Origin of the sequence: Spirosoma sp. (genome assembly GCF_026391055.1) — a bacterium.
Taxonomy (GTDB): domain Bacteria; phylum Bacteroidota; class Bacteroidia; order Cytophagales; family Spirosomataceae; genus Spirosoma.
On sequence record NZ_JAPLET010000017.1, the window covers coordinates 57672 to 469719 of the forward strand.

The 412048-nt window shown below is 49.8% G+C and carries 312 protein-coding genes and 2 tRNA genes (1 of these 314 running past the window's edge); 159 read left to right on the plus strand and 155 right to left on the minus strand.

What is annotated here, in order from left to right:
• On the minus strand, positions 1-22 hold the 5' end (the start) of the coding sequence (locus NT073_RS09125) for an aldo/keto reductase (RefSeq protein ID WP_297372084.1). The gene continues 815 nt to the left of window position 1, outside the view; 22 of the gene's 837 nt are visible here — the first part of the coding sequence; its start codon is at positions 20-22; its stop codon lies beyond the left edge, outside the window.
• 134 nt (positions 23-156) lie between these two features.
• Here NT073_RS09125 and NT073_RS09130 point away from each other — a divergent pair, with 134 nt between their 5' ends.
• The 4 genes from NT073_RS09130 (at position 157) to NT073_RS09145 (ending at position 6403) form a co-directional block, all read left to right on the plus strand.
• Entirely contained in the window at positions 157-1656 is a 1500-nt protein-coding gene (locus tag NT073_RS09130) for a capsule assembly Wzi family protein (RefSeq protein ID WP_297372087.1), read from the plus strand.
• A gap of 144 nt (positions 1657-1800) precedes the next feature.
• Entirely contained in the window at positions 1801-3339 is a 1539-nt protein-coding gene (locus tag NT073_RS09135) for a DUF4394 domain-containing protein (RefSeq protein WP_297372090.1), read from the plus strand.
• 248 nt (positions 3340-3587) lie between these two features.
• Positions 3588-4550 carry a phytanoyl-CoA dioxygenase family protein gene (locus NT073_RS09140; RefSeq protein ID WP_297372094.1) on the plus strand — a complete coding sequence of 321 codons (963 nt, stop codon included), beginning with the start codon at positions 3588-3590 and terminating at the stop codon, positions 4548-4550.
• A 239-nt stretch (positions 4551-4789) separates the two neighbouring features.
• Positions 4790-6403 (plus strand): Na+/H+ antiporter, encoded by a 1614-nt coding sequence (locus NT073_RS09145; protein ID WP_297372096.1) that lies wholly within the window; start codon positions 4790-4792, stop codon positions 6401-6403.
• A gap of 348 nt (positions 6404-6751) precedes the next feature.
• Here NT073_RS09145 and carB read toward each other — a convergent pair whose 3' ends face one another.
• Entirely contained in the window at positions 6752-9628 is a 2877-nt protein-coding gene (gene carB / locus NT073_RS09150; protein WP_297372099.1) for a carbamoyl-phosphate synthase large subunit, read from the minus strand.
• Between the two features lie 308 nt (positions 9629-9936).
• Here carB and NT073_RS09155 point away from each other — a divergent pair, with 308 nt between their 5' ends.
• The 3 genes from NT073_RS09155 (at position 9937) to NT073_RS09165 (ending at position 12887) form a co-directional block, all read left to right on the plus strand.
• Positions 9937-11367: a hypothetical protein gene (locus NT073_RS09155; RefSeq protein WP_297372102.1), complete on the plus strand. Its 1431-nt coding sequence runs from the start codon at positions 9937-9939 to the stop codon at positions 11365-11367.
• A 37-nt stretch (positions 11368-11404) separates the two neighbouring features.
• Positions 11405-12328, plus strand: a complete 924-nt coding sequence (locus NT073_RS09160) for a helix-turn-helix domain-containing protein (RefSeq protein ID WP_297372104.1) — start codon at positions 11405-11407, stop codon at positions 12326-12328.
• A 103-nt stretch (positions 12329-12431) separates the two neighbouring features.
• Positions 12432-12887: a PA2169 family four-helix-bundle protein gene (locus NT073_RS09165; RefSeq protein ID WP_297372105.1), complete on the plus strand. Its 456-nt coding sequence runs from the start codon at positions 12432-12434 to the stop codon at positions 12885-12887.
• Positions 12888-12958: 71 nt separating this feature from the next.
• Here the strand turns inward: NT073_RS09165 and NT073_RS09170 are convergent, their stop codons facing one another.
• Entirely contained in the window at positions 12959-14299 is a 1341-nt protein-coding gene (locus NT073_RS09170; protein WP_297372107.1) for a peptidoglycan DD-metalloendopeptidase family protein, read from the minus strand.
• A gap of 486 nt (positions 14300-14785) precedes the next feature.
• Between NT073_RS09170 and NT073_RS09175 the strand changes: the two genes are divergently transcribed.
• Both NT073_RS09175 and NT073_RS09180 read left to right on the plus strand, forming a co-directional pair.
• Positions 14786-15997 (plus strand): hypothetical protein, encoded by a 1212-nt coding sequence (locus NT073_RS09175; protein ID WP_297372108.1) that lies wholly within the window; start codon positions 14786-14788, stop codon positions 15995-15997.
• Between the two features lie 15 nt (positions 15998-16012).
• Complete coding sequence (locus tag NT073_RS09180; RefSeq protein ID WP_297372110.1) at positions 16013-16663, plus strand: porin family protein; 651 nt, start codon at positions 16013-16015, stop codon at positions 16661-16663.
• An 86-nt stretch (positions 16664-16749) separates the two neighbouring features.
• Here NT073_RS09180 and NT073_RS09185 read toward each other — a convergent pair whose 3' ends face one another.
• Positions 16750-18438: a gliding motility-associated C-terminal domain-containing protein gene (locus NT073_RS09185; RefSeq protein WP_297372113.1), complete on the minus strand. Its 1689-nt coding sequence runs from the start codon at positions 18436-18438 to the stop codon at positions 16750-16752.
• A 668-nt stretch (positions 18439-19106) separates the two neighbouring features.
• Entirely contained in the window at positions 19107-19733 is a 627-nt protein-coding gene (locus NT073_RS09190; protein WP_297372115.1) for a TMEM175 family protein, read from the minus strand.
• A gap of 230 nt (positions 19734-19963) precedes the next feature.
• Here NT073_RS09190 and NT073_RS09195 point away from each other — a divergent pair, with 230 nt between their 5' ends.
• Positions 19964-20773, plus strand: a complete 810-nt coding sequence (locus tag NT073_RS09195) for a hypothetical protein (protein ID WP_297372118.1) — start codon at positions 19964-19966, stop codon at positions 20771-20773.
• Between the two features lie 288 nt (positions 20774-21061).
• Here the strand turns inward: NT073_RS09195 and NT073_RS09200 are convergent, their stop codons facing one another.
• The 8 genes from NT073_RS09200 to NT073_RS09235 all read right to left on the minus strand — a co-directional run bounded on the left by NT073_RS09200 (position 21062) and on the right by NT073_RS09235 (position 33435).
• Positions 21062-22549, minus strand: coding sequence for an amino acid permease (locus tag NT073_RS09200; protein ID WP_297372121.1), 1488 nt, complete (start codon positions 22547-22549; stop codon positions 21062-21064).
• Between the two features lie 107 nt (positions 22550-22656).
• A complete protein-coding gene (locus tag NT073_RS09205) occupies positions 22657-23265 on the minus strand; it encodes a pyridoxamine 5'-phosphate oxidase family protein (protein WP_297372124.1) in 609 nt (202 codons plus the stop codon).
• 41 nt (positions 23266-23306) lie between these two features.
• Positions 23307-23756, minus strand: a complete 450-nt coding sequence (locus NT073_RS09210) for a nuclear transport factor 2 family protein (protein WP_297372790.1) — start codon at positions 23754-23756, stop codon at positions 23307-23309.
• Positions 23757-23886: 130 nt separating this feature from the next.
• A complete protein-coding gene (locus NT073_RS09215) occupies positions 23887-24453 on the minus strand; it encodes a TetR/AcrR family transcriptional regulator (RefSeq protein ID WP_297372127.1) in 567 nt (188 codons plus the stop codon).
• Between the two features lie 95 nt (positions 24454-24548).
• Positions 24549-26945: a family 20 glycosylhydrolase gene (locus NT073_RS09220; RefSeq protein WP_297372130.1), complete on the minus strand. Its 2397-nt coding sequence runs from the start codon at positions 26943-26945 to the stop codon at positions 24549-24551.
• Positions 26946-27108: 163 nt separating this feature from the next.
• Positions 27109-28044 (minus strand): homoserine kinase, encoded by a 936-nt coding sequence (locus NT073_RS09225; RefSeq protein WP_297372133.1) that lies wholly within the window; start codon positions 28042-28044, stop codon positions 27109-27111.
• Between the two features lie 72 nt (positions 28045-28116).
• Positions 28117-30606, minus strand: a complete 2490-nt coding sequence (locus tag NT073_RS09230) for an alkaline phosphatase family protein (RefSeq protein WP_297372141.1) — start codon at positions 30604-30606, stop codon at positions 28117-28119.
• Positions 30607-30693: 87 nt separating this feature from the next.
• Complete coding sequence (locus NT073_RS09235; RefSeq protein WP_297372144.1) at positions 30694-33435, minus strand: alkaline phosphatase family protein; 2742 nt, start codon at positions 33433-33435, stop codon at positions 30694-30696.
• A gap of 195 nt (positions 33436-33630) precedes the next feature.
• On the opposite strand from NT073_RS09235, the gene NT073_RS09240 reads away from it, so the two are divergent.
• The 5 genes from NT073_RS09240 (at position 33631) to NT073_RS09260 (ending at position 38582) form a co-directional block, all read left to right on the plus strand.
• On the plus strand, positions 33631-34953 hold the full coding sequence (locus tag NT073_RS09240) for a Gfo/Idh/MocA family oxidoreductase (protein ID WP_297372147.1): 1323 nt from the start codon (positions 33631-33633) through the stop codon (positions 34951-34953).
• 32 nt (positions 34954-34985) lie between these two features.
• The gene (locus NT073_RS09245; RefSeq protein WP_297372150.1) at positions 34986-36008 is read left to right on the plus strand and encodes a Gfo/Idh/MocA family oxidoreductase; all 1023 of its coding nucleotides are present in this window, start codon (positions 34986-34988) and stop codon (positions 36006-36008) included.
• A gap of 74 nt (positions 36009-36082) precedes the next feature.
• The gene (locus NT073_RS09250; protein ID WP_297372153.1) at positions 36083-36850 is read left to right on the plus strand and encodes a glucosamine-6-phosphate deaminase; all 768 of its coding nucleotides are present in this window, start codon (positions 36083-36085) and stop codon (positions 36848-36850) included.
• Positions 36847-37080 carry a hypothetical protein gene (locus tag NT073_RS09255; RefSeq protein ID WP_297372156.1) on the plus strand — a complete coding sequence of 78 codons (234 nt, stop codon included), beginning with the start codon at positions 36847-36849 and terminating at the stop codon, positions 37078-37080. Before NT073_RS09250 ends, NT073_RS09255 begins: the two co-directional genes overlap by 4 nt.
• A 194-nt stretch (positions 37081-37274) precedes the next feature.
• Complete coding sequence (locus NT073_RS09260; RefSeq protein WP_297372159.1) at positions 37275-38582, plus strand: sugar MFS transporter; 1308 nt, start codon at positions 37275-37277, stop codon at positions 38580-38582.
• Positions 38583-38730: 148 nt separating this feature from the next.
• On the opposite strand, the gene NT073_RS09265 is transcribed toward NT073_RS09260, so the two are convergent.
• From NT073_RS09265 to NT073_RS09310, 10 genes are all read right to left on the minus strand, one after another.
• Positions 38731-42156, minus strand: a complete 3426-nt coding sequence (locus tag NT073_RS09265; RefSeq protein WP_297372162.1) for a HEAT repeat domain-containing protein — start codon at positions 42154-42156, stop codon at positions 38731-38733.
• Between the two features lie 313 nt (positions 42157-42469).
• Entirely contained in the window at positions 42470-43699 is a 1230-nt protein-coding gene (locus tag NT073_RS09270) for an OmpA family protein (protein WP_297372165.1), read from the minus strand.
• 3 nt (positions 43700-43702) lie between these two features.
• Positions 43703-46588: a tetratricopeptide repeat protein gene (locus NT073_RS09275; RefSeq protein ID WP_297372168.1), complete on the minus strand. Its 2886-nt coding sequence runs from the start codon at positions 46586-46588 to the stop codon at positions 43703-43705.
• An 11-nt stretch (positions 46589-46599) separates the two neighbouring features.
• Positions 46600-47742 carry a hypothetical protein gene (locus NT073_RS09280; RefSeq protein ID WP_297372171.1) on the minus strand — a complete coding sequence of 381 codons (1143 nt, stop codon included), beginning with the start codon at positions 47740-47742 and terminating at the stop codon, positions 46600-46602.
• A 22-nt stretch (positions 47743-47764) separates the two neighbouring features.
• Positions 47765-48769, minus strand: coding sequence for a vWA domain-containing protein (locus NT073_RS09285; RefSeq protein WP_297372175.1), 1005 nt, complete (start codon positions 48767-48769; stop codon positions 47765-47767).
• Between the two features lie 13 nt (positions 48770-48782).
• On the minus strand, positions 48783-49748 hold the full coding sequence (locus tag NT073_RS09290) for a hypothetical protein (protein WP_297372178.1): 966 nt from the start codon (positions 49746-49748) through the stop codon (positions 48783-48785).
• Positions 49749-49760: 12 nt separating this feature from the next.
• Positions 49761-50306, minus strand: coding sequence for a hypothetical protein (locus tag NT073_RS09295; RefSeq protein ID WP_297372182.1), 546 nt, complete (start codon positions 50304-50306; stop codon positions 49761-49763).
• A 429-nt stretch (positions 50307-50735) separates the two neighbouring features.
• Entirely contained in the window at positions 50736-52004 is a 1269-nt protein-coding gene (locus tag NT073_RS09300; protein ID WP_297372185.1) for a caspase family protein, read from the minus strand.
• Between the two features lie 49 nt (positions 52005-52053).
• The gene (locus tag NT073_RS09305) at positions 52054-53271 is read right to left on the minus strand and encodes an OmpA family protein (RefSeq protein WP_297372188.1); all 1218 of its coding nucleotides are present in this window, start codon (positions 53269-53271) and stop codon (positions 52054-52056) included.
• 263 nt (positions 53272-53534) lie between these two features.
• A complete protein-coding gene (locus tag NT073_RS09310) occupies positions 53535-54218 on the minus strand; it encodes a hypothetical protein (protein ID WP_297372190.1) in 684 nt (227 codons plus the stop codon).
• Positions 54219-54412: 194 nt separating this feature from the next.
• Here NT073_RS09310 and NT073_RS09315 point away from each other — a divergent pair, with 194 nt between their 5' ends.
• Positions 54413-56038, plus strand: a complete 1626-nt coding sequence (locus NT073_RS09315) for a hypothetical protein (protein WP_297372193.1) — start codon at positions 54413-54415, stop codon at positions 56036-56038.
• A 66-nt stretch (positions 56039-56104) separates the two neighbouring features.
• On the opposite strand, the gene NT073_RS09320 is transcribed toward NT073_RS09315, so the two are convergent.
• From NT073_RS09320 to NT073_RS09330, 3 genes are all read right to left on the minus strand, one after another.
• Positions 56105-56956 (minus strand): hypothetical protein, encoded by an 852-nt coding sequence (locus tag NT073_RS09320; RefSeq protein WP_297372195.1) that lies wholly within the window; start codon positions 56954-56956, stop codon positions 56105-56107.
• A gap of 52 nt (positions 56957-57008) precedes the next feature.
• Positions 57009-57644: an RNA polymerase sigma factor gene (locus tag NT073_RS09325; protein WP_297372198.1), complete on the minus strand. Its 636-nt coding sequence runs from the start codon at positions 57642-57644 to the stop codon at positions 57009-57011.
• Between the two features lie 192 nt (positions 57645-57836).
• Complete coding sequence (locus tag NT073_RS09330) at positions 57837-58154, minus strand: hypothetical protein (RefSeq protein ID WP_297372201.1); 318 nt, start codon at positions 58152-58154, stop codon at positions 57837-57839.
• Positions 58155-58353: 199 nt separating this feature from the next.
• On the opposite strand from NT073_RS09330, the gene NT073_RS09335 reads away from it, so the two are divergent.
• Together NT073_RS09335 and NT073_RS09340 are read left to right on the plus strand one after the other, a co-directional pair.
• Positions 58354-58914 (plus strand): sigma-70 family RNA polymerase sigma factor, encoded by a 561-nt coding sequence (locus NT073_RS09335; protein WP_297372204.1) that lies wholly within the window; start codon positions 58354-58356, stop codon positions 58912-58914.
• The gene (locus tag NT073_RS09340; protein ID WP_297372207.1) at positions 58911-59603 is read left to right on the plus strand and encodes a hypothetical protein; all 693 of its coding nucleotides are present in this window, start codon (positions 58911-58913) and stop codon (positions 59601-59603) included. The genes NT073_RS09335 and NT073_RS09340 overlap by 4 nt, the downstream gene beginning before the upstream one ends.
• 1 nt (position 59604) lies before the next feature.
• On the opposite strand, the gene NT073_RS09345 is transcribed toward NT073_RS09340, so the two are convergent.
• The 5 genes from NT073_RS09345 to NT073_RS09365 form a co-directional block, all read right to left on the minus strand.
• Positions 59605-62400 carry a CHAT domain-containing tetratricopeptide repeat protein gene (locus NT073_RS09345; protein ID WP_297372209.1) on the minus strand — a complete coding sequence of 932 codons (2796 nt, stop codon included), beginning with the start codon at positions 62398-62400 and terminating at the stop codon, positions 59605-59607.
• A 184-nt stretch (positions 62401-62584) separates the two neighbouring features.
• Positions 62585-64450: a malto-oligosyltrehalose trehalohydrolase gene (gene treZ, locus NT073_RS09350; RefSeq protein ID WP_297372212.1), complete on the minus strand. Its 1866-nt coding sequence runs from the start codon at positions 64448-64450 to the stop codon at positions 62585-62587.
• Between the two features lie 138 nt (positions 64451-64588).
• Entirely contained in the window at positions 64589-66562 is a 1974-nt protein-coding gene (locus tag NT073_RS09355) for a 7TM-DISM domain-containing protein (RefSeq protein WP_297372215.1), read from the minus strand.
• A gap of 149 nt (positions 66563-66711) precedes the next feature.
• Positions 66712-68142, minus strand: a complete 1431-nt coding sequence (locus tag NT073_RS09360; protein WP_297372218.1) for a Gfo/Idh/MocA family oxidoreductase — start codon at positions 68140-68142, stop codon at positions 66712-66714.
• A 149-nt stretch (positions 68143-68291) separates the two neighbouring features.
• Entirely contained in the window at positions 68292-68588 is a 297-nt protein-coding gene (locus NT073_RS09365) for an SCP2 sterol-binding domain-containing protein (protein WP_012930649.1), read from the minus strand.
• 147 nt (positions 68589-68735) lie between these two features.
• On the opposite strand from NT073_RS09365, the gene NT073_RS09370 reads away from it, so the two are divergent.
• Entirely contained in the window at positions 68736-69185 is a 450-nt protein-coding gene (locus tag NT073_RS09370) for a hypothetical protein (protein WP_297372223.1), read from the plus strand.
• A gap of 210 nt (positions 69186-69395) precedes the next feature.
• Positions 69396-69851 carry a DUF2147 domain-containing protein gene (locus NT073_RS09375; RefSeq protein WP_297372226.1) on the plus strand — a complete coding sequence of 152 codons (456 nt, stop codon included), beginning with the start codon at positions 69396-69398 and terminating at the stop codon, positions 69849-69851.
• A gap of 56 nt (positions 69852-69907) precedes the next feature.
• On the opposite strand, the gene NT073_RS09380 is transcribed toward NT073_RS09375, so the two are convergent.
• The 8 genes from NT073_RS09380 to NT073_RS09415 all read right to left on the minus strand — a co-directional run bounded on the left by NT073_RS09380 (position 69908) and on the right by NT073_RS09415 (position 81084).
• Positions 69908-71149 (minus strand): alkaline phosphatase family protein, encoded by a 1242-nt coding sequence (locus NT073_RS09380; protein WP_297372229.1) that lies wholly within the window; start codon positions 71147-71149, stop codon positions 69908-69910.
• Between the two features lie 222 nt (positions 71150-71371).
• Positions 71372-72172, minus strand: a complete 801-nt coding sequence (locus tag NT073_RS09385) for an SDR family oxidoreductase (RefSeq protein WP_297372232.1) — start codon at positions 72170-72172, stop codon at positions 71372-71374.
• On the minus strand, positions 72172-74280 hold the full coding sequence (locus tag NT073_RS09390) for an alpha-glucuronidase family glycosyl hydrolase (RefSeq protein ID WP_297372235.1): 2109 nt from the start codon (positions 74278-74280) through the stop codon (positions 72172-72174). The genes NT073_RS09385 and NT073_RS09390 overlap by 1 nt, the downstream gene beginning before the upstream one ends.
• Positions 74281-74430: 150 nt before the next feature.
• The gene (gene uxuA / locus NT073_RS09395; RefSeq protein WP_297372238.1) at positions 74431-75630 is read right to left on the minus strand and encodes a mannonate dehydratase; all 1200 of its coding nucleotides are present in this window, start codon (positions 75628-75630) and stop codon (positions 74431-74433) included.
• Between the two features lie 76 nt (positions 75631-75706).
• Positions 75707-77143: an acetylxylan esterase gene (locus tag NT073_RS09400; protein ID WP_297372241.1), complete on the minus strand. Its 1437-nt coding sequence runs from the start codon at positions 77141-77143 to the stop codon at positions 75707-75709.
• A gap of 1 nt (position 77144) precedes the next feature.
• Positions 77145-78470, minus strand: coding sequence for an MFS transporter (locus NT073_RS09405; RefSeq protein ID WP_297372792.1), 1326 nt, complete (start codon positions 78468-78470; stop codon positions 77145-77147).
• A gap of 324 nt (positions 78471-78794) precedes the next feature.
• Positions 78795-80072: a mandelate racemase/muconate lactonizing enzyme family protein gene (locus tag NT073_RS09410; RefSeq protein ID WP_297372244.1), complete on the minus strand. Its 1278-nt coding sequence runs from the start codon at positions 80070-80072 to the stop codon at positions 78795-78797.
• A gap of 67 nt (positions 80073-80139) precedes the next feature.
• Positions 80140-81084, minus strand: coding sequence for an RraA family protein (locus tag NT073_RS09415; protein WP_297372247.1), 945 nt, complete (start codon positions 81082-81084; stop codon positions 80140-80142).
• 504 nt (positions 81085-81588) lie between these two features.
• On the opposite strand from NT073_RS09415, the gene NT073_RS09420 reads away from it, so the two are divergent.
• From NT073_RS09420 to NT073_RS09445, 6 genes are all read left to right on the plus strand, one after another.
• Positions 81589-84105 (plus strand): glutaminase family protein, encoded by a 2517-nt coding sequence (locus NT073_RS09420; RefSeq protein ID WP_297372251.1) that lies wholly within the window; start codon positions 81589-81591, stop codon positions 84103-84105.
• 29 nt (positions 84106-84134) lie between these two features.
• Positions 84135-86072, plus strand: coding sequence for a sugar-binding domain-containing protein (locus NT073_RS09425; protein WP_297372254.1), 1938 nt, complete (start codon positions 84135-84137; stop codon positions 86070-86072).
• Positions 86073-86241: 169 nt separating this feature from the next.
• Positions 86242-86613, plus strand: a complete 372-nt coding sequence (locus tag NT073_RS09430) for a BlaI/MecI/CopY family transcriptional regulator (RefSeq protein ID WP_297372256.1) — start codon at positions 86242-86244, stop codon at positions 86611-86613.
• Positions 86610-89015, plus strand: a complete 2406-nt coding sequence (locus NT073_RS09435; RefSeq protein ID WP_297372258.1) for a TonB family protein — start codon at positions 86610-86612, stop codon at positions 89013-89015. Before NT073_RS09430 ends, NT073_RS09435 begins: the two co-directional genes overlap by 4 nt.
• The gene (locus NT073_RS09440; protein ID WP_297372260.1) at positions 89012-90430 is read left to right on the plus strand and encodes a M56 family metallopeptidase; all 1419 of its coding nucleotides are present in this window, start codon (positions 89012-89014) and stop codon (positions 90428-90430) included. Before NT073_RS09435 ends, NT073_RS09440 begins: the two co-directional genes overlap by 4 nt.
• Before the next feature lie 186 nt (positions 90431-90616).
• Positions 90617-92086, plus strand: a complete 1470-nt coding sequence (locus tag NT073_RS09445; protein ID WP_297372262.1) for a DASH family cryptochrome — start codon at positions 90617-90619, stop codon at positions 92084-92086.
• An 87-nt stretch (positions 92087-92173) separates the two neighbouring features.
• Here NT073_RS09445 and NT073_RS09450 read toward each other — a convergent pair whose 3' ends face one another.
• The 3 genes from NT073_RS09450 to NT073_RS09460 all read right to left on the minus strand — a co-directional run bounded on the left by NT073_RS09450 (position 92174) and on the right by NT073_RS09460 (position 95544).
• Entirely contained in the window at positions 92174-94375 is a 2202-nt protein-coding gene (locus NT073_RS09450) for a S9 family peptidase (protein WP_297372265.1), read from the minus strand.
• Positions 94376-94465: 90 nt separating this feature from the next.
• Complete coding sequence (locus NT073_RS09455; RefSeq protein ID WP_297372268.1) at positions 94466-95050, minus strand: YcxB family protein; 585 nt, start codon at positions 95048-95050, stop codon at positions 94466-94468.
• A 77-nt stretch (positions 95051-95127) separates the two neighbouring features.
• On the minus strand, positions 95128-95544 hold the full coding sequence (locus NT073_RS09460; RefSeq protein WP_297372270.1) for a DUF4783 domain-containing protein: 417 nt from the start codon (positions 95542-95544) through the stop codon (positions 95128-95130).
• Positions 95545-95677: 133 nt separating this feature from the next.
• On the opposite strand from NT073_RS09460, the gene NT073_RS09465 reads away from it, so the two are divergent.
• Complete coding sequence (locus NT073_RS09465) at positions 95678-96190, plus strand: phosphoribosyltransferase family protein (RefSeq protein ID WP_297372273.1); 513 nt, start codon at positions 95678-95680, stop codon at positions 96188-96190.
• Between the two features lie 109 nt (positions 96191-96299).
• On the opposite strand, the gene NT073_RS09470 is transcribed toward NT073_RS09465, so the two are convergent.
• The 7 genes from NT073_RS09470 to NT073_RS09500 all read right to left on the minus strand — a co-directional run bounded on the left by NT073_RS09470 (position 96300) and on the right by NT073_RS09500 (position 105188).
• A complete protein-coding gene (locus tag NT073_RS09470; protein WP_012930624.1) occupies positions 96300-96476 on the minus strand; it encodes a hypothetical protein in 177 nt (58 codons plus the stop codon).
• A 92-nt stretch (positions 96477-96568) separates the two neighbouring features.
• The gene (locus NT073_RS09475) at positions 96569-99580 is read right to left on the minus strand and encodes an SNF2-related protein (RefSeq protein WP_297372277.1); all 3012 of its coding nucleotides are present in this window, start codon (positions 99578-99580) and stop codon (positions 96569-96571) included.
• A 434-nt stretch (positions 99581-100014) separates the two neighbouring features.
• Positions 100015-100914, minus strand: coding sequence for a glycoside hydrolase family 16 protein (locus NT073_RS09480; RefSeq protein WP_297372280.1), 900 nt, complete (start codon positions 100912-100914; stop codon positions 100015-100017).
• A 636-nt stretch (positions 100915-101550) separates the two neighbouring features.
• Positions 101551-102963 carry an MBL fold metallo-hydrolase gene (locus NT073_RS09485; RefSeq protein WP_297372283.1) on the minus strand — a complete coding sequence of 471 codons (1413 nt, stop codon included), beginning with the start codon at positions 102961-102963 and terminating at the stop codon, positions 101551-101553.
• Between the two features lie 283 nt (positions 102964-103246).
• Positions 103247-103462, minus strand: coding sequence for a DUF2892 domain-containing protein (locus tag NT073_RS09490; RefSeq protein WP_297372286.1), 216 nt, complete (start codon positions 103460-103462; stop codon positions 103247-103249).
• A gap of 114 nt (positions 103463-103576) precedes the next feature.
• Positions 103577-104380 (minus strand): sulfite exporter TauE/SafE family protein, encoded by an 804-nt coding sequence (locus tag NT073_RS09495; protein ID WP_297372290.1) that lies wholly within the window; start codon positions 104378-104380, stop codon positions 103577-103579.
• 169 nt (positions 104381-104549) lie between these two features.
• Entirely contained in the window at positions 104550-105188 is a 639-nt protein-coding gene (locus NT073_RS09500) for a Crp/Fnr family transcriptional regulator (protein ID WP_297372293.1), read from the minus strand.
• 942 nt (positions 105189-106130) lie between these two features.
• Here NT073_RS09500 and NT073_RS09505 point away from each other — a divergent pair.
• The 10 genes from NT073_RS09505 (at position 106131) to NT073_RS09550 (ending at position 115445) form a co-directional block, all read left to right on the plus strand.
• Positions 106131-107432, plus strand: a complete 1302-nt coding sequence (locus NT073_RS09505; RefSeq protein WP_297372296.1) for a site-specific integrase — start codon at positions 106131-106133, stop codon at positions 107430-107432.
• 4 nt (positions 107433-107436) lie between these two features.
• A complete protein-coding gene (locus NT073_RS09510) occupies positions 107437-108294 on the plus strand; it encodes a hypothetical protein (RefSeq protein WP_297372299.1) in 858 nt (285 codons plus the stop codon).
• Positions 108295-108392: 98 nt separating this feature from the next.
• Positions 108393-108677, plus strand: a complete 285-nt coding sequence (locus NT073_RS09515) for a helix-turn-helix domain-containing protein (protein WP_297372301.1) — start codon at positions 108393-108395, stop codon at positions 108675-108677.
• Entirely contained in the window at positions 108674-110899 is a 2226-nt protein-coding gene (locus tag NT073_RS09520) for a VapE domain-containing protein (RefSeq protein ID WP_297372303.1), read from the plus strand. The genes NT073_RS09515 and NT073_RS09520 overlap by 4 nt, the downstream gene beginning before the upstream one ends.
• A 672-nt stretch (positions 110900-111571) precedes the next feature.
• Positions 111572-111871 (plus strand): hypothetical protein, encoded by a 300-nt coding sequence (locus tag NT073_RS09525; protein WP_297372306.1) that lies wholly within the window; start codon positions 111572-111574, stop codon positions 111869-111871.
• Complete coding sequence (locus tag NT073_RS09530) at positions 111858-112124, plus strand: hypothetical protein (protein ID WP_297372309.1); 267 nt, start codon at positions 111858-111860, stop codon at positions 112122-112124. The genes NT073_RS09525 and NT073_RS09530 overlap by 14 nt, the downstream gene beginning before the upstream one ends.
• A complete protein-coding gene (locus NT073_RS09535) occupies positions 112124-112411 on the plus strand; it encodes a hypothetical protein (RefSeq protein ID WP_297372312.1) in 288 nt (95 codons plus the stop codon). The genes NT073_RS09530 and NT073_RS09535 overlap by 1 nt, the downstream gene beginning before the upstream one ends.
• A 729-nt stretch (positions 112412-113140) precedes the next feature.
• Positions 113141-113347: a helix-turn-helix transcriptional regulator gene (locus NT073_RS09540; protein ID WP_297372315.1), complete on the plus strand. Its 207-nt coding sequence runs from the start codon at positions 113141-113143 to the stop codon at positions 113345-113347.
• Positions 113348-113505: 158 nt separating this feature from the next.
• Positions 113506-113904, plus strand: a complete 399-nt coding sequence (locus NT073_RS09545; RefSeq protein ID WP_297372318.1) for a hypothetical protein — start codon at positions 113506-113508, stop codon at positions 113902-113904.
• 185 nt (positions 113905-114089) lie between these two features.
• Entirely contained in the window at positions 114090-115445 is a 1356-nt protein-coding gene (locus NT073_RS09550; RefSeq protein ID WP_297372321.1) for a tyrosine-type recombinase/integrase, read from the plus strand.
• A 266-nt stretch (positions 115446-115711) separates the two neighbouring features.
• Here the strand turns inward: NT073_RS09550 and NT073_RS09555 are convergent, their stop codons facing one another.
• The 4 genes from NT073_RS09555 to NT073_RS09570 form a co-directional block, all read right to left on the minus strand.
• A complete protein-coding gene (locus NT073_RS09555) occupies positions 115712-116362 on the minus strand; it encodes a hypothetical protein (RefSeq protein WP_297372324.1) in 651 nt (216 codons plus the stop codon).
• Positions 116359-117387 carry a hypothetical protein gene (locus tag NT073_RS09560; protein WP_297372328.1) on the minus strand — a complete coding sequence of 343 codons (1029 nt, stop codon included), beginning with the start codon at positions 117385-117387 and terminating at the stop codon, positions 116359-116361. Before NT073_RS09560 ends, NT073_RS09555 begins: the two co-directional genes overlap by 4 nt.
• A gap of 419 nt (positions 117388-117806) precedes the next feature.
• A complete protein-coding gene (locus NT073_RS09565) occupies positions 117807-118214 on the minus strand; it encodes a hypothetical protein (protein WP_297372331.1) in 408 nt (135 codons plus the stop codon).
• Positions 118215-118257: 43 nt separating this feature from the next.
• Entirely contained in the window at positions 118258-118680 is a 423-nt protein-coding gene (locus NT073_RS09570; RefSeq protein WP_297372334.1) for a hypothetical protein, read from the minus strand.
• A 972-nt stretch (positions 118681-119652) separates the two neighbouring features.
• Between NT073_RS09570 and NT073_RS09575 the strand changes: the two genes are divergently transcribed.
• Positions 119653-120546, plus strand: coding sequence for an Abi family protein (locus NT073_RS09575; RefSeq protein ID WP_297372336.1), 894 nt, complete (start codon positions 119653-119655; stop codon positions 120544-120546).
• 50 nt (positions 120547-120596) lie between these two features.
• On the opposite strand, the gene NT073_RS09580 is transcribed toward NT073_RS09575, so the two are convergent.
• The 5 genes from NT073_RS09580 to NT073_RS09600 form a co-directional block, all read right to left on the minus strand.
• Positions 120597-121451, minus strand: coding sequence for a DNA/RNA non-specific endonuclease (locus tag NT073_RS09580; RefSeq protein ID WP_297372339.1), 855 nt, complete (start codon positions 121449-121451; stop codon positions 120597-120599).
• Between the two features lie 92 nt (positions 121452-121543).
• Positions 121544-121628, minus strand: a tRNA-Leu gene (locus NT073_RS09585).
• 63 nt (positions 121629-121691) lie between these two features.
• Positions 121692-121767 (minus strand) — tRNA-Gly (locus NT073_RS09590).
• A 147-nt stretch (positions 121768-121914) separates the two neighbouring features.
• Complete coding sequence (locus tag NT073_RS09595; protein ID WP_297372342.1) at positions 121915-123627, minus strand: hypothetical protein; 1713 nt, start codon at positions 123625-123627, stop codon at positions 121915-121917.
• 27 nt (positions 123628-123654) lie between these two features.
• Positions 123655-124911 (minus strand): hypothetical protein, encoded by a 1257-nt coding sequence (locus tag NT073_RS09600; protein WP_297372345.1) that lies wholly within the window; start codon positions 124909-124911, stop codon positions 123655-123657.
• Positions 124912-125186: 275 nt separating this feature from the next.
• Here NT073_RS09600 and NT073_RS09605 point away from each other — a divergent pair, with 275 nt between their 5' ends.
• The 6 genes from NT073_RS09605 to NT073_RS09630 all read left to right on the plus strand — a co-directional run bounded on the left by NT073_RS09605 (position 125187) and on the right by NT073_RS09630 (position 131763).
• Positions 125187-125810, plus strand: coding sequence for a hypothetical protein (locus NT073_RS09605; protein WP_297372348.1), 624 nt, complete (start codon positions 125187-125189; stop codon positions 125808-125810).
• 23 nt (positions 125811-125833) lie between these two features.
• Positions 125834-126985, plus strand: coding sequence for a helix-turn-helix transcriptional regulator (locus NT073_RS09610; RefSeq protein WP_297372351.1), 1152 nt, complete (start codon positions 125834-125836; stop codon positions 126983-126985).
• A gap of 49 nt (positions 126986-127034) precedes the next feature.
• Entirely contained in the window at positions 127035-128153 is a 1119-nt protein-coding gene (locus NT073_RS09615; RefSeq protein ID WP_297372354.1) for a serine hydrolase domain-containing protein, read from the plus strand.
• 79 nt (positions 128154-128232) lie between these two features.
• Positions 128233-129774 carry a S41 family peptidase gene (locus tag NT073_RS09620; RefSeq protein ID WP_297372356.1) on the plus strand — a complete coding sequence of 514 codons (1542 nt, stop codon included), beginning with the start codon at positions 128233-128235 and terminating at the stop codon, positions 129772-129774.
• A gap of 63 nt (positions 129775-129837) precedes the next feature.
• Entirely contained in the window at positions 129838-130530 is a 693-nt protein-coding gene (gene nfi / locus NT073_RS09625) for a deoxyribonuclease V (protein ID WP_297372359.1), read from the plus strand.
• 219 nt (positions 130531-130749) lie between these two features.
• A complete protein-coding gene (locus NT073_RS09630) occupies positions 130750-131763 on the plus strand; it encodes a sterol desaturase family protein (protein ID WP_297372362.1) in 1014 nt (337 codons plus the stop codon).
• 88 nt (positions 131764-131851) lie between these two features.
• Here NT073_RS09630 and NT073_RS09635 read toward each other — a convergent pair whose 3' ends face one another.
• Positions 131852-132061 (minus strand): alkylphosphonate utilization protein, encoded by a 210-nt coding sequence (locus NT073_RS09635; protein WP_297372365.1) that lies wholly within the window; start codon positions 132059-132061, stop codon positions 131852-131854.
• Between the two features lie 240 nt (positions 132062-132301).
• Between NT073_RS09635 and NT073_RS09640 the strand changes: the two genes are divergently transcribed.
• Together NT073_RS09640 and NT073_RS09645 are read left to right on the plus strand one after the other, a co-directional pair.
• A complete protein-coding gene (locus NT073_RS09640) occupies positions 132302-134344 on the plus strand; it encodes a hypothetical protein (protein WP_297372367.1) in 2043 nt (680 codons plus the stop codon).
• Between the two features lie 46 nt (positions 134345-134390).
• On the plus strand, positions 134391-134735 hold the full coding sequence (locus NT073_RS09645; protein WP_297372372.1) for a LysR family transcriptional regulator: 345 nt from the start codon (positions 134391-134393) through the stop codon (positions 134733-134735).
• A gap of 38 nt (positions 134736-134773) precedes the next feature.
• Here NT073_RS09645 and NT073_RS09650 read toward each other — a convergent pair whose 3' ends face one another.
• Positions 134774-135298, minus strand: coding sequence for a hypothetical protein (locus NT073_RS09650; RefSeq protein ID WP_297372374.1), 525 nt, complete (start codon positions 135296-135298; stop codon positions 134774-134776).
• Positions 135299-135464: 166 nt separating this feature from the next.
• Between NT073_RS09650 and NT073_RS09655 the strand changes: the two genes are divergently transcribed.
• Positions 135465-138038 (plus strand): TonB-dependent receptor, encoded by a 2574-nt coding sequence (locus NT073_RS09655; RefSeq protein WP_297372377.1) that lies wholly within the window; start codon positions 135465-135467, stop codon positions 138036-138038.
• A 56-nt stretch (positions 138039-138094) separates the two neighbouring features.
• On the opposite strand, the gene NT073_RS09660 is transcribed toward NT073_RS09655, so the two are convergent.
• Together NT073_RS09660 and NT073_RS09665 are read right to left on the minus strand one after the other, a co-directional pair.
• A complete protein-coding gene (locus NT073_RS09660; protein WP_297372380.1) occupies positions 138095-139753 on the minus strand; it encodes a hypothetical protein in 1659 nt (552 codons plus the stop codon).
• 176 nt (positions 139754-139929) lie between these two features.
• Entirely contained in the window at positions 139930-141303 is a 1374-nt protein-coding gene (locus NT073_RS09665; protein WP_297372384.1) for a PQQ-dependent sugar dehydrogenase, read from the minus strand.
• A gap of 150 nt (positions 141304-141453) precedes the next feature.
• On the opposite strand from NT073_RS09665, the gene NT073_RS09670 reads away from it, so the two are divergent.
• The 12 genes from NT073_RS09670 to NT073_RS09725 all read left to right on the plus strand — a co-directional run bounded on the left by NT073_RS09670 (position 141454) and on the right by NT073_RS09725 (position 157078).
• A complete protein-coding gene (locus NT073_RS09670; protein WP_297372387.1) occupies positions 141454-143145 on the plus strand; it encodes a hypothetical protein in 1692 nt (563 codons plus the stop codon).
• Positions 143146-143195: 50 nt separating this feature from the next.
• The gene (locus tag NT073_RS09675) at positions 143196-143534 is read left to right on the plus strand and encodes a tRNA-binding protein (RefSeq protein ID WP_297372390.1); all 339 of its coding nucleotides are present in this window, start codon (positions 143196-143198) and stop codon (positions 143532-143534) included.
• 51 nt (positions 143535-143585) lie between these two features.
• The gene (locus tag NT073_RS09680; protein WP_297372393.1) at positions 143586-145604 is read left to right on the plus strand and encodes a plastocyanin/azurin family copper-binding protein; all 2019 of its coding nucleotides are present in this window, start codon (positions 143586-143588) and stop codon (positions 145602-145604) included.
• Positions 145605-145701: 97 nt separating this feature from the next.
• Positions 145702-146235, plus strand: a complete 534-nt coding sequence (locus NT073_RS09685) for a hypothetical protein (RefSeq protein ID WP_297372395.1) — start codon at positions 145702-145704, stop codon at positions 146233-146235.
• 146 nt (positions 146236-146381) lie between these two features.
• Entirely contained in the window at positions 146382-147245 is an 864-nt protein-coding gene (locus NT073_RS09690; RefSeq protein ID WP_297372398.1) for an SDR family oxidoreductase, read from the plus strand.
• Positions 147246-147379: 134 nt separating this feature from the next.
• Positions 147380-148765 (plus strand): M28 family metallopeptidase, encoded by a 1386-nt coding sequence (locus NT073_RS09695; protein ID WP_297372401.1) that lies wholly within the window; start codon positions 147380-147382, stop codon positions 148763-148765.
• A gap of 47 nt (positions 148766-148812) precedes the next feature.
• Positions 148813-150081: an aminotransferase class V-fold PLP-dependent enzyme gene (locus NT073_RS09700; protein WP_297372404.1), complete on the plus strand. Its 1269-nt coding sequence runs from the start codon at positions 148813-148815 to the stop codon at positions 150079-150081.
• 127 nt (positions 150082-150208) lie between these two features.
• Positions 150209-152197 carry a S9 family peptidase gene (locus NT073_RS09705; RefSeq protein WP_297372407.1) on the plus strand — a complete coding sequence of 663 codons (1989 nt, stop codon included), beginning with the start codon at positions 150209-150211 and terminating at the stop codon, positions 152195-152197.
• A gap of 121 nt (positions 152198-152318) precedes the next feature.
• Positions 152319-152774, plus strand: a complete 456-nt coding sequence (locus NT073_RS09710; RefSeq protein WP_297372409.1) for a hypothetical protein — start codon at positions 152319-152321, stop codon at positions 152772-152774.
• 378 nt (positions 152775-153152) lie between these two features.
• The gene (locus NT073_RS09715; protein ID WP_297372411.1) at positions 153153-154325 is read left to right on the plus strand and encodes an aminotransferase class I/II-fold pyridoxal phosphate-dependent enzyme; all 1173 of its coding nucleotides are present in this window, start codon (positions 153153-153155) and stop codon (positions 154323-154325) included.
• A 95-nt stretch (positions 154326-154420) separates the two neighbouring features.
• The gene (locus NT073_RS09720) at positions 154421-155995 is read left to right on the plus strand and encodes a flavin monoamine oxidase family protein (RefSeq protein WP_297372414.1); all 1575 of its coding nucleotides are present in this window, start codon (positions 154421-154423) and stop codon (positions 155993-155995) included.
• A gap of 75 nt (positions 155996-156070) precedes the next feature.
• A complete protein-coding gene (locus NT073_RS09725; RefSeq protein ID WP_297372416.1) occupies positions 156071-157078 on the plus strand; it encodes a Hint domain-containing protein in 1008 nt (335 codons plus the stop codon).
• A 54-nt stretch (positions 157079-157132) separates the two neighbouring features.
• On the opposite strand, the gene NT073_RS09730 is transcribed toward NT073_RS09725, so the two are convergent.
• Entirely contained in the window at positions 157133-159019 is a 1887-nt protein-coding gene (locus NT073_RS09730; RefSeq protein WP_297372419.1) for a tetratricopeptide repeat-containing sensor histidine kinase, read from the minus strand.
• A 133-nt stretch (positions 159020-159152) separates the two neighbouring features.
• On the minus strand, positions 159153-159869 hold the full coding sequence (locus NT073_RS09735) for a LytTR family DNA-binding domain-containing protein (RefSeq protein WP_297372422.1): 717 nt from the start codon (positions 159867-159869) through the stop codon (positions 159153-159155).
• Positions 159870-160244: 375 nt separating this feature from the next.
• On the opposite strand from NT073_RS09735, the gene NT073_RS09740 reads away from it, so the two are divergent.
• The 4 genes from NT073_RS09740 to NT073_RS09755 all read left to right on the plus strand — a co-directional run bounded on the left by NT073_RS09740 (position 160245) and on the right by NT073_RS09755 (position 164996).
• Entirely contained in the window at positions 160245-160571 is a 327-nt protein-coding gene (locus NT073_RS09740) for a LytTR family DNA-binding domain-containing protein (protein WP_297372794.1), read from the plus strand.
• A gap of 81 nt (positions 160572-160652) precedes the next feature.
• Positions 160653-161210, plus strand: coding sequence for a sigma-70 family RNA polymerase sigma factor (locus NT073_RS09745; RefSeq protein WP_297372425.1), 558 nt, complete (start codon positions 160653-160655; stop codon positions 161208-161210).
• A 322-nt stretch (positions 161211-161532) separates the two neighbouring features.
• Positions 161533-162741: an acetyl-CoA C-acetyltransferase gene (locus tag NT073_RS09750; protein WP_297372428.1), complete on the plus strand. Its 1209-nt coding sequence runs from the start codon at positions 161533-161535 to the stop codon at positions 162739-162741.
• A 98-nt stretch (positions 162742-162839) separates the two neighbouring features.
• A complete protein-coding gene (locus NT073_RS09755; RefSeq protein ID WP_297372431.1) occupies positions 162840-164996 on the plus strand; it encodes a 3-hydroxyacyl-CoA dehydrogenase NAD-binding domain-containing protein in 2157 nt (718 codons plus the stop codon).
• A 39-nt stretch (positions 164997-165035) separates the two neighbouring features.
• Here NT073_RS09755 and NT073_RS09760 read toward each other — a convergent pair whose 3' ends face one another.
• The 4 genes from NT073_RS09760 to NT073_RS09775 are packed head-to-tail and all read right to left on the minus strand — an operon-like array spanning position 165036 to position 168570.
• The gene (locus NT073_RS09760) at positions 165036-165611 is read right to left on the minus strand and encodes a ribonuclease HII (RefSeq protein ID WP_297372434.1); all 576 of its coding nucleotides are present in this window, start codon (positions 165609-165611) and stop codon (positions 165036-165038) included.
• Positions 165612-165627: 16 nt separating this feature from the next.
• A complete protein-coding gene (locus NT073_RS09765) occupies positions 165628-166707 on the minus strand; it encodes a VWA domain-containing protein (protein ID WP_297372437.1) in 1080 nt (359 codons plus the stop codon).
• Positions 166708-166711: 4 nt separating this feature from the next.
• Positions 166712-167707 (minus strand): hypothetical protein, encoded by a 996-nt coding sequence (locus NT073_RS09770; RefSeq protein WP_297372439.1) that lies wholly within the window; start codon positions 167705-167707, stop codon positions 166712-166714.
• Positions 167707-168570 carry a DUF58 domain-containing protein gene (locus NT073_RS09775; protein WP_297372442.1) on the minus strand — a complete coding sequence of 288 codons (864 nt, stop codon included), beginning with the start codon at positions 168568-168570 and terminating at the stop codon, positions 167707-167709. Before NT073_RS09775 ends, NT073_RS09770 begins: the two co-directional genes overlap by 1 nt.
• An 83-nt stretch (positions 168571-168653) precedes the next feature.
• On the opposite strand from NT073_RS09775, the gene NT073_RS09780 reads away from it, so the two are divergent.
• The 3 genes from NT073_RS09780 to NT073_RS09790 all read left to right on the plus strand — a co-directional run bounded on the left by NT073_RS09780 (position 168654) and on the right by NT073_RS09790 (position 171277).
• Positions 168654-169028, plus strand: a complete 375-nt coding sequence (locus NT073_RS09780) for a DUF4296 domain-containing protein (protein ID WP_297372444.1) — start codon at positions 168654-168656, stop codon at positions 169026-169028.
• Positions 169025-170389, plus strand: a complete 1365-nt coding sequence (hemG, locus tag NT073_RS09785; RefSeq protein ID WP_297372447.1) for a protoporphyrinogen oxidase — start codon at positions 169025-169027, stop codon at positions 170387-170389. Before NT073_RS09780 ends, hemG begins: the two co-directional genes overlap by 4 nt.
• 72 nt (positions 170390-170461) lie before the next feature.
• Positions 170462-171277, plus strand: a complete 816-nt coding sequence (locus tag NT073_RS09790) for a polyprenol monophosphomannose synthase (RefSeq protein ID WP_297372450.1) — start codon at positions 170462-170464, stop codon at positions 171275-171277.
• A gap of 21 nt (positions 171278-171298) precedes the next feature.
• Here the strand turns inward: NT073_RS09790 and egtD are convergent, their stop codons facing one another.
• The 5 genes from egtD to NT073_RS09815 all read right to left on the minus strand — a co-directional run bounded on the left by egtD (position 171299) and on the right by NT073_RS09815 (position 177085).
• Positions 171299-172276 carry an L-histidine N(alpha)-methyltransferase gene (gene egtD / locus NT073_RS09795; RefSeq protein ID WP_297372796.1) on the minus strand — a complete coding sequence of 326 codons (978 nt, stop codon included), beginning with the start codon at positions 172274-172276 and terminating at the stop codon, positions 171299-171301.
• A 29-nt stretch (positions 172277-172305) separates the two neighbouring features.
• Positions 172306-173502, minus strand: coding sequence for an ergothioneine biosynthesis protein EgtB (gene egtB / locus NT073_RS09800; RefSeq protein ID WP_297372453.1), 1197 nt, complete (start codon positions 173500-173502; stop codon positions 172306-172308).
• 117 nt (positions 173503-173619) lie between these two features.
• Complete coding sequence (locus NT073_RS09805; protein WP_297372456.1) at positions 173620-173892, minus strand: UBP-type zinc finger domain-containing protein; 273 nt, start codon at positions 173890-173892, stop codon at positions 173620-173622.
• A gap of 53 nt (positions 173893-173945) precedes the next feature.
• A complete protein-coding gene (locus NT073_RS09810) occupies positions 173946-175607 on the minus strand; it encodes an FAD-dependent oxidoreductase (protein WP_297372459.1) in 1662 nt (553 codons plus the stop codon).
• Between the two features lie 68 nt (positions 175608-175675).
• Positions 175676-177085 (minus strand): ATP-binding protein, encoded by a 1410-nt coding sequence (locus tag NT073_RS09815; protein ID WP_297372462.1) that lies wholly within the window; start codon positions 177083-177085, stop codon positions 175676-175678.
• Positions 177086-177167: 82 nt separating this feature from the next.
• Here NT073_RS09815 and NT073_RS09820 point away from each other — a divergent pair, with 82 nt between their 5' ends.
• Positions 177168-178061 (plus strand): ChaN family lipoprotein, encoded by an 894-nt coding sequence (locus NT073_RS09820; RefSeq protein WP_297372464.1) that lies wholly within the window; start codon positions 177168-177170, stop codon positions 178059-178061.
• Positions 178062-178080: 19 nt separating this feature from the next.
• On the opposite strand, the gene NT073_RS09825 is transcribed toward NT073_RS09820, so the two are convergent.
• The 3 genes from NT073_RS09825 to NT073_RS09835 form a co-directional block, all read right to left on the minus strand.
• Positions 178081-178467 (minus strand): DUF1801 domain-containing protein, encoded by a 387-nt coding sequence (locus tag NT073_RS09825; protein WP_297372466.1) that lies wholly within the window; start codon positions 178465-178467, stop codon positions 178081-178083.
• Positions 178468-178510: 43 nt separating this feature from the next.
• Positions 178511-180961, minus strand: coding sequence for a glycogen debranching protein (locus NT073_RS09830; protein ID WP_297372468.1), 2451 nt, complete (start codon positions 180959-180961; stop codon positions 178511-178513).
• A gap of 74 nt (positions 180962-181035) precedes the next feature.
• Positions 181036-182094, minus strand: coding sequence for a hypothetical protein (locus NT073_RS09835; RefSeq protein ID WP_297372470.1), 1059 nt, complete (start codon positions 182092-182094; stop codon positions 181036-181038).
• Between the two features lie 85 nt (positions 182095-182179).
• Between NT073_RS09835 and NT073_RS09840 the strand changes: the two genes are divergently transcribed.
• The 5 genes from NT073_RS09840 to NT073_RS09860 all read left to right on the plus strand — a co-directional run bounded on the left by NT073_RS09840 (position 182180) and on the right by NT073_RS09860 (position 186714).
• Positions 182180-183376, plus strand: coding sequence for a GlmU family protein (locus NT073_RS09840; RefSeq protein WP_297372472.1), 1197 nt, complete (start codon positions 182180-182182; stop codon positions 183374-183376).
• Positions 183377-183393: 17 nt separating this feature from the next.
• Complete coding sequence (gene holB, locus NT073_RS09845; RefSeq protein WP_297372474.1) at positions 183394-184524, plus strand: DNA polymerase III subunit delta'; 1131 nt, start codon at positions 183394-183396, stop codon at positions 184522-184524.
• A gap of 83 nt (positions 184525-184607) precedes the next feature.
• Positions 184608-185096 carry a RimK/LysX family protein gene (locus tag NT073_RS09850; RefSeq protein ID WP_297372477.1) on the plus strand — a complete coding sequence of 163 codons (489 nt, stop codon included), beginning with the start codon at positions 184608-184610 and terminating at the stop codon, positions 185094-185096.
• 50 nt (positions 185097-185146) lie between these two features.
• Positions 185147-186055 (plus strand): 30S ribosomal protein S6--L-glutamate ligase, encoded by a 909-nt coding sequence (gene rimK / locus NT073_RS09855; RefSeq protein WP_297372479.1) that lies wholly within the window; start codon positions 185147-185149, stop codon positions 186053-186055.
• A 107-nt stretch (positions 186056-186162) separates the two neighbouring features.
• On the plus strand, positions 186163-186714 hold the full coding sequence (locus NT073_RS09860) for a hypothetical protein (RefSeq protein WP_297372480.1): 552 nt from the start codon (positions 186163-186165) through the stop codon (positions 186712-186714).
• 58 nt (positions 186715-186772) lie between these two features.
• Here NT073_RS09860 and NT073_RS09865 read toward each other — a convergent pair whose 3' ends face one another.
• Entirely contained in the window at positions 186773-187291 is a 519-nt protein-coding gene (locus NT073_RS09865; RefSeq protein ID WP_297372482.1) for a DinB family protein, read from the minus strand.
• Positions 187292-187520: 229 nt separating this feature from the next.
• Here NT073_RS09865 and NT073_RS09870 point away from each other — a divergent pair, with 229 nt between their 5' ends.
• Both NT073_RS09870 and NT073_RS09875 read left to right on the plus strand, forming a co-directional pair.
• Positions 187521-188279 (plus strand): acetylxylan esterase, encoded by a 759-nt coding sequence (locus NT073_RS09870; RefSeq protein WP_297372484.1) that lies wholly within the window; start codon positions 187521-187523, stop codon positions 188277-188279.
• 41 nt (positions 188280-188320) lie between these two features.
• Positions 188321-189763 carry a family 43 glycosylhydrolase gene (locus NT073_RS09875; protein ID WP_297372486.1) on the plus strand — a complete coding sequence of 481 codons (1443 nt, stop codon included), beginning with the start codon at positions 188321-188323 and terminating at the stop codon, positions 189761-189763.
• A gap of 569 nt (positions 189764-190332) precedes the next feature.
• Here the strand turns inward: NT073_RS09875 and NT073_RS09880 are convergent.
• Entirely contained in the window at positions 190333-191757 is a 1425-nt protein-coding gene (locus NT073_RS09880) for a nucleoside hydrolase-like domain-containing protein (protein ID WP_297372488.1), read from the minus strand.
• A gap of 205 nt (positions 191758-191962) precedes the next feature.
• Between NT073_RS09880 and NT073_RS09885 the strand changes: the two genes are divergently transcribed.
• The gene (locus tag NT073_RS09885; RefSeq protein WP_297372490.1) at positions 191963-192874 is read left to right on the plus strand and encodes a TIGR01777 family oxidoreductase; all 912 of its coding nucleotides are present in this window, start codon (positions 191963-191965) and stop codon (positions 192872-192874) included.
• 45 nt (positions 192875-192919) lie between these two features.
• Here NT073_RS09885 and NT073_RS09890 read toward each other — a convergent pair whose 3' ends face one another.
• The gene (locus NT073_RS09890) at positions 192920-194344 is read right to left on the minus strand and encodes a mandelate racemase/muconate lactonizing enzyme family protein (RefSeq protein ID WP_012930520.1); all 1425 of its coding nucleotides are present in this window, start codon (positions 194342-194344) and stop codon (positions 192920-192922) included.
• A gap of 294 nt (positions 194345-194638) precedes the next feature.
• Here NT073_RS09890 and NT073_RS09895 point away from each other — a divergent pair, with 294 nt between their 5' ends.
• The 9 genes from NT073_RS09895 (at position 194639) to NT073_RS09935 (ending at position 206405) form a co-directional block, all read left to right on the plus strand.
• Positions 194639-195577: an RraA family protein gene (locus NT073_RS09895; RefSeq protein WP_297372492.1), complete on the plus strand. Its 939-nt coding sequence runs from the start codon at positions 194639-194641 to the stop codon at positions 195575-195577.
• 85 nt (positions 195578-195662) lie between these two features.
• Entirely contained in the window at positions 195663-196595 is a 933-nt protein-coding gene (locus NT073_RS09900; protein WP_297372798.1) for an RraA family protein, read from the plus strand.
• A gap of 713 nt (positions 196596-197308) precedes the next feature.
• A complete protein-coding gene (locus NT073_RS09905; RefSeq protein ID WP_297372494.1) occupies positions 197309-199045 on the plus strand; it encodes an RIP homotypic interaction motif-containing protein in 1737 nt (578 codons plus the stop codon).
• A 70-nt stretch (positions 199046-199115) separates the two neighbouring features.
• On the plus strand, positions 199116-199505 hold the full coding sequence (locus NT073_RS09910) for a hypothetical protein (protein WP_297372496.1): 390 nt from the start codon (positions 199116-199118) through the stop codon (positions 199503-199505).
• A 1205-nt stretch (positions 199506-200710) separates the two neighbouring features.
• Complete coding sequence (locus NT073_RS09915; protein ID WP_297372498.1) at positions 200711-201958, plus strand: hypothetical protein; 1248 nt, start codon at positions 200711-200713, stop codon at positions 201956-201958.
• Between the two features lie 391 nt (positions 201959-202349).
• On the plus strand, positions 202350-202871 hold the full coding sequence (locus NT073_RS09920; protein ID WP_297372499.1) for a hypothetical protein: 522 nt from the start codon (positions 202350-202352) through the stop codon (positions 202869-202871).
• 24 nt (positions 202872-202895) lie between these two features.
• Positions 202896-203318 (plus strand): curli production assembly/transport component CsgF, encoded by a 423-nt coding sequence (locus NT073_RS09925; protein WP_297372501.1) that lies wholly within the window; start codon positions 202896-202898, stop codon positions 203316-203318.
• A 78-nt stretch (positions 203319-203396) separates the two neighbouring features.
• On the plus strand, positions 203397-204827 hold the full coding sequence (locus NT073_RS09930; RefSeq protein ID WP_297372503.1) for a CsgG/HfaB family protein: 1431 nt from the start codon (positions 203397-203399) through the stop codon (positions 204825-204827).
• A 45-nt stretch (positions 204828-204872) separates the two neighbouring features.
• A complete protein-coding gene (locus NT073_RS09935) occupies positions 204873-206405 on the plus strand; it encodes a carboxypeptidase regulatory-like domain-containing protein (protein ID WP_297372505.1) in 1533 nt (510 codons plus the stop codon).
• Positions 206406-206491: 86 nt separating this feature from the next.
• Here NT073_RS09935 and NT073_RS09940 read toward each other — a convergent pair whose 3' ends face one another.
• On the minus strand, positions 206492-207904 hold the full coding sequence (locus tag NT073_RS09940; RefSeq protein WP_297372507.1) for a hypothetical protein: 1413 nt from the start codon (positions 207902-207904) through the stop codon (positions 206492-206494).
• Between the two features lie 378 nt (positions 207905-208282).
• On the opposite strand from NT073_RS09940, the gene NT073_RS09945 reads away from it, so the two are divergent.
• Positions 208283-210625, plus strand: a complete 2343-nt coding sequence (locus tag NT073_RS09945) for a mechanosensitive ion channel domain-containing protein (RefSeq protein ID WP_297372509.1) — start codon at positions 208283-208285, stop codon at positions 210623-210625.
• Between the two features lie 42 nt (positions 210626-210667).
• On the opposite strand, the gene NT073_RS09950 is transcribed toward NT073_RS09945, so the two are convergent.
• The 4 genes from NT073_RS09950 to NT073_RS09965 form a co-directional block, all read right to left on the minus strand.
• On the minus strand, positions 210668-211864 hold the full coding sequence (locus NT073_RS09950; protein WP_297372510.1) for a Gfo/Idh/MocA family oxidoreductase: 1197 nt from the start codon (positions 211862-211864) through the stop codon (positions 210668-210670).
• A gap of 186 nt (positions 211865-212050) precedes the next feature.
• The gene (locus NT073_RS09955; protein ID WP_297372511.1) at positions 212051-213475 is read right to left on the minus strand and encodes a glucoamylase family protein; all 1425 of its coding nucleotides are present in this window, start codon (positions 213473-213475) and stop codon (positions 212051-212053) included.
• A gap of 139 nt (positions 213476-213614) precedes the next feature.
• Positions 213615-215114, minus strand: coding sequence for a RagB/SusD family nutrient uptake outer membrane protein (locus NT073_RS09960; RefSeq protein WP_297372512.1), 1500 nt, complete (start codon positions 215112-215114; stop codon positions 213615-213617).
• A gap of 13 nt (positions 215115-215127) precedes the next feature.
• Positions 215128-218142: a TonB-dependent receptor gene (locus NT073_RS09965; protein WP_297372514.1), complete on the minus strand. Its 3015-nt coding sequence runs from the start codon at positions 218140-218142 to the stop codon at positions 215128-215130.
• A 223-nt stretch (positions 218143-218365) separates the two neighbouring features.
• Here NT073_RS09965 and NT073_RS09970 point away from each other — a divergent pair, with 223 nt between their 5' ends.
• Entirely contained in the window at positions 218366-219733 is a 1368-nt protein-coding gene (locus tag NT073_RS09970) for a sulfatase-like hydrolase/transferase (protein WP_297372516.1), read from the plus strand.
• Between the two features lie 20 nt (positions 219734-219753).
• Here the strand turns inward: NT073_RS09970 and NT073_RS09975 are convergent, their stop codons facing one another.
• The 6 genes from NT073_RS09975 to NT073_RS10000 all read right to left on the minus strand — a co-directional run bounded on the left by NT073_RS09975 (position 219754) and on the right by NT073_RS10000 (position 228860).
• The gene (locus NT073_RS09975) at positions 219754-221415 is read right to left on the minus strand and encodes an FAD-dependent oxidoreductase (protein ID WP_297372518.1); all 1662 of its coding nucleotides are present in this window, start codon (positions 221413-221415) and stop codon (positions 219754-219756) included.
• A gap of 106 nt (positions 221416-221521) precedes the next feature.
• A complete protein-coding gene (locus NT073_RS09980) occupies positions 221522-222139 on the minus strand; it encodes a hypothetical protein (protein WP_297372520.1) in 618 nt (205 codons plus the stop codon).
• 223 nt (positions 222140-222362) lie between these two features.
• Positions 222363-222986 (minus strand): hypothetical protein, encoded by a 624-nt coding sequence (locus NT073_RS09985; RefSeq protein ID WP_297372522.1) that lies wholly within the window; start codon positions 222984-222986, stop codon positions 222363-222365.
• Between the two features lie 136 nt (positions 222987-223122).
• Entirely contained in the window at positions 223123-224634 is a 1512-nt protein-coding gene (gene treF, locus NT073_RS09990; protein ID WP_297372524.1) for an alpha,alpha-trehalase TreF, read from the minus strand.
• A gap of 476 nt (positions 224635-225110) precedes the next feature.
• Positions 225111-227147 (minus strand): response regulator, encoded by a 2037-nt coding sequence (locus tag NT073_RS09995; protein ID WP_297372526.1) that lies wholly within the window; start codon positions 227145-227147, stop codon positions 225111-225113.
• 120 nt (positions 227148-227267) lie between these two features.
• Positions 227268-228860 carry a D-aminoacylase gene (locus NT073_RS10000; protein WP_297372528.1) on the minus strand — a complete coding sequence of 531 codons (1593 nt, stop codon included), beginning with the start codon at positions 228858-228860 and terminating at the stop codon, positions 227268-227270.
• Positions 228861-229267: 407 nt separating this feature from the next.
• Between NT073_RS10000 and mscL the strand changes: the two genes are divergently transcribed.
• The 5 genes from mscL (at position 229268) to NT073_RS10025 (ending at position 234629) form a co-directional block, all read left to right on the plus strand.
• On the plus strand, positions 229268-229759 hold the full coding sequence (gene mscL, locus NT073_RS10005; RefSeq protein WP_297372530.1) for a large conductance mechanosensitive channel protein MscL: 492 nt from the start codon (positions 229268-229270) through the stop codon (positions 229757-229759).
• Positions 229760-229971: 212 nt separating this feature from the next.
• The gene (locus NT073_RS10010; protein ID WP_297372532.1) at positions 229972-231921 is read left to right on the plus strand and encodes a M1 family metallopeptidase; all 1950 of its coding nucleotides are present in this window, start codon (positions 229972-229974) and stop codon (positions 231919-231921) included.
• An 89-nt stretch (positions 231922-232010) separates the two neighbouring features.
• Positions 232011-232388, plus strand: a complete 378-nt coding sequence (locus NT073_RS10015) for a hypothetical protein (RefSeq protein WP_297372535.1) — start codon at positions 232011-232013, stop codon at positions 232386-232388.
• A gap of 1 nt (position 232389) precedes the next feature.
• Positions 232390-232881 (plus strand): NADH-quinone oxidoreductase subunit C, encoded by a 492-nt coding sequence (locus NT073_RS10020; protein WP_297372541.1) that lies wholly within the window; start codon positions 232390-232392, stop codon positions 232879-232881.
• Between the two features lie 77 nt (positions 232882-232958).
• Entirely contained in the window at positions 232959-234629 is a 1671-nt protein-coding gene (locus NT073_RS10025) for a hypothetical protein (RefSeq protein WP_297372542.1), read from the plus strand.
• A gap of 4 nt (positions 234630-234633) precedes the next feature.
• On the opposite strand, the gene NT073_RS10030 is transcribed toward NT073_RS10025, so the two are convergent.
• The 3 genes from NT073_RS10030 to NT073_RS10040 all read right to left on the minus strand — a co-directional run bounded on the left by NT073_RS10030 (position 234634) and on the right by NT073_RS10040 (position 240940).
• Positions 234634-236085: a SusD/RagB family nutrient-binding outer membrane lipoprotein gene (locus NT073_RS10030; protein WP_297372544.1), complete on the minus strand. Its 1452-nt coding sequence runs from the start codon at positions 236083-236085 to the stop codon at positions 234634-234636.
• 1 nt (position 236086) lies between these two features.
• Positions 236087-239266 (minus strand): SusC/RagA family TonB-linked outer membrane protein, encoded by a 3180-nt coding sequence (locus NT073_RS10035; protein WP_297372546.1) that lies wholly within the window; start codon positions 239264-239266, stop codon positions 236087-236089.
• Positions 239267-239575: 309 nt separating this feature from the next.
• Entirely contained in the window at positions 239576-240940 is a 1365-nt protein-coding gene (locus NT073_RS10040) for a M20/M25/M40 family metallo-hydrolase (protein ID WP_297372548.1), read from the minus strand.
• A 645-nt stretch (positions 240941-241585) separates the two neighbouring features.
• Between NT073_RS10040 and NT073_RS10045 the strand changes: the two genes are divergently transcribed.
• From NT073_RS10045 to NT073_RS10075, 7 genes are all read left to right on the plus strand, one after another.
• A complete protein-coding gene (locus NT073_RS10045; RefSeq protein ID WP_297372550.1) occupies positions 241586-242386 on the plus strand; it encodes a gamma-glutamylcyclotransferase family protein in 801 nt (266 codons plus the stop codon).
• A 45-nt stretch (positions 242387-242431) separates the two neighbouring features.
• Entirely contained in the window at positions 242432-243148 is a 717-nt protein-coding gene (locus NT073_RS10050; protein WP_297372552.1) for a hypothetical protein, read from the plus strand.
• Between the two features lie 3 nt (positions 243149-243151).
• Entirely contained in the window at positions 243152-248581 is a 5430-nt protein-coding gene (locus NT073_RS10055; protein WP_297372557.1) for an AAA family ATPase, read from the plus strand.
• Positions 248582-248699: 118 nt separating this feature from the next.
• Entirely contained in the window at positions 248700-249671 is a 972-nt protein-coding gene (gene gshB / locus NT073_RS10060; protein WP_297372559.1) for a glutathione synthase, read from the plus strand.
• A 14-nt stretch (positions 249672-249685) separates the two neighbouring features.
• A complete protein-coding gene (locus tag NT073_RS10065; protein ID WP_297372560.1) occupies positions 249686-251065 on the plus strand; it encodes a glutamate-cysteine ligase family protein in 1380 nt (459 codons plus the stop codon).
• Between the two features lie 567 nt (positions 251066-251632).
• Complete coding sequence (locus tag NT073_RS10070; protein WP_297372562.1) at positions 251633-252949, plus strand: hypothetical protein; 1317 nt, start codon at positions 251633-251635, stop codon at positions 252947-252949.
• A 49-nt stretch (positions 252950-252998) separates the two neighbouring features.
• Positions 252999-255410 carry an alkaline phosphatase family protein gene (locus tag NT073_RS10075; RefSeq protein ID WP_297372564.1) on the plus strand — a complete coding sequence of 804 codons (2412 nt, stop codon included), beginning with the start codon at positions 252999-253001 and terminating at the stop codon, positions 255408-255410.
• 206 nt (positions 255411-255616) lie between these two features.
• On the opposite strand, the gene lpdA is transcribed toward NT073_RS10075, so the two are convergent.
• Entirely contained in the window at positions 255617-257077 is a 1461-nt protein-coding gene (gene lpdA / locus NT073_RS10080) for a dihydrolipoyl dehydrogenase (protein ID WP_297372800.1), read from the minus strand.
• Positions 257078-257251: 174 nt separating this feature from the next.
• Between lpdA and NT073_RS10085 the strand changes: the two genes are divergently transcribed.
• Complete coding sequence (locus NT073_RS10085) at positions 257252-257824, plus strand: hypothetical protein (protein ID WP_297372565.1); 573 nt, start codon at positions 257252-257254, stop codon at positions 257822-257824.
• Here the strand turns inward: NT073_RS10085 and NT073_RS10090 are convergent.
• Positions 257821-260001, minus strand: a complete 2181-nt coding sequence (locus tag NT073_RS10090) for a tetratricopeptide repeat protein (protein ID WP_297372567.1) — start codon at positions 259999-260001, stop codon at positions 257821-257823. The two genes, NT073_RS10085 and NT073_RS10090, sit on opposite strands and share 4 nt — an antisense overlap.
• A 498-nt stretch (positions 260002-260499) precedes the next feature.
• Between NT073_RS10090 and NT073_RS10095 the strand changes: the two genes are divergently transcribed.
• The 3 genes from NT073_RS10095 to nth all read left to right on the plus strand — a co-directional run bounded on the left by NT073_RS10095 (position 260500) and on the right by nth (position 262102).
• Positions 260500-261099 (plus strand): RNA polymerase sigma factor, encoded by a 600-nt coding sequence (locus tag NT073_RS10095; protein WP_012930482.1) that lies wholly within the window; start codon positions 260500-260502, stop codon positions 261097-261099.
• Positions 261074-261325 (plus strand): hypothetical protein, encoded by a 252-nt coding sequence (locus NT073_RS10100; protein ID WP_297372570.1) that lies wholly within the window; start codon positions 261074-261076, stop codon positions 261323-261325. The genes NT073_RS10095 and NT073_RS10100 overlap by 26 nt, the downstream gene beginning before the upstream one ends.
• Before the next feature lie 129 nt (positions 261326-261454).
• Positions 261455-262102 carry an endonuclease III gene (gene nth, locus NT073_RS10105; protein ID WP_297372572.1) on the plus strand — a complete coding sequence of 216 codons (648 nt, stop codon included), beginning with the start codon at positions 261455-261457 and terminating at the stop codon, positions 262100-262102.
• Between the two features lie 54 nt (positions 262103-262156).
• Here nth and NT073_RS10110 read toward each other — a convergent pair whose 3' ends face one another.
• Entirely contained in the window at positions 262157-262576 is a 420-nt protein-coding gene (locus NT073_RS10110) for a nucleoside-diphosphate kinase (protein ID WP_297372574.1), read from the minus strand.
• 193 nt (positions 262577-262769) lie between these two features.
• On the opposite strand from NT073_RS10110, the gene NT073_RS10115 reads away from it, so the two are divergent.
• From NT073_RS10115 to rdgB, 3 genes are all read left to right on the plus strand, one after another.
• Complete coding sequence (locus NT073_RS10115) at positions 262770-263801, plus strand: bifunctional oligoribonuclease/PAP phosphatase NrnA (protein WP_297372576.1); 1032 nt, start codon at positions 262770-262772, stop codon at positions 263799-263801.
• Positions 263802-263917: 116 nt separating this feature from the next.
• Positions 263918-264832: an FKBP-type peptidyl-prolyl cis-trans isomerase gene (locus NT073_RS10120; RefSeq protein ID WP_297372578.1), complete on the plus strand. Its 915-nt coding sequence runs from the start codon at positions 263918-263920 to the stop codon at positions 264830-264832.
• Between the two features lie 63 nt (positions 264833-264895).
• On the plus strand, positions 264896-265474 hold the full coding sequence (rdgB, locus tag NT073_RS10125) for an RdgB/HAM1 family non-canonical purine NTP pyrophosphatase (protein ID WP_297372580.1): 579 nt from the start codon (positions 264896-264898) through the stop codon (positions 265472-265474).
• Between the two features lie 170 nt (positions 265475-265644).
• Here the strand turns inward: rdgB and NT073_RS10130 are convergent, their stop codons facing one another.
• From NT073_RS10130 to NT073_RS10140, 3 genes are all read right to left on the minus strand, one after another.
• A complete protein-coding gene (locus tag NT073_RS10130; RefSeq protein ID WP_297372582.1) occupies positions 265645-267765 on the minus strand; it encodes a peptidylprolyl isomerase in 2121 nt (706 codons plus the stop codon).
• A gap of 181 nt (positions 267766-267946) precedes the next feature.
• Complete coding sequence (locus NT073_RS10135) at positions 267947-268498, minus strand: hypothetical protein (RefSeq protein ID WP_297372584.1); 552 nt, start codon at positions 268496-268498, stop codon at positions 267947-267949.
• A gap of 124 nt (positions 268499-268622) precedes the next feature.
• On the minus strand, positions 268623-269243 hold the full coding sequence (locus NT073_RS10140; protein WP_297372586.1) for a thioredoxin family protein: 621 nt from the start codon (positions 269241-269243) through the stop codon (positions 268623-268625).
• Positions 269244-269820: 577 nt separating this feature from the next.
• Between NT073_RS10140 and NT073_RS10145 the strand changes: the two genes are divergently transcribed.
• A complete protein-coding gene (locus NT073_RS10145; RefSeq protein WP_297372588.1) occupies positions 269821-270432 on the plus strand; it encodes a TetR/AcrR family transcriptional regulator in 612 nt (203 codons plus the stop codon).
• Positions 270433-270474: 42 nt separating this feature from the next.
• Positions 270475-271863: a TolC family protein gene (locus NT073_RS10150; protein ID WP_297372590.1), complete on the plus strand. Its 1389-nt coding sequence runs from the start codon at positions 270475-270477 to the stop codon at positions 271861-271863.
• 150 nt (positions 271864-272013) lie between these two features.
• On the opposite strand, the gene NT073_RS33355 is transcribed toward NT073_RS10150, so the two are convergent.
• Positions 272014-272121 (minus strand): hypothetical protein, encoded by a 108-nt coding sequence (locus NT073_RS33355; protein ID WP_366107235.1) that lies wholly within the window; start codon positions 272119-272121, stop codon positions 272014-272016.
• A gap of 187 nt (positions 272122-272308) precedes the next feature.
• Between NT073_RS33355 and NT073_RS10155 the strand changes: the two genes are divergently transcribed.
• Complete coding sequence (locus tag NT073_RS10155) at positions 272309-273379, plus strand: efflux RND transporter periplasmic adaptor subunit (RefSeq protein ID WP_297372592.1); 1071 nt, start codon at positions 272309-272311, stop codon at positions 273377-273379.
• Between the two features lie 93 nt (positions 273380-273472).
• Complete coding sequence (locus tag NT073_RS10160) at positions 273473-276568, plus strand: efflux RND transporter permease subunit (RefSeq protein WP_297372594.1); 3096 nt, start codon at positions 273473-273475, stop codon at positions 276566-276568.
• A gap of 131 nt (positions 276569-276699) precedes the next feature.
• Here NT073_RS10160 and NT073_RS10165 read toward each other — a convergent pair whose 3' ends face one another.
• The 4 genes from NT073_RS10165 to NT073_RS10180 form a co-directional block, all read right to left on the minus strand.
• Complete coding sequence (locus NT073_RS10165) at positions 276700-278481, minus strand: endonuclease/exonuclease/phosphatase family protein (RefSeq protein WP_297372595.1); 1782 nt, start codon at positions 278479-278481, stop codon at positions 276700-276702.
• A complete protein-coding gene (locus NT073_RS10170) occupies positions 278482-279747 on the minus strand; it encodes a hypothetical protein (protein ID WP_297372598.1) in 1266 nt (421 codons plus the stop codon).
• Positions 279748-279961: 214 nt separating this feature from the next.
• Positions 279962-281062, minus strand: a complete 1101-nt coding sequence (locus NT073_RS10175) for a T9SS type A sorting domain-containing protein (protein WP_297372600.1) — start codon at positions 281060-281062, stop codon at positions 279962-279964.
• A 66-nt stretch (positions 281063-281128) separates the two neighbouring features.
• Positions 281129-282298, minus strand: coding sequence for an AIR synthase related protein (locus tag NT073_RS10180; RefSeq protein WP_297372602.1), 1170 nt, complete (start codon positions 282296-282298; stop codon positions 281129-281131).
• A gap of 611 nt (positions 282299-282909) precedes the next feature.
• On the opposite strand from NT073_RS10180, the gene NT073_RS10185 reads away from it, so the two are divergent.
• The 3 genes from NT073_RS10185 to NT073_RS10195 all read left to right on the plus strand — a co-directional run bounded on the left by NT073_RS10185 (position 282910) and on the right by NT073_RS10195 (position 285955).
• Positions 282910-283095, plus strand: coding sequence for a hypothetical protein (locus NT073_RS10185; protein WP_297372604.1), 186 nt, complete (start codon positions 282910-282912; stop codon positions 283093-283095).
• A 145-nt stretch (positions 283096-283240) separates the two neighbouring features.
• Positions 283241-285349 carry a pentapeptide repeat-containing protein gene (locus tag NT073_RS10190; RefSeq protein ID WP_297372605.1) on the plus strand — a complete coding sequence of 703 codons (2109 nt, stop codon included), beginning with the start codon at positions 283241-283243 and terminating at the stop codon, positions 285347-285349.
• Between the two features lie 153 nt (positions 285350-285502).
• Positions 285503-285955, plus strand: a complete 453-nt coding sequence (locus tag NT073_RS10195) for a GNAT family N-acetyltransferase (protein ID WP_297372607.1) — start codon at positions 285503-285505, stop codon at positions 285953-285955.
• Positions 285956-286185: 230 nt separating this feature from the next.
• Here the strand turns inward: NT073_RS10195 and NT073_RS10200 are convergent, their stop codons facing one another.
• On the minus strand, positions 286186-287151 hold the full coding sequence (locus NT073_RS10200; RefSeq protein ID WP_297372609.1) for a Gfo/Idh/MocA family oxidoreductase: 966 nt from the start codon (positions 287149-287151) through the stop codon (positions 286186-286188).
• Between the two features lie 106 nt (positions 287152-287257).
• On the opposite strand from NT073_RS10200, the gene NT073_RS10205 reads away from it, so the two are divergent.
• Complete coding sequence (locus tag NT073_RS10205) at positions 287258-288109, plus strand: DUF481 domain-containing protein (protein ID WP_297372611.1); 852 nt, start codon at positions 287258-287260, stop codon at positions 288107-288109.
• Between the two features lie 119 nt (positions 288110-288228).
• Here the strand turns inward: NT073_RS10205 and NT073_RS10210 are convergent, their stop codons facing one another.
• From NT073_RS10210 to NT073_RS10225, 4 genes are all read right to left on the minus strand, one after another.
• Entirely contained in the window at positions 288229-289041 is an 813-nt protein-coding gene (locus NT073_RS10210; RefSeq protein ID WP_297372613.1) for a LysM peptidoglycan-binding domain-containing protein, read from the minus strand.
• A gap of 18 nt (positions 289042-289059) precedes the next feature.
• Positions 289060-289542 carry a 5-(carboxyamino)imidazole ribonucleotide mutase gene (gene purE / locus NT073_RS10215; RefSeq protein ID WP_297372615.1) on the minus strand — a complete coding sequence of 161 codons (483 nt, stop codon included), beginning with the start codon at positions 289540-289542 and terminating at the stop codon, positions 289060-289062.
• A 190-nt stretch (positions 289543-289732) separates the two neighbouring features.
• A complete protein-coding gene (locus NT073_RS10220) occupies positions 289733-290980 on the minus strand; it encodes a DUF1501 domain-containing protein (protein WP_297372618.1) in 1248 nt (415 codons plus the stop codon).
• Positions 290981-291070: 90 nt separating this feature from the next.
• On the minus strand, positions 291071-292507 hold the full coding sequence (locus tag NT073_RS10225) for a DUF1800 domain-containing protein (protein WP_297372620.1): 1437 nt from the start codon (positions 292505-292507) through the stop codon (positions 291071-291073).
• 356 nt (positions 292508-292863) lie between these two features.
• On the opposite strand from NT073_RS10225, the gene NT073_RS10230 reads away from it, so the two are divergent.
• The 3 genes from NT073_RS10230 (at position 292864) to NT073_RS10240 (ending at position 301157) form a co-directional block, all read left to right on the plus strand.
• A complete protein-coding gene (locus NT073_RS10230) occupies positions 292864-293907 on the plus strand; it encodes a hypothetical protein (RefSeq protein WP_297372621.1) in 1044 nt (347 codons plus the stop codon).
• A gap of 326 nt (positions 293908-294233) precedes the next feature.
• Positions 294234-298289: a S8 family serine peptidase gene (locus NT073_RS10235; protein WP_366107236.1), complete on the plus strand. Its 4056-nt coding sequence runs from the start codon at positions 294234-294236 to the stop codon at positions 298287-298289.
• A 90-nt stretch (positions 298290-298379) separates the two neighbouring features.
• Entirely contained in the window at positions 298380-301157 is a 2778-nt protein-coding gene (locus NT073_RS10240; RefSeq protein WP_297372624.1) for a S8 family serine peptidase, read from the plus strand.
• Between the two features lie 83 nt (positions 301158-301240).
• Here NT073_RS10240 and NT073_RS10245 read toward each other — a convergent pair whose 3' ends face one another.
• Both NT073_RS10245 and NT073_RS10250 read right to left on the minus strand, forming a co-directional pair.
• Positions 301241-302848, minus strand: a complete 1608-nt coding sequence (locus NT073_RS10245) for a S8 family peptidase (RefSeq protein WP_297372625.1) — start codon at positions 302846-302848, stop codon at positions 301241-301243.
• Positions 302849-302923: 75 nt separating this feature from the next.
• Positions 302924-304039: a DUF3500 domain-containing protein gene (locus NT073_RS10250; protein WP_297372626.1), complete on the minus strand. Its 1116-nt coding sequence runs from the start codon at positions 304037-304039 to the stop codon at positions 302924-302926.
• A gap of 166 nt (positions 304040-304205) precedes the next feature.
• On the opposite strand from NT073_RS10250, the gene NT073_RS10255 reads away from it, so the two are divergent.
• On the plus strand, positions 304206-305315 hold the full coding sequence (locus NT073_RS10255) for a hypothetical protein (protein ID WP_297372628.1): 1110 nt from the start codon (positions 304206-304208) through the stop codon (positions 305313-305315).
• 9 nt (positions 305316-305324) lie between these two features.
• Here the strand turns inward: NT073_RS10255 and gldE are convergent, their stop codons facing one another.
• The 3 genes from gldE to mutY all read right to left on the minus strand — a co-directional run bounded on the left by gldE (position 305325) and on the right by mutY (position 308403).
• A complete protein-coding gene (gene gldE / locus NT073_RS10260) occupies positions 305325-306686 on the minus strand; it encodes a gliding motility-associated protein GldE (RefSeq protein WP_297372630.1) in 1362 nt (453 codons plus the stop codon).
• Between the two features lie 39 nt (positions 306687-306725).
• On the minus strand, positions 306726-307241 hold the full coding sequence (locus NT073_RS10265) for a single-stranded DNA-binding protein (protein ID WP_297372632.1): 516 nt from the start codon (positions 307239-307241) through the stop codon (positions 306726-306728).
• Positions 307242-307314: 73 nt separating this feature from the next.
• Positions 307315-308403 carry an A/G-specific adenine glycosylase gene (mutY, locus tag NT073_RS10270; RefSeq protein WP_297372634.1) on the minus strand — a complete coding sequence of 363 codons (1089 nt, stop codon included), beginning with the start codon at positions 308401-308403 and terminating at the stop codon, positions 307315-307317.
• Positions 308404-308544: 141 nt separating this feature from the next.
• On the opposite strand from mutY, the gene NT073_RS10275 reads away from it, so the two are divergent.
• The 3 genes from NT073_RS10275 (at position 308545) to NT073_RS10285 (ending at position 311768) form a co-directional block, all read left to right on the plus strand.
• The gene (locus tag NT073_RS10275; RefSeq protein ID WP_012930434.1) at positions 308545-308847 is read left to right on the plus strand and encodes an HU family DNA-binding protein; all 303 of its coding nucleotides are present in this window, start codon (positions 308545-308547) and stop codon (positions 308845-308847) included.
• A gap of 53 nt (positions 308848-308900) precedes the next feature.
• A complete protein-coding gene (locus NT073_RS10280) occupies positions 308901-309782 on the plus strand; it encodes a tetratricopeptide repeat protein (RefSeq protein WP_297372637.1) in 882 nt (293 codons plus the stop codon).
• A gap of 423 nt (positions 309783-310205) precedes the next feature.
• Positions 310206-311768 carry an Rne/Rng family ribonuclease gene (locus tag NT073_RS10285; protein WP_012930431.1) on the plus strand — a complete coding sequence of 521 codons (1563 nt, stop codon included), beginning with the start codon at positions 310206-310208 and terminating at the stop codon, positions 311766-311768.
• A 93-nt stretch (positions 311769-311861) separates the two neighbouring features.
• Here NT073_RS10285 and NT073_RS10290 read toward each other — a convergent pair whose 3' ends face one another.
• Positions 311862-312977, minus strand: coding sequence for a hypothetical protein (locus NT073_RS10290; RefSeq protein WP_297372640.1), 1116 nt, complete (start codon positions 312975-312977; stop codon positions 311862-311864).
• Between the two features lie 336 nt (positions 312978-313313).
• Between NT073_RS10290 and NT073_RS10295 the strand changes: the two genes are divergently transcribed.
• Positions 313314-314336 carry a LytTR family DNA-binding domain-containing protein gene (locus tag NT073_RS10295; protein WP_297372642.1) on the plus strand — a complete coding sequence of 341 codons (1023 nt, stop codon included), beginning with the start codon at positions 313314-313316 and terminating at the stop codon, positions 314334-314336.
• Here NT073_RS10295 and NT073_RS10300 read toward each other — a convergent pair.
• The gene (locus tag NT073_RS10300; protein ID WP_297372644.1) at positions 314320-315168 is read right to left on the minus strand and encodes a response regulator transcription factor; all 849 of its coding nucleotides are present in this window, start codon (positions 315166-315168) and stop codon (positions 314320-314322) included. The two genes, NT073_RS10295 and NT073_RS10300, sit on opposite strands and share 17 nt — an antisense overlap.
• A 77-nt stretch (positions 315169-315245) precedes the next feature.
• Between NT073_RS10300 and NT073_RS10305 the strand changes: the two genes are divergently transcribed.
• On the plus strand, positions 315246-315629 hold the full coding sequence (locus tag NT073_RS10305; protein WP_297372646.1) for a hypothetical protein: 384 nt from the start codon (positions 315246-315248) through the stop codon (positions 315627-315629).
• A gap of 68 nt (positions 315630-315697) precedes the next feature.
• Here the strand turns inward: NT073_RS10305 and dnaG are convergent, their stop codons facing one another.
• Positions 315698-317809: a DNA primase gene (gene dnaG, locus NT073_RS10310; RefSeq protein ID WP_297372648.1), complete on the minus strand. Its 2112-nt coding sequence runs from the start codon at positions 317807-317809 to the stop codon at positions 315698-315700.
• 224 nt (positions 317810-318033) lie between these two features.
• Between dnaG and NT073_RS10315 the strand changes: the two genes are divergently transcribed.
• On the plus strand, positions 318034-319398 hold the full coding sequence (locus tag NT073_RS10315) for a vanadium-dependent haloperoxidase (RefSeq protein ID WP_297372650.1): 1365 nt from the start codon (positions 318034-318036) through the stop codon (positions 319396-319398).
• A gap of 97 nt (positions 319399-319495) precedes the next feature.
• On the opposite strand, the gene NT073_RS10320 is transcribed toward NT073_RS10315, so the two are convergent.
• The 3 genes from NT073_RS10320 to NT073_RS10330 form a co-directional block, all read right to left on the minus strand.
• On the minus strand, positions 319496-321388 hold the full coding sequence (locus tag NT073_RS10320) for an amidophosphoribosyltransferase (protein ID WP_297372652.1): 1893 nt from the start codon (positions 321386-321388) through the stop codon (positions 319496-319498).
• A 101-nt stretch (positions 321389-321489) separates the two neighbouring features.
• Positions 321490-322128 (minus strand): phosphatase PAP2 family protein, encoded by a 639-nt coding sequence (locus NT073_RS10325; protein WP_297372654.1) that lies wholly within the window; start codon positions 322126-322128, stop codon positions 321490-321492.
• Between the two features lie 17 nt (positions 322129-322145).
• Entirely contained in the window at positions 322146-322622 is a 477-nt protein-coding gene (locus NT073_RS10330) for a gliding motility lipoprotein GldH (RefSeq protein WP_297372656.1), read from the minus strand.
• Positions 322623-322733: 111 nt separating this feature from the next.
• Between NT073_RS10330 and NT073_RS10335 the strand changes: the two genes are divergently transcribed.
• The 3 genes from NT073_RS10335 to NT073_RS10345 all read left to right on the plus strand — a co-directional run bounded on the left by NT073_RS10335 (position 322734) and on the right by NT073_RS10345 (position 326059).
• On the plus strand, positions 322734-323093 hold the full coding sequence (locus tag NT073_RS10335) for a BlaI/MecI/CopY family transcriptional regulator (protein ID WP_012930420.1): 360 nt from the start codon (positions 322734-322736) through the stop codon (positions 323091-323093).
• Positions 323094-323192: 99 nt separating this feature from the next.
• The gene (locus NT073_RS10340) at positions 323193-325091 is read left to right on the plus strand and encodes a M56 family metallopeptidase (RefSeq protein ID WP_297372659.1); all 1899 of its coding nucleotides are present in this window, start codon (positions 323193-323195) and stop codon (positions 325089-325091) included.
• Positions 325092-325099: 8 nt separating this feature from the next.
• The gene (locus NT073_RS10345) at positions 325100-326059 is read left to right on the plus strand and encodes a hypothetical protein (RefSeq protein WP_297372661.1); all 960 of its coding nucleotides are present in this window, start codon (positions 325100-325102) and stop codon (positions 326057-326059) included.
• Between the two features lie 39 nt (positions 326060-326098).
• Here NT073_RS10345 and ricT read toward each other — a convergent pair whose 3' ends face one another.
• From ricT to recQ, 3 genes are all read right to left on the minus strand, one after another.
• Entirely contained in the window at positions 326099-327295 is a 1197-nt protein-coding gene (gene ricT, locus NT073_RS10350) for a regulatory iron-sulfur-containing complex subunit RicT (RefSeq protein WP_297372662.1), read from the minus strand.
• 82 nt (positions 327296-327377) lie between these two features.
• Entirely contained in the window at positions 327378-328664 is a 1287-nt protein-coding gene (gene purD / locus NT073_RS10355) for a phosphoribosylamine--glycine ligase (protein ID WP_297372664.1), read from the minus strand.
• Between the two features lie 139 nt (positions 328665-328803).
• Positions 328804-331014, minus strand: coding sequence for a DNA helicase RecQ (recQ, locus tag NT073_RS10360; RefSeq protein ID WP_297372666.1), 2211 nt, complete (start codon positions 331012-331014; stop codon positions 328804-328806).
• 106 nt (positions 331015-331120) lie between these two features.
• On the opposite strand from recQ, the gene NT073_RS10365 reads away from it, so the two are divergent.
• From NT073_RS10365 to proC, 7 genes are all read left to right on the plus strand, one after another.
• The gene (locus NT073_RS10365; RefSeq protein ID WP_297372668.1) at positions 331121-332089 is read left to right on the plus strand and encodes a KpsF/GutQ family sugar-phosphate isomerase; all 969 of its coding nucleotides are present in this window, start codon (positions 331121-331123) and stop codon (positions 332087-332089) included.
• A 349-nt stretch (positions 332090-332438) separates the two neighbouring features.
• Positions 332439-332954 carry an RNA polymerase sigma factor gene (locus NT073_RS10370; protein WP_012930413.1) on the plus strand — a complete coding sequence of 172 codons (516 nt, stop codon included), beginning with the start codon at positions 332439-332441 and terminating at the stop codon, positions 332952-332954.
• A 305-nt stretch (positions 332955-333259) separates the two neighbouring features.
• A complete protein-coding gene (crtI, locus tag NT073_RS10375; protein ID WP_297372670.1) occupies positions 333260-334732 on the plus strand; it encodes a phytoene desaturase family protein in 1473 nt (490 codons plus the stop codon).
• Between the two features lie 93 nt (positions 334733-334825).
• Positions 334826-335662 carry a phytoene/squalene synthase family protein gene (locus tag NT073_RS10380; RefSeq protein ID WP_297372672.1) on the plus strand — a complete coding sequence of 279 codons (837 nt, stop codon included), beginning with the start codon at positions 334826-334828 and terminating at the stop codon, positions 335660-335662.
• 112 nt (positions 335663-335774) lie between these two features.
• Positions 335775-337256, plus strand: coding sequence for an Asp-tRNA(Asn)/Glu-tRNA(Gln) amidotransferase subunit GatB (gatB, locus tag NT073_RS10385; RefSeq protein WP_297372674.1), 1482 nt, complete (start codon positions 335775-335777; stop codon positions 337254-337256).
• A gap of 4 nt (positions 337257-337260) precedes the next feature.
• Positions 337261-338397 carry a TlpA disulfide reductase family protein gene (locus NT073_RS10390; protein WP_297372675.1) on the plus strand — a complete coding sequence of 379 codons (1137 nt, stop codon included), beginning with the start codon at positions 337261-337263 and terminating at the stop codon, positions 338395-338397.
• Positions 338398-338518: 121 nt separating this feature from the next.
• Positions 338519-339322, plus strand: coding sequence for a pyrroline-5-carboxylate reductase (gene proC, locus NT073_RS10395; RefSeq protein WP_297372677.1), 804 nt, complete (start codon positions 338519-338521; stop codon positions 339320-339322).
• A 59-nt stretch (positions 339323-339381) separates the two neighbouring features.
• Here the strand turns inward: proC and purB are convergent, their stop codons facing one another.
• From purB to NT073_RS10475, 16 genes are all read right to left on the minus strand, one after another.
• Positions 339382-340722 (minus strand): adenylosuccinate lyase, encoded by a 1341-nt coding sequence (gene purB / locus NT073_RS10400; protein ID WP_297372679.1) that lies wholly within the window; start codon positions 340720-340722, stop codon positions 339382-339384.
• A 56-nt stretch (positions 340723-340778) separates the two neighbouring features.
• Entirely contained in the window at positions 340779-342116 is a 1338-nt protein-coding gene (locus NT073_RS10405; protein ID WP_297372681.1) for a DUF1207 domain-containing protein, read from the minus strand.
• Between the two features lie 48 nt (positions 342117-342164).
• Positions 342165-343526 (minus strand): dipeptidase, encoded by a 1362-nt coding sequence (locus tag NT073_RS10410; protein ID WP_297372683.1) that lies wholly within the window; start codon positions 343524-343526, stop codon positions 342165-342167.
• 179 nt (positions 343527-343705) lie between these two features.
• Positions 343706-344356: a glycerol-3-phosphate 1-O-acyltransferase PlsY gene (gene plsY / locus NT073_RS10415; protein WP_297372685.1), complete on the minus strand. Its 651-nt coding sequence runs from the start codon at positions 344354-344356 to the stop codon at positions 343706-343708.
• 157 nt (positions 344357-344513) lie between these two features.
• Positions 344514-345794: a pitrilysin family protein gene (locus NT073_RS10420; RefSeq protein ID WP_297372804.1), complete on the minus strand. Its 1281-nt coding sequence runs from the start codon at positions 345792-345794 to the stop codon at positions 344514-344516.
• Between the two features lie 99 nt (positions 345795-345893).
• On the minus strand, positions 345894-347096 hold the full coding sequence (porV, locus tag NT073_RS10425) for a type IX secretion system outer membrane channel protein PorV (protein WP_297372687.1): 1203 nt from the start codon (positions 347094-347096) through the stop codon (positions 345894-345896).
• A 117-nt stretch (positions 347097-347213) separates the two neighbouring features.
• Positions 347214-350579: a type IX secretion system sortase PorU gene (gene porU / locus NT073_RS10430; protein ID WP_297372688.1), complete on the minus strand. Its 3366-nt coding sequence runs from the start codon at positions 350577-350579 to the stop codon at positions 347214-347216.
• 89 nt (positions 350580-350668) lie between these two features.
• Positions 350669-351283, minus strand: coding sequence for a SprT-like domain-containing protein (locus tag NT073_RS10435; protein ID WP_297372691.1), 615 nt, complete (start codon positions 351281-351283; stop codon positions 350669-350671).
• Between the two features lie 67 nt (positions 351284-351350).
• Positions 351351-351545, minus strand: coding sequence for a hypothetical protein (locus NT073_RS10440; protein ID WP_297372693.1), 195 nt, complete (start codon positions 351543-351545; stop codon positions 351351-351353).
• Positions 351546-351711: 166 nt separating this feature from the next.
• Complete coding sequence (locus NT073_RS10445) at positions 351712-352203, minus strand: GtrA family protein (protein ID WP_297372695.1); 492 nt, start codon at positions 352201-352203, stop codon at positions 351712-351714.
• A 113-nt stretch (positions 352204-352316) separates the two neighbouring features.
• Positions 352317-353720, minus strand: coding sequence for an NADH-quinone oxidoreductase subunit N (locus NT073_RS10450; RefSeq protein WP_297372697.1), 1404 nt, complete (start codon positions 353718-353720; stop codon positions 352317-352319).
• Between the two features lie 80 nt (positions 353721-353800).
• Positions 353801-355279, minus strand: a complete 1479-nt coding sequence (locus tag NT073_RS10455; RefSeq protein ID WP_297372699.1) for an NADH-quinone oxidoreductase subunit M — start codon at positions 355277-355279, stop codon at positions 353801-353803.
• A gap of 50 nt (positions 355280-355329) precedes the next feature.
• Positions 355330-357258 (minus strand): NADH-quinone oxidoreductase subunit L, encoded by a 1929-nt coding sequence (nuoL, locus tag NT073_RS10460; RefSeq protein ID WP_297372701.1) that lies wholly within the window; start codon positions 357256-357258, stop codon positions 355330-355332.
• A gap of 131 nt (positions 357259-357389) precedes the next feature.
• A complete protein-coding gene (nuoK, locus tag NT073_RS10465) occupies positions 357390-357734 on the minus strand; it encodes an NADH-quinone oxidoreductase subunit NuoK (RefSeq protein ID WP_012930395.1) in 345 nt (114 codons plus the stop codon).
• Positions 357735-357929: 195 nt separating this feature from the next.
• Positions 357930-358742, minus strand: a complete 813-nt coding sequence (locus tag NT073_RS10470; RefSeq protein WP_297372704.1) for a 3'-5' exonuclease — start codon at positions 358740-358742, stop codon at positions 357930-357932.
• 56 nt (positions 358743-358798) lie between these two features.
• The gene (locus NT073_RS10475; RefSeq protein WP_297372706.1) at positions 358799-360379 is read right to left on the minus strand and encodes an FAD-dependent oxidoreductase; all 1581 of its coding nucleotides are present in this window, start codon (positions 360377-360379) and stop codon (positions 358799-358801) included.
• Positions 360380-360500: 121 nt separating this feature from the next.
• Here NT073_RS10475 and NT073_RS10480 point away from each other — a divergent pair, with 121 nt between their 5' ends.
• On the plus strand, positions 360501-361376 hold the full coding sequence (locus tag NT073_RS10480; protein ID WP_297372710.1) for a glycosyltransferase family 2 protein: 876 nt from the start codon (positions 360501-360503) through the stop codon (positions 361374-361376).
• 97 nt (positions 361377-361473) lie between these two features.
• Here NT073_RS10480 and NT073_RS10485 read toward each other — a convergent pair whose 3' ends face one another.
• The 3 genes from NT073_RS10485 to NT073_RS10495 form a co-directional block, all read right to left on the minus strand.
• Positions 361474-361866 carry a biopolymer transporter ExbD gene (locus tag NT073_RS10485; protein ID WP_012930391.1) on the minus strand — a complete coding sequence of 131 codons (393 nt, stop codon included), beginning with the start codon at positions 361864-361866 and terminating at the stop codon, positions 361474-361476.
• Positions 361867-361944: 78 nt separating this feature from the next.
• Positions 361945-362655, minus strand: coding sequence for a MotA/TolQ/ExbB proton channel family protein (locus NT073_RS10490; RefSeq protein WP_297372714.1), 711 nt, complete (start codon positions 362653-362655; stop codon positions 361945-361947).
• 202 nt (positions 362656-362857) lie between these two features.
• Positions 362858-363829: a zinc-dependent alcohol dehydrogenase family protein gene (locus tag NT073_RS10495; protein ID WP_297372716.1), complete on the minus strand. Its 972-nt coding sequence runs from the start codon at positions 363827-363829 to the stop codon at positions 362858-362860.
• A gap of 213 nt (positions 363830-364042) precedes the next feature.
• Between NT073_RS10495 and NT073_RS10500 the strand changes: the two genes are divergently transcribed.
• Both NT073_RS10500 and glpK read left to right on the plus strand, forming a co-directional pair.
• Positions 364043-364768 carry an MIP/aquaporin family protein gene (locus NT073_RS10500; protein ID WP_297372718.1) on the plus strand — a complete coding sequence of 242 codons (726 nt, stop codon included), beginning with the start codon at positions 364043-364045 and terminating at the stop codon, positions 364766-364768.
• Between the two features lie 57 nt (positions 364769-364825).
• On the plus strand, positions 364826-366328 hold the full coding sequence (glpK, locus tag NT073_RS10505) for a glycerol kinase GlpK (RefSeq protein ID WP_297372720.1): 1503 nt from the start codon (positions 364826-364828) through the stop codon (positions 366326-366328).
• 58 nt (positions 366329-366386) lie between these two features.
• Here the strand turns inward: glpK and NT073_RS10510 are convergent, their stop codons facing one another.
• From NT073_RS10510 to NT073_RS10555, 10 genes are all read right to left on the minus strand, one after another.
• On the minus strand, positions 366387-367520 hold the full coding sequence (locus tag NT073_RS10510) for a mechanosensitive ion channel domain-containing protein (protein ID WP_297372722.1): 1134 nt from the start codon (positions 367518-367520) through the stop codon (positions 366387-366389).
• A gap of 169 nt (positions 367521-367689) precedes the next feature.
• On the minus strand, positions 367690-369159 hold the full coding sequence (locus tag NT073_RS10515; protein ID WP_297372725.1) for a DUF1501 domain-containing protein: 1470 nt from the start codon (positions 369157-369159) through the stop codon (positions 367690-367692).
• A gap of 71 nt (positions 369160-369230) precedes the next feature.
• Positions 369231-372743 (minus strand): DUF1553 domain-containing protein, encoded by a 3513-nt coding sequence (locus tag NT073_RS10520; protein WP_297372727.1) that lies wholly within the window; start codon positions 372741-372743, stop codon positions 369231-369233.
• A gap of 255 nt (positions 372744-372998) precedes the next feature.
• Positions 372999-374522: a c-type cytochrome domain-containing protein gene (locus tag NT073_RS10525; RefSeq protein ID WP_297372729.1), complete on the minus strand. Its 1524-nt coding sequence runs from the start codon at positions 374520-374522 to the stop codon at positions 372999-373001.
• 16 nt (positions 374523-374538) lie between these two features.
• Positions 374539-375609, minus strand: a complete 1071-nt coding sequence (locus NT073_RS10530; protein WP_297372731.1) for a 6-bladed beta-propeller — start codon at positions 375607-375609, stop codon at positions 374539-374541.
• Between the two features lie 156 nt (positions 375610-375765).
• On the minus strand, positions 375766-376209 hold the full coding sequence (locus NT073_RS10535) for a DUF4890 domain-containing protein (RefSeq protein ID WP_297372733.1): 444 nt from the start codon (positions 376207-376209) through the stop codon (positions 375766-375768).
• A 147-nt stretch (positions 376210-376356) separates the two neighbouring features.
• The gene (locus NT073_RS10540) at positions 376357-376839 is read right to left on the minus strand and encodes a GAF domain-containing protein (RefSeq protein WP_297372735.1); all 483 of its coding nucleotides are present in this window, start codon (positions 376837-376839) and stop codon (positions 376357-376359) included.
• Between the two features lie 3 nt (positions 376840-376842).
• Complete coding sequence (locus NT073_RS10545) at positions 376843-377349, minus strand: hypothetical protein (RefSeq protein ID WP_297372737.1); 507 nt, start codon at positions 377347-377349, stop codon at positions 376843-376845.
• 75 nt (positions 377350-377424) lie between these two features.
• Positions 377425-378261, minus strand: coding sequence for a rod shape-determining protein MreC (mreC, locus tag NT073_RS10550; protein WP_297372739.1), 837 nt, complete (start codon positions 378259-378261; stop codon positions 377425-377427).
• Between the two features lie 74 nt (positions 378262-378335).
• Complete coding sequence (locus tag NT073_RS10555) at positions 378336-379361, minus strand: rod shape-determining protein (protein WP_020604821.1); 1026 nt, start codon at positions 379359-379361, stop codon at positions 378336-378338.
• 204 nt (positions 379362-379565) lie between these two features.
• On the opposite strand from NT073_RS10555, the gene NT073_RS10560 reads away from it, so the two are divergent.
• The 6 genes from NT073_RS10560 to NT073_RS10585 all read left to right on the plus strand — a co-directional run bounded on the left by NT073_RS10560 (position 379566) and on the right by NT073_RS10585 (position 388461).
• On the plus strand, positions 379566-381068 hold the full coding sequence (locus NT073_RS10560) for a GH3 auxin-responsive promoter family protein (protein WP_297372743.1): 1503 nt from the start codon (positions 379566-379568) through the stop codon (positions 381066-381068).
• A 110-nt stretch (positions 381069-381178) separates the two neighbouring features.
• Positions 381179-382351, plus strand: coding sequence for a 1-deoxy-D-xylulose-5-phosphate reductoisomerase (locus NT073_RS10565; protein ID WP_297372744.1), 1173 nt, complete (start codon positions 381179-381181; stop codon positions 382349-382351).
• Between the two features lie 186 nt (positions 382352-382537).
• Positions 382538-383854, plus strand: coding sequence for an RIP metalloprotease RseP (gene rseP, locus NT073_RS10570; RefSeq protein WP_297372746.1), 1317 nt, complete (start codon positions 382538-382540; stop codon positions 383852-383854).
• A 91-nt stretch (positions 383855-383945) separates the two neighbouring features.
• Positions 383946-384455, plus strand: a complete 510-nt coding sequence (locus NT073_RS10575; protein ID WP_297372748.1) for a DUF6702 family protein — start codon at positions 383946-383948, stop codon at positions 384453-384455.
• 171 nt (positions 384456-384626) lie between these two features.
• Positions 384627-387116: an endopeptidase La gene (lon, locus tag NT073_RS10580; RefSeq protein ID WP_297372750.1), complete on the plus strand. Its 2490-nt coding sequence runs from the start codon at positions 384627-384629 to the stop codon at positions 387114-387116.
• 97 nt (positions 387117-387213) lie between these two features.
• A complete protein-coding gene (locus tag NT073_RS10585; RefSeq protein ID WP_297372752.1) occupies positions 387214-388461 on the plus strand; it encodes an AGE family epimerase/isomerase in 1248 nt (415 codons plus the stop codon).
• Position 388462: 1 nt separating this feature from the next.
• Here NT073_RS10585 and NT073_RS10590 read toward each other — a convergent pair whose 3' ends face one another.
• Complete coding sequence (locus tag NT073_RS10590; protein ID WP_297372753.1) at positions 388463-389047, minus strand: hypothetical protein; 585 nt, start codon at positions 389045-389047, stop codon at positions 388463-388465.
• A gap of 65 nt (positions 389048-389112) precedes the next feature.
• Positions 389113-389922 carry an N-acetylmuramic acid 6-phosphate etherase gene (gene murQ, locus NT073_RS10595; protein WP_297372755.1) on the minus strand — a complete coding sequence of 270 codons (810 nt, stop codon included), beginning with the start codon at positions 389920-389922 and terminating at the stop codon, positions 389113-389115.
• Between the two features lie 125 nt (positions 389923-390047).
• On the opposite strand from murQ, the gene ilvD reads away from it, so the two are divergent.
• The 7 genes from ilvD to NT073_RS10630 all read left to right on the plus strand — a co-directional run bounded on the left by ilvD (position 390048) and on the right by NT073_RS10630 (position 398362).
• Positions 390048-391748, plus strand: a complete 1701-nt coding sequence (gene ilvD, locus NT073_RS10600; RefSeq protein ID WP_297372757.1) for a dihydroxy-acid dehydratase — start codon at positions 390048-390050, stop codon at positions 391746-391748.
• Positions 391749-391837: 89 nt separating this feature from the next.
• On the plus strand, positions 391838-393604 hold the full coding sequence (ilvB, locus tag NT073_RS10605) for a biosynthetic-type acetolactate synthase large subunit (protein ID WP_297372759.1): 1767 nt from the start codon (positions 391838-391840) through the stop codon (positions 393602-393604).
• A gap of 1 nt (position 393605) precedes the next feature.
• Positions 393606-394139 carry an acetolactate synthase small subunit gene (ilvN, locus tag NT073_RS10610; RefSeq protein WP_297372761.1) on the plus strand — a complete coding sequence of 178 codons (534 nt, stop codon included), beginning with the start codon at positions 393606-393608 and terminating at the stop codon, positions 394137-394139.
• 41 nt (positions 394140-394180) lie between these two features.
• Positions 394181-395224, plus strand: a complete 1044-nt coding sequence (ilvC, locus tag NT073_RS10615) for a ketol-acid reductoisomerase (RefSeq protein ID WP_012930364.1) — start codon at positions 394181-394183, stop codon at positions 395222-395224.
• A 127-nt stretch (positions 395225-395351) separates the two neighbouring features.
• Positions 395352-396626 (plus strand): threonine ammonia-lyase, encoded by a 1275-nt coding sequence (ilvA, locus tag NT073_RS10620; RefSeq protein ID WP_297372763.1) that lies wholly within the window; start codon positions 395352-395354, stop codon positions 396624-396626.
• A 50-nt stretch (positions 396627-396676) separates the two neighbouring features.
• The gene (locus tag NT073_RS10625) at positions 396677-397537 is read left to right on the plus strand and encodes a helix-turn-helix transcriptional regulator (RefSeq protein WP_297372766.1); all 861 of its coding nucleotides are present in this window, start codon (positions 396677-396679) and stop codon (positions 397535-397537) included.
• Between the two features lie 246 nt (positions 397538-397783).
• Positions 397784-398362, plus strand: coding sequence for a hypothetical protein (locus NT073_RS10630; protein WP_297372768.1), 579 nt, complete (start codon positions 397784-397786; stop codon positions 398360-398362).
• A gap of 405 nt (positions 398363-398767) precedes the next feature.
• On the opposite strand, the gene NT073_RS10635 is transcribed toward NT073_RS10630, so the two are convergent.
• Positions 398768-399103: a helix-turn-helix domain-containing protein gene (locus NT073_RS10635; RefSeq protein ID WP_297372769.1), complete on the minus strand. Its 336-nt coding sequence runs from the start codon at positions 399101-399103 to the stop codon at positions 398768-398770.
• 107 nt (positions 399104-399210) lie between these two features.
• Between NT073_RS10635 and NT073_RS10640 the strand changes: the two genes are divergently transcribed.
• The 10 genes from NT073_RS10640 to NT073_RS10685 all read left to right on the plus strand — a co-directional run bounded on the left by NT073_RS10640 (position 399211) and on the right by NT073_RS10685 (position 411833).
• Positions 399211-399591, plus strand: a complete 381-nt coding sequence (locus NT073_RS10640) for a DoxX family protein (RefSeq protein ID WP_297372771.1) — start codon at positions 399211-399213, stop codon at positions 399589-399591.
• 179 nt (positions 399592-399770) lie between these two features.
• Entirely contained in the window at positions 399771-402125 is a 2355-nt protein-coding gene (locus tag NT073_RS10645; protein ID WP_297372773.1) for a PQQ-binding-like beta-propeller repeat protein, read from the plus strand.
• Positions 402126-402240: 115 nt separating this feature from the next.
• Positions 402241-403686 (plus strand): serine hydrolase, encoded by a 1446-nt coding sequence (locus NT073_RS10650; RefSeq protein ID WP_297372775.1) that lies wholly within the window; start codon positions 402241-402243, stop codon positions 403684-403686.
• A 464-nt stretch (positions 403687-404150) separates the two neighbouring features.
• A complete protein-coding gene (gene leuC, locus NT073_RS10655) occupies positions 404151-405554 on the plus strand; it encodes a 3-isopropylmalate dehydratase large subunit (protein ID WP_297372777.1) in 1404 nt (467 codons plus the stop codon).
• A 106-nt stretch (positions 405555-405660) separates the two neighbouring features.
• The gene (leuD, locus tag NT073_RS10660; protein ID WP_297372779.1) at positions 405661-406257 is read left to right on the plus strand and encodes a 3-isopropylmalate dehydratase small subunit; all 597 of its coding nucleotides are present in this window, start codon (positions 405661-405663) and stop codon (positions 406255-406257) included.
• 92 nt (positions 406258-406349) lie between these two features.
• On the plus strand, positions 406350-407870 hold the full coding sequence (locus NT073_RS10665) for an alpha-isopropylmalate synthase regulatory domain-containing protein (RefSeq protein WP_297372781.1): 1521 nt from the start codon (positions 406350-406352) through the stop codon (positions 407868-407870).
• 86 nt (positions 407871-407956) lie between these two features.
• Positions 407957-408649: a class I SAM-dependent methyltransferase gene (locus NT073_RS10670; protein WP_012930352.1), complete on the plus strand. Its 693-nt coding sequence runs from the start codon at positions 407957-407959 to the stop codon at positions 408647-408649.
• A gap of 132 nt (positions 408650-408781) precedes the next feature.
• Entirely contained in the window at positions 408782-409858 is a 1077-nt protein-coding gene (gene leuB, locus NT073_RS10675) for a 3-isopropylmalate dehydrogenase (protein WP_297372784.1), read from the plus strand.
• Positions 409859-410117: 259 nt separating this feature from the next.
• Complete coding sequence (locus NT073_RS10680) at positions 410118-411257, plus strand: 2-isopropylmalate synthase (protein ID WP_297372786.1); 1140 nt, start codon at positions 410118-410120, stop codon at positions 411255-411257.
• Positions 411258-411371: 114 nt separating this feature from the next.
• Entirely contained in the window at positions 411372-411833 is a 462-nt protein-coding gene (locus NT073_RS10685; protein WP_297372788.1) for a hypothetical protein, read from the plus strand.
• Positions 411834-412048 lie beyond the last annotated feature (215 nt).

Here is a 412048-nt window from a genome sequence, read left to right on the forward strand (position 1 = left end):
TCATCCGGCAGGTTGTTTTCATATGTCTAAGTATATAGTAATGGAAAATGCGTGCAAGATGTTTCAAAAAACCTACAATAAGGTAAGCGAACTTGATTCAGCATTACACCGTATGTTTGCTGACGAAGTTCTTTCCTCCCATCACCTTAAGCGCTCATGCAAGTATTGTACCTGATTGTCAGCCTTCTTTTTATAGGCCAATCGCTGGTGTGGTCACAAACCGTTTCTTCACCAGGGCCAATGCATTACTCGGCTGAACTTGGTGGATTGGCTACGTCGGCTGAGCAAAATCCATTCTGGTTACGCGCCAATCAGTATGCTATTACGCCCATAAGCGGTTCTTTTGCTACGGTTCGTTTTGGGCTGGCTCGTACCTACAAACCCTGGCCCGACTCCACTTCAGCAAAAAAATCGCGCTTCGACTGGAGCTTTGGCCTCTATGCCGTTGCCAATGCCGGTCGCCACGCTACTACAACCCAACCGGCTATTATCGTTCCGGATGCCTACGTAACGGTTCGGTATGGTGTTTTTGAATTATACGGCGGTAATCGCCGGGAAGTGGCTGGACTGGGCGATACGCTCCTGACATCGGGCTTTGTGGCCTGGTCGGGAAATGCGCTGCCTTTCCCGAAAATTCAGCTGCATACCCCTGACTTTGTGCCGATTGGCTTTACTAAAAAACTCCTGTCGTTTCGGGTTGGCTACGCGCACGGCTGGCTCATCGACTCGTATATAAAAGATAGTTACCTCCACCAGAAATACCTTTACGGACGTATCGGCAAGCCAGACTGGCGCATTCAGGTGTATGCCGGACTGAACCACCAGGTGCAATGGGGCGGCCACGCCGACTACCTGATTGGTACGCCCCTGGCGGTAAACGGAAGTCTGTCCACTTCGTTTCAGGACTACCTGTCGCTCGTTACGGGTAAGTATCCGGACGCGCTGGAGAATGACCGCTTTACAAGTTTCGACGGTACAAACCGGCTGGGCAACCACGTTGGCAGTTATGATATTGCCGTGGAATGGAAAGAAAATAAACACAACTGGCTCCTGTACCATCAGCACATGTACGACGATGCATCGGGGCTGGCGTTGCAGAATGTGCCCGATGGCCTGACGGGCCTGCGGTATCTCGATCGGTCGAAAACCGGTTCGCGGTTTCGATTCCAGCGTATTGTGCTGGAGTGGCTGAGTACCACCAACCAGAGCGGGCCAACGTTCGACCCATCCGCACGTTACCAGGGAGCCGATAATTACTTCAACCACAGTCAGTACATACAGGGCTGGTCGTATCGGGAACGCACGTTAGGTACGCCGTTTATCATGCCGCGGCCCGATCTGGCACCGGCAGTTGGAAACACCTATGGCGGCAATGGCTATTACCCCAATAACCGGGTCGTAGCCTGGTATGCAGGCGCTACAGGTTCGTTCCGGCGAGGTCCCACCCTAACGACCCGCCTGTCGTACAGCCGAAACTTCGGCTCTTACAAACAGCCGTATCCGCAGGTTTTTCATCAGTTTTCCGCGCTACTAACTGCCCAATGGCTGCTCAGCCAATGGCCCGGTACTGTGCTCACAACGTCGATGGCTTTAGATCGGGGAGGTCTGCTACCCACTGGTTTCGGCAGTTTCGTGAGTATAAAAAAGGTTTGGTAAAAGCTGGTTAGGCGTTCATAGCCTGATCACCTGAAATTTTTTAATCAAAATTTAATCTCACGCAATCTGTTCCGCGCGTAGCCACGTATAGAAAGGGCAGCAATTCTTCGCTGTAGCTCTGCTTACTTTTCAACGAGAAAAACTATGATCACGCTTTACAGAAAAACACGTCGAATTATTGCCGGATTAACCGCATTTGGCTTCTTATTGACGTTGAACGCCTGTCAGGACCACCGCTTATCTCCCGACCCGGGCACCCTGCCTGATGCCACCGTTTATGCCCTCAGTGATGCTAATCAATTAATCCGACTGAATATCCGGGCGTCTGCCAGCCCACTGGCAACAACAACCATTACGGGTCTGGCATCGGGGGAGCGAATACTATCTATCGACTTCAGACCGGCTACGGGTCAGCTCTATGGTGTAAGTAACATGAGCCGTCTGTTCGTGATTAACCCCGCCACGGGCGAAGGGCGGCCATTGACGGCTACCGCCTTTACCCCGGCCGTTTCGGGTTCTGTTGTTGGTCTGGATTTCAACCCAACCGTCGACCGCATTCGTCTGGTAACAAATACCGGGCAGGATTTGCGCCTTAACCCCGAAACCGGTACAGTAGCGGCTGTCGATGGAAACATCAACGGCGCTTTCGGGGCAATGATTTCGGAAGTTGCCTATACCAACAACCGGGCGGGTTCAACCACAACCACCCTCTACGACATCGACCCCGCCACGGATCGGCTGTACATACAAAATCCGCCCAATAACGGCACACTTACAGATGTTGGTCCATTGGGGTTAGACATTACAGGGGCGGCCGGTTTCGACATTTCGCCAACCGACAACACCCAGGGATTGGTGGCGGTCATGTTTAACGGCGCTTCGGAGCTACAGCAGATCAACCTCTCGACGGGACGATTGCAGAAACTGGGGAACCTTCCCGGCACCATCATTGGGCTGACCATTCCAACCGAACCGGTTGCCTACGCCATTGACGGATCGAATAACCTGCTCATCTTCAACCCTATGAACCCTGCTCCCATTGCCAAAGTACTAACAGGGCTTCAACCGGCCGAGGTCCTCTATGGTATTGATTTCCGACCCGCAAACGGTCAGTTGTATGCCATTGGCAGCAGCAGTCGGCTGTATACCATCAACACGGCCAACGGAGCTGCAACGCTGGTAGGCTCGGGTCCGTTAAGCACGCTGCTATCAGGAACGGATGTCGGCTTCGATTTCAACCCAACCGTCGACCGTATCCGAGTTACCACCAATGCAGGGCAGAACCTTCGTCTGAATCCAAACGACGGCGCGGTGGCCGCCGTGGATGGCCCTCTCAATCCGGGAACACCCATGGTATCGGCTTCGGCTTATACGAATAACGTTGCCGGGGCCACCACAACCACACTGTATGATCTCGATATCCAGAGTACTTCGGTCATGCTGGTTCAGCAGAACCCGCCCAATAACGGTACGCTGGTATCGGTAGGTCCGCTGGGCTTTGCGGCCGATGCAGCCAACGGGTTCGACATTGGCGGAACATCGGGGACTGCCTACGCACTATTACGCGTAAACGGCACAACCCAGTTGTATACCATCAACCTAACAACCGGCTCGGCAACCGCTGGTGCATCGCTGCCCGGCAACCCGATGATTCGCGGGTTTGCCCTTGGCCTGGGTTTCTAGTCTGACAAGCCAGTTTCCAGCAAAGCCTGTCTACACCGTTACGTAACGGTGTAGACAGGCTTTGCTGCTTTTATACAAGCAGGGGGAGTACATAAGCTGACTGGCACTCAAACAGATCAGTCCATTTATTATATATAAATAAATAGGCTCAACCCATATACGCATAGTTTCCTGTATTAATTTTACTGGCAGGACACGTTCGTCCCAGCCATTTAGTACATGCTATCTATAAACCACCCATAAAACCAATGAAAAACATTTCTGTTGCCCAGCGGATGAATCTGCCCTGGGTCGAATCGCCGTTCTTTGACGACCTCCTTCAAAAGCACGACCTCACTCCCGAGCAACGTGAGCTGGCGACTCACTACAACCGGGAAGGCTTTATTGTATTGCCCCAGCAGGTGAGTCATGAACTGATTGACCGGACCATCGAGGCAATTAAAGGTGAATATCCTGATAAGGTTGGTGAGGAACCTTCCCGACATCAGGATATCTGGAAGAAGTACGGCACGGTTCGCGAGCTGGCCTCCCAGCCTGCTATCTTCGATGTACTGCGTATGCTGTATGACCGGGAGCCTATTCCGTTTCAGACGCTCAACTTCAAGTTTGGCACCCAGCAGCGGGCTCACTCCGACAGCATTCACTTTAGCTGTACCCCGGCGCGTTTCATGTGTGGTGTCTGGGTTGCACTGGAAGAAACATCGGCCACCAACGGCCCCTTGTTTTACTATCCGCGCTCGCACCGACAGGAAGAGTTCAACTATTTTGATTTAGGCATAGAAGCGCGGGGTAATTACGAGGAGTACCCCAACTATGAGGATTTCGTGGAAGAGTTTATGGCTGCCAAAGGGTATGAGCGGAAGGAAATTCACATGAAAAAAGGTGATGTTCTGATCTGGTCGTCGAACTTGATTCATGGTGGCATGCCCATTACCGGGGGTAACGTAACCCGATGGTCGCAGGTGACACACTACTATTTTGAGGGCTGCATGTATTACTCGCCCCGTTTCTCAGACATGTTCTCCAAAAACCTGAATCTGCGGCACGTGATCAATATTGCTACCGGAAAAGTGGTGCAGCACAGCGAAAATGGCAAACCCATCGAAACAATCAACACGGGTAATTTCCGCTACGCCGTAAGTCATAACTTTACCCTGCCCGTACTGGCCAAGGAACTGGTGAAAAAGCTGATCGGTAAAAAGCCGTTTTAATTGTTTATCCCAATAGACACATCTAGCCTTAACGGGAATGACCGTTAAGGCTAGTACCACTATGGCGCCTTAACTAATTTTTAAAGGTAACTAAACTTTGTCCATACAGTGTGGTTGCAACATGGTAAGCGGCTAACGCGCGGACAGTAAACCGCTACCCGATCAGAACCAGCGACATACGACGCGAAATGCCCAGGCAAGTCCTGGGCTTTCGCATTTAACCACTATACTCAACCACTATGCAGAACCTCTTTATCGACTACATCTACCTGATTCTGATTATTCTGGGTCTGATCATGCTCGCCAATAAGCTGCGCCTGGCTTATCCCATCGTGCTGGTGCTGGGTGGGCTTGTGTTAAGTTTAGCGGACGAATTTTCGCAGATTACCATTAGCCCCGACCTGGTATTTTTCATCTTTCTGCCTCCACTGCTCTATGAAGCCTCCTGGCAGGTTTCCTGGAAAGAGTTCTGGCGGTGGCGCCGGGTGATCACGAGCTTTGCTTTTCCCATCGTCATTCTCACCTCTTGTGTCATAGCCCTGGTGTCTCATGCCCTCATACCAGGCTTCACGCTAGCGCTGGGATTTCTGTTGGGGGGCATTATATCGCCACCCGATGCCATTTCAGCCACCACCATCATGCGGCAAGTGAACGTCCCCAAGTCGCTGGTAAGCATTGCCGAAGGAGAAAGCCTGCTCAACGATGCCTCGTCGCTGATCGTTTTCCGGTTTGCCCTGGCCGCTGTGTTAACCGGTCGGTTCCAATTTCAGGAGGCCGCTGCCAGTTTCGCGATGGTGGTTTTCATGGGTATCGGCATTGGCCTCCTGGTAGGTGTCGTCTTCTACGCCATTCACCGCTGGCTGCCTACAACGCCGGGCATCGACATTGCGCTTACGCTGGTTACACCTTACTGCATGTATTATGCGGCCGAGCAGCTTCATTTTTCGGGCGTACTGGCGGTGGTTAGCGGTGGACTGCTACTGTCGAATAAGCGTCAGCAAATGTTAACCTACCAAAGTCGAATTCAGAGCGTTAATGTTTGGGCCAGCCTTGTTTTTGTGTTAAACGGGTTGGTATTTCTGCTCATTGGTCTTCAATTGCCCGTCATTGTTGGGCAGCTCGGTACAGTCAGCCTACGAAGTGCTATCGAATATGGCCTAATTATCTCCGGGGTACTAATGCTGACCCGACTGGTCTGCGCGTTTGGCGCGTCTATTTTCACCCGGTTAATAAGTCGGTATATCACGGTAGCCGAACCGAATCCGGGGTGGAAAAACCCGTTTATTCTGGGTTGGGCCGGTATGCGCGGGGTGGTGTCGCTGGCGGCAGCCATTTCGATACCCCTGCTGACACCGGACGGGCAGTCGTTTCCGCATCGCAATTTGATTCTGGTTATCACCTTTATTGCTATACTGACCACGCTGGTGTTACAGGGCTTAACGCTTCCTTGGCTGATTCGGAAAGTAAAGCTGACGGAACAGGATACGTCACCTTCGGAACAACAACAGGAGCTGATGATTCAACAGACAATCAACCAAACCTCGCTTCAGTTTCTGGCAGAAAATGAGCGTTCCAACGAGCACCTGGCTAACCTGTACGAAAAGCTGAAACTTGACCAGCGGTTGCTCGATGATGAACTGCACGAGCCCAACAACCAAAAGGCTGTTTCCCGGCTAGCCTATCAGCGTACCTATCTGAACCTCCTGCAACAGCAGCGAAGCGCACTGAATGAGCTGAATCGCCAGCCGGACGTCGATGAAGACCTGATTCGAAAATACCTGTCGCTGATTGACCTCGAAGAGTACAAAATCAGGGAGAAGCAGGTATTTCCGGAAGCTCTGAACGAACCCTGAGTGCTACCGGTTTCGCCACCCGAAATTAGACAAGGTGCTTTTATCGACGAAGCTACCACCCGAAAGGCGAACTCACTATATTCAGAAGGCCTATAAAACAGTTGTGCCATGTTTGTATAAACATGGCACAACAACTAATCAATACATAACAGAGCCTACCGGCTCAGGTACAGATTCCGCTCAGAGTAAACCTTCTGGAAGTAATCGTCCGTCAGGTCGTCGATGAACCGGGCTGGCGCACCAGTAGATACCTTCGCCGGTCGATTTCATTTCGGGCGGTGCGCCGTTGCGACCGAGCTCCTTATTTACGTTCGGGAACTTGCTGAACGAGAACACCGGAATCGCCCCCTATCGGCTCAAGTACAGGTTCCTTTCAGAATACACCTTCTGGAAATAATCATCCGTCAGGTCGTCGATGAAGTAGATACCTTCGCCGGTCGATTTCATTTCCGGGCCGAGCTCCTTATTTACGTTCGGGAACTTGCTGAACGAGAACACCGGAATCTTGATGGCGTAGCCCTTCTTAACAGGCTTGAAATCAAAATCCTTCACCTTTTTGTCGCCCAGCATCACTTTGGTAGCGTAATTCACATACGGTTCCTGATAGGCTTTGCAGATGAACGGCACCGTGCGGCTGGCGCGGGGGTTGGCTTCGATAATGTAGACCACCTCGTTTTTGATGGCAAACTGAATGTTGATCAGCCCTACCGTCTTGAGCGCAACGGCAATTTTCTTTGTATGCTCTTCAATTTGCCGAATCACGTTCTCGCTCAGATCGAAAGTGGGCAGCAGGGCGTACGAGTCGCCGGAGTGGATACCCGCCGGTTCGATGTGTTCCATGATCCCGATGATGTACACATCTTCGCCATCGCAAATAGCGTCAGCTTCGGCTTCGATGGCGTTTTCGAGGAAATGGTCGAGCAGGATGTTGTTGTCCGGAATATCCTGAAGGATCTTCATCACATGCTGTTCCAACTCGTTCTCGTTGATCACGATTTTCATGTTCTGACCACCCAGCACGTAACTTGGGCGAACCAGCAGTGGGAAACCTAACTCACGGGAGAGTTCCAGTGCCCCTTCCGACTCGCGCACCGTTCCGAATTTCGGGTAAGGAATCTCCAGGTCACGCAGCAGGCTCGAAAACTGGCCCCGGTCTTCGGCCAGATCGAGGGCCTCCCAACTGGTTCCGATGATTTTGATGCCGTAGCGCGTCAGTTTTTCGGCCATTTTCAGAGCCGTTTGCCCACCCAACTGCACAATCACACCTTCCGGCTGCTCGTGCATGATGATGGCGTGAACGTGTTCCCAGAAGACCGGTTCGAAGTACAGCTTATCGGCAATATCAGGGTCGGTCGAAACAGTCTCAGGATTACAGTTAATCATGATGGTTTCGTAACCGGCCTCTTTAGCGGCCAACACGCCGTGTACGCAGGAGTAGTCAAACTCAATTCCCTGCCCAATGCGGTTTGGACCGGAGCCGAGTACAACGATCTTCTTGCGGTTGCTGCGGATCGATTCGTTACCGGGCAGGTCAGAAACCGGCTCGGCATGATCCGTCGTGATGGGCACCTGATTGTTGAACGTCGAGTAGTAATACGGCGTTTTGGCCTCAAATTCGGCCGCGCAGGTATCCACGCACTTATACACCCGGCGGATGTTGTGCGCCTGGCGATATTGGTAGATTTTACTCTCTTTTACCTGCAACAGATGCGCCAGCTGACGGTCGGCGTAGCCTTTCTGCTTGGCGATACGTAGCAGTTCGGGCGGCATATCGTCCAGGTCGTACTGCTGAATTTCGCGCTCCAGCTCGATCAGCTCTTCGATCTGGTGCAGAAACCAGGGGTCAATTTTCGTTAGCTGCTGAATGGTCCGGAACGACATACCCGCCTTAAAGGCATCGTAGATATGGAACAGCCGGTTCCAGCTCGGGTGTTGCAGACTTTCGGTCAGGGCGTTGCGGTCGGTGAGTTCGTGCCCATCGGCGCCAAGCCCGTTGCGCCGGATTTCGAGCGACTGACAGGCTTTCTGCAGCGCTTCCTGGAAGTTCCGGCCAATGCCCATCGTTTCGCCAACGGATTTCATTTGCAGACCCAGTGAGCGGTCGGCACCCGGAAACTTGTCGAAGTTCCAGCGCGGCACTTTCACGATCACGTAGTCTATGGCGGGCTCGAAAAAGGCCGAGGTCGTTCCCGTAATGGGGTTCATCAACTCATCGAGGTTGTAGCCGATGGCCATTTTAGCGGCAATCTTGGCAATGGGGTAGCCCGTTGCTTTCGAGGCCAGCGCCGACGACCGGCTCACCCGTGGGTTTACTTCAATAACGATAATGTCGTCCGTTTGCGGATTGACCGAAAACTGGATATTACAGCCCCCGGCAAACTGCCCGATACCGCCCATCACGGTAATGGCCAGATCACGCATTTTCTGGTACAGCGTGTCGGGTAGGGTCATGGCCGGAGCAACGGTAATGCTGTCGCCGGTATGAATACCCATCGGGTCGAAGTTCTCGATGGAGCAGATAATAACGAAGTTGCCGTTGTTATCGCGCAGCAGTTCCAGCTCATATTCTTTCCAGCCCATCACACTTTGTTCGACCAGCACCTCATGAACAGGCGATGCGTGCAAACCGGCGGTGAGTGCCTTGTCGAAATCTTCGGGACGATTGACGAAGCCCCCCCCCGTTCCGCCGAGCGTAAACGACGGCCGGATCACGAGCGGGAAGCCGATTTCCTGCGCAATTTCTTTCCCTTCCAGAAACGAACGGGCCGTGCGGCCTTTACAAACGCCCGCACCCAGCTGGAGCATCAGCAACCGGAATTTCTCCCGGTCTTCGGTCGTTTCAATGGCTTTGATGTCAACCCCGATAATCTGGACATCGTATTTTTTCCAGATACCCGCCTTATCGCAGTCGATGGCCAGGTTCAATGCCGTTTGTCCACCCATTGTAGGCAATACTGCATCAATGGGTTTGCCCATCTCCTGGTGTTTTTTCAGGATGTCGACAATGGACTTCTTCTCCAGCGGCAGCAGGTACACATAATCAGCGTTGATCGGGTCGGTCATGATCGTGGCCGGATTGGAGTTGATCAACGATACTTCGATGCCTTCGTCGCGGATGGAACGGGCAGCCTGCGAACCGGCGTAATCAAATTCACAAGCCTGGCCGATCACAATAGGACCTGAGCCAATGATCAGAACGGAACGAATGTTGGAGTTTTTTGGCATTTTTCAGTGGGAGAATGGACCGCGTCGGTATTCCGGTTACCCGGTACTCGGGCGATCCCATAGGAACACTGGCTTTTTATTCTTTAATGAACAAGACAACGATTGTTGGCAAACCGCTGACGGATACCCAAAAATCCTGCAAAAGTAGCGCATAGTGGGGAAAGGAACAGACTATTCGCCATTTTTTTACGCTTTTGTCCGAAAACTTATCCGCAAAGCAGCCTGACAGTACCACTCGATAGCCATTCTTGCAAAAGGGGTAGTCTTATTTTAATTTTGATAGCTCAACTTTACTTACTCCACTACGCATGGTACGACCTTACGCTCTGTTTTTTTACGTCCTGATCAGTTGCCTGGCCGTTACCTGTGTCCGTGATTATCCATCTACCTCTCCCTATGCCCCGCCAGTAGCTACCCCCCCGCCAGGCGGCCTGCCGGGCCAGCAGCAGCCGTCTGCCCAGAGACGACTTTTTCTGACCAACGATAAGATCAGGTTTGGCATCGACCTCAACATGGGCGGGGCCATTACCTACCTGGCCGAAGCGGGCAGCAGCGAAAACATGGTTAACAATCCTGATTTAGGCCGCCAGATACAGACCGCTATCTATGCGGGTCCCTATCCGTACAGCCAGAACGGAAAAGACCCGGTCGAAGCCTGGAAGTACCTCGGCTGGAACCCCGTACAGGCGGGAGACTACTTCCTCCACCCGGCGCGTATTGTTAGCTATCAGCAGACCGATAACCTCATCTACGTCAAGACGATACCGCATATATGGCCTTTATTCGACGAACCGGCCGAATGCACGTTCGAGCATTGGTACGACATTAAGGAAAACCGGGTGAATGTGCGCTGCCGGGTAACGGTAAACCGGACCGACACCACGCAATATGATGCCCGCACGCAGGAAACACCCTGCATTTACCTGAATGGCCCCTACGACCGCATGTTCTGTTACACAGGCCTCAAGCCCTTTACCAACGACGCCGTCTCCGAGTTTACCGATCGGAACGTAATCAACCGCTACGGTACTGAAAACTGGGCGGCACTGCTCAATGAAAAAGGCCGGGGCGTTGGCTTATTCAAAGCCCGTGAGGTTCGGTTCAGAACGGCGGGGTTCGGCATCCCGCACGTTGGCGGAGAGTTCGATGTGTCGGCGGGCTACATCAACAGCGAAGATTTCTGGGTGGTCGATCATAATGGCGTTTATGACTTCGAGTACACGCTCATTGTGGGTACCATGACCGATATTCGGCAGTATGTGTACAGCCAGCCCCGCCCCCCCTCGGGACCGGATTACAATTTCGTGAAAGACCGGCAGGGGTGGTATTATGTAAACACCACCGATAAAGGCTGGCCGATTCAGAACGAGCTGAACGTAAAGTGGTCCCGTAACGAAACCAACCCGGAGGATTTTCGGATTTGTGCGCCCCTGACGTTCTGGTACGCGGAGAATGTCTCTAAAATATACATCCAGGCAGCGTTCCAGACGCAGGGCCCAACTGCGCGGTTATCCTGGCGTAAGCCGGATGAGTATGACTTTATGCCCTTTCAGGATCGGTATGTCGATTTCCCGATTGTAGGCGATGGGCAGTTCCGGACCTATGAAATCAACACAAGCCAGCTCCCGGGCTGGAATGGCGTTATTTCTCAAATATCGCTGACAAACTCGGCCAGCCAGAGTAACCGGGAGCAAGGGGCCAGGGTACGTATCCGAAGTGTTACATCCGCGAAACTATAAGGGCGAACTCGATGAACCTGCCGGGCAACCGTGATTTATGAAAAACAGATTACCTGCGTCCGACTCCGCCGTTCCGGTTTATCAGCTTCAGTCATTTCCGCGTCATGAACCCAATAAGCCGTTTTATATGATCCGGCTGGAGCGGCTGGTTCAGGAGTTTAAGGGAATCGACAAGTCACACACGCACACCTTTTACCTGGTCATGTGGATTAGCCGGGGCAGCGGCACGCACACCATCGACTTCAAGACGTACACCATCGAGCCTAATCAACTGTACTTTTTGACGCCGGGGCAGGTACATAGCTGGGTGCTTTCGGCCGATACGCAGGGGTTCAACCTGTTTTTCGACGCCAATTTCTTCAAGGGGCGGTTCGGCAACCGGCTTTACCAGTATCCTTTTTTTCATTCGCACCAGCACCAGCCGCTCCTGTCGGCGATTCCGCAGCCGGCGCTGTTTGCCGATCTGCTGGCCTACGCGTATCAGGAATACGAAGCACATCAGCCCAATCGGTCCGACGTGTTCCTGTCCTTCGTTCATATTCTACTGGAAACCGCCAGCCGACTGTATCACGAGCAGCAGATCGGTACGGATACCTACCTGTACGACCGCGTTCGGCAGTACGAAGAACTTCTCGAAAACCAGTTTCTGACCGTTCGGGAGGTGAGCGCTTATGCCAGCCAGATGAACCTGACACCCAACTACCTCAACCATATCTGTCGGCTGGTGGTTGGTAAAACCGCCAGCCAGCTCTGGCAGGAACGACTGCTGATCGAGACGCAACGGTTGCTGACGCATACGACCCAATCCGTTAAGGAAATAGGCTTTCAACTGGGATTCAGCGACCCATCTTACTTTGTTCGTTTTTTCAAAAAACAAACCGGCCAGACACCCGCCGAATTTCGACAGTCGCTCTTGGGCAGCGGGGTAAGCGAAGTAGTGAGCAGGCCATTTGTCCGATAAAGCGTCCACTTATTATCTTTCCGTAAAACCAATACCGCCCGATAAACAATCAGTCGTGGTTGTAGTTGTAGATAAAGTTCACAACTATAGAAAACTGACTGTTATGATTACGAATAAAGAAATTGTTGACGATCTCAATGAGTTGGTCAAAATCAATAATGACCGCATTCAGGGGTACGAAAAAGCGATTGACGATACTCAGGACCCGCAGTTAGACGACCTTTTCCGGCACTACGTTGTCCAGAGCCAAAATTTCCGCAGCCAGTTGGCCGAACACATCGTTCGCATCGACGGTCTGGCGGTATCTGACGCAACGTCTACGGATATATCGAGCAAAATTCACCGTGCCTGGATCGACATCAAAGCCGCCATCACGGGAAAAGATAAAGAAACGGTATTAAGTTCGGTTGAGTTTGGCGAGAGCGCGGCTGTCGAGTCATACAAAGACGCCATCGAGAAAGACCATATCCCGGCTTACATTAAGGAAGATCTGCAGAAGCAGCTTACCCAACTGGAAGAAGCCTTGACCAAAGTACAGGGTTTGAAACAGGCCGCTTAAGAAGTAGCCAACTACATGGAGCACCAGCCCGTCCGAGCCATTGGACGGGCTGGTGTGTTTATAACCCTACCTCACGGCCCCACTACTACCCAACCCGTTTGCCCGTCCGGACTACGAACCAGTTGAAACGCATTGGCCGTAGCCAGCACCTCAACAACCGCACCCGTCGGTAAGGTGGCGATCGTGGCGGCCTGTGCATTGGCAGCGTCCAGCAGTGGTCGCGATGCGGGCAATACCAGACGCCGGAGCGGACGTTTTTCGGCTTCGGTGGCACTACTCACGACGTAGCCGGTCAGGCCATCCGGCAACTCGACCCGCAGCCAGGATTCAGTACCGCCAAGGATGGTCAATGCGGTTGCTCTCGGTACCTCACGCAGGGCAACACCCTCACTCCCGGGCGACAGCCGAACAACAGACCGAGCCGCTGATACCCGTACGGAATCACCGAGCCGGTTGGCCGGTAACAGCGATTGGCGCGCCGGGCCGCGGCCCATCCGGATGAACGGCAGGGGATCAGTAGCCCCATCCGTAAAGCCATAAATACCAAAATGCAGGTGCGGCCCCGTGGTACGGGCGTTGCCGGTGTTGCCAATGAACCCAACCGTATCGCCAATGGAGACCCGTTGCCCATTGCTGACGTTCCAGCGGTCGAGGTGGGCGTAGTAGAGACGAATGTTACGATCATTGTCCGTCAGAAAAGCCACGTTACCACCCAGCTTACCTACCCCAACTCCCGAAATAACCCCATCGACCAAAGCCAATGCGGGTGTGCCCCGGGGCGCAAAAATATCGACGCCCTCGTGCCGTCGGCGACCTCCATCCCGCGCCACACCGAAGAAGCTGCTGATCTGTCGACTGTCACGCCCCTTAACGGGAAAGCTCAGGGCGGGTTCGCGTGTAATGCTGATCGTGTAGCTACCCGTCCGCAATAGTTCGGGTTGAATGCGAATAAGGTACGTTCGCGTTCGGCGGGGTTCCCAGGCAAGCACGTTGGTATCTGCTTTGGAGGCCGCTACCAGGCTGGTTTTGTCGCGACTTTCAAGCGCGAATACGTCAATAAACACCTGTGTTTCTTTCTGACCCTGCGTTTCTACCTTTACCAGCAAGCGGTCGCCCCGCTGGGCATCGAGCCGATAACCCACGGCAAAGGCTTTGTTAGCCGAGAAATAGCCGCTTTCGCGGTAGGGAACTGTGATCTTGAGGGAATCCTGTAGTGCACGCTCACCGGCCGATAGCCAGTCGGTACCGAGAGCGGTCTGATCAAGTTTAGCTTGTTTGAGCGATTGCCCGTACTGGTCGTGGGGCGACGACGGGCGGAACAGATTAGCCGTTGGCCCAACGCCGGTACAGGCGCTGACCAGCCCCATGAGCAACCCAATCGAGAGAGAACGGAGTAAGTTGTTTAATTCCATAGTTATCCTACTAAATTAAACGACTTTTTCGCGGTGATGTTTCAGGCGGGATCGGTAACCGATTATGATTAAACTTTCGGCAGCTTTGTTCTATGTCATTACTACCGCGCTGGATATTTCCCAAAAGCAGCATAGTGACGATCTATTGTCTTATTCAAAGAAAGTGAGCACTCTTCAATGTTGGCAGCTTTCTAACTATAATCACATGACGTAATACTCATTATACAACAAAAACGGAAAAGTACAACGCCCAGCCTCCTTCTCATGAAGGACCGGGCGTTGTACTTTTAACATAAGTGTGTATTTGTTTAGTTAGATTTATCAAGTCTATTATTCGATAAATTCAGCATACTACTTGTCAATAAAACCTACCGTTTATACAATTTAATATAAACTTGATACAATATTTACAAACGTTACTCAAGATATCATGTTCTTACGGACATCACTTAACAATTAATATGACTACTAACTTTACAACACATCATGAAAAATTTCTTCTCATTCCTTACCGTCTTAGCAATTGTCGCCTTGAGTTCTGCTAATGCTCAGCCACCCAGAGTTTACATTGATGGTTCATGGTATACACATGAACAAACTGCTTATATTAAATGCACTACGTCTCCTGTTCTTGCGGTCATGGATCCTGCCTGTACTGATGCATCCTGTACTGCTTATAAAAGCATCTTTGTTACGACATCATCTAATTTTTCTCATTCCAATGTCAATACTAACACAGAGCAAATAGTATTAGATTATACGAATCATTATGATGGCTATATTGATGTAGCGTACGCTGGAGATCCTGCCATTTGCCGTATACACATAGTACAAAAACCAGGTGCTGCTACTTTTACAGCAACACCTAGTATCTGCTCTACGGGTTCAAGTGCTACCTATACCCTTGCTGTCAATTATCCTTTTAACAGTACAAACCCGCTTAATATAAAGTGGTATACGTCTGGAGGAGTGACTGTAAACGGAGGTAGTACTTACACTGCTACTAATACAACAACCAGTAGCGTTACGGTTCAATGGTCATCATTTGGGACTATATATGCTCACGGTGAGATTCCGGGCTGCGGTAACGTAGCTGGTGCACAGGATTTAACTTATGTAGGTACACCCAGCAGTAGTAATATAACATTTGCAACAACCGGAGGTGGTGATAATGGGTCTTCATTTTGCGTAGGAAATACACGTAACTACCAATCAAATCCAAATCTTCCCTTATCCCGTTACAACTATAACTGGAGCATTCCATCAGGTAGCAGTAACGTCAGCTATTTTTATTCATATGGCCCTAATGCGACCGTTACTGCTGGATCAACAGGTGGTTTTTTACTTCAAATGGACGTAACTCAGAGTGGCTGTAGCTCGACAGGAGGAAGTTCACGAACATTTTTTATTAACAATTGTGGTGGTTTCAGAGTGGCTAACAACCCATCCACAGACAATATCACAGCTGTTTTCGACAAGGATAATGATACTCAATATTTACCTGATGTTTTGAGGCTATCTACCGAGAAAAATGGAGTAGTCAAAGAAGTAAAGATTAAAGGTCAGTATTCGGACCAAGCGGCAAAAGACGGATTTAGTGTAAATATTGATGTACATACTTTACCCAGAGGTACATACTATTTACAGGGTATTAACAACACATCGAAGTCTGAATCCATTCGAGTTATTTTACAGTGATAATTTCAGGAAGTCATGTACAAAAAACTGATTATTCTAAGTGGACTGTACTTATTAAATAATTTACCTATTTCTGGTCAACATCGAATTGACTACCGTTTTGGCCTCATAGGAGGGCTAAACGCAGCTCTGATTCAAAAAAGTACTGGAATTCAAAATATAAGGTGGCGCTATAATATGGGCCTTACATTGGAACAGCGTTTTTCGCCAACTGTATCTTTAGTTTATCAACTCCTTTACTCTCGTCAAGGAGAAACCGTAAATCTAAAGTACGGTGGCACAGGTCCTACAATAGGTCACCAGTATATTACATTTGATTATATGACTCTGCCTATTATGGTCCGGTTTCGACCTAAAGGAGAACAAGTTTTTTTGGAATTAGGTGGACAAGTAAGTACACTGGTTAATAACTATATTTATATAACGGACCCTTTCAATCAAGGAAAACCTTTTGACAATGTTAATCAATTAGATGTTGGTTTTACGGGTGGTTTAGGTTATCGTTTTGGAAAACATATAGTTGTTGATACACGCTATTATCATGGCACTAAACCAATCTTATCTGACTTTACAGTTGTAAATCCTCAATCGGGTGTACCGACTCTTTACAGACAAGAAAAGTGGTTTAATCGAGTATATTCATTAAATCTGAGTTATTATTTCTAATTACTATTAATCATATAATGGCTTTATTTTTTCAAGAGTAAACCTATTGATTAGTCGTAAAATTTATGAGGACAATTTTTCAATAGTTATCGAACTAAAAAAACAGTCCCTCGGTAAACATAATTTTTCCCGTTAGGGAATTGAACTTTCAATTGATAGGCATAGAGGCCAACGACAAGTTGGCCTCTATAAACTCCATTCCAGAGTAGGTCGCCATTGTTGATAACGCGGGGAGTATCATGAAAAATGATCTCACCCCATCGGTCAAAAATAGTTAGTTCATTTAACTGTAGACTAGTAAACGGAAAGAAGATAACCCAACCCTCATTAGTCCCATCCTGATTAGGTGTGAATGCATCGGGTAGGTGAATGGCATATTCACAAGGTTCACTCAGTACAACGGGCTGCTCAACGGTACAGCCGAGATCATCTTTTACGCTAACATCATAGTGGCCTGCTGAAAGTTGACCAAATGAAGAATCACGCTGATAAGCCATGCCATTGAGACTATAGCTCAGCCCTCTCTGACTTATAGCGTTAACAATGATTTGACCGTCTGTCACCCCACAAGCAGGCGGGATTGTATCAATATGACCAATTGTTGGTCCTTCACTATTGCCAATCAAGATTGATCTTGTGTCACGACAACCAGTTTCATCTTGTATGAATACTGTGTAGGCTCCAGACGATAGATTGTCAAACGTATTAGAAACTTGATAAGTCGAGCCATCTATAGAATAGTTAATACGGCCGTTGCCCTGCTTTATAATGGCGCTAATACGGCCGTTCTTCTTTCCGCATGTAGTTGCGACTATATCTATTTGCTTTAGTTGGAGACTATCAGTCTTTTTTAATGACACAGCTTTAGACGCCGTACACTGGTCTTGATCTTTGACCATGATTGTATAAGTGCCTCCAGGCAAATTAGTAAATTGATTCTCAGTCTTAAAGTCAACCCCGTTAAGCGCATAGCTTAACGAGCCATTACCCCCTGACGCGAAAATAGTCAATGCTCCATTGGTGTTACCGCACTGTGGATCAATCGAAACAACATTGCTAATTGTGGGGGATGGGGGCGAAGAAATAATAACATCTTTTGTTCCCCAACAATTAGCGATTCGATTCATGACAGTATATGTGCCCGCTGAAAGATTTGTGAACACCGGAGAAGTTTGTAAAGGGCCATTATTAATGCTGTATTGGAGTGGATTTCGAGCCGTACCACCAGTAGCCGTTATTGATATAACACCATTATTTTCTCCACAACTAGCTGGAGTAGCGATTATATTGACTAAGTATGCTTCAACTATTTCAATAATGATAGGTATTACTGTAGATTCGCTACTATCTACACCCACAGTTTGGGTCAAGTAGAAGGTCGTAGTTTGGTCTAACGAAGGCGATTGGTAGGTGTTTCCTTTATAAAGCAGTTGCTTTTTATCGGCATCTGCGTACCATTTTATATTTTTCCCTGTAACGGTTAAAATAGGAGTACTACCCCGACAATATGTATCGGGAGATTGTAAAATTAAGCTGTCAGTTAAAGATATTAAGCTAGTATTTATATAAGCATTATTAGTGCAAAAATGTAACTCGCATGTGATGAGATTGATAACTGGCATTAAGCTTATCCCAATAGCTTTTTGATCATTGCTATTTGAGTTACTTCTTACATCGATAATAGTCGTGTTCTTTGTCAATAGATACTCGCCTTGAGCAGTGCCTTTTATAAGGTTAATAAACAGTATTATCGTGAATATCAACGACTTTTTCATAATGACTAATTTCAGAGTAGCATGAATTTGACTATAATCCATTGACATATAATTTTACTTACTCAAAAAGGTCACTTTATTAATGGTTTTCACCTTTTAGCTTGGTTGCATGTTTTAAGTTGGATTACATGAAATCTAGCCTCGCTACCGGTAGCCGCTTTAAAAAATGTAACCAATTATGGCTTATTAATTTGATCTAAGAATTCTTTGCCATCATAGGGCGGGAATAATCGTGCATACCTTGAGTTGTTACGCTTGTAATCTTGAATTTGATTGTAATAGTAATCTCGTTCCCGTACCACTTCTTGGGCTTGTTTGTAAATAACCGTTTCCTGTGCCTGTTCCCGGTAGTAGTCACATAACAACCGGGCACCAAAAACCACGAGTAGCAAGACTAGCCCATAGATCAAAGCGGCATTCCAGTTCGTAAACCCATAGATGTCGCCTGTGACCCGTACCTGACGGGGAATCCGTTGTGTAGTCTTTTCCAGGTTTTGAACTGCTTGATCGGAAGTTTGTGCTATTCGGCTAGCCGCCTGTTTAATAGCCTCTGTTGTCAGCAGGTGGACTTATCGGGCACCACGTTGGACCAATGCGGTACAGGCACTAACCAACCCTATAAGCAACCCAATCGAGAGAGAACGTAATATACGAGTTATACTCTTTTATTAAACGACCCGGTCGCGGTGATACTTCAACCGGGACAGGTAAACGACCATGCCCAGACCAACCAGAACACTCAGAAACGGCACCAGAAACGACAGCCCGGTGGCAACGAAATAGACGACGGTACTAATGAGTAAACTCGTCCGAACGGACTGAACACGTACATGGGCCGCCGGGCGTTTAAGGAGATGATAATCTTTGGTGGCGTAGTTCCACATGCAGAACAGCGTGAAGGAAATCCCGGAAAACAGGAACAGGTATAACGCCGACGAAAGCTGGTGCGCGGGGGTGTTCAGGTAGTCGGCTAGCAGGGAGGTCGTGAAGGGAACAATACTGACCAGTAGCAACAGCAGCCCATTGTAGAACATGAACCGGACATCGCTCCGCCGAATCACGTTGTACATCCGGTGGTGATTGAGCCAGATGATAAAAATGGTTGTGAAACTAATAAAATACGCAATGTAATTGGGCCACTGATGCAGCAGCGCTATGGCCAGATTGTAACTGGAAGTGGCGTCTTTCAGGCTGGGGGCTTTAAGCTGGAAGGTGAGCAACGTAATATCAATCGCGAAAACACCATCGCTGAAGGCTTCCATGCGTAATGTTTCATTCTCCTGAAAGTTTGTCATCAACCCGTGTGTCTATGCTTCACAAACCGTCTGTGCGCCGAATAGTTGTCGGGATACTCATGACCGATTGAAGGTTACCTTCTTGCGGATTCCCAAAGTCCCGCTACGGCAGCTCCGCATCCGTAATGGTAACAATATAGAAGAGCAGGTTTGCCATGTGGTATTATCAACCAACCCTTTACAGTCGTTAGGGGTCTATGTCTTGTGAGTTACTTTTAACAAAAATCCCTATGCGCTACTTCTTTACGTTTGTAAGCCTTTTACTGCTTACCGCTAGTTGCCGGGAGCAAAATAGCGTCTCACCCCTGGATGCTCCTGTTACATCCCTTGCCGACCTGCCTACTATGTACCAATCGTTTCAAGAGGGGAGCGGTGCCGCCGGTCGTCTTAAGCGTGAAACTCAGAACGGCAAAACCAGTGGTGAATGGCGTTATAATGAGCGCGGCCAATTAATCGAGTGGCGACTTTTCCGTTTTGATGCCGTGGAATCAGCCGTTCAGTATCGATACGACAAGGCTGGCCGCTTACTTTATGTACAGCAGTTCGCCAATAACTGCGGCTACTCAAGTGTCTATAATTGTACTGGCCCGGTGGAATGGACGAGTTACGACGAGTTATCAACCGACGCTGCCGGGCGTATTACTGAGAGTCGGACGTATCTTAAGCTAAATGGAAACTGGGATTTTCGTAGTAGAAGCGTGTATGCGTATAACGCGCAGGGGCAACTTATAAAAGTGCTGCGGTATGATGCTAAGGATGTATTGACAGTTACTCAAACACTCACTTACGACGCCCGTATCAATGTAATAGCGATCAGAGAACAAAGCAGCGTAGCGTCTCCTGACCTCGCTGATCGCACGTTTACCTATGCGTATGATACTGGCCGTAATCCCTATTTTAACACGGTTTACTATCCTGCTGCCCTGTTTCTAAGCCGCAACACGCAGTTAGCTCCGGGTTTAACCTATGAATACCGCCCTGATGGCTTGCCGCTACGTATTCGTCAAAATGGGGACGTTACGGAATTGGAGTACTATTAACAGCAGGAGACACACAACCACATGGGTCATCAGTGCAAACGGGGCCCATTCAGGATAATCAATGCATTATCCATTGTATGCCGTTCAAATGACGGATTTTGTTCGAAACGGAAAAGCGACACGAAACTGAAAAAAGTATTCATAAATATATTCCTGACAACAACTTATGGGCGGGGGTTTTCAGGAGCGGAACATAAGCAGGTCGCTCCATAACCGATAAAGGCCGTAACCTATTGAGTTACGGCCTTTATCGGTTGGAAAATAGCTAGTTGCAACGCAGTAGGCGCATTAAGCTTCCGTGGGTTGGCTCCGCTTGGTGAAGAAATAGACCGGAATACCCAGACCGGCAATGAGCAGTCCCATGCCGGTATTAAAAGTTTTGGTGTACAATAAAATTCCGCAGATGGTCAGACCCGCGACGATGTATAACGCCGGTACCAGCGGATACCCGAATGCCCGGTAAGGTCGCTCCGCATCCGGCTCCGTCCGGCGCAACCGAAACAGACCAGTGATGGTGACAACATAGAACAGCAAGGATGCAAAAGTGCAGTAATCCAGCAGGTCACCGTATCGGCCCGACAGGCAAAGCAGCGAGGCCCAGATGCATTGCAGCCACAACGCCCGGCCCGGCACCGCGTTTTTGTTCAGGTGCGAGGCCTGCTTGATGAACAGGCCATCTTTTGCCATAGCGTAGTAGAGCCGCGCTCCGGCCAGAATCAGACCATTGTTACAGCCAAAGGTGGAGACCATGATCAGCACCGCCATAACGGCCACGGCCACGTTCCCAAATACCGTTTCGACGGCGGCTGTAGCCACGCGGTCGGCATCGGCAAACTGAATACCGCGCCCCATAATGTCCGAAGCCGTTGGCAGTCCTTTCAGCGGCAGTAGCGACAGGTACGAGACGTTAGCCAGAAAGTAAATTGTGGTGACGATGAGCGTTCCGAAGAACAGGGCCAGCGGGATGTTCCGGCGGGGATTTTTGATCTCGCCCGCAATGAAGGTGACGTTATTCCACGCATCGGCCGAAAACAGCGACCCGATCATCGACGTACCAAAGGCCAGCACCAGCGCAATACCCGCCAGCGGCAGCACCTCGCCCGTGGCCGTAACGGTACTGGCCGCCCAGGCGTTAGTCAGGTTGGTCGAAAGCAGGCCCGTACTCAGCCCGATGGTGATCCCAACAATAATCAGCCCAAGCAACGCGATCAGCTTAGCCGAAGTGAACACGTTCTGGATCAGTTTGCCACTCTGAACCCCCCGGCTATTGAGCCAGGTCAGCAGCACCAGACTGGAAATGGCAAACAACGACCCCAACGTAACCTTGATCGGACCAAGGGCCAGCAGGACATTATCGGGACCGAGGGCTGGAACAAACACGGCGGTATATTTGGTGAAAGCAACGGCTACGGCCGCGATGGTGCCCGTCTGAATAACCGTGAAGACCGTCCAGCCATAGACGAATCCCGTCAGGTGGCCGTAGGCACGTTGAATGTAGATGTACTGCCCACCCGCTTTGGGCATCATACCCGCGAGTTCGCCGTAGCTTAGCGCTGCCGCCACGGTCAACACGCCCGTCAACACCCAGAGCATCAGCAGCCAGCCCGACGACCCCAGGTTACGGGCCATATCGGCTGTGACGATGAATACGCCGGAACCGATCATGGAGCCGGAAACAATCAGCGTAGAGTCGAGCAGGCTTAGCGACCGTTTAAATTCTGTCGGCTCGTTGGCCACATCGGCCGTAGAAAGGGAGTTCGGTAGGTTGTCGGACATGAACTATAAGATATAGCTACAAGAAGCAAGCGTTTTGTCGGAAAAACAACCATTTTGCTTAATAATCGTCGGCTAAATCTGATTTCGACTACTGTTATCTCTTGATCTCATGTACCCTGCAACCGTTTTATTTCCGCTTCCAGTTGGGCGATACGGGTGCGCTGGCTAGCCAGCAGCCCATTGATTTCGTCCAGGGTATAGCGCGGTGTGATGTGCTGCGGACAGTTCCAGTCAAACGCTTTTACGTGGAGCAGCAGCATCCGTTCGGGGGTGTGTCTGTAGCTGGTGGGGTCCAGAAGAGCAAACAGATCAGGTCGGTCAGCCAATTCCACGATCTCGGCTTCGGCATACAGTTTCAGCCGGGCCTGGTGGGCGTAATCGACCAGAATCAGCGAAACATTCGGGTGCGTGAGTACATTACCTACAGAGATGTATTGCTTATTTCCCCGAAAATCAACGAAGCCCAGCGTTTGGTCATCAATGGCCTTCAAAAAACCTTTCGGCCCACCCCGATGCTGAATATACGGGAAGTCATTTTCGCCGTAGCTGGCCAGATAAAAGCTATCCCGGTCGGCGATAAAGCCGATTTCATTGTCCGTCAAGCCCTCGAAGCGGGTGTTTCGTTCAACGCGGTCGTAGGTTTGCCGACTGCCATAGCGTTCCTGTACCGCTTTGACCGGCTCTGTGAATGCCAATGATGCGTAATTGCGTGCCATGATGACTAGCGTTTTGTGGAGGTGACTGATGTCCTGAACGATTAATTAATACGCCGTTCGGTTTCCAGAATAGGCGCGTCGTTGATGCTGGCAAACCGTTTCCTCATGAGCCCGTTTTCGTCAAATTCCCAAAGCTCATTCCCATAGCTGCGATACCATTGCCCATCGGTATCATGCCATTCGTACTCGAACCGAACAGCCATCCGGTTTTCCCGGAATCCCCAAAGTTCTTTCTTCAGCCGATAATCCAGTTCTTTAGCCCATTTGCGGGTCAAAAAGGCCTTTACTTCCTCACGACCGTTGATAAAATCGGTTCGATTACGCCATTCCGTGTCAACGGTATAAGCCAGACTTACTTTTTCGGGATCTTTACTATTCCAGGCATCCTCGGCGAGCTGCACTTTTTGCAGAGCCGTTTCGAGCGTAAAAGGCGGTAAAGGTAACCGTTTAACCTCCTGCTGTTCTTTTTCGGCTAGCACGTCATCCCACATGGTATCGCCACATTCTTCCCGTACAAAAGGGGTTTCGTCATTGATTTCATCCAGTGTGTCCATCGCTTTAGTTGATTTAAGTAGTTATTTATTTAAAAACAGACCGGTCTGTCTACTAACAGGTAAAAAATTAGAGCATTCGCTCCACGATACGCCGGGCCGTCTGAATCGGCTCCAGACTATGAAAGAGCTGGCTGGTGATCAATGCTCCTTCGAAAAGCAGCGTCACTTCGTCGGCAATGTCCGGTCCGGCGGCCGGTAGTAAGTCAGCAAACACCTGGCCCATGCGTGATTTATGTCCCTGGATAAACTGCCGTGTATCGGTCTCGTTTATATCCAGTTCAACGAGTGCATTCTGAAAATTACAGCCCCGGAAATCAACGCTGGTCGAGTAATCGCCGAGCATATCGAACAGGGCCAGCACTTTCTCTTTCGTCGTCGATGGACCACTTATCGTCTTTTCCACCTGCTCGAACCAGGCCTGACTGGTTTCCATCAGATAAGCCTTCAGAATATCATCCTTTGTTTTAAAATGCTGGTAAAGACTCGCTTTAGCCACCCCAGCCTCCTCAATAAGTTGATTGATACCCGTTGAGTTGTACCCTTGCCGATGGAATAACCGGGCCGCTGTATCGAGAATGCGCTGACGTACGGCTGATGGTTCGGATTTTAATTTAGCGGGGATAGTCATTTCCATATAAATAGACAGACCTGTCTGTTCAACCTATCTGATTTACTAACCAAAGCCGACAGATGAATAGTTTCCCAGAGCCGATTTATCTTTTAGCATTCTTACAAAACCTCTATTTCATCCACCGCCAGTTGCGCCGTTTTACCCGGATTGCGCAGCCCCGCCGGAACCTGTCTGACGTTTCGGGCAATGATGCGAATGTAGCGGGCGGTCGTTGGCGCAAAATCGAACGGAAGCCGGGCAATGCCCCGTTTGCCCCCTTCGGCCGCGTTCGTTTTCGTCGTCAGCACCGGTGTAAACGTCGTTCCATCTTCAGAAACGGCAATCTCGACTTCTTTGGGCAGACAGATATTCCGAGCAGTGTACTTCAGGAAACCCACCCGAACGCTCTGTACCGACTGCGACTGTCCGAGATCGAGCACCACACCAAAATCATTGACAAACGAAACGACACCGGCCACTTCGTACCCGCCCATGCTGCCGGTCGTGCCATCGGTGAGGCTTAAATTCCGGTCGGGACGGCCGGTTGTGGGCGCATACAGCAGTGTGTACGTTCTACCCGTTGCCTTCGACACGATGTATTCGGCCTGCACGTTCGCCAACTGGCTCAGCGGCCGGGCACCCGAAAACGTTGCCATCCGAACCGTAGTCGATTTGTCAAGGAGTAAGGGCTGCTCGTAGCGGGGCGACTCGCCCGAGGGAATGCTGCCGTCCAGCGTGTAGCGAACAACCGAAGCCGGAACAACCATCGACTCGCTACTCGGCGATATGCTCACCACGACTTTGCCATCAGTGGTGGGTTTGGCCGATGGTTTCGCATCGTAGAATGTCCGGGCGAAATTGACATCCAGCGCCGTAAGCCGGTCGAAATGAGTCGCCAGTCGGCGACTGAAGTCGTCGTAATTTATCTGCTCCAGGGGGCTCCAGGCTATTTCGGCCAGGGCGGCTGCACGGGGCCAGAGCATATACTCGATCTGATCGGGTGTGTCGATGTATTCAGTCCATAGATTGGCCTGAACGCCCAGAATGTGCGACGCGTCGGCGGGCGACAGACTTGCGGGTGTTGGGTTGTACGAATACACCATCGACAGCGGCAGCGACCCGCCAAAGCCCGTTGGCTGCGTGGCCGGATCGCCCTGAAAATGGTCGAAATAGCAATACTGGCCGGGCGTCATAATGACATCATGCTGCTTGCGGGCCGCGTCGAGGCCGTATTTCGTCCCGCGCCAGCTCATGACGGTCGCGTTGGGCGACAGTCGGAGCGAGGTGCCGTTACCTTCCAGAATTTCGTCCCAGCCAATGATCCGTCGGCCTTTCGACGTGACGAACTTATCAATCCGGTTCACGAAATACCGCTGTAATCCGAACTCATTTTTCAGCCCTTTCTGTTTGATTAGTCGCTGGCAAAACGCGCTCTTCCGCCAGGCGGCCTTCGGGCATTCATCCCCGCCAATGTGAATGTATTTGCCCGGAAAGAGGCTCATTACTTCCGTCAGCACATCTTCCAGAAACGTAAATGTCTTTTCCGTTGGGCAGAATACATCCTCGAACACACCCCATTTTGTGGCTACCTGATACGGCCGGCCATCGAGTCCTGTTGGCGAGCAGCCCAGTTCGGGATACGACGCCAGAGCCGCGAGCGCATGGCCGGGCAGTTCGATTTCGGGGATAACGTTAATGTATTTGGTGGCCGCATAACGTACCACTTCTCTGATGTCGTCCTGGGTGTAATAGCCTCCATACGGTTTGCCATCGAACACCTGCGGGTCGGAGTCGTCGTAATGCCCAACAATGGTTTCGCGCCGTTGCGCCCCAACCTGCGTCAGGTTAGGATATTTCCTGATCTCGATGCGCCACCCCTGGTCGTCAGTCAGGTGCCAGTGAAAATTGTTGAACTTGTGGAGGGCCATTAAGTCGAGGTACTTCTTAATGTACTCCACCGAAAAGAAATGCCGACTCACGTCGAGGTGCATCCCCCGGTAACGGTAACGCGGTTGGTCCTGAATCCGGCAGGCGGGCAGGGTGGCAAGAGCATTCGGCACAGGGCTCTTGTTCTTCCCAATGCCCAGCGCCCCAGGCGGCATAAGTTGGTATAGCGTCTGGACAGCGTAGAAAAAGCCTTTGGTATTGGCCGCTTCGAGCGTTACCCGCCTATCGGTTACATTGATGCGGTAGCCTTCTTCCCCAAGTGCAGCATCGGTTATGGGCAGAAACTGGATTGTCTTCCCGGCTGCCGTTGGATTGGGAGCAGTTTGAACAAAAATCCCGCTCCCGGTGGTACGATTCAGCCGGTTGGCCAGGGTATCGGCAATGGCTTTCAGGTCGGGTTGCCCGGCGGGTATGGTAATCGTTGTGGTGCTGTCAAAGGTAAACTGACCGGTGCCTGCTTCGAGTTGAGCCGGTTTGGGAATGATGGAAAAGCGATTCGTTAACTGAGCAAACGTGGTATGGGTATGAAGACAGAAAACGGCAATAATAAAAACAAAGCGGAACGGCATACGTTGAGTGAGATCTAGTTTTATACGTCAACTGAAAAACAACTGAAAACCGTATAGATTTTCCCGGATTCCTGTACAATCGATCAAAGACCGCGGCCCGCAGAACACGAACTAGTGTAGCTCTGTGTTCTGCGGGCCGCGGTCTTTGATATCAATCGTTTATTTAGTCAACCAGTACTTTTGGTCCCTGCTGGTTTATTTGCGACACGTAGGCTTCGCTGGCAATACCAACCGCCAGGAAAGCCTGCTGCATGGCAGCACCCACCTTTCCGGCGGTCTGTGCATCGCGGCTCAGTGCGAACATCGACGGTCCGGAGCCGGAAATACTGCAACCAAGCGCGCCATTGTCCAGAGCAGCTTGTTTAGCTTCGTTGAATTCAGGAATCAGAATAGCCCGCACCGGCTCAATGATCACGTCGACGAGCGAACGGCTGATGAGGCTATAATCGGGCGTCATTAAACCGGCAATCAGACCGGCTACGTTACCCATCTGCGTAATGGTATTTTTCAGCGATACTTCATTTTTGAGAATGAAGCGCGCGTCTTTGGTATTGACTTCAATATCGGGGTGAACCAGCGTACAGAACAGCGTGGCCGGTGTCTCGATCTTGATCACATCCAGCGGACTATAGCTCCGCACGACCACAAAGCCGCCTAACAACGAAGGCCCGACGTTATCGGCATGGGCCGAACCACAGGCAATGCGTTCACCTTCCATCGCAAACGGTAGCAACTTCAGCGTAGGCAACGGCCGGCCAAGCAATTCGTTGACAGCGTACACCCCGGCTACGGCACTGGCCGCACTGGAGCCCAGACCGCTACCAAGGGGCATTTGCTTATGCAGCACAATGTCGAGGCCGAGGTCGGTGCGGTTAATGCTCTTTAGATAGGTCTGTATGGCAATACCCGCCGTATTCCGGGATGCTTCGCGGGGAAGCCGTCCTTCGTCGCCGATAATGTCTGTAATCCGAACGCCCGGCTCATCGCTGGTTGTCAGTACAATCTGGTCGCCGGGATTATCGACGGCAAACCCAAAAATATCAAATCCACAGGCAACGTTAGCCACAGTGGCGGGGGCAAATACTCGAATAGAATCCACGATAGAAGGAGCAACAAAGCGCAAAGGTAGTGATTTGGGCTGAAAATCAGCCGGGTGTTCTACCCGGTGCCTTTAGTCATCATCGTCCTCGTCGCCATCGGCAGTTTTACCGGTTCGGACAAAGGCCCCCCGGCGCGGGGCGGGCATCACACTTTTCTCACCGCGCACCGTTTGCCACACGATCTCACTGAAAATAAGATCGTCGATTTCGTCGGGGCGGGTCAGGTTAAAGAGCGACGACCGTTTTGAATTTACGTTGACCGCTACGTTTTTCTGGTTGATGTCGATACCGGCTTCCCGGGCGGTAAACGGGGCCGGATTGGCTTTTTTATCGAAACAACGCCACATAGGCGTAGCAGCCGCATCGTACTGGCTCATGGGTTTCAGCCCCAGAATCAACTCGATGGTACGCAGCAAACCCGAAGTCGAGTACATGGTGTGGTCAACGAAACCGCGCTTCACAAAGCCACCAGCCACGAACGCTATGGAGCGGTGTGCATCCACATGGTCGGGGCCGTTCTGAGCGTCATCTTCCAGAATGAACACTACCGACTGATTCCAGATGGAGCTTTTGGACAGGTGCTCCACGAACCGACCCACAGCCAGGTCATTATCGGCAACGGCGGCATCGGGCGTGGGCATACCAATGCGGGCACCCGAGGTGTGGTCGTTACCAAACCGCAGCGTACTGAAAGTCGGCAGTTTCCCGGCGGCCAGCAGCTGGTCGAAATCGGTTTCCCAGGCTTCCTCACGCTTGCTGTCCATGTAACCCAGATTATACCCTTTGAAGGTGGGGCAGAATTTCCCTTCCAGCGTTTTAATGTTCGGCTTTTCGTCGTCGGCAAACCAGCCGTAACTCCGGAACGATATGCCCGCCCGCTGGCAGTGGTCCCAGATGAAGCCATCGCGCGGGTGCGCTATTTCTTTCTGACCTTCGTAATCGTAGGTGCCCCCCCGGCCGCCGTAGCTGGTCACCCAGTTCTTCTCGACGTAATCGTTGGCGTAAGCCGCCGACGACCAGTTATGCCCGTCGGCACTGACTTCGGCATCGACGTAGAAGTTATCCAGCAGCACAAACTCTTTAGCCAGCGCGTGCTGATTGGGCGTTACTTTCTCGGGAAACAGACACAGAGACGCATCGCCGTTGCCTTCTTTCATATCGCCCAGAATCTGGTCGTAGGTGCGGTTCTCCTTGATGATGTAAAACACGTATTTGATGGGAGACTTATCTCCCACCCGCATCGGGATTGGGTTACCCGCTTCGCCCTCCGTACGCAGTTCCTTACTCTTTGTGTAGGGCGTATTGGCGTATACCAGCCGCGAATAAGCAGCCAGCGTCTCGGTGTCGGGCGTGTCGATGATGGAAAGCGTACCCTTGAAAAGGCCGGCGATGTACTGCACCGGGCCGGGATTGGCCTGCGGATTTGGCCCGATTTGCTGCGGGGTGCGCGTCCGTACCGGATTAGGCCCTTTCGGGTTAGCTTTTGAGGAAAACCCTTTGCCGTTGGTGACGTAGAGCTTCGAGCCAATCACCTTTACCGCCGTTGGGTACCAGCCCGTCGGGATAAACCCGCTGGACTGGCTGTGTCCTTTCTTTGTCACGTCGAATACTGCCAGGCAGTTGTTATCGGCATTGGCGATGTAGAGTATATTTTCGTCGTCGCTCAGGGCCAGTCCGTTGGGCGTGGTGCCTATGGGCGCATTGGGAAATAGCGATGTCGTGAGCGTTTCAATCACCTGCCGCTTCGGTACGTCGATGAGCGCCACGGTGTTATCGTTACCATTGGCCACGTACAAATACCGGCCATCTTTGGTAAGCAGGAGGTCGTTAGGGTTTTTATTCGTCGGAATTTTAGCGGCTATCGTCTGTTTATTGACATCCACGACCAACACGCTGGCACCACCCCAGGACGAGATGAACAACTCATTTTTGTCGGGCGACAGCAGACAGGTGTAGGCTGCGGCCCCGATATTCAGCTTTTTAAGTACCTGCCGGGTTTTGGTATCGGCGATATACAGCGAGCTATCTTCTTTTGTGACGATATAAAGCCTGTTCCGGGCATCATCGACGCACAAACCCGTCGGCGAAATCTTAACAGGCCAGGGTTTTCCTAATACAATCGGCTCATCGGGTACCAGTTGTTTATTCTCGATCCTGTAGACCAAAACCTTGTTATCGTTCCCGCCCGACGCATAGAGCCGCGTTTCGTCGTCGCTGAAGGCTAGCCCCAGATACGACTTGCCGACTTTAGCTGTATCGATAATCTGCTCCGTGCCAGCATCGATCAGGGTGATGCTTTGGGTACTCTGACCGTTGTTGGTTACGGCGAGGTATTTCCGGGAGGGCGAAACGACCAGATTCAGCGGCAAATCATCCAGATCGAGGCTACGTCCGGGTGGTGTCAACGCCCATCCATTGGGCAGGTTGACCCGTTTGGCGGCCAGTTTCTGATACGTTTCGGCCTCTTCCGACGACGCGGCTGTATTACCAGCCCGGTGGCATCCTGCCAGTATGGCCAGCAGCAGACTAAAGCCGCAGAGCAATATTGAATAGTTTTTCATGCAATTGAAAGGGTTAGGAAAGTCAGTATATGGGTTTTACGAGATCGTTGTATTTTCCGTGGTGTCAGGTTTAAGAAACTGACACCATTAATCGTCGTCATCATCATCATCATCTTCCGCACCCGCTAGATGCGCGGGGTACTTCTTTTTTCCCTTTGCTGTAAACCACAAAATCCGGTTGAGCAGATCGTCGTGACCACGGTCGATCTGGTGAAATCCAAAGCGGATCGACTGGTTTGTAAAGCGCAGCGACGCGCCTTTCTGCCCCGCAGGCAACGCGTTCATTTCGGTCAGCGATACCCGGTTTGGCATAGCTTTATAGGCAAACGACAAATCGGGTTTGTCGGTAAAACAGTCGAACATGGGCAGGGCTGTAGCGTCGATCACGTTCATGGGCGGCAGGCCCAGAATCTGCTCCATCGTGCGCACTACTGAAGTCTGGTTGTAATTGGTATGCACCGTTTTCTGCAAGCGCGAATACGGGCTGACCACAAAGCCGGTTGTCCGGTAAGCCGACACATGGTCCCAACCCGCCTGCGAATCATCTTCCGTAATAAAAATGACCGTCGAAGCCGCAAACCGGCTGTGCGTGATGGCATCGACAATGCGCCCGACGGCCAGATCGTTATCGGCCACCATGGCTCGGGGCACGGGAAAGCCGGGGGTCATGCCCGAGGTGTGATCGTTGGGCAGCGACATCACCATCAGGTTCGGCAGATCGGCGTTGGGGTCGGCGGCTGTTTCGTTCAGTTCCTTGATAAAAGCATCGGCGCGCATCTGGTCGCTGATGGTTTCGTCGTCGCAGCCCGGAAAATTCATGGCCAGAATAGGCCGTACCCGCGAAATGGTGGTGGTATTGGTGTAGGAAAAGGGCTTGCCCTCCTGCCGAAGCTGAAACAGCTTGCTCCAGTCATATTCTTTCTTATTGAAGGCACAGGAGCAGGCTTCGCCGTACATGCGCACGGTTTTGCCGTGGTCGAGGGCGTTATTCCAGATGAGCCCTTTTTTGTTGTACACCATCGCATCATACAGCACGTGTGGGTAACTGCGGAACCACGCCCGAACGCTTTTCTCGGTATAGTCGGTCACCATAGCCGCGCTGGCCCAGTGGTGCCCCTCCGCCGACGATTTTCCGGACACGTAGTAATTGTCCATCAGCAGGTAATCCTGCGCCAGCCGATGCTGGTTGGGCGTGATGCTGTCGCCGAAGATGCATAGCTCTGGCGCGCCGTTGCCCTGCGGCATATCGCCCAAGACCTGATCGTAGGTGCGATTTTCCTTGATGATGTACAGCACGTGCTTAAACACCGACGGCTCGCCGATGCGCTCCGGTACGGGCTTGGGAGCCACGTTTGGCCGGGGCAGCTGTTCGGTCAGGGCCAGCCGAAACTGTTGGCTCATTCGTTTCACCTTGTCGGTATACGTATCCAGCTGCGACTGGCTCGGAATGGGAATGAAAGAAATAGAGGCCAATTGCCTGTGTGAATTAAAGGCCTTCAACTCTTTCGACGGATTCTTGCCCTGGCTCCCCTGATCGACCGGGTTTGCGATCCGGGCACCCACAGCTTCTAGATTCGTCACGTACAGTTCATCGCCATTCAGCACAATACCCGAGGGGTATGCCTGCGTCGGAATATAGCCTTTAATGGTCGAAGCTCCTTTTCCGGTAGCCGACGCATTTTCGCCAAGTGCCACCACACAGAGAGCATTGTCCATCCCGTTGGCGACGTACAGCGTGGTTCCCTGCGGATTGATAGCCAGCGCATTGGGTGTACTGCCGATGTACCCATTCCCCCTGTTGAATAAGCCCACGAAAATGGAATCGGTCACCTGCTGGTTTTTGGTGTTGATGACCGACACATAATCGCTGTTGCCATTGGCGATGTACAGAAACTGCTGGTCGGGACTGCTGATGATGGCGTTGGGATGCAGCCCGACGGATAACTCCCGCTCGGCTTTCCCCTGCATGATGTCAATGACCGATACTGTTCCCCGCGCCATAGCCCCCGTTTTCGGGTCGATGTAGGCGCTTCCCCATGGAATACCGGCCGTTTCGAGGCCGTTGGTCGCATCGGGCACCGGCCCGGCCCAGTTGGTCACGTAAGCTCGTTTGCCGAGGATCGTCAGGCCAAAGGGAGCCACGCCGGTGGGAGCCGTCCAGATAACCCGCTGGTCGTTTACCCGCATTTTTACCAGTTGGTTATTTCCATTGAGAACGGTGTAGAGTATCAGTTCACCGGCCTCCTCTTTCAGCACCACTTCATTCGGCAGAGCGATGGTAGCCGGGGCCACCGGCTGGAACGGAATGGCCCGAATGAGCCGGGCGCGGGAGCCGTCCCAGACAACCTGCATCACGTGCGAGTTAGCGACATCCCGGCCACCGGCACCCCAGAAAATATAGGTTGAATCGTGGTGAACGATGGCCTTAATCCCCGAAAAGGAACTCATGCCTCCTTTCAAACTCGATCCTTTATTGTAATCCCAGCGCGAAACCAGCTTATGACTTTTCACATCGAAAAACGCAATACCATAGCGATCTTCCACTACCAGTGTTTTTTTATCGGGCAGCAGTACGGCATCCAGGCTATGGTTTTCAACAGTAGCCTCACCAAAACTAACCGACTCCCCTGCCCCGTCGATCACCCGGTTATAAGGCATCAGAAATGGGGACGTATTGGTCAGAGTACTATCGTCCGTAGCCGTTCGATAAGCCGACGAAACCGCCGAACGGCCGCCGGTCACAGGCCCGAACTGATGACAGCTACTCAACAGCGAAACGCTGGAAAGTATACATAAGCCAAAAGCAATTGATCGTAAATTAATTTTCATAGTGTGCCGTTTTCCAGACCAAATCTGGCCGTTAAAGATAGGGGGTTATACTAGGATTGAGGTAGACAGGTATGTTATCAAATAATTTCCTTGCTATTTATGAGCGTAGAAAGCCATTGTCTTACAGCCTTTCTATCAGGGTAAAACAGGTTACTAAATTTCTTTACTGTTTACCCCTTTAACGACATCCATCTCATGGCCATCTTACTTCCTCGACGCGAATTCATCCGACAGGCCACCGCAGCGAGCGTCATGCTGGGCGCTCCTGGGCCCCTTATTCAAACCAATGGCTCAGCCGCCGAAAAAGTGGTCGTTGGCATCATGGGTACCAACGGGCGGGGTGAAGCCCTTGCCCAGGGGTTTGCCAAATTGCCCGGTGCCGAAGTGAGCTATATCTGCGATGTCGATGAACAGGCGGTTGCCAAAGGATTGAAAGCCGTTCAGTCGGGCGGGCAGAAGAAAGCCCCAAAAACCACCGGCGATTTTCGGCAGATACTCGATGACAAATCAGTCGATGCGCTGGTCATTGCCGCCCCCGACCACTGGCACGCACCAGCGGCTATCCTGGCCCTTAAAGCGGGCAAAAACGTATACGTCGAAAAGCCATGCAGCCACAACCCCCGCGAAGGCGAATGGCTGGTACAGGCGGCTCAGAAATACAAAAAAGTGGTGCAGATGGGCAACCAGCGCCGGTCGTGGCCCAAAGTGGTCGAAGCCATTAATATGGTGAAAGAAGGCGCCATCGGTCGGGCGTACTTTGCCAAAGCCTGGTACGCCAATACCCGCGTGAGCATCGGCCGCTGCAAACCCGCTCCCGTACCCGCCGGATTCAACTTCGACCTTTGGCAGGGGCCCGCCCCACGTCGGGAATACCGCGACAATATTCACCCCTACAACTGGCATTGGTTCTGGCACTGGGGCACCGGCGAACTGCTTAACAACGGCACCCACTTCATCGACCTGTGCCGCTGGGGCCTGGAAGTCGACTACCCCACGGAAGTCAACTCGGTAGGTGGACGATACGCGTTCGAGGACGATTGGGAAACGCCGGACACGCAGCTGACCAACTTCGCCTTCGCTAATCGAAAAAGCATTTCGTGGGAAGGCCGGAGCTGTAACGGACGCAACGTCGAAGGGATTTCAGGCGGGGTGGATTTCTACGGGGAGAAAGGCACGATGGCCATTCAGGGCAACGGCTACACCCTCTACGACAACAAGAACAAAGAACTGAAAAAGGTCAGTGGCGACTCGAACCAGGTCACCGCATCGGGGCCGGGTTTCGATATGGACGTCGACCATTTTGCCAACTTCCGCGATGCTATCCGAACGGGAGCGCGACCAGTTTCGTCCATCGAAGATGCCAACAAAAGCGTGTTGCTGTGCCAGTTGGGCAACATTGCCCACCGCGTAGGCCGCTCACTAAGCTGCGACCCTGCCACCGGACGCATTAAAAACGACCCCGATGCCATGAAACTCTGGGGCCGGGAATATGATCCGGCCTGGATGCCGGTGGTTTAATAGACCACCCCCAACCCCGCTCTAACTTCAATATGCCAACACGACGAACCTTCATCCGGTCAACTACTACCCTTGGCTTAGCCGCCAGCTTTTCCGACCTGACAGCTATAACCAACACGCCAACAGCCGATAAAGGCCGGATAGGTATTATCGGGCTGGATACATCACACAGCACCGCGTTTACAAAGCTCCTCAACGACCCAAACTCGGGGGCGGATCTGGCGGGTTTTACGGTAGTAGCGGCTTACCCACAAGGTAGCGCCGACATTGAATCCAGCACGAAGCGCATTCCCGGCTATACGGAAGAGGCTAAAAAGATGGGGGTAGAGATTGTCAGCTCCATCCCAGACCTGCTCAAAAAAGTGGATGTCGTCTTACTGGAAACCAACGACGGCAGGCCGCATCTAGAGCAGGCCATGCAGGTGCTGAAAGCAAGAAAACCACTCTTTATCGACAAACCTGTTGCCGGTACGCTGTCCGATGCCGTGACGATTTTCCGGCAGGCTAAACAGATGGGTGTTCCCATTTTTTCGGCTTCCTCCCTGCGGTATTCGGCCAGTGCCCAGGCGGTTGCCAAAGGGTCGATTGGGACCGTTTTGGGCGCCGATGCGTTTAGCCCGGCCCATCTGGAGAAAACCCACCCCGATCTGTTCTGGTACGGCATTCATGGCGTCGAAACGCTGTATACGGCCATGAACACTGGTTGCAAACAGGTCGTTCGGGTGCAGACTGATGGGACCGATGTAGTGGTGGGCACCTGGGCCGATGGCCGGATTGGTACGTTCCGGGGAACGCGGACGGGCAAAAACGAATATGGCGGGATGGCCTATGGCGAGAAAGGCAACGCCCCCCTCGGCCCGTACGACGGATACCGCCCGCTGCTTGTTCAAATAATTGAGTTTTTCAAAACTGGTGTGCCGCCCGTCAGTGCGGAAGAAACGCTGGAAATTTACACCTTCATGGAAGCCGCCGACGAAAGCAAACGGCTCGGCGGAGTGCCCGTTCTTCTGGAAACCGTACGACTGAAAGCCGAAAAACTGGCAAAAATCCGGTAATTGTCTGGGCTAAGCTCCAGCTTGGCCCTTGTGCATAAGGTAAATGGCCAATCTCTGGATTGGCTCAGACAACTATGAATCAACCCATAAAAACAGCACAGGTCGACGCCCTCAGGGTTAATGTTTACCCAACCCGACAGGAAATGGGGGCATCGGCCGGGCAGGCCGTTGTTGAAAAAATCAACGCCTTGCTGGCCGGAAAACCGACGATCCGAATGATTTTCGCTGCGGCCCCCTCGCAAAACGAACTGCTGGCCTATCTGGTCCAAAGCCCGGCTATCGACTGGTCACGCATCGACGTTTTTCACATGGACGAATACGTGGGTTTATCCGAGAAGGCTCCGCAACGGTTTGGTACGTTTCTACGTCAGCACCTATTTGACCGCGTAAAGCCCCGAACGGTGAATCTCATCGACAGTGGGGCCGATGATGCCGAACAGCAATATGCCAAACGCCTAACCGAAGCGTCGATTGATATTGTTTGTCTGGGTATTGGCGAAAACGGGCATATAGCCTTCAACGACCCACCCGTTGCGGATTTTGACGACTCAGCCGTCATTAAGCGGGTGCAACTTGATGACGTTTGTCGGCAGCAGCAGGTCAATGACGGTTGTTTCCCAACATTTGATGACGTGCCCAAAGAGGCTCTCACCCTCACCATTCCAACGCTTATGGCCGGAGAAAACCTGTTTTGCGTGGTGCCTGGACCAACAAAACGCGACGCCATACATCGGATGATGACCGGTCCTGTTGCCACAAGTTGCCCGGCGTCCGTTCTGAGAACCCACCCAAACTGCACCTTATACGTCGACGAAGCGTCCTTCGGCAATGCCCTGCCATGATGCCGCTGGACCAAAACCCCACTCTGCTGGTTCTGTCCGGGATTCATTGCAAGACCTACGAACCGGTCGATGTCAAACCGCCCAACTGGGCGTTGCTACAATCATTTATCGACGCATCCGGCGGGCGTATTCGCCTGGTTATGTTGTCGCCCGAATGGACCGGCTCGGCTGATTTATCCGGAAGTGTATTGAACACGGCTTGCTGGTGGCCATTCGGGCGACAGCGTTAGCATAGGTGGTTTGCTCGCCGGAAACTACCGGTTGGCGGGGCGGTTACGTTGACCAACGAAGGTAAGCTGCATCTGGCGGCTTAACCATGGTATCCCGGCAGATTTGGTATTATGCCAGAGGGATAAAATTATTAAAGCATATAAAAAAGGGTATGACACAGACCGGGCCGCCGGAGCGTATTCACAAACAAAATATGAACACATCCATAGACTCCAGGACTCTCAGCTCACGCGACACAACGATCTCTATCGCCATCATCGGCGTGCTATTTTTTGTATTCGGGTTCGTCACCTGGGTCAACGCCATTCTGATCCCCTACTTCAAAATCGCCTGTGAACTGACCAACTTCCAGTCGTACCTCGTCGCCTTTGCGTTCTACATTTCCTACCTGGTGATGTCGGTGCCGGCGTCGCTGTTGCTGAAGAAAGTCGGGTTCAAACGCGGGATGATGGTGGGCTTCTTCACCATGTCGCTGGGGGCTATGATTTTTATACCGGCCGCGTTGAGTAGGGCATATCTGGTTTTCCTGACGGGTTTGTTTACCATCGGCGTTGGTCTGGCCATATTACAGACAGCCGCCAACCCGTACATCACGGTGCTGGGTCCGCACGACCGGGCCGCCCAACGCATCAGCATTATGGGCATCTGTAACAAAATGGCGGGCATTCTGGCCCCGCTCCTGTTTGCAGCCGCCATCCTCCGTCCCACCGACAGCGACCTATTCAAGCAGTTGCCGACAATGGAGCCCTCCGTCCGAGCGGCTGCACTGGATGCCTTAATTCGGCGGGTGATTGTACCTTACTCGGTGGTCAGCGTGGTATTGATGGGGCTGGGTTTATTGATCTGGCGGTCGCCCCTGCCTGAAATCGACACCGAACAGGAGAGCGACGATCTGGCGATAGCCAACGCCGACAAGACCAGTATTCTGCAATTTCCGCAGGCCGTGCTGGGCGCCGTGGCCATCTTTTTCCACGTAGGCGCTCAGGTCGTTGCCATCGACACCGTCATTGGGTACGCCACGTCGATGGGCTTATCCATCCTGGAAGCCAAAGTATTTCCGTCTTACATTCTGACCGCGACCATTACGGGCTATATCATCGGTATCAGTGCCATCCCCAAATGGATTCGGCAGGTCAACGCGTTCCGGATTTGTACATTTCTTGGGCTGATCTTCAGCTTGTTGTTATTGACCACCAGCGGGCGCGTCACCCTGCTCGGGCATACCACCGATATTTCCCTGTGGTTTCTGATTAGTCTGGGGCTGGCGAATTCGTTGATTTGGGCGGGTATCTGGCCGCTGGCTCTCGACGGGCTGGGCCGTTTCACCAAAGTGGGGGCGTCTTTACTGATTATGGGTCTGTGCGGCAATGCCCTGATGCCGCTCGTCTACGGCCACTTCGCCGATGTATATGGCACAAAACTGGCCTACTGGTTGCTGCCGGTCTGTTACAGCTACCTCATTTTTTACGCAGGGTATGGGCATACGATTCGGCGGTGGTAAAAAAAGCGGTGCCACGGTTTAGAACCGTGGCACCGCTTTGACCTGCCTTGTCAGTTTCGTAAAACTGACAAGGCAGGTTTGAGATGGCACCGGCCACACCCGGCCTGACACCACATCGGGAACTCTGCCTTACGCGAACACACTACCTCTAATTATTCTCTTTCAGCGTCGCCAGAAAGCTGACCACGTCGCGGATTTCACGTTTCGTAAGCAGGTACTTCATTTCGGGCATACTTGAAGGTGAGTTGGTACGTTTGGCGATCTGGTCTTTCTTGATGGCTACGTCCGGCTGGTCGCCCACTTTGACGGATACATCGGTATTGGTTTCGCCCTGGAGTATACCGCTGACGGTTTTGCCATTTTTCAGCTTCAGCGTGACCGTTCCGAAGCCCGGTGCCAGTCGCGCGCTGGGGTTGATGAGGGCTTCAAGCAGCTGCTCGCGGGTGAGTCGGCTGGCAACGCCGTTCAGACGCGGACCAGCATTACCACCCAAATCGTCGTAGGAATGGCACCGGATACACTGAGCCGTCTGGTGACGGAAGAAAATCCGACGACCTAAGTCCGGCTCACCTCCCATCAAACTACCCTTGAACGAAGCAGCCAGCGCATCGGGCGACATTTTATCGTTGATCGCTTTGTACCGGGCCGCCAACTGGGGCGATTTGCTGCTCTCGATGGCCTCGCCCAGCTCCAACTGTAATTCAGCGGGGAGCGAACCAGCCTGTAATTTAGCCAGCAATGGGTCGAACGCTTTCTGCGAATTTTTGACCGGCAATTTACCCAATGTGAGCAGAGCGGCCTGCTTTTCTTCCGTCGTTCGGTTGGCGATCACGTCGGTGAGAAGCGTTACCATCCGGTCCTTGTCCATCGTGGTTTTGCTCAGCAGATCAAGGCCTGCAACGCGAACGCCTTTTTCTTTATCGGCCATTGCCACCTCAATGGCTTTGCTCTGTTGTGGGTCGTTCAGGGAAGTCAGTGCCCGCAAGGCAGCAATACGAACGGCCGGTTCTTTATCCTCGTTCAACCGGATGAACAAAGCGGAACCGGCTTCTTTCAGGCCCATTCGCTCAATGGATTTGATAGCACTGAGCCGCAGGGTTTGGTCGGCGCTTGACACCAGTTTGATAAACGCATCGCCCGTTTTGGTTTTCAGAGCGGCTACATCACGATTAACCACGCCCCGGTACCGGCCATCGACCCGATCCAGCACCGATGGTGAGGCCCAGGTGCTGAGTGCATCCATGGCTTCGGCTCGCATCGCTACGGGGCTGCCTTCTTTCTGGGCATAGGCCATCAGCGTTTGCATGGCCTCCGGCGTACCCACCCGCAGATTGGCGTTGATGGCCCGGCGAATGAGAGGTTCGTTAGTAAAACTCGTCGTTTGCAGGACTTTACCCAGTGCTGGTAAAGCTTCGGGAATCGACAGGTCGTCGTTGATGCCACGAGCGGCTTCGGTTACGACAAACTCGTCTTTATCGGCCAGGAAGCTGGCAATACCCGGATTATTCATGCGCCGAAGAGCCACCACAGCGGCAATGCGTACCGCCCGCGATGGACTGCTGGCCAGCGCAATAACAGGTTCTGCTTTTCCGATCCGGGCCAGGGCCAGGCTACCCGCATGACGGATGTAAGCATCTTCGTCGTTGTTGGCTTCCAGCAGTTGAATGATGGGCTGAATGGCGGGTTCGTAGGCGATTCGTCCCAGCGCTTCGGCGGCAAAGAACCGCGCCCGGCTGTTGCTGTCTTTCAGTAACGGAATCAGGGCCGCACCGGCTTCTTTGTAGCGAACATCGCCCAGCCATTTGGCAGCCTGCGCCCGAATTTCGGCGTCACTATCCTGAAGCAACGGCATCAATAACTGACCATACTGTTTATCCTGACGGGCCAGTTGACTAATGCCCCAGATACCATGCACCCGCGCCAGTTGGTTGCCGGTTTGCTTGGTCGATGCGGTCAATACTTCCACCCCTTTGGCACCTCGTTTCACCAGTTCAAACTGGGCTTTCTGCCGGACACGCATGTCGGGGTTCTTCAGTAAATCACCCAGAGACGCTTCCGAACGGCCCGCAAATTTCTCGGCCAGCAACGTTTGAGTTAACTTCCGTTCGGCAGAACCGGCACCGGCTTTATCGTCCAGTTTCCAGATGCGACCGTAATCTTTGGTGTCCCATCCGTTGATCCAGTCGGCAACGTACAACGCACCGTCGGGACCGAAGTCGATACCGGTCGCCAGCACATTACCCAGCACCCGTTTCTCTTCGCCCAGCTCAAACGAAGCACCCTTAGGCTTTAGTTTGAACGCATGAATACCCGACTTGGCCGGGTTTCCGACAAATTCGGCCACGAAAAACATGTTTTTGTAAGCGGGGCTCAACGCCGTGCCGGGGTTGTATTTCATACCGGCGGGGCCGCTCACGTAGTTGGTAATGGTGGGAGTAATGTAAGCCGCCTGCCCGTCAAAACGGGGTTTATACATCTGCTCGTCCATCCACACTTTGTAGGTATTGTTGCGGGGGTCGCGGTATTTGCCGTACTGCCAGTTGCTGCGCCAGCCCGTATCGGAACCGTTCACGATGTAGACCAGCCGCTCTTTTTCGCCCGGATGATCGCCGTCGTTGTCCTCGCTGATGAGGTTACCGTATTCATCGAAAACGAACTCGTGGACGTTCCGAACGCCATGGGCGAACACTTCAAAATCGCTGCCATCGGGGTTGGAACGCACCACCACACCACTGTTCGGGTGTTCCCATTTCTTGCCGTCCGGGCCTTTACCGTTGAAGCCAATGTCGCCAATCTGCCAGTAGATTTTCCCATCCGGCCCCATCTCAATACCCGACATACCGTGACCGCTAAAGCCTACGTGAATGCCATAGCCGTGCGAGATCGAGGTTTTTGTTTCGGCGATCCCGTCACCGTCTTTGTCCTGCATCCGCCACAGGTCGGGCGCAACGGCCACGTACAGATCATTGCCATGAGCCATTACGCCCCCGGCAACGTCGGTGACTTCGTCGTGAAAATCATCGACGACCAACTGCGTCATATCGGCCACGCCATCGCCGTTGGTATCTTCAATCCGGAAAATATTTTCCTTCTCCACCGTCATGTCGCGCCAGTCGTGGGAGCCGTCGCCATTGACATCTTTCAGCCATTCGTTTTTCTTGCTGTTTTCGGGCGATAGTACCCGGTGCAGGAAGGCCCGTTTATCTTCGACCGTTTGCAGGCGATTGGATTCGATTTCCCAATCCTGATGCGCCCGAATATCGAATTCAGAATTTTTCTGTCGGTTGGTTCGAGTGTAAAACAAGCGCCCGTTTTCGTCAATATCAATACCGATGGGGTCGGCCACCAGCGAATCGACGCCCCACAGACTCAGGCTCAGCCCCTGGGCCAGCTCGGGGGTTACGGTGGCTTCAATGGCTTTGGCTAGTTGGGCCGCTTTGGCGGGGTCCATCCGCTTGATCCGGCGATTGATCGGGTCTTTCTCGACCTGATAGCCCAGCAGACAGAGCGTAGGAACCAGCGCGCCGAGCCAGAGGAGTTTTTTACCGGTCAGGCTAACGTTGCTTTTTTTCATGTTAATCAGGAGTAAAACACATGTAAGACAGGAAAGCTGATTCGCAGGCTAATGTAAGGCTGCTGCCGGAGCTGTGCTTCGTACAGCAGCCTTGTTTTCTTAGATCATAACGATGGTGAAATTCAGCATTCTGTTTACTGCTTGAAAGCCATTTTCGGCCAAACGCTACTTTAATTTATCAAATATGTTTTGCCCATTTATCTTCCTGGTGAATTTATACCGACCCGCTGTTGACCCGGCCGGTATCTGGTACGGGTTGCCTATCGCCCAGTTAATGACACTCAGCCAATGACCTGTTTTGGGGTACGCCCGTTTAATGAAAAAACAGGCACACCCGTCTATTGAACCGGCGATTTTCTTCGGTATCGTTGGGTGCGGCCGGGCATTTTGCGCCCTTGGCTTCCAGCCTCAATCGCTCCTCGGATACCCCTTGCTGCCTTAGATAAGCCCGCGTACTTCTTGCCCGAAATTCGGATAGCGTCAGATTTAGCCGTAGGTCGCCAATGGCATCGGTGTACCCAACAAGTAGAATCGACTGCTCCGGACGCCGGTGCAACTCGCGTGCAATCCGGTTCAAGGTTACTTTCGCCGAATCGGTAAGCTCATAACTACTTTGGGGGAAATAGATAACACGCCGGCTAACCGTTTGAGGCTGGTCGGCCTCCAGAGGCACATAACCGGTAATCCCTTCGGCCACATGAACGGGCTCACGAAGTAAATCGCCGTTGGGCTTCATACCCGTTAACTGGTAGTTCCCAGGTGGGGCCGCCCCCAAAAAATGAGTCTTGTCAATGGGTGTTAACGGGTATACGTGCCCCCCTTTGGTAGCGGTTAATCGCAGGTTACTGGCCCCTGGCAACCTGACCATCAATACCGTAGGGGTTGGATTTAGCCGAATTGTCAGCACCACGGGGGTATCGCTGTCGGCGACGACCACATTGCCCAGGTAGGGCTGATAAGCCTTTGCGTTCACCTCGATAGCGACAATATCCGAAGCAATCAATTTCAGGTGTTGATTACTGGTTGTATAACACGCTGGCCCGGATAGTTTGGTGGAGAACAGACAGAGCGTCGCCAGCACGGGGCGATTCGTCAAGGCATCGGAAACAAGAAACTGAACGGGGGCACGGGCCTGGTGAAGCGTATCGGCGGTTAACCGGAGAGGGCGCTGTTCTGACTGAAAGTAAGGTTGGCTGGCAGAAGGTTTGTCGATGGGAACCAGCGGGATCACCACCCGAAAAGAGAGCGAATCGCTCACCCTGCCCGCCCAGTGAACCGGCACGGTTATGGTTCGATAGCCGGTACTTTTCAGTACAAGGCTGCGGGCACCTTTAGGCACAATACCGGTAAATCCTGCGGCCGAAAACGCCTGTTCAGCGATTGTTTGCCGGGCGGAATCGACCCACTGATAACTACCGGGCAAGGGCTGATGCCACCGATGATCCTGTACCTCGCCCTGCAACCGGATGACCTGCGCCCGAACTTCGTTTTCAGTGCCCTGGAGTAGATAACTGAACACCAGCAATAAACAAAGCTTTGGCATAAATCATGGGCGGTAGCGATTGATAAGCTGTTGGTAAGCCGCTGTTTTCCGAAAATCTTTTCGAACGAAATCCAATAGCCGGTCTTTTTTCAGAAATTCTTTCGGGATACCCATCTGCAGGGCTTTCTCCAGTTGAGCCAGAGCTTTGCTATCGTCATTAGCCTGCAAATGAGCACAGGCCAGCACATACTGGATCTTCGGGGCGTTTTCGGGGGAGACGTTCGTTGTCGAAAAACCGGCGAGTCTGGTGTTCATGGGCAACTGCCCCGTCCGGACCTGTGCATAGGTGCGTAAATAAAAACATTCATCCGTACAGGCTACCCCATCGTATTGCCCTACTTTATTTAACTCGCTGAGGGCCTCCAGGTATTTCCCCAGGGCCATCAGACAACGCCCTTTGCCAAGCGCCACCACGTTGGCCAGCAGATGATCCCGGTCCACTTCCTGGCAGTGGGTGTATTCCTTCAGGGCATCTTCATATTTTTCCCGATGCTCGATCATCAAGGCCAGCGGCAGGTAATGAGCCGCTACTGTGGGCTCCAGTTGAACCGCTTTGTTGTAGTCGTCGCGGGCGCGATCTGGCTTGCCAATGGCTTCGTAGGTTCGCCCCCGTTCCGCATAGGCCGATGCCCAGTCTTTAGCGACGGACAGGGCCTCTTCAAACTGGTCGAGGGCATCGTCGTATTGCCGAAGGGCGTAGGCGCATTTGCCCGACAGGTAATACGTTTCGGCGAAAAAAGTGGGCGGATAGCGTCTTTCGAGCTGCCGACGCAGGTTACGCACAGTCGACAGGATTCCCTGCGCTTTGTCGTACTGATGCAGCGCCATGCGAGCTTTGGCCTCACCGAGGGCTGCTTCGTACGAGGTTGGCAGGAGCGTCAGAGATTGGTTAAAGTCGTCGACAGCTTCGGCATAGGCCGCTTTCCGGAGTTTTGTTAAGCCCCGCTGATAGAAACTCAGGGCATTGGTCGGATTATACCGGATGGCATTCGTCAGGGCGCTATCGGCCTCGTTAGTTTCGCCACGGCCAGCATGGATTTTACCCTTCGCAAGCCAGGCGTCGGCATAGTCGGGTTTTATCGTCAGGGCAATGCTCAGCAGGGTCAGGGCTTCGGGGAGTTTCCGGCTTTGCAGTACCTGTTCACTTTGTGCATAGAAAGCCTCCGCCAGGGAGTCGATGCGGCTGCGGGTGGCGGCATCCAGCCCCAGTTCGATGGACCGGGCAAAGTCAGCCCCTGCCAGCGCATATTGTTTCAGGCACACCTGGGCGTATCCACGGTGAAAATAAAGCATGGGTTGCCGCCGACTCCGGTTGATTCCTTCGGTAAAGTCGGCTGCTGCTTTCTCGCAAAGGCCGGTTTGCTGGTATAAAACGCCCCGCAGCTGATAGTAAAGCGGCTTCTGGTCACTAATTCGTATGGCTTCGTTATAATCGGCAAACGCTTCGGCGATTCGGTTGGTACGAATACGATACGTAGCCCGGCGCGCCCTAAGATCGGGATTGGTGGGGTCGACGGTCAGGTAGACCGATAAATCGGCGGCTGCTTTGGGGAAGTCGCCCATGCGGGCGTACAAATCGGCGCGGGATTCGAGGGCGTCCAGATTCTGAAAGTCGAGTCGTATCGACTCATTCAAATCCTTGAGAGCATCTTTATACTCCCTGAGCTGCGTGTAGCATTTGCCCCGCCCCAGGTACCAGTCCGAACTATTGGCGTTGTTTCCCGGCGTTTTGTTCTGCTTCCGGTCTTCCTCAATCAGGCGATTATAGTCTTTGAGCAGTTCCCGGTACTGGCCCGCCGAAAATCGTTCGTCGAGTTCCGCTTTTCGACGGGCTTTTACGATCAGCTCTTTAATTTGACCGGTTAAATTAACGGAGTCGGGCTGCAGGTCAGATAGGCGCTGCATCAACGCCAGCGCTTCGGCATAGCGCCGTTTCCGCAGGGCCAGGTCGGCGCGTTTCCGCATTTCGGTCATCGAGTTCCGGGCGCGTTCTTCCAGCACCCGCTGAATCCGAAACATCCGTAGTTTGGGCGTCAGGTCTTCAAATGGCTTTTGTTTTTCGGCCTGTTCATAGCGTTGCAGTGCCGTTTCCAGATCATTGGCGGCGAAGGCTTTTTCCCCCTCTCCGAGCAGTTTCTGGTAAGCCTCCAGTAGGGCTTCCTCGCGTTCCCTCTCGGGGTCGACGGGTGCGATTGCGACAAGCTGTGCAGAATCCTTCCCGTTCTTTAGCGAATCGGTGGCTGCCGTCAATTGCCGGGGAGCGGCTTCTTTAAGCGGAACATTATTCAGCAACCGATTCGTTGAATCGGCCTGTGTCATGAAGGCAAGCCGGGTGATCAGAACGGCCCATTTCGTACCCGCCCGATCGGCCCGTACTTCGGCCACCCGCCGAACCGGCACGTATGGCTTGTCGATCTTGGTGTGTTTTCCGCTAAAGAACGACGTATAAAATACTTTGACGTACAGCGAGTTACCTTTCTTGAGATCCGAAACCGTAATGCCGGAGAACTGAATACTGCTTTGGCTTGCCTTGGCATAGAGCAAATCGAAATTAGCCAGGTATTTTTCGACAGACACATCCAGAACGGTACCAACGGCGGCCCGGCTGGGGCTGATGTCATCTTCCACGATTACGTCTTTGTCGGCAAAGAGCTGGTTTACGCCAGGCGAAAAACTCTCATTGATAAGAGCATTTCGTTCGGCCTCGCCCAGGTCGGTCAGGCTCAATACATTCAGCAAGTCATTCAGTCCCCGTTCAACTTTCCGGCGGGCCAGCAGCTTCACTTCGTCATTGTCGCGGATGGTCAGTTCCTGAGCGAGCGACACCGACGACCCGCCGATGCTGCCCAGCAGAACAAGAATAAACCAGTAGCGGGTTGGGTAAGCCATCGTCAGGGGTTTTACTGGGTGGTCACTACGCCTACGTTACCAAGCAGCACATCCCATTTGCGTTCTCCCCGTCCTTCCTGTTGTTTTTTGTAGGGGGTAAGCATCACATCGACATCTTTCTCGGTGATGTCGCTATACTGAATTTCGCCTTTGCCGTTGAGGCCCGAAAACCGCTGTTCTCCCTTTATTTTACCGTAATAGTTGCCATCGTCTTTCTGGGTCAACTCCTGCACATACTGAATGTCGCCCCATTCGAGGGATACGCTTTTGTAGGGAATCAGCTTGAGCCGGATCAGGTAATCTTTGATCTTGTAGGTATTGGGTTGCCCACCTCTTATCATGGAGCTAACCTGAATGACGGCATCGGGCCGGAACATTTTTATAACCTGGCTGATGGCTTTATCTTTTTGCCCGGCATCGGCAGTTTTGTCGGCAATAACGCCCAGCATGACCGCAAACTCCTGCACGAGCCCCAGCCCCTGCGCCCGGTAATCTTTATACTCGGCATCTGTCAGTTGCAGGGGCGTTATTGGTTCAGTTTTGGTTTTTACGGGCTTGTCGGCTTCACTGGTCCGGTCTTCTTTGGGTGCGGGAGCTGGCGGGGTGGCGGGCGTTTCTTTTTTGCGTTTGGGCTCGTCGGCCAGCAGGTTGGGGTTATCGCACAGGAAAGTGGCATCGGCAATTAGCTCGTGCTTGCCACTCTGGTAGAAAATACCAACCAGGTCTGATTTGGGCAAACTCGATGCGGCACCATCCAGCGTCGTGTAGTTCACAACATCCCCCTGTGCATACGCTACCTTGCCATAAATGACCTCCGCCGGAATGGCCCGAATAATGATGTCGCAGGGGGGCGAATCGGTGCCATTCATGAACTGATCGATACGCTGGTCGCGCTGGCTGGCTGGCTGGGCCAGTAGCTGATTCATGCACAGAAATCGCCCGCGGTGGTTGACCACGGCGATCACCTTGTCGGCACCGTACGAAAACCTGACGGTCGATTCACCCTTGGCTACCCGCAGCGTGACTTTTTCGGGCGTAATCTCGGCGAGTGTACCAACGGCATTGGTCAGATCGGTGAGGTAAACAACATCCTGGGCCTGGGCGAGGTGAGCGCCCAGCCAACACAAGAGGAACAACGTACATAGCTGTTTCATGATGAGTCTGATTAACGACAGTTTATTTTACTTTCACCCAGAAAGGCACCTCCAGGGGATCTGAATTGGGAATCGAGAGCCTGATGGTGCTGGTCACCACCTCGCCCGTCCGCCAGGTACCGCTGCTGCGTACAATGGCCCATTCGGTCCGATACACCTGCCCTTTCCCGCGCAGCAGATTACCGAGCGTTCCGAATGAGGTTACCAGTTGTTCGGCATCCTTGGCATAGAAGAAAGCCCCGCAGGTTTCGGTAGCCATCCGCGACAGCACTTCCACATTCACACTCCCCGACAGGCCAATGGTGAACAGGGGAATCCCTTTCTGCTGGGCGTTGGTGATACAGGCATCCAGATCACCCGATGCCTGACCGTCGGTAAAAACGATAACCGCTTTGTTGGAGGTAGGGGCATTTTGTGCGGTGTAATTGGTAGCCAGCACCGTAGCTTCGTACAACGGAGTACCGCCGGATACCCTGCCGGACAGGCTATCCAATGACTTTTTTATTCCCTCTTTTTGATTCGTAAATCGACTTCTCAGGGAAAAGTAATAGTCATTGTAGCCCGAAAAAGTCGACAAGGCTACCACATCGCCGGTACCGATATAATCCATGAATATTTTTCCCGCCTGAATGCGGAGATCGTCGGGATCGGTATCGGCGATACTACCCGACTGGTCCATGAGCATCATGGCCGAATAGCCACCGGCTTTGGCGGTGAGCGCCGTAGACGTTGTTTTCAGCAGGTTGTAGGTGCGGTTGTAGTCATTTGGAATGCTGAAATTATTTGCCCCCAGGCCACTGATCAGGCGCCCGTTTTTATCGACAGCATAAATATCCAGCCGCATGGTCAATGTGGCGGAGCCGGGTGCCCCAACAAACATACAGCCGGTGGTTGCTGCCGATGGCTTTCCCTCAATGGTGGGCAAGGGCGGTAAGGGCACCTCCACCTCCCGGCTGCAACCCCAGGTGAACAGAAAAACGCTGAAACACATCAGCAGAAAAAATTGAACGAACCTTGACGTTTTCATGATCTGGACAGATTTATTTTTTGACTGCGTTGAAGCCAATACCCAGTCGAATACTGGCAATGTTCACCTGCTCATTGAGGCTTTGATTGAAGGCGGTATAGCTCAGGTTATTCACGTTCAGAAACTGGTACCGAATGCTGAGGTCCAGCAGTAAAGACCGGGCCATAATTTCGCAGCCTACGCTGGCCCCGTAGGTGATCGGCATGGCGTTTACCGACTCATTGGCGGGGGTTGGGTGGTTGTCTGACGTTTTGACCGAGGAGAACAACAGGGTGACACCGCCTTCGGGCATCACGTAAAAACTCCCAACCGGGTAAAATTTAAGGCCAAGCTGAACCGGAATCTGGGTAAGTTTCTTGGTTTCATAAAATTCCGAAATACTGTTTCGGGTGTATTTCCGAACCAGTTCCCAGCCATAATACCCAGCCGTTGCCGAGACCGCTACCCGCCGGATAAACCGGTAGTCGAAGCGCAGACTGGCTCCCACATTTTGGGTCATCCCGAATCCGGTGGAGTCGTTTAGCCAGGCTTTGCCTTTGTTGATAAAATCCGGATAATAGGCAAATTCCGGCCCGATTGTCAGGTGTATTCGGGCAAACCCACCGGGGTTTGTGTAGCTTGCCGAAGGAGCCGAGTCGTTTTCCGACAAAGTCGGTGTCGGTCGGGTCCTGTCGGGTACGGGTGCTGCCGTTGCGGTGGGTTGGGGCGTCGTCGTGCCCGTTGGTACCTGACCGGCCGGTGGTGTGATGATTTCGGTACTACCATCGCTGAATACGATTTTCCAGACCTGAGTCCGGGCAATGGTTTTCTTTAGTTGAGGGGCCGAAGGCTCCATGTACACAATGTCGGTGTCGGTCAATTCGTCGATTTTCACGTTGATCGGGCTGCGGTCAAGTTTATAAAGAACATCGGTTTTGGATGTTTGAGCCCATGTCAGGCTGCTAACCAGCAAAAGCCAGCAAAAGAGAACTATTTTCATACTTGATGGTTGTTAAAGCTTGATGCGGAATTTGCCGTTTGTCAGATTGAGGGTCTTCCCGTCGCTGGCTCTGGCGGTGAGCGATAAAGTGCCCTCGGCATAGCCCGGTGAATTCAGGGCGGTAAATGTAACGGTACTTTCCAGGGCACTGGTCAGCGCATACTCCCGAACAACCGGCGACAAAATCGTACCGGCGATGTAGCTTATCTCGCCCGAAACAGCCCCTGTTTTGCTACTGAGCGTGCCTACCTTCGGCTTCTTTACGGTAATCGAAATCAGATACCCTTCCGAGGGAGAAATCTCCAGAATCCCACTCATGTCGAGGTTGTATGACCCCGTTCCGTAATCTTCGTAGGAAGTAACGGGATCCGACCCGATCAACTCTTTGCCGTTGATGAACCCGGAGATAAACTCATCGCCCTTTGGCTTAATGGTATCGTCATCGTCGCTTTTCGATCCCGTACATCCCCACAAACAGGACGTAAATACCAGAACCAGTACCCGAAGCCACTTAAGAAAACCTACTGTCAAGGAACCAGTTAATCGACCTTGTCGCATACTATCAGCATTTATAAGGTGTGGAAAATGAATTATGTTATTGTTTTTCGGCGACCTGAGCCCGGGTACTCTTTTGCCTTTTTAGGGCCATGTCTGGTGAGGGGTGGCTCAGACAACAACGTCAAGGCACTTCTTTTTCATAGTGCGTAATCCATTAAGTTTGATTGAGAACGATTGCCGGTCTCGCAGCAAGTGCCGGGATAGTCGGGTTGGGTTATTCCGGGGTAACTCAGTAGTAAATGCCCGGCAGCGGGGCTTAAGTAACGGTGAACGATGTTTTTTTTTAGCAACCCCTAAACTCCAGCCTGCCCGGTGGCGCGTTCCGGCAAAATCATCCTAACGACAGTGTATATACGCAAGCTAAGGGTCAGGGTTTTTAGGGCGTGTCTGTGTTGTCGCTGATGATAGTCGTTTATGTTAAAATTCCGGTCAATCGGGACGACGGACGAAAATAAACTCTCCTCCCTCGTCGCCCGATTGCTGAATGTAGCCGTACATGGGCACCTGTTTCAGGCTGCTATTGTTGATTACGGCCTCCCGCATACTGATAAACAGTTCGCTGGCTGTCAGGTACGGTTTTGTGTTTTCTGTCAGACGCTTGACCAGGTAATCGATGAACACACTCTTATCCGGCACGACGGTACTACCCGAACTGGTTATGGCCCTACGGCTGCGTAAACTATAGAGTTTCTCAATGGCTTTCGAGGGTTCTATGGCGGTGCCCCGTGTCGAAATAAGTTCGCCACTGAAGCAGGCATCCGACACCACCAGTACGTGCTGGCACGGAAACCGCCGGAGTTGATCCCGAATGGTACTGTTGCTGAGCCAGTCGGCTTCAGAGTCGTTTTCGGCATCGGACGGGAGCCAGTATCCCTGCTGACTTTTCTTTTCCTGCCGCCCATGACCGGCGAAAAAGATCAGCAAATTATCGTCTTTTCGCAGTTTGTAGGTCAGCTCGTCGAAGGCGCGCAGAATCACTTTCCGGGTCGGGTTGTTGAGGGTGGTGATGTTGCGGTCGGTAAACATATACTGACCGATCAGCACCTGTTTAACATTGGCGGCATCCTGAATCGGGAAGGTTAAATCAGGCAGTTTTCTATCGACGTATTCATTCACGCCAATAATGAGGGCGTAATATTTTCCTTTAAGCGGGATTGTTCCGGCCTGTTCCGGTTTTTCCGGTACCGTTTCGGGCTGTTGAACAGCAACGGTGGGTTTGGTTTCGGAAGCCTCTTCATAAAACTGGAACACCCACATATCCTGCTGTTTACCGTCTTTAGTATTAGCCGTTTCTACTTTCAGGTTTCGGCGCTGGTAGAGGTTCATGAGCCGGCCCGACAGGGTTGTAAACGGTCCCTGGTCCTGAAAATCAAACTTACGGGTTAGCTGAACTTTGAGGTTTGTGGCATGGTCCGGGCTGTGGGTAACGTAGGTCAGTGAGCCGGTAGCGCAGTAATTAATGGCTTCTTCGTACTCATCGCCAAATACATCGGCCTGTATCCGTCCGTACCGGTAACACGAAACGTCCGACGCTTTGTAGGCCCCCCGGTACTCGAAACCATTCGCCCTGAGGATGATGCCCCGCCTGGCGACAGATGCGTTGAACACTTCGAGAACCTGCGCGATACTCAAATGCTGGGCAGTTGCCAGACCGGGGCAGCTCACCACAAAGCAGTAGATCAGTAGTCGTTTTATCATCGGACGGGTACAGGATAGACACGCAAAGCAATGACATTAGCCCGGCGGGCTATTTGAGTACATACCCAACGCGCAGGGCAAACAAGGGCAAAAAACCAGCACCCAAACTATAGTCACTGTCTACCCCCACGGCGGTCAGGCTTAGCCCAAGGGCGGGCTCCAGCGATATTTTTTTGTTAAAAATCCATTGATACCCGGCAATTCCTCCCAGTTGAACGATGGATAAACGGTCGACATAGCCATCTAAAGCCCTGTCACTCAACTGCCAGTACAATACGGTTGGCGCTACCCAGAAACCTTCCGGAGCCGATTTGGGACTGTCTTTGATAAGTCCGTAAAACCGGTACTCCCCTTTCAGCCCAAGGGCCGTTACGCCCAGCCCCAGGCTGTAGAGACTAATTGATCCGTAAAGGGAGTGCTTGTTGTTCAGCACATGCTCATAACCAAAATTAGACAGGGGGGCATACTTAATAATAGACCTGACCGTCCCGGTGGATTCGACCCTCGCCGTTGGCTCAACAACCGTTTGTTTGACCTCCCGGGATTCGGCAGGGGATCGGGTATCTCCGCCATTTCCTGATCCACTGAGGACAATCGCATCGGGCCGCCGACGGCTGCCGTCCGGATACTCGATGTAGTCGATGCCCGATACGGGTACCTTCATTAAGGGTGCACCGGCATTCTGGCGGTAACTGATCGTTCGGCCATCGGCACTCACAACCACATAGGTGGCGGCTATTTTCCGACCGCTTTTGGTCGTCAGGTTGTATACGTCGCTGGTCAGACCGATGAATTTCATTTCGACCCGGCGGTTCTGCGCCCGTCCTTCTTCGGTTTTGTTATCGGCAATGGCCTGGGTGCTGCCATAGCCAACGGCCCTGATCCGGCTGGTGAGTATGCCTTTGCTGATCACATAGCGCATGGTGGAAGCCGCCCGTTCCTGCGACAGTTTTACGTTGGCTTGTTTATCGCCTACATTATCGGTGTGGCCCCCAATTTCCATCACGACCGTTGGCATCCTGGTCAAAAACGTGGCAATGGTATCCAGGTATTGTTTATCGCCCGGCGTCAACTGGCTGGTCCCACTCACATAATGAATAGTCCTCAGCCTCAGCTTTTTATCTTTAACAGCCTCATAGCCGTTGGTTTCCAGCTCTTTAATAACATCATCCAGCTCGGAGTGCCGCGATGCGCTGGGGGCCTGGGCCGGGGCCGTATGGGCACTGATCCAGATCAGAAAAAAAACAAGTAGTTGTGTTGGTTTCATATCCGTCAGGGTAAGTGGAAGAGGTTGACAAAAATGCATGGGTAAGCATTCATAAAATGATGTGGATAGATGGGTAAAATATCAAGTGTGGATAGAAGTAAGCCTGTTAACATAGGTATATGTCCGGCCAGACCGAAATGTCACGCTAGAGGCAGAGAAATTTTTTATTTTTTTTCACAGCCGCTGTAAATATCCTCCCAGGGCATTTACAGCGGCTGCAACCCGGGCAGGCAACCGGACAGAAACGGTTGGTTCGTTACAACCTAGCGAGTAAGCTGACTGACGGCCTCCCGCATCGGCACCCCAATTCGGCCACCCGCGTCGGTAGTGGCCAGCTTATCGCCGTCGAGCCAGATACGACCCGTGTTGACCGGGATAAGCGTTTGATCGCCCGCATCGCCGGTTTTTTCTTTCACCACGAATGCGTATTGAAAATTACGGATGCCCCCGGCGGTTACCTCACCCGATATAATAGACACTGTTTTGTAGGGCACTCCGCGAGCGATACCGGTATCTTCCGAAAAAATGGTAAACAACGTACCGTTTCCCGCAACAAAGGCCCCTTTGCCCGTGCCCGTGTCGGAACTATAATTGGTGTAGTCGTACGAAATGGCGTTGGTCGTGTTCTGGCCATAAAATTTGTAGACATAGTCATTGATTACATCGCCTGCCTCAAACGAGTCATCTGATCCGTACGGACTCAGGAGTGTGTAGGGCGAGGCCCGAAAGGTGCCGTTAAGCTTAGGGGGCACCTTCCCTTCGTTGATAACCATGCCCCGCGAGCGCAGGTCGTTGATAATGGCATCCGGTACAATTTTCCGGATGTCGGCAGAAAAACCTCTGGTCGGGTCGTCGGCCACTACGGTTTCTTTCTGGCAGGAAGTAAGTACGCCAACAGACAACGTCATGGCGGTGAGCAGGGTGCGGAAGCGAGTTGTTGTTTTCATAAAAAGAATTGGATGAGCTGGTTTGTGTTTTCCGGTGAAGTGAAGCGAACTACCGCGTCCGCCTGACAGAAGTGTATGTTTGGGCGGGTAGAGATGTCATGCCTTAACCCGAAAAATTATCACTCTTTTTTACCGTGACCGTTGCCATGACGTTTCGGCGGGAATAACTCGGATAAACGTTTACTCAGGCTATCATGAAGACCACAGGTTTTGGCAAACGCCTTCTCGTTGGAGTAGGCTGTCTGCTGGCGCGCACACAACAGGCCGACGCCCAGGCAGTGCACCATAAATACCGGGTTACGCAGCAGCTTTGCGCGCAGTTAGCGACCGCTTTTGGCGAACATCGGATGCCCAGACTAACCCTGATTACGAACCCGGCCAGTCAGCGTATTGCGCAGTTTGTACCCAGGCCCGAAGCAGAACTGTTTCTGGATGAGAAACTCTATGACATTTGCCGGGGCTTTGGCCCCGATTCGCTGGCGGCCCTGTCCATTGTACTGGCTCACGAACTCACACACTATTACGGCAAACATGCCGATTGGTTCGGGTTTGCGCAGTTGATGAAACACCAGCAACCCAGCTCGGCGCAGGCCGAACAAACGGAGGTTCTGGAAGCACAGGCCGACATTCAGGGCGTGTACCGGGCTTTTCTGGCGGGTTACGATAGCTACCGGCTGGCAAAACCCCTCTACACGGCCATTTATAGCGCCTATCATTTACCCGACCGGATGGCCGGTTACCCAAGCCGGGATGAACGTATCCGGATGATGGACGATCAGGCCCGTAAAGCCAGTACCCTGGCTATGGCTTTTGAAACAGGTCTCTTTTTTCTGCTCAAACAGGAGTACGTGGTAGCCCAGCGCTGTTTCGAATTTGTGTCGGACGAAATCCCTACCAAAGAGTTACTGAACAATAGGGGGTTGTGTCAACTTCTGCGGGCGGCACAGGTGATGAGCCCGCGTGACATACCGTTTCGTTACCCCGTCGACGTGGAGACCAGTAATCGCTTACGCCCGTCCAGCCAGCGGGGCGATGAGGGAAACCAGGTGGATTTGCTCAAACAGGCCATTGCCAATTTCCAGCAGGCTATCGATCTGGACGAAACCTACACAACGGCCTACATCAATCAGGCATCGGCGTTGTCGATACTTGGGCGTACGGGCACGGCCAAAGAAACAATAGACCAACTGGCAGCAGTACTTCGCCAAACCAACGTACAGCTGCCGTCCAATGCACGGCTGGTTCGGGGTATTGCACTGGTAGAGAGTGGTGATTCAAACAGAGGTTTGTCGGAACTGGAAAAATGCCAGGGAGCTTATGAACTGGCGTACAACCTGGAGGTTGCCCGGCAATATACCCGGCTCACAACCCAGTCGGCCGAAACAGCGGTCGAAACACTCGCCCAGATAGCCAGCCACCATACACCACCAACGGACACACGGCTGTTAAGTCCGGAAACGGGTCAGGGGGACCTTCGGTTACCCTTTGCCGGTACAACGTCTTTCGACGAGCGGCTGTCTATTCCTCAGCCGGACCTTGTACGAATCCAGTGCCGCCGGACAGCCGACGGCACACGCTATCAGATTGGCCTGGCGGCTGGCCGCTACCAGGTCATTTGTTCACAGCCCGGCGGTGCCGGCCGGAGTAGGCTGGGCATTAAATCCGGCGACACCATCCAGCAGTTGATCCAGCTCTATGGTGAACCCCAGCGACGTGTGTCGGCCAACACGCTCACGTACTATTGCTATGACACGGCCAATTTTTTCGTGGCCATACAGCACCAAACCGTTAAAAACTGGTTCATCTACACAGCCAATTGAGGACATCAACATGGGGTTTGGGTCAAGCTCCAGCCCAAACCCCATCGCTACCGTTTTTTCAGTTTTCTATTTTGGAAGGGTACTAGCTGGCTCCCTCCGGAGCGGCTCCCTGCCTTGTAGGCCCCGGATAACTTCGTAGCGGATTTGGCCCGAAATCAGGTAATACGTGTCGGTTGAGCGGTTATACACCAGCGACCAGGCTGGTTTGGCGGCTGGCAGCACGGGCATAAATACCCGGAGTGTATCCTGAAATTCGTAGGCAGCGGTTGGACCAGTCTCAAAAATAACCGTCCGATACTCGCGGTCTTTCCGGCCTTTACCAAAGCCCAGGCGGATATCGTCTGTTTCGTAATAAGGCAAGCGGGAAGGCCCCTTTAGCCGGGCTGCTTTACCGGATTGTGCAACGGGGTCTATGGGGTGCGGTACGGGTAGGCGTGGCGACTCTGCCGGGTCGTTTTGTGGTGAACCGGCGGTGGGCAACGGGCTCTTTATCGAATCTTCAATGCCCGTTGCAATAGGCTTGGGATCGTAGCGGGAAAGTTTCCACCAGACTACGGCTCCCAGGAGTACGGTAAGCACAATACCAGCCGCCACCCGAAACCAGCTTTGCCGCCACAGCGGAATAACCGGCGGAGCATCGGACGAAACATCGTGCTGACCGGCGTTTCCGAGTGCCATGATCGGTATTTGGGTGCCTTCGTTCGCAGCCGCCTGCTCCGATTCGAAGCCATCAAACATGTCCAGCAACTCCTTTCGACGTTTGAGCCGCACCTGTGTGGTCAGCATTTCCTGAAAATCAAACTCCTGCCGAAAGGCCTCGTCCTCCTGCCGAAGCTGCTGTACACGGGCCTCGCTGGCGGCATCCAGTTCGTTCAGCAACGATTTTTCTATCAATTCATCGCGTTCAGCGTCAGTCATAGTTTTCGTTAATGAGGGTATTTGGATGTATACGACAGTACAACAAAGCGGGTCATTGCCCCCAGCCCATAGTCAGCAGGATTGACTTGACTTTCTTTTTGCAATCTCCCACCTGATTGCGCACCGACCCATGCGACAAGTTCAGTCGATCAGCAATTTCCTGATCATTGAAACCATCCCAGTAGCGCATCCGGAATATATCGGCGCAGTGTTTGAGGGGTATCTGCGCGAGTGCCTTCTGCACCATCAGATCGGCCTCTTCGGGATTCAGCGCAAAGCGGGGGTCGTCTTCTAGGGCAAGGTTCAGGAGGGCGAGTTCCATTTCGTCAATATCATCACCGGTCAGGTTAGGCCGGTTCACCGGCGAGTCGAAACCTATACTTATGCGGCTCGCTTCCTTCGTTTTTTCGGTCCAGTAGGCCTGTAGTTTTTTGATGGCTACCCCCGTAAGGTAGGTCGACAGTTTACTCGTCAAGACAAGTTTGTGCTTCTGGGCGTCCAGAAAGACCATGGTATCCTGATAAATCTCATGAGCCACCTCGGCCGAAGCACCCCGGCCGCGCAGGTAATGAATCACCTTTCGGCGATTCGTATTGTACACCTGACGCCAGGCCCCCTGGTCGTCGGCACGTAACCCGTCCAGCAACTGTTTATCACTGAGTTCGGGCAAACTATTTCCCTGATTCATAGGAAAGTATAAGGAGTGGATGGCCCAAATATATCACCTTATGCCTTTCAGTAGTCGTGATCAGAAGAAAAGTTATCACCGGCGGTCGGCAACGGCTGGTTTTTATCGGCCCGACAATCAGGCTCCTGCTGCCGTAAACGCACAAAGTCCTTCCTGCTGCCGGGAAGGACTTTGTGCGTTTACTCGCCGGGGCTACTTGCCGCCGGTTCCCGAGCCGGAGCCCACATCCTTGGGGGGCTGGTCGTCCGTAACCCGCACGGAGTCGGCGGGCGAACCGCCGGAGGTTACCAGCATCCCCCCGGTTCCCGAGCCGGAGCCCACATCCTTGGGAGGCTGATCGTCAGTGACCCGCACGGAGTCGGCCCGAAACGATTGAGGGGCGACAGACAGAGCGGGGAGATGGACCGGTGGATTGATCGACTCCTGCTGACAGGACATTATCGTCATTCCTGACGCAATAAGGCATAGCAATCCCCGTCGGCCCAGGGCCGATTTTTCATTTCCTTTCATGCTGTTTTTAGGATTTGATTTTCCGAAACGGATCAGCTAAGCAAGCGGGCGCCCTACCTGGTTCACTAATGGCCCTGATTTTCAGAGTCATTGGTGTATGGAACGGGGGCAAGGATTGTCACCGGGTTATCACAGATTTTTTTTAGATTGGCGTAACCTTTCGCGCTGTCGTGGGAACTACTCATTAAATCACCAGCGTATGCCACAACTCATACCTACCGAAACCATTATTGCCAACCTCCGGCGGGGTGAAGACGTCAATGGCGTTACCCGGTATCTGTACGCGACCTATAGCCGATCCATAAAGGGGTATATCCGAAAACTGGGTGGTTTGCCCGATGATGCGGAAGATATTGTTCAGGAGGTTATGATTACGTTTCTGCACCAGATCGTGAATGGGCAGTTTGAACTACGGGAACAAACCGATTTGGGGGCGTACCTGATCGGGATTACCCGTCGAAAATGGTTAAAAAAAATGGAAAGTGAAACGCGGAGACGGGAACGTCAACACTGGTTTGCTACGGGTTCCGACGACCCACAAACACCCGAAACAATTGTGCTGGAAACGGACTACCAGTCCCGGGCCTGGGCCTATTTTCAACAACTGGGTGAAACCTGCCGTCAGGTATTAACCGCATTTTATCAGGATGAACAATCGTTGGAAGACATAGCGGCTCAGTACGAACTGGGGTCGGTGGGGGCGGTTAAGATGCGGAAGTTCCGATGTATTCAAAAATTATTAAAACTAGCCGACGTATGATATCAGAAGATCCCGTAGAACGCTGGGAACAGCTGGAAGACTACCTGAGGGGACGTATGGAGGACGGGCAAAGCCGTCAATTAGAAGAACGCATGAAAACAGATACCAAGCTGACCGACGAGCTTGTCTCGGTCCGCCGGGCTCAGGCACTCCTGACCGAAGCACTTGCCGAGCAGCAGATGCGGGCGACGCTCCGGCAGATACGGGTCGAAACGTCGGTGAATACGCGATCTGCGTCCTGGATGCCAGTTAAATGGAATCAGGTAGTTTTGTGGGCAGCGGCCGCCTGTGTACTGCTAATGAGTTATTTATCCATTGTACCGGTCAAGCTACCCGATGCTGGCTATGATGTGATGGCGCTGCGCCGTATCGATACAACCCAGCTATCCGGTCAGCAACGGATTGCCTTCGAGAATTTCTTTGAAGGGCAGGCCCGTATGGTAGAAGGCGATTACGTACAGGCCGCCCACCATTTTGAGAACGTATTGACCGTAGAAGACCTGCGTCCTTATTTTAAAGAAGCGGCCGAATGGCATCTGGCCGTGTCGTACCTTCAGAGCCATCAATTTAACCGGGCCAGCCAACTCTACCGCCGACTACGATACTGCAACCAGTGTGCCTACGAAGTGGGCTGGCTCAATCGCCGAAAAATGGAATGGAAGCTATTCATTGCCGGCTTATGGCTCTAAACTACCCGGCCGCAACTGGTTCGCGACGGTAGCGAGCAACCAGTACTCCCCCAACACTGAGCGCAAGGACAAGGATAAGAACCCAGCCCGTTGTGGGCCAGCCAACAGCATAAACCGGCTGGCTATTCCCCATAAGAACCAGGTTGGCCCAATAATGCGGATGGTTAAGTTTCGGATAAAGTTCGGATTGAAAATAAGCAAGCCGGGTTCGTTGCAGCGCCACATCAATGGGCAATCCGGCCTGTAGTTGTTCATGCAACTGGCGGGCCAGATAGGCCATACTCTCGTCGTGTGCACTCCAGAGGGTTGATACCACCGACGGGCAACCCGCATAGGCAAAGGCCTGCGCCAGACTCATCACGCCTTCACCCACCTGTAGTTTTCCGTTACCGGCTTCGCACGCACTCAGCACCACCAGACGGGTGTGCGGAAACGATAAATTGTGAATCTCTTCGGCATATAACTTATCCGGGTTTCGGTCCGGATAAAAAGCGATGTAGGACCGGGCGGGTTCGTCATCGCTGGCATAGGCGTGGGTAGCCAGATGCAGTACGTTATAGTCGGCATAGCTGCGCATGAACCGGCGTTTGGTTGCCGCTTTGCCCAGGAGTGCTTCGCCCGGCAACAGCTCAACCTCGGCCTGCGAAGCAGGCAGATAAGGGAGTGGCAGGGCGGGTGCCCTGGGGCTGAGTGGTTTCACAAACGGAGCCATTCCCAAAAGGCCATTTTTCAGGTTCGTCACTACTACCGTAGTAGGCGGATTGAGCAGAGCACTTGCCGAAGGAACGTAGCTGATCGCATACTTTTTCACCAGAAAATCGTCGACGGTCTTACCGGTTTCAAGAACATCGAACGGAATCCGGTGCAAGTCGCCATCGCCCGAAATAATCAGGCGTTTTTTGCCGTCCAGCAGATGCTCCGCCGGCCCAATCAGCCAGTGATAGCCCACACTAGCCGCCGACGTACCGGTGTAATTGCCGAGTCCGGGATTCATGTATAAAGTTGTAATCAGGGTTGTCAATGCCTGTTTTAGCTTGTTAAGATCACCCTTTTTACGAATAAGCGTCACTCCGTTGTCAGCTACGCAGGCGATGTAGAGAGCATCCTGAACCAGCAAATAACTCAGGTAAGCGGTATGCTCATCGAGGGTTGCCTGTATCTGTTTGACCGGCACCGTTTGTGGCTGGTATTTGGCCCGGTAGTAGGTCGGAAACTCCTTTTCCAATCGCTGGTCGAGCTGGGCCAGTTGTATCTGTGCGTCGATAAGGGCCGGCGACGGTACCGAAACGGATTCCAGTTTCTGTCGGGTAATGGTTCGCTGTAACGCCTGCTCCTGTGCAATCAGCGCGGCCGGCACATTGGCTGGCTTAATCAGTAATTCACGGGTTCGGTCGGCCAAAGCCGCTGATTTAGATCGTTCAAGCAATCGAAACGCCTGCTCTTTGTCCGCTTCTTTTTCCGTAAAATCATACAGCGCATAAGCCGTCTCAAACGCCTGAATATAAGCGGGTCGGACCTGAGTGGCAAAAAACCGTTTTGTGTCCAGTACATTATAACTCTTTCGAATGGCATCAGCTACCTGAAGGGCATCCTGATACGCCTGTAACGCCTGTTGACCATCCCGAACATCTTTTTTCAGTTGAAACTGCCGCGCCAACAGGCTTGCCTTTAGTATCTGAGCCTGAAATAAGCCCTGTTCCCAAATGATTTCGTCCGTCGAAGACGCGTTGAAATGCGCTCCGTCAATTGCCTGCTGGCAATAGGCCAGCGCCCTGGGCAGGTTGTTGCGCTGTTGCTGTACGGCTGCCTTTCCCAGGGTGCTTAACACGTAGGTTCGACCAAACTTCTGAGGAGACAGCGAAATGGCCAAATCATAGTAACCGTCGGCCTGATTGGTGTTTTTAAGGGCATTGTAATAATCACCCAGGTACGCCAGCATTTCTGCCTTTAACGGTACATCTTCCTTGCCAGCTCTTTTTTTTTCGAGATGCCGATACAGGCGTAACGCGTTCTGAGCCGACTGGTAAGCTTCTGGATAATTACGACTCCGAAGCGCATTCCAAGTTATCCCGTTATACATCTTACACTTGTACGAATCATTCTTCGCGTATAGTTGTATGGCTGATTTTCGTAACGCCAGCGCTTTGTCAAAAAGCCCAAGCTGCTCATAGACTTCGCCCAGGTTATTCTGTAAAATGGCGATGTTTTCCTGTGGGGTAGCCTGTTTTTCAGCTATGGATAACGCCTTTGTCAGATAGCTGAGCCCTTCGTTATACCCGCCCGCTCTAACGTACATCATGCCCTGGTTGTTATAATGATAAATGACGTAATCCGCTATGCGGCTCTCCAGCTCAGGATGTTTCTGTAGAATGGTATTCGCCTGCGAAAAGTACAGATAACAGGAATCCTGACTGTTCAGCTTTTTATACATCTCGCCCAAACTGGAATTCAGCTTGAACTTCATGGAGTCGGGTTGAGCAGGTGCCCGCTTCAAAAGTGCTACCCCCTCCTGACAGATGTTGGCCCCCAAACGGTATTTGCCCTGCATGTGGTAAATCGAACTAATATCTACCGTAAGATTGGCCGCCCGTACGTAATCGATTCGACGAGCTACCTGATAGCCCCTTAGGTAGCTGATGAGGGCCTGGTCGTAATTGCCCTGAGCATAAAGTTTTTCAGCTTGATTTCGAAGGCTGTCAATCTGTTGGACAGTTTGTGCAGAAGCAGAAGCCCCCGCTAAGTAGCCAAAGACAGAGATTAGGCATAATCCAGTAAAAATCTGGTAGATTTTAACCATATACAGCAAATCTGATGTTGTTCCAAACGATAAATATAAACTAAACAGAAGCACATAATTAATACCTAACTAATTAAAGAACAGCAACTAACGAAATAGATTAACAAATTGTAGTAGAAATCAACAGCTACTTAACGAATTCGCAATATAGGGTAACTATACAGGTGGGAAAAATCAAGCAAGCTTACTCGCAATTTGTATAAATAAGGATAGACTCTGGTTGAAGAACAACGGCTCCATTACCCGCTACCTGGCCTGGGGCCGCCATCGGGCCGTGCCATTGGGGGTCGGCGGAGTCGAGTAGCTTGTGCCACTGCCCGTCATGGGCCGGTAACGTCAGCGATTGCCCTTCTCTGGAGAAGTTCATCAGACAAACCACCGTCTCCGACCTATCCGTCGTACCGGGTTCATCCAGCTTTTTATGCTGACGAAAAAGCGTAAGTGTCTGGCGAACTTCATCCACGACCACGGCTACCGATTCACGATCCGGGTGGCGTAACGACGATGATTTTCGCAGGGCCAGCAGCGTCTGGTAATACCGAAAGAGGGTCTGGTGCGGCTCCTGCGTGAGTCGCTCCCACTGAAGCTTCGACCGCTCGAAGGTCCGCTCATCCTGTGGGTCCGGCGTTTCGAAATCGGATTGAAAATCGGCAAATTCCTTTTTGCGCCCCTGCCGGACGGCTTCCACCAGACTGGGGTCCGAATGGCTTACGAAATACAGAAAGGGGTTTAATTCGCCCCACTCCTCGCCCATGAACAGCATGGGCAGATAGGGACTGCTCATAACGGCTCCGGCCATCAGTTTCTGCATCTCCAGACTGACCAACTGACTGGGTCGCTCGCCCAGCATCCGGTTGCCAATCTGGTCGTGATTCTGCGAGAACACCACAAACTGTCGCCCGGCATGGCCCGCCGTCGACTTCCCCACAATCCGGGCGCGCCGGGGCATGTAGGTACCGTCGTACACATAGGCATCGGTATAGGATTTGGCCAGGTGATGAATGCCGTCGTAGTCGGCGTAATAGCCGTTGCGTTCGCCACCCGCCGTTACACGCAGAGCATGGTGAAATTCGTCGTTCCACTGAGCGTCCATGCCGTAGCCATTGTTAACCAGCGGCTGAATGAACTGCGTTTCGTTCTGGTCCAGCTCAACGATCAGGTAGTGCTGCCGACCAGTCTGGGCCATTAGGGCATCGACATACTGTTTTATTTCACGCAGGATATGCGTTTCGCTGGCATCGCAGATGGCATGAACGGCATCCAGCCGCAGGGCGTCGATGTGAAAATCCCGGAACCACATCAGCACGTTTTCAATGAAGTACCGCCGGACGCTGTCGCTGTAATCATCGTCGAAATTGATGGCATTCCCCCAGGGTGTAAGGTGCTTGGCGGTGAAGTACGGGCCGAAGTCTTCGAGGTAATTCCCTTCCGGTCCAATGTGGTTATATACCACATCGAGCACCACGGCCAGGCCCCGCTTATGACAGGCATCGACCAGCTTTTGCAAGCCCTCGGCACCCCCGTAGGAATTCTGCACGGCAAAGGGCAATACCCCGTCATAGCCCCAGTTTCGGGAGCCGGGGAACTGCGCCACAGGCATAATCTCAATGGCGTTGATGCCTAATTCGACCAGATAGTCGAGCCGGTTTTCGATACCTGCAAAGGTTCCTTCGGACGAGAATGTACCCGTATGCAACTCATAGATCAGGTAATCGTCCAGCGGGAAATTAGGCCAGTCGGCATCCGTCCAGGCAAATGTTCGGGTATCTACAGCAACAGACGACCCATGAACGCCCTCCGGCTGGAATAGCGACGCCGGATCGGGCCGTTCAATACTATCGTTGAGGATAAACTTGTAGGTATCGCCGGGTTGCAGCTGAGCTGTTGTGGTGCACCAGTAAGCGCCATCCTGTTGAAGTGGAATATCGAGCGGACGATTACAGCGACGAAGTAGGATGTTCTGTGCAAAGGGAGCCCAAACGCGAGCGGTGGCTCCATCGGGACCGAAAGTGACCCCCAGCATTCGGTGGTTGAGTAATGCCTGATTCATAGGTTGAGTTACTTATTGGTAAGCAGTTAGGTAAACAACCCGCTAACGGCGACATGTGTTGGCTGAAATTTAATAATCCTGTCCGGGCTAATTAGTGTGCAACACAGCCAAAGGAGTGGTAGGGTCTCAAATACCGGACTATACCGCTACTTCTACCGTCGTTCCTTCTTCGGCAAAGATGCGGAAGGTACCGCCCAACTCCTGAGCCCGGGTTTCCATGTTCCGTAGGCCGTAATGGTGGGGGGCTAAAGCTTCGTCCGTCCAGCTAAAACCCTGCCCGTTGTCATGGATGCGCAAGTTGATATGGCCATCGTCCTCAACGAACAACTGGACAGTAGCCTGCGACGCCTGAGCGTGCTTGATCACATTGTTGAGGGCTTCCTGTACGATCCGAAACAGGTTCAACACCTGCGATGAACTCAGCTTATACGACTGTGAGCCAGACACCTGCACATCGACTTGCAGGCCGTCGGTTTCGTGGACATAGCGGTTAATGTACTGATTGAGCCGCTCGGCAAATTCCTCCACCGTAAAACTTTCCTGATTGATCGCCCAGATGGTTTCGCGCAGGAGTTTGACGGCCTCCCGCGTGTGGGTCACGATGGTACGAAGCTGGCTTGCCAACCGTTGCCCGTCTGTACTGTTCTTTTTCTCCGTCTGGGCGCTGATGTGGGTGAGATTAGTAACCACGAAAGCCAGATGTGCCCCAACGTTATCGTGTAAATCGCGGGCGATACGCTCTTTTTCAACCAGCAGATTGTTTTGAAGAGCCAGTGTCTGTACTTCGGCTTCGAACGTTCGCTGCTGCTGAATGGTACGCTCTTTGATGAGCTTTTCTGTCTGGTCACGGGCAACCTTGTAGCGATAGGCCAAGCCAACCATCAACACCAACACCTCAAATAAAGCGGCTGGTGCATAGTAAGCAAAGCACGAGACCAGTTCGTAAGTGGGCAGCAACCCGAAATTGGCAAAAACCAGCGCCAGGTTAAGGGCATAGAAAGGCAGGATAGCGATTAGATACAACCAAGCTTCCTGAGCGTGATATCGACGAATGATACTGATACTAATGTACGCAACAATAACCGGCAGCGGCAGCCAGTAAAGGGCAGAAAACAGCCGTACCAGCACCAGTTCCAGGGTGGGCGTAAAGGGAGTAAACCACTCGGCCGTGAGGGCAATCAGGCATAATATCCCGCTCCAGAGCACTACAGTGCTGATCCTGTGCCAGCGATGTGAAGGTGTATGCCATAAACTAAGAAATCGCCGGACAAACGTTAGTTGTGAATAGAATAACACCAGTGGAAACAGGAAATAGACGTTCTGACGAGGCATCCAGAATTGAGCCGAAAAGCCAAACTGATTCAGAAACCCATCGTTTATGACGAAGAACCCGACAAGACCCAGAAGACAGAAAATGTAACGGGAATAGATTTGATCGAAGGTGGTCAGAAAAAAAATCAGGCTCATCACTGCCATAAAAGTCAGTGTGAACAACACCCCGCCCCAAAACAAGTAACTTTCCTGCACCACCGAATCATAAGCCGACGCCCGAATAAGTTCGACAGGCACGACCTGTGTACCCCGGTGTTTAACAACGCGCAAATACGCCGTTACGACCTGACCAGCAGGCACGGTAAACGGGAACCAGAAGTGCCGGTTGTTTTTTATGCGCTGCCGGGCGGGCGTTTTCCAGCCTATGGTTGGTGAAGTGGACAAAACCCGGTTTTGGGCATCGACCACAAACAGTTGAAGTTCATCGAAGCACCAGAAATCGATTTCGGCCAGCCAGTCCTGGGGCGCATTCAGCGTATTTTTCAACCGAAACCGAAGCCAGTGGGGCGTTGCCGTTTTTGAGCCTGCGATGATGCCAAAATTTGGCACAGGGGAGGTAAGGAGTTGAAAAGCGTTAGTCTTCGCCAACTGAATGGCATCGGCAATCGTTTTACTACGCGCCGAGTCCTGAAAAGACGCTATCGTTCCTCGTAAAGAGAGTTTATCACCCACAACTGGCAACACCACAACAGGCTGCCTGCTCAGTGGTTGCCCCGATAGCCGCAGGGCCATCAGGCAAACGATCATGAGCGGCAAAATCAGGTGGCGAAAGCGTATCATTAGCAAATGAAGTCACCACTAATGTAAACGGCGAGTAGCTAATAAACAAGTGGTTAGTGGAGTTGGTGGAGTGATACAGTCGTGGAGTTAGGGCAATAGTAATACTGGTTTGAAAACCGACACCACATTTCACCACTTCACCAAGTACACTACAAACTATACCCGCCATTATACTGTCGCTTCACAAACTGGTTGGCGTAGTCGTAATTGGTGATTTTCATGTTGTCGCCGTCCCAGAAGAGTTTTTTGCGGCCGGTGAACTTGCCGTCTTCACGGGCCAGGTAAGAGCGGGTGGCCAGATTACCCATCAATACCGTTTCGGTAAGCGGGCCGGACTGGTCGAACGAGGAGGATGTATACGCACCGTAGCCTTGTTTGCAGGCTTTCACCCACTGCTGCTGGTGGCCCTCCGTTTTACCTTCGACCAATGGTTTTTCGGGAGCAGGCAGCTCTTTCCCATTGAACTTATCGGCGGGCAGCAGCTTTGGATCATTACCGAACAGACCGCCCGTCAGCATGCCTTTGGTACCAATGAACAACATGCCGCCGTCAATGTCCCGAAACACATCATTGTAGTCTACGCCTTCGGGCAATTGAGGGCGAATGCCGCCATCGAACCACGAAAACTTGATCTCGTTTACTTTCTTATCGTTGGACGGAAATGTGAGGTGAATGGCCGACGAGGGTGGGCAACTGTCGTCGTAGAAGGCTTCTTCAAAGAAATCAGCATAGACAGAACCGACGCTGCATTCAACTGACGTCGGGTATTTGAGCTTCAGGGCACGAAAGGGTACATCCATAAAATGGCAGCCCATGTCGCCGAGAGCACCGGTTCCGAAATCCCAGTACCCACGCCAGCGGGTAGGCATGTACGCTTCGTGATACGGCCGCGTGGGTGCGGTGCCCAGCCAGAGCGGCCAGTTCACCTCGGAGGGTATTGGCTGCGACTCCCCTTTTTCTTTGGGCGACTTAACCCCCTGCGGCCAAACCGGGCGGTTGGTCCAGCAGTACACGGTATGAACGTGGCCGATGACATTTTTCTGAATGACCGTTTCGATGATGCGCGTCGCATCGCCTGAGCTTCCCTGATTGCCCATCTGGGTCACAACTTTATACTTCGCAGCTGCCTGCGTCAGCATCCGGGCTTCGTAAATATCGTGCGTCAGCGGTTTCTCGACATATACATGTTTGCCCATCTGCATAGCGGCCATCGCGATTGGCGCGTGCATATGGTCGGGCGTGCTCACAATAACAGCATCGAAGGTTTTGCCCGCCTTGTCGAACATCTCGCGGTAATCCTGAAAATAAGGCGCTTTGGGAAACTGCCCCCGGAATTTTTTCGCCTGCCGGTCGTCGACATCACAGAGGGCCACAAAGTTGTCGGACCCGTTGTTGTACGCCAGCCGGACATTCACATCGGCCTTGCCGCCACAGCCCACAGCGGCAATATTGAGTTTATCGGAAGGAGCAATGATCCGGGCGCCATCCGGTGCTTTTCCACCCAGCACATGCCGGGGCACAATGTAAAAACCAGCCGCAGCCAGCGCACTGTTTTCCAGAAACTTACGACGAGAAGACATAATCAATGCGTGAATTATGAATGAGTGAATAATCGGGGGAACAGTGGCATAAATTGTAGTAAGTCTTCATGCTAACTGTACTACTGATTTACTGCACCATTAACCACGTTTATTCACTCATTGAGCAATCACTCAGTCATCATTGAATTTTACCCCATCACCTGGCCCATCTTCATGGCGATACCCATATCGCCTTTTATTTTGAGCTTACCCGACATAACGGCCATCATCGGGTTGAGGTCGCCGGTACCCATTTTGACCAGATTATCAATGCTTACCTGCAAATCGCAGTCGGCTGGCTTATCTACATTTGAGACCGTTGCCGGCGATTGCGTAGCATCGATAAAAATTGGTCCCTGATCGGTGACAATCTTAACCGTAGCGTTAATGTTGTCGGCATGTGTAACTTTGGACCGAATTTGCTCGGTTAGTTCTTGCAGAGTCATCGGATTTAGATTTCGTTGTCATAAAGAAACTCAGCCGCGAAAATAAGGTTTTTTTATAGCGCGGTCGGTACGCCGTGTCAAAAGGAGACTAGCCTTTTATACCAACACAAAGCGGCATCCACCGGAATACCGCATCATCCCCTGCCCATGCGTCCCCAATTATTAACTCTTCTGTGCATTCTTACCTTCCTCAGCTGCGGCTGGGGCCTGATCGACTCAACCGTTTCGTTCGTGCAAGCCGATGCCGTAGCCGAAACTAGATACGTCGAATCAAAGCCGGACCCGGCGAAGAAGAAAGACGCACCTAAACAATACTTCGAAGACCGCTCGTCCGATGCCCCCGCTCCCGGCGACCCGGACGAAATCAAGTCGCTCGCCATTGCTCAGTTCGCGTACTCGCTGCTGACGCTCATTGGGGCTATCCTGATGTTTCGGTTGCGCAGGGTTGGCTTCTGGATTTATGTAGCCGGTATTGCCGTTGGTCTGGTGCTGCCCGTTGTGCTGGCAGGCGTAGGGGCTCTGAACACCTCATTTGGCGCCTTTTTCAGCCTAATCTTTGCAGGGCTCTACTGGCTCTCGATTAAAGAAATGAATTAGTTTTCGTTGCATTTTGCTATAGGCAATACCGACTATCCCGGTCGGTATTGCCTAATATTTTGGGGTCGGATTAAACAATGTTCTACTAATCCTATCAAACAATAACAAACAAGCTCTTCTACCTTGGAAATAGCCTGTTTGTTATAAATTTAATCGTAGTTGAATCGACAAAACCCGCTCTCCTGCGTTTATATAACAAACCACTTACCTATGAACGCATTGCGCCTGACTATACTACTCCTGCTCGTCTGTCTTTCATGCCCGTCGTTTGCCAATGATTCCGACGATCCGGATGCACTGGTGGGCCGGTGGCTGAGCTCGAAAAAGCGGAATCAGGTTCAGATTTATAAACAGGGAAATAAATATTACGGAAAATTGGTATGGATGCTGGAACCTAACGAACCAGGCTCCGGTAAACCCAAAGTGGACAAAGCAAACCCCGACGAAAAGCTGCGAAACCGACCCCTCATGCAATTGGTCTTATTGACGAATCTGACCTACAAAGGCAACAATGTCTGGAGCGATGGGGAAATATATAACCCCGAAGACGGCAAAACCTACAATTGTGAGGTAACGCTCAAAGACGCCAACTCCATCGACCTGCGCGGCTACGTCATGGGCCTCAGCTTCCTGGGGAAATCCAAAATCTGGACGCGGGTGAAGTGAGATAATGGATAATTAAATTTATTCACTACCAACATTATACATTAATCATTGACGTACTACTCAACAATCCACCGCGAGAGTGTATTGTACCGGCCTTCCAGCACAATTTTGTAAAATCCTTTAGGTAGTGTCGACACATCGATGACCGCCGTTTCGGCTTTGGCGGACACTTCGGCCATAAGCAGGTAATTGTCCCGCTTGCCTTCCTCAAAATGGTTAGTGGTCGAAAGCCAGATTTTCAGCGTTTCGTCCGGCGCAATGGTTTTCCAGGTCAAGGTAATTTTACCGCCCTCCTTTTTTGCGGTTGGCTCCGTGATGGATAGCTTCCCCGTCAGCGGTACGCCGTCCAGTTCGAAGGCCTGTTCTTTGGGAATCGTGAGTTGCAGATGACGGGCCATCGTCGGCATGATGTCCACAATACCCGGTGTATTCTTCTTGAACTGCTCATTCAGATCTTTGGCGTTGGTCACAATCCAGGTATCCCGCTCCCTGTCTGACTGGCCACCATGATTCTTGCCGGTGTCGGCGCTACGGCCGTGGTCGGTGGTGATGAACAGCTGCCAGTCTTCGCCAACCGTTTTCTGGCGGTATTGAATAGCTTTCCAGAGTCGGCCCATCTGGTCGTCCATGATGGATACGGCATTATAAAATTGCTCGCTGTCACCGTATTTATGACCCATATCATCGGTGTATTCCAGATAGACCCACGATAAGTCGGGGCTTTCATCGCGGATGTAGCGGCTGGCTTCATCCACCACTTTCTCGTCGATCCGGCGGATGTATTCCGACTGTTTATCGTGCCGAAAATGGAGGGTATCGAGTTCAAACCCATCGAAGGAATAGTCGATTCGGAGGTTGCCGGTTTGCGGCAGATTCTCGCCAACGAGTTTAGTTCGGTTGTCGAGCCAGGTGGAGAAAACGGCCGTTTTCTTCTGCGGATATTGCGTTTCGAAGAAGCGGAAGATACTCCAGTACTGGTAGTTTGGCGCTTTGATACTGTTGTCCCAGACGTTGTGTTTGTTCACCCAGGTGCTGGTGAGCAGACTATTATACCCCACCGCCGAGATGGTTGGCGTTTGCGAATAGCTACTTTTCTGACCACCCACATAAGCCCGCGCATAGCCGCCGACTTTGGCAATAGCATCGAGATTGGGCGTCGGCTGTTTTTCGATCACATCCGACGGGATTCCGTCGACAATGACGAACAGGACTTTACGGGCTTTGTTCTGCGCCTGGCTTGACTGAGCGAAAAGCAAGCAACCGCCAATAAACAAGTGTAGGATGGTGCGTTGTAGCATAGGTTCGGGAGAAACGCCCAAAGTAACGACACCAGGACATACCATCGCAACACATGCCTAAAATTTCACACCTTCGTAATAAGCTTTCTATCAATGGTGTCGGCTATAAACGCCCGACACCATTGATAGAAAACCCAGAACAAGTCCGAAGGACTTGACTATGGATAACCCCGGATGCAATCCGGGGCGGAGACCGGGCTATATCCGGGGCCGGGTCCGAGGTCAGAAACCAATCGAATTACCCCCATCGACTGGCAGCGAGGCCCCTGTAATGTACTTTGCGGCTTCAGACGCCAGGAAAACAGCCGCCCAGCCAATGTCTTCGGGCTGCCCGAACTTACCCATCGGCGTCCGGCGCATAGCGCGGGCGAAGCGATCGGGGTCGCCCCCCATCGCGGTTTTGCTCATGGCCGTTTCGATGAAGCCCGGCGCAATGGCATTGACCCGAACGCCGTTGCCCGAAAACTCCGACGCCAGCACTTTCACCATGCCCTCCACACCCGATTTTGAGGCCGCATAAGCAGCAACCCGGTCAATGCCATAATAGGCCGCCATCGACGAAATCATGATGATCGACCCACTCTGACGCGCCATCATACGTTTAGCGCAGGCCCGCGTCAGACTGAAAACAGAGTTTAGGTTCGTGTGTACAATTCGGTCAAAATCCTCATCGGTGACTTCCAATGCCGGTTTTTTCATGTTGATACCGGCGTTATTGACCAACGTATCAATGGGGCCATAGGTGGCTTCTATTCGCTCAACGAGGTCGTCCAGCAACGGCCGGTCGGTTACGTCGTTGACCATATAATGCGCCCGGTCGCCCAACGTGGCAACGGCCTCCTGCAAGGGCTGCTCCCGCCGACCGGTTATGACAACGGTTCCCCCAGCCTGTACCATGCAGCGGGCAATATCGAAGCCGATACCGCTGCCGCCACCGGTTATAAGAGCGAGTTTACCGTCGAGCGAAAAAACGGGAAGGATGGCCGATTGACTATGGGTCTGCGTAAGTTGTTCTTGTTCCACTAGCGTAATTTATAAATTTCGGATAAGGCTTTCACATCCTCCAATGTCCGTTCGGGTTTGGGGAGGGAAGCTGGAATTGGTTGTTTCGAGTAAGTCTGGAGATATAACACCCACGAGTCGCGCCACCAGATGGCTTCTTTATGCTGCGTAATCAGTCGGCCCGTTACATCGGCAAAGATAGCGGGGTCGACGGCGGGTTTCACTTGCGCCCATTGCTTTTGCATCCACATGACCGAATCGGCACCGGTATAGAAACGGGTGCAGAGTTCATCCCAGAGGGTGCGACCGGTACTTAATTTCTTTGTCCAAGGTACATGATGAAACCACAGCAGATACGGCAGCGGACAGGTTTCGGGGTTGTTCCATTGTTGCTGGACTTCAGGGCGGTACTGCGCTAGCGCATTGCTGCCCGTTGCGGTCCGGTCGAAGCCGAGACCAATAGAATCGGCCCGGTGGTAATAGATGGCCGTCCAGTCGGGACGAACACTTTTCTCCTGCCAGGGCTCGGGGGCGAAGTGAACACCCGACCACGGACGCGACAACCCCAGTGGTGTGTTGTAATTGACGTAAATCTCCCGTGACCGCATCATTATATTTTTGATGGTCTTCACGGCGCTCGGCTCTCGGGTGAGCGTCATTTTTATCCACTCATCGGCAATCCCTTCCGACGACAGGGTATGATCCCAGGCCAGCCGCCCATACGCGTACCAGTTGGCCTGCGCCATCGGGTTACCGGTCCAGTTACGGTCAGCACCTGTGTTTGCTACGCCTGCAATGGCCGTCATGGTGTACTGGTGCAGGCTACCATCAATCACCCTGGCGACAGTAGAGCCTTTGCCTTTTACGTAGGTATCGGTTTCCAGACACTCCTTGAAAATCGGCGCTTCATAAACCCAGTGGGTAGCAAAGCCCAGGTACTCCTGCGTGATCTGAAACTCCATTGACAAGGGCGTTTTAGGCATATTGCCAAACAGGGGCGAGAAAGGTTCGCGCGGCTGAAAATCAATAGGCCCGTTCTTTACCTGCACGATCACCTTTTTATCGAACTGGCCATCCAGAGGAGTAAACTCTTCATGAGCTGCCTTGAATCGGTCAGCCTTAGGGTCAGCTTTGTAGACGAAGGCCCGCCACATCACGATGCCATCATACGGCTTGAGAGCTTCGGCCAGCATATTGGCCCCGTCGGCGTGGGTACGTCCGTAATCCTGCGGACCAGGTTCGCCTTCGGAGTTGGCCTTGACCAGAAAACCCCCAAAATCAGGAATAGCGGTGTAAATCTCTCTGGTTTTGTCGGCCCACCATTTCCGCACCTCGGGGTCGAGCGGGTCGGATGTTTTTAAACCACCAATGGTTTTGGCCGCCGGAAAATAAACTGACAGATACACCCGTATGCCATACGGCCGGAATACGTTGGCCAGAGCCGCCACCTTTTCGATGTACTCGGCTGTCATAAAGCGGGCGCTGGCATTCACGTTGTTAACCACCGTTCCGTTTATACCCAGCGACGCATTGGCGCGGGCGTAATCTCGGTAGCGCGGATCGACAGTTGCCGGAAGTTCGTACCATTTCCAGAGCGATTCACCGGCATAGCCCCGCTCGATGGTGCCGTTGGTGTTATCCCAGTGATTCAGCAGTCGGTACTGAATTTTCGGGATGCTGGTCAGCGACAGGTTTTCTACTGACTGCCCGGTTTGTAGTTGGCGAAGTAAGGCAAAGGCACCGTATAACACGCCCGAATCAGTTTTCCCGAAAATGGTGATGTTTCCCGATTTTCGACCCGTCAGCTGATAACCATCCGCAACAAGGGTCTGCGAACCGGCATTGGGCGCACTCGCCACCGACAATACAATTCCACCAGTCCGGCTTCCGGCATTGGTAATAATGGGCACCGTTTTACCGAGTAAGCCCTGTAAGCCCATCTGGAGTTCGTCGGCGGCTGATTTCAGAATAGAGCTCGTACCATTCAGGGCAATAAACTGCACCGACCGGGCGTAGGCTTCCCGTTTGGGCACGTCTTTAATCAGGTCATATTTCAGCCAAAGGCGGTAGCCGTCATCGCCGAAAGCTAACTGGCTAATGAATAAAAGGCAAAGCAGTATTCGTTTCATTTTTTTCAGTTTTTTTAGGCGCAGGGCATTGGCCAGCTGGCGCCAGCATGTGCTAATCGTCAAACAGAGAACAGAGCCAGGTTTAAGCCATCAACAATAACCTCTGTGTATCTCTGTGCCTTCTCAGGGTGATTCTGTGTCACATCTTTTTCACAAACTCCGCTCAATACCCATCTCAAGCCCCCTCAACTCGGCTAATCCCCGCAACCGACCGATGGCTGAATAGCCGGGATAGGTCTTTTTGTGCAGATCGTCGAGCATCTGGTGGCCGTGATCGGGGCGCATGGGGATAGACGTTTCGCCAATGCCCTGCTGCGCGCGCCGTCTTTGTTCCAGCACAATTTCTTTCACTACGGCATACATATCGACATCGCCCGACAAATGGTCGGCTTCGTGGAAGTTACGTTGATCTGTTTCACGTTTCGTTGTCCGTAAATGGATAAAGTGAATGCGCTCGCCAAACCGCCGAATCATGGCAGGCAAATCATTATCGGGCCGGATACCCAGCGAACCGGTGCAGAACGTAATGCCATTGGCCGTTACGTCGCTGGCCGCCATCAACTGGGCCAGATCAGCTTCGGTACTGACCACACGCGGCAAACCCAGCAACGGTCTTGGCGGATCATCGGGGTGAATGCACAGGTTCACGCCCACTTCCTGCGCTACGGGAGCCACCTGCTGAATGAAGTAATACAGGTTTTGCCGAAGTTCGGCGTCGCCGATTGTGGCGTATTCGTTCAGCAACCCCTGAAAGGTATCGAGCGTGAAAGCCTCTTCTGAACCAGGTAAACCCAGGAGGACAATATTGGACAACTCGGCGATGCGTTCGGGGGTCATGTCGCTGAACTTTCGGTGGGCCGATTCGATGATTTCAGGTTCGTAGTCGACCTCGGCACCGGGGCGTTTGAGAATACACAGGTCGAAGATGGCGAAGTCTTCCCACACGAACCGGAGCGCCCGTGATCCGTCGGGCATTTCGTAGCTGAGGTTCGTGCGGGACCAGTCCAGCACGGGCATGAAGTTGTAACAGACCGTTTTGATCCCACAAGCCGCAAGATTCCGAATCGACTGTTTGTAATTATCAATGTATCCGTCGCGGGTGGGTCTCCCCTTCTTGATGTCTTCGTGGACCGGCAGACTCTCGACTACCGCCCATTGCAAGGGCGAATACCGCTCATTATCGGTTTCGACTCGTTGTTTTCGTTCGTTGATGGCATCAATTGACCATAAGTCACCCACCGGAATCTGATGTAGTGCCGTTACGACACCTGCGCAACCGGCCTGCCGAATGTCCATCAGAGAAACCGGATCATTCGGGCCAAACCAGCGCATTGTTTGTAGCATTCCCATTCGTACTCTATTGCTTATTATGTACCTACTTACGTACCTACAGGCCCGGCCCGTAGGTACGTAACACTCCTACGCATCATTTTAACTGCAACTCCCGCTTCGCAAATTCCAGAAAAACCGGCCAGTCGAGCGAATCGACATGGCCGCCTTCGTGGTTTCGGAAAGCCAGTTCACCGTCGATCAGTGACACATCCGGCGCGGGCATTTCGGTGGTGCCAACGCCTTTTTTACCGAGTAAGGTATAAACAGGGCTGGCGGCAACGCAGGCCAGGAACTCACCTTTGGGGTCGGCCCAACTGTCTTTTGTGCCACCCGTGATGAAGAGCGGACGAGGGGCAATCAGCGTCATCAGTTCATGGGCATCTACGGGCATCATTTTCCAGTTGCCGCCGTATTTCAGGAAGTTGCCCGCCATCCAGTGATACTCACCCGGACCAGCTACGTTGTCAATCGTTTCGCCAAAGCTGCGTTTTTCCAGTGACGCACCCATGGAACCCGAACAACTGGCGAACACGATAGCCCAGCGCGGGTCAAGTGCTCCAGCCAGCAGGGCGGTTTTGCCCCAGCGCGAATGGCCCTGAATACCGATCTGTTTAGGATTGATGGCGTTGTCTTTCTCAAAATGATCGAGCACCCGGCTAAGGCCCCAGCTCCAGGCCGCTAACACGCCCCATTCGTCGGGTTGGCGGTCTTTGCCGCCGTTCATCAGGCCAATGATGCCTTCGTGCAGACCGGCTCCGCTATCCATCTGAATAGCGCCCGTATTAACCAAGGCGACACCCCAACCGGCATCGATCAGCTTTTCGATATTGGGCATAGGCTGCGGAAACGAACCCCACACAATGACCATCAATGGAATCTTACCCGATGCCTTAACCGGCCGGTAATACGTAACCGGAATGCTCGGTTTGACCGTCGGATACCGGGAATTGTCGATACGGCCCAGTATCATTTTCCGAACCGCTTTGCCAGTCAGTACCGTACTATCCGTTCCGGCAGGGCCAAAAGTCACCTTTGGGGCGTTGGCGGGCGTTTTGCCGTATATCTCGGTCAGGTATTCGTTCAGAATTTCGGACCGCCGTTGCTTCCACCATATAGCTGCAGTTGTTACGGGCTTGCCGTTTCTGAGTGTCAGCGGGTTGGGTAGCGTGTAGTTACTCGCTTTTCCCTCCTCGTAATTCGTCCAGTTGCCCCAGTCCGACCGCACGTGCGTTTGCCCCGCTTCATCGTACCAGTTGTTGGAGCCCTCTTTCTGTTTCAACTGCTGCGGACGTTTGGGGTCGTCGGCAGGTAAAGGAAGTACAGGCACCAAGAGTTTTAGCTTTCCCATCATCTTCTCCCAATCTTCCTGACTGGCGGCCCGCATTTTTTTCATGTAAGCCGTCCGCTCCTCGGGCGTCATTTTCTGCAAGTCGGGTGCCTGAGCTTTCATGTCGACAATTGCCATAAAGCCCAGTATACCTACATAAAACAGCCGTTGGCAGACTTGCCTGAGGGATTGATGACTCTTCATTTTATCTGGATTTCACCCGGCTAAACACGAAAATGTACAGCATCGTCCAGGCAACCAGATAGGCGAAGCCGGCGATGTAAAAAATGATATAATACCCTTCCGACAGGCTTCCCAACGCTTTATAATGGTCGAGGATACGACCAACCATCAGCGGAAATACGGCTCCTCCCATCGTTCCGGCCATCGTTCCCAAGCCAACCACCCGACTCAGCACCCGCTTGGGAAACTGATCGGCGGCCACGGTAAAAATATTAGCTGACCAGGCCTGGTGAGCGGCCACAGCTAGGGATAAAATACCGATTACGGGCCACATGCTGTTCATCTGGCTAATGGCCATAACAGGTGTTATACAGATCGCGAACAAAGCCATTGCCCACTGCCGCGCCCGGGTCGGGTGCCAGCCTTTCCCAATTAACCTGGACGACAGCCAGCCCCCCCCAACGCTGCCAATGGTAGCTGCCAGATAGATAACGATGAGCGGAGCCCCCAGCTTTTTCAAATCCAGGTGGTAGATATTCGACAGGTACGAAGGCAGCCAGAACAGGAAAAACCACCAGATAGGGTCCGTCAGTAGTTTGCCGCTCATGAATCCCCAGATGGCTTTGTTGGAAAAAATCGGATAGCTGGTTTCTGCTTTATCCGCAAGCAGATCTGTGGCGGCAGCATCTCCGGCAACAGACGGTTCAACGGGATCGGAGGTGATATGGGCTAACTCAGCCGCGCTCACGCGCTTATGCCGGGCGGGTACTTCGTAATAAAACCACCAGGCCACAATCCAGAGGAAACCCAGCGCACCGGTGATGATAAAAGTCATTTGCCAGCCCAACATAAGGGCCAGGGGCGGCACAACTGCCGGAGCAACCACCGCCCCAATATTGGCTCCGGAGTTAAAGATACCCACGGCCAGCGCGCGTTCTTTCTGCGGAAACCACTCGGCCACGGTTTTGATCGAAGCAGGAAAATTACCGGCTTCACCAATACCCAGCAGCGCCCGGGCAACCATAAATCCGGCCGTACCACCCGCCAGTGCATGGCCCATAGCCGCCAGACTCCAGACCACAATAGCGCCGATATAGCCTAGTTTCGTACCAACCCGATCAATGATGTACCCGGCTAGTAAGGTCGATGCTCCGTAAAAAAAGGTAAAAATGGTTACCAGATCGCCGTAATCTGTTTCACTCCAGTTGAACTCCTTTTCCAGAACGGGTTTCAGCAGACTCATGACCTGCCGGTCGAGGTAGTTGATGGTCGTTGCGAAAAAGAGCAACCCAACAATGATCCATCGGTAGTTACTGGAGGCAGGCAATGCATCACCAGTAGGCCTCAGGGGATCGGCAGCAGCGGGCGTGGGTTTTGTTGTCAAAGGAGGAGTGCGATTAGGGTGAGTGTCGGTCAGACTACTCTAAAACATGGCTAGCCGGTTTACTTACTGTACAGAACCGGCTAGCCAGACATATCTACCTGGTTTTCAAAGTACTACTCGTATGATTCCCTCCCCTGCGCTTTGCACCGCTGTGACCTTATCCACACATCGAAAAGTTATCCACACTTAAACAGGCAAAAACACCTACTTATCCACAGCCGAGTCGATCAAAAAAAGTATTGAATGCGTCTTTTCAACTAATTGAACGGTACCAGCGGGCTCGGTTCACTAGACAAAGAACGGCACGTCTTTCGGCGCGTATTTACGCATACCTTCTTCGTTGATCTCAACACCGATACCCGGTTTATTGGACAGCGGTATGAATCCTTTTTCGACCATCGGGCCATCGAAGGTGACGATTTCCTTGAACATCGGCTCTTCGTGGAAGTAAATCTGCCACTCCAGAATCAGGAAGTTGGGAACCGATGCGCACACGTGGCTAGATGCCATTGCGCCCAGGTACGACGCCACCATGTGCGGAGCAAACGGCACGTAATACAGATTAGCCAGGTTAGCAATCCGCTGCGCTTCGCCCAGACCACCTGCTTTCTGCAAATCGGGCATAATAATGTCGACGGCACCAATTTCGAGAAGCTTGCGGAATCCGTGGGCCAGATAATGGTTTTCACCGGCACAGATTGGTGTGTTAGAAGCTTCCCGAATCTGTCGGTACGCTTCTGGATTTTCGGCGGGGATGGGCTCTTCGAGGAACAACAGGTTCAGCGGCTCCATCATCTTGGCTACGCGTCGGCCCGTGGTTACGTCGTACTTACCATGCATATCTACGCAGATGTCGACTTTCGGCCCAACGGCTTTCCGGACCCCAGCAATCTGGTTGTACATCCGCTCCAGTTCGCCCTGGCTGGCGGTCCAGTTGTAGGCATCGTATTTGTTCGGGTCGTTGCGCTCGTCGATGTCGTACTTCACCGCTGTAAATCCCATGTCGACCGCCCGTTTGGCACTTTTCCCGAAGGCTTCGGCGCTGGTATCAGTTTCCCGATAGGCTCCGGTATCGCAGTAAACCCGAATCTTATCCCGAAACTTACCCCCCAGCAGCTGATACACGGGCATGCCGAGCGCCTTACCGGTCAAATCCCAAAGGGCCGTTTCGATTGCCGACAACACAGAGATATAAATGCCGGACTGAGCCCCTTCGAAGAAGCCTGACTTTCGAACGTCTTCGAATAAACGATTGACGTTAAGCGGGCTTTTGCCCTTGATCCGTTCGCCCATCAGTTTCACCAGATGGTAGGTTCCTACTGAAGCATCGACGGCTTCGCCACAACCCCAGATGCCCTGGTTGGTATGGATTTTCACGAACAGGCTATGGCCACCGCGCGTATAGCCGCATTTAATGTCAGTAATTTTTAGATCGGAGGGGGCCGAAGAAAGGGGAGCATTGTGGACGGCCGTTTCCAGCCCTTCCCCGAATGTAGATAATGTAGTAGCCGCTAAGGCACTGGCAATGGCGCCTTTAGTCAAAAAAGAACGACGAGATGTTGTCATGTTTTAGGAAAGGAAAAGGTACTTTATTAGGATTTATACCAAACAGCTTCCAGCTGTTTGGTATAAACTACCAGGTGCGGGTTTTGAGGTATTCCTGAATCTGCTCTTTAGGGACGGGCAGTTCGCTGACGTGGGCGTTGAGCCACTGCGAAAAATCCTTCTCGATGGCGTCCGACCAGCGGGAGTCGATCTGCCCCGGCGTGTATTTCTGCTCCCGCAACCGCAGGTGTCCGAACATGTCACGCAGCCGAATGATCTCCGACGTTTTCACCACTTTCTCAGCCAGATGGGGCGGAATAAACGCCACCCCGCCATCACGACCCAACACGATATCGCCTGGCATCACCATCACTTTTCCAATGCGCGTTGGGCGGTTGATACCCACCAGCGTCGTATTCAGGTTTCCCTCCGGGTTATGGTGTGAGGGGTGATAACTTCTAAAATAAGACGTAAAACCGCCAATCTCTTTCAGTCCGGCCACATCCCGAAGCGCCCCTTCGTATACAATACCATTACCCGTTTTGGCATAGATCGAGTTGCCCAGGTTGTCGCCAATGGTTGGTCCGTCTTCGTGCATGCCGTATTGATCCACCACATACACATCGCCCTTTACAAGCATGTCAATTGGCCAGGCATTCTGCGATTTCACCCGGCCATCTTTGGTATGTCCTTTTTCGTCCGTTACCCGGTGTACGTCCGGCCGACCTGGCATAAACGTTGCCGTCAACGCACGTCCTACCAAAACGCTGTCGGGGTTGATGGTTTGCCAGTCGCCCGCATACTGATACCGGTAGTTTTCGCCTTTCATGACCGCCCAGGCTTCTTCGTGAGTTACCAGTTTCATGCGTTTGATAATAGCATCCGGCACTTTCGGACGGCCATCCGGGAAGCGCTCCCCTTTCCATTCGGGCGTCAGGAAGATCAGTTCCTCCTTCGAGATTTGCTGTGCAACCGATACCGACGCCAAGCCGGTCAGTAACAACACGGCGGTCATTACGATTACCTGTTTCATTGAAAATAGTAAAAATTAAACGTTTAGGATTTGGAAAGAATAAGACGAATAACGGGTTCATCTACCCTTAATAAGCTCTGGTTATAGGCTCCTGAAAGAGCCGTCATAAGACGTGATTATAAAAGTCTTTCATAATTTTCGCATTTGCAACCGATTGCAAAATATTACTGGAAGAATAATTTAATTATAAATTACTTATATACTATTTATAGTAAAACAGTTTGCCAGGCACTCCCCTAACGGCGGCTAGTACTGACCTGAATCGCTTATAGCCTTGAATACATAATACAATCGGTTGCATATACAGGCGAACGATTTTTTTTAATTCTTCCTTTTCAGCTATTTCCATTGCGGCCTTCTTAGTATACGGAACATCATTGCAGCAAGTGAACAGGACGGCCCGACCGGGCTGTACCAAATTATTCACGTCAATAAGTAAAGCTGTGCCAACATATGGTTTATGTTGTGGATGATTTCCGTGTATCTACCAACCAGATAGTCCCAATGCAAAAAAACTCGGCTCTTTTCATTGCCATTGCACTTCTTTCCTCACTCGTTGTCGGGCAGCTTTCTGCCCAGAATCTTCGCCCACCAGCCTACCCGCTTATTACCCATGACCCTTACTTCAGCGTCTGGAGCATGACCGACAAGCTGACTGATTCGCCTACGCGGCACTGGACCGGCAAGCCCCAATCGCTGGAAGGTATTATCCGGGTAGATGGCAAAGCATATCAGTTTCTGGGTGCCGTACCCACCCACTACGAAGCCATTCTGCCCACCGGCGAAACACAGTCGTACACGGCTCAATACACTACCAAAAAGCCAAATACCGGCTGGGAAAAGGCCGATTTTAACGCCAGCGACTGGCAATCAGGGCTGGGTCCTTTCGGCGATACGCCCGAAGCCAAAACGAAATGGGTCACAACCGATAAAGACGGCATTTACTACCGCCGGGAGTTCACCTATGATGGAAAAGCCGACCCGGCTAAACTGCTGTTGTCTATCAATCATGACGATGATGTAGTCGTTTATTTGAACGGCACAAAAATCCTCGACAAACCCGACTATGTGAGTGAGTACGTTAATCTGCCACTCCCTCCGGCGGGGCAAAAAGCCCTCCGCAAAGGCAAAAATGTACTGGCAGTGCATTGCGTGAGCCCTCGGGGCGGTTCGTTCATCGACGTAGGCATCCTGAACCCCATTACCACTACAGCGATTACGGCAGCGACCCAAACAGGCGTGACGGTGTCGGCCACCCAAACCGATTACCTCTTTACCGCCGGGCCGGTGGACCTGGTCGTCAATTTTATGTCGCCCCTGTTGCTGGACGATCTGGACGTTGCCGCCCGCCCGATTACGTATGTTACCTTCGAGGTTCGTTCGCAGGACCGCAAGCCGCATTCGGTGCAGGTTTATCTGAGTGAATCTGGCACGATGGCAACGAATACGATTGGCCAGGAGGTTGTCCTGAAAGCGGGACAGGCACCGGGACTGATCTTTCAGACCGTTGGCACCGAGGCACAGCCCGTTCTGGCAAAGAAAGGCGACAATATACGCATCGACTGGGGGTACGCCTACCTGGCCGCTCCACAGGAAACGGGCAATCAGACGGCCAACGGGATGGCCCCCGGCCTGAAAGAGGCTTTTCTGATGAACGGACAACTCCCTACCGATAATAAAGCTGCCGTACCGGGCAACAAGCCAAGAGCCGCCGTAGACGTTGCCATTGCCAGCGTACTCGACTTCGGCAACGTGTCGAAATCTGTCGAAAAACACCTGATGCTGGGGTACGATGACCTGTATTCGGTACAGTATTTTAAGCAGAACCTACGCCCGTGGTGGCGTCGGGATGAGAAAACGACCATGGTCTCGCTCTTGCAGACCGCCGAAAAAGACTACAACCGACTTCGGGAGAAATGTGAGAAATTCGATAACCGGCTTTATACCGACGCCAAAAAGGCCGGTGGCAAAGAGTACGCAGACCTGTGCGCGCTGGCGTACCGGCAAGCCATTGCCGCCCATAAAATAGTAGTCGGACCAAAAGGCGAAACACTTTTCCTGTCGAAAGAGAATTTCTCCAATGGCTCCATTGGCACGGTGGATATCACCTACCCATCGGCCCCATTATTTCTGCTTTACAATCCAACTCTCTTGAAAGGCATGATGGAGCCTATTTTCCAGTACTCGGAGAGTGGTCGCTGGAAAAAGCCGTTTGCCGCGCACGACGTGGGGACCTATCCGCAAGCCAACGGTCAAACCTACGGTGAGGATATGCCCGTGGAAGAGAGTGGCAACATGCTGATCCTGGCCGGGGCTATTGCCGGAGCCGAAGGGAACGCGGACTATGCCAAACAACACTGGAAAACCCTGACGACCTGGGTCGAATACCTCAAAAAAGACGGTTTTGACCCGGCTAATCAGCTTTGTACCGATGACTTCGCCGGTCATATTGCCCGCAACGCCAACCTATCTGTTAAAGCTATTCTGGGCATTGCGGCTTACGGCAAAATGGCCAATCAGCTGGGCGATAAGGCAACCGGACAGAGCTATCTGCAAACGGCGCGGGATATGGCCGTTAAATGGCAGCAGTTATCGATGGATAAAACGCTCAACCAACTGCCTCACTATGACCTGACCTTCGAGAATCAGAACGACACCTGGAGCCAGAAATACAACCTCGTCTGGGATAAACTACTGAATCTGAATATCTTCCCTAAAGAGGTAACACAAACTGAAATCGCCTATTACCTGACCAAGCAGCGCACCTACGGCCTCCCACTCGACAGCCGCAAAACCTACACTAAATCGGACTGGATCGTGTGGACGGCCACCCTCGCCAAATCGAACCGCGACTTCGAAGCGTTCATCAAGCCCGTCTGGAAATATGTTAACGAAACGCCGACGCGGGTACCACTGTCCGACTGGCACGAGACCACCAACGCCAAACAGGTTGGTTTTCAGGCCCGCTCAGTCGTGGGTGGCTACTACATCAAAATGCTGGAAGGGAAACTGAGTAAATAAGCTTGACCACCCCCAACCTACTATAAATCATGAGATTCAATCAATCCCTGTTCACGCCATTGGGCCTCCTTCTACTGACTACGGGCCTTGCCGTTACGCAATCGCCTGCCCAGAATACGCCCCGAACGGCCCCCATCATGAGCCGGTGGGAGAAGCAGCTAACGCCCGAGAACGCCTGGCGTGAATACCCGCGTCCGCAGATGGTCCGCAAACAATGGCAGAACCTGAACGGTATGTGGGACTATGCCATTACGGCCAAAACCGCTCCCCAGCCAACAGATTTTTCGGGACAGATTCTCGTACCGTTCAGCGTAGAATCGACGGTATCGAAGGTCAACAAATCACTCACCGCCGAGCAGCGCCTGTGGTACCGCCGAACCGTTAGCGTACCCGCCGACTGGGCCGGACAACGGGTACTGCTGCACTTCGGGGCGGTGGATTATGAATGCAGCTTGTGGGTCAATGGCGGGCTGGTGGGTTCGCATACCGGCGGTTCGGATGCATTTAGCTTCGACATTACCGATTACCTGAAAGACGGACAGAATCAACTCGTACTGGGCGTTCTCGATCCTACTTCAACGGGCGAACAGCCACGCGGCAAACAGTTGATGAACCCAAACGGCATCTGGTACACGCCCGTGTCGGGTATCTGGCAAACGGTCTGGATGGAGCCGGTGGCGAAGCAGACCTACATTGAAGAGGTAAAACTAACGCCTGAACTGGATGCGGGTCGTGTCCGGGTCGATGTACTGCTCGACAAGCCCGCTAACAATTACACCACTGCCATTCGATTAACGGCGATGGACGGTAGCCAGACCGTAGCGACAACACTGGTCCGGGCCGGACGGAGTGCTTACCTGACCTTGAAGAACCCCAAACTCTGGTCGCCCGACAGCCCGTTTCTGTATGACTTCAAGGCCGAACTGGTTACCGTAACGGACCCTTTTGGCGATACGCCCCGCAACAAACGCCCGCGTCAGGACGACGCCCTCAACAAAGCTTTCGCCGGTGCTACCGTAACGGGCAGTCCGCTCGATGTGGTAACCGGCTACTTTGCCATGCGGAAAATCGCGACGGGTCGCGGGCCGGGCGTCGGTACGTCGGTGGCCAACCAGCCGGTATTGCTGCTGAACAACAAATTTGTTTTCCAGAATGGCCCGCTCGATCAGGGCTGGTGGCCCGGCAGTTTGCTGACGCCCCCCTCCGATGAAGCCATGGCGTTTGAAATTGATTTCCTGAAAAAGTCGGGCTTCAACATGCTCCGGAAGCACATCAAGGTAGAACCCGACCGCTATTATTACCTGTGCGACAAGATGGGCATGCTGGTTTGGCAGGATATGCCGTCGGGCTTTCTGGAAGGCCAGAACGAAGCCCCCGGCGATCAGTCGGAGCCCATTCGCCGGTCGAAGGGGAAAGAACAGTTTGAACTGGAACTGCGCCGTATGATGAACCGCCTGCATAATCACCCCAGCATCGTTACCTGGGTGGTGCATAACGAAGGCTGGGGCCAGTACGACAACAAACGCCTGGCTGATTGGGTAAAAGCCCTCGATCCCAGCCGGACCGTTAACGCCAGCAGCGGTTGGAACGACCTCGGCGCGGGCGATTTCTACGATATTCATACTTACGAGCCGGAACCCAACGCACCCGCCCCCAAAACCGACCGGGTAGTGGTTATTGGCGAATTTGGCGGCATTGGCTGGCCGGTACAGGGGCATTTATGGAACCCCGAGATGCGCAATTGGGGCTACCAGACCTATCAATCGGCCGACGAGGTGTTGAAAGCCTATCAGAAAAAATACGCCAAAATCGTGGAGTATTATCAGAAACAGGCGCTGTCGGCGGCTGTGTATACGCAAACAACGGACGTAGAAGGTGAAGTCAACGGCCTGCTCACCTACGACCGCGAGGTAATCAAAATACCCATTGAAACGCTGAAAAAGATTCACGCGCCTTTGTTTAAGTAGTCAGTTGTACCCGGCAGCAAGATGCTGTCGGGTACAACCAGAACACAAAGCCCATTCTGACGTCAGAACGGGCTTTTTTATTTCCCCCAAAAAATTAACTAATAAATTAGTTGTAAAACTAAACCATTAGTCATACATTTCGTTCATAATCAATAAACCACTGTAATTCATGGCCATACGCGACCTTACCAAAGCTGAAGAAGAGATCATGCGGGTGCTTTGGCAGCTTCAGAAAGGCTTCGTCAAAGATGTGTTAGCCGAACTGCCCGAGCCCAAGCCAGCCTACAATACCGTGTCGACCATTATCCGGATTCTGGAGAAGAAGGAGTTGGTCGGGTACCGGGCCTACGGAAAAACGCACGAGTATTACCCACTCATTACCGAAGAAGAATACCGGCGTTTCCAGACCGAGCAACTCATGGCGAACTACTTCGATAATTCGCTCAAAAAACTGGTGTCGTTTTTCGTGCAGGACAAGAACATCAGTCTCAGTGAAGCCGACGAAATCATCAAGCTCCTAAACAAACAGAAAGATCAATGAACGCCCTCGACTACCTCCTTAAAGCGAACCTCTACGGTCTGCTGTTTGCCAGTTGTTATTGGCTGTTGCTGCGTCGGCATACGTTTTTTGGACTGAATCGGGCGTATCTGTTGGCCTCGGTGGTTCTCTCCCTGAGCCTGCCAATGGTTACGCTACCTGCCAAAACCGTAGAAACACTCCCGATGCCGGTGGGCGTTATGGCGTTCCCCATAAGCCCCATCCCGGTAGCTACGGTCGAAGCCCCCCAACCCGACCCCGGCCCCGATTGGGAGCAACTCGCTTTGTGGGGGTATGGACTCGTTGCGCTGGCGTTACTAACCCGGTTAGGCATCCGAACCGGCCGTCTGCTGCGACTGATTAGCCGGTCACCCCGCTACCCGCGAGACGGGTATGTACTGGTACAACCCAACGACCCGACGCTTCCGACCTTCTCGTTTTTCAACTACGTTATCCTGAATCCCGCCGATACCGACAATGCGCTGATTACTCGGCACGAGCTGGTGCATGTTCGCCAATGGCATAGTGCCGATGTGCTGGGGATGAGCATGGTGCAGGCTATTTTCTGGGCGTGCCCGGCGCTGGTGCTCGTATCCCGTCTACTCCGTCAGGTACACGAATTTCTGGCCGATCAGCCTGCCACGCAGCCAACCGAATACGCTCGGTTTCTGGTAGCTTACTCCTTTGGTGCGCACCCTGCCTTGAGCGGCCCCGACACCCTAACGAACAGTTTCTTCAACCCGTCGCTCCTCAAGCAACGCATACTGATGCTGCAACAGAAGGCCACGACCCGCTGGGCGCTGGGCAAGTATGTACTAATACTTCCACTGGCGTTTGGATTGCTGGCAATGACCACGGCACGGGAAGAGATTACGGCCGCAGTGGACTCGTTTCAGGATGAAGGGATTACGGTAACGGGAAAAGTGACGAGTTCGGTAGATGGCAAGCCATTGCCGGGGGTCTCCGTTGTAATTGTGAACACAAGAAGAGGGATAAATACGACCGCAACCGGTGAATTTACATTAACAAACGTCCCTAAAGATGGATCATTAGCCTTTAGTTTTATTGGATATCGTACTGATTTTCTGACGCTTGACGCGTTCAAAAGCAGAACGAAAAATAATCAACTATTGCTCAGCCCGAAATTGACACCTACTCTACAGGATGAACTCCCACCGATGGGCGCAACAGCCGCTTACAAGGCTATCAAACCCAACCCGGCAATGCCGATTCGAACACCACCCTCTTCAGAAACTATCAATGGGGAGGTATTCACTGCCGTTGAAGAACCAGCCGTTTTTCCTACAGGTATTCCGGGATTGATGCAATACGTGGCACACACGCTTCGCTATCCAGCTAAAGCTAAAGCGTCGGGTATTCAGGGAGATGTGTATGTCATATTTACGGTACTGCCTACTGGGGGTATTGGTGATGTGAAGATTAATAAGAATATAAAACGAATTGGCGGTGGTTGCGAAGAAGAAGCAATACGGATCGTAAGTCAGATGCCAAAATGGCTTCCTGCCAAACAAAATAACAAACCGGTTTCCATTCGGTATCAGCTACCGATTCGGTTTGAACTTGAAAAGACAACTGACGATAAGCGAACGGGACAGACATCGGGTAATCAATTGAACGATGTACATGTAGTTGCCTACGAACCAACAGCGACGCCAACACCCCGGAAACAGGTATCCCTGACAGGTGACGAAATTTTTACTGTTGTTGAACAGGTACCCGAATTTCCCGGTGGTATACGAGCTCTATATCAGTACCTGGCCCGCAACTTACGTTACCCGGTAGAAGCTCGCCAAAACAAAGTACAGGGCCGAGTATACGTGAAGTTTATTGTCGACAAAACCGGCGACATCCGGGAACTACGCGTTCTGAAAGGCATTGGCGGTGGCTGCGACGAAGAAGCTATCCGGGTAGTGAGTCAAATGCCGAACTGGATTCCCGGTAAGCAGCAGGGTAAGGCCGTGTCTGTTATGTACAATCTTCCCATTCAGTTTTCGCTCGAAAAAAGAACCGACGATAAGCGGACCGGGCAGGTTATGCCCACCCAGAAACCAAGTTCGGAGCAACCTGGCATAAACACTCAGGAGAACAGCAAAGACGAGCCATTTACATTCCTTAAGGACATGTCGGCTGGCAGTAAAACCCGGTACGCTATGCCCCTACCGGATTCCCTACGAAAGTCGGGCACAAGCTTTACGATACGAAGTAATAGATTCATGACCGGCGAGCCACTCATCATCATTGATGGTGTCGAAGCGAAAAGCGGCATTAGCCACCTCAACCCAAATGACATAGATAATGTCACAGTCTTGAAAGGCGAATCAGCAGCGGTTTACGGCGAAAAAGGTAAAAACGGCATCGTAATCGTAACCACGAAAAAGAAATGAACACGCTCCCCTATCTCTTAACCGCCAGCCTGTATCTGCTGTTGTTCTACGGCTGTTACGCGCTGTTGCTTCGCCGGAACACCTTTTTTGGTATGAACAGAACGTATCTACTGGCTTCGGTCATGCTTTCGCTGCTGCTACCGCTGGTCGAGCTACCCACCGGAACGGGCGACTCCCTGCCCGTGGGCACCATTACCTTACCAACACTGGTCATTGGCAGCCCGCAACCGCAATCGGATGCCCTAACCGCGTCGCAGTGGCTATGGTTGCTATACGGACTGGGTGTGCTGATTATGCTCATCCGGATGAGCGTCCATTTAAGCTCGTTATTTCGCCTGATCCGGCGCGGCACGGCTAAACGCACCCCCGCTTATACGCTCATACAACTCCCGACTGACGATGCGCCGTCGTTCTCGTTCGGCCAGTATCTGGTGCTTAACAAGACGGATGCCCGTACACAACCCGAAGCCCTGATGCGTCACGAAGAAGCGCACATCCGCCAGCGCCATACCGCCGATGTGCTATTTCTGGAGGTTACACAGGCTTTTTTCTGGTTCAATCCGGTGCTCTGGCTGTACAAACGCTCCCTTCAGGAAATTCACGAGTTTCTGGCCGACCAGGCCGCTGTTCGACAGATTGGCGCCCCTTCAACGTCCGACAATCGGCTTTCCGCTCCCCCCACCTATGCGCAACAATTAGTGGCCTACGCACTCGATGTGCCCATGACCGCCCTGACAACACCCTTTGTTTCTAAATCAACCCTCAAACAACGCATCGTTATGTTACAAAAACCACAATCTCCCCGCCGGGCGCTCCTCAGCTACGCTCTTGCCCTGCCACTGGCCGCCCTGCTGACCATGTGTACCCAATCGGAGCAGGATCAGACCGCACTCACAACAGCCGAAGCCTCCGCCCGGAAAACGGTAAAAGTATCCGGTGAAATCTTTACCGTAGTTGAACAACAGCCCGAATTTCAGGGAGGCATGAAAAATTTAGGTGCCTATCTGGAACAGAATTTGAAATACCCTGAAGCCGCACTAAAAGCGAATGTTACAGGCCGGGTCTTTGTCCGGTTCATTGTTACCAAAACGGGTGAGATTACCGATGTGCAAATCCTGAAAGGTATTGGCTACGGAACCGATGCCGAAGCGGTGCGAGTAGTACAAAATATGCCTAAATGGCTACCAGGGCGGCAGAATGGTCACCCGGTCAATGTTCAATACAACCTCCCCATTAACTTTCAACTGGATGAGGCAGCGCCGGTTACAAGTGCCTCGGCGTTCAAAGGTATAGAGGTCTTTTTTGTTGATGGGAAGCCCGTTACCGAAAACGAATTCAAGGCTATTTCACCGGATAAAATTGCCCGGATGGACGTCGACAAACCTAAAAAAACAGTCTCCATCACCACAAAATAGCATATCCAACCAACCCTGACAGGGGTTGACTATGGATAACCGGGGGCGCAGGCCTCGGATCGGACGGAGCCTGGAGGTCAACCCTGATCAACCCCTAAAGGGGTTAGTTTATGGCTTTTTTTGGTGCGTAGTGAACCAGTACAGGATGCGATTCATTAGTAACAGACAACCGTTCTCTTGTTACTAATGAATCGCATCCTGTACTGGTTTCGTAACGACCTTCGCCTACACGACAACGAGGGATTTGTACGTGCGCTTGAAAACGCTGATCAGGTGTTACCCGTATTTGTATTCGACCCGCGCTGGTTTGCCGCGCATTCGCAACTGGGGTTTCGCCGAACATCGGCCTTCCGGGCCAATTTCCTGCTCGAAAGTGTAGCCGATCTGCGCCTGTCCCTCCGGAGCCGGGGTGCTGACCTGATTGTGCGCGTAGGGAAACCCGCCGACGTGCTGGCCGAACTCGCTGGAGAAATTGGCGCCACGGCAGTGTACGCGAGCAAGGAAATTACACAAGAAGAAACCACGCAGGAAACGAAGCTCAGCACGAAGCTGAAACCGCTTAATATCGACATTGAGCTGTTCTGGATGAGTACGCTCTATCACGTTCGTGATCTGCCGTTTACCATCTCGCAACTGCCCGATGTATTTAGCAAGTTCAGACAGCAACTTGAAAAAAAGGCTACCATCCGGCCAGCTTTCACCCCGCCAACCCGTATCGAACTCGTACCGAATATAGACCCCGGCGCTCTACCAACGTTATCAGCGCTTGGGTTCGACGATACAGACATTCGCCTGATTTTGCAACCCGATGCCCGTGGGACAGTGCCCTTCAGCGGGGGCGAAACGGTGGCGCTCACCCGACTCGACCGATACCTTTGGCAAACCGACCTGATTGCGACCTACAAAGAAACCCGCAACGGCCTGCTGGGCGAGGATTATTCGAGCAAATTTTCGGCCTGGCTGGCTACCGGGTGCCTGTCGCCCCGCAAAATTTACGAGGAAGTGACCCGGTATGAAACCGAACGCGTTCGCAACGAGTCGACTTACTGGCTGATTTTCGAGCTGCTCTGGCGCGACTTTTTCCGGTTTGTGGCCCTTAAGTTTGGCACGCGCATCTTCAAACGGAGTGGCATCAAGCACGACCTACATAGAACATACGGGCGCGACGAAAACCTGTTTCGAAAATGGACCGAAGGCCAGACGGGGATTCCGTTCATTGATGCCAATATGCGCGAGATGAATGCAACGGGTTTCATGAGCAACCGGGGGCGGCAAAATGTGGCCAGCTTTCTGGTTAACGATCTGGGTCTCGACTGGACCTGGGGAGCCGCTTACTTCGAGAGTAAACTCATTGACTACGACCCATGCAGCAACTGGGGAAACTGGAACTACGTGGCGGGTGTCGGTAATGATCCGCGCCAGTACAGCAACGGCCAGCCGCGTTACTTCAATATACTCAGCCAGGCCCTCCGCTACGACGAACAGGGCGACTATGTAAAACACTGGCTCCCCGAACTAACCAGCGTACCAAACGATCAGGTACACCTCGTTTCAAATTTAACGGTTCAACAGCAGGAAGCGTATGGTGTAGTGCTTGGTCATGATTACTCGTTGCCGGTTGTAGATCCGAACAAATGGGTATCTACCCCACCCTAACCCCGCCCGGAATGCCGGACTACCTCGTAATAGGGAGAGGGGCTACTGCTGGCCAGACATCTGATCGACAAAACAGTACTCGTACGTCTACAGATTCGTTTCCACAAAATTCGTCAGCATCTGATAGAGGTGCAGGCGGGTATTGCCGCCGTAAATGCCGTGGTTTCGGTTGGGGTAATAGAAGGACTGGAATTGCTTACCAGCGGCAATAAGAGCATCTTCAAAGGCGACGGAGTTCTGAAAGTGTACATTATCGTCGCCGGTGCCGTGTACGAGTAGAAATGGGCCACGCAGTTTGGTCGCGTGCGTAACGGGCGAATTTTCGTCGTAACCCGCTGCGTTCTCCTGCGGCCGTTTGAGGTAACGCTCGGTATAGATAGTGTCGTAAAAACGCCAGTTAGTGACGGGAGCCACCGAAATACCGGCTTTGAAGACGTCGGCCCCGAGGGTCATGCACAGCGCACTCATGTAGCCGCCATAACTCCATCCCCAGATACCAACGCGGGCCGGATCAATGTAAGGCAGTGTCTTCAGCTGTCGGGCAGCGGCAATCTGGTCTTCGGTTTCGAGCTTGCCGAGCTGGGCGTAGGTAGCGGTTCGGAAGGCGGCTCCGCGAGCACCCGTGCCCCGTCCATCGACCGACACAATGATGTAGCCTTTATCCGCCAGGGTCTGGTACCAGAAAAAGTCGCGGCTATCCCAATCGTTTTTTACGGTCTGAGACCCCGGTCCACCGTATACGAACATCAATACCGGGTATTTTTTTGCGCCCGTGCTGTCGAAGTTCGCCGGGCGAATCATCCAGCTATTCAGCGGAGAGCCATCGGCCGCTTTGGTTTGAAAGAACTGTTTTGGCTGGATTTTATAACCCGCTAACCGGCTTTTCAGGCCGTCGTTCGATTCGAGTACCCGCAGGTCGCGGGTTGTTTTCGTATCTCGTAGACTGACCCGCACCGGCGCATTTGCTGATGTATGATACAGCAAGTAATAGGTAAAATCGGGGCTGAAATTGGCGGTGTACGTACCCGGCAGCGTAGTCAGCTTTTGTTTGTTCTGCCCATTCAGGCCAATTCGGTATAGATGCCGTTCGAGCGGAGACGTTTCAGTAGATGTAAAAAAGATCGTGCCTGTTTTCTCATCTACACCCGATACGCTGGAAACCTCAAAATTGCCGGTCGTAACAGGTCGAATAAGCTGGCCATTTATAGCATACAGATACAACTGCTTGTAGCCACTGCGTTCGCTACTCCAGAGAAACGACTTACCATCGACAAGGTACGTCAGGTCGTCGGTAAACTCCAGATCGACGTAAGTGGCACTCGTTTCGGTCAACACCGTTGTGGCTTGCCCGGTAGCTGCGTTTACGTGCAGCAGGTCGAGCTTATTCTGAAGCCGGTTCATCCGCCGAATCGACAGCAGTTCCGGGTTTTTTGTCCATTGAATGCGGGGCAGATATATATCGGTTTCGGTGCCCGTTTGCGCCAGTATTTTTTTACCCGTGAGCACATCGACCAGCCAAACGGACACCCGTGAATTGGCTTCGCCCGCTTTCGGGTATTTGAAGCGGTATTCTACCGGATACAAGCCGCCCCAAAGCTGCATATCGTATTCGGGAACGCGGCTTTCGTCGAACCGTATCCAGGCCAGCCGCTTGCTATCCGGCGACCATTCGAACGCCCGCGCCATACTGAACTCCTCTTCATATACCCAGTCGGCACCCCCGTTGATGATGGCGTTCAGCTTGCCGTCGGTGGTGAGTTTTGTTTCCTTTTGGGTAGCCAGGTCAACCACAAACAGATTGTTATTCCGCATGAACGCCACCTGTTTGCCATCGGGCGAGAAGGTAGCGTATTGCTGCTTACCCGCTTTGCTCAACTGCGTTAGCGCTCTGGTGGTCAGATCATAGACATAGAACTCCGCCTTACTCGACCGGCGGTAGATGGGTTCTTCCTGGGTTGTGATGAGCAGCTTCCGTTCGTCGGCCGACAGTTGGTAACCCTCTACGCTAACCCGTTTTGCTGCATCTGAAACGGTTGCCTGCCGGGCATCGAAAAGAGTTTCTACGGCTGCGCCGGTGGTGATGGAAAACTTCATGATTTTCTCACCGTCGAGGGTCGTATAAAAACCACCGGCTTTCATCCAGTTAACCGCATCAACGGTACGCTGGGCAAATACGCCCTGATTGCGCCCCCAAATGTCATCGAGCGACACATTCTTCCGGGTTTGGCCAATGGCTGGAAGAGCAACAAGAAGAAGGAGAAACCGGGTCAGAAACTGGGGGGCGGTCATGAGCGTTTTTTTAGTCTGTATACAAACGGAACGGTTCGCCATTGCAACGGCGAACCATGGCAACGGCGAACCGTTTCTTGGAAAGGCACTCTACTTTACGGGTTCAGCAGGAACATTGCCTGGCAGAAGCCCTTTGCGTTTCAGCAGGGCATCGGTAAAGCGCAGGTCATTTTCGCTGGTGAAGATGCTATAGGGTAAATACAGGAATTGCGCTTTCGCCAGACCTTTGGTCACAGTTTTAGCAATCCAACTGGCCTTTACGTTCGACATGGCTTCGGCATTGTCCAGAAACAGGATGTAAGCGTCTTTGTCTTTGAAAACACCATTGATCTGGCTCCATTTCAGGATACCGCCTTCTTTGGCGTTGATTCGCATCAAAATTTGGCGACTGTCGATCTCGTAGACGTATTTCTGAAATAGCGCCTTGCTCTGTTCCATCTGAGCGATGCCCGTAATCTGAACAGCCCAGAACAGCACGTACAGGATGGTGAGGAGCACAACAACAATGTAGATCCAGTAATTCGGATAGATGTTCGTCAGGCTCAGCACGACGTTCAGTAAAATGAGCGCCAGCGGCACAAATCCCCATTTCCAGTTGTCTTTTACCCACTGGCGCAGGGCAATATTAATATACGTTTTTTGGTCTAACGCGTATTTTTTTGTCTTAACAATCATAGCACCTCTACATGAAAGTGCAAAGATAAGAGAAAGATGTAGGATATAGGATGTATGATATAGTGCTGAAACATACATCATACATCTTTCTTCTCTTTCCGAAAGTGCAGGGCGTTTATGGCGTACTGATGGTTGTTTGTCTGGCGCATCAGCACATATACAGAAAACACCTGCCCGTTGGTTTCGTAGGTGCCGGTGCTGTAATACAACCGGTCTGACGAACCCCGGTATACAAACTGAAAACCATGCGGTGGGTATTTACGAAAGAAGGAACGTAAAATCAGTTCGGCGTGGGTAGCTTGCAGGGACTTAAAGTCAACTTTTTCAGTGTCGATGACCAGTTCAATTGTTTTGGCAAAACGCGCCGATAACCGGCCTGCATCACCACTACGCAGGGAGGTTCCTACGGTCTGGGTAATGTCGGCCTCTATGGATCGTGTTCCCGGATGTACCAGGACCAACAGACTAAAAATAAAACTAAATACCAGGTTCATAGCTGTCGAGAGTAGAGTCTCTTTTCACCACAGGTGGCGAAAACTATGCCAACTAAATACCCCTGCGCTATATTTCATTGCCTAACGCCTTTTTCCCCATCTTTGCGGGGTCAATCCATTTTACGATTCGCTTATGAATACCGTCCAGCCAACGCTTATCCTGAATGCCGAGCAAATCCAGCAGAAAATCAAACGGATAGCCTTTCAGATTTATGAAAATAATTTTGAAGAGGCCACGCTGTTGCTGGCGGGTATTGCGGGAGAGGGCTACATATTGGCCCAGGCCTTGGCCCGTGAGTTAAAGACGATTGCCCCGTTTTCAGTGAGTTTACTCCAGCTGAACTTCGACAAAACACAGGTAGCACAGCCTACCGTGACGGTCGACCCGCCCGTAACCAGTTACAGCGATGCCGTTGTTATTGTTGTGGACGATGTGTTGTATACAGGCCGGACACTGGCATTCGGTTTACAGCCTTTTTTGAGCCAACCCGTCCGGAAGCTACAGGTAGCGGTTATGATTGATCGAAATCACCCCCGTTACCCAGTAGCCGCCGACTATAAAGGGTACGAACTCAGCACTACCCTCACCGAACACGTCGACGTTGTGTTGAGCGATGAAGGACGCATGGGAGTCTATCTGAAGTAGTGGAGTGGGTGAAATGGTGGAGTGGTTGATTAGTGAAGTATGCTTACACATCAATTACTGCACCAATTCCCTTATTTCACTAACTCCACCAATCCACTTACTTAACCATTTACACTCTTGTGCTCCTCACCAGTCCAATACCGGCAAAGAAGAAGATGCCGCCCAGAATAACATACACAAAGGATGCCTGAGAAACTCCTCCTTTGGTAAAGTCGATGCCGCCGTAAATAAGGCCGATCAAACCAGCCAGCGTCAGGATAATGCCTAATATGCTTTTCGCATTCATACGTTGAGTTTTTTAGCGTGAACGGTTTATAACCGGGTTAATAACTAGCGTCAGCTAAAATCCTCCCTGAAATACTTATTTCTTTTATCGACTTACTCCAGAAGCACCATAATATCCTCTTTAGTAAGTGCTTTCATGAAGTTTTCCTCTGTGGTAATCAGGCTGCCAGCCAACTGTTGCTTGGCCCGCTGCAACGACAGAATCTTTTCTTCAACGGTATTCTTGGCAATGAATTTGTAAGTAAAAACCGTCTTTTGCTGACCAATTCGGTGCGCCCGGTCAACGGCCTGGGCTTCAATGGCTGGGTTCCACCAGGGGTCTAGAATAAATACATAGTCAGCCGCAGTGAGGTTGTGTCCCAGCCCACCCGCTTTTAGTGAAATCAGGAATAACTTCACCGAATCGTCGGTCTGAAACAGCTCGACCTGGCTTTGGCGATCAACCGTCGACCCGTCCAGATAAGCGTATTTAATATTTTTTTCTTTCAGGTACTGCCTCACAACAGTCAGATGCTTAATGAACTGACTGAACACCAACACCTTATGATTTTCCGTCATGGCGCTTTCCAGCCGCATAAGCATATCGTCCAGCTTACCCGAATCGCCTTCGTACTCGGCATCGACCATGCGGGGGTGGTTGGCGATCTGGCGGAGCTTGGTCAGGCCCTGCAGAACAACCATCTGCGACTTGGCAATGCCTTCCTCTTCGATCCGTTCCAGAATCAGGTTTCGGTAATATGATTTGGCTTCTTCATACTGGGTCGCCTGATCGGGAGTCATGTCGCAGTAGAGTACACTTTCTACCTTAGGCGGCAAGTCGGTGGCCACCTGCGCCTTGTTTCGCCGAAGCATAAACGGCTTGATCAGTCCATACAGCTTGCTGGTTTTTACTTCGTCATGTCGTTTCTCGATCGGGATCTGGAACTCGTTTCGGAAGAATGACTGACTACCCAGCAAGCCGGGATTGATGAATGACATCTGCGACCAAAGGTCCATAGTACTGTTCTCAATCGGCGTGCCCGTCAGAATGAGCCGGTAGGCATTGTTGAGCTGCATAACAGCTTTGGTAATGTGTGACGACGGGTTTTTAATGGCCTGCGATTCATCGAGAATGACGTAGTTGAAGCGGTAATCGCTCAGCAGATCAATGTCGATCCGGACAATACCGTATGAGGTCAGGATAAGATCATAGTCGTCGAACTGGGCGGTGTTCTTCTCACGGTAAGTTCCCGTGTAAATCATCACCCGTAAGTCGGGGGTAAATTTCCGGGCTTCGAGTTCCCAGTTATACAGCAGCGACGTGGGCATAACCAGCAGGCTTGGCTCCGTTACTCCTGCTTCTTTTTGTCCCTGCAGCATGGCCAGCGTCATTACGGTTTTACCAAGTCCCATATCATCGGCCAGACACCCGCCAAATCGGTACTGCCGCAGGAAATTCATCCAGTCGTAACCTGCTTGCTGGTATGGGCGGAGGTTACCGATAAATCGGCTGGGCAACGGAAACGGCTCAATTTCTTCAAAATCGCGCAGCCGTTCAAGTTTACGGCTAATGATGGCTGTGGCCAGATTATCGCGCTCCAGTTCCTGCACCAGCGCGATGTGGTGTTTGTGCAGCACCAGCCGCCCATCTTCGTCAATCCCGTTGGGGTGTTCCAGGAAGCCGAACAGTTCGGAATATTTGGTAAACCAGGCTTCGGGAATAACCGCTATTTCGCCATTGGGAAGGGCAAATTCGTGTTTCTTATTAAGGATGAGCGTCCGTAGTTTCAGGAACGGGATTTCAAACTCGCCAAAGCGAACATTGGCGTAAATATCGAACCAGTCGCGACCTTCTTTAATGGACACATTGATGCTCGAATAGCCCAAAAAGTAACGCTTGGTATCCTGCGCGTCCTGCCGAAGCAAAAATCCAGCTTCCTGAAGCTGGTTGTTATTATTGGCCAGCCAGTTGAAGGCTTCGGCTTTCGACAGCGCCAGCCGGCCATGCCGTAAATCCAATCCCGAATCGCGTAGAAACGAAAGCTTCTGCCGTTCCATCCGCTGATCCCGCCGAATTTTATGGAAGACGTACTCGTCGTTTTTCTTTTCCAGACTTACATTGGCCGATGCCCCGAAGTTATCGTATCGAAAGGTAAAATCGCCGTATTGAAACGACAGGTCGAACATAATTCGCTGGTTGCTGACATCCTCGTTGTCAACAGACTCGGTCCCATCCTGAAACAACGCCACCGGAACAGGCTTGCTCGACTGCACCATTTCGGCAACTGTCAGAACGGGCACTGGTTCCATGGCTTCGGTTCTGATCTCGAACCCTTTTGCATACACATCGTAGGAAGCAATGAGGGGCGTAACGAACCGTTCGTAATACTGCTGCTCGATATTACGCGGAATAACGATGTGGTTTTTCGCAAAGAACGGCCGAAGTTTTTTGCCATCGACGTTCTTACTAAAGTGATAGAGCCGATTGTTGACCAGCAGATAAGCTGGTTCATCACAAATCATCAGTGCATCTTTGAACTGAAACTCAACCCGCTCGGTATCAACCGGCCCGCTATCTTTACCATCTCGTGGGCGGTCTTCTCGTGGGCCTATCGGATAGCGGATAATGGGGAAATAGTGGGTAGAGTCAGCATTTCGGACGAAGTGAAAATGCACCCGTGCCGGTTCGGGCATCCAGACGATGGATTCCCAGGCTGGGTTCCCATCATTACCCATGATGTAAAAAGGCTTGCCGGGCAGCAGAGCCATAATTTTAGCCTTGATGGTTTCCAGATACCCCCCAATAGCCTCCTGAACTAGTTTATCGCCTTTCTGTGAATCGTATATTTTCAGAAAAAAATCAACGGCGGGCAACTTTCGGGTATTGAACTTCTTAACGATGGTATCCTGCTGAATGCTGTCGATAAGCTTGACCAGTTCAAAATCCCGCTCGTCTAATCCTTTGGCAAACTCCCCAACATTTTGGGTCGACAGCGTCTGGTTTTGTAACGTTAGTTCCCCTTTACTGTTACGTTGCACAACAAAGGCCTCAATAAGATAGCCCAGGAACTCGTGATCCAGCAATGAATACACGATTTGAAACGGTTGCAACGGTGAGACTTTCATGGTTCAATATCATTCAACCCAGCCTTTAAAAGACCAGACCGAACGTCGGGAAGAGGGTGAACAATAGCGGTTAAAGACTAGCGTGGATGGCGCGCTGACATCTGCAAAAAAACTAATCAACTCACTCATTGTGAGTTGATTAACCGAGGTACACAGTTGTCAAAGATTTCAAATATACGAATCAAAACAAAATGTACAAGTAAGAAATTGACAAAATCAGTGAATGGTAAATATGCCGTATAAAAGTGATAGAAATTGAGGAAATATAGCAGAAGAATAGCCACGAAAGGGCAAAGAGTGGAGACCAGCGGGGAAGGAGTTGCCGAACTTTATTTCTGAGGAAACGCTGGAGTCCGGAAGCACCGGTATGCGCAGACTACATACCAAGTATGATAGATGACCTTCTGTCATCACCGACAATAGAGGTGGGCTACCTATTTTTTCAAATAAACTTTTATCCAGTCAACCTGCATCACCCCTTCGTTCTCATTGAGGGGTATTTCATCGGCAGTGGGAAGAGTATCCTCTATCGAAAAGAAGTCTCCGCCAACGGCCTGATTCAACGAAATCCGCTGTGGTTTTTCAAACAATTTCTCCACATAATTCCCCTGCTTGATGTCAATAATCTGACCATCCAGCAAAAACGTTAGTGAGTCTTTCTGCCAGATTACTTCATACACGTGCCAGCGATCCGTCAGGTTAGTAGTACTGATTATGTATTTTTCTTCTCTGGGAACGAGCCGTCGGCTCTGCTCATTATCATAGAAGTAAGCATTCTGGAAAGCGTAGGCCTGCTGCCCACGAGACTGTACAATGGCAATACCGCCATTGGTTGGCCACTTTTCGCCATAAGACCAGAAAGAAGGCCACATACCGTAGCCAGTAGGTAGTTTGATCCGGGCCGCTATTCGCACCTGACCTTTGGTACGGTTAGGTGAGAACACGGTTTTTGATTCAATTCGGGCCGAGGTAAAGTCAAAATCCTTTATGGTATTATCGACATCCGGGCGGTATTTAGGCCCTCTCACCTTCTCTTTTTTAGCCCTGATTAGCAATAGCTTATTGGCTGAATTAGTAGGATCTTGAATAAGTGTTAAGTTGTTCGGGCTATTAGTATATAGCTGCAGTTCATTGTTAAAGCCGCCCCCTATCCAGAACCTCCAGTTGGACTTGGCTGTATCCATCGGACTTATGTCGAAGTTGTCGTCCATGGTATTGCTCCAGCCATCCATTGCCAACATCGAATCAGCTGATTTGGCATAATCATAATCCCGAATCCCTAATTCGTCAGCTTGGCTGGTAACAACCGGAGAAATGGGAGCCGAAGGTAACATGATAACTTGCCTACAGCTTAACGTAGTTGCTATAAAGGTGCCTGGCAGAACCAGCAACCTTAATAAATAAGAAACCCGGGTACGTTTCATAGGAGTAGAAGCAGGCTGTTTTATAGCTAGAGAAACCCTAGCTATTTACCCGACATAATAGCATGAAACGGCCCAATCAATTTCCAGACCAGACTTTAATTAATTACGTTATGGCCTACCAATTAATAGCCTGAAAAACTAGAAAAGAACAATATTATATATTGTATACAATTGATTATCAATAAGAATTTATTTTTCATTATTTTTCATTAAACTGTAATCTACTTAGTTGATTCATAAACTCTTATATTCCACATTATATACACAAATTCCACATTTAGGAATCAGTAAACTTAATTTCAGCATCAGGTATACACCTTAAAGTGCATAATTAATACCCATATATTTACTAATTTCAAAATGCATAAACAATACAATCAGAACACAATAGCCTTCTACGGTAAGGTTTTTTATTTATCAACCTTTATTCATAAACAGAGCCTCACACAATTTTACCAGACTGGCCCTATCCGCTACTAATTTTTTGTCGAGATTGGAGTCAGTCAGTCATCAACCTGGGGTCACTCATGCACTGAAACTGTACAGTTACAGCAACGTTTTTGGGCAAACGTAATTGGTTAGCGGCAGTCGGTTAGTTTGCTTAAGGGCCGTCAGGCCACCAGTTACATCGACCAGGTTTGTAAATCCCCGCGCGTTGAGGATAGAGATGGCAATCATAGACCGATAACCGCCTGCGCAATGCACATAGTAGGTTTTGTGTTTATCGATACGAGCCATATTTTCATTTATAAAATCCAGAGGCAGGTTCTCGACGCCAATAATATGCTCTGAATCATACTCGCTTTTTCGGCGAACGTCCAGTACGGGTAAGTTAGGGGTCTGCTCAAACAGATTGGCAAAGGCTTCGGCCGAGATCGACCGGATCGCGTCAACCTCCCGGCCATCTGCTTGCCAGGCATCGAAGCCACCGTTTAGATACCCAATGCAATTATCATACCCTACGCGCGCCAATCGCAGTACGGCTTCCTCCGTTTTGTCTTTGGGTACTACCAGTAAGATGGGCTGTTTCAGATCGGGGATGAGTGTGCCTACCCAACCGGCAAACTGACCCTCCAAACCAATGTTTATAGCATTTGGAATAAACCCTTTTGCAAAGACTGACGCTTCACGAACATCCAGAATCAGTGCATTCGTTGCGTTGGCTGCGGCCTCGAAGGCGGCTGGCGACAGCGCCAGTGTGCCCTGCTGCATAACCGCATCAAGGCTGTTATATCCCATTTTATTCATTACCGCGTTTTTGGGGAAATACTGCGGAGGAGGCACAAGTCCGTTTGTCACTTCCTTAACGAAAGCTTCTTTACTTTGAGCCCGTAAGGCGTAGTTAAACCGCTTCTGATTACCGAGCGTGTCGGTTGTCTCTTTGCTCATGTTCTTGCCACAGGCCGAACCGGCACCATGACCGGGATAAACAATCACATCGTCGGGCAGCGTCATGATTTTCGTGTGGAGGCTGTCGTAAAGATACCCCGCTAAATCATCGCGGGTAAGATCGGTTTTGACCGCCAGATCCGGGCGTCCCACATCGCCAATAAACAGCGTATCGCCCGTAAAAATTGCTATTTCTTTACCTGCATCATTGAGCAGTAAAAACGTTGATGACTCCAGCGTATGCCCAGGGGTGTGCAGCACCCGAATTTTCACCTCTCCAACCCTGAACTCCTCTCCATCTTTGGCTACACAGGCTTTGTAACCGGGCTGAGCTGTCGGGCCAAACACGATGGAAGCCCCGGTTTTAGCTGCTAAATCCAGATGACCCGATACAAAGTCGGCGTGAAAATGGGTTTCGAAAATGTATTTAATGACAGCCCCATCTGCCCTAGCCCGGTCGAGGTAAGGTTTTGTTTCGCGCAACGGATCAATGATGGCCACTTCACCTGCTGATTCAATATAATAGGCGGCCTCGGCCAAACAGCCGGTATACATCTGTTCTATAGTCATGACGTTTCGATACTTAAATTGATGCGTCAAAATTGGTCGTCAGACAGGCATCGTTCCGTGATATTTGTTACACAGGCTACCTGATTTGTATCAGATTTTTAAGGTCTGGCTGTCGAGCCTGTAGTCAACACCATCAGGGGCGCAAAGAAAAACGCTACGGGTTTGGCGTAGCGTCTACTTGAACGGTTAAGTTTATACGGATGTTTTTTGCAACCAGCCCAATCAACGTGATAGGTTATCTTGTATCGACAGGATGGCCTGCTTCTTTGCAGCATTCACAAACTCAGCTTATGCGTTTTTTTACTTGGTTCGTTCGAATACCGAAAGGTAAATAAAGCGGACAGGTGCTAACCAGACTGGTCAGGATAAATACACCAGCCAGCACCAGACTGACAACACCCCAAACTCCGGTAACAATACCGTTAGCGTATAACACAATCAGGACTATTGCCACAACAATCCGAATAGTCCGGTCAAGAGAACCCATGTTCTTTTTCATATCAGTGTTTTTCTGACGAAGGAACCACTCCGCCCATCCCTATTCAGTGATAAAAGTCACATAGTAGCCTGACAGCAAGGACATTTATTAAACTCCTTTAAACTAGTCGATTAACTAGAAAACCGTTTCTCTGGCGATAATATAAATGCCCATAATCAGCACAAAATACCCAAAGCCCTTTTTGAGATTCTGACTCGGAATAAACCGCGTCAGGAAGGAGCCCGCCATAATTCCGATCACAGAAAGCGTTGTAAACTTGATCAGGAAGGGCCAGTCGATGTACAGGTTGGTGGTACTGCCCCAAAAACCAATCAGGGTATTGGCAGCAATGATGAGCAGTGATGTGCCCACGGCCATTTTCATGGGCAGACGAACCATAAGCACCAGAGCCGGGATAATCAGAAAACCGCCCCCTGCTCCAACCAGGCCGGTCAGTATGCCTACCAGAACACCATCCAGGGCGATCAGCAGGAGATTGCCGTGTAACTTTCCACCGGGGTGATGAACCTTGGGCGTTTTATTGCGAATCATGCTCATGGATGCCATTAACATAGTTAAGGCAAAGAAAATCATGATGGCCACGCCCTTGCTGAGCACGAACGTCTGGATCGAAAAAAAGGGATCGGGAATGTTGGGCAATAGATAGCTCCGGGACAGGTAAACGCCGAGGAACGAGGGTACCGAAAAGATCAAAGCTGCTCTGTAATTAATCTGGTGTTGCCGCATGTAATTAACGCACCCAACTAGTGAGGTGGTCCCAACAACGAATAGCGAATAAGTAGTGGACAGAAGTGGATTGACGCCCAGCAGATAGACCAGAACGGGCACTGTCAGGATGCTTCCCCCTCCGCCAATCAAACCCAGACTAACGCCGATAAGCATAGAAGCAGCAAAGCCGGCGAACTGTAATGGTGTCATAATGCTTATTTTTAAGCGAAATACGATCATACCACTCCAGGATTCCGTGACAATTGTTACAGAGCCGTTGCTTAAACACTATTGGGTGACCGATTACTTCATTATCGGTTGGCGAAAATCTCAACCAACCATCAAACAACGCGTAGCGGTCGCGACGGCTAGCCAGCGCTTAAGCCAGCATAGTTATTTTATGCCGCATGAGCTGAATATGGCCGTCCTTTTCCAGTTGCTTCAGTAATCGGGAGATTACCTCGCGTGAGGTGGCCAGGTCACGGGCAATTTCTTCGTGTGTAATATTCAGCACAGTACACTGACAACTCGCTACTTTCTTATGAAGGTAGGTCAACAGGCGCTCATCGAGTTTATGGAAAATCACTTCGTCGATGGTCATCAGTAAGTTATCAAACCGTTTTTGATACGTTTGAAACACAAACTGTTTCCAGGTAGAATACCGGCAAAGCCATTCGTCCACTTTCTCCACCGGAATAGCGATCAGTTCAGTTTCTTCTTCTACCACAGCCGTGATTTCGCTCCGTTTACTACCCAGACAACAGGTTAGAGACATCGCGCAGGCATCCTGCCCACCTAGGTAGTAGAGTAGTGCCTCCCGGCCTTCCTGATCGGGACGCATAATTTTAACTGACCCCCGAATAATGAAAGGAACAGAACGGATATACTCACCGGGTCGAATCAGGTAAGAACCAACAGGAACCCGCTTGAACTGACCCACCTCGGCCAACTCCTTAAGCAGCGAATACTCGAACCGGCCATTAAGCATCTCCTGTAAATTGTCAGTCGTTAATTTCATAGTTTATCCGGCAGGTATGTACAAGGTTTAGCTAAAACACCGCATTACCCGTACAAGTTGCTAACCTGAAATCAACCCATACGGCACGTTGTCGGGAAGTAGCTGTCAATAAAAACGAAAGGCCAGCGGGTCAGCATATTGTCATCACATACCGACTCGCATCTTCTCCGGAGTTATTCGTTCATCGAGACTTTGCCCCATCAATTACAACTGACCACATAGTACCAACCAGTGATCAGCTTTCCTCTAAACATCACCCCAAAGAATAGCGAACGCTGCTGGATGCATCAACGCCCAACCTCCTTGCGATGCAGGCCAAGTTGTCGTTTGTTTCTCCCCTCGTTGAAAAGAATAAAATCCAGGAGTTTATGTGCTAACACTACGGAGGCTTCAGCCCGGTTATCGATGGGGTTGTACAGCCCCATCACCCGTTCGGCCCGTCGGCTCCGGCTATCGCTCTGACTAGACCGCTGTTGGTTGGCTGGAATTAGGACGAATACACTTTTTTGCCTGAGAGCGCAAAGACGCCGAAATCGCCAGTCTGTTTAAAAAGCTGGAATTCCAGTTTAGCGCGGATACTACTATATGAAAAAACATGCTGACGCTGTAACCCCGGGAGAAACGTAAGGAGGTACTTACCATAACCAGTCTCACAAAAGAAGAACAGCGTGACAGAGAATCGATGAGCTTATTAACAAAAAAACCGCTGATAACCAGCGGTTTTTTTGTTAATGTACCAGGAGCGGGAGTCGAACCCAATTAATTCATCAATTACCAATGTGATATATATAAGTATAAAAAATGGCATTTCTTAACAGCTAGTGCGCTTTTGGTTAGTCTAACGATTTAAGATGAAATGAGTAAGATTAAGACAAATTAAGCCATTCCGTACACAATTCCGTATACTATCATATATTTGTGTACGGAAAATAGACTTTGCACATGGCTAGAACTTCAGATTCACCCGTTACCTATCTACTTCGTGATCCTAAATCAAAAAAGCCTACTCCTATAAATTGCATCGTTCGATTTAATAACCAACGGATTAATGTTGGAACAGGATTTAAAGTAATGCCTACTCACTGGAATATTAAATCTAGCCGAGTAAAGAACGTTGTTGATGCCACCGAAAAAGACGCCATAAATGCTTTCCTTGACAACCTAGAAGATGCTGTTAAAGCAATCATATCTGAATTGCGTTCTACCCGCGAACTAACTGTTGAGGTAGTTAGAGCTAGAATAGATTCTTATCTGAAGCCAGCCCCTAAGCCCAAAGAGCCAACCGAACCAGCCTTATTTACATTTATCGCTGATTTCATTGAACGCGCTCCAAAACGTATAAATCGAGATACAGGCAAGAATATTGAGTATCGTACCATTCAGCGGTATAAAACCGCGTTTAACGGCTTAAAAGCTTTTGCAGCTACTTATAGGCGAAAGATCGACTTCGATACAATCGACTTAGATTTCTACGAAGATTTTACTACCTGGCTAACCTTTACAAAAGGATACGCGGTAAACAACGTAGGCACCTACATTCAAATGCTTAAAATTTTTCTTAATGAAGCATCTGCAAAGGGCATTACGGTAAAGCAAGATTACAGAAGCCGAGGCTTTAAGGTTGTTAGCGAAAATGCTGATGCGATTTACCTAAGTGAATTAGAACTGAAGCGCTTACAAGATTTGGACCTCAGCAAAACGGAGCGATTAGAGCGTGTTAGAGACCTTTTCTTAGTCGGGTGTTACACTGGCCTTCGCTTTTCAGATTTAACTAACCTACGGCCAGAATACATCAAAGACGGGTTAATTCGTATAGAGCAGCAAAAGACCTCTGACAAAGTTGTCATTCCCTGCCATGAAATAGTAACAGTCTTGTTAAAGAAGTACAACGGATCATTACCCCGTAGTATCTCTAACCAGAAAATGAATGACTATTTGAAGGAAGTATGCCAGTTAGCCGAGATTAACAGTATTGAGAGTAAAGCACAGACAAAAGGGGGAAAGAGAGTAACTAGGACATTTGAGAAATGGCAGATGGTTAGTACCCATACAGCCCGTAGGTCATTTGCTACTAATATGTATTTGCTGGGTATACCAGCTTTAACAATTATGCAAATAACAGGCCATAGGACAGAAAAAGCGTTCATGCGATATATCAAACTTGACCGAGAACAACACGCTAAAGTAATGGCCTTACACTGGCAGAAGCAAATACAGGGTACACCCTTTACAATAGCAAACTAAAACTATGTGGACCGATAACTACCAGCCTGGTCAATGGCTTACTGACGCTGATTTACTCGAAATAGCTGATAGCCTTTTGTTTGAGATTAGATTGAATGAGCGTTTAGAGTTCATCTACAATACGCATGTTCAGGTAAATGGAATTAGAATATTTGACGCTTTCATTGTCCGTTTTGAACAGATAAAACGAGAGCTAGATAAGCCTTTGAAAGAAGAGATGAAAGGCTGGAATGAGTATATAATAGGAGAAAAAGCGGAAGGTAGAATACCCGATTTAGAAGGTATCCCTACACTGGCCAAATTGCGAAAAGACCAAGGATATCCAACAGATACCCTTTTTCCTCAACACTGGCGAAAAATGACCCATATATCATGGGACTATGTAGAGGCTATACGCTCCACGGCAAGCAGTTTTAAGGAACTAAAAGAACTCAAGAACTCAATAACTGATTTGCGAAGGAGTATTGAGAATAACAAAGCAGAAGATCCGAATAATAACCCCGAACTTACAGAAGATGAAACGAAAGCTCAATACAAGTCTTTTACAGACCTGTTTATCAATTCCTCAGATATTAATTGTTGCATACAGGCATTGCGAAATTATCGACCGGAGAAACCCGTATTAGGAGAGGGCTTGTCTTGGACTGCCAGCATAAAGGATAAAGGTGTAATTGTAGCGTGGATTGAGCGTATGGAAACAATGAACCCCAAAAAAATAAAACGACTTTCAAATCGAAAGAAATTAGTAAAGCTCCTGAATGCTTATTTTGAAAATCTTGAAATGGGTAAAGATGCCAGTGTTTTTAATAAGGTTGTAGACAAATCGTTGAAGGATGCCTTTAAAGCACTAATACCAAAATAATGCGAATCGTGCGAATGGTGCATCCTTATATCATTCGCACTTGTGAGTGTAACTGACCGACCAAATTGCACCATGTTAAATGCAAAACAACGCTAAACATGGAAATGGTATTAATGCCAGCCGATCAGTTACGGACAATGATGATTGAAGCGGCAAGTATTGCCCTTCAATACAACACTCCAAAGGTTGCCCCTGCCACTGAAGCCGATGAATTACTTACTCCAAAAGAAACAGCCCAACTCCTGAAGGTATCTACCGTGACGGTTTGGGATTGGGAGAAACGAGGTATTCTAAATGCCCGACGTATTGGCAATCAGGTCCGCTATCTGCGTAGCGAGGTCATTGCCGCAGCCAGGCAAAAAAAAGGAGGTAAGGTTGCATGAACCTAACCACCGACAAGAAACTAATATCCGTTTTCAAAAACAAGTTTGATAACGGACTAACAAAAGATGGCCAGCCAGACCCTAAACGTCTATCGGACATTGACATAAAAGAATTTTTAGAGGGCGTTCGTAATGGCGTCTGGCGCAAAGAAGTTGAATGGGTCCGCGAAGCCGCAGACAAAGCCATTTACGACAAACGTAAATCGACCGTACCTGGTGTAACCATTTGGGGTACGTTCATTATACGAAATGCGGGCAGATCAGACGTTCCAAGCGGGTTAATGTCGGTCGACCTTGACCACCTGGACGAAAGCGAAATACAGCGGGTTTTTAACCTGCTAAAAGCAGACCCGTACGTTTACGCTGTCTTTCGCTCGATTGGTGGTAAAGGGCTGTGCGTAATTTTCAGAGTCGATTACCAGCGCTGGTTAGAAAGCTTTGAAGGAATACGTATATACCTGACCGAACAGCATGGTTTAGTTATGGGTTGGGATGCCAGTGTAAAAGACATTTGCCGTCTGCGGTTTGTGTCCTACGATCCTGACACCTACGTAAACTACAAAGCACAACTTTTTAAGCGGTACCCGCGAAAGGAGAAAAAAGAAGCGCCAAAACTGGCCTACACCCACACAGAAACGGACATACGGTATGTGCTGGACCAGATTCATGCCAGGGCGTTAGACCTTACCGGTTCGTACGAGGATTGGTTTAGAATCGGCTGGGCGCTGATTAGTCAGTATGGGGACGCAGCCAGGGGTATATTCCACGAAGTAAGCCAGTACCACCCGGGCTATGATTCCAACGACTGCGACAAAAAGTTTAACTACCTGGTAGCCACTCGGCCACACTCGATCAAAATAGCCACGTTCTATTACTATTGTCGCCAGGCTGGTTTAGATACGTGTACGCCACAAACAAAGGAAGTTCAAAGCCTGGCCGCAATGTCGAAAAAGCAGAAGGTAAGTTTAACCTCTGCTCTTGATACGGTCCTTAAAATGACTGATATACCTGAAGACGTAGCCAAGCCCGTCTTAGAACAGGTATACGCCAGCACAGAAGATTTCGCAACGCAAGAAACACTATTCGACCAGCTTGAACTGTTCCTTAAGCAAAATTACCCGATGCGTTATAATGAAGTACGGCGTGATTTTGAAGACAGTAACGGCACACCGATTGAAGACCACCACTACTATGCGATATACATGCATGCCCGGAAAGTATTGGGTGATAAAGTTCGGTATGAAGACATTTATAAGATTATCCATTCCCGTACAATCTGTGAAATCTTCCACCCGTTCTTAACCTTTTTTCGTGAGCACAAGAACCGTAAACCAGTTGGTGTTATTCGAGCTTTGGCTGATACTATCGAATCAGACACCGGGTTTGGAGATGGTGAGTTCGAGCCAAATTATGTGTATATCTTCTTGCGTAAATGGCTTGTTGGTTTGATTGGTGCAATTTATGGTACACCATGCGATTTAGTACCGGTGCTAACCGGTTCAGATGGTATTGGTAAAACTTGGTTTTTCCGTCTAATTCTACCGGATGAATGGCGATCCTATTTTTTAGACTCCAAGTGGTTGCCTGGTAAAGATGAGGACGTTGATATGTGCAAAAACATCATTGCATTCAACGATGAGTTTAAGGGGCGAGATACTAAGGATATGGAACACTTTAAGGCACTAACGTCTAAAGAGTATTTCAGCGTTCGAGAAGTATACACTCGTAAATCAGTGAAGTTGCGACGACTGGCCGTTTTGTGCGCCACTAGCAATCACAAAGGTGTGATCAACGAGCCAGAATACAACCGCCGTATTGTTCCCATTAACGCATTATCCATCAATCACGCTGCTTATAATGCCATTGATAAGACTGACCTGATTATGGAAGCCTATCACGCTTATCAGAAAGGTGAACGCTATGTGCTAAGCAAGGAAGAAAGGGCTTTGCTAGGAAGCCAAACAGAAGAATTTTACAATAAGTCAATTGAACGCCAATTGATCGAGCAGCACCTGCAATTACCAACCGGTAAAGGCGGAGAGCAAGTCCAGTTTATGAGTACAATTGATATACTGGCAAGACTAGAGTTGAAATTGAATAGTCGAAAATTAGACGACCGAAAAGTAGGGCGTGAGCTACAAGCGTGTGGATTCATTCGTAAGCAGAAACGGACAACACATGGTAAACGTGAATGGGGCTATGATGTGATTGCCCTTGACTAACCGTCACCACCGTCACCGATTAGTCACCAATAAAAAAGACGCAATGATGACAGTCAATAGGCTGTTTATCAAATCCTTAAGCCACTGTCACCATTGTCACTAGTAAAAATAATATATAAGTACAAGAGACATGTAAAAAGTAAGTACTTCACTACTCTTCTTACAATTCCACTTATATAGGACTTTTCAATACATACCAATGGTGACGGTGACAGATAAGGTAAATCTACTGCAAGTCAGATACTTAACTGTCACCAATGAAGTTATAGGTTGTTGGTGACACTTCATAGAATTTTAAAATACCATGAGAAGAGCACCCAAATTGCCCATTTGTGAACACTACGAGATTTATAACGGCAATCCTGTCGCTGTACTGTTTAGGATTGAAGGGGCTAGTAAGACTTTGCCCTGCCCGTTTTGTGCAAAGAGCCACAAGCATGCTAGTGGTCCTGCTTACGACGGTCACCGAAACGATCACTGTGGCAGCAATATTACATATAAGAGCGTTCGGGGTTACCTCTATGAAGTAAAGCTAACACCTGATGAAATAACGGCGTCTGACGGTACTATTATCAAAAGAGAGCACGGCTACATAATCAGAACTATAAACCGAAAGCCTTAGTAAAATCAAGGTGTAATTACCCACCAACAAACCACTAATTTAGTGATAACATGAAGTTTGAAAAAGGACATAAAAAGGTAGGCGGTCGCAAGACTGGGACCCAAAACAAAGCCACGACCGATATTAAAAGTAAGATTGCAGCATTAATAGATATGCGATTTGATGCCATTAATAGCGACCTGGACGACCTAGAACCAAAAGACCGGGTAACGGCCTATTTAAAACTATTAGAGTTTGTAATTCCTAAGCAGCGTGAGCAGAAGGTAGACCTATCGACATTGACAGATCAACAGATTGACGAACTCTTGAACAAGGCGTTGGCCAAAATTGACAATAATGAAACGACATGAAAAAATTGCTCTGCTCACCAAGCTTGTACAAGGGCAAGTTAATGAAGCCGTACGCCAACGATTACGTGAGTCGCAGGAAAATGAAGCAATTATAGGGATTTTTAGCCCTGACAAAAACCCCCCTAGTCCGGACGATGAAATAGTCATTCAGGAAAGAGATAAAGAAATTAGAATCCCGTATAAGGAATTAGACCAATACGCCTGGCGAAAAGGCATTTCGGTTATTTTCCTTCTGCCTGATAATCAACGCTAATGAAAAATCAAAGGCTAAATCGCGCCGAAAAGCTTTCCTTGTTATCGAACTTAATGCAGGGAAATATTAACCCATTGGTTCACCACAAGCAACAGGAAGATGAGGGAAGATTGATTTGTATACAATCCACTTCATTGGATGCTGGCGAATTGGTAACAAATATTTCGATGGATCGGCAATCCATGCCTGATATGAGCCGTAGCACATTTGAGGCATGGAAGAGCACCCTAGGGGTAAAAGGAGCCTTAGTCATCCATATTATTCGACGCCCAAAACTCACCCTGTAAGAGTATTAAAATCGAGTTGTGATGAGAACGATCTATATCTTACGATGGCAGTACGTTTACTTAAACGGGCAAATTTCCACACACTTGTAAATTCACCACACACTTTGTTCTTAGTGCAACTTACTGGAAACTAGCCAATTAACCCAAACCTCACACTTACACACTTAATTTTGAAACTTGCAGCCTCTATATACATACACTGTATAATAGCTATATGTATTAGCTGTTCAGTTCTTATGTATATACGAGTTTATAAGTGTGTAAGTGTGAGGTGTACAGATAAGTAGTTAATAAACAACCTATTACGACCACACACTTTATAAATTTGTAAGTGTGTAAGTGTGTGGTTACAATAGCCCTTTTATGGCCAGCACTGCAAGCGTTATCCAGCCAGCTTGCCGCAGCTTCTTACCAGCCTAGGTACGCCCCTCATACCTGGCCACTTTATCAGCCAGCGGTTTGTTCAGCGCTTCAGCGGTTACCGCCCTGGCTGCGTTTTCGTCCCTATCAGTCACTAAAACAGCTATGACAGTATCTTTTCTGGCCAGCTTACTGTTCGCTTCCTATAGCGCAGATTTTAGGCCATTTATAGCAGTTCGGCCAGACTCCCATAAACCGTTCGATCTATAACTAATTTACTTGAATCGATTGATCGAATGGTAAAAATTAGTCGTGACTTCGTATTTATCCAAAGTCTAAATACTATATTTACTACACTAATGTATAGTTATGTCAGAGATAAAACAGGCAGTTGGGCAACTTATTCGCCAGACTCGAAAAGCAAAAGGACTAACCCAGAAGGAACTTGGCGAAAAATTAGGCGTAGGTGAACCTACAGTAAACGGCTACGAAGGTGGTAAGCAAAACTTGACAATAGAAACTCTACAAAAGATAGCCGATGCTTTAGGCGTTGAAGTTGGGGCCTTTTTTAAGTAAAATATTTTTTACCCAAAAACTTGCCATATATAAGAAGTTTCTTTAACATTGTATTATCAATGGGGATGAAAGTTACCCCTTCAAATAAAAAGCCCCTGTGCTGAGACCTGGACAGTTGCAGCATCGGGGCATGTACAACACTCTAACTTCTAATTATTATGTGCACGGAACAAAATTACGTGGGTAAGGGAGATTCTGCAAACGATTCTGAGCAATCGGTAAATACAGCCTCTTCAATTCTTTCGACGGCTGACAACCAGCCAAACTATACCCAAAACATTGTATTTAACCGCCAGGTCCGCGAAGATCAAACAAAGCTGGTAGCTTTAGTTAGGAACTTCATGGACTGCCATGGTGCTTCTAGTCCTATTGGAGTAGTAAATGACCTTCTTTATCGCTGGCTAACTTCACCATCTACCGATGTAGCACTAGATGTGAATCGCACTCAATTACTCGTAGCTCAACAATTGATTAACTTCTTAACTGAGTTGTCTGAAAGTGCTGCAAGGTTAGATACCACTAATGACCAGTTCGAAAGAGCAAGAGAGGCAATGTAAGTAGCTTTGACAAGTGACTGTAGGAAATATATCCCTGGCTACATCTAATTATATAGCCAGGGATATAATTTTGATTGTCAGTTATTTACAAATCAAGATGGCACTTGTAATTATGTCTATCAATTTGTTAGTTAGCGTTCAAGACGCTTCAACTAGCTAAATGATAAGCATAATTTTCTTTAAGTATGCCAGTTTCTTATAATATAGAACTGAATAGCAGACCTGATTCAAAAGGAAGGTCATCAGTGTTCATTCGCTTACATCTAAAGGGACAAAAGCCAGGGCGAGTACTTACTACTGTAAGAATAGAAAATGCTTCAAAGTATTGGAGTCCTAAGCAAAAGTGGACGAGATGGATAATTGGCCACCCCAATCGAGAAGCATTAAACCAAGAAATTCTTTACGAACACGACCGTATTAAGAAGCAGGTCCAAGCCTGGCAGGATGCGGAAACGTCAGGGACTATTTTAACACCTGGCCAGCTAGCCGAACGGTTTAGGGCTGGTTCATCGGACCTGTATTTTGATTGGGTAGATAAGGTTTTAGAGGACGTAAAAGAACAAGCCTACGCTACCTACATAGGAAAGCGTAGTGCTGTCAATGCGTTTAAAAGTTGGGCTGGCGAAAGTCTACCGCTGGCGTCCGTCACACCGGTCTTAATACGATCCTTTCAGGATTATCTAATAAAGACACCGATAGCATATGGCGGTAAGCGTAAAGGATCAACCATAAACAAGATGCTGGAACGGCTAGACATCATTCATAAAGCCGTATTGGTTAAAACCGGAGTTTCACCTAAAAAAGCGGCTTTTCTTTCACCCTGGAATGATGTAAATGAACTGGCTGAACTAAAGCCACGAAAAGCCAAATTAACAGAAACCACTATCCAAGACGTAGCAGCGCTGGCGGTCAACACTACCCGCAGACGGGTAACACCCGTAGGAGCGTTTCAAATTTGGATGCTGGAACACGTTTTAGCAGGTATGCGGTTTTCCGATGTCTTGTTTTTACGCTACCAAAACTTTACACTGGATCAAGATGGCAATCCGATACACTTGCGCTATGAAATGTTGAAGACTGGAAACGTCGTTAACATTCCCGTTCTTGACGAAGGCAGGGCGTTAATGAAACGATACTGGAACGAGAAAGCTAGTCCTACAGCTTTTATTTTACCTTACTTGGATGATACCCGGCCCTACGCTAAAATCTTTACGCACGAACAATACAAACAGGCTCCTTTTGAAGTCAAGCGCAGGTTGTATAATGATAATGCACACTGGAACCGCCAGGTAAACCTATGTCTGCGAGAGGTAAAAAAAGCTGCGGGTTTGCCTGAGAAGCTGACAAATCATAACGCTAGGCATAGCTTTGCAGACCTGGCCAGGCGAGTGATGGAACAAGATGTAAGTCTAACAATGTACGATATTCAGAAAATGCTAGGACATAGCAGTCTTGTCACCACTGAAATATATACTAAATCACTTCAAGAGCCAGATTCTACAAAAGCTATAAATGCAATATTCAATCGAAAAAAGAAGTGAAGTAGAGTTACCTTTCCCACTATTGCTTTACAACCATTCCATACACATTAAAGCTACAAACCGCATAACAAATTATCCTACAGTTATTTATGCGTTCTCTAATGTAGCCTGCGAAGTAACGCAACCTCAATCGATTTGTGTTTAAAGAGGTCAATGGTCTACAGTTATTGCCCTTAAGCTTTCAAATATTGATCTTTTACGCCTTCCTATACTTAAGTTAGATCGAAAGTCAACATTATGAGCATTCCAAAAACATGATTTTTAATTTAAAGAAGTTCAATCTTTACGAATGCTTTCCGCAAAGATTCCTTTTTTTCAGTACTGTGGACTCGCAAGCGTATGTTTCCTTCATAGGTATTAAATACATTTGAATGAACTCTTTTAACCTGACCAACCTTTTGGTTTTCATAACTTACTATAATCTGTTGCTCAAGGCCATCTTCGGAAGTTTTTCTTTCCCAAGTTAATTGATCCCCTTCAGCTAAAAGAGCACCCGGAAGTAGGCTTAAATCAATTAGATCTGTTATAAAAGTGAGTCCTTTTCTTGGGTGAAAATCAGCTAAAAATTCAAAGTTATCAGTAGGCAACATGGCCTGAGTAAAAGCCAGAGTAGCTAACCTATCTTCAAGTATTGATTCACTTATCTCCCAAAATTTAAAAACTGGCGATGTTTTGTAGCGTGATTTTGGAGTAAGTCGCTGAGCGAATATTTCTAAAACGTATTCATCGTAGGTTTTAGAAGTATCACGAAATTCTATGTAAGGAAAAAATCCTCTACGAGCGGCTTTCATTACCTCATCATATATATATGAAAAAGTAAGCTTATCAGCTTGCTTGGTAATTAGCCCAATAAGATATCTGTCTTCTGAAGTAGGTGGCCTCCAGCCAAGATAAATGCTACTAAAAGCCTCTTTCATAGTAGATTAGCCAAATAATTAACCCGAAAGGTAGTCATTTTTAGTATTAATTCCTTGCGTTCAGGCGAAAGTTTATATTCTTTAAAAGAATCGGGTATGTCATTATCTACCGATTCGAGTACATCATATAACAGATTTTCGTCATAATTGGCTTTTACTCTTTTGATTAAATCGTCATACCAAGCATAGCCTGACTCTCGAAATAACACTTCGACTAACTCAAAATGACTAATATGTTGATCATGCCATCTGATTTCAGCTTTACCCTTTTTTATGTATGCTAAAAGCATATTTTCATCTTTAAGCATGCGCATAATACGATCTTGCCTTAACTCTCGTCCTAAACTACTTCCATTATCATAGATTAAAGTGTATTCCAACAAAGCGTTATAAGTTACATCCATGTAAGCTTTATACTCTGATATGCCTGAAATCGTCATTGCGTATCCTTTCTGAGCTACAGCTAATACATCCGTAAAAGCTTTAACTATTGTTGATTTTCGATTCACCAATACTCGAAAAGCCCAATTTTCCTGGTGCCTATCCTGGTTACCAATTATAGCATCAAAAATTATTGTCTCAAGAACATGGTGCATTTTTACTGATAACCCCAAGGAAACAAATGTCTTTTCGATTAGCTGATATGAATAACGATTTCGTCCGGATTTATTAAATACTTGAAAGCTTGGGTCATAAGCCTGTAAGAATTGTAATCCTTCAATCAAGTCTTCATGCTGACCAATCAAAGAACGACATAGACAGCCAATATGCTCATTAAAAATAGCGGCTTCATACTTTAGAACTGGAAACTTTAGCATCAAGCCAATTTGATAGGCAATAACTTCAGACCAAAACTCATGCAAATAACCAGCCTCCTCTTTGGACTTTTTAAAGTAATATCGAAATCCGTAATAATCTTCAAGAATAAATTTTTCACGGGATCCCCTCGTGTTAAAGTGTTCACTTATAATCCATTCGGATATGTCCAAAATAGAACTTTTGCTCTCTTCCGCTTCAACACTCATTTTTCCTCATTAGAGTTACTTTTTTTAGTTTGCTTCCAAGTTGGCGCTTCATTTCAAGCCCCCTCCAACAGTTTAAAAGAATAAAAATATCAGAACACTAAAGAGGTATTTCATGAAGCTTCGGGTAATAGTCTCTTTAAGGATGATTGCAGAGTAATCTAACCACTCTGTACACTGAAATGTACTTTAACACATTAATACCTACTGTTTTACAATGTAGATACTCACTTTTACTTAAAGAATTTAACTAGTTAACTTTATATCTAAATACTACCCTAGCCTGATTCAAACTAATACCATACACAAAGCCGTACACATCTAAAATAAGTATGCCCCTAATAAACTGAAGATCAGTTTATTAGGGGCATACTTTGTACCATGCGTTAGAGAACATTTTGGAAGTAAGCTGGCAACTCTATTTAGCCTCGAAAAATTGGCTGTGTCTCTTCTATGGCAGCCAAATCATGTTGTAAATCCAACTTAACTAATAAGCCCTGATCTCGCTCCCTTATAAATTCTTTAACTAACTCTTTTTCGTAGGCATCTGTAATACTTTCTATCTTCTTCTTGCCATTTTTAGGATAAACTAAAAGAAGTATAATTTCTTCAGTTGTAATATTAGTCAAAGCATACACACGAAAGCCTCCTGACTGCCCGCGCTTATTCCCTGAATCTGCTATACGAAACTTTATTAAGGAATACGGTCCAACTCCGCGAATTCTCGTATTTGGTGTATTTGGTAAATCAGCAAGATTAGAGCCATTCAACTCATTGCAAATGTCTTTGGGGCATGTACTATACCCCGCCTTCCTTTTGCCGCTAAGCATTCTTAAAGTAGCTCTAAAAGAAGATGTGGAAGAAGCGACCAATTTACAATTGACTTAAAATTGATAACCATTCTTGATCTTGAGGCGATTGATTGCGGATCACTTCAAAATCATGGATATTCTCTTCTAATTGCCCTGTCTCATCTTGAAACCTCAATATAGTGGACAACATAGCCTCAGCAAATTCACTCTTCTTCAAGGAAGAAATGTTTCGATTGCATGCATCCAGTAAAATCTTCATTGGAGATAGAAGGCTGTAGGCTTCTTCTTGATTGTTATTAAAGGCGATTATTGTTCTATCATTCAGAGTTTTAAGCTCATCCGCAATAGCTTCAAATCGACCCTTTTGTTCGTTCGCCTTATCCAAATATTCATCACACCCCTTAGCCAGAGTGCTTAAGGTTTGGTTTGCCTTATCATTGTCCTCCGTTGCCTGATGAATGGCTTCCTCGATTGTATCGACCATAATTATAGTGTAGATTTTACGCAGAGTTTAGATCATTTACGGTGAAAAGTGTCCACTCTGCATCAAATAAACGCTAAATTTTGATTTATGCTTATGTAAAAGTATCACTACTTGTGCGCGTATATGGGGTATAGTTCAAATAGCGATTTGGATTTTTCCGTTATACTACTATTATAGATACAAATTTTACGTCCTTATAGTTTATTATATAAATTATATTATATTATATAACACGCGCGCGAGGCATATAATTGGTATTTCACCAAGTTTCGAGCATATGCATTTTTTTTAAAGTAGTGATAAAAGATTTATTATACTGTCACCCCATATAAGCAAATCTGTTCCGTTTGCCGAGTATGTTTATCTTATGTATATGAAACCTCCGTAGTTAGAGTCTGAGCGTTTATTTTAATTTTAGTGTTCTTTATACCATCAATATAGAGATCGCTTGTCAAAAGGCAATTATAGGCCTTTACTGGCAAATAATAGTCCTATATATCTTTATGATATTGACAGGGTCCTATAGATGCCTTAAATGTGTATTACACTTACTAAGTTGCCGTTTATGGATTTTGTGCCTACTTATTACCAGCATGTATGTTGTACAATAAGGAGCCAGATGGACGATTGATCAGGCTATCGTCCGTAATGGGCACAGACGATAAGCATTATGGTCAGGGTAAGTTAAGAATGCCCTCACAGAGGTATAATCCTGAGTGGCCGATGAAGCCAGCGTATTTATTGCTAAGGTTTACGACGCGTAAGATATACTTGCTAAATAGTATGTCGCCTCTCAAAGCGTTTTTCAAAGAGTTTCATATGACCGTTTGATTGATTTCGGTGGCGTACTGTTATTTATTTTTTTGTATATTTGGAACATAAGCAAAAGTGTCGTTGTTTTGTCATTAACAATACCTGCCACGCCTATGCCTAGCACGCGCACCCCGGCAGGTTTTTCTTTTTCTATAAAAAATGAAATTTTCTAAGCCTGCTTTGACTATTGATCAACAGCTAGAATTGTTAAAACATAGAGGCTTACAAGTATCTGATTATTCTAAAGCAGCACATTTTCTCACCTACGTTAGTTACTATAGGCTCAGCGCCTATATGAGACCTCTTCAGCAGTCAGGCGATGCTGAACATAATTTCCATCAAGACACCACTTTTGAGGACATTCAAGAATTGTACTTGTTTGATCGGGATTTGCGAATGTTGGTTTTTGATGCAATTGAGCGTATAGAAATTGCAATTAGAACTTTGATAATATATAACTTCTCAACCGCCTATGGTAGTGATTGGTTTGAAAATTCAACGCTTTTCAAACACATGGAAATTCATGGTGTAATCTTGCAAAAACTAGATGATGAACTTAGTAGATCAAATGAAGTATTTATAAAAAGATATTTGGGTAAGTACACTAATCCACAACGGCCTCCTGCTTGGATGAGTTTAGAGGTATTTTCTTTGGGCTTACTCTCGAAGTTATTCAGTGACCTTAGGCAATCAGATGAAAGAAAGGCTATTGCTAAACATTTTGGGGTTGACTCTTCAATTCTTGAAAGTTGGTTAGAGAGTATAACTTTCGTTCGAAATATTTGCGCTCATCATGGACGTCTGTGGAACCGAGGATTGACTATTACGCCAATGCATCCAAAAAGACATGCTTTTCCATACTTGGAAAACCGAGAATTTGAAAATACCCGTCTATATGGCATTTTATCGGTTATACTTTACATGTTGAAAGTTGTTAGCCCCGAAACTTCATTATCGGCTAACTTAAAAACTATTATACAGAAGTACCCTCAAATGAATGCAAGCCGGATAGGATTTCCTTCAGGATGGGAAAATGAGCGGTTATGGTCTTAATCTAACAGTAGCCATTAAAGTACTTGTTTGTAAACTTATAAGCTAGTACTTTACTTTTTATCAGTTTCTTTTTCAACTATCTTCTGAATACTCTCCTTTACATTCGACAGCAAGTTATATCCCGTTTGCTTTTCTACCTCATCGACACTCACCCGGTAACCTGACCATGGCAATTCGCCAACAGCGTTTGTGTTCGGCATCCAAACGGCAATTACCCGCGTCTGTGCGTTTATCCGGTTCACATCATCCGACCCTACTGGTAATATAACAATAACCTTCCACAAAGCAGCCGGTACGGTTATTTTGCCATTGGCTATATTACTTGCTTTGCCATTATCGCCCTCGCCACCCTTATTCCAAGTGCCAGCAATAATGTACAACTCATTCTCTTTAGCTAATAGTCCACGGCAATAGTCTTCCAGATTCTTCCAGGCCTGTCGGTTATGCTGAGGTGCCTGGGGCACAATGTTGGTAAGAATAAAGGTTGTCTTGTTTTCCTCAGCCGTACTATCCCGATCATCCGAAGGGCAGAGGTGCCCACGGTCAAAACCAGTGTTGACATAATCCGCGTGCCGGACCTGATACCAGGGAGCCGGTAATGATTGGTCCGGGATGAAGTTGCCAGTGTAGCGCGTGGCCGATCCTTTCCAGGCTGTGCTCAAGTGCCAGCTACACCAGTTGGCAATACCGGTGGATTGATTGTAGGACAAGCTATAGGTCGACCGGGTAATCAGATAAGCATTGGGACTACTTTCTAATGGCTTTGCTCCATCGGGGTTACCCATCGCCATGTTATTGTCACGAGTGGGTACAGTGCTAGCTGGAACAAATACACTTGGCTGTTTACACTGATCGAACGTAGCAATAAAGGCAACAATTAACCAAAGCTTTACGACTCTTTTCATCAAATTCAGTGATTTCAGTACACCGATCCGTATACGCAAAAAATAAAAAACCTCTAACTATCTATATTTCAGACAATTAGAGGTTCACTTAGTACCAGGAGCGGGAGTCGAACCCGCACGGGCTTGAGGCCCACAGGATTTTAAGTCCGGCGTGTCTACCAATTCCACCATCCCGGCATTTCATGCTTCACGGTAGTGAAGCGGTCTTACAAAAAAAGCACCGGTTTCGGTGCCTTTTTGTGGAGCGAAAGACGGGGTTCGAACCCGCGACCTCGACCTTGGCAAGGTCGCGCTCTACCAGCTGAGCTACTTTCGCATTATCAATTTCGCCTGCCAATCGGCGAATTGTGGATGCAAAGGTAGGCGTTTTTTGACGCTTGTCAAGTCCTATGCGCAAAAAAAATTGATAAAAATTTACCCCAACTCGTCCAAAAACTGATTCTGAACGAGTTAGGGGCATATTTTAGAGCAACGATTCTGTAACCTGCGTGTCGAACACACCCGTTAAAACCCGACCGTTGCGTTTTACCTGCACCCAAATGCGGTAGTGACCGGCTCTTGGGAACGCGTAGGGAAACTCGACCATGTTGGTTGTCTTCATGGAGTGGGTCATACCCGCCACTTTCATACTGGGCATAGAAGCGGCCAGTACCTGATTTTTTTCAGCCTCCGGCATGGTCTTGAGTTTGTTGATGTAGGCATCAATGCTATCGCGGAAACGAACGGCGTCCGGGTAATGAAATGTTCGGGCTGTATCAGCGATTCGGCTGGTTAGGGACTCTTCTGCCGCCATAGAGTAGGTACCTACGGGGTGAAGGTGGATGTATACGGAACCATCGGAGCGTAAGATAGCTGCATGTCCGCCCATGCCAAGATACGGTTCCAGCGGTGTAGCTTTTCCATTCGCATCGGCAACGGCGAATTTCAGCGTGTATAACTTACCGGCTTCCAGTATTGGGGTCGATTTATCCATCCAGAGCATCGTAGAGCCGTCTTCCAGCTTCATACTGGCTCCCGGCTTGCCACAAACCACCATGTCGTTATCCAGATGCGGTACATTCACTGCTCCCGCTTTAACACCCATCGGTTCGGTTAGGAGCCAGCTATCATCAGCATCGGTCGATTTGGCAGCGGCAGCAGCCACGGCGGAGATCTTTAGGGAGGGTACTTCAACGGTGTCGGTCAGTGTTTCGGCAAAACCATTTCGGTAAACAACATCAGAATAAAGCAGGTATTTACCACCGGGCAATGGCGGCAGCGCAGCCTCGAAATTCAGGGTGTCGCGTCGGTTGGGGTGCAGGTGCGCAAACGCATCCATACCCGGCATACGCACCAGAAATGCGTGCATTAGCTTGCCATGGTCGGGCAATATATAGCTCAGCATCCGGCGTTGCCGACGATCTTTGCCGGAGCCCGTAGTATCGAACTGAATCATTAACAGACGCTGGGCATCGGCTACCCGAACGGACGCATGGATCGTAGCGGGCTTATACAACTGCTGGTTCTTGTACTGTTCAGCCGTACTGGTCCACCAGGTTCGCCAGCCCGTCAGGATCAGCAAAATGACGGCCAGACCTGCCCCCATGCCAAGCAGTCGCCGACGACCGAGTTTGGCGGGAGCCGGTTCACCGGGAAGCACAACCCCGTCTGAATTGCTGGCTCCGATAATCGTAACCAGCATGACTACCAGCAGTAATCCCATAGCAGCAAGGCCCCAGCCTGTTCCGGCGGGCATGTCGCGCAGGGCGGTGGCAATAGCCATAACGGGTACAATTACCTGCTGCTTTCCATCGGGACCGTCAATGGTAAGCTCAATGCTGGAGGAGCCCGAACTCATCAGCCATAAATCGGCTTCATAGCGATTGTCGGCCATCAGGGCCAGCTCATCGTGCGTTGGAGCCCCTTTATTACCCGAGCGAAAATAAATAGGTCGGGCACCAATACTGCTTACCCGCCCCTGCTCGACATAGACAGTAACTTTTGCCGTACCAGGTACAACATCCGGCGGTTGTACGCTGATCAATAGTTGGTATTTACCTGCCTGTTTCTGCACTATAACGCCGGAACTGCCTACGTGGGCAAATACCGTTGGTGAAAGAGCGAAAGAGTAAAAGAGCGAAAGAAGCAGCACTACCCACTTCATTCGACTATATTTCCTGTATTTTATGGCTTTCATGTACTTTGTTTTCTTTCTATCTACGGCTTATCGAACGACACGTTTCATCCAGTTGCCCCACAACAAGCCAACACGCGTTGAGAGGGTTGCGTAGACCAGCGCTTTGGCGAAACCAAGGCCGAAATCGGCGGCCGACTGGGTATTCCAGGGGGCAAACGCATAGCGGTATTCCCAATCTGGGGGGCTGTCGTACGTCCAAGAATAGGACAGAAAAATACCATTGTGCGCATAAGGCGACGTGAGCAGAAACTCGCCAAACGGCCATTGAACGACCAGTAAAATAACCATGAACCCAACGGCATAAATCACAGACAGTATCCAGTCATTCAGTTTACGTTTACCTCCTGCCGGGGCTTCGAAGCGATGCATGAGCCAGTCGAGAGCTAGTCCGGGCAGGATCAGCACCAGCGGAAATACGAAAGGTTGATAGTGCGTAATGGGGTTTAGCACCGGTCCCAAACGGGGTGTTGCCGGAAAATACTGCAACACCCAGCTCGGTACCAGCATACTGAGCATGTACATTGCAGTGATGGTCGTAATGGGCCAGCGCAGCAGAGAAGCCCGGCCAACGGCCAGCAGATAGAAAGGTAAAATGATACCGGCCGTTGCGTAGAAGCCGGACTCGTGCGATTCGCGCATACCCAGCGACTCCGAGAGCAAGGTATAAAGCATAGTCAGCAACAACCCGGCTGAAATAGCAAACAGCCACTTGAGCCGAACGCCCCGCTGAGTCGCTTCGATAGAAGCATGAAGTGACTGCCCCGGGTTGCGGTATTTGTTTTGCAGGGCCAGCACACCCACAATTGCGCCGAACTGCACGGTCATGATACCGATAGCCAGAATCGTATGCGGGGGCGTCAGAATCTGAACATCAAGCCCGTATGTGTTGTGCCACCAGTCGTCAAACGGAGCTGATGTGAGCATGGCCAGTGCGCCCCATACGCAGAACATGGCCCCCAGCGGACTGTAGAAAACGCCCCAGAACGGAACAGACTGTGCACGTCCCGGATGATTTTTCGTTAATGTCAGGCTAAGAATCTGGTAAGCCGAAAACAGACCCGACACAACAGCACCCACGTAAATAACTACGTGAGGAGGGGCCAACAGCCCATCACGTCCGATGCTCATGTGCCACATGATATCCCAGAGCAAGCCCATGAGTATGCAAAAGGACGAAAAAACTACGGCGTAGATGTAGGTGGGTATACCTAACCGCCAACTGCCGACGCGGGTAGCCGCCCGATCCCGGCCAGATTCGAACGAAGAAGGAAATGCCGATTCCATATGAATGGATAAGTGGTTTACTAGCAAAATGATGTGGAAATATACGAAAAGGCTACGATCCGCTCTTAAAAAATTGACAAGTGGAAAAAGCCATCGCACAACACATACCCCTGTCAGTCAACCGACTATATATGATCACTCAATTTCCTGTCACTGACTGAGCCAAATGCGGTCCATAAACATTGTAGTAAGAAGCGTATGGATAACCTGAGCCAGCGGCACATCACTTCGCCGGTTTATGGCGTTATTTGTACAATCATTCCTGCAATGCCATCATGCTTCTCTCATCTCCGCCAGTACGCGCCTTCCTGTTTTCGTTGAAAACACTGTTTATTGTGGGAATCGGGCTATTCATGAGTGCGTGCGTCCCCGATTTTTTGCTATCTGATTCCGACTGGGTCGTCATTGAAGCGGGTGAACACGAACCCAATCCCAAGCGTAAAGTAGGGCTGCTAATTAGCCCGCAGGAAGTATCAGCCACGGTTACCTTCGACAGTTCGTGTATATACGATGTTGGGGCCCTGGATGCCGATGACTGGAATAAAGTGATTGGCATAGGCTTCGTTGGTTCTAAAGATCAGCCACTGGATGGCGTACCTCCCCATCAGGTGGACGGCGCGCGGGTAGGCTGGCGCTGGAATCCCCAGCGAGGACGCATTGACTTAGGCGCTTACATTTACGTTGAGGGTAACCGGATCGACTTCAAAGTGGCCGAAGTGGCGCTTAACACGCCCACCCGCATGGTCATCAAGATCGACTACGACCGGAAGCTATACCAGGTGCTGGGCGGCAAAACGGTACCGTTCACGCATAACAAATCATTTGCCTACAACACCGGCCTTTATTTCGGCGGGAATCAGGTAGCACCACACCGCATTCGGGTGAAGATCGTCGATTAGAGAACGTAAACGCACGTCTGTCCATGACCATCTCTCCGCTCGACCTGATCTTGCTGCTTGGCGCTCTACAGGGATTTATTCTGTCGACCTTATTGTGGATAACTCCCAAAGGTCGCCGGTTATCCAACCGATTGCTGAGCGTATTGATCGGCTTACTGGCCTTGATGAGTCTGGCCTTAGCCATTCCCCCTTATAATCGCTGGGTTGTTTTCGCGCTTGATTTCTTACCCCTCATCATGGCGATGCCCCTGGGGCCGCTTGTCTACTTTTACACTCGCTCCATGCTGGACCCGGCTTTTCGATTAGGTCGACGGGAACAGCGGCATTTTTACCCCGTCGTACTGGACTGGGGCGCCAAAATTATCGGCTTGGTGTTTCTGGGGGGCGTATTGCTTGGCCTTGTTCCAACGTCGGATGGTCCGCTCTGGGGGCACGTCATGAATGAATATGACACCTACGCCGATATTCCGCGCTGGCTTTCCGTAACGACTTATCTTATTCTGACAAGACGATTTCTCAGCCAGTACAAACTAGCCGGTAACCACCTAACCGCTGAACATCAGCACCAGAATAGGCGCTGGCTCTGGCAGTTTATCAATGTCTTTCTGGCTTTTCAGGTCATATGGCTGGTGCATCTGGTACCCTACATCATTCCCGATACCCGGTCGGCGTTGCTGGACAAATTCGGCTGGTATCCGATTTATATTCCCATTGCCGTTCTGATTTACTGGCTGGGCCTGAAAGGGTATATACATACCCGGCAAAGTCCGATAGCGGCCCCTAAAGTCAGTGCCACGAGTATACCTGATGAAGCCGTTCGTAAGGCTATTGATCTCTTGACGCAGGCCATGCAAACCAACAAACTGTACCTCGACCCGGAACTGACCGTTGAGAAGGTGGCGCGGCACGTGCAGCTCCCGCCGAAGACTGTTTCGTTTGTCATGAATCAACACCTCGGGAAAAGCTTCAATGCGTTTGTCAACGAATACAGGATCGAAGCCGTGAAGCAGCAGTTGATTAGTCCGGTCAGCCAACATCTGACGTTAACGGGTATTGCTTTCGAGTGCGGTTTCAATTCACAGGCTACCTTTCAGCGGGCGTTCAAGCAACTGACAGGAATATCGCCCGGTGAATATGCCTCTCAACAGAAAAACTCCTCTCAAATCAGGATTTGAGTAGACATCCGCGTGATTTTGGCCTTGCTTTGGGTAAAAACAACGCAGCATGAAAACGCTCTTGTGGATAACTATCTTTTTATTCACACTAACTCACCCGGTTCCCGCTCCAGCTCAGATTACCGATCCGTCGATCAATCTGGCGGATACCGCTTCGTTTGCCAGCGAGTTGGAAACCTTACGGCAACGATACCACATACCTTCTCTTTCTGTCGGTATTGTACAGGGCAAAAAGTTAGTTTGGCACAAAGGCCTGGGCTATGCCGACATTGAACATAAGCTGGTACCGAACGAACACACGATCTATCATTTAGCCTCCGTTACCAAAACTTTCGGGGCCATTATTCTGATGCAGTTGGTAGAATCGGGCAAGGTGAGTCTGGATGACCCGGTCACTAAATACGGCATCAACCTGGGTGCGCGCTGGGGTGGCGATGACCGAATAAAAATAAAGCACCTGCTCACTCATACAGCCATGGGGCATAGCCTGAATGGGTTCAAGCCGGGCTACAGTTTTATCTATAATGGCGATCAATACGGCCAGTTGAAACAGGTAATTGAACAGGCTTCCGGCCAATCGTTTGGTCAATTGCTAACTCAACAAATTCTTTTACCCCTTCAACTCACACACACGGCACCCAACGTAGCCGATTCGACCGACTTTGCCTTGATGGGTTATGATCGGGCAGCTTTTGAGCGGTTGGTTGCCAAACCGTATGAATGGCAGAAAAACCAGCTTGTACCCATTACCTACCCTACTTATTTTGGGCCATCAGCCGGATTAATGTCCTGCGTGGCGGATCTGGCAACTTACTCCAATGCTATTGATGAAAAACGTTTTCTAAGCCCCGCAACCTGGGAAAAGGTGTTTACGCCTACGGTTTCGCCAAAAGGAAAAACGCTGCCGTATGGTTTGGGTTGGTTTGTACATGCCTACAAAGGCATCAAAATCAGGTGGCATACCGGCGTGTGGACAGGCAACTCATCTTTGCTGGTCAAGATTCCGGGAAAAGACCTGACGCTTATCGTTTTAGCGAACTCACAGGATCTTAATCGTCCTTTCTACGCCAAATTCGACCCCTTCCGAACCAATCCGAAACTTCAGAAAGATTTACGGGCCTCCGCCTTTGCAAAAGCCTTCCTCAATCACTTCGTCGGAAAATTGTAGGCCGGAAACTACGCTCAAATCAGGATTTGAGTAGATAGGCAGGTTGTTTATAGGCTCTTTTGACAAAAAATGACGTGTAATGAGAGCCCTCCACTATCTTCTCCTTTCGTTCCTGGTTTCGTTTAGCGGCCACGCCCAGCCAGCCATCGACTCGCTAAAAACCAGAACCCTGCAACCCTCCGCTATGCAGGCCGATTTCCGCTACCTCCGCAGGCTGCTGGAAGAAACGCATCCGGGTTTATATCGCTACACGCCCAAAGCCATCATGCAGGCTAAGCTGGATAGTATTGATCACACGCTGGCAAAACCACTTCCGTTTTATAATTTTTACCAGACCATTGAAGCGCTTATGGCCGACATCCGCTGCGCTCATACGCATGCATTACCGGAGAAAAACTGGCGCAATCAATTCAATAAAGTCCAGAAAACGAACCCATTTTTTATATGGTCTACTCAACAGCGCTTCTTCGTCCTGATGAACGGCACGACCGACCAAACCATCAAACCCGGCTTTGAGCTACTTAGCATTAACGGCCAGTCGATGGACGATGTCCGACAGCTAATATACCGACATCATTGGGCCGATGGCTATATCCGATCATCGAAAAGTCAGATGCGGGGTGAATTTTTTGACTTGTTCTATTATTGGTTCGTTGGCCAGCCGGATACGTTTTCGCTCAAATTTCGCAGTCTGACGGGCGACACAGTTCAGGTGAATGCCGAAGCGAAACCCTACCGCGTGTCGTTGCGGCAAATGCTCAAAAATCCGGTTAACAAGCAAATGGTAGCCTGGTATGTCAACAAAAAACAGAAACACCCCTGGCGCCTGTCGTTCCCCGATACGCTGGCCAACACTGCTATTCTTCGGTTCGATGGATTCGGTGGAGAGGGAGCAAGAAACAGTACTGAAGCCGTAACCGTCTTTCGGGCATTTATGGATAAGAGCCTGGCTAAACTCGAAAAGCAGCGAACAAAGCATTTGGTCATTGATGTCAGAGGGAATACAGGTGGTTGGGACAGTCAGGGTATCGAGTTATTCACCTATCTGATGAAAACGGATTCAGCCGTACCCTACTACGCTCGCCAGCATAGCATTAGCAATGGCACTAATGGGAGCGAGTTTCTCCAGTTTTCGGACCTCTCCGAAGCCAACCGCAAAAACATAAAGAACGAGTTGATACCTGAAGCCGACGGTACGTTTACTCTTAAACAAGACAGCGGCATTGATTCGACGGGCCGAACCCCCAAACGATATACCCCTAAGCCCAATCGGTTCAAAGGACAGGTTTATGTGCTGATGAACGGAGAAAGTGCCTCAACAGCGTCGGAGTTTCTGGCGGTTGCTCATGCCAACAACGTGGGAGTGTTTATTGGTACGGAATCCGGGGGGGCGTATGAAGGGGGGAACGGGGGTAGTTTTATTACCCTTGAACTGCCCAGGTCAGGTATACAGGTAACAACACCGCTGGTGTACTACAACAATGCCGTACCTGAACCGAAGCAGAAAGGGCGCGGTACACTGCCGGATTACTACGTGCCCGTTACAATAAATGATTTGCTACTGCACACCGATTCACAGTTTGATTTTGTCGTGACCTTGATTCGGAAGCAACCTCAATGAGGTCATAAAAATTAAACCCTTGTCCAACCCGGCGAGTTAGGTAGGCACGAATCATATCTGCCTATGGCCACTTACCAGCCTCTTCACGAGTGGAACGTATCCCCCACCGAAGCCGTCATCCTGCAAAATCAGTTACGCAATCAGATTAAGATTCAGCCTCTGGCAGAACCACCCAAAACGATTGCGGGCTGCGATATTTCGTTCAACAAGTTCGAAGAAACGGTGTATGCGGGTATTGTGGTGCTGCGGCTGGATACGCTCGAAACCATCGAAGAAGCGGGCGTGGTGAGCACAGCCCCTTTCCCCTATATTCCGGGCTTGTTGTCGTTTCGGGAAATTCCGTCCCTGCTCGAAGCGTGGCAGAAACTCAAGACCGAGCCCGACGTGGTCATGTTCGATGGCCACGGCACGGCCCACCCCCGCCGGATTGGTATTGCCTCGCACGCGGGTCTGTTCCTGAACCGACCCACGTTTGGCTGCGGCAAATCGGTGCTGGTGGGTAAGTACGACGACCCGGCACCGGAGCGCGGCAACTGGTCACCGATGCGGCATTATAACGAAGTAATTGGAGCCGCGTTGCGGACAAAGAATAAAGTCAATCCCGTCTATGTATCGCCGGGGAATCTAATCGATCTGGAAACGGCCATTTCGCTCACGTTAGCGTGTGACGGAGGCTACCGCATTCCCGAACCCACCCGCCGGGCGCATAATCTGGTGAATGCAATTCGGAGGGGTGAACGAGTATTCACCAGTTAATAAACATGACAAACCAGATCAATAACTCATTGATCATCTGTCACTTACGAGGAGCGAGTACACAGTCGTTTTAAGGCTACATATAGCGTTTATCGATAAGGAGCGGTATAATTGCGCACAAAAAATGTTTATTCTGTTTGGGTACTGCCTGGCGGGCATTTACCTGCTTCAGTAGCGCAATAGCACCAACTTGTTCCTATCGATAACCTGCTTTACTTTATGCATACTTTCGAGATCCTTTACCACGAATTCACCGGGTTCTGGGGGTTTGACCAACTTTGGGAAATCATTCAGACGCAGAACTACGAAGCGCTGCTGACCCAGAAAGGTATTCAGGCTTTTTTAAGACCGGTCATTCCCGTACTCCTGTTGATGGAGATTATTCGTGGGCTATTTTACCGGCGCTACTCGCATGACCAGTACAAGATTTCTGCGTTCACCTATATTCTGAACCGCTTCATTTCCAGCTTCCTGTCGATTGCTATGGTTGCTTTCTGCATTGGCCTGTTTGAGCCTTATGCACTCATCAAGACCTCATTTACCTGGTACTGGTTTATATACGGGTACGTGGTTTGGGAGCTAGCCCATTTTGTCTATCATTATTTCGGGCACAAAGTTCGGCTTTTCTGGTGCCTGCACTCTACCCACCACGCGCCGGAATATATGAACCTGTCCGTAACCTACGCGCACTTTTTTCTCGAAGCGCCCTACGCCGATATCATCCGTACCACCATCTGTATTCTTCTGGGCGTAAATCCTCCCTTGCTTTTTCTCATCATGTTCATCGACGGAACCTGGGGGGCGTTTATCCATATTGGTGAGAATCTGCTCAAAGACGGGCGGCTGGGTGTTTTGAATAAAGTTATTCTTACACCATCGCATCACCGCGTACATCATGCCCGTAACCCACTATATATGGACACCAACTTTTGCAATCTCCTCAACATATGGGATAGAGCCTTTGGTACCTTACAGGATGAGAAAACAACGATGGAAATCGAATACGGCATTAGTCGCCCCATGAAAAAAGGCGATTTTCTGGATGCTTACTTTGGCGAGATTGTCGCGCTGGGCAAGGATGTTTACAGGGCGCCGGGTCTTAAAAACAAATTTCTTTACATCATTATGCCTCCAGGCTGGAGCCATACCGGCGATCATAAAACCGCTACGGTTGTCAAGGCCCATTACATCCGGGAGCACCAACAGGAACTTAGTTTCGACGAACGGGCCTGAGGATACTAATTCCTACCCGCTAGCGTGATTCGTTATCTAACTAATTGATTGGAGATGTCCGGCGCGACGGGCAGCTGGCGGTAAGCGGTTATACCTTCTGCAAGAACATCGTTTTCAGGACCATTACGGTTTTCTCAACTTTACCTTCAATTTCTTCGGCATCGTCGGTAAGCCGGATATTTTTAACGACGGTTCCCCGTTTAAGGGTAGTCGACGAGCCTCTTACTTTCAGATCTTTGATCAATTTTACGGAATCCCCTTCGGTGAGGCTGGTTCCATTACTGTCCTTTACGTCCATACAAGCTATTAAGTTGGTGATTTCGCGCAAAGGTACGGAAAAGAAAATGGCTCGTTTGTCAACGCAAAAAGCAACCCTTGATCAATAAAGCTTCACTTAAAATACCAAACGGGAACAAGCCAAAATTGACGCTACAGACGTTATAGAGTTAGATTTTGGCCAAAAATTAACGAACGACTCAGCTGCCGTTCATCAGCAAACGAGTACATTCAATCAATTGACGATTCAATCCTGTTTCCTGTGCAGCCCAGCCATCCGCCGTCTTTTGCGCAACATATCAGAAATTATACCATCGCGTTCTACCAGACCCAGCGGAACGCCTTTGTAATCATCATCACACTGCTCCTGTCGCTCTATATTCTGACCGTTCCCGATCAGGCGGCCGATATGATCAATGCCGTTATCGACGATGGTGTTTTTCATCGGCTGTTCCAGTACATATTACTCAGTACACTCGTCTGGAGCTGGCTCGTGTATGGCTGCACGCGCATGATTCTGCATATTTCGCCCGTTGGTATCCGTATCAATAAAGAAAGTGATCTGTTACTTCGGTGGCTTCCTAAAGCTGGTGGGGTCGTTCCAGCCCTGATTCTGGCGTATGCATTCTGGAAACCCGACCGCTGGCAACCGTATCTGCTTCTGCTGGAAAGTGGCCTGATGCTGGTTCAGTTTCTCTGGGTAGAACAGTACGTTCCCGTTTTTGCTCTGCCCGACCACTGGCGGTTTTCGAACCGGTACACCAATTTCAAACAGGATATCCGGGGCTTGTGGCGTCACCCGCTGGGGCGTCTGGTCATCCGGACGGGCGTTGTGCTGACGTTGTTTTTGATTGCGTTGTTCAGTCTGCCCGTTCAGTGGGGCATAGCCCAGCGCTTACGCCCAACGGCCATTATCATTTTTGGCATTACGATGTACACCTTCTGGGGGAGTGTGGTAGTCTATTTTAATGATTATCGCTATCGTCCGCTCGTGCTGATAATGGTCGGCTATTTGGTCATCATCAGTGCGTTTAACGATAATACGGCGGTTCGTAAAGCAACGGGGCAACGGGTGCCGTCAATCTCGCAACGCCCAACCGTCGACGCACACTTTGCCCGATGGGTAGCGGCCCGTCGGCAGGAAGACGGCGACACCATTCCGCTGGTGCTGGTAGCGGCCGAAGGCGGGGGTATCCGCGCCCTGAACTGGACCGCCGAAACGCTTATCCGGCTCGACTCCATCATGCCGGGTTTCAGCCGGCATGTGTACGCGCTGAGTGGCGTCTCGGGCGGGGGCGTTGGCACCGTTTTTTATACGGCCTTTCTCCGCGATTTTGCTGAAGCAGACCGTACCCGCGCCTTCGAACGGTTCCGGAACGTGATTCGGGATGATTATTTGTCGGGGGTATCCTCGGCTCTGCTGTTTCCCGAATCCGTCCAGCGGCTCATCCCGGCGCCGTTGCCCGCGCTAGAACGGGCCAAGTGGCTCGAAGACGCCTGGGCGAGTTCCTACTACAACAACATGGCGCTTTCTACGCTCGATTCGTCGCTGACGCAGTTGTATCAGACGCGGGCGGGTTATAATTACAACCTGCCATCATTGTTACTCAACGGAACTCTGGCCGAATCGGGACAGAAAATTATTACCTCGAATCTGCAACTGGACAGCCGCTATTTCAAAAATGTAGTCTCTACGCTGGATGTGCTGGGAGCAGACGTGCCGCTCAAAACGGCGGCTTCCCTGTGCAGCCGCTTCCCCATTGTGACCAATGGCGGGCTGATTCAGAAAGATACGTTGTTAGGCAACGGCCGCAAAGAGCGGTATGGCGGCCATGTGGTCGATGGCGGCTATTTCGATAATTCGGGCGTCGAAACCTGTATTCAGTTGCTGAACAACCTAGTCCCGTCTATTCGTCGGCTCGACACAGCTGAGCGGGTAACCATTATTCCATACGTGCTCTTTATCCAGAACAGCAACCCCATTGGCAATCTGCCGCAAAAGCGGTCTATTTTGCAGGAAGTACAGATTCCATTACTAGCCTTTCTAAATGCCTGGGACAACGGCTCCATTACCCGCGACAATATGTTCAACTCCTTTATGGACCGGTTTGCCAATCCCAAAACCAACTACCTCACCCTCCGGCTGGCTTACAATGAAAAATACCCGCTCGGCTGGTTTATGTCCGACAGTGTAGCTCGTAGCATCGGTCAGCAGGCAAAAGACTCGATCAGTTTGAAGAACAGAGAGCTGGTCAGGCTCAAAGGAGTTTTTGGCAGGTTAGGCGTAAAGCGCGTACTGAAATAATGAATCCGCCGTACTTTAGCCCCTCAAACAAATATCTGTTTCCGGCATGAACCTCCGCATCAACGGCCGCATCTGGCTTGAAACATTTTCGAACGACACCGCCGAACGCTTTATGGGAATCGGTCGGCTGGAGTTACTAGGTCATATTCAGCGTACCGGCTCCATCAACCAGGCCGCTAAAGCCATGAACATGTCCTACAAACGGGCCTGGGAGATGGTCCACTCCATGAATACACAAGCCAACACGCCACTGGTGGTAACGCAAACCGGGGGCGAAAAAGGTGGTGGCACTATCATAACGGCCGAAGGCGAAAAATACCTCAATCATTACCGGGGGCTACAGGATAGGTTCCAGAAATTCTTGGCCGACGAACTGGCGAATCTGCCCTGAGAAGGCTGACACGAGCCAATGCCTATACCAGTCAGGGATTAGTCTATTTCGCTACTGGCAAAGCGCGAACCTATCCGTCTTTCCCGAAACGATTTCAGTTGTTCCAGACGAATTATAAAACTGCCTCGAACAGACCGGTAATGCCCGATTAGTTCATCTTGTTGGTTAGACCTATGACGAGTCGTTTCAGCTCGCGCAATGAGTTTATCCATTTGTTTAATGCATGACAGAGTAGCCTCGATCTCTCGCTGGTTAACTAAGAGTGCTCGTTGAAAAAGCATCCTCGACGATTCCGTTGAACATGGTTCTTTCACGGGGGAGCTGGCTAAAGCTTCCTGCCACTGCCGCTCTAAATAACCAAAAGAACTGTTAATTAATAACTTACCAGGACTTTCAAGTGGTGCATAAGCTGGTGGGCAGGCGTCAGAAGGAAATTTTCCAACTTGATTCACCAGATTCATTAAGCTGGTTTGAGCTTCTGGAGATATTAGTGCAATGTATCTAGCACCAATGTTTAATATATAATTCTCTAGTAATACATCTATTGGTGGTGTATTTTCCATAAATCAGCCTAGTTACTGTATACATAAAGATATAAGATTATACTTAATTTAAGATAGTAACATCAGCTAATACGCTAGACCGCTCCATCACTTTCCGTTGTAAAGCGGCACTCGTTATTTCCGTCGAAACCTAGCGGTCGTTATATTTCGGCGGAAATAACGATGTATGCACTACATTTTACTCTCTCTTTCGCTGATCTGTTCACACGCACAGGCCGATATGCTGTCTGACAGCACCATCAGTCCGAAGGATTCACTGCGCAAAATTCAACTGAGTGAGATCGTCATTACAGCCTCACGCATTCCTGAAAATGTGCTTAAATCGCCGGTGAGTATCGAATTGCTCGACTCCCGGCAGATTCGATTATCTGCTCAACCCTCCTATTTCGACGCGATTGAAAACCTCAAAGGCGTTCAACTGCTGACGTCCAGCTTAGGATTCAAAGTCTACAACACGCGCGGCTTTGCCAACCCGACCAACGTGCGCTTCGTCCAGTTGGTAGATGGCATAGACAACCAGGCACCGCATATTGGGGCACCTATCGCCAATGCGCTCGCTCCCTCCGACCTCGACATTCAACAGGTGGAGATTGTACCCGGAGCGGCTTCGGCACTCTATGGTCTGAACGCCCTCAATGGGCTGGCGCAACTGATTACTAAAGACCCGTTTTCGTCGCCGGGCTTGAGTGTTAGCCAGAAAACAGCGGTCAACCATGTCAATGATCCGCTGATTTCGGCAAAAGTTTACAGCGAGACCAGCCTGCGCTACGTGCGGACAATCGGGTCGCGGGTGGCGGTCAAAATTAACGTTACCTATCAAAGCGGCTACGAATGGATTGCCGGTGACCAGTCGGACCTAAACCCCAATGCCAACACCTCGCTGGGCCTGACGGGAACGAACAATCCGGGCAGCGATCTGGTCAATAACTACGGCGATGAGTCGGCGAACCGACGAACGCTGACGGTGGGCGGCAAAAAATATGTGGTTTCCCGAACGGGTTATTTTGAGAACAACATCACTGATCTGAGCCTCCGAAACCTCCGGGGCGATGTGGGCCTGTACTGGCGTATTCGGCCGAACCTGACCCTCTCCTATCAGTACAAAGCCGCCACGCTTAACAACGTGTATCAGCGCACCAACCGCTTTCGGCTGGAAAATTACGTGCTCGATCAGCATGGTATTGCCCTCACATCGCCCTCGGTGCAGATACTGGCCTACCGGACGCGCGAAAACACGGGCGACTCGTACAACATTCGCTCGATGGCCGAAAACATCGACAAATCCTTTAAGTCCGACAACCAGTGGTTTACCGACTTCACAAACCAGTTCACGAGCAGCACTGCAGCCGGACAATCCGCAGTCGACGCCCTACGTACGGCCCGGACTACGGCCGATGCGGGCCGACCGCAACCGGGTTCGGTAACATTCAACCAGCAGGTAGACAGACTCCGTGACATCAACAACTGGGATATTGGCGCGTCCCTGCGGGTGAAATCCTGGCTGTACCATGCCGAAGCGCAGGTAGAGCCAACCCGTGTTTTATGGGCGGGTTTCCGGCAGAAAACCGGCATCAACCTGCTGGCGGGGCTGGATTTCAGGCGGTATGTGGTCTTCCCCGACGGCAATTATTTTATCAACCCGGACATAACTAACAGTAACCTGATCTATGGCAAAACGGGTGGCTTTGTGCAGGCATCCCGCCAGTTTTTCGGTGAAAAGCTAAAGCTCAGCGGGTCGATCCGGCTCGATAAAAACACGTATTTTAATCCGAAAGTCAACCCCCGGATCTCAGCGGTATTCTCGCCCGTCGAAAACCATACTTTCCGGGCGTCGTACCAGACCGGTTTCCGGTTTCCGTCGCTGTTCGAGGCATTTTCCAACGTCAACTCAGGCGGAGTAAAACGGGTTGGCGGGCTGAAGATCATGTCGCAGGGCATTTTCGAAAACTCGTATCTGCGCACATCCATCGATGCCCTTCAGGCAGCCATCAACGCCGATGTGAACACCAATAAACTGACGACCGATCAGGCGATTCAGAAGAACAAAGGCCTATTGAAACCCAACACCTACACCTACCTAAAACCTGAGCAGGTCAACAGCGTTGAGGTTGGGTACAAAGGGCTGTTTTTCGACAAAAAGCTATACCTAGACGTTGATTTTTATTTTAACGTTTACCGAAATTTCATCGCGCAGGTGGAAGCCAACATCCCCAAAGGCAAGAACCCTGATTCGCTGGCCTATTACATGGCCGACCGGAATCAGCAGGAGCGCTACCGGCTATGGACCAACTCAAAAACGAAAGTTTATAATTATGGGGCGAGTCTGGGGCTGCGGTATTCGGCAGGTCGCGATTGGGTTATTTCGGGCAATGCCTCGCTGGCAAAACTGAATCGCACGGACCAGGGCGACGGGCTGGAAGAAGCCTTCAACACGCCCAAATGGATAACGAACGTGGGCATTTCGAATCCGACCCTCTGGCAGAACGTAGGGTTCTCGCTTAACTACAAATACCAGAGTTCCTTCCTGTGGCAATCGTCGCTGGCAACGGGTGTTGTTCCCGCTATCAACACCTTCGACGCCCAACTCAGCTACGCACTCCCCACCCCCGGCCGGTTGGTCAACTCGCTTTCGTTTAAAGTGGGGGGTACCAACTTGCTGAACCGGCCTTACACTACCTTCACCGCCGGACCGAGCGTGGGCGGCTTTTATTACGTTACAGTCGTAGCAACAGCGTTGTAGTAGCGAGCGTCGGCCCGGCGACCGGCCCGGCCGGTACAAGGGTCGCCGGAACTGTGTTAGTTCAGCAAATCCTGACGAATGAATGTATAGGTGTTTGGATAGAAACCGGGTTTACGGATAAATGTCTCGGGTGGCTGTTCAATAAAACGCTGTATACTGGTATCGTTACTATAATACTGCGCGGTCTCCGGCCTGAAAATGATCAGATTAATGTCGTTCTGCTTAACAAACTTATAAAAATCTGTATTTCGTTTATAACGCTCGTAGGCGACGGGAATGCCGCCAAGGTAGGTGGTTAAAGCATCCGGATTTTCGAACATACGAATCTGATCTCTGTTGGTTACAGAAGCGGTCAGCTTTCGGGTGTATTTGATCAGGTCCTTATCATTTGTCCTGGCTGGCGTCTGATATTCCGACTCCCGAAACATCCAGGCCCCTAACCCAAGCACAAATAGCACGGTCAGCATCCCCCGAGTTGATGGACTTAGCGGTTTGGGAAGGTCAACACGCTGGCTCAGCCAGGGACGTACCCGAAGACTCACCAGCAGTGTACCCGCTACCACCGGGATGAAAAAGTAGAAAGGGGGCAGGTACCGAATCTTGATACCCATGGAATAGACCGAACTGGCAATCGGGGCAATAATCGCCGTAGTTGCCACGATATAAAGCCAGGGATTATCCATCACCATCTGGCCTACAGCGCGTGCCGTTTGGCGAATAGACACCACCGCCAGGAACCCTACCAACAGCAGAAGCCAGGTCAGTTTCCGATGCCATAGAGGCTCAAGAGCCGCTACGCCCGGCAGATAGGTAAGGGGCGTAAAATAGGTACCGAGAATACCAGTAAGCTGCACGCTCAGATTATAAATGTTCGGCAGCAGGTGATCGCCCAGAACAAGTTTGGGGTGATTGATCAGGGCATCGCCGAACCCACTCACCCGTTCGCCAAAAATAAGCTGCGACATCACTTCCGAATCAACCCAGTTATTATACTGACGAAGTCGCGTGTCTTCGGGATGGCGCATGGTGTAGTTGTACGAAAAATCCTGCTTGAAAGCTTTTTCGCCTTTTTCGGACAGGGGGCTGCCTACCCCAAAAAAGAGCAGCAAAACGACCCCTGCAACCCCGACAATCGGGTAGAATGATTGCTTGAACCAGATCGCAGCACCGATAAGCAAAACGAAACACCCCCCGAAAGGGATCACAAACTCCGGCCGGAAATACGCAAATACACCATAGGTGAGGGTTAGCAGGGCGCAAGCCAAATGAAGCTGGTGCCGTAGGTAACGGGCGCCCACGATAAATACCAATAGAGTCAGCAGAAAGAGCAGGATTGACACTTTGACCCCCTCCGGGAAATTCATCCGGGAAAAATGAAACGCCAGCGTACAATACAACGCCCAGTACCAGCGAAATCCGGCAACACGAAGGGCTGTATACAAGACAATCGTCGGGAGCGACGACATCAGAAACATGTTCAGGTAGTACAGACGAATAGTATCCGGCTGAAAGAAGGAGAGAAATTTATACCAGAGTGAATAAGCAGGTCCCCAGTCGGTTTGCAGGCCCAGACGAAAATTGCTGACTCCCTGGTACAAGTAAAACGCTTCATCGCCCATATGCACATCTGCTATTGTCGCAAGCTGATGGTTCAGGGCGTATATTGCAACAAGAATCAACAGGATACTTATCCCGTCAAAGAGTCTGTTTTTCATTAAGTAACGTTGAGAATACTACACTACAAAAATAGACTTAATCGAGACTGCATAAAAAAAGCGCACCCGCCGAAACGGGTGCGCTTTTTCCAATATAAAGGAGACAACAGCCTAACCATCAATCAATTATTCCGAAAAATAACTAACCAAGCACTAGGGGCGTAAATGGCACATACTTATTTCTTGGCCATGTACATTACCCGCCAAACCTTACCTTTTACCGAATCAGAAATGTATAGTGAACCGTCGGGGCCCTGCGCTAATCCTACAGGCCGCGCTTTGGCATCGCCGGGGCTGGCCAAATCCAGTTTACCCGCATTAACGCTGGTTCCGGGTTTACCCTCTTCGGCTACACCGGCAAAATTTTCGGCAAATACTTCGTACTTACCCGATGGGCGTCCGTCTTTCCCGAATGGGATAAAAGCCACAAAGTACCCACCCTGTTTGAGAGGAGCGCGGTTCCAGGAACCGTGGAAGCACACAAAAGCACCATTTTTATACCGGGCCGGGAAAGCACTGCCGGTATAAAACAGTAAATCATTGGGCGCCCAGTGACCCGGAAACGCCATGATGGGTTTATCTTTTCCCGCGCAGCGGTCTACTTTTGTACCATCACCACCATATTCGGGCGCCAGCAATTTCTGGTTTTTGTCGTGGTTGTTGAAGCAATAAGGCCAGCCAAAATCAGCCCCTTCTTTTACCATCAGCATCTCTTCGGAAGGAAACTCGGCGCTGTATTCATCAGTAAAAATACCACCCCAGTTATTCAGGTTGTCACGGCCGTGCTGCATTGCATAAAGTGTATTGTTAGCCGTATTCCAGTCCAGGGCAACGGCATTCCGGATACCGGTAGCATAGCGTTTTCCGTCGGCTTTGTGCTGATTCAGTTTGTTGGCGTCAAACTGCCATATGCCGCCGTACTCTTCCAGAATCGGGCAGGGGTCCATACCTTTCGACCCTTTCTGCCGGTCTTTTTCCTGACAGGCGTTTGAAGGAGCGCCAAAATTAACGAACAGTTTGCCGTCCGGCGAGATAGCCATTGACTTACTGGCGTGCTGGCGCTGAAGCGTGAGGCCTGTGATGATCGGCTCCATGGGTGTTGTTTCCATAACCTTGCCGTTCGTCAGTTTGTACCGATAAACCGACGTATCGGACGAAGCGTACATATAGCCGTTATAAATGGCCATACCCGTTCCGGTGTTGTTGCCAAACTTGATGGTTTCGTCGGCACGTCCATCGCCGTTGGCGTCGATCAACTCAACGATGCCTTTGCCTTCATTGAGTTTTTCCAGTTTCACAAACACCGTTCCGGCATTGTCGACGGCAATATGCCGGGCTTTACCGAGGTTATCTGCAAACACCAGCGCTCCGAAGCCGGAAGCCAGCTTAAGCCCACCATTATCGGGGTCGGGGGCAATGGCAGCGCGGGTTACCGATACCGCATGGGGTTTTAGAGGAACTGATTTTGCTGACTTGCCGGGCGTTGTTAGGCCAGGGCCAGCCAGCGCCAAAGTCGTTGTCGCCGTAACTAAAAGTACGATTGCTTTCATGGTTAAAAGTTGCTTGGGTTACGCATTGCACGCTATAACACCCGGTAAACGGGAGGTAGCGGACAAAAGTTTTTGTTGTCTGTCAGTAGACAAGCTTGTTTATGTATTTTTGACGACTACAATAGTAGCCATTTCTATTCGAATAGGTATATGACAAAACGGATTACATTTTTTTTAAATCAGGGTACAATTCTGCTGCTAAGCTGGCTTCTTACCTTGCCGCTTTACGCACAGAAAGAGTTACCGGCCGTCTCGCTGGCCCAATTGACGCGACCCGCTGGCTGGCAGCTGGTCGGTTCCATATCCCCAACGGCCGATGCGACGTCCATGCGAACCCAACCCGGCAACACGATCCTGACCGGTTCCGCAGAACCGCTAACGCTGCTGACCCCCACCGATGATTTTCGTCTTCGCTTCGATGTGCTGCTATCGGCGAACGCCGATCTGGTTCTGACCTTACCAACGGGACAGGCTATTTCCTTTGCTAACACCCAGGATCTGGCTCGCCTGACAAAAGCGCCCGGTTTGTGGCAAACCGTTGATGTCTGGTACAAAACCGGCGGTACGAAAGGCCCCGCTTTGCTCGAAAAACTCGCCCTCAACGGCGTCACGGTACGCGAAAGCCAAACACTGAACAACACCAAACTGGGGCCGCTGACCATCATGACCAAAACCGGGTCGGTAGCCATCCGTAATGTAGGTTACCGGGTTATGTCGCCCCGAACGGTAGCGCAGTGGAGCGGCCCGGTTAGCTACACCATCGTTGAAGGCGGCTATGTTACCAGCCGTGACGAAGCCCGCAGCAAAAAAGTCCTGAAGCAGGACACCACCACCCTGCTCACCTACGAAGTATCGTATGGACAGCCTCGCCAGTACTCTATCCTGTTTTCGGGCAAACTGAACGCCCTTCAGGCGGGAGACTATCAGTTCGAGCTGAACCGGGGTGGCGTTGGGGGCGTCTGGATCGACGGTAAAGAGGTTATCCCGACCGACCACCGGGAACTGGGTCAGCCCAGCTTCGGCAACGCGACCCTCACGGCTGGCCCGCACACGGTAGATGTCTATTTTTCGCGTTCCTGGTTCCGGCCCGGCCTGGGGCTGTTCGTTTCGCAGGCGGGTACGCGTCCGCAGGCGCTTCACGCCTTATCGTCGCTACCCGAGCCTGACCCCGTGGCAGTCGTTAGTGTTAAGCCAACCACAAAAGCAGAACTGGTTCGCTCCTTTGTGCAGCTGCCGGGCGAAAAAACCAAGCGTACTCACAGCCTGTCTGTTGGCTCGCCGGAGGGGGTACACTACACCGTCGACCTGAATCAAATGGCCCTGCTACAGGCCTGGAAAGGCGATTTTGCCGACGTAACTGAAATGTGGTACGAGCGTGGCGAACCGCAACTGCTGAGCCCGATGGGCGTACCTGTCCGGCTACCGGCCCAGTCGCCCCTGATGGTGCTGACGAACGACGCCACCGCCTGGCCAGACAGCCTCGGTGAAAACGTACTGCAATACAAAGGCCTGACAGTCGACAAGCAAGGCATGCCCACGATGGAGTATACGCTGGCGGGTTCAACCGTTACGGATGCCATTCGTCCGGAGGGCAACGCCTTGGTGCGAACTCTCAGCCTGAAAGGCTCGCCGGATGGTACACCTTACTGTCGACTCGCTGCAGGTACCTCTGTTGACGAAGTAAGTAAAGGCGTTTATGCTATTAATGACCGCAGTTATTTTATTCGCTTCGACCCCAAAGCCAAAGTAAAACTGCGCCAGAACAACGGAAAGCAGGAATTGCTGCTGCCCATCGACCTGAAAAACGGAACAGGCTCCGTGCAGTATTCAATTGTTTTTTAACCGGTTGGCACTCCCCGTTTTACCGTTAGTTTGACCCGAAACGTACACCCATGAATGAGGCTATAAGCTGGGCCGACTTTGAAAAAGTTGAGATCCGAACGGGAACCGTCCTGTCTGTAGATACCTTTCCGCAGGCGCGTAAACCGGCCTATAAACTAACTATTGACTTTGGCGAACTCGGAACCAAACGGACATCGGCACAGCTCACGAAGCTCTACAAGCCCGACGATCTGATCGGGAAACAGGTGGTAGCAGTGGTGAATTTTCCACCCAAGCAAATTGCCACCTTCATGAGCGAGTGCCTGGTGCTGGGTGCCGTTGCCGACGACGGTACCGTAACCCTGCTCCAGACCGAACGACCAACGAAAAATGGGTTGAGAATCGCCTGATCTGTTCGCATTTTCAGCCTTTACACTATACGTCCTGAATCTAATCAGACTATGAAAAAATTACTGACCCTACCCGGTCTTCTATTGGCTCTTTTATTTCCCCTTTCATCTGCTCTGGCCCAGCGCCCGGCTACGGAAGAAGACTATTACCGAATCGTGACCTTGCCGATTCCGGAAACGATCAAACTCGAAGTGGGCGGTCTGGCTCCTCTGCCCGACGGTCGTCTGGCGGCTTGCACCCGCCGGGGTGAGGTCTGGATCATCAGCAACCCATACATGCAGGGAAGCCGCGTACCGACCTACAAAAAGTTTGCGTCGGGTTTGCACGAGCCGCTGGGCCTGATGTGGCACCCCAAAGGGTACTTCCTCTGCACGCAGCGGGGCGAAGTCACAAAGCTGGTCGATAACGACGGCGACGACATAGCCGACGAATACCGTTCGTTCTACAAATGGCCCCTGTCGGGCAATTACCACGAGTACAGCTACGGCCCTGTGCTCCTGCCCGACGGTGACATGATCATTACACTCAACCTCGACTGGATCGGCTACGGAGCCAGCCTGGCCAAATGGCGCGGCTGGATGCTCAAACTAACCGAAAAGGGCGAAATGACCCCCTGGGCGACCGGCCTTCGGTCGCCCGCCGGGTTCGGCATTCTGCACGATGGCAGCATTTTCTACACCGAAAACCAGGGCGACTGGGTAGGCTCGGGCCGGATGACGAACCTGACCAAAGGCGCTTTTGCGGGCAATCCGGCGGGTCTGCGCTGGTCGGGGGAGCCGGGTTCGCCTTTATCGCTCAAGCCGGAAGAGGTTCCCAGCACGGGCAAACCCATGTTTGAGGTCGCCAAAACCGTTAAAGAACTAAAAGTACCCGCCGTCTGGTTTCCGCACACGCTGATGGGTATTTCGACCTCCGATTTTAAGGAAGATACGACCAAAGGTGCTTTCGGGCCGTTTGCCGGACAGCTGTTCGTGGGTGATCAGGGCCACAGCAAAATTATGCGGGTGGCGCTTGAAAAAGTTAACGGAGAGTGGCAAGGAGCCTGTTTCCCGTTCCGCGAAGGGTTTCAGTCGGGAATTATCCGCACCGTTTGGGGTCAGGATGGCTCCATGTTCGTGGGAATGACAAGCCGGGGCTGGGCTGCCACCGGGAAAGACCCGTATGGTATCCAACGACTGGTCTGGACGGGTAAAATGCCGTTCGAGATGAAGACTATTACCTCCAAACCAGATGGCTTCGAAGTGACCTTCACCGCCCCCGTCGACCGAAAAACCGCCGAAAGCCCTGAAAGTTACAGCCTGAACAGTTTTACCTACAAATACCACAAAACCTACGGAAGCCCTATCGAAAATGCCCGTCCGGTACCCATCCGGGGTGTTGTGGTAGCTCCCGATGGAATGAGTGCCCGCATCGTGGCCGACACCGTTCTGCGCGAAGGGTACATTCATGAAGTGAAGGCAGAAGGCCTCCGGTCGGCGTCGGGTATGCCACTCCTACATTCGGTTGGCTATTATACGCTTAACGCCATTGCACCGGGTGAGAAACTAACGCTACCCGCACGCGCCGTTGCCATTGCTAAACACGACCATGCCGAGATGATGGCGACCCAAAAGAAAGCAGCCACCATCACCAGCAAGAACGTGAAATCGGTTAATGCCAAACGGACGGTAATCATGCCCGCCGACTGGGCCAACGGGGTCGACCAAACGTTGACGGTAGGCACCAAACCCGGTCTGAAATTCGACACCGATAAACTGGAAGTGAAAGCAGGCAGCCGGATCAAGCTCGTGTTCAACAACAACGACGACATGCTGCACAACTTCGTGATCACGAAGCCCGGCGCGGCCAATGCCGTTGGTGATGCCGCCCTTCGGCTCAACCTCAATGGCCCGAAGATGAACTACGTACCTGCCACGCCCAACGTGCTGTATCACACCAATATTTTACAGCCCGAAACCTCCGAGACCATCTATTTCCAGGCGCCAACCGAGCCGGGAGATTATCAGTTCGTATGCTCGTTCCCCGGTCACTCGTCACTGATGCAGGGAACGCTGAAGGTGGTTAAGTAAAGCCATCGCTTGTTCTTAAGTAATGACGCTTTCTATGGGAGCGTCATTATTTTTACAACACACAGCCGCCCATTGGCTTTTTTTTCGTTCTATTCCTATGCGAACGGTTACCCTGCTCAGCTTATTCCTACTTATCGTTCTCACAGCCAACGCCCAGCGCCGACGCGACGAAGACACCGCCCACTACCGAACCGTGCCCATACCGGCTCACCTGCTGCCTATTGAACGGGCATATGGATCATCATCATTAGGAAGCGTATACTTCTACGGTGGCAAAAAACTCTCGTCGCCCTACTCGCTGGAGATACCGTTCTATGAGCTTAACGACCCCGATGTATCCCACCGTTTTCAGGTATTTCGCACCGTAACGACCCTGAGCCGGCTGACGGCCCTCTTGCCGCTGGCCTACATTTTACTGAGCAGTAACCGCACGGGCGGTACATATTGGACAGTCTACGGCGGCTCGATTGCGGCATCGCTAACGCTTTCGATTATCGGGAACGCGCAGGTCAACAAGGCGGTAACCCGCTACAACGAATTGCTGCGTCAACCCCGGATGGGTGTGTCGCTGGCCCCTGTTCCGCTAACGGGCTCACTGGCCACAGGAATTGGGATTTCCTACGGATTTTGACAGAGACAGGGCTTAACGTACCTCGTTGCGGCTGCCACTGTTCTGCTTAGAGCCGACCAATGCCTCACACAGTCTGCACTTCTCCAACTAAAGCCACCCATGCGCGTTAACCTGTCGATTACTCAACGACATAAATGTATCGCATTATGGGAAACAGATTAGAACGGAAGGTCGCAATTGTAACGGGTGGCGGCACCGGCATTGGCGAAGCAATTTGCAAACGTTTTGCTCAGGAAGGCGCTCGTGTCATCGTCGCCGGACTCCCCGACGACCCGGTTGAGGAAGTGGCACGGGAGATTGAGAAACAGGGTGGCATTGCTTACTATTATAAAGGCGATTTATCGGTGCTGGCCAACGCTCAGGCTTGTGTTGAACTTGCCGCACGCATGTACGGTCAACTGGATATCCTCATCAACAACGCGGGCGTTTTCCCCGAAACAAACTACATGCAGGATTTTACGGAAGAAGCGTTCGACTACCTCATCCGTAACAACATCAAAACAACCTTCGTGATGAGTAAAGCCGCCCTGCCCGAACTCCATAAGACGCAGGGTAACATCGTCACGGCAGGTTCGGAAGCGGGCCATATGGGCGAACCGCAGGCAGTACCTTATGGCGGCACCAAAGGCTTCAACCACGCTTTCACCAAAGGTATGGCCAGTGAGCAGGCCCAGTTTGGTGTTCGGTGTAATATCGTCGCACCGGGCCCGGTCGATACCGCCTGGACACACGCCAGCACAGGACCAATGAGTGCCGAGATGGAAAAACAAACTACCACCGGTACGCTCATGGGACGCCGGGGGACGCCCGAAGAGGTTGCGAACGTCTACCTGTTCGTTGCCTCCGATGAAGCCTCCTACGTGACTGGTGCCATTTATTATGTAGATGGCGGCACAACCATCGCCAAAGGTCCCATGGGCGATAAAGCAGCCGCTAATCTAAAGAAAGAGCCTAAGGATAGTCTAAATTTAAGCCATAGTATGGAGGGCAACGTTTCAGTACGTTCATGACGCCGTTAGCCTGGCAAGCTTATTTGGGTTAATTCTATATATACAAAATATTCATTGGCACTGTGATTCTAAAAAGCGCAAACTAGGCTGGTTTGTGCTTTTTTAGTAGCTTCGCTGATTCAATCAGCAAACTCATGCAAACAAAACTGTCGCGTCTCCTTTTCATTGCTTTCGTTCTTTTTTCGCCCTTACTCAACGCACAAACCATTGTTAACCGCGACCCCCAGATCGCGGATCTCGTCAGCCAGATTTCAGCCGACAGTCTGCGGGCTCATATTAATGGGCTTGTTAGTTTTGGTACCCGCCATACGTTGAGCGTTCCAGCCGATGCCAACGCTCCCGCTGCTAAAAAAGGCCTTGGTGCCGCCCGCCAGTGGATTCTGGGCAAATTCAACCAGTACGCCAAACAATCGGGGGGGCGCATGACCGCTACGCTCGACACCTGGACACTCCAGCCCGACGGTCGGCGGGTAGACAAGCCTGCCAACATGGGCAATGTAATGGCCACCCTCAAAGGCACTGACCCCACCGACACCCGCGTTTTCATTGTACAGGGTCATATGGACAGCCGCGTGACGAACGTCATGAACCGCGAATCGGACGCGCCAGGTGCCAACGACGATGGCTCGGGTACGGCTGCCGTTATTGAACTGTGCCGGGTCATGAGCAAATCATCTTTCCCGGCCACGGTCATTTTTGTCACCCTGACGGGCGAAGAGCAGGGATTACTGGGTGCGGAACACCTGTCGGAGCGGGCCATCAAAGAAAAGTGGAACCTCGAAGCGGTGCTCAACAACGACATCATGGGCAGCAACAATAGCAGCGACACCCGCATCATCGACAACACCCGCATCCGGGTATTCAGCGAAGGACTACCGGGCAATCTGATGAAAGACACGACCGGCCGTATCGGGCAAATCCGGCAGTTCGGCAACGAAAACGACGGCAAAGCCCGCACCCTGGCCCGCTACCTGAAAGAAGTCGGTGAGCGATACGTCGAAAACCTCGAAGTGGTGATGGTCTACCGCAACGACCGGTATCTGCGCGGGGGCGACCATACACCCTATGTACAGCGTGGTTTTGCCGCCGTTCGCCTGACGGAGATGAACGAGAACTACGAACACCAGCACCAGGACCTGCGCACCGAAAATGGCGTTGAATTTGGTGATTACCCGAAGTTCATGGATTTCGAATACCTCCGCAAAAACACCGCAATTAACCTGGCTACACTGGCGAACTTGGCCAAAGCCCCGGCGGTTCCCCAGAAAGTAACCGTCGATGTGCGCAACCTCACCAACGCAACGGTGCTGTACTGGCAGGCTCCGCAAACAGGCAAGGTAAAAGGCTATTACGTTTTAATGCGGGAAACCTACTGGCCGTTCTGGCAGAAGAAATTCTTCACGACCAAACTCGGCATGACCCTCCCCTACTCGAAAGACAACTATTATTTCGCCGTACAGGCGGTGAGCGATGATGGCAACGAAAGTTTGCCGGTATTGCCCGTGCCGAATTTGCGTTAACGGTCTTCTTGTCGTACACAAAACGCTTAAACCACTTCAAATCAGCCATGTCCAACCTCTCCAAACGCCAATTCCTAAAATCTCTGGCCGGAACAGCCGCCATATCGACCTGGGCAGGTTTGGACGAAACGCTGGCGAAGGTGGCGCATGTACCTTCGGCAACACTGGCCCAAACCGAAGATTTCTGGGCTGGTATTCGGGCGGCTTACCCCGTTACGAAGGATTTTATCCAACTCGAAAACGGCTACTATTCGCTGGCAGCACAACCCGTGATGGACAGTTATCTGAAACACATTCAGCGGATAAACTCGGTGTCGTCCTACTACATGCGGACGCGCCAGTTCGACGACAAACGGGAATCCCAAATGCAACTGGCCCGGCTGCTGGGCTGCTCGCCTGAGGAGTTGATCATCACCCGAAATACTACCGAATCGCTGGATACCGTCATTGGCGGACTGACCTGGAAATCAGGCGATGAGACAATCATGGCGCAGCAGGATTATGGGGCCATGCAGGATATGTTCAAGCTTCAGGCCCGGCGGCACGGCATTGTGAACCGGACCCTTTCGCTGCCTAATCACCCAAAGTCTGACAAAGAGATTGTAAGCCTGTACGAAAAAGCCATTACGCCAAAGACCCGGCTATTGATGGTGTGCCATATGGTAAACATCACCGGCCAGATTCTGCCCATCCGTCAGATTACCGAGATGGCGCATAAACACGGCGTCGAGGTGCTGGTGGATGGTGCACACGCCTTTGCCCAGTTAAATTTCAAACTAGCCGATCTCGGTGGCTGCGATTACTACGCCAGCAGTTTGCACAAATGGCTCGGTACACCACTGGGTGCCGGTATGTTGTACGTCCGCAAGGATAAAGTAGCTGGTATCTGGCCCATGTTTGCCGACAGCAGCGTTCCCGACAGCGACATTCGAAAGCTTAATCATACAGGAACGCACCCGGTAGCCACAGACTTAGCGATTCAGGATGCCATCAAGTTCCACGAAAGTATTGGCATCGAACGCAAGGAAGCCCGACTACGCTACCTACAACGCTACTGGACGGATCAGGTACGCCACAACCCGAAAATCATCCTGAACACGCCCGAAGCACCCGCCCGTTCCTGTGCCATCGCCAACGTGGGGGTAGCCGGAAAAACGCCCACCGAACTGGCGAAAGTGTTACTCGACAAATACAAAATATTCACCGTCGCCATAGACTCGCCCCCGGTCCAGGGGGTGCGCGTCACACCCCACGTCTACACCACCCCCACCGAACTCGACGCTTTTGTGAAAGCGCTGAACGAACTGGCGGGATAAGCGTACCCACGGACCGGGCCGCGTTTGGCTTTAGTCCGTGTTTTCGATAGTACTATAACATAATAAATAAATCACGGACTAAAGCCGAACGCGGCCCGATCCGTGGGTACATTCAACCAATTACCCCATGAATCGCTTAATTCTCTTTTTCCTAACGCTTTCAACAACCGCCACGCTGGCCCAGACGCCCGTTAAAAAGCGCCCCATTAAGTCAAGCGATATTTACCGCCTACAAACGCTGAGCGACCCGCAGGTATCGCCCGATGGCAAATGGGTGACGTATGGCCTATCTACCGTCGATACAACCAAAGACAAACGAAATTTCGACCTCTGGATGGTAAGCTGGGATGGTAAGGAAACCGTGCAACTGACCAACACGCCCGATGGCGAGTCGAGAGCGCGGTTCAGCCCCGACGGTAAATACCTCTCATTCGTATCGTCGCGGCAAGGGGCTACCAAACCGCAACTCTGGCTGATGGACCGCCGGGGTGGCGAAGCCAAAAAACTGACCGACCTGAAAACCGATCTGGAAGACTACGTCTGGTCGCCGGATGGCAAAAAGATCGCGATGGTTCTCCGCGACCCTGACTACGCCGACTCTGCCAAGACTAAAGTCCGCAAACCGTATGTGCTGGACCGCTACCACTTTAAGGCCGATGTGAAAGGCTATCTGGAAAAAGGCTCCGTACACCTGTATGTTTATGACGTGGCCTCCAAGAAACTGGATACCCTCACAACGGGAAATTACGACGAAACATCGCCCACATGGTCGCCGGATGGGTCACAACTGGCGTTTGTCAGTAACCGAACCGAAGACCCTGACCGGAACCAGAACACCGATATTTACGTCATCGACGCTAAAAAAGGAGCCGCCATGAAGCAGTTGACCACTTGGCCCGGCTCCGACAGCAACCCCGAATGGAGCCCCGATGGTAAACGCATTGCGTACACGCGCTCTACCGCATCGGGCAACTTCCTGATGTACGACCAGCCCGTACTGGCCGTTATCAGCCGTGACGGTGGCGAACCAACTCTCCTCTCAAAAGCACTGGACCGACCCGTTCGTAACCCGCGCTGGGCCAAAGACGGGCAGACAATTGGCGTACTGGTACAGGACGACCGACAAACCTACGTTGGTCAGTATACGCTCGATGGCAAGTTGACCAAAGTGGCCGGTGGAAATCGGGTATTTACGGAGTTGGAACCCGTAGCAAGCGGCAGTTGGCTCACGTTGATGAGTGACCCCCAAACACCAGGCGAGTTGTATGCCATTGAGTCGGGTGCCCCGCGCAGGCTCACGCATGTGCACGATGCATTTCTGGCCCCGCTCGAACTGGCCACGGTAGAAGGATTTACATCGAAAAGCAAAGACGGTGCCCAGGTGTCTAATGTTTTGTATAAGCCAGCGAACGCAGCCGCCAACAAGAAAATGCCCACCATCTTTTTCATTCATGGCGGGCCGGTTTCGCAGGATGAGTTCAACTTCGACCTAACCCGGCAACTGCTGGCGGCCGGGGGCTATGCCGTTGTAGCGGTCAATTATCGGGGCAGTAATGGCCGGGGACTGGATTATACCAAAGCCATTTACGCCGACTGGGGCAATAAAGAAGTGCTAGATATTTTGGGTGCTACAGACTACGTCGTTGAGAAAGGTATTGCCGATGCCGACCGGTTGGGCATTGGTGGCTGGAGTTACGGCGGCATTCTGACCAACTACACCATTGCTACCGACACCCGCTTTAAGGCCGCGGCCAGCGGAGCCGGCAGTTCCCTGCAACTGTCTATGTACGGCATCGACCAGTACACCAATCAGTACGAAACGGAGTTGGGCGCGCCCTGGAAAAACACCGACAAATGGCTTAAGTTATCGTACCCGTTTCTGAAAGCCGACCGCATTAAAACCCCAACGCTGTTTATGGCCGGAGAGAAAGACTTTAACGTGCCGACGGCAGGCAGCGAGCAAATGTTTCAGGCACTGCGGTCGTTGGGCGTACCAACTCAATTGATTATTTATCCCGGTCAGTTTCACGGTATTTCGGTTCCCAGTTACCAGAAAGATCGGATTGACCGGTATCTGCAATGGTTCGACAAGTATCTGAAGCCAAAAACAATATAAGTGTTCATTGCATCAATTAGTGTGTTTTTAGCGTATTGAGGGTAGTGCTCTATTATTATTTTTTGTAGCTTACCATCACTTGTCTCTGTTTCGTTTTGACTTTACTGAAAATCAATTGTTTATGAAGCATTATGTATATTTGTTCATTGTGGTAGCCTCTTTCATGGGGCTGGTTTCCTGTAACAAAAACAACGATCCTGCTCCACCGCCTGCGGTTGTTGGGCGATGGGAATTGAACAGAGGCATAGCAAGCAGTTTCCCTGCTTCTTTAAGTATAAATGGAGCAGGAATAGACTTGTATTACCTCAATTCTGAGGGATCAACGCTGGATATTTACTCCGACAATACGTTCAATGAGAATTATCGGAACTTTGGGGTATCGGATGGAGAAGGTACTTGGGATTACACAAATAACACGTTGACCCTAAAATACAATGGAGGCTCCACGGACGCTTATACTTATGCAAAAAACAAAAATATCGAGGAGCTCTCGCAGGTTACGCCATTGAGTTACTCCTTTCCAATATCCAGTACCGCTACAGCTACGGGTAAAATACAATGGGTTTATAGAAAATAGATATTGGGGTTAAATCGGCCCCAGTTAACAGCCTATTTTCTTTCACAAAATGGCCAATGGAACTCTGCTCCATTGGCCATTTTTAGTATATATCGAGTAACGTTTGGACTAAATTAGGGTACCAGAGACAGATAGAACTAAAGTCGCCAATAGACAACAGTACAATTAGAAACCAATGTATTTTTATTCTAAGAAAGACAGAATATTCATATATAAATTTTGATTAAGATATAATCATCAAAATATTTTATAGGCATTTTCGATTTGAAAGGCCTTTTTTTTGGCATTAATTCGTACTTTCACAAAACCCTATCTACTAATCAGTTAGATTTTGTTTTACTTTTATTTAATCCCTGATAAGTACAAAAATCTACAAATATGTCATCACAACTATCTCGCCGGGACTGGCTTCGTGCCAGCGGTCTTCTTACCGCTGGCCTTGGTTTGAGCCGGTTCACTCCTGCTGCTGCCAGCACCCCAAATGCCCCTTTGGTTTCCGGCTTCACGAACGAGTTTGCCTTTACGGACGACCCGTTTGAGAAGATGTCTAAACTGAAGGTCCGGCTGCTCGCCAATGAGAACCCGCTGGGCATTTCGCAGAGTGCGAAAGATGCCATTATGAAAGCGGCTGAAATTGGCAACCGCTATGCCTGGATGGAGTTTGGCCCGATGAAAAAGTTGATTAGTGACAATGAAGGTGTAAAACCACAGAACATTCTGATGTCGCCGGGTTCGTCGGACATCCTGCTGGCAGCCGCCGAACACTTCGCCAAAGGAGGAGGCACGATTCTTACCTGCCGCCCTACCTACGACGACCTGTTGGATAAAACCACAAAATTCGGGGCCACCATCAAGCCCATCCCCTTAACGAAGGATTTCAAGTTTGATCTGCCCGCGCTGAAAGCCGCTATCACGCCCGACGTAAAACTGGTATATATCGTTAACCCCAATAACCCAACGGGCACCATCCTGTCGCCCGCGGAACTCGAAGCTTTCTGCCGGGAAGTAGCGCCTAAAGTACCGGTGTTCCTCGATGAAGCATACATTGACTTCCTGTCGCCTACCGACCGCCCGATGCTCGGCAAGCTAGTGGCTGAAGGACTGAATATTATCCAGGCGCGTACTTTCTCTAAAATTCACGGCTTTGCCGGCTTGCGTTTAGGCTACGCCATGGCTCAGCCCGAAATGCTAAAAACGCTGCATCAGTACATCGGTGCTGAAGGTAATGTTAGCATTACTACGTTGATGGCCGGTATCGCCAGTTACAAAGACGTGGCCTGGCAGGACCACTGCCGCACGGAAAATGCTAAAGCCCGCGATTACACGACCAAAGCCCTGACGAACATGGGCTACGAGGTTATTCCTTCGTACACGAATTTCATTCTCTTCCCGATTCGCATGAAAACGGGTGCTTTCAGCAATCAGATGTTTGCGCAGGGCATCGGTATCCAAACCCGCGACTTCAACGGGCAGCCCTATTGCCGGGTCAGCGTGGGTACCATGGACGAAATGGCCATGTTCATTGATGGGTTCAAAAAGGTAGTTGGGTGAAGAAGTTAGAAGCGGGGAGAGAGGAGACAGGAGTTTTTATTGAGGCAAGTTTTTATTCTCACTCTTAACTCCTCGCTCCTATTTACTAAAGAAGAATGACAAGAAGAGACTTTATTAATTCAACGAGTGCCAGTTACGCCAGCCTCCTGGCGTGGGGAATGTTGCAGCCTGCACCAGCATCGGCACTCGACTTACCCGCCAACGGGAAGACAAGTGAAGGCAAAGGTCGGAAAGTCATTGTTTTAGGAGCCGGTCTGGCCGGTATGACAACCGCGTATGAACTCGGTAAACTCGGTTATGACTGCACCGTTCTGGAAGCCCGGTCGCGCTCCGGCGGGCGCGTCTGGACCGTTCGGGGGGGTACTAAAGAAACCGAACTGGCGGGTGGAACACCCCAAACCTGCTCGTTTGAGAACGGTCTGTATTTTAACGGTGGAGCTGCCCGTATTCCGCACCACCACCAGATTACCCTGCAATACTGCCGCGAACTGGGCGTACCCCTCGAAATTTTTAACGGTGCCAATGAATCGGCTTACCTCTACAATGAAGGTGGTAGCGGTGATTTAGCCAACCGGCGTATGCGCATCAGCGACTATCATTTCGACATGCGCGGCTACACCGCCGAACTCCTTGCCAAAGCCCTTGACCAATCGTCACTCGACCAGCAACTCACCAAAGAGGACGTTGAGAAACTAATTGATTTCCTGAAAAATGAAGGGGATCTAAACACGGCTCACCTCTACAAAGGCACGAACCGACGGGGTTATAAAGCCAAAAGCGATCCGGGGGCGGGCCATACACCCGGCGCCCTGACCGATCCCTATGGCCTGACCGATTTACTCCGCTCGGGCTTCATGCAACCCGTTTTCTACAACGTGGGCGATTACGCCTACGAACAGCAGGCTACGTTACTACAGCCCGTTGGCGGTATGGATGCTATTCCGAGAGCCCTGGAGAAAAAGCTGACCGGTAAAATCATCTTCAATGCCCCGGTCAGTGAACTTCGCAAGACCGAAAACGGCGTTCGGGTGGTGTATCAAAAAGACGGAAAGCCAGTTGAGATCACGGGCGAGTTCTGCGTATGTACGCTGCCCCTGCCCATGCTTAAAAACCTGGAATCCGATCTTTCGGGAACCGTAAAACGCGCAGCCGACTTTGTCCCGTACATGAAAACCGGCAAAATCGGACTTCAGTTTAAGCGCCGGTTCTGGGAAGAAGATGATGGTATTTATGGCGGCATTTCGCGTACCAATATGGACATTAACCAGATATGGTACCCATCTTTTGGCTTACAGGGAAAGAAAGGCGTACTAATTGGCTATTATAACTTCTATAGCCGGGCCGAAGCCATTGGCGCCTTACCCGTTGCCGAACGCGAGAAAATTGCGCTGGCTCAGGGGGGTAAAATCCACCCGCAGTACCCATCGGAATTCGAAAATTCATTCTCACTGGCTTGGCACCGGCTACCATACAGTGGTGGCGGCTGGGCTACGTACGATGATGCTACCCGTAAAAAATATTACGCCACCCTGCTCGAACCAGATGGCAATATCTATTTCGCGGGTGAACACACAACCTACCTGACTGCCTGGATGGCGGGTGCTTTTACATCAGCCCGCCGAACCGTGGAATCTCTTCATGCCCGGGTGGGTGAATACACAAAGAAATAATGGTCTGGGTCAAGCTCCAGCTTGGCCGTATAAATTTGTGACGGGCCAGGCTGGAGCCTGGCTCAGACAACAATCATGAAAAACAACCTGCTCTCTATTATGATCTTCCTGTGTTGCGCGGTTGCAACACAGCTCCTTAGCCAGCGTGTTTCGGCACAAAGCGCTACGGCCAGTGCCAGCATGACCGTTGAGCAACTGAAAGCGATCAAAGCCATTAAAGTGGCTAACCTCGATAAAGACACCTATTTTAAGTCGGGCGGCTTTATCCTGGACCGCTACGAAGAACGCCCGGCATATGTGTTTACATACAGCGATGGCGTAACCCGCAAAATCTACCTGTATAAAGTATTCACGGTGGAAGATACCAAGGAGCTTGGCTTACTGGCCATCTACCAGAACACGAAAACCAACGAGGTGAAACCCTTCGTCATCCCCGGTGCTACGGGCGACCGGAAAGCGTGGGATGCGTACATCGACGATTTAAAATACGTTGGTGAAAAAGAACCCGGCCTGATGTCTACGCTGACGTTCGTGCTGTCGCGTGAGATGGCAAATCTACTGTCTGGCGGTGCGGGTAAATCCGAAGAGGGCGGCAAGAAAAAAGAAGAATATAACTTTTGCTTTGCCCCCGACGCGCCGGTAACCATGGCCGATGGCAACTCAAAAGCCATTAGCGACGTAAAAACGGGCGATGTTGTACTGGGTTACGACGCTAGAACAAAAACCCTGACGCCGACCCGCGTAACAGGCGTTGATATCCATAAAAGCGCCAACATTACGCTTGCTGGCGTATGGCTGGCTTCAAACAACGAGTTGACGGCCGATACCCGCAGCGGGCTAACCACTCCACTGTTGTTAGAAGCAACCGTTAACCATCCTGTACTGACAGTTGCTGGCCGCAAAGCACTAGGCGAGGTAAAGACAGGTGATGTGTTATACCGTTATGATGCGGCAACCAACAGCGTTGCCGGATATAAAGTAGTTCGGACAGATTCTGCCATCCGGTCGGTAAAGACCGTGTACAATCTGACTACCGAATCAGGCGCCTACCTTATTGGCGAAACGGTGGTACTGGATAAGTAATACCATGAACATAACATTACAGACCCGACTTAGGCCTAAGTTGGGTCTGTTTGTTTATAGAACAGGGCTGCCAGTACGCATACCAAATTGATTAGCAAACGTCAGCGTGAACATAGTCCCTTCATCAACCGCGCTATTTACGGTGATATGGCCCTGATTGGCTTCAACCAGTTCCTTTACCAGCAAAAGACCCAGGCCCGTACCCTGCTCATGGTTCGTACCCAAACGAGACGTTTGTTTATCCAGGGCAAATAGATTGGCCACTAGTTGTGGCTCCATACCGATGCCCGTATCCCGAACGGTCAGTCGGCTAAAGCCCTCTCTTTCCAGAAAATCTACCCACACAGCACCACCTGCGTGCGTAAACTTGATCGCATTTTGCAGCAGGTTGCGGAGAATGGCCGACAGGTGGTTCTTGTCAGCCAGTAAACACGCATCAACAGGGGTGTTATTGACAAGCTGAATCTGTTTAGCGTTGGCCAGCGATGTTAAAAAAGCCATCTGCTCCTCAATAAGCAGTGCAATTTTAATAATCTCTACTCTGGGTTTTATACCATTCATTTGCGAGATAGACCAGCTCAATACATTATCCAGCATAGTTGTGACATTGCCGATATCGAGGCTCAAACTTTGGGTTGATTCGGCAAATTCCTGTTGGCTCAATGCGCCCCAGTTTGTGAGCATGACGTTACTTTGCAGATTAGCTACTGGTGATCGTAAGTCATGCGAGAGCATTGCGAACAGTTTATTCTGGGTAGCATTGAGTTGAGTCAGCGCAGCCTTCTGGCGCTCTATTCGCTTTTGATTTCGCCGTTGCACCACAATAAATCCAACGAGCAAACCGGCTACCAGCAGTGCCGCAATCAGGAAAATACGTTGTTGCTGTCGTTGTGCATCCAGCACTACAATCTGACTATCTTTCTTTTCAATATCCAGTGCCGCTTTTAGTTGAGTCATCTGAAGCCTGGCGTCCTGAGTTTGTCGTTTTTGTTGCAGCCAGAGTCTGATATCCGCCAGCTTTTCGCTGTATGTGTAGGCTTTTTGCCACTTTCCCTGGTCAACGTACGTATGGAGTAGGTTTTGATAGAAATAGCGTAAATGGAGCGAATCCGGATGTGTTCGCTGGTTTTCGGCGATAATTCCATTGAGCAGAATAGCCTCAGCGTTGGTGTAGTGCTTTAAAATTCGCTCCAGCTTTGCGGCGTCATTGACGTACACAAACTCCCCATCCGTTTTGGGTAATTTGTCTTTTAACGACGCCAACTGGCTGGCAAGTACCAGCGCTTGAGCCTGTTTACCCTGTACCACCAGTAGGTCATGCAGATCTAATCCCGACGTAAACCAGTTATCCAGATTATATGGCTTACAACTCGCCATAGCCAGTCTACTGTACTTCTCGGCTAAAGGGTAGTTTTTATGTGCCACATACATATCACAATAAACCTGATAGGTATTGGTCAGTATGCGCCAGTCATTCGATTTTTTGGCATAACTAACGGCTTTACCAATTAACTCTTCCATATTACCGATGCGTTGATGATCAGCACAAACAGCCAATAACCGATAACAATCGGCCAGGCACGCATTGTTATTGCTGGCTTTTGCCAGTAGTATGGCCTTATTGAACCAGTCAACTGCTTTGGCTTCATCTTTCAGCGTATATATGTAGGTTTGCCCAAGCCGATACATGGCTCGGGCCGTAGCTACCGGATCGTGAATACGCTGGGAAATCTGTATGGATTTATTGAGGTAATAAAGGCAGGAATCGAAATTAACTTGTTCGTATTGTTCTCCCAACCTATAACATAAGTTACTCCGACTGCTGTCGGCAGTTGCCCGGGCCAGTTGAAGCCGCAATGTTGAGATGGCAATCGGTTGAGCATGTCCAGTGAGCCATGCCATCATAAAAAGACCAAAACTATACTTTCGAGCCAGCGTCATACTTGTTTTCATCACGTCTCCTAATACCCCTTGCCGTACTGTAGGGCTGAAACCACCGAATACAAGATATGCCTAAAAATGAATGGTACTGTTTGATGGCTTCATGGGGTAGCCGGGATAATAAGGTCTGAGCCTAGCTCCGGCGGCTAACCACGTTCATATTAATGTGCTTGCGGTTGATCTGAGCCCGATACTGGTCGCCGATGGGTATGGTCTCGCCCGTTGTCAAAACCAGGTCATTTTTAGTGATGACCGCAATGGCTGATCGATGTACCAAAAACGACCGATGTACCCGAAGAAAAACATCGCCTTTAAGTTGCTCCTCCATTTTGCTGATCGAGAGCATGGGCATGTATGATTTATCGCGGGTAAAAATCTGCAAAAAATGCTCCTGTGCCTTCATATAGAGCACGTCCTGATAGCGAATCTGAACGTAGTTATTACTTTCCCGGATAAAGAAATAAGGAGCTGGCGTAATCGGTTCCGATGCCACGGCAAGCCGCTTTTTCACTTTCTCGATACTGGTTAAAAACCGCTCCGGGTCCAGTGGTTTTAAGAGGAAGTCAACCGGCGACACTTCATAACAGTCGAGCGCGTAATTGGCATGGGAAGTAACGAATATAACCAGCGGGCCATTTTGCAGACTTCTGACCAGCCCCAGCCCTGTTAGTTCGGGCATTTCAATATCGCAGATTAGTAAGTCGATATCATGCACCATCATCTTAGCATAGGCATCCATTGCCGAATCGCAGGTATCAACCAATTCCAGGAGCGGGTGCATATCAACAAATTTGCCAATAGTCCTACGCCAATTGGCATTATCGTCAATAACGAGTGTATTAATCTTCATACGAAAATACGTCTGTGTATGGTACGATTTGGTACTTCATGCACAAAAAAAGCCAACTCACGTATATAAACCAAGATTCTATGAATGTAGACTTAACTGTCTACTCTATTTGTAGCATGTAGTTTATTTTTGATAGTGCTAAATAGCTCAATTTAACACTGAGATACTAATTCACCAATTGACATACTTTCGCTTACAACACGATTCATCTGCGTATTGAGCAGCTTAGTTGTCTACTTGATCTTTTATTGACTTAACCCAACGGATGATACGTATTAAAATCCCCTATACCTTGACCCGGCTGGCCCGCTGGCTACAGCGGTTCTTTGATACGAAATAGCTACAGACCAGACTGATTAACATGAACACTTGATGATGAAGCGACTTACCACCAAACATGCCCGTTATGAATATGACCCTCAACAGATACTTTATTTAATAGGTCACGTTAATTACAGCTTAATCTATATGACGACGAATGAAGTGATCCTGGTCTGTGGCACACTCAAACAATTTGCCCGGAAATGGCCCCACTTTCTACGGGTGCATAAAACAGCGCTCATTAATCCGGCTTACTTAAGAGCGTTCAAACCAGCCACGAAGGCTACACTCCCGAGCTACATTACCATGCAGGATAATATGCGTTTAAAAATCGCCCGACGACGGTTGCCAACGGTTCAGCAGGTTCTGGCTCAGCTGTAGCCAACTGGTTCATCAGCCAACAAATTCACCCTTGCTCCTGCATTAAGGAGTTTACGCTTAACCCACTCCCTACAAATACTTATGGCCCCCCTATCCGACCAGGCCTTGATTACCCTATACCTAACCACCAGCGATAAGCAGTTCTTTGCGCAGCTATACACCCGCCACCGTTATCGGGTCTATCAGGTTTGTTTATGCTTTTGTGAAGACCCTTACGAAGCCGACGACTTTACGCAGGAAATCTTTATCCGGCTTACCCATAAAATTAACCGCTTCAGCGGTACCGCTCAGTTTACTACCTGGCTCACTAGGGTAACAACAAACTACTGCATCGACCAGCTTCGGGAGCGGCAGCACCAACAGACACTTTTCCAGCGCTATGCCGACGAGATGAACCGGCTAGAAAGTCGAACCCAAGAGGTCGAGGAAACAACGTTACAACGCATGCAGGAGGTAATCCAGCAATTGTCTGCTCAGGAACGGGAGATGTTACAGATCAAATATGCCGATAGACTAACCCTCAAGGCCATTGCCCGCAAACACCAACTCACGCTAAGTGCCGTGAAAATGCGCATCAAACGAGCCAAGGAACGGGCCAGAAGCCTGTACAGTCATTTGTACACTCAAGCCGAAAGCTAGTGTTATCAGCACCTGTCTATGTACCTTCTCCCCGCCCACTACACGGCTTTATTTACGTTCCTGCTACTGACGATACTAATCGTTGGATCATTGATGATGCACTTCTGGTTACGAGATCGACGAGATAAATGATTCATTAAGCGAAGAAAACGACGTCGTAACATGCAGGATCAGGTTGCAGAAAAACCAGTCGGCTCATGTTACCAAAGCATGAGTAAAGAAATTACCAATTTAATGCTAATCCATTGCCCCGTTCAGCTTTTGCCCGTACTTTTGCCGAACTGAAAACCGTATGCATGCATACTAATTTTTCGAGAATATTATGGCAGAAGCATTCATTTATGATGCCGTTCGTACACCCCGTGGCCGGGGGAAAAGCGATGGTTCGCTGCATAGTGTGCAGCCTATACAGCTTCTTACCAGCGTCTTGTGCGAACTCCGAGACCGCAACCAACTCGATACCACGCTCGTGGACGATGTGATTATGGGTTGCGTAACGCCCATTGGCGAACAGGGCGCCGATATTGCCCGCACAGCCGCTCTGGAAGCCGGTTACGACGAATCGGTGGCGGGGGTACAACTCAACCGCTTTTGCTCCTCGGGGCTCGAAGCCATTAATATGGCCGCGGCCTACGTGATGTCGGGGCAGGTCGACGCTATTGTGGCCGGGGGGGTGGAATCAATGTCGCGGGTACCGATGGGCTCCGACGGGGGCGCTATCTTCATGAATCCGCAGATTGTGGCCCGGCATAACATTGTCCCTCAGGGCATTTCAGCCGATTTGATCGCGACGAAGTACGGCTACTCCCGCTCGGATGTAGACACGTTCGCGGCTGAGTCATATCGTCGGGCAGTGGATGCGCAGGCTGATAATCGCTTCTACAAAACCCTTGTTCCGCTGAAAGATGAGATCGGCATGACGCTGCTCGACCGCGACGAAGGGGTCCGCCCCGGCACCACCGTTGACAGCCTCAGCAAACTCAAACCCGCTTTCGAAGCGATGGGCCAGATGGGTTTAGATGCCCTTGCTCTGCTCAAATACGCCCAATACGACAAAATTAACCACGTTCACCATGCCGGAAACTCCTCTCAAATTGTCGATGGAGCCGCCGGGGTGCTGGTTGGTAGCCGGGAATTTGGCGAAAAGTCGGGATTGAAACCTCGCGCTCGGATCAAAGCCTTTGCCATTGTCGGTTCAGAACCAACCATTATGCTGACGGGGCCGGTACCTGCCACGCGCAAAGTGCTAAAACGGGCTGGCATGAGCATTGGAGATATCGATTTGTTCGAAGTAAACGAAGCCTTTGCTGCCGTGCCGTTGCTCTTCATGGACGAGTTCGGCGTAGATCACAGCAAGCTGAACGTAAATGGAGGAGCTATTGCCCTGGGCCATCCGCTGGGGGCTACGGGTGCTATTATTTCCGCCACGTTGATCGATGAGCTGGAACGTTCCGGGAAGCAATTTGGTCTATCGACCCTCTGCATCGGGGGGGGCATGGGCATTGCCACCATTTTTGAACGGGTTAATTGAGTGAAGTAAGTTAATTGGTGTAGTGAGTAAAATATGTTTTAAAAACCACTACACGTACTACACTTACTGTACTTACTACACCTATAATTCTAACAAGCATGATCACCTACACCGTTGACCAGAATATTGCCATCATTTCGTGGGAGATGACCTCCTCTCCCATGAACGTTCTCAACGACGAATCGATCCCGGAATTTGAAGCGGCTTTGCAACGTGCCTTCGCCGATGAGTCGGTTAAGGGCTTGATTATTACCTCGGCCAAGCCTGAGTTTGTAGCGGGAGCCGACCTGAAAATGATCCTGCGCGCTAACGATAAACCCCCGGCCGAAATGCTGAAGGTTTCGACGGAGTTGAACCGGGTGTTCCGGAGCATCGAGACCTCAGGAAAGCCAACAGTTGCCGCCATCAACGGTACGGCGCTGGGGGGCGGTTACGAAATCTGTCTGGCCTGCCATCACCGCGTGGCTCTCAATAATCCAAAAACAGTTATTGGCCTGGTTGAAGTAACAATTGGTTTGCTTCCGGGTGCGGGGGGTACTCAGCGACTCCCCCGTATGATTGGTATTCAGACTGCTTTGCCACTTATTCTGGAAGGCCGGAAAGTGGGCGTTCAGGAAGCCAAAAACCTCGGCATGATCGACGACATTGCCGACACACCCGACGAGATGATGGCCAAAGCCCGCGCCTGGATCGACGCCAACGGAACGTCTGCCCGAACAAAGCCACTTAAACCTTGGGACGAGATTGATCGGAAGACTGGTAAGATTGTCGGGAAAGATAACTTTAAGGTGCCGGGCGGCAACGTCCAAAGCCCCGTTGGTGCCCAGACCTTTGCAGCTGGTACGGCGATGCTCATGGATAAGACCAAAGGCAACTACCCCGCCCCACTCGAAATTATGTCGTGTGTATACGAAGGCTTGCAGGTTAATATTGACCGGGCACTCATGATCGAGGCACGACACTTTGTAAAGGTGGCGACCTCGAAAGTGGCGAAGAACCTCATCCAGACGATGTTTCTGGGTATGAATGAAGCCAATAAAGGAGCCAGCCGTCCGAAAGATTATCCCAAAACTGACGTAAAGAAGTTGGGTATTCTGGGAGCGGGCATGATGGGCGCGGGCATCGCTTATGTATCAGCCCAGGCTGGTATTGAGGTTGTCCTTAAAGACGTATCGGTCGAAGCGGCCGAAAAAGGCAAAGACTATTCCCGAAGCTTACTTCAGAAAGGCGTTGAACGCGGTAAAGTCGACCCTGCGAACGTAGACGGCGTCCTGAACCTAATCAAACCCACCGCCGATGTGCAGGAGTTGCAGGGCTGCGACCTCATCATTGAAGCCGTCTTTGAAAACCGGGAGCTAAAAGCGCAGGTAACCCGGGAAGCCGAATCCATGCTGGCAGAGAACGGGCTGGGTGTCTTCGGTTCCAACACGTCCACCCTACCCATTAGCGGACTGGCGCAGGCATCGGCCAAGCCTGAGAACTTCATCGGCATTCACTTCTTCTCGCCCGTCGACAAAATGATGCTCGTGGAAATCATCATGGGTAAACAAACGTCGGATTATGCCCTGACCGTCGCCATCGATTTCGCGCGCAAGATTCGGAAAACACCAATCGTTGTCAACGATGCCCGCGGCTTTTACACTTCCCGCTGTTTCAGTACGTATTCATCGGAAGGAATGGAATTACTAAAAGAGGGCGTTAACCCCATTCTGATCGAGAATGCCGGGAAAGACGCCGGAATGCCCGTTGGGCCACTCGCCGTAACGGACGAAGTGGCGCTGGACCTGGTCTATAAAATTGCCGGACAGGGAATCAAAGACGGTGCCGTTCGCGAAGACGACACCAGTTACCAAGTTGCAAAGACGTTCGTTGAACTGGGTCGGACCGGGAAGAAAGCCAAAGCCGGGTTTTACGATTATCAGGATGACCGAAGCAAGAAGTTATGGCCGGGTTTGCAGGACCTGTTTCCACAGGCTGTACAGCAGCCTACGCTCGATGAAGTAAAAACGCGTTTGCTCTACCGACAGGCCATCGAAGCCGTCCGCTGCTTCGAAGAAAATGTGGTACGGACAAAGCTGGATGCCGACCTTGGTTCCATTCTGGCCTGGGGTTTTCCGGCTTATACGGGTGGGGCCGTATCGTTCGTGGATTTCGTGGGTGTCGATACGTTCGTTAAAACGCTGGACCGCCTGGCCAATCAATATGGTGAACGCTTTCGCCCAACGGCGGCTCTGCGGGAGCGGGCACTCGTATAGCATGAGCTGGCGCGAGTACTCACTCGCGCCAGCTCATGCTTACAGCAGCCGAAAACTCATTCGGTGGTATTTGGTTGGGCCAAACTGCCGGATGGCGGCCCGGTGGACGGGCGTTGGATACCCTACATTCTGCGCCCATCCGTAAGCCGGAAACTCCAGCCCGAGTTGGGCCATCAGATCATCCCGGTACGTTTTAGCCAGCACCGACGCGGCTGCGATGGACAGATAATGGGCATCGCCTTTAATGATGCAGGTATGCGGAGTCATTGGATACGGCACAAAGCGGTTACCATCAACCAGCAGATGCTCGGGCTTAACGGTCAGCGCGTCGACGGCGCGATGCATGGCCAGAAAACTAGCTTTCAAAATATTGATCCGGTCGATATCCTCGTGCGATACTTCGGCCACTGCCCAGGCGATGGCATCGCGCTCTATATCCTGCTTCAGTAGTTCCCGCTGCCGATGCGACAACTGTTTGGAGTCGTTCAGTATGGGATGCGTGTAGTCTTTCGGCAAAATAACCGCAGCCGCCACCACCGGACCGGCCAGACACCCCCGGCCGACTTCGTCCAAACCCGCTTCAACAGCATCGGCGTTATAATATGATTTCAGCATAATAAGTGGTACACGGTCAATCTTCCAGCACGTTACCAAAAATTGTATTTTTCAATAGCAAAGCGCCCAGCAAAAACGTGATTCCCCAATACATATAAATCCGGTAATAATCCTGAATATCTTCATACACCCGAACGCGAACCGGGGCTTTTTCAAGCTGGCTTATCTGCGCAAAAACCGTTTTTAACCGGCCACTATCTACCGCCCGGAAAAAGCTCCCCTTGCCTATCGTAGCTATTTTTTTCAAAACACCTTCATCAACCGTAGACGCTTCGGATGCTGATGCTACCGGTCGACCAACAGCTATAGTATACACTTTGATGTTAAATGCCTTCGCCAGACTTGCGGCCGTAATTGGGTCCAGATTACCCGCCGTATTGTCGCCATCGCTCAATAAAATAATCACTTTGCTTCGCTCTGACTTCCATTGTTCGGTTTCTGCCTGAGTTGTGTCTGAGGGGGAAGCCGGGCGGTCGCGCATGCGGTTAATGCACCGGGCCAGTGCATCACCAATGGCCGTTCCGGATGTACGGATCATGCGATCGTTGAGGTCGTTGAGGTATTGGTTCAGCAGGTTATAATCCGTTGTAAGCGGGCACAACGAAAACGCTTCGCCCGCAAAAATAACCAGACCGATGCGGTCGTTCCGGCGGCCCTTGACAAAAGCCTGCGCTACCCGACGGGCGGCAGCCAACCGGGTAGGGAGAATATCCGATTCGCTCATGGAAACCGATACGTCCATTGCCAGCATAATGTCAATACCTTCTGACTGCTCCTCCCGCAGCTCCCGGATAATCTGTGGACGCGCCAACGCAATGAGCAGGCAGGCCGTACCCAGAAACATACTCAATGGCAGCAGATACCGGCCCAAACTCAGCAAAGACTGCACCGATTGCAGCCCCATCCACGACCCCGGCTCGGCAGAAATCTGACCTAGGGACATCTTCAGCCGTTGCCGCGATTTTCTGGATAAATAGTAACGTATGGCAATCAGCAGCAACACAGTGGGAATCAGCCAGAGCGCCAGCGGGTGTGCCAGTTTGAACTGCTGCCATTGCGATGGGCTGAACCAATGCAGGGAATACCAGGGTTTCATACGGTCAGGAAGAAGAGGCTGATTCAGACGATGTAGCCGAATTATTGTTTTCCTCGTTCGGGTTAGCAGTCTGGCTCAGAGCCGTGCGGCTGCGAATGTACATCTGCGTGGCCACATCGCTCAACACGAGCAGTGCCGACTGCGACTGCGCCGTAAAGGTGCCTCCGTAAATCATCTGGTCGGCATCCCGTAATGCATTCGCTACGCGTTCGTCGTGAAAGCGATCGGCCAATTCAGATGTTGTTAATGAGCTATACGGCTGAGGGTCCAGTTGTTCCAGATACAGTTTCCACATTACAACGGCCTGATTCGCTATGTCGGCCGCCGTTAGCGGACTTATTCGCTCATTTAACCGCGTGTACTCCCGTAAAAACCGTACATGTCGTCTGTTCAGTACATACAGCCGCCACTGTTGCCGGGCCAGCCGCCCAAACATCAAATATAAGGCCCCAAGAACCAGACTAACACCCAGGAAGCCGATGAGCAATGCCCCGTAATTGAACTGCTGCTGGAGCGGAGCCAATGTGGTTTCGGTAGCCAGTGTGAGCGAACGGGGGGCTAGTGAATCGGGTAAAGATCGCGCCAGTTTCGATCGCAGGAAAACCGTATCGGTCAGCGTCCACTGCGCCGTACAGTCTACCGCATTGATCGTGCGCACCGGCACCCGTAGCAGTTGTACCGAATCTGTTTCGAAGGATACCAGCGTGTACACGGCACTGTCGCGGCTAACGGCCCTGGTGCCATCGCCATTTGTCTGTGTAGCAAAAACAGCTACTTTCTGGACCCGGTACGGTGCAAATGAATGGGCCGTATCGGGAAACAACACATCGACCGTTGGGGCATGATGATACGTCAGCGAATACCGAAACGGTCGGCCAATTTCAATGCTATCGGTCAGGAAGTAGCCCGTTGGCGGAAACTGCCGGGGGGGCATCTGCCCCCGGACCGGGCCGATAAGCAACCAGAAACCAAGAAAGAGGGGCAGGATCGCTTGTTTCATCAATATTTTCTGACCCTGAACAGTTCAACAAGTTTCGGGACAAAATCTTCCTGCGAATCGAGCGCGAGGTAGTTGGCATTGTACTGCTTACAAAGCTGCTCCAGCCGTACCTGATTCTGTCGGAAGGTATTATATAAGCCACTTCGAAACGAAACGGACGACGTATTAACCCACACTGTTCGTCCGGTTTCGGTATCATGGACCGGGATGATGCCCAGCCGGGGAAGCTTCACCTCCCGCTGGTCGTACAGGTGTATGACCACCAGGTCATGCTTCTTTGCCAGCGCTTTGAGGTTGTGTTCGTAACGGAGGTCGATAAAATCTGACAACAAAATCACAACGCTCCGGCGTTTGAGGGCGTTGAGGGTAAACAGCAGCGCATCGGCAATACTGGTCCGGGTCGACTCGGGCTGAAGCTTGAACAGGCTCATAATAAGCTGGTAACCCGTTTTCAGCCCATTTCCCGGCTTGATATATTTCTCTTTCTGGTCCGAAAAGCAATACATACCTACGTGGCTAGCTTCGCGAATGGCCGACAGGGCAAGTACCCCACACACTTCTTTTGTGGTATCCAGTTTATTACGCTGCCGGGGACCAACCTCTTGCGAAGCACTCACATCGACAACGAAGAAAACGGTCTGGTCTTTTTCTTCCCGAAAAACTTTAACGAACGTACCGTGGCCCTTCGACGACACGTTCCAGTCGATTGCCCGTACATCATCGCCATACTGATAGGTACGCAAGTCACTGAATTCCAGACCTGTTCCTTTAAAGATGGACCGAAAGCTACCACGCATCTGCGAGTTCACCGCCTTGCGAATGCGAATATCGAAATTACGGAGCCGGGCCAAGAACTCGTCCATATAAACAGGCGTTATATTTTTTTAACAGGCAATCCCGAACTTTGCCACGGGGGATTGCCTTACAAAGCTACCCATTTAAGCGTATGCTTCGAAACCAATATCAACGGCATCTGTGGAGTATGCTGTTAAGCGGCTGGCTGATTGCGGCCTGCACTGCTCCCGAAAATAAGCCCCCCGAAAACTTGCTGACTCAGGAGCAGATGGCCAGTATTCTGATCGATGTGCACTTGGCCGAGGCCAAAATCAGCCGCATCAATCTGCACTCCACTGATTCAGCAAACATTGTTTATAAACACTTGGAAAACGCCATTTTCCGAAAAAACGGCGTCGATACAGCCACCTATCGCAAAAGCTACATCTTTTACTCATCGCACCCCGCCGATATGGAAGCCATTTATCAGCGGGTTACCGAAGAACTGAAGAAAAAAGTCGACGCACATTCCCCGAAAACCTCATGACAATTGGCATTATCGGTGCAGGCATATCGGGGTTGACACTGGCTTACGAATTGCAACGGCGAGGTATTGGGTATCACCTCTGGGAAGCATCCGGTCAGGCAGGGGGCTACATCCGGTCGCAGCGGGACTGGCCCGACGGCCCCTCCGGGCGTAACTACCTGCGTGAACTTGGCCCAAACTCGCTCCTTGGCGACGCCGAATTACTGAATTGGCTCGATGAACTGGGCCTGACGCCCGAGCTTACTTTTAGCCAGCCGGTCAGTAAGGCCCGGTTTATTTTTCGCGACGGAAAATACCGGCAACTGCCCTCAGGACCGCCTTCGCTGCTGTTCGGCAGTTTTTTTAGCTGGAAGACCAAGCTTGCCATTTTCCGCGAACGGAACAACAAAACGGTATCGTCTCCCGGCGAAACGCTGGGCCAGTTTTTCAGACGCCGTTTTTCCAGCGAAATAGTCGATTACGCCCTGGGGCCGTTTGTAGCGGGCATTTACGCTGGTGACCCGGAACAGTTGCTGGTTTCCGAAACGTTTCCTAGCCTGCTTCAGTACGAAAAAGAATATGGGTCGGTGCTGCGTGGGCTGATCAAGAGCCAGTCGGCTGGCGGGTCAGCTATTGGTCGTCGGCAATCGTTCAGCTTCCGCGAAGGGATGCAGATGCTGCCCGACGCGCTGGCCGCCAAACTGACTAACCTCTCGCTCAATGAGGCCGTCAGCCGCATCAGTCCCACACCAAACGGCTGGCAGGTTGAAACAAAAACCGGCACCACCACGGTCGACAAACTGGTGCTCGCGGTCGGCACCGATGCAGCCGCCCGGTTGGTAAACCAACGCTACCCCAATCTGGCCCGCACGCTTCAGGCTATCACCTACCCACCCATGACGGCCGTGCATTCGGCCTACAAACGTGCCGATGTGCGGCATCCACTCAATGGTTTTGGGGGGCTGAATCCGGCCGTTGAAGGTCGCTTTGCCGCCGGACACATCTGGAGCAGTTCGATTTTCACGGACCGCTGTCCGGACGATGAAGTTCTTTTCACCACGTTTGTGGGTGGGCAAACCGGCGCACACAACACCCAGCACCCGGACAGCGTACTGGCCGATAACGTTCACAAAGAGTTGGTTGATGGGTTTGGCATTTCGGCGTCTACACCGGTTTATCAATCCGTTTTCCGGTGGGCGCGGGCTATTCCACAATACGATGCCACGATTGCATCAATAAAAGAACCGGTGAGAGCTGCCGAAGCGGATCAACTGTTTATTTGCGCCAACTGGTACGGGGGAGTTTCCCTTTCCGACTGCATCGGCAAAGCCCGAAAAATGGCTAACGAACTAGCTGCTAAGCAAGATATTAAGAATTTTTAATGATTTTATTAGACAAATTTGGAGTACTTTGCTGTTATAGAAGTATCTCCTTATTAACCCACTCAATAGCCCGTGAAAGAGCGCTTAGTCGTTATTCCAACCTATAATGAAATTGAGAATATTGAAGCAATAATCCGCAAGGTGCTCAGTCTGCCGGAACCCTTCGATATCCTCATCGTAGACGATGGCTCCCCCGACGGTACGGCCCAGCGTGTCCGTGACTTACAGGAGGAAATTACGTCTACGGATGTCTCGTTGCGTGGTTCGACGGCGCGTCTTCACCTGCTCGAACGGCGGGGTAAACTTGGGTTGGGCACAGCCTATATTGATGGGTTTAAGTGGGCCCTGTCGCGCGGGTACCAGTACCTGTTCGAGATGGACGCCGATTTTTCGCACAATCCCGACGACTTGATCAAACTCTACCATGCCTGCGCTGATGATAGTCCCGAGCGGGCCGATGTGGCCGTTGGATCCCGATATATTCGGGGGGTTAACGTAGTCAACTGGCCCATGGGCCGGGTGCTGATGTCTTACTTTGCGGGGGTTTATGTGCGGTTTGTCACGGGTATGTCGATTATGGACCCAACTGCTGGATTTGTTTGCTATCGGGCCGATGTATTGGAAGTTATCCTTCATAACCCCATTAAATTTGTGGGATATGCGTTCCAGATCGAGATGAAGTTTACCTGCTGGAAATACGGTTTTCGCATCCGGGAGGTACCCATTATTTTCACAGATCGAACACGGGGCGTTTCAAAAATGTCCTCCAAAATCTTCAAAGAGGCCGTTTTCGGCGTATTACAGATGAAGATCAGCAGTTTTTTCCGCCACTACATCCCCCGCCGGGAAGCCCCCAAACGGGTAGAAGAGCCGGTTAATGCTGTCTGATGCAAAGGGAATAAGCCGATGCTATCGGGTGAAGATAACATCGGCAAAATAGCCTTTGTCGTCCGAAAACCAGCTCGTCAGGGAAAAGCCCGTTTGCTGGGCCAGATGCTCGATTTGACTCCGGTTAAATTTGCGGGAGATTTCGGTATGAATGATTTCTCCCTCTTGAAAAGGCACCCGCATACCAAGCGCCCTGATATCTATAATCTGCGTTTTCTGACTAACCAGATACGAACGGGCCTCCCCGGTTTCGGGACTATAGGTTTCGTAATGGTCGAAGGCAGCAAGGTCAAAGTCAGCCTCGAGATCACGGTTGATTCGTCGCAGTAAATTCAGATTGAACGCCCGCGTCAGGCCCTGCCGGTCGTTGTAAGCCGCGTGAATAACCGCCGGATTCTTCTGTAAATCAAAGCCTGTCAGCACAATATCGCCGGGTTTGAGCCGGTCGTGCAGCTGCTGGTAAAAGGCAATGGCTTCGTCCGGGGCGAAATTGCCAATGTTAGATCCCAGAAAAAGAACAACTTTTCGGCTGTCGGTTTCGCTGGACAGGTGTTCCAGTGCACTGAAGTAGTCGTCATGGCGCGGATTCAGCGGCAGATCCGGCCATTGTTTTCGTACATCGACTACTAACCCTTCAAGGGCATCTGCCGAAATATCGACTGGCGCGTAAGTAAAGTCGGCACGCTGGCTATCGAAGAAACCGAGCAGTATTTTTGTTTTCAGCCCATCGCCCGCACCTAATTCTACCAGCTCGAACGGGCGGTTGTCGGACGTAATCAGGCGAAGTAAATCCGCCTTATACGTATCCAGCACGTCATACTCCGACCGGGTCAGGTAGTACTCGGGCGAACGCATGATCTCGGCAAAAATCCGACTCCCTTCGGCATCGTAAAAAAAGCGTGACGAAAGGGCCTTGGGAGTTTTCTGCAAGCCCGTCCGCACTTCTTCGGCGAGGGCGTCGGCATCTGAATCGCGGATTGTGGTTTCAACGTCGTCCATGCCGGACTTCGTGCGCTCTGCCTGCTGCGTTAAGCCCCCGTCACTAAACGGATTCCGGTATACTGCCATCGTTTGTCTGGTTGAAAGAAATTACGGTACGTTGGCCGGGAGTGCCCGTCGGGCGTAGCTACGGAAGCTCCTCGCAAAACCATCTGTCCGCTCATAAATTTGCCGTTGTATTCGCCCACGGCTCCTTCGGCAGTCAGGAAGCCGGGATAAGGCAGGTAAGCCGAATTTGTCCACTCCCACCGAGCCCCCCAGTTAAATGCGGGGTCCACTATAGACGCAGCCACTTCCCACTCAAACTCGGTGGGTAACCGCTGCCCTTTCCAGCGGGCGTATGCGTCGGCTTCGTACTGACTCACGTGGCAAACGGGCGCAGCTGGGTCAACCGGTTTGAGTCCGTCAAAGGTGTAGTTCCACCACTCACCATCGACCTGATGCCAGTACAAAGGGGCTTGAGTGGCGTGCGCATTTACCCAGGCCCAGCCATCGGAAAGCCAGTGCCTGAAATTACGATAGCCACCGGCTTCAATAAACGCCATATACTCCCCATTCGTGACCAGCTTTCCGGCCAGGGTGGTATCGTTCAAGTATACCTTGTGTGCACCAACTTCATTATCGAAATAAAATATGCCGTCCTTCTGCTCATCTATCGACTGAAAACCAACGACATATACACCTTCCCGGATATGGACAGGCGACGCGTCGTTCTGCGGCCTATGCTCCTGAAAAGGCATATCAATAGCGGGCAGTAACGGGTTATGCCCCAGAATGTACTTTATATCGGTGATGAGCAACTCCTGATGTTGCTGCTCGTGGTTAAGGCCGAGTAAAATCAGCGCGTTCAGATCGGGTGAGAGGTCGGTTGTATCCAGAAACCGGCTCATCTGCTCATCGACGTATGCCCGATAAGCGTATACACCAGCTACCGTAGGACGGCTGAGGTTACCCCGGTCGGTGCGTAACACACGCTTGCCTACCGTTTCGTAATAGCTATTGAAAACGTAGCTGAAATCTTCGTGAAAGATGCGGTAACCGGGTACATTGGGAACAAGCACGAAGGTCTCCCAAAACCAGGTTGTATGACCCAAATGCCACTTTGGGGGACTTACGTCCACCACAGGTTGTACGACATAGTCTTCGGTTTCGAGACCACGACAGATGGCTTCAGAATGCAGCCGTACCCGGAAGTAGTGTTCGGTAAGCGTTTGTTCGGCAATCATTCAGGCGATATGGTAGTTGCGTTTCGACTAGAAAGACTGGATTGCTTTTGCCGCCGTACGGTGTACGAAACGGCGGGCAAACCCTATAGAGTAGTAACAGGAAATGAGCGTTCTTGTTCAATACCCAACCATCTGTTCATCGGCATAGCACCAGAGCCAGCGTTCGCCCGGCTCGGCCGAGGCTACAACCGGATGATGACTCGCGTGAAAATGTTTTGTCGCGTGTTTGTTAGGCGATGAATCGCAGCAGAGTGTGGTTCCGCACGTTTGGCAGGTTCGCAAATGCACCCACGAAGCGCCCGTTTTAACACACTCTTCGCATACATGTTCGGTAGCCGTGCGAAGCTCGGTTATAGCAGAAAGGTGCTGGCAAATAGTCTGTTTGATCATAAAATATGGGCGTTTTGCGTAATACTGACCATCCCGGTCAGTATTACGCAAAACTAGTTTTCTGCTAAATATTTATGAACAAAGCTTACGGCCATAGCGCCTTCACCCACGGCCGAAGCTACCCGGTTCATGGCTCCGGCCCGCACGTCGCCAGCGGCAAAAATGCCCGCGCTACAGGTTTCCAACGAGAACGGCTCGCGGTTGTAGCGCCAGACTTTCTTGAAATCAGCGTACTTGGCCAGGTCGCGGCCGGTGGCAATAAATCCTTTGGGGTCTTTAATAATGTCCATCTCGATCCAGTCGGTGAGGGGTTTGGTTCCGATAAAGATGAACAGCCCGGCGGCTTTTACCGTCTGCCGTTCTTTCGTATCCATGTTTTCCAGCACCAGACATTCTAGTCGCTCATTGCCGAGTCCCTCCACCACTTCGGTACAGCCGAGTACGGTAATGTTGGGCGTTTGGGCAATCTGATCGATCAGGTATTGAGACATCGTTTCGGACAGGTCGGGGCGACGAACGCAGATGCATACTTCAGAGGCCGTTCGGGATAAGTACATGGCACCCTGCCCGGCCGAGTTGCCTCCCCCGACAATGTAAACGGGCTTTCCTTTGAAGGCAAAAGCCTCGGTTGTGGCGGCTCCGTAGTACACACCCGCCCCCGTATATTTGTGAAGACTCTCGTTGTCTAACTGGTGGTATGATACCCCGGTGCTTAGAATAATAGACCGTGCCACCACCTCATTCCCATCACCCAGCCGAATATGCTTGTATTGTCCCTGCGACGTAATCGACATCACCTCCTGCGGGGCCAGAAACTCCACTCCAAAACGTTGTGCCTGGGTAATAGCCCGTCGGGTGAGGTCGGCGCCACTCAGGCCGTTGGGAAAGCCCAGGTAGTTTTCGATTCGCGAGCTGGTACCCGCCTGACCGCCGGGTGCCCGTTTGTCGATCAATATAGTTTTGAGCCCTTCCGATCCGCCATACACAGCAGCGGCCAGACCGGCAGGACCGGCACCAATGATCGCCAAGTCATACAGTCCTTCGGACGCTTTGGGCTGCAAACCCAGCTTTCCGCCCAGATCGGCCAGTGAGGGCTGGATAAGCGCTGAGCCATCGCCGAGTATGATAGCGGGCAAATCAGTCGTTCTCAGACCATGCAGTTCGAGCATTTCCTGTGCCATCGGATCACTTTCAATGTCGAGCCATTGATAAGGAAACAGGTTGCCAGCCAGAAAATCCTTTAACTCGTGTGAACGGGGTGAAAACTGATAGCCGATCAGCTTAAGCCCTTCAAACGGCGGCCGATAGTTCGATTGCCAGTCGCTCAGCAAGTCTTCCAGAATGGGGTATAGCTTTTCTTCGGGCGGGTCCCAGGGCTTGGCAATGTAATAATCCAATTGTACTTCGTTGATGGCCCGAACGGCGGCATCGATGTCCGAATAGGCCGTCAGCAGCACCCGTTTGGCATTGGGGAACAGTTGCCGGGCCTGCATCAGAAACTCAACGCCCGTCATAGTGGGCATGCGCTGATCTGACAAAAACAGGGCGACCTCCTCCCCTTTCTTCTTCAGCTCGGGTAGCGTAGCGAGTGCCTCCTGCGATGAACTCGTACAGATGATCCGGTACTTTTTCCGGTACTGCTGGCGCAAATCGTGCTGAATGGCCTGCAATACCTGCGGATCGTCGTCAATGGAAAAAATGATGGGTAATTTCATAAGGTCGAAAAAAAGAATGAGCGAGTGATACAGCGATTGATGGGGTGTAACACCAATCGCTGTTTCTTTTATTCAGTTGGTAAACAAACACTGAACTCGGTGTGGCCGGGTTCTGACTGTAGCTTAATGGATCCATTATGATGTTTAATGATTCCCTGCACAATATCGAGTCCCAGGCCTGTACCTTTTCCAATCTCTTTGGTGGTAAAAAAAGGCTCAAATATTTTATCTTTTATATCCTCGGGAATACCGCTTCCGTTGTCAATCACTTTCGTGACGACAAACTCCGACCCATCGGGCCGCCGGTCGGGTTGACTGACGATGTCGAGTTTACCCCCATCGGGTAAGGCATCGATGGCGTTGTCGATCAGGTTGGTCCACACCTGGTTCAGTTCACCCGGCCAGCCGCAAACGGGGGGTAAATCGTCGGCAATAGTCAAATTTAGCTGAATATGCTTGCTTTTGACTTTATGGTCCAGCAAAATAAGCGTACTTCGTAGCCCTTCGGCGAGCGGAATCTGCTGTTTGCCCGTCCCCCGATCCATGTGCGTATAATTCTTGATGGAGCCTGTGAGCGTCGAGATGCGTTTGGAGGCTTCACTGATGTCGGAGACCAGCTTTTCGGTCACCAGATTATTGACGAGCCAATTGATAACGCCCACGAGATTTTCATCCCCAATTTTCTCCAGAATCCAGTCCAGGTCATCGACCGTAAAGCCATAATCGACCAGTGGACTGGCGAGGTCCATACTGTCATCCACCCCGTTATCGTCGAGCCAGTCGGTCACTTCATCCTCCAGGCTGGTTCGTTCGAGCAGGGTTAACGGGCGAGCATCGACAGCGCGCTGCTGGTCTACCTTTTTAAAGAAGACGGTATTGACCGAATCGACCTGTTCGTCGGTAAGATTGAGGTGCATAATGGCCTTAAAAGCCTCGGGAGTAGCCCGCATGTGTACTTTAAGGGTATCAGCCGAGCGCACGACGGCAGCTACAGGGTTGTTAAGCTCGTGCGCCAGCCCTGCCGACAGGCGGCCCAGCGAAGCCATTTTCTCGTTCTGTTGCGTCAGTTTGGTATAGTCCCGAACGCGGGTGGTCATCTGATGCACCATGGCTTCGGTCAGTTCATAACAGGCATGAATTAACTCGGGCAGTTTATCGCGATGAAGTTTGAGCACCTTTATGGCAGTTACCGAAATGAGCCGATTGGCGATGCTTTGCATCCGCGAAAACGGAAGCAAACCCAACAGCGAATGCGGCTCGTACGTCAGGATCTCATCGGCAGCCCCATTGGCCCCGCCATCGATCCGAACCCGGCCTTCGAGCAGCAGAATAAGGTGATTGATCGGTTCATTGGGCTTGTATAGTATGGTTTCTTCGGGGTAAGACTCCTCGTCGGCCCGGTCGATAACCCATTGAAGCTGCGCATCGGGAACATTCGCAAAAGCAGGAAACTGTTGCAGCGTTTCTAGTAAATTCATGGGAGAGAAGGCGTTACTGGTCAGACGAGTAACTAATTGCTGTTCAAATTGGTTACAGCAATGCGAAAGAACTTCCTGCCTGATGCGTTTTACTCTGCTATTTCTCTGTTTTCTGGGGCTGGCTTTTCGGGCCGATAAACCCGCCTACCGTCTTTATACGCCGAAGCTAAAAACCACTACCTACGCTCAGCTGTTGCGGCAGGCCACGGAGGCAGATGTGGTGCTGTTTGGCGAACTTCACAACAACCCCATTTGCCACTGGCTTGAGTTTCAACTTACAAAAGACCTTCAGGCGGCTAAAAAAGGCAACCTTGTGCTGGGTGCCGAAATGTTCGAAACGGATAACCAGACCGCCCTCACCGACTACGTACAGGGACGAACTACAGCTAAAGAACTGGCCACGCAGGCCCGTCTGTGGCCAAATTTTGATACGGATTATAAACCGATTACCGATTTCGCCCGGGAACAGCACATTCCATTTATTGCCACGAACGTGCCCCGGCGGTATGCGCGGCTGGTGTCCAGACAGGGATTAACCGCCCTCGACACTATTACGGCCGATGCTAAACGCCAGCTGGCACCCCTGCCCATAAACGTCGACCTAACACTGCCCGGCTACAAAGCCATGATGGACATGATGGGCGGCAACGAGGGTCATGGCGCGGCCAATCCTCACAGCGGCCAAACAGATATGATGGCCAACTTTGCCCGTGCTCAGGCAACGAAAGATGCGACGATGGCTTATTTTATCCTGCAAAACTGGAAACCGGGTCAGACGCTGCTGCATTTCAACGGCGACTATCACTCTAAAAACTTCGAAGGCATTGTCTGGTACCTGCGGCAAAAACAGCCCGATCTAAAGATTCTCACCCTCTCGTCCGTCGAGCTAGGAGACATCGATAAACCCGCCACCGACAACCGCAATCTGGCCGACTTCTTGCTGGCCATCCCCGCCGATATGACGAAGACGTATTAGAGGATGCGTGCTGTTCGCATCAACGGGGCTTTGCCAATGGTTTCTTTTTCACGTTTACCAGATTCTGCTCAACCCTGTATTTTGTGATTCGGGCGATCAAATCCAGTGGCAGCGGTTGATCAAGCGGAAACTGCACGGAGCCTTTCGCGCCCTTATAACCGGCCAATTCTTCTTTGAACGCGTCCAGCCCCTGCGGTGCCGGATAGAAGCCGATATGGTTCTTGAAAGCGGCAAAGTGAACCAGATTCCCGTTCAGCTTTAAGGTAGGCATGCCATAACTGATAGCTTCTTCGGCATTGGGAGCGGCACTTCGAACGGTTGCCCGTACCTGTTGCAGCAGTTCCTGTACGTTCTCCGGGAATCCCGCGATGTAGGCGTCGATGGTTGTTACTGGCACGGTTTCCATAATGAATCGGGTGTGAGGTAGTAGCCGAGTGTCTATGTAAAGTTTATTGCAAACGCACGCGTAGTGAACTGCCGCTTAGCTCAACAAAATCAGAATCGGCATTACTCTGCATGGGCACCTTTTTGCCATTTACCTGCCAGTTCCGGTATTTGCCTTTGGGGAAGGCCAGCCGCACAGTCCAGTTCGGTTGTTTTTGGGTAATCGACAACGTCAACTGCCCGCCCGCTTTGGCATAGTCCAGTGATACCATATTATCGCCTACTGCCACGCTGGAAACGCTGGCTTTGTCCCAGGCATCAGGCATTTGCGGCTGAACAACAATCAATTGGCGGGACGCTTCCGGACGGATACCAAAAAACTGTTTAATAATCGGGACGGCATAACTGTACATATTCCAGGCCTGTGTGACCATGCCATAATCGGGCGACACTTCGTAAATAGAACCCGGAAAGGCGTAGCTGAACGTTTTGGTCATTCGTTTCAGATAGTCCAGCGCTTCGTCGGGATGGCCGTAGTTGTTTTCACCAATCGTCGCCACACCCGTTGGCAGGGTCATTACGGCCCCGGTATACGTAAATACTTTTTTGTTTAGGTTGAACGACCCTTCGTCGGTGCCAGCCGATTCGTCGCGGTCGATACCCGTTACAAACAGTCCAAACGGGTTCGTGAACTTGCTGGCCGTTTGAAGCGCAATAGCGGCTTTATCGGGATCAGCGACACCCGTTTCCATGGGCGTATTGACCACCCAGTTATGGTGGAGCACAAACCCTTTTTTGGTATCGTCGGGCAACGACCGAAGTTTGCGTTGAGTGGCTTTCAACTCCTCAACGGCCCAGGGTTTGTTCAGGGTATCAGCCCGAACAATGGCCCCTTCCACAAGCTGCAATGCCTCGGCTTTTGTCCCGATAAAATCGGCATACGAACCACTTTCCGGTACCCAGAAATCGGTGTTTATTTTTGTTTTCAGCTGATCCGCTTTACGCTGGTAGTCCATCGCCAGCGTTTTGTCGCCAAGTTCTGCTGCCATGTAGGCCGCACTGGCAAAGGCATCCTGCGTGTACACCGCCACATCGATCATCTCGCTGTTCATACCGTGTATTTCCATCATGCCGAAGCCGTCGGGAAGCAGATTTTTGTCTTTATCATTTTCGGCCAGCAACCAGCTCATCCCCTTTTTCACCGTCGGAAAGTACTTGCGAAGAAAGTTTTTGTCGCCGGTCCATCGGTACACTTCAGCGATCATGCTGGCAAACTGGGGCACTTCGTTCAAATTGCCGGGGTTGAAAACCGCGCCGTTCGTCGATACTTCGTGGATAATCCGGCCGTTACCGTTTTCCTTTTCGGAGATTTTATTCAGCAGGTCGACGGAATCATACACCAGTTGCCGGTTTCCCGTCGTGATCAGGCCCGTCAGGGTATAACAGCCATCGGCCCCAAACCACCACGGATAATCGGGCAGCCCCGCCGATAACCCCCGACCGATTTCGGGCACTTCGCGAATCAGCCAATCGGTATTGTATTTCACCCAGCGAAACGCCTGTTCCAGCTTTTTGTCCGGCACCTGTACCGATGCCAGTTGGTCGATGGTAGCGTAGCGTTTTTTCTTGCTCGCCAGATAGGTGTAGGCATTTTTCTGAACGTCGGCGAAAGTTCGATTGGCTAACTCCGCCGATTTGTATGAACCGGCAATGGTAATCGGCAGTTGTGTTTTTCCGTTGGCGGGCACCGTGATCGTGTACACCAGCGAAGCCGCGCACCCCTGCCCTGCCGACACAAACTCGCAGGATTTATTCTGATGGTGCTGGCGGGCGGGCACGTTGGCACCAAACACCACGAACCAGTCGTTTTTCTGGTCTTTAGCCAGCCACGTCTGCGTTTTTGCCTGCCAGGTTGCCACATCCGGCCCATCGACCATGTTGGTCCGTTCGCCCAGCCAGGTCGGGCGTAGATCGGTGTGGGCTGTCCAGGTAAACTGAAGCGTGAGCGGTCTGGATTGCTTATTGATGAAGGTGTACTCCACGACCATGCCCTCTTTATTGTCGGGCACAAACTGAAATCGCTCCATGTCCAACACGTCGGCAACTCGCTGGTACACCTGCTTATTGGCAAAGGGGTAGTTGATGAACGCATCGGCTTTATCGAGGCAAACCGATTGTTGATTGATAGACACAGCCGCCGTAAAGCCGTCCATCAATTTGATCGGATGATCCCAGATGCCGCCCATCTCGCCCGTTATGTGCCAGCCCAGATCCGGAAATTTACCATCCTGATGACCAACCATGTACAACCGATTGCCAGCCGTTACAAAAGGCGATGCCAGGTATTCTTGCTTCCCGGAAATAGACTCGACCTGCTTCACAAGCCCCTGAAGCGGTTGCTGCGCGGCTGTTTCCTGAATACAGGTCGATACTAGCAGAACAACCGCAGCCAAACCGGCCGTAACGAGTTTATGTCTGCGAAGAATCCGTGAAGCCAACTGACCGCGTGTTTTCATGAGTTGCTCATTTATGCGTTCGCAAAGTTACGTCTTTACGCCTTGTTCGCCTACATCTGCCCCACTGCCCACGTTCATGCATCATACATAACAATATATTCCGCTACCAGCGCCCAGCAGTGGGCTTCGCACTGCCAGCGCATCTGCATAAGGGGCCGGTTGGCGAAACGACGCAGCCAGGATTGCTGGTAGGCCGTTAACAGACCCGCAATGAAAAAGTGGAACGTATCAAAATCGCGATCGATACCGCCCAGATTCACCTTTGGCATTGGCTCACCTAACCGGAATAAGGCCGTTGACAGCAGAATTTTCTCCAGGCGATTGTGTGCCTTGCTCAGTAGCTGTTTGGCGTCTTCAATCAGGCGCGGACGAATGGGTTCCAGCTCGGGGATGTCGAATGCCGCCATCAGCCGGGCGAGGTGGTAAATGATCAGCGACGTTCGAGCGTAGTGGGGCGCACATTGAAATGGGTTCGCTACATACCGGCCCGACTCCACAATGGCGCGCAGATACGTCAGGGAATCGGCATCGTGCTGATCGCGGGGCAGGTTATACTGGTAGATACAATACAGGATATTACTTAGCGCACAAGCGTCGAAATCAATGCCCATATTCTTCCCAAACCAGGTTGAATAAGCCCGCAGCGGCCGGTAGTCGGGATAGGTGTTTTTGATCTGCTGCCCCCGGCTTCCGTTGGCGTGTTGCGCCAGTTTCGCTTTGAGCCAAAGGCCATCGGCGGGTGTTTGCATAGTGGTCAGGTAGACCATGGCCGTATCATCGATGTCGTCGGGGATACGAAAATGCTCGAAATGGCGAAAAATATAGCCGTTAGAGAAGTGCTGCGAAGGGCGTGTTGGCCAGAAATTATACGTATTTAACCCATCTTTGTTCCGAAAGTTCGGATAAGCCGCCGAAGCCCGTTGCGTTATACGGTCAATCAATTGCCGGCTTTTGGCGGGTAGATTAACCGCCAGATTTTGCAACGTAAACACCGTTACCGCCGTAAAGAACACATTGGTATCCGGACGTCGGTAGAAAACCGTTTTATTATGTCGAAATGACGCAAACAGACCTGTTTCGTCCTGTAAATCAGCAATTCGTTGAGTTATAGCGTCGATGAGTAAAGCATCCATAGTTTTCGTAAAAGTACCTTTCCATACGTTCTCTTTTTACAGATTAAGGTTAGATATTTGCCGCCTGATTTTCCTCTTAGAACCAATGCCTAATTTAGTTTTATTCGATGACCCGATTATCCGTACGGCCTTATTACCGCTAACGTTTACCCGGCCAGTGGCCGGTATCCGCATCGGTATTCTAACGCTGGCAGAAAAATGGACCAAGCTTCTGGGTCGCACACCATCGTACTTAGTAGAACCTTATCTGCAAACAAAGTTTCCACAACAGGCCGGTACCGATAACTGGTACATCAATGGGGCGGTTTGCCCAACGACGGCCTTGACACAAGCGATTCGGGCCCTGCCCGAAAACACGGGCCTCATTACCCACGATGGCCTGATTCTGGCGATTCATACCAACACGCAATTGACGGCGGCCCCGGTGCTGAACGACGACTATCCGCTCCGCACGTTTACCGAACCACTCACGATTGTCCGCAATTTGTGGGATATTTTCGTGGAAAACGGCGACCAGATTCGGGCCGACTTTGCGAGTCTGACTGCCGGACGCACCTCCGCACCCATCACCGATCCGTTTACCCGCTGCTACGCCCCCGAAAACATATTCATTGAAGAGGGTGCTACCATTCGGGCATCGGTTCTCAATGCCGAAGCTGGCCCTATTTACATCGGCCGGAATGCGACCATCAGCGAAGGAACGGTCATGATTGGCCCCTTTGCCCTTTGCGAAGGCTCAACCGTAAACTGGGGTGGCAAAATGCGCAGCAACACCACCATCGGCCCGTTCTGTAAAGTAGGTGGCGAGGTCGGCAACTCCGTATTTATGGGCTACAGCAACAAAGCACACGACGGTTTTCTGGGAAATTCGGTCATTGGCGAATGGTGCAATCTGGGTGCCAATGTCAATAATTCGAACCTGAAAAACGATTACACAAACGTCAAGATACACTCCTACGCTACAAACCAACTGGAAGACACCGGCCGGATTTTCTGCGGGTTAACGATGGGCGATTTCACAAAAGCCGGTATCAGTACCATGTTCAATACCGGAACGGTGGTGGGCGTGAGCGCCAACGTATTTGGGGGTGGTTTTCAGCCGAAGCATATCCCCTCCTTTTCGTGGGGTGGCGCGGGCGATGGTTTTACACCTTATCGAATAGACAAAGCCATACAGGTAGCCCGCGAAGCCTTCATCCGTCGAGATAAGGCGTTCGATGAGGTTGAAGAGCAGATATTAAGGGCTATTTTTGAGACAACATTGGCACCTGCGGGTCGTTGAGTCGTTGCTACAAGTTTATGTTATTTAACGAAATTATCGGTCTGGACGAAACAAAGCAGTTCCTGCTGCAGGCGGTACAACGTAACCACCTCGCGCACGCCCTGCTGTTCGATGGGCCAACGGGAAGTGCCAACCTCGCCCTGGCGCTGGCCCTGGCTCAGTATGTCAACTGCGAAGACAAGCAACCGGACGATGCCTGTGGCCGGTGCGCGTCGTGCATAAAAATTCAGAAACTCGTACACCCCGACTTACACATGGTTTTCCCGGTGGCGAATCTGTCGAAGGGAAAAACATCGGAAGCCTACCTGGCCGACTGGCGTAAATTTTTGCTTGCAACACCCTACCGAACCCTTTCCGGCTGGCTGGAAACGATGGGTGCCGACAATAAACAGGGGAATATTTCGGCCGAAGAAGCCCGGAATATCCTGCAAAAACTCTCGCTGAAATCATACGAGGGCGCCTACAAGATCATGATCATCTGGCTTCCGGAGCTGATGAACGTAACCTCGGCCAACGCCCTGTTGAAAGTGCTGGAAGAGCCCCCGGCACAAACGCTTTTTCTGCTCGTTACCAACCAGTCCGACAAACTGCTGATTACCATTTTGTCGCGCACGCAGCGGGTGGCTATTCGGGCGTTTACGGATGAGGAAGTGGCAACCTACCTGCGCCAGCAGCAAAATCTCGACGAAACAACGGCCCGTCGGTTTGCGTATCTGGCAGACGGCAATCTGGCCGAGGCCCTTCGGCTAAGCCAGCAGGATAGCGTTTCAACCGGAAACGCCGGACCGGGACAGCATACCTGGTTTGCCGACTGGATGCGTACCTGCTACCGGCAGGATTTGATCAGCCTCGTTAAACAGGCCGACCAGTTCGATGGTTTCAGCAAGGAAAAGCAGAAGGGACTGCTCGACTACAGCATTCGGCTTTACCGCGATTTATTTCTCTGGCAGCAGGGAGCCGCTGAACTGTTGCGACTGCCCGATGATGAACTGGCTTTTGTTAAAAACTTCGCTAAAATCCTGACTATCGACCATATCGAACGCATCGTTCATGACCTCAACGAAGCGGCCTACCACCTCGAACGAAATGCCCGGGCCAAAATGATCATGCTCGACATGTCACTCACCTTCAGTCGGTTAATCAGGTGACGTTGTTGCATTACCGGGTCATTAAATTAGTAGTCTTTCTAATAACTAATAACCCAGTAACTCAATAACCAACTAACGCCATTATGAACGCCCGAACGCCAAAGCCAAAGCAGATCATTGGCATGACAGACCTGGTCGATTTTCCGGACTTAGGGCTATTCGACATCCAGGCCAAAGTCGACACAGGTGCGTTTACGTCGGCTCTACATTGTAAAGATATACGCGTAATTAAGTCAGGGGGCAAACGTAAACTAAGCTTCTGGCTGATTGACAAGACCGGGCTACCCGCGCGTAAATTTCGCAGCGACCAGTTTAGCCAGCGCATGATTCGTAACTCGTTCGGCGTGGCCGAGTTGCGCTATGTTATTCAAACCCGTATTGTTCTCTTCGGCCGTACCATCCGAGCCGAGTTTACCCTGGCCGACCGCGAACAACTCAAAAACCCCGTACTGCTGGGCCGCAAGCTCCTTCGGAACCGCTTTATCGTGGATGTATCCCAGAAAAATCTTTCGTACGAAGCAAAAACCGCAGGCCAGACCTGCGTCTCATCGGCCGATTCAGATGACGAATAACATCGTTTACAGACAAGACAACATCTTACACACAACTGAACACTGAATCAATGCGAATTGCCATTTTATCGGCTAATCCGAATTTATATTCAACGCAGCGACTCCTCGAAGCGACCAACCAACGTGGCCATGAAGGGGTGCTGATCAATCATTTGAACTGTCAGGTTATGATCGAAGGCGGAAAGCCCACGGTGCTCTACGAAGGTCAGGAACTGGACTCGTTCGATGCCATTGTACCCCGCATTGGGGCCTCCGTCACAGATTACGGCTGTGCCGTTGTCCGGCAATTTGAGATGATGAACGTTTTCACCACGGGCAAATCACAGGCCATTATGCGTTCGCGCAATAAGCTGCGCAGCCTTCAGGTACTTTCGAAAGCAGGTGTTGGCTTACCCAAAACGATTTTCGCCAATCACCCGAAAAACGGCGATGTCACGCAGTTGATCAAGCTGGTGGGCGGCCCGCCGGTTGTTATCAAACTGCTGGAAGGCACGCAGGGAATCGGGGTGGTGCTGGCCGAAACGACTAAAGCGGCCAAATCGACCATCGAGGCTTTTTACGGCCTGAAAAAACACGTACTGGTGCAGGAGTTCGTGGCCGAAGCCAAAGGGTCCGACATTCGGGCGTTTGTGGTAGGGGGGCGTGTCGTGGGGGCGATAAAACGTCAGGGGCTGGAGGGCGAATTCCGGTCCAACATTCATCGGGGCGGCAATGCCGTGACCGTAACGCTCACTCCCGACGAGGAGCAGACAGCCGTAGCAGCCGCCCGCGCCCTGGGCCTTAAAGTTGCCGGTGTGGATATGCTCCCCTCCGACCGTGGCCCGCTGGTATTGGAGGTAAACTCATCGCCCGGCCTGGAAGGGATTGAAAAAGCCACAGGTATCGATATTGCTACTGAAGTCATTGCTTACATCGAAGAAAAAATCCGCACCGACGAAGGTGACACGGTGGGAGTTTAAATTAATGAGAAATGTAGAATGAATAATGGAAAATGTAGTTTTGTATAACATCTATCCATTATCCATTCTACATTTCTCATTATCCATTTTACATTACTCATTAAATAATGGCTCTTGACCCTGAACTTAAGAAGGCCATTGTCCGAATGCCGGGCACTGAGAAAGACAAACTATTACTGCGCCTGATCGCCAAAGATGCCGTACTAGCTGAGCGACTCCAGTTTGAACTGGTGGAGGAAGGCAAAACCATCGATGAACGACGGGGCCTGATTCGGGACTTTATCGACCGCACAGCCCGGCTTCATGCCGACACACCCGGCTGGCTCATGATGGATATGCGTACCGCGAGCGGATACATCAGCCGCCACCTGAAAGTGACCAAAGACAAATATGGCGAGGTAGAGCTGATGCTGTATATGCTCAATACCTTCTACGACAATAACGCTCACCTGCTCCAGAAGTACAATTCCCGCACCGACAAAGCCGCCGAATACGTGGCCAAGCGAACCGAACAGGTACTGAAAAAAGCCGTTAAACTCGACCCCGACTACTACGTTGAGTTTGTTGATGACATCAATAAGCTGCTGGGTTGGGTAACATCTACTGCTTCGGCGCACTACGCCCGGCAGTTGAGCCTACCTAAGGAGTGGCTGGCGTAAGGCTCTCTCCTGCCGGGCATTTTACGCTACAAAAGCTTCTTTGGGGATTACCGGCCGCCTATACTTGGGGGCGATCCCAGAAAGCAGGCGGTTCGACACCCAGGGTGCGCAGATAGACATAGGCCTGACCCCGGTGATGAATTTCATTATCAATCAGGTAAAGAAGAAACCAGTAAATCGGTCCTTCATACAGACCAAAAGCCTTGTCGACCTCCTGAAAACGAGCGAGTGGAATCTGTCGCCAATGGGCATTAATCTTCTCCGTCACCCGATCCCACTGCGCCAGTACCTGCTCCTTTGTCGTTGCTTTAGGAGCAGCCTCCGCCCCCTCGCCGAATGAAGGCCACTCTCCCGTAACAACACCCTGCATGCTCTGGTCGGCCATTTGCAGAACTTCATCAATCAGCGCCGAACAAGGTCGCATGCTGCCCAGAGTATACGAAAAGAAGTGCTCGTCGGGGTAGGCTTCGATCAACCGGCGGGTGAGTCCCCGGTGCCCCTGCCAATGGGCAAGAAGTTGCTCGGGTGAAATGATGATCTGATCCATCGTTTGGCTAAGCTGCGCTGTGTTCTCCATGGCCTGCTAGTGGTTAAAGTTGTCGATTGATTACAATACAAAGAAAAGCCAGACGAGTGACAGCCGTATGTCAGTAGTGAACCCGGTCGACGGTAATTAATCGATCTCAGCAGTACTATTTATGATGCTGGCTGGTCGAAGTAATTCCAAACCACCACCGCGTCGTTGAGTAGGTTTGCTTAAACTGCGCTTACTGTAGAAACACTGATTCTTACCAGGGCAATCTGCTATGAACACAAGACGCAAACCCTTGTTGCCGGTTATAACGTTTGTCGTTTTATCTGCATTACAACTAGGTGGCCTTACCGCTTTTGCACAAGGTCCGGGTCCGGGACAACGAATACCGCTCCCGCCCATACCCTTAAAAGGTGACACGACCCATACGCTATCCAAACACTTCGCGCCGGCTTCTACGGCAAAAAAAGCACCGGATGCCAAGGGCTTTATTCAGCGTTGGCTAGTGCTGGAGCCGGTAAAGAAAGATATCGTCAGGAATAACATTTTCACCGACAACTACCTTCGAACCACTTTTTCGGCCGATAATTTTTCCAGCGACTACACCACAATTCCCAAAAATGGCGAAACGGTAAATGTGGGAAACCAGGCCCTGAAGTGGTATGCATTAGACAGCAAATCATTCAATGTTAACTTATACCATTTTACTTACGCCATTAACAAGCCCAAATACGGAATACTTGTCTGGCTTGTTACGATCATCGACTGCCCCGAAGAAATCCAGAACGTCAGGATGGCCGCGGGCTGTAATTCCGGCAGCATGTGGTGGTTAAATGGCCAGGAAGCACTGCTGCTTTCCGGCGACCGGGATATGATTGCCGATAATGGTACCTCGGGCCGTTTAACGCTTAAAAAGGGAAGAAATATTATCCGGGGGGGCGTCATAAACGGACCGGGCATGGCTAATTTCTGCGTCCGTTTTTTAGATGAAACAGGGTCGCCCGTCAAAAATCTCAGTATTCGTTACGACTAATAGGTAACCGTCTATTTACGCCAATCAAGATAAATTGACACATGAAACGAACGAACGTATCCGGCCTGACAACCTTATTAGTTTTATTGATCACGCAAGCCGTAGTCGCCCAGGTCGGACGACCATTTATCCATGACCCCTCCACCATTGCTGAATGTGCGGGCAAGTATTACACATTCGGCACCGGCGGTGGCGGATTAATTTCTGAAGATGGCTGGACATGGCACGGTGGCGGGGTGAGACCGGGTGGTGGCGCAGCTCCCGACGTCATCAAAATTGGCGACCGGTACCTTGTCATCTATGGAGCAACCGGCGGTGCAGGCAACCACAAAGGTGCCATTCTTACCATGTGGAACAAGACCTTGGACCCAAAATCGCCTGATTTCAAGTATTCCGAACCGATTGTCGTGGCAACATCGGACGGATATGAAGAGAACGACGCCATTGACCCCGGTGTGATGCTTGATCCAACTACCGGACGCCTTTGGCTAACCTACGGCACCTATTTTGGCTACACGCGCCTGATCGAGTTAGACCCTAAAACGGGCAAACTCAAGGCCGGAAACAAACCCATCGATGTAGCCATCGTGTGTGAGGCCAGCACGTTGGTCTATCGCGACGGCTGGTATTACCTGCTGGCCACGCATGGCAGTTGTTGCGATGGGGCCAATTCTACCTACAATGTGGTAGTGGGTCGATCCAAAAAAGTAACAGGCCCGTACCTCGATAATGTAGGAAGAAGCATGTTGGAAGGGGGCGGCAAACTGGTGGTTGCTACCCGTGGGGGATTAATAGGCCCCGGGCATTTCGGGCACATCGTGCTTGAGAACGGCGTTGAAAAAATGTCGCTTCATTATGAAGCCGATTTAGAGCAGAGCGGCCGAAGCGTATTAGGCATACTTCCGGTGGTTTGGAAAGACGGATGGCCTGTCGCCGGCGAAAAGTTCAAGGAAGGCACGTATGAAATTGAATCCGTACGACGAGGCTATGGATTAGAGCTGGCCGTTGATTTCACACGGATGGCTGTTGGACCACGCGGATTTGGCCAGCCTAACAATGATCCCATAAAGCCTGTTCCGGCTCAGCAATTAGCCGATGTCATGAAAAACTGGCCCACCGGGACTATTAATCTGAGAATAGGCGACTACATGTCCCGTCCCCATCAAAAATGGACGATTACCGATGCGCCTGATACCACCGGGTATTTGGGTGGCCCCTATTATAAAATTGTATTGGCCGGAACAGATCGGGCGTTGGCGGCAACTGCCGATGCCGAAGTGATAACCGTACCCGCGTTTACCGGCGCGCCCGAACAGTTATGGCGAATCGACCAATTAACGGATGGCACCTACCGGATAATGCCTAAAATCGTTCCGAATTCAGGAAAGAAGCTGGCACTGGTATCTTCCGGAGACAGCACACCGACCTTAGCCGAATTTGATTTTAGCAGCGATAATTCTAAATGGAATTTCAGGACTCACTAAGGCTATTCTTTACACTATTGATGCGTGATACTTAATTCCATCTGAATATTGCAACGCTCATAAGGGCCGGGGATGCCAACTATTTTCTGAAAACCAAGCTTTTGATATAAACTGATAGCAGGCTTTAAAATCGTGTTGCTCTCCAGAAAAATCCTGTCTGCTCCATACTGAAGAACAACATCCACGACTTGACTCGTCCCGACAGTACCTTGCCAGGCAGTGTTCGCTAATTGGTTTTTTACCTGGGCAGTAGCCGTTAAGCTAGCTCACATTAAAAGAGTAATAACAAAGAATCGTTTTATAAGATAAAGTAGCAATGAGTCATTAAAAGAGGGTCAAATTTATTAAGATAGACCAATCGGAATTGGCTTTAGCATGTAATTACCCGATTTCGAAGTTGCATAAGTAACACTTATATTAAGTAACTATTTTTTGCATTTAAAAACCAGGTAACTAACTACCAGTGAATAGTTAGTAGTATTCTGGAATTGGGCAACTGGCCGTTTTCGTTTTTCGGTGTGACATTCCGTGTGAGCATTGACACGAATTGCGGAAAGGCTTCATACAGGTTATGGTAATACCGTAACAACCACCCGTTTGTAGCGCGTCAGAGCGGGAATACCTTTGTCGGTTAGTTTCAGAATAAAGTGAATGGTCTGCGGACTTGTCACTACCGGAGCGATGGGGCGGGCTTCGTAAATATTTGAGACAAAATTTTCATAGTTAATAACACCCTGATACGTACCAGCTTCAGGATAGTACATCCAGCGAAAACTCATCGAATCCCCGTCCGGGTCGGTCGAATCAGCGGCTCGCAGGTAAAACGTCTCTCCCGAATGAACGGTTAGGGTTTCGGGGTGCGACAGGCGCGGCACCGGCGGATGGTTAGCCTGTGTATAAGGTTTGGTACACCAGTCCATACGGGCAGCAAAATCGTTCTGAAACTCGCTACGCCACCGCCAGATAGTCGCTTGAATACTCTTTTTGGCCTTTGGTTCACTCACCGGGGCCATAAACGTTACCGGCGTCAGGACTGAGTCAGCCGAGTTAGTCCAGATGGGACGCGTCTCGGGCTCTTCCGGTGGCGTACCGGCTGGTTTACGCGCGCTGACAACCACTTCTTTAGGTTGTTGTAGCACATAACGACCGCCCCAGCCGCCCCAGTCAGGGTGTTCGGCTACATTCAAGCCGTTCGGAATCAGGCCAAGAAAGGAAGGCGTATCGCCCTCCATCCCAAAGGCCACATCGGGATACAAAGCCCCTAGTGGACCATGGCCCTGCTGAATATTTTCGGCGAGCCAGGCATCACTAACACACTCCGGGTGGGTACCCGGTTCCTTTGTACTCATACCTAACCAGGTGGCCTGATCATAGCCATAGCCAGGGCTGACCACATAAGCAACATGGGGAAACATATTGCGGATCCAGGGGCCGCTATCGTCCTGATCAGAGATTGTATAGACCCGCAGTTTACGGTACATCCGCTCGGCCTCCTGGGGCATGCGCGTCTTCTGAATGAACCAGAGGGCCTGCGCCAGCGTATTGACTCCTCCCCAGGCAGCTACCCAAAGTGGGCGGGCGTCGGTCTTTTCCAACTGCCGGATTATCCAGGACGACCCCTCCGAGTCTTTGCCTTCGCCTACCCCGCTCATGCCATAAACAGGCAGTCCTTTTTTGATTCGGGTTTTCAAGGCTTGCGCCGTGGGGTAGCCCGGCTCGTGTTTTAGAAGGTTTGGCTGCACCTTGCCGTAGGCATCCACAATTCGGTGAATAGTTTCCGGGGCCACGCGTTTTTGAAGGTGAATAGAGGTCGTCGCGATGAGCCCTTCGATGTCGATCTGATTGGCATAAGTGAGTAGCCGGACCAGTGACTGCGAATCGTCGGGTTCATTTTCAATATCGGTCAGTACAATTAACCGTATATGAGAGCTAGTAGACTGTGCTATAAGCACATCCGCTACTAGGGTTAGGACAAGGAGGAGAAGCGTTTTCATTAATTAGTACGGCTATTAACAGGGTACTTAAGCCACTTCTTCGACAAACCATACTTACCAATGAGCTTATCCAGTGAGCCGGTACCACCGTTATAAATATAGAAAGATTTCGAAAGTTGCTTTAACAACATGAACTGTTGACCATCGAACACCTATGCCGTTTGGGGTGTTATGTATCTTTACCCACCCACTTACCATAGAATACATGAGCGAAACAGTTTTAGTAACAGGCGGTACCGGCTCTATTGGCCGTCGCCTTACCCAATTGCTTCAACAGGCTGGCTATCAGGTAGCCTTGCTGAGTCGGTCTCCCAAATCCATCCCCGACGTTCGCGTTTATCAGTGGGACATTCAGAAAGGGCACATTGACCCGCAGGCCATTGCTACCGCCGATCATATCATTCACCTGGCCGGCGAGGGAATTGCCGATGAGCGCTGGACCGACCAGCGAAAAGAAGCTATTCTGAACAGCCGGACCCAATCGACAGATTTGCTGATGCAGGCTTTAAAAACCAACCGGCACCGGGTGAAATCGTTTGTGGGTGCATCGGCCATTGGTTATTATGGAGGTAATACAGACGACCGGCCGCTGACCGAGACAAGCCAGGGCGGCTCCGATTTTCTGGCACAGGTAGTACGCGCCTGGGAGCGGTCCGAAGAACAGGTTGCTTCGCTGGGCATTCGAACCGTAAAATTCCGGATTGGGGTTGTGCTGATGGCCGAGGGCGGGGCATTGCCCAAGTTAGTCCAGCCCATTCGGTTGGGAGCAGGAGCGCCCATTGGTTCGGGGCAGCAGTATATTTCGTGGATTCACCTCGACGATATGTGTCGGTTGTTTATTGAGGGCTTGTCGAACACCACCTGGCAGGGTGTTTATAATGCCGTTGCTCCTACCCCTGTCACCAACGAAACCCTCACGCGGGCCATTGCTCAGGTCCTGCACCGGCCTATTTTGCTGCCTAACATTCCGGCATTTGCGATTAAACTACTATATGGCGAAATGGCCATCGTCGTTACGGGCGGCAACTACGTGCTCAACAAGCGCATAGCCGACGAAACCGATTTTCAATATCAATACAGCGATTTGACCAGAGCGCTGGAAAATTTGTTAGGGTAAGTAATAACGTACCCACGGACTTTAGCCCGTGGGTACGTCTGTTATCTAGCTCCACTCGCGGTCGGCGGAGTCTTTCGTATTCCAGGTATCGGTTGGGGCAAACCAGGTCGCTCCTTTCTTAAGGAACTTCTTGGCTACATCTTCGTTCAGTTCAACGCCCAGGCCCGGCTTTTCGGGGACTTTCACGAAGCCTTTTTCAACAATAGGCCGCATGCCCGTCACCAGATCTTCCCAGCCTGCTACATCGACACCGTGGTGTTCGAGAGCTACGAAATTCTCGGTGGCAGCTGCGCAGTGCACGTTCGCCATCATCGAAATGGGCGATCCGGCAAAGTGCATAGCCATTGGAATACCTTTCTCTTCGGCGTAATCACCTATTTTCTTGGTCTCCAGCAGACCACCCGAGCTGGCCAGATCAGGGTGAATCATATCGATTGCTTTCGCGTCGATGAGTTTGATAAACCCTTCTTTCAGGTAAATGTCTTCGCCCGTCAGCGTTGGCGTTTCGATGGCGTCGGTAATTTGCTTCCACTGATCGGTGTAGAACCAGGGGACCAGGTCTTCGAGCCAGGCCAGACGGAACGGCTCCATGGCCTTACCAATCTGAATAGCCGTGTTAACGTCGAAGTGGCCGAAGTGATCGGCCGCCAGTGGCGTATCGTACCCGACAATATCGCGCACTTTACCCACGTGCTCTACCAGCCGGTCAAGGCCTTTTTTCGTAACCTGAATGCGGGTAAATGGGTGTTTAGTGTTGGCATAATTGCCTAGTTTACCCGACTCCCGGTCGTTCCACTGCTGTTTTACGCTCCAGTTATTAGCGTTGACGAGCATACCGGGCTGATCGGCCAGCATACCGATGCCGAAGTCCATTTTCAGGAACGTATACCCCTGGTCCCGGCGCTTCTTCATGTTCTCGGCAAAGCCTTCGTACGTATTCGACTCGGGCGTATCGGCATACAACCGGATAAAGTCGCGGTATTTACCACCTAGTAGTTGATAAGCCGGTACGTTATACGCTTTACCCGCCAGATCCCACAAAGCCATCTCTACGCCACAAACGCCACCAGCCGCCCGGCTTTGACCGCCAAACTGCTTGATCTGCTTGAAAATCTGTTCCACATTGCAGGGATTTTTACCCAACAGTCGGCTTTTGAGCATCAGTGCATAGTTGGCGCTGGCTCCATCGCGAACTTCACCCCAGCCAACGAGGCCCTGGTTGGTATCAATCCGGATAATTGGACTGCTAAAGGGCACTCCATTCAGCACAGCAACCCGCATGTCGGTAATCCGCAACTCAGATGGCTTTGAGTCTCGGCTTACCTTCTGGGTGATAAACTCCATTTCCTGGTCGTGCTGACCATCGAACGCCAGGCCAAGCGAGAGGCCACCTAAACCGGCATTCCGCAGAAAGTCACGCCGGTCGGAAGATTTCCCCGAAGATGTCAGTCGGGAGAAGATGTTTTTCATGGTAAAAAAAGACGATAGGGTTTATGTCTGGTCGCTACAGATTTACACCAGCGGACAACGCATTCGTTGACAAATGAGAACAGAAAAGTTCGTTGGCTTATTCCGGTAATCTGTTGTCATATAAGTAGGTTAATGCCAGTATTTTACTTATGAAGTGGTCTTTTTACTGAGAATTACCTGGAAACTGCCTTTTGTGAACAGATAACCAATACTATCAGCGCAGTAAGTTTTGCGACCCTTCTGCATGTCCTAATCCATTCTTAATCGTATAACCAGTCAACACGACATAAAGCAATGTTAAAGAGAGCACTAGTAGCCTTATCCCTTATCACCTTCTCGGGCGGCTTTGCTGCCCAGGCCCAGCGGGTCGGATCATCTCCCGAATACATTAAAGCGTTAACCGCCGACTGGAAAGGCGAGCGTCTGGCGGATGGCCGTCCCAAAATTCCGGATATCGTTATGGAACGGCTGGCCAATTGTACATTAGAGCAAATCTGGGGCTATCTGGGTAAGAAGGGCTACCGGAACCAGGTCGAGAAAAACTGGATTATCCTAAAACCCGGCGAAACCATGACCGGCCGTGCCGTGACGGCCCAATTCATGCCCATGCGGCCCGACCTCGACAGTTTGGTACGTGCCCAGGGCAAAGCCGAAGGTCGCTCCCAAAAGGGCGGTATTAACATCTGGCCAATCGATATATTAACAAAAGGTGATATATATGTAGCCGACGGCTTCGGTAAGATTAAAGATGGTACGCTGATCGGGTCCAGTCTGGGAAACGCTATTTACGGCAAAACCGGCAAAGGCGTTATCTTTTATGGGTCTGTGCGCGATATGCAGGAATTGAAGGACACAAAAGGGTTCAATGCCTGGGTGAAAGGGCACGACCCCTCATACATTAAGGACATGACGCCAACCTCCATCAATGCACCCATCCGCATCGGCGACGTGACGGTGCTGCCCGGCGATGCCGTGTTTGCCAATGAATACGGCACCGTGTTTATTCCTGCTCACTTGGTGGAAGGGCTGGTATCGGCATCGGAAATGACCGCCCTGCGCGACGAATTTGAACGGGTACTTCTTCAGCAGGGTAAATACCCATCCGGCGAAATTCACGGCGACTGGTCGGAGAAAATCAAAGGCGAATTCAGAGCCTGGGTTGGCAAGTACCCCAAGAAACTAGCCATCACCCAAAAGGATATTGACAGTTATCTGGCGAAAGAAGGCCATTAAGTACATTTGTGTTCAGGCCTGATTACCGTATTTAAAAAATGGGGTAATCAGGCCTGAACCTTTTTATTATTAATTTACCAAAATGATGACATTCAGAATTGCCGTTTTATTGACGTTTGTTGCAGGTTTCTGCTTTAAAAGCACTTTACAGGCCCAAACCATACCGAAAGACGAACTGGTCTTTTTAACATCGGAATGGAAAGGGGAACGATTCCCGGACGGACGGCCGAAAATTCCAGATAGCTTACTCGAACGGGCTAAATACATCGGCATTGACGACGCCTGGACGGTACTGAAAAACGAAGGCTACACTAATCAATTTGAAGGTAACTGGAAACTGATTCATAATGACGTAGCGGTTACGGGGCGGGCAGTTACGGCCGTATACATGCCGAGCCGGCCGGACGTTGAAAAACTCATCAAGGATCGGGGTATTACCAAGCAAGGGCGGAAGGGCAATACCAATACCTGGCCCATTGAAGTACTCAGCAAAGGGGATGTGTACGTAGCCGATGCCTTCGGTAAAATTGGTGGCGGCACACTAATGGGCGCTACGCTGGGCAACGCTATTTTTAGTAAAACGGGCAATGGTGTCGTGTTCAACGGCGCAGCCAGAGATCTTCAGGAATTACAGAACATAAAAGGCTTCAATGCGTTTGTGCGCGATTTCCACCCGTCTTTTCTGGAAGAAATGGTCCTGATGGGCCTGAATGCTCCTATCCGTATCGGAAACGTGATGGTACTGCCCGGCGATCTGGTCATTGCCCAGCGGGAAGGCGTGTTATTTGTACCCGCTCACCTGGCCGAACAGGTAATCAGCACCGCGGAGTTTGTGACCCGCAAAGATCAGTTTGGGTTCGAGATGGTTAAATCGGGTCGTTATACAACCGGTCAGATTGATAGCCAGTGGACTGATGAAATCAAAACCAATTTCCTGACCTGGCTTGGCAAGCACCCGGAGTTAGGCACCATGACCAGACCAGAGCTGGACAAAGTAATGAGCAAACGTACCTGGTAGATCTCGTTTTTCTGAGCAGCCTCCTTACATTAAGGAGGCTGTTGTTTTATATAGCCTCCTGGCGATTGGCTTATGAAGTCCGGCTTCGATACGTACAGAAGTTGTTTGAGTAACCCCTTGTCGGGATTGCTTATCTAATTCAAGTAGTATCTGGTAGTATAAAATACAGGTAGTGAGTCAATTCATTTATTCGGCAGCGAATACTTTTTTTGGCGTAATACAGGCAAGTTTTTTGCACATAAATCCTGTTAAGCCAACAAATAGTTTACAATTTATATAATTCCCTATATCAATCAATTATATGATATACCGCTAACTAAATATTTATTATTATAAGGTGTATAAATATACAATTATAAAAAAAATTAAAGTACAAATTACTAAAAATACAAATTATCTAACGTTCAAAAATAGCCTATAAATATTGATAACCAGTTAGTTAATAGCACTGGAATATAAAAAACAGAACGCTCAGTAAACAAATAGCTTAGATAACCTTAATCAAGAAAAGGTGTACGAAAAAGTAGATATGTAAACAAAATAGTTATTGCTTTTTTGTAAGTTGATTTTACCTTTGATGCGTCAGCAAATAAAGCCTTTATAAACGGTGTAAAAACTTTTTTAGGTAGATATACTCCGCCAGAAAGTTGCCCTTAACCCAGTCGTGAGAAAGTGTATATCTGCTTTTCCTGAGCCTTATTTCTCATCATTCTATGAAAAAAATTATCCTCACCGGTGCCGCTATTGTAGCGCTTGCTGCAGCCTGCTTCGCACAGAATAATACATCGACGATTAGCCAGTCTGGCAACCAACAGAGTGCAGAGGCTACTCAGAAAGGTAAGGATCTGATATCGACTATTGTACAGACCTCGGCTGGCGGGATTACCAACGTTGGCAATTTTGCAAAGACTGTCCAGAAATCAGCTTCATTAGTCTCGGAGAAAAATCAGGCCATCATTAACCAGTTAGGTACGGCCTACGGCTCTGCTACTATCGAGCAGGAAGGCGTTGGTAATCAATCAACGATCAACCAGAAAAATAACAACGCCGAATCGAGCGGAGATGGCAACTTGGTAACAACGTTCCAAAGGGGGTTCAATCAAGTGCTGACCGTTAACCAGAATGATAATTCGAAAAGTAATCTGGTTACGATGCGCCAGGAGAATACAGGGGCGGCTCAAACAGCAACGGTTGACCAAAACAATGTATCCACCCGAAACTCGGCTACAACAAACCAGTTTGGCAATAACAATACCCTAAGTATTAGTCAGTCGAATAATTCGAACAACAACACCGCTAATGTTCGGCAGGGTTTTGCCCCCAACACGGGTGCCAGCGCATTTAATGCAACGGCTCTCGTTGAACAAAACGGCGGAGCTTTGGGCAGTTCGTCGGGCAACGAGTCCACCATAACGCAAATTAATAGAGCGTCTAACATCGCCAAAATTTTTCAGAACAACGGCAGTGGGGGCATAGGCGAAGCAGGGAATGATGTTACTATCAATCAATCAGGTGTCCTGGGGTCGATTGCCAGCGTAAGCCAGAGTAACAATTCCCAGAATAACTCTACGGTTATCAACCAATCCGTGGCTGGTCAGCATACGGCTTATATATCGCAGGATGGCGATGGTAATTTCAACAGCTTTAATAACACGGTAGCAGTTAACCAGACCGGCAGCGGCAATAAAGCGGATGTTCGTCAGTTGGGCATCGATGCCAACAAAAATGGCCAGGGAGGCAGCTATAATAACGCAGCAAACGTTACCCAGTCCAATCAACTGAATCAGGCATTTATCGTTCAGAAGGATTTGAGCGCCTTTAACACGGCAACCATCAATCAGGCCGGAGTTAATGATATAGGGACCATTACCCAATCCATAAACTCAATCGCTAATAACGCAACGATTAATCAGGGCGCATTTAGCAGCGGCAACAATAGAGCGACGATCACACAGCAGCAATCCGCGCCTGAGGGTGGTCTGGGCGGAAACTCAGCTACCATTAGCCAGAACCTACTGGCAGCGGGCAGTGCGAATATTGCAACCATTGTGCAGGGATTTTTACCCTCAGCTACTAACTCAAATGCCAATCTGGCAACCATTAATCAGGAAGGCAGTTCGAACCAGGCTCGTCTGCAACAAACGGGGGATTTAAACATAGCGACGATCATGCAGACCGGCAACGGTAACATCGTTCGAAATGCGGATGCCTCCCTTAATTCCTCAGCCCTTCAGCTAGGGTCGAACAACAAACTGACCGTAGAACAGATAGCCGGAGCCAGTGGCAACATTGCCAACGTAGCCCAGATTGGTTCGGATAATATTGCCAATATCCTGCAAAATGGTTCAGCTAATACTGTCAACTTGTCGGAGATCGGTAATGGCCAAAAGATCTCCGTCTCACAGGCAGGCACTGGCAATACAGTAACTATCAGCCTCATTGGCAACTAGCTTTCAGGTTGTTTCGAGTTTATTTACGGCGGCAAAACACAATGAGTTACGCTTAAACGATACGTTAATCATGAAAAACTTCTTTTTAGTAGGACTTGCCGCCTTGAGCGGTGCAGCGGCCAGCGGCCAGAATAAAGCGACTATTACGCAGGAGGGAAATGCCCATGAAGTATCCGTCGTACAGCAGGGCTCAGGCAATACATCCGTTATAAACCAGTCGACCACGGAGATTGGTAACCGAGCTACTGTCAACCAGTCGGGCAACGGTAATGTCGTCACCATCAATCAAGGCGGCAACGACGATTACAGCGCGGCAGGCTCGAAAAATTCAGTAAACGCCAATCAGTCCGGTCAAGGTGAAACGATTATAACCCAAACGAATGGCGGTAATACAATAAGCGTTTACCAGGGGCCTGCCTCACCTGATAAAAAGAAGAGTCAGAAAGGAAAACAGAAATAATTGTAGCGGGCAAACACTTTATCGCCTGATAGCGTACCCCTTTGAAGCGTCTTTCTACTGTCTTTTACGACGGTGGAAAGACGCTTTTCTTATGTAAATACATGATCTCAAAAAATAGCCTGGCTCCAAAACGTTTTTTATATACCAGATACTTTGCATACCAGTACTCATCAAAAAAACAGGTTAAGTAAAACTAATAATAAGCTTGAGCCACTTCGACAAAGTCATTCGTTGCTCACTTATCTAAAGACAAATTAAATTGCCAATAATTCTTCGAAAGAATACAGTAACAAAATTATATACATTTTTTTATAATTGACACCAAAATAGCAAACAAACATAACATAAAATATACCTTAAATTTTAAAAATCGATATTATCTACAATACTACTGCTTAATTTTTACAATATAAAAACAATACTCTTTTCTCACTACCATTTGCTAAATATAGGCTTAAAAAAATTAATTATTATACATAAAAAATAAAGACTTTGTCCACGAACGTACGCATATAAAATACTAACTTATTCTATCCAACGCACTGTATTACAATATATTATATTTTATTATTAAAAATTCACATTAACCATTTCCACGGTTATTTAAGTATAAAACCCGGGGGTTATATACGTTAAAATGTAAGTATGTAAAGGCAACAACATTGATTTTCACTAAGGTTAAAAGTAGCTTTGAACAGCGAAATTAAATAGCAGTCCGGGTCGCCTATTGAGAGTCTGTTTATGATGTTAATTACATGAGGTGAAGTAATTCAAATTCTTCAAAATAATGTAACCTTAACTAAACATAACTTGCAAAAACCGATAACCATATTGGCTATTATAAACAGTACATTACTATCTAGTACAAGCAAAATCAAAACCATTATTCACTAAAGAAAAACCTAATTAACCATCTGTTCACAACCTCAACTCAACACCCGTTCCTTAAAAAGTGTGGCAGTGATGCTACCTGAATCGCCTACGAAAGCTGCAAAGTTTTCAACCAGACATTAGTTCTGTTGGCTTGTTATAAAGTAACCGGCCAAATGCTAATTAAGCAACTCTACCCCTATTGCACGCACATTAGTGGTAATGCTCACTGTATTAAAGCCAAGCCACCTGTAAGATCTGCACTACGACATGCCCAGGCATCTAGACTGTTAAAACCTCTATCAATTCTACCCTTTTAATTATTACCCTTAAACATGAAAAAGTTTATTCTTTCAGGTATTGCGCTGCTTGCCTTAGCAGCATCATCTTACGCCCAGAACAGCACTACCTTAACCCAGTCGGGTAACGGCAACAGCGTAGGGACGATCCAAACCGGTAGCTTAAACACCGGTACCATCACCCAGGTTGGCGACAATAATAAGGTCGGCCAAAGTGATAACGGCCTTGGCACCAGCGGATTGCAGCAGTACGGAACCTCTAATACGGGTACTATTACCCAGAATGGGAACGGCAACAACGGCTACATTTATCAGCGGGGCAACGAGAACACGACTACTGTTACGCAAACGGGTAATAACAATGATGGACAGGCCGTTGACAACAGTGCATCGAACCTGAATGTTTCGACCATAACCCAGTCCGGTAACGACAACAAATCAGGCGTATTCCACACTACGGGCAGTTCAAATAATACCTTTACAACAACACAGACGGGCGATCGGAATCAGGTTCTGGCAACCAGTTCTTATATATTACCGCCACAGTACGGCAACTTTAACACCACTACAATTACCCAGACCGGTAACGACAACATAATTAGAATGGCGCAAACGGGGGGTAACATGAACACCTTCCTGGCTAATCAGGATGGAAACGGCAATACAGCAGATGTCATTCAACTGGGTAGTAATAACACCATTGGTAATAATGATAATGGAAGCGGCCCGATAGGTCTTCAGCAGATCGGTGCCAATAACGTTGCTGTGATGTCGCAGAACGGTACGGCGAACAACGCCTTTATTCAGGAAGTAGGTAGCAATAATAACAGCACCATCATTCAGGTAGGCGACAATAATGACGGTCAGGTTCAGGATTACTTCAGCAGTGGAAACACGGCCAGTATCACCCAGACCGGCAACAACAACAAATCGGGTGTGTTCCGCGACGGTGGTAGTGAGAACACGTTTACCTCTGTCCAGACTGGGAATAACAACCGGGTTGTGGCAAATGGAGGTTATATTCTGCCTCCACAGTATGGAATAGGCAACATGATTGACATTACTCAAACCGGCAATAGCAACCTGACTACGTTACGGCAGTTGGGCAATGGCAACGATTTAATGGTATCGCAGGCGGATGGCAATCAGACGGCCATTCTGGTTCAAAGTGGCAACACAAATATGCTGAGCGTTACCCAGTCGGGCTTGGGTAACCTGGCAACTGTATCGCAATTTGGTTCGGGCAATTCGGCTTCTGTGGTTCAGACTGGCGTTGCCCCTTAAGCAGCCAATTTACGAGTAAAGCTTTCTGCTCAACCGTAAGCCGCTTCAGATGGAGCGGCTTACGGTTGAGCAGAAAGCTGTTTCCTAACCAGCTTCCAGGTTATGAAAGGAGCAATAGGCAACTACCCGCCCTACAACTTAACGGTCTATATAAAACTATAAGTAACTAATTAAAAATACACACCTCATATATACCATTTAATCGATACATATATCATTTACTTACCTTAAAAGTAACTATTCAAAAAAGAGCTGGTATTTTTATCTTACCAATACAATCTATTAGTAAACGTCTTTGACTGGTCATACCTAAAATTTCTACATCGGTTATACTGCAGTCGACTGATTATGCACCAATGGGTGTAGCTGACGGTATTAAGCGCTAAACCTCATGAAACGGCTAAAGGAATTACTACTGATTTGTTTGACATTGGTCAGTTTTGCCGGCTGGGCGCAGGACCCCGATCTGGAGGGAAAGCTGGACGAAGGAACCATGAATGAAGCGGTAATAACCGAAGAAGGAACCGAAACGCTGCTGCTGGATAATACCCGGTCGAAGATCGGCCGCGATTTCTATGAAGCGTTCTTCCGCCATTATGCCGAACTCCCAAAGACAGCCGCGTCCCTTTTCCCGACCGATACAACCCTTAAGATAAGCCCAAACGTAGAGCTGGCTATTAACGCGTTCGTTGTTACAATTGATGAGTTACCTGCTTTGGGGGCCGGTACGAGCATTATTTCAGTCTCGCTGAATGATCAGCTGGTTTGGCAGAACTACGTCCAGATCCGTCAGGAAGTGCTTGAGCTGTATGCGTTCAATGCAGCCGAAGTTATCAATCAGTATGTACTTAATTATCAGGAGCTTCAACGATCCCTTGAGAACGACGATCAAAAGGGAACCGGCATTTTCTAACTAATCACGTTTCTCTTACCCAACATGAAAACACGTTTATTTACTCTTCTTTTCGTGGTTTGTCTGGCTGGCTACTGCTCTGCTCAGGCATTTGTATACCACCCCAACAATCCAAATTTTGGGGGCAACACCTTCAACTATTCGTGGATGTTAAGTTCGGCCCAGGCCCAGGACCGCACCACCGATCCCACGGCAACGGTCCGTACCGCAAATGGAACAACGCAAACCGGTTCCCTCAATTCGTTTGCTCAGTCTCTCCAGAGTCAGTTGCTAAGCCGCATTACCAGCAGCTTGGTAGGCTCTCAGTTTGGCGAGGGAACACTCAAGCCCGGCACGTACAAATTCGGTGAATACCAGGTCGATATCAGCAATGGCGCTAGTGGTGTTGTTGTTCGGATCGTGGATGGAAAGGGTGGAGAAACCTCCATTACCATCCCATATTATTGATTGGTCGGGCAACGGGTGTTAGTAATCGCCCAATCCGGGTACCGCATTACTTCCTCTTTTTCTTCTTTAACTCATCCAATGAAAGTACTTTTTTTCAAAGCTATCCAGCTCCTTATGCTGACTAGCTTGGTGGGCATTTTGTCGGGGTGTACCGCTTTTTTCTTTCAACCCACAAAAGCCCGTCGCGCTCGGCTAGGAGAAGAAACACCAGTTACAGCGGACTTACACCGACTGCCGGTTGCCAAAGAAAAAATCATCACTGCCGTTTACAAGTTTCGGGACTTAACCGGTCAGTATAAGCAGATTGAAGCGGGGTCGACCTTCTCCACCGCCGTTACCCAGGGAACTACCAACATACTGCTTAAAGCGCTCGAAGAGAGTGGCTGGTTTTTACCCATCGAACGCGAGAATGTCAGTAATCTTCTCAATGAGCGAAAAATTGTTCGCTCCAGTGTAGCCCAGTATAAAGAAGGCGAGAATTTGCCTCCTTTGTTGTTTGCTGGTATTATTCTGGAAGGGGGCGTTGTTTCGTACGATGCCAATATCATCACCGGTGGTGGCGGGCTTCAGTACTTCAGCGCCGGTGGCTCAACACAGTATCGGCAGGATCGGGTAACGGTTTACCTGCGGGCTGTATCCACAAAGTCGGGGAAAATTCTTAAAACGATTTATACCTCCAAAACCATTCTGTCGCAAACGGTCAACGCCAGCCTGTTTCGGTATGTGACCTTTAAACGGCTGCTGGAAACCGAAACGGGCCTGACCACGACCGAACCGGGTCAACTGGCGGTGACGGAAGCCATCGAAAAGGCCGTTCAGGGGCTCATCATTGAGGGTGTACGAGATGGATTATGGCTCCCGGCCGATAATCAGGTTGCTGCCATGCAGGCGGTTGTGAAAGACTACGAGAAAGAGAAAACCGTAATGAGCGAAACGGATGTGTACGGCATACGTCCCGAAGTAGCTCCGCCTTTTCTGAGCATACACACCTATGCCGGTGCGATGCGGTATTATGGCGACTACGCTCGCCATACTATAAAAGGAAGTTACGGAGCTTCTGTCGATTTCCATATTACACCCGCCTTTGGCTTGCAAGTGAACGGTGCTACGGGCGTTCTGGCCAGCGAAGGGGCTTTTTCGACGAACATCACCTCCCTGGAAGGTAATCTGATTCTTCGTTTAACGCCCTATCAGCGCTGGACGTCCTTACTATTTGCGGGTGCCGGTGCTGTTTCGCAGAGTGGCTCATCGCCCTTTCAATGGCGAGGAGCCAGTTACTTACAGGCTCAGGGGGGAGTTGGTGTGCAGTTTTCGCCGAGTAAGTTAATCGGATTTCGCTCTACGTTGTCTTATAACCAGCCTTTTACGGATGCGCTGGACAGTAAAGTGGCCGGAACCCGTAATGACTACTACCTGCGGGGAACGCTGGGGTTGGTTTTCCATATCGGCCGCTTCTCACCACCAAAAGTGAAGCCACTCACTCCGCAGCAGCCGGTAACGAACAAATAACGTATCGGCCCGCTACCGCTTGACCAATCGATCTCAAATTTTATAATGAAATACTTTATCTATTTAACCATTCTGGCGGCTAGCCTGATTGGCCTCTGGAGTTGCAATGAAGAAACGTTCGTTACGCCCGTTCAACTCACCAGCGTTCGGGGAAGAGTACTTTACAGCACCACGCAGCAACCCGTTCGGGGCGCTACCGTAACGCTGTCGCCTACCAGTCGGGTTATATCAACGGATTCGTCCGGTTATTTTCGTTTTGATAGTGTGCTGGTGGGCAGCTACACCATTCAGGTAACAAAAGCCAACTATGGAACGGGTATAGGAACGGTTTCGGCCACAGCCGATGCCTCTGCGCTGGTGACCATTTTAGTAACGGAAGATGCCGCCCTCAACAGGCCGCCAACTTCGCCTACGCTGGTATCGCCCGCCACCAATACAACCATACAGTCAACGACAGCCACCCTTAAATGGAAAGCTACCGACCCAAACCGGGATAGCCTTACGTACGATGTGCTGCTGTTTAAAGGCGGAAGCACCACACCCACCTCGTCGTTTACAGGGCTGACCGTCGACACCCTGAACGTGTCGGCCCTGGAGTACAACACCACCTATCTGTGGCAGGTCATTGTAAAAGATAAAGTCAACACAGTAAATGGGCCAGTCTGGTCGTTCCGCATTGGTGAAGTGCCCGACTATAGCTTCATTTTTGCGCGCCGTACCAACGGCCAGTACCAGATTTTTTCGGCAAACGCAACCGGCCCGGCCGTTCAGCTTACCCGCGACGGCAGCAACTGGCGACCCGTGGCCAGCCCGAACCGTCAACAAATTGCGTTTATCTCAAACGTAAACACCGAACTGCACTTGTACGTCATGAATGCCAACGGTACGAATATCCGGCAGGTTACTACAGTGCCCATATCGGGTTTGTACCAGACGGATCTGTCGTTCAGCTGGTCGCCGGATGGCACCCAGCTGCTTTATCCCAGCAACGACCGCCTGTATGCCGTTCGTACCGATGGAACTGGCCTCCGGGTAGTAAGCCAGGCGTCTGGTGGACGGGTATTTGCCGGTTGCGACTGGACTCCGCAAGGCAACCGGATTGCCGCCCGGACAACCGGCACCAGTGTGTATGATAATGAAATTACAACGTTTATGGCCGATGGTTCGGCATTAAAACTGGTCTATAGCCAGCGGTCGGCACGGGTGGGGAATCCGGCATTTTCGGTCGATGGCCGCCGGTTGGTTTTTTCGGCCGATTCCAGTGGCTTCATGAATGAACAGGGCCGCCAGCTCGACGCCCGGCTGTATCTGCTCGATCTGAATACGAATGGAATCATCAGTTTATCGTCCAGCCAAAGTTCGTCAGGTACGGGTGCCGCGGGTAAACCGGCCGGAACCAACGACATTGACCCCCGTTTTTCGCCAAATGGTGCGCAGATTATCTTTACAAATACCGATAACACGGGCAACGGAGTACGCTCCGTGTATACCCTGGACCTGAACTTCACGACTGGCCAGAGCACATCCTCGAACCGGAAACAACTGTTTACCTCGGCCGAAATGCCCTACTGGCGATAAGGCCCTGTTGGCGATACAGGCCAGAGGCAGACAATACCCCGAAAAGCGCTGTAGCCTATGCTCAACGGGGTATTGTCTGCACTTACTTATGGACTTTGATGCAGATAAACCGCAAATCGGCCATCATAATAGCTTAGTTTATAGAAGGGTAATTTCTTCGTGCCTGGTTTTGGATAAAAGGCTTCTGGCCTATACAAATAGTCCATGAGTATAAAACCAGCTTTGTGCTGATTCGCCCAGAGGGGAAAATCTTCCTGTTTTGTTGAATAGTACGTAAAGTTCTCATGACATAACAAGCGTGGATATTGCTCGTACTCGTCGAAGAAAAACGTGAGCGGTACCAGGCCCGTCGCGTTGTCGGGAATGTATGGCCGCAGTTTCTGGTAAGCTACCGGGACACTACCGAGTGTATAATTTGCGTAGATTATCTCTATGGTTCCATAAAGGCCAATGATAAAATAGGCCGCCAGGACAATCCGAAGGCTCCAGCCAGTAAAGGGATTGCTGCGATAAAGCTCGTATATGATGACCAGCATAAAGGGCATAAAGAGAGGCATATAGCTCCCGGAGCCGTGCTTGGTAATGAGCCAGAACGAAACCAGCAAAATCAACGAATAGAACTTGATCAAACCGGGCAATCGATGGATGAACTGGCGCTGATGCCAAAGCATGAATACCAGCAGTCCAGACAAGGCCGCCTGTTCGGGAGATTCAAAAAACAGCCTCGGAAACGTAAGCATAACCTCCAGCTTGGAATGCCAGTCGAAAGCAGTCTGCGTAGCAGGATCGTGGCGAAATTGATAGTACCAGATTGAAAAGCCGTCTCTTGCCTGCACAATGTCGATGAAGTAGGCCAATGTTGTCAATCCGCCAACAAGCGAAAAAAACATCGCTTCTTTCAATCGGCGGGTATATAAATAGGTACACGCACCAGCGATCAGGTAAATGACTCCATTGAGATGACACAGCATAGCCAGGCCCGCTAGTAAGCCAGCCAATGCTGCATGGCGCAGGGGGTGACGTTGGGACCTAATACACAGGAATGAACCGAAGCCTATGGCCGCCAGCAGCAATTCAGGGCGATTCTCAAAGCTCAATCTGATCAACACCCGATTGCAGAAGACCAGGATTAAAATAAGCAGAATAAAGTACGACGGATTCAATTTGTTTTCCTGGCGTATATAAGCAATGATTTCGGCCAGAATGACACCGAACGGAATCAACCCCATAAGCTGAACCGTTGGCAGACCAAGCCCGAGTAGCTTAATTAACCCTGCACCCAAAGTAAGAAACAGCTTATGGCTAACAAGCAATTGATTTTCCCAACCAAGAATACCCCTAAAAAACTCGGAGCGTATGATTCCATCTTTCTGTAGCCAATAAGATTGCTCAGCGAACCAAGCATCATCACCGGTTGGGGTGCGGTGCCATAGCGTTAACAGAAACAAAAAAACGAATATGGAAAGGACGGTTACTAACAACCGAGACGTTGGCATCACAGGAAAATAGGCGTTTATAAGTCAAGAGCACATTTTATAAAAACTCCCGGCAGTGTTACGGTACAAACTTTTGATTGGAAAGAAGTCGGTCTGAACCAGCCGAAATAATCCGGATCGGAGTATCTTTTCGCTCTTTCGTTTTACGACAAGATGCGACAAATTGAGCAGTAATAAGCACACGTGAACGAAAAGTCAGGTAGTTTTAGGTACAGTCGCTAAGGCCGCACCACGCCCCATCCAATTCGACTCAACTTAAAATCCTCAGCAAGATCAATCTAACATAAGCGCCAACAGGCAGTTTTAACAGAAGGATAACACTTGGCAGGGCGGCTAACTTCACTCATTGAGCCGCACGCCTGCCTATTCTTTTGCGATTCTATGTTTGTCAGGCTATTTATTAACTTACTACTCGTACTCGTCCTTTTCCATGGTGTAACGGTTCCCTCGATGGCTCAGGATACAGCCACAACGAACGCGATACCGGTGCCTCAAACCATTCCGGATACATTATTATTTAAAATTCAAAAAGCCCAGTCTGTCATTTCGCAGATCAAGGCGGCCAATAAACGGAAATACGGTATCTCTCGGATACGGTCGGGACTGGCCGATGTCAAAGCGAACCTCGCGCCCATTGTCGCCGATATGCGGGCGCATGGCCAGGAAGTTGACACCAAGAATCTGGTCAACTATAGCCTGATTTTGAACGATGGGCTGAAAAAACTAACCGACTGGCGGACAACGCTTTCCAAGTCAAACAATGATTTACAGTCGAATCTGGACCAGGTGCTGGCCCTTAGCACCGATTCATTATTAACGGTAGACGGAAGTGACACGACCGATAAAAAGCTGTATGCCGATCAGCTCCGAAGCCTTAAATTTCAATTGCAGGACGCAGGCACCCGCACCAGTGCCCAGTTGGACACCGTCAGCCGCTTACTGGCCGACGTATCGGGTACTTATTTAACGATTGGCAACCTGCAAACGACGATCAACGAACGACTGCAGAAATCGTCGGAGAATAAATTCCAGCAGGAAGCGCCCTATTTATGGGACGCACCGGCTTTACTGCCGTTGGGGGATTTTCCCATGCTTCTTCAGTCAAGCTTTCAGGGACAAAGTAAAATTTTCACTTATTTCGTTTCTGCCACCTGGGATAACCGCATCCTGCTTATAATGCTGTGCGGCCTGTTTTTTGCCTGGGTCTTTTTCAACTACAAAAAAGCGCAAAGACCTTCATTACGGGAGAAGGTGAACCCACAGCGTTTCAACTATCTGAAACCAGTGCCGGTGCTTGCCTCTCTCATTGTACTGCTCAACCTAACACCCCTTTTTGAGCCGCAATCGCCTTCGCTGTACGTAGAGATTACCCAGTTTCTATTGTTTGTGGTACTTACCGTCCAGTTTTGGTCGCGGTTCTCGCAACATGAACTCAGGATGTGGCTCCTGATCGGCACGATGTATATGCTGCTCGTGGTTGCCAATGCCCTGGTTAGCGATCCGCTGTTCATGCGCCTTGGCCTGATCGCCCTGAACATCGGCTTTATCTACATCGGTATTGTATTTTCCCGCCGGTTACCCCGCCAGCACATTAGCGCCCGGGTTGTTCGGGTTGTGACGACACTATTTATGGTGCTTCAGATACTGGCTATCATCCTCAATATTCTCGGGCGCATCAGCCTGGCTAAAACGTTTGGTATAACGGCCGTTATCGGGCTGATTCAGCTAACGGCTTTGGGAGCCTTTATCGAAGTAATTCTGGAAACACTTGATTTACAGATTAACCTGAGCACCAGCTCGGAGGGCCTTTTTTCAAGGGTCAACGTCAATCATATTCGCCGGTCGTTCCGGAAGGGGCTTTCCTTTATAGCCGTTACCTTGTGGCTAATCGTTTTTTTCATCAACATCGGCGCAGCCGATACGGTCTTTAATATCCTGCACCACATTCTCACCAGACCCCGTTCGTTTGGCAGCCTGACGTTCACACTGAGCAATGTGTTGTCGTTTTCGATCATCATCTACCTGTCGAGTCTCCTTCAGAAAAACATCGGACTGCTGTTTGGCGAGAGCCAGCTGCCGACAGAAACTGAGCAGATTGGGCAGCTAAGTTCGGTGCTGGCGCTGGTTCGCCTGGTGATCATCATTGCCGGGGTGTTACTGGCTATCGCGACCTCCGGCATATCTGTCGATAAGTTTACCGTTGTGCTGGGTGCGCTCAGTGTGGGTATTGGCCTGGGAATGCAGAATATCGTGAGCAACTTTGTATCGGGCGTAATCCTGATTTTTGAAAAACCCTTCAAAATTGGCGATTACGTAGAACTGGCTGATAAAAAAGGCAGGATTCGCGACATCGGCATCCGCTCAAGCCGGATGATTACCCCACAAGGCTCCGAAGTGATTATTCCCAACGGCGACTTATTATCCAACCGGCTGGTAAACTGGACATCGGGCGATACGTACCTGAAAACGGAGTTCACGCTGAAAGTAAGTGCTGATACGGACTTACAGGCCGTACAGGAAATTGTAACCAACGAAGTGAGTCAACTGGAGGGCACGCTGCCAAACCGGCCGGCGGACGTAATCGTCACGGCTATTGGGGGCGACAGCGTCGAACTAAAAATACAAGTCTGGTTGACAAGCGTTTACAGCGAAGTTTCGTTGAAAAGCCAGTTGTTTCAACGCTTGCTGACGGCATTCAAAGGAGCATCCATCAAACTACTTTAACTGGCGTTGGGCACGGTTAATAACTGTGCCCAACGCCAGGCACTAACTCATAAGCGCGGACTTATCGAGTATCTGAACGACATCCTTTGTCAATACTTTCTGGCCGGTTCGGGCGGCTTCGAAAATGGCTTCGATCAGTTGAACATCCCGCTTACCCAGTTCGCCGGGTACGGTTGTGGGCTTGTTTTGCAGGATGCAGTTGGCAAAGGCATCCATCTGATGCGCCTGTTGAGGTACGTTCTCAATTTCCATTTTACCCTGGCTGGTTTTTCCTTCCAGACCATCATATGCGTAGGCCGGAGATAGTTCAAACCAACCTTTGGCGGCTTCGGCCCGCAGCTTGTTGTACTTATCGTTGAAACTGGCTTTGCAGCCGGCTATGGTTCCATCGGGAAAATACAGGCTAAAATCCATGCCTTCTTCAATCTTGCTGAATTTCTCCCTATCCGTAACCGGGTGCTTTCGGGCCGTAACAGCAATGGGTATCTGCCCTTTGGTATAAATAGCCCCCTGTATGCAATACACACCCACATCGCGCAAGGGGCCGCCCCCACCCACACCGCGTCCCAACCGCCAGGGTGAGCTTTCGTCCTGAACCTGCCCATTTTCGGCTACGATCCGATTTATTTTCCCAAAGGCCTCCTTCTGTCCCAGTCGCATCATCTCCTGATTATGCGGCTCAAAATGCAGCCGGTAGCCAATGGACAATTGCCGATTGGCTTTTTTACAGGCGTCAATCATCTGCTGACACTCTTCGGCATTCATAGCCATTGGCTTTTCGCAGATAACGTGCTTACCCGCTTTGGCCGCCCGAATGACATATTCGGCGTGCATGGAGTTAGGGAGCACTACATACACAATGTCGATATCCGGGTTGTCGGCAATTTTATCGAACGTCTTGTAATCGTAAATATTCTTTTCGGGGATGTTGTACTTTGACTTCCACTTCTCGGCTTTATCTGGTGTGCCCGTTACGATACCCGCCAGTCGGCAGTTGGTGGTCTTTTCAAGTGCCGGTGCCAGTTGACCTTCGCTGTATTGTCCAAGTCCAACAAGGGCAATGCCCAGCTTACGCGTCGAGCCCTGTGTAGTGGTAGTCGAACTGGCCGACTCGGCCGTTGCTTTATCACTTTTGCCCCCGCAGCTTTGCAGGCCCAGTACAGACAGTCCGGGAAGTACAACCGAAGCCGCGCCCATCTGGTAAATGAACTGGCGTCGTGAGTGAGAAGATTGTTGCATAACGAAGACAGATTTAGCCTAGAAAACCGACTGGTAAAGCCCGGCGATTTTACCTGTTCTAACCTTCCCCTGCCTTAAATGTTCGGTCACAGAGTCCCCAAGTGAGTTTCTGGGAGACCCGACATCACCTGTTAAAAAAAAAGAGACTGCTTATAAAAGCAGTCTCGAGAACAAATTTGACGTTAGTTACCGGGCGAGCCAGCCACCCGTAAATCCGGCTTTAATCAGGCCACGCTTAATATGCGGATTCTTCTGCATCAGTTTCCAGATGAACTCCGAGCGCATATTCTCAGCCATCAGCAGGATAGGTCCCTGGTCGATGCCGAGGTAGTCAATATCGAACCAGCCGTTTTGTGTGGAGCCATTGGAAACACGAGCCGGATAGCGATACGTTGGATTAAAGGCATCACGAAAACCATAGTCGCCATACAGTTTCGCCCCATATTTCGCTTTCATGGCCCGCAGAGCAGGCACTGACAGTTCCGGCGCAAACGCCATCGAACCACCCGCTGCCGTGGGAGCAATCGTACCATCGTCTACGATCTGCGTGCTGGCAGCTCCCCGCGCCCGATACGAGAAAAATTGCTTTCCATTTATCAACGTATCGGCGGGGCCGTCGCAGGCGGTGAGCCCCCAGATGGTCGGGCCGTAGTCCTGCCATTTGCCCGGATTGGCTACGCAGTAGGCCCGGTTGGCATAGGTGGCCCGGCGCGAGTTCTCGAAATAGTCGATGCCTTTGCCCCGCATATACTCGTCTTTGATACCCCGAAAATCAATCCAGACGTGTGAGTACTGATGACCAAACAGTGGGTCGAAATTCACGTGCGTCTGGTCGTAGAAGGTTGCCCACGGATATGATTTGGTCCAGGCGGCCCAGACATCGGTGCCAACAGCGTGCGTGGGCGAACCCAGCGCCAGGACATACAGTAGCATTCCTTCGTTATAGCCGGTCCAGTCGTTCTTGATGAAGCCGGATTCCGGGTGCCAGCCCATCGACACAAACGGCCTGGACGCCGGACCGTTGTTATTCTGAAACCACACCCAGTCAACCCGGCCGTAAATCTGGTCGGCGAGTTGGCGAATTTCCGTTTCAACGGCGTTGTTCTGATCAAAATAGCTTTGTGCGCTCAGGATGCCACCCAGCAGCAGGGCCGTGTCAATGGTCGACAGTTCAACCTGCTTGAAACGTTCGCCGGTTTTCATATCCAAAAAGTGGTAGAAAAAACCTTTGTAGCCCGTTACGCCCGTTGCCTTATCGGATTGCGGTGCCTTGGCGAAGAAGCGGAGCGTTTTCAGGGTACGGTCGGCGGCTTGTGCCCGCGTCACATAGCCGCGCTCCACCCCCACCAGATACGACGTTAGCCCAAAGCCCACGGCGGCAATACTGGCAAACGAGTTGGATGGTGCCCGGTCAGGAACCAGCCCGTTTTCGGCGTTCGTCGTCTCCCAGAAATAGCGAAACGTATCCTTTTGCAGACTATCCAAAAACGTATTGTCGGAGCCGGACAGTTTGAAAGCGGTTGAAGCAGGGGGCACTGATTGCGTTTTTGGCTGGCAGCAGACAATCGTGAGGCTGGAGCAGGTAAGGAGAATGGCGAGGAGTTGTTTCATAAATTAAGCTGTAAAAAATACCACCCCCAACCCCTCCTGTTTTAGGAGGGGTCTCAAACAAGGGTACCCCGTTACAAAGCCTCCTCCTGTTTCAGGAGGGGATTGGGGGTGGTACTTCAGTTGGGATGGAAAACACCTGCTAATACCCCGGATTCTGCGTCAATTGACCACCGCTCAACTGAATTTGCGGTTGGGGAATCGGGAATACTTCGTGCTTACCTGCTACAAAGTTCTTACCAAGGGCCTGATAAACAGCCGCTGCCCGTCCCTGCCGGACCAGATCGAAATACCGGTCGTGCTCAAACGCTAACTCGACTCGGCGTTCGTTCCAGATAGCCAGCCGCAAATCGGCCTGGGCGGTTGTCGTTACGTTTGGCAAAGCCGTAGCGACACCACCCCGTGCCCTTGCCCGCACCTGATTCAGGGCCGTGACGGCTTTGGTTGGCTGGCCAAGTTCATTGGCGGCTTCAGCATTCATCAATAGTACTTCGGCGTAACGCAGTACCCGAACATTTTTACTGGTTTCCCAGGTGTTACCGTTGTTCGTTTCCCGCGTGAAACTCACGTAGGCTTTCATATTGTAATACGGATTTTCGGCGTTTGGGCTAACCACCCGGCCATCCCAGAGCGTCATACCGCGTTGAATGATGGTGCCATCCTTGCGGGTATCGCCGGGTTCGTACGCTTTGACCAGATTTTCGGAGGGCGTGTTGAAACCCCAGCCCCAGCCGTTTTCACCCCGTGCGCCCTGCGATTCGAAATAACCCTGAACCCCTTTATTGGGCGTTACACCCCGACCCTGAATCTCGAAGATCGACTCAACACCGTTCTCCGACGATTCGCGCCAGAGTTCGGCGTAGTTAGGCTGCAAGGAATACTGACCTGATGCAATGACCTCGTCGGTCAGTTGGAGCACCACATTCCACTTCTTTTCGTACATCGACACTTTAGCCAGTAAGGCTTTGGCGGCTCCTTTAGTGGCTCGGCCCAGGTCGGCTGAGTTGTACTGCGATTTCTCCGGCAGATTCGCGACGGCCGTTGCCAGATCGGTTTCAATCTGCGTGTAGACCTGCGCCGACGTCGCCCGCACCCGTCCCTGCTGAATATCGCTGGCGTTGGTCGGGTCGGCCACTTTGGTAATCAGCGGCACCCCGCCAAACGAGCGAACGAGGTTGAAATAGCAATAGGCCCGCAGGAAACTGGCTTCGCCGATGAGCCGGTTCTTCAGGGTGTCGTTGATGGTCAACGCCGGGAGATTGTCGAGCGCCTGATTGGCGCGGGCAATGGCTTCATACTGGCCACCCCAAACTTCGTTGAACGAGATGCTGGAGGGCGTGAACGTAAAGTTGTCCAACTGGTCCTTATCCGTGCCTGTATCGCCCGGTGAGCTGCCTTTATCGGCATCATCCGAGGCAATGCTGGTAAGGCCATTCCACGAAAATGAGTGAAAATTCCAGTCGACCATTTTGGAATAAATGGCGTTGACTAGACTCGTAGCCGCATCGGCATTACTCGAGAAAAAATCCGTTGGGGTTTGCTGTCCCTGGGGCGGCACATCCAGAAAGGACTTGGAACAGCCACTGGCAATCACCAGACCGCCAATGCAGGTGTATGTAATGAGTTTCTGAAACGTTTTCATCTGCGTTGTTTACTTAAAAGCCAATGTTCAGACCTGCCAGATAAGCCGACGTGACCGGATAGGTTCCCAGCTCGATACCGGCGTTCAACGGGTTACTGCCCGGCAGTTCCGGGGTATATCCGGAGAACGCTTTGATAGTCAGCGCATTTTGCGCCGTCACGTAGAACCGAACTCGACTTACTTTCAGCGACGACACCAGTTCCTTTGGTAAGGTATAACCCAGCGTTACGTTGTTGATTCGGAAGAAAGACCCCGATTCGACGTAATAGGTTGAAGAAACAGGCACGGAATTACTGGCGCGTGGTTCGGTGTTGCTGGGGTTAGTTGACGTCCAGCGGTCGGCGCGTGAAGCTTCGATGTTCTCGTTACCAAAGCGCTGGGCCTTTTTGCCATTGTACACTTTGTTGCCGAAGTTGGCGTACCAGTCGGTCGAGAAGTCGAAGCCGCCGTAGGTGAAACCACCGTTGATGCCGAAGTACAGTTTAGGCTGGTAGGAGCCCACGAACACACGGTCATTATCGTCAATAACGCCATCGCCGTTCTGGTCTACGTAGCGGAAATCGCCGGGTTTAGTACCCTGAATTTTAGCCGCCGTGTTGTTCACCTGCTCCTGAGTCTGGAAAATACCATCGGTTTGCCACACCCAGAAGCTCCCTACCGGCTGACCAACTGCTGTGCGGGTCGTGTACTGCCCGTTGCCAATGCCGCCTTCGTTGATGGGCAATCCGCCCTGCACATCTTCCAGCCGGTTGCGGTTGATGGTGGCGTTTGCGCCGATGTTGTAGTTGAAGCCGCTGCTTGAGTTGTTGCGCCAGTTCAGGGCAAATTCAAAACCCCGGTTCCGAACACTGGCCGCATTGGTCAGGTAAGCCGCGTCGACATCCCCGAAGATGGCGTCGATGGGCCGCTGGAACAGGGCGTCGCTGGTGAGTTTATTGTAGTACGTAAATTCTCCCGTCAGCCGGTTCTTGGCGAGGGCGAACTCCAGGCCAATGTCCGTACCGGTCGTTACTTCCCAGTGTAGATTCGGATCGATCAGGTTAGTGATGGTCCGTCCCTGTTGCAATGTCTGGTTCGGCCCGAACGCGTAGTCGAGTCCGCTGGCGATGGTGTACTGAAAGGCACTCGGGTCGATGCGGTCGTTACCGGTTTTACCCCAGCTTACCCGCGCTTTCAACTGGTCGAAGGGTGTTTTGCCGCGTAGAAATGGCTCTTCGCTGATTACCCAGCCAGCTCCCAGCGAGGGAAAGAAGCCCCAGCGGTTGTTGGTTGGAAACTTGCTCGACCCATCGTAGCGCGCCGTACCGGTAAACAGGTAGCGGTCGGCAAAGTTGTAGTTGACCCGACCAATGTACGATTGCCGGGTTTGAATACTGCCCACTTCGCTGTTCGTGGCCGACGAGGCATTGCCCGTATTCAGGTAAAAATAGTTCGACTGGGGAGGTACATCCTGTCGGGCTGAGGTCAGTATGTTGTTCTGGAAACGCTCGACTACATAACCACCCAGGATTTTCACCGTATGCTGTTTCGCGAAGGTGTTGGTATACTCGGCGGTGTTGGTCCAGAGCCAGCGGGAACTAGTCGACCGGCCCACGTTCAGGGCACTCGTCAGATTGCGCTGATTGGCCGATACCTGATAGACTGGATCGTAGTTGTAGGCCCGGTTGGCGTTGCTCTCAATCCCGAAGTTCGAGAGGACTGTAATCTTCTTTAACAGCGTCAGGTTTCCGTAAAACGACCCTTGCAGCCGTAGCCCCTTGGCGTTGTAATTGGTGTAGTCCAGTTGCGCAACGGGGTTCGCTACGTTGTTCCGGGGCGTAAATCCGTAGGTACCGTCAGCATTCCGAACCGGCACGACCGGTGCCTGCTTGTAGGCATTCGTGAACGCGGAGTAGGCCGTTGTGCTGGGGATAGCCGGATCGGCCGTACCCGAAAGGTCTGAATTATCGTTGGCCAGACTCAGGTTGTGGCCCAGTTTCAGCACCGGCGAGAGCGTGTACTCGTTGTTCAGACGGAGGGTCAGACGGCTGTAGTCCGTTCCTTTCAGAATCCCTTTCTCGCTGAAATAACCCGCGCTGAACAGGTAAGTCGTTTTGTCAGTACCACCACTAACGGAGAGCGAATGGTTCTGCTGTATACCCGTACGGGTAATGGCTTTAAACCAGTCGGTGTTGGCTGCGTTGGTAGCCGTTGGGTCGAAGGGTAGGGTGGCCGTTGGGTCGTCGTAGCGAACCGCTTCGTTGTTATATTGGGTAAACAACTGCGCATCGGCCATTTTTACCCGATAGGCGGGCGTCCGAATCCCCACATACGCATCATAATTGACAGTAGGTGCCCCCGATTTGCCGCGTTTGGTGGTAATCAGCACCACACCATTGGCCGCCCGAACGCCATAAATAGCCGTTGCCGAGGCATCTTTCAGAATGTCGACCGAGGTAATATCGGAAGTATTGATGTTGCGAATGTCTTCGGTAATAATCCCGTCGACCACATAAAGCGGGTCGGCCCCGCCCAGCAGCGTACCCGTTCCCCGAATCCGGACGGTAGGTGCCTGACCCGGTGCACCCGAGTTGATGATCTGCACCCCGGCCACCTTACTTTGCAGGGCCTGCGTGGCCGACAGCACCGGCTGCCGCACTAGCTCTTCACCTTTCACCTGCGCAACGGAACCCGTCACGTCAATCTTGCGCTGCGTACCGTACCCAACCACAACAACCTCCTGCAAGGCGCGGGCGTCGTCGGCGAGTTCAACGTTGATGGTGGTTTGATTGCCTACCGGTACTTCCTGAGTAGTCATCCCAATCATGCTGAACTGAATGACCGCGCCAGCGGGTACGCTAATCTGATAATTACCCTCTACATCGGTAGCGGTCCCGGTTGTCGTGCCGCGTACCAGAACGTTTACGCCCGGAAGTCCCTGCTTGTCCTCTTTGTTGACAACCCTTCCTGTAATCTGCTGATTTTGAGCCCACACGTTTCCGCTTACGGCCAGCCAGATTACCGTTAAAAAGTAACCAAGTGTTTTCATAGTTGAGTTAAAATTTAAATTGGGGTACAAAAATAAGTATTCCTATGGGAATACTATTTAAACTTTCTTTAGCCTCATTTTAACCGGCAATGAATCAGAATGTTAGGCAACGAAATATTATTTGGCACCTTTTTTTGTAGATACCGACGCTCGGTACTACAAATGGTTGACCACAAAAATCCTTCATGGGTAGAAGCTCGGGACATCGGCTTTTTTCGCCTGTATGAAGCCTCTACTCCTCCTGTTCCTCGTCCTCTTCTGCCAACCGGTTCGGGTAGTTGGCCAAGCGAAATCGCCGGTAAAAAAACCGAACATTCTCCTTATTCTGGCCGATGATCTGGGCTACGGTGATCTGGGCAGTTACGGTGCTCCTGATATCCGGACACCCCACATTGACTCACTCGTTCGGGCGGGGATGCGGTTCAGCCACTTCTATGCGAACTCGTCCGTTTGTTCTCCCTCACGGGCTGCCCTACTGAGCGGGCGCTATCCCGAGCAGGTGGGCGTACCGGGCGTTATCCGAACCATGCCCGATGACAACTGGGGATATCTGTCACCAACGTCTACCTTACTGCCTTCTGTATTGAAGAAAAACGGGTACCACACCGCCCTGATTGGCAAGTGGCACCTGGGTTTGGAGTCGCCAAATCTGCCCAACGACCGGGAGTTCGATCTGTTTCATGGCTTCGAAGGGGATATGATGGACGACTACTACACGCATTTACGCCACGACCGAAACTACATGCGGCTCAACCGGCAGATCATCAATCCGCAGGGACACGCTACCGATCTGTTTACCCAGTGGGCAACGGATTATCTCGGGCAACGCGCCGGTCAATCAAATCCTTTTTTCCTGTATCTGGCTTACAATGCCCCGCACGACCCCATTCAGCCCCCTGCCGACTGGCTGGCCAGGGTGAAAGCGCGTCAGCCGGGCATCAGTGATAAACGCGCCAAACTGGTAGGTTTAATTGAACACATGGACGATGGTATCGGCAAAGTCATTCAGACACTCCGCGCGAAGGGCCTTTATGAGAACACACTAATCGTGTTTGTCAGCGACAACGGCGGAAAGCTGTTTGATGGGGCTAATAATGGGCCACTGCGTAGCGGAAAAGGGCACATGTACGAGGGAGGCATTCGGATACCAGCCTGTGTAGTCTGGCCCGGTAAAGTTGCCGCGCAAAGCCAGTCTCAGCAACCACTTCTGCTGATGGATATCTTCCCAACATTGCTGGAAGCATCCGGCACAAGCATCGGGCATTCGATTGACGGGCAAAGTTTCTTATCCATTTTGCGGGGAGAAGGTCAGCCGCCAGCCGCCGAACGGCCTCTTTTCTTCATCCGGCGCGAAGGTGGTAGCGAATACAATGGCAAAACAATCGACGCGGTTCGACTCGGCGACTGGAAACTGCTTCAAGACAGCCCGTACAGACCGCTGGAATTGTACAATCTGAAAGAAGACCCATTGGAAAAAACAAACCGGGCAAGCGACCGTCCGGAGGAATTCAGGCGGCTGGAAAAACTCATGCGCGAGCATACGCGCCAGAGTGGAGCCATTCCTTGGGAAAAACGTAACAAAGATTTTTGAGATGCGATTTTGGACGAGTACTAGTTTGCTACGGCTATCGTAGACCGTTCAGCGGGCAGGCCCGCCTGTTTGGCAAACGACGTCAGTAAACGATGGTAGTTCTGTACCTGCTCCTGCCGATAGGCATCGCTCCAGTTCAGTTCAGCAGCCATCAGGTCGGCAACCTGCGGAGTAATCTGGGTTGTTAACTGCCAGTCGGCCAGTTCAAGACGCCACCGGCGGGCCAGCACATCGCGGAGGGTAACGGCCATTTCTTCCCGTACCTGATAGATCACTTCGGCCCGAATATAAGGCTGTTGGTCTGTCAGCTTTTGGGCTAGTTCCGGCTGCGAAACGGTTAGTTCTGCCACCTGGCCGGCACGGCTGCCATACGTTTTCATCAACTGCTGACACACCTCGGCCGGTAAATTATACTGACGGTGCAATGTCTCCCAATCCTCGAAGCGGTAGCCTTCGCCCCCGATCAGGTAATGCGTTTCGGTACGGCCGGGTACAGTCTTCTTCTTCAGCACTTCGCCAACCCGGTCAATAGCATCCTGCGCCATCAGGCGGTAAGTTGTCCATTTCCCGCCCAGCAAACTCAATAGACCGGACTCTTCGTCCTGCTCAATCTCGTGGTCGCGCAACAGCGTTTTCGTATCCGCGCGGCTGCTCACAATAAGCGGCCGGATACCCCCAAAACCCGACTGTACATCGGCGCGGACGGGCGCTTTGGCCAGGTAAGGGCGTACGGTTTCGAGCAGGTAATCAACCTCGTCCGATTCCAGCACCGGCTCTTTAGCCAGATCGGAATAATCGTTATCGGTCGTGCCAACAAACACCTTATCGCCAAACGGAATGGCAAATACCACCCGGCCATCCGTCGTTTTTGGAATCAGAATGGCGTAGTCGCTCTGGAGCGTTTCACGCGGGAGTACGATATGAACGCCTTTGCTGGGTCGGATACGTGGACTCAGTTCGGGGTTTGCCAATAGACGGATGCTATCAGCATAGGGCCCTGTGCAGTTCAGGAATACACTCGCCCGGATCGTTACGGTTTCGCCTGTCAGCTGATCCTTTACGGTAGCGGTTTTAAGCTGGCCTTTCTCCCGGCTAAAATCCGTGACGGCCGCGTAGTTAGCCACAGCAGCACCGGCTTCGTCGGCGGAGTGAGCCAGTGCCAGTGCATAGCGGGCATCGTTGAACTGACCGTCATAGTAGAGAACGGCGCTGTGCATCTGCGGTGTCAGCTTCGGGCTTTTCTCGAGTGCCTGCGCCCGGTTGAGCCAGCTTCCTTTCGGGAAGGCGTCATGACCGGCAATAAAATCGTAGAGGGTCAGCCCAACGGTCATGTACATTCCCTCAAACCAGCTGAATACGGGCGTCAGGATGGCGAGTGGATGCGCTAAATGGGGAGCGTTTCGAATAACCGTCCGGCGTTCGGCCAGTCCGTGTCGAACCTGACGCAGTTGTGCCAGATCGAGCTTTTTGATGGCTTGTTCGAGGTAGCGAACACCGCCGTGTATCAATTTCGTTGATCTGGAAGAAGTCTCTCCGGCAAAATCACTTCGATCAATCAAGGCCACACTGTACCCGCGCAGCACCGCATCCAAAGCGGCACCGGCACCACTGGCACCTGCCCCAATTATACAAATATCAAATTTTTCCTGCCGCAGCCGCTCCCAGTTTTTTTGCCGATTCATACACAAAGGTAAAACTATTACGACATTAAGTAATGCAGTATAGTAACTGAGTGCGCGCTTAATGATTTGTTAACCAATCGATTTGTTAACTCCTACAATCTGCCGGTTACCCGGAAAAGCTCCGGCTCCGGCCACCAAAAAATCCACTTCGGCCACCCGACGGGCGCACCGTACGCGTCACCCGCGAGCTGCGGATATTTTCACCAACTTGAGTTGAGCGTTGAAACAGGCCCGGATTCGTGTAAAAGCCAGACCCGTATCGGCGCTGATCATTTTGAAACTGGGATGAATTATTGCGCCCCAGCATGTAGCCCAGGCTACCCCACAGTAAAGCGTTGGCTAAACCATTGTGATGATAGGCATGGTAAGCACCCGGATTATTGAGGTACGTACTCGTCGACTTATCGGTTTCGACAAGCCGTTTGGCCGCTTCAACGCTCAGCGTGTCGCGATGACCATCGTAATAGTTCACGATAGCTCCGGCCTTATCGGGTCCTGTCTGAACTTCATCCGTGATTTTAAAATTGCCCGGTGCCGTTTCGGTAATGTACGTCCGAACACCTTGCTTAAAGCTGGTTTCGGTTCGCTCTTCCTGCTCATCGGAACTATTATTGCCACAACTCTGCAACAGAACCGCACCGTTTAGCAGGGCCAGACTAAGGGTAGCACTGAGGGTAATATCTTTTACGCGCCGAAGTACGGCATGCCGACGGAGAGGTGTCATGGCCTGAATAGTAAGTTTGGCTACTAAACTACGGCACATACGCGATGGTTACAACCCAATAGGGATGAACTGCCTGACACATCGATCAGCGGTCCTTAAAACGGACAGTATTTCGTGCCAAAAAGGACAGCTACTCCGGCCGATACACTGACGACACTAACCACCCGGTCACTGCTGAACGTGCCACTTTGCGAGCGAACAGACCCATTGGTAGCGGTTGAGGTTAGATTATGGAACGTAAAATCAGCACGGCTATAATCGGCATTGAGCAGCAATGAGGTGCTAAGCCCAAGCCGGTAGCGGACCGACATCCCCCCCCGAGTGCGAAGGCAGTGCTCTGAGAACCGGTTGTTCGCACAGACATCTCGGTGGTACCGAAATTACCGGACATGGACGTATTGGGCAACACAGCCAGGGCACGACCGGCCAGTAAATGGGCATCGACAGAAAAACGGCCCATCGGAATGTTGACATAGGGGCCTGCCAGTACGCTCAATACCGACCAGTTATCGGCTTTGGCCGTCCATATGTCTGTATCATTGCGATACAGGGCATCGAGCATGGCACTGGTATTGACCGTATTGCGGTGCTGTTCACTACGAATCATCACGCCCACCGGCCCGGCAATTTGATAGCCTGCCGATGCGCTGAACACAACACCCTGGCCAGCCATACAGGCCCGGTCATCGACGGGTGAGCAACGGGCAAACTGACCTATGGGTAAGCTAGTGCCGGCTGATACAGCAAAAAAGCCTTGCTTATCCTGATGGTATAAAATAAATGTCTTCTGGCAAATCGCTACCGTTGTCATACCCGACGCCAACACAGTGATGAATAGCTCTTTCATGGCTTAATCCGTTACTGCTGAGCGCAGTATAAAGGCAATAAGCACATCTTTACAAATACAGTGCCAAGAAATCAGGAGTAATGTATTGCCGGGTTTGAGGACCCGGCAACACACATTACCCACATCAGCCTCGTCTCTACTCCATCATGGCCAGATAAACGCCATTTGTCCAGCCGAAACCATCCTGATTGGGGTATTCTCCTCCTCCAGTGGTTAGAGCTGCGTCTACCACATTATATTTTTCCATCATTTTACCTGTGGCATGAAACACCTTATCGTTGAGGGACAGCCAGCGTTTGCGGCCCTCGTTGGCGGTTTCGGTAAAGCCATAATTCATCAATGCACGATATACCATCCACTGCAAGGGCGCCCAGCCGTTTGGCCAGTCCCACTGCTGACCGGTATTCATCAGGGTAGTTACCCAGCCACCCGCCTGCAAAAAATCAGCGTTGAGCCGATCGTGAACCCGCGCAGCCTGTTCGGGGGTGGCAAGCTTAAAAAACAACGGAAAAACGCCGGCGAGGGTAAGGGCTGGCGTCGGCTCATGCCGTATCGCGTCGTAATCGTGGAAGAAACCGGTTATATCATTCCAGAAAAGCGTCTCTATCGCCTGCTTCCGGGCGTCAATCTGCCCGGCGAATTTATCTGTGTCTGAGCCCGTCTGTTGATTAGCCTCCTCCAGCGTTGTTTCCAGCGAGTATACTAAACAGTTTAAGTCTACCGGTACAATCTCAGTTGTATGGATTTTAGCCATCATGTGCTGGTCGATGAACCAGCGGCTGCTAAAATCCCAGCCCGACTCACAGGCCGCCCGGATATGAGTAAATAACTCGGCCGGTACAATGCCGAGGGGTTCACTATCTCCGGCCAGCTCGACTTCCTGCCGGTAAGCCTCCGGCCGGGGTGTTGGGCAGGTATCCCAATACCGATTTACGACTGAACAGCCCGGCACACGAACCACCCGTTTGATAATTGGCTGCTCCTGGGTGAGGGTTTGGCTGCCCTGCATCCAGAAGTCATACTCCCGCTGTAGCTGTGGTTTGTACCGGACGAGCGTTTCCGGACCATCGATATCGGCCAGTAACTTTACCATCAGGGCAAAGTAAGGTGGCTGCGACCGGCTAAGGAAATACGTCCGATTCCCGTTGGGGATAAACCCGATGGTATCGATCAGGTAGGCAAAGTTATCCACCATCCCCCGAATCAAATCGACCCGACCTGCTCCCTCCAGCCCGAGTATGGTAAAGTAACTATCCCAGTAAAAAATCTCGCGAAACCGGCCACCCGGCACTACGTACGGATACGGGAGCGGCACCCGGGAGCTTCCTTCGGCGGATGGCGGGTCGGCCGGGCGGGAAAGATGCTCCCACAGCAGATTAACATGTTCGGTGGTACTGACAGACGTATCGCTGACATAATTACCGGCTACTTTTTCGGGCACCCAGAACGTATCGTGCACGAAGTCACTTAAATCAAAATCGGCCTTTATCTTCTCCGTTTCGTACCGGGCAAGGATGGTGGCCGGCGCCAGTTTGGGTACACAGTCGACAAACGTTTTTGAGTCGGCAAAAACATGACCCAATTGTACATCACGGAACAACTCGCCAAAAAGTTGATCGGGTGATTGAAGAGCAGATGAAGTGGTCAAAATAAGTGAATCGGTTCAAATGATCGGATGGGAAAGAGTTCGTCTGTCCTTTATCATTTCTATAAACCGCAAAAATGCCAAATCCTCAGCTGTCTTGGCTAAAATTTACGTTTACAAACCTGTATATTCTCCTTATTCGACTTACTGACCCACGCATGTAGCGGGATCATGAGGGGGAAGCAGATGCTGGTAGCGTGCTGGTCGTGTGACAAGCCAGGCAGTTTTACACTACCTGGCTTTATATCACAATCTCTTGGACAAAGTATAGGAGCTTGTATTTCTCTGCAACAACAAACTCTTTAATTTAAAGGTGATAGGTGTGGTTAAAAGCGAAAAGCCATTGCCTTCGGCCACATCAAAGGTCGCTCATAAGCGTCCGGAACGCTATCGAATTTAGGACAACAACTATCGTTTTTAGGACAATCTAATTATGCAGGGTTAAATTCGGAATTTCTTACCAACCGGTGAGCACAACTCTACAAGTCGGCATACTCCGAAGGCGTTTTGTTATAGAATTCTTTGAAGACAGTAGTGAAGTGAGCAGGGCTCTCATAACCAACTAGATAGGCCGTTTCCGACACATTCCGGCCTTCCCGCAGAAACTGGGCAGCCCGCCTTAACCGATACTGACGCATGAAATCATTGATTGTAAGGTTCGTCACCACCAATAATTTCCGATAGAGTGTCCGGCGGCTCATACCTACCTCATGGGCTAGCTCTTCAACCCCAAACCGGCTATCGTCCAGATGAGCTTCGATCAGGCTATAGAGTGTCTGAAGGAACTTATCCGTTGCCGTCGCTGGCTGAAAGGATACGTCAGGCTGCGAAAATATATTCTGGTAATAGGCCCGCAGTTTTTGCTGCCGGATAAATAAATTTTTCAGTCGAAGCAGCAGCTCGTCAACGTGAAACGGTTTATTGATGTAATCGTCTGCCCCCTCCTGCAAACCTTGAATACGACTGGGCTGCGCCGTCTTTGCGGTCAGCATAACCACCGCAATGTGATCGGTGATAAGGGATGTTTTCAACCGGCGGGTCAGCTCGTAGCCATCCATCTTGGGCATCGATACGTCTGTAAGAACGAGGTCGGGTAATTCATTCTGAGCAATTTGCCAGCCCATTTCCCCATCTATAGCCGTTACTACCCGATAAAGATCAGATAATTGCCGCTCCAAAAGGATGCGTAACTGGCTATTATCTTCAACGATCAGCACCAGTGGTTTTTCGCCATTGACACCTAAAAGACTAGCATCAGCGGGCTCGGCTGTTGCAGCGGGCGCTAGCTGCTGAAGGCTTGTGCTCTGAGCAGACCAGTCGAGTGGTTGCATAAGTGGCCTTCCCACGACCTGAGCGGTTGCGCTCTCAACCGTTGGCAGGGGCAACTCGACAGTAAAAACGGTCCCCGACGGTTGGCCAGGGCTTTTACTTACCGTACTTTCTACAGCTACTGTTCCATTCATCAACTCGGTCAACTCTTTCACCAATGCCAGCCCGATACCCGTACCCGAATTTAGAAACGCCGGAACCTTGTCTGACGTATCAGGCAGGTATTGCCCGGCCAGCGGTTGCGGAGAAATGATTTGATAGAACCGGTTAAATATATACGGTAGCTTTTCCGAAGCAATGCCGATGCCCGTGTCAGAAACAACAATTCGTACTGAATCGCCTTTTTTAAGGGCTACCGTTACGCTGCCGGCAGGGGTGAATTTTAGCGCATTAGCAACAAGGTTGTAAACCAGTTGTTCAACTTTTTCGGTATCGAAGCTGTAAAAACCGGTTAGGTCGCTCTGGTACGTCAGGGTTAGCCCGCGCTCGTCGGCAATTGGTTTAAAGAGCTGAACAATCTGCCCGATGAAATCGCTTAAATCGCCGGTTCTCGGCGATAAACTCAAGTGCCCTGACTCCAGTTTAGCCAGATCGAGAAGTTGATTGACCAGCCGCAATAACTGCTGTGCATTCCGCTCTACCATGTTCAGCCCCATCAGCAATTCCTCTGGCTCGCGGTGTTTTTGCAGCAACTTTTCGACTGGGGATAGGATGAGGGTCAGTGGTGTTCGGAACTCGTGTGTGATGTTGTCATAAAAGCGCGTCTTCAACTCGCTGATCACTTTCAACTGCTGCGACTCGCGCAACTGGCGAACATACTGCGCCGTTTTTTCGATAGTGACTTCCAGATCCGAAAAATCGATGGGTTTGACAACGAAATCAAAAGCGCCCCGATTCATGGCAATCCGGATATTGTTCATATCGCTGTAGGCCGATACCATGACAACGCCCAGAAATCGGTCTAGCGTTGACAGTTCATTTAATAGCGTGAGCCCGTCCATATCGGGCATGTTAATATCCAGAAGTACAAGATCAATGTCCGGTTCGCTCTGGAGCAATGTTAACGCTTCCTGGCCGCTATAGGCAAAACGAAATAGATAAGTTTCCTGCTGAATTTTCCGTCGGAACCAGTTTTGCATCAACGGTTCAACATCAACTTCATCATCTACAACTAAAATTGTTGTCATTACAGCTACGCACCAAAAAAGAAATGTACTATGCGGATGGAAATTTACGCATTATCATGGTAACATGAGTATACATTTTAGCAACTATTAATGGACAAAGTTAAACGAACTGCGCAGAGCTCATTTTTTTGAATAACCGGGGCCAAATAGTAATTGGCCCGGCCGCTTGCCGGTATGCTGATTATTCTCGACCACAGGCGTTCCATTGACCAGTACCCACGAAATACCCGTTGTGTAGGCATGAGGCTGATCGTATGTGGCCTTATCCGAAACAATTTTTTCATCAAACAGCACAATATCAGCGGCATAGCCCGGCCGAAGCAGCCCCCGGTCCTGTAGCCGGAACCGCTGGGCAGGCAGCGACGTCATCCGGCGAATGGCTTCTTCCAACGGAATAATACGGCGCTCGCGCACATAGCGGCCCAATACACGGGCGTTGGTGCCGTAGGCCCGCGGGTGCGGCATGCCCGCCCCCAGTTTAGCCACGCCCGCATCGGACGCAATCATGGTGTTAGGATAACGCAGAATGGTCTCCACATCGGTCTCCGACATGGTATGATACACCATCTGAATACGCTTCAGACTGGCCTGCTGCATGAGGTCCAGGATTAAATCTGCTTCGGCAGACGCCGATTTCTTACGGCCCATCTTCTCATTGATAGCACTGATACTAAGCCCATTAAAGGTAGTATCGGGTTTATAGCTGGCCACTACGGCATAATCATAGTTTTTGCGAAGGTTCTTGGCCAGCCCGTCCAGCATTTCGGCTCTGATTTTGGCACGGGTTACGGGGTCACGAAAACGGTTCAGCACGGCCGAATCGCCATCGGCCAGCGCCCAGGAAGGCACAATACTTTCCAGCGATGTACTGGAAGCCGTATACGGATACTGATCGACCGTTACGTCTAGTCCTTCGCGCCGGGCTGCTTCCACCAGTTCGACCGTTTCGGTGCTTTTGCCCCAGAGTGGTTTACTGGCTACTTTAAAATGGGATATTTCGACCGGAATTCTGGCTTCACGACTTATTTGGATGGCTTCTTCAATGGCTTGTTTAACATTTTGGCCTTCGTTTCGGATGTGCGATGCGTACACACCCCCATATCGGGAGGCCATTTTAGCCAGGTTAACCACTTCGGGCGTTCGGGCGTAGGTGCCGGGCGTGTAGATAAGACCGGTCGACAGTCCCACGGCTCCATCTTTCATGGCCTGCTCCACGAGGGCTTCCATTTCTGTTTGTTCACGAGCGGTGGGCTCCCGAAAGGCCATTTTCATGATCCTCATCCGTACTGTATTGTGGCCAATCAGCGAACCAAGATTTACGGAAATCCCCTGCATTCGGAGCGTATCGAAGTAGGTCCGCAGGTTCGCGCTGGAGCCTCCGCAATTGCCGGTAATCATGGTGGTAACGCCATCATGAATAAAATTAGGTGCACCGGGCTGGGCTTCCAGGCTGCCTTCTACATGGGTATGCACATCAATAAAACCAGGGGCAACAATTAATCCGGTGGCGTCAATTGTCCGTTTGGCATCGACGGCAGGTATCACACCCACTCGCACAATACGGCCGTTTTGTATGGCTACATCGGCATATACCCAAGGGTTACCCGTTCCATCAACAACGCGCCCATTTTTAATGACAAGGTCGTACGGTTGAGCCTGGATCAGAAGAGGTATCAAAAAACAGATGAAGAAAGGAAGTAGCCGGTTTAGCATAGTTTTTTCAAGACGGTATGACGGTATTTCGTTAACAATCTTGCTTTTTTTCGGCTCAAAACAAAGCATAGGCTACCCCCATCTCAGACTTACCGGGTTCCTGAATAAAAATCAGTAAAGCCTTTCGCCCTAACATACAAATTAGTAGGTACCTTATTTTGGATGGCGCTAATGCAACGAAGAGTATCTGTTTCTTCTGCTATTTCGACATACTAACCAGCCAGAAATACTGGTAAACAATACAATACATAAATCAGTTACTCCATAGAACTTATCGCACGTCCACGATTTTACCGACGTAGCAGCCTGCCTTACCGTAACGTTTCCGGCCTTATCTGCCGCTTCTTTTGCAAGAACGCGTATGCTATTATCTGCTTACATCTTATAATCCTCAACTACATACATCTATGCTTAAAGAATTTAAGGAGTTCGCCATGCGCGGTAATGTCATGGACCTTGCCGTCGGGGTAATTATTGGTGCCGCTTTTGGCAAAATCGTGGATTCAGTTGTAAATGACCTGATTATGCCACTGGTTGGTATGGTGGTCGGTAATGTCGATTTCAGTAACCTCTACGTACCACTCTCCGACAAGATTACGCCAGGGCTGGCTCTAGCAGACGCCCGGAAGCTGGGCCCTGTTTTTGCCTACGGAAGCTTTCTCACCATCGTTATCGACTTTCTAATTCTGGCATTCATTATTTTTCTGCTCATCCGGGGTATGAACCGCCTGATGCGGGCCAAAGCCGATGCCGTTGACATCCCGCCTGCTCCTACCAAAGAGGAAGTGTTGCTGACTGAAATCCGAGATGCTCTTATAGCCAACTCATCTGCTCAACAGGCCGCAACGGTCATGACAACCGTGAGTCCCTCCGAAGTCGGCAATCGACAAATACCCTAACCTGAAACACACATTCCCTACTTCGGGGATTCAAAAGCTATGGCCTCTATTAGCTCCGGGTGAGCAACAACCCATTGGAACTAGTAGAGGCTATACAATCTATCAGGTTGTTCTATAACCGGATAAACTGTTTTTCTGACTCTTTCAGCCCCCGGTTGCAATGACGCCCGGTTTTTCGGTACTTAGCTCTCTCTATCGAATTATTCCCGGCCATGAAACTACGTTTGTTACTGTCTCTGATGGGTATGGCACTCACCGGCTTTGCTCAACAGGCGAAGCCTATTTTTAGCAAGCCCCTAAGCCCGCGTCTGGCTAACTACCAGATTGATGTGACGCTAGACCCGGTTTCTAAAAAGATCAACGGCCGCGAAACGCTCACCTGGCGAAATCCATCTACGGATGTCGTTCGGGAGTTGCAGTTTCACCTGTATCTGAACGCCTTTCGCAACGAAAACTCGACGTTCATGCGCGAATCGGGCGGACAGCTTCGGGGCGAAGGCATAGACCGAAATGCGAAGGAAAACCCCTATGGCTCAATCGACATCGTTTCGATGAAGGTCCGAAATGGCGAGCCGCTGGCGTACCAGTTTTTCCAGCCCGACGACCAGAACCGGGACGACCATACCGTTATTCGAGTGCCGCTGAGCAAACCCGTCGGGCCGGGCGAGACCATCGTGCTTGACATTGCGTTTCGGGCCAAACTACCCAAAATCTTTGCCCGGACGGGCTTCAGCCGGGACTTCTTTCTGGTGGGGCAGTGGTTCCCAAAAATCGGCGTTTACGAACCGGCCGGCACGCGTTACGCCAAAACGGGCCAATGGAACTGCCACCAGTTTCACGCGCATTCGGAATTCTACGCCGACTATGGCGTTTACGACGTAAACATCACCACGCCAAAGGAATACTGGGTAAGCGCCACCGGGCTATATCAGTCCGAAAAAATACACAGCAACGGCACTAAAACCCTGTTTTATCATGCTGAAGATGTAGTCGATTTCGCCTGGACGGCCTCGCCCCATTTTCAGGTAATTAACGACAAATGGAAACGCCCCGGTGGTGGCGAGGTGAGCATCGAGCTGGTTATGCAGCCGGAACACGTTCACCAGGCGCAGCGGCATATTGATGCTGCACGGGCTGCACTCGCTTATTTCGACAAACACCTCGGCAAGTACCCATTTCCTAACCTGACCATCGTCGACCCGCCTTTTCATGCACAGGGATCGTTCGGGATGGAGTACCCAACATTCATTACCGCCGGAACGGCGTGGTTTGTACCCGCAGGAGCCCGCTTCCCCGAAATAGTCACCGTCCACGAATTCGGTCATCAGTATTTCATGCAGTTGCTGGCCACCAACGAGTTTGAAGAAGCCTGGCTCGATGAAGGTTTCAACCAATATTACGAAGGCCGGATTATGGACGAAACCTACGGCCCGCGCTCGTCGCAAATTGACCTGTTCGGCTTCGGCATGGGCGATCTGGAAAGCTCCCGAGACAGCTATGTCCATCAGGATAACCCGGCCATCGGCTCGTCTTTCGGGAATACCTGGCAACTTCCCGAAGGACAATATAGTGTATTGACCTACTCCAAAACAGCCACCTGGATGCGAACGCTCGAAGGACTGGTGGGACGACGTGTGATGGACGAAATCATGCAGACCTACTTTACACGCTGGAAGTTCAGGCACCCTAACGGGCAGAATTTCATCGACATCGTAAACGAGATCGTACCGAAACGACTCGGCGGCAAGTACGGTGCCGATATGAACTGGTTTTTCGACCAGGCTCTTTACGGCGACAACGTGGTCGATTACGAACTTGTGTCCATTAAGAACAGTCGGCCCAACGGCCAGCGGCAGGCGGTCATTACCGTACAGCGCAACGGCGATGGCAAGCTACCGGTAGACGTGCTGGTCCATTTCGACAACGACCGGGAATTGATGTTGTTCTGGGACGGTAAGGGCCGTCAGCGTCGGTTCACGGTTACCGAAAATGCCCGGGTTCTATGGGCCAGTGTAGACCCAAAGCAAAAGGTTTTCATGGATACCAACCTGAATAACAACAGTTTAATATTATCACCATCGTCTGCCCCGGCGGCTAAATTTGCCGCTAAATTCCTGTTTTGGATCGAGAACTGGATGCAATGGTTGGCCTGGCTGGCCTAGAGGAATAAAACCTGAATACAGTTTAATAGCTTAATTTTACAACGACTTCTGCTTGATTTGAATCCTGACTGGTAACTAAACGTACTCTCATGAAGAACGTACTCTTATTTGTCAGTCTATTCAGTTTTGCATCCTGTCATAAATCGGATGCTGTCATACAGATAGAGGCACTACCAAACACCGGTCCAGTACTTGAAGCCGATGGTTCATTCATAGACTATGGAGCGGTTGATGGTTGTAGTCTATTACTCTCTATTCCTAGAAGCCCAACGACTACCAGTCAATATGCACTTAGTGATCAGTCAACCAGGCTTGTCAAACCATATATTGTTTATGTGAACGCAGTCGCCGATGTAAAAGCTACCGTGCGTTATCAATTAACCGGACGTACGAAAGGGGTACTCTGCGGCTGGTCAGGCAACAAATTGTTTGACGAGATTACAATACTATCTATTAATCCCCATTGAAATGACTTTCTCCGAAACAACCGACCTTCTCTCCGCACGATTTGGCGCAGCTATCCAGCCCAACACCCAGAATTTACAGCCTTACCTGACAGTTCCCGTTGAGCAACTGGTCGACATTTGCCAGTTCCTTCGCAATGACGAGCAACTGTTTTTCGACCTGCTGGCCTGCATTACGGCCATCGACAACGGAGCCAACGCCAACACAATGGAGGTGGTCTACAACCTCACATCCATTCCTTACGAGCATAATCTGATGATGAAAATCGTTGTGCCGCGTAACATGAACGGGACCGCGCTGCCATCCGTACCGAGCATTGCCCACGTCTGGCGAACCGCTGACTGGCACGAGCGCGAAGCCTTCGACCTCGTTGGTATTCACTTCAGCGGTCACCCCGACCTGCGCCGGATACTGCTGCCCACCGATTGGGTTGGGCATCCTCTCCGCACCGATTATCAGGAAGAAGAGCAATACCACGGTATAAAAACGAAATAAGACGTCGACATTTTGAGCCGATTGTTGACAGTTTCTAAATTTCGTTTGTTATTGCTTTGTCTGTATTCCTGAATCCAATGAGAAACTATTTCCGGCTCTTTCGTGCCGTACTGTCTGTCGTTCTTTTTTTAGCTCCTTTCCTGAGTCAGGCGCAAACAGATTCGGTGATTGTAACAGGCCGTATCCGTAACCTGACCGCCCGGCTCTACCGCGAATCGCCTACGGTTCTGGTTAGTCGCAATAACATCCTTCAAGCCAGCCGCGAACTGGTTCGTCCGGCCTCGCTCAACGTAGACGGTACATTTCGGGTATCCCTGCCGCTCATCTATCCGCAGGAGGAAATGTATTTTAACTACGGCCGTATTTCAACGGCTTTTCTGGCCGCACCGGGCACTCTTAGCATCGACCTCGACGCCGACTCCCTGTTCACGGCTGCTGTTCCCTTCCGGTTTGGGGGCGTCAATGCGCAGGTAAATAGCCAGTTTGCTCGTTATAAGGCTTTCGAAGCAGCATTTGCGGATAAGCCGGATGGCAAAAAACTGACCAAACAGATCAGCGAAGAAACCATCGCGGCTTCGTTCAGAATACTATCGGCCGCTTACCGGGCACCCTTCGACGCCTTTGCCAAGCGAGAAAAGGTGTTTCCGCTGGTCGCCCGCTGGATAACAACCAGCAGCCGGTACAACGCTGCCGCCTTCCTGTACGACAAGGCAACCTACGAGAATGAAAAAATTCCCACTTCCCTGGCGGACTCACTCCGGCCTGCCAACGACCAGTTGCTTACCGCGTCGCGGGCGTCGGCCATGAACCGGTTTGCTACCTACATTACGCAACGGGTATCTACCGAATCGGCGAATGGGCGTACCAATGGCCTGACGGTTCGTATGCTCTCTACATTACTCGAACGATACGGCAAGAACCTTACGGCCGAAGAGCGCATCAGGCTCCATGATTACGCCATAAAAAACTCCGCCCGCGCTGCCGACCTGCGTTTCTTTGATGGCCTCGTCAAACGAAGCCCCGATACACTGCAACGCCTGGTTAGCTACGAATCCCTGATCGAGCGCAGCCGTCCGCAGGTCGACAGTTCGTCCCTGAATTACCTGACGGCTTACTGGCTGGCCAGTTCGTTACCAGCCATGACGCTCAATTTTTCGATGCTTCTTTACGATTACGCGCGGCCTCAGGTAAACGAACCGGCTTTGGGCCAATCGCTTGATGAGTTGTACCGGCTGGAGGTAAAAGACAGCACCCGGATTCGGGCGGCTACGCAGATAATAAAAAATGCAAGTACCAATGTTCAGGCGCTGGAGATATCACCCGGTGTCTTTGTAACGAAAGCACAGCACAGCAGCGGACAGTTGCTACTGGATCAATTGATTACGGCCAACCGGGGAAAAGTCATTTATGTACTGCTGTTTTCTCCGTCCGATGAAGCCGGACGGCAGGTCGCCCTCGACGCCCAGCGCCTTCGAAGCGCTTATACCCCCCGCGACTTTGCCCTGATTTATATACCCATGCCGAGTTCCGACATGGCTCTGTTCCCGGAACAGGCCACTCGTTATAACCTCTATGGCGATCACTTATTGTTAACCGAAGCGCAACTCATGGACGCCGTAGAGCGGTTCCGGCCCGACAATGAAACCTCGGGAACGCTCATCAACCGAACGGGTAAGATCATAAAACGAAACGCGCCCTTACCGGGCGCGTTCGAAGAAGCCAGAAATTTGGTCGATAAAAACCTGTAGTGGTTTATTTAGCCCACCATAGTTTGGTTTGCATCGTATTGCTACCACCCATAGCGGTAAGAGCCGCTTTGACGTTGGCGTTGTTGAGGTTTTCTTCCGACGACGGGTAAGGTAACCGAGTGGGGATTACGCCACCGTTGTAGTTGACTTTGGGCACAACCAGCGCTGGAACGCCCGTTCGGCGGTATTCCGTCCACGCTTCAACGCCCTGCCCGAATAGCGCGATCCATTTCTGCTCCAGCACCTGCGTCAGGCCCGCATCACCGGCTTGAAGGGCATTTTTGGTCAGGTAATCAGCGGGTACTGTCAGCTTGTAATAAGCCATTGATGCTTTGATACCTTCTTCATAGGCTTTGGCGGCATCGCCAGCGGCCGTTACACCCTTCAGCGCGGCTTCGGCCTTGATGAAGTTTAGTTCAGCATAGCTCATGATAACACCCGGTGTGGTTTCCTGAACGAAAAAATCACCGATTTTAGATGTGCTGGTAAAACCAAGTGCCCCGGCATCGGAATTTGGCAGGCCGTTGGGAACACCTTTGTACAGGCCCGTAGCGACTGTTTTATTCGCATAAACGCCCAGCCGGGGATCGCCCAGCGCCACGAGTTTATCAACGAGCGTCGCACTCACACGATGGTCGTCGCGGGTGCGCCGGTTTTCGTTGGTTGGGTTGTTGTTAGGGCGAGCCAGATAAACCAATTGCGCCACATCCGTATTCGAGGTCATGACCGGGTATTTGGCTGGGTCGCTCAAAATGCGCGTTATCTCTGCTTTCGGATCGAGGGTTAGACCCGTTTTACCCAGCATCCGGTTCAACAACCGCAGGCTTAGCGAATTGGCCAGCTTTTTCCACTTGGTCATATCCCCGGCGAATAGAATATCCGCGTCTTTATCGACCGTTTTGGTACTAATCAGATCGCTGGCCGTTTTCAAGTCGTTTACCAGACCCGTGTAGACATCTTTCTGAGCGTCGAACTTGGGGGCGACAATGCCGTTGGTGGTGCCCTTCAGGGCTTCGGAGTACGGAATATCACCATACACATCCGTCAGGTTGGCAAATACCCAGGCGCGCATAATCAGACCTATTGCCTGAAGATTTTCGTTATTGGCCGTTTTGCCCAGTTCATAAATCTTCTGAAAATCGGCCAGAGCTTCGTTGTACAGATAGCGCCAGGGCAGATCCTGCAAATCGCTGGTGTAGCTAAACTGGTCAATTTCGGTGTACTGAATCCGTGCCGTGTGTTGCGCCCAGCCGTTACCGGCATCTAACCCCAGCGAAACCGTACTCGACGGCCCAATGATGTTGCTCACCGCCGAATAGATCCCGTGGGGCATCAGCCGCTCGGCCGGTACGCTGGTCGGGTCGTTTGGGTTGACGTTAGTTTCGTTGAACTTGTTTTCGCAGCCGCTCAACGTCAGCAGCGAAAGCGTAAAAGAGAGGAGAAATATCTTTTTCATATTAAAGTCCGAAGTTGAGATTAAAGCCCATGCTACGCGCCGATGGCGTATTACCGTTTTCGAAACCCTGCACGTTACCATCGCCGTAGTAGCTGGTTTCGGGGTCGATGTGTGGTATATTTTTGTAGAGAAGCGCCAGATTCCGTCCCACCAGCGCAAACGTTGCACTGCGGAAGGGCGTTTTTCCCAGCCATCGATGTGGAATGGTAAAGCCCAGCCGCACTTCCCGGAGTTTTACATAACTCGCATCGAAAATGTAATTCTCGTTGACGTTGCGATTGTAAAAATTGTGGTAGTAATCATCTGCCGAAGCTACCGCCGTGGTGTTAGGCGAATACGAGAAGCTGCCGTCGGCATTGGCTTTTTCCACAACGCCCTGCCCCACAATATTGCCTTCGCGGCCGGGCAGCGTTTCGGCCAGCACGCCCGTATACCGACCAATATTGATACCCTGCGAGAAGACATTACCACCGTAGCGCACGTCGATCAGCGAACTGAGCGATACCCATTTGTAGGAGAATGTATTCTGGAAACCACCCGTCCATTTCGGCATGATGTTCCCGACCACTTTCCGGTCCGATGCCATGATGGGGTACCCCTGACTGTTGAAAATGAGGTTGCCGCTCGGATCGCGCCGGTAATACGTGCCGTAGAAATTGCCGTACGGATCGCCCGGCCGGGCTTCCAGAATCACGTTGCGCAGCAGCGAACCAGTATTGATCTGATAGGTCGACAGGCCACCCAAATCCACCACTTCGGAGCGGTTACGGGCGAAGTTGATCCCCACATCCCAGCGGAATCCACCCGCATTCTTGACCGGTGCTCCCGACAGTTCAATCTCGAAACCGCTGTTCCGAATCTGCCCGGCGTTGATAACCGAGTTGTAATAACCCGAACTTTGCGCCACGTTGGCCTGTAAAATCTGGTTCTTCGTATTCTTGTCGTAATACGTGAACTCGAAGTTAAGCGCATTTCTGAACAGCCGGGTTTCAACGCCAAACTCAATGGCCGTCGTTAGCTCGGGCTTCAGGTTTTTGTTATAAATAAGGTTGTTTTCCGAGAAGGTCGTCGTGTTACCCCAGGCTGTTTCGCTCGAATACACCTGCGTCAAATTATACGGGTCGGTGTCGTTACCCACCTGGGCAAAGCCGCCCCGCAGCTTGGCGTAGGTCAGCACGTTGGAAGAGAGTCCCAGCATATCCGTTACAATGGCGCTGGCCGATATAGACGGATAAAAATAGCTCCGGTTACCGGCGGGCAGCGTACTCGACCAGTCATTGCGGGCCGTGAGGTCGACAAACAGGTAATCCCGGAACGACAGCGATGCCGAGCCGTAGAGGCTGTTTACCCGCTTGTCCGTAATGCGGTTATACACCGTTGGGCGCGATTTCGCATTGCCGATGTTGTACAGGTTGGGAATCGTCAACTCCGACGCGTACATGTAATCGCGCTGGGTGTAGTTTCGACGGGTGTTGCCGCCCACCGAGGCTACGATGTGAAATTCGTTGAATCGTTTGTCGGCGGTCAGCAGGAAATCGCTGTTGGTTTCGCTGACATACACAATATCTTCGGCATAGCTGCCATTGGGAACGCCTACGTTTTTGGCCTGTTTGGTGGTTCGCCGATCGTTTGAAAAATCGGTTCCGGTACGGCCTGTCAGCGTCAGCCAGTCGGTTAGTTTATAGGTGGCGGTAATGTTGCCAATCAGGCGATCTTTATCGTTGGCATATTTCAGGTACTTCAGCGCATAAGCCGGGTTGTTCCAGTAGTTGAGATTCCAGTTGCGCTGCACGGGCCATTGGCTTGGGTCGGTATCGGGCTGAACCGGATTGGCCTTGAGGTCTTCCAGATCGACCTGCCGACCGAACCATATCCAGTAAAGGTTCAGGTTTTGCCGGTTATCGGAGCCGTCTTTCACGTAATTGATGCTGGTACGGACGGTGAATTTCGGGGTAAAATTCCAGCCGGCATTGAACGACAGATTTTGCCGTTTATAGTTCGTATTGGGCAGCATCCCCTTTTGGTAGAGATTGGTGTAACCCAACCGAAAATCGCCTTTCTCGTTACCGCCCGTCAGCGCAATGCTGTTCGTTGTGGTAACGCCAGTATCGTAGAAGTTTTTGACGTTATCGGGCCGGGCAATCCAGGGTGTGGCGGTGCGTTTACCATCGGCGCCAATGGGTGAGTTGTATTGAGGAATCAGCCGACCGTCCAGTTTTGGCCCCCAGCTTTCGTCGACGCCATCATTAACGCCCCCGCCCATGCCATCGACGTACGAAAACTGCCCTTTAAGTCCCTGGCCGTATTCGTGCTGGAAATCAGGCAGCCGCAGCGGGTTCTCGAACGTGGTGTTGGTGTTGACCGTCACGCCAACGTTTTTACTGGCCGAGCCCCGTTTTGTAGTGATCAGAATAACCCCGTTGGCCGCCCGCGAGCCGTACAGCGCAGCGGCATTGGCACCTTTCAGCACCGAAATGTTGTCGATGTCATCCGGGTTGATCGACGATGCGCCGTTTCCGTAATCGGTAGTTACATTATTGACGTTTCCGCCCGTGCTGCCCGGCGTTACGTTGTAGCTGCCATTATCGATCGGAATCCCGTCGACCACAAACAGCGGCTGGTTATTGCCTCCGATGGAGTTGGCTCCGCGAATCAGAATCCGCGACGATGCGCCAGGTAATCCGTTCGTTGCCGTCACCTGGATACCGGCAATCTTACCCGAAAGGGCGTTGACCAGGTTGGTTGGCCGTGCCTGTGTGAGTTCGTTTCCCTTCAACTCCTGAAGGCTGTATCCGAGTGCTTTTTTATCCCGCGAAATACCCAGTGCCGTCACGACCACTTCGCTCAACTGAGACGCATCTTCAGCCAGCGAAATTACCACTTCAGTCTGGTTGCCAATGGCTATTTCCTGCGCCACAAAGCCGATATAGGAAACGGCCAGAGTAGCATTGGGTTGTGCATTGATTGAAAAGCTCCCCTCCGCATCCGTTACCGCCCCAACCGACGAGCCTTTTACCAGAACATTGGCACCGGGAAGACCTGCTCCATCAGTTTTGGACAGAATTTTTCCCGTAATCGTGCGGCCCGGATTCTGCGCCAGAGCGGAGAGGTTAGTGAGCAACCAGATGGCCATAAGGAGCGTGAGATACTGTCTCCTTTCGTTCGTTAAAATGTGTTTCATAAGTTGCTGAATTAGAGAAAATATAGACAAGACTACTAGCACTATTTTCTAAAATTACACAACAACCGATTGCCTTGCCTTTATAATGTAGTATAATATTCTAATTTTACCATTAAATACAAACTAATATTATGTTAGTTATATTTCATTTTTCAGAGCAGATAAATCAGGTATACCTTAAAAAGAAAGTCGGCAGAGACGCATATGTTTGCTCGTCTCTACCGACTTTCAACTAATCAGCTATTGAACACAGAACCACGCAGCTGAAGGCATTAACCCTGTGCTTCTGTGTTCAATACCTTCATCTACTTATAACCCATACTGATCCAGCAGGTACACCAAAGCAGCCATGGAAGCCGCGCCAAGTTCAAGCTCGCGCTGGCTTACTGTTTCAAACTTGTCGACAGTGGTGTGGTGATAATCGAAATACCGCTGCGAATCGGGTTTGAAGCCGAAGAGAACGGTACCGAGTTGCGCAAGTGGACCAATGTCGGCTCCTCCCCCACCCGCACCAATCTCTAACAGGCCATAAGGGGCCAGCAGTGGTTTCCAGGGCATCACTTTGGCGCGTTGGTCGGGAGTTCCCACAATGCCAAAGCCACGGGGCGTAAACCCGCCATTGTCCGATTCAACGGCTGCAATATGTTTTTCGTTATTCTTTTTGGCCAGGTCGGCATATTGAACGCCACCCCGGAGGCCATTTTCTTCGTTCATAAACATCACCGCACGAATTGTCCGCTTGGGTTTGATGCCCAATGCCTTCATTATCCGTAACACTTCGATGGACTGCACACAACCCGCGCCATCATCGTGTGCGCCTTCGGCCAGATCCCACGAATCGAGGTGACCACCTACTACGATGATCTCATCCGGTTTGTCGCTTCCTTTAATTTCGCCGACTACATTGTACGATTTGGCATCGGGCAGGGTTTCGCAGTTCTGCTTGAAGTAAAAGGTCAGGTTTGGATTTTCGGCCAGTGATTTGCTGAGCAGATCAGCCGCGTTGGTACTGATGGCCGCCGTTGGAATCAGGGGAACGCCTGTTCCGTAACGCATACCGCCCACGTGCGGATTATCGTCGCGAACGTTGGTCATGGAGCGCACAATTGCCCCGACTGCACCTAGTTTGGCCGCTTCGGTGGCCCCATTGGCCCGTTGATCGACGGCCCCGCCGTAGGCTTCAAAGGTATTGATTTTGGTCGGGTCCATCGGGCGGTTGTAGAAGACAATCTTACCCTTCACTTTATCCGGTCCTAAAGCCCGCAACTCCGGAAAGCTTTTTACTTCGATTACGCCCGCTTCGACGCCCTTTGGGCCGGTTGCGATAGAACCGCCTAGGGCTGCAATCGGCACTGTCATTTTCTGTTTACCATTCTGGATATAGGCTACTTCTTTTGCCCCGCGTACCCAATGGGGTACCATCACATCCTGCAAAAACACCCGGTCGAAACCTTCTTTCTCCATCAACTGCTTCGTCCAGTCGACGGCTTTCTGCGCCCCTGCCGAGCCGCTCAGGCGCGGCCCGATCTGTTTGGTCATGTAGCGTAGCCAGTCGTAGGATTTACCGTTGGCGAGTGCTTCGTCATAGATTTTTCGGATGGTTACCGAGTCGGCCGTTTGGGCCTGGGCGTAGCCAACCAGCACAGTAAAGAGAAGTGTAATGGTTTTCTTCATAGTAAGCGGTTGTATTAGTTAAGAGGGCAATATACAGAAAAGCCCGCCCGCTTTCCAGCAACCGAATTTCGAATTCCTGGTCTTTATCACTTCCCCACTCAACTAGCTGATAACCCGTTTAGGATCACTGTCATTCAGACAAAATCCTGCTGTATCTCACTTACTTACAAACCAGTAATATCGGTAACAAGCGGCTTCTACCCGTCTGGACGCCCTTAGTATGATAACATGAATAAGAAAGTGGAAGATATCAATTTACTCTATAAATTCATGCATAATAACACTGTGTCAGTATAAATACCAGAATAAAACTCTAACAAGAAAGTGAGCCCATCCGACACGATAAATAGCTACCGGGCAAACGGCACGAACGGACACCCTTTTGCATTTGAAATCCGTTCGATTTGAGTCTGTTGGTAAAAGGCGATTCGTCGTCGACGAAGACGCCCTATACAGCTTACTTATGGCTTGCCATAGTGAAGTATAAGGTTATTTACAGGCCGCCAGAAGAAACCCTTAGAGCGACCTCAGAGTACTTTATAAACCCATTAATGTACTTTGCATACTTATGAATAAATTAGCCAACAATTTTTAGATAATATTAACTGGATCAGGCCACGAGCATTTTTGTAAAAAAGAACAGGTATGTTTATATATTTTGGGTACGGTTCTAATATCAACCTCGCTTCGCTTAAGGCAAAGGGGGTAACACCTGTTGCATCGGAACGGGGTGTTTTGCCCGGATGGCGTTTACGGTTTAACGTTCAGCACTGGTTTCATCATGAAGGCGGAGTGGGTAACATAGAACCCTCCACAAACCCGAATGATTTTGTAGAAGGTATGGTGCACACCTGCCATGAAACGGATCTTGCTGCACTTGACGCCGTGGAATCATACGGGTTGGGGTATGACAGAATTGAAGTGGACGTGGAAACCAGCCGTGGCATTGTAAGCGTACAAACGTATATCGGCCTCCCCGGTTTCCTCGACAATACCTGCCTGCCCACACAGCGGTACCTGAATATTATTATAAAAGGAGCGGAAGAGGCTGGGTTAAGCCCTTTCTACATTGACAAACTCCGAAAAAACCCTGTCCTGCCCGAAACGAACTTTCCCGCCTTTATACCGCCCCCGGGTCAGTGGCCACACTTCAACGAACAAACACTGGCCTTGCATCCGGAATTCACTGCATTAGGATTCGCCGTGTTTGATATGCAGCAGGCACGGGGAAAACTTCAGGGTATTATTGGTCTTCTGGGTGGAAAGGATATGACGCTATTTTTTGTAAAACGACACGACACGAGCAGCGGCAACGAAACCGATGCCGATATCAAAAGCGGCAACATTTCTGATGGTGCTAAAGAATACCTCAATGCGTATATGAATGAATTTATGAATGAATACAAATATGTAGGTATATACGACCCTTATAGACCTATCAAATAATATTGGTTACAAGCAGTTTTTTAATATATTTAAAGAAAAAAGCGCATGGCTAACTATCCCGCATCAATGCCTCATGGTGAAATAAAGGAGGTATTCAAAGATGTCTTCTTTGTGCCCGGTACTATGAAGAATGAATTTTTCGGCTCAATGTGGCAATTCAGCAGAAACATGACGATAGTGAGAGAGGGCAGGAAATTGACCATATTGAATTCTGTCCGCTTGAATGATCAGGGATTATCAGCCCTCGATGCGTTGGGTGAGGTAGTAAATGTAGTGCGGCTGGGCGATATGCATGGGATGGATGACCCCTTTTATGTAAACCGCTACGGTGCTGCTTTCTGGGCCTTGCCCGATATGAAGGTACAGAATGGCTTGACAATAAATAAAGAATTGAAGGTGGGCGGTGAAATGCCTTTCGCTGATGGATCACTCTTTGTATTTGAAACGGTGAAACGTCCGGAATGCATCTTACGGCTGAACCGTGAAGGAGGCATTATGATTGCCTGCGATTCTTTGCAGAACTGGGTTGAACCCGATCAGTTTTTTGATGAAACAACCAGTGCTACAATGGCAAACATGAAGTTCTTCCGCCGTGCCAATCTGGGTCCTGCCTGGATGTTTGAGAGCCAACCAGATGCCGCAGACTTTATACGTTTAAAGGAAATACCATTCGAACACCTGTTATGCGGGCACGGCTATCCACTAGTTAATAACGGTCATCAGGAATTTCTACAAACGTTTAACGAATACTTCAACATCTAATGTGTGGACATCAAGCACAATAGCAGCATTGCAAAACCTATTCCCGGTTACCTGCTAGGAGAGAAGATTTCGGAATCAGCCTTACACGTTTTCTATTCCGCCATCAGAGAAAAGGATCAACAGGAAGTAGTTATAAAGACGCTTATTGATAGATATCCAAAAAAAGAAGATGTTGCCAGCCTTAGACGGGAATACCATATACTGACCAAACTTCAATTTGATGGCATTGTAAAGGTGCATGAATTGGTACCATTTGGTAATGGTAACTGGGGCATTGTAATGGAAAAGTTTGGCATTTCATTGCGGGAGTACCTCACCCGCCGTGAAAACAATCTGTTACCGATAGAGCAATTCTTTACTGTGGCCATTCCCCTGGTAAGATTGATAGGCAACCTTCATGAGAAACGAATTATTCATAAAGACATTAAACCGGCCAATATTCTTATTGATCCGGAGACCGGCAATTTACGTCTGATCGATTTTGCTTCCTCAACGGAGCTATCTAGGGAGCAGCCGAACTTCACTCTTGCCAAGTATATTGTAGGATCACTGCCTTACATGTCGCCTGAGCAAACAGGGCGCATGAATCGTGATGTTGATTTCCGGACGGATTATTACTCGCTTGGTATCACTTTTTACCAAATGCTTACGGGCCAGCTTCCTTTTACGGCAAACGATGCGTTAGAGTGGGTTCATTGCCATATAAGCCGGCAACCCATACCGGCGAACAAAGTGAACAGAAAGGTCCCGGCTGCCCTGGCAGATGTCATTGCAAAACTTATTTCAAAAAATGCCGAGGCCCGTTATCAGAGCAGCTACGGCCTTGCATATGATCTGGAAAAATGCAGTGAGCAGATTAGAAAGGGCTTCTTCGAATTTAGCTTTGAATTAGCACAGGCAGATGTATTCCATACCTTTCAAATTCCGCAGAAGCTCTTCGGCCGTGAAAAGGAACTTGACCGGTTAGAATTAAATTTTGATAACGTATGCCGTGGATCGGTAGAATTTTGCCTGGTGTCGGGGTATTCAGGCGTTGGTAAGTCGGTGCTGGTGCAGGAACTCGGCATATCCATTGTAAAGAAGCGAGGCTACCTCATTTCTGGTAAGTTTGAACAGTTCAAACAAAATATTGCATACGCTGCTTTTGCCAAGGCGTTTCGTAATCTTATTTATCAACTGCTGGGCGAGCCTCAGGAAAGTCTTGACCGTTGGAGCATTGCAATAAACCAGGCATTAGGTTCTAATGGGCAGTTACTGATTGATTTAATACCAGAATTGGAGTTGATAATCGGTTCCCAGCCGCCGGTACAGGAACTAACTCCGGCAGAAACGCAGAACCGCTTCTTAATGCTGCTTCAGAGTTTTGTGAAAGTTTTTGCTACCGCAGATCATCCTTTGGTGCTTTTTTTGGACGACCTGCAATGGAGTGATATTCCTACACTGAACCTTATTCAGCGCCTTGCTATCACGCAGGAATTGGGACATCTGTTCATCATCGGTGCTTACCGGGATAATGCTGTCGATGCCACACACCCACTCACTCTTACGATAGGAGAAATTCAAAACAAACGATTCGTAGAGAATTTACACCTCGAACCGTTAAGTCTCGACGCTGTAAATCAAATAGCGATGGGTACGTTGCTTTGTGATGAACAACGGGCCAAGCCATTGAGCCAGGTGATTTTCGAAAAAACGGCGGGTAACCCGTTCTTTACCATTGAATTACTAAAGAGTCTCAATGTAAGAGAAATCATCTATTTCAATTCGGTAAAGGGTAAATGGGATTGGGATATTGAAGCCGTAAAAAAAACAGAAAAAAGTGATAATGTAGTAGACCTCCTGGTAGCACGTCAATCCCGTTTGCATGCAGCTACGCAACACGTACTACAGCTTGCGGCCTGTATTGGCGCCACATTTGATCTGGAAACCTTGGCGATCATTCATGAGAGCACGATGCAGAAAACTGCGGAGGCTTTGGATGAGGCACTTCGGGCCAATATGGTAATTCCGTTAAGTGAGAACTATAAGTTTGTAGGACTAAGTGCGCCCTTTACTACCGAATACGTACCCGACATTGGTGAAGAAGAACGTTCCAACGAATTAAACTCAAGTTACAGATTTCAGCACGACAGAGTACAGCAGGCAGCTTACTCAATGATTGCACCGGAAAAAAGGCAGGCGCTGCATCTTTCAATAGGGCGGTTGATTCTTCAGCACACCAATGAAGAGAAACTCGATGAGGTGTTGATGGATGTGGTCGGGCATCTTAATGAGGGGCGGGCCCTGGTAAGCGATGCCTCTGACAGTAAAGCACTGGCGGATCTTAATTTGAAAGCAGGAATAAAAGCCAAGCAATCGTCGGCCTATGAAGCAGCATTGAATTACCTGAAAACAGGGTATGAACTACTTAATAGCGACGCGTGGCAGGTGCATTATGACCTTACCTGGAAACTGAGTGAAGAAATTCAGCATTGTACGTATTTAATCGGCGATTGGCATGAAGCTGACCATTGGACGGAGTCCATGTTGCAGCATTCTAAAACATCGGTGGAAAAAGCGCTGGTGCTATCGGCAAGAACACGCCAATATGCAACGATTGGCAAGATGCGGGAATCTATCCGGGCGGCATGCGAAGGACTTGCATTTCTTGGTTTTGAGTTTCGGCAGGATCCTACCCCACAACACGTGGCCGAAGAAACAAAACAGGTAGCCGTACATCTGAAAGGCAGGGCCATTGCTGATCTTATCAACATGCCCAGCCTGGAGGATACCAAAGCCAAAATTGCCAGCCAACTGATGATGGAAACATTTGCGGCTGCTTTTTTATCCGGCAGTGGTATAATGTTCCCATACCTGGTTTTAAAGTCAGTGAATCTTGCGCTGCGTTATGGCAATAGTCCCGAAACGGCATTTGCGTATGCAGCCTACGGAATGCTTCTTTGCGGTTTACTGGATGATTCGTCACAAGGATATGAATATGGGAAACTTGGCGTAAGCATTATTGAGAAGTTCAATGACATTACCCTGAAATCCCGGATCATTTATGTGTACACCATGTTTGTGCATCACTGGTCCAATCATTGGGCCACCATGACGCCATGGTTTCGTAAGGGAATTGAAGCGGGTTATCAATCGGGTGACCTTTTGTACCTGGCCTATAGTGCTCAGGACTGTATTATCTGGGATCCGCAACTTGATCTTGAAACCGCTTCCAATGAACAACGCAAGCTGCTCAAAATTGTAAAAGAATGTGAATACCAGGACTCTTATGATTCCGGAACCCTTTTTTTACAGATGCAGCTCAATTTCCGGGGTTTAACAGAGAGCAAGTACTCGCTAACTGATAGTAATTTCAATGAGTCAGACTGTGTGAATGGCATGATGCAGCGTCATTTCATGACGGGAATTGCCAATTATCATATCTATAAGGCAGAGATCCACTTCCTATACAACGATGCCAAAGGAGCGCTGCCTCATGTTCAGGAGTTGGAAAAGAAAGTATCATCTGTAATGTCATTGCCGCAGTTGGTGCGTCTTTACATTCTTTCATTTCTGGTATACTCCACACTGCTTCGTGATGAAAAGGAGGAAGAGCAAAGCATTATGCTTGATAAAATGCATTATGCCCTGGCAAAGATTACCCGATGGGCCAGGCAGTGTGCTGAAAATTTCGAACACCTTCAGCTGTTTATGGAGGCAGAGCTGGCCGGCTTTTCGGGCAACATTGCTCAGGCATTAACGCTTTACGAACAATCCATAGCTGCAGCCAAAAAAAATAGCTTTATCCGTGATGAGGCAATGGCCAATGAAATGGCAGCAAGATTTCTTCTGCGTACAGGACTAACCAAAGCAGCAGAAGGATATTTACAGGCTTCTCGTTACTTATATTACCGGTGGGGAGCAACCCGTAAGGTGGGAGATATGGCTCATAGCTACCCCTCACTTTCGGACTCATTAACAGATCTGGGTATTTCTGCTGAAGGGCAGGGCAAAACAGAAGTTACATTGCATGAGGCCACAATCAGCAATTTCAGTTCAGAATTGTTGGATATGAACTCTGTTTTCAAAGCATCTCAAACCATTTCCGGAGAACTGGTGCTGGAAAAACTTTTAAAAGCTACTCTGAAAATCCTGTTAGAAAATGCAGGCGCCCAAAAAGGATTTCTTGTAGAGAATACCGAAGGTAAAATTGTGGTGCTGGCCCAAAATGATGAAGTTGCATCAGTCTCTGACGGGACCACTTCAACACTTAAGAGGCAGGTAGAGCCATTATTTCCGGTATCGCTGATAAATACCGCTTTCCGAACAAGCGAAGCCATTGTACTTGATAATGCGTCTAAAATAAATCCCTTCTCTTCTGATCCTTACATCATCAGAAAAAAACCGCTGTCGGTAATGTGTGTGCCGCTTCCATTACACAATCAATGGCGATCTGCCGTTTACCTCGAAAACAATTTAACACATAATGCCTTCAGCGAAGAAAGGGTAAAGATTATCAAATTGCTGGCGGGCCAGGCCGCTATTTCCATTGCCAATGCAAGAATATATGAAGCCCAGGAAAAATTACTGAAAGCACAACAGCGGTTTGTACCGATCCAGTTTCTTAAAAACCTTGGGCACAAAGACATTGCCACGGTGGAGTTGGGCGAATCAGTTTCTATGGAAATGAGTGTGATGTTTTCCGACTTGATCGGATTTACTTCTATGGTCGAACAGTTGAGCCCGCATGATGTAATCGAGTTGCTAAATAAATATTACAGTACGTTGGGCATTCCTATTACCGAAACAGGAGGATTTATTGATTCCTATGCAGGAGATGAAATCATGGCATTGTTTCCGGTTCAGGCGCAGCAGGCGGTAGCAGCAGGCGTTAAGATGTGTGATGCCCTACGACGTTTTAATGGGGAGCTTACGTTACGGGGCCGGCCGCCCCTGAACATGGGCCTCGGCGTAAATACCGGGCCGCTGGTACTTGGCACTATGGGCGGGTTGGATCGCATGCAATGTTCTGTGCTGGGTGATACCGTAAATCTTGCGTCAAGGATAGAGCAGCTTACACGAGTTTATCATGCCCAGTTCCTGATCGGAGAAAATACGTACAGATCGTTGTTGAACCCCGATGCATTTTCTATCCGCATGGTTGATTATGTGGCAGTGAAAGGTAAAGCCATGGCCATTACGTTATATGAAGTCCTCGATGCATTGGAAGATGACCACCGAAAAGCGAAAGAAGCAACAAAGGAGCAATTGTCTTCTGGAATGAATGCCTACATAAAACGGGATTTTGCCTTGGCGCATGTCATTTTCAGTGACTTATCAAAATTTGATGCGGCAGACCCGGTGCCCTCTATTTTTCTTTCAAGATGTGAGCGATACATGAAGCAGGCACCTCCCGAAAGTTGGCAAGGTTATGAAACGCTCGTTCAAAAATGAACCAACTGTATTGGGGTACCGGCTTTTAGTTAACTTCCAGATGCGGTGTAAACACCCAGACCAACACGATAAATTCAGGCGTCAAACCAGTACAATATAAGCTTATGCAAATGATTTTATGCCAACAATAAAAATTGGAATAGTAATGGACCCGATTGGCTCCATTAATCCTAAAAAGGATACCACACTGGCATTTATGCTTGAGGCCCAGTTGCGCGGCTGGCAGATAATCTATATGGAGATGGCCGACCTCTTTATGCATAATGGACGTCCTGAAGCACGTATGCGCCATGTGAACGTTTTCAACAACACCAATAACTGGTTTGAGTTTGTCGGGGAAGAATACGGCTTGCTAAGCAGTCTGGATATAATCCTAATGCGAAAAGACCCTCCCTTTGACATAGACTATATAATGGCCACCTACATCCTGGAAAAAGCAGAAGCAACAGGAGTACTGGTTGTAAACAAACCTCAATCGCTTCGCGACGTAAATGAAAAAGTCTTTACTGCTTGGTTTCCACAATGTTGCCCCCCTTCTATCCTCACACGTTCTAAAAATGCCGTAAAATCTTTCTTGGATATTCAAGGAAAGATTGCAGTAAAACCTACCCACAAAATGGGCGGACAATCTGTCTTTATTATTACAAAAGGTGATCCTAATACAAACGTAATTATTGAAGAGGTAACACAATCGGAGAGCCGTTACATTCAAGCCCAGGCTTACATTCCAGAAATTGCAACAATAGGCGATAAGCGTATTATCCTGATTGATGGTGTTCCAGTCAATTACGGAATTGCCAGAATACCCAATGGCGATGATCACAGAGGAAATCTTGCTGCCGGTGCCAGTGCAAATGGTTTTACACTGACCGAAAGAGACTACTGGATCTGTAGTCAAATTGGCCCCACGTTGAAAGAACGTGGCTTATTGTTTGTGGGCATTGACGTTATTGGAGAATATCTGACCGAAATAAATGTAACCAGCCCAACCGGTATCTGTGAAATCAATAAAATTTTTGATGTCAATATCGCATCCATGTTTTTTGATAGATTAAACACCATCATTCAAAAACGACATTCCACTATGTAAACAAAATGATAGCTATGCCGCCAACAGTACTTACCAGGGAAATATGCAGAAATTACATTGAAGCCCATTTATTGGACCCTGCTATCAGTAATGATGGAAAGGCAAATGACGGCGTTGGATACATTGGCCTGGAACTAGAATCTTTCCCTTACATCATTGATCCTCAAAAAGGCGTCCAACCAGCGCAGCTTTATGGCAGTAAAGAATCTTTAGTGAATGCGTTGATCCATGTATCAGAGCAACATGGAGGCTTGGTGCAGTACCTCGATCAAACAGGGATGGATGAACGCCATGAACCTCTTGTCGGAGCTATTCATTTTCCGGATGGCAGCACTTTCCAGTTTGAACCCGGGGGCCAGATAGAAATAGCTACGGCCCCATGCAATTGCATAGAGCAACTCAATGATCAGCTCACAGGCATGCAACAAATTCTTGGCAGGGTAACACAAAACAACCAGTTTCAATTTGCCCAATATGGTACCAATCCGTGGTTTACTGCGGATAAGATTGGCCTGCAGATGAACAAGACAAGATATCGGGCAATGGCTCGCTATTTTGATGAAATTGGTGCTTTTGGCAGAATGATGATGGTTCAAACCAGCTCGCTACATGTGAATGTAGATTCAGGGTCAGATTGGTCCACACGGTCGAAAAGATATGTTGCCGCCAACCTTTTGGCACCTTTTGCAACGGCGCTATTTTCCAATTCACCCATTACTGCCGGTAAAGTAACCGGGCATAAATCATACAGGAGTTTTATCTGGCAACAACTCGATACGACAAGAACAGGAGTCTTCCCCATTGAAAAGCGATCCAGCACATTCGACAAAGAAGCGATCATTGATGCCTATCTCGACTTTGCCTTAAAGGCCCCGGTCATTTTCATTGAAGATTTCGGTGATGAACCGTTTCCTCTACACGTTACAATGGAATACTGGATAAATCACTCTATTAAAGGGTTATCACCGGTATTAGCCCATTTCATGAACCATCTTACACTCTTATTTCCCGAAGTTCGTTTGAAAGGGTACCTTGAATTACGGTCTGTCGATGCACCTCCTCCAGAGTGGCAAATGACACCCGCTTTGTTTTATGGCGGACTACTTTATTCGGACCAGTATCTGGATAAGGTGCTTGATTTGCTTTTGCCTTTTGCCTCGCAAATCCCACTGTTCATGAAAAAAGCAACGTATGGGCTGGAGTCGGATGACCTGTTCCATATCTCTAAAAAGCTGGTGCAACTGGCCATTGACGGGTTTTCTACTTTACCTGAATCATTCAAACGCGTTAATGATTTACAGCAGTTGATTGCCTTCTCGCAACGCTTTCCGTTACGACGACAAACGTTTGCAGATGAGCTACTCCGAAAACTCAATAAAATTTCATTTTCGTAAATTATTGATGTAACTTGAAATCAATTCAAGGGCAGTAAAACCAAGCCATCAACGTGATGATAAATTGTTTCGCGACTTCAGCCAGTTTGATACAGCACTGATGAAGGAGGAAATGTAAGCCCTGGAAAACTAGCGGTCGCCCCTGACCAGCTCTCAATGGATTGCAGTTTCCTTTTTTAAAGCAAAAGCGCGAACATACTTTGCCGCATCAGCGGACAGGTCAGATTATCAATGCCCTTTTAGTACTACTCTGTACCGGCCAGGCGACCAGCATATTACTTCCTCGACAATTTGACGAAAGGTAGTAGGCTGGATCAACTCAGCATACATCTCAACGAAAAGGATCGAAAATAAGGCGGCAGAAAAGCTGAACCTTCAAGGCTTTCTATGGATTGCCCACGGTTAAGCTAGCCCAATTAGACTGTCAACACCGAGGCACGGATTCTATCGACCCGTTCTTCTGCCGAATCGTCAACGATTACGTGTATACCTCTTCGGTAGCCCGGCTGTATATGTTTCTACTTCCTATTACCTAAAATCAGTTACAAACCAATAAAACCCTTAACTATGGCTTCATTCAAGTATCTATTTGGTGATGTGAACAAAATTGAGCAGTTGTTCCCTCCTGCGGAATATGCAAACTCAAGCCTCAAGTTTACCGATTATACCGACGTAATTAAGCACTATACATGTAACTCGCTCAAAGCGGATGGGCTAACAGGTATCACAGAAAATGACGTAACCGTAACAAGATCAGAGGGAAATTATTATATAGAACTCGCAGGCAAAGAGTTGAAAAAGGAACTGGAAACATTTGGTAAGCGCCATGCCAAAGTATTCAGTAAAAAATATGCACAGAAAGCGATACGAGGCATGGAGTTGCTAAAAAAGCTGGGAATTTGGAATCCTATGGAGGGTTTCAGGGTCAACAACAGCCCAACGGATGGCACCTCCAAGTGGCACTTATTCCCTTCCTTAGGACTCAATATCATCAACCAGAAGGGTCTCCTGCTACTGCACTACCCACCATGGGCTATAGTGCAAAAGGGAACATTTGAAAATGCCATAACCTTCAGGCGATGGGAGCAACTACTCCAATGTGCTGGTATTCCAGATAGTGAGGTATCCTTCTTCAAAACGTTTATGGAGGTAAGTCCCATTGCCGCCCCTGGCTCGGGAGAGAGTGAATATCCCAACGACTACTTTCCCATTATGATGGCATCCGGTTTTTTTGACGGTGGCCCCGATCGGAACTATATACGCTCTATGCTGGATTTGTACCTCAACCCGCCTGGCTTGCCGAAGAACAGCAAATATACATTGCCCTTGTTGGTGTGTGGTTCACCACTGTATGACCCGCAGTCTCCTGGATGGTTCAGGGTTGCCTATAAAGGCATTATGCCCCAGGATGAACATGGAGTACCACAGGTGAATGTTATGCAAGCCGGTTCGTTCAAGGTTTTTCCTGACTCTAAAAGGGAAACCCCTTACCTTATTTCCAATCATATGATTGCTGCTGGTGTTACGGGGAAGTGTACCAATGATCCCACCCAAATTCCTGACATCAGGAAATATGAAGCGCAGGACCTGGTATCGGCTACCTTTTTAAAATTATATGCCGAAAATCCTGATATAAGTCCTGAAGAGGCCAAAACCCAGGCATGCCAGCGGTGGTTTGGAAACGCTGATGGCTCGGGGGCGCCTATGCCCAAAGACGAGAACGACAGGCTCACCATTTGCGCATTGGCCCAGATGGATTTGTTTTTTGAGCCTAATCCCCCTCGGCCGAAATATACTTTTGATGAAGCGCTCCAACGGTGCAAAACAGCGACTAAACCGGGTGACCCCTGCTTTGGCAACATTAAAAACCCTGATGAAAATTGATCATATCACCCAACAATTTTTATAAATCCTACCATACACGAACCAGTTTATGAGCAACTCCCACAACCAATACTGCATTAGCTGTGATCAGGACACAGGTAACTTTCAATTATGGGCTATCGATTTAAATAGCCCTTCATTATTTGAAAGCCGTCACAGCAATTACGAAAACTGCCTTCCAAAAGATTCTAGTTTATTGCAGGTAGGTGATTATATTCTGCAATGGAGTGCGCTCAACAAGGACAATCAATATTCTTACAGGTTGCTGCAATTCAATCCTGATGCCGATAATCCTTTAGGAAGTTATGTTCCCGACCAATCGCAAAGTAAAAAACTCATCTGGTCTGAAGCTGCTGTTCAGGCCGGAACGTGGGCCAAGAAAAAGTTCTTCAGCTCCCGACAGGATTTTGCAAATCCCGATGGCGCCCAAAAAGGATTCGAATCGGGCCGTGAGCTTTTACTCATATCGATGCACAATTTCGTTCTCAATTTTATTCCTACAGCTGGCAGAGGCACCAATCAGCTTTTCAATTTTGATCCGGCCAGCCGAGACCCGCTTCCCGCAGCGTATTCTTCGCAAAACGCGTGGACATCGATTGAACTGGGTCATGAATTGATGTTTGTTGATGGGTATGTGCTGGATTGGAAACCAGAAACAAGTGATTATGTAATCTGGCAATTTGATCCCCAGGCCGAAGGTTCACTGAGTTTTCCGCCTATTCAGAAAGGAAAATGGGATTCACTCGGTATCGACGAGAGCCATCAACTTTGTGTACTCGGTAGCTATGTACTCGACTGGGAGCCTGCAACCAATCATTACCGGCTCTGGAAATTTGATTATAAGAGCAAAAACGGACTTTGTGGCCCTGTAAAAGAGGGAACCCTGCCGAAGCAGGTCACTAGTAAAACTTCGCTCACTGCTATAGAAACCCTTCTTCCTGTAAACCGGAAGGTTGCCGTAAAATCGGGCACAATGGACTTTATGCGGGATAAGATTGAACATGTAATTTATTACATGATTGAAAACAGATCGTTCGATCATATATGTGGGTGGTTGTACAAGAAAAATGAACACTTCAATCTCATTGGCCCGCCAGGGCATTACCGTGGCGTGGACGAAAATTTTAAAAACGTTTTTAGAGGTAAAGAATACACCATTACAGAATACAACGGTGGAAAACTGAGCAACGACATCACGCTGGACCTGGATCAGCAGGATCCTTATCATGATAATTCAGATGTTTTACGCCAGATGTTCTCTGAAAACATTCAGGATTATTACGACAAGAAGAAACCGGATATGGGTGGCTTTGCCAATAACAACGGAACTGAAGAGGTAATGCAAGCCTACTCTCCAGAGCAGATTCCTGTGCTTAACGGCCTGGCAAAAAACTACGCCATCTCTGATGACTGGTTCAGCTCCATGCCAAGCGGCACTACGGTAAACAGAGCTTTTTCACTTACGGGATCATCATTGGGCCAGTTAAATAACTTTCAGAATGGAGCCGCCTACGCAGAATGGTCACAATATCCCCGCCGTCCGTCTATCTGGAAAACCATGTGGTCAAACGGAATTCGGGATTTTAAAATTTATAATGCAGTCGAGTGGATCGAATGCAAGTATACATACAACCTTTTCCTAAAAGGGCAGATCCCGACAATCGATGATCCATTTGTAATTGGTAATTACGCTCCGCAACTCAACCAGTTTTTCGACGACCTTAAATACGGGACACTGCCTAAATTCTCTTATCTAGAACCCAAATGGGTAACTTCTACCGGGTCCACTTCCTATCATCCCGGCAACGATCTCATTCCTGGCGAACGGGAACTCAACGACATTTTTACCGCCTTACAGAGTAGCCCCCTATGGGACAAAACGCTGCTGGTGATAACCTTTGATGAGCATGGCGGGCTTCCCGACCATGTGTCACCTCCGTATGCAGTAAAGCCATGGGCAAATGATTCATTTGAAGGTTTTACAAATGACATTATGGGGATACGGGTACCAACCATTATGGTATCGCCTTATATTACTTCCAATACCGTATTTCGTTCAGAAACCGGTACGTCTTACGATTCTACATCCATACTTAGTACCCTTCTTCATTGGATGGGCATTCCTAAATCCAAATGGGGCCTGGGAGAGCGCACCAATCATGCGCCTACTTTTGAAGCCATATTCCGTGAGCAGAAGCCACGTACGGATAAGGTCGTTCTTGATCTGCCATACGATAAAAACTTCCCAAAACCAGATGGAAGTGGAAGTCGGCCAAATGCAACTACCCTGCCCGTTCACGATCTCCACCGGCACGTTGTACCGGGAATGATTGCCGACATGACACCTAAGCTGAATTCGACAGAACGGGCTAAGATCGTTGATGATGTATTAAGCAATGCCCATAGTTTGCAGGATCTTCACCGGCAATTAACGGATATCCATAGCAGGCACAGCCGCTAATGTTGCCTACGCTATCCGATGAATAAATTATTGAGATGTGAACAGGCGTATAAAGACACTGCTTTTTAAGGTATGACAACATACTTACCTGTTGCCTAATTATCGGGATAAAACATGGAGGCATTTCCGGCTAAATATACTCCTTCTAATAGAACAAGCCCGGCTGCCAAAAGCAGCCGGGCTTGTTTTGTAGCAACCTTAAGCACTTACATATTGATAGCCCGATTATCTGTAGCGGCCAGACAGGCTTCTTTGAAAGCTTCGGTATAGGTCGGGTGGGCGTGCGACATGCGCGACACATCTTCGGCCGATGCCCGGAACTCCATGGCGACAACGGCTTCGGCAATCATATCGGCCGCACGGGCGCCAATCATGTGAACACCCAGAATCTCGTCGGTTTCTTTGTGGGCCAGCACTTTTACCAGCCCGTCGACGTCCATACTCGCCCGGGCACGGCCCAGCGCCTTGAACGGAAACGAACCCACTTTATAAGGAATCCCTTCTTTTTTCACCTCTTCTTCAGTATAGCCTACCGAGGCCACTTCCGGCCAGGTGTACACCACGCCCGGAATGAGCCGATAGTGGATATGTGGCTTTTGACCGACGATGGTTTCGGCAATGAATGTGCCTTCTTCTTCGGCTTTATGGGCCAGCATAGCACCCCGAATTACGTCGCCAAGGGCGTAAATGTGGGGAACGCTGGTGCGGAGATGGTTGTCTACTTCGAGTTTACCCCGATCGTCGGTTTTCAGACCGGCTGCTTCCAGATTCAACCCATCCGTGTAAGGACGACGACCTACCGAGACTAGGCAGTAATCGCCGGTGAGGGTGATCTGTTCGCCTTTTGGCGTGTCTATATTCACAACGACTTCCTGACCGGTATTTTCAACTTTGGTAACTTTATGGCTGAAGTAGAAATCGGCACCCAATTTTTTGATGGACTTCTGAAGCTCTTTACCCATCGTTTTATCCATCGTTGGGATCATCGAATCGGCGAACTCCACAAACGACACTTTCGAGCCAATACGAGCGTACACCGAGCCTAACTCAGCCCCAATTACGCCCGCCCCAATCACGATCAGGTGTTTGGGGATTTCCTGAAGCGTGAGCGCTTCGGTAGACGTGATCACCCGTTTTTTATCAATGGGCATAGACGGAAACGACATCGGTTTCGAGCCCGTGGCAATCACGATATTTTTTCCTTTGATAATTTGCTCCGACCCATCGTCTTTGGTGATTTTGATGGTATGCGGGTCCACGAACGAACCGACGCCGTGTAACTCGTCGATTTTATTTTTCTTCATCAGAAAGGCAATCCCCTTCGTCGTTTGCTCAACCACGCTGCCTTTTCGGGCAATCATCTGCGCCAAGTCGACCTGAAGGTCGGCCAGTTTGATACCGTGTTCGGCAAAGGTGTGCGCAGCATTGTAATAATGCTCCGACGAGTCGAGCAGCGCCTTGGATGGAATGCAGCCTACGTTCAGGCAGGTACCGCCCAAGGATGGGTATTTCTCGATAATGGCCGTTTTCAGTCCGAGTTGAGCGCAACGGATTGCACCTGTATAGCCCCCCGGCCCCGAACCAATCACAATAACATCGTATTCCATGAATAAGGTTGTTTTTTTGTGGTTTCTAGTTTGACGTTTGTTTAATTGCCCGCAGGAAATTTATTCGCCTGACAGGCAACTGTAAACACCAAATACCAAACCGCAAACTGTTTACTTAGAAAGCGTTCTGACTGCAAATTTGGTTCAGAATTTGATTGCCCAAACCGATTTGTAAAAATTCGTGTTGGTGGTACCGGAAGGCCTATCTCTTCCACGGCTGTTTTGACCTGTTTTATGCGCTTCGTTTATCCCGTTTTTCTGCTATCTCTCCTGTTACTCAATGGCTGTACCAATCCTGCTCAGCAAAATCAACCGGATGTGTACTATGATGTGCTGACGTATGTGAAAGGGCAGATTACGGACTTATCGGCCCGCAAACCCCTTACCAGCAAGACGGTCGCCATCAACGAAAAGCGTAATCTGCAAACGACGAATGAAATCAACTGGAGCCGTGAACTGGAATTGTTTACGCAGGCCGATATCAACAAGCCTGCACTCCGCAGCAGTTATCAGATAAACCGTCCCGATTCGCTGACCTACCAGTACACCCTGAAAAATTCGGAAGAGCGGTTGACGGTGCGGTCACTCCTGGTGCGGTTAGACTCGACCACCCGCAAGCCAGGCCGGATTGAAGCCGTTTTACAAACCAGGAATCCGCTATACGCTTCAGAACGACATCTCGTGCTAAACAGCGGCCCCACAGTTGGTAAGCAATGGGGCCTGCAGGAATACACCGTGTCAGGTTTTCAGAAACTTCCTCTTTTCGACAAAAATGAGTTTTTTGTAAACGGAAAAGTCCTGCGTTAAGCCGTTGTTAAATTGGGTGAGACGGGTAGAATAAAAATAAATGTCGTCCCTTCACCCGCTTCGGAGTGAATCTCGTAACGACCCCGAATCAGGTCCATTCGAGCCTGAATGTTATGAAGCCCCATGCCAGTTGCGTTGGCCGGGTTCATGCCACAGCCATTGTCTTTTACAATCATATTCAGATCATTGTTGAACCGCCGGAACAGAATATCGGCTTCGGTCGCTTCTGAATGCCTTAGAATATTGCTGCATAACTCAATGCAGATTGAATACAGGTTGAACTCGGCGGTCTTATCCAAACGTGGCAATTCGGCATTATCCAGTCGAAAAACAATCTTCTGCGTAACGTTGAGCTTATTGACCAACCGCATCAGGGCTTCCGACAGGCCCTGCTTTTCCAGCTCGTCGGGCTGTAAATTGTGCGACAGATAGCGGACTTCGGCGAAGGCCTCTTTGGTCATGTTGAGCAGATTATAATAGATCTGCTGTTCCCGATCCGTCATGTGAGCGGGACTTAGCGCCGACATACTGGTTTTGATAGCGGCCAGCAGTCCACCAAGGCTGTCGTGCAGATCGGCGGCCATGCGCTTGCGTTCGAGTGTTTGTCCACGTAGAAGAGCCTCTTCGATCTCGCGGTTTTTGGCTCTCAACTGGTCATTGGCCAACTTTAGTTCAACTGTTCGGGCAAACACTTTGTCCTCCAAGTCCCAGTTCAGGCTTTCGATTTCGCGTTTCTGACGATTGATCAGCCGGTTTTTACGGTAGTAGATTGCTACAAAACCCAACAGCATAGCCACCCCCCCGACCAGAATTACCCGCATAAGGTTAGCCTCTTCAATATCGTGACTCAACTTGTCGATGTGGGCCCGCTGCTCCAGTCGGGTTTTCTGTGCTTCGGCCCTGAGTCGTTCTGTTTCGATCCGCTGTTGAAGCTGCGTCATCCGGGTTTCGCCAGCCAGTTGCTCCCGTTCCGCTTCGGCACGTAGCCGGGCAATTTCGGTCTGCCGACGCAGGTTGATCAGCTGTTGTTGCTGAATAACCCGTTCCTTATCGGCGGCAAGACGAACCTGGTTGATATCGTATTTTTTTTGTACGGCCGATAGTTCTTCAACCCGTTTGAGGTTTGTCAGGCTATCGCGGAGTACACTGTATTCTTCATACATAGCCAGCGCTTTTGCTGGTTGATTCGCCAGCCGATACGCCTGATACAGAGATTGCGTGGCAAGCTGTCGAATGCGAATAAACCCCGACTCCCGCGCTATGGCAACGGATTTCTCACCAAATTCAATGGCCAGATCAGGTTTGTCAATCAAGGTATAGCCTTCGGACAACCTCGCCCAAACGGCGGCTTGTCCGGCCCGGTCGTGGAGCTGGGTCCAGACGGCAAGCGCATCGTCAAAGAATTTGATGGCCTGTTCGGGCTGATGACGGCTGAGAAAGAAATCACCTAATCGTTCATTCGTATAGGCTACATTTATCTGGGAGCGCGCTTCAATCGCCATTTGTCGACTGGCTTCATACTGCTGTCGAGCCTGTTCATACTGCCCCCGTATTTCGAACACCTCACCAATCTGGGTAACGGCCTGGCTAATCAGCAGTTTACGGTTTTTAGGCGTCAATGATGTATTGAAACCCAGCAGGCTTTGTGAAAGGCGGTAGCTGCGGAGCGCACTATCATATTCTTTCAGGAGCAGATAAATATCGCCCATGTTCATCTGCACCTGCCAGCGTGGCGAACTTTCATGAGGCAGCTTGGCGCATAACTCCGACGCCCGCTGATTGATCCGAAGTGCCTGCGGATAATCGCCTTTAACCGTTCGAAGGTAATGCTCCTGCAACATCATACCCCGCACGGCGTATAACGTATTATGGTAGCGTAAGGCCTGATCGACCAGTTGAGTGGCGTATATAAAACTACTATCGTGCTGCTCGCCACGCATCTGTTTAAACACAAGAGCCATGAACCGGAGCCCTTCCAAACGTGCGGTATCTGTACTCAGGCCACGAGGCAGTGTAGCGGTAAATTGGCGATGTGAGCGGCCAAGGGTCAATAAACTGTCCATGTAAACGGCATCGCCCCGCCGGTCGAAATTCAATTCCGGCAGTTTTGATTGCACTTGTCCGAAGCAGGCAGTGCACCAACCCAGCAACAGGATACCGAGACAATGTGATTTCATAGGGTCCTTATCAGCTTACCGACCAGCTTCTAAGGGGCTCTAAAGTAAGAATTTAGTGCAGCAAATCAATGGTTTGCCTAAACTTTTCGCCCTTACAATGACGCTACGGATGCATCGGTAACATTAGTTTGACGTAAGCAGAAAGACGGTAAACGCAGAATACTAACGGTCTGCATCGACCGATGTAAAAAAAGTTAAAATACGTTTAAACTAAATTCCTGATTTAGGAATCTAAGCTAAGCAAACCAACGTAAGTACAATTATTTCCAAGAATAAGCTAGGTTTGCAGAAAAAGGCCGGTCTGCTTCTTTAACTCCTTACAAAGATTTTTTTTTGCTGGAAAAAGTAACGTTTGGCAGATTTTTTGCTTAATTTAGTTGCAGTTAAATGCCTTTTTTTATTACTTTTAAGGCTGGAACAAGGAAATTTTTCAAAAAACATAACTCCCCCATACACTATCGGAACACTGCTCTACGTTACCTAATTGTCTTACTGAAAATGGAAAAAGCCCAGGTAAACGACAGTGAGTTGATTTCCCTGTACATCCGTGGTAATGAAAAAGCCTTTGCTAAATTAGTGCAACGGCACAAATCGAAAATTTACACCACTATATACCTGATTGTTAAAGATCAGTATATTGCGGAAGACCTAATGCAAGACACGTTCATCAAGGCCGTGGACACCATTAAGTCGGGTAAATATAACGAGGAGGGAAAATTTCTACCCTGGATCATTCGAATTGCTCACAACTTGGCCATTGACTATTTCCGAAAAGATAAACGCTACCCCAGTGTGGTGTTTGAAGACGGAAGCAGTGTTTTCAATACGCTTGAGTTTGCGGAGGATTCCGTTGAATCACTTCAAATCCGGCAGGAAACACACGAGCATTTGCGCGAGTTGATACAGCGATTGCCAGAACAACAGCGTCAGGTGCTTATAATGCGGCACTACGAGGAAATGAGTTTCCAGGAGATTGCCGATGCTACCGGCGTCAGCATTAACACGGCATTGGGACGTATGCGTTATGCGTTAATCAATTTGCGCAAACAACTGAGCAAACGTTCGCCGAGTTATGATAAAAACATTTACCCAAGATGATGTAGTCCGGTATGTCTATGAGGAGACCTCACCCGAGGAAAGCCTGCTCATTGAAGATGCTCTAATGTCCGAGCCGGACCTGATGACGTTTTTCCTCGAAGCCCTCGAACTGCGGGCTTTGATGAACAAAATTGAACGTCAGCCCCGTGTCAATACGGTTCAGTCAATTCTTAATTATTCAAAAAATCATCCGGCAAACCCGCCTGCTAAAGTACGACACTCGTAACAGGCAGACGGGTTTTCTATGTAACGTAGCCGGAAGGCCGCATAGCCGTGGGCTAAGCTGTAGCGCAATTAAACCAGCTACAGTTTAGCCCACGGCTACACGACTTTGCGGCTATGCTACAACACAACTATGCAAAAAAAGGAACGATTCAGACGGTTCATTGAGTATTTCACAGAACACTATCCCGACCCTAAAACGGAACTCCACTTCAGCAACCCATACGAGTTATTAGTAGCGGTGATTCTGTCGGCCCAGTGTACAGATAAACGAATTAATCAGATTTCACCGGCCCTCTTTGCCCGGTTTCCGGAAGCGGAGTCGCTGGCTGCGGCCTCGGTAGAGGAAGTGTTCTCCTACATACGGAGTGTTTCGTATCCGAACAACAAGGCAAAACACCTGGTTGGGATGGCTAACGCCTTGATGAATCGGTTTGGGGGGGAAATCCCGGCAACGGTAGACGAGTTACAAACGCTACCCGGCGTAGGGCGTAAAACGGCCCACGTAATTCTATCTATTGTTTATAATGAACCGACGATGGCCGTCGATACGCACGTTTTTCGCGTGTCGCACCGGCTTGGGCTGGCCCCGTTAACGGCCAATACACCCTTGGCCGTAGAAAAGGCCCTGATGGCACACATTCCCAAACAACACGTTCCTAAAGCGCACCATTGGCTTATCCTACACGGCCGCTACGTTTGCCTAGCGCGTTCGCCCAAGTGTGAAGAATGTGCGTTGAAGGAGTTTTGTAAGTATTTTGAAAAAAGAGTGAGGAGTTAGGAGCCATCCGGTAGCATAACATGCCTAAGCCCTCCTAACTCCTCGCTCCTAACACTAATATTCCTCCGTTGCTGCAAAGAAGAAACTGCCTTCGATGGCTGCGTTCTCGTCTGAATCGGAGCCGTGAATGGCGTTGGATTCTATCGACTTGGCGTACAGTTTCCGGATGGTGCCTTCTTCGGCCTGCGCCGGATTGGTAGCGCCAATGAGTTTACGGAAGTCAGCAACGGCGTTTTCTTTCTCCAGGATCATCGGTACAATCGCACCGGACGACATGTAGTCGCAAAGGCCCTGATAAAATGGACGCTCGCTGTGTACCGCATAAAACTGGCCGGCCCGCTCATTGGTTAGCCCGGTCTTTTTAATCGCGACAATGCGGAAGCCCGCTTCTTCAATCATCTTAATAATTGCACCCGTATGCCCGTCTGCTACGGCATCAGGCTTAATCATCGTGAACGTTCGGTTCGTTGCCATTCTAAGTTTTTCTATTCGAAGTTTATTTTTTTGCGAGCACTCCTATTGTGTATAGCGATCGCCCTCAGTTTACCCAGAAGACGATTTGTACGACTCTCCTGCGCGGATCAGGGGCAAAGGTAAGATTTTACCGATGTCGGAATTAGTATTATTCGTACTTTTGAGTTTCGATTGTGGCTAAGGCCATCTGTATATGCAAGATATTGACGCGATTGGCGCGATTATCGGACTACCGCCTGGCGGAGCCGCCCAGAACGTGCTGATTACTACCCACCAGAATCCCGATGCCGATGCTATGGGATCATCCCTGGGGCTGGCGGGCTACCTTCGTAAAAAAGGTCATCTGGTAACGGTTGTTACACCGACAGACTACTCCCAGAATTTACACTGGATGTCCGGCAACGAAAACGTTATTGCGTTTGACGAGAAAGTACGTGTGTCGGTCAGTGAATTGTTCGAACAGGCTGATGTAATCTTCTGCCTCGACTTCTCGGCGCTCGACCGTATCCGGGATCTGGCACCTATGGTTCGCCTGTCGCGGGCCCGCAAGATACTTATCGATCACCACCTCGAACCGGAATCCTTCGCCGATCTGGCTCTGTGGGACCCAACAGCTGCCGCAACGGCAGAACTGGTATTCCAGCTGATTGTGGCCCTGGGTGATAAACATCTAATCGATATACCGATTGCGGAATGCCTGTATTCCGGCCTGATGACCGATACCGGCTCGTTCAGACATCCAAACACCACGGGCAACGTTCACCGCATGGCGGCCGAACTGGTAGATTTGGAGATTGACGTCAGCAGCATCCACCGGCGCATTTTTGACAACGTAACCCTCGACAAGTTTCGGCTGCTAGGGTATGTCCTGAACGAAAAGCTTAAGGTATTGCCTGAGTATAAGTTTGCCTATATCACCCTCACCGATGCCGAACTGAAGCGGTACCGATCGAAAACCGGCGATACAGAAGGGATGGTGAATTATGCACTGGCGGTTGATGGCGTGGTCATGGCAGCTATTTTAATCGACCGGAATGATGAAATTCGCATGTCGTTTCGTTCTATAGGTAACTTTTCCGTTCGTGATTTGGCCAACAAGCATTTCAATGGCGGAGGCCATCGGAACGCAGCCGGTGGACGAACCAAATTATCCCTTGCCGAAACGGAGCAGAAACTTCTGACCGTATTACCCGAATATCAGCAGTTGTTGCTGGAAACAGTATAGAAAAATTTACGGTAATCGGTTTATAGTTTACGGTAGTAAGCCGATACAGTCCGAGTATTCCCGTAAACATTGTCCCAGTACCGTAAACATCTTACGTATAAACCAAGTAATCTCACATGTCTCTTAAAAATTTCGGGAAAGCCGCCCTACTCGTCGCTGTTGTAGCGGCCTGCGGTAAAAACCGCCAACAGGTGACGGACAACGGCCTGAAGTACACTATTCATGAGCAAACCGAAGGGAACCGTAAAGGTAAAGTTGGCGACATTCTGACGCTGCACCTGACCCTGATGAACAACAAGGATTCTGTGTTGCGCGATACGCACAAAGAAGGCACTCCGTTCCAGATGTTACTGCAGGTACCACCTTTCAAAGGATCGTACGAAGAAGGACTCACGATGCTGGGCAAAGGCGATAGCGCAACGTTCTATGTAAGTGCCGATTCGCTGTTTACCAAAGCCATGCAACCCCTGCCTCCGGGTGTGCAGAAAGGAACCGATATTGGTATTGCGGTGAAAATCCTGAATGTACAGACTGAAGATGAGTACAAGAAAGCACAAGCTGCTGACTTTGAAAAGCAGAAAGGCGTTGACGCGAAAATTATCGAAAACTACATCGCGAAAAACGGTCTGACAGGTAAAGCTCAAAAAACAGAATCGGGCGTCTATTACGTAGTTACCAAGCCGGGTACTGGCCCGACACCCAATAAAGGTGATGTCGTGCAGGTTCACTATACTGGTAAACTGCTGGACGGCAAAGTGTTCGATAGTTCACGCACAAATCCACAGGCGGGTGGCAAGCCAGCTCAGTTCCAGATTGGTGTTGGCATGGTTATTCCCGGTTGGGAAGAGGGCGTAAGCAAGCTTCACAAAGGTGAATCTGCTACGCTGATTATTCCTTCAACGCTGGCTTACGGCCCCCGTGGTAATCAGGGTATCGCACCAAACTCCGTTCTGCTGTTCGATATTGATCTGATCGATATCCAGAAAGGCCAACCTGGGCAGCCCGGCGGTATGCCGCAGCCCGGCCGGTAAGTATTCCGATATTCTACGCAAGCCGTTTGCAGTTATCACTGCAAACGGCTTTTTTTGTTTACTATGGAACTCTGCTTTGCCACCAACAATCAACATAAACTAGCCGAAGTCTCCGCGAAACTCGGCCACTACTTTATCCTTAAAACCCTTCAGGATATCGGTTGTACAGATGAATTACCAGAAACATCGGGGACAATTCCGGGTAATTCACGCCAAAAAGCCGATTACGTCTGGACAAACTTCGGTGTTTCGTGTTTTGCCGATGACTCCGGCCTGGAGGTCGACGCGCTGAACGGCGAACCGGGCGTCGATTCGGCCTTTTACTCCGGTAGCCGGGATAGTGAGAAGAACATTCAGAAGCTATTGGCCAATTTAACCGATAAGCCCAACCGCAAAGCACAGTTTATAACCGTATTTACGTTGGTGCTACACGGCGTTGAGCACCAGTTCGAGGGCATCATTGAGGGACAGATTGTAACGGAACCTCGTGGCTCCGGGGGCTTTGGCTACGACCCCGTCTTTCAGCCCGATGGCTACGACCGCACCTTTGCCGAAATGACAATTGATGAAAAAGGCCTGATTAGTCACCGGTCAAGGGCGCTGGCTAAAATGATTACGTATTTGCAGAATCAGATTAAGTGAATGGTTATTGTACTCATCGCTCGGCATAGTCTGTAACTATGTTCAACTACTAGCAACGATAGACATAGTAATCGTTACCCGCGTTGAGCAATAGGCATGTCCGTACATTCATAAAAAAGCCCGATCCTGAAACCAGGATCGGGCTTTTTTATGAATGCTTTTTATAAAGACTAATAGAACTTAGCCCGGCGGTCTTCAACTTTGGCCGCATCTTTAATGGCTTCGTTAATATAGAAACCAACACGCTGGGTGTTGTTTTGCTGAATTTGTGTCTTATATAGCGCATAGTCGGCAACAGCAGGTGCAGGCGTCAGTGAAACGGCTTCCATTATAAGAACACCGCCTTCGCCAGCAAATGGCTTCGTACGCTTACCGGGCTTCAGACCAAACGCTTTTCCGAGTGCAACGGGGTCAACACCAGCGCTGCGGAGGAAACCCGTTGCCAGGTTAATATCCTCAACGGTTTCGACCAGAGCACCGGCTCCGTATTTCTGCGAGATGGATTCCAATGTGCCGCTGGCATTACCAAGCTTGCTGATAATCTGCTCACCTTTCAGTTCGTTACGAACTTTAGCGGTCAGCTCATTACGGAAATCGTTGATGCTCACTTTGTCTTTGGCGGTCTTGTTAGTCAGGACCGCAATTACATACTGATCACCTACTTCAAACGGTTCAGAGACTGAGTTTATATCCGTTTTGTCGTTAAACGCCCAGCGAACAATCTGCCGCACTTCCGAACCCGTTAACGCATTGATCTGGTTAGCGCCTTCAGGAATACGATCTGCCGTAGCAACGACCAGCGATTTATCTTCTTTTACCTTGGCGTCGAACTCTTCTTTGGTATGTACGTCCGATGCAAACTGATCTGCTTTGCGAAGCGCTTCATCGCGCGTAGTCTGGCTTGGCGTGATTGCCTTGCCAATGGCTGCAATGCGATAAAGTACGTTTGTTTTAGGCTGTGTCACGTTGATGATGTGGTAACCGAACTCGGTCTCGACAAGGCGAGGGATAAGACCAGCCGATGTAGCACCAAATACGGCCGTTTCAAACGGCTTCACCATCTGTCCATTGTTCTTGAAATAACCAAGGTCGCCACCAACAGACCGGGAACCATCGTCGCTGTTGGTCTGTGCCAACGCTTCGAAGCTGGCACCACCCTGAATCTGCTTCAGGATACCTTCTGCCCGGCGACGTGCATCGGCTTTTGCTGAGTCGGCCAACCCTTTCGTCTGAATAAGGATATGGCTGGCGCGGGCCGTGAAGTTGGTATCTCTCTTAGTACCGCCGTACTTATAGATGAAATATGTGTTGCCTTCGCGGAAAGGACCATAAATACCACCGGGGGCAAATGTTGGAATAGCGGCACGAAGTTGTTCCGGCATCTCGCCAGCCGTCAGGTAAAGCGGCACCCGAACGTCGCTGTTTTGCTGGGCAAATGTAGAATCGTTGGTGGCAGCACCTAAGCCACGAGCCAGTGATTTGATTTGCGTATACAGAGCCGAGCTATCTTCTTTAGACGGTGCGACCGAAAACGTTACGTACTGAATAGACCGACTGTCGGAGCCGGGGTACTCATCTTTATGTTTAGAGAGGTAATCTTCCAGTTGCGAATCCGTCACTTTCACCGTCGTGTCGTTGATGGTGTAGTACGGTACGAACAGGAATTTTACATTGGCTTTCGAATTCTGCGCCTGGTATTCTTTTTGAGCTTCGGCCGTGGTGGCAAAAACCGACAGGCGCATCAGGCCTTCGTATTTTTCACGAAGCCGATCGGAAGCCAGGTTTTTCTCGAAGCTGGCCCAGGCAGCCTGCTGCTGAGCCGGTAAATTCTTGAGCCCTTTCAAGTAACTGATAATGGAGCTTTTGTCGAATACACCCGTTTGCGGATTTGTAAACGCCTGACGAACGGCGGGGCTGATGTTGTTACCCTGTACCATGTCGACCAGTTCCTCACTCGTAACCTGAAGGCCCAGCTTGTCGAACTCTTTCTGATAGGCAATTTCAAACAATAGCTGATTCCAGGCTTGTTCCCGAATCTGTACAAGATCCTGATCGACAGGAGCCCGGCCGCTTTGCTGTTCAAACTGCGCCCTAAGTTCGTCTACCTTGGCATTGAATTCCTGATAATCAATGGATTGGCCGGCAATCTCACCAACTTCTTGCTGATTTCCGCCGAAGAGCAAACTACGGCCTCCGAGCAAGTCACCACCCACAATGAACAGAATCAAACTGACGGCAATAATACCAACAGCCAGTCCCGAACGTTCTCTGATCTTATTAATGACAGACATTTCGCTTTTAACAGTCAATTTAGCCCGCAAAATAACAATTTTCCCCGTTGGAATACAAGAGCTAATTGTATATCTATCCTCAAATCTGAGGAAAAGGCTCTACAGTCCTCTTAACAAATAAGGTGCCGACTTTTCTATGAAAGCCAGCACCTTATCAATTTCCTAAACAAGAACGCGTTATCTAGTCGTTGTCCCGCTTCAGCTTATCACCTGCTTTATCAAAGGCATCGCCTATTTCGCGACCGGCCTGTTTAAAACCTGATTTCACATCCTTCCAGGCATCAGCCGTTGCGTTCTTGGCGTGGTCGATATCTTCGCCCAGTTCTTTCCGCTGCTCTTCCAACTTTTCGCGCTGACGATCCGTTTCAGCCTTTGCTTTATCGCTTTGTTTGTCGGCTTTAGCCTTCAGCTCGTCAATTTTAGCATCCAGTTTATCCTTCTGTACGTTCATTTTAGCCACTGCTTCATCCCGTTCGCGCCGGAAATCGGCAGCTGCTTCGTCGGACTTGGCTTCGACTTTATCACCAGTTTCTTTCAAGTCCTCCCGAGCTTCAGCCGTTGCGTCTTTTGTATCGGCAGAGATAGCATCGCCTGTTTTTTCGAGGGCATCTTCGGTCCGGGATTCATTCTTGTTGTCAGAACCACAGGCTTGTACTAAAGCCAGTGAAGCTACCAGCATAAGGATACCAGCGGTCTGTTTAATGCGTGTCAGTGTTAATGGATGTTTAATCATAATCGTATTGAGTAAGTTGATTCTTACAAACTAGTTGGCAAATGGTATGCCAGAAATCTGGTTTGTGTTGTGCCGGGAACCCCGACGGGATGAAAGCCGACAATGCTTTTATCGCCCGTTCGTATTAATTTTTCCACTTAATGGCACAGCCGATGGGCTTAGTAATGGGCGACTGCACCGGCTTGCCAGCGAGTAGACTACTGACGGCTTCGTCGATGTATCGACGCTGCACGCTGCTTCCGTCCTGTGGACTATCGTCAATGGTTCCTACGTACTCAACGATGAACTGCCCTCCCGTTTGTTTCAGCACAAACACTTCGGGGGTTCGGGTAGCGCCAAAGGCTTTGGCGGTTGCCTGTGTTTCGTCCATTGCATAGGCAAAGGGATAGTTCTTTTCGCGCGAACGAGCCTGCATGTTCTGAAAGGAGTCGTCGCTGTAGGCTTTGGGGTCGTTGGGCATGACCGCGAGCACTGGATAGCCCTGCGTCGCGAATTTCCGATCGAGGTTAATCAGACGATCTTCGTACGCTTTCGCAAACGGGCAGTGGTTGCTCATAAAAACAACAATTACGCCCCGCTGGTCCTTGTAATCGGCCAGGGTAATCTGGCGGCTATCCACATTCCTAAGCCGAAAGTCAGCTACGACATCGCCCAGACTGTATCCTTTCGGATTCTGCGCCCTAATAGCCAGCGTGCTTTGTAAAATCAGGATGGCGGTACATAACCAGCTTATGAATGCTTTCATTGCGATTTTCGATACGTTTAGTAATTAGATAACAAACCTAGCAGAAAGATTAACGTATCCCCGAATAAACGGGGGTGTTGTGCGGAGAGCAAGTTAAGCGCAGCGGTTCTAACACGGCGAAACGTGGTGGCAATCCGCCTTAACTCTTCTTGCCGTGGATAAACTGCAATTATTCTTTGTCAGTTATGCGATCAGGCCCCCTCCGATTCAATCCTTCTTCTAATGGATTAAATTCAGGATTATATGTGACCACGGGGAGACTCCAACTTCCAGTAATATTTCAATCCTTCTTCTAGTGGATTGGTCCTTGGGAATAATGAGAAGTTGCAACCAGAAATTAGCCCGCAAGAGGGTAGGTTGAGCGTGCGCTATGCGTCAAGTTTTGCTGGGCAGCATATTTAACCGAATAGGCCTTTTGCGGACATGCAATCATGCATATTGGTTTACGTAAGCCCTACACGGCTCTAAATTCGTAGGTATCGGTGCTACCGTTTACTCAATCTGACTTTAAAATTATAGATTATTCCTTGTTTGCTAAACACTGTTCAGTAAGTTTGCATCGTTAATTAACAGATCAATGGGAATTACAGAAAGGAAAGAACGGGAACGGGAAGAGATGCGGCAGCTTATTCTGGAAGAGGCCCTGAAGTTGTTTCTAACTAATGGGTTCGATAAGGTGAGCATTCGTAACATTGCCGATAAAATTGAGTACAGTCCCGCTACGATCTATTTGTATTTCAAAGACAAGAATGAACTGCTGTTTGCTCTGCACCAGCGCGGTTTCGCCAAAATGGTAGCCGAGTTTCAGCCGTTGCGTTTGTTGAGTGACCCCTTCGAAAAACTGGTCGAGATGGGGCGCTCCTATATCCGGTTTGCGGTGGAGAATCCGGAGTTATTCGACCTGATGTTTATCATGACCGCCCCTATGGACAAGCTCGATAAAGAAGACTGGGTGGAAGGCGATCAGGCATTTGGCCTGCTCATGCAGGTAGTACAGGAATGCATGGATGCAGGTATTTTTCAAAAACACGACGTTCAGTCAACGTCGATGATGATCTGGAGTAGCATTCACGGTTATACCGCGCTGTTTCTGCGGAAACGGCTGGGCATGTTTGCCGAATGCGATGTCCCCGTAATTATGGACGATGCTTTCAATCTGTTCTGCGAAACGCTACGGAAAGGCTTATAAAATTTTTTACCCTACCACTAAACACTGTTCATTAACTGACCCATGATTACAAGTCTTATTACCAGATACATTCGCTATCTGGGACTACTAATCCCGCTGTCGATAGCTGCACAGCCCGCTTCAACCAATGTTTCGGCGGTACTGGAAGGATACGTTCGCGAAGGTCTTACCAACAACCTGGCAATCCGTCAGGAGTCGCTGGAGATTAGCCGCGTAACGGAATCCCTTAATCAGGCGAAATCGCTGTTTTACCCACGGGTGGCCTTCAGTCCGACCTATTCGCTGGCCGCTGGTGGCCGACGGCTGGAGTTTCCGGTGGGTGATCTGCTTAACCCCGCTTACAAAGCCCTCAACCAACTTACCGGTGCCGACCGTTTCCCGACAAACATCGAAAACGTTAATCAGTTGCTGGCACCCAACAACTTTCATGACACCAAATTCAGTGTTAGCTACGCTATTTTCAATACGGATATTCAGTACAACTACCTTATTCAAAAACAATTACTCACCTCACAGCAGGCCCGTCGGCGGGTTATTGAAAACGAATTGCGGTACACTATCGCTACGGCTTACTATCAGTATCTGCAAACGCTCGATGCTATACGTATTTTCGAGAGTTCGCGTGAGGTGCTTACCGAGCTGGCCCGCCTGAACGAAAAGCTGGTCCGGAATAACGTGGCAACTAAAGAGGTGGTGACCTCGGCGCGCTACGAAACCAGCAAGCTCGATCAGCAGCTGGCAGTGGCACAGAAAAACCGCGAAACAGCCCGCGCTTATTTCAACTTTCTGCTCAACCGCGACTTGCAGGCACACATCGACGTCGATTCTTCGCTCACGAGAATCCTGCCCGAGTCGCCGGAAAACGTGGTCGATTTACAACGGACTGCCCTGCTGGGTAGGCAGGAACTCAGCCAGGTAACAAGCTCGCTGGGAGCGGCTCAAACGGCGGTAAAACTGGCCGAGGCCAACGCCAACATCCCAAATGTCTTTGTGGGTGCCAATACGGGTTTCCAGGGTTTCGGCTACACGTTCCAGAACCAGGCCTACGTAGTAGCACAGGTAGGTTTGCAGTGGGATCTGTTCCGGGGATACGAAAAACGGTCGAAGATTCAACAGGCTAAAATTCAGGCCAGCGCGCTGCAAACGCGGCTCGCAGAAGTGCAGCAACAGATTCAGTTGCAGGTATTACAGGCCTATTACGACCTCAATGCAGCCACCGAAAGTCTGGCCGCTACGCAGAGCGGGATGATCAACGCCGACCAGACGTTCAGGGTAATTGACAGCAAATACCGGAACGGCCAATCGCTGCTGATCGAGTTTCTGCGCTACCAGAACGACCGGCTGACGGCCCAGCTTCAGCACTCACTGGCGCGTATGGATGTACTCGTAAAACGGGCAGCCCTGGACCGCGTCGTGGCCGTTGGGCAATGAAGTTTCTATCGTTCAATTAAGCTATAGTCCGTTAAAACACCCAAGATATTCGATACCACCCTGGCTTATCGCCTGAAGTAGCTCGCCATCTCGTACCCTTCGCCAAAGCGATATTTTAATTTTTTAGGCAAGTTTTCGTCTAACAGAAGTTTAGGCACGCGCAGCAAAATTAAGTGTTACGGTTGATACGGCTAGATCCAGTACAGCCAGGTCCTGTTCGTATTTAACGGAAGGAAAATCGTCAATAAACTCATTCACAGTATGACCACCTTTAACATAGTCGAACAAGTTTTTAACCGGAACACGCGTGTTTAAAAAACTGGTGTTCCACTCTGAATATCCGGATGTATTGTGATGATCTGGTTCATGATTGACGGTAGTAATGACTTACAAGCCAAGAAACAAACACAACTTAACAAAAGTGTCTTAGTAAACAATTGACCCCATGAAACCTATATATATTCTTCTCTCGCTCTCTCTCGCTGTTGTTGCGTGGGGGTGCAGCAGCAAAGCCGATAAAGCTCCCGCCGATCAGGCAACCCAGTCTGCCGATGATGTCGTTATTCCCGTTAAACTGACCCCCGTGACTACTGTGGTTCGGGCCGAACCCATAATCGCATCGGGTTTGGTTTCCTCGGCGCAGGAAGCCCGACTGTCGTTCAAGGTTGGCGGTATCATCGACCGGATGTTTGTGGAGGAAGGCCAGTCCGTTCGCAAAGGGCAACTGCTCGCCACCCTCGACCTCACCGAAATTAACGCCCAGGTCAGTCAGGCGCAGCTGGCCAATGAAAAAGCCGAACGTGACCTGAGTCGCGTGAAAAGCCTCTATGCCGACACGGCCGCTACCCTCGAACAACTCCAGAACGCAACGACTGGCACCAGCGTCGCGAAACAGAACCTGACCATCGCCCAGTTTAACCGCAACTACGCGCAAATCCGCTCAACGGTAGATGGAACCGTAACCCGAAAGGTAACCAATGCCGGTGAGTTTGTGGGCGCAGGGGCATCGGTCTACCTGATCTCCTCGAACCGGCGGAGCGACTGGGTCGTGCGCGTGGGCGTATCCGACAAAGACTGGGCACGGCTTCGTATGGGCAACCGGGCCAGTATCAGCCTCGACGCCTACCCCGACAAAACGTTTAACGGTACCGTTACGGAGCTGGCACAGGCCGCCGATCCGGTCAACAAGCTCTACGAAGTGGAAGTACGCATCGACCCCGGCACGGCCCGATTCGCGCCCGGCCTGTTTGCCAAAGTAACGTTGGTTCCGGCTCAAAGCGGCACGTATACCGTTGTGCCCGTCGAAGCTATCGTGGAAGGCAATGGCAAAGAGGGCTTTGTGTATGTGCTGGAAAATGCCGGTTCAAAACCGCTGCATGTGCGTAAGCAACCCATACAAATTGGCTATCTGGATGGCGACAAGGTACTGGTGACCAACGGACTGGCCGGTATAAAAGATGTCGTTACGGCAGGTTCCGCCTTCCTTACCGAAGAATCGACTGTTATTGTCAAATAATCCTTTGCTAATCTTTGTGTTGCTCTGTGAATCTCAGTGTAATAACTGTGCCACAGAGATGCACAAAGCTAACACAGAGCTACACTGAGAATCATGAACCTATCATCTTTTTCCGTCAAGAACTGGCAGTTTATGCTAGTGCTGTTTCTGGGAGTGGCCGCGCTCGGCGTTAACTCCCTGCTGAACATGCCTCGGGGTGAAGACCCCGAATTTACAGCTCCCGAGTTTTCGGTAGCCGTCGTCTACCCCGGTACCGATGCCCTCGACATGGAGGAACTGGTCGTTGACCCGGCCGAGAAACGATTCAACGAACTCGATAATATCAAACACGTCATCACCAGCGTAGATGATGGGCTGGCCGTGTTCCGGATTTCCTACGAGTACGGCGAAGACCCCGACGAAAAATACCAGGAAGTGGTACGGGAAGTGGGCGCGCTGAAACAGGAACTCCCATCCGATATTTTCAAGATCGACATCCTCAAATTTTCGCCCTCCGACGTCAACATTGTGCAGGTGGCCCTGCAATCTGAAGTAGCCTCAGACAAAGAGTTGGGCAATTATGCCGATGACCTGAAGAAACGGCTCGAAAAAGTTACGAGCCTGAAGAACGTTCAGGACTGGGGGTATGCTGCCGGTATTGTCCGCGTATCGCTCAACATTGAAAAGATGGCGCAGGAAGGCATCCCGACAAACCGTGTTGTGGGCGCACTGCAAGCTGAAAATGTAAACATTCCGGGTGGCAGCGTTCAGGTAGGCAGCCGGAAATTTAACATTAAAACGGCCGGCGATTACCAGTCGCTGGACGAGATTCGGAACACCATCGTGTCGAGCAATGGGCAGAAGATTATTTACCTGCGTGATATTGCAGATGTCGACTATAACCTCGAAGATGAAACGCACATCACCCGGCTCGACGGTCACCGGGCCGTACTGGTAACGGCCAGTCAGAAAATGGGCGAAAACATCGATAAGGTTGGGAAGAAGATTAACCCGATCATTGAAGCGTTCAGCAAAACTCTCCCATCCCATATCAAATTGGTCAAGAATTTCGACCAGGCAGCCAGTGTCAACAAACGGCTGTCGCACTTTGCGCTCGATTTTGCCATCGCCATTTTGCTGGTGTCGCTCACCTTGTTACCGCTGGGCTTTCGGGCAGCTGTCGTTGTTATGATTTCCATACCGCTTTCTTTATCTATCGGTCTGTCGCTGCTCAATGCGTTTGGTTACAGCATCAATCAGTTGAGCATTGTCGGGCTGATTGTGGCGCTCGGCATTCTGGTGGACGACAGCATCGTGGTTGTTGAGAACATTGAGCGGTATCTGCGCGCCGGGTACTCAAAAAAGGAAGCCGCGATTAAAGCCACCAGTCAGATTACGCTGGCGGTCATCGGCTGTACCGTTACGCTGGTTCTGGCCTTTTTGCCTCTTCTCTTTCTGCCCGAAGCTTCCGGCGATTTTATCCGGTCGCTGCCAATGGCGGTCGTGACCACCATTCTGGCCTCGTTGGTCGTTTCGCTTACCATCGTGCCGTTTTTGTCGAGCCGTATTCTGAAAGAAGAACACAATCCGCAGGGAAACATTTTTATGCGGGCGTTGAAAAAGCTCATCAGCGGGTCGTACAGCCGGTTGCTCAATGTGGCGCTGGCTCGCCCGGTGGTCACGCTGCTGGTGGCGCTGGCTATTTTTGGCGGTGCCTTGTCGCTGGCGGGTAAAGTAGGCTTCGGGTTATTCCCAGCTTCCGAAAAGCCGCAGTTTCTGATCAACATCGAAACGCCCGACGGCAGCAGCCTGAGCGAAACGAACCGGGTGGCGCGATATGTCGAGAGCAAGCTGAAAGGCAACCCCGCCGTCCGGCACTTTACGACGAACGTTGGCCGGGGCAACCCCCGCATTTACTACAACATCATTCAGCGGAATGAATCGGCTAACTTCTCGCAGTTTTACGTACAGCTCAATGACGTAGCACCGCCCGAAAAGCAAGCCCTGATCGATAAATACCGTGATGAGTTTGCGCTGTACCCCAACGCTAAAATTGAAGTAAAGGATTTTGAGCAGGGTCCCAATCAGGAAGCGCCGGTAGCCATTCGGGTATTTGGCGAGAATCTGGACACCCTGCGAACGGTGGCCGCCAGAGTGGAAACCATTCTAAAAAAAACGCCGGGTACGATTTATGTGAACAACCCGCTGGCCAACCGAAAAACGGACCTCCGCGTCAGGATCAATAAAGAGAAAGCGGGTTTGTTAGGCCTGTCCATTGCGGATATTAACCGCACCATCCGCCTGGCCATTGCGGGGCTGAACGTCGGCACTTTCAAAGCACCGGACGACGATGACGATTACACGATCAATGTTACCTTGCCTAAAGGGCGACGATCCGGCACTTCAGCAACAGACCCGTCTGTACTCAACAACTTATACATCAATAGCGTAACCGGTGGCGCCGTGCCCCTTCGTCAGGTTGCCGACCTGCAATTCGAGACGGGCACCAACCTCATCCGGCATTACGACAAAGATCGTTTTGTAACCGTAACGGCCTTCGTCAAAACGGGCTTCCTAGTCGATGATGTCTACACCGATGTGCTGCAAAAACTGGACGCCATGAAGTTTCCCGCCGGTTTCCGCTACATGGCCGCGGGCGAACTGGAAAGCCGGGAGCAGTCGTTTGGTGGTCTTGGGACCATTATCCTGATCACGATTTTCGGTTTCCTGGCTGTACTGATTCTGGAGTTCGGCACCATAAAAAGTACGCTGATTGTGCTGTCGGTTATTCCGCTGGGCATTATTGGAGCCATTGCGGCCCTGCTGCTGACGGGCAATCCGTTTTCGTTCGTGGCCATCATTGGCCTGATTGCCCTGATTGGTATTGAGGTCAAGAACTCGATTCTGCTGGTCGATTTCACCAATCAGCTACGCGAAGGCGGCTTGCCCCTGGTCGAAGCCATCAAAGAAGCGGGCGAAGTACGATTTGTTCCTATCGTTTTAACCTCCCTGACGGCCATTGGCGGACTGATGCCGCTAGCGTTTGAAGGCAATCCGCTCTATTCTCCCCTTGCGTGGGTACTAATTGGCGGCTTGATATCCAGTACGCTCCTTTCCCGGATTGTTACGCCGGTACTGTATAAACTCCTGCCGCCGAGGGTTGAGGTAAAAGCGATTAACCAGGTTGAACAGGAGCCGGTTTTAGCTTAAAATGACAAAGCGTGCCCCGGTTTGAACTAGGGCACGCTTTGTCGTTTCTGTAGTACCGACCGTCGAACCGTCCCGGCCGGGTGTATGTTCTAACAGTTCCTCTTCAGGCCGGTACGGCCGGTACTACGGCCTTACCGTATTACCACTTTCCGCACAATTCGGGTAGCTCCGGCATTAGCACGCAATAGGTACACACCTGGGCTTAGTACCTGCGCCGTCGTAAATACCATCGACCCATCCGCCTGAGTTTGGCTCTGCACAGGAAGCTCACGTCCGGTAAGGGTCGTTAGGCGATAGACAGCGTTCGGCAGGTTACGAACAGCCACCCGGATCGCCTGATTGTCGATCGGATTCCCCAGCAGTTCCATAGCGGGCATCAGGTTATCCATTACGACGGACACAATTGTGGAGTAAGCCGTCTTGCCATCCAAATCAACCTGTTTCAACCGGTAGTAATTGGTACCGCTCAGGGGATGTTCATCGACAAGGCCGTAGTTTTTCGTTGCTTGAGCATCACCCGCAGCCGCTACCCGGCTAATAGATGCGAACTCACGTGCATCGGCACTTCGCTCTACCTCGAAATAAGCACTGTTCGTTTCGTTGGCCGTTGTCCAGGATATGCCTACCGTCTCGCCAACTGCCTTTGCAGTAAAGGAAGTCAGGCGCACCGGTAAAGGACCGGATAGTGTGAAGCGGGCGAAGGTTGGATAGTGATCGGATGTTGTCAGGGCGTAATTGACAACGGCTGGCCGAACCGATGCCACCGAACCGGCTACATAAGACGACGCCAGTTCGTTTGATACCGTCATGTGGTCGATGGCATCGGTAAAGTTCGCATCGGTGTTACAGTTACTGCTGCTCAACTCACTGGAAATAACGGTATAGTTGGGGTCGCTCACGAAATTAGCGTACGACGACGGATTACCGGCAGCAATGGACTGATCGACATCGTCATTGTAATCACCGGCCATAATGAGGCTTACATTTCCATAATTGGCATCAAGTTCAGCTTTCAGATCAATGATATCCTGTTTCCGGCGGTTGTAGTCGGCTTGTGCAGAACCGGATTTGGCGTGAATATCAACGATGTACAGTTTCCGGGTCTGCCCGTCGATGGTTACGTTTGCCACAAACAGGTACGGCAACCGACCCGACGCCCAGGCATCGCTGCGTGGTGTTGCGGTATAACTATACTTGTCGGTGAGCAATGGCTTGCTTTCGGTGGGAATCATTGAAACAACACTTGTCTTGTACATTACGCAGACTTTCTGGTTAAGGCTCGTTGGATTGAACCCCTGCGGATTTCCGTTGGCATCGCATAAGTCCTGAAAGAAGTACGACGTGTATTGATCGGAACAGCTCAGCGCGTATCCGGCGGGGGTATTGGTCACCAGCAGGTTTTTATCGCTCACTTCCTGCAAGATATAGATGTCGGCGTTGAACGCGTCCATTACGGAGCGAACATTCTGCGCCTGAAGCGTCTCATTCGTCGGACCATTATCGGCGTACGTTCGTGAGCCATTGGTACAGGTGTACGAACCGCCATCAAAACCATACCATTCGAGGTTCCAGCTTACTACGCTCAATGTCTGGTCATTGTCGGTAATGACGCGATTGGCCGGGCAGGTCGTAATGGTCGGTGGTGGCGGGGGCACTTCCGAACCTGGAATATCGAAGATGGCGCGGGGATTAAGCTGAACGACATTCTTCGACGCATCGGTCGGTATGTAACGATCGGCAATACCCGTACCGGTCAGGGCACCCGTAGGTTTGGTAGCCCCCACCAGATCGGAGGCACTCGTTACAAACAACTCGGCGGTTCCATCGCTGGTTGTCAGTGGATACGTCCCGGCGGCTCCGCCCTGAAACGTTGCACCCGAGCCGCCAATGGTTGCATTCTGAACCGTTACCAACTACCCTTCGAAGGCACCCGAGGTAAGCTGTGTTACCGTAATAACCTGAGGAGTAACGGGCTGATTTGTATCATTGACCTTTAAAAAGGTAATAACGCCGTTGATTTCTTTTTTCCCCTGAAAAAGCGCCACCGGTCCGCTCACCTGCACCAGGTCGCCGAGCTGCACCTGGTTTCCGTAGCTCGTGGTAGGGTCGTAAACGGCGATACCGCCGGTAGCATCCTGTATGTAAAACAGCTTGCCACCAAACTGGCTGCTCACTGTTACGCGCCCCTGAATGATAACCGTTGTACCGGCCTGCCCCCGAGCTGTAGCGATGGACACAGGTCCGTTCGACACATCGACGCTTCCACTCACTGTCACATTTTGAGAAACAGCACCGGCCACATTTGTGATTGTGCCGTTCACGGCACCGCTGCCCGCCCCCGTAAGCCGGACACTGATGGCTGTAGACGCAATGGTCCCGCCCGACTGCGTCAACGTCTGCACGGTGGCGTAACTGGTACCGTTGTCTTTACTGACTTCATAGCCCGTTGGGGCAGTTATGGTAAGATCACCCGTAAGATTGACCCCGGATATTGTATACGATTTTGCCGTTGACGGTGTACCGGGCACCGTAGCGAAGCTGGGCAGAGAACCCGGTATAACTGAAAGAAGTGGTGCTGTCGGATCGCTGGGGCCGGTGGTGCCGCTCACCTGAATATTGTCAAATCGCCAGGTACCACCCGGCCCGCTGGCCCCGTAGCCATAAATCCGAAAGGTGATAGGCGCACTTAAATTCTGAAAGGCAGTATTGGCGCTCAGCGACACTACCCGCGATGTAAATGAACCATTTGACGTAGGCGAGGTAGTCGATGTTGGCGTTGTGTTGATATCAGCGGTAAAATTATCCAGACTTGATCGCAACACCCACGTTGTTGGCCCCGTACCGGACCGCTGCTCATCGAAACTCAGTTGCGACAGGGCCATGGTATAACTGGCCACCGGCCCGAGGCTAATCTGGATATACTTGTTGGCATCCGGGCTTGTCACATTCCAACCCGTTCCGGTATAGGCCCGGCCTCCCCCATTACCGGCTACAAACGTGACATTGGTTACCTCCGACCCGAAAGCGGCATTATCGGCGGTGATTGTCGATGCAGCAGCAGCGGTCAGCGAGCCGGGTGCTCCCTCAAAATTCCATTGGACCAGCGTTGTCTGGGCAAAGCCAGTAACGGTCATTAGCCACACAGAAGCAGCTAAAAGCACCTGTAAAACATGTTTCATCGTTGAGTAGAATTAGTACACTGTAATTTAATTTTTCTTGTCTGTTGATTACTATAGGGGACCGCATGGCTCCGGCCACTCGGCCGGCGGCCCCCTACAACCAAAAATACATCCGTATCCGTTACGTAATTATTAAGTTTCTGATCTGACGCCCGTTTCCCGGTAAAAACTGACTATCCGGTCATTTCCACACGGATAGACTACCAGCCAATACTTACAGTACAAGCACCTTAATGAACTGTCGACTGTCGTTTAGTTGGATTTCCAGCGAGTATACGCCCTGCGGCAACGGTTGCGCAAAGAGCAGGGCGGCTTCGCCCGGTCTGCGCTCCAGCCGTCCCTCCATTGTCTGACCCGCACCCGATAGTAAGCGAATTACGGCCGTATCAGCATTCCAGAGCCTAATGTGAATTCGGTCGGGGCTGGCCGGATTTGGGTACACGGCTACTACCGGGTCAGACGATCGAACAATGGCCGAGACGGGCTTGTAGGTGTGCGCCGTACCATCAGCATCCAATTGAGTAAGCCGGTAGTAATTGATGCCGGGGCGGGGGTTCATATCCGTTACCCCATAATATTGCCGCTCATTGGAATTCCCCCCGGCAGCAACCTCGCCAACGTAAACATACTCACCAAGATCCGGACTACGATCAACTCTGAAGTGACTGGCGTTACGTTCACTTACCGTTTCCCAGGCCAGTTGAACACGGTCGCCCTGAGGTATTGCTTTGAATGATAGTAAGGTGACCGGTAGTACGCTGGCATTGAGTTGAATCTCATCCAGCTTAAGTGTGCCGCCCCCGGCCGTTGGGTTGCAGGCGTAAATGCGAAACGTTACCGGGCCTTCCTGGTTGGTAAAGCCAGCCCCGTTCAATGCTATCGACGCCACCTGATAGTTTGTTGTGATGCCCTGCGAATAGATATCATTACCAAACCCATCGGCGCTTGATCGAACCGTCAACTGTGTTGGTCCCTGCGCTGAGCGGGCGAAGGCAAAGGATAGCGACGTGAGCGTAATTGTAGCGGTACCAAGGCGCTGAACCGAAAACTGAACGTATTCGGTCTGATTACAGACTGAAGTTGACCAGTTCTGTACGTTAACACCCAAATTGACATAGCCCGCTGTATAGGGATTGACGGCCAGTGGATTTACACCTGTATATGTAACGCCCGATGCGGTGACCAGTCCGCTCGATGTGGTCCCGTTATCATTACCTTCAAACGTCCAGTTGGCCGTAAATGGCGTTGTTTGTGCCCGGACATGTGCAATTCCCACTAACCACAAGAGCAGGCCAACGAAGAGAGCTTTCTTCATACAAAAGCCTCAATGCGTCTATCACATCAAGGCTTTTGCAAGGTATTAATAAAACCCACAAGTCACCTAATAAACAAATTGACCGACTTCACTTTGTATGGTTACCTGTTTACCTATAAAAGTTTCGACCCGCCCAATTATCTGTGCGTCGATGCCGAACGATTGCGAGATGTCGATAACCTGCTGTGCATGAGCTTCGGGCAAATAGATCTCCAGCCGATGTCCCATGTTGAATACTTTGTACATCTCCTGCCAGTTCGTACCGCTCTCCGACTGAATCAATTGGAACAGGGGCGGAATTGGAAACAGATTATCCTTAATGATATGCACGTTATCGACAAAGTGCAGCACTTTCGTTTGCGCCCCACCCGAGCAGTGAACCATCCCGTGAATCTGCGGCCGAAGTTCATCCAGAAGCCGTTTGGCAACGGGCGCATAGGTGCGCGTAGGCGACAGGATGAGTTGACCAACCGTCGTGTCGGCAGCACCGGTCGACACGCTATCCGTCAACCGTTTAGAACCACTGTATATCAATAACTTGTCAATGGCTGGATCAAAACTCTCGGGGTATTGCCCGGCGAGGTAATGAGCCAGTACATCATGGCGGGCCGAGGTGAGTCCATTGCTCCCCATCCCCCCGTTGTAAGTTGTTTCGTAAGTTGACTGACCGGACGACGCCAGTCCAACGATGACATCACCAGCCTGAATTCGGTCATTACTGATTACCTGGTCGCGACGCATTCGGGCGATGACCGTACTGTCGACAATGACCGTGCGCACCAGATCGCCAACGTCGGCGGTTTCGCCCCCGGTGCTATAGATTTCAATACCATGATCGCGGAGCATTTGCAGTACCTCTTCGGTACCGTTAATGATTTCGGCAATGACCTCGCCGGGAATCAGGTTCTTATTGCGGCCGATGGTCGACGAGAGCAACATGGGACCGGTGGCTCCGGCGCAGATCAGATCGTCGGTATTCATCACGACGGCATCCTGCGCAATGCCTTTCCAGACGCTCAGGTCGCCGGTTTCGCGCCAGTACAAGTAAGCCAGTGATGACTTCGTACCGGCCCCATCGGCATGCATAATGGTACAGAAATCCGGATCACCCGCCAGCGTATCGGGCACAATTTTGCAAAAAGCTTTGGGGAATAACCCCTTATCGAGCTGGGCAATGGCGTTGTGAACGTCTTCTTTACTGGCGGAAACTCCGCGCTGGGCATAACGATCTGTCATGCTGCAAAGGTAAGGATAAAAGCCCCCAACCCCCAAAGCAGGCTTTACCAGACGGTATCTGGTTCGTATAAACCCTTCTTGGAGCCAGGGCTTTTCTGCTCCGACAGGTTCTGGCAATAGGGTCATCATCTTGGCGAAGACGGCCGCGTACAAGTAGCTGACCCCGTTCCTCCTGAATCAATCCGAGATGATCCGTTTTTACTTGTAAGAGGCTGTTTGTTCAGCCAGGCGACCTGCCTATCGGCTTAGGCAAGCAATAAACGATTGTGCCTGTTTGTCATTCTGTCTTCAGTAACCGCAGAAATAAAAGTTTTATACGCGATCGGCCTTGTTTTAGTAAACCTAATTAATTAGGATTGCTACATAATTACTACGCCACGATGAAATCAACTTTTGCCAGTACTTAACCACATCTAATTGATTATCAATTGAAACTCACCAAGCCACTTTGTATCCTTTGGTTTATTGGGTGAAAACAACAAAATGGGCTTACAGGGCGTGTTTAGGTCGACAGATCGCAGGCTACCGAAGCTAGTTTTTTGCCTCCATTTCCAGGTTTCGGTTGACACAAGAAACGCCCCACAGGGCAAAGATTTTACAAACGTTCAATTATGAAGAAACTGATCATTCTGCTGTTGTCTATAGTAGCAATTGCTTGTCAGCCCACCAAACCCTTGACGCAAAATAAGAAAACGAGCTTGCTAGGTGGTCGTGGTGGGGAAGGTGGCAAGGGAGCAGCGGAAAATGGGCAACCCGGTAAAGACGGTAAAAGTGGTATTCGTATCGAAAACAAATAAATCGCTCCGCATGGGGTAGCTCTCCGTCGACAGGGGGCACGTCCCGCAGGAGATTTTGCAAGCCAACTAGATGAGGGTGTAGAGGTTCAGGTGAGTTTGTTTAGTTAAGTGACTCGCTCACCATCAACCCTAATGGCTTCAATGCTTGGTAGAAAAAAAATACATATTTATAGTAATGTGTAAATTTTCACATAAAGAGACCTGCACTTACGAGGATCAATTTTTATCCTGGGATGATACAGTTTTTAGCGCCAAAGTTCTCCTCAAAAAACTACCTCTTGATAGCAACCAGTTATGCATTTTTCACAGCAAAAACTTGCAATGGAAAAGGGAGACTAATTTTCACGGTTATCTTTTAGCCTTTATTAATCTTTGTGAGAAGGATAGTCGTATAGAATCAATTGACATTTTAAACATTACACTTGTTGGTAATATCAACAAATCTATTGATTTAAGTAATCGCAGTTTCACTAAACCTTTACAGATAAAATTTTGCATTTTTGAAGACTTTCTTGATTTCAGGAATTCAATATTTCAAAATTTAGTAGATTTTCATAAGTCTATATTTAACGCGTCTGCCCATTTCAATAAATCTAAGTTTTATAACAGAACAGGGATCAATAATTGCACATTTAATAAGCCTGTTTATTTTAATGATTCAGAATTTATAGCTGAATACAGAGACAGCTACTTGAGCTTTACAGAATCTATTTTCAATGAACAAGCCAATTTTTCTGATACTAAATATTTGGGCAAGTACAGTGATGTAAATTTTCAATTGGTACAATTCAAACATAATATATACTTTACAGCGTCCCTATTTGAAAGGCATGTAATTTTCAATGGATCAACTTTTGAAGAAGGTAATGCTGATTTCAGATCTGTCGTATTTGAAAACAAAGTGTTATTTAATGAAAGGGTTCAAAATGGTAAAAAAAATATTGTTTCATTTGACAACGTAGACTTTTCCAATGCACAGTTCAAAAACATAGTAGAGTTTCAAGGGACAATATTCAATAAAAATAGTTCATTTAATAATACTGTTTTGAATCAATCGTTGTTTAGAAACATAACTGTTAATTCAGAGCTATCATTCATTGAATCAGTGTTCGGAATGGGGGATTTTGACAATATATCACTACATGCTGATGGGCGAATTTCATTTAGAGGTTCATCATCAAATAAGATTTTCACAAGGCAAACAAATTTCAATATAAAAGAACACAAAATCAATGGCTATATACTGTTTGAAAATACAAAGGTGTCTTGGATAAGTAAAACGCAAATAGAATTACTTAGATTACTTGAAAAAAATGGCAAACTGTTCTTTCGAGATTGCGAATTCGAAACGAATGTTACTATCATTTCTTACTTTCTTAAAGGAACAACAGGAAATTTTCTTTTATTTAAAAAAATATTTCAAAACCTATCCGACTGGATCGAATTATTCACAAATGGTGTGCAAACTTCTTTAGAGGTTGATTCGAGTCAAAAAAGATCAAATGAAATTAGAATTAAAGTAGTCTGGCTTAGAGACGAAGATTTAGACTTATTCAAAACCTTATCTAAGTATTTTTTTGATTGCCTAAATGAAGAAAAAGATGAAAAGCTTACTGAAATACTGAGTGAAATAACAAGTAATGATTTTCTTAGATCATTTGCGACTGAAGAAAATAATCACTTTCCTAGTTTATCACTTAATTTACAGAGATTATTGAATGATACCATTACATACTTTAAGTTTAATATATACAATAACAAAACGGAGTTGTCAATTAAATCCAACTTGCTTTTAGAAAACAATAACACAAACCTTGAAGAGATTTATCTTTTGCAAATAAAGAATCGCATAAAATCTTTCCAAGAACATTTCGGCATTCATTCAAATTTTACAATTGAATTCATCATGGGCGACAAAAATAGTATCACTAATTCTCAAATGGGTGCTGTAGGCTCCAAAGCTATATCATCTGGTCACAGTTTCCAACAAATCAATAATTCTTTTCCAGAGAATTTAGATTTTGATGGTATCAGAACCCAGCTAAAAATTTTGAGAGAGCATTTGGCAGCTCAGGCAAAAACGCCTGAAGAATATCAATCTATTGGAGAAGTTGCTAAAGCCGAGATTGCGGCACAGAAAAATGATGGAGAGCAAGTTATCAAACACTTAAAAGCGGCAGGCAATTGGGTGGTCGACATTGCCAAAAATATCGGTATAGATTTAGTAGTAGAACTTATGAAAAATTTAATATAATCTGTGCATATAATACTTTGACTTTATGCTTCCATTCCGGGTTTCAACTAACAGGGCGAATGCACCAAAAGTCAACGTTTACATTTGCAGGTCATATCCTGACGGCGGGATGAATGTCGGAGGATGGAGATACCGCAATAATTTGTCTAAAATATGATGTTCAGAAAGGCACAAGCCAAAGATGTTCCAGCCATTGTTCAAATGCTTGCTGATGATGAGTTAGGACAAACGAGAGAAATTTACACCGACCCCCTACCTGCAAACTATTATCAGGCTTTTGAAAACATTGACAGAGATTCAAATCAGGAACTCATTGTTGTTGAGAACGACAAGCTTCAACTTATTGGAACACTTCAGCTAAGCTTCATCCCTTATTTAACCTACCAAGGTGGTATTCGGGCACAAATTGAAGCCGTTAGAGTTCACAAAGAGCACAGAAGTGAGGGCATTGGCAAAGCCTTCTTTTTGTGGGCTATCAGTCGAGCGAAAGAAAGAGGGGCCCATTTATTACAGTTAACGACCGATAAAAAACGACCAGACGCTTTACGGTTTTATGAGAATTTGGGGTTCAAGGCAACGCACGAAGGAATGAAATTGCCTCTTTGAAAAGTTTAGGTGTGCTCCGGTGGCAGGCAATACGTCTCCAAGTTAGTGTTTGACAATCCACCCGGATAAGTGTGTAATGGTTGCAAGTCTCGCTTTTGAGTAAATACGGATTATATCGCTCCAGCATACCCGTTTACCGAACAGGCTATCATAGAGAAAAGCCCCCAAAGAGGACTTTAGCAAACGGTATTGACGTATGCTAAGCTCCCTTTGAGGGTTAGACTGGAGGTTTAATAGATAATACCGGCTTCGGCCCGGACGGCGTCGAGCAGTTCCATCAGGTTGAGGCTGTCGTCGAGCGACCAGAGCGGGCTTTCGGTTTTTCCCTCAGCCAGACATTCCATCACATGACTGGCTTCATAATCATAGCCGTGGGTGGTGCGGGGAAAGTTGAATACGGTAGGCTCGCCTTCGGCTGGCTCCAGCGAAATAGCCATCGTTTCGTGAAAACGACCGTGAACGCGTATTTGGCCGGTTTCGCCCTGAATCAGCCCGATACAATCCGTTTTTGCCAGTAAGGTACTGTCCAGCAAAGCAATTTGTCCATCAGCATAGGTAAGCACCATACCGCATTGTTCGTCGACCCCCGTTGAACCAAAACTAGCGGACGCTTTGATCGTTTGGGGTTTGTCCAAGATCAGGTAGGAAAAGAACAGCGGGTAAATACCAATATCGAGCAGCGAGCCACCACCCAGCGCTTTGTCGAACAGACGGCCTTCGGGCGAAAACGGTGCCCTGAAACCAAAATCAGCTTTTACGGAAACCACCTTGCCAATGGCCCCTGCCTGAACCAACTCAAGTGCTTTGACCACACCCGGCATGAACCGGCTCCAGAGGGCTTCCATAAGGAATATACCCTTTGTCCGGGCCAGTTCGACCATTTCGCGAACCTGCTCACCATTCATGGCAAATGGCTTTTCGCCCAGCACGGGTATCCCTCCCTTAAGCAACATCAATGCATTTTCGTGGTGCTTGATATGGGGAGTCGCCACGTAAACCACATCCAGATCGGGGAGCGATAAAAGTTCTTCGTACGAACCCAGCGCATGAGGAGCATTGTATTGATTGGCAAACTCTTCGGCGCGTTGCAGGTTAGTTGAAGCAACGGCATACAGTTGAGCATCGGGCAGCGTAAGCAGGTCCTGTGCAAATTTATGGGCAATACGGCCCGGTCCTAAAATTCCCCAGCGAGTCATGGTAAAGGCGTAACGGAGTAGTTGGTTATAGGATAAATTGACCGACTGGTCAGCCGTCAAATGTATCTTTTTTTTCTAAGTTGCGCCCTCAACATCTCAGCTTTCTGTGAAAAACCTCCCTCTGATCGTTCTCGTATTGGTGTTTTCCCTTACTCATTTTGGCTCGTATGCTCAGATTGTTGAGCAGCCGGACCCGCTTCGCCCGTCGACACCCGACTCCAGCAACGTCAGCCAAACCGATTCGAGTACAACCGCTGCTGTGCAGCCCCAAATAGACTCTGCCAAGCTCCCAAAGCCCGTAACGCGCATTTTCCGTTACCGTTTCAGTGCGGATGGCACCGTAACAGCGGGCAACGTGAACCGCACCCTACTGCAATTAGCCAGTTCTCTGGATTACCAACTGAGCAATTATTTTAAGCTGTCGAGTAATCCGTCATTTGTGTATGGAAAGCAGAATAGGCTACTTGCCGAACGGGAGTGGTTCGGAGACTTTCGCACGACCTACCGATCCGAAAAAAGATTGTATTACCTGGCTTTCGGCTCGTATGAGCGCAGCAACCTACGGCAGATCAACCACCGCTGGACGGCAGCCGGTGGATTAGGCTATAAACTTCTGAATCATCAGCGGGCCTACATCTCCATTACGGATGTTCTGATGCATGAACGAACCGATTTTGTCGAACTCAACGACATTTCTATTGTCCGTAACTCTCTGCGTTTATTTGGTGAGTACTCCTTCGATAAAGACCGCTTCAAAATTACCCACACCGCGTTTTACCAACCGGCCCTCGGTCAATATAATGTAAGGTGGAACGCTAGCCTAAGCGTACAGATCAAACTAACTAACACAACGAGCCTGCGTTCAACTGTTGCCAATGCCTACGAGAGCCTGATAGCCTCCGGCCTGCAAAACAATGACTTCCGGTTTACGTTGGGTCTGGTGTATGAGCGGAAATGATTTTTTAGTAGTAGAAATGAGTACTAGGAGCGAGCGGGACTGGAGCGGGGCGCTCGTGCGACCAATGCCCTTGCCAGCTCGCGTCAGCCCTCCTACTCCTCGCTCTTACTCTAAAAAAATCACTGCTTCTCGGGGAAGGGAATGATCAGCTTTTCACCCCGTGTGGCAATGTCCTTGTCTTTCTTGTTGGCCCGCATGATCGCTTCTTTGCTGACGCCGTACTTCTGCGCCACTACCCGCAGCACATCGCCCGCGCCAACCGTATGAACGGCCATCGCCTTCACCTTTAACCTGGTAACGCCCGCTTTGATATCGCTTTCCGACACGCCGGGGTTTAGCTCTTTCAGGGTGTTTATTTTCATGTTGTACCGATTCGCCACGCCGTAGAAGGTTTCTCCGGCCCCAACGGTATACGTGCTCGATACACCACCGGGTTTGACCGCCACGCGCTCTACTTTAGCTTTATCGACCTCATCTGTTTTAGGCTTTTCGGGCTTCGGTTTTTCAACGGGTTTTTCTACTTTTGGCCGAGCTGCTTCCGATTTTTCGGCAACCGAGGTTTCGTTAGGGCCGGGTTTACTATTGGTCGTCTCCCGATTGTCCTCGGCTACTTCTTCAGCTTTCGCGTTTGCTTCCGGAGCATCGGCGGGTGGCGTTGCCTGCGATAAATCGACGGGGGCTGGCTGCGAAGAGGTATCCTGCTCTTGGGGTGTCATCAGCATTTCCGGTTCGCTTTGGGCTAATGGCTGCTGGGTAACGGTATCGAGCGCCACGTTGGTTAACTCATCAGACCCATTGGTATCGTCTGTAATGTAGCCGTAACCAACGTAAAGCAAGGCAGCAATCAGGCCCACCAGCACCACAAGCGTAATGGCGGGTAAACTGGAATTTCCGGCCGGACGAGGATTGGCTGGTTTATTATCGGCATCCATAACGAGAACTGGATTGGGTTAAGGTCTGGTTAACTGGCGACTCATGTCGGCCACTTTTTCCTTTAAACTTTCTTTAAATTGACTCAGGTTACGGGCAACGGCCTCATCGAAGGTACCAACGATCTGGGCTGCCAGAATACCGGCATTTCGTGCCCCGTCCAGCGCCATTGTGGCTACCGGTACGCCACCGGGCATTTGCAGAATAGACAGCACAGAATCCCAGCCATCAATTGAATTGCTGGATTTAACCGGAACCCCAATAACGGGCAATATTGTCAGCGATGCTACCATACCCGGTAGATGAGCGGCTCCACCAGCTCCGGCGATGATAACCCGCAGCCCACGATCGCGGGCTGATTTCGCGTAATCGACCATTTTTTCGGGTGTACGGTGGGCCGACACAATGTCCATTTCCCACGTTACCCCCAATTCTGTTAACACGTCGGCGGCCTCCTGCATCACCTTGCGGTCGGAGAGGCTGCCCATAATGATACCTACCATTCAGAAAAATATGAATTGACTCTCTGCGAAATAACGGAGTTTACGGCAGATTCTGGCCGTATGCCAGCGTTTTTTTTGTGCGGGTTCCGAATCAGTCAGTTTATTCCATCACTTAACCGTATACCACAACTTTAGTTGAGAAACCAGCGCAGAAGCTGTTTGTCAACCAGGCAGTATAATATAGCATTCATCATACGATCTTGACACCATCAAATTTCCGACCCAAGATAGCGACATCATCAGCACCCAGATAATCGTGAAGAAGAGTCGCGTAAATCTGGCGGAAATCGACCGAGTAGGTCAGGTCGCCGTCTGTTAGTTTAGTTAAGTCTGGGGCTTCGTTCAGAACGCGCCGGGCGGGCAGTCCGCCCCCAATCAGGAACACATTATTAGCGGTGCCGTGGTCGGTGCCGTTGCTGGCGTTCTGTTTCACCCGCCGACCAAACTCCGAAAACGTCATCATCAGCACATCGTTCTGCCGTCCGGCGGTCTTTAGGTCTGTCATAAAGGCACCAACCGCTTCGGCATATTGCCCCAATAGCCGTTCCTGCTGACCGGGCTGGTTAATATGCGTGTCGAAGCCGGAAATAGACACGTAGTAAACACTCGTATCGACACCGGCCTGAATTAACTGCGCTACGGTTTTAAGCCGGTTTCCTAACTCGTTGCTCGGATAGGCTGCGAGAATAGTACCGGCGGGCACCGGGCTGATTGGTTGGCTCGTCCGGTTTACTTTTTCATAGACATAGTCGGCAGAAGAGACTGTTGCGGCCAGGGTTTTGTAGAGATAAGCCACTGATTCGGGTTGGTGCGCGTCATGCCCCGTCCTATTTACCTTGCTCAGCCCCGTAATAAGACTGCTTCGGGTTTGATTGTACAACTTTTTAGGCTCCAGTACGGCCAGACCATTTAACTCACTGCCTTTCATGGCCAGACTTAAGGTATCATCGACCTCAATAGTGCGGTACGGCTGCTGGGCTTTCCCAGCACAGGCAGCATCCAGATACCGGCCTACCCAGCCAGTATTTACGTATTTGTTGGAATCGCTGGCCGTCTGCCAGATGTCCATCGAGCGAAAATGAGACCGGTCGGGGTTTGGGTAGCCAACGTTGTTAATCACCGTCAGGAGGCCATCGTCGTAGAGCGCCTTCAACGGTTCCATTGCCGGATGCAAACCAATCTCGTCATTTAACTGAAGCACTTTTTCCGGCCGGATGGCAATTGTGGGGCGCTCCCGGTAGTAAATGTCATTTCGGTACGGAATGACGGTATTGAGGCCGTCGTTTCCACCCGATAACTGTACGACCACCAGAATTTTACCAGTCGACACAGGGCCTTTACCAAGCATCTGCGACTCATACGCCTTCAGAAAGTGCGGAATCAGCATAGTTCCCGCCGTTGTGAAAGCAGACTGTTTGAGGAAGTTTCTACGGTTCATTATTGAGTCAGTAAGTAGGTAAGTCGGTAAGCCGCTTCGCCTAAGCCAGGTAAGTCGGTAAGTGGCTGGCGCAAGAGCAATACTTACCAACTATGTTAATTGATAATCTGGCAGGCTCATGATGGCGGCCGTTAGCGTGCGAATGCGTTCGGAAGGTGTCTGGCCGGGTTTTAGTTGACTCTCCAGTATTGTTCGTTGGTCTGGACGCAGCGGAAAGGGCAGCAGTGTTACAGCCAGCGCATCCGTTAATCGAGCATCGGGTGTGTTGGCAAAGGTCTTTTCAAAGTCGGCCCAGTCGACGGTCGTGCGAAACTTGGCATTTCCTTTACGGGCCAGTAACTGGATGTTCACATCACCGTCTTCTTTGGGCCGCACCAGCACATCGGCGGCTTTTAGAACGTAGCTCGGTAACTGCATCCGAAACAGCAGACTCGATGAGTCGATCCAGTTTTTACCCCCCGGCCAACCGGCTACATTGGGCGGATAAAACAAAAGTTGACCCAGCGTTCGCTGGACGAAAATCTGCGGCTGGGGCTGATCGAATCGGACGCCCAACGTGTGACGCAGCCCAACCAGTAACTCAACGGGCGATTTAATATGGGCACCAATGTTTTTGGAATCGTAGAACCAGTCGGCAGAGAGAATACGCTCCATCAGGTCAGTAATGTCATAGCCGCTCTTGTAGAACTGGTCGGCCAGTTCATCTACCCTCTTTTTGTCTTCATTCTCGTTAACGAAGAACCGGTAAACCTTAGCCGTAACGAACCGGGCGGTCTGCCGGTTTTCGAGCAGCATCGCAATTACATCTTCGCCTTTGAAAGAACCCGTTTTACCAAAAATGGTCTTCTCGTCTTCGTCATGAACTCGCTCCCGAAAAACAAACTGGCCTTCGGGCGTAAACTGCCAGCCCGTAAAGGCACGGGCCGCTTCCTTAATATCGTGCTCCGAATAATTGCCCCGTCCCAGGGTAAAAAGCTCCATTACTTCACGAGCGAAGTTTTCATTTGGGGCGTTTTTTCGATTCTGCTGGTTGTTCAGGAATTGTAGCATAGCTGGCTCTTTGGAGACCGCCATTAGCAGATCACTAAACTTACCCAGGGCGTTTTGCCGAAGTGTATTGGCGTATTGCTGTGTGAACAGCGGATTCCGGCCCTGCGCCCGACAGGCAAAGTGTCCATGCCAGAAAAGCGCCATCTTCTCGCGCAGTGCGCCGTTGCCGGTTGCCATTCGGTCAATCCACAACAGGTTCAGGTTCCGCACCTTTTCGGCATTATCCCGGATAAGCTTTTTAACACGGTCTTTCTCAAGCTGACCATCGCGAACCAGGCCTTTCAACTGCTTCCTGGTTTGGTTTTCCTCAGGCTCAACGACACGTAATTCCGCTGTAGTTTCGCTGTCCTTGAGCAGTTGGCGCACTACTTTACGAAGGGGTTTACGCGATGCTTCTTCCAATTCGGCGGGGGTTGCCCCGAAAGCCGCTCGTGCAAACAGATGACGGGTCTGTTGCTGTCTGGTCAGTTTATCCATGCCGGTAACTGTTCACTATTTGCGTATGACAAGATAAGTAACGAAGCGTTTAAGAGATTCGGGATTAAATTTTTGTTCTGGCCAGGTTAATTAACGGATGCAGCAAACAGATGATGCCCTCTCTACCTATCAGTTAGCGTACTGCATATAAAGGTGCTCTTCATTATAAAGAACGCTGTTCCATACCAACAGACAGTATTTAAAGAAGACTTATTGCCATAAAAAGTAGCAATAAGTCTTCTTTATTACCATTTGTAAATACATGAAAATTTCCACATTTTGGCTTTTTTAAAAAGTAGCAAATCTACTTTTTGGAAGTAACTGTAATCCTTTCTTAGTAAACCCACCAAAGCAATATGAAAATTTTTACACTCTTTGTTCTTCTTCTAACCGTAGGGAATTCGTTTGGGCAGATGACAGAATTAAAGCTCGACGTTTCCTGCAAAGGAACAACGACAGGCTTTCAATCGGTTAAGGTCATCGATAACCGCAGCCAAAATCAGCTTCTTGGTCTTGTTCAGAGCGGGGCCTCCAACAAGTCAACGGAAATTGTTTGCCTGAATCTTATCGACAATCTGGCAACGTACTTTATGGATTCAACGAGCCGGGCGGTAAAAATGCCCCTTGTACTCATTCTGAATGAATTCTTCCTCAATGAAGCACATGGCAATAGCAGCGAAACAGGTCGGTTCCGGCTGTCCATGCAATTTTTTGTGGAAAACTCCGCTGATCAATTCACTGAGTTAGTGACTGTCGATACAATTTACACAAATACGGGTAGAGATGTTACCAAAGCTTTGCTGCGCTCCGTCAGTGCCCAACTTTGTATTCTTTCGAAACAGGTTTCCCAACTAGCCGGGCAACAGACGCCATCCGACTTAACAAAGTATAGCTATCAGAATCTGCTGGTTCTCGATAGTCTGGAAAAACGTAAACTACCCATGTACAGTGCCAGTGGTCCGCAAGCTGGTATTTATAGAAATTACAATCAGTTTAAGTTAAACGAACCTGAACCAGCCATTGATCTGGAGATTGAGGAGCGAAAAAATGGGATACTTGTCTATGCCTGGGACGAAAAACGTAAAAAGAAAACCAAGTTACTGCCAGACGGTTTATTCGCTGTTTCAGACGGGACTACACTGCTGCGGGCCACGGGCTTAGGTTTTTATAAGATGATTAAAGAAGGCGCCGACTTCTATTACTGGCGGCCACGGCCTAACTACGCTAACTCGGGGACGGCACCGTTATTGATGGGCGTTATGTTTGGGGCCGTGGGAGGTCTGGCAGCGGGAGCGATGCAGGCCAGTTCTAAGGAGAATAACCAATGGCTCCTACAGAAAGTGAATTACCGAAGGGGGAATTCAGTGCCCGTTTCCTGGGTGAATGGCAAGCCAAAATAGCAGTCGTCTATTGGTAAAACGGGGTGAGTTCTCCATTAGTGAGAACTCACCCCGTGGGCGTAGGTAAAAAGAGTAGAGATAGGTTAAGTTTTAGTTAGTCCACACCCTGCAGCGGCATTATCGAATGCTTGTTTCAGCGTGGATAACAGCATAAGCGATTTCTTTATCTAATTGCATCACATGCTACTACACTATTCATTTTGTTAAATTAAAAAGTCAATAAAACAACCGATACAGTCAACCTGTTACGCAACAGTATTGGCCTATCTGACGTAAAGATTATATACATTACTTCAGGTACTGCATCGGCTTTATTTACTTTTTTTATGTCTCAACGTTTATGGTTTCGCATGGGCTGGTTGACCGCCCTTACAGGGTTAACCGCATCCTCACTTCTGACGGCTCAATCTTTGCCTCAGTATAGTACCTCACAGCGGGTTCAACAAAACCAACTAAGAAAAACGATTGAACAGACGCAGGCTGAAAACTACCGCATAGCCCTTTCAGCAGCACAGCGGCTAAATCGCCCCATCAAACAGATTTCGCCTTCCGGACGTGTCATGATGCTGCGCGAAATCACCGCTACCGGCGAACTCATCTACGACGCTACCTACAGTACCACTAAAGCAGGCATAAGCACCCGCACCAACTCGTTGTATGCAGGTGGCAGCCTGGGAGTTTCGCTCTCAGGAAGTACACTAACCAATAAACTGGGTGTTTGGGATGGCGGTAGAGTAAGGGCTACGCACGTCGAGTTTCGGAATGGAACAGGCAGCCGGGTCGTTCAGGTCGACTCGTCGGCTACGCTGGTAAGTCACTCGACGCACGTGGCTGGTATTCTGATGGCGGCCGGTGTAAACCCGCAGGTAAAAGGCATGGCCTATGGTACCAATCTGCGCGCTTATGATTTCAATTCCGACGTGACCGAAATGAGTGCTGCAGCATCTAACCTACTGATATCGAACCACTCCTACGGTACAAATGCGGGGTGGGTGTATAACGACAGCCGCAGCGGCAACATACAGTGGGAATGGTGGGGCGATACAACCATTAGTAAAACAGAAGACTACAAATTCGGATTCTACAACTCTGCAACGGCCACCTGGGACCGAATTGCTCAGAATGCCCCTTATTACCTGATCGTGAAGGCGGCAGGTAACGACCACAGTTCCAATGGACCCGGTGCCGGACAGCCCTACTACCTCGGCTCTGGTAGGACTACCAGTACGCAGCCACGAAATAATCAGGATAGCTACGACCAGATAAGTACGTACGCAAACGCCAAAAACATTCTGACTGTAGCGGCCGTAGGAAACCTGAATTTTGGCTATAACCAATCGGCAGACGTTCCACTGAGCGATTTCACCAGTTGGGGACCAACGGACGATGGCCGTATAAAACCCGACATTTCCGGCATAGGCGTCGGTATCCTGTCATCGAGTTCGGAAAGCGACAGTGCCTATGTCGTTTATGACGGTACGTCGATGGCAACGCCCAATGTAGCGGGGTCCCTACTCCTACTTCAGGAATTATATGCGCAGCGCAACAGCGGCAAATTTATGCGGTCGTCGACACTGAAAGGGCTGGCATTACATACGGCCGACGAAGCAGGCAGCGCTCCCGGTCCCGATTATCGATATGGCTGGGGACTACTAAACGCCGAGCAGGCCGGACGGGTCATTTTGAACACCAACCAGAATCACCTGCTGGACGAACGCACCCTCAACCAGGCCGAAACATATTCACTGACGGTGGTCGCGTCCGGGCTTGGGCCGCTGGTTTCCACCATTTGCTGGACAGACCCCGCCGGTACCGCCAGTACAGCTTCGGTGGCAAACCTTAATAATCGAACCCCCAAGCTTGTCAATGATCTCGATGTGCGCATCAGTGATGGCACCAACGCTATTCTGCCCTGGCTGCTGGACCCCAATAACCCATCGGCAGCTGCCACACAAGGCGACAATATCCGCGACAACGTAGAACAGGTGCTGATTTCAAATCCAATACCGGGCCGATCCTACACAATTACGGTCACCAATAAAGGTACCCTGAGTGGCGGCAAGCAGGATTACGCTCTGCTCATCAGCGGTATTGGCGGGACAGCCTATTGTACGTCGGGAGCTACTTCAACGGCTGACACAAAAATCAATCAGGTACAATTTAGTAACATTAACCAGGCTGGAGCAGCGGGTTGTACGTCCTATACCGATTTCTCCCAGTCGGTAGGCACGGTACAGATCGGGCAGCAGATTCCGCTCACCGTATCCCTGGGCACCTGTGGGGCTACGAGAAACGTAATCGTGAAAGCCTTCGCTGACTGGAATCAGAACGGCAGTTTCGATGACGCGGGCGAAACTGTAGCGGTATCGGGTGTCCTGTCGAACTCCGCCCAGTTTACGGCAATGGTAACCATCCCGACCAATGTTCAGACAGCGCAGAATGTACGCTTCCGGATTGTAACAGTGGAAACGGAGAATGCAGCTTCTGTTGCAGCCTGTGGAAATTACGGCAATGGCGAAACGCAGGATTATGTCCTGAACGTGATACAGACTACGAACGATGTAGGCATTACGGCCCTTGTTTCGCCGGAGTCGAACTTCTGCGCTCAGACCGGTTCTGCTCTTACGGTAGCTGTCCGGCTGCACAACTACGGTACGGCAAACCAAACCGACGTACCGGTTAGTGTCAGAATCACGGATGCAAACAACAATACAGTTACGACCCTGACCGGTACCGTTCCCCGAATCACGGCCTTTAGGGAGAGCACTGTCTCGCTGACCTTACCCGCAAGCGTTGTATTAGCGCCCGGTCAAACATACCAGTTCATCATTTCGTCGGGCCTTGGAAGCGACCAGAACGCGGCTAACAACACCCTCACGGTAACCCGTTCGACAGCACTCGCTCCATCGAACGGCGTCTTTTCGGTCACCCGTTGTGGCAGCGATACGACCATTTCACTGCGGAATATTGGTGAAGGAACGGCTTTCTGGTACGACGCCCCAACGGGTGGCAATTTACTGGCAGCAGGTAATCAGGTGGCGGTTAAATCAATACCTACCAGCGGCCAATTCTACGCGTCCCTGAACACATTTTCGGGTATAATCGGGCCGGTTAACAAAAATGTGTTCGGGGGTGGATCGTACGGGACAGCGTTCCAGCCTGCCCCACTCATTACAACACAGGTGCCACTCCTGATTGAAAACGCCCGATTGTATATTGGCTCGGCGGGTACGATTACGTTCACCGTTCGACGATACGACAACACCGCCGTATCAAGCGTAACGCTGGACGTTACACCAACGCGCACCCAAAGTGTGACTGCCGCCAGCGGTGGCGTCTACCCCGACGACCCGGATGATGAAGGGGCTATTTACCCACTGAATCTGCGGATTCCGGCAGCTGGCGACTACAAGATCACCATTGATTACGGCGATGGAGCATCTATTTTTCGAAGTAATTCTGCCGTTACGGGACTACCCTATCAGCTAAAGACGCAAAGCGGGCAGCCGGTCGTTACTATCAAAGGGGCTCTGTTTAACAATGGAACATCGACTGATACCTTGAAAACAGCCTGGTATTATTTTTATAATATGAGTGTCAGATCGCTGGATTGTCCGGGGCCACAACGCGTTGCGGTCACTTCAACGGCGGGCCTGGGAACTACTGCGACGATAACGCCCAACGGGTCAACAAGTGTTTGTCAGGGGTCAAGTATCGTTTTAGGAGCGAATACGGGCACCGATCTTACGTACCAATGGTACCGGAATGGACAGGCTATTTCCGGCGCGACAAGCAGTACACTTTTGACCGCTACAGCCGGAAGTTACATTGTTCAGGTGTCTAATAATTGCTTGCCAGTCAATTCGGCTGCGGTAGCTATAACCATACAGACTCCACAAACACCTACGATCACGGCCAACGGGTTTACCCTGACATCAAACGCAACAACCAGCGTTCAATGGTTGCTCGATGGTGTCCCTATTTCGGGGGCCACTTCACCTACCTATACGGTTGTGAAAACCGGACGATATTCGGTAAAAGGCAACGTCAATGGGTGTGGCGAATTAATTTCGGATGAAGTTTACCTGACTATTCTAGCCACCGAGCCCGTTACGGACGACGTTAATCTGAGTGTATATCCCAACCCGGCAATGCGACAATTAACCGTATCGCTGACAGATGCCTCCATTTCGACCAAGGTACCAACAGTGCGGCTGACTAACCTGACGGGCCAGACTGTTCGTACGGCAACCCTGCAACGGGACGGAAAAAATTATTCAACAATTTTTGATGTTACAGACTTACCAGGCGGTACGTTTTTTGTAATTGTAGAAGACGACCAGACGCAAAGCGTTCGGGTGAAACGGATTCGCAAGCAATAATCGTCTACTTTTCTGCAACCGCTACAGACATACAGTTTAGTTAGTATATGTAGGCTGCAACGCAGTATCAGGGGTTTCCCGGTATTTGCGTTGTGGTTCACGGTTTGTTTCACGACTCCTTCCAATGCCCAGCTCCCCCATGCCAAAGCTTCTTTAACGTGGCAGCAGGCATTGGTTCAGCGGTATGATCGTTTGCAGAAACGCACGTATCAACTGGCCCGACAATATCAGTGGCCCCTTAGCAAAAACTATTCCAATCATAGGGTGCTAACCTTGCAGGAAGTAGATGAACTTGGGCAACCCGTTTATTATACACTTCACAATGCAGAAGCCGCCCAAGGTACACAAACGCAGGCGTTGTATGGTACGGGCTCTCTGCCGCTTTCTCTGTCGGGCAATACCCCCATCGTTAGCGGCAAACTGGGCTTATGGGATGGTGGGCGGGTATTGGCTTCGCACCAGGAATTTGGAGGAAAAACGCCGGGCAGCTCCCGAATTGTGCAGAAAGAAAATACACTTACCCTGAATAACCACGCTACTCACCTCGCCGGAACCCTGATCGGTAAAGGCATTCGTGAACAGGCACAGGGAATGGCATTTGGTGCACAGCTAACAGTATGGGATTACACCAACGACATTACGGAGCTAACAGCGGCTGCGCCCGGGCTGCTGGTTTCCAACCATTCCTACGGACCCGTTGCTGGTTGGGTTTATAACGATGCGCGGCCTGGTACTAACCCCGACCTGAAATGGGAGTGGTGGGGCAACACAGCCATAAGTACCACCGAAGATTACCTGTTTGGGTTCTATACAACCAAAGCCAGCGATCTGGACCGCATTGCCTATAACAACCCGTTTTTTCTGATGGTCCGTTCGGCGGATAATAAGCGTGGAGAAACAGGTCCTCCGGCCGGGACGCCCTATTTCCTCAAAAATTCATCCGTTCAGAGTGACCTGCCCCGTAGCCGAAACGATGCGTACGACGTGATTCCGGGAGAAGCTACGGCCAAAAACGTGCTGACCGTTGGCGCAGCGAACATTGCATTCACCAGCCAAGGCAAACCCTCACTGTTGGGTTCGGCACCTTTCAGCGGCTGGGGCCCTACCGATGATGGCCGTATAAAACCGGATTTGCTGGGCGCCGGATCAGGTATTTTCTCAACACTAACCGCCAGTGATACAACGTACGGCAATTATACGGGTACTTCAATGGCGTCTGCCAATGTAGCGGGATCGTTGTTTTTACTACAGGAATTATACGCGACCAAACGTGGGCCTGGTATGCCCATCAGCGGGCAGTTTATGCGGGCGGCAACGCTTAGAGGCCTTGCCCTGCACACCGCCACCCGCCCTACTCCCGCAGCAGGACCCACCTATCAGTATGGCTGGGGTTTACTGAATACAGAAGCAGCCGCCCGGTTGCTGCTCAATCAGGATATGGCGCACTTGCTACTGGAAAAAAACCTGGTCCCTGGCGGAACCTTCACCCAATCTATTGTTGCTCAGGGTAATGAGCCGTTGATTGTGACGCTTTCCTGGACGGACCCAGAAGCCTCCCCGTCGAGTTTGTCGACCAGCTCGCTCAACAATAGAAGTCCTAAACTCATTAACGACCTTGACTTACGAGTTACTGGCAGCCAGCAAATAGATCTGCCCTTTATGCTTGACCCCGCCCGCCCGGAACAGGCAGCGAAACGCGGAGATAACAGTCGCGATAATGTAGAGCAGGTTTACATCGCCGATCCGGTAGCCGGACAAACGTATACCCTTGTTGTTTCTCAGAAAGGGCCAATGACCTATTCCAGCCAGCCTTTTTCGGTAGTAGTAAGCGGTCTGTACCGGGTAAATTGTCAGTTGACTACGTCCATTCGACCCGGCAAGGACACCACCATTTGCGCGGGTAAGTCCATCATGCTATCTTCTTCAGCTAAATCTGTCGGTTTGCAGTATCAATGGCTGCGCGACGGGGTGGTTATAGCTAATGCAAGATCAGATTCGTACGAAACGAACATGGCTGGTTCCTATTTACTGCGCGTCACCGATGCTAATGGCTGCTCGGCTGTTTCACAACCGATTCAGGTCCAGATTCGCTCTTCAACATTAACGCTTACACCAGACAACCCACAGTGGCTTTGCAACACCAGCGATCCGGTCCAGCTACGGCTGGTTGATGGAGATCAGCTTACAACTCCCACTACTGCCGTCGTTGACTGGCTACGCAATGATCAGCTTATTACTGATGCGCACTCAACAACCCTGAATGTGACCGAGCCAGGCACCTATCAGGTACGGTTAACAAAAGATGGCTGCCAATACGTATCGACGCAAACCAGTGTGTTTCGTTCATCCGTAAATGAGGTAATCATTTTACCCGAAGAAACGGACCTTATACTTCCGCAGGGAGCTTCAGTCACCCTGATAGCTCCTCTCGATACCTCCTACCGCTACCAATGGTACCGCAACGATCAAAGCCTGATAAATGCCCGCGACTACAAGCTATCAGTCACGCAACCCGGAGTGTATAAAGTGGCGATAACCCAGAATAAATGCGTAGGCTGGTCAACAGACAGGCTGGTACAGACGACGACTCTGACGGCACTAACCCCGGACCCCTCAGATCGGTTTGGCCTATATCCTAACCCGGCCGAGCATACGCTTTCTATTCGGTATGTTAATTCGGCAGCTCGCCAGGCGCATGTATGTCTTTTCGATTTCAGGGGCGTTTTGCAGCAGCCTCCGTTCTTATTGAAGGCCCAAAATGGGCAGTTTGAAGGCGACATTTCCGTTCAGCATTTACCGCCGGGATTGTATATTCTTCAACTTACAGATGGGCACACCACACAGATGGAACGCTTTATAAAGAAGTAGCGGAAACCCCTATCTGCTGATTTAGGGATTTCCGCTATCTATTGTTTATGAACTGGTATGTGCTTTTTCAGCTTTACCAACCGTTATTTTCCTTTTCCTGAAGAAGCTGCATCCTGCGCTAGTGCTAACTTGACAGCATCATACAGATTGACAACACCACCCGTTTTCGATAATGACGAAAAATCAACGGTATCCGTCGATTCGGGTTTCGTCACCTTGGTTTTATAAGGCGTTGCCGATTCCAGGATAATCCGTTTAATATCGGCGTAAGTCAGCTTCGGAAAGTACGATTTCAGAACAGCCGCTACGCCAGCCACTACGGGCGAGGCCATGCTGGTACCGCTGTTATTTTCATACTTGCTACCCGGCACAGTCGAATAAATATCTTTACCCGGAGCGAACACGTCGACATTCTGCTTGCCATAGTTTGAGAAACTGGCCACCAGATCAGCGGTGTTCGGCTCGGCGCTGGCACCCACCGTAATCACGTTCGGAATGGCCGACCCATCCATAAACCGGGGAGCAGGGTAATTGGCTGCGGTGTCGATGTCTTTTCCGTCGTTACCAGCAGCATGAATCATCAAAACTCCTTTTGATAGCGCATAGCGCTCGGCATCTTCAACGGTTTTACGCTGGGGTGAATAATCTTTGCCAAAGCTCATATTGATGATTTTCGCTCCATTATCGACGGCATACCGAATGGCATTGGCTACGTCCTTATCGCGCTCATCGCCGTCGGGCACGGCCCTAACCCCCATTATCTGAACAGCATCGGCAATTCCCATAATACCCAGATTGTTGGTACGGTCGGCACCTATAATACCGGCCACGTGCGTACCGTGGTCAGGACGTGGCCCGGCAATGTCGGGGTTACCATAATCCCGCTGGGTCATATCGTCCGGATTATCTCCTACAATAGTCCGGCTGTTGAATTCAGGATTGTAGTTGTACTCGGCGCGCGACTTGAGCTGATCGTTGTATTTTTCCAGCTCACCCATCACAACGTCGGTGTTCGGTGCATTCTGCTGGCGCAGTAACCGAAGTATGCCCATAACGGGACGTTTCAACGCAGCGTCGGTTAGGGTATCAGCCGCCTTACTCAGGGTAGTCGTATCCAGTTTAGATACGTTGAGAGCTTTCTTAAGGGTAGCCACAGCCTCTGAATACTGCTTGTAAAACTGGCTGATTCCCTGATATTCCGTTTTGTATTTGGCCTGATTCTTCTCGACCTCAGCCTTGGCCTTTACGTACAGATCGTAGTCTTTCTGCTGATCCGGCTTTAACGTTTTGCGGTCTTTACCCTCGTATTTGGGCTTCAGCTGCGCATAAAGGCGGGTTACCTCGGCGGTTTCAAAATCGACATTCCGGCCATCTTTCCCACCGATAAAGTTCCAGCCATGCACATCATCGACATAGCCGTTTTTATCATCGTCTTTCCCATTCCCGGCTATTTCCTTGGGGTTCACCCATAGTACCCGGCGCAAATCTTCATGGGTAGTATCAATTCCACCGTCAATAACGGCAACGATGACAGGGGTAGGTTTACGATCCTTAAGAAGTTCGCGGTAAGTGCGTTCAACACTGATACCGGCTGTATTATCGGTTTTATCACGCAGATACCACTGCGTTTCCTGCGCCGATGCTGCCATAGAAAGCAGACAAACGGATGCGCTGATTAGGAGTTTCTTCATGAAGTATGAACAAAAAATATTCACAAATTACGAAGAAACTGCCTTATCTCTAGCTTAAAATTTGTTAAATGGCCCTCAAGGTTTGCCAGCATGGCTACTTTGGTAGTGCTGACGCAGCAAATCTTCGCCCCAGTCATTGGTTAAATCCCGAACCACCGTATGGATATGATTGGCATTTGTCTGGGTGTTGTCATACTCAATCAGAATGGTAGGGCCATGAATGCGATAGTACCAGCCTTTGCCCTCGCCCAAATCGGGTGTAATGTCACCAGCCCAGGCAAAGTGCAGGTTGTCTAATCCGGCTTTCGTCAACTTGTCCATTTGCTGCTTTGCCAGCGTAACCCGGTAATTCGTCAGGTAAGCCTGTAGTAAGTTCATAAACAGCTTCCGTTGTTCGGGCGTCATTTCGGACAGCATTAGCCCATCCATTTTATCGAGCGATGCAACCCGTTTGTTACTGGTCACAATATCGGGATAAGCCACAGGCGCAATTACCGCTTTCTTGCGCTGCTCTTCACTGAGCGATTTCAATAAGATGAAGGCCTGCTCGGTTTCCTGTTTCAATATTGCCCGTCCTTTCTGGGGCAGGTCGTTTACACGGGGGTCGGACATCCGTTTATCAGCCATTTTGGTGTCATATTGTAACACACCGGGATTGCTGCCAAAAAACGTTGGTGTCTGCGCAATTACCTGTCCTGTCAATGACATAAACTGCAGGGACAGATGGTGTCCTTCAATACGCCAGCTCCAGGGCGTCTTGGCATCGGGTTCACCAAAAATGGTAAACGAGTAATTTTCCGGGTCACGATACACATCATTCGGAGGCCGGTTGTCGATAACACGAAGTACGTTCTCCATGTCGATAATGGAGGTGGCCTTGTCGTACCCCTGCTGGCTGAGTCCGGTTTTGAGCATAGCCATAGCTGCCTTACGTTGTTCCTGAGTCATTTGCTTCAGGGGTAACCCTTTACGTTCGCGCGGAACGAAATGCCAGTTAAAGCGCTCGTTGTCGTCGAACGGAAACGTTGCCTGCTTACGCTGGTCGGCGGAGAGCAGCGTTACAAACGACGTTGCCGCATCGAGCATTTCATCTTTAATGCGCTGTTGGGCCGGAGTGGTTTTAGTAGATGGGGCTACGTGCTGAGCCAGTGCCTGCCCTGCGATTAGCCAGCAGAAAATAAACCGTTTCATAGGGAAACATATTGATAGGTACTTGACAAAGCCTTACCATCAAAACATATACTTATTAGGCTGTAACTACCGTTCAATCAAACGATTTATAGGATTAACGTCCGTTTTAGTAACAACCTTAGCCCTTTAGCAGTTTACAGTTTAACTCACTGTCAACGTTAAGAATATGTCTACTCGGCCACCCAATGATAGCCTAGGTCCGCTCGACCATCTGGCGCTACGCTATCTGCGCCAGTCCCTCGATACACCTCATCCTGCCGATGAACCATACGTACTGAATCCTGTTGAAAGTCGTGTTATCCGCCGAACAAAGATTATTACATTAACCATAGCCTCTTTTTTAGGCGTCATGGGTGTTTTACTGTTATATGGCCCTCAGTACATGTGGCCATATCTCTTTGCGAATACCACAATCCGGCTCTTTGGCAACGTCTTCGACTTACCACTGATTACCATTCTTTACGGATTATTGCTGGTTTATCTGGAAGTGCATCTGCTGGTTGCGCTAAACCTACGGGGGGTTAAAATGATTATGCACGTTTGTCAATTTCCGAACGCTCATGATGCACAGTACGAGCGGCACTTACAGGCCCTGACTGATGCCGCGCTCGAAAAAACGACTAAAGGTATTCTGCGCCTTGGCATTGACCCCTATTTAAACATGCCGCGCTGGGGGCTTACTATATTTTTTCTATTAAACATGGCTAAAGCGGCTCTTAGCAACTTTGGCTTAAGATTTATTCTAAAACGCTTTCTAGGTCCTTATGCCTTACGGCAGGTAACGGAGCTCGCGGGCATGCCTATTTATGCCTTCTGGAATGCGTGGGCATCCTGGCATGTACTTCACGAAGCGCAAGTTAGGGTGATGGCGCCAACAACCATCCGTGAGTTTGTTCATGAATTACATGAAGAATGGGGCAAGAATGATGAGTTTCGGCCTCTTATTCTTGAAGCGCTTCAATACGTAGCCATTCTGAAACGGCAATACAACTACGCACACTTCTTACTTACCGAAACGCTTGTCGACCAATTTGTGCTAAAGGCAGATAGCCCGGTTACGGGAGATTTCCTCAAACAGGTAGCCAATGCACCTTCTTCTGTACAGCGCAGTTTAGAGCGATTGCTGGTTTTTGGCGTTCTGGTGGATGGAAAGCTGTCTTTTCTTGAAAAACGTCGGCTTCGCGAGTTACGCAAACAAGGCTTTTTAACTTACTCAGCCCGCGATATTAAGCGTATTGGGAATGACTATAATCGGGGGCGCGGGCTTTGGGTGTAACACCATTCGTTATCTGGATGATGCCAAAACCTGTTCCTGCGTTACTGTGTCATCTTTCCGGACCCGCACTTCATTAATGCGTTTGTCATCTGCCGAAATAATCTGAAACGTGAAATTTGCGTAAACCACTTCTTCACCCGATTTGGGTAACCGACTGAACAGCTCAAGCAGTAACCCGCCTAGGGATTCACTGTCGCCCTGCACCGCTTCAAATGTCGTTGCATCAACGTTTAGTATCCGACACACATCGGTAATGGGCATTTTGCCCTCAAATACCACCGTATGTTCGTCTTCCCGACGATAACCCAGCGGGGTTTCATCGTCAAACTCGTCGTTTATATCCCCAAAAATTTCTTCAATTATATCTTCAAGCGTCACCAGACCGCGTGTTCCTCCGTATTCATCGACAACAATTGCCATGTGTACCCGTTTTTTCTGAAAGTCCTGCAACAGATCATCAACTTTCTTGTTTTCAGGAATAAAAAATGCGGGTCTCAATAGCGACAACCATTGAAAGGAATCGTCTTCGTGTATATGCGTCAATAAATCTTTGATGTACAGAATGCCTTCAATCTGATCGAGCGATTCTTTGTAAACGGGCACTCTGGAGTAACCCGATATGTTAATTTGCTCCATCAGTTCGCTGAACGTCAGGTCATCCTCTACCGCTGAAATATCAAGTCTGGCCCGCATTACCTGACGTGCGGTCAGATTACTGAAGTTAACAATTCCTTTAAGGATTTCCTTTTCTTCAACGGTTGCATTTGTACCAGTCAACTCGACCGCCTGACTCAGTTCTTCGACAGATAGTTTATAGCCTTTTCGCTCAATTCGTTTGTCAACCTGATTGCTCAGGTTAACAAGTATCATGGCCAAAGGACGAAAGACGGCCAGTCCAATCTGGGCTAGCGATGCAGTTTTCCGGGCAACGGTCAGATTATTTTGACTTGCATAAACCTTCGGCACTATTTCGCCAAACAGGACAATAGCAATCGTAGTGACCAGTGTAACGGCCGGCAACATCCAATCGGCGTTCTGGTAAGCCTGAGAAAATTGCCAGGTCAGATAGGTGACAATTACTACAATCGCAATATTCAGCAGATTATTGAAAATGACCAATGAGGCCAGAAGACGCTTGGGGCGTTCAAGAAGGTTGGCAATACGCCGGTCGGCAGCCAGTACGCTATCGCGACACTGGGCACGATCATCGGGCGATAAGGAAAAGAAAGCAGCCTCCGAAGCTGATACCAAACCAGCCAGTGTAAGTAGCAACAGGATTAAAGCCGTGTAAGGGCCGTATAAATCAAAATAGGTGCCCCAGCCGTCTGTGGCCAGGAGCACCTGTCGAGGAAGAGGATCACTAAGGTCCATGTATATCAAATCTCGTTCAACAATTGAGCGCTACGCAGGTTAGAACGGTAAGTCGTCATCACTACTATTGCTCTCAAAGGGTACTGGTTCGGGCTCCCGGCGGGCAGGCGCTGCCTGCTGACGAGGGGCGACCTGGGGTGCCGGTTGCGGGCGGGAAGCGGGCTGCGCCGGAGCCGCCTGCTGGCGAGGAGCTTCGTAAGCAGGTTCATCAGGCCGCTCACTATTAGGGCTTCCCAGCAGTTGCATGGTGGTGGCGCGTACACGCAATGAAGTGCGCTCTTTACCTTCCTTATCCGTCCACAACTCCGTTCGTAAACGTCCTTCAACGTAAACGGAATTTCCTTTCTTTAAATATTTTTCGGCCACTTTAGCCTGTTCATTCCACAATTCAACCCGAAACCATTCGGTTTGCTCAACTTTTTCACCGTTTCGGTTTGTATATTTTTCGGTCGTTGCCACGTTGAATGTTGCGACAACAGCACCACCATCCAGATAACGTACTTCAGGATCGGCACCCAAATTGCCGATTATTGTCATCTTGTTAAGACTTGCCATGCTCTTGATTTTGTTGGTTATCTACAAAAATGGGTAGTGTTAAAGAAGATTAAAGATACTGAAATATACCGGCTTATGCAAACTGTTTCGCCAAATAGTTTGTAATCAAAACCGGCTTCGGAAGTATACTTATTTCCGCCTGCGAATACCACTGTAAACCAATCGGCAAAGTGCCGATTTCGGTTTCGGGTAAGTCGACCAGAAAAAAATAGGCCCGTATTCGCTGATGCGACAAAAGCTGCATCGCTTCAACCGGCGCTTCGACCAGCGTTCCCTTATTCACTAAACTACTCACTGATTCGGATAAAGGTATATCCCGCAACGCAGTTTTAGGCTCATCGGTTTCTACCAGATAAAAATCATACAGATTTTGCCAGATGTCGCGACCCACTCGTTCCTGAAGCGCCAGGCGTCCACCTTGTTGAAAAACCAGATAACTGAAGAATCTTTCCCGAACCGGAGCCTTTTTTGATTTAACGGGTAACTGATGCTGACGACCAGTCAAATAAGCGACACATTGTTGCTGAACAGGACAGAGTAAACAGTCGGGAGCAACGGGTGTACAGTGTATGGCACCAAACTCCATGATGGCCTGATTATACGTGGCCGGGTCAACTGCTGCCTGCATCAGTTGCGTAGCCAGTGCAGCAAATGTTTTTTTGGCGGTTGTTGTCGTGATATCATCGGTAACACCGAACACCCGTGCCAGTACCCGATACACATTTCCATCTACGACAGGTACGCGTTCGCCAAAGGCGAAAGAGGCTACAGCCGCAGCCGTGTAGGCCCCTATCCCCTTCATTTTCAATAGGTCATGATACGTGTTCGGAAACTTACCGTCCAGTTTCTCGGTTACGTAGCGGGCAGTCTGGTGGAGATTTCGGGCCCGCGAATAATAACCGAGCCCCTGCCAGAGACGCAGGAGTTCACGTTCATCGGCATTCGCCATATCCGAGATGGTCGGGTAAGCGTCAACGAAGCGCTCATAATAGGGTTTACCCTGGGCTACACGGGTTTGCTGGAGTATAATTTCAGACAACCAGATGTAGTACGGATCAAGTGTATGACGCCACGGGAGGTCACGTTTATGGATACTATACCACTGCTCGAGGGTCGGAGCAAAAGTGATTTCGATATCGTTAGAGTCTGATTGCCAATCCAAAATAAACAGGAAAAATAAGACGTTACCTTATAAAAACGGAAGCACAGGGTTTTATAATTTATGGGAAACCCCTACCTTTGTGCTCCCATTTTTGAGAGCCCAATTTTCAACAATACAGTAAACGTTAAAGTTTAAGAAGTCGTGACGAAAGCAGATGTAATTGCCGAGATCTCCGATAAGACCGGAATTGACAAGGCAGAAGTGACCAACACACTGGAAACTTTTTTTTCAGTAGTTAAAGACTCGCTGGCCGAGGGAGAGAACATTTATGTGAGAGGGTTCGGCAGCTTCATCAACAAGAAAAGAGCTAAGAAAGTAGCCCGGAATATATCGAAGAATACCGCTATGGTAATTGACGAGCACTTTATTCCGAGTTTTAAGCCCGCCAAAGTATTTGTTGAGCAGGTGAAAACCAGCGACAAAGCTAAAGTTGCAGCTGAGTAACAACCAACACAATTAGAGCAAGCTTGGGCGTTTGCATCATGAAGACTACCCTTATGAATAAATCTGTGTTGTTTGTTATCATCCTGGCTTCGGCCCTGACGGTTGGGTTATACTCCCTCCCGAAGGTGGTTGTGCGTAATGACAGCAAGCAGCTTAGTGCAGCCAGCGAGGGAGGTCATGCGACGCAAACGCCCACAGTTGCCCAATCGGGTGCCGATTCACTCAACGTTACAGCGAAAGGAAATGGAGCCGATGCGTCGGCAATCCATGAGAAGCCCATATCGCCGGAGCAACAAAAGCGCTTAAGAACACTGGAAACTGAGTTTGCCTCGGCAGGCCCAGCCCAGAAAGAACCCATTGGAGAGAAGTTGATTGCCCTTTTTCGCGACCTGACCCGTTATGATAGCGCAGCTCACTATGCGGGATTAGTGGCAATGGCACAGCCCAATGAGCGAAACCTGCTGCGTGCAGGCGACGAACATTTCGAAGCGTATACCTTTGCGGTAGATGATAAAAAAACCGCTCTCTTAGGCCAGAAAACCCGGGAGTTTTACCAGCAGGCTCTGGCCAAAAATCCAAATCTGCTGTCGGCAAAGGCTAATATGGCAATGACTTATGTCAATACCGATACGCCCATGCAGGGAATAATGCTGCTGCGTGAAGTGTTGAAACAGGAACCAACCAATGAATTGGCTCTGTTCAATTTGGGCTTACTGTCCATGCGGTCAAATCAGTACGAACGGGCTGTAGAGCGATTCCGACAAATTTTGGTGAATAACCCAACCAGCCGGAAAGCACAGTTTTACCTGGGTATCAGTTTAGCAGAAGCCGGTCAGAAAGCAGAAGCAAAACAGGTACTAGCTCAGGTGAAAAAGCAGGAGAAAGACCCGCAAATTTTGGCAGCTGTTCAGGAATACGAGGAGCGGCTAAAGTAACGAGTATAAGCATGTTGGGTCAAATCAGCGATTGTTTCAGCTTTTAGTCATACAAGCCGGAGCAAATGTAGAAGACGATCCATCAACAATGAGTAGAGGGCTTGATCAGGTGATTGGCCGACACATATTTTTCAACCATTAAACACTGTTTAACTATGCCTTGCGGTAAGAAACGGAAACGGCACAAAATTGCCACACACAAGCGGAAAAAACGGCTCAGAAAAAACCGGCACAAGAAAAAATAGTTTGTAGTTTGTGGTTTGTAGTTAAAACAATAAGCAGCAACCTAACGGCCAATGCATTAACTAACTTCGACTGGAAACTACAAACTACAAACTTATCAATAGAAGCCTCGGCCGGTCTGTAAAGTCCGAACGTGGCTTCTTTCTTTTTATATTGCCATTCTAACCGTACATTCATCTTGTGAGTAATGAATTAGTTATCAGTTCGACTCAGAAAGGTGATCGGATTGCGCTCTTGCAGAACAAGAGATTGCTGGAGTATCACGAAGAAGAGTTAGACAGCAGCTTTACCGTTGGCGATCTATACTTAGGAACAGTCAAAAAACTATCTTCAGGGCTCAACGCTGCTTTTGTGGACGTTGGCCATGAGAAAGATGGCTTCTTGCACTACCAGGACTTGGGACCGAATATCAATTCGCTCAACAAGCTTGTTAAAGATGTAATCGCCAAGCGCGTCACTACCGGGCGGCTCAACCAAAATCAGTTGGAGCCAGTTATCGATAAAATTGGGAAAATCGATAAGGTACTGACAAAAAACGCTCCTATTCTGGTTCAGATAGTTAAGGAACCTATCTCGACCAAAGGTCCACGCCTTTCCTGCGACATTTCTATTGCCGGACGTTATTTAGTTCTGGTACCATTTTCGGATGGGGTTAACCTGTCAAAAAAAATCACCGACCGTGCCGAGCGGTCGCGGCTGATGCGGCTGATGTCGTCGCTTAAGCCTAAAAACTTTGGTGTAATCGTTCGCACTGTTGCGCAGGATAAAGATGTTGAAGAACTCGATCGGGATCTGCAACACTCACTTGCCAAATGGGACCAGGCCATAAAATCGCTTTCAGAAGCGAAACCCCGTGATAGAATTCTGGGCGAGATGAATCGGGCTTCGTCTATTCTGCGGGATATGCTCAATGAATCCTTCGAGAGCATTACCGTCGACACCCGCGAGTCGTTCGATGAAATCAGGGATTACATCCATACCATTGCGCCCGATAAAGAGAAAATTGTAAAACTCCATACCGGTAAAACAAAAGTTTTTGAAGCACTAGGGCTGGAAAAGCAACTCAAATCGTTGTTTGGCCGCTCGGTTAGCTTACCTGGTGGCGGTTATCTAATTATTGAACATACCGAAGCATTGCACGTAATTGACGTCAATAGCGGTAACAAATCAAATTCGGAGGAAGATCAGGAGGCAACGGCTATTAGCGTAAACCGCGAAGCGGCTAAAGAAATAGCTCGACAGCTCCGGTTGCGCGATATGGGTGGCATTATTGTCATCGATTTCATTGACATGAAGAAAGCAGAAAACAAAAAACTTCTGCAGGACATCATGCGCGACGAAATGAAGCCGGAGCGATCGAAGTTTACCATTCTTCCATTAACGAAGTTTGGTTTAATGCAGATAACGCGCCAGCGGGTTAGGCCAGAAATGAACATTGTTACCCGCGAGGTTTGCCCTACCTGCGGAGGTACCGGTACTATTCAGGCCAGCGTTCTGGTGACCGATGTTATTGAGAATAATCTCGACTATATTCTGACCAAACAGAATGAACGTGGCATATCTATTTCAATGAACCCATTCTTATACGCTTATTATACTAAAGGCATCTACTCAAAACAGATGCAGTGGTACATGAAGTACAAAACATGGGTTAAGATCGTCAAAGACACATCTTTAGGCATTGTTAACTTCAAATTTTTCAATAAGTCAGGAGAGGAAATTGAGGTTAGTAATAACACCTAGCCGTATAGTAAAATTTTACCATACGACTAAAAAGGTAATAGCCAAAAACGCTGGGCGTTTTTGGCTATTACCTTTTTAGAAAGAGTATATTAATTAGCGAAGTACTTCCATTTCCAGCAGTTCTCCAAATACTTCCTGTCCTACGAGTGCTTCTATTGACTCGACTTCCTTCAGGTTCATGAGGAGATCCCGCAAATCTTCTGTTATTTCATACGTCTGATAATTCTGTCTGTCGAAGAGGATAGGCGCCTGTTGAAGATCACAGAGCGAATATCGTTCTTCATTGAAAACCGGTTGAAAATCAGCCCGTTTTGATAGGCTGTTCAGCGGCTTTTCAGGCTCTAAAAATAGGTGCATATAATTCCACCCTTCCCATTGTTCGGGATATTTGTTTAGAAAAGGCCAGAAAGCATCATATAGCTGCTGCATAGCTTCCTGGCAATATAGCTCCCGGTCACTTCGTACAATTGGCCTTATCGGTTTGAGATAGTGCAGCGTATTCATACTATCGGCACCCCGATAACTTACAACGGGTACAATGGGAACTCCTGTTACATGCGATAGATAACCAACCCCTTTGCGGGTTAAAACACGTCGGTTACCAAATCGTACGGATAAAAATTGTGCTTCATCTCCGGCATCGGGAAATGTTTCCGGACTGCCATCTACATAAACGATAAGTGAGCGACCTGCTTTTAGCTCCCGTAGAACGGTTAATCCTGCCGACGGTCTACCAGCCTCTACTACGCGAAAGACATTTGTTAAGCCATGCTTTTTACGCAACCCTTCGATGTGCTCTGCCATACCGTCACCCTGACTTCGGTTCATGTTACTACCTACGAGCAGTACACAATCAACTCCCTGCCTAAAAAGCACACTAGTCAGTAAGCGATAAGATCCAAGATGGTACGTACAATAGATTCGAGGGCCTTCTGCGTGCTTACCTACCTTCCTCCTTCCGCGTAGATTTACTAAATCACCGGCACTTAAAAACTGCTGGTCGAAGGTGGTGAAAATCTGCTGCAACAATAGATCCCGGAACATTGTTTCATGTTTTTGCCGGGGAATTGTCGGCAGGATATTTTCAACTGTGGCAGAGAACGTGGTGAATTTCATGAGGTAGCCTTGCTCTTTAGCAAGGTCTACCTTCTCGAAGTGTGCACGGCAGTGATCAAGTTCTTGTTTGTACAGTTGCTTTGCGGTCAGCATGGCATACAGTAGGTTATCGGGTAGCGACTATTTTACCACTAGGGCCCAAATCCCATTCGCTGCAGCAACGGGGTGTGTCACCAAGGAATTTAAGGAGGTTGGCCGATTCAGATTTAGCAATTGAGTTAGAGATTGCTTTTACAACTTGGGCTGGTTTGATAGCGAATTGCTTTTTCATGATAGTTATTGATTGGCTTGTGTTTGTAGTTCCTTTTTGGTGATACAAAGCTACCGGCTTAATCAAGGGCCATCAATGGTGAAAAATGTCCGAATCTACGCTTGGAATTAGTTAATTATTACCACTATCTTAGTAAGAGTTTTGAATAAGGAGACAGCATGAAGGAAATTCAACTAACGCGGGGCTTCCTAAGAAAACCAACAAATAGCGTATTGATTCTGTTGAGCATCGTATTGCTAATAGAGGCCTTATCGTGGTCTATTGGTTACGATATAAAAGCTCATAAAGTGCAGGAAGCCGGTGGCTATTTGCACTATGTAGGCCTATTACTACGCTCGTTTTTTATTCCAGAGCTGGTTACTCTTTTTATTACTGTCACCCTACTCAACCATTTCCATCATTGGTTTAATTTGAGGAACATTTCCAACGACTGGCGGTCTATCGGAAATTACGAGTTACAGTTCCTTCCCGTTTTACTAATCGCTTTTTGGGTATTCAATCCGATTACTCAAACAATACGTTATCTCCTGGTCTTCTTTCCAAATTATTCTATTAGTGGCTATTGGGAAAAATACATTGTCGAAACGTTCCGGTGGAATGTATACTTCACGTATTTATTTCCGATTCTGCTAATAGGTTATATCGCGCTGAACATCTCTCTCCTTCAGGATTATCTAAAGCAAAGGCGAGAAGCCTTAGAGGCTGCGGAGGCCGAAGCCGCTAAAGTGGCTCAGGAGGCACTTGCTTTATCGGCAACGTTTTCGCCAAAGCCCATTGTCCCATCGCCTTACTTGTCTTATCTGAAAGGGAAAAATCCGCTGGGTGAATTGGATTTTCCGGTTAATGATGTCTATTATTTTACTATTGAAGAACGATTTTACTACGCTGAGTTGGCCAAAGGACGTTATTTAATCAGTAAGACGTTAAATGACCTGGAAGCGGAGCTGGACCCCACTCAGTTCTTTCGTATCAAACGTGACTATATCGTTAACCGACAAGCGGTATTGAATTACGCTTATTGGGAGAATGGTAAATACATTGTTCGGCTCAATGTTCTTGAAGGCCATGATATAATTGTCCCACGGGCCCGAATGCAGGAATTCAGGGAGTGGCTTCAAAATAATCAGCGCCCTCTATCCAGCACAGACTCTCTGGAAAAAACGTTTACAGATAGTTTTTGACAGCAATACTATACTTTGGTAACTGTCGACAGCCGTTCAGCTCCAGTTTTTTTGCAATATGTGCCTTATGATTCACTGCCGTTCGGTAGCTGATATTCAACTTCTCGGCGATTTCACTTGCGGTATTACCATTTGCAATCATCCGTAAAACTTCACGTTCCCGTTGTGTTAGTCGGTTAAGTTCATCGCGCGTTCTATCTGATATTACCTCTATTCCAAAGTTCTTAAGTAAGCCCATGAAACCGTTGCTATAATAGCAACCTCCATTGCTTACCGTCTGGAAACAACGATACAACTCATCCAGTCCATCTGTAGCATACAGAAAGCCGAAGAATCCGATCTTCATGGCATTGGCTACCATTCTGAGGTCAGGATTTCGGGTGTATAAAATAAATTTGGTTTGCTGATTTGACTCCTGCATTTGCTCAACGATATCGAAGCTACGCTGCCCGGAAATCTCTGACTCCAGGATAACACATTGTGGACGCTTGACCCGGATCTGCTGGAGTGTATCCTCCATCTCCACTGCGCGGCCCACCACATTATAGCCTTGCTCCTTTAAAAGCTGACTTAATACTTCACAATTGAACTGTTCTGATTGCGCAACGAGAATCGAAAAGTCTCGCCGGCGAATCGCGAATTTTTTAGTGATCTCCTCATCACTGACGAATTGGCTCATGACATTCTTCACGTATAGATGGATCAATGTAACACACTTGCATACTATTCTGTAACACTCAATGTTTGAAATCACCATTTTCCCGGACGAAATCAACCATTTAGTTGAAACTTTTTGGGTGATTTCGTCCGGGAAAATGGTGATTTCACGCATAACGGTTTGCTTTCAGCGTAAAGTCAGGTCTACTTTTGGTTATCCAATTGCAAAAAACATATTTTGACCATCGGGCGATGAATCAGGAAGAATCAGCAAGATCGTTTGGCTACGAAGCCTCAGAAGAGGAGATCCAGAAAGTCATTTTGGCGTGGGCACAGGCAACGGAAGCATTTCACTATCGCTTCGCTAAATTGGATCGAATCATAAATACGCTACAAACAATGGGCCGCCGACAGACACCGGCATTCCGGGCTCGTTTGAATCGACTTATCGAACTTCGTCAGCATATGGGCGATGTTATGATGACTCTGTTACTGGATATGTCCGGGTCAAAACCAGGTCAGTCAACGCAGTTATCAAAGCCGGGTCAGCTTCACTCTCATGCCAGTTTACTGGATGAATTGAACCGAAAAATTGATGCTGAATTACTAGGTACTTCAACAGTAGCTCAAGCTTAGTGTTCACCCCTCCCTATTAATAAAGGTTGGCCTCGATTCAAAAAAATCGGGGCTTTTTTTTATTACCACTATCCTGAAATAACCGTTCCCAACAGGCTCGATATCTCAATATCTATCCGTTTGAAATGCATAAACTCAGTTAACAACTGATCGGCTTCTTCCGGAGACTTACTTCCCGACTCACGCAGCAGTTGCTGTAGCGTAGCCATTCGCTGCTCGGCCAGCAATTTTTTAATACGTAGAATATTCCGATAAGCAGCATCAGCCAGAATCCCGACCTCTTCTTCCGACGGAACAAAGATTTCGTGCTTTAGCCACCCTTCACTGATTTCGTAGCGCGGTGTCGTTAAATGAATTGCCTGATTCTGGATTTCGGCACCACCTGGCCAATCTGAAGCGTCAGAACGACGGTTCAGAAAGTCATCGGCGGTCAGAATATCCCCACGCGAGTAGGCCTCTCTAAAGAGGGTCAGAATTAGGTCGTAAGGTGCTGTATGAAATTCTATTTCATGCAACTCACTCAGCACATACTGGCAAAGCGTTATACCGGGCTCCAGTTCGCGTACACCGTAGTTTATCAGCAGTCTTACACACTCCTCCTCCTGATAGGATAACGGCGTTCTAACGCCTTTTGTGCGCTCATCCGTAGTGAATTTACCCGGAGCAACGACTTCGGCCGGAAAATTCATTTCAGAAAGCTCCGGCGCAAAGCCGTCGAGTAGTGAATTTATATCATCGAGTGAAGGCTCAGCAGGCGGCATTGCCTGAGGATTCGTCGCCTTTCGGGCTGATGAATCGCCCGTTCGCTGCTGCCGCTCAGCATCCTTTTTACTCTGATCGTGCTGCTTTCGCAGCAGTCGGTTAATTTCCGATATCACCGATTGCTCGCTGACATGAAAGACCTGCGCTACCCGCTGCGACAGGGTCTGGCGTTTAAGCGCATCCGGTATTTTGGTAATACTGGCACATACATCGGAGATACCTTCAGCTCGTTTGAGTGGGTCATCACCTGCTTCGGTTAGCCAGCGGCTGGCCTTAAAGTCGATGAAATCCTGCGAATGCTCCCGAATGTAGGTTTTGAAATCATCAGCACCGATTTTATGTACGTAGCTATCCGGGTCTTCGCCATCGGGTAAAAGCAGGAGTCTAAGGTTAAGCCCCTCCTCCAGCACCATATCAAGTCCACGTAAAGCCGCTTTAATACCTGCCGCATCGCCATCATAAAGAATCGTGACGTTTGGCGTGAAGCGGGAAATCAGGCGAATCTGCTCCGTAGTCAGAGATGTCCCCGACGAAGCGACCACGTTTTTGATGCCCGCCTGGTGAAGAGAAATCACATCCGTATAGCCTTCGGTCAGATAACAGACATCCTCCTGACGGATGGCCTGTTTTGCCTGATAGATACCGTACAGAACCTGGCTTTTGTGATAAACCGACGTTTCCGGCGAATTAAGGTATTTAGGAGCAGCACCACCCGGCTGGTTCTTATCTGTTTTTAAAATCCTTGCTCCAAAAGCAATAACCCGTCCCGACACGTTGTGGATCGGGAACATAACCCGCCCCCGGAACCGGTCAAATACTTTGCTGTCGCCCCCGGCCGAACCCTCCTTGACTAAAATAAGCCCGGCTTTCTCCAGCAAATCCCGACTATAGCCACGGCGTATACCTTCTTTCAACAACGCATCCCACTGGTCGAGCGTATAACCCAGCTCAAAGGCATCGATGGTTGGATTGGTAAAGCCCCGCTCCCGGAAGTAACTCAGGCCAATGCTTTTACCTTCGTCGGTCGTTTTGAGCTTCTCCTGAAAAAACGTTTTGGCAAAGTTCAGAACGATTAGTAAGCTCTCGCGTTCGTTCTGCCGCAGCAGATCTTCGGGAGTTTGTTCCTGCTCCTCAATTTCGACGCCATACTTCTTGGCCAGATAACGTAATGCTTCGCCGTAACCAATATTCTCGATATCCATGATAAAGCGGACCGAGTCTCCCGCTTTGCCACACCCGAAGCATTTGTATATCTGCCGGGTGGGGTTAACGTTGAATGACGGTGTTTTCTCATTATGAAACGGGCAGCAGGCAATGTAGTTACTACCTCGTTTCTTGAGCGATACGAAATCATTTATTACCTCCAGAATGTCGGCTGACTGGCGAATTCGTTCGACGGTTTCTTCAGGGATTCGCATTGAATACGTATTGATTGGTCTATTAATCAAAGGTACACCGAAAGTTATGTTTTCGTTTACGCAACTTACAAGGATGAGATAGCCTAATTAGCCATCTGGCAGCGTTTTTGCTGACTCCTTCTTGAGTTTCAGACTCATATCATACAAGAGTACATCTTATGCCGTAAGAATTTATGATTTCACTTCTCCACTTTTCCAAAAGCAGGGATTCTTACTACCCGACCATGTCCAAACGTAGCCAGCGGGGTCTACTACTCAGTCTGACATTGCTGGTTTTATTACAGGCATGTCGGGTACAGCCAACGGACCCGGAACCCCTGATGCCCCAGGGAAAAACGGCTGATCTGTACAAGGGTGACATTGCAACCCAGTGGGCGGATCTTCAGCTGAAACTGACGAAAACAACTGCCGGATTTACTCCCCCAGTGGCCGCAAGGGCCTACGGTTATGCAGGTCTTACCTTGTATGAAGCGGTAGTACCAGGCATAACAACCCGGCGGTCTCTTGTAGGACAGCTCCAAGGACTTACTACGCTGCCACAGGCAGAGTCGGGTAAAACATACAACTGGGCACTAAGCGCTAATGCCGCCGAAGCAGCCATTTTACGAAGCCTTTATCCGACAACGAGTACCACTAATAAGACCACGCTGGACTCGTTGGAAACTGCCTTACAAACGGCATTTAAAGACACCGACGAAACCGTAAACCAGCGCTCAATTGAGTTTGGAAAGAAAATTGCTAGCGCACTTTTTGAATGGTCAAAGTCTGATGGTGGTGACGCTGGTTATAGCCGAAACTTTCCGGCCAGCTATATTGTACCCACAGGTGCTGGTCTTTGGCAACCCACCGAGAACGGGCAGAAAATACCCATGCAGCCCTATTGGGGCCAGAACAGAACGTTCCTGAAAGCCAATAACGATCTGCCGATGCCCAAACCACTGCCCTATTCTACCGATACCAAATCGGCCACCTTTGGCCAATACCTAGATGTATACAACAAATCAAAGAATCTAACCCAGACGGAGAAAGAAATTGCTGTCTGGTGGGCCGACAATCCTGCCGAAACGTTCACCCCTCCCGGCCATTCCTACAACATTGCCCGGATTGCCGCCTTGGAAACTAAAGCCAACCTTGCAAAAGCGGTTGAAACGTTTGCGCGCACCGGAATTGCGGTAGCCGATGCCTTTACTCTCTGCTGGCGCTGCAAGTACACCTACAATAATATGCGCCCTTACACATACGTCCGACTGGCTATTGACCCAGGCTGGATTCCATTCTGGCCAGCTCCTCCATTTCCTGGTTACCCATCAGGACATGCTACCCAATCGGCGTCGGCAGCTACTGTACTGACGGCTTTATACGGCGAGAACTTTGCGTTTACGGATAACTCGCACGTGAGTCGGGCCAAAGATGTTACTCGAAATGTTGAGTTCAAGGCGCGGTCGTTTACGTCGTTTGCGCAGGCAGCGCAGGAATCAGCCGATTCTCGCTTTTACGGCAACATACACACCAAACAGGACAACGAAACCGGCCTGATCGAAGGAAAAAAGATAGGAGCCAATGTAAACGGGCTAACCTGGCAAAAGTAACTGGTTAAAAAAGTAAAGCGTCTGGAGTTAGTGAAGGAGTCATGTTATGCACTGACCTGCTTTCATTAACTCCAGACGCTTCAGCGTTAACTAAAACCTAATAGGCTCTTACCAGTTTCCCTTCCATAAAGTTAACGAAGGCCTTATTAACAACATTATTCCCGCCGGGCGTTGGATAATCGCCCGTGAAGTACCAATCGCCGGAATGGTTGGGGCAGGCTTTATGCAGATTCTCAACGGTCTGATACACAACTGCAACTTCAGCTTTCAAATCAGCAGGTGTAACAATTTCCGCTACTTTACGCGACAGTTCGTCGTGCGTAAATGGCTCGAAGACCGCTTTAACGTAGTTCTGCTTGTTGGCATTGCCAGACTCTATCGCAGCCACACATTGGCCGTACACTTCCTCCAGCAGATCCTCCTGGCCCCGATCGCGGAGAAGCTCAAGTGCCGCCCGGAAACCAATGAACTCCTTAAACTTCGACATATCAATGCCGTAACAGTCTGGGAAACGAATTTGAGGAGCTGAGGAAACAATGATAATTTTCTTGGGACCAAGCCGATCCAGCATCCGCAGAATACTCTTCTCCAGCGTAGTACCCCGAACGATGGAGTCATCAACTACAACCACATTATCCTTGCCTTTCTTAATCACCTCGAAGGTAGTGTCATACACGTGCGACACCATATCGTCCCGCTGCGAATCGTCGGCGATAAAGGTGCGCAATTTCACATCTTTAGCAACCAGCTTTTCAATCCGTGGCCGGAACGAAAGCACCCGATCCAGTTCCTCTTCGAACAGGATACCATCCATGATGGCTTTCTTACGCTGCTTGGCCAGGTGGTCTTCCAGCCCTTCCACCATACCGAAGAAAGCGGTTTCTGCTGTATTTGGTATGTAAGAGAAGACGGTATTTTCGAGATCGTAATCTATTTCTTCGAGAATCTGCGGTATAAGCAGTTTCCCTAACGTCTTGCGTTCGTTGTAAATATCGGGATCGGTAGCCCGTGAGAAGTAAATCCGCTCGAAACTGCATGATTTCTTCTCGATAGGCTTCACAAACTCCTGTTCCCTGTATTCACCGTATTTGTCGATGATGAGCGCATGGCCGGGCTTCACTTCCTGTATCGCGCTGTAGTCGACATTAAAGGCTGTTTTGATGGCGGGTTTTTCAGACGCCACAACAACAACTTCATCATCGGCATAGTAATAAGCGGGACGAATACCGGCCGGATCGCGAGCTACGAAGGCAGCTCCATAGCCTGTCATACCAACCATGGCGTAGCCACCATCGAAATCACGGCAGGAACGGTGCAGAACGCGCTGTAAATCGAGATTATCTTCAATAATATCCGACAGATCGGGATTTTCATAGATACCCTTGAACCGTTCAAACACGCGCTGGTTTTCTTCGTCCAGGAAGTGTCCGATTTTCTCCATCACCGTTACGGTGTCAACCTTATCCTTCGGATGTTGACCCAGCGAAACGAGCTTATCGAACAGTTCTTCAACATTCGTCATGTTGAAATTACCCGCTACCACCAGATTACGGCTGCGCCAGTTACTTTGCCGGAGCATAGGGTGGCAGTTTTCGATCTCGTTAGCCCCGTGCGTACCGTAGCGCAGGTGGCCCATCCAGACTTCGCCAGTGAAGGCGATGTTCTCCTGAAGCCATTTAGCGTCTTTAGCTTTGTCTTTATTGCCTTTGAGCGCTTTACGAAATTTTTTATTAACCTTTTCGAAGATGTCCGTTACGGGTCGTTGGTCGACGGAACGGTAGCGGCTGATGTAGCGGTGTCCGGCGGGTACATCCAGTTTGATGTTGGCAATCCCGGCACCGTCCTGCCCGCGATTGACCTGCTTTTCCATAAGCAGGTAGAGTTTGTTAGCGCCGTAGAGCGCTGTACCGTACTTGTCAATGTAATATTGGTACGGTTTGCGCAGCCGGATCAGGGCAATACCGCACTCATGTTTGATGGCGTCGCTCATGAGGGAGTTTGTCGATGCACGTTGATTTTGATAATACTGAGGTAACGGCTCTGCTTTGGCAATGGTTCGAGCCCTAAACAAAAGTAGTCAAAAACGATAAGCTATTCGTCGCCTGAGTTATTCGCTTTTGTAGCCCACCCATACATTAATTGAAATATAATGACGGATGAAATAGTGCCAACCAACGAACCCACGAAAACATCTTCAACAAAATGCTGGAAAAGATACACCCGCGAATACCCGGCAAGAACGCCTAGTAATAGCCAAATCCAGCCCCTGTTCTTATTTTCATCCAGAAACGCCATTAGACCAAATAAAGCGAAGGCCGTAATGGTGTGGCCCGATGGAAAGCTGTTGTAGCTGAAAATATCCAAGCCTTCGATGAGGTGATATTGAAAGCTTGAATGTTCAAAATATTTTAGAGGTCGGGGCGAGCCCTTGAAGACAACCTTCTTCAAAAACTCGGAGATCAGAGTCGACAGTGCGAAACTGGCAAAGGCCATCAACCCGATACGCCTGTTTAAAAAAACGAGAAGGAGACAGACCGCAGCAAAAAAAATCCCATCGCCCAGATACGTGATGTACGGAAAAAGGGCGTCGGCAACCGGGCTATTACGCGTATTGACCCACTGCATTAGCTGCTCCTGAGAATAAATCAATTGCAGTAGGCCAAATAGCAGCAACAGGAAAGCATATGGAAGGAAAAAGAGCCAGTTTTTACGCAAAAAATCAATTACCATCAGCAGCACAAGTCGGTTTAATGAGAAGGAGCGGCTTTTTCGACGGTAATACCTACGCTCATGATATTGAGCAACGGGTCCTGACGCATGTACTGCCGCAGTTGCATGGTGTATTTTCCCGGTTTCGGAAAACGGTAATTACGTTTCATCAGAAACTTGTGGTCGAAGAGATCGCCTAAGCCATCGCCATTGGGTTTCCCTGTTTTAGGGTCCATCAGGATTAACTCATCCAGACGGGATTCGAGTTCTTTACCAGTAGCATCGCGCAGGTAGCGGGTCAGGTAGAGATTATAATACCCGTACGACAGGCTATTGCGTAGGTTGTAGTAAATGTTGTAGGGAACCGATGTATCGGTGATCTCGAACGTAAACGAAGGGGCATTTTTAATGTACCACTTGCCGTCTTCGATATCCGTGTATTCTTTATAAACTGCGCTCGAATCGCAGCCGCCGAGCAGCAACGTCACCAGTAATACTAATCCCAATCGTTTCATAGACCTCACTCAAAATAGTACACAAATCTACAACGGGGCGGCTGGCTTTTCAAACGATAAAAAACTACTTAATTAGTTTGCAAACGATAAAAATAGTTTTAGATTTGTTTTATGGAAAAGTTAACGGCTAAAGAAGAAGAAGTCATGCAGGTGCTCTGGAAAATGGAGCAGGGGTATGTGAAAGATATGGTACCCCAGTTTACCAACCCACCACTGCATTACAATACGGTTTCAACCATTGTGCGTAACCTCGAAGAAAAGGGCTACATCGGCCACAAAGCATACGGCAACACCCACGAATACTACCCGATTATCAGCAAAGAAGCCTATCAGAACCGATTTGTCCTGAAAAAAGTAGTCGACGAATATTTTGACAACTCCTACAAGAATCTGGTAAGCTACTTTGCACAGAATGAAAAGATTTCGGCCGACGAGCTTCGGGAAATTCTGGCGATGATCGAGAAAAAATAAAAATCAGCAGTCAGAAATAATCAACACACAACGCTTGTACCACACTCGTTTGGCGGTTGATCGTTTCTCATCCTCACCTATCCTTTACAGCCTATAGAGATGGAAACCCTACGCTACCTTGTGTTGGTCAACGGTTTACTAGCCGTTGTAAGTGTTGCCTTCTATATACTGCTCCGGCGGGAAACGTTTTTCAGCACCAATCGACTTGCCTTATGGCTGGGTCTGGCCAGTGCACTAATTATGCCCCTGGTCGAACTTCCCGACTGGCGTCCGCAGCCCGTGCGTTCGGCGATGCAGCGTACGGCTCAGGTAATTATTCCCAACGTACTTCCTGAGCCGTACGCTCCGACCCCTGAGGTAACGATCATGTTTCCCAACCGGAAAACTTACCGGGCTTTTCAGGCGCTGCAGCCGCGCTTCGTCTGGTCATGGCAAACAGGGATGGCTGTGCTTTACTTCCTTGGCGTCTTTTTGCTATTTGTGCGCTTCGTAAGCCAGTTACTTTCTCTGCGAAAACTCATTCGGGGCTCTACGCTGGAGCCCTATACTGATTTTATACTGGTACACAATGCCAGCATCACCACTCCTTTCTCCTTTTTCGGCTGGGTGTTTGTTAGTCCAGATCAGCACACAACTGATGAATTAGATCAGATTCTCCGGCACGAACGGGTTCATGTGCGGGAGCGGCACAGTTTCGATATGCTCGGGGCTGAACTTGTGTGTATTCTTTTCTGGTATAATCCGGCGGCTTATCTATTTAGAAAATTGCTTCAGCAGACACTTGAGTTCAGCGCCGACCGGGCTGTACTGGCCGAGGGCATCGACGCCAAACTATATCAGTACAATTTATTGAAGGTGAGCCTGGCCGGTGGGCAGTCGTCTCTTACAAATCACTTCAGCAGGTCGCAGCTCAAATCCCGGATTATCATGCTCAACCAACCCAAATCCACCAAATTAAGCTGGTTTAAGTACCCTGTCTTTGTATTGGCAGCTTTAACCGTGGCTTCTGCCTTTGCAAGGCCTCAGGTAGAGAAATTAGCGAAACATGTAGCGAAACCAATCTCGGATATTTTATCTATTACCGATCAATCCGTGACGAAAAGAATTCCTGAACCTAAGCCAACACCAATGGCTAAGCTTTCTACTCAGGAAGACATTAATCCCAAGATACCTATAAAAGAAAACCTAGTAACTGATTCGTCACAGTATCAAAGTCAGCAACAGCCTAGCACAGATTTAGCTCGGGTGAGTCCCTCTCGTTATATGGTTTATCAGGGAGACTATCTCTACTGGATCGTTACCCCTAAAACTACGTTTGATGATTTCTTTCTAATGAAGCAGGAGTTTGCTAAACAAGGCTATACCATGCAACTCAATGAAGTAAAACTCGACCCACTGTCTGTATATATTGACCGTGTCAGTTTCACTCTACAACGACCAGCTGGTAGTCCAATGCGTTGTGAGGAACTTAACTCTGATGGAAAACCCATTCCAACACTAGCAGGATACATTTATCTTAAAAATGACCAAATAGGTTCAAGTCGGCTTGAGGGTCGCTATAGTAAGAGATTCCCTTTGTATCAGACTGAGGGTGAAAAGCAGTTTCCTGACTTACTACGTAGCGTTGCTGCTACTGATAATGCTACTATGTGGTGGTCAATAAATGAAAAAGGAATGGAATACATGGTTCTTGATGGTCAGCGTAAATATGGCCACTTGGGTAGTGGGTTCCGCAGATTCGATAAAGAAGACGTAAAGAGGCTATCCAGTTTAGGAGATGCGATAACTGTCCGTACAGATGGCTCTATATCTGTGAATAATGCGGCAAATGACGTTGAAGTTTTCATTAATAATGAACCCGTTTCTTCTGAAGCTATCCAGCAGTGGAAAATTAGCCAGCTTTACACCGTCGCGTCCATCTTGGGGTACGATTCAGCTACGAACAAACGTTCGGGAATAACGTATTTACTTTTTTACGTTGAGAGGCCTAATAAATAAACGGTTGTATGTATTCCTTCACCAACCAGTTCAGCGGCCCTACCCTACACCAGCGGGTCGGTATGATTAATAGTCGGCGCTCCGGACCGTGGGCATGGTGGCGGTATGCACTTTGGGTAGTACTCATGGGTTGCATAGTGCTGGCCTGCCAACATGAAGTTCGGGAGCATGTTTACATTCCGGGTGAGACACGAAAGTCAAAGACCCTGGCGGCTACCAGCCCTACGCGGGCACGCGTTGTTGAGCTGGAGGATAAAAAGACATGGTACCGCCATTTGGCCCTGTTTGAGAATAAAATCGGGACGGCAGTCGTGCGGAGTAAACCCATCATTTTATGTCTTAAAGCGGACCATTTTGTACTGCCTGACGATTATAAGTACGAATCGGCAATCTACATTGATGGAGAAGAAGCGTCCGTAGAAGATCTGGAAAAGCTGTCGCCGGAGTTCGTTAGCGAGCTGTTTGTCATGCACCAGTGGGAGAACATGCCCGATGCTGACAAACAGGCTAAACCCTATCAGATACTGATACAGACCAGTTCCAGACCTGTTATTTTTAATGAGCGACGTAAGCAGTTTTTCACCTTATTGCAGGCAGCCGCTTTGTCAAAGCATCCACTGGGTGAAACCTTCTCATTCAACATGAATCAGTTGCTCGAAGCCACCTTTTTCCATGACAAAAACGCCCTTGTCGAACGGACTAAGAACGAGCACCTGCGCATTTATGACGAATGCACCGGTACAACGGAGGTCTTTATCAATAACTTACCTGCTACACCAGCTGACGTAAAGACCGTTCATGTTCGGGAGGTGGCGCGGCTTTATACTAAAGAACGTCCTTACGACGAGTGGTTCCGCGCCGATTACCCCTCACCACGTTTTGAACTACATATTGAAACAACGCCAAAACGCGCTAAACGCGACACTAGTCACTACGTTTTCAGTCCGTTTTATACTGGTGATTTCTAGAAACAACAAACCCCGGCCAAATTGGTCGGGGTTTGTTGTTTAATTGACTTTACCATTCTGAGCCGGTCTTGGTGCACCACCTTCAGGCCCTCTGGATTTTTTTTTCTTCTTCTTGGAGGGCGTCCGGGTCGTGTACTTGGCATCTAGCTTTTGTAGATCGCTGTTGAGGGCAGCTGCCGTAGTGGGCTCCTTCTCTCCTATCGGGGTCAATACCTCGAACGATTCAGGGATGATGCCTCGTTTGTTCAGCTCAACGATTTCCAGTACCCGAATAATGGACAACGGATGCCAGGTACTTTCGGCACTGTAGCCAAACCACATGAGCTTCCGGAAGATATCGGTTTTCTGTAAATAAGCTCGTCCTTTCTGGGTTTCCAGTGGTTTCTCAATCGTTGGAATATCCCGGAGGGCATCCATGTACGTATCCAGTTCGTAATTCAGACAGCATTTCAACCGACCACACTGACCGGATAATTTAGCCGGATTCAGGGACAGATTCTGGTACCGGGCGGCCGATGTGGCAATATTTTTGAAATCGGTAAGCCAGGTTGAGCAGCAGAGTTCGCGCCCGCAGGAGCCAATGCCCCCCAGCCGACCCGCTTCCTGACGGAGGCTGATCTGCCGCATTTCGATACGGGCTTTAAACTCACCGGCCAGCATCTTAATCAGTTCACGAAAATCGACCCGCTCTTCAGACGAGTAATAGAATGTTGCTTTCGTATTATCGGACTGAAACTCAACGTCCGACAATTTCATATTCAGCTTCAGTTCACGGGCTATTTCACGGGAGCGGTACAAGGCTGGCAAATCACGCAAAACGGCCTGTTCGTGCCGTTCCATATCTTTCGGCGTAGCAATCCGATGGATAACCTTGGTGTCGTCCGTAATTTTAACCCCTCGTTTTTTCACCTGTAGCCGAACCAGTTCGCCCTGTAGGGAAACCGCGCCGATATGAAAACCCGATTGCATTTCGACCACCACATAATCGCCCGTAGTCAAATCGAGCAGATGGACATTGCGATAATATTCTTTCCGTCCACCCTTAAATTTAACCTCAACTACATCGTATCGTTGGCCCGGCATGGCGATGTCACTCAGCCAGTCGAACGAATTCAGTTTATTGCAGCCTCCAGTGCTACACCCTCCGCTACCGCATCCTTTAGTGGCTGTTTTCTCGCCATCAGATGCGCCACGCTGGGTTCCGCACCCGCCGGTTGCACAAGATTTGCAGGACATGTATATATATAATTTACGACCTGCGAATTACCAGGTACGATTTCAGTAATGCCTACATCGTACCGTTTCATTCACAAATCAGTTAGTCGGAGTACCGAATCAGGTCGAGCCCGATGTCTTTACGGTACTGTTTTCCGTCAAATTGTACTATCCGGGCCGCTTCCTGCGACTTCCTGACAGCGTTTTCAAGCGAATTGGCCTGTGCCGTAATAGCCAGTACTCGTCCACCATTGGTCAACACGTGACCGTTTTTTTCGAGCGTTCCTGCATGAAACGCTGTTACATCTTCTAAACGTTCTAAATCCGAAATGATTTTACCGGTTACATAATCCCCGGGATACCCACCCGATACCAGCATTGTTGTTACGGCCGTTTGTGGCGACACCAGAACGGTAAGTTTGTCCAGTTCGCCATGGGCCGTAGCCTGCATCAGTTCGGCAAAATCACTCTGAATTCGAGGCAACACGACTTCTGTTTCGGGGTCACCCATACGTGCATTATATTCAATCACATAAGGCTCTCCGTTCACTTTCATCAATCCAACAAAAATAAAACCCTGGTAGTGAATGCCTTCCTTCTGAAGGCCTGCCAGTGTTGGCCTCACTACTTTGTCTTCTACTTTCTGTAAAAAGGCTTTACTGGCAAAAACTACCGGCGACACGGCACCCATACCCCCCGTATTAGGGCCGGTATCCTGCTCGCCAATTCGCTTATAGTCCTTGGCTTCGGGTAAGATTTTATAATTGACCCCATCGGTTAACACAAAAACCGATAGTTCTATTCCACGCAAAAACTGCTCCACAACGACCTTACTTCCAGCAGCGCCAAACTTTTGCCCGTCCAGCATATCGTGCATAGCCGCCTGGGCTTCTGCTACGGTCTCGGCAATAATAACGCCCTTACCGGCCGCCAGCCCATCGGCTTTAATAACAATGGGCAATGCGTGTTTTTCCAGGTAATCGAGCCCATCCTGAAGTGTATCGACGGTAAAGGTTTGCGAAGTAGCCGTAGGAATACCATTTCGAAGCATGAACTGCTTGGAAAAGTCCTTGCTGCCTTCCAACTGTGCACCCTGTGCATCAGGCCCGACAATGCCCAGTCCTGCCAAATCAGGTTGTTCACGCAGAAAATCGACAATACCCTTTACAAGCGGCTCTTCGGGTCCAACAATCAATAGATTAATTTCTTTATCCCGAATGGCCTTGGCAACAGCCGGAAAATCATTGTAGCTAATTGGCAGATTTGTCGCTACCTGTGCTGTTCCGGCATTGCCCGGTGCTACAAATAAAGTGTCACACAATGGACTCTGCGCTAGTTTCCAGGCAAAAGCATGCTCTCGCCCCCCCGACCCAAGTATTAGTATATTCATAAATTAGTTGGTAAGCCGGTAAGTTGGTAAATCAGTAAATTGGTTACGAGACTACCCGTGCGGCCAGTACATATGCATGTACTTACTGACTTACCAACTTACGGACTTGCTGACCGCACGGGCGGCCCCGTTACTGACTTTAATTAGCTACTTCCGACAGGAACTTGATGCGCATAAGGCGCAGGTCTTGTTCAGTAAAATCGTCACCTCCGAACTCGCGCATAGCCACGGCAATGTTATCGCTCTCAGCCTGCATGAAGTATTCGTAGATTTCGTCCTGCCGGTCTTTATCCATTACCTGATTAATGTAGTAATCGAGATTTAGTCGAGTACCTGAGTAACAGATGTGTTCAATCTCCTCCATAAGATCTTCCATACTCAGTGACTTAGACTCCGCGATTTCATCTAAGTCGACTTTCCGGTCGATCTGCTGAATGATAAAAATTTTGACTTTTGACTTATTGACTGTCGACTTGATAACTACGTCTTTAGCTGTTTCAATGTCGTTATCTTCAACGTACTTGGTAATGAGGTCGATAAACTGTTTGCCGAACTTCTGCACCTTACCCATACCCACGCCATTGATCTGCGCCATTTCCTCACGCGTGGTGGGGTATGTGGTTGCCATCTCCTCCATGGATGTCTCCTGGAAAATAACGTAGGGAGGCAGATTTTTTTCTTTGGCAAGCCGTTTTCGCAACGCCTTTAATAGGCCCAGGAGCTCTTCGTCGTAGGCAATTCCACCCGACGATGGTGCCGAGTCTTTGTCTTCTTCTTCCTTTATATCGGCCCCCTGTTGCTCATAATCATGATCCTTTGTCAGCGTAACCGGATAAGGATCTTCGATATAATTCAGACCACGCTGGGTCAGCTTCAGAATACCGTAGTTATCGACATCCTTTTCGAGATAGCCGTAGATCGTGATCTGCTTGATAACCGAGCACCAGAAATTACAATCTTCATTGAACTCAAGCCCTTTTCCATACACAGCAAGCCGGTCGTGTTCGTAACTGGTTACGTACTGGTTGCTGGTAGCCGTCAATACATCGGCCAGGTGAGCGACGTCGAAACGCTGATCGGTTTGAAGAACGGTTTGTAGGGCCAGTACAACTTCGTGTTGTGCTTTGAACTTCTCCGGCGATTTAAGACAGTTGTCGCAAAAACCGCAGTCTTTCTCCATAAACTCGCCAAAGTAACCTAACAATTGCCTTCGACGGCAAACGCCAAGGTTCGCATACGAAACCATTTCGGTCAGCAGGTGCTTGGCATTATCGCGCTCGGTAACGGGTTTGTCTTTGTTGAATTTTTCCAGCTTCACAATATCATCGAAGCTGTAAAACATCAGGCAGTTACCTTCCAGGCCGTCACGCCCGGCCCGGCCGGTTTCCTGATAATACCCTTCGAGCGATTTTGGCGCATCGTAGTGAATAACGAATCGAACATCCGGCTTATCGATGCCCATACCGAAAGCAATCGTGGCGCAGATAACGTCTACATCTTCGTTCAGAAACGCATCTTGGTTGTTCATCCGGGTAACCGGGTCCAGACCAGCATGGTAGGGCAATGCTTTTACGTCATTTACCCGGAGCAGTTCGGCAATTTCTTCAACCGTTTTACGGCTCAGGCAATAAATAATTCCTGATTTGCCTTTGTTCTGCTTTATGTATTTGATGAGTTGTTTCTTGGCATCAACCTTCGGTCTTATCTCGTAGTATAAGTTCTTCCGGTTGAAGGATGTCTTGTACAGGTTGGCATCCTCCATTTGCAGGTTTTTCTGAATATCCTGCTGCACTTTAGGCGTGGCCGTTGCCGTAAGTGCAATAACGGGCAAGTTGCCAATGTTGTCGACGATTCCCCGAATTTTCCGGTACTCAGGCCGGAAGTCATGTCCCCATTCCGAAATACAGTGAGCTTCGTCAATGGCGACAAATGAAATATTCGCTTTCTTAAGAAAATCCAAATTTTCTTCCTTTGTCAACGACTCGGGGGCAATATAGAGCAGCTTAAGTGTACCGTTAAGGGTATCCTTTTTTACCTTGTTCATCTCCGCCTTCGAGAGTGTCGAGTTCAGGAATTGGGCGTTGATACCAAAAGCATTTAACTGGTCAACCTGATTTTTCATGAGCGCAATCAGGGGCGAAATAACGACGGCGGTACCCTCGCTGACAATAGCAGGCAGTTGATAGCAAAGAGATTTGCCTGCGCCAGTGGGCATAATGACAAATGTATTTCGACCTGCCAGGATACTATATATAATAGCTTCCTGCTCGCCCCGAAACTGGCTATACCCGAAAATTTCCTTTAGCCGCTCTCTGAGAGTTGTATGGACCGACTGATCAACCTGCATCATTCTACAAATCGTACAAAAGTTACTTTACTCTATGCGCTTGTGTATCTTTGCTATATAAAGTTAGCGAATATACACTGCAAACCATTCCTTATTATCAAAACTGACGTTGAAAGTAATAAAAAATCCTAAGACCATTGCCCGTTCGGTTTTGTTGGCCGAAGCTGAAGCAATCCGAAAAGCCGTTGATTTACTGGATGAGCAATTCAATGAAACAGTCGACACGATCCTTAATTCGTCGGGCCGTTTGGTTGTGACCGGTGTAGGGAAAAGTGCACTGGTAGGACAGAAGATAGTGGCCACCATGAATTCAACGGGTACTCCATCGCTATTCATGCATGCTGCCGATGCCATTCACGGCGACCTGGGGATGATCCAGAGCAACGATGTCGTTTTGTTAATCTCGAAAAGCGGAAACACCGCCGAAATAAAGGTTTTAATCCCCTTATTGAAGCGTACGGGTGTGCGCCTGATTGCAATGGTCAGTGCCCGTGACTCGTATCTGGCCAACCATGCCGATTACGTTCTCCACGCGTATGCGGAGATGGAGGCCGACCCGCTGAATTTAGCCCCCACAACCAGCACAACGGTTGCCCTAGCCATTGGCGATGCGCTGGCAGTTAGTCTATTGGAGGTTCGTGGCTTTACGCGGCAGGATTTTGCCCGGTATCATCCCGGTGGCTCACTGGGGAAGCGGTTATATTTGAAAGTTGCTGATATTTTTCCACATAATAAGTGTCCCAGGGTAGTACCAAGCACCCCACTTAGGGATGTCATCTTCACGATCTCGGCCAACCGGCTGGGCGCAACGGCGGTTGTCGATGAAAAAGGGACTTTAGCAGGTATTGTAACCGATGGCGATATACGCCGGACGGCTTATGACCATAGTGCCTTCTGGAATCTTTGTGCTCAGGACGTCATGACTACCCAGCCCGTATGCGTAGCACCGGACGAATACGCTGTTGTAGCGCTACAATTGATGCAGGAACGAGACATTTCACAACTAGTTGTTGTGGATGATACACAGGTTTTGGGGTTTATTCACTTACACGATTTACTACGGGAAGGACTTATCTAGTCGTATACTGCTTCCTTATACTATTTCAAGATTTCTCGTAACGAATCCCATCTTTTCCTGATCAAGCGGGAATTAAGGTGGGATTCACTTTGTTTTGTTTAATGAGAAACCTGATTTGTTAAACAAAATCCACACTTTTGATTCCACAGAATGGGGGAAATATTCCACACTCCACAATGCGGGATTATTTGTTTCTGGCACGGTAATTCAAATTTAACCTAAGATAACGCATTGACAAACAAATACTTACCATAAAGATGGTACCCTTCCCAATGAAACCTAACAAGACTGGTCGTCTTTTTGTCTAAATGCTAGTACAATCGATTCAACAGAAAAACTTATAACAGCCATGACCGCTCTCGAATTTACTAACCATATTGGCAAAGTGTCTAAATCGTTACGTCCATTTGCTCTCCGTTTGACTAAAGATGTTGAAGATGCAAACGACCTGTTACAAGATACCTTATTGAAAGCATTTACGAATCGCGATAAATATACCGACGGTACAAATTTGAAAGCTTGGCTCTATACAATCATGAAGAATACGTTTATCACCAACTATCAACGTATGGTGCGTAAGAATACCTTCATCGATACAACTGATAACCTGCACTACATTAACTCGATTGAAAGCAGCACAGACAATCTGGCTTATTCTTCTTTCGCTCAGGACGACATTAACCGGGCTGTAAATGGTCTGGAAGACACATATAAGACTCCATTTATGATGCACTTCCGTGGCTTTAAATACCACGAAATAGCAGCAAAACTTAATATCCCCATCGGAACGGTGAAGAACAGAATTCACATTGCCCGTAAGGAATTGAAGGGACAACTAAAAGTTTACGCCTATTTTAATGCCTAGATGAGACTTTTTCGAAAGTACATCGTCTAAGGTTCATTGATTGAGTAGTTTTTGGTTAAAAAGAGGAAGGTTCGAAAAGTTGGGTAGGTTTCTACCCAACTTTTTTTATGCCCTAACGGCTCGTTTACGCTGGCTCTAGCCTGCAATGCTTGTCGTGATAGTACTTAGTTTAACAGGCAAGCCGGATAATATTGTCTCCTTCGTGCTTGCTTAAACAAGTAATCTGTTGAAATTTTAGACCAATTAGCTTGAACAAATTTCTTCATCAATTACTTTTCCACTTTTTAACCTTCATACTTGTACTAATGCCCAAGCGAGTTCTTGTTATTGGGGCCGGATTTGCCGGGCTTGCTGCTGCGACCAGTCTTGCCGATAAAGGTTTCGATGTCACAATTCTTGAAAAAAACTCTATTCCTGGTGGACGTGCCCGCGTATTTGAGGCTGAAGGATTTACCTTCGACATGGGGCCGAGCTGGTACTGGATGCCTGACGTTTTTGATACCTACTTTGCCCGTTTTGGTAAGAAGACTAGCGATTATTATAACCTTGTTCGGCTTGACCCTTCTTATAAAGTTGTTTTCGGTCCCGATGAGGCTGTAGACCTCCCGGCTGGACTAGATAACTTAGAAATCCTGTTTGAAGGAATTGAGCCGGGTAGTGGCGTTAGATTACGGCAGTTCTTAAAGCAAGCTTCCTATAAATACGAGGTTGGCATGAATAAATTTGTTTGGAAACCCAGTCGGTCAGTAACCGAATTCTTGAGTCTGAAGCTATTGTTCGATGTTACGCGCCTTGATGTGTTCCAATCTTTTGCGTCGCACGCCCGCAAGTTTTTCACTCACCCTCGCCTGCTGGAAATCGTCGAGTTTCCGGTCCTGTTTCTGGGTGCCACACCCGAAAATACCCCTGCCATGTACAGTCTGATGAATTATGCAGAGATGGCCCTGGGTACCTGGTATCCAATGGGCGGCATGCATGAGATTGTCAAAGCGATGGTTCGCTTGGCCGAAGAAAAAGGAGTTAAAATCCTGCTGAATCAGACCGTCAAAAAGATTGATATACACAAGAAAACGGCCCATCGCGTTATTACAACAGAAGGTATATTTGAAACAGATGTGGTAGTAGCCGGCGCCGATTATAACCACGTTGAAACAAGCCTGATCGACGAAACGAACCGGAACTATGATGATGCGTACTGGAAAAGTCGCGTCATGGCGCCCTCATCACTTTTGTTTTACCTTGGCGTAAACAAACGCCTACCCCGACTGCTACACCATAATCTGTTCTTTGACGAAGACTTTAAAGTACACGCTCAGGAAATTTATGAAACACCACGCTGGCCTTCCAAGCCCTTGTTTTATGCATCTGCTCCGTCAAAAACAGACCCCGGTATTGCCCCTGAAGGTTGCGAGAACTTGTTTCTGCTGATTCCTGTAGCCCCGGATCTTACAGATGACGAAGCAACTCGCGAACATTATTATAACTTAATTATGGATCGGCTCGAAGCATATGTAGGTGAGGATATTCGCAACCATATTGTCTTTAAACGTAGTTATGCACACAATGATTTTAAACAGGACTACAATGCATTCCGGGGTAATGCGTATGGACTGGCGAATACCCTGCGTCAAACGGCGATTTTAAAGCCATCCTTGAAAAATAAACAGGTAAGCAACCTGTTTTACACCGGTCAACTTACTGTACCTGGCCCGGGCGTCCCACCTTCGCTCATATCAGGACTGGTTGTAGCCGACGAAGTAGCCAGAGAATTCAACTAACGTAGCTATGTAGGCTTGTCCCGAAAGACGCCCATAGTTCTTTTTCGATACACTGGTTTTTTAACCCTAAATAACACTACACGCTTAATTTATATGATGGCATTGTTCAACAAAACGGCACTGGAATGCAGTAAACTAATTACTGAGCAGTACAGCACGTCGTTTACGTTAGGTATTAAAACGCTTGACCGTAAATTTCACTTACCTATCTATGCCATCTATGGATTTGTCCGATATGCCGATGAGATTGTGGATACCTTCCACGATTATGACAAAAAAACGCTTCTGCTACGGTTCAAACACGATACATATCAGGCTATTGAGGAAAAGATCAGCCTCAACCCCATATTGCAGTCCTTTCAACTTGTGGTGAATGAGTACAAGATTGAGCATGAGTTGATCGAGGCTTTTCTGAAAAGTATGGAGATGGATCTATATTATCAGGATTACGATGCCAAGGGCTACAAGGAGTATATCTATGGTTCGGCTGAGGTGGTTGGTCTTATGTGCCTGCGGGTCTTCTGCGAGGGCGACCTGGCCGAGTTTGACCGCCTTAGGGGAGCCGCGTGTAAATTGGGGTCAGCTTTTCAGAAAGTGAATTTCCTGCGCGATCTCAAAAGTGATTTTGTTGATCGGGGGCGTACCTATTTTCCAGGTGTCGACTTTAAAGACTTTGGTGTTGAAGCCAAAAAACTTATCGAAGCGGATATCCAGCAAGACTTCGATGAAGCTTATATTGGAATTATGAATTTACCAAGGGGAGCCAGAATGGGCGTTTATCTGGCCTATATATATTACCAAACGCTTTTCAATAAAATCAAACAACTGTCGGCCACCCGCATTCAACGGGAGCGGGTCAGAGTACCTAATCCACAAAAATTTGCCCTGCTTGCCCAAACGTATGTCAAGTATCGGCTCAATGTCCTGTAAGTGCTTCAGTACGGCTTCTTAACTTGTATATCCCATCTTTTCCAACAAACTTAGCTGCTAGCCCCTGTTTTATTTCTCCCTATCTTTGCCTAAAATTTTTTAATTTCTGCCAATGATAGCCGAAGCGACCCTTTCGCCGGAGGTTCTGTCTCAATACGAAGCCGTTATTGGGCTGGAAGTACACTGCCAGTTGCTTACGCAAAGCAAAATTTTCGCGTCGGATACAAATGCGTTCGGTGCTGAGCCAAATACAAATATTAGTGTCATTACGCTTGGTCATCCGGGTACGTTGCCTAAACTGAATCGTAAAGCCGTTGATTACGCTGTGCGCATGGGGCTTGCCTGCGGCAGCACGATTACGCGCCATAATGTATTTGCCCGCAAAAATTACTTTTACCCTGACCTGCCAAAAGGCTACCAACTCTCACAGGATAAAGGTCCAATCTGCGTTGGTGGCGGCATTTTAGTTAAAGCCAAAGATCCCCTAACGGGTCAGTCTTACCAGACAACCATCCAGATACACCATATTCACCTCGAAGAAGACGCCGGCAAATCTATTCACGACGGCGATCAATGGGCTACGCAGCTAGACTATAACCGCGCGGGTACCCCCCTCATCGAAATGGTGACTGAACCCTGTATCCGAACGGCCGACGAAGCGGGTCAATACCTTACGGAAGTCCGCCGGTTAGTACGCTATCTTGACATCTGCGATGGCAACATGGAGGAGGGTTCGCTGCGCTGCGACGTAAATGTTTCCATAAGACCCAAAGGTGCAACGTATCTCGGCACGAAGGTTGAAGTAAAAAACCTGAATTCGATCCGGAATGTAATGCGTGCGGTAGACAGCGAGTTTCTGCGGCAGGTTGAACTAACGGAATCGGGCGGACGCATTACGCAGGAAACGCGTACGTTCGACGCAGCCACCGGACTAAGCTACGCCATGCGCGAGAAAGAAACGATGAATGATTATCGTTACTTTCCCGACCCCGACCTGACGCCCGTTGTCATTTCGGATGCGTGGTTAGCTGATATCCAGGCCCAAATGCCGGTACTTCCGGCCGAGTTGTACCAGAAATTCACGTCGGTCTACGGTCTGCCCGAATACGATGCCGCGTTATTGACCGATGCGAAAGAACTGGCCGAGTATTACGAAGACGTTTGTACAACGACCTCAAATTATAAAGCCGTTTCGAACTGGATTATGGGACCGGTAAAAGGACAGCTCAACGAAAAAACACTGCGTGAACGGCAGTTTCCGGTCTCGGCCGAACGGCTGGCGGCTTTAATTAATCTGGTTGATGGGGGCGTTGTCAGCCAGACCGCTGCTCAGCAGGTATTTACCCTGATGATCGACCAACCGGACGCAACACCCGAAGCCATTGCAAAAGCGAATGGATTGGTGCAGAATCGCAATACCGACGCTCTGCAAACGTTGGTAGAAGAGGTACTGGCAGCCTGGCCCGACAAAGTAGAGCAATACCGAAAAGGCAAGAAAAACCTGTTGGGTCTGTTTGTGGGCGAGGTGATGAAAAAATCGAAAGGTTCGGCCGACCCGAAACTAGTAAATGAGTTATTAGCCAAGATATTATAGATCCATGAAAAATCTATTTTTTAATGTAGCCAGTCTGATAGCCTTTAGCCTTACGGTTAATGCTCAGTCTACCAAGTCGTTCACTGTAACGGGTAAAGTCAATAAAGCAACGCCGGGCAGCTATGTCTATCTGGAAACCAATTCGCAGCCAACGCATAAGCTGGACTCTACCAAACTAGCAGCGGGCAACACCTTCACCATAAACGGTAAAGTAGCCGACGGGGGCGAAGTGTTTGTCCTGAATGTTGGCGGAGGACAAAAAATGGCGCTGCTGGTAGAAGGGGGCGAAACGCTGAACGTAGTTGCCGATGGCTACCGTATGGATGCAAAAACCGGTCAGACAGGTCAGGCAACTGTTACGGGTTCCAAAAACATGGAGTACTACAATAAACTAAATACGCTCCGTACGGATATGGAAACGAAAGTAGCGGTCTGGAATAAACAAGTGGCGGCTGCTACCGAGAAGAAGGATAACAAGCGAATTTCGCAAATTGAACAGGAGTACCAGGTCGCCGAGCAGGATGTTGTCAACAAAGTAAAGGCAATGCTGCCCGAAATGGGAACTTCCTTAGCATCTTTGTTTGCGCTGAATTTCATTAACATCGACACCGATTTTGCCACGTACGAATCGCTGGCACAACGGTTCGAGAAAGAAAACCCCAGCAGCCCGCACGCGAAATCACTCATTGGCCGGGTTGCCCGCATCAAAGGCGTATCGGTAGGTGCGCCCGCCCCCGAAATAGCCTTGAATGATACAACGGGTACACCCATACCATTGTCATCTTTACGGGGCAAATATGTATTGATCGACTTCTGGGCATCGTGGTGCGGTCCCTGCCGGGCTGAAAACCCCAACGTTGTTCGGATGTACAATAAGTTTAAAGACAAAGGGTTTGCCATCTACAGCGTTTCGCTGGACCAGGCGAAAGCTAACTGGACGAAAGCTATCCGGAATGATAATCTTACCTGGACTCACGTGTCAGATCTGAAATTCTGGCAATCGGCAGCAGCCCAGCAATATGGTGTTCAGGCAATTCCGGCTACGTTCTTGCTTGATAAAGACGGAAAAATCATTGCCAAGAACCTCCGGGGCGACGCACTGGAACAGAAATTGGAAGAAATTATGAAAGGTGGGCAGTGAGTTAACCGCAAGTCGTTAGTTTTGTAAGGTCAGGTTTACGAACCTGACCTTTTTGTTTTGGTCAAGTGCCAAACGTATACTTCATCAACCCTGACTCATTCACCAATACAATGATTGACAAATGAAAATCGCTATCGTGGGTTGTGGCAACATGGGTATGGCCTTCGCCAAATCATTTTTGCAGTACGATCTGGTAAAGAAGGAAAACTTACTTCTTATTGAAAAAAGCGCTGACCGGTCTGAAGCGCTCAAAAATGAAAAAGCCGGTGTTGTTGTCGACACCATTGGCCCACACGTTGGCGAAACGGATTTGATCATTCTGTCGGTTAAGCCCCAGGACTTCAATAGTGTACACGAAGCCCTTCGGGAAGTTGTCCAGCCGCACCAGGTTATCCTGTCGATCATGGCGGGCATTCCCATCAATCAGATTCAGGAAAAACTAGGGCATTCGCTCGTTGTTCGAGCCATGCCCAATACCCCCGCCATGCTGGGTATGGGTATAACCGGCTTCACGGCAGCTAAAGAAGTGGATTTGACCAGCCTGCGCCGGGTCGAGAACTTAATAAATGCCACCGGCCGGTCCATTTTTCTGGAAGATGAGTCGATGCTAGATGCCGTTACGGCGCTTAGTGGCAGCGGTCCAGCTTATTTTTATTTCGTTGTGAAAGCGATGATCGATGCCGGAAAGCAAATGGGCTTCGACGATTCAGTTTCGGCATTGCTCGTCAAGCAAACAATGCTTGGAGCCTATCACCTCATCAACACCGCTGATAAATCGCTGGATGAGCTAATCAAAGCCGTAGCTTCCAAAGGCGGCACCACCGAAGCGGCCCTGCGCGAGTTTGAGCGTGGTGGCCTGGCCAATACCCTTGTAGCAGGTATCAAAGCAGCCCAGGTTCGGGCAACGGAGCTATCGAAAGAGTAATATAGTACCGCACTTGTAGTGCCGACTAAGACAGTCAACACTACAAGTGCTTCGCTTCACTACAAGCCCGTATAGCTAAACGGCGTTATAGCTCGGAGTTCATCCTTCACAGAGCTTGACACGTTCAGCTCGTCAATAAATTCCCGAATACCGTCGGCGGTAATTTTCTGGTTCGTCCGTGTCAGGGCTTTCAGGGCTTCATACGGCTTGGGATACCCTTCGCGCCGGAGAATGGTCTGGATTCCCTCGGCAACCACGGCCCAGTTATCTTCCAGATCCGCCGAAATAGCCGCCGGATTCAGTTCAAGTTTATTGAGACCTTTCAAGAGTGACTTTAGCGCAATGACTGAATGGGCAAACGGAACACCAATGCTCCGCAATACCGTCGAGTCGGTCAAATCGCGCTGAAGCCGGGAAATGGGGAGTTTACCAGACAAATGCTCGAACAAGGCATTGGCAATGCCCAAATTTCCTTCCGAATTTTCGAAATCAATGGGGTTCACCTTATGCGGCATTGCCGACGAACCAACCTCTCCTTCTTTCAGCTTCTGCTTGAAGTAATTCATGGACACATACGTCCAGATGTCGCGGTCGAGGTCGATCAGGATGGTGTTTAACCGCTTGAATGAATCCAGCGTAGCGGCCAGCATGTCGTAATGCTCGATCTGGGTCGTAAACTGACTACGAACCATACCTAAGCTTCCAACGAATTTATCGCCGAACTGCTTCCAGTCCTGACCCGGATAAGCCACGACATGCGCGTTAAAATTACCCGTTGCACCCCCAAATTTGGCGGCTGTTGGAATATCGGCCAAGAGGTGTAGTTGTTTTTCAATTCGCTCGACAAACACCAGCAGTTCTTTACCCAAACGGGTTGGCGACGCCGGTTGTCCGTGCGTACGAGCCAGCATGGGCACCTCTTTCCATGCCTCGGCCAACTCCTGCAAGCGCATGAACACCTGCCGATACAGCGGAACAATTTCCGTATCGAGCGCATCGCTCAACAACAGCGGAATGGCCGTGTTATTTATATCCTGTGAGGTTAGGCCGAAGTGAACGAACTCCAGAAAAGGTTCGACCGGCGAACCTGCCAGCTTTTCTTTTATGAAATATTCTACCGCTTTAACGTCGTGGTTGGTCGTCTTCTCAATTGCCTTGATTCGTAGGGCATCACTTTCCGAAAAGGTTTCGTAGATAGCCCGAAGAGCCGGAAACTGTGATGGATCGACACCGGCTAATTGCGGAACCTGCCATTCGCAAAGGGCAATAAAATACTCGATTTCAATACGAACCCGGTAATGAATAAGACCTAGTTCCGAGAAATAAGGTGCCAGGGCGTCAACTTGTGACCGATAGCGCCCGTCGACCGGTGAGATGGCCGTTAATGCAGATAATTCCATGTAGTTATGTGTAGTATAAGATGCATGGTGAAAGATGCAGTGTTCTTCATCATACATCAAAACGGGTTTAGGTACAGACCAAGACCCAGCCAGGTTGTTTGCTGTTGTTCGAACTGGCTGTAGGGCCGGAAACCGGAGTATCCTTCCAACAGGAATGTCAGGTTATTTTGAGTCCGTCCCACCTCAAATCCAATACCGGCATGAATGCCCGGTCGGAAGTCGGTTTGCTGCCAGAACTTAATATCGGCACCCCCTACCAGCCGGGTGGCTTTGGTCGAAGGTTTTTTGTAAAATGCCCCTAGTTGAGCACTCAATGGCTTACGCTCTTCTGTTTTACGCAGCACAACGCCAAGACCACCATACACGCGCCAGTTATTCACCGTACGACTGTAGGTGGCGTCCAGCAATTCATAATTCACGGAGTTAGGCGATGGGGCCGTTAGTTTGTTCCGATAAATGTAGTCATCGCCCAGATGAGACGACAGGTGATACACCCGAAAACGGTAGTTGTTTTCTCCCCGACGAACGTTATAGATGATACTGATTTTGTAATCCGTATTAATAATTCGGCGAAGGGCTTTATCAGTCACGTCGTCATGGAAAGCCTCAAACTGCGTGAAGGATGCCAGATCCAGAACCCATTCTTCGGCATGACTGGCGTCGGTACTTCGGCGGTAGAATGGCTTAGCGAACCCAAAGGCAAATGGAACAATACTGCCGTTGTATTTCTGTCCTTCAGTCCAGTAAAGTGGTAAAATGCTTCCGTACGTTTGCGCTTCGAGCGGGTCCAGCAGAATAGGATCGAATAAGTGCCCTTTGGGAAGAAACTCCTGCGTTGGCCGGCTGACGGATTCCTCCCGACCCGTTGCGGCTACAGCCAAAGAATCCACCGGCCGTGGCTTGCGTTCCCGTTTCACACGTTCAGGCCGGGGTGCCTTCTCCGGCTCCGGGGTGGGTGCTACGGGCGTGGGCTGCGTTACAGGCGCAGGCTCTGCAACTGTTTCTTTTTTGCGTTTTTCCCGTTTCTCTTTTTTGGTCGGCTCCACAACGGTTGGTGCCGAAGCAGCTGGTTGATCAACAGGCGAAGCGGGGACTGTTATCGCAGGAGCGGTTGTGGGCTTAGGCGCAGGAGATTGAACAGGTTCAAGAACCTTGCCTGCTTTTTTGGCTTGTCGCTGACGTTCTTTCTCGGCCTGTTTTGCTTCGTACTCGCGCTGTTTCTGCGCCCACTCGGCTCTTATCTGACGCTCGCGCTGGACCTCCCTTTCTATTTTTTCCTTTTGTCGCTGCTCAGCAGGAGTTAAGACTCGGGCTGGGGGCGTCGCGGGGGTTTGCGCTAAAGCTATTGTTCCTAGGTATAAAGTCAGTATAAGAACCGACAGTGTTTTTTTCATAAACTAAAGGCCGGAATTAAAAGAGAAACGAATTGCTGGAACCCTATTTTACTGTTTGAGGGCAGCGTAATGTTTATAGAAATACGGGATTGTTTCAATTCCCTTATAGAAATTAAACAGTCCATAACTTTCATTGGGCGAATGGAGCGCGTCGCTATCTAAGCCAAAACCCATTAGAATTGACTTGATGCCCAGTTCTTGTTCAAAAAGGGCCATAATGGGAATACTGCCGCCCCCTCGGGTTGGTATGGGCTTCTTCCCCCAGGCATCTTCAAAGGCTTTGCTGGCGGCTTCAAACTCAACAGAATCAACAGGTGTCACGTAAGGCATACCCCCATGATGTGGCTCTACCGTTACGGTAACGCCGGGCGGAGCAATAGACAGAAAGTGATTGGTAAAGAGTTCGGTAATTTCATCTGGTGTCTGGTTCGGCACCAGACGCATACTGATTTTAGCCGACGCCTTGGAAGGCAGTACCGTTTTTGCACCTTCGCCGATGTAGCCGCCCCAAATACCGTTCACATCGAGTGTTGGGCGAATAGACGTACGTTCATTGGTCGAATAGCCAGCCTCACCCATCACATCGTTAATGCCCAGATCGCGCTTATACTCCTCCAGGTCGAAAGGTGCTTTGGCGAGTTCGGCCCGCTCCTCATCGCTTAGATCAGCTACGTTGTTGTAAAAGCCGGGAATGGTAATGCGTCCCTTCTTATCGTGCAGGGACGCAATCATCTCGCACAATATATTGATCGGATTAGCGACACCCCCTCCATACACACCCGAGTGCAGATCGCGGTTAGCGCCCGTTACGTGTACCTCTACATAAGACAAACCACGCAGCCCGGTTTCCAGAGACGGCGTTTCGTTCGAGATGATGCTTGTATCAGATACCAGAATAACATCGGCTTTAAGCATTTCCTTGTGGTTGGCGACAAAGATGCCCAGGTGGTCGGAGCCTACTTCTTCTTCCCCTTCAATCATCACTTTTACATTGCACGGCAAACCATCTGTGGCCACCATGGCTTCAATAGCTTTGATGTGCATATAAAACTGACCTTTGTCGTCGCAGGCTCCCCGGGCATAAATCCGCTCGTTGCGGATGGTTGGCTCAAACGGGGGCGTATGCCATAGCTCATACGGATCAGCGGGTTGCACGTCGTAATGGCCATACACCAGCACCGTTGGCTTTGCCGGATCAACTAATTTTTCGGCGTAGACAATCGGATGACCCGGTGTCTCGAAAAGTTGGGCGTTGTCAAGACCAGCCGCCTGTAGCTTATCTTTTACAAACTCGGCGGCACGACGAACATCGCCTTTAAAGTTTGAATCGGCCGAAACCGATGGAATTCGTAATAACTCCAGCAGTTCATCCACGAACCGCTGCTTATTTGTTTCCAGGTAGGTAGTCATTTCGAAGTGTGTAATGTGTATGGCTGATGTAGTACATAGGTAGATGAAATCCTGATCTTTTCTACATCGAGTAGCCGTATACCGTTAAAAGTTTGCCCCGAAGTTACGCACTTTTTGCGCAACGTCGGGGCGTTGATTCGTTTAAGCGTTAGGCTTTGGTTTTGTCTCTTCCTTCGGTTTTATCTTTTTTTTCGCAAGCGAATCAGGACGGTTCGATTTTCCTGCCCCCGTATCAAGCGCCCTATGTTCTTCTGGTGTGTCAACACAACAAGCAGGAACACCACAAAGCCGAATACGATTAACAGGGGACTTTCCTTCTCGCCGAAAATTTGTAGTAGCAGTAATACCGGGAAAGCCAGCGCGGCCATAATTGATCCCAGCGATACGTATTGAGAGGCAATAACAACCAGTAAAAAAATACCGATGCACACAGCCGCCATTTCCGGATGCGTCGCTAGTACCAGACCCAATAAGGTTGCTACGCCTTTTCCGCCCTTAAAGCCAGCAAAGATTGGGTACAAATGGCCCATCACCGCAACCAGTCCAAATACGATTTTGAAGGTCATAATTTCATTCTCCGTAATTACATCTGCATACCAAAGTAATGTTGAGAGAATAGCAGCCGTGTACCCTTTCAGAACATCTACCAGCATAACGATCGTACCGGCACGCTTGCCCAATACCCGAAATGTATTAGTTGCGCCGGCATTTCCACTGCCATACTGACGAATGTCAAGGCCAAAAAAGCCCTGACCGTACCAAACAGCCGTTGGAATTGAACCTAACAGATAGGCTATGACCACCGTAATGCTAATGAGAAAGATATTCATCAACAGAAATAAGTTATTACAGAGAAAAAGAAACGATCAACTTTATTAATCATTTCTGGAGAAAGAGTGCAACACCAAAATTAAGGCATTGTTACCAAACGGTCAACCATAGTAACCTATAAAACAAGTCTAGTACTAATTAACTTTCTGAACGGTCCTATTTACCACCTACGACTACTTCCCGTAAATCCTCGGAGGCCAGGTAGCGATTAGCTGTCTCCATTATATCGGCTGGGGTTACCTGACGAATTTTTTGAATATACGTTGTCAGGAAATCCGTAGGCATTCCATCCAGTAGAACCACTTTATACCGGTCGGCAATTTCGAAGGGAGTATTCAATGATCCAACAAATTCGCCTGCCATATAATTCTGTACTGTTTCCAGTTCATCCGCCGATACCGATTCGCTTTGCAGGATACTTATCTCCTTTCTAATCTCATCCAGCGTTTGCTGAGTATTTTCTTTGTTAACATCCGTTCCGATCAGGAAATACCCATCCTGCCGGAATGAAGGCATATTCGATGAGATTCCGTACGTAAATCCTTTCTCTTCACGAATATTTTTCATAAGCCGGGAGCCAAAATATCCCCCCAATACCTCATTGGTAACAAGCATTTTAAAGAAATCAGGATGTGAGCGGGTAAATAACCGGCGACCAACGCGGATTGACGATTGAACGCTGTCCGGTTTGTCAGCCAGTATAGGAGACCGATCGTCGGAATGGGCGCTTCCGTTAAATGCCACGAGTACATCTGTGCGAATGGGTAACTGCCCCAGTTCGCGGTTAATCGCAGCCAGTTCATCTTCAGCGGCCTGTCCGGCCAGAATTATCTGAAAAGGCCGGTTACTGATAACCTGACTAAAGAAGTCAACTACATCCTGCCGGGTAAGCTTTTCGACATTTTCGGGACGTTGGCTACGGCCATATGGGTGGTCGATGCCAAACAATTTTTCCCGGAACAGAACCCCAGCGAGGTAAGCATTCTTTTCGTAATTGACGCGTAGGTTCTGGAGGGTGATGTTCCGCAAGTCGTCCAGTTCCTTTTGCGGGAAGGTGGCTTCAGTAAGCATCTCCCGAAGCACAGGCAGCACGTTAGGTAAAAACTTGCTGAGGCAGTAAATGACAATACTAGCCCGGTCGGGGCCACTGTTAAGTTCCAAGAAAGCGCCGTATCGGTCGATGTACTCACTAATCTGGGCTGATGTGCGTGTGGGTGTACCTTCCGCCAGCATTTTCATGGCAAAAAATGCGCTACCTGGCACCTGTTCATACCAGGTCCCCGCATTAAATACGCACTCCAGCCGCAAAACAGGCTGCTGAGCGACCGCAATCAGGTGCAGAGGAATTCCGTTATCCAGTTGGTGAGACTGTACTGCTGGCAGGCGTATTTCCTGGATAGCCTGAAATTCGGGCGATTGTGTTCTATTGAGCGTCATGTATGTAAATGCAACAAAGAGCGAACGAATGAACGAGTGAAAGAGCGTTGATTGTCGCTCTTTCACTCGTTCATTCGTTCGCTCCTTACTTTATAATAGCTAGTTTCTATCATCCGAAAGGGCTTCATCATCGCCAATTCGGTTGCCTTTGTTGAAGTTAAGTAAAAGCGAGATACGGAACGTTTCAGACAGGGGGCTACCCTGTTTTACAGGAAGCAGGTACGAAAAATCTACACCGAAACGATCCTGTAAGCGCAGACCGATACCGGTTGTCACGTATTTACGACCGCCTTTCTGGTTCGACTCATTGAAATAACCCACCCGAGCAGCAAACTGGTCATTATACCAGTACTCGATACCGGTCGAGATTGTTATTTCTTTTAACTCTTCGCTAAATCCACCGGGCGCATCGGCAAACGAGCCAAATACTGAACTGAAATAGTTCTTATTGGCATTTACATTTGTCTGCACGCCGTTCACCGTTTGAATATCGGGCGTAGGCACCATGAGTTTATTGGCGTCCAGCACAAAATTGAACTTGTTATACTGGTCAGAGAACAAGGTAAACCGGGTGCCTAACCGCAGGTTGGTTGGAATAAAGTAGCTCTGGGTACCGCCGTAATTGATCCGGCCACCTAGGTTGGAAATCATACCACCAAAGGCCCAGCCTATTCCTTTACCCGTTGCGTTATCCCGAAATTCGTTCTGGTAATAAGCGCTGATATCGGCGGCTGCGGTCGAACCGGGCTTCAAACCGGCATTTGTACTGCCTGCTGCCAGGTTAGAACTAAGGTATTTAAGATCAACAGCAAGCGAAAAGTTTTGCGAGAGCCGTTGAGCAAACGTAGCTGTCACCGCATATTCGCGGGAGTTAAACGACCCGGCTGCTACGCCGGTAGCCGTTGTAAAGTCAACCGTCCCGAGGTCAAAATACATCAGGGAGCCGCCTACTACTGAGTTCTTACCCACTTTCGAGTATCCGCTCAGGTAAGTATAATACATATCGCCAATCAGATTGCGCAGCCAGGGCGTGTAAGAAATAGAGGCCCCTTTGTCCTGCTTGGCAAATACCAGTTTCGAAGGATTCCAGTAAATAGCGTTCGCATCAGCATCTCCCAGCGCTACACCAGCCTCACCCAGGGCACCCGAACGGGCATCTGGCGTGAAGTTCAAAAACGGAACCGATGACGTAGGAATATTTAGCTGCGCGCCGTTAAGCGTAGTTATTTGAGATTGAGCAGAGACAACAAACGGAAAAAAACTACATGCGCCGAGAAGAACATGGAAAAAATTGCGCTTCATATAATGAGAGTTGGTCAACGACAGCAACTGATGATAGTATACTAGCAGCCCTGTGCGGTCAAAATTACAATGAAAGGTTGGATTAGAAAAAGCGAGATGATGTTTAAGTACGCGAAATCATTTAGTTAATAGTATACGGTATGTTTTTCTAGCCTCTGACCCATCCGCAGCCGAACGCACCTGAAACTGAACAAAATACATACCATTCTGTAGTGTTTGACCTGTATGGCTGGTGCCATTCCAGACGCCAACGTCCAGCACAGCAGCACAATCAGTACATTGCCCTGACTGTTGATTGAGTAATTGTCCGTTCAGATCATACACAGTCGATGTCCAGTCCAACGGCTCACCTGACCGGTTTAACTCGGCTACAAATGTTGTCTGGATACTAACAGGATTTGGATTTGCCCGCAGCGATCGCACTTCCAGCCCTGGTCGTTCTGAAACTAATAAGGTCAACGTGCCCTCTGCTGAATTATTGTTAATGTCCCAGGCTTTGACTCGAATTGTATACGTTCCGGGAGTCACATCACGAAAGGTGTAATAAACATCGCCCTGCCGACCATCTGCCCCATTTGCAATGTAGTTTTCGTTCAAAATAACCGCTGGCTGGTCATTAAGCCGGGCAGTTAGTTCATGCCCCAGGCCGGTTCGGGTAATGTTGATGCCTTTATTGTCGGACAGTCTAATCCGTAAGGTTACGTCCGGGCCAGCCACACGCACTTTTTCACCTTCTGCTGTTGCTCCAACCACCGAGAGCGTTACAGCGGGCGGTTGATTATCAATAGTATCTGCAAGAATACTACCTCCTACCAGTAAATTATCGTAATTCCCCAACGCACTAAGTGTACTATCAGCCGGTATGGCATATAAATAGAGCTTCCCCGGCCCAACCGTATAGTCAATATCTTTGGGCATGGTAAATCTGACGGCAAATTGCCCCTGTTGAACCGGTACCTGCCCGGTGAAAATTGGATTAGCAAACACCTGATACGTCATCCTGGGGCTACCGGCTTCGGAACCCAGTGTAGTTCGTTTAACAGCTTTGTCATATAAAGCCAGCTGCATCAATCCCGAAAAATTGACTAGTCGTTGGCCCTGCTGGCGGATTTCGCCCGACAGTTGCACTGTCTGTAATGCCCTTAAGGTATCTGCCCGATTAACAGTTACTGCCTTACCGTTTACCTGCGTTAGTACAGCCTGAGCCGTTGGATAGGCTAATCGCAGGGATGGGTCGCCTAGGAGTGCAAAGTTTCTGTTGACCGGTCCACTTAGGCTGTTGTTCTTGGTACTCCGCATGACATCGCCTAAGCGGGGCATACGGCCATCAATCGGACTAAAAACAGCATCATAAAATGCCTGATTCAGTAGCAGATTTGTGTTGGCATACACGGGCCGGGTAGTTGTTAGCAACCCGATAGCGCCCCCTGTCCGGCTTAAGAGGGTTAACTCAGCACCCGAGCTTACACTTGGGTCGTCATAACGTCCAAACTGGCAGGTGGCCGTTACAAATAGCGGCAACCGTTTATTTTTCCAGGAAAGTATGTCCTGAAGTGTCACAATCTGTTCATCGGCAAGGCCCAGAATACCACCGTGACCACTGTAATTGATGATGAGCTGTCCATCTGCAATACCCTGGTTGATCAGTTTATTAACCAGGGGTACCTTTTGCCCGGCACTCGTATTTTCCTGCGGATAATCGTCCAGAAATACCCGCTGGGGGCGGTAGGCAGGCGCAGTTTTCTCGACACTACGCGCCATTTGATCGGCGTCCTGCTGGTGGATATTGTAATCACCGTCGTCGGCAATCAGCATCAGACGGGTTTGCCAGTCGCCCGTAAGTGACGGATCGGAACTGTACCGAATGAGTTTATCAACAACCGTCCGGGCCTCCTCTACTGATTTTGCCGGTATCCGGCCAATACCAACATCCAGGCTGTAATCACCGATCTGGTTTTCGGGCCACTCCCCTTCGTTACTATCCATGAATCCGAAATAATCGTCGGACGAATAGCTTAATACCGGGTGCAATGACTCCCGACTTTCATAGACGGGCACCATATTTGCCAGTTGGGCCGCGCTCACCAAACCACCGATGTTCCGGTAGTTGAATGTTGCATCGCCGAAAAGCAATACATAGCGAAGTTTAGTTGGCTGCTGATGATAAAAATACCGCACCATATCCCGAATCGCCGTTGGGTCGGGCTGGCCGGAACCGAATTCATTAAGAGCCTGCTGAGTAGTTACAACCAGCACTGAGAGTTGGTCGTGGTCGCGTCGGAACTGAGCCAATCGGTCGGCCTGTTCACGCCAGGCAGCCGGGGTTACAATCAGCAGATCGGGTGCTGGTTGAGCCCGTACATTTTGGTTGGCAATCGCGTTCAGCGATGCAGGCGACAAGATCTGGACATCGCTGAAAAGAAAGTAGTCGCTGACTTTTGCCCCCAGCCAGCCAGCTTCCTGTGCTGCCGATAAAACATACCCCTGGATGATGGGGGTCAGCGGGTTCGTAACATCCCAAATACGCAGGCTGTTTGTGGCCTGCCGAACCGCATATTGCCCCGGCATCAACCGACGAACCCACATCGGCTTGTCGTACTGTCGAAGTTCGCGCCGGGTCTGAAGAGCCAGAAAGTTAAGATATCCCTGGGCCGAATACTGCCCATTTTTCCGAAAAGTCAGTGCCAGGCGAATTGAGTTAACGGCTGTTGTCAGCCTCGTCAAAAATGTATCCGTTCGGGCAACACCCTGATAGTCGTACTCATAACCCGAAATTGTGGACATGGGCATCGTTCCAACTAGCTGATCATTAAGCTGAAGCCTGAACTGTGTTGATAAAGGTGCTCCGGCAACGGCAGAAGCGGCCAACCGAATCGGAGTATTCGCAACAAGCCCGGCAACATCGAACGTCACTGTCTTTGTTGTATCGATGGTGAGGTAGTCGGCCAGCCACTCCCGGCCCGATCGCACAGCGGGCACTTTCAACAAGTCCTGTTCGTAAAACTGGTAATCGTCAAACGTCGTAACAGTAGGCGTAGCCGACAGGCTACCCGACGGCCGCTCCGTCATGCGCAGACCAGGCGTATCACCAATGGTCAGAAAATAGAAGGTTGTATCAGAATAGGCATTGAGCTGATGCGTAAACCGGCGGTTCGTTGAATCATATCGAACAACGTGCGGGCTTTGCCCAAAAAACAGGAGTGCGTCGGATGCGTCAAACCGTCCATCCGCTTCACCCTGTACCTGAATGGCATTTTCGGTCAGATCAGCCGGGCGTGGACTGGCATTGCGCTGGGGCAACATGGCACCCCCATTTCCGTACAGCCTTAAACGGCGGGGATCGGCAGCGGTAAAGGCGGGATTAAGCTGTGCTAGTTGTGCCTGACTGAGCCGATATACCCCCGACTGGGTTACACCTACTTTCACCCACACACCCGTTTTCAAAACAGATTGCGCCAGCGCAGGTGATTGACTACTAAACACGAACAAATGGAAACAGAAGATTACGATCAGTTTTGCCCAAGCACGTTGCTTTAGCCATCCCGCAAGTCTGCTAATACATTCCGCCTGTTTCATTGTTCTTTCATTTCCACCCACGCATGAGCCAGTATTGCATACGACCTGCCCGACGACATCTCTTTACAAACGATACGAGTTCTCCGAAGCGTACCCCGTTGGTAAGTCTTTTTAGCAAACTCGAACAGCTTGCCTTCGGGCACATGACTAAGGAGTACCTTATGCCCACCCGACATAGTTACCTCTATCTTATCAAGTTGACGCAACGCGCTCATTAAAGCCGGGTTAGCATACGTGGTAGCAGCTGGCTTTGCCATATACTGCCGAAGAGGTAAGAGGACTGCTTCCGGAAAGACGGTATCTGTCATGATTGGCTCCATCAGCCTTTGGAAAGCCATTTGCCAGGCTTTACCGTGTGGCTGAACACGCCGTTTGTACTGGCTGTTCACCGCAGCATGGGCCACTTCATGAACATAGGTAATCAGAAACGCATAAGGGTTCAGGTTGGCGTTAACTGTAATTTGAGTCTGGTTATGCGGCAGCACCCGGAAGTCTCCCAAGCGTGTTCGCCGGGGCCTGACTACCCGAAAAATAAACTTATACTGTTGCCATAGCTGATAGCAATAAGTGGCAGCCGTGGGCGGGAAATACGCGGTGAAGTGATCCGTCAAGGTATATAAAACAAAAAAGCCTTATAAAAATAAGGCTTTTTTGTAAATCGTAAAGGAGAAGAACGAATTACTTCGCGCTGTCTGCAGGAGCAACAGCAGCCGAATCAGTCGACATAGTCGAAGCTGAATCCGTCATCGTCGTTGTGTCGGTAGACATAGCAGCGGTCGAATCGGTTGTCGTCTCTTCAGTCTTTGGTTTGCTCTGGCAAGCTGCGAATGTCAGCATGCTGCCAACGAACAACAAGGCGAATACTTTTTTCATTACTTTCAGTGATTGTTTTAGGTTTTCGAGCACAAATATAGTTTTTTCCAGACTAATGCAATAGTAGGGCCTATTAAATCACATAAAATAAGGATCTCTATAGAAATAGTACTATTTAGGATTGACTTAATAAAAGATGTAGTTCGCTTTCAAAACATATTTTTCACTACTTAGTCGAGCGAGAAAGTATTTTATTATACATTCCGGTACTTCGGAAGGTGAGTAGTTTATGTCCGAAATAATTGGCCAGAAAGCTGAATCCCATCCCAACAACATGGGAGCCCTTCTCACGCCAAAACATGCTCTTTTCGGGGAAGATCGGGTTGGCAATCCACTCTAGCGTGGCAACTGCCATACCAACCTGTACAACCCAAGCAACTAAGGCAATGATACCAAACTTAATCATTTCCCGACCTGTGTTTCCTGTTTGCTTGGCGGAGAAGGCAAACAGTTTGGTTGGCACAAAACTCACCACCGTGGCTGTCAGGTAACCCAGAAACACGCTGGCTGAATAGTCGAACGACTTGCGGTACAATATCTGGCTGAAAAAGTTAACCGATGCACCAAATAGAGCCGTCAAAAAAAACGAGAGTAACATCTTGTAATTTTTGGCTTTCGGCTGGTTGATCCGGCTCGCTTGGGCTACTTTACTTGACAAAAGCAATCGGTTTTAACTTGTTAATAATTTTTGTCGCTATTCTAAAATTACAAACTTAAACTCTATTCCACGTTTATCGCTATTATATGGCCCTTCCTGAGCAGTTTGACCCATTAGAATAGACCCTGCAACAGACCCGGTGCAACACCCAGACCCAGCGTTAAAATAGTAGCCGCCAGCAGTACATATTTATAGAAAGGGGCTACACGAATAGGCTCAGCAGCACCATCGCGGAAGTACATGGCAATAATAACCCGGAAGTAGTAATAGATACCAACCGCCGACATGAGTACGGCAACAACAAGCAACCAGATTTGTCCACGCTCAACGGCGGTCGAAAACATATAGAATTTACCCCAGAAGCCGGCCGTCAGCGGAATACCAGCCAACGATAGCATTGACACCGTCATGGCGAAGCCTAACAGCGGATTCTGCCGGGCCAGACCGTTGAACGCATCGAAATTTTCGGTCGAAATACCCTCCTTAGAGATGGTTTGTGTATTTTTTTGTTGAGCTACCAGCAGCAAAACACCAAAAGCCGAGATGGTGGCTACGGAGTAAGCAAGCGAGTAAAAAACGATGGCCTGCTTCGTCTGCGCACCAAGTGCCGCCAGACCGATGAGCAGATACCCGGCATGTGAAATGCTGGAATAAGCCATCATCCGCTTAAAGCTGTTCTGATAAGCCGCGGTCAAATTACCAATAATGAGCGTGACAGCGGTGATAATGGCCAGAATTGTCCACCAGAAATTGTATACGCCAACAAACGAAACGGACAGCAACCGGAACAGAGCCGCAAAACCAGCGGTTTTTACCACGGTAGACATAAAAGCCGTGAAAATTGTAGGGGCACCATCATACACGTCGGGCGTCCAGAAATGGAAAGGCGCTGCTGAAACTTTGAACAGTAAACCGATTAACAGCATGAGCAAGCCAACGTACAGCAATAACGAAAGCCCTTGCTGACTGGCTGCGTATCCGCCAATACCTGCCAGTGTAAAGGACCCGGTAGCTCCGTACAGCAGCGCCATACCAAACAACATGATACCGGTGGTGAAGGCACCCATCAGAAAATATTTGAGAGCCGCTTCATTGGAACGCAGATTTCGCTTGTCGCTGCCCGTCAGCACATACATGGCAACTGAGAGGATTTCAACACCAACAAACAGCATGATCAGGTTCTCGAAGGCAATCATCATTACCGCTCCAACCAGCGAGAACAGGATAATCCCGTAATATTCGGCGGGTTGAGCTTCATCATTCTCAATAAAACTACCTGACAGGGCCACTACCAAAAAAGCAGACCCCAATACAATAGCAATAAACACCATGGCCAGGTTATTTACCCGAAGCATGTCGTTAAAATACAGGTAGGTTTTATTCCAGTCCAGGAAATTAACTGCCAGCGTAACCAGCAAAAAAAGCAGGGTTGCAGGCAGCAGAATTGCCTTCGACTTCATAAAGCCAAGAAACAACAGCGCTATGCCAAAAACCGATAACAGAATGATGGGGAGCATAAATTTTACGGTTTGTGATTTACGGCTTATCGTTCGCAGCCAGTCGTTTGGATGACTGTGTTCGGGCACCGTAAACTTTTTTATTTCATTGACACGGCCGTTGTACCGATGTACTTCATCAGGTTTGCCACGGCGGATTCGGTTACTTTGAGGAATGTGTGTGGGTAAATACCAATCCAGAATACCATTACCACTAGCGGAATAAATACCCAGCTTTCGGAGTTGGTCAAGTCAGTAAAGGATTCTGTACGGGAAGTAGTTGGGCCAAACATGCTTTTCTGGAACATACGAAGCATATATACTGCACCAAAGATAATGGTGAATCCAGCCGCCAGACCCAGGTAATGGTTGTAGGTGTAAACGCCGTGCAGGAGAAGAAATTCACCCACAAACCCGTTGGTGAGTGGCAGGGCTACACTTCCCAGCAGCATAATCATGAAATAGACCGTGAGCTTAGGCGTCGATTGCGTAATACCTCCCAACTGGTCGAGTTGACGGGTGTTAGTTCGGGAGAAAATAACGTCAGCTACGAAGAACATGCCCACTACGTTAATTCCGTGCGCCAGCATTTGAATAAGTGCTCCCTGCATACCGGTTTCGGTTTGTGAGAAAACACCAGCCGCCATCAAACCAACGTGCGAAAACGACGAATAAGCGATCAACCGTTTCATATCACGTTGCCGAATGGCAATGATCGCGCCGTAAATAATACCGATTACAGATAAGATAATGGCCGTTTTACCCCAGGTCTCTACCCCCAGCGGAACGATGGGCAGGATAAAGCGAATGAGGCCATAAACACCCATTTTCAACATGATACCAGCTAGCAACATGGTAGCCGGAGTTGGTGACTCAACGTAGGTATCGGGTTGCCAGGTGTGAAATGGGAACACCGGCATTTTAATAGCGAATGCGATGAAGAACGCCCAGAAAATCCAGTTTTCTGCCTGGGGCGTCAGGTTCAGCTTATAGAAATCAGCAATGGCCGATGAGTGAGCCGCTACCGCCGTTGGGGGCGTCTGGTAATAGAGATATACCAGGGCGACCAGCATGAACAAGCTGCCGAAAATGGTGTACACAAAGAATTTGAATGTAACCGGAATTCGGTTGTCTCCGCCCCACATGGCTGCCAGAAAGTAAATCGGAATCAGGGCTGCCTCGAAGAAAAGATAAAACAGAAATCCATCGCGGGCGGTGAACACACCCATCAGCGCAGCCTGCATAAATAGCATCAGCGCGTAAAAGGTGGCCGGTTGTTTATACGTCCGATTGAAAGTCGACAGAACAATGAACGGAACTAGTAACCCCGTCAGTAAAACCAGTAAGACACTAATGCCGTCGATTCCAGCGCTCAACCGGATACCCAGCGAGCCAATCCATGGATAGTCGAAGGCAAACTGCGAACTGGCATCGGGCTTAAAGCTGAAAAACGCATAACCAGCGCAGGCCAACTCAGCCAATGCGGCTAGTAAAGCACCCTGCTTTGCTCGTTCGCCCCCAAAAAAGAAAATCAGGGTAGCCGCTACGGCCGGGAAAAGAATCAAAAATAAAGTAAGCATATAGTCGATTTACGATATACGATGGACGAATGACACGCCAACGACCAGCATTATAAACGAATGAAGAACCGAAGGGCAAAAATGACGACAATACTCACGACCATTGCCAGTACATAAAAGCCGATAGATCCACTTTGCAACAGTCGCAACTGGGCCGAAATTTTTTGAACAACCCAGGCCACGCCATTGACAACTCCATCGACAAGTCCTTCGCCGAAACTGTAAAAGGCATCTCCCAGCCCACGAATTGGCCGGACAATAATGGTTTCGTACAGTTCGTCAACGTAGTATTTGTTGTAGATAACCTGCTCCGGCAACGACCGCTCAGCCGATTCGGGTGCCGGTACGACTTGGCGGCTGATGTACATGACATAAGCGATAATGAGTGCCAGCAAAGCCACCCCGGCTGAAACGGCCATCAATATGTACTCAGTGCTGTGCTCGATGGTCGATTCGGCGAATGCTTCGGGACTTACCTGCTTCGACCCTTCAAAAATAGGTGCCATGAAGCCACTCAGCCAGCCACCGCCTGGTAAGTTCAGGCCACCACCAATAATTGACAGAATCGCCAGCACAACCAAGGGTGCAGTCATGGTAGCCGGTGACTCGTGCAGGTGATGCCGCTGCTCTTCCGTTCCGCGGAACTCGCCGAAGAACGTCAGGAATAGCAACCGGAACATGTAGAAGGAGGTCAGGCCGGAACCCAGCACACCCAGTCCCCATAGTAATTTATTGTGTTCAAATACGTGTGCCAGGATTTCATCTTTCGAGAAGAAACCGGCAAAAGGAGGAAGACCCGAAATGGCAATGGTACCAATCAGGAACGTAATAAACGTAACCGGCAGAGCTTTCCGCAAACCACCCATTTTACGAATATCCTGCTCGTCGGACATGGCGTGGATTACGCTACCAGCTCCGAGGAACAATAACGCTTTGAAGAAGGCGTGGGTAATAACGTGGAACATGCCTGCAGTATAAGCCGTGGCGCTCAAACCCAGGAACATATAGCCCAACTGTGATACAGTTGAGTAAGCCAGTACTTTCTTAATATCATTTTGCAGCAGGCCAATGGAAGCCGCCAGTAACGCGGTAACGATGGCAATACCACCAATGATTTCGAGCGTTAACGGAGCCAGCGTATACAATACGTTCGAACGAACAACCATATAAATGCCAGCCGTTACCATGGTTGCTGCGTGGATCAGGGCCGACACGGGCGTTGGACCAGCCATGGCATCGGGAAGCCAGGTATAGAGCGGAACCTGCGCCGATTTACCCATGGCACCTACAAACAGTAGCAGTGTAATGGCCAGAATCGTTTTATCGCCAACGGCCAGACTGGTTGCCTGCTTAAAAATATCGACGTATTCAACCGTACCAAATGTGTTGATAAGCATGAATATGCCCAGCAAAAAGCCCAAATCGCCAATTCGGTTCATAACGAAGGCTTTCCGGGCGGCATTATTATAGCTGATGTTTTTGTTCCAGAAGCCGATCAGCAGGTAAGAACAAAGTCCAACACCTTCCCAGCCAATAAACATGATGACGTAGTTTGACCCCATCACCAGTAATAACATAAAGAAAATGAACAGGTTTAGGAAAGCCATGAACTTGCCAAACCCTTCGTCGTGGCTCATGTAGCCAATGCTGTACAGGTGAATCAGGGAGCCAACACCCGTTACGACCAGCAGCATCAGTAACGATAACTGGTCAATCTGAAACGAGAAATTGATATGTAAATCGCCCACGCTGATCCAGTCGAAAAGGGTAGCGATCTGCGGACCGGCATTAGCAGAGAGATTGGCGTTTCCCAGGAATGCCCCAAATAAATAGGCAGAAGTCAGGAAAGATGCCAGAACGGCAACGGTTGATATGGCCCCGGCTAAACCCTTAGGCACCCGACGAAAGCCCAAACCGTTAATCAAAAAGCCAATAAGCGGGAAGAGCGGAATTAACGCACAGAGTAATTCTATTTTCATTTTTTATAGTCAGTAACGGGGCCGCCCGTGCGGTCAGTAAATCAGTAGGTCGGCAAGTCGGTAAGTAACTGACGCATCAAATAAACACTAACGCCAGTTACTTACTGACTTACTGACTTACTGGCTAAATATTACCATTTCAGTTTATTGAGCAATCCCACATCAATGGAGCGGGTATTGCGGTAGATCATGACAATAATAGCCAGCCCCACCGATACTTCGGCAGCAGCAACAGCCATAATGAAAAAGACGAATACCTGTCCAGCCGAATCGGAACGATACGATGAAAATGCGATTAATAACAAATTGACCGCATTGAGCATGAGCTCGATGGACATGAAGATGATGATAGCGTTTCGCCGGGTCAGTACACCAATGATGCCGATGACGAACAGTGAGGTACTGAGAATCAGGTAGTACGTGAGCGGTATTTGCTGAATGACTTCCGGAATGAGGACGTCCTGCGTGGGTTGCATGGCTTGCCGGTTAATACAAAGTTCCGCAAAGGTAAAGATTATTCGGAATTGCCGTAACGGTGTTTTACGTTCCTGACGAGAATACGTCAAACATATAGGATATAAACAGCGCTTTTAGACAGGATTAAACACGCGGATAACTACTATTCAGCTATATCCTTACCTATACTTTTGTCCATCAAATTGACGGATTTGTCATTTCCCGTTACTGAACATACGAAGACGGATTTCCGTCAGCCGGCGTTTTGTATCGAGTGGAAAATCTCCTTTTAATATCCAGTCGTAAAAGGAAGGCTCTTTCTTTAACACTTCCAGCACGGGCGCTCCTTTGTGCTTTCCGAAGTTGAATACTTCCTCTCCCTTCTCATTAATCACCATCCGACCCGCGAGATCGATGTTTTTATTGGCGGTGAGGCTATGAAGCATATCAACATCGTTCTCAAATACCACATCCGCTCCGCTATCCGACTTAGCCACCATGCCCATGTACCGCTGTACCTGTGCATCCAGCACTTCGAGAGTAGCAATGGTATCGGCCTCAGCACCATGGGCACCAATCAGTTCCTTATTGCAATAAAATCTGTATGCGGCCGACAGATTTCGCGGTTCCATGAGGTGGAAGATGCGTTGGGCATCGACCAGCCGACGGTTTTTCATATCGAAGTCGACATTGGCCCGCAAAAACTCTTCGACTAGCAGCGGTACGTCGAAGCGATTGCAGTTGAAGCCCGCCAGATCGCACCCATCCAAAAACTGCGCCAGCGTCCGGGCAACAGTCTTGAACGGAGGGGCATTCTGAACATCGTCATCGTAAATACCGTGAATCATACTCGACTCCAGCGGAATGGGCATACCCGGATGAACACGCTGGTTTTTGGTGATCACCTCACCGCCTGGCAATGCTTTGATGATACAGATGTCAATAATACGGTCTTTGGCGATGTTGATACCCGTCGTTTCGAGGTCGAAAAAAGCGAGTGGCTTTTTGAGTACAAGTTGATGCGTCATAATCAAACCGAAATTTCGTGCGGTTTGATAACAAAGGTAAACAGGTTTCGGTGGAATCAGGCTTTTTTCAGCTCGTCGACCCACTTTATCCCGTTTTGGACAGCATCTACCGATGGCATTTTTCCGGCCTGCATCAGTTCCCGAATCGCAATAATATCTTGATCACGCTTAAGTCCGGCTACTGCTTCGATTTGGTTATTCTGAACGTAAAAAGCCAGAAACGATTCGTCGGTTTCCGGACTACCGTCATACAGTATATCATCAACTTGTGTAGTATGTCCAACGTAATTGATTCGCTTACCCTGCTGGTTAGTCCAGAAGAATGGGGCCATCTGGTACGGCGTTTCTTTACCGGCCATGTTCAACCCGGCCACGTGCCCCTGCTGACCCGCCACTTTCCAGTGTTCAATACGCTGTATTCCGTCTGACGTGGGGTAATGAACGATGTCGCCTGCAGCATACAGGGCGTCCGTTATTCTCAGGTATTCGTCGGTTCGCACACCTCCGTCTTTCTCGACAGGAATGCCTTTCAAAAAGTCCGTTCGAGGTTTAACACCTGCGCCAATCAGTACAAAATCGGCGGGGAGTCGCTCGCCATTGTCGAGAACCACTGCGCTAACAGCCTCTTCCCCTTCCAGATGGTCCAGTCTCCGCCCCAGATGAAACCGAATGCCCGCTGCCTCATGCCAGCCCTGAATGACCCGGCCGATCCGGGCACCCAGAATTTTCTCAAAAGGTGTTGTTTCCGGCCCGACAACATCCACCTCGCTGCCGAGTTTTCGTAAGCTCATGGCTCCTTCCAGTCCAATAAATGAACTCCCTACAATAACGACCCGCTTCCCTTGTTTCCCCAGGTTGCGCAGGGACTGGCTATCATGCAAACTACGCAGCGTGTAAACTCCCGTAAGTGCCGAATCGACGGCAGGCAGCTTGTTGGGCTTACCGCCAGTACACAGAAGCGCCTTATCATAGCCGATGGTTTCGCCCGATGCGAGTTCAATCTGCTTCGTTACCGGATTTATTCCCGTTACGGGCTGATTTGTCCGGATTTCGATACCGTAACTATCGTAGAACTCTTCCGGGCGGAGTGCCATCCACTCATCGGGTGCTTCGCCCTGCAAGTAATCCTTCGAGCAGTTTGGGCGGTCATACGGCACTTCTCCGCTGGCAGTGAGCATAACGATTTTGCCGGTAAAACCGCCTTCACGCATGCCCTCTGCTGCAAACGCGGCCGCTCCGCCACTGCCAATAATTACATAGGTTTCAGAATTGGCGGTGTCTGGCGCAGACATGGGATTCTCCAGACTTTCTTTATCCGTCGTTAGCCGTACAAACACCTGATCTCCTTCGATGCGTACCTCATGGGTCGGTAATCCATTCAGCGCAGGTGCTTCGAGTCGATGGCCATCCCTGATGTCGAAACAGGCATTGTGCCAGGGACAAACCAGTCGGTGCCCGTTCAGTAACCCCTTCACTAAAGGACCCTGATAATGTGAACATTTCGGATGAAGTGCATAAAACTGCCCATCGGCGCGGGCCAGCAACACATCTGTATCGCCAACACGAACTTCTTTCAGATCACCATCGGCCAGGTCATCAATATGGCATACAGGGGCTTCGGTATAGTCGGCTATCATGGTAGGTTAGGTTTAGCCTATAAACTCTCATGTTCACTAATTTGATTTGATCCAGCCTGAAAACTACGGTTATTACCTAATTTTGACCACTAATCCGGCAATTCTGCCAACGTATACTACCATGAAAGTAGCAGGTTTTACATTCATCAGGAATGCCAATATATATGATTACCCAATTGTTGAAGCCATCACGTCTATTCTGCCGCTTTGCGACGAATTTGTAGTGGCTGTTGGTAATTCGGAGGATGATACCCTGGATTTAATCCGTAATATTCCCACTGATAAAATCAGGATTGTTGAAACGGTCTGGGATGATAGTTTGCGGGAAGGCGGAAAAGTATTGGCTCAGGAAACCGACAAGGCACTGGCGGCCATCTCACCCGATGTTGATTGGGCGTTTTACATTCAGGGCGACGAAGTGATGCACGAAACGTATATTCCGGTTGTGAAACAGGCGATGGAAACGTATCTGGCCAATAGCGACGTAGAAGGGCTTCTGTTCAACTACTTACACTTCTATGGTTCGTATAATTACTATGGAAACTCAAGAAGATGGTACCGTCGCGAAGTTCGGATTGTTCGCCCGTTCAATCAGGTATATGCCTATCGGGATGCGCAGGGGTTTCGGCGAAGCAACAACAAAAAGCTAAGAGTCAAGCTGATCGACGCCTACATTTATCACTACGGCTGGGTAAAATCCCTGGAAAAAATCAAAAAAAAGTACAGCTATTTTTACCGCTTCTGGCATTCCGACGAGCAGATGAATATCCCTCAAAAGGAAGCAGAAAACTTCCAGTTTGCCAAACACATTGATTCATTGGCCCTGTTTAACGGCTCGCATCCGGCCGTTATGCAGGAGCGAATTAAACGGGAGAATATCCAGTTTGACTTCGATACCCGGCAGCAGAATTACTCCACGAGGGTTAAAGTTCTGGCCTGGGTAGAACGATTGACCGGCTGGCGTATTGGCGAGTACAAGAATTACAAAATTATTTAACAGCACTTTCTTGTGTAGAACCAATCGTCCCGGTCGGGTGTAAAAGGTTTGACTTTACACCCGACCGGGACGGTCGGTTCTACACGAAAAGCTTGACTTATTTGGAGGTAGCCATCACCATTTTAATATTCAGTTTGGCTCCGGTTTGCAGCACATCAACCAAATCCTGAACGGTTAAGGTCTTATCGAAACGAACCACAACGGTTGGCTCGGCAATACCGGCCATAATCTGTTTCAGTTCATTCTCCAGATTGGCCGGATCGACCGGTTTTTTATCAATGTAATATTTCTTATCGGCATCAACCGATAGCGTTACCTGTTTCTTGCTCAACTGCTGGGTTGAGGCTGCTTTAGGCAGCAACAGTTTGATTACATTAGGATTTGCTACCGTCGAGATAATCAGAAAGAACAACAGCAGGAAAAACATGATGTCGTTCAGGGATGAAGTTGCAACTTCGGCAGCAAATTTACTTTTACGTCGGAGTTTCATGCTAGTCTGGGCCAAGCTCTGGCCTGGCCCGTCTAAATTGTATTCATTGGCCAAGCTCTAGCTTGGCCCGGACAGAAATTACCGCATCCGGGCGGGTTCTGTGGTTGGTTTTTGAAGAACTTCGATAAACTCGAAGGCATTTACTTCCAGCGCCAGCGTAAACCGCTCGATCATCATATTGAGCAGGTGATACCCTGTGTAGGCAATAACGCCCACAATCAGACCAGATCCTGAGGTAATCATTTTCTCGTATAGACCACCGGCAATAATACCCACGCTGATATTATCGGATAACGAAATGTCGTAGAAAATCCGAATAATACCGGAAATGGTCCCGATAAAACCCAGCATCGGTGCAATACCGGCGATGATACCCAGATATCCCATGTTTCGCTCCAGCCGCGAGAGTTCAATCTGGCCAACCGTTTCGATGGTTCCTTCGATCTCGCGGATTGGCGAGCCGATCCGGCCAATGGCTTTCTCAAACACCCGACCCATTGCGGTACGCTGGTTTTTAGCGAACGATTCGGCTGATTTTATATTTCCCTGCGCCACCATATCCCGAATGTTATCGATGAAGTTAGCATCGTATCGACTTTGCGACCGAATCACAAAATACCGTTCGAAAATCAGGTAGAGTGCCGAAAACAGCAAAAATGCGATGGGAATCATGACCCAACCGCCTTTAGCTACGAGATCAAATAATTGCAGAGTTTGGGGTTGAGCAGCCGTTGTGGCCGACAGTGATGCGGCCGTAGTATCAACAGCCGGAACCTGGAGCAAGAGCATACGAACGAGTCGAATAAGTGGATGTGAGTAAATCTGCGGTCGTTATTGAAACAAACGTACTGAACTGTATATTGTTGTCAAAGATAAGGAAGCCACCCGAAATCGTTTAGAAAATTACCAAAAGCAGCCCGCCTAACGGTTCTTAACATTGGGCACCTTATTTATTTAACCCTTATAAATCGGTTACGATAGCCGATGCACGTCAAGGCTTCAACAGGATTTTCCCCCGACGCCCCGGCCGGTCGGCATGTTCGACGGCTTCGGCGATTTGGGCCAATGGATACGATGCCTCCACCGGCAATTGAATTTTGCCAGATGCCAGCAAACCTATCACATTTTGTGCCACTTCCTGCCGGGTCTGGCTATCTACCCGGCGCATCCAGTCCGTAAGCCAGAAACCCTTTACGGTCAATTCTCTAAAAATTAGCAAACCGGCGTTCAGACTAGGGTCCTGTAAACTCATCAACCCATAGATAAGCATGGTCCCGCCCTTAGCCAGGCACTTAACGGCTTCGGTAGCAATATGCCCGCCAACGGCATCAAGTACACAGCCGACACCGGCTCCATCGGTAATCTGCTTGACGCGGGCGGCCATGTTCTCGGTTTCGGTATTGATCACTTCGGTTAGTCCGAGGGCTTTCAATTCGTCGGTAAGATCGTCACGCCGAACGGTGCCGATGGTTTTGATACCTCGCATGGCACAGAGTTGAATCACCATTTTACCAAAAGCCGAGCCAGCGGCTGTTAGCATCAGCCAGCCGCCTTCCGGTACAGCCGCATCCTGAACCATAGCATAAGCCGTAAACGGGTTGACAAATAACTGAGCCGCCACCTCATCCGACATGACATCGGGTACCGGGATAAGGCTCCGGTGATGGGCAATAGCGTATTCCGACCAGGTACCAACGCTGGTGAAGCTCACCCGTACACCCGTTCGCATCTGCACGCCTTCGCCAACGGCATCCACAATACCCACACCCTCAAACCCGGCTCCTGAAGGCAACTGCGGCCTGATTCCATAGAGATTCTGTACGAACATGATGTCGGACGGATTTATTGGCGCGGCAATAACCTTGATGCGCACGTCATTTGGGCCGGGTTCGGGTATGGCAGTGTCAGCAAATTTGAGAATCTCGGTTGGTTTTCCGGTCTCGGTAAATAAGATGCTTTTCATAAGGATGACTAAATGAATTGATGAGGTGAATCCCGTTATGGTACGTCGGGCAAAAATGAATTTATCGCCGGGTTTGGAATAGGGTCAAAAATATGACTTAATTCGCACAAACTATTCCTAAACCTTGAGCGCAGTGATTAGTAGCCGATGAGTCGTGATTCATTCAGGCCACCGTCTACTTACCTCTGCCCGCTTAGCCATTAACCCCTATACATGCAAACATCTCCCTTTATCGGTGAATTAATTGGTACAATGGTGCTCATTCTGCTGGGCAATGGTGTTGTGGCCAATGTAGTGCTTAAACAGACCAAAGGTGAATCATCGGGCTGGATTGTCATTACCGCAGGCTGGGCCTTTGCGGTGACGATGGGCGTTTTTGTTTCCAAAGCCTTTGGCAGTGTCGATGCTCATTTGAATCCGGCCGTAACGGTCGCTTTTGCTGTAGCGACCAACGATTTCAGCCATATGGTGCCCTATATTACCGCCCAACTGATTGGAGCCTTTTTGGGTGCAGTCTTGGTGTGGCTTCATTACCTCCCCCACTGGGCCGCCACACCCGATGAAGGTGCCAAGCTAGCTTGTTTCGCTACGGGACCTGCCATTCGTAAGCCGGGTGCCAACTTTTTGAGCGAGGCAATGGCAACCCTGGTCCTTATTCTGGGGCTGGCGGGTATCTCCTCCAAACACCTTGGTGAATTAGCCATTGGCGTTGGTCCTTATCTGGTGGGTGTTCTGGTGTGGAGTATCGGGCTCTCGCTCGGTGGCACCACTGGTTACGCTATGAGTCCCGCCCGCGATTTCAGCCCACGCCTGGCCCATGCGCTCCTGCCAATTCCCAACAAAGGATCGTCAGACTGGAGTTACGCCTGGATACCCATTGCAGGTCCATTGGTGGGGGCTGCCATCGGCGGATTACTGATTCGCTGGTTTACGCTGTAATTATTAGTCGGGAACTGTCCCAAACTCACTCATTTCTTACTACGTTTAATATACCCTATGCCCTCTTACATAGCCGCTATTGACCAGGGAACGACCAGTACCCGTTGTATTGTATTCGACCGACAGGGCAAAATTGTTTCCGTTGCTCAGAAAGAACACAAACAGATTTATCCGCAACCCGGCTGGGTAGAGCACGACCCTGAAGAAATCTGGCGCAATACCCTCGAAGTAATTGCCCTGGCTCGCATCAAAGGCAAACTTTCTGTTCAGGATATAAAGGCCGTTGGCATTACCAACCAGCGCGAAACCACCGTTGTCTGGAACCGCCGGACGGGCAAACCCTACTACAACGCCATTGTGTGGCAGGACATGCGCACAGCCGATCTGGTTCTTGAATTTTCAGACAATGGTCACGGACAGGATCGATTTCGCGAGAAAACGGGGCTTCCGCTGGCGACTTACTTTAGCGGTCTGAAGCTGAAGTGGCTGCTGGATCATGTGCCGGGACTTCGGGAAGATGCCGAACGGGGCGACGCCGTTTTCGGCAACATGGACACCTTTGTGGTCTGGAACCTGACTGGTGGTACAAACGGGGGGCTGCACCTCACCGACGTTACCAACGCCAGCCGGACGCAGCTCATGAATCTGCACACCCTCAACTGGGACGATAGCTTACTAAATGACTTTACAGTGCCCCGCGCCATGCTGCCACAGATACGCCCCAGCAGTGAGGTGTACGGAACGGTATCGTCGGAAGTTCTGCCGGGCGTTCCGGTAGCGGGTATTCTCGGCGATCAGCAGGCGGCTCTTGTTGGCCAGACCTGCTACGAACCGGGTCAGGCAAAGAATACCTACGGAACGGGCTGTTTCCTGCTGATGAACACCGGCACAGAACTTCGTAAATCGACCTGTGGGCTATTGACAACGGTAGCGTATCAGTTTCAAAATGAGCCCGTTCATTATGCGCTCGAAGGTAGTGTGGCAATTACCGGCGCGCTGGTGCAATGGCTACGTGACAATCTGGGTATTATTAAAAAGAGCACCGACATCGAAACCCTGGCCCGCACGGTCGAGGATAATGGTGGCGCTTATTTTGTACCCGCCTTCTCGGGTCTCTATGCTCCGCACTGGAAAGCTGATGCACGGGGCATCATTGCCGGCCTAACACGTTTTGTTAATAAAGGGCATATTGCGCGGGCTGTTCTGGAAGCCACTGCTTACCAGACTGTCGATGTTGTCCGGGCTATGGAACAGGATGCGGGCGTATCGCTCAAATCCCTGCGGGTGGACGGCGGCATGGTTGTCAACTCCCTGCTCATGCAATTTCAATCTGATGTATTGAATGGGCCCGTTATCTGCCCACGCATGACAGAAACAACGGCCCTCGGAGCCGCTTATGCCGCCGGGCTAGCTGTTGGTTACTGGCAGAATCTGGATGATTTACGCCAGAACTGGGGCATTGCCAATACCTACGAACCTAATATGGATGATGCACAGCGTACAAAGCTGATGCGCGGCTGGCAGAAGGCCATCGAGCGGTCGTTCGGGTGGGAAGAATAATGTTGGTGGAGTGGTGGAGTTAGTGGAGTCATACTCTTATTTCACTTACTGCACCCACTTACTTTACCACTCCACTTATTCCACTAACTCCACCACCTTTCAACTCCTCGGCCAGCATCAAACGCGTTTGCGGCAGACTCTCTGGGTATTCGTCCCGCAGGAAAGCAATAAGCTGTTCGCGCATATGGCAACGTAAATCGAAAGCCGACGGCGAATCATGGGCCGAGACCAGAATACGAACAACAATGCAGGTGGGTTGTGTGTCGGTTACCTGCACGGCAAAACTTTCGCCCGTCCAAAGCGGGTCGTTCTCGGCAACCTGTCGGGCCTTCTCCCGGAGTTTATCAATGGGCACTTTGTAATCCAGATAGAGAAAGATGCTGCCAATGATGGAGGCATCGGAGCGGGTCCAGTTTTCGAATGGTGTTTCGACAAAGTAGGTAATGGGCAGAATTAGCCGACGGCGGTCCCAAAGTCGTACGATAACGCTCGTCAGGTTAATCTCTTCAATGCGCCCCCATTCTTTTTCGACTACAACGGCGTCGTTTAAACGGATTTGCTGATTGAAGGCAATTTGAATACCAGCCATTAAATTGGCCAGTGTTTTCTGAGCGGCAAAACCAATCAACACCGAAACGACCCCAGCTGAGGTTAGTACACTTAGTCCTACTTTTCGGCTCCCCTGAAACGAGATTAACAGCAGCGACGCTCCTACAATGATCACTCCAGCAGAAATGATCCGACGAAAGAACCGCACCTGGGTAACGAACTTCCGCTGTGATAGATTAACGTCCTGAGTGGTATCGTACTGATGAATTAATCGAAGCTCGGCAACCTTAAGCAATTGAACGACCAGCCAGGTTGTCGCAACCAGGAACAGAACCTCGGCTGTTTTATCCGCCACCGGATGCCGACGTAAAAACCGCGCCGACTGTATGTTTGTAGCCAGTAAAAAGAACAGGGAAGGCACAAACACCCAGAATGCCCAACGGACATAAATTTTGAGTAAGGCCAGGGTGTGAAAGGGTCGACGACGAACAACAAAACGAACGATTTGCGTCATAACCAGATCGACAGCCAGACCAACCAACACCGCCATGATGAGCAATACCCATCCCGACAAATCGCGGTTAGGAATGTAACCGAACCAGCGGACGGTGGCTCTTATCCATATTTCTAGTTGCTGTAGCATGCCACAAAAGTAAAGGAGCCACGCCGAAAAGACGTAGCTCCTTACCTTATGGCCTTAAAAAGGTCTAAACAAACGTATTATTTACCGAATACCGTTTTTTGGCAAAAAATCTCCATTGCCAACTCCTTTCAGTATTTTTTGGTAATACAACTTACTGAATGCCTGACTTTTAGGCTAATAGCGACTTCACTACTTTGCCATGCACGTCGGTTAGTCGATACCTCCGTCCCTGGCTTTTGAAGGTCAATTTTTCGTGGTCGATTCCGAGTAGATGCAGGACCGTCGCCTGGAAATCATGCACGTGAACGGGGTCTTTGACAACGTTATAGCCGAAATCATCCGTTTCACCGTAAACCATCCCTTTTTTGACCCCGGCACCCGCCATCCAGACCGAAAAGGCACGGGGATGATGATCACGGCCATAATTATCGCGGGTGAGTTTTCCCTGCGAGTACGCCCCACGGCCAAACTCACCGCCCCAGATTACGAGGGTATCGTCTAGCAAACCACGCTGTTTAAGGTCCATGATCAGTGCGGCCGAAGGCTGGTCAACGCTTTTTGCCTGTGTCTTAATGTCGTTGGGCAGGTTACCATGCTGGTCCCACCCCTGATGATATAGTTGAATAAATTTAACATCTTTTTCGACCAGTTTGCGGGCCAGAAGGCAGTTGGCGGCAAACGTGCCCGGCTTGCGGCTGTCGGGTCCATACATATCGAAAATATAGTCTGGCTCTTTCGAAATGTCGAGCGTTTCGGGAACCGATGTCTGCATCCGGTACGCCATTTCGTATTGTGCCATCCGGTTGTTTATCTCCGGATCCAGCACGTGTTTGAATTGCTCCTGATGCAGTTTTCCCAAATAGTCGAGCATGCGCCGACGGCTGGTTTTATCGACTCCCGGTGGGTTGTTGAGGTAATAAACTGGGTCCGGACCCGACCGAAACACCACGCCCTGATGCACCGAGGGCAGAAACCCATTGCTCCAGAGTTTGGCATAGAGCGGCTGGTCCCCATCGCGCCCTTTGGACAGCAGAACCACAAAGGAAGGAAGGTTCTGATTATCGGAACCCAGGCCGTAGCTGATCCAGGAACCGAAACTGGGTCGCCCCGCCTGCTGGCTTCCCGTCTGAAAAAACGTAACGGCCGGGTCGTGGTTGATAGCCTCGGTATGCAGGGAGCGCACAAAGGTTAAATCGCCGGCAATCTTCGCTGTATGCGGCAGCAGTTCACTAAGCCACATTCGGCCGGGGCCGTACTGTGCGAACTTATACTTGGAAGCTGCCAGCGGAAACCGGCTTTGCCCGGCACTCATACCCGTCAGGCGTTGACCGTTGCGCACCGAAGCTGGTAAATCCTGCCCCCACATGGTTTCGAGCTTTGGCTTGTAATCGAATAATTCGAGTTGCGACGGCGCTCCACTCTGAAACAAATAAATTACCCGTTTCACTTTCGGTGGAAAGTGTGGCTTGCCTACCGCCGGATTTTCTCCCGGCATGGAGGTGCCGGGTGATGATGCGCCACCGAACAGATTTGTCGGGTTCAGCAGTGATGCTAACGCAATGGCACCCAGACCAGCACTGGATTGTCCCAGAAAGGTCCGGCGGCTAAGTTGGTCGTGTATTTCGTCCTGAATATCCATAACTGCTTGGCTATTGGCTGGGGCGGGTTTGAACCCGCCCCAGTTGGGTGCCCCCTTTGGGGTAGGGACTTTTATCGTTTTACTATCGCTTCGTCGAAATTCATTATCGTACTCGCTACCACTGTCCAAGCAGCTAGTTCGGCGGAATTGAGCTTTTTATCAATAGGGTACTCCCCCACTGATAATAGCTCCGATGCCCGCTTCGGGTTTTGTTTAAAATCTGCCAGTTCTTCGGTATACAACTGTTTTACCAGCGTTATCTCTTCCGGTCGTGCCGGACGGCTGATAACGGCTTTAAAAATAGCGTTGATGCCGACGTCTGCAGTGCCGCCCGCCGAAGCGTCAGACCGTCCGGTCGGCACTACATGTTGTGCCAGCACTCGGGCGGCCTCCACAAACTGCGGGTCGTTCAAGGTTACGAGCGCCTGTAGGGGTGTGCTCGTTTTCTGCCGTTTCACAATGCAGGTGTGCCGCTCGGCCGCATCGAAGTTCAACATCATAGGCGCGGGTGATGATCGTTTCCAGATGGTGTACATCGACCGGCGGTAAAGACTATCGCCATGATCCTGTTCGTACTTCACGGCATTACGGGTAGCCAGCGCTTCCCAAATGCCCGACGGCTGATAGGGCAGTACGCTCGGACCACCAATCTGCCGGGTTAGTAGGCCACTGGCTGCCAACGCATTATCCCGAACCTGCTCCGCCGACATGCGGTAACTTGGCCCACGCGTCAGGTAGGTATTGTCCGGGTCAGCCTCCCGAACATTCTCGGGTACACTCGACGATTGCCGGTACGTTGCTGACATCACAATCAGCTTGTGCATGGCTTTCGTGTTCCACTGCCCGCCCGATTCGCCCATGTCGCGGAATTTCGTCGCCAGGTAATCCAGCAATTCGGGGTGACTGGGTAACGCTCCCTGATTCCCAAAATCATCGCTGTTCTTGGCCAGCCCCTGACCAAAATACTGCTGCCACATACGGTTTACCATCACCCGGCTAAATAGGGGGTTCTCGGGTGCCAGCAACCACTTTGCCAAGCCAAGCCGGTTGGTCGGCATGTCGTCCTCCAAAGGATTCAGACTGTGCAACACAGCTGGTTTCACGACTTCGCCGGGGGCATCATACGCCCCGCGTTTGAGTAAATGCGTTTCGCGCGGCACCGACCGTTCCTGCATAACCATGAGCTGGTCGGAGTCGGTATACAGGGTAACCTGCTCACCCCGCAACTTCATGGCGTTGGCATAGGTCGTTTTATAAACAGGGTCCTGCGTTCTGACGTAATAGGTGTACAAGCCTATCCTTTGAGCCGGTGTCCGACTAGCAGCGGGTGTTTGCAGAGCCGCCATAAGCGCGTCCGGCTGACCGGCCAGTTTGGGCATTTCGAGGGGTGTCAGGCAACGGTTATAGATTCGCAGTTCATCGACGGCGAAGTCTTTATAAAAGTTATCGTGCATCCGGCCCACATAGAAGGGGTGCTGCGCCCAGTGGCTTTTGTTTTTGCCATACACCATGCTGTGTATCAGGTTATCGGCAATAACTTTCGTGCGGAGTGGCCGACCGTTCAGATACAGCGTGATGCCGTTGGCTCTGCCGGTGCCATCGTAAGCAAAGGCCACCTGAAACCACTGATGGACCGGAACTTTTTCAATCGTCTCAACATCAATGGCATTAGCGGGCCATACGTGACTAAACGCCAGCTTGAGCCGACCGTCACTCAGCAAGTCGAGTTGGTAACCCCGCTGACCATCCATCGGGCCCGTGGTGCGTCCCATTAGTGTCAGTGCCATATTCGGTTTAGCCAGATTGAACCAGCTGCTGACCGTAAAGGGCTCGTTTTGCTCGAAGACCGCAAAGTTTCCGGGTAGTTCAATAAAACTGTCGCCCGCCAGATACCGGGCTTTTCCAAAGCGACCCGGCACCGAATACGGCACCTTATCGGGATCGCCCCCTAACCGGGCTGGAATGGTATCGTTCACCGAATTGGCAAAGGCATTCCTTGGGTCCTGCCAGAGTTCTTCTTTTGTCTTCCGTTTTGGCGGCTCCTTTTTCTCAGGCTTCTTATCTTCGGGCTTTCCAGCTTTGGCTATGCCTTCTTTTTTACGTTTCGCGTCTTCCTCGCGCTTCTTCTTTTCGTCTTCGAGTTTCCGTTGCTCGTTTTTTGCCTTTACATAAGCACCGATATCCGTCCGGTCGGCTTCGTCGAACGTGTAATGAGCCAGTAAACCGGAGTCGATAGACGATACCACGCGGGTTTTCGCCAGCCACTGCCCGAAACGCTGCTGATAATCGGGCCGGTTAAGATTGAGCTGCTGCTGAATGGGGGTTAGCTTTTCGCGGATGAACCGTAGTTTTGCTTCCGTTTCGGGCTTGGTCAGGGTAATAGTTGGGGCGGCCTCACCATTGTAGGGAATCTGCCCCCGGTCGTTGTTGCTGTCGAAAAAGGCGTAGAGCGAATAATAATCTTTCTGGCTGATGGGGTCGTACTTGTGGTCGTGGCAACGGGCGCACTCAACCGTTAGCCCCAGCATCGCTTTCCCGAATGTATTGGTTCGGTCGGCAACGTATTCGGTTCGGTATTCTTCGTCCACGATGCCCCCCTCCTGGCTCTGCTGATGGTTTCGGTTGAAAGCGGTTGCAATTAGTTTTTCACGCTTGTCTTTCGAACCATTCAGATTGGGGAGTAAATCGCCCGCCAGTTGCCAGGTGATGAACCGGTCGAAGGAGAGATTGCGGTTATACGCCCGAATGACCCAGTCCCGGTACGGCCACATGGTACGCAGACCGTCATCCTGGTAACCGTGTGTATCGGCATAACGCGCCACATCGAGCCATTCGACGGCCTGCCGTTCGCCATAATGCGGACTGTTGAGCAGCCGGTTTACTACTTTTTCGTAGGCATTAGGCGATTTGTCGGCCAGAAACGCGTCGACCTCGGCGGGTGTTGGCGGTAAGCCCGTCAGGTCGAGGCTTACCCGGCGGAGCAAGGTCGTTTTATCTGCTTCGGGCGCGTGGTTTACTTTTTTTGCTTCCTGTTTGGCCAGAATGAACCGGTCAATATCATTGACACCCCATTTTTTGTCTTTTACTTTTGGAATCTCCGGCATGGTCGGCGCAATGAGCGACCAGTGTTCCTTATATTCCGCTCCCTGTTCGACCCAGCGAATCAGCATCGCTTTTTCTTCCGTTGTCAGCGTCAGGTTCGACTTAGGCGTGGGCATCATCTCCTCCGGGTCATTGCTGAGGATGCGGCTGACCAGTTCGCTCTTGGCCAGATTACCCGGCACAATTGCCTTATGGCCACTTTTGGCCAGGGCTTCGTAAGCGCCATCGGGCGTATCCAGCCGCAAACCAGCCTGTTGCTTGGCTTTATCCGGGCCATGGCACGCAAAACAGCGGTCAGACAGAATGGGCTTTACGTGTAAATTATAGTCAACTTTTTCGGGAAGCGTAGATTCGGCGGCTACAATGTCGGCCGGTTTTTCGACTGAACTACGGCAGGACGTTAACCAGATGGACGCACCGAAGAGACCAGCCGTTGCGCTGAGAAGAATGTATCTAAATCGCATGTCTAACCAGACGAGCATACCAACGAACTGATTGATTGTGAAACGAATTTACAAATTTAGCTTCGGAAGGTACGTAAAAATCGTACTATCTTATCTTGATGATAGACTATTTTGCCAGGAAGACACTAAAAGGTAAGTAGTATACAGGGGCTATATTTTCAACCGGCGTATCGGTGATATCAGTCTATAGAAACAACGGAAAGTCACTACACCACAAAAGCAAGAACACAGCCCTGTAGTGAGCACTTATCAATTGCCCTTAAATTCATTTTCTTATTTCTTAGCCTCCCCGGCTTTCGGCTCGCCCGCTTTTACAAATTCGGCGACGGCCTGCTCACTGATCCCACCAATTACCTCCAATTTGGGCAGAGCGGTTTTCAATCTGGCAATGCCTTCTTCGCTGACTTTGGTTTGCCAGAGGTATACGGTTTTGAGGCTTTTCAACTCGGCTAGTTCAGCGAGTCCGGCATCGGTAACTGCCGTACCGTATAAATTGATGTATTCCAGATAAGCCAGTCCTTTTAGTTGTTTCAGGCCCGCGTCGGTCACTTTGGTTTCTTCCAGATGGAGCTTTTGCAGGTTTTTCAGCTTGGCAACCTGTGCCAGAGCCGCATCTGTAACCTCCGTATCGCCCAGCTTTAGCCAGACAATCTGATTGCTTAACTTGGGCAATTCGGTGGCCTGTGCATCAGTAAACGACCGGGCGTTGACGGCACTAACCTCCAGCTGATTTTGCTCTTTCGAGAGGGGCAATACCAATAAGTTCAACTTTTTCAGTTCGTCAATAACTTTTGGGTTGGCGGCTGGCACTTTCATGGTCAACACCGGCGATTCGGGCGCAGGACCAGCGGCAACCTGGGTGCCACCGTTTTCGACGGCGCCACCACCGCCCAACGATGCCAGCACCGGGCGAATGGCATCGTTCACGTTGAGATCCGATACTTTTTTATCAAAGGGTGCACCCTGATCGATCCACCAGGTTAGCAGGGCAATGTCGCTCTCCTTTAACTGTGTTTTACCTTTGGGCGGCATGTGGTGGTCATCGTCTTCCGGCAGCAGACAGACTTTCAGCAATTCACTCGATTTACTGTTACCCGCCACAAACACAGGCCCATCTTCATAGCCTTTCTTGATCATCTCGGGCGAATCCAGCCGCAGCCCTCCTTTCGACTTTCCGGCGTTATGGCATTGTACACAACGGCTGTGCAGAATGGGGTTCACGATTTGCTGATACACCATTGCCTGATTGACATCGGTAATAGGCTCAACCTTCAGTTCTTTTAACTTCGGCTCCACACCAGTTATAGCCCGAATGGGACCAGGCATGTACTGGGTCAGGTAATCGGAGCCGTGGGTCAAATTACCACCCTGATGTCCGGCCGCCAGCAGCAGCAATAAGGCAATTCCTAGCGCGGGCAGATACATAAGTTGGGCAAACGAAAAAATACGGCCCAGATTCTCGGATTTTACCGACCACGCCAGCCAGGCGAACACTGCTACGCCGATCCCCTCCCACATGTGGTCATTCAGGGTTTCTTCTTCGTAGCCGCCACCCAGCGATAACATATAGCCGAACACGCAAGCCATCGTTGCACTCACCGCCGACCAGAACAGAATCAGCGTAATAGTGTGCGGACTAACCGAGTTTCTACGGGTTAGACGGTCAATTTCGAGCAGACCGGCGATCAATAAAAAACCAATGGGCAGGTGAACAATGAGTGGGTGAAAATGCCCCCAGAACAATACCCAATCGGAAGGGGATGATGGATTAGCTTGCAACAAAATCAACTCGCTCATAGGTCAGACCAGACTATCAGGCAACGCGCTCTAATTTAATAGGATATGTTTTTTTCGACGCCCACTGCGCCACATAAATGCTGTCGTCCTCATCTACCAGTACATCGTGCGGATGTAGAAAAGGCGAATTTGTGCGGTCTTTACGTTGCTCCGCCAGTTTACCGTCCTGATAGGTCGGTGCCGAACCGCCGGGCGTTGAAATAACTTTATCGTTTTTGTCCAAAATCTGAATATAGCCCGAATCCGGATAAGCGTCGGACGTGCTCCGGAAGACGGCACCGTAGATATTTTCACCCCGAATAACCGGGCGGCAAATGTATGAACCCGGCAAAGCAATGGTCGACTGGTATTTACCATCGAGCGAGAACCGCTTCAGTGCATTGTGCCGCCGGTCGGTAACCAGGAGCGTTGGGTTAGCCGCAACCCGCCGGTCTACCGTAATGCCGTGGCAGCAATCGAAGGTTTCGTTTGTATCGCCCTTGCCGCCCCACTGCCGGATCAGTTTACCATTTTTGTCGTATTGCGTAACGTAATTTAAGCCGTACCCATCGACTACATAAATATCTCCATTAGCCGGGTTGATAGCCGTTTCGGTTGGTTTGAACTGCGACGGATAATCGTATTTGCCGGTTTCCCGTGGGTAGTCGAGCTTCATTAACTCTTTGCCTTTCAGGTCGGTTTTGATTACTTGATTACGGTCTGTATCGCAAATAAGCAGATACTGGTCATTGCCCTCACCGCCGAGTGTCAGGCCGTGTCCACCGGGATAGCTGTGCCCCCATGTTTCGAGCAGTTTGCCCGATTTATCGTAAATCAGGATGTTGTTTTTCGTCTCGTTGGTCAGCAGAATAATGCGTCCTTTTGCATCCTGTACCATTTCGTGGCAGTCATTAACGGGATTTTTACCCGCATCCAACACTCCCCAGCCCGGTACGGCCCGGTATTTAAACCCGTTATGACCTATTGTAGGAGCTTCAGCCGCTTTCGAATAAGATTTAGCCGATAGCAGAGTTGGAGCCGCAACAGTTGTTGCGCTTGCCAGAGAGGCCTGTTTGAGAAACAGCCGACGTGAAAGAGGGGATGCCATTACAGTAGTGCTAAAGTTTAGGTAGAAAGTCATAAATAGCTAAACTTTACTGCAAGTAACGAAGACAACGCCCTTTATACTTACAAAAAAGAAAGTTGGCTGGACTGGTATGCAGATATCGGCCAGCCAACTTTCTTTTTTGTGACGCTCCTGCCGCTACTCTCGGCTATCGTTGCCATTGCCGCCCCGCCGACCGTGTTTCATACGGTCTTTCATAGCATCGAGTTTGGCGAACTGATCCGGCGTCAGAATATTTTTCAACGTAGCCTTGTACTCGTCAGCGTTTGCTTTCAGGGCTTGTTCTTTGGCCCGATTATCATCCGAGCCCGCCTGAATGGCGTTGACTTTTTGTGCACGGGCTAATGTTGCCTCATATACTTTCTGCGAAGTTGCCTGATCGAGCCCCAGCGTCTGCGTCATGCGGTCGGTCATTTTTTTAGCGCGTGCAGCCGGGTCGCCCATCTGGTGCTGCATGGACCGGTTGCGCCCCGTGCGGGTGTTGGTCTGAGCAGGGGCATCGGGCGTAGCGGTTTGTTGCGCTAGTAAAGGGAATGAAAACAGAGAGAGCAGCAGCCCACTTAAAGCGATTTTCTTAAACATGGTTCGTCATTAATTAAATGTGAACCTAAGACTGAAGATGCGCTCTGTGGTTTAAGAAGGATGATCGATTTAACGGGATCTTAACAAATTTTATGTTTCTCGCCGTTGTAAATCGCTCGGCACTCCAATTGATGAAACGTATTTCGTTCAGAACGTCATGATCAGGCCCGCAATCTTTTCCAGCTCTTTAGCATCAACCTCACTGAAGTCATTCAGTTGATCGCTATCGACGTCCAGCACCATCGTCACGTTGCCATCACGATCAAACACCGGTACTACGACTTCTGATTTTGACGCCGAGCTACAGGCAATGTGCCCTGGAAACTGGTCAACGTCGGGTACCAGAATCGTTTCCTGACGTGTATAAGCGGCCCCGCAAACACCTTTATCGAAAGAGATACGGGTACAGGCAATAGGGCCCTGAAACGGCCCCAGCACCAATTGATTTTCTTTTTTGAGATAAAAACCAACCCAGAAAAAGCCAAAGGCTTCTTTCAGCGCAGCGGAAATATTGGCCAGGTTGGCGATCAGGTCGGGTTCGCCCTCCACAAGAGCAGCTATCTGCGGAATCAGACTATCGTAAATAGCCTGACGGTCAGACGATTGAGGAAGAATAAGTGTTTCAGCCATCGCTTAATTTCTGGTAAAGAACTGAATCAATACGATACTCACCGTAGTAAACAACGTGCTGGCGATTACCCGAATAAGAGTTGGAATGATCAGAGTTAGGCTACTGGCTTCGATGAAAAAGAGAGCCGTATGGTGTACAAGCGTCAATATAAATATGTAGCGAAAGAAGGCACTAACGCCTAACGAACGCAGCGAGAACGCAATGCGTGTCTCCAGACCCGGTACGTCAATTTGAGAACGTACTACCAGCGGTCGACAATAGGCCATCAATACTGTTGCTGCAGCATGCATGCCTAATGTGTTGTAAAACATATCGACAACAATTCCCGTCACGAATGCAAGGAGCAACAACCACGTCAGGCCAATTTCATTTGGCATGAGCAGAATACAGGCTATGTAGATGAAACAGAAAGCATAATCGAACAGAACCAGATTCCGCGCCAACAGTATCTGAAGTACCAAGTACAACAGAAACAAAAATGACGTAGACAGTATTTCGCGTAAGGTCATTTGATAAGTCAACAAGTCAGCAAGTCAACAAGTCGGTAAGCCTCTTACTGACTTGTTGACTTACTGACTTATAAGCTATTTTTCGTTTTCAATTTGTTTCTCTAACTGTTCCTGTTCGCCCTGAAGGCGATTTTCGACAACGTATACATACGATAAGGTGCTGAAATTCGTCGCCAGATTAAGCGTGATGTCATGGAACGTCATATTGGGCTGGACACCAACAGAATAGACACGACCCACTAAAATTCCGGGAGGAAAGGTTGAGTTGTATTCCGAGGTCACAACGGAGTCTCCTTTGCTGACAGGCTTGTAGCGTGAAATATCGTTCAATTTTATCAGGTGCGGGTCACCACCATCCCACTTGGCAGAGCCAATATCTTTAGCTTTTACAAGCTGCGATGATACCAGAAACTCGGAATGCAGGATTGAGGTAATCACCGAAAAATGTCGATTACATACTTTCACCTTACCTACTACACCCGTTGGCGAAATAACACCCATACCCGGACGGATGCCATCGTCGGTGCCTTTATCGATGGTAATGTAATTGTTGGCAAACTGTGTAGTGTTATCGACAACTTTAGCGGCAGTAAACTTAAATCGGTCAGCAAATGCCGAGTCGGCCCTATATTCTGCCGGAGCCACTGGCTTGCTTTGAAGCAGCTTCGTTAGCTGAGCGTTGAGCCGCTGGTTTTCCAGGGCCAGATCGGCATTAACCTGACGAAGACTCGTGTATTCATTGGCCGCATTTGACCAAGCCAGTACTTGAGCCGCATACCGATTCGACGTATTGAAATACGTGACGCTCCAGTAATTGCTGGTATTGATAATGAAGTAGAAACAAAGTACTTCCAGCAATACGAATAAAATGAAGTTTCGGCTACGGACGAAAAAATCGACTAACTCTCCCATATACAGTAGCGCCGGGCCATAGGCCCGGCTGTACGGCTTATTCTATACAGCCGGGCTTATGGCCCGGCACTACATTAGCTAATCAACACGGACCGGTACATGTCCAGGTTTTTAATAACCTCACCGGTACCTTTTACGACGGCTTTGAGTGGGTCATCGGCCACGTGAATCGGCAACTTGGTTTTAGCACCCAGCCGCTTGTCGAGACCATGCAGCAGCGCACCACCACCCGTCAGGTGAATGCCGTTCGTGTAAATATCGGCCGATAGCTCCGGTGGCGAAATTTCCAGAGCCTTCATTGTAGCCTCTTCGATCTTGGAGATGGATTTATCGAGGGCGTACGCAATTTCGCTGTACGTAACTTTGATTTCTTTCGGAATACCGGTCATCAAGTCGCGACCCCGGATTTCGTAGTCGGCAGGTGGGTTGTCGAGTTCGGGCAGGGCCGATCCTACTTCCATTTTGATTTGCTCAGCCGATCGTTCGCCGATGAGCAGGTTATGTTCCCGACGCATATAATCGACAATATCGCGGGTGAACACGTCACCGGCAATGCGGATAGATTGCTCACAAACAATACCCGACAGCGCAATGACGGCAATCTCGGTAGTACCGCCCCCGATGTCGACAATCATCGTTCCGTTGGGTTGGGTAATATCAATGCCAATCCCAATAGCGGCAGCAATGGGCTCATGTACCATGTATACCTCTTTGGCACCTGCGTGTTCGGCAGAATCTTTAACAGCTCGCTTTTCTACCTCCGTAATACCCGATGGAATACAAATAACCATCCGGTGCGAGGGCGAGAACAGCTTGCTGCCGGTATCAATCATTTTAATCATCCCCCGAATCATCAGCTCGGCAGCCGTAAAATCGGCGATAACACCGTCTTTCAGGGGGCGAATGGTTTTAATATTTTCGTTGGTCTTTTCGTGCATTTGCATGGCCTTATGACCAATGGCCAGCACTTTCCCGCTGACTTTGTCCATTGCAATAATGGAAGGCTCATCCACTACAATCCGATCCTTGTGAATAATCAAGGTATTCGCCGTGCCCAGGTCAATAGCAATGTCGCTGGTTAAAAAATTGAAAAGTCCCATCAATATAAGTTGACGCAGAACGTCTTATAGCAAGTACTGTTTTTTGAAATGTGTGCAAAAATATAGATTATTAATCACAATGATGAATGAACAATTACGAATCATATTGTAGAGGACAGCAAAAGTCCCTTGTTCATCATTTTCCAGGGTACAGACAACCCCCTACCATTCATCATTGTGATTAAACTTTACCTTTGTGAAATTATGGGAATCCGTTCAATCCTGAGTAAGCCATTAGCCAAGTTTGTCGTAGAGCGGCAACGTGCCTGGATGTATCAACCGGCTGAAGCTCAGCAACGCTGTTTTCAGCAATTGATGGCCGGTGGCCGTGTAACCGTTTTTGGCAAAGATCATCGATTAAAGGACGTAAACACGGTTCAGGAGTTTCGGCAGGCGGTCCCAGTTCGGGATTATGAAGACCTGAAACCATATATTGAACAGATTTTATCTGGCGGAACGGATGTACTTTGGCAAGGAAAACCCCTGTATTTCGCCAAAACATCCGGCACGACATCCGGCACTAAATACATTCCAATTACCCGCGACTCGATCCCCAATCATATCAATTCGGCCCGCGACGCGCTGTTGAATTATATTAATGAAACGGGAAACAGCGCGTTTCTGGATAAAAAATTAATTTTTTTATCCGGTAGTCCCGAACTGACCCAGAAAGCTGGCATAAACATTGGGCGGCTTTCGGGTATTGCCAACCACCATGTACCGGCCTACCTCCGCACGAATCAACTGCCCAGCTACGAAACCAACGTCATTGAGGATTGGGAAACCAAGCTCGAACGCGTCATTGACGAAACGTTAACCCAACCCATGTCGTTGATCTCGGGAATTCCGCCCTGGGTACAGATGTATTTCGACCGGATTCAGCAGCGAACCGGCAAGTTGATCAAAGATGTTTTCCCCGACTTTTCGGTGTTTGTCTACGGGGGCGTCAACTTCGAGCCGTACCGGGCCAAGTTATTCGAAAGCATCGGCAAACGCATAGATTCCATCGAAACCTACCCGGCTTCAGAAGGATTCATTGCCTTTCAGGATAGCCAGACCGATGAAGGCCTGTTGCTGTTAGCCGATAGCGGCATATTCTTTGAGTTCATTGCCGCCGACGAGTATTTCACGGAGAACCCGCGCCGGTTGAGCATCGAGGAAGTCGAATTAGGAAAAAACTATGCTGTAATCATCAATAACAACGCGGGGCTGTGGGGGTATTCGCTGGGCGATACCGTCAAATTCGTATCGCGGGAGCCGTATCGACTGCTGGTAACGGGGCGTATCAAACACTTCATATCGGCTTTTGGCGAGCACGTCATTGGCGAGGAAGTCGAAAAGGCGCTGAAGGACGCCATGCAGAAACACCCGGAAACGGAAGTTGTGGAATTCACCGTTGCCCCGGTGGTTAGCCCCAGAGAAGGTTTACCTTACCATGAGTGGCTTATCGAGTTTGCCACCCCGCCCCACGACCCGGCCGCCTTTGCCCGCGATGTAGACAACCGCCTGACCGAATTGAACGTATATTATGACGACCTCATTACGGGTTCTATTCTGCAACCGCTCAAACTGACCAGACTCCCACGCGGGGCGTTTCAACAATACATGAAATCACAGGGTAAGCTGGGTGGGCAGAATAAAGTACCGCGCCTGGCCAACGACCGGAAGCTTGCGGAAGGGTTGTTAGGGATGGGTCAACCAGTGTAAAAATGCATTAATTAACGTTAGTGAATAAGGTGAACTACGAAAGTGGCGCAGTTTGTAAAGCGATAATTTCTTTCTGATACCGGCATATTCAGTAGCTGCGCAATAACTAAATGACTGAAATCAAAAAACGACACATCGCCATCCTCGGCTCAACCGGCTCCATTGGAACGCAGGCCGTCGACGTAATAAAGTCCCACTCCGATCGGTTTCAGGTCGAGGTGCTAACAACCAACAACAACGCCGAACTGCTCATTCAGCAGGCAGTTGAGCTTAAACCCAATGTGGTAGTCATCTGCAACGAGGACCGCTACGAGCAGGTGTTCACGGCGCTCGATCCGCTGGGCATTAAGGTCTACGCAGGTGCCAAAGCCATCGCGTCTGTCGTACAGATGGATACCATCGACATGGTACTGACGGCGATGGTTGGTTATGCGGGTTTACTGCCGACTATCAAGGCCATTGAAGCGGGCAAATCTATCGCACTGGCCAATAAGGAAACACTCGTTGTGGCGGGCGAACTTATTACCCAACTGGCTGCTCAAAAGGGAGTCAATATTTACCCGGTCGATTCCGAACACTCGGCTATCTTCCAGTGCCTGGTGGGCGAGTTTCATAACCCCATCGAGAAGATTATCCTGACCGCTTCCGGCGGGCCTTTCCGGGGCAAATCGCCGGAGTTTCTGGCGACGGTTACCAAAGCCCAGGCGCTCAAACACCCAAACTGGACGATGGGCGCTAAAATAACCATCGACTCGGCAACGTTGATGAACAAAGGGCTGGAGGTTATTGAAGCCAAATGGTTATTCGGGCTAACCGCCGAACAGATCGATGTGATTGTTCACCCGCAAAGCATCATCCATTCGATGGTGCAGTTTGAGGACGGCAGCATCAAAGCGCAGATGGGGTTGCCCGACATGCGTTTACCCATTCAGTTCGCGCTGGGGTATCCCGACCGGCTGAAGTCTGATTTTCCACGGTTCAACTTCATGGATTACCCATCCCTGACCTTTGAGCAGCCTGATCTGAAAACATTCCGAAACCTTCGACTCGCTTTCGATGCGCTGAAGCTAGGCGGTAATGCGCCCTGCATCATCAACGCAGCCAACGAAGTAGCAGTCGACGCGTTCCTACACGACCACATCAGTTTTCTGGAAATTTCGGAGGTCATTGAGTTGTGTCTGAATAAAACAACGTTCGTTGAAAGCCCGACTTACGAAGACTATGTTCAAACCGATGAAGAAACCCGTCGGCTGGCGCTGGAGCGAATTAAAAGTTTAGTTTAACTGTTTGTACGGTATCTGTCAACCTCAACGTTTTCGAGTCACGTGACGTACTGGATTTGGTTTATTTTAGGTATCATACTTGGTATTATCTTATTTCGTGCCTTAAAGGGGCGATCTAAATAACCATAGTAGCATGCACCCACAATTGGTTTTAACATAACGGGCCGACGGAGCGGTTCTGAATACATGGAAATTTTAGTGATGGCAGGTCAGCTCATTCTGGGCTTATCTATTTTAGTTGGTTTACACGAGTTAGGACACCTGCTGGCGGCAAAAGCATTTGGTATGCGGGTGGAGCAGTACTTTATCGGATTTCCCCCAAAAGTCTGGAGTATCAAGCGCGGAGAGACAGAATACGGAGTTGGTGCCATACCTCTGGGCGGCTTTGTGAAAATAACCGGCATGATCGACGAGTCGCTGGATACGGCTCATTTAAACGCCGAACCTGCCCCCTACGAATTCCGCGCCAAGCCAGCCTGGCAGCGGCTGATCGTGATGCTTGGCGGGATCATCGTTAACGTCATTGTGGGCATCCTGATTTTTGTGATTCTGGCCTACAAAAATGGCAACACCTACCTGGCTGCGAAAGATGCCAAGTACGGTATCGTCGCCTATGATCTGGCTAAGAGTATCGGACTGCAAACCGGTGATAAAATCATTAAAGTGAACGGAAAGCCGATTACGGATTTCAACGAGATTCGCGGCTCCGATGTGTTCCTGGGCGACAATAGCTCCTATACCATCGACCGGAACGGTAAAATAGAAGACATTTTTATTCCCAATGATTTCGTCGATAAACTGGCCGATAAGAAAGCGGCCGGTCAGTTCATTGAACCCATCGAGCCGTTTAAAGTCGGGGAGTTGGTGCCGGGTCAACCGGCTGGTAAAGCGGGTCTGAAGGCCGGTGATGTAATTACGAGTATCAATGGTAAGCCGATCCAGTTTTACCATGAGTTTACGGAAGCGGTAAAGCCTCTTAAGAATAAGGCACTTACCCTGGGGATCAATCGCAATGGACAGGCTACGACCATCACCATGATCACTACGGCCGAAGGTACCATTGGTTTCTATCCTGAATTTCTGCTTCCGCTTACCAAACAGGAATACACCTTTGGCGAAGCGCTGAGTGTGGGTACAGCGAAGGCCTTTCAGGTCGTTTACGACAATATCAAAGGTTTTGGCAAGATTTTCCGGGGCGAAGTGTCTGCCTCCAAGGCCCTGAGCGGCCCAATCGGCATTGCGCAGAATCTCTTTGGCGGCATTTGGGTTTGGGATCGTTTCTGGACCGTTACAGGCTTACTTTCTATGGCACTTGCCTTCTTCAACATATTGCCGATACCGGCTCTTGATGGGGGCCATGCTACCATTCTGGGATATGAAATTATTTCGGGTCGTAAACCTTCTGATCGTTTTCTGGAAGGAGCCCAAAAAGTTGGCATGGTGATTTTGCTGGGCCTGATGGCGTTTGCTATTTTCAACGACGTTTTTAAAGCCGTTTTTTAAGCTTTTCCCAACTGACTAGTTGGAGGAGGATTCGCAGCGGAAACGAGTATACTCTTCCTGCCCTGCGAATCCTTTTTATTTCTCTATTTGTATGATTAATTTTTTGCTTCGGTCAGGCTTTTTACTTGTACTCGTTGGGCTATTGTCGGGCAGCACGTCTGTTCACGAATTTCATGCCAGCGTTACGCAAATGCAGTACAATGCCAAAGAACACGCGTTTGAAATCAGCGTTCGTGTATTTACCGATGATTTTGAGAAAGCGCTGGCGGAAGCAACCAAGACAAAAGTTAACCTGAATGGAGTCTCAAAATATGACTTGATCATTGAAAAATACATCGAATCTCACTTTGTGTATACAACTGCTCAGAGGCAGATTAAGCCAATAAAGTACGTGGGTTACGAAGTTGAGGCCGATGCTCACTGGGTTTATCTGGAGATGCCTCATGCGGAGCCTTTTCGGGGTGGCACACTGAAACAGAACGCATTGATGGAAGTGTTTGACGACCAAGTTAATATGGTTAATGTCCAGTATCAGGGCCAGAAAAAAACATTTGTTTTTCGCAAAAGTCAACCCACCCAGGACATTTCGCTCGATAGATAAATTTTTCAGTTACTAGCGTCCTATTTAGTTAATTTTGCAGTTGTTACAATTAGTCCGTCACTTCGTCATATATTGGTAGTTGGCACGGGCCTTGCAACTACTATTTTTCTTTTGCCTTTCCTATAGTATTAGGCACCATATATTCATTGCTGCCAGCTTGGCAGTATACTTATGCATTTAGACCAAGATTTAGCTACCCGTTTGTTAATGACCGATTTCGATTCGGACAATTTGGAAATTGTGCCGCTTGGGTCGCCGGAAGGGTTAGATGATGATTACGAACTACCGGCAAATCTTCCGATTTTGCCGGTTCGCAATACCGTTTTGTTTCCAGGAATGGTTATCCCCGTTACGGTTGGACGGTCGAAGTCAATCCGATTAGTAAAAAAAGCGTATAAGGGGAACAGAATTATAGGTGTCGTTGCCCAGTTGAATCAACAGAAAGACGAACCTACGGTCGATGATCTTTATCGATTCGGGACAGTTGCCTATATTATTAAGATGATTACGTTGCCCGATGGCAACATAACCATAATCATTCAAGGTAAGAAGCGTTTTGAAGTCCAGCAAATCACGCAGGAGGAGCCGTTTATGACGGCCCAGGTCCGGCAAATTGACGACTCATTCCCTAATGTAACCAAGAAGGAAGGAAAAGCCCTTTTGCAATCGCTGAAAGACGCTGCGTATAAGATGTTGCGTCTGAATCCGGAAATTCCGCAGGAAGCCCGCATTGCGCTCGATAACATCGAAAGCCCAAACTTCCTGCTGCACTTCCTTTCTTCGAATGTTAATGCCGATGTAGCAGATAAACAGCGGCTTCTGGAAACCCTTGAGGGTAACCAGCAGGCCAATTTACTGCTTGAGTTTATGCTTCGCGAAGTGCAGTTGCTCGAACTCAAGCGCGAAATTCAGTCGAAAGCATCATCCGATCTCGATCAGCAGCAGCGCGACTACTACCTCCGTCAGCAGATGAAGGTTCTCCAGGATGAACTGGGGATGGAAAACCCGGATCGGGACATTGACGAACTGCGTATTAAAGCTGATCGCAAGAAATGGTCGAGTGAGGTACGGGCTCATTTCGATAAGGAACTGACCAAGTTACAGCGTATAAACCCCATGGCACCCGAGTATCCGGTTACCATGAACTACGTTGAGCTGATGGTTGATCTACCCTGGAACGAATACACCAAGGATAACTTCGACCTGAAGCGTGCTCAGAAAATTCTGGATACAGACCATTTCGGGTTGGAAAAAGTGAAAGAACGGATCATTGAATACCTCGCTGTTCTGAAGCTTAAGAACGACATGAAAGCGCCAATCCTTTGCCTATACGGCCCTCCGGGTGTGGGTAAAACCTCGCTGGGGAAATCGGTAGCAAAGGCCCTGGGCCGGAAATATAGCCGGATGGCCTTAGGTGGCGTACACGATGAAGCCGAAATTCGTGGTCACCGCAAAACGTACATCGGTGCCATGCCGGGTAAAGTCATTCAGAATATCCGCAAATGCGGTACGGCCAACCCCGTGTTTATTCTGGACGAAATAGACAAAGTTAGTTCCGATTTCCGGGGCGACCCATCGTCGGCCTTGCTCGAAGTACTGGACCCTGAACAGAACTCGACGTTCATGGACAACTACCTTGAAACCGAGTTCGACCTCTCGCGGGTGTTGTTCATTGCCACGGCTAACTCGCTCGACACCATCCACCCCGCCCTGCGCGACCGGATGGAGATCATCGATATTGCGGGGTATACCGTTGAGGAGAAGGTACAGATTGCCAAGAAATACCTCATTCCTAAACAACGCCGGGATCACGGCCTTAAGCCAAAGGATCTGGCCTTTGAGGACAAAGCCATTTTACGCATCATTGAAGGATATACCCGTGAATCGGGCGTTCGGAATCTGGAGCAGAAAATTGGTGCGTTGATTCGGAAAGTGGCCAAGTCCATTGCTATGGAGGAGGAATACAACCACACGATTAAAGTCAATGACATCCCCAAAATGCTCGGCGTCGAAATTTTCGATAAAGAACTCTACGCCGATGATGACATTGCCGGTATCGTAACGGGTCTGGCCTGGACGCAGGTTGGGGGCGAAATTCTATTGATTGAATCCAGTCTGAGCCGGGGCAAGGGAGTGCTTACGTTATCGGGGCAACTTGGTGATGTAATGAAGGAATCGGCTATTACGGCCCTCTCCTACCTGAAAGCCCATGCCGACGATCTGGGCATTGATTACCGCATTTTCAGCCACTACGACCTGCACATCCATATTCCTGCCGGTGCCGTTCCTAAAGACGGACCTTCGGCCGGGATTACCATGCTCACGTCGATGACCTCCATCTACACCCAGCGCAAAGTGAAGCCCTATCTGGCTATGACCGGCGAGGTGACCCTGCGGGGTAAAGTGTTGCCCGTGGGTGGCATCAAGGAAAAAATTCTGGCAGCTAATCGGGCGGGTATCAAAGAGCTTATCCTTTGCTCGAAAAACCGAAAAGACATTGAGGAGATCAACCAGTCATATATCAAAGATCTGGTGTTTCACTATGCCGATACGGTCGATCAGGTGCTTGAAATCGCTTTACTTCCCGGTAAGGTTGGTAAACCGATGAAGTTTATCCTTCCTGAAGAAAAAGAGCCGCGAGAAGTAGAAAAAGTATATTGATTATAACCTGACAGGAACGCGGATTGAGCGGATTTATACGGATACTAGTTAAAAAATCCGTTTTGATCCGTTTAATCCGCGTTCCTATCTTTATACCGTGCTCGATTTCCCGAAACTTTCCGCTATCTATCAGCAGGCCTTGTTAAGGCAGGTTGTTCCCTTCTGGCTCAAAAATAGCCGGGATGAACTGTGTGGCGGTTATTTCGATCTGTTATCGACGTCGGGAGAGGTAATTGAGGGGGATAAGTTCGTGTCGCTGCAAGCCCAACAGGTGTGGGCTTTTTCCTGGCTATATACTAACCTCGACGGGCAAACTGCCTGGCTCGAACATGCACGACATGGTGCCGCTTTCCTGAGCCAGTTTGCGCATCAGGATACGCTGAACTGCTATGCCCGGCTCGACCGGCGAGGCCGACCGGTTCGTCAACCAGCCGATTTAATTCCGGATTGTTTCGCAACAATGGCTTACGCGCAACTCCATCGCGCTACCGGAGAAGACGAGTGGGCAATGCTGGCAAAGCAAACGCTTGCCAACCTGCTCGAACGCCGGGCCGACACTCGGGCTGAACAGGCGCAAACTATCGACAACTTGCAGCAACTACAACAGTTGAGCGAAACGGCTGTCCTGCTCAAATTGGTACTGATCATCCAGCCCCTGCTGGATGAAGAAAGAGGAAAAGAAGCTATCGATCTGATCATGCACGAGATTCAGCACGAGTTTTTGGATCGACGTTCCGAAACACTCCTTGATAACGTGTTGCCGGAAGGTGCATTCGTTAACACGCCCGAAGGCCGACGCTTAAATGTGGGGCTAACATTCCAAACGGCTGGCTATCTCCTAGACTTCTACGCAGAGAGTGCTTCGGTCAGGAATACACCGGGTGTCAATGCAAACCGTAAGCTGGCCATGCAGGTGACGGGCTGGTGTCTGCGTCTGTGTGAACAAGCCTGGGACGAGACCAATGCGGGCCTGAATCAGTACATCGATTTCAAGCAGCAGACATCAGTTTTCCCGGACTGGCAGCAAAAATGGGCCTGGGTACAGCTGGAAGCCCTGACGGCCTTGTTGAAAAGTTATATACACACCCGTCAGCCCGACTGCCTGAAATGGTTCAAACGCATTCATGATTACACCTTTCAGCACTTCCCCGATCCCAAACAGACGGGCTGGCACCTGGTGCTGGATACATATGCACACCCCCTGCTTGCAGCCAAAGCAATTCCATCGGTCGGTTGCTTTTCGCTAATTCGCTGCCTCGCCGAAACAAGTCAGTTGCTGACCAAATGTGAGCCTGCCCAGCAAAAGGAACGGAGTAACAGAATAGGGCTTTCGCTTAATTCCTGACTCATGTCGGGTTAATGGTTCGTAGCGGCAACACCAGCAATTCGGCTTTATCGGCGCTAGCAGCCAAAAAATTGATAGTCGAATTACTATCGGCCTTTTCATTGAGCCGGAATGTATGATTGCCAGCCATGACAAACGAAGAGACAAGCGTTTGTTGATGGGTAGTATGCACAGCATCGAGCCGATACAGATCAATTGTCAACTGACAGGCTGCAGTTACCGTAACCTGTACGACTAACTGTTCTGTTTGCTGGCAGGTAAACTTGATAAGTTTTTTGGCTGAAGTCTGATTACTCACCAGTGCCTGTTTGATCTGTTTAACCAGCAATGGAACAACGGGTGCCAGTCCGTCAACAAATACTACGTCCGGATTTTGCGCAGAGAAATTAGCTTTTAGGCTGGCATTGGTTGCTTCGTCAACGCCACGCCCAAAGGCAATCAGATCAAAATCAACTGCATTGAATTGATCACTCGCCTGCTCGACCTGGTCTGTTGTTTGTACCAGAAAATCCTCAGCGGTAAGAGCAGAAGCCAAATTGGCCAGTACCATAGGGTTCCGGCCAATTAGTAAAATCGATTTAGCCATCATTTTTCCGATTATGTTGTCAGAAGGAAAGACGTTAAATACGAACAAAATACTTCGTCAATAAGCTACTTTTTCGTTTGTTCAAAACCTTCAATAGCGCCACGGACATTACCAAACTGAGCCAACAGCGCTTCTGCCTGCTCACGATCCACACCAATTTCGCTCATCACCATTTTAGCGGCCCGATCCTGCAACTTTATGTTCGTCAGTTGCATATCAACCATCTTATTGCCCTTCACCCGCCCCAACTGAATCATAACGGCCGTCGAGATCATATTCAGAACTAGTTTCTGAGCCGTTCCGGCTTTCATACGGGTGCTACCGGTAACAAACTCCGGCCCCGTAACCACTTCAACCGGAAATTCAGCTGCCTGAGCCACCGCTGACCCTGCATTACAGACAACACACCCTGTCAGCAGTCCGGCTTTACGAGCCTCGTTCAACCCACCAATTACATAAGGTGTCCGGCCCGATGCCGCAATGCCAATTACAGTATCGAGCTCGTCGGGCTGATACGGCGCAATATCTTTCCAGGCCTGCTCGGCGTCGTCTTCAGCAAATTCAACTGCTTTCCGAATTGCCCCGTCGCCACCAGCCATCAGACCAATAACCAGATCGGGTGGTACGCCATAGGTTGGCGGGCATTCGGAGGCATCAACAACACCCAGCCGCCCGCTCGTCCCGGCTCCTATATAGATAAGCCGTCCGCCCTGCTTCATACGGATAACAATCTGCGAAACCAACGCATCAATTTGCGGAATGGCCTGTTCAACAGCCAGCGGTACAGTCTTGTCTTCTTTATTAATGTTTGTCAGCAAGTCGTGGACCGACATTTGCTCCAAATGGTCGTAATGAGAAGTAGTTTCGGTTGTCATACCTCAAAAGTAATACAGGCAAATTCTACCGAACAAATAATCTATTTTTTCTTGCCTTTCCCAAAAACATCGGCGTAATTTACGGCGTTATTACACTATCAGCGAAATTTCGCTAAATGTTAATTATGATTACCGATCAGTCAACTACCGAATTAAATCGCTTTAGTCGCACGCTCACACAGGAAGTATCGAATCCCGCAGCCAAAGCTATGCTGTATGGAGTTGGGTTAAGTGAGGACGATATGCAAAAGCCCCAGATTGGCATTGCCAGCACAGGCTACGAAGGCAATACTTGTAATATGCACTTGAACGGGCTATCTGTTTATGTGAAGCAGGGCATTCAGGCAAGCGGATTGGTCGGATTGATCTTTAACACCATAGGCGTGTCAGATGGTATGACCAACGGTAACGATGGTATGCGTTACTCGCTTCCCAGCCGGGATTTAATTGCTGATTCTATCGAGTCAGTGGTTGCGGCTCAGTGGTACGATGGTGTGGTTACGGTAGTTGGTTGCGACAAAAATATGCCAGGTGCCGTTATGGCCATGGCGCGTCTCGATCGGCCCGGCATTATGGTATATGGCGGCACCATCCGGTCGGGTCATTATAAAGGACAGAAATTAGACATCGTTTCGGCATTTGAAGCGCTGGGTAAAAAATACGCGGGCAACATTTCCGACGAAGATTATGAAGGCGTAATCAGGAACTCGATTCCAGGTGCCGGTGCCTGTGGCGGTATGTATACGGCCAATACTATGGCCAGCAGCATTGAAGCGATGGGATTGAGCTTGCCCTTCAGCAGCAGCTACCCCGCCACCCACGAAGGCAAACAGGAAGAGTGCAAAAAAATTGGTGCGGCCATGCGCGTGTTGCTCGAACGCAATATCACACCCGCCGACATCATCACCCGTAAGTCGCTCGAAAACGCACTCACGATTGTTATGGCGCTGGGCGGCTCTACCAATGCTGTACTGCACTACCTGGCCATTGCCCGCGCAGCCGGTATTGAACTTACCCTCGATGAAATCCAGGCGATCAGTGATCGGGTTCCGTTCCTGGCCGACCTGAAGCCAAGCGGCAAATACTATATGGAAGATATGCTCGCGATTGGGGGCGTACCTGCCGTAATGAAGTATCTCTACCAAAACGGTATGCTGCACGGCGATTGTATAACCGTAACGGGTAAAACCGTTGCCGAAAACCTCGCCGACGCTCCTGATCTGAATTTTGAAACGCAGCAGATTGTCCGGCCGCTTAGCAACCCGATCAAACCAACCGGCCACATTCAAATCATGCGCGGCAACTTGTCGCCAACCGGCTCGGTTGCCAAGATCACGGGCAAAGAAGGTCTACGTTTCGACGGTATTGCAAAAGTGTGCGAGCACGAAGGCGAAGTAATCGACGCCCTACAGAAAGGTGAAATTTTACCCGGTCAGGTTATCGTCATTCGGAACGCCGGGCCAAAAGGTGGTCCCGGCATGAGCGAGATGCTGAAACCAACCTCGGCCATCATGGGCGCGGGTCTTGGCGACAAAGTAGCCTTGATCACCGATGGACGCTTCTCGGGTGGTACCCACGGTTTTGTAGTGGGACACGTTACGCCCGAGGCTTTCGACGGTGGCCCAATCGCTCTGGTACATGACGGCGACCGAATTACCATCGATGCCACCACCCGCCAACTGATCCTGCACATTTCGGACGAAGAGATGGCGCAGCGTAAAAGCGAATGGAAACAACCGGCTCCCCCATTCACGAAAGGAGTTCTGGGTAAGTACATCCGCAATGTAAAATCGGCGAGCGAAGGCTGCGTAACGGACGAAGCCTAGCAACGGTCGTTCCGGCGGCTTCTAAAAGCAAACAAACACGTTGCAGTAAATCAACAAACTGAACACGACCTCAACATTGATCATACATCATGGAAGCAATCGCCAGTATTAAACCGGAAACCGCTCACGCAGTGGATGCAGCCCCAGCGGTTGGCCCGGACGCTACATACATCAACGGCTCGCACGCCCTGATGCGATGCCTGTTAGCCGAAGGCGTCGACACCATTTTTGGTTATCCGGGCGGTGCCATTATGCCCGTCTACGATGCCCTTTACGACTATCAGGATCAGATAAACCATATTCTGGTACGTCACGAGCAGGGGGCCGGTCATGCCGCCCAGGGCTACGCCCGTGTATCGGGCCGGGCTGGCATCTGTCTTGTTACTTCGGGACCGGGAGCCACCAACCTGGTAACGGCCATTGCCGATGCCCTGATCGACTCTACTCCACTGGTTTGCATTGTTGGTCAGGTTGGCAGAAAATTATTAGGAACCGATGCGTTTCAGGAAGCGGATGTTATGGGTGTCACCATGCCCATTACCAAGTGGAATTACCAGATCACAGATCCGAACGAAGTACCTGAAATTTTATCGAAAGCCTTTTACATCGCGCAGTCGGGTCGGCCGGGGCCTGTTCTGATCGACATGACCAAAAGCTCGCAGCTGGAGTTAATGACGAAGCCTTTCGTGTACGAACGCTGCCAAAGTCTGGTAAGTTACCGGCCACGACGAATTCCGAAACAGGAGCAGGTAGAAGCAGCCGCCACGCTGATTAATTCGGCCAAGCGGCCTTATATTTTTGCCGGTCACGGCGTTCAGATCGCCAAAGCAGAAGCCGAATTAATTGAGTTCGCCGAGAAAACGGGCATCCCTGTGGCCACAACCCTGCTTGGGCAATCCACGATTTCGACCAATCACCCCTTGTACGTGGGCTGGCTGGGTATGCATGGTAACTACGGCCCGAACGTGATGACGGATCAAGCCGATGTGATCATCGCCATCGGTATGCGCTTTGACGACCGCGTAACGGGCGATGCCAGCAAGTACATCAAACAGGCGAAAGTCATTCACATCGAAATCGACCCCTCGGAGATTGACAAGATCATCCGGGCCGATGCTCCCGTGGTGGGCGATGCCAAAGAAGTACTGAAAGCGTTGTTACCCCTCGTGAAACCGAATGACCATACGGTATGGCGCAACGAGTTCCGCAAATATGACGCCATCGAAAACGAGACCATTACGGTTCCTGAACTGACAAGCCTGGATGGCAAAATCAGAATGGCGGAAGTGATCGACATGCTGTCTAAGAAAACAAAAGGCGAAGCCGTTCTGGTGACAGACGTAGGCCAGCACCAGATGATGGCATCGCGCTATTACCAGTTTCGGCGGCCAAACAGCCTGGTCACGTCGGGGGGCATGGGCACTATGGGTTTTGCCTTACCGGCGGCCTTCGGTGCGCAGGTTGGCGCTCCCGATCGTCAGGTAGTAGCCATCATTGGCGACGGTTGCTTCCAGATGACCTTGCAGGAACTGGGCACTATTGTGCAGAACAAGCAACCCGTTAAGGCCATCATCCTGAACAATAACTTTCTGGGTATGGTACGCCAGTGGCAGCAGTTGTTCCACGAACGGCGCTATTCGTTCGTAGAACTGCAGAATCCGGACTTCATTACCATTGCCAGGGGCTTTGGTATGGACGGCCAAACCTGCGACCAGCGGGATAACCTCTCCGACGCACTCGACACGCTGCTGGCCCATGAAGGCCCATTCCTGCTCGAAGTGATCGTTGAAAAAGAGGAGAACGTATTTCCGATGGTTCCCGCCGGAGCCAGCGTTTCGCAGATTAGACTTAAATAAAATGACAACCTACACGATCTGCATATTCACGGAAAATACCATCGGGCTGCTTAACCGCATCACGATCATTTTCACCCGTCGACGTATAAACATTGAGAGCCTAACCGTTTCGGAAACGGAACGAAAAGGGGTATCCCGGTTCACGATCGTGATCAAACACGAATCGCGGGAGGAAGTCGAAAAACTCGTTCGCCAGATCCGCAAAATTGTGGAAGTAATGGCGGTTTTCGGCTATCTCAACGACGAGATTGTCTATAACGAAATTGCGCTTTTCAAGATTTCGACCCCGCTGGGCAGTAAATCGCTGGACGTTGAGACGATCAATAAAAAATACAAAGCCTGGGTTGTTTACTGGGGTCTGGATTATGTCGTTATCGAGAAAACCGGTAATGATACCGATATCTTCGAATTTTTCGGATACCTCAAGCAGTACGAGATTCTGGAGTTCGTTCGTTCCGGGCGCGTGGCGGTCGGCAAGACCGAAAAGGGCCTGGTCGAGTACCTGCCCGAGGCCGAATGGGCTTATTATTTATAACCAATCACAATCCTACAATACGAGTACAAAACCAATTAAACATGGCAACGATTAATTTCGGAGGAGTTGAGGAACAAGTAGTAACACGGGAAGAATTTCCGTTAGAAAAAGCCCGTGAGGTGCTGGCCAATGAAACCATTGCGGTTATTGGTTATGGCGTACAGGGGCCCGGCCAGTCGTTAAATATGCGCGACAATGGCTTCAACGTTATCGTTGGACAACGTAAAGGCAAAACATATGACAAAGCCGTTGCTGATGGCTGGGTGCCTGGAGAAACACTGTTCGAAATTGAAGAAGCGTTGGAAAAAGGTACGATCATATGCTTCCTGCTCTCCGATGCCGCTCAGATTGAACTGTGGCCAACGGTGAAAGCTGCGCTTAAACCCGGTAAATCGCTGTATTTCTCGCACGGCTTTGGCGTAACGTATAAAGAAAAAACCGGTATTGTTCCACCTGCCGATGTCGATGTATTCCTCGTAGCTCCTAAAGGATCGGGTACGTCACTGCGTCGCCTGTTCGTAGAAGGCAAAGGGCTGAACTCCAGCTTCGCTATCTACCAGGATGCATCGGGTAACGCACGCACCAAAGCCATTGCCATGGGTATCGGCGTAGGTTCGGGCTACCTGTTCGAAACCGATTTCTACAAAGAAGTAACGTCTGACCTGACTGGCGAGCGTGGTACGCTGATGGGTGCCATTCAGGGCATCTTTGCGGCTCAGTACGAAGTATTGCGCGCCAACGGCCACAGCCCTTCCGAAGCGTTCAACGAAACGGTTGAAGAACTGACCCAGTCGCTTATGCCGCTCGTTGCCGAAAACGGTATGGACTGGATGTACGCCAACTGTTCAACAACCGCCCAGCGCGGTGCCCTCGATTGGTGGAAGCCTTTCCGCGACGCGACCAAGCCCGTGTTTGAGCAACTGTACAACTCGGTAAAAACACAGGAGCAGGCCGAAATCAGCATTACACGCAACTCACAGCCCGACTACCGCGAAAAACTCGAAGTCGAACTGGCCGAACTGCGCGAATCCGAGATGTGGCAGGCAGGTAAGGCCGTCCGGTCACTGCGTCCGGAGCGAAGCTAATTTTTCCGGTTATTAGGTATTGGGTTATTAGGTATTGGCTTGTTGACCATTCGGTTAATAAATCAATAACTAATAACCCAATCACGTTTATACGCGCCCCTATGCGTTGTTTACTTAACTTTACGTTATGAGCACTGTAGTAAGAGGAGAAAAGAAGTTTACGTTCCCAGATCTCGACAACATCTATCTGGCCGCCGAACGGCTTCGGGGCGTAGCCGCGCATACACCCCTTCAGGAGAACATTAATCTATCTGACCGTTACGGAGCCAAGATTTTCCTCAAACGCGAAGATTTGCAGGTTGTCCGGTCCTATAAAATCCGGGGAGCTTATAACAAAATGGCCAGTCTGCCGCAGGAAGCCTTATCGAAAGGTGTTGTTTGCGCCAGTGCCGGTAACCACGCCCAGGGGCTGGCCTATGCCTGTCGTAAAATGGCCGTTCATGGCACCATCTTCATGCCGACGACCACGCCTAACCAAAAGGTGAAACAAGTAAAACTCTTCGGCAAAGAGTTTGTGGAGGTCGTTCTTGTGGGCGATACGTACGACGACGCCTACCATGCTGCCATGGAATTTGTCGACACCCACGAAAGCATCTTTGTCCACCCTTTCGATGATGTGCAGGTAATGGAAGGGCAGGGAACCGTTGGGCTGGAAATCTTCAAAGACTCTAACTTCAAGATCGACTACCTGCTCATGGCTATTGGTGGTGGTGGTCTCGCAGCGGGCGTTTCAACGGTTTTTAAGCAACTCAGCCCCAAAACAAAACTTATCGGCGTGGAACCGCTGGGTTCGCCAAGTATGAAAGTGGCCCTGGAAGAAGGTCACGTCGTTACGCTTGATAAGATCGACAAATTCGTGGATGGAGCCGCGGTGAAGCGGGTTGGCGATACCACGTTTGAGATATGCCGTCAAAATCTGGATCGGGTAGTTCTCATTCCAGAAGGCAAAGTTTGTACAACCATCCTTCAGCTTTACAATGAGGAAGCCATTGTAGCCGAACCCGCCGGTGCGCTCACCATTGCCGCACTCGACTTCTTGAAAGACGAAATAAAAGGCAAAAATGTGGTTTGCCTGGTCGGTGGTGGTAACAACGACATCACCCGAACTGAAGAAATAAAGGAACGTTCTTTGCTGTATGAAGGGCTAAAACATTATTTTATCATCCGGTTTCCGCAGCGGGCCGGTGCCTTCCGCGACTTCCTGAACGTGCTTGGGCCTAACGATGATATTAGCCGCTTTGAGTACGCCAAGAAAACAAACCGCGAAACGGGCCCGGCGGTTGTTGGTATTGAGTTGAAGAACCGAGAGGATTTTGAGCCACTCATTCGGCGAATGCACGACCAGAACATCGTGTTCGAATACCTGAACGACCAACCCGACTTGTTTCAATTTTTGGTGTAGTTGCGTAAACTGCTACAAATGCCAGCCGTTCATGCAGAATTTTCAGTATTATGCTCCGGGTTCCCTCTTCCATCCAGGCCAACCAGTTCCAATCCCTGAACATTCAGCGGCCCGACGGCTCGGAGATGACGTTTGTAGCTTACCGTAGCGACGTATATCCCGAACGGAACGAGGTTTTTTTTGAAGAACACGCCGTTATTGTCGTGCTGGAAGGGGAGAAAAAGTTTAGCTCGCCTACGCAGGAGTTGCACGTACACAAAGGCCAGATTCTGTTCTTTCAGCGGGGCTGCTACTCCATGAACGAATCCATTGATGCGAACTACAAGAGCCTTGTGTTTTTCGTGAATGAGAAATCGCTGAAAGAGTTCGTCGGCCAGCACCTGAACCTGTTTGAAAGCCTGCAAACGCCCCTCCCCGATGATCCTATTCTATCTTTCACGGCATCGGCTACATTCGAAACGTTCATCAACTCGTTGCTACCGTATTTCGGGGCGAAAACGCCTTTCCTGAACGAGTTACTTCGCCTTAAGTCTCAGGAATTGCTCATCCATCTGCTCGAACTCGACACCGACAGACACCTGAGGGCTATTCTCTGGCACATTTATCAGGGTCAGAAAACCGACCTCGATTATCTGATGAGTACGTATTTCCTCAAGCCTTTATCCATGAACGAGTTGTCGAGGCTTTCGGGTCGAAGCCTGTCGGCGTTCAAGCGGGATTTCGAGGAGCATTTCCATACTTCACCCGGCCATTGGATACGCCGAAAACGGCTCGAACACGCCCATTTTCTCCTGCGCAACACCGACAAGAACGTCTCGGAAGTCAGCATGGAAATTGGCTACGAAAGCGTATCGCACTTTATTAAGGCGTATAAGCAGCAGTATGGAGCAACACCAAAACGAGTGATTTGAGCCAAGACATATCCGCTGACTGCATTTCTCCTGTTGAAAATAAAAATGGTATTTACTGTCGAATTGTATCCTGGCTCATTGTCAAAAACACCAAAGCAAACTGTTTGCATTGATAAATAAGTGCCGGAAGGTAATTACGGCCCGGCACCATTAGTTGCCCAAAAAAGGAGGTCTATAATAAAACCTATTTGAAATCTAATGCTAAAAAAGCATTCAGTTGTATCAGGAATAACCCTCTCAGTCTTTATGATTCTGATAGCAACGATGGTTTATCCGGGAGGCTCACTTTTTAACAAGCATTCTGTTGGCTTTGACTGGTCAAAAAACTTTATAAGTAATCTGTTCGCAGAGAAAGCGGTGAATGGTTTAGACAATCCATCCCGGCTTTGGGCAGATACGGGCATGGTATTTCTTGCACTAAGTTTTGCCGTATTCTTTATTAACTTCTCAAAGAAGATTCCAGATCTGGGGGCCGCCAAAGTCATAAGCTACTTGGGAATAAGCAGTATGGCGTTTACTTTTTTGACAGTGACTCCATTTCATGACATAATGATCACTATAGCAAGTACCCTGTTTTTAATTGCTATGTTTTACATTACCGTTTTTATTTTCAAATCAAAGCTGCATGTGTTAAAAGTCTTGTGTAGTAGTTATCTTCTCCTTTTTTACTATACCCTATACTTGTACGGATCAGGCAATTATGGCTCATTACCGATTATGCAGAAACTAACATTTGCTAGTACAATAATCTTGATTTTATGCCTGGACTATTCTACAAAAAAAGAGGATTTCGATCAGGCCGAAACACCCAGACCAGATTTGTAACATAGGCAAAGCTTTCTTATAAAACCAACTTATTGCTTATTACCAAGGTAGCGGACGGAATACAGCTAGCCAATCCTTTATTGATTCTACCCTTGGACAGATTTCTAAATGTGCGATACGGGACAAAACAGAAAATCTTTGGTTCGGCACCACTTGGAAAGGTGTTTTCCGCTACGATGGAAAGTCGTTTGCTCTTACTCTACAGCGGTACGCGTTAGGCATATAGTGTCTGGACAACCGTAGAAGACAAAAACGGCACTATCTGGTTTGGAGAGAGGTGGAAAGCTGTGTCGGCACGATGGCAAAACCTTCACCAATTTTTCGGCCCGGCTTAAGTGAACAAGTGCTGAAACACCAGCGATAACCCTTTCGGACAAACACACGCCCCAACGAATAGACCAGTCATTACCCTATAACTTCCTTTCGATGAGCTAATCCCCAGAAATGAAGCTCGTCTATCACTTTTTCGAGCGACATACCGTGTGGCGTAATTGAATACTCAACGGTTGGTGGAAAGGTGTCGTGAACCTGCCGAAGGACAAGTTTATTCGCTTCCAGATTTTTCAGTTCTTTGGATAGCGTTTTGTCCGTTATTCCACTAACCTCTCTTGCTATCTGTTTGAATCGTTTAGGACTTTCTGACAACGAAAACAAGATCAACAACTTCCATCTTCCCTCAACCGCTTCAAGGGCATCCTTTATGGAAAGCATCGTTTTGGGGCAACCACCTGTCGACAACATCTCTGTTTATGGTTTGTATTACTTCCCCGCTGGATAGCGCTATCCCATTGGGAAGTAATATCGTTTGGATAGCGAATGTAGATAGTTTTGCCACAAATAATACTGATATGCCAAGCGAACAAAAGCAATCAACCCTACTAAATGTAGCCCTTTGGACAGCTCAGGTAGTTCTAGCCGTTAGTTTAATCTGGGCGGCAACCATGAAGCTTTTCCGGCCTGCCGACCAATTAGCCACCATGTGGCCATGGACAGCGGAGCATACTGATCTGGTTAAACTGACAGGCGTTCTGGATTTATTATCAGGTATTGGCCTGGTATTGCCTACGTTGCTCCACATACAGCCTCAACTGACACGATATGCAGCCTATGGGACAGTGGCCCTTATGGCAGCTGCCAGCCTGTTTCACCTGACAAGAGGAGAAACGTCACAAATCGGCGTAAATATTTTCTTTGCGCTTCTCGCCATTTTCATTGTATGGGGCAGATAAGTGAAAGCTACCTTTACAATGGAGGATTAAAAAAGCGAACACGTTGATCATAGAGACCAATCAGAAATCGTATCTGGATTGGACTCATAGATTTATATAGCCTGAACTATCAGCTCTGCGGTATATACATGGGCAATCGTACTTTCTCCTACGCATAGACCTACCGTTATGCTGGCTGCATGAAAAATCTGTTTATATCTGCGGGCTTTATCTGTCTCTTTTTTCATCCGGGCTTGAAGGCACAACAACCCGCCAAACCCAAAGCAGCCCTAACAGCTAATCTGGGCGTTTTTACCCGGAAACAGGCCGAAGCAGGGGCGGCTATGTTTGCCACGCATTGTGCCGCCTGTCATGGGCGGGATCTACGAGGTACGGAAGGTGGTAACGCGCTGGTTGGCGAGCGGTTCGTTGGCAAATGGAGCACTCAATCAGTAGGGCAGTTGTTCGACCTTACCAAGTCGTCCATGCCCAAGACCAATCCGCATTCGTTGGACGATGCGTCGTACGCGTCGCTGGTCGCGTTTATTCTGAATGCTAACGGATTTCCGGAAGGCGATGTGGCACTACCGTCGGCGACAGCGCGGTTGAAGGCGATTCCGATTGGAACCCCTCCTCCCTCATCGCGGGTGAGTATGCAGTTTAAACCCGCCGTGTACACGGAAAAACCCATCACCATTGAGGGCGACTGGCGGCAGCACCGGAGCGATTATGCCAGTTCCAACTATTCGCCCCTGAGCCAGATCAATAAAGACAACGCCAAACAGCTCAAAATTGCCTGGCGCTGGAAGACCGATAATTTTGGCCCAAACCCGGAGTTTTACTTCAAATCGACACCGCTGATGGTGAATGGCATGCTGTTTACCACAGCGGGTTCGAACCGAACCGTAGCCGCCATCCATGCCGAAACCGGGGAAACCTTGTGGACATTCCGGTTCGACGAAAAAGACCGAAAGACCTATGTGCCCCGTCAGAATTCGGGCCGGGGAGTCGCTTATTGGACCTCGCCCGACAAAGGCAAAGACCGGGTCATTTACATCACGCCAAGTTTTCAACTTATCGCCCTCAATGCGCAAACCGGGCAACTGATCTCCGATTTTGGCGATAACGGCGTGGTGGACCTCAAGAAAGGCCTTGGCCCGCATGTCGACCCGCTCACCTCCACCATTGGCTCAACCTCGCCCCCCATTATCGTCAACGATGTGATTATCATGGGCGCCAGTTTCCCCGTTGGGCTGGCCCCTACCTCCAAGAAACAGGTTCGGGGCGACATTATGGGCTATGATGTAAAGACCGGCAAACAGCTCTGGATTTTCCGCACCATTCCGCAAGCCGATGAAGCCGGGAATGAAACCTGGGAAAAGGATAGCTGGCAGTACACCGGAAACGCCGGAGCCTGGGCACCCCTCACAGCCGACCCAGCTCTGGGCTATGTGTATTTACCCTTAGAAGCCGCAACGGGTGATTTTTATGGCGGGCATCGGCCGGGCAACAATCTGTTTTCGCAGAGTCTGGTTTGCCTGGATGCCAAAACGGGCAAAAAGGTCTGGCATTACCAGCTCATCCACCACGACATTTGGGATTACGACCTGCCCGCCCCGCCTATTCTAGCCGACATTCGGGTAGACGGCAAGCCCATCAAAGCAATCGTGCAGGTCACCAAGCAGGCATTTGCGTTCGTGTTTGACCGCGTCACCGGGAAACCCGTCTGGCCCATTGAGGAGCGGCCCGTTCCGAAAAGTGATGTAAAAGGCGAATGGACATCGCCCACGCAGCCGTTCCCGACCAAACCAGCCGCCTTTGATCGACAGGGGTATTCGGATGATATTCTGGTCGATTTCACCCCTGAGATCAAGAAAGCCGCCCTGAAAATAGTCAGCCGGTATAAAAAGGGACCGCTGTTTACACCCGTTAGTGTCTATGATCCACCCAAAAACCTGGGTACCCTGATGCTCCCCGATGCGGTGGGTGGGGCCAACTGGCAGGGCGGTGTGGTCGACCCCGAAACGGGCATGCTCTATGTATCGTCTAGCACCGTGATTCGCCCCATGAGTCTGGAGGCTGCTCCGGCCATTTCGGACATGGATTACGTGGCCTACATGGGCAATGCCCGCATTGGTCCGTATGGGTTGCCCCTCGTCAAACCACCTTATGGACGAATCACGGCCATCGACCTGAACACCGGCGATCATAAATGGATGGTACCAAATGCCGATACACCGAGTTGGGTAAAGGACGTTCCGGCCCTGAAAGGCATCAAGATTCCCCGAACTGGCTTGCCGGATCGGGTGGGTATGCTGGTCACCAAAACGCTGCTGTTTGCCGGAGAAGGCGCGGGGCTGTATGGTTCCGATGGCGGTGGCGGCAACAAGTTCCGGGCGTATGACAAAGCAACAGGAAACATCATCTCCGAAATCGAGCTACCCGCCAACCAATCCGGCCTGCCCATGACGTATTCCATGAACGGCAAGCAGTACATCGTTGTGGCCGTTGGCGCGGTCGGCCATCCGGGGGAGCTGGTGGCGTTGTCGCTATAAAAGAGTAATCAAGGTTACTGCTTCAACTTGAAATGATTAAGATAAATACCAATTGTGCCACATACTTCCATGCATTTAAGAGTTGTACATAACTTTAAAAGATTGCATCAAAGAAATGGATATGCTTTCTATTAGACGAATAGTATTGGTAAACCTGCTTTTTCTTGGACAACTTTCACTTGCTCAAAGTAAGAAAGACAAATTGTCTGAAATTATGAAAACTTACCACAACTATAATATGTTTGACGGTGCTGTTTTAGTTGCAGAGAATGGAAAGGTTATTTATAAAGATGCATTTGGCTTAGCCAATAGAGAATGGAATATACCTAATACTACTGATACTAAATTTATGATTGGTTCTATTTCCAAACCTCTAACCGCAACGTTAATGCTACTGCTGGTTCAGAAAGGGTTGGTAGATTTGAATAAAACAGTTGAAGATTATTTACCCAATTTTAAAAATAAACCAGCAGCAAAGATTACAATCAAGCAACTGTTAAACCATACATCGGGTATCCCTAATTATGATATTATCAAAGATTTTTTTCCAAGAATCAGCCGTCAAAGTTTTACCAGAGAGGAATACGTAAAGGTTTATGCTGACTCAGGATTATCGTTTGAGCCTGGTACTCGATATATGTATAGCAGTTGGGGATATTTTACATTGGGGTATATTATCGAAAAAGTTACCGGAAAATCATATGAGCAGGCGATGAAAGATGAGATATTTGATAAAATACAAATGAAAAATTCTGGCTCATACCTGCACACTAAAATCATACCCAATAGAGCTTCCGGTTACGACTATGGCTTAGACGGTTATGTCAGCGCAGATTTTAGGGATCAGTCAAACACGATGGGTACGGGCGACATTTACACAACAGTGAATGATCTTTTCAAATTCCATGTTGCCTTGACCAATAACACTTTACTTAATAAGAAACTTACAACTGAAATGTTCACACCAGGAATTAGACCAGCCCAATATGGGTATGGATGGTTTAATCAAAATTTCAAATTCACAGCTACTGACAGTGTAAAAGTTAATTATCATTTAGGCTCAACGGAAGGATTTATAGCCTTTTATTTAAGAATTCCCGAAACGAACAGTATGGCTGTGATACTTTGCAATAGTGCTCCAACTGATTTCTTTGGTATTACAAAAAATATTATTAAAGTGTTGCACAATAAGCACGTCATTTTAAAAACTCCTGTTCATAAAAAAATGGAGCCTTATATTGTAAAATACGGTGCAGCAAGAGCAGTGGCAGAATATAAGAAGATGAAAAGCGATACAGCTAATTACTATGTAGACTGGTTACAAATGTATTATTTAGGCGAAAAACTCTATAGTTTAAAAAGGCTTGACGATGCAAGAGTAATTGCAGAAAATAATGCAATAGAATTTCCGAACAGAGATTACGTAACGCTATCACTTGCAAATATTTACTTAGCCTTACACCGGAAAGATGAGGCAATTAAATTTTATAAAAGAACGCTTGAATTAAACCCTATAAGTGAAGAAGCTAAAAATAGGCTGATAGAACTTAATGTGAAGTAGAAGGCTACGCCTAATATTTAGTACTGGCATTATTGAGGCTTGACGAATATAGCCTCAACATTTGTTCTTTATTGTACTTCAGTTCAGTGGCAACATTATGAATTTGGCTTAGTTGAAAATGGGCTATAACACGTTTGTTACGTCATCTTGAGTGACGTAAAAACTTGAAATTTTGCTCCGAAACTGCGGGAATGCCAACTCATAAACCGTTAGCTGCTATCTCATGAGATTTCGTAAAACCTCTCATTGAGCGAGCATGTCGGCTTATTAAACCCGTTTCCTAGCTTTCCCCAAATACCGCTTTCCACCCAACCAGCCCCCTTGGACTAAAATCGCTATTTACTGGACGAATGACGGGATTCGCCATTGATTAAGATTTATCAATTTTGTAGCCACCTTTCCCTATCCCCATGATAGCCGGAAAGCACTAAAGAAATTACCGCGATTAGTTATCCTCTATAGTTATGAGTACCCCAAAAACCCTGTTCGATAAAGTCTGGGATGCACACGTCATCCGGCAGGTTAAAGATGGTCCCGATGTTTTGTTCATCGACCGCCATTTTATCCACGAAGTAACGAGCCCGGTGGCTTTTTTAGGTCTCGAAGGCCGTGGCGCAACGGTATTGTATCCCGACCGCACCTTTGCTACCGCCGATCACAACACGCCAACGCTCAACCAGCACCTACCCGTTGCTGATCCCATGTCGGCCAATCAGTTGGCGGCTTTGGAGCGCAATGCCAAAACCTACGGCATTTCGCACTGGGGACTGGGCCACATTAAGAACGGTATCGTACACGTTGTTGGTCCTGAAAACGGCATTACCCTGCCCGGCATGACCATCGTTTGTGGCGATTCGCACACCTCAACACACGGTGCCTTTGGTGCCATTGCCTTTGGTATCGGTACGTCGGAAGTAGAAATGGTGCTGGCTACGCAGTGCATCATGCAGCCGAAGCCGAAGAAGATGCGGATTACCGTTAATGGTAAGCCCGGTAAAGCGGTGTTGCCCAAAGACGTCATTCTGTACATCATTTCGCAGACATCGGCCAGCGGTGCTACAGGCTACTTTGTTGAATATGCCGGTGAAGTGTTCGAGAACATGACCATGGAAGGCCGGATGACGGTTTGTAACATGACCATCGAAATGGGCGCTCGTGGTGGTATGATCGCTCCCGACCAAACTACCCTCGACTACCTCAAAGGACGCGAACTGTCGCCCAAAGGCGAGCAGTGGGACAAGCTCGTTCCGTATTGGGAATCCCTCAAAACCGACGAAGGCGCTACGTTCGACCTCGACCTTACCTTCGATGCCGCCGATATTGAGCCGCAGATTACGTATGGTACAAACCCAGGTCTGGGTACCGGTGTTACGCACCAGATCCCAACTGCCGACAGCGTAAAAGATGGCTCAGCCAGCTACAAGAAATCGCTGCAATACATGGGCTTCCAGGAAAACGAAAGCATGATCGGCAAGCCGGTCGATTTTGTGTTCCTCGGCAGCTGCACCAATGGCCGGATTGAAGATTTCCGCGCCTTTGCGTCGATTGTAAAGGGCCGCCAGAAAGCCGATAACATTACGGCCTGGTTAGTGCCGGGTTCGCACATCGTTGAGAAACAGATTCAGGAAGAAGGTATTCTGGACATCCTGACTCAGGCCGGTTTCGAACTGCGTCAGCCGGGTTGTTCGGCTTGTCTGGCCATGAACGAAGACAAGGTTCCGGCGGGTAAATACGCCGTGTCGACCTCCAACCGCAACTTCGAAGGTCGGCAGGGACCGGGTGCCCGCACGCTGCTGGCAAGCCCGCTGGTAGCTGCCGCTGCCGCCGTTACGGGAGTTGTTACCGATCCTCGCGAGTTTCTTAACTAGTCTGAAGTTTGATGTTTGACGTTTCACCACTTGATTATCGGTAGATAGCCAGATGTGCGATAACGTCAAACTTTAAACGCCAAACTTCAAACCAACCTTCACAATAATGGCTTACGATAAATTTACCATACTCCGCAGCAGTGCCGTTCCCATGCCGATTGAGAACGTCGACACGGACCAGATTATTCCCGCCCGTTTCCTGAAAGCCACCGAGCGCAAAGGATTCGGCGACAACCTTTTCCGCGACTGGCGGTACAATAACGACAATTCACCCAAAGCCGATTTCGTCCTGAACGACCCGACTTATTCGGGAAAAATTCTGGTGGGCGGCAAAAACTTCGGTAGCGGATCGAGCCGCGAGCATGCCGCCTGGGCCATTTACGATTATGGTTTCCGTTGCGTGGTATCAAGCTTCTTTGCCGATATCTTCCAGGCCAACTCCATCAACGTCGGTATCCTGCCCGTTCGGGTTAGTCCCGAATTTCTGGAGAAAATCTTTGCGGCTATCGAAGCCGACCCGAAGACTGAACTGGAAGTGAACTTACCTGCTCAAACGATTACGCTGTTGGCAACGGGCGAAAGCGAAAGCTTCGCGATCAACGAATACAAGAAGCATAACCTCACCAATGGTTACGATGACATCGACTATCTGCTGTCGATGAAAGAAGAAATCGGAGCCTTCGCCGAAACGCGACCATTTTAACTAATTGGTGAATGAGTAAATGATAGAATAAGTGAATAAATCGAACATCCGCAATTCACTCATTCTATCATTCACTCATTCTATCATTACATATGAAACGTCGCTACATTGAAATAATGGATACGACACTCCGTGATGGTGAACAAACCAGCGGAGTGTCGTTTTCTGCGTCCGAAAAGCTGGCTCTGGCTCAGTTGCTACTCACCGAAGTAAAGGTCGATCGCGTAGAGATTGCTTCAGCGCGGGTATCGGCGGGTGAACTGGAAGCGGTTCAGCAGATTACCCGCTGGGCAGCCAGCGTTGGCCTGATCGACAAAGTTGAAGTGCTAACCTTCGTTGACGGCCAGGCTTCCCTCGACTGGTTGCAGGCGTCTGGAGCGAAAGTGATGAATCTCCTCACTAAAGGTTCACTCAATCACCTCACCCACCAGCTCAAGAAAACCCCCGACGAGCACTTTACGGACATAAAACAGGTCATTTGTGCGGCTGGTGAGTTGGGAGTACAAACCAATGTGTATCTGGAAGACTGGAGCAATGGTATGCGCAACTCCCCAGACTATGTCTTTCAGTACCTGGATTTCCTCAGTACCCAGCCTATCCGACGGGTACTGCTCCCCGACACGCTAGGTATACTAACCCCCGGGGAGAGCTATACGTATGTCGATCAGTTAGTAGCCCGTTACCCGAATCTACACTTCGACTTTCACGCCCATAACGATTATGACCTCAGCATTGCCAATGTGATGGAGGCCGTTCGGGCGGGAGCGCACGGTATACACCTGACCGTTAACGGCCTGGGCGAACGGGCCGGTAATGCCCCCCTGGCCAGTGCTATTGCGGTGTTGCGCGACTTTATGCCGGATGTACGGACAGGCGTTATCGAAAAATCGCTGTATCAGGTCAGTAAGATTGTCGAGACGTTCTCAGGGCTTCGCATTCCCGACAACAAGCCCGTTGTTGGTGATAACGTGTTTACCCAAACGGCGGGTATTCATGCCGATGGCGACAAGAAAAATAACCTTTATTTCAACGCCCTGCTTCCCGAACGGTTTGGCCGTAAACGCAGCTACGCGCTCGGCAAAATGTCGGGCAAGGCCAACATCGAGAATAATCTGCGCGAACTGGGCATTCAGCTATCGGAAGACGACCTCAAGAAAGTAACGCAGCGGGTTATCGAACTGGGCGATCAGAAAGAGGTTGTCACACGGGAGGACTTACCCTACGTTATTTCCGATGTGTTGAATACGAATTCGTTCGCATCGCGGGTAGAAGTGCTCAATTATGTACTGACGCATTCAAAAGACCTTAAGCCTTCGGCTACCTTACGGGTTCGGATTGATGAAGAACATTTTGAAGAAAGTGCCCAAGGCGACGGCCAGTACGACGCGTTTATGAACGCTCTGAAAAAAATATACGTCAAAAAGAAACTGACCTTGCCTTTACTGACGGATTACGCCGTACGCATTCCGACCGGGGGCCGCACAGACGCCCTTTGTGAGACCATTATCACCTGGAAACACAAAAACGGGGAGTTTAAAACCCGCGGACTCGATTCAGATCAGACGGTATCGGCCATTAAGGCCACGCAAAAAATGCTCAATACCCTAGACTAAAAATGACGATTCGTTTAATAACTTCGTGTTCAGTAAATAAAGCATAAAACGTTATTACGTTTACTTCGTCTTCCAAATAGTTAGTTATGAGTCAGGCCAAACAAACGGCAGAAAAGGTAGATTACAACGGGGCCGACAACCTGGCCATGATGAGTCACGCCATAAATTATAATGGGGGTCTCTTCAAATGGGTATCAAGCGACATTCGCCCCGGCGAAGCCATCCTGGATTTCGGTGCGGGCAATGGTGAATACGCTAACCGGTTCCCGGCTGGTGCCGTTGATGCCGCCGAGATTGACCCTGAACTGCTACCGCTGATTAAGCAACCTGTTTATACAGACATCAGCACATTGGCTAAAACCTACGACTTGATCTACACGATCAACGTCCTTGAGCACATTGAACACCACGGCGAAATCGTCAAAGAGTTATACAAAAAACTCAAGCCGGGTGGCCGGATCAAGGTTTTTGTTCCAGCCCGTCAGGAGATCTTTAGTAACATGGATGAACACGTAGGGCATTACCGGCGCTACGACAAGAAGCTGGTTCGCCAGATTCTGGAAGATGCCGGACTACGCGTTACCGATTGTCGGTATTATGACTTCGCAGGCTATTTTATTTCTCTGATCTACAAATGGCTTGGCAAAGACGGCCGGATTACGAAAGAGTCGGTCATCTTTTACGACCGTGTTATCTTTCCGGTAAGCCGTTTGTTTGATAAACTCACCGGAGGGCAGGTCATTGGAAAGAACGTCATTGCCGAAGCAGTGAAATCATAAACACCATACCTGACCGGAATGCCTGGTTTAAAACTTTCACTTTTTTATTTGTCTGTTTAGCTTGCCCATTGTGAAGGGAGACCTGCGACCTACAGAACGTTAGCCATTCCTTTACTCTTTTGTCTCTTAAAAATGAAAAAACACATTGTAGTCATTGCCGGTGATGGTATCGGTCAGGAAGTAACAGCCGTAGGCAAACAGGTTCTGGATGCTATCGCAAAAAAATACGATCACGAGTTCACCTACGACACGGCGCTGATCGGTCATGAAGCTATCGAAGCCACCGGCAACCCCATTCCCGACGAAACCATTACCAAGTCCAAAGCGTCGGATGCTATTCTGTTCGGCGCGGTGGGTCACCCAAAATACGATAACGACCCATCGGCTAAAGTTCGGCCGGAGCAGGGTCTGCTTGGCATTCGGAAAGCGCTGGGCCTGTACGCAAACCTGCGCCCTATCAAACTTTTCGACGAGTTATTAAGCGCTTCGAGCATCAAGCCAGAGATTTTGAAAGGTGCCGATATTCTATTCTTCCGCGAATTAACCGGCGATGTGTATTTTGGCGAAAGAGGCCGTAAGGACAACGGTGACACGGCTTTTGATACAATGATCTATAGCCGCTATGAAGTGGAACGGATCGTGATCAAAGCGTTTGATGCTGCTATGACCCGGCGCAAGAAATTATGCTCGGTCGATAAGGCAAACGTGCTTGAATCGTCTCGTCTATGGCGTGAAGTCGTGCAGGAAATTGCTCCTCGCTATCCGGAAGTAGAGGTAGAGCATCAGTTTGTCGATGCTGCGGCTATGCTATTGATTAAAGATCCCAAGCGTTTTGACGTTGTGGTAACGGGCAACCTGTTTGGTGATATCCTGACCGACGAGGCCAGTCAGATTGCTGGTTCGATGGGTATGCTGGCATCAGCTTCTGTTGGCGATACAACGGGCTTGTACGAGCCAATTCATGGTTCGGCGCACGACATTACCGGCAAAGGTGTAGCCAACCCGCTGGCCTCTGTTTTGTCAGTAGCCTTAATGCTCGACATTTCGTTTGGCATGAAAGACGAAGCCAATACAGTAGTCGACGCCGTTGACTCTGTTCTAAAAGCTGGTTTCCGTACACGCGATATTGCCGATGCAACCACAGCTTCGGATAAGATATTGGGAACTCAAGCTATGGGCGATCAAATTTTACAACGTTTAACGGCTTAAAAAGTAAGGAAATTCATATCTTGAAATTTGTTTTCTGATTTGCAAACTAATCAAAAACACTTATTTTTGTAGCGTATTTACGCAAACAGCGAAATTTCGCGGACTAATCAATGAATAATTCTCTATCCTGCCGACTGCAACTACTACACGTTTTTTAAGACGGAGAAGGATATGCTATATTAATAAGCCTTTTCTCTGTCCAGAGGAAAGGCTTTTTTACTAACCAACGAATCATACGTATTTCAATCAATACCAAACTATGAGCCAGCGAGTTTACATTTTTGATACTACCCTGCGCGACGGTGAGCAAGTACCGGGCTGCCAGTTAACCACTGAGGAGAAAATTGTAGTAGCGAAAGAACTGGAGCGGATGGGCGTTGATGTTATTGAAGCTGGCTTTCCTATCTCGAGTCCCGGCGACTTTCGCTCGGTCGTTGAAATATCAAAAGCAGTTACTGAGCCTACCATTTGCGCCCTTAGTCGTGCTGTTAAAGGAGATATCGACGCTGCTGGCGAAGCCCTCAAATGGGCCAAACGCGGGCGCATTCATACTGGTATTGGTTCGTCTGACATTCATATTCGGAATAAGTTTAATAGTACACGGGAGAACATACTTGAACAGGCCATTGCTGCGGTAAAACATGCTAAATCCTACGTTGAAGATGTAGAGTTTTATGCTGAAGATGCTGGCCGTGCCGATCTTGCTTTTCTGGCACAATTAACCGAAGCGGTCATCAAAGCGGGCGCTACGGTGGTTAATATTCCCGATACGACCGGCTATTGCCTGCCCGATGAGTACGGCAAGAAAATAGCTTACATCTACGAGCATGTTTCCAACGTTCATCAGGCCACTATTTCGATCCATTGTCATAACGATCTGGGCTTAGCCACTGCCAATACGCTGGCAGGCGTAATGAACGGCGCACGGCAGGTAGAAGTAACCATGAATGGTATTGGTGAACGCGCCGGTAATACGTCGCTGGAAGAGGTCGTAATGGCTTTGAAAGTAAAGAAGGAGCTTGGCTTGCATACCAACATTGACACCACTCGCCTTTTCCCCGTTAGCAACCTCGTATCGCAAATGATGCGGATGCCTGTCCAGGCTAATAAAGCAATTGTTGGCCGTAATGCCTTTGCGCACTCGTCGGGCATTCATCAGGATGGCTTCCTGAAGCACTCGGAAAACTATGAGATAATGAATCCCCACGATGTTGGTGTGCCTAAATCCTCCATTGTGCTGACTGCCCGTAGTGGCCGCCATGCCTTGAAACACCGGCTTGAGCTACTTGGCTTCCGCTACGACAAGCCAACACTCGACGGCATATATACGCGGTTCCTGGATATGGCCGATGTTCGAAAAGAAGTTAACGATAAGGACTTGATGGAACTAGTCCGTTGAGAAAAAGCCCGATTAGATCGGGCTTTTTTGTTGATCAGGATCGATGAACAAAATGGCTAAAACTGCTGTTTCGCGAGAAGAACAGGTAGTAAATAAACTAAAATTCAAATCAATATGGCCCGCCCAACGCCCGAGTTAATTTATGCCCTTCGTCAAACAGCCCAGAACTTACAACATGGTGCTCCTTATCAATGGGGACATATGGGTGGCTGTAATTGTGGAAACCTTGCACAGCAGCTTACAAAGCTCAATAAACAACAGATTCACCAATATGCTATGCAACGTCATGGTGATTGGAATGAACAGGCTGAAGATTACTGCTCAACCAGTGAGATGCCTATTGATCTTTTAATTAATGAAATGCTTAACGCGGGATTAGTTCTTGAAGATATAAAACACCTTGAACGATTAGATGACCGGCAAGTATTACTACGCTTTCCTTTAGAACAAAGATATTTAAAGCACAACGTGCGACAGGACGTAATTACTTACATGAATGCCTGGGCCGATTTACTGGAGGAAGAATTGTTAGAGAAGATAACCTTACCTTCTATGGAAGCATTAGAAATAGCTTAATAGCTAATTAGACTATAGCATTGAAAAAGGCTTGTACGTGAGTATAAGCCTTTTTCAATGCTTAATAGAACCTTATTAAACGCAAAAAGCCGTTCACTGGGTGAACGGCTTTCGCTGTTTCAATAGGTGGCATCTTCCTACTCTCCCGCTTATGACAGCAGTACCATCGGCAGTACGGGGCTTAACGGCTCTGTTCGAAATGGTAGAGGTGAACA

Coding starts and splice junctions, on each gene's coding strand:
- NT073_RS09425 (WP_297372254.1), top strand. CDS start 84,135: ATGAGATTCAATCAATCCCTGTTCACGCCATTGGGCCTCCTTCTACTG.
- NT073_RS09635 (WP_297372365.1), bottom strand. CDS start 132,061: ATGGACGTAAAGGACAGTAATGGAACCAGCCTCACCGAAGGGGATTCC.
- NT073_RS09250 (WP_297372153.1), top strand. CDS start 36,083: ATGAATCAACCCATAAAAACAGCACAGGTCGACGCCCTCAGGGTTAAT.
- NT073_RS09900 (WP_297372798.1), top strand. CDS start 195,663: ATGACATTCAGAATTGCCGTTTTATTGACGTTTGTTGCAGGTTTCTGC.
- NT073_RS10450 (WP_297372697.1), bottom strand. CDS start 353,720: ATGCTCCCCATCATTCTGTTATCGGTTTTTGGCATAGCGCTGTTGTTT.
- gatB (WP_297372674.1), top strand. CDS start 335,775: ATGATAGCCGAAGCGACCCTTTCGCCGGAGGTTCTGTCTCAATACGAA.
- purD (WP_297372664.1), bottom strand. CDS start 328,664: ATGAATATACTAATACTTGGGTCGGGGGGGCGAGAGCATGCTTTTGCC.
- NT073_RS09925 (WP_297372501.1), top strand. CDS start 202,896: ATGAAAACACGTTTATTTACTCTTCTTTTCGTGGTTTGTCTGGCTGGC.
- NT073_RS09715 (WP_297372411.1), top strand. CDS start 153,153: ATGTCATCACAACTATCTCGCCGGGACTGGCTTCGTGCCAGCGGTCTT.
- NT073_RS09870 (WP_297372484.1), top strand. CDS start 187,521: ATGAACACAAGACGCAAACCCTTGTTGCCGGTTATAACGTTTGTCGTT.
- nth (WP_297372572.1), top strand. CDS start 261,455: ATGCAAAAAAAGGAACGATTCAGACGGTTCATTGAGTATTTCACAGAA.
- nuoL (WP_297372701.1), bottom strand. CDS start 357,258: ATGAAAATAGAATTACTCTGTGCGTTAATTCCGCTCTTCCCGCTTATT.
- NT073_RS09935 (WP_297372505.1), top strand. CDS start 204,873: ATGAAATACTTTATCTATTTAACCATTCTGGCGGCTAGCCTGATTGGC.
- NT073_RS09620 (WP_297372356.1), top strand. CDS start 128,233: ATGAGAGCCCTCCACTATCTTCTCCTTTCGTTCCTGGTTTCGTTTAGC.
- NT073_RS10485 (WP_012930391.1), bottom strand. CDS start 361,866: ATGAAACTCCGACGTAAAAGTAAATTTGCTGCCGAAGTTGCAACTTCA.
- NT073_RS09750 (WP_297372428.1), top strand. CDS start 161,533: ATGGCAGAAGCATTCATTTATGATGCCGTTCGTACACCCCGTGGCCGG.
- NT073_RS09830 (WP_297372468.1), bottom strand. CDS start 180,961: ATGAAAACACGCGGTCAGTTGGCTTCACGGATTCTTCGCAGACATAAA.
- treZ (WP_297372212.1), bottom strand. CDS start 64,450: ATGAATCAGGCATTACTCAACCACCGAATGCTGGGGGTCACTTTCGGT.
- NT073_RS09415 (WP_297372247.1), bottom strand. CDS start 81,084: ATGAAACAGGTAATCGTAATGACCGCCGTGTTGTTACTGACCGGCTTG.
- NT073_RS09440 (WP_297372260.1), top strand. CDS start 89,012: ATGAACACGCTCCCCTATCTCTTAACCGCCAGCCTGTATCTGCTGTTG.
- NT073_RS09700 (WP_297372404.1), top strand. CDS start 148,813: ATGTCCAACCTCTCCAAACGCCAATTCCTAAAATCTCTGGCCGGAACA.
- NT073_RS09360 (WP_297372218.1), bottom strand. CDS start 68,142: ATGTCTTCTCGTCGTAAGTTTCTGGAAAACAGTGCGCTGGCTGCGGCT.
- NT073_RS09840 (WP_297372472.1), top strand. CDS start 182,180: ATGCCTAATTTAGTTTTATTCGATGACCCGATTATCCGTACGGCCTTA.
- NT073_RS10495 (WP_297372716.1), bottom strand. CDS start 363,829: ATGAAAAGCATCTTATTTACCGAGACCGGAAAACCAACCGAGATTCTC.
- NT073_RS10515 (WP_297372725.1), bottom strand. CDS start 369,159: ATGGATATTCAGGACGAAATACACGACCAACTTAGCCGCCGGACCTTT.
- NT073_RS09170 (WP_297372107.1), bottom strand. CDS start 14,299: ATGGAATTAAACAACTTACTCCGTTCTCTCTCGATTGGGTTGCTCATG.
- nfi (WP_297372359.1), top strand. CDS start 129,838: ATGGCCACTTACCAGCCTCTTCACGAGTGGAACGTATCCCCCACCGAA.
- NT073_RS09915 (WP_297372498.1), top strand. CDS start 200,711: ATGAAAAAGTTTATTCTTTCAGGTATTGCGCTGCTTGCCTTAGCAGCA.
- NT073_RS10320 (WP_297372652.1), bottom strand. CDS start 321,388: ATGAGCGACGCCATCAAACATGAGTGCGGTATTGCCCTGATCCGGCTG.
- NT073_RS09875 (WP_297372486.1), top strand. CDS start 188,321: ATGAAACGAACGAACGTATCCGGCCTGACAACCTTATTAGTTTTATTG.
- ilvA (WP_297372763.1), top strand. CDS start 395,352: ATGAGCACTGTAGTAAGAGGAGAAAAGAAGTTTACGTTCCCAGATCTC.
- NT073_RS10095 (WP_012930482.1), top strand. CDS start 260,500: ATGGAAAAAGCCCAGGTAAACGACAGTGAGTTGATTTCCCTGTACATC.
- NT073_RS10015 (WP_297372535.1), top strand. CDS start 232,011: ATGAAGAACGTACTCTTATTTGTCAGTCTATTCAGTTTTGCATCCTGT.
- NT073_RS10625 (WP_297372766.1), top strand. CDS start 396,677: ATGCTCCGGGTTCCCTCTTCCATCCAGGCCAACCAGTTCCAATCCCTG.
- NT073_RS09460 (WP_297372270.1), bottom strand. CDS start 95,544: ATGAACCTGGTATTTAGTTTTATTTTTAGTCTGTTGGTCCTGGTACAT.
- NT073_RS10590 (WP_297372753.1), bottom strand. CDS start 389,047: ATGGCTAAATCGATTTTACTAATTGGCCGGAACCCTATGGTACTGGCC.
- NT073_RS09135 (WP_297372090.1), top strand. CDS start 1,801: ATGATCACGCTTTACAGAAAAACACGTCGAATTATTGCCGGATTAACC.
- NT073_RS09980 (WP_297372520.1), bottom strand. CDS start 222,139: ATGACACCTCTCCGTCGGCATGCCGTACTTCGGCGCGTAAAAGATATT.
- NT073_RS09575 (WP_297372336.1), top strand. CDS start 119,653: ATGAAATTTTCTAAGCCTGCTTTGACTATTGATCAACAGCTAGAATTG.
- NT073_RS09470 (WP_012930624.1), bottom strand. CDS start 96,476: ATGAATGCGAAAAGCATATTAGGCATTATCCTGACGCTGGCTGGTTTG.
- NT073_RS09290 (WP_297372178.1), bottom strand. CDS start 49,748: ATGAAAATAGTTCTCTTTTGCTGGCTTTTGCTGGTTAGCAGCCTGACA.
- ilvC (WP_012930364.1), top strand. CDS start 394,181: ATGGCAACGATTAATTTCGGAGGAGTTGAGGAACAAGTAGTAACACGG.
- purB (WP_297372679.1), bottom strand. CDS start 340,722: ATGGAATTATCTGCATTAACGGCCATCTCACCGGTCGACGGGCGCTAT.
- NT073_RS10545 (WP_297372737.1), bottom strand. CDS start 377,349: ATGACCTTACGCGAAATACTGTCTACGTCATTTTTGTTTCTGTTGTAC.
- glpK (WP_297372720.1), top strand. CDS start 364,826: ATGCCCTCTTACATAGCCGCTATTGACCAGGGAACGACCAGTACCCGT.
- NT073_RS09370 (WP_297372223.1), top strand. CDS start 68,736: ATGCGTCCCCAATTATTAACTCTTCTGTGCATTCTTACCTTCCTCAGC.
- NT073_RS10440 (WP_297372693.1), bottom strand. CDS start 351,545: ATGAAAAAAGTATTCGCCTTGTTGTTCGTTGGCAGCATGCTGACATTC.
- NT073_RS09955 (WP_297372511.1), bottom strand. CDS start 213,475: ATGAAACAACTCCTCGCCATTCTCCTTACCTGCTCCAGCCTCACGATT.
- NT073_RS10175 (WP_297372600.1), bottom strand. CDS start 281,062: ATGAAGAAAGCTCTCTTCGTTGGCCTGCTCTTGTGGTTAGTGGGAATT.
- crtI (WP_297372670.1), top strand. CDS start 333,260: ATGCCCAAGCGAGTTCTTGTTATTGGGGCCGGATTTGCCGGGCTTGCT.
- NT073_RS09685 (WP_297372395.1), top strand. CDS start 145,702: ATGCGAACGGTTACCCTGCTCAGCTTATTCCTACTTATCGTTCTCACA.
- NT073_RS09510 (WP_297372299.1), top strand. CDS start 107,437: ATGTGGACCGATAACTACCAGCCTGGTCAATGGCTTACTGACGCTGAT.
- NT073_RS09130 (WP_297372087.1), top strand. CDS start 157: ATGCAAGTATTGTACCTGATTGTCAGCCTTCTTTTTATAGGCCAATCG.
- plsY (WP_297372685.1), bottom strand. CDS start 344,356: ATGAATATCTTTCTCATTAGCATTACGGTGGTCATAGCCTATCTGTTA.
- hemG (WP_297372447.1), top strand. CDS start 169,025: ATGACAATTGGCATTATCGGTGCAGGCATATCGGGGTTGACACTGGCT.
- NT073_RS10065 (WP_297372560.1), top strand. CDS start 249,686: ATGCCGCCAACAGTACTTACCAGGGAAATATGCAGAAATTACATTGAA.
- NT073_RS09465 (WP_297372273.1), top strand. CDS start 95,678: ATGAATACCGTCCAGCCAACGCTTATCCTGAATGCCGAGCAAATCCAG.
- NT073_RS10530 (WP_297372731.1), bottom strand. CDS start 375,609: ATGGCATCCCCTCTTTCACGTCGGCTGTTTCTCAAACAGGCCTCTCTG.
- NT073_RS10235 (WP_366107236.1), top strand. CDS start 294,234: ATGTCTCAACGTTTATGGTTTCGCATGGGCTGGTTGACCGCCCTTACA.
- NT073_RS09810 (WP_297372459.1), bottom strand. CDS start 175,607: ATGAAATTACCCATCATTTTTTCCATTGACGACGATCCGCAGGTATTG.
- NT073_RS09390 (WP_297372235.1), bottom strand. CDS start 74,280: ATGAAACGAATACTGCTTTGCCTTTTATTCATTAGCCAGTTAGCTTTC.
- NT073_RS09145 (WP_297372096.1), top strand. CDS start 4,790: ATGCAGAACCTCTTTATCGACTACATCTACCTGATTCTGATTATTCTG.
- NT073_RS10185 (WP_297372604.1), top strand. CDS start 282,910: ATGAAGAAACTGATCATTCTGCTGTTGTCTATAGTAGCAATTGCTTGT.
- NT073_RS09485 (WP_297372283.1), bottom strand. CDS start 102,963: ATGACTATAGAACAGATGTATACCGGCTGTTTGGCCGAGGCCGCCTAT.
- NT073_RS10230 (WP_297372621.1), top strand. CDS start 292,864: ATGAAAATTTTTACACTCTTTGTTCTTCTTCTAACCGTAGGGAATTCG.
- NT073_RS10420 (WP_297372804.1), bottom strand. CDS start 345,794: ATGACGCTCAATAGAACACAATCGCCCGAATTTCAGGCTATCCAGGAA.
- NT073_RS09205 (WP_297372124.1), bottom strand. CDS start 23,265: ATGGCACGCAATTACGCATCATTGGCATTCACAGAGCCGGTCAAAGCG.
- NT073_RS09435 (WP_297372258.1), top strand. CDS start 86,610: ATGAACGCCCTCGACTACCTCCTTAAAGCGAACCTCTACGGTCTGCTG.
- NT073_RS09325 (WP_297372198.1), bottom strand. CDS start 57,644: ATGAATCAGGGAAATAGTTTGCCCGAACTCAGTGATAAACAGTTGCTG.
- NT073_RS10025 (WP_297372542.1), top strand. CDS start 232,959: ATGAGAAACTATTTCCGGCTCTTTCGTGCCGTACTGTCTGTCGTTCTT.
- rseP (WP_297372746.1), top strand. CDS start 382,538: ATGGAAATTTTAGTGATGGCAGGTCAGCTCATTCTGGGCTTATCTATT.
- NT073_RS10255 (WP_297372628.1), top strand. CDS start 304,206: ATGTCTACTCGGCCACCCAATGATAGCCTAGGTCCGCTCGACCATCTG.
- NT073_RS09175 (WP_297372108.1), top strand. CDS start 14,786: ATGAAAAATTTCTTCTCATTCCTTACCGTCTTAGCAATTGTCGCCTTG.
- NT073_RS10035 (WP_297372546.1), bottom strand. CDS start 239,266: ATGAAACACATTTTAACGAACGAAAGGAGACAGTATCTCACGCTCCTT.
- NT073_RS09880 (WP_297372488.1), bottom strand. CDS start 191,757: ATGAAAACGCTTCTCCTCCTTGTCCTAACCCTAGTAGCGGATGTGCTT.
- NT073_RS10325 (WP_297372654.1), bottom strand. CDS start 322,128: ATGGTAATTGATTTTTTGCGTAAAAACTGGCTCTTTTTCCTTCCATAT.
- NT073_RS10200 (WP_297372609.1), bottom strand. CDS start 287,151: ATGACTCGCTGGGGAATTTTAGGACCGGGCCGTATTGCCCATAAATTT.
- NT073_RS09400 (WP_297372241.1), bottom strand. CDS start 77,143: ATGAAGAGTCATCAATCCCTCAGGCAAGTCTGCCAACGGCTGTTTTAT.
- NT073_RS09200 (WP_297372121.1), bottom strand. CDS start 22,549: ATGTCCGACAACCTACCGAACTCCCTTTCTACGGCCGATGTGGCCAAC.
- NT073_RS10050 (WP_297372552.1), top strand. CDS start 242,432: ATGGCTAACTATCCCGCATCAATGCCTCATGGTGAAATAAAGGAGGTA.
- NT073_RS09545 (WP_297372318.1), top strand. CDS start 113,506: ATGTGCACGGAACAAAATTACGTGGGTAAGGGAGATTCTGCAAACGAT.
- NT073_RS10115 (WP_297372576.1), top strand. CDS start 262,770: ATGCAAGATATTGACGCGATTGGCGCGATTATCGGACTACCGCCTGGC.
- NT073_RS10145 (WP_297372588.1), top strand. CDS start 269,821: ATGGGAATTACAGAAAGGAAAGAACGGGAACGGGAAGAGATGCGGCAG.
- NT073_RS10405 (WP_297372681.1), bottom strand. CDS start 342,116: ATGAAAAAAACACTGTCGGTTCTTATACTGACTTTATACCTAGGAACA.
- NT073_RS10045 (WP_297372550.1), top strand. CDS start 241,586: ATGTTTATATATTTTGGGTACGGTTCTAATATCAACCTCGCTTCGCTT.
- NT073_RS10635 (WP_297372769.1), bottom strand. CDS start 399,103: ATGTTGTCGACAGGTGGTTGCCCCAAAACGATGCTTTCCATAAAGGAT.
- NT073_RS10210 (WP_297372613.1), bottom strand. CDS start 289,041: ATGGATGCCGATAATAAACCAGCCAATCCTCGTCCGGCCGGAAATTCC.
- NT073_RS09275 (WP_297372168.1), bottom strand. CDS start 46,588: ATGGCTTACCCAACCCGCTACTGGTTTATTCTTGTTCTGCTGGGCAGC.
- NT073_RS09705 (WP_297372407.1), top strand. CDS start 150,209: ATGAATCGCTTAATTCTCTTTTTCCTAACGCTTTCAACAACCGCCACG.
- NT073_RS09815 (WP_297372462.1), bottom strand. CDS start 177,085: ATGAATTTACTAGAAACGCTGCAACAGTTTCCTGCTTTTGCGAATGTT.
- NT073_RS10120 (WP_297372578.1), top strand. CDS start 263,918: ATGTCTCTTAAAAATTTCGGGAAAGCCGCCCTACTCGTCGCTGTTGTA.
- leuC (WP_297372777.1), top strand. CDS start 404,151: ATGAGTACCCCAAAAACCCTGTTCGATAAAGTCTGGGATGCACACGTC.
- NT073_RS09165 (WP_297372105.1), top strand. CDS start 12,432: ATGATTACGAATAAAGAAATTGTTGACGATCTCAATGAGTTGGTCAAA.
- leuB (WP_297372784.1), top strand. CDS start 408,782: ATGAAAAAACACATTGTAGTCATTGCCGGTGATGGTATCGGTCAGGAA.
- NT073_RS10340 (WP_297372659.1), top strand. CDS start 323,193: ATGGAAACCCTACGCTACCTTGTGTTGGTCAACGGTTTACTAGCCGTT.
- NT073_RS09555 (WP_297372324.1), bottom strand. CDS start 116,362: ATGAAAGAGGCTTTTAGTAGCATTTATCTTGGCTGGAGGCCACCTACT.
- NT073_RS09475 (WP_297372277.1), bottom strand. CDS start 99,580: ATGAAAGTCTCACCGTTGCAACCGTTTCAAATCGTGTATTCATTGCTG.
- NT073_RS10315 (WP_297372650.1), top strand. CDS start 318,034: ATGTCCAAACGTAGCCAGCGGGGTCTACTACTCAGTCTGACATTGCTG.
- NT073_RS09515 (WP_297372301.1), top strand. CDS start 108,393: ATGGAAATGGTATTAATGCCAGCCGATCAGTTACGGACAATGATGATT.
- NT073_RS09675 (WP_297372390.1), top strand. CDS start 143,196: ATGAATGAGGCTATAAGCTGGGCCGACTTTGAAAAAGTTGAGATCCGA.
- NT073_RS09505 (WP_297372296.1), top strand. CDS start 106,131: ATGGCTAGAACTTCAGATTCACCCGTTACCTATCTACTTCGTGATCCT.
- NT073_RS09380 (WP_297372229.1), bottom strand. CDS start 71,149: ATGCTACAACGCACCATCCTACACTTGTTTATTGGCGGTTGCTTGCTT.
- carB (WP_297372099.1), bottom strand. CDS start 9,628: ATGCCAAAAAACTCCAACATTCGTTCCGTTCTGATCATTGGCTCAGGT.
- NT073_RS09305 (WP_297372188.1), bottom strand. CDS start 53,271: ATGAAACCAACACAACTACTTGTTTTTTTTCTGATCTGGATCAGTGCC.
- NT073_RS10075 (WP_297372564.1), top strand. CDS start 252,999: ATGAGCAACTCCCACAACCAATACTGCATTAGCTGTGATCAGGACACA.
- NT073_RS09550 (WP_297372321.1), top strand. CDS start 114,090: ATGCCAGTTTCTTATAATATAGAACTGAATAGCAGACCTGATTCAAAA.
- NT073_RS10680 (WP_297372786.1), top strand. CDS start 410,118: ATGAGCCAGCGAGTTTACATTTTTGATACTACCCTGCGCGACGGTGAG.
- NT073_RS10525 (WP_297372729.1), bottom strand. CDS start 374,522: ATGAGCGAGTTGATTTTGTTGCAAGCTAATCCATCATCCCCTTCCGAT.
- NT073_RS10640 (WP_297372771.1), top strand. CDS start 399,211: ATGCCAAGCGAACAAAAGCAATCAACCCTACTAAATGTAGCCCTTTGG.
- NT073_RS10000 (WP_297372528.1), bottom strand. CDS start 228,860: ATGCTAAACCGGCTACTTCCTTTCTTCATCTGTTTTTTGATACCTCTT.
- NT073_RS10470 (WP_297372704.1), bottom strand. CDS start 358,742: ATGACGCATCAACTTGTACTCAAAAAGCCACTCGCTTTTTTCGACCTC.
- NT073_RS09650 (WP_297372374.1), bottom strand. CDS start 135,298: ATGGAAAATACACCACCAATAGATGTATTACTAGAGAATTATATATTA.
- NT073_RS09240 (WP_297372147.1), top strand. CDS start 33,631: ATGGCCATCTTACTTCCTCGACGCGAATTCATCCGACAGGCCACCGCA.
- NT073_RS09690 (WP_297372398.1), top strand. CDS start 146,382: ATGGGAAACAGATTAGAACGGAAGGTCGCAATTGTAACGGGTGGCGGC.
- NT073_RS10390 (WP_297372675.1), top strand. CDS start 337,261: ATGAAAAATCTATTTTTTAATGTAGCCAGTCTGATAGCCTTTAGCCTT.
- NT073_RS09820 (WP_297372464.1), top strand. CDS start 177,168: ATGCGTTTTACTCTGCTATTTCTCTGTTTTCTGGGGCTGGCTTTTCGG.
- NT073_RS09595 (WP_297372342.1), bottom strand. CDS start 123,627: ATGAAAGCCATAAAATACAGGAAATATAGTCGAATGAAGTGGGTAGTG.
- NT073_RS10010 (WP_297372532.1), top strand. CDS start 229,972: ATGAAACTACGTTTGTTACTGTCTCTGATGGGTATGGCACTCACCGGC.
- NT073_RS09765 (WP_297372437.1), bottom strand. CDS start 166,707: ATGAAACCCTGGTATTCCCTGCATTGGTTCAGCCCATCGCAATGGCAG.
- NT073_RS10225 (WP_297372620.1), bottom strand. CDS start 292,507: ATGGATAAACTGACCAGACAGCAACAGACCCGTCATCTGTTTGCACGA.
- NT073_RS09245 (WP_297372150.1), top strand. CDS start 34,986: ATGCCAACACGACGAACCTTCATCCGGTCAACTACTACCCTTGGCTTA.
- NT073_RS10290 (WP_297372640.1), bottom strand. CDS start 312,977: ATGCTGACCGCAAAGCAACTGTACAAACAAGAACTTGATCACTGCCGT.
- NT073_RS10565 (WP_297372744.1), top strand. CDS start 381,179: ATGACTGAAATCAAAAAACGACACATCGCCATCCTCGGCTCAACCGGC.
- NT073_RS10555 (WP_020604821.1), bottom strand. CDS start 379,361: ATGGGACTTTTCAATTTTTTAACCAGCGACATTGCTATTGACCTGGGC.
- NT073_RS09355 (WP_297372215.1), bottom strand. CDS start 66,562: ATGATACGCTTTCGCCACCTGATTTTGCCGCTCATGATCGTTTGCCTG.
- NT073_RS09780 (WP_297372444.1), top strand. CDS start 168,654: ATGCTTCGAAACCAATATCAACGGCATCTGTGGAGTATGCTGTTAAGC.
- NT073_RS09905 (WP_297372494.1), top strand. CDS start 197,309: ATGAAAAAAATTATCCTCACCGGTGCCGCTATTGTAGCGCTTGCTGCA.
- murQ (WP_297372755.1), bottom strand. CDS start 389,922: ATGACAACCGAAACTACTTCTCATTACGACCATTTGGAGCAAATGTCG.
- NT073_RS09740 (WP_297372794.1), top strand. CDS start 160,245: ATGAAGCGACTTACCACCAAACATGCCCGTTATGAATATGACCCTCAA.
- NT073_RS09540 (WP_297372315.1), top strand. CDS start 113,141: ATGTCAGAGATAAAACAGGCAGTTGGGCAACTTATTCGCCAGACTCGA.
- rdgB (WP_297372580.1), top strand. CDS start 264,896: ATGGAACTCTGCTTTGCCACCAACAATCAACATAAACTAGCCGAAGTC.
- NT073_RS09210 (WP_297372790.1), bottom strand. CDS start 23,756: ATGTGGGATGACGTGCTAGCCGAAAAAGAACAGCAGGAGGTTAAACGG.
- NT073_RS09755 (WP_297372431.1), top strand. CDS start 162,840: ATGATCACCTACACCGTTGACCAGAATATTGCCATCATTTCGTGGGAG.
- egtD (WP_297372796.1), bottom strand. CDS start 172,276: ATGGACGACGTTGAAACCACAATCCGCGATTCAGATGCCGACGCCCTC.
- uxuA (WP_297372238.1), bottom strand. CDS start 75,630: ATGGGAATGCTACAAACAATGCGCTGGTTTGGCCCGAATGATCCGGTT.
- NT073_RS10160 (WP_297372594.1), top strand. CDS start 273,473: ATGAACCTATCATCTTTTTCCGTCAAGAACTGGCAGTTTATGCTAGTG.
- NT073_RS09570 (WP_297372334.1), bottom strand. CDS start 118,680: ATGGTCGATACAATCGAGGAAGCCATTCATCAGGCAACGGAGGACAAT.
- NT073_RS10370 (WP_012930413.1), top strand. CDS start 332,439: ATGACCGCTCTCGAATTTACTAACCATATTGGCAAAGTGTCTAAATCG.
- NT073_RS10280 (WP_297372637.1), top strand. CDS start 308,901: ATGAATAAATCTGTGTTGTTTGTTATCATCCTGGCTTCGGCCCTGACG.
- NT073_RS10245 (WP_297372625.1), bottom strand. CDS start 302,848: ATGAAGAAACTCCTAATCAGCGCATCCGTTTGTCTGCTTTCTATGGCA.
- NT073_RS10300 (WP_297372644.1), bottom strand. CDS start 315,168: ATGCGTGAAATCACCATTTTCCCGGACGAAATCACCCAAAAAGTTTCA.
- NT073_RS09695 (WP_297372401.1), top strand. CDS start 147,380: ATGCAAACAAAACTGTCGCGTCTCCTTTTCATTGCTTTCGTTCTTTTT.
- NT073_RS10630 (WP_297372768.1), top strand. CDS start 397,784: ATGATTCTGATAGCAACGATGGTTTATCCGGGAGGCTCACTTTTTAAC.
- NT073_RS09950 (WP_297372510.1), bottom strand. CDS start 211,864: ATGCAACAATCTTCTCACTCACGACGCCAGTTCATTTACCAGATGGGC.
- NT073_RS09280 (WP_297372171.1), bottom strand. CDS start 47,742: ATGAAACAGCTATGTACGTTGTTCCTCTTGTGTTGGCTGGGCGCTCAC.
- NT073_RS09265 (WP_297372162.1), bottom strand. CDS start 42,156: ATGAAAAAAAGCAACGTTAGCCTGACCGGTAAAAAACTCCTCTGGCTC.
- NT073_RS10480 (WP_297372710.1), top strand. CDS start 360,501: ATGAAAGTAGCAGGTTTTACATTCATCAGGAATGCCAATATATATGAT.
- NT073_RS09730 (WP_297372419.1), bottom strand. CDS start 159,019: ATGACGCTGGCTCGAAAGTATAGTTTTGGTCTTTTTATGATGGCATGG.
- NT073_RS10295 (WP_297372642.1), top strand. CDS start 313,314: ATGAAGGAAATTCAACTAACGCGGGGCTTCCTAAGAAAACCAACAAAT.
- NT073_RS10130 (WP_297372582.1), bottom strand. CDS start 267,765: ATGTCTGTCATTAATAAGATCAGAGAACGTTCGGGACTGGCTGTTGGT.
- ilvN (WP_297372761.1), top strand. CDS start 393,606: ATGACAACCTACACGATCTGCATATTCACGGAAAATACCATCGGGCTG.
- NT073_RS09480 (WP_297372280.1), bottom strand. CDS start 100,914: ATGTTACCTTCGGCTCCCATTTCTCCGGTTGTTACCAGCCAAGCTGAC.
- NT073_RS09255 (WP_297372156.1), top strand. CDS start 36,847: ATGATGCCGCTGGACCAAAACCCCACTCTGCTGGTTCTGTCCGGGATT.
- NT073_RS10180 (WP_297372602.1), bottom strand. CDS start 282,298: ATGACAGATCGTTATGCCCAGCGCGGAGTTTCCGCCAGTAAAGAAGAC.
- ricT (WP_297372662.1), bottom strand. CDS start 327,295: ATGTCCTGCAAATCTTGTGCAACCGGCGGGTGCGGAACCCAGCGTGGC.
- NT073_RS10380 (WP_297372672.1), top strand. CDS start 334,826: ATGATGGCATTGTTCAACAAAACGGCACTGGAATGCAGTAAACTAATT.
- NT073_RS10170 (WP_297372598.1), bottom strand. CDS start 279,747: ATGAAACATGTTTTACAGGTGCTTTTAGCTGCTTCTGTGTGGCTAATG.
- NT073_RS09155 (WP_297372102.1), top strand. CDS start 9,937: ATGGTACGACCTTACGCTCTGTTTTTTTACGTCCTGATCAGTTGCCTG.
- NT073_RS09930 (WP_297372503.1), top strand. CDS start 203,397: ATGAAAGTACTTTTTTTCAAAGCTATCCAGCTCCTTATGCTGACTAGC.
- NT073_RS09610 (WP_297372351.1), top strand. CDS start 125,834: ATGACCATCTCTCCGCTCGACCTGATCTTGCTGCTTGGCGCTCTACAG.
- NT073_RS09520 (WP_297372303.1), top strand. CDS start 108,674: ATGAACCTAACCACCGACAAGAAACTAATATCCGTTTTCAAAAACAAG.
- NT073_RS09185 (WP_297372113.1), bottom strand. CDS start 18,438: ATGAAAAAGTCGTTGATATTCACGATAATACTGTTTATTAACCTTATA.
- NT073_RS09260 (WP_297372159.1), top strand. CDS start 37,275: ATGAACACATCCATAGACTCCAGGACTCTCAGCTCACGCGACACAACG.
- NT073_RS09215 (WP_297372127.1), bottom strand. CDS start 24,453: ATGGAAATGACTATCCCCGCTAAATTAAAATCCGAACCATCAGCCGTA.
- NT073_RS09180 (WP_297372110.1), top strand. CDS start 16,013: ATGTACAAAAAACTGATTATTCTAAGTGGACTGTACTTATTAAATAAT.
- holB (WP_297372474.1), top strand. CDS start 183,394: ATGTTATTTAACGAAATTATCGGTCTGGACGAAACAAAGCAGTTCCTG.
- NT073_RS09220 (WP_297372130.1), bottom strand. CDS start 26,945: ATGCCGTTCCGCTTTGTTTTTATTATTGCCGTTTTCTGTCTTCATACC.
- NT073_RS09735 (WP_297372422.1), bottom strand. CDS start 159,869: ATGAAGATTAATACACTCGTTATTGACGATAATGCCAATTGGCGTAGG.
- NT073_RS09860 (WP_297372480.1), top strand. CDS start 186,163: ATGGCTCTTGACCCTGAACTTAAGAAGGCCATTGTCCGAATGCCGGGC.
- NT073_RS09725 (WP_297372416.1), top strand. CDS start 156,071: ATGAAAAACAACCTGCTCTCTATTATGATCTTCCTGTGTTGCGCGGTT.
- NT073_RS10265 (WP_297372632.1), bottom strand. CDS start 307,241: ATGGCAAGTCTTAACAAGATGACAATAATCGGCAATTTGGGTGCCGAT.
- NT073_RS09670 (WP_297372387.1), top strand. CDS start 141,454: ATGACAAAACGGATTACATTTTTTTTAAATCAGGGTACAATTCTGCTG.
- NT073_RS10020 (WP_297372541.1), top strand. CDS start 232,390: ATGACTTTCTCCGAAACAACCGACCTTCTCTCCGCACGATTTGGCGCA.
- NT073_RS09430 (WP_297372256.1), top strand. CDS start 86,242: ATGGCCATACGCGACCTTACCAAAGCTGAAGAAGAGATCATGCGGGTG.
- NT073_RS10195 (WP_297372607.1), top strand. CDS start 285,503: ATGATGTTCAGAAAGGCACAAGCCAAAGATGTTCCAGCCATTGTTCAA.
- NT073_RS09535 (WP_297372312.1), top strand. CDS start 112,124: ATGAAAAATCAAAGGCTAAATCGCGCCGAAAAGCTTTCCTTGTTATCG.
- gshB (WP_297372559.1), top strand. CDS start 248,700: ATGCCAACAATAAAAATTGGAATAGTAATGGACCCGATTGGCTCCATT.
- NT073_RS10665 (WP_297372781.1), top strand. CDS start 406,350: ATGAAACGTCGCTACATTGAAATAATGGATACGACACTCCGTGATGGT.
- NT073_RS09195 (WP_297372118.1), top strand. CDS start 19,964: ATGCGCTACTTCTTTACGTTTGTAAGCCTTTTACTGCTTACCGCTAGT.
- porV (WP_297372687.1), bottom strand. CDS start 347,096: ATGAAGCGCAATTTTTTCCATGTTCTTCTCGGCGCATGTAGTTTTTTT.
- NT073_RS10520 (WP_297372727.1), bottom strand. CDS start 372,743: ATGCTCGTCTGGTTAGACATGCGATTTAGATACATTCTTCTCAGCGCA.
- NT073_RS09665 (WP_297372384.1), bottom strand. CDS start 141,303: ATGAAAGCAATCGTACTTTTAGTTACGGCGACAACGACTTTGGCGCTG.
- mscL (WP_297372530.1), top strand. CDS start 229,268: ATGCTTAAAGAATTTAAGGAGTTCGCCATGCGCGGTAATGTCATGGAC.
- proC (WP_297372677.1), top strand. CDS start 338,519: ATGAAAATCGCTATCGTGGGTTGTGGCAACATGGGTATGGCCTTCGCC.
- NT073_RS09985 (WP_297372522.1), bottom strand. CDS start 222,986: ATGAAAGAGCTATTCATCACTGTGTTGGCGTCGGGTATGACAACGGTA.
- NT073_RS09760 (WP_297372434.1), bottom strand. CDS start 165,611: ATGCTGAAATCATATTATAACGCCGATGCTGTTGAAGCGGGTTTGGAC.
- NT073_RS09420 (WP_297372251.1), top strand. CDS start 81,589: ATGCAAAAAAACTCGGCTCTTTTCATTGCCATTGCACTTCTTTCCTCA.
- NT073_RS10335 (WP_012930420.1), top strand. CDS start 322,734: ATGGAAAAGTTAACGGCTAAAGAAGAAGAAGTCATGCAGGTGCTCTGG.
- NT073_RS09835 (WP_297372470.1), bottom strand. CDS start 182,094: ATGGATGCTTTACTCATCGACGCTATAACTCAACGAATTGCTGATTTA.
- NT073_RS10535 (WP_297372733.1), bottom strand. CDS start 376,209: ATGTTTAAGAAAATCGCTTTAAGTGGGCTGCTGCTCTCTCTGTTTTCA.
- NT073_RS09335 (WP_297372204.1), top strand. CDS start 58,354: ATGCCACAACTCATACCTACCGAAACCATTATTGCCAACCTCCGGCGG.
- NT073_RS09560 (WP_297372328.1), bottom strand. CDS start 117,387: ATGAGTGTTGAAGCGGAAGAGAGCAAAAGTTCTATTTTGGACATATCC.
- NT073_RS09805 (WP_297372456.1), bottom strand. CDS start 173,892: ATGATCAAACAGACTATTTGCCAGCACCTTTCTGCTATAACCGAGCTT.
- NT073_RS09850 (WP_297372477.1), top strand. CDS start 184,608: ATGAACGCCCGAACGCCAAAGCCAAAGCAGATCATTGGCATGACAGAC.
- NT073_RS09605 (WP_297372348.1), top strand. CDS start 125,187: ATGCTTCTCTCATCTCCGCCAGTACGCGCCTTCCTGTTTTCGTTGAAA.
- gldE (WP_297372630.1), bottom strand. CDS start 306,686: ATGGACCTTAGTGATCCTCTTCCTCGACAGGTGCTCCTGGCCACAGAC.
- NT073_RS09365 (WP_012930649.1), bottom strand. CDS start 68,588: ATGACTCTGCAAGAACTAACCGAGCAAATTCGGTCCAAAGTTACACAT.
- NT073_RS10040 (WP_297372548.1), bottom strand. CDS start 240,940: ATGAAGAAAACCATTACACTTCTCTTTACTGTGCTGGTTGGCTACGCC.
- NT073_RS10455 (WP_297372699.1), bottom strand. CDS start 355,279: ATGCTTACTTTATTTTTGATTCTTTTCCCGGCCGTAGCGGCTACCCTG.
- NT073_RS09235 (WP_297372144.1), bottom strand. CDS start 33,435: ATGAAAATTAATTTACGATCAATTGCTTTTGGCTTATGTATACTTTCC.
- NT073_RS09645 (WP_297372372.1), top strand. CDS start 134,391: ATGAACCTCCGCATCAACGGCCGCATCTGGCTTGAAACATTTTCGAAC.
- NT073_RS10085 (WP_297372565.1), top strand. CDS start 257,252: ATGCGCTTCGTTTATCCCGTTTTTCTGCTATCTCTCCTGTTACTCAAT.
- NT073_RS09330 (WP_297372201.1), bottom strand. CDS start 58,154: ATGAAAGGAAATGAAAAATCGGCCCTGGGCCGACGGGGATTGCTATGC.
- leuD (WP_297372779.1), top strand. CDS start 405,661: ATGGCTTACGATAAATTTACCATACTCCGCAGCAGTGCCGTTCCCATG.
- NT073_RS09190 (WP_297372115.1), bottom strand. CDS start 19,733: ATGACAAACTTTCAGGAGAATGAAACATTACGCATGGAAGCCTTCAGC.
- NT073_RS09230 (WP_297372141.1), bottom strand. CDS start 30,606: ATGAAAAACTATTCAATATTGCTCTGCGGCTTTAGTCTGCTGCTGGCC.
- NT073_RS10110 (WP_297372574.1), bottom strand. CDS start 262,576: ATGGCAACGAACCGAACGTTCACGATGATTAAGCCTGATGCCGTAGCA.
- NT073_RS10090 (WP_297372567.1), bottom strand. CDS start 260,001: ATGAAATCACATTGTCTCGGTATCCTGTTGCTGGGTTGGTGCACTGCC.
- NT073_RS10100 (WP_297372570.1), top strand. CDS start 261,074: ATGATAAAAACATTTACCCAAGATGATGTAGTCCGGTATGTCTATGAG.
- NT073_RS09995 (WP_297372526.1), bottom strand. CDS start 227,147: ATGACAACAATTTTAGTTGTAGATGATGAAGTTGATGTTGAACCGTTG.
- NT073_RS09655 (WP_297372377.1), top strand. CDS start 135,465: ATGCACTACATTTTACTCTCTCTTTCGCTGATCTGTTCACACGCACAG.
- NT073_RS09615 (WP_297372354.1), top strand. CDS start 127,035: ATGAAAACGCTCTTGTGGATAACTATCTTTTTATTCACACTAACTCAC.
- NT073_RS09960 (WP_297372512.1), bottom strand. CDS start 215,114: ATGAAAACGTTTCAGAAACTCATTACATACACCTGCATTGGCGGTCTG.
- NT073_RS09660 (WP_297372380.1), bottom strand. CDS start 139,753: ATGAAAAACAGACTCTTTGACGGGATAAGTATCCTGTTGATTCTTGTT.
- NT073_RS09895 (WP_297372492.1), top strand. CDS start 194,639: ATGTTAAAGAGAGCACTAGTAGCCTTATCCCTTATCACCTTCTCGGGC.
- NT073_RS09455 (WP_297372268.1), bottom strand. CDS start 95,050: ATGATTGTTAAGACAAAAAAATACGCGTTAGACCAAAAAACGTATATT.
- NT073_RS10670 (WP_012930352.1), top strand. CDS start 407,957: ATGAGTCAGGCCAAACAAACGGCAGAAAAGGTAGATTACAACGGGGCC.
- NT073_RS09445 (WP_297372262.1), top strand. CDS start 90,617: ATGAATCGCATCCTGTACTGGTTTCGTAACGACCTTCGCCTACACGAC.
- NT073_RS10345 (WP_297372661.1), top strand. CDS start 325,100: ATGTATTCCTTCACCAACCAGTTCAGCGGCCCTACCCTACACCAGCGG.
- NT073_RS09770 (WP_297372439.1), bottom strand. CDS start 167,707: ATGAAACAAGCGATCCTGCCCCTCTTTCTTGGTTTCTGGTTGCTTATC.
- NT073_RS10540 (WP_297372735.1), bottom strand. CDS start 376,839: ATGGCTGAAACACTTATTCTTCCTCAATCGTCTGACCGTCAGGCTATT.
- NT073_RS10030 (WP_297372544.1), bottom strand. CDS start 236,085: ATGAAAAAGATATTTCTCCTCTCTTTTACGCTTTCGCTGCTGACGTTG.
- NT073_RS09140 (WP_297372094.1), top strand. CDS start 3,588: ATGAAAAACATTTCTGTTGCCCAGCGGATGAATCTGCCCTGGGTCGAA.
- ilvD (WP_297372757.1), top strand. CDS start 390,048: ATGATTACCGATCAGTCAACTACCGAATTAAATCGCTTTAGTCGCACG.
- NT073_RS10250 (WP_297372626.1), bottom strand. CDS start 304,039: ATGAAACGGTTTATTTTCTGCTGGCTAATCGCAGGGCAGGCACTGGCT.
- purE (WP_297372615.1), bottom strand. CDS start 289,542: ATGGTAGGTATCATTATGGGCAGCCTCTCCGACCGCAAGGTGATGCAG.
- NT073_RS09965 (WP_297372514.1), bottom strand. CDS start 218,142: ATGAAAACACTTGGTTACTTTTTAACGGTAATCTGGCTGGCCGTAAGC.
- NT073_RS10155 (WP_297372592.1), top strand. CDS start 272,309: ATGAAACCTATATATATTCTTCTCTCGCTCTCTCTCGCTGTTGTTGCG.
- NT073_RS10575 (WP_297372748.1), top strand. CDS start 383,946: ATGATTAATTTTTTGCTTCGGTCAGGCTTTTTACTTGTACTCGTTGGG.
- NT073_RS10135 (WP_297372584.1), bottom strand. CDS start 268,498: ATGATTAAACATCCATTAACACTGACACGCATTAAACAGACCGCTGGT.
- NT073_RS09580 (WP_297372339.1), bottom strand. CDS start 121,451: ATGAAAAGAGTCGTAAAGCTTTGGTTAATTGTTGCCTTTATTGCTACG.
- mreC (WP_297372739.1), bottom strand. CDS start 378,261: ATGGGAGAGTTAGTCGATTTTTTCGTCCGTAGCCGAAACTTCATTTTA.
- NT073_RS09525 (WP_297372306.1), top strand. CDS start 111,572: ATGAAGTTTGAAAAAGGACATAAAAAGGTAGGCGGTCGCAAGACTGGG.
- NT073_RS09920 (WP_297372499.1), top strand. CDS start 202,350: ATGAAACGGCTAAAGGAATTACTACTGATTTGTTTGACATTGGTCAGT.
- NT073_RS09720 (WP_297372414.1), top strand. CDS start 154,421: ATGACAAGAAGAGACTTTATTAATTCAACGAGTGCCAGTTACGCCAGC.
- NT073_RS09375 (WP_297372226.1), top strand. CDS start 69,396: ATGAACGCATTGCGCCTGACTATACTACTCCTGCTCGTCTGTCTTTCA.
- egtB (WP_297372453.1), bottom strand. CDS start 173,502: ATGATTGCCGAACAAACGCTTACCGAACACTACTTCCGGGTACGGCTG.
- NT073_RS10070 (WP_297372562.1), top strand. CDS start 251,633: ATGGCTTCATTCAAGTATCTATTTGGTGATGTGAACAAAATTGAGCAG.
- NT073_RS10490 (WP_297372714.1), bottom strand. CDS start 362,655: ATGCTCTTGCTCCAGGTTCCGGCTGTTGATACTACGGCCGCATCACTG.
- NT073_RS09490 (WP_297372286.1), bottom strand. CDS start 103,462: ATGAAAAAGAACATGGGTTCTCTTGACCGGACTATTCGGATTGTTGTG.
- NT073_RS09565 (WP_297372331.1), bottom strand. CDS start 118,214: ATGCTTAGCGGCAAAAGGAAGGCGGGGTATAGTACATGCCCCAAAGAC.
- NT073_RS10685 (WP_297372788.1), top strand. CDS start 411,372: ATGGCCCGCCCAACGCCCGAGTTAATTTATGCCCTTCGTCAAACAGCC.
- NT073_RS09775 (WP_297372442.1), bottom strand. CDS start 168,570: ATGGACGAGTTCTTGGCCCGGCTCCGTAATTTCGATATTCGCATTCGC.
- NT073_RS10220 (WP_297372618.1), bottom strand. CDS start 290,980: ATGAACCGTAGAAACTTCCTCAAACAGTCTGCTTTCACAACGGCGGGA.
- NT073_RS10330 (WP_297372656.1), bottom strand. CDS start 322,622: ATGAAACGATTGGGATTAGTATTACTGGTGACGTTGCTGCTCGGCGGC.
- NT073_RS09945 (WP_297372509.1), top strand. CDS start 208,283: ATGTTTGTCAGGCTATTTATTAACTTACTACTCGTACTCGTCCTTTTC.
- NT073_RS10500 (WP_297372718.1), top strand. CDS start 364,043: ATGCAAACATCTCCCTTTATCGGTGAATTAATTGGTACAATGGTGCTC.
- lon (WP_297372750.1), top strand. CDS start 384,627: ATGCATTTAGACCAAGATTTAGCTACCCGTTTGTTAATGACCGATTTC.
- NT073_RS10410 (WP_297372683.1), bottom strand. CDS start 343,526: ATGACTACCTACCTGGAAACAAATAAGCAGCGGTTCGTGGATGAACTG.
- NT073_RS10510 (WP_297372722.1), bottom strand. CDS start 367,520: ATGCTACAGCAACTAGAAATATGGATAAGAGCCACCGTCCGCTGGTTC.
- NT073_RS09310 (WP_297372190.1), bottom strand. CDS start 54,218: ATGAAAACAACAACTCGCTTCCGCACCCTGCTCACCGCCATGACGTTG.
- NT073_RS09910 (WP_297372496.1), top strand. CDS start 199,116: ATGAAAAACTTCTTTTTAGTAGGACTTGCCGCCTTGAGCGGTGCAGCG.
- NT073_RS09450 (WP_297372265.1), bottom strand. CDS start 94,375: ATGACCGCCCCCCAGTTTCTGACCCGGTTTCTCCTTCTTCTTGTTGCT.
- NT073_RS09315 (WP_297372193.1), top strand. CDS start 54,413: ATGAAGACCACAGGTTTTGGCAAACGCCTTCTCGTTGGAGTAGGCTGT.
- NT073_RS09865 (WP_297372482.1), bottom strand. CDS start 187,291: ATGGAGAACACAGCGCAGCTTAGCCAAACGATGGATCAGATCATCATT.
- NT073_RS09295 (WP_297372182.1), bottom strand. CDS start 50,306: ATGCGACAAGGTCGATTAACTGGTTCCTTGACAGTAGGTTTTCTTAAG.
- NT073_RS09160 (WP_297372104.1), top strand. CDS start 11,405: ATGAAAAACAGATTACCTGCGTCCGACTCCGCCGTTCCGGTTTATCAG.
- NT073_RS09885 (WP_297372490.1), top strand. CDS start 191,963: ATGAGCGAAACAGTTTTAGTAACAGGCGGTACCGGCTCTATTGGCCGT.
- NT073_RS09600 (WP_297372345.1), bottom strand. CDS start 124,911: ATGGAATCGGCATTTCCTTCTTCGTTCGAATCTGGCCGGGATCGGGCG.
- NT073_RS09975 (WP_297372518.1), bottom strand. CDS start 221,415: ATGAATCGGCAAAAAAACTGGGAGCGGCTGCGGCAGGAAAAATTTGAT.
- NT073_RS09530 (WP_297372309.1), top strand. CDS start 111,858: ATGAAACGACATGAAAAAATTGCTCTGCTCACCAAGCTTGTACAAGGG.
- recQ (WP_297372666.1), bottom strand. CDS start 331,014: ATGATGCAGGTTGATCAGTCGGTCCATACAACTCTCAGAGAGCGGCTA.
- NT073_RS09680 (WP_297372393.1), top strand. CDS start 143,586: ATGAAAAAATTACTGACCCTACCCGGTCTTCTATTGGCTCTTTTATTT.
- NT073_RS10305 (WP_297372646.1), top strand. CDS start 315,246: ATGAATCAGGAAGAATCAGCAAGATCGTTTGGCTACGAAGCCTCAGAA.
- NT073_RS09825 (WP_297372466.1), bottom strand. CDS start 178,467: ATGGAAACCGTGCCAGTAACAACCATCGACGCCTACATCGCGGGATTC.
- NT073_RS09890 (WP_012930520.1), bottom strand. CDS start 194,344: ATGAAAAACATCTTCTCCCGACTGACATCTTCGGGGAAATCTTCCGAC.
- NT073_RS09630 (WP_297372362.1), top strand. CDS start 130,750: ATGCATACTTTCGAGATCCTTTACCACGAATTCACCGGGTTCTGGGGG.
- NT073_RS10560 (WP_297372743.1), top strand. CDS start 379,566: ATGGGAATCCGTTCAATCCTGAGTAAGCCATTAGCCAAGTTTGTCGTA.
- dnaG (WP_297372648.1), bottom strand. CDS start 317,809: ATGCGAATCCCTGAAGAAACCGTCGAACGAATTCGCCAGTCAGCCGAC.
- NT073_RS09500 (WP_297372293.1), bottom strand. CDS start 105,188: ATGAAATTAACGACTGACAATTTACAGGAGATGCTTAATGGCCGGTTC.
- NT073_RS10140 (WP_297372586.1), bottom strand. CDS start 269,243: ATGAAAGCATTCATAAGCTGGTTATGTACCGCCATCCTGATTTTACAA.
- NT073_RS10475 (WP_297372706.1), bottom strand. CDS start 360,379: ATGATAGCCGACTATACCGAAGCCCCTGTATGCCATATTGATGACCTG.
- NT073_RS09410 (WP_297372244.1), bottom strand. CDS start 80,072: ATGACAACATCTCGTCGTTCTTTTTTGACTAAAGGCGCCATTGCCAGT.
- rimK (WP_297372479.1), top strand. CDS start 185,147: ATGCGAATTGCCATTTTATCGGCTAATCCGAATTTATATTCAACGCAG.
- NT073_RS10645 (WP_297372773.1), top strand. CDS start 399,771: ATGAAAAATCTGTTTATATCTGCGGGCTTTATCTGTCTCTTTTTTCAT.
- NT073_RS10150 (WP_297372590.1), top strand. CDS start 270,475: ATGATTACAAGTCTTATTACCAGATACATTCGCTATCTGGGACTACTA.
- nuoK (WP_012930395.1), bottom strand. CDS start 357,734: ATGCAACCCACGCAGGACGTCCTCATTCCGGAAGTCATTCAGCAAATA.
- NT073_RS09495 (WP_297372290.1), bottom strand. CDS start 104,380: ATGACACCATTACAGTTCGCCGGCTTTGCTGCTTCTATGCTTATCGGC.
- NT073_RS09745 (WP_297372425.1), top strand. CDS start 160,653: ATGGCCCCCCTATCCGACCAGGCCTTGATTACCCTATACCTAACCACC.
- NT073_RS09300 (WP_297372185.1), bottom strand. CDS start 52,004: ATGATAAAACGACTACTGATCTACTGCTTTGTGGTGAGCTGCCCCGGT.
- NT073_RS10650 (WP_297372775.1), top strand. CDS start 402,241: ATGGATATGCTTTCTATTAGACGAATAGTATTGGTAAACCTGCTTTTT.
- NT073_RS09345 (WP_297372209.1), bottom strand. CDS start 62,400: ATGGTTAAAATCTACCAGATTTTTACTGGATTATGCCTAATCTCTGTC.
- ilvB (WP_297372759.1), top strand. CDS start 391,838: ATGGAAGCAATCGCCAGTATTAAACCGGAAACCGCTCACGCAGTGGAT.
- NT073_RS09970 (WP_297372516.1), top strand. CDS start 218,366: ATGAAGCCTCTACTCCTCCTGTTCCTCGTCCTCTTCTGCCAACCGGTT.
- NT073_RS09270 (WP_297372165.1), bottom strand. CDS start 43,699: ATGCCAAAGCTTTGTTTATTGCTGGTGTTCAGTTATCTACTCCAGGGC.
- NT073_RS09710 (WP_297372409.1), top strand. CDS start 152,319: ATGAAGCATTATGTATATTTGTTCATTGTGGTAGCCTCTTTCATGGGG.
- NT073_RS09340 (WP_297372207.1), top strand. CDS start 58,911: ATGATATCAGAAGATCCCGTAGAACGCTGGGAACAGCTGGAAGACTAC.
- NT073_RS09285 (WP_297372175.1), bottom strand. CDS start 48,769: ATGAAAACGTCAAGGTTCGTTCAATTTTTTCTGCTGATGTGTTTCAGC.
- NT073_RS09320 (WP_297372195.1), bottom strand. CDS start 56,956: ATGACTGACGCTGAACGCGATGAATTGATAGAAAAATCGTTGCTGAAC.